This window comes from Pedobacter psychroterrae, assembly GCF_004331695.1.
Taxonomy (GTDB): domain Bacteria; phylum Bacteroidota; class Bacteroidia; order Sphingobacteriales; family Sphingobacteriaceae; genus Pedobacter; species Pedobacter psychroterrae.
Genome location: NZ_SJSL01000002.1, coordinates 403340 through 864712 on the forward strand (window position 1 = coordinate 403340; position 461373 = coordinate 864712).

Annotated in this window: 390 protein-coding genes, 4 tRNA genes, 2 pseudogenes and 1 riboswitch (2 of these 397 only partly in view); of the genes and pseudogenes, 210 read left to right on the plus strand and 186 right to left on the minus strand. The window is 41.6% G+C overall.

The features are described 5' to 3' along the window. The 18 genes from ccoG to EZ437_RS10190 form a co-directional block, all read right to left on the minus strand. Positions 1-126, minus strand: the 5' end (the start) of a protein-coding gene (gene ccoG / locus EZ437_RS10115) for a cytochrome c oxidase accessory protein CcoG (protein WP_131595808.1). 1272 nt of this gene lie to the left of the window's left edge; only the first 126 of its 1398 coding nucleotides appear in the window; the start codon lies at positions 124-126; its stop codon lies off the left edge, out of view. A 4-nt stretch (positions 127-130) separates the two neighbouring features. Next, positions 131-943 (minus strand): cbb3-type cytochrome c oxidase N-terminal domain-containing protein, encoded by an 813-nt coding sequence (locus EZ437_RS10120; RefSeq protein ID WP_225869545.1) that lies wholly within the window; start codon positions 941-943, stop codon positions 131-133. Further along, a complete protein-coding gene (locus tag EZ437_RS21550) occupies positions 940-1104 on the minus strand; it encodes a hypothetical protein (protein ID WP_165500376.1) in 165 nt (54 codons plus the stop codon). Before EZ437_RS21550 ends, EZ437_RS10120 begins: the two co-directional genes overlap by 4 nt. A gap of 11 nt (positions 1105-1115) precedes the next feature. Continuing rightward, positions 1116-3233, minus strand: a complete 2118-nt coding sequence (gene ccoN, locus EZ437_RS10125; RefSeq protein ID WP_131595809.1) for a cytochrome-c oxidase, cbb3-type subunit I — start codon at positions 3231-3233, stop codon at positions 1116-1118. 72 nt (positions 3234-3305) lie between these two features. Beyond that, positions 3306-3512: a cbb3-type cytochrome oxidase assembly protein CcoS gene (ccoS, locus tag EZ437_RS10130; RefSeq protein WP_131595810.1), complete on the minus strand. Its 207-nt coding sequence runs from the start codon at positions 3510-3512 to the stop codon at positions 3306-3308. Beyond that, positions 3509-5905 carry a heavy metal translocating P-type ATPase gene (locus EZ437_RS10135; RefSeq protein ID WP_131595811.1) on the minus strand — a complete coding sequence of 799 codons (2397 nt, stop codon included), beginning with the start codon at positions 5903-5905 and terminating at the stop codon, positions 3509-3511. The genes ccoS and EZ437_RS10135 overlap by 4 nt, the downstream gene beginning before the upstream one ends. A 304-nt stretch (positions 5906-6209) precedes the next feature. Then, the gene (locus tag EZ437_RS10140) at positions 6210-7388 is read right to left on the minus strand and encodes a TolC family protein (protein WP_131595812.1); all 1179 of its coding nucleotides are present in this window, start codon (positions 7386-7388) and stop codon (positions 6210-6212) included. Position 7389: 1 nt separating this feature from the next. Beyond that, complete coding sequence (locus EZ437_RS10145; RefSeq protein ID WP_131595813.1) at positions 7390-10494, minus strand: efflux RND transporter permease subunit; 3105 nt, start codon at positions 10492-10494, stop codon at positions 7390-7392. A gap of 12 nt (positions 10495-10506) precedes the next feature. After that, positions 10507-11982, minus strand: coding sequence for an efflux RND transporter periplasmic adaptor subunit (locus tag EZ437_RS10150; protein ID WP_131595814.1), 1476 nt, complete (start codon positions 11980-11982; stop codon positions 10507-10509). A 56-nt stretch (positions 11983-12038) separates the two neighbouring features. Beyond that, positions 12039-12266 carry a hypothetical protein gene (locus EZ437_RS10155; RefSeq protein WP_131595815.1) on the minus strand — a complete coding sequence of 76 codons (228 nt, stop codon included), beginning with the start codon at positions 12264-12266 and terminating at the stop codon, positions 12039-12041. Positions 12267-12303: 37 nt separating this feature from the next. Continuing rightward, positions 12304-12753: a hypothetical protein gene (locus EZ437_RS10160; protein ID WP_131595816.1), complete on the minus strand. Its 450-nt coding sequence runs from the start codon at positions 12751-12753 to the stop codon at positions 12304-12306. Positions 12754-13018: 265 nt separating this feature from the next. Further along, the gene (locus EZ437_RS10165; protein ID WP_131595817.1) at positions 13019-15598 is read right to left on the minus strand and encodes a TonB-dependent receptor; all 2580 of its coding nucleotides are present in this window, start codon (positions 15596-15598) and stop codon (positions 13019-13021) included. 730 nt (positions 15599-16328) lie between these two features. Next, positions 16329-16402: transfer RNA gene (locus EZ437_RS10170), tRNA-Cys, on the minus strand. Between the two features lie 20 nt (positions 16403-16422). Further along, complete coding sequence (locus tag EZ437_RS21555) at positions 16423-16581, minus strand: hypothetical protein (RefSeq protein WP_165500377.1); 159 nt, start codon at positions 16579-16581, stop codon at positions 16423-16425. Positions 16582-16588: 7 nt separating this feature from the next. Further along, a complete protein-coding gene (locus EZ437_RS10175) occupies positions 16589-17395 on the minus strand; it encodes a phytanoyl-CoA dioxygenase family protein (RefSeq protein ID WP_131595818.1) in 807 nt (268 codons plus the stop codon). 306 nt (positions 17396-17701) lie between these two features. Next, positions 17702-18472 (minus strand): SDR family NAD(P)-dependent oxidoreductase, encoded by a 771-nt coding sequence (locus tag EZ437_RS10180; protein ID WP_131595819.1) that lies wholly within the window; start codon positions 18470-18472, stop codon positions 17702-17704. Beyond that, positions 18472-19365 (minus strand): aldo/keto reductase, encoded by an 894-nt coding sequence (locus EZ437_RS10185; protein ID WP_131595820.1) that lies wholly within the window; start codon positions 19363-19365, stop codon positions 18472-18474. Before EZ437_RS10185 ends, EZ437_RS10180 begins: the two co-directional genes overlap by 1 nt. A gap of 71 nt (positions 19366-19436) precedes the next feature. Then, the gene (locus tag EZ437_RS10190; RefSeq protein WP_131595821.1) at positions 19437-20420 is read right to left on the minus strand and encodes a glycoside hydrolase family 43 protein; all 984 of its coding nucleotides are present in this window, start codon (positions 20418-20420) and stop codon (positions 19437-19439) included. Between the two features lie 110 nt (positions 20421-20530). On the opposite strand from EZ437_RS10190, the gene EZ437_RS10195 reads away from it, so the two are divergent. The 5 genes from EZ437_RS10195 (at position 20531) to EZ437_RS10215 (ending at position 28110) form a co-directional block, all read left to right on the plus strand. Next, positions 20531-21121 (plus strand): sigma-70 family RNA polymerase sigma factor, encoded by a 591-nt coding sequence (locus EZ437_RS10195; protein ID WP_165500378.1) that lies wholly within the window; start codon positions 20531-20533, stop codon positions 21119-21121. A 63-nt stretch (positions 21122-21184) separates the two neighbouring features. Beyond that, positions 21185-22195 carry a FecR family protein gene (locus EZ437_RS10200; RefSeq protein ID WP_131595823.1) on the plus strand — a complete coding sequence of 337 codons (1011 nt, stop codon included), beginning with the start codon at positions 21185-21187 and terminating at the stop codon, positions 22193-22195. A gap of 71 nt (positions 22196-22266) precedes the next feature. Further along, on the plus strand, positions 22267-25320 hold the full coding sequence (locus EZ437_RS10205) for a TonB-dependent receptor (RefSeq protein WP_131595824.1): 3054 nt from the start codon (positions 22267-22269) through the stop codon (positions 25318-25320). A gap of 21 nt (positions 25321-25341) precedes the next feature. Then, a complete protein-coding gene (locus tag EZ437_RS10210; protein ID WP_225869546.1) occupies positions 25342-26619 on the plus strand; it encodes a purple acid phosphatase family protein in 1278 nt (425 codons plus the stop codon). Between the two features lie 234 nt (positions 26620-26853). After that, entirely contained in the window at positions 26854-28110 is a 1257-nt protein-coding gene (locus EZ437_RS10215) for a YeiH family protein (RefSeq protein ID WP_131595826.1), read from the plus strand. 21 nt (positions 28111-28131) lie between these two features. On the opposite strand, the gene EZ437_RS10220 is transcribed toward EZ437_RS10215, so the two are convergent. Then, positions 28132-29004, minus strand: a complete 873-nt coding sequence (locus EZ437_RS10220; protein ID WP_131595827.1) for a sugar phosphate isomerase/epimerase family protein — start codon at positions 29002-29004, stop codon at positions 28132-28134. Between the two features lie 78 nt (positions 29005-29082). Between EZ437_RS10220 and EZ437_RS10225 the strand changes: the two genes are divergently transcribed. From EZ437_RS10225 to EZ437_RS10235, 3 genes are all read left to right on the plus strand, one after another. After that, the gene (locus EZ437_RS10225; protein WP_131595828.1) at positions 29083-29538 is read left to right on the plus strand and encodes a hypothetical protein; all 456 of its coding nucleotides are present in this window, start codon (positions 29083-29085) and stop codon (positions 29536-29538) included. A 10-nt stretch (positions 29539-29548) separates the two neighbouring features. Then, on the plus strand, positions 29549-29896 hold the full coding sequence (locus EZ437_RS10230; protein ID WP_131595829.1) for a cupin domain-containing protein: 348 nt from the start codon (positions 29549-29551) through the stop codon (positions 29894-29896). Positions 29897-29980: 84 nt separating this feature from the next. Beyond that, entirely contained in the window at positions 29981-30478 is a 498-nt protein-coding gene (locus tag EZ437_RS10235) for a DinB family protein (RefSeq protein ID WP_131595830.1), read from the plus strand. Here EZ437_RS10235 and EZ437_RS10240 read toward each other — a convergent pair. After that, positions 30460-31473 (minus strand): helix-turn-helix transcriptional regulator, encoded by a 1014-nt coding sequence (locus EZ437_RS10240; RefSeq protein WP_131595831.1) that lies wholly within the window; start codon positions 31471-31473, stop codon positions 30460-30462. The two genes, EZ437_RS10235 and EZ437_RS10240, sit on opposite strands and share 19 nt — an antisense overlap. An 84-nt stretch (positions 31474-31557) precedes the next feature. Here EZ437_RS10240 and EZ437_RS21875 point away from each other — a divergent pair, with 84 nt between their 5' ends. From EZ437_RS21875 to EZ437_RS10270, 6 genes are all read left to right on the plus strand, one after another. Beyond that, positions 31558-33684: a family 43 glycosylhydrolase gene (locus EZ437_RS21875; protein WP_131595832.1), complete on the plus strand. Its 2127-nt coding sequence runs from the start codon at positions 31558-31560 to the stop codon at positions 33682-33684. 48 nt (positions 33685-33732) lie between these two features. Next, positions 33733-34209, plus strand: a complete 477-nt coding sequence (locus tag EZ437_RS10250; protein WP_131595833.1) for an OsmC family protein — start codon at positions 33733-33735, stop codon at positions 34207-34209. Positions 34210-34284: 75 nt separating this feature from the next. Further along, positions 34285-35538 (plus strand): beta-ketoacyl-ACP synthase II, encoded by a 1254-nt coding sequence (gene fabF, locus EZ437_RS10255; RefSeq protein ID WP_131595834.1) that lies wholly within the window; start codon positions 34285-34287, stop codon positions 35536-35538. 136 nt (positions 35539-35674) lie between these two features. Next, positions 35675-37303: an acyl-CoA carboxylase subunit beta gene (locus EZ437_RS10260; RefSeq protein ID WP_131595835.1), complete on the plus strand. Its 1629-nt coding sequence runs from the start codon at positions 35675-35677 to the stop codon at positions 37301-37303. A 101-nt stretch (positions 37304-37404) separates the two neighbouring features. Then, positions 37405-38367 carry a thioredoxin-disulfide reductase gene (trxB, locus tag EZ437_RS10265; protein WP_131595836.1) on the plus strand — a complete coding sequence of 321 codons (963 nt, stop codon included), beginning with the start codon at positions 37405-37407 and terminating at the stop codon, positions 38365-38367. A gap of 126 nt (positions 38368-38493) precedes the next feature. Beyond that, entirely contained in the window at positions 38494-39114 is a 621-nt protein-coding gene (locus EZ437_RS10270; protein ID WP_225869547.1) for a hypothetical protein, read from the plus strand. Positions 39115-39119: 5 nt separating this feature from the next. Here EZ437_RS10270 and EZ437_RS10275 read toward each other — a convergent pair whose 3' ends face one another. Together EZ437_RS10275 and EZ437_RS10280 are read right to left on the minus strand one after the other, a co-directional pair. Beyond that, entirely contained in the window at positions 39120-39752 is a 633-nt protein-coding gene (locus EZ437_RS10275) for a response regulator (protein ID WP_131595837.1), read from the minus strand. Then, positions 39745-42588 carry a sensor histidine kinase gene (locus tag EZ437_RS10280; RefSeq protein WP_225869548.1) on the minus strand — a complete coding sequence of 948 codons (2844 nt, stop codon included), beginning with the start codon at positions 42586-42588 and terminating at the stop codon, positions 39745-39747. Before EZ437_RS10280 ends, EZ437_RS10275 begins: the two co-directional genes overlap by 8 nt. Positions 42589-42833: 245 nt before the next feature. On the opposite strand from EZ437_RS10280, the gene EZ437_RS10285 reads away from it, so the two are divergent. The 3 genes from EZ437_RS10285 (at position 42834) to EZ437_RS10295 (ending at position 44561) form a co-directional block, all read left to right on the plus strand. Further along, positions 42834-43193, plus strand: coding sequence for a VOC family protein (locus tag EZ437_RS10285; RefSeq protein WP_131595838.1), 360 nt, complete (start codon positions 42834-42836; stop codon positions 43191-43193). An 11-nt stretch (positions 43194-43204) separates the two neighbouring features. Then, a complete protein-coding gene (locus EZ437_RS10290) occupies positions 43205-44062 on the plus strand; it encodes a helix-turn-helix transcriptional regulator (RefSeq protein WP_131595839.1) in 858 nt (285 codons plus the stop codon). 64 nt (positions 44063-44126) lie between these two features. Next, positions 44127-44561, plus strand: a complete 435-nt coding sequence (locus tag EZ437_RS10295) for a hypothetical protein (RefSeq protein WP_131595840.1) — start codon at positions 44127-44129, stop codon at positions 44559-44561. A gap of 139 nt (positions 44562-44700) precedes the next feature. Here the strand turns inward: EZ437_RS10295 and EZ437_RS10300 are convergent, their stop codons facing one another. Together EZ437_RS10300 and EZ437_RS10305 are read right to left on the minus strand one after the other, a co-directional pair. After that, positions 44701-45300: a hypothetical protein gene (locus EZ437_RS10300; protein WP_131595841.1), complete on the minus strand. Its 600-nt coding sequence runs from the start codon at positions 45298-45300 to the stop codon at positions 44701-44703. Next, positions 45287-45784: an RNA polymerase sigma factor gene (locus EZ437_RS10305; RefSeq protein ID WP_131595842.1), complete on the minus strand. Its 498-nt coding sequence runs from the start codon at positions 45782-45784 to the stop codon at positions 45287-45289. The genes EZ437_RS10300 and EZ437_RS10305 overlap by 14 nt, the downstream gene beginning before the upstream one ends. A gap of 133 nt (positions 45785-45917) precedes the next feature. On the opposite strand from EZ437_RS10305, the gene EZ437_RS10310 reads away from it, so the two are divergent. The 4 genes from EZ437_RS10310 (at position 45918) to rpmA (ending at position 48755) form a co-directional block, all read left to right on the plus strand. Next, positions 45918-47345, plus strand: coding sequence for a dicarboxylate/amino acid:cation symporter (locus EZ437_RS10310; RefSeq protein ID WP_131595843.1), 1428 nt, complete (start codon positions 45918-45920; stop codon positions 47343-47345). An 84-nt stretch (positions 47346-47429) separates the two neighbouring features. Then, positions 47430-47861 (plus strand): hypothetical protein, encoded by a 432-nt coding sequence (locus EZ437_RS10315; protein WP_225869549.1) that lies wholly within the window; start codon positions 47430-47432, stop codon positions 47859-47861. Positions 47862-47947: 86 nt separating this feature from the next. Beyond that, on the plus strand, positions 47948-48259 hold the full coding sequence (rplU, locus tag EZ437_RS10320; RefSeq protein WP_008241463.1) for a 50S ribosomal protein L21: 312 nt from the start codon (positions 47948-47950) through the stop codon (positions 48257-48259). Between the two features lie 58 nt (positions 48260-48317). Then, positions 48318-48755 carry a 50S ribosomal protein L27 gene (gene rpmA / locus EZ437_RS22010; protein ID WP_131595845.1) on the plus strand — a complete coding sequence of 146 codons (438 nt, stop codon included), beginning with the start codon at positions 48318-48320 and terminating at the stop codon, positions 48753-48755. 66 nt (positions 48756-48821) lie between these two features. Here the strand turns inward: rpmA and EZ437_RS10330 are convergent, their stop codons facing one another. Continuing rightward, positions 48822-49790 carry a polyprenyl synthetase family protein gene (locus tag EZ437_RS10330; RefSeq protein WP_131595846.1) on the minus strand — a complete coding sequence of 323 codons (969 nt, stop codon included), beginning with the start codon at positions 49788-49790 and terminating at the stop codon, positions 48822-48824. Between the two features lie 9 nt (positions 49791-49799). Next, positions 49800-51932, minus strand: a complete 2133-nt coding sequence (rnr, locus tag EZ437_RS10335) for a ribonuclease R (protein WP_131595847.1) — start codon at positions 51930-51932, stop codon at positions 49800-49802. Positions 51933-52040: 108 nt separating this feature from the next. Here rnr and EZ437_RS10340 point away from each other — a divergent pair, with 108 nt between their 5' ends. Then, positions 52041-52982 carry a mechanosensitive ion channel family protein gene (locus tag EZ437_RS10340; protein ID WP_131595848.1) on the plus strand — a complete coding sequence of 314 codons (942 nt, stop codon included), beginning with the start codon at positions 52041-52043 and terminating at the stop codon, positions 52980-52982. On the opposite strand, the gene EZ437_RS10345 is transcribed toward EZ437_RS10340, so the two are convergent. After that, a complete protein-coding gene (locus EZ437_RS10345; protein ID WP_131595849.1) occupies positions 52974-54689 on the minus strand; it encodes an ABC transporter ATP-binding protein in 1716 nt (571 codons plus the stop codon). The two genes, EZ437_RS10340 and EZ437_RS10345, sit on opposite strands and share 9 nt — an antisense overlap. 56 nt (positions 54690-54745) lie before the next feature. On the opposite strand from EZ437_RS10345, the gene EZ437_RS10350 reads away from it, so the two are divergent. After that, positions 54746-56059 (plus strand): nicotinamide mononucleotide adenylyltransferase, encoded by a 1314-nt coding sequence (locus EZ437_RS10350; RefSeq protein WP_131595850.1) that lies wholly within the window; start codon positions 54746-54748, stop codon positions 56057-56059. Here the strand turns inward: EZ437_RS10350 and EZ437_RS10355 are convergent. Together EZ437_RS10355 and EZ437_RS10360 are read right to left on the minus strand one after the other, a co-directional pair. Further along, positions 56056-56499 (minus strand): GNAT family N-acetyltransferase, encoded by a 444-nt coding sequence (locus EZ437_RS10355; RefSeq protein WP_131595851.1) that lies wholly within the window; start codon positions 56497-56499, stop codon positions 56056-56058. The genes EZ437_RS10350 and EZ437_RS10355 overlap by 4 nt on opposite strands. Then, the gene (locus EZ437_RS10360; RefSeq protein WP_131595852.1) at positions 56499-56990 is read right to left on the minus strand and encodes a YajQ family cyclic di-GMP-binding protein; all 492 of its coding nucleotides are present in this window, start codon (positions 56988-56990) and stop codon (positions 56499-56501) included. Before EZ437_RS10360 ends, EZ437_RS10355 begins: the two co-directional genes overlap by 1 nt. Positions 56991-57068: 78 nt before the next feature. Between EZ437_RS10360 and EZ437_RS10365 the strand changes: the two genes are divergently transcribed. From EZ437_RS10365 to EZ437_RS10375, 3 genes are all read left to right on the plus strand, one after another. After that, positions 57069-57590 (plus strand): hypothetical protein, encoded by a 522-nt coding sequence (locus EZ437_RS10365; protein WP_131595853.1) that lies wholly within the window; start codon positions 57069-57071, stop codon positions 57588-57590. 109 nt (positions 57591-57699) lie between these two features. Continuing rightward, positions 57700-59757, plus strand: a complete 2058-nt coding sequence (gene ppk1, locus EZ437_RS10370; protein ID WP_131595854.1) for a polyphosphate kinase 1 — start codon at positions 57700-57702, stop codon at positions 59755-59757. Further along, on the plus strand, positions 59757-60653 hold the full coding sequence (locus EZ437_RS10375) for a Ppx/GppA phosphatase family protein (RefSeq protein ID WP_131595855.1): 897 nt from the start codon (positions 59757-59759) through the stop codon (positions 60651-60653). Before ppk1 ends, EZ437_RS10375 begins: the two co-directional genes overlap by 1 nt. Here the strand turns inward: EZ437_RS10375 and EZ437_RS10380 are convergent. The 7 genes from EZ437_RS10380 to EZ437_RS10410 are packed head-to-tail and all read right to left on the minus strand — an operon-like array spanning position 60644 to position 66049. Further along, on the minus strand, positions 60644-61108 hold the full coding sequence (locus tag EZ437_RS10380) for a 4'-phosphopantetheinyl transferase family protein (RefSeq protein ID WP_131595856.1): 465 nt from the start codon (positions 61106-61108) through the stop codon (positions 60644-60646). The two genes, EZ437_RS10375 and EZ437_RS10380, sit on opposite strands and share 10 nt — an antisense overlap. Beyond that, on the minus strand, positions 61098-61361 hold the full coding sequence (locus EZ437_RS10385) for an acyl carrier protein (protein ID WP_131595857.1): 264 nt from the start codon (positions 61359-61361) through the stop codon (positions 61098-61100). Before EZ437_RS10385 ends, EZ437_RS10380 begins: the two co-directional genes overlap by 11 nt. Before the next feature lies 1 nt (position 61362). Beyond that, positions 61363-62631 carry a beta-ketoacyl-[acyl-carrier-protein] synthase family protein gene (locus tag EZ437_RS10390; RefSeq protein ID WP_131595858.1) on the minus strand — a complete coding sequence of 423 codons (1269 nt, stop codon included), beginning with the start codon at positions 62629-62631 and terminating at the stop codon, positions 61363-61365. Next, positions 62624-63070 carry a 3-hydroxyacyl-ACP dehydratase FabZ family protein gene (locus EZ437_RS10395; protein ID WP_131595859.1) on the minus strand — a complete coding sequence of 149 codons (447 nt, stop codon included), beginning with the start codon at positions 63068-63070 and terminating at the stop codon, positions 62624-62626. Before EZ437_RS10395 ends, EZ437_RS10390 begins: the two co-directional genes overlap by 8 nt. Positions 63071-63106: 36 nt before the next feature. Further along, a complete protein-coding gene (locus EZ437_RS10400; RefSeq protein WP_131595860.1) occupies positions 63107-64195 on the minus strand; it encodes a type III polyketide synthase in 1089 nt (362 codons plus the stop codon). 7 nt (positions 64196-64202) lie between these two features. Further along, positions 64203-64925, minus strand: a complete 723-nt coding sequence (locus EZ437_RS10405; protein ID WP_205942677.1) for a methyltransferase domain-containing protein — start codon at positions 64923-64925, stop codon at positions 64203-64205. Then, positions 64922-66049 (minus strand): NAD(P)/FAD-dependent oxidoreductase, encoded by a 1128-nt coding sequence (locus EZ437_RS10410; RefSeq protein WP_131595861.1) that lies wholly within the window; start codon positions 66047-66049, stop codon positions 64922-64924. The genes EZ437_RS10405 and EZ437_RS10410 overlap by 4 nt, the downstream gene beginning before the upstream one ends. A 153-nt stretch (positions 66050-66202) precedes the next feature. On the opposite strand from EZ437_RS10410, the gene EZ437_RS10415 reads away from it, so the two are divergent. After that, positions 66203-66790, plus strand: coding sequence for a DUF4833 domain-containing protein (locus EZ437_RS10415; protein WP_225869550.1), 588 nt, complete (start codon positions 66203-66205; stop codon positions 66788-66790). Positions 66791-66819: 29 nt separating this feature from the next. Continuing rightward, positions 66820-67890 (plus strand): aminotransferase class V-fold PLP-dependent enzyme, encoded by a 1071-nt coding sequence (locus EZ437_RS10420; protein WP_131595862.1) that lies wholly within the window; start codon positions 66820-66822, stop codon positions 67888-67890. On the opposite strand, the gene EZ437_RS10425 is transcribed toward EZ437_RS10420, so the two are convergent. After that, the gene (locus EZ437_RS10425; RefSeq protein ID WP_131595863.1) at positions 67887-68303 is read right to left on the minus strand and encodes a hypothetical protein; all 417 of its coding nucleotides are present in this window, start codon (positions 68301-68303) and stop codon (positions 67887-67889) included. The genes EZ437_RS10420 and EZ437_RS10425 overlap by 4 nt on opposite strands. A gap of 354 nt (positions 68304-68657) precedes the next feature. Between EZ437_RS10425 and EZ437_RS10430 the strand changes: the two genes are divergently transcribed. Genes EZ437_RS10430 through EZ437_RS10445 form a run of 4 tightly spaced genes read left to right on the plus strand, consistent with a single transcriptional unit; the run spans position 68658 to position 72529 of the window. Continuing rightward, a complete protein-coding gene (locus EZ437_RS10430) occupies positions 68658-69644 on the plus strand; it encodes a carboxypeptidase-like regulatory domain-containing protein (RefSeq protein WP_131595864.1) in 987 nt (328 codons plus the stop codon). A gap of 4 nt (positions 69645-69648) precedes the next feature. Continuing rightward, on the plus strand, positions 69649-70587 hold the full coding sequence (locus tag EZ437_RS10435) for a hypothetical protein (protein ID WP_131595865.1): 939 nt from the start codon (positions 69649-69651) through the stop codon (positions 70585-70587). A gap of 48 nt (positions 70588-70635) precedes the next feature. Then, the gene (locus EZ437_RS10440) at positions 70636-71601 is read left to right on the plus strand and encodes a carboxypeptidase-like regulatory domain-containing protein (RefSeq protein ID WP_131595866.1); all 966 of its coding nucleotides are present in this window, start codon (positions 70636-70638) and stop codon (positions 71599-71601) included. A 7-nt stretch (positions 71602-71608) separates the two neighbouring features. Beyond that, positions 71609-72529 carry a peptidase associated/transthyretin-like domain-containing protein gene (locus tag EZ437_RS10445; protein WP_131595867.1) on the plus strand — a complete coding sequence of 307 codons (921 nt, stop codon included), beginning with the start codon at positions 71609-71611 and terminating at the stop codon, positions 72527-72529. 46 nt (positions 72530-72575) lie between these two features. Here EZ437_RS10445 and EZ437_RS10450 read toward each other — a convergent pair whose 3' ends face one another. The 7 genes from EZ437_RS10450 to EZ437_RS10480 form a co-directional block, all read right to left on the minus strand. Continuing rightward, complete coding sequence (locus EZ437_RS10450) at positions 72576-73805, minus strand: purple acid phosphatase family protein (RefSeq protein WP_131595868.1); 1230 nt, start codon at positions 73803-73805, stop codon at positions 72576-72578. 148 nt (positions 73806-73953) lie between these two features. Beyond that, positions 73954-75429, minus strand: coding sequence for a lipase family protein (locus tag EZ437_RS10455; protein WP_131595869.1), 1476 nt, complete (start codon positions 75427-75429; stop codon positions 73954-73956). Between the two features lie 57 nt (positions 75430-75486). Next, complete coding sequence (locus tag EZ437_RS10460; protein ID WP_131595870.1) at positions 75487-76710, minus strand: hypothetical protein; 1224 nt, start codon at positions 76708-76710, stop codon at positions 75487-75489. 98 nt (positions 76711-76808) lie between these two features. Next, positions 76809-77441, minus strand: a complete 633-nt coding sequence (locus EZ437_RS10465; protein WP_131595871.1) for a response regulator — start codon at positions 77439-77441, stop codon at positions 76809-76811. A 64-nt stretch (positions 77442-77505) separates the two neighbouring features. After that, the gene (locus EZ437_RS10470) at positions 77506-78852 is read right to left on the minus strand and encodes a sensor histidine kinase (protein ID WP_131595872.1); all 1347 of its coding nucleotides are present in this window, start codon (positions 78850-78852) and stop codon (positions 77506-77508) included. 258 nt (positions 78853-79110) lie between these two features. Next, a complete protein-coding gene (locus EZ437_RS10475) occupies positions 79111-81399 on the minus strand; it encodes a GH92 family glycosyl hydrolase (RefSeq protein WP_205942678.1) in 2289 nt (762 codons plus the stop codon). Positions 81400-81474: 75 nt separating this feature from the next. After that, positions 81475-82320: an NYN domain-containing protein gene (locus EZ437_RS10480; RefSeq protein ID WP_131595873.1), complete on the minus strand. Its 846-nt coding sequence runs from the start codon at positions 82318-82320 to the stop codon at positions 81475-81477. A gap of 156 nt (positions 82321-82476) precedes the next feature. On the opposite strand from EZ437_RS10480, the gene EZ437_RS10485 reads away from it, so the two are divergent. From EZ437_RS10485 to EZ437_RS10495, 3 genes are read left to right on the plus strand one after another with little or no spacing between them, the layout of a single operon-like run. Next, positions 82477-84411: a heparinase II/III domain-containing protein gene (locus EZ437_RS10485; RefSeq protein WP_131595874.1), complete on the plus strand. Its 1935-nt coding sequence runs from the start codon at positions 82477-82479 to the stop codon at positions 84409-84411. Positions 84412-84455: 44 nt separating this feature from the next. After that, positions 84456-85316: an alpha/beta hydrolase gene (locus EZ437_RS10490; RefSeq protein ID WP_225869551.1), complete on the plus strand. Its 861-nt coding sequence runs from the start codon at positions 84456-84458 to the stop codon at positions 85314-85316. A 15-nt stretch (positions 85317-85331) separates the two neighbouring features. Continuing rightward, the gene (locus EZ437_RS10495) at positions 85332-85733 is read left to right on the plus strand and encodes a (deoxy)nucleoside triphosphate pyrophosphohydrolase (RefSeq protein WP_131595875.1); all 402 of its coding nucleotides are present in this window, start codon (positions 85332-85334) and stop codon (positions 85731-85733) included. Here the strand turns inward: EZ437_RS10495 and EZ437_RS10500 are convergent. Further along, a complete protein-coding gene (locus EZ437_RS10500) occupies positions 85730-86512 on the minus strand; it encodes an endonuclease/exonuclease/phosphatase family protein (RefSeq protein WP_131595876.1) in 783 nt (260 codons plus the stop codon). The genes EZ437_RS10495 and EZ437_RS10500 overlap by 4 nt on opposite strands. A gap of 402 nt (positions 86513-86914) precedes the next feature. Between EZ437_RS10500 and EZ437_RS10505 the strand changes: the two genes are divergently transcribed. Together EZ437_RS10505 and EZ437_RS10510 are read left to right on the plus strand one after the other, a co-directional pair. After that, positions 86915-88210, plus strand: a complete 1296-nt coding sequence (locus tag EZ437_RS10505) for a Gfo/Idh/MocA family protein (protein WP_131595877.1) — start codon at positions 86915-86917, stop codon at positions 88208-88210. Between the two features lie 32 nt (positions 88211-88242). Next, entirely contained in the window at positions 88243-89307 is a 1065-nt protein-coding gene (locus EZ437_RS10510) for a glycoside hydrolase family 5 protein (protein WP_131595878.1), read from the plus strand. Between the two features lie 11 nt (positions 89308-89318). Here EZ437_RS10510 and EZ437_RS10515 read toward each other — a convergent pair whose 3' ends face one another. The 6 genes from EZ437_RS10515 to EZ437_RS10540 form a co-directional block, all read right to left on the minus strand. Beyond that, a complete protein-coding gene (locus tag EZ437_RS10515; protein WP_131595879.1) occupies positions 89319-90458 on the minus strand; it encodes a hypothetical protein in 1140 nt (379 codons plus the stop codon). Beyond that, positions 90458-91600, minus strand: coding sequence for a hypothetical protein (locus EZ437_RS10520; RefSeq protein ID WP_131595880.1), 1143 nt, complete (start codon positions 91598-91600; stop codon positions 90458-90460). Before EZ437_RS10520 ends, EZ437_RS10515 begins: the two co-directional genes overlap by 1 nt. A gap of 16 nt (positions 91601-91616) precedes the next feature. Then, complete coding sequence (locus tag EZ437_RS10525) at positions 91617-94973, minus strand: pentapeptide repeat-containing protein (RefSeq protein WP_131595881.1); 3357 nt, start codon at positions 94971-94973, stop codon at positions 91617-91619. Between the two features lies 1 nt (position 94974). Beyond that, positions 94975-99423 carry an NHL repeat-containing protein gene (locus EZ437_RS10530; RefSeq protein ID WP_131595882.1) on the minus strand — a complete coding sequence of 1483 codons (4449 nt, stop codon included), beginning with the start codon at positions 99421-99423 and terminating at the stop codon, positions 94975-94977. Positions 99424-99597: 174 nt separating this feature from the next. Then, on the minus strand, positions 99598-100155 hold the full coding sequence (locus EZ437_RS10535) for an NADPH-dependent FMN reductase (protein ID WP_131595883.1): 558 nt from the start codon (positions 100153-100155) through the stop codon (positions 99598-99600). A gap of 30 nt (positions 100156-100185) precedes the next feature. Beyond that, positions 100186-100581 carry a DUF1801 domain-containing protein gene (locus tag EZ437_RS10540; RefSeq protein WP_131595884.1) on the minus strand — a complete coding sequence of 132 codons (396 nt, stop codon included), beginning with the start codon at positions 100579-100581 and terminating at the stop codon, positions 100186-100188. Between the two features lie 220 nt (positions 100582-100801). Here EZ437_RS10540 and EZ437_RS10545 point away from each other — a divergent pair, with 220 nt between their 5' ends. Beyond that, positions 100802-104095, plus strand: coding sequence for a glycosyl hydrolase (locus EZ437_RS10545; protein WP_205942679.1), 3294 nt, complete (start codon positions 100802-100804; stop codon positions 104093-104095). Positions 104096-104103: 8 nt separating this feature from the next. Here the strand turns inward: EZ437_RS10545 and EZ437_RS10550 are convergent, their stop codons facing one another. Continuing rightward, positions 104104-105321 carry an FG-GAP repeat domain-containing protein gene (locus tag EZ437_RS10550; protein ID WP_131595885.1) on the minus strand — a complete coding sequence of 406 codons (1218 nt, stop codon included), beginning with the start codon at positions 105319-105321 and terminating at the stop codon, positions 104104-104106. 148 nt (positions 105322-105469) lie between these two features. Between EZ437_RS10550 and EZ437_RS10555 the strand changes: the two genes are divergently transcribed. Further along, entirely contained in the window at positions 105470-106888 is a 1419-nt protein-coding gene (locus tag EZ437_RS10555; protein ID WP_131595886.1) for a carboxylesterase family protein, read from the plus strand. Between the two features lie 15 nt (positions 106889-106903). Here EZ437_RS10555 and EZ437_RS10560 read toward each other — a convergent pair whose 3' ends face one another. After that, entirely contained in the window at positions 106904-107413 is a 510-nt protein-coding gene (locus tag EZ437_RS10560) for a GNAT family N-acetyltransferase (RefSeq protein WP_131595887.1), read from the minus strand. Positions 107414-107497: 84 nt separating this feature from the next. Here EZ437_RS10560 and EZ437_RS10565 point away from each other — a divergent pair, with 84 nt between their 5' ends. The 3 genes from EZ437_RS10565 (at position 107498) to EZ437_RS10575 (ending at position 110614) form a co-directional block, all read left to right on the plus strand. Next, the gene (locus EZ437_RS10565; RefSeq protein ID WP_165500379.1) at positions 107498-109177 is read left to right on the plus strand and encodes a serine hydrolase domain-containing protein; all 1680 of its coding nucleotides are present in this window, start codon (positions 107498-107500) and stop codon (positions 109175-109177) included. A gap of 40 nt (positions 109178-109217) precedes the next feature. Continuing rightward, positions 109218-109877 (plus strand): hypothetical protein, encoded by a 660-nt coding sequence (locus EZ437_RS10570; RefSeq protein WP_131595889.1) that lies wholly within the window; start codon positions 109218-109220, stop codon positions 109875-109877. Between the two features lie 95 nt (positions 109878-109972). After that, the gene (locus tag EZ437_RS10575; protein WP_131595890.1) at positions 109973-110614 is read left to right on the plus strand and encodes an NAD(P)H-binding protein; all 642 of its coding nucleotides are present in this window, start codon (positions 109973-109975) and stop codon (positions 110612-110614) included. Positions 110615-110617: 3 nt separating this feature from the next. Here EZ437_RS10575 and EZ437_RS10580 read toward each other — a convergent pair whose 3' ends face one another. Beyond that, positions 110618-112297, minus strand: coding sequence for a PNGase F N-terminal domain-containing protein (locus EZ437_RS10580; RefSeq protein WP_131595891.1), 1680 nt, complete (start codon positions 112295-112297; stop codon positions 110618-110620). 173 nt (positions 112298-112470) lie between these two features. On the opposite strand from EZ437_RS10580, the gene EZ437_RS10585 reads away from it, so the two are divergent. Beyond that, positions 112471-113556, plus strand: coding sequence for a metallophosphoesterase (locus EZ437_RS10585; RefSeq protein WP_131595892.1), 1086 nt, complete (start codon positions 112471-112473; stop codon positions 113554-113556). 85 nt (positions 113557-113641) lie between these two features. Then, on the plus strand, positions 113642-114181 hold the full coding sequence (locus tag EZ437_RS10590; RefSeq protein ID WP_131595893.1) for a glycosyl-4,4'-diaponeurosporenoate acyltransferase CrtO family protein: 540 nt from the start codon (positions 113642-113644) through the stop codon (positions 114179-114181). Here the strand turns inward: EZ437_RS10590 and EZ437_RS10595 are convergent, their stop codons facing one another. From EZ437_RS10595 to EZ437_RS10610, 4 genes are all read right to left on the minus strand, one after another. After that, the gene (locus EZ437_RS10595; protein WP_131595894.1) at positions 114182-114550 is read right to left on the minus strand and encodes a YccF domain-containing protein; all 369 of its coding nucleotides are present in this window, start codon (positions 114548-114550) and stop codon (positions 114182-114184) included. It lies immediately after the preceding gene. An 88-nt stretch (positions 114551-114638) separates the two neighbouring features. Continuing rightward, positions 114639-115412 carry a LytR/AlgR family response regulator transcription factor gene (locus tag EZ437_RS10600; RefSeq protein ID WP_225869552.1) on the minus strand — a complete coding sequence of 258 codons (774 nt, stop codon included), beginning with the start codon at positions 115410-115412 and terminating at the stop codon, positions 114639-114641. Next, on the minus strand, positions 115405-118191 hold the full coding sequence (locus EZ437_RS10605) for a sensor histidine kinase (RefSeq protein WP_131595895.1): 2787 nt from the start codon (positions 118189-118191) through the stop codon (positions 115405-115407). Before EZ437_RS10605 ends, EZ437_RS10600 begins: the two co-directional genes overlap by 8 nt. A 152-nt stretch (positions 118192-118343) precedes the next feature. Continuing rightward, complete coding sequence (locus EZ437_RS10610; RefSeq protein ID WP_131595896.1) at positions 118344-118820, minus strand: DinB family protein; 477 nt, start codon at positions 118818-118820, stop codon at positions 118344-118346. Positions 118821-119152: 332 nt separating this feature from the next. On the opposite strand from EZ437_RS10610, the gene EZ437_RS10615 reads away from it, so the two are divergent. From EZ437_RS10615 to EZ437_RS10635, 5 genes are all read left to right on the plus strand, one after another. Continuing rightward, entirely contained in the window at positions 119153-119500 is a 348-nt protein-coding gene (locus EZ437_RS10615) for a TfoX/Sxy family protein (RefSeq protein ID WP_165500380.1), read from the plus strand. A gap of 76 nt (positions 119501-119576) precedes the next feature. Then, positions 119577-120167, plus strand: a complete 591-nt coding sequence (locus tag EZ437_RS10620; RefSeq protein WP_131595898.1) for a zeta toxin family protein — start codon at positions 119577-119579, stop codon at positions 120165-120167. Then, complete coding sequence (locus EZ437_RS10625) at positions 120164-120343, plus strand: hypothetical protein (RefSeq protein WP_131595899.1); 180 nt, start codon at positions 120164-120166, stop codon at positions 120341-120343. Before EZ437_RS10620 ends, EZ437_RS10625 begins: the two co-directional genes overlap by 4 nt. Positions 120344-120722: 379 nt before the next feature. Further along, the gene (locus tag EZ437_RS10630) at positions 120723-121481 is read left to right on the plus strand and encodes a CHAD domain-containing protein (protein WP_131595900.1); all 759 of its coding nucleotides are present in this window, start codon (positions 120723-120725) and stop codon (positions 121479-121481) included. Between the two features lie 3 nt (positions 121482-121484). Next, entirely contained in the window at positions 121485-121952 is a 468-nt protein-coding gene (locus tag EZ437_RS10635; RefSeq protein ID WP_131595901.1) for a CYTH domain-containing protein, read from the plus strand. Between the two features lie 92 nt (positions 121953-122044). Here EZ437_RS10635 and EZ437_RS10640 read toward each other — a convergent pair. Next, positions 122045-122928, minus strand: a pseudogene (locus tag EZ437_RS10640) (Rpn family recombination-promoting nuclease/putative transposase). Between the two features lie 318 nt (positions 122929-123246). On the opposite strand from EZ437_RS10640, the gene EZ437_RS10645 reads away from it, so the two are divergent. Beyond that, positions 123247-124269 (plus strand): LLM class flavin-dependent oxidoreductase, encoded by a 1023-nt coding sequence (locus EZ437_RS10645; protein ID WP_131595902.1) that lies wholly within the window; start codon positions 123247-123249, stop codon positions 124267-124269. Positions 124270-124394: 125 nt separating this feature from the next. Here the strand turns inward: EZ437_RS10645 and EZ437_RS10650 are convergent, their stop codons facing one another. Beyond that, positions 124395-127202: a gliding motility-associated C-terminal domain-containing protein gene (locus tag EZ437_RS10650; protein ID WP_205942680.1), complete on the minus strand. Its 2808-nt coding sequence runs from the start codon at positions 127200-127202 to the stop codon at positions 124395-124397. A gap of 173 nt (positions 127203-127375) precedes the next feature. Here EZ437_RS10650 and EZ437_RS10655 point away from each other — a divergent pair, with 173 nt between their 5' ends. Next, positions 127376-128593: a carboxypeptidase-like regulatory domain-containing protein gene (locus EZ437_RS10655; RefSeq protein WP_131595904.1), complete on the plus strand. Its 1218-nt coding sequence runs from the start codon at positions 127376-127378 to the stop codon at positions 128591-128593. A 25-nt stretch (positions 128594-128618) separates the two neighbouring features. Then, positions 128619-129398, plus strand: a complete 780-nt coding sequence (locus EZ437_RS10660) for an EF-Tu C-terminal domain-related protein (RefSeq protein ID WP_131595905.1) — start codon at positions 128619-128621, stop codon at positions 129396-129398. A 37-nt stretch (positions 129399-129435) separates the two neighbouring features. Here the strand turns inward: EZ437_RS10660 and EZ437_RS21565 are convergent, their stop codons facing one another. Further along, positions 129436-129600: a hypothetical protein gene (locus EZ437_RS21565; RefSeq protein WP_165500381.1), complete on the minus strand. Its 165-nt coding sequence runs from the start codon at positions 129598-129600 to the stop codon at positions 129436-129438. A 39-nt stretch (positions 129601-129639) separates the two neighbouring features. Further along, positions 129640-129789, minus strand: coding sequence for a hypothetical protein (locus tag EZ437_RS21570; protein ID WP_165500382.1), 150 nt, complete (start codon positions 129787-129789; stop codon positions 129640-129642). A 74-nt stretch (positions 129790-129863) separates the two neighbouring features. On the opposite strand from EZ437_RS21570, the gene EZ437_RS22060 reads away from it, so the two are divergent. Both EZ437_RS22060 and EZ437_RS21575 read left to right on the plus strand, forming a co-directional pair. Further along, positions 129864-130124 (plus strand): DUF6934 family protein, encoded by a 261-nt coding sequence (locus EZ437_RS22060; RefSeq protein ID WP_394343167.1) that lies wholly within the window; start codon positions 129864-129866, stop codon positions 130122-130124. A 44-nt stretch (positions 130125-130168) separates the two neighbouring features. Next, the gene (locus EZ437_RS21575; protein WP_165500383.1) at positions 130169-130321 is read left to right on the plus strand and encodes a hypothetical protein; all 153 of its coding nucleotides are present in this window, start codon (positions 130169-130171) and stop codon (positions 130319-130321) included. Between the two features lie 61 nt (positions 130322-130382). Here EZ437_RS21575 and EZ437_RS10665 read toward each other — a convergent pair whose 3' ends face one another. Next, positions 130383-130733: a hypothetical protein gene (locus tag EZ437_RS10665; RefSeq protein ID WP_131595906.1), complete on the minus strand. Its 351-nt coding sequence runs from the start codon at positions 130731-130733 to the stop codon at positions 130383-130385. 117 nt (positions 130734-130850) lie between these two features. After that, positions 130851-131810 carry a Kelch repeat-containing protein gene (locus EZ437_RS10670; protein WP_131595907.1) on the minus strand — a complete coding sequence of 320 codons (960 nt, stop codon included), beginning with the start codon at positions 131808-131810 and terminating at the stop codon, positions 130851-130853. Positions 131811-132092: 282 nt separating this feature from the next. Here EZ437_RS10670 and EZ437_RS10675 point away from each other — a divergent pair. After that, a pseudogene (locus tag EZ437_RS10675) lies at positions 132093-133015 on the plus strand (Rpn family recombination-promoting nuclease/putative transposase). A gap of 178 nt (positions 133016-133193) precedes the next feature. Here the strand turns inward: EZ437_RS10675 and EZ437_RS10680 are convergent. Together EZ437_RS10680 and EZ437_RS10685 are read right to left on the minus strand one after the other, a co-directional pair. Then, complete coding sequence (locus EZ437_RS10680) at positions 133194-133604, minus strand: HNH endonuclease domain-containing protein (RefSeq protein WP_225869553.1); 411 nt, start codon at positions 133602-133604, stop codon at positions 133194-133196. Positions 133605-133612: 8 nt separating this feature from the next. After that, a complete protein-coding gene (locus EZ437_RS10685; RefSeq protein WP_131595908.1) occupies positions 133613-133933 on the minus strand; it encodes a hypothetical protein in 321 nt (106 codons plus the stop codon). A gap of 62 nt (positions 133934-133995) precedes the next feature. Between EZ437_RS10685 and EZ437_RS21580 the strand changes: the two genes are divergently transcribed. Then, a complete protein-coding gene (locus EZ437_RS21580; RefSeq protein WP_165500384.1) occupies positions 133996-134166 on the plus strand; it encodes a hypothetical protein in 171 nt (56 codons plus the stop codon). A gap of 336 nt (positions 134167-134502) precedes the next feature. Here the strand turns inward: EZ437_RS21580 and EZ437_RS10690 are convergent, their stop codons facing one another. Then, the gene (locus EZ437_RS10690; RefSeq protein WP_225869554.1) at positions 134503-135375 is read right to left on the minus strand and encodes an HNH endonuclease domain-containing protein; all 873 of its coding nucleotides are present in this window, start codon (positions 135373-135375) and stop codon (positions 134503-134505) included. Between the two features lie 160 nt (positions 135376-135535). Here EZ437_RS10690 and EZ437_RS10695 point away from each other — a divergent pair, with 160 nt between their 5' ends. Then, on the plus strand, positions 135536-136480 hold the full coding sequence (locus EZ437_RS10695) for an abortive infection system antitoxin AbiGi family protein (RefSeq protein WP_131595909.1): 945 nt from the start codon (positions 135536-135538) through the stop codon (positions 136478-136480). Between the two features lie 149 nt (positions 136481-136629). Here the strand turns inward: EZ437_RS10695 and EZ437_RS10700 are convergent, their stop codons facing one another. Then, positions 136630-137538, minus strand: a complete 909-nt coding sequence (locus tag EZ437_RS10700) for a DUF3883 domain-containing protein (RefSeq protein WP_131595910.1) — start codon at positions 137536-137538, stop codon at positions 136630-136632. 295 nt (positions 137539-137833) lie between these two features. On the opposite strand from EZ437_RS10700, the gene dndC reads away from it, so the two are divergent. The 6 genes from dndC to EZ437_RS10730 all read left to right on the plus strand — a co-directional run bounded on the left by dndC (position 137834) and on the right by EZ437_RS10730 (position 144690). Further along, complete coding sequence (dndC, locus tag EZ437_RS10705) at positions 137834-139159, plus strand: DNA phosphorothioation system sulfurtransferase DndC (RefSeq protein WP_131595911.1); 1326 nt, start codon at positions 137834-137836, stop codon at positions 139157-139159. Then, on the plus strand, positions 139153-141291 hold the full coding sequence (locus tag EZ437_RS10710; RefSeq protein WP_131595912.1) for an AAA family ATPase: 2139 nt from the start codon (positions 139153-139155) through the stop codon (positions 141289-141291). Before dndC ends, EZ437_RS10710 begins: the two co-directional genes overlap by 7 nt. Next, positions 141281-141679: a DndE family protein gene (locus tag EZ437_RS10715; RefSeq protein ID WP_131595913.1), complete on the plus strand. Its 399-nt coding sequence runs from the start codon at positions 141281-141283 to the stop codon at positions 141677-141679. Before EZ437_RS10710 ends, EZ437_RS10715 begins: the two co-directional genes overlap by 11 nt. Before the next feature lie 69 nt (positions 141680-141748). Beyond that, positions 141749-142843, plus strand: coding sequence for a hypothetical protein (locus EZ437_RS10720; protein ID WP_131595914.1), 1095 nt, complete (start codon positions 141749-141751; stop codon positions 142841-142843). Continuing rightward, a complete protein-coding gene (locus EZ437_RS10725; protein WP_131595915.1) occupies positions 142833-143828 on the plus strand; it encodes a hypothetical protein in 996 nt (331 codons plus the stop codon). Before EZ437_RS10720 ends, EZ437_RS10725 begins: the two co-directional genes overlap by 11 nt. Further along, positions 143809-144690 carry a restriction endonuclease gene (locus EZ437_RS10730; RefSeq protein ID WP_205942681.1) on the plus strand — a complete coding sequence of 294 codons (882 nt, stop codon included), beginning with the start codon at positions 143809-143811 and terminating at the stop codon, positions 144688-144690. Before EZ437_RS10725 ends, EZ437_RS10730 begins: the two co-directional genes overlap by 20 nt. Before the next feature lie 18 nt (positions 144691-144708). Here the strand turns inward: EZ437_RS10730 and EZ437_RS10735 are convergent, their stop codons facing one another. From EZ437_RS10735 to EZ437_RS10770, 8 genes are all read right to left on the minus strand, one after another. Beyond that, positions 144709-145506 (minus strand): hypothetical protein, encoded by a 798-nt coding sequence (locus EZ437_RS10735; protein WP_131595916.1) that lies wholly within the window; start codon positions 145504-145506, stop codon positions 144709-144711. 216 nt (positions 145507-145722) lie between these two features. Beyond that, entirely contained in the window at positions 145723-147021 is a 1299-nt protein-coding gene (locus tag EZ437_RS10740; RefSeq protein ID WP_131595917.1) for a DGQHR domain-containing protein, read from the minus strand. 3 nt (positions 147022-147024) lie between these two features. Continuing rightward, entirely contained in the window at positions 147025-147645 is a 621-nt protein-coding gene (locus tag EZ437_RS10745; RefSeq protein WP_131595918.1) for a hypothetical protein, read from the minus strand. Positions 147646-147691: 46 nt separating this feature from the next. Continuing rightward, positions 147692-148096, minus strand: coding sequence for a hypothetical protein (locus tag EZ437_RS10750; protein ID WP_131595919.1), 405 nt, complete (start codon positions 148094-148096; stop codon positions 147692-147694). Beyond that, positions 148097-150082: an AAA family ATPase gene (locus EZ437_RS10755; protein WP_131595920.1), complete on the minus strand. Its 1986-nt coding sequence runs from the start codon at positions 150080-150082 to the stop codon at positions 148097-148099. A gap of 4 nt (positions 150083-150086) precedes the next feature. Next, positions 150087-150293, minus strand: coding sequence for a hypothetical protein (locus EZ437_RS10760; protein ID WP_131595921.1), 207 nt, complete (start codon positions 150291-150293; stop codon positions 150087-150089). Between the two features lie 3 nt (positions 150294-150296). Next, positions 150297-152444, minus strand: coding sequence for a DEAD/DEAH box helicase family protein (locus EZ437_RS10765; RefSeq protein ID WP_131595922.1), 2148 nt, complete (start codon positions 152442-152444; stop codon positions 150297-150299). Positions 152445-152616: 172 nt separating this feature from the next. Next, positions 152617-153018: a protein kinase family protein gene (locus EZ437_RS10770; protein WP_131595923.1), complete on the minus strand. Its 402-nt coding sequence runs from the start codon at positions 153016-153018 to the stop codon at positions 152617-152619. Positions 153019-153771: 753 nt separating this feature from the next. Here EZ437_RS10770 and EZ437_RS10775 point away from each other — a divergent pair. Genes EZ437_RS10775 through EZ437_RS10785 form a run of 3 tightly spaced genes read left to right on the plus strand, consistent with a single transcriptional unit; the run spans position 153772 to position 159720 of the window. Beyond that, positions 153772-156816, plus strand: coding sequence for a SusC/RagA family TonB-linked outer membrane protein (locus tag EZ437_RS10775; protein ID WP_131595924.1), 3045 nt, complete (start codon positions 153772-153774; stop codon positions 156814-156816). Between the two features lie 11 nt (positions 156817-156827). Continuing rightward, positions 156828-158192, plus strand: a complete 1365-nt coding sequence (locus EZ437_RS10780; RefSeq protein WP_165500385.1) for a RagB/SusD family nutrient uptake outer membrane protein — start codon at positions 156828-156830, stop codon at positions 158190-158192. Positions 158193-158226: 34 nt separating this feature from the next. Beyond that, positions 158227-159720 carry a TlpA family protein disulfide reductase gene (locus EZ437_RS10785; RefSeq protein WP_131595926.1) on the plus strand — a complete coding sequence of 498 codons (1494 nt, stop codon included), beginning with the start codon at positions 158227-158229 and terminating at the stop codon, positions 159718-159720. Positions 159721-159726: 6 nt separating this feature from the next. Here the strand turns inward: EZ437_RS10785 and EZ437_RS10790 are convergent, their stop codons facing one another. The 5 genes from EZ437_RS10790 to EZ437_RS10810 all read right to left on the minus strand — a co-directional run bounded on the left by EZ437_RS10790 (position 159727) and on the right by EZ437_RS10810 (position 162678). Next, complete coding sequence (locus EZ437_RS10790) at positions 159727-160773, minus strand: hypothetical protein (protein ID WP_131595927.1); 1047 nt, start codon at positions 160771-160773, stop codon at positions 159727-159729. Positions 160774-160823: 50 nt separating this feature from the next. Next, positions 160824-161051 (minus strand): hypothetical protein, encoded by a 228-nt coding sequence (locus EZ437_RS10795; protein WP_131595928.1) that lies wholly within the window; start codon positions 161049-161051, stop codon positions 160824-160826. A gap of 85 nt (positions 161052-161136) precedes the next feature. Next, positions 161137-161619: a DoxX family protein gene (locus EZ437_RS10800; protein WP_131595929.1), complete on the minus strand. Its 483-nt coding sequence runs from the start codon at positions 161617-161619 to the stop codon at positions 161137-161139. 104 nt (positions 161620-161723) lie between these two features. Then, entirely contained in the window at positions 161724-162323 is a 600-nt protein-coding gene (locus EZ437_RS10805) for a cyclic nucleotide-binding domain-containing protein (protein ID WP_131595930.1), read from the minus strand. Positions 162324-162339: 16 nt separating this feature from the next. After that, the gene (locus tag EZ437_RS10810) at positions 162340-162678 is read right to left on the minus strand and encodes a hypothetical protein (RefSeq protein ID WP_131595931.1); all 339 of its coding nucleotides are present in this window, start codon (positions 162676-162678) and stop codon (positions 162340-162342) included. Between the two features lie 177 nt (positions 162679-162855). Here EZ437_RS10810 and EZ437_RS10815 point away from each other — a divergent pair, with 177 nt between their 5' ends. After that, positions 162856-163713 carry a LytTR family DNA-binding domain-containing protein gene (locus tag EZ437_RS10815; protein WP_131595932.1) on the plus strand — a complete coding sequence of 286 codons (858 nt, stop codon included), beginning with the start codon at positions 162856-162858 and terminating at the stop codon, positions 163711-163713. Positions 163714-164248: 535 nt separating this feature from the next. On the opposite strand, the gene EZ437_RS10820 is transcribed toward EZ437_RS10815, so the two are convergent. After that, the gene (locus tag EZ437_RS10820) at positions 164249-165058 is read right to left on the minus strand and encodes a hypothetical protein (protein ID WP_131595933.1); all 810 of its coding nucleotides are present in this window, start codon (positions 165056-165058) and stop codon (positions 164249-164251) included. Positions 165059-165222: 164 nt separating this feature from the next. Between EZ437_RS10820 and EZ437_RS10825 the strand changes: the two genes are divergently transcribed. After that, a complete protein-coding gene (locus EZ437_RS10825) occupies positions 165223-166122 on the plus strand; it encodes a hypothetical protein (RefSeq protein ID WP_131595934.1) in 900 nt (299 codons plus the stop codon). A gap of 74 nt (positions 166123-166196) precedes the next feature. Here the strand turns inward: EZ437_RS10825 and EZ437_RS10830 are convergent, their stop codons facing one another. The 12 genes from EZ437_RS10830 to EZ437_RS10885 form a co-directional block, all read right to left on the minus strand. Continuing rightward, positions 166197-166802, minus strand: a complete 606-nt coding sequence (locus EZ437_RS10830) for a helix-turn-helix domain-containing protein (RefSeq protein ID WP_131595935.1) — start codon at positions 166800-166802, stop codon at positions 166197-166199. A gap of 337 nt (positions 166803-167139) precedes the next feature. Next, positions 167140-167460: an RNA polymerase sigma factor gene (locus tag EZ437_RS10835; RefSeq protein ID WP_131595936.1), complete on the minus strand. Its 321-nt coding sequence runs from the start codon at positions 167458-167460 to the stop codon at positions 167140-167142. A 233-nt stretch (positions 167461-167693) separates the two neighbouring features. Next, entirely contained in the window at positions 167694-170558 is a 2865-nt protein-coding gene (locus tag EZ437_RS10840; protein ID WP_131595937.1) for a M16 family metallopeptidase, read from the minus strand. Positions 170559-170590: 32 nt separating this feature from the next. Continuing rightward, positions 170591-171730, minus strand: coding sequence for a TlpA disulfide reductase family protein (locus EZ437_RS10845; protein WP_131595938.1), 1140 nt, complete (start codon positions 171728-171730; stop codon positions 170591-170593). 64 nt (positions 171731-171794) lie between these two features. Beyond that, positions 171795-173105: a MutS-related protein gene (locus EZ437_RS10850; RefSeq protein ID WP_131595939.1), complete on the minus strand. Its 1311-nt coding sequence runs from the start codon at positions 173103-173105 to the stop codon at positions 171795-171797. After that, positions 173102-174439 carry a MutS-related protein gene (locus EZ437_RS10855; RefSeq protein WP_131595940.1) on the minus strand — a complete coding sequence of 446 codons (1338 nt, stop codon included), beginning with the start codon at positions 174437-174439 and terminating at the stop codon, positions 173102-173104. The genes EZ437_RS10850 and EZ437_RS10855 overlap by 4 nt, the downstream gene beginning before the upstream one ends. Before the next feature lie 2 nt (positions 174440-174441). Further along, positions 174442-176835, minus strand: coding sequence for a Gldg family protein (locus EZ437_RS10860; RefSeq protein WP_131595941.1), 2394 nt, complete (start codon positions 176833-176835; stop codon positions 174442-174444). Beyond that, a complete protein-coding gene (locus EZ437_RS10865; protein ID WP_131595942.1) occupies positions 176835-177761 on the minus strand; it encodes an ABC transporter ATP-binding protein in 927 nt (308 codons plus the stop codon). The genes EZ437_RS10860 and EZ437_RS10865 overlap by 1 nt, the downstream gene beginning before the upstream one ends. 80 nt (positions 177762-177841) lie before the next feature. Further along, complete coding sequence (locus EZ437_RS10870; protein WP_131595943.1) at positions 177842-179296, minus strand: RagB/SusD family nutrient uptake outer membrane protein; 1455 nt, start codon at positions 179294-179296, stop codon at positions 177842-177844. 10 nt (positions 179297-179306) lie between these two features. Further along, positions 179307-182909, minus strand: coding sequence for a SusC/RagA family TonB-linked outer membrane protein (locus tag EZ437_RS10875; RefSeq protein WP_165500386.1), 3603 nt, complete (start codon positions 182907-182909; stop codon positions 179307-179309). A gap of 264 nt (positions 182910-183173) precedes the next feature. Then, complete coding sequence (locus tag EZ437_RS10880; protein WP_131595945.1) at positions 183174-184295, minus strand: FecR family protein; 1122 nt, start codon at positions 184293-184295, stop codon at positions 183174-183176. A gap of 93 nt (positions 184296-184388) precedes the next feature. Further along, positions 184389-184949: an RNA polymerase sigma-70 factor gene (locus EZ437_RS10885; protein WP_131595946.1), complete on the minus strand. Its 561-nt coding sequence runs from the start codon at positions 184947-184949 to the stop codon at positions 184389-184391. A gap of 222 nt (positions 184950-185171) precedes the next feature. Here EZ437_RS10885 and EZ437_RS10890 point away from each other — a divergent pair, with 222 nt between their 5' ends. Next, positions 185172-185309, plus strand: a complete 138-nt coding sequence (locus tag EZ437_RS10890; protein WP_225869556.1) for a hypothetical protein — start codon at positions 185172-185174, stop codon at positions 185307-185309. Between the two features lie 141 nt (positions 185310-185450). Here EZ437_RS10890 and EZ437_RS10895 read toward each other — a convergent pair whose 3' ends face one another. After that, positions 185451-185711, minus strand: a complete 261-nt coding sequence (locus EZ437_RS10895) for a hypothetical protein (RefSeq protein WP_131595947.1) — start codon at positions 185709-185711, stop codon at positions 185451-185453. Positions 185712-185931: 220 nt separating this feature from the next. On the opposite strand from EZ437_RS10895, the gene EZ437_RS10900 reads away from it, so the two are divergent. From EZ437_RS10900 to EZ437_RS10910, 3 genes are all read left to right on the plus strand, one after another. After that, a tRNA-Pro gene (locus EZ437_RS10900) sits at positions 185932-186005 on the plus strand. Between the two features lie 1080 nt (positions 186006-187085). Further along, positions 187086-188186, plus strand: a complete 1101-nt coding sequence (locus EZ437_RS10905; protein WP_131595948.1) for an alpha-mannosyltransferase — start codon at positions 187086-187088, stop codon at positions 188184-188186. Between the two features lie 113 nt (positions 188187-188299). Next, positions 188300-189625, plus strand: coding sequence for a glycosyltransferase family 25 protein (locus EZ437_RS10910; protein ID WP_131595949.1), 1326 nt, complete (start codon positions 188300-188302; stop codon positions 189623-189625). A gap of 63 nt (positions 189626-189688) precedes the next feature. On the opposite strand, the gene EZ437_RS10915 is transcribed toward EZ437_RS10910, so the two are convergent. The 4 genes from EZ437_RS10915 to EZ437_RS10930 are packed head-to-tail and all read right to left on the minus strand — an operon-like array spanning position 189689 to position 193057. Continuing rightward, positions 189689-190306 (minus strand): hypothetical protein, encoded by a 618-nt coding sequence (locus EZ437_RS10915; RefSeq protein ID WP_131595950.1) that lies wholly within the window; start codon positions 190304-190306, stop codon positions 189689-189691. Between the two features lie 22 nt (positions 190307-190328). Beyond that, positions 190329-191099 carry a hypothetical protein gene (locus EZ437_RS10920; protein WP_131595951.1) on the minus strand — a complete coding sequence of 257 codons (771 nt, stop codon included), beginning with the start codon at positions 191097-191099 and terminating at the stop codon, positions 190329-190331. A gap of 10 nt (positions 191100-191109) precedes the next feature. Further along, entirely contained in the window at positions 191110-191970 is an 861-nt protein-coding gene (locus tag EZ437_RS10925; protein ID WP_131595952.1) for a lantibiotic dehydratase C-terminal domain-containing protein, read from the minus strand. 1 nt (position 191971) lies between these two features. Then, on the minus strand, positions 191972-193057 hold the full coding sequence (locus tag EZ437_RS10930) for a glycosyltransferase (protein ID WP_131595953.1): 1086 nt from the start codon (positions 193055-193057) through the stop codon (positions 191972-191974). 99 nt (positions 193058-193156) lie between these two features. Here EZ437_RS10930 and EZ437_RS10935 point away from each other — a divergent pair, with 99 nt between their 5' ends. Both EZ437_RS10935 and EZ437_RS10940 read left to right on the plus strand, forming a co-directional pair. After that, positions 193157-195451 (plus strand): peptidase domain-containing ABC transporter, encoded by a 2295-nt coding sequence (locus EZ437_RS10935; RefSeq protein ID WP_131595954.1) that lies wholly within the window; start codon positions 193157-193159, stop codon positions 195449-195451. After that, a complete protein-coding gene (locus EZ437_RS10940) occupies positions 195448-196758 on the plus strand; it encodes an HlyD family secretion protein (protein ID WP_131595955.1) in 1311 nt (436 codons plus the stop codon). The genes EZ437_RS10935 and EZ437_RS10940 overlap by 4 nt, the downstream gene beginning before the upstream one ends. Positions 196759-196772: 14 nt before the next feature. Here the strand turns inward: EZ437_RS10940 and EZ437_RS10945 are convergent, their stop codons facing one another. From EZ437_RS10945 to EZ437_RS10955, 3 genes are all read right to left on the minus strand, one after another. Beyond that, positions 196773-197324, minus strand: coding sequence for a glycosyltransferase (locus tag EZ437_RS10945; protein WP_165500387.1), 552 nt, complete (start codon positions 197322-197324; stop codon positions 196773-196775). 181 nt (positions 197325-197505) lie between these two features. Then, on the minus strand, positions 197506-197730 hold the full coding sequence (locus tag EZ437_RS10950) for a hypothetical protein (RefSeq protein ID WP_131595957.1): 225 nt from the start codon (positions 197728-197730) through the stop codon (positions 197506-197508). 1343 nt (positions 197731-199073) lie between these two features. Further along, on the minus strand, positions 199074-199679 hold the full coding sequence (locus EZ437_RS10955; protein WP_131595958.1) for a helix-turn-helix domain-containing protein: 606 nt from the start codon (positions 199677-199679) through the stop codon (positions 199074-199076). A gap of 383 nt (positions 199680-200062) precedes the next feature. Between EZ437_RS10955 and EZ437_RS10960 the strand changes: the two genes are divergently transcribed. Next, on the plus strand, positions 200063-201022 hold the full coding sequence (locus EZ437_RS10960) for an RpnC/YadD family protein (protein WP_131595959.1): 960 nt from the start codon (positions 200063-200065) through the stop codon (positions 201020-201022). A gap of 67 nt (positions 201023-201089) precedes the next feature. Here the strand turns inward: EZ437_RS10960 and EZ437_RS10965 are convergent, their stop codons facing one another. Then, complete coding sequence (locus EZ437_RS10965) at positions 201090-201851, minus strand: hypothetical protein (RefSeq protein WP_131595960.1); 762 nt, start codon at positions 201849-201851, stop codon at positions 201090-201092. A 174-nt stretch (positions 201852-202025) separates the two neighbouring features. Between EZ437_RS10965 and EZ437_RS10970 the strand changes: the two genes are divergently transcribed. The 3 genes from EZ437_RS10970 (at position 202026) to EZ437_RS10980 (ending at position 203213) form a co-directional block, all read left to right on the plus strand. Beyond that, a tRNA-Pro gene (locus EZ437_RS10970) sits at positions 202026-202099 on the plus strand. A 78-nt stretch (positions 202100-202177) separates the two neighbouring features. Then, positions 202178-202537, plus strand: a complete 360-nt coding sequence (locus EZ437_RS10975) for a hypothetical protein (RefSeq protein WP_131595961.1) — start codon at positions 202178-202180, stop codon at positions 202535-202537. A 421-nt stretch (positions 202538-202958) separates the two neighbouring features. Continuing rightward, a complete protein-coding gene (locus EZ437_RS10980) occupies positions 202959-203213 on the plus strand; it encodes a hypothetical protein (RefSeq protein ID WP_131595962.1) in 255 nt (84 codons plus the stop codon). A 586-nt stretch (positions 203214-203799) separates the two neighbouring features. Here EZ437_RS10980 and EZ437_RS10985 read toward each other — a convergent pair. The 6 genes from EZ437_RS10985 to EZ437_RS11010 all read right to left on the minus strand — a co-directional run bounded on the left by EZ437_RS10985 (position 203800) and on the right by EZ437_RS11010 (position 208537). Beyond that, positions 203800-204636, minus strand: coding sequence for an oxidoreductase (locus tag EZ437_RS10985; RefSeq protein WP_131595963.1), 837 nt, complete (start codon positions 204634-204636; stop codon positions 203800-203802). Between the two features lie 28 nt (positions 204637-204664). Further along, positions 204665-205183: a nuclear transport factor 2 family protein gene (locus tag EZ437_RS10990; protein ID WP_225869557.1), complete on the minus strand. Its 519-nt coding sequence runs from the start codon at positions 205181-205183 to the stop codon at positions 204665-204667. A gap of 11 nt (positions 205184-205194) precedes the next feature. Beyond that, complete coding sequence (locus EZ437_RS10995) at positions 205195-206076, minus strand: aldo/keto reductase (protein WP_131595964.1); 882 nt, start codon at positions 206074-206076, stop codon at positions 205195-205197. 232 nt (positions 206077-206308) lie between these two features. Continuing rightward, positions 206309-206959, minus strand: coding sequence for an HD domain-containing protein (locus tag EZ437_RS11000; protein WP_131595965.1), 651 nt, complete (start codon positions 206957-206959; stop codon positions 206309-206311). A gap of 39 nt (positions 206960-206998) precedes the next feature. Then, on the minus strand, positions 206999-207751 hold the full coding sequence (locus EZ437_RS11005; protein WP_131553328.1) for an SDR family oxidoreductase: 753 nt from the start codon (positions 207749-207751) through the stop codon (positions 206999-207001). Positions 207752-207796: 45 nt separating this feature from the next. Next, positions 207797-208537, minus strand: coding sequence for an SDR family oxidoreductase (locus EZ437_RS11010; protein ID WP_131595966.1), 741 nt, complete (start codon positions 208535-208537; stop codon positions 207797-207799). A 262-nt stretch (positions 208538-208799) separates the two neighbouring features. On the opposite strand from EZ437_RS11010, the gene EZ437_RS21730 reads away from it, so the two are divergent. Beyond that, a complete protein-coding gene (locus EZ437_RS21730) occupies positions 208800-212981 on the plus strand; it encodes a sigma 54-interacting transcriptional regulator (RefSeq protein ID WP_205942682.1) in 4182 nt (1393 codons plus the stop codon). A gap of 90 nt (positions 212982-213071) precedes the next feature. On the opposite strand, the gene EZ437_RS11020 is transcribed toward EZ437_RS21730, so the two are convergent. After that, entirely contained in the window at positions 213072-213878 is an 807-nt protein-coding gene (locus EZ437_RS11020; protein ID WP_131595967.1) for a helix-turn-helix domain-containing protein, read from the minus strand. A gap of 102 nt (positions 213879-213980) precedes the next feature. After that, positions 213981-214865 (minus strand): oxidoreductase, encoded by an 885-nt coding sequence (locus EZ437_RS11025; protein ID WP_131595968.1) that lies wholly within the window; start codon positions 214863-214865, stop codon positions 213981-213983. A gap of 560 nt (positions 214866-215425) precedes the next feature. Between EZ437_RS11025 and EZ437_RS11030 the strand changes: the two genes are divergently transcribed. From EZ437_RS11030 to EZ437_RS11070, 9 genes are all read left to right on the plus strand, one after another. Continuing rightward, positions 215426-215749, plus strand: coding sequence for an antibiotic biosynthesis monooxygenase family protein (locus tag EZ437_RS11030; RefSeq protein ID WP_131595969.1), 324 nt, complete (start codon positions 215426-215428; stop codon positions 215747-215749). A 328-nt stretch (positions 215750-216077) separates the two neighbouring features. After that, a complete protein-coding gene (locus EZ437_RS11035) occupies positions 216078-216665 on the plus strand; it encodes a TetR/AcrR family transcriptional regulator (protein WP_131595970.1) in 588 nt (195 codons plus the stop codon). 78 nt (positions 216666-216743) lie between these two features. Next, positions 216744-217463, plus strand: a complete 720-nt coding sequence (locus tag EZ437_RS11040; RefSeq protein ID WP_205942683.1) for a hypothetical protein — start codon at positions 216744-216746, stop codon at positions 217461-217463. Between the two features lie 15 nt (positions 217464-217478). Further along, positions 217479-217934: a hypothetical protein gene (locus EZ437_RS11045; protein WP_131595971.1), complete on the plus strand. Its 456-nt coding sequence runs from the start codon at positions 217479-217481 to the stop codon at positions 217932-217934. A gap of 47 nt (positions 217935-217981) precedes the next feature. Next, positions 217982-218800: an SDR family NAD(P)-dependent oxidoreductase gene (locus EZ437_RS11050; RefSeq protein ID WP_131595972.1), complete on the plus strand. Its 819-nt coding sequence runs from the start codon at positions 217982-217984 to the stop codon at positions 218798-218800. Between the two features lie 29 nt (positions 218801-218829). Beyond that, on the plus strand, positions 218830-219756 hold the full coding sequence (locus EZ437_RS11055) for an NADP-dependent oxidoreductase (protein ID WP_131595973.1): 927 nt from the start codon (positions 218830-218832) through the stop codon (positions 219754-219756). A 31-nt stretch (positions 219757-219787) separates the two neighbouring features. Further along, positions 219788-220648 (plus strand): alpha/beta fold hydrolase, encoded by an 861-nt coding sequence (locus EZ437_RS11060; protein ID WP_131595974.1) that lies wholly within the window; start codon positions 219788-219790, stop codon positions 220646-220648. Positions 220649-220809: 161 nt separating this feature from the next. Further along, positions 220810-221157 (plus strand): hypothetical protein, encoded by a 348-nt coding sequence (locus EZ437_RS11065; RefSeq protein WP_205942684.1) that lies wholly within the window; start codon positions 220810-220812, stop codon positions 221155-221157. Positions 221158-221311: 154 nt separating this feature from the next. Continuing rightward, positions 221312-222253 carry a helix-turn-helix domain-containing protein gene (locus EZ437_RS11070; RefSeq protein ID WP_131595975.1) on the plus strand — a complete coding sequence of 314 codons (942 nt, stop codon included), beginning with the start codon at positions 221312-221314 and terminating at the stop codon, positions 222251-222253. Between the two features lie 98 nt (positions 222254-222351). Here EZ437_RS11070 and EZ437_RS11075 read toward each other — a convergent pair whose 3' ends face one another. From EZ437_RS11075 to EZ437_RS11085, 3 genes are read right to left on the minus strand one after another with little or no spacing between them, the layout of a single operon-like run. Then, positions 222352-223104 (minus strand): SDR family NAD(P)-dependent oxidoreductase, encoded by a 753-nt coding sequence (locus EZ437_RS11075; protein WP_131595976.1) that lies wholly within the window; start codon positions 223102-223104, stop codon positions 222352-222354. Between the two features lie 23 nt (positions 223105-223127). After that, positions 223128-223619 (minus strand): DUF1097 domain-containing protein, encoded by a 492-nt coding sequence (locus EZ437_RS11080; RefSeq protein WP_131595977.1) that lies wholly within the window; start codon positions 223617-223619, stop codon positions 223128-223130. A 51-nt stretch (positions 223620-223670) separates the two neighbouring features. Beyond that, the gene (locus EZ437_RS11085) at positions 223671-224411 is read right to left on the minus strand and encodes an SDR family oxidoreductase (protein WP_131595978.1); all 741 of its coding nucleotides are present in this window, start codon (positions 224409-224411) and stop codon (positions 223671-223673) included. Positions 224412-225128: 717 nt separating this feature from the next. On the opposite strand from EZ437_RS11085, the gene EZ437_RS11090 reads away from it, so the two are divergent. From EZ437_RS11090 to EZ437_RS11130, 9 genes are all read left to right on the plus strand, one after another. Next, entirely contained in the window at positions 225129-228245 is a 3117-nt protein-coding gene (locus tag EZ437_RS11090) for a PAS domain S-box protein (protein ID WP_131595979.1), read from the plus strand. Beyond that, positions 228232-228624, plus strand: a complete 393-nt coding sequence (locus EZ437_RS11095) for a response regulator (RefSeq protein ID WP_131595980.1) — start codon at positions 228232-228234, stop codon at positions 228622-228624. Before EZ437_RS11090 ends, EZ437_RS11095 begins: the two co-directional genes overlap by 14 nt. Before the next feature lie 202 nt (positions 228625-228826). Then, positions 228827-229012 carry a hypothetical protein gene (locus EZ437_RS11100; protein WP_131595981.1) on the plus strand — a complete coding sequence of 62 codons (186 nt, stop codon included), beginning with the start codon at positions 228827-228829 and terminating at the stop codon, positions 229010-229012. A 94-nt stretch (positions 229013-229106) separates the two neighbouring features. After that, the gene (locus EZ437_RS11105; RefSeq protein ID WP_131595982.1) at positions 229107-229706 is read left to right on the plus strand and encodes an RNA polymerase sigma factor; all 600 of its coding nucleotides are present in this window, start codon (positions 229107-229109) and stop codon (positions 229704-229706) included. Between the two features lie 86 nt (positions 229707-229792). Continuing rightward, the gene (locus tag EZ437_RS11110; protein WP_131595983.1) at positions 229793-230941 is read left to right on the plus strand and encodes a FecR family protein; all 1149 of its coding nucleotides are present in this window, start codon (positions 229793-229795) and stop codon (positions 230939-230941) included. Positions 230942-231156: 215 nt separating this feature from the next. Then, positions 231157-234444, plus strand: a complete 3288-nt coding sequence (locus EZ437_RS11115; protein ID WP_165500388.1) for a SusC/RagA family TonB-linked outer membrane protein — start codon at positions 231157-231159, stop codon at positions 234442-234444. A 19-nt stretch (positions 234445-234463) separates the two neighbouring features. Continuing rightward, positions 234464-235912, plus strand: a complete 1449-nt coding sequence (locus EZ437_RS11120; protein WP_131595985.1) for a RagB/SusD family nutrient uptake outer membrane protein — start codon at positions 234464-234466, stop codon at positions 235910-235912. A gap of 161 nt (positions 235913-236073) precedes the next feature. Continuing rightward, positions 236074-237006 (plus strand): ABC transporter ATP-binding protein, encoded by a 933-nt coding sequence (locus EZ437_RS11125; protein WP_131595986.1) that lies wholly within the window; start codon positions 236074-236076, stop codon positions 237004-237006. Between the two features lie 12 nt (positions 237007-237018). After that, positions 237019-239409, plus strand: a complete 2391-nt coding sequence (locus tag EZ437_RS11130) for a Gldg family protein (protein ID WP_131595987.1) — start codon at positions 237019-237021, stop codon at positions 239407-239409. 659 nt (positions 239410-240068) lie between these two features. Here the strand turns inward: EZ437_RS11130 and EZ437_RS11135 are convergent. The 4 genes from EZ437_RS11135 to EZ437_RS11150 all read right to left on the minus strand — a co-directional run bounded on the left by EZ437_RS11135 (position 240069) and on the right by EZ437_RS11150 (position 241939). Beyond that, a complete protein-coding gene (locus EZ437_RS11135) occupies positions 240069-240791 on the minus strand; it encodes a nucleotidyl transferase AbiEii/AbiGii toxin family protein (protein WP_131595988.1) in 723 nt (240 codons plus the stop codon). Next, on the minus strand, positions 240746-241090 hold the full coding sequence (locus EZ437_RS11140) for a DUF6922 domain-containing protein (protein WP_131595989.1): 345 nt from the start codon (positions 241088-241090) through the stop codon (positions 240746-240748). Before EZ437_RS11140 ends, EZ437_RS11135 begins: the two co-directional genes overlap by 46 nt. A gap of 76 nt (positions 241091-241166) precedes the next feature. After that, entirely contained in the window at positions 241167-241691 is a 525-nt protein-coding gene (locus EZ437_RS11145) for a hypothetical protein (RefSeq protein WP_131595990.1), read from the minus strand. An 11-nt stretch (positions 241692-241702) separates the two neighbouring features. Beyond that, the gene (locus tag EZ437_RS11150; RefSeq protein ID WP_131595991.1) at positions 241703-241939 is read right to left on the minus strand and encodes a hypothetical protein; all 237 of its coding nucleotides are present in this window, start codon (positions 241937-241939) and stop codon (positions 241703-241705) included. A 160-nt stretch (positions 241940-242099) separates the two neighbouring features. Between EZ437_RS11150 and EZ437_RS11155 the strand changes: the two genes are divergently transcribed. The 5 genes from EZ437_RS11155 to EZ437_RS11170 all read left to right on the plus strand — a co-directional run bounded on the left by EZ437_RS11155 (position 242100) and on the right by EZ437_RS11170 (position 245515). After that, complete coding sequence (locus tag EZ437_RS11155; protein ID WP_131595992.1) at positions 242100-242981, plus strand: hypothetical protein; 882 nt, start codon at positions 242100-242102, stop codon at positions 242979-242981. 320 nt (positions 242982-243301) lie between these two features. Beyond that, a complete protein-coding gene (locus EZ437_RS11160; RefSeq protein ID WP_131595994.1) occupies positions 243302-243820 on the plus strand; it encodes a hypothetical protein in 519 nt (172 codons plus the stop codon). Positions 243821-243909: 89 nt separating this feature from the next. Further along, the gene (locus EZ437_RS21585; RefSeq protein WP_165500390.1) at positions 243910-244056 is read left to right on the plus strand and encodes a hypothetical protein; all 147 of its coding nucleotides are present in this window, start codon (positions 243910-243912) and stop codon (positions 244054-244056) included. Positions 244057-244136: 80 nt separating this feature from the next. After that, the gene (locus EZ437_RS11165; RefSeq protein WP_131595996.1) at positions 244137-244523 is read left to right on the plus strand and encodes a DUF6169 family protein; all 387 of its coding nucleotides are present in this window, start codon (positions 244137-244139) and stop codon (positions 244521-244523) included. 101 nt (positions 244524-244624) lie between these two features. Then, positions 244625-245515 (plus strand): hypothetical protein, encoded by an 891-nt coding sequence (locus EZ437_RS11170; protein ID WP_131595998.1) that lies wholly within the window; start codon positions 244625-244627, stop codon positions 245513-245515. Between the two features lie 32 nt (positions 245516-245547). Here EZ437_RS11170 and EZ437_RS11175 read toward each other — a convergent pair whose 3' ends face one another. After that, complete coding sequence (locus EZ437_RS11175; protein ID WP_131596000.1) at positions 245548-248385, minus strand: FG-GAP-like repeat-containing protein; 2838 nt, start codon at positions 248383-248385, stop codon at positions 245548-245550. Between the two features lie 222 nt (positions 248386-248607). On the opposite strand from EZ437_RS11175, the gene EZ437_RS11180 reads away from it, so the two are divergent. From EZ437_RS11180 to EZ437_RS11190, 3 genes are all read left to right on the plus strand, one after another. Further along, positions 248608-249630 (plus strand): LacI family DNA-binding transcriptional regulator, encoded by a 1023-nt coding sequence (locus EZ437_RS11180; RefSeq protein WP_131596002.1) that lies wholly within the window; start codon positions 248608-248610, stop codon positions 249628-249630. 86 nt (positions 249631-249716) lie between these two features. Beyond that, complete coding sequence (locus EZ437_RS11185; protein WP_131596004.1) at positions 249717-251780, plus strand: glycoside hydrolase family protein; 2064 nt, start codon at positions 249717-249719, stop codon at positions 251778-251780. A gap of 99 nt (positions 251781-251879) precedes the next feature. Next, positions 251880-253574 carry a hypothetical protein gene (locus EZ437_RS11190; protein ID WP_131596006.1) on the plus strand — a complete coding sequence of 565 codons (1695 nt, stop codon included), beginning with the start codon at positions 251880-251882 and terminating at the stop codon, positions 253572-253574. 27 nt (positions 253575-253601) lie between these two features. Here EZ437_RS11190 and EZ437_RS11195 read toward each other — a convergent pair whose 3' ends face one another. Then, positions 253602-254798, minus strand: a complete 1197-nt coding sequence (locus tag EZ437_RS11195; RefSeq protein WP_131596018.1) for a polysaccharide deacetylase family protein — start codon at positions 254796-254798, stop codon at positions 253602-253604. 94 nt (positions 254799-254892) lie between these two features. Here EZ437_RS11195 and EZ437_RS11200 point away from each other — a divergent pair, with 94 nt between their 5' ends. From EZ437_RS11200 to EZ437_RS11220, 5 genes are all read left to right on the plus strand, one after another. Beyond that, the gene (locus EZ437_RS11200) at positions 254893-256221 is read left to right on the plus strand and encodes a paraquat-inducible protein A (RefSeq protein ID WP_225869558.1); all 1329 of its coding nucleotides are present in this window, start codon (positions 254893-254895) and stop codon (positions 256219-256221) included. A 39-nt stretch (positions 256222-256260) separates the two neighbouring features. Beyond that, the gene (locus EZ437_RS11205) at positions 256261-257589 is read left to right on the plus strand and encodes a paraquat-inducible protein A (protein WP_131596020.1); all 1329 of its coding nucleotides are present in this window, start codon (positions 256261-256263) and stop codon (positions 257587-257589) included. 76 nt (positions 257590-257665) lie between these two features. Beyond that, a complete protein-coding gene (locus EZ437_RS11210; RefSeq protein WP_131596022.1) occupies positions 257666-258370 on the plus strand; it encodes a DUF421 domain-containing protein in 705 nt (234 codons plus the stop codon). Positions 258371-258413: 43 nt separating this feature from the next. Then, a complete protein-coding gene (locus EZ437_RS11215) occupies positions 258414-258872 on the plus strand; it encodes an outer membrane beta-barrel protein (protein ID WP_131596024.1) in 459 nt (152 codons plus the stop codon). A gap of 152 nt (positions 258873-259024) precedes the next feature. Next, complete coding sequence (locus EZ437_RS11220; protein WP_131596026.1) at positions 259025-260140, plus strand: SGNH/GDSL hydrolase family protein; 1116 nt, start codon at positions 259025-259027, stop codon at positions 260138-260140. On the opposite strand, the gene EZ437_RS11225 is transcribed toward EZ437_RS11220, so the two are convergent. The 4 genes from EZ437_RS11225 to EZ437_RS11240 form a co-directional block, all read right to left on the minus strand. Beyond that, positions 260133-263270, minus strand: coding sequence for an error-prone DNA polymerase (locus tag EZ437_RS11225; protein WP_131596028.1), 3138 nt, complete (start codon positions 263268-263270; stop codon positions 260133-260135). The genes EZ437_RS11220 and EZ437_RS11225 overlap by 8 nt on opposite strands. Before the next feature lie 5 nt (positions 263271-263275). Then, on the minus strand, positions 263276-264781 hold the full coding sequence (locus EZ437_RS11230; RefSeq protein ID WP_131596030.1) for a Y-family DNA polymerase: 1506 nt from the start codon (positions 264779-264781) through the stop codon (positions 263276-263278). Then, positions 264778-265524, minus strand: coding sequence for an ImuA family protein (locus EZ437_RS11235; protein WP_131596032.1), 747 nt, complete (start codon positions 265522-265524; stop codon positions 264778-264780). Before EZ437_RS11235 ends, EZ437_RS11230 begins: the two co-directional genes overlap by 4 nt. Before the next feature lie 71 nt (positions 265525-265595). Beyond that, a complete protein-coding gene (locus EZ437_RS11240) occupies positions 265596-266549 on the minus strand; it encodes an ATP-binding protein (RefSeq protein WP_131596034.1) in 954 nt (317 codons plus the stop codon). 343 nt (positions 266550-266892) lie between these two features. On the opposite strand from EZ437_RS11240, the gene hflK reads away from it, so the two are divergent. Both hflK and hflC read left to right on the plus strand, forming a co-directional pair. Beyond that, positions 266893-267894, plus strand: a complete 1002-nt coding sequence (hflK, locus tag EZ437_RS11245) for an FtsH protease activity modulator HflK (RefSeq protein WP_131596035.1) — start codon at positions 266893-266895, stop codon at positions 267892-267894. Position 267895: 1 nt separating this feature from the next. Further along, positions 267896-268834 carry a protease modulator HflC gene (gene hflC / locus EZ437_RS11250; RefSeq protein WP_131596037.1) on the plus strand — a complete coding sequence of 313 codons (939 nt, stop codon included), beginning with the start codon at positions 267896-267898 and terminating at the stop codon, positions 268832-268834. On the opposite strand, the gene pgl is transcribed toward hflC, so the two are convergent. The 4 genes from pgl to EZ437_RS11270 are packed head-to-tail and all read right to left on the minus strand — an operon-like array spanning position 268831 to position 273258. Continuing rightward, positions 268831-269556, minus strand: coding sequence for a 6-phosphogluconolactonase (gene pgl / locus EZ437_RS11255; protein WP_131596039.1), 726 nt, complete (start codon positions 269554-269556; stop codon positions 268831-268833). The genes hflC and pgl overlap by 4 nt on opposite strands. Positions 269557-269560: 4 nt before the next feature. Beyond that, on the minus strand, positions 269561-271072 hold the full coding sequence (gene zwf, locus EZ437_RS11260) for a glucose-6-phosphate dehydrogenase (RefSeq protein WP_131596040.1): 1512 nt from the start codon (positions 271070-271072) through the stop codon (positions 269561-269563). 3 nt (positions 271073-271075) lie between these two features. Further along, on the minus strand, positions 271076-272488 hold the full coding sequence (gndA, locus tag EZ437_RS11265; RefSeq protein WP_131596041.1) for an NADP-dependent phosphogluconate dehydrogenase: 1413 nt from the start codon (positions 272486-272488) through the stop codon (positions 271076-271078). Between the two features lie 2 nt (positions 272489-272490). Further along, positions 272491-273258: an ROK family protein gene (locus EZ437_RS11270; protein WP_131596042.1), complete on the minus strand. Its 768-nt coding sequence runs from the start codon at positions 273256-273258 to the stop codon at positions 272491-272493. Between the two features lie 655 nt (positions 273259-273913). Between EZ437_RS11270 and EZ437_RS11275 the strand changes: the two genes are divergently transcribed. From EZ437_RS11275 to EZ437_RS11335, 13 genes are all read left to right on the plus strand, one after another. Further along, positions 273914-276922 (plus strand): SusC/RagA family TonB-linked outer membrane protein, encoded by a 3009-nt coding sequence (locus EZ437_RS11275; RefSeq protein WP_131596043.1) that lies wholly within the window; start codon positions 273914-273916, stop codon positions 276920-276922. Between the two features lie 47 nt (positions 276923-276969). Next, the gene (locus tag EZ437_RS11280) at positions 276970-278514 is read left to right on the plus strand and encodes a RagB/SusD family nutrient uptake outer membrane protein (RefSeq protein WP_131596045.1); all 1545 of its coding nucleotides are present in this window, start codon (positions 276970-276972) and stop codon (positions 278512-278514) included. A gap of 15 nt (positions 278515-278529) precedes the next feature. Next, positions 278530-279723: an ATP/GTP-binding protein gene (locus EZ437_RS11285; RefSeq protein WP_131596047.1), complete on the plus strand. Its 1194-nt coding sequence runs from the start codon at positions 278530-278532 to the stop codon at positions 279721-279723. A gap of 26 nt (positions 279724-279749) precedes the next feature. Beyond that, complete coding sequence (locus EZ437_RS11290) at positions 279750-280844, plus strand: DUF5007 domain-containing protein (protein WP_131596049.1); 1095 nt, start codon at positions 279750-279752, stop codon at positions 280842-280844. A gap of 25 nt (positions 280845-280869) precedes the next feature. Then, positions 280870-284067 carry a SusC/RagA family TonB-linked outer membrane protein gene (locus EZ437_RS11295; protein WP_131596050.1) on the plus strand — a complete coding sequence of 1066 codons (3198 nt, stop codon included), beginning with the start codon at positions 280870-280872 and terminating at the stop codon, positions 284065-284067. A 23-nt stretch (positions 284068-284090) separates the two neighbouring features. After that, positions 284091-285716, plus strand: coding sequence for a RagB/SusD family nutrient uptake outer membrane protein (locus EZ437_RS11300; RefSeq protein ID WP_131596052.1), 1626 nt, complete (start codon positions 284091-284093; stop codon positions 285714-285716). A 20-nt stretch (positions 285717-285736) separates the two neighbouring features. Further along, positions 285737-286501 carry a fasciclin domain-containing protein gene (locus EZ437_RS11305; protein ID WP_131596054.1) on the plus strand — a complete coding sequence of 255 codons (765 nt, stop codon included), beginning with the start codon at positions 285737-285739 and terminating at the stop codon, positions 286499-286501. A 19-nt stretch (positions 286502-286520) separates the two neighbouring features. Then, positions 286521-288113 carry a DUF5008 domain-containing protein gene (locus EZ437_RS11310; protein WP_131596056.1) on the plus strand — a complete coding sequence of 531 codons (1593 nt, stop codon included), beginning with the start codon at positions 286521-286523 and terminating at the stop codon, positions 288111-288113. A 42-nt stretch (positions 288114-288155) separates the two neighbouring features. After that, positions 288156-289961 (plus strand): DUF4983 domain-containing protein, encoded by a 1806-nt coding sequence (locus EZ437_RS11315; RefSeq protein ID WP_165500391.1) that lies wholly within the window; start codon positions 288156-288158, stop codon positions 289959-289961. A 70-nt stretch (positions 289962-290031) separates the two neighbouring features. Beyond that, complete coding sequence (locus tag EZ437_RS11320) at positions 290032-291489, plus strand: carbohydrate-binding protein (protein ID WP_131596059.1); 1458 nt, start codon at positions 290032-290034, stop codon at positions 291487-291489. Between the two features lie 54 nt (positions 291490-291543). After that, positions 291544-292647 (plus strand): DUF5013 domain-containing protein, encoded by a 1104-nt coding sequence (locus EZ437_RS11325; protein ID WP_131596060.1) that lies wholly within the window; start codon positions 291544-291546, stop codon positions 292645-292647. 74 nt (positions 292648-292721) lie between these two features. Beyond that, a complete protein-coding gene (locus tag EZ437_RS11330; RefSeq protein WP_131596061.1) occupies positions 292722-295199 on the plus strand; it encodes a glutaminase family protein in 2478 nt (825 codons plus the stop codon). A gap of 71 nt (positions 295200-295270) precedes the next feature. Beyond that, complete coding sequence (locus EZ437_RS11335) at positions 295271-298606, plus strand: VCBS repeat-containing protein (protein ID WP_131596063.1); 3336 nt, start codon at positions 295271-295273, stop codon at positions 298604-298606. On the opposite strand, the gene EZ437_RS11340 is transcribed toward EZ437_RS11335, so the two are convergent. Both EZ437_RS11340 and EZ437_RS11345 read right to left on the minus strand, forming a co-directional pair. Beyond that, a complete protein-coding gene (locus tag EZ437_RS11340; protein ID WP_131596065.1) occupies positions 298607-299230 on the minus strand; it encodes an alpha/beta hydrolase in 624 nt (207 codons plus the stop codon). A 1-nt stretch (position 299231) separates the two neighbouring features. Continuing rightward, a complete protein-coding gene (locus EZ437_RS11345; protein ID WP_131596067.1) occupies positions 299232-300167 on the minus strand; it encodes a ring-cleaving dioxygenase in 936 nt (311 codons plus the stop codon). A 174-nt stretch (positions 300168-300341) separates the two neighbouring features. Between EZ437_RS11345 and EZ437_RS11350 the strand changes: the two genes are divergently transcribed. Continuing rightward, positions 300342-300944: a sterol desaturase family protein gene (locus EZ437_RS11350; RefSeq protein WP_131596069.1), complete on the plus strand. Its 603-nt coding sequence runs from the start codon at positions 300342-300344 to the stop codon at positions 300942-300944. A 6-nt stretch (positions 300945-300950) separates the two neighbouring features. Here EZ437_RS11350 and EZ437_RS21955 read toward each other — a convergent pair whose 3' ends face one another. After that, positions 300951-301076 (minus strand): hypothetical protein, encoded by a 126-nt coding sequence (locus EZ437_RS21955; RefSeq protein WP_262708917.1) that lies wholly within the window; start codon positions 301074-301076, stop codon positions 300951-300953. A 79-nt stretch (positions 301077-301155) separates the two neighbouring features. Further along, positions 301156-303459 carry a PAS domain-containing sensor histidine kinase gene (locus EZ437_RS11355; protein WP_131596071.1) on the minus strand — a complete coding sequence of 768 codons (2304 nt, stop codon included), beginning with the start codon at positions 303457-303459 and terminating at the stop codon, positions 301156-301158. 388 nt (positions 303460-303847) lie between these two features. Here EZ437_RS11355 and EZ437_RS11360 point away from each other — a divergent pair, with 388 nt between their 5' ends. The 6 genes from EZ437_RS11360 (at position 303848) to EZ437_RS11385 (ending at position 313780) form a co-directional block, all read left to right on the plus strand. Next, on the plus strand, positions 303848-304858 hold the full coding sequence (locus tag EZ437_RS11360) for a hypothetical protein (RefSeq protein ID WP_225869559.1): 1011 nt from the start codon (positions 303848-303850) through the stop codon (positions 304856-304858). Positions 304859-305016: 158 nt separating this feature from the next. After that, positions 305017-306036: a glycoside hydrolase family 26 protein gene (locus tag EZ437_RS11365; RefSeq protein ID WP_131596073.1), complete on the plus strand. Its 1020-nt coding sequence runs from the start codon at positions 305017-305019 to the stop codon at positions 306034-306036. 2 nt (positions 306037-306038) lie between these two features. Then, positions 306039-309467 (plus strand): ThuA domain-containing protein, encoded by a 3429-nt coding sequence (locus EZ437_RS11370; RefSeq protein ID WP_131596075.1) that lies wholly within the window; start codon positions 306039-306041, stop codon positions 309465-309467. 125 nt (positions 309468-309592) lie between these two features. Beyond that, entirely contained in the window at positions 309593-311419 is a 1827-nt protein-coding gene (locus EZ437_RS11375; RefSeq protein ID WP_131596077.1) for a sodium:solute symporter family protein, read from the plus strand. A 21-nt stretch (positions 311420-311440) separates the two neighbouring features. Next, positions 311441-312610 carry a glycoside hydrolase family 130 protein gene (locus tag EZ437_RS11380; RefSeq protein ID WP_131596079.1) on the plus strand — a complete coding sequence of 390 codons (1170 nt, stop codon included), beginning with the start codon at positions 311441-311443 and terminating at the stop codon, positions 312608-312610. Between the two features lie 18 nt (positions 312611-312628). After that, positions 312629-313780: an esterase gene (locus EZ437_RS11385; protein ID WP_131596081.1), complete on the plus strand. Its 1152-nt coding sequence runs from the start codon at positions 312629-312631 to the stop codon at positions 313778-313780. Positions 313781-313791: 11 nt separating this feature from the next. Here EZ437_RS11385 and EZ437_RS11390 read toward each other — a convergent pair whose 3' ends face one another. Beyond that, positions 313792-314667: an AraC family transcriptional regulator gene (locus EZ437_RS11390; RefSeq protein WP_131596083.1), complete on the minus strand. Its 876-nt coding sequence runs from the start codon at positions 314665-314667 to the stop codon at positions 313792-313794. Between the two features lie 472 nt (positions 314668-315139). Here EZ437_RS11390 and EZ437_RS11395 point away from each other — a divergent pair, with 472 nt between their 5' ends. From EZ437_RS11395 to EZ437_RS11420, 6 genes are all read left to right on the plus strand, one after another. Further along, positions 315140-318220 (plus strand): SusC/RagA family TonB-linked outer membrane protein, encoded by a 3081-nt coding sequence (locus tag EZ437_RS11395; protein ID WP_131596085.1) that lies wholly within the window; start codon positions 315140-315142, stop codon positions 318218-318220. A gap of 12 nt (positions 318221-318232) precedes the next feature. Continuing rightward, positions 318233-319750 (plus strand): RagB/SusD family nutrient uptake outer membrane protein, encoded by a 1518-nt coding sequence (locus tag EZ437_RS11400; protein ID WP_131596086.1) that lies wholly within the window; start codon positions 318233-318235, stop codon positions 319748-319750. Between the two features lie 11 nt (positions 319751-319761). After that, positions 319762-320733 (plus strand): hypothetical protein, encoded by a 972-nt coding sequence (locus tag EZ437_RS11405; RefSeq protein WP_131596087.1) that lies wholly within the window; start codon positions 319762-319764, stop codon positions 320731-320733. A 3-nt stretch (positions 320734-320736) separates the two neighbouring features. Continuing rightward, a complete protein-coding gene (locus EZ437_RS11410; RefSeq protein ID WP_205942685.1) occupies positions 320737-321771 on the plus strand; it encodes a glycosyl hydrolase in 1035 nt (344 codons plus the stop codon). After that, complete coding sequence (locus tag EZ437_RS11415) at positions 321765-322946, plus strand: AGE family epimerase/isomerase (protein ID WP_131596089.1); 1182 nt, start codon at positions 321765-321767, stop codon at positions 322944-322946. Before EZ437_RS11410 ends, EZ437_RS11415 begins: the two co-directional genes overlap by 7 nt. A gap of 137 nt (positions 322947-323083) precedes the next feature. Next, the gene (locus tag EZ437_RS11420; protein WP_131596090.1) at positions 323084-323362 is read left to right on the plus strand and encodes a CBU_0592 family membrane protein; all 279 of its coding nucleotides are present in this window, start codon (positions 323084-323086) and stop codon (positions 323360-323362) included. Here EZ437_RS11420 and EZ437_RS11425 read toward each other — a convergent pair. After that, positions 323315-323941, minus strand: a complete 627-nt coding sequence (locus tag EZ437_RS11425; RefSeq protein ID WP_131596092.1) for a TetR family transcriptional regulator — start codon at positions 323939-323941, stop codon at positions 323315-323317. The genes EZ437_RS11420 and EZ437_RS11425 overlap by 48 nt on opposite strands. Positions 323942-324128: 187 nt before the next feature. On the opposite strand from EZ437_RS11425, the gene EZ437_RS11430 reads away from it, so the two are divergent. The 5 genes from EZ437_RS11430 to EZ437_RS11450 all read left to right on the plus strand — a co-directional run bounded on the left by EZ437_RS11430 (position 324129) and on the right by EZ437_RS11450 (position 332210). Continuing rightward, on the plus strand, positions 324129-327395 hold the full coding sequence (locus tag EZ437_RS11430) for a SusC/RagA family TonB-linked outer membrane protein (RefSeq protein ID WP_131596094.1): 3267 nt from the start codon (positions 324129-324131) through the stop codon (positions 327393-327395). Positions 327396-327426: 31 nt separating this feature from the next. Next, positions 327427-329217, plus strand: coding sequence for a RagB/SusD family nutrient uptake outer membrane protein (locus tag EZ437_RS11435; protein WP_131596096.1), 1791 nt, complete (start codon positions 327427-327429; stop codon positions 329215-329217). 26 nt (positions 329218-329243) lie between these two features. Continuing rightward, positions 329244-330167 carry a metallophosphoesterase family protein gene (locus tag EZ437_RS11440; protein WP_205942686.1) on the plus strand — a complete coding sequence of 308 codons (924 nt, stop codon included), beginning with the start codon at positions 329244-329246 and terminating at the stop codon, positions 330165-330167. A 7-nt stretch (positions 330168-330174) separates the two neighbouring features. After that, on the plus strand, positions 330175-331416 hold the full coding sequence (locus EZ437_RS11445; RefSeq protein ID WP_131596098.1) for an alkaline phosphatase family protein: 1242 nt from the start codon (positions 330175-330177) through the stop codon (positions 331414-331416). 131 nt (positions 331417-331547) lie between these two features. Continuing rightward, on the plus strand, positions 331548-332210 hold the full coding sequence (locus EZ437_RS11450) for a hypothetical protein (RefSeq protein WP_131596100.1): 663 nt from the start codon (positions 331548-331550) through the stop codon (positions 332208-332210). Positions 332211-332230: 20 nt separating this feature from the next. Here the strand turns inward: EZ437_RS11450 and EZ437_RS11455 are convergent, their stop codons facing one another. After that, positions 332231-333865, minus strand: coding sequence for a L,D-transpeptidase family protein (locus EZ437_RS11455; RefSeq protein ID WP_131596102.1), 1635 nt, complete (start codon positions 333863-333865; stop codon positions 332231-332233). A 129-nt stretch (positions 333866-333994) separates the two neighbouring features. On the opposite strand from EZ437_RS11455, the gene EZ437_RS11460 reads away from it, so the two are divergent. From EZ437_RS11460 to EZ437_RS11470, 3 genes are all read left to right on the plus strand, one after another. Next, positions 333995-334138: a M13-type metalloendopeptidase gene (locus EZ437_RS11460; protein ID WP_225869560.1), complete on the plus strand. Its 144-nt coding sequence runs from the start codon at positions 333995-333997 to the stop codon at positions 334136-334138. 251 nt (positions 334139-334389) lie between these two features. Further along, complete coding sequence (locus EZ437_RS11465; protein WP_131596104.1) at positions 334390-335211, plus strand: AraC family transcriptional regulator; 822 nt, start codon at positions 334390-334392, stop codon at positions 335209-335211. Positions 335212-335278: 67 nt separating this feature from the next. Further along, positions 335279-335773 (plus strand): VOC family protein, encoded by a 495-nt coding sequence (locus tag EZ437_RS11470; RefSeq protein ID WP_131596106.1) that lies wholly within the window; start codon positions 335279-335281, stop codon positions 335771-335773. Between the two features lie 28 nt (positions 335774-335801). Here EZ437_RS11470 and EZ437_RS11475 read toward each other — a convergent pair whose 3' ends face one another. Continuing rightward, positions 335802-338606, minus strand: coding sequence for a leucine-rich repeat domain-containing protein (locus tag EZ437_RS11475; RefSeq protein ID WP_131596108.1), 2805 nt, complete (start codon positions 338604-338606; stop codon positions 335802-335804). Positions 338607-338932: 326 nt separating this feature from the next. Between EZ437_RS11475 and EZ437_RS11480 the strand changes: the two genes are divergently transcribed. The 3 genes from EZ437_RS11480 (at position 338933) to EZ437_RS11490 (ending at position 342051) form a co-directional block, all read left to right on the plus strand. Beyond that, a complete protein-coding gene (locus tag EZ437_RS11480; protein WP_131596110.1) occupies positions 338933-340297 on the plus strand; it encodes a sulfatase family protein in 1365 nt (454 codons plus the stop codon). A gap of 3 nt (positions 340298-340300) precedes the next feature. Further along, complete coding sequence (locus tag EZ437_RS11485; RefSeq protein ID WP_131596112.1) at positions 340301-341629, plus strand: apiosidase-like domain-containing protein; 1329 nt, start codon at positions 340301-340303, stop codon at positions 341627-341629. A 179-nt stretch (positions 341630-341808) separates the two neighbouring features. Then, on the plus strand, positions 341809-342051 hold the full coding sequence (locus EZ437_RS11490) for a hypothetical protein (protein WP_131596114.1): 243 nt from the start codon (positions 341809-341811) through the stop codon (positions 342049-342051). Here EZ437_RS11490 and EZ437_RS11495 read toward each other — a convergent pair. Beyond that, the gene (locus tag EZ437_RS11495) at positions 342048-343160 is read right to left on the minus strand and encodes a serine hydrolase domain-containing protein (RefSeq protein ID WP_131596116.1); all 1113 of its coding nucleotides are present in this window, start codon (positions 343158-343160) and stop codon (positions 342048-342050) included. The two genes, EZ437_RS11490 and EZ437_RS11495, sit on opposite strands and share 4 nt — an antisense overlap. A gap of 76 nt (positions 343161-343236) precedes the next feature. Between EZ437_RS11495 and EZ437_RS11500 the strand changes: the two genes are divergently transcribed. The 3 genes from EZ437_RS11500 to EZ437_RS11510 all read left to right on the plus strand — a co-directional run bounded on the left by EZ437_RS11500 (position 343237) and on the right by EZ437_RS11510 (position 348745). Further along, a complete protein-coding gene (locus tag EZ437_RS11500) occupies positions 343237-345099 on the plus strand; it encodes a glycoside hydrolase family 127 protein (RefSeq protein WP_131596117.1) in 1863 nt (620 codons plus the stop codon). An 81-nt stretch (positions 345100-345180) separates the two neighbouring features. Further along, positions 345181-345825 carry a 3-keto-disaccharide hydrolase gene (locus tag EZ437_RS11505; protein ID WP_131596119.1) on the plus strand — a complete coding sequence of 215 codons (645 nt, stop codon included), beginning with the start codon at positions 345181-345183 and terminating at the stop codon, positions 345823-345825. A gap of 76 nt (positions 345826-345901) precedes the next feature. Then, entirely contained in the window at positions 345902-348745 is a 2844-nt protein-coding gene (locus EZ437_RS11510; protein ID WP_131596121.1) for a PVC-type heme-binding CxxCH protein, read from the plus strand. Between the two features lie 100 nt (positions 348746-348845). Here the strand turns inward: EZ437_RS11510 and EZ437_RS11515 are convergent, their stop codons facing one another. Both EZ437_RS11515 and EZ437_RS11520 read right to left on the minus strand, forming a co-directional pair. Then, positions 348846-349904, minus strand: a complete 1059-nt coding sequence (locus tag EZ437_RS11515) for a hypothetical protein (RefSeq protein WP_131596123.1) — start codon at positions 349902-349904, stop codon at positions 348846-348848. A 116-nt stretch (positions 349905-350020) separates the two neighbouring features. After that, a complete protein-coding gene (locus EZ437_RS11520) occupies positions 350021-350644 on the minus strand; it encodes a response regulator transcription factor (protein ID WP_131596125.1) in 624 nt (207 codons plus the stop codon). Positions 350645-350805: 161 nt separating this feature from the next. Between EZ437_RS11520 and EZ437_RS11525 the strand changes: the two genes are divergently transcribed. Continuing rightward, positions 350806-352782 carry an ATP-binding protein gene (locus tag EZ437_RS11525; protein WP_165500392.1) on the plus strand — a complete coding sequence of 659 codons (1977 nt, stop codon included), beginning with the start codon at positions 350806-350808 and terminating at the stop codon, positions 352780-352782. Here the strand turns inward: EZ437_RS11525 and EZ437_RS11530 are convergent. Continuing rightward, positions 352762-354525 (minus strand): PQQ-dependent sugar dehydrogenase, encoded by a 1764-nt coding sequence (locus EZ437_RS11530; RefSeq protein WP_131596129.1) that lies wholly within the window; start codon positions 354523-354525, stop codon positions 352762-352764. The genes EZ437_RS11525 and EZ437_RS11530 overlap by 21 nt on opposite strands. Before the next feature lie 126 nt (positions 354526-354651). Between EZ437_RS11530 and EZ437_RS11535 the strand changes: the two genes are divergently transcribed. Further along, positions 354652-355320 (plus strand): 3-keto-disaccharide hydrolase, encoded by a 669-nt coding sequence (locus EZ437_RS11535; protein ID WP_131596131.1) that lies wholly within the window; start codon positions 354652-354654, stop codon positions 355318-355320. 18 nt (positions 355321-355338) lie between these two features. Here the strand turns inward: EZ437_RS11535 and EZ437_RS11540 are convergent, their stop codons facing one another. The 3 genes from EZ437_RS11540 to EZ437_RS11550 form a co-directional block, all read right to left on the minus strand. After that, entirely contained in the window at positions 355339-356532 is a 1194-nt protein-coding gene (locus EZ437_RS11540) for a hypothetical protein (RefSeq protein ID WP_131596133.1), read from the minus strand. 299 nt (positions 356533-356831) lie between these two features. Beyond that, complete coding sequence (locus EZ437_RS11545; RefSeq protein WP_131596135.1) at positions 356832-358505, minus strand: RagB/SusD family nutrient uptake outer membrane protein; 1674 nt, start codon at positions 358503-358505, stop codon at positions 356832-356834. A 20-nt stretch (positions 358506-358525) separates the two neighbouring features. Beyond that, a complete protein-coding gene (locus EZ437_RS11550) occupies positions 358526-361537 on the minus strand; it encodes a SusC/RagA family TonB-linked outer membrane protein (protein WP_131596137.1) in 3012 nt (1003 codons plus the stop codon). A 477-nt stretch (positions 361538-362014) separates the two neighbouring features. On the opposite strand from EZ437_RS11550, the gene EZ437_RS11555 reads away from it, so the two are divergent. The 14 genes from EZ437_RS11555 (at position 362015) to EZ437_RS11615 (ending at position 377816) form a co-directional block, all read left to right on the plus strand. Then, positions 362015-362287 (plus strand): helix-turn-helix domain-containing protein, encoded by a 273-nt coding sequence (locus tag EZ437_RS11555; RefSeq protein WP_131596139.1) that lies wholly within the window; start codon positions 362015-362017, stop codon positions 362285-362287. 367 nt (positions 362288-362654) lie between these two features. Further along, entirely contained in the window at positions 362655-363221 is a 567-nt protein-coding gene (locus EZ437_RS11560) for a Crp/Fnr family transcriptional regulator (protein ID WP_131596141.1), read from the plus strand. A gap of 109 nt (positions 363222-363330) precedes the next feature. After that, positions 363331-363723, plus strand: a complete 393-nt coding sequence (locus EZ437_RS11565) for a RidA family protein (RefSeq protein WP_131596143.1) — start codon at positions 363331-363333, stop codon at positions 363721-363723. 277 nt (positions 363724-364000) lie between these two features. Continuing rightward, the gene (locus EZ437_RS21735) at positions 364001-364186 is read left to right on the plus strand and encodes a hypothetical protein (protein ID WP_205942687.1); all 186 of its coding nucleotides are present in this window, start codon (positions 364001-364003) and stop codon (positions 364184-364186) included. Between the two features lie 12 nt (positions 364187-364198). Further along, complete coding sequence (locus EZ437_RS22065) at positions 364199-364483, plus strand: zinc-binding dehydrogenase (protein ID WP_205942714.1); 285 nt, start codon at positions 364199-364201, stop codon at positions 364481-364483. Positions 364484-364491: 8 nt separating this feature from the next. Next, entirely contained in the window at positions 364492-364707 is a 216-nt protein-coding gene (locus EZ437_RS11575; RefSeq protein WP_131596145.1) for a hypothetical protein, read from the plus strand. Positions 364708-365033: 326 nt separating this feature from the next. Beyond that, positions 365034-365285, plus strand: coding sequence for a transposase (locus EZ437_RS11580; RefSeq protein WP_165500393.1), 252 nt, complete (start codon positions 365034-365036; stop codon positions 365283-365285). A gap of 191 nt (positions 365286-365476) precedes the next feature. Continuing rightward, complete coding sequence (locus EZ437_RS11585) at positions 365477-366055, plus strand: RNA polymerase sigma factor (RefSeq protein WP_131596149.1); 579 nt, start codon at positions 365477-365479, stop codon at positions 366053-366055. A gap of 96 nt (positions 366056-366151) precedes the next feature. Further along, complete coding sequence (locus tag EZ437_RS11590; protein ID WP_131596151.1) at positions 366152-367282, plus strand: FecR family protein; 1131 nt, start codon at positions 366152-366154, stop codon at positions 367280-367282. A gap of 358 nt (positions 367283-367640) precedes the next feature. Further along, on the plus strand, positions 367641-371075 hold the full coding sequence (locus tag EZ437_RS11595; protein WP_165500394.1) for a SusC/RagA family TonB-linked outer membrane protein: 3435 nt from the start codon (positions 367641-367643) through the stop codon (positions 371073-371075). A gap of 18 nt (positions 371076-371093) precedes the next feature. After that, positions 371094-372707 (plus strand): SusD/RagB family nutrient-binding outer membrane lipoprotein, encoded by a 1614-nt coding sequence (locus EZ437_RS11600; RefSeq protein ID WP_131596155.1) that lies wholly within the window; start codon positions 371094-371096, stop codon positions 372705-372707. A gap of 18 nt (positions 372708-372725) precedes the next feature. Then, on the plus strand, positions 372726-373349 hold the full coding sequence (locus EZ437_RS11605; RefSeq protein ID WP_131596157.1) for a DUF1735 domain-containing protein: 624 nt from the start codon (positions 372726-372728) through the stop codon (positions 373347-373349). A 50-nt stretch (positions 373350-373399) separates the two neighbouring features. Beyond that, positions 373400-376228: a M16 family metallopeptidase gene (locus EZ437_RS11610; RefSeq protein ID WP_131596159.1), complete on the plus strand. Its 2829-nt coding sequence runs from the start codon at positions 373400-373402 to the stop codon at positions 376226-376228. Between the two features lie 652 nt (positions 376229-376880). Then, positions 376881-377816, plus strand: a complete 936-nt coding sequence (locus tag EZ437_RS11615; protein ID WP_131596160.1) for a hypothetical protein — start codon at positions 376881-376883, stop codon at positions 377814-377816. Between the two features lie 32 nt (positions 377817-377848). On the opposite strand, the gene EZ437_RS11620 is transcribed toward EZ437_RS11615, so the two are convergent. Together EZ437_RS11620 and EZ437_RS11625 are read right to left on the minus strand one after the other, a co-directional pair. Then, positions 377849-378388 (minus strand): hypothetical protein, encoded by a 540-nt coding sequence (locus tag EZ437_RS11620; protein ID WP_131596162.1) that lies wholly within the window; start codon positions 378386-378388, stop codon positions 377849-377851. 44 nt (positions 378389-378432) lie between these two features. Beyond that, positions 378433-379149, minus strand: a complete 717-nt coding sequence (locus EZ437_RS11625) for a hypothetical protein (protein WP_131596163.1) — start codon at positions 379147-379149, stop codon at positions 378433-378435. Between the two features lie 197 nt (positions 379150-379346). Here EZ437_RS11625 and EZ437_RS11630 point away from each other — a divergent pair, with 197 nt between their 5' ends. Beyond that, on the plus strand, positions 379347-379964 hold the full coding sequence (locus EZ437_RS11630; RefSeq protein WP_131596165.1) for a class I SAM-dependent methyltransferase: 618 nt from the start codon (positions 379347-379349) through the stop codon (positions 379962-379964). Positions 379965-380125: 161 nt separating this feature from the next. Here EZ437_RS11630 and EZ437_RS11635 read toward each other — a convergent pair whose 3' ends face one another. Then, complete coding sequence (locus EZ437_RS11635) at positions 380126-380590, minus strand: toxin-antitoxin system YwqK family antitoxin (protein WP_205942688.1); 465 nt, start codon at positions 380588-380590, stop codon at positions 380126-380128. Between the two features lie 85 nt (positions 380591-380675). Here EZ437_RS11635 and EZ437_RS11640 point away from each other — a divergent pair, with 85 nt between their 5' ends. The 4 genes from EZ437_RS11640 (at position 380676) to EZ437_RS11660 (ending at position 382988) form a co-directional block, all read left to right on the plus strand. Continuing rightward, positions 380676-381194 (plus strand): hypothetical protein, encoded by a 519-nt coding sequence (locus tag EZ437_RS11640; protein WP_131596170.1) that lies wholly within the window; start codon positions 380676-380678, stop codon positions 381192-381194. A gap of 79 nt (positions 381195-381273) precedes the next feature. Next, positions 381274-381651, plus strand: a complete 378-nt coding sequence (locus tag EZ437_RS11650) for a hypothetical protein (RefSeq protein WP_131596172.1) — start codon at positions 381274-381276, stop codon at positions 381649-381651. 25 nt (positions 381652-381676) lie between these two features. After that, a complete protein-coding gene (locus EZ437_RS11655) occupies positions 381677-382450 on the plus strand; it encodes a hypothetical protein (protein WP_131596174.1) in 774 nt (257 codons plus the stop codon). Then, a complete protein-coding gene (locus tag EZ437_RS11660) occupies positions 382443-382988 on the plus strand; it encodes a hypothetical protein (RefSeq protein WP_131596176.1) in 546 nt (181 codons plus the stop codon). Before EZ437_RS11655 ends, EZ437_RS11660 begins: the two co-directional genes overlap by 8 nt. Here the strand turns inward: EZ437_RS11660 and EZ437_RS11665 are convergent. Genes EZ437_RS11665 through EZ437_RS11675 form a run of 3 tightly spaced genes read right to left on the minus strand, consistent with a single transcriptional unit; the run spans position 382985 to position 384361 of the window. Further along, positions 382985-383281: a hypothetical protein gene (locus EZ437_RS11665; RefSeq protein WP_131596178.1), complete on the minus strand. Its 297-nt coding sequence runs from the start codon at positions 383279-383281 to the stop codon at positions 382985-382987. The genes EZ437_RS11660 and EZ437_RS11665 overlap by 4 nt on opposite strands. Before the next feature lie 31 nt (positions 383282-383312). Beyond that, the gene (locus tag EZ437_RS11670) at positions 383313-383951 is read right to left on the minus strand and encodes a hypothetical protein (RefSeq protein ID WP_131596180.1); all 639 of its coding nucleotides are present in this window, start codon (positions 383949-383951) and stop codon (positions 383313-383315) included. Continuing rightward, positions 383948-384361 (minus strand): hypothetical protein, encoded by a 414-nt coding sequence (locus EZ437_RS11675; RefSeq protein ID WP_131596181.1) that lies wholly within the window; start codon positions 384359-384361, stop codon positions 383948-383950. The genes EZ437_RS11670 and EZ437_RS11675 overlap by 4 nt, the downstream gene beginning before the upstream one ends. 5 nt (positions 384362-384366) lie before the next feature. On the opposite strand from EZ437_RS11675, the gene EZ437_RS11680 reads away from it, so the two are divergent. Next, positions 384367-384792 (plus strand): nuclear transport factor 2 family protein, encoded by a 426-nt coding sequence (locus EZ437_RS11680; RefSeq protein ID WP_131596183.1) that lies wholly within the window; start codon positions 384367-384369, stop codon positions 384790-384792. A gap of 24 nt (positions 384793-384816) precedes the next feature. Here the strand turns inward: EZ437_RS11680 and EZ437_RS11685 are convergent, their stop codons facing one another. Continuing rightward, positions 384817-385551, minus strand: a complete 735-nt coding sequence (locus EZ437_RS11685) for a PAS domain-containing protein (protein ID WP_131596185.1) — start codon at positions 385549-385551, stop codon at positions 384817-384819. A 282-nt stretch (positions 385552-385833) separates the two neighbouring features. On the opposite strand from EZ437_RS11685, the gene EZ437_RS11690 reads away from it, so the two are divergent. Beyond that, positions 385834-386229 (plus strand): hypothetical protein, encoded by a 396-nt coding sequence (locus EZ437_RS11690; RefSeq protein ID WP_131596187.1) that lies wholly within the window; start codon positions 385834-385836, stop codon positions 386227-386229. A 480-nt stretch (positions 386230-386709) separates the two neighbouring features. On the opposite strand, the gene EZ437_RS11695 is transcribed toward EZ437_RS11690, so the two are convergent. From EZ437_RS11695 to EZ437_RS11705, 3 genes are all read right to left on the minus strand, one after another. Then, on the minus strand, positions 386710-389088 hold the full coding sequence (locus EZ437_RS11695) for a TonB-dependent receptor (protein ID WP_131596189.1): 2379 nt from the start codon (positions 389086-389088) through the stop codon (positions 386710-386712). After that, positions 389085-392963 carry a hybrid sensor histidine kinase/response regulator gene (locus tag EZ437_RS11700; protein ID WP_165500395.1) on the minus strand — a complete coding sequence of 1293 codons (3879 nt, stop codon included), beginning with the start codon at positions 392961-392963 and terminating at the stop codon, positions 389085-389087. The genes EZ437_RS11695 and EZ437_RS11700 overlap by 4 nt, the downstream gene beginning before the upstream one ends. Positions 392964-393083: 120 nt before the next feature. Further along, positions 393084-393434: a hypothetical protein gene (locus EZ437_RS11705; protein WP_131596193.1), complete on the minus strand. Its 351-nt coding sequence runs from the start codon at positions 393432-393434 to the stop codon at positions 393084-393086. A gap of 138 nt (positions 393435-393572) precedes the next feature. Here EZ437_RS11705 and EZ437_RS11710 point away from each other — a divergent pair, with 138 nt between their 5' ends. The 4 genes from EZ437_RS11710 to EZ437_RS21590 are packed head-to-tail and all read left to right on the plus strand — an operon-like array spanning position 393573 to position 394699. Beyond that, positions 393573-393938, plus strand: coding sequence for a hypothetical protein (locus EZ437_RS11710; RefSeq protein ID WP_131596195.1), 366 nt, complete (start codon positions 393573-393575; stop codon positions 393936-393938). 43 nt (positions 393939-393981) lie between these two features. Beyond that, positions 393982-394179 carry a DUF2188 domain-containing protein gene (locus EZ437_RS11715; RefSeq protein ID WP_131596197.1) on the plus strand — a complete coding sequence of 66 codons (198 nt, stop codon included), beginning with the start codon at positions 393982-393984 and terminating at the stop codon, positions 394177-394179. A 22-nt stretch (positions 394180-394201) separates the two neighbouring features. Next, positions 394202-394534 carry a hypothetical protein gene (locus EZ437_RS11720; RefSeq protein WP_131596199.1) on the plus strand — a complete coding sequence of 111 codons (333 nt, stop codon included), beginning with the start codon at positions 394202-394204 and terminating at the stop codon, positions 394532-394534. Positions 394535-394549: 15 nt separating this feature from the next. Beyond that, on the plus strand, positions 394550-394699 hold the full coding sequence (locus EZ437_RS21590; protein ID WP_165500396.1) for a hypothetical protein: 150 nt from the start codon (positions 394550-394552) through the stop codon (positions 394697-394699). On the opposite strand, the gene EZ437_RS11725 is transcribed toward EZ437_RS21590, so the two are convergent. The 4 genes from EZ437_RS11725 to EZ437_RS11740 form a co-directional block, all read right to left on the minus strand. Beyond that, complete coding sequence (locus EZ437_RS11725; RefSeq protein ID WP_131596201.1) at positions 394688-395575, minus strand: alpha/beta fold hydrolase; 888 nt, start codon at positions 395573-395575, stop codon at positions 394688-394690. The two genes, EZ437_RS21590 and EZ437_RS11725, sit on opposite strands and share 12 nt — an antisense overlap. Before the next feature lie 4 nt (positions 395576-395579). Next, entirely contained in the window at positions 395580-396077 is a 498-nt protein-coding gene (locus EZ437_RS11730) for an SRPBCC family protein (RefSeq protein ID WP_131596203.1), read from the minus strand. 2 nt (positions 396078-396079) lie between these two features. Continuing rightward, positions 396080-396397, minus strand: coding sequence for an ArsR/SmtB family transcription factor (locus EZ437_RS11735; protein WP_131596205.1), 318 nt, complete (start codon positions 396395-396397; stop codon positions 396080-396082). Positions 396398-396661: 264 nt separating this feature from the next. Continuing rightward, entirely contained in the window at positions 396662-397693 is a 1032-nt protein-coding gene (locus EZ437_RS11740) for a hypothetical protein (protein ID WP_131596207.1), read from the minus strand. A gap of 117 nt (positions 397694-397810) precedes the next feature. On the opposite strand from EZ437_RS11740, the gene EZ437_RS11745 reads away from it, so the two are divergent. Then, a complete protein-coding gene (locus EZ437_RS11745) occupies positions 397811-398878 on the plus strand; it encodes an AraC family transcriptional regulator (protein WP_131596209.1) in 1068 nt (355 codons plus the stop codon). A gap of 138 nt (positions 398879-399016) precedes the next feature. Here EZ437_RS11745 and EZ437_RS11750 read toward each other — a convergent pair whose 3' ends face one another. The 6 genes from EZ437_RS11750 to EZ437_RS11775 form a co-directional block, all read right to left on the minus strand. Beyond that, positions 399017-400171: a site-specific integrase gene (locus tag EZ437_RS11750; RefSeq protein WP_262708918.1), complete on the minus strand. Its 1155-nt coding sequence runs from the start codon at positions 400169-400171 to the stop codon at positions 399017-399019. A gap of 323 nt (positions 400172-400494) precedes the next feature. Then, positions 400495-400581: transfer RNA gene (locus tag EZ437_RS11755), tRNA-Ser, on the minus strand. Positions 400582-400675: 94 nt separating this feature from the next. Continuing rightward, positions 400676-401674 (minus strand): YihY/virulence factor BrkB family protein, encoded by a 999-nt coding sequence (locus tag EZ437_RS11760; protein WP_131596211.1) that lies wholly within the window; start codon positions 401672-401674, stop codon positions 400676-400678. 9 nt (positions 401675-401683) lie between these two features. Beyond that, positions 401684-402091 (minus strand): acyl-CoA thioesterase, encoded by a 408-nt coding sequence (locus EZ437_RS11765; protein WP_131596213.1) that lies wholly within the window; start codon positions 402089-402091, stop codon positions 401684-401686. A gap of 3 nt (positions 402092-402094) precedes the next feature. Then, positions 402095-403153, minus strand: coding sequence for an endolytic transglycosylase MltG (gene mltG / locus EZ437_RS11770; RefSeq protein WP_131596215.1), 1059 nt, complete (start codon positions 403151-403153; stop codon positions 402095-402097). A gap of 16 nt (positions 403154-403169) precedes the next feature. Next, a complete protein-coding gene (locus EZ437_RS11775) occupies positions 403170-403940 on the minus strand; it encodes a PASTA domain-containing protein (RefSeq protein ID WP_131596216.1) in 771 nt (256 codons plus the stop codon). A gap of 156 nt (positions 403941-404096) precedes the next feature. On the opposite strand from EZ437_RS11775, the gene EZ437_RS11780 reads away from it, so the two are divergent. From EZ437_RS11780 to EZ437_RS11790, 3 genes are all read left to right on the plus strand, one after another. After that, positions 404097-405083 carry a D-alanine--D-alanine ligase gene (locus EZ437_RS11780; protein WP_131596217.1) on the plus strand — a complete coding sequence of 329 codons (987 nt, stop codon included), beginning with the start codon at positions 404097-404099 and terminating at the stop codon, positions 405081-405083. Continuing rightward, positions 405080-405667, plus strand: coding sequence for a Crp/Fnr family transcriptional regulator (locus tag EZ437_RS11785; RefSeq protein WP_131596218.1), 588 nt, complete (start codon positions 405080-405082; stop codon positions 405665-405667). Before EZ437_RS11780 ends, EZ437_RS11785 begins: the two co-directional genes overlap by 4 nt. 83 nt (positions 405668-405750) lie before the next feature. Beyond that, the gene (locus EZ437_RS11790; protein WP_131596219.1) at positions 405751-406161 is read left to right on the plus strand and encodes a DUF983 domain-containing protein; all 411 of its coding nucleotides are present in this window, start codon (positions 405751-405753) and stop codon (positions 406159-406161) included. On the opposite strand, the gene EZ437_RS11795 is transcribed toward EZ437_RS11790, so the two are convergent. Together EZ437_RS11795 and EZ437_RS11800 are read right to left on the minus strand one after the other, a co-directional pair. After that, positions 406151-407578 carry an MATE family efflux transporter gene (locus tag EZ437_RS11795; RefSeq protein ID WP_131596220.1) on the minus strand — a complete coding sequence of 476 codons (1428 nt, stop codon included), beginning with the start codon at positions 407576-407578 and terminating at the stop codon, positions 406151-406153. The two genes, EZ437_RS11790 and EZ437_RS11795, sit on opposite strands and share 11 nt — an antisense overlap. Before the next feature lie 377 nt (positions 407579-407955). Next, positions 407956-408375, minus strand: a complete 420-nt coding sequence (locus EZ437_RS11800) for an acyl-CoA thioesterase (protein ID WP_131596221.1) — start codon at positions 408373-408375, stop codon at positions 407956-407958. A gap of 126 nt (positions 408376-408501) precedes the next feature. Between EZ437_RS11800 and rpsO the strand changes: the two genes are divergently transcribed. The 7 genes from rpsO to EZ437_RS11835 all read left to right on the plus strand — a co-directional run bounded on the left by rpsO (position 408502) and on the right by EZ437_RS11835 (position 417687). Next, entirely contained in the window at positions 408502-408804 is a 303-nt protein-coding gene (gene rpsO / locus EZ437_RS11805; RefSeq protein ID WP_131596222.1) for a 30S ribosomal protein S15, read from the plus strand. Positions 408805-408919: 115 nt separating this feature from the next. Beyond that, entirely contained in the window at positions 408920-411064 is a 2145-nt protein-coding gene (gene pnp, locus EZ437_RS11810) for a polyribonucleotide nucleotidyltransferase (RefSeq protein WP_131596223.1), read from the plus strand. 141 nt (positions 411065-411205) lie between these two features. Further along, positions 411206-411877 (plus strand): ribulose-phosphate 3-epimerase, encoded by a 672-nt coding sequence (gene rpe, locus EZ437_RS11815; RefSeq protein WP_131596224.1) that lies wholly within the window; start codon positions 411206-411208, stop codon positions 411875-411877. A gap of 9 nt (positions 411878-411886) precedes the next feature. Further along, the gene (locus tag EZ437_RS11820; RefSeq protein ID WP_131596225.1) at positions 411887-414289 is read left to right on the plus strand and encodes a TonB-dependent receptor; all 2403 of its coding nucleotides are present in this window, start codon (positions 411887-411889) and stop codon (positions 414287-414289) included. A 47-nt stretch (positions 414290-414336) separates the two neighbouring features. Continuing rightward, on the plus strand, positions 414337-415401 hold the full coding sequence (gene serC, locus EZ437_RS11825; protein WP_131596226.1) for a 3-phosphoserine/phosphohydroxythreonine transaminase: 1065 nt from the start codon (positions 414337-414339) through the stop codon (positions 415399-415401). Between the two features lie 11 nt (positions 415402-415412). Continuing rightward, positions 415413-416363: a D-2-hydroxyacid dehydrogenase gene (locus EZ437_RS11830; protein ID WP_205942689.1), complete on the plus strand. Its 951-nt coding sequence runs from the start codon at positions 415413-415415 to the stop codon at positions 416361-416363. Between the two features lie 76 nt (positions 416364-416439). Further along, positions 416440-417687, plus strand: coding sequence for a DUF1015 domain-containing protein (locus EZ437_RS11835; RefSeq protein WP_131596227.1), 1248 nt, complete (start codon positions 416440-416442; stop codon positions 417685-417687). Here the strand turns inward: EZ437_RS11835 and EZ437_RS11840 are convergent. Both EZ437_RS11840 and EZ437_RS11845 read right to left on the minus strand, forming a co-directional pair. Next, positions 417684-418208, minus strand: a complete 525-nt coding sequence (locus EZ437_RS11840) for a hypothetical protein (RefSeq protein ID WP_131596228.1) — start codon at positions 418206-418208, stop codon at positions 417684-417686. The genes EZ437_RS11835 and EZ437_RS11840 overlap by 4 nt on opposite strands. A gap of 41 nt (positions 418209-418249) precedes the next feature. Further along, complete coding sequence (locus EZ437_RS11845; protein WP_131596229.1) at positions 418250-419029, minus strand: SAM hydrolase/SAM-dependent halogenase family protein; 780 nt, start codon at positions 419027-419029, stop codon at positions 418250-418252. A gap of 101 nt (positions 419030-419130) precedes the next feature. Between EZ437_RS11845 and EZ437_RS11850 the strand changes: the two genes are divergently transcribed. The 4 genes from EZ437_RS11850 (at position 419131) to EZ437_RS11865 (ending at position 422421) form a co-directional block, all read left to right on the plus strand. Next, entirely contained in the window at positions 419131-420099 is a 969-nt protein-coding gene (locus EZ437_RS11850) for a PhoH family protein (RefSeq protein ID WP_131596230.1), read from the plus strand. Between the two features lie 12 nt (positions 420100-420111). After that, positions 420112-421053, plus strand: a complete 942-nt coding sequence (locus EZ437_RS11855; protein WP_131596231.1) for a phosphoribosylaminoimidazolesuccinocarboxamide synthase — start codon at positions 420112-420114, stop codon at positions 421051-421053. 70 nt (positions 421054-421123) lie between these two features. Beyond that, positions 421124-421510 (plus strand): STAS domain-containing protein, encoded by a 387-nt coding sequence (locus tag EZ437_RS11860; RefSeq protein ID WP_131596232.1) that lies wholly within the window; start codon positions 421124-421126, stop codon positions 421508-421510. Then, a complete protein-coding gene (locus tag EZ437_RS11865) occupies positions 421510-422421 on the plus strand; it encodes a ribonuclease Z (protein WP_131596233.1) in 912 nt (303 codons plus the stop codon). The genes EZ437_RS11860 and EZ437_RS11865 overlap by 1 nt, the downstream gene beginning before the upstream one ends. On the opposite strand, the gene EZ437_RS11870 is transcribed toward EZ437_RS11865, so the two are convergent. From EZ437_RS11870 to EZ437_RS11880, 3 genes are read right to left on the minus strand one after another with little or no spacing between them, the layout of a single operon-like run. Beyond that, positions 422422-423375 (minus strand): MlaD family protein, encoded by a 954-nt coding sequence (locus EZ437_RS11870; RefSeq protein ID WP_131596234.1) that lies wholly within the window; start codon positions 423373-423375, stop codon positions 422422-422424. Between the two features lie 14 nt (positions 423376-423389). Beyond that, entirely contained in the window at positions 423390-424235 is an 846-nt protein-coding gene (locus tag EZ437_RS11875; RefSeq protein ID WP_131596235.1) for an N-acetylmuramoyl-L-alanine amidase family protein, read from the minus strand. Between the two features lie 15 nt (positions 424236-424250). Next, on the minus strand, positions 424251-425126 hold the full coding sequence (locus EZ437_RS11880) for an N-acetylmuramoyl-L-alanine amidase family protein (protein ID WP_165500397.1): 876 nt from the start codon (positions 425124-425126) through the stop codon (positions 424251-424253). Positions 425127-425182: 56 nt separating this feature from the next. Between EZ437_RS11880 and EZ437_RS11885 the strand changes: the two genes are divergently transcribed. From EZ437_RS11885 to EZ437_RS11895, 3 genes are read left to right on the plus strand one after another with little or no spacing between them, the layout of a single operon-like run. Beyond that, positions 425183-427831 carry a putative LPS assembly protein LptD gene (locus EZ437_RS11885; RefSeq protein ID WP_205942690.1) on the plus strand — a complete coding sequence of 883 codons (2649 nt, stop codon included), beginning with the start codon at positions 425183-425185 and terminating at the stop codon, positions 427829-427831. Positions 427832-427845: 14 nt separating this feature from the next. Further along, positions 427846-429087, plus strand: a complete 1242-nt coding sequence (locus EZ437_RS11890) for a competence/damage-inducible protein A (protein WP_131596236.1) — start codon at positions 427846-427848, stop codon at positions 429085-429087. A 56-nt stretch (positions 429088-429143) separates the two neighbouring features. Next, a complete protein-coding gene (locus EZ437_RS11895; RefSeq protein WP_131596237.1) occupies positions 429144-430454 on the plus strand; it encodes a dihydrolipoamide acetyltransferase family protein in 1311 nt (436 codons plus the stop codon). 66 nt (positions 430455-430520) lie between these two features. On the opposite strand, the gene EZ437_RS11900 is transcribed toward EZ437_RS11895, so the two are convergent. From EZ437_RS11900 to EZ437_RS11915, 4 genes are all read right to left on the minus strand, one after another. Next, positions 430521-431762, minus strand: a complete 1242-nt coding sequence (locus tag EZ437_RS11900; protein WP_131596238.1) for a homoserine dehydrogenase — start codon at positions 431760-431762, stop codon at positions 430521-430523. A gap of 6 nt (positions 431763-431768) precedes the next feature. Further along, positions 431769-432827 (minus strand): homoserine O-acetyltransferase family protein, encoded by a 1059-nt coding sequence (locus EZ437_RS11905; RefSeq protein WP_131596239.1) that lies wholly within the window; start codon positions 432825-432827, stop codon positions 431769-431771. A gap of 34 nt (positions 432828-432861) precedes the next feature. Next, a complete protein-coding gene (locus EZ437_RS11910; protein WP_131596240.1) occupies positions 432862-434166 on the minus strand; it encodes an O-acetylhomoserine aminocarboxypropyltransferase/cysteine synthase family protein in 1305 nt (434 codons plus the stop codon). A gap of 233 nt (positions 434167-434399) precedes the next feature. Beyond that, positions 434400-434512, minus strand: a riboswitch (SAM riboswitch). Between the two features lie 174 nt (positions 434513-434686). Beyond that, positions 434687-435802 carry a trans-sulfuration enzyme family protein gene (locus EZ437_RS11915; protein WP_131596241.1) on the minus strand — a complete coding sequence of 372 codons (1116 nt, stop codon included), beginning with the start codon at positions 435800-435802 and terminating at the stop codon, positions 434687-434689. 117 nt (positions 435803-435919) lie between these two features. On the opposite strand from EZ437_RS11915, the gene EZ437_RS11920 reads away from it, so the two are divergent. The 6 genes from EZ437_RS11920 to EZ437_RS11945 all read left to right on the plus strand — a co-directional run bounded on the left by EZ437_RS11920 (position 435920) and on the right by EZ437_RS11945 (position 442420). Next, positions 435920-436408, plus strand: a complete 489-nt coding sequence (locus tag EZ437_RS11920) for a hypothetical protein (RefSeq protein ID WP_131596242.1) — start codon at positions 435920-435922, stop codon at positions 436406-436408. A 264-nt stretch (positions 436409-436672) separates the two neighbouring features. Then, complete coding sequence (gene mqnE / locus EZ437_RS11925; RefSeq protein ID WP_131596243.1) at positions 436673-437866, plus strand: aminofutalosine synthase MqnE; 1194 nt, start codon at positions 436673-436675, stop codon at positions 437864-437866. Next, the gene (locus tag EZ437_RS11930) at positions 437866-438477 is read left to right on the plus strand and encodes a histidine phosphatase family protein (RefSeq protein ID WP_131596244.1); all 612 of its coding nucleotides are present in this window, start codon (positions 437866-437868) and stop codon (positions 438475-438477) included. Before mqnE ends, EZ437_RS11930 begins: the two co-directional genes overlap by 1 nt. A 6-nt stretch (positions 438478-438483) precedes the next feature. Further along, positions 438484-439209: a menaquinone biosynthetic enzyme MqnA/MqnD family protein gene (locus EZ437_RS11935; RefSeq protein ID WP_131596245.1), complete on the plus strand. Its 726-nt coding sequence runs from the start codon at positions 438484-438486 to the stop codon at positions 439207-439209. 84 nt (positions 439210-439293) lie between these two features. Beyond that, positions 439294-441906, plus strand: coding sequence for a DNA mismatch repair protein MutS (mutS, locus tag EZ437_RS11940; protein WP_131596246.1), 2613 nt, complete (start codon positions 439294-439296; stop codon positions 441904-441906). Between the two features lie 4 nt (positions 441907-441910). Further along, positions 441911-442420: a C40 family peptidase gene (locus tag EZ437_RS11945; protein WP_131596247.1), complete on the plus strand. Its 510-nt coding sequence runs from the start codon at positions 441911-441913 to the stop codon at positions 442418-442420. A 114-nt stretch (positions 442421-442534) separates the two neighbouring features. Here EZ437_RS11945 and EZ437_RS11950 read toward each other — a convergent pair whose 3' ends face one another. Both EZ437_RS11950 and EZ437_RS11955 read right to left on the minus strand, forming a co-directional pair. Next, positions 442535-444445 (minus strand): DUF3857 domain-containing protein, encoded by a 1911-nt coding sequence (locus EZ437_RS11950; RefSeq protein ID WP_131596248.1) that lies wholly within the window; start codon positions 444443-444445, stop codon positions 442535-442537. A gap of 4 nt (positions 444446-444449) precedes the next feature. Further along, positions 444450-446420: a DUF3858 domain-containing protein gene (locus tag EZ437_RS11955; RefSeq protein ID WP_131596249.1), complete on the minus strand. Its 1971-nt coding sequence runs from the start codon at positions 446418-446420 to the stop codon at positions 444450-444452. Between the two features lie 142 nt (positions 446421-446562). On the opposite strand from EZ437_RS11955, the gene EZ437_RS11960 reads away from it, so the two are divergent. Further along, positions 446563-447573: a 3'-5' exonuclease gene (locus EZ437_RS11960; RefSeq protein ID WP_131596250.1), complete on the plus strand. Its 1011-nt coding sequence runs from the start codon at positions 446563-446565 to the stop codon at positions 447571-447573. Positions 447574-447651: 78 nt separating this feature from the next. Here EZ437_RS11960 and queG read toward each other — a convergent pair whose 3' ends face one another. After that, entirely contained in the window at positions 447652-448593 is a 942-nt protein-coding gene (gene queG / locus EZ437_RS11965) for a tRNA epoxyqueuosine(34) reductase QueG (RefSeq protein ID WP_131596251.1), read from the minus strand. A gap of 71 nt (positions 448594-448664) precedes the next feature. On the opposite strand from queG, the gene EZ437_RS11970 reads away from it, so the two are divergent. Beyond that, positions 448665-448874: a hypothetical protein gene (locus EZ437_RS11970; protein ID WP_131596252.1), complete on the plus strand. Its 210-nt coding sequence runs from the start codon at positions 448665-448667 to the stop codon at positions 448872-448874. Between the two features lie 75 nt (positions 448875-448949). Here the strand turns inward: EZ437_RS11970 and ruvB are convergent, their stop codons facing one another. The 3 genes from ruvB to pdxH all read right to left on the minus strand — a co-directional run bounded on the left by ruvB (position 448950) and on the right by pdxH (position 451592). Then, positions 448950-449972: a Holliday junction branch migration DNA helicase RuvB gene (gene ruvB / locus EZ437_RS11975; RefSeq protein ID WP_131596253.1), complete on the minus strand. Its 1023-nt coding sequence runs from the start codon at positions 449970-449972 to the stop codon at positions 448950-448952. Between the two features lie 9 nt (positions 449973-449981). Further along, positions 449982-450869, minus strand: a complete 888-nt coding sequence (locus EZ437_RS11980; protein ID WP_131596628.1) for a 3-hydroxybutyryl-CoA dehydrogenase — start codon at positions 450867-450869, stop codon at positions 449982-449984. A 72-nt stretch (positions 450870-450941) separates the two neighbouring features. Further along, positions 450942-451592 (minus strand): pyridoxamine 5'-phosphate oxidase, encoded by a 651-nt coding sequence (gene pdxH / locus EZ437_RS11985; RefSeq protein ID WP_131596254.1) that lies wholly within the window; start codon positions 451590-451592, stop codon positions 450942-450944. 48 nt (positions 451593-451640) lie between these two features. Here pdxH and EZ437_RS11990 point away from each other — a divergent pair, with 48 nt between their 5' ends. After that, positions 451641-452204 (plus strand): YqgE/AlgH family protein, encoded by a 564-nt coding sequence (locus EZ437_RS11990; protein WP_131596255.1) that lies wholly within the window; start codon positions 451641-451643, stop codon positions 452202-452204. On the opposite strand, the gene purE is transcribed toward EZ437_RS11990, so the two are convergent. After that, complete coding sequence (gene purE / locus EZ437_RS11995; RefSeq protein WP_131596256.1) at positions 452201-452737, minus strand: 5-(carboxyamino)imidazole ribonucleotide mutase; 537 nt, start codon at positions 452735-452737, stop codon at positions 452201-452203. The two genes, EZ437_RS11990 and purE, sit on opposite strands and share 4 nt — an antisense overlap. 18 nt (positions 452738-452755) lie before the next feature. Then, positions 452756-453895 (minus strand): 5-(carboxyamino)imidazole ribonucleotide synthase, encoded by a 1140-nt coding sequence (locus EZ437_RS12000; RefSeq protein WP_131596257.1) that lies wholly within the window; start codon positions 453893-453895, stop codon positions 452756-452758. Positions 453896-453974: 79 nt separating this feature from the next. Here EZ437_RS12000 and EZ437_RS12005 point away from each other — a divergent pair, with 79 nt between their 5' ends. Together EZ437_RS12005 and EZ437_RS12010 are read left to right on the plus strand one after the other, a co-directional pair. Continuing rightward, positions 453975-455165, plus strand: a complete 1191-nt coding sequence (locus tag EZ437_RS12005; RefSeq protein ID WP_131596258.1) for a BaiN/RdsA family NAD(P)/FAD-dependent oxidoreductase — start codon at positions 453975-453977, stop codon at positions 455163-455165. Positions 455166-455236: 71 nt separating this feature from the next. After that, positions 455237-456466, plus strand: coding sequence for a serpin family protein (locus tag EZ437_RS12010; RefSeq protein WP_131596259.1), 1230 nt, complete (start codon positions 455237-455239; stop codon positions 456464-456466). 124 nt (positions 456467-456590) lie between these two features. On the opposite strand, the gene EZ437_RS12015 is transcribed toward EZ437_RS12010, so the two are convergent. From EZ437_RS12015 to EZ437_RS12030, 4 genes are read right to left on the minus strand one after another with little or no spacing between them, the layout of a single operon-like run. After that, positions 456591-457778, minus strand: a complete 1188-nt coding sequence (locus EZ437_RS12015) for a THUMP-like domain-containing protein (protein WP_131596260.1) — start codon at positions 457776-457778, stop codon at positions 456591-456593. Positions 457779-457780: 2 nt separating this feature from the next. Next, entirely contained in the window at positions 457781-459055 is a 1275-nt protein-coding gene (locus EZ437_RS12020; protein WP_131596261.1) for an aspartate kinase, read from the minus strand. Between the two features lie 20 nt (positions 459056-459075). Then, the gene (locus tag EZ437_RS12025; RefSeq protein ID WP_131596262.1) at positions 459076-459540 is read right to left on the minus strand and encodes a GNAT family N-acetyltransferase; all 465 of its coding nucleotides are present in this window, start codon (positions 459538-459540) and stop codon (positions 459076-459078) included. Further along, complete coding sequence (locus EZ437_RS12030) at positions 459540-460226, minus strand: YggS family pyridoxal phosphate-dependent enzyme (protein ID WP_131596263.1); 687 nt, start codon at positions 460224-460226, stop codon at positions 459540-459542. The genes EZ437_RS12025 and EZ437_RS12030 overlap by 1 nt, the downstream gene beginning before the upstream one ends. Positions 460227-460295: 69 nt before the next feature. On the opposite strand from EZ437_RS12030, the gene EZ437_RS12035 reads away from it, so the two are divergent. Together EZ437_RS12035 and EZ437_RS12040 are read left to right on the plus strand one after the other, a co-directional pair. Next, positions 460296-460880, plus strand: coding sequence for a DUF4296 domain-containing protein (locus EZ437_RS12035; RefSeq protein WP_131596264.1), 585 nt, complete (start codon positions 460296-460298; stop codon positions 460878-460880). Between the two features lie 21 nt (positions 460881-460901). Continuing rightward, positions 460902-461373, plus strand: partial view of an endonuclease MutS2 gene (locus EZ437_RS12040; protein WP_131596265.1) — the beginning only. Its footprint extends 1901 nt past the window's final position; 472 of the gene's 2373 nt are visible here — the first part of the coding sequence; its start codon is at positions 460902-460904; its stop codon lies off the right edge, out of view.

Here is a 461373-nt window from a genome sequence, read left to right on the forward strand (position 1 = left end):
GCTCAATGCAGAGCGGTATTGGTACAATTTTCCTTTTATAATCTTAGGGTAGATCCATTTTCTCTTGCTGCCATCATCTGTAAGTGTGGATAGCTGATCTCTGAAATCTCCCGGGGCCTGCGACATGTTGCTATAATTTAGTTCCCTGTGGTGCTTTCGCTCCGGCAGGTTTACTTCCCTTCAAAGACATGATATAGCTGGTTATATCTGCTATTTGTTTAGGGCGCATGGTTTTTTCCCATGCAATCATCCCTTTATCTGGAACTCCATATTTAATTGTTTTGAAAATATCCTTTACAGTGCCACCATGCAGCCAGAACTCATCAGTCAAATTGGGGCCCACTATTCCCTCTCCCTTTTCTCCATGGCAGGGGGCACAGGCGGTTTTAAACAATCCGGCCCCAGCCTGTAATACAGGAGCATCTTTAGATTGTTCTACATTATTCTCATTGATCTTATTCGCTCCATTGCCCGGCTTAAGCAGCATAGCGGTTTTAGCCTCTTCTGCCTGCTTTAACTCGATCACATACTCTTCTTCCTGTAGTGGTGCCCAGTTAAATACATGGTAGTTCAATAGATAAATGATACCGAAGATGATAGTTCCGTAAAACAATACCATAAACCAGGCAGGAGTGGGATTGTCCAGTTCCGCTATTCCGTCAAACGTATGTTCCATTACCAGGTCTTTTTCTTCTGATATAGGTTTCAGCCCCATCAATCGAAGCCATACAGAAGGTTGTTTGGACTCCGGAGCAATCGTTTGGTCTTCAGCGGCTTGCTCTTTCGCTAGTTTTCTCAGTCTCTTTTCTTCAGGCGTAGCAAATATGGTAGGGTTAATGGTTTCCTCTACAAATACCCTGATCACTTTGAGCAGTAAAAAGGCCACTCCCAGCATGATGATTGCGGTAGCCAGCAGTAAGGTTATAAAAATATCGGTCATCATTGTTCGTCTTCTAATGGCAGGTTACTCATGTATTTAATGGTATCTTTTTTCATCACCAGCAGCAGTACTGCTACCGTTATGAAAAACACGAAGAATATGGCCAGTGAGGCGATCATATATCCCTGGTGTCCGTCTGCCTGATCTAAAAATTGCTTAAACATGGTATATCGGTTTATTGTGCTTTTACTTTAATATCTGTTCCCAGCCTTTGCAGGTAGGCAATGATGGCAATGATCTCCCGGTCGCTTTTTACCTGTACTTTATTCTGCTTCAAATCATCAGCGATCGCTTTTGCCTGTTTGTCTAGGTCTGCATTTGCTTGATTTTCATATCCAGGCTCATAAGGTACACCCAATGTGCGCATGGCATTGATCTTGGCGCGTGTAGTGGTGGTGTCCAGTTCCTGAGTGATCAGCCATTCGTAGGCAGGCATGATACTTCCGGGCGACATGGTCTGCGGATCCAGTAAGTGGTTAAAATGCCAGGCGTTAGAATATTTTCCTCCCTCTCTCGCCAGGTCGGGTCCCGTACGTTTAGAACCCCAAAGATGCGGATGGTCGTACACAAATTCACCTGCTTTGCTATATTCTCCATAACGTTCTGTTTCTGAACGGAACGGACGGATCATCTGCGAATGGCAGTTCACACAGCCTTCTTTGATATACAAATCCCGACCTTGAAGTTCCAGCGCAGAGTAGGGCTTTACACTGCTGATGGTTGGGATATTGGACTGGATGGTAAAAGTCGGCATCATCTCTATCATTCCACCTATCAGGATCACCACCAGCGACAGTACTAAAAATATCATTGGTTTGCGTTCCAGGAATCTATGTGCCTTTCTGTCAGAACCAACCGGTTCGTAATTTGCAGGCAATGGCATTGCCTCTGCAGGTTCATTGGCTACCAGTTTACCAAGTTTTACTGTCCTGATCAGGTTGTAGGTCATTACAATTACCCCTGTAAGGTACATGGCGCCACCGATAGCTCTCAATACGTACATCGGTATGATTTGGATTAATGTCTCCAGGAAATTAGGATATTTAAGCATGCCGTCTTCTCCAAACTGTTTCCACATCAGCCCCTGCGTGAATCCTGCGAAATAAAGTGGTACTGCATAAAAGATGATTCCCAGTGTGCCGATCCAGAAGTGAAACGAAGCCAGTTTCTTTGAATATAGTTCTGTCCGGTAAATTCTTGGTATCAGCCAATAAAGTATTCCGAAGGTAAGAAAGCCGTTCCAGCCCAGTGCACCAACATGTACATGCGCTACGATCCAGTCGGTATAATGTGCTATGGCATTAATCTGCTTTAGCGCCAGCATGGGCCCTTCAAATGTGGCCATGCCATAGGCAGTTAGTCCTACTACCATAAATTTCAGCGTAGCATCTTCCCGTACTTTATCCCAGGCCCCGCGTAGTGTCAGCAATCCATTGATCATACCTCCCCAGCTTGGTGCAATCAGCATGATTGAGAACACGACCCCAAGAGATTGTGCCCAGGATGGGAGTGAGGTATAAAGCAGGTGATGCGGCCCTGCCCAGATATAGATAAAGATCAGCGACCAAAAGTGAAGGATACTTAGTTTATAAGAATAAACAGGTCTGTTGGCCATCTTTGGAAGGAAATAATACATCATCCCCAGATAGGGAGTGGTCAGGAAAAATGCTACCGCATTGTGTCCATACCACCACTGTACCAGTGCATCCTGTACTCCAGAATAGATATAATAGCTTTTGAAGGCCGAGATGGGCAACTGAAAAGAATTGACGATGTGCAGCACAGCTACGGTAACAAATGTGGCGATGTAAAACCAGATCGCAACATACATGTGCTGTTCTCTTCTTTTTATAATGGTGCCAAACATGTTTATCCCAAACACGACCCAGATCAGGGTAATAGCGATATCTATCGGCCATTCCAGTTCTGCATATTCATGGGAACTGGAGAGTCCTAACGGCAAAGTAATGACTGCTGAAACGATGATCAGTTGCCAGCCCCAAAAATGGATTTTACTTAGCACATCGCTAAACATCCTCGCTTTCAACAGGCGCTGTAGCGAATAATATACGCCCATAAAGATGGCATTGCCCACAAATGCAAAGATTACTGCATTGGTATGCAGTGGCCTGATGCGTCCGAAGCTGGTATATTGAGAACCCATATTTAAAGCAGGTTTAATTAGCTGCATGGCAATGAGCAAGCCTACCGTCATGCCAATTATTCCCCATACTATGGTGGCTATGGCAAAGTTTCTGACGATCTTGTTGTCGTAGTAAAATTTTTCGGTCATATCAAAAATCTGTATCGTTTATCGTGTAAAATTACCGCGGTTTTTTAGGCCACAGGGTGATGAATATCCTGACTAAGTGTGATCTTCGTCACGTTTTTCTATCGCCTGGTCTATGGGTTTTTCTGCTTCCGGTGCCATCAGTTCATCATCAAAAAGAATCCTTACCGATGGGGTATAGGTGTCGTCATGTTGTCCGGTTTTACTCGCCCAGAAGAAGGCAGCCAAAAATAGCAGGGCCAGCAGAATGCTGCAGCCGATTAAAAAAAAGATCATGTTCATAACAACTTGTTTTTACGTGCAAATGCCCTTACTGCTATCGTGGTAAAAGAAATAATGGTGATGGTACTCAGCGGCATCAATATGGCTGCAATCAAGGGGGAAAGCTGACCCTGAACGGCAAAGAAAAGCCCCACGGCATTGTAGCATAGTGATATACCAAAAGACATGTGTATTACCTTTACTGAATCTCTGGCCTGCTGCAGAAATTGAGGTATCTTGTGAAATCCCGCTCCATCCAGCACCCCGTCACAACCAGGTGTGAAGTTGTTGACATTGTCGGTAACCGCTATTCCCAGGTCACTTTGTTTCAGGGCACCTGAATCATTGAGCCCATCGCCCAGCATAAGTACCTTTCGGCCATTTTTCTGAAGCTGCAGAATGTAATCCAGCTTCTGTTGCGGGGATTGTTCGAAGTGGAGGTTGGCACTGTCAGAAAAGAAAGGGATAAGGTTGCGTTTATCTGCCGGCTTATCACCCGATAGCAGGTGCAGGTCGGCCCATGTACCAAGTTTTAATGTCAGTTCTTTAAATCCTTTTCTCCATTGTTGTTTCAGCATAAAGTATCCCAGGTACTGATCGTTGATCATTACATGAACGGTACTGTTTTCCGGAGAGTTTATCAATGGCAGGCCAAGGAATGCAGAACTTCCCAATTTTACATAATTTCCATTGACCCTACCACTGACGCCCCTTCCGATTTTTTCTGTATAACTATCTACACTATATATTGATGCTTTATTTAAATGTTTGCTCAGCTCCCTGCTCAGTGGATGGCCTGAATTTCTGGAAAGGTCGCTTATCAATTGCTTCTGCTCCTCATTGACCATGCCTGAAAAGATTAGGGAAGCAGCATCCGGACTGGTAATAGTACCCGTCTTGTCAAACACAAAAGTGTCGATCCTTGCAAGCTCCTCAACAACCGAAGTGTTTTTAACATAAAACCCAGATTTATCAAAAATACTAATAGCAGCAGCAAGGGTGAACGGAGAACTCAGGGCCAGTGCACATGGGCAGGCAATGATCAGCACAGCAGTAAAAGAGGCGATCGATTTGTGAAGGTCTGTGGGCAGCCAGAACAGGGCTGCACCTATCGCTATAGCAAGCAGGGCGATGCTGAAGTACCTGCTGACGGTATCACTAAAGGTCTTGATATTGTTTTTGGGTTTCACAAAAGCATCATTGTTCCACAAACGGGTAAGGTAACTTTGGGAAACTGGCTTGATCACTTCCATCTCTAAAGCGCCTGCCAACTGCCTGCCACCTGCATATACAATCTCCCCAAGTACTTTTTTTATCGGTTCAGCCTCACCGGTTACGAAACTAAAATCTATTTCAGCTTCTCCTTTGAGTAGTATGGCATCTGCCGGAATGATCTCCATACTGCGCACCATGATCCTGTCGCCCGTTTTAAGATCTCCCAGCGGTTTAGCGATCTCTTTATTACCTTTAATTGTGGTCACAGCCACAGGGAAATAAGAACGGTAGTCGCGTTCAAAAGAGATGTGGTGAAAAGTCCTTTGCTGCATCCACCGGCCTATCAGCAGGAAGAAAACCAATCCGCAAAGGGTGTCAACAAATCCGGCACCTGTCTCCCACACAATTTCGTAAACTGAGCGGACAAACATGACTGCAATACCCAATGCGAGTGGAAAATCGAGATTCAACCTCCTGGCTTTTAAGTTATTCCAGGCCGAAATAAAGTAGCCTGTACCGCTGTACAGTATTATCGGGAGTGAAAAAGCAAGGTTGAGCCAGCCAAAGAACCGGCTAAATTCCCTTTCAAAGTCTCCAAGCCCAAAATAATCAGGAAAACTGAGCAGCATCACATTCCCAAAGCAAAACCCTGCCACTGCTATCTTAGTAATCAGGCTGCGCTCGGTATTGTTGCCGCTGTTTGTCTTGCCAGTGTCCTGCGCATTTATCAAGGGAGGGTAGCCAATGGCAGCGAGTAGTTCGGCCACTTCCCTCAGGCTTATTTCCTGATTTCTGAAAGTAATGCTTACCTGCTTCTTCAGAAAGTCTATCCTCGACTGTAACACAGCTGGCTGGAGCTGGTAGAGGTTTTCCAGCAGCCAGATACAAGAGCTACAATGAATGGCTGGTATATAAAGTGTGATGATGGTACGCCTTTCGTCTTCATAATCTACCAGCTGAGCGCTGATTTCTTTTACATCCAGGTATTCAAAATGATGAATATTACTGCGCTGAGTTTGGCCCGGCACATCATTGTATGCATAATAATTAGACAGATTGTGCTTTGACAATAAGTCATATACCGTTCTGCATCCAAGGCAGCAGAATTTCTTATCATCAGAGAGGAAAAACTCATCGGCCATATTCTCTCCGCAATGAAAGCAGTGTTGTTTTATTAGAACTGAATTTTCCTGAAGCATACCTATTTAGTAAAGCCCAAAAATGGATATAATCGAATCGCAGGAAAATGATGCCTGTTTTGGAAAAGAGTGACGACCGTCACTTTATGGCTTTGACAATTCCACCATCGCCAATTGAGAGAACAGGACTTTTTTGCCTGCAGCTAAAGCGACCGGGGGAACATTAGCGATGGGCTATGGAGCAAATCCAGTTTGGTTTATCTACCTATTTATGATTAGACAATCTTTATTTTCTTAATCAACCATTAAATCGTCTTGCATTGTACAATCAGTAAAAAGTAAGAATAAACATCGAGAACAACTTCTATTCCAGGGTAAATTTGAATAGTCGCGACACGGCTTGCTGCTGCTGTAAGGCGTATTCCAAATAAGCATCTCTTGTTTTGTAAAGTGATAAAATTTCGTTGTAATACTGGATGACCGAAATCTCCCCGAACTGCAGCGCTTTATCTAATAGCGGTTCGGATTTGAGCTGATCCAGCAAGGCTTTATACTCCCCAAGCAAATAGGTAGCTTCTTCGTATTGCTGATAATAGACCCTATTTTTCTGCACGTGTTCCAAACGATGGTCTATCACGCGATTTTCAGCGACTAATTGTTCCAGTCTTTTTTGTTTAACCGTATTTTTTCTTTCCCAAAGTGGTATACTCAAACCCAGATGGATGCCTTGATATTTCTGACCAAGGATCGATTGGCTGTGATAACCTGCTTCAAAACCGGGCAAGGTCAAAGCTTTATTCATTGCCGTTTCTTTAGCGGCTATTGTCTGTTGGGCAACATAAATTTTAAGCAATGGATCACCAGCCTCAATCAAGCTATCCAGTATTTCAAAAGACGGTACCCGGGGATTTGCGGGATATGCTTTCGCATCTACGGTTACCATGCTTCCCCCTGTGTAAGCCACAAATTTTTGTTTCAAGTGTTCCCGCTGCTGCTCGTTACGCTTTAACTGGGTTTTGGTTTCAAGCAGCAGCAACTTAACTTTATTGAGATCCAGGACGTTCCCATCACCCGCACTCATTTTTTTCTGATAAGCAGCATGTAGTTTTTCAACGTCCTTTACGCGCTCGGTATAGCTGAGATTAAGCTGATTGAGGTATACCCATTGCAACCAGTCCAATTTTACATTTAACAGCAATTCTTGTCCTTTTGCTTTGGCGATAAAATCAGCTTGCTTTATCTTCCCACCAGCAGCCTGTTTACGATAAGTATAACTGCTGGGAAAATCAAAACGCTGGGTAATGGCAAAATCCTGCTGATTGCCCGCGTCTTTGGGTGTACCAAACAGAATCTCATATTCTGCTGTGGGGTTTTCAGGATTTAAGCCTGTTCTGAAGGCCATTACATTTGCTTCGGTTTCTGACTGATACACCTTTAATGTTTTATTCTGTGCTTTCACCAGGTTCAATACTGAATCCAGCGTTTGTGCTTTTGCCAGGCTAAACCCTAAGATCAAAACCAGTGTGTGTGTTAAAGTTCTCATCTTATGCTTGATTTAAAGTTTTGAATTTTCTTTTTTTCATCAGGCTATTGTACACGATGGGTACAATAAAAAGGTTCAATAGCGTAGAGCTTAATAAACCACCCAATATGACATTAGCCATCGGGCTTTGAATTTCATTTCCAGGCTGATCGCTGGCCATAGCTAGCGGGATCAAGGCTAAACCTGCGGTTAGTGCGGTCATCAGGATCGGACTTAAACGGTCTATTGATCCTTTGATCACTATATCCAGATCATAAAATCCTTTTTCCTGCTGTAAATGCCTGTAATGAGAAACCAGTAAAATCCCGTTTCTTGTAGCTATACCAAACAGCGTTATGAAACCGATGATTACAGGAATACTAATGATGCTTCCTGTTAACCATACGCTCACTATACCACCAATCAGCGCCAATGGCAGATTAATTAAAATAATCAGCGATAGTCCCGAATCTTTAAACTCATGATACAGGACAAGAAAAATCGCCAATAAAGCAAATATTGAAGTCAACACTAAAGTTCGGGAAGCTTCCGCTTCTGCTTCAAACTGTCCGCCATATTCAATTCTATAGTTTTGCGGTAGCTTAATGGCTTTCATTTCAGCCTGTATCTCTTCAACGGCAGATAACTGATCCCTTCCCGCAACATTGGCTGAAACCACCAATTTACGTTGCGCGTTCTCCCGGTTAATGGTATTCGGGCCTTTTGTTGAAACGATTTCCGCTACACTCCCCAAAGCCACTTTAGACCCATCACCTGCATCAATCAACAGGTTTTTCAAATCTTCTATCTTGCTTCTGGCAGATTCCTCATACCTCAATACCAGATCAAAACGCTTCCCAGCTTCATACACATCACCAACTTTCTCGCCACCAATAGAAACCTCAACAAAGCGGCTGAAATCTTCCAGACTAATACCTTTAGCAGCAAGCAGGTCTCTTTTTGGTTTAATCTGGATTTGAGGGATTTGGATTTGCTGTTCAACTGAAATGTCTACCAATCCGGGAATATGCGCTATTGCCTTTTTGGTTTCATTTCCCAGACGATAAAGTTCTGCCAAATCCTGACCAAATATCTTAATGGCAATATTCGCTCTCGTCCCTGACAACATGTGGTCGATGCGATGGCCGATAGGCTGACCTATAGTAATGTTTGCACCAGTAATGCCCGCTAATTTCTGCCTTACATCAGCCATAAATTCAGACCTGGAGCGTTCTTCCAGAAAGAAGGGCACATCAATTTCAGAAGCATTAACACCCTGAGCATGTTCATCCAGTTCAGCACGTCCGGTTCTGCGGGTAGTGGTTTTGACTTCAGGAATACTGAGCATGGCACGTTCTACCTGCTGTCCGATCTTATTGCTTTCTTCCAATGATATACCCGGCATAGTAACTGCGCTGATCACCAGGGAACCTTCATTAAATTCCGGCAGAAAACTACGTCCAAAACTACTCAGCAGGAATAAGGCACCAATGAATAAACCGATGACTGCGGTAACAAGCCATTTTCGGTAAGTGATTGCTTTTCGCAAGGCACCAAGATAACCATGATTCAAATGCCTTACCAACCAGCTTTCTTTTTCCTGTTTTAATAAATTCTTATCTGATGTTAACAAGTAACTGCAAAGTACTGGCGTTAAGGTGATCGCTACGATCAGCGACGCAAACAAGGCCACTACAAAAGCAATGCCCAGCGGCACCAGGAGTCGTCCTTCCATTCCTGTTAAAAAAAACAACGGTGTAAAGGCAATGATGATGATGAAAGTAGCATGGATGATAGAGGAACGGATCTCGGTAGATGCGTTGTAAATCACTGTAAATTTGTTTTCCCGCTGCTCTACCGGAAGGTGTGCATTTTCCTTTAAGCGTTTCAGTACGTTCTCTACGTCAATGATCGCATCATCCACCAAATCTCCAATGGCAATAGCCATACCACCGAGGCTCATCGTATTTATGGTTAAACCCATTATTTTGAGTACCACGATAGCCACCAATAAGGAAATTGGAATTGCAATGAGGGAAATGGCTGTTGCCCGCCAATTCATCAGGAAGATAGAAAGAATGATCACTACGAAAATAGCGCCTTCAATAAGCGTTTTTTCAATGTTACCTATTGAGGCTTCAATAAAGCTGGCCTGACGGAATATTTTCGTGTTTACGATGACATCTTTTGGCAAACTGCTCTTCAATTCTTCAATGGTATGATCGATCTTTTCGGTGAGTTCCAGTGTATTGGTATTGGGCTGTTTCATTACCGTCATGATCACCGAAGGCTGAGCATTCAATGAACCATCCCCCAATTTAACTGCTGCACCGATGGTAACCGTTGCTACATCAGCTATTTTAACGGCTTTGCCATTTATGGTTTTGATTAGCGTGTTGCCAATGTCTTCTGGTTTGTTGCTACGCAAAACCCCTTTAACCAGGTATTCGTTACCATACTGATTGATCAAGCCGCCGGAAACATTTTGACCGATGCCATTTGTAGCCTTAAAAAGCTCATTCATGGTGATGCCATAAGCTTTGAGCAATGCGGGTTTCGCTAAAATCTGGTATTGTTTATAATCTCCACCAATCACCACGACCTGTGAAACGCCACCTGTAGCCAATAATACCGGACGAATATTCCAGTCTGCGATACTCCTTAGCTCCATCAGGTTAGTTTGCTTAGCAGTAATGCTAATGAGCATGATCTCGCCCATAATGGAAGTATTGGGCGCTAATACAGGCAAACTAACTCCCTGCGGAAATTTCCCGGATAACGTAGCGAGTTTCTCGGCAACAATCTGTCTGGCACGATAAATATCTGTACCCCAATCAAATTCTACCCAAACAATAGAAATCCCCGCAGAGGCAGAAGACCTGACCCTGCGTACATCCGTTGAGCCATTGACAGTAGATTCAATTGGAAAACTGACCAGCTGTTCTACCTCTTCCGGTGCCAATCCATGTGCTTCGGTAATGATCGCTACGGTTGGGGCGGTAAGGTCTGGAAAAACGTCAACTTCCATTTTTACAGCCGTGTAACTACCCCCGATCAGGAGCAGCAGCGATGTGAGAAGAACCACAAGGCGGTTCCCCAGTGCAAATTTTATAATATGATTTAGCATGATCTTCGGGGATTAATGTTCGTGACCATGTGCCGGAGCAGAACCCTGAGCTGCGGCAAGTTTTAAATAATAGGCACCTTTGGTAACCAGAATATCACCATCCTGCAACCCGCCGGTAACCTGTACCATTTTACCGTTGCTTTGTCCGAGTTGTATACCCCGTCTTTCAAAATGCTCACCATCCTTTTGCAGGTAGACAAAGTAATTGCCCTGATCCTCCATAATGGCAGTTTCAGGTATTTGTAATACCGTACTGCCCGAACTGGTTAAAAGATAGGCCTCAACCGGGACACCCGGCAGAAATTCAGGGCGGTTGTCCAAAGAAAAGACAACAGGGATCAATCCCGATGCAGATACAGAGCGTCCATAAGAAAGCAATTTTCCATTTAGGTTCCCTAGTTCGTAAAGCTTGTCATTGATCTTGAAATTTGCAGATTTCACCTGACTTAATTGTCCTGCATAGGAAGCGGGAACATCAACCGTAAGCTGAATCTTTTTACTTGCTGATACTATAGCCAGCTGTTGACCTGCTTGTACATAATCTCCCTCTTTAACCAACAGTTCAGTTAAAAAACCAGATGCCTGAGATTTAAGAGCAACCCCATTTCCTGAAAAATTACGGGAAAGTTTCTGGTAGTTCAATTGTTGCCCCTGGTAATTGTTGAGCGCATTTTGGTAATCCTTTTCAGAAATGATCTGATCAGGGCGTAAAGCTTTTGCACGCTCGTAGTCGGCCTTTGCTTTAGCAAGGTTCAGCTTTGCTTCCTGCACAGCGGTATTCAGGTTGTCACCTGTTAGACTTGCCCCTGAGATTGAAAACAAAGCTTGTCCAGAACTCACCCGACTTCCTGTAGTTAGCGGGGCATGAAATTTCATTACTCCGGCAGCTGTAGCAACTATACTTTCCTGATCACCTACTGCGGCTGTTATCGCCCCTGGGGCTTTAATTATACCAGCGAAACTACCTGTAGCAATTTTGGTTACCCCAAAATCCAGTTTCCAGCTCTGTTCTTTTAAAAAAGTAATTTCGTTTGCCGAAGCAGCAGGAGACCTGTGTTGTCTTTTAAATTCATCGTAACTGGCGAAGACTGTAGCCAGAACCTTAAACTGATGTATATTCCCGTTCAGATTGATGTCAAAAATTAACGCTCCTTTACCAATTGCTTTTGGATTAAGGACAATTTTATAAATACCTGGTACAGTAGCGGAATCCAATACTTTCCTAATCCCATTACCACCAATTACAAGACTAGTGGTCACCTTTGCACTTTTAATAGGCTTATAGTCTTCAAGAGTGGTTAGGTGAATGGCAAATTTGGAAATTGAATCCTTAATGAACGGATCATACTCTGCAAAAACCTCCACCTGACCGTCCAGATCCGTCAAACTAAGTTTGATATTTTCTGCTTCATGGGCGGTGTGTTCAGCCTGTTGCCCGCAGGCCGTAAACAGCACTACACTTATTAGTAATAGATATATTCTTTTCATTGCCTTTTTAAATAATTTATCGGTTACGAACTATTAGGCCCGTAACCGATAAAATGTTAATGTGTATGCGGCTTGCCGCCGTCATGAGAGTGGGTGGTGGAATCAGTGGCTACTGAATCCACTTTGAATTCTTCCTGCTTAGTGGTATCTACAGCAGTGCTGTCGTGATCAACATGAGTCGATCCGTCTTCGTGCTGATGGGTACCATCAGCTTTTTTCTCGTTGTTGCATGATACAGCAAATAATCCAATGGCAACAGCCATAGCAAGCATGGTTTTTTTCATGATTGTAAATTGTGGTTAAATAAAAAAATGGATATAATTAGGCAATTTCAGGCGGGCCGCGCCTGCTTTTGAAAAGAATGACGTGTTCTGTGGATTGCTGCTCAGGTGGAGCATAGCCAGGTAAGATTAACTGGTAATCAGGTATTGAAAATTCCGGCAGGTAGTCAAACACTGAGGGAATTATAGTAATCACTTTACAAAAATCAGCCTTCAGTTGACTGCCGGACTGAACGGGGTTATCTGTTTGGCCATGATGGATAAAGGACAGGAGTTCATCCAGCCAGTTTTGTTGCTGGTCTTGCTTTTCAGTACCAGAATCTTCATGGTGGTGGTGATGCTTCGTGCCCGCCCCATGCGAATGTGCAGCAACAACTTCTTCCTGATGATGGTGATGTGGTAACAATTGATGCGCCAGATGCAGTGAAAACACACCGATCAGTAAAAATAGCAAGAATTGCTTTTTAAGCATCATGGTACAATGATACAAAATCTAATGATAAATACTTGAGATGTCTAAATATAAAACTCGATCAAATTAGACTATTTAGTGAGCATTATACTTAATTTTGTGATGCAAAGTTGTATCAAGCGTTAAACAGCAACCATTTCAGAAAGAAAATCACATTGGGAAAAAGTATATCAGACAAAAATGCCAAGCGGCTGCTTGACAGATATTTAAGTTTCGCTCAAAAAAAGAGGATGCCCATTTATATAGACACCCTCTTTTTAATTTCAAACTCTGGTAGTACTAACTAGAAAGAATAACGTAATGTAGCGCCGAAAGTTCTTGGGTCACCAAGTACCCCCGCATATAAACCTGAGTTACCAGCCGCAGCCTGTAATTGTTCGAAGTAATGCGTATCTCCGATATTTCTGCTCCAGCCGAAGATGGAGAATTTGTCAGCCTTGAATCCTAATCGGGCATTCACCAGCGTATAACCCTCTACATTCAGCACTTTTGAAGGTGTCGGGTTAGAAGAGTACTCGGAACGGTAGCTGATATCACTGGCAATAAACCATCTGCCTTCAACTGTAGAAAGTTTACCAGCTGTGCTCAATTCTAACCCACCTGAAGTATTCCATTTGGAGATACCTGGCAATCTGCCTCCTGAAGCATCTTTGAATGCAACCTGGGTAGCCACATTGTTTACAAGTTCAGTATGTCCGGTTTCTTCCAATGGAAGCGGTGCATTGGTGAATTTGTCATATTTACCATCAAGATAAGCTACTGCAGCGTTTAAAGTCAGGAATCTTTGCAACTGATAGGTTCCATCAATTTCAAGACCTTTTACAATCACTTTCTCAGCATTGGCCAGATAACCCCTGTTTACGCCCAGTTGAGGAGATTGAACATTGGTTTGGTAATCTTTGATATCTGTCTGGAAAGCGGTGATGTTTAGGATAGCACCTTTAACCGGTTTCGTTTTAGCGCCTAACTCATAATGTTGAACATATTCTGGTTTTACTACTGCTACCGCCAAATCTGCTTCGCCGGTTGCAGTAGTAGGTAGACCACCTACGTTAACACCAACAGGTTTGTAAGCGGTAGAGAAAGTTCCATAGACATTTAATTTACTCGTAGGACGGTAGGATAAGGTAATGTTACCTGACAAGTTCTCATTGTCTGTACTTGTATTGAATTTTTGATTGGCATAAACAGCAGCTTTCAACGCTAATAAAGCTGCGTCAGAAGTTTGAAGACCTCCGTAAGTTGTCCTGTCATAATCAACATCTTTTTTATCATAAGTAAACCTTAAACCTGGCAGAACATGCAGGTGTTCGATAAACTCCCAGTCAGCCTGAGCAAAAATAGCAGCGCTTAAAGATTTGATGGTCGAATTGGTTTTGATACCGAAACCATCTAACAGGCCTGGGGTGTTGTATCCCGCCTGAGCACCGGTAGCAGATGTTTGCACAAACCTCCATTGGTCTTTACCCACCTCTTCTGTTTGAGAAAGGCCTTTTAAGTTTTGAGCAAGTGCAAATAAACCGATTACCCCGCTTACTTTTTCTGTAATATTACCGGCATACCTAACCTCTTGTGAGTATTGATCATGACGGGAGTTTCCCTGCGATTTGGTGAGTGCAGAGAATTCACTGAAATCCCTGTCATTGGTCGGATCCCAGTTCCAGAATCTCCATGCAGTAGTAGAGGTCAATGTTCCATTGCCAATTTTATAGTCTATGTTTGCAGATACACCACCAATAGACTGGTTTTGTTTCCATGGAGTGTTGGTATAGATCTCTCTTGAAAAAGGATCTACTTTAGGTTGCTGGTAGCCAAGATCAGAAACGATTTTAGCGTACTGGCGATAGGCGCTTCTTTCTGTTGTAGTAATGCCTGCAACAACCAGTGGATAACCAGCAGGATGCTGGAAGCTCACGTCACCGCTCAACAACACCTGCAATTTGTCTGAAGGCGTGTAATACAATTGACTTTTTAATCCGAGGTTGTTTTGACCGCTATATTTGCGTTGCTCGGTAACGTTATAAATAGTTCCATCTCTCTGTGTACCAGAAATAGATAACTTTAATGCAAGATCTTTTGCTATACCTCCGGAAACCGAAGCTTTCGCTTGTATAAAATTATAGTTGCCGACACTAAATTCTGCTTTTGCTGTTGGCACCTGAGTTGGTTTTGTTGTGGTGATGTTGAACGCACCTGCTGTCGTGTTTTTACCAAACAGCGTACCCTGAGGGCCACGCAAAACTTCTATTCGCTCCAGATCAAGGAAATCTGTGGAAGTAGCTGCAGGCCGAGCCTGGTAAACACCATCTACGTAAAAGCCAACTCCCGGATCAATACCATCGTTGGTCAAACCAAATGTTGACCCAAGACCTCTGATATTGAGCGTGGTGTTACGTGCATTTGACGCATACAATTGCACAGAAGGAACCAGCTCTTTTAAACGGTTGACGTTAAAAGCACCAGCATTTTCTGCGGCCTGGCCACCGATCACAGTGATTGCAATTGGAACGTCCTGTAAAACTTCTGAACGTCTTCTCGAAGTTACAACAATCTCGTCAAGATCGGCGCTTTCTACCAGGGTGAGCTCTAAAGGCGTGTCCTGGAATTTAAGCACCTGAAAATCCTGAGGTTTATAACCAACAGAACTGATTCGAATATAAAATGGCGGCTCCTGACTGGATACGATGCTAAATGCACCATTGTCGTCTGCGATTGCCGTAGTGGTAGTTCCCCTGATCACAACAGTAGCCTTTGGTATTGCAATTCCGTTCGCGCTCTTTACGATACCTGTTATTGTTCTCTGGGCGAAGGTATAGCTCCCCAGGAGCAGGAGTGAAAATAAGATGAGTAGTGTTTTTTTCATGATACTTGTTTTTGTCTGTTTGTTTAGTCTGGCGCATTTTCCCAGCGCCGGTTTTGTTTTTATACTTTATATTAAGGATTCATTAGGGGAAATTTGACGCAAAGATTCCCCGGGGACATCCAATTATGCCCGTTAATATCTTTTATGCTAGTGATCTCGATTTGCGCCCCGCCGCCATGCAGACAGCGGTGATTGCTACACGCTATAGGCTGTTATAACAGCGACAACACCGATGATGTCGCATGTACTGTGTTATACGTTTGGATGGACTACTGATTGATTTAATACGATTAAAATCTGCTTTCATTAGTGTTCAATTGATAAGTGTCATTTCTACATAACTGGACAAATGTAAAAACAAATTTTTATAAAACAAATAAAATCTATGGAATTAGTAGATTATGTTTTAATTCTGATTTTTGAGCCTTTATTTTTTGCTTATTCCTTTTAGTATAAGAGGGATATAGCCTATGTTTTTGGGTTTATTCTTGTTTTAGTTGCTTTCTATCTAATGGAAATTGGAAGGGATTGGCAGGCTGAGACCTTACATTGTTATATGAACTTTAATAATAATAGCGGAATGCTATCCGGTAATAGTTTCTATGTAGGGGCAGTGGAGGTTGTATGATTTTGAAATTAAAAAACCGGGTCATCCGACCCGGTTCTCAAGATAACCAAACATAGATCTAACCAAACATCTACTTCTTTAAAGTATACTGAGCAATATACCTGGAGGTCAAAAGCGGATTCGAACCGCTGTAGGAGGTTTTGCAGACCTCTGCCTAACCACTCGGCCATTCGACCTTTTTTTATTATTTATGCAATTATTTAATTCTTCTTACACTTAGTTGCAGCCCTTTCAGGAGGTTGATTTTGGAGCGGTAAGCATCCTTTAAAAGGTTGATCCTGGTGTGGTAGGCCTGCTTTAAAACTTCCAGTTTGCCGCTGCGGGCCAGATAGGTGATGATGATAGCGATCAGCATATATCAATTATTTAACCAGGCCAGCAAAGCGCTGGTAGAAAGCAGTCGGACTATTTTCATGCTTTGGCTCGTACTTGCCGGCAATGATGGGTAGATAGATCACCCTTCTTCTGCTTTCTTCACCTATAACGGAAGACTGTGCAACCCTGTGCCATAATCTGCCATCATGGATGGTGAGATCTCCGGCCTCTGGCGTAATTGCTATTTCCTGATGATCGGCTTTGTTGTCCAGGAAATACTTTTTGCGGAACAACATGCTGTACAGGCTTTGCTTATGCGTTCCTGCCAATACCCTTAGTCCGCCATTTTCTGGTTTTAAAGTGCTCAGGTGGATGCCCACATTGAGCATAGGGTTTAACTTCTGACCATGAAATATGTCCCGTAGGCCATCTGTGTGCCATCCCATTTGGGTAAATTTACTTTCCGGGCCGTTTATGTAATGGTTTAGTACCATGCCATCTTTCTCTTCGGTTCCCAGTCTGGCACCATCGCCAATCAGGCTTAAGAGTACTTCAAAGCGAGGATCCTGGGTAAGTTCGCCAAACAGGCTATGGTGCTTGTTGATGAAGGCGAAGCGCTGTACTATGGGAGATCCGTCAATGTCTTTGCCATATTTGATAGGGATGCCGTTTACTTTGACCTTATTATCGTCCAGCCATTGCTGCTGAACTTTTGCGGAAGCTTCAATGATGTCATTAACGGTTTCAGTCTTGATGAAATTTTTAAAATGAATGAAGCCGTTTTTGTTGAAGAAAGCTTGTTGTTCAGGCGTAATTGTCTCGCCCAGGATATATCTTGGATAGGAATTTTCCATGTTGGTAATTATTATAAGGGTAAAAATGTAGGGTAAATAATGAATTGTAAGTTTATAAGTATGGCTTGTAAACCGGCTTTTGGCCTCAGTTTATCAGCGGTTATTGATCGGGAATTTTAGGTTTGGATCAACAACAGCAACAGCAACAACCTGCCCATGTAGACATGGGCATTCGCATTCGGCATGCGGAAAATATGTGTTGTGTTTTAATCATTTCTATAAAGTCTAGTAATTTAGTAGACATTACAAATGTAGACAAATATTTTTAATATCAAATTAATTTAGAAAAAAATTGAAATTATTTTTTTACTTGTATAAGTTGGCTGAAATGCGCTCTACAAGTGATTTTGGAAGTAGGCCTGCACCAAAGGCAGAAATTTTATTGACGAAGCCGGCAATGATTTCGGTTTTTTTAGCGAACATACCCTTCAGGCCGATGCGTGCAACGGCATCAGGTTGCATGTTAAATTTCTCTGCAAGGTCGGCCAGCATGTCCAGTCCGGCGCGACTGGCAAAGGCAGTTTCGGTAGGCCCGGGGGAGAGGCAGGTAACGGAAACCACGCTGTCCTTTAGTTCGTATCTGAGCGCACGGCTGTAGGAAAGTACAAAGGATTTGGTAGCGGCATATATGGCCAGCGTAGGCATGGCCTGATAGGCTGCGGTACTGGCTACATTGAGTATGTAGGATTGTGTCTGTTTTTTTAGCATGGGCAGGAGCAGGTGGGTCAGTTCTACCACCGCATTGATGTTCAGCCTGATCATTTCAGATTGCCCGTTGAGGGGTATCTGATCAAAATTGCCAAATAGGCCGTATCCGGCATTGTTGACGAGTACGCTCAGTTCTGCCCCAAGGCCGTTGCACCAATCCGCTACTTTGGCGCAGGCACCATTTTCTGAAAGATCGCAGGGCAGATATAAAGCTGTTACGGGATATCTGTCTGTAATAAGCGCTGAAAGTTCTTTTAAGTCTTTATCTGAGCGGGATACCAATAAAAGATGGTAACCGGCCGCAGCAAGCTGTATGGCCAACGATTTACCAATTCCCTTGCTGGCGCCGGTTACTAATGCATATTTCATTAATTATGGTTTGCTATAGAAACATTATAGAGATCGTACCAGTCCTGATGGTCAAGGTCTATCGAAATGGCATTGGCCGCGTTACGTATCCTTTGCTCATTGGTTGTGCCGATTAATGGGAGGGCGCCAAGTTTTACCAGCCATGCCACAGCAAGGGATTCAATATGCGTGTTGTATTTTACACTTAGCTCCTCTAGTTTGGCACGAACCCTCACAGCCTGTGGATCTGTACCCACCGCTATCCGGCCTTCGGCCAAAGGAGCATAGGCCAATGGGCGCATATATCGCTGTTTGATGTAGTCGATCTGCCCGTTGTCAAGCGCCTGGGTACTTAGTAAATTTAGCTCTATGTGATTGGTAACGATGGGTTTGGTAAGGTAAGAAGTAAGCAGCTGATGCTGGAATACAGAAAAGTTTGCTACCCCTATATTTTTGATCTTGCCAGAGTCTTTCAGCTTTTCCAGGGTCAGTGCAGTTTCTTCCAGATTGGATATCGGATCCAATTTGTCCAGCAGAAAGATGTCTATATAGTCTGTTCTGAGCCTTTTTAAAGAAGCATCTACGCTTTTTAGTATGTGAGCGGCTGAAGTATCATAGTGTTTGATACGGATGTCCGGATATTGCACATTTGGCACCTTTAACCCACATTTGGTAAACAGGATCACTTCATTTCTTTTGAATGCACCTTCGTGCAGCAAGTTGCCAAACAGTTCCTCGCATTTATATGATCCATAGCTATCGCCGTGCTCAAAAGTATTGATCCCTAATTCAAGGCATAGTTCTACTGTTTTTTTTAATACACTGGCAGCATCTTTAACATCATCCCATCTGTAAAAGCCGTATATAGCAGGAGAAACTTTGGGTCCTGCATCGCCCATATATATTTTTTGCATAGAATAGAATTCTTTATAGATCAAACTTAGATAAAGTTACGGTAGTATCCATAAACCTTTTTTCGATATGGTTATTTTACCGGACTGGCGGCAACACCTTCAAAGGTGATTTTTACTGGCTTGATATGTCCATTTTCATCAAATTCCATTTTATCTATGCAGGTAACTCTGTGGTTTCCATTGGTTTCTCCCAGGGGCCTGCGGTGATATATAATAAAGTATTCTTTAGTTTTAGGGTTTTGGATTACTGAATGGTGACCTGCACCAGTCGCAATTTCCGGGTCCTGTTTCAGGATCTTGTCGATACGTGTAAAAGGCCCCATAGGGGAATCTGCAATGGCATAAGCCACAGAATAGTCTGGTCCTGTCCATCCGCCTTCAGACCACATAAAGTAGTATTTGCCATTGCGAATGAACATAAATGGACCTTCTACATATCCTTTAGGAGTTACTTCCTTATAAGTGCTGCCATCGGGGAAAGGAACGGTACTTTTGAAGTCGTCGCTTAGCTTGACTACGTTGCAGTGTTTCCATCCGCCATAATAAAGGTAGTACTGGCCATCTTTATCTTTAAAAACATATTGGTCTATCGGCTGTGCTCCATTGTGAAATTTGTCGATGAGGGGTTTGCCGATATGGTCTATGAAAGGTCCTTCAGGTTTGTCTGAAACAGCCACTCCGATACCACCGGTTTCATTATTGTTTTGAATATCATTGGCACCAAAAAAGAGGTAGTATTTATTGCCTTTTTTAGTAATGGATGGTGCCCACATAGCCTTGTGCGCCCATTTGATATTGGCTTTTTCAAGAATGTTAGGATGTCTGGTCCAGGTTACCAGGTCTTTGGAGCTGAAGGCGTCCATATGAGTCTGCTCCTCGTATTTTGCAGAATAGGTAGGGTATACCCAATATTCTTTACCAAATAAGGCAACTTCCGGATCAGCATACCAACCCTGGAATATGGGATTGCCCGAGTTTTTCGGAGCAGGCTTTTGTTGCGCAAAAACTGACAGGGACAGAAATAAAGCGCTATACAGGAAAATGTGTCTTTTCATGATATTTGATCTACTGATAAATTCTAATAAGCTCCCAAGATAGGATTAATCACATTTATTGCAAAGAGAAAGCATATGATAATATTGCATTAATGGTTTATTTACATGTTATGACAAGCTTTGCGTTTGATATCATGTCATTACACGCAGTGTCTGAAACTACGGAAAAAAAGCTGGATCATTGGGATTTGATCCAATTCGAATCAATATATCAACGCTGGAACATACTGCTTCAGCGATATGCAAATTATTACCTCAAAGATGAGGAAGCATCGCAAAGTATTGTGAATGATCTTTTCGTTCATTTATGGTTTAATAAAAAGGAACCGGACAATCTAAAGGGATACTTGTTTAAGGCTGTGAAAAATGCTTCACTTAATTTTCTTACCCGCCAAAAACGTATTCCGATTGAGTACATGGACGAGTCTGACCTTACCCTGGTTTCTGATCTTTCAGATATTGAACCGACAGAGATCTATGAATCTGACAAATTGTTGTTTCTTCAAAAAGTAATTGAAATGCTGCCGGAAAGAAGACAGCTGGTATTTAAACTATTCCGGATAGAAGGATTTAGCTATGCGGAAATAGCAGAGCTTATGCAGATCTCTGTGAGGACAGTGGAAGATCATTTGGCCAAAAGTATGCAGTTTATACACAGCAAGGCTAAACATTTGGTTGACGAAAACTTAACCGAAGCTTAACCTTAGCAGCCCGTATTTCAATCGCTTTATGCTGTCTTTTATGTTGTAAGGAACGCTTATAATATGGAAGATAAAATATGGAATTGCATCATTAAAAGATTGACCGGATCTGAAACAGAGGCGTCTGAACAGGCGCTGAACAGTTGGATGGAAGAAGATGCAAGTCATGCTCAGCAATATAGAGAAGCCTGTTCATTGTGGTCGCTGACGGGAGAAGTCAGGCATATACAGTCTGATACTCGGGTGCTGGAGCTGATTAAAGATAGGAAAGCACCCGCTTCAGAGAAGGTGGCTGGTATAAGGGCAATTTGGAAATATGGTATTGCGGCCAGCTTGATCGTGCTTTTCTCGGTAGCCGCGATATTTCAATACCGTAATGGAAACTTTAAACAGGATCAGGTCAAGGAATGGGTAGTTAAAAAAGCAGGACCTGGAAAGATGATACTTGTGGAAATGCCTGATGGTTCTAAAATCTGGCTCAACGCTGATTCTGAGATCAGGTTCTTAAAAAGCTTTAGTCAGGAAAAAACAAGATCAGTTATTTTAAATGGAGAAGCATATTTTGATGTGAGCCATGATGCCGCACACCCCTTTGTAGTAAAGAGTGCTGAGTTGACCACTACGGTCTATGGCACCAGTTTTAACGTGAGGGCCTATAGCAATGAAGAGGAGACATCAGTAACGGTAAATTCGGGGAAGGTGGGTGTGACGAGTGGGAAGGAAGGTGGAAATGCAAGGATGCTGTTGCCTCAGGATAAATTGACCTACGGGGATGGGAAATTCACAAAAACGACGGTGCTGGCCGAAGCAGATGGCTGGACCAGGGGCGATCTGGTATTTGATCAGACACCACTGGATGAGGTATTTGAGACGATATCAAGAAAATATAATGTAAAAATAGCCGAAGCCAAAACATTGCGCTATCAGGACTGCAGGCTTACTGCACGATTCAGGAATCAATCTTTAGTTGCGGTATTGAAGACACTTAAGCTAGCTATGAACATCAATTCAAAACAAACAGGAACAACCATTTATCTAGAAGGAGGAGCAGTATGTAGCAGTAATACAAAATAAGAAAACCTCCAGGCGGCCACCTGGAGGTAATACTAATTAATTGAAATTCGAAAAATCCAATAAACAAATTTATGAAAAAAAGTAATGGGGCTTATCACCTTATCAAAATAATTATGCGTATAAGTTTACTAGCTTGCGTTATTTCTGTGCTGTTTTTAAACATGGTGCAGGCAACGGTGGCAAAAGGTCAGTCGGGCCTTGACAAAAGTATTCATCTCGATCTAAGCAATGTTTCATTTGCCGATCTGCTTAAGGAGATAGAAAAGAAAACGGGACTAAGCTTTGTATATACCAACTATGAAGTAATCAATTCACGTATTTCGGTTAATAATAAGTCTGTCACAGCCAGATCAATCATAGCACCAGTATTAAAAAAGAATAACCTGTTTATCATTGAAGACGGTGCTACTGTAGTATTTAAGAAAGGTCGTTTCGTTGCTGATGCTAAGCCCGGTTCGATAGTTGGGTATGTAAAAGACCATACCAGCAATCAGACATTGCCTTATGCGACGGTGGTAGTGAAAGGGACGAGCCGTAAATTTATCACAGACGCAAATGGTTATTTTGTGATCAACGCTGTAAAAGCAGGCACGGTCATTCTTCAGGTTAGCTATATCGGCTATACTGCAGCAGAATTCAGTGTAACCGTTGAAGAAGATAAAACCAATCAGCAGGAACTGAAACTGGAGAGCCAAAACACCGACATGGCGGGTATCACGATTAGCGGTATCAGAAGGGGAGAAGCAATCGCTTTGAGTAATATGCGCAATGCAGATAACATCAAGTATGTGTTGTCACAGGAGCAGATCGAGCGTTTCCCTGATGCAACTGTGGGCGAGGCGATGCAGCGGGTTCCGGGAATCGCTATGGATTATAGCTATGGTTTGCCTAGAAACATAGTGATCAGGGGACTGGACCAAAGCATGGGTTCGGTGACACTGAACGGCAACAGACTGCCATCTACCCAGACCAATTCCCGCGATATAGATCTTAACGGAATTCTGTCTTCTACTGTTGAGGCCATAGAAGTAAACAAAACATTAACTCCTTCAATGGACGCGGATGGTACTTCAGGTTCGGTAAACATCATCTCTAAAACGCCTAAACCGGGTAAGCAAAATCTGCAGGTGAACGGATCGTTTGGTAATAACTTCCTGCTCGGAAAACAGAACTTTGAAGGGTCGTTTAATTTTGACAACAGGAAAGACAAATGGGCATACCTGGTTGGCGTTAATTATAGCAATACTTTCAGAGGGGAAGACAGGGTTCAGAAAGATTATGGTACTTATAAGATCAACGGAGTGGAGCGTAACATGCTTTCCAATCTTGAACTGGAGGGAAGTGACCTGCACAGAGAGAACCTTGGTTTGCAAGCTGAGCTGAGCTATTTTCCGACTGAAAAAAGTCAGGTGTATTTGAGAAGTTCCTACAATAAATTTTATGAGCTGCAGACCAGGGGTACAAAAAGTTATAATATAGGATCCTATACGGATGCAGGCAATGCTACCGGCATCTCGATTGGTTCGGCAGGTTCACCGCGCGACTATCACAGGGATCTGTTAAGTTTTTCTTTGGGTGGAAAGACCAATGTTAACAACTGGATTGCAAACGCAGATGTTACTTTTGCCAGTGGATTGTATGACCAGCCTATATATTATGATGGTTACTTTACCAATTCCGGTCTTTCGGCCGGTATAGATATGACTGATCCGCGTGCACCGCAGTTTAATTTTGTAGGAGCTAACGTAGACAACCCCGCAAACTACTCGACGAGCTCTTATGTAAACAGGCATCAGATTGCCCATGATAAAGATGTTCAGGGATCATTAAATATTGAACGGACTTTTAATTTTACTGAGAAGAACAAATTCACGGTTAAATTTGGTGGGCGCTATAAATACAAAGAAGATGACCACACGAGAGATTACTATCAGTACACGTTAAAAACGGGTAAGGTAACTATGGATAATTTCCTTTCCAATTATTCAAGAAAGGATTATTTCAATGGAAAATATGACCTGTCGGGCGCAATAGCAAATGGTTATTTAATGGAAGAATATTACCAGAAAAATCTTTCCTTGTTTCAGTCAGACGAGACTTATATCCGTCAGAATACTGATCCGGATACTTATTATGGTAATGAGACACTGGGAGCAGCATACGCAGAAGGTAAGCTTACGTTGAATAAACTGGATATTATTACCGGGCTAAGGTATGAAAATACTGGTTTTACCTACAATGGAAATATCGTCTCCTTTGATGACAAGGGAGCATATGTGAGTACCAACAGGGTAGCGGTTAATTCCGGGTTTGATGGTTTTTTCCCTAGTTTGAATTTAAAGTATGCGATTGATCAGCGCACGAATGTGAGGGCTGCGGCCACCAGGTCACTCTCACGTCCGGGTTATTATGATTTAGTACCATGGCAGGAAGTGGAAACCAGAAGAAAAAGGATGAAAATAGGTAATCCAGACCTTGACCAGTCTACCTCTACCAATCTCGACTTCTTATTTGAGCATTACCTTAAATCTTTAGGTTTGATCTCAGGCGGGATATTTTATAAAAATATTGATAATTACATTTATCAGAGCATTTATGCACAGCAGGGCGGCGCATTTGATAAATATCAGGTTACGCAAACTGTGAATGGTGCTAACGCCCATGTATATGGGTATGAAATTGCCTGGCAGCAGCAGCTGACCTTCCTTCCAGGGTTCTTGAACGGGTTTGGTATCTATGGGAATTTCACGCAGATACAGTCGAAGTTCACGGTACCAGGTTTGGAAAGTGAGCGTACTGTGAGGTTGCCGTCTATGCGTCCGAAGGTAGGAAATGCCTCCTTGTCGTACGAGAAATATGGTTTTTCCGGACGTATATCTGTTAACTTCTATGATACATTTATCAGCGAACTGGCAGAAACGCAGGCGGATGACCTGATGGAAAAAGGCAGGGTCCAGTTAGACTTTTCTGCTTCGCAAAAGATCAACAAAAGGGTAACGGTATTTCTTGGAATCAGCAACCTGAACAATGCGCAGACCATCCTTGATTATGGAGATGGCCGACCAAACGACCATAAGTATTTTTCTACCTGGGCAAATGCCGGGTTTAAGTATAACCCATTTTAATTGATTTGATTAATGAATGATATGATGAAAATAAAAGCTTTTTTAATTATTTGCCTGATGGTATGCACATGCCTGGTATATGCGCAAACACCTAAAGCAGGTCCTTTTCCTGACAGGGTTATCCTGACATGGTCTGCAGCTCCCACAACTACCCAGTCGGTAACCTGGAGGACAGATAGTACCGTGCGGAAAAGTTTTGCGCAAGTGCTGATAGAGGGTAGTTCACCCAAACTGGAAAAACCAGATGCAAAAGAGTATGAGGCTGTAGTTTCATCGTTAAAGGGTGCGGAATATGAACTTTCGAATTATCACAGTGTGACATTTACCGATCTTAAAGCAGACCAGTTGTACACATATAGAGTGGGAGATGGGACTAACTGGAGTGAATGGTTTCAGTTTAAAACAGCACCTGCTGTAACCAAGCCATTCTCCTTCATTTACCTGGGCGATGCCCAGAATGACATCAGGTCGAAATGGTCGCGGGTGATCAGGAGGGCTTTTGCCACACAGGGCAATGCCAGGTTTATCGTACATGCCGGAGACTTGATCAACCGTTCTAACAATGACAATGAATGGGGTGAGTGGCATCATGGAGGAGGATTTATCAATGGGATGATTCCAAGTATCCCCTCGTCTGGCAACCATGAGTATTTCAGAGATGAGCAAAAGGTACTTACCCTTGATCCGCACTGGCAGGCACAATATACGCTGCCGGAAAATGGTCCTGAGGGTTTGAAGGAGTCTGTTTATTATGTTGATTATGCAAACCTTCGCATGATTTCTTTAAACTCCCAGATGATTGTACTTGATTCAAATTCTTTAAAAATACAGGCAGAATGGCTGGAGGAAGTATTGAAGAACAATCCTAAGCAATGGACGATGGTTACTTATCATCACCCTGTGTATTCAACAGCCAAGGGCAGGGATAACAAAGAATTTCGTGACCGGTTTAAGCCCTTGTTTGATAAGTATCATGTAGATATACTTTTGCAAGGGCATGACCATACTTATAGCCGCGGACAAAACCTGCCGATAGGCATGTCGCGCAAAGAAGGCGGACCAATGTATGTGGTATCTGTGGCCGGCCCGAAGATGTACAAGGTAGATGTTACACCAAGGTGGATGGATGTACTTGCCGAGAATACCCAGTTGTTTCAGATCATTTCGATCGATCATGAAAACCTGACTTATACTGCTTATAAAGCATCTGGTGAAGTATTTGATTCATTTAAACTGAAGAAAGTAGCTAAAGATAAGGCAGCTGTATTTACAGACCTTAATAAACAAAAGAAAGAGTAAACACGCATCTCAGATAGAAAGCGGGTGGCAGATTGTCGCCCGCTTTTTTGGTTTCCGGGTAAATTCACCTTACAGAACGTCTCCTAAAGGATTGTATATCTGTTCATATTCTACACATCCAGGTAGTGGGGTTCATGGAATGTGCGGGCACAATACCGCAAAGCGGGCCCTCAATGACATATTCTCCATTTCTATTTAATACATTTACACCACTAAACACACAAATCAAATATAATGTCAGTACAAAAAAAACTAAGTCTTCATGAAGACTGGGTAGTCGTTATTTTAGGAGGCTTAATTGTCCTTTTGTCCGTTGCCGGATTGCTGTTAGCAGTTCCTTCCTTTGGTTGGGAAAACGCAGAAGAACTCACATCAAAAGTGCTGTCAAGCAAGAATCTGCAAATAATAGGTATACAATTTCTCTTTGTTGGCATAATAGCTGCTTTGGGGGCTGTACTTACGGGACGTTCCCTTTTAGGTACGTTAAAAACTTTTCCCATAGTTTATATACTGACCATTATTGCATTGATATTAACAGGCAATAGCCAGGTAAAAGCACTGAACCTGGAAGCGGTGATATTTAGTCTGGCAATAGGTTTGCTGATCGGTAATTTTCTTAAACTGCCGGTGTGGTTTAAGGAAGCACTTTCTACCGAGCTGTTCGTTAAAATTGGTCTGGTGCTTTTGGGTACCGGTGTTATTTTTTCAGATATTCTGAAGGCAGGCGGACTCGGTTTGATGCAAGCCCTGATAGTGGTGCTTTCAGTCTGGTATTTTGCTTTTTGGTTATGTAAAAAGATGAAGATCGACAGCGAGCTGACCATGATGATCTCCAGTGCAGTATCTATCTGCGGTGTATCAGCAGCAATAGCCACCTCGGGTGCCATCAAAGGAGATTCAAAGAAGCTGTCTTATGTGATTTCTATGGTGCTCATTACCGCGATACCAATGATGATCTTTATGCCTTATATCGCACATTACTTCAATTTTCCTCAGCAGGTTACTGGTGCATGGCTGGGCGGTAGTATAGACACGACAGGAGCAGTAGTAGCTTCAGGTTCCCTGGTAGGAGAAGAGGCATTGAAGATCAGTACCATCGTTAAGTTTTCACAAAATGTATTGTTGGGTATAGCGGCTTTTGCCATATCTGTTTACTGGACCTATACCAATCATCTTGCAGGTCAGGACAAAGCAGAAAAACCTACCTTGAAGGTGATCTGGGAACGCTTTCCAAAATTCGTGATTGGTTTTGTCGGCGCCTCTTTGCTGTTTTCTTTCTTCCTTTCTTCAGAAACGATCGTTGAAGTCAAGGGGAGTTTAAAGAACCTTCAGGGGCTATGGTTTGCGCTGGCTTTTACCAGCATCGGACTGGAGACCAATTTTAAAGATCTTTTTGGTAAGAACAGTAAAAGGCCACTTTATGCGTTTTTAATAGCACAGGGTTTTAACATGATTATTACATTGATCATTGCATTCTTGTTGTTTGGGTAAATCATTCATTATAATTTTAATTTATTTGCCGGCATCGCAAATGCCTCTGAAATAACCAACTGATTCGGCAATTCCTGCCAGAGGATCTTTCATGTCTTTTTCATATTCTAATGCACAATGCCCGGTATATTTTACTTTTCTCAGCATCCTTACGAAGGCAGGGATATTGATCACCCCGCGGCCAAGTTCGCAGGTTGTACCTTCTTTTATACCTTTGGTGACGTTTTTTAAGTGCATGTCGAAGATGCGTTTGGCATATTTCTGCAGATCAGCTACTGAATCTTTACCTGCCCTTGCGTTGTGGCCCATGTCAAAGCATATCCCCACACGCGGATCAAGGTCCTTTATCAGGTTGTAAATACTTTCTGCAGTAGGATACAATTTATCTTCAGGCCCGTGATTGTGAATGGCATACCTGATGTTGGATTCTTTTGTTTTTTGAGACAGGTATTCAAGATCAGCATGCTCGGGAATGCCAATGATCAGGTCTACACCCACCCGTTTTGCGTAGTCAAAAGCATTGTCTATGTCTTTTCTCGTTTTAGTGTATATCGGGCCCACAGCATATCCGGTTACCCCGTTTTCTTTTAATGTAGCATGAAAGGCTGCAATTTGTTCAACTGTGCTGTTGTATGGCAGGTGAAAATCTTTTATACAAAGAAAGTGAGCATCAACCTTTTTCATCATTTTAAGCGATTCATCTAGTTTGAAATTAACAAAACTAAAGCCTGCGATAGCAAGTTTGAACTTGTCATTGGATGCTTCTGTATTCGAAGCTTCTTTTTCAGCTGTTTTTTGACCAGTTGCATTTGCAAATGCAGATACGGTACCAACCACTGTGCCGGCAGCTAAACCTACCATTCCTTTATATAAAAAATTTCTTCTTGAAGTCATAGGACTAATATATGGATTTCTCTCAGGTTATTTTTTATTCAATTATTTTCTTATTTTTGAATTAAACCCTATAGCCACATGAAAAAATTATTGTACCTATCATTAAGTTTAATGTTTCTTACCTTGTCCAGTTGCGAGAAATCGGCTATCCCTGAGGAAAAGCCTAAAGTCGAAGACGAAGCTCCCTTAACCGGAGAAGTTTCTATCCTGGAAGGAAACTGGGAATTGAGAAACGCGTACGGGGGCATGGGGGGAGGTGCTGGGAATTTTGCGCCAGGCAATGGAGATATGTTTAAATTCAGGCGCCAGATCGTTAATCGATATTTTAATGGCAATTTATTATATACTAGAAATTTCGATATCCAAGATAGTGTAAAAAGGATTAATAAAACTGAATCGACGCACTTCCTTGATTACGGAACTATAGATAATCCTTTCGTTCGGTTAAAGGGAGATACGCTGATTGTCTTTCTCGGTGAAATTGCGGCAGATGGTGCTGAGCTGAAGTATGTGAAAATAGCGGCTGCTGAATAAACTATAGAACATGGGCAGTAGTGGCTTGTATCAATTTGGAGAAGAGATAGCCTGGGAGCAGGCCGGAGAAGGTGTACTCAGAAAGGTTTATGGATATGATAATCAGCTGATGATGGTAGTTGTCAAATTTGAAGTTGGTGCTGTCGGTGATTTGCATGAGCATCCGCATTCTCAGGCAACCTATGTGGAAAGTGGCGCTTTTGAAATGATCATTGGAGATGAGAAAAAGGTAATCAGGAAGGGTGACGGGTATTATATTCCTCCGCACGTTGTTCACGGATGCGTATGTCTTGAAGCGGGTGTATTGATAGATTCTTTTAGCCCGCAAAGAGCTGATTTTCTTAAAGTTGATAAATAATTTTAATTTATCTAAATCCTGCTGACAAACTGTTGTCACAAGCGTGTATTTACTTTGTGGTGTACAAATTAAAACATAAAGATCATGAACAACACAGCAGAATCAATCAGCACACAAGCGCAAGTAATCAGCAAAGAAGATTTATTAAAGCACTGGCAAGGACACCGCAGTTTAACAAGGAAAGTTATTGAAGCTTTTCCGGAGAAGGATTTTTTTGAGTTTTCCATTGGCGGCATGAGACCTTTTTCAGCATTGACCTCAGAGTTTTTGGCAATGGGTGCACCGGCGATGAAAGGCATAATAGAACGTCAGGAAGAAGCCTATCAGGAAAATAGTGATGTCTTGACTACTAAAGCCCAATATTTAGAAAAGTGGGATGAAGCCACAGCGGAGATCAACAAGTACTGGGAACAGCTAAAACTGGAAGACTTTGACACCGTTTTCAATCTTTTCGGAGCATATCAGTTCCCGGTTATCCAGAATATTCTTTATTTGATTGACAATGAGATCCATCACCGTGGTCAGGGCTATGTTTACCTAAGGGCTTTGGGAATAGAGCCGCCCTACTTTTGGGAGAGATAGAAACTCCCCAAACTATTTGTGGTTGCTTGACGGCTCGATAATAACCTGGACTTCATCCTTTCCATTATTTCCAGTATACTTGTTTTGAGACTTTCCGGCTCCAGGATTTCAGCAGAATCGCCAAACATCAGGTACCAGCGGGCAAAGCCGTTTTCAACGTTTTGACTAAAGAAAGTCATCTCGATTTGATGGCCAATGGTTTTTTGGGAAACAAAGCCCTGAAACTTCTTCTCATAGTCCAGGTGTTTGGCTATTTTTTTATCGACCAATATCCTCACCCTGGTGGTGGGGTGTTTTTCTTTATCGTTTTTCAGGTAGGTTTCCAGGGGCTGATGCTCCCGGCTGAAGGGCTTTTCTGTTGGCCGGATATCGTGGATGCGGTCTGCCCTAAACTGCCGGTAATCGCCACGTAAATGGCAATAGGCATAGGTGTACCAATTGTTCATGTCGTGAAATATCCCTACTGGTTCAATACTTCTTGGTGTAGGCTCATCCGCCTCCACAGTTTGGTAAGTGAGGACCACCTGTGTTTTCTCTGCTACACTTTTAAAGAGGAGGGCAAGTACGTTTGGAACTTTTTCATTAAACAGCTTGTTGGCCGGCTGCATCAGCACGCTGGATTCAATATTGCTTACCCAGTCTTTATCAGTGGTTTTCAAGACAGCTTTCAATTTGAAAGCAGCTGATGTGTAATGCATGCCAAGCTCCTGATCGGTGAATTTTTGCATCAGCTTTTCTGCAGCTATAAAACTGCTTGCCTCTTCCCGGGTGAACATTACAGGAGGCAAACGGTATCCTTCCATAAGTGAATATCCTATGCCGGCTTCGCTGTATATAGGCACGCCCGAAGCTTCCAGGGCTCTGATGTCCCTATATATCGTCCGCAGGCTGACCTCAAATCTGTCGGCCAGTTCCTGGGCCTTAACAATCTTTTTGGACTGCAACTGGATAAGTATAGCGACAATTCTATCGAATCGTTTGGGTGAGTCGTCCATTATTTTTTTGTTTCATCAAATATAGGAATTCTGGAATTGAAGATTTAACTATCTTGTCCGCACATTAAATGTTACCATTTTATCATGAATTTATATTTACAATCCCTGCGTGCTCTTTGTGTGGTTGGCGCTTTAATTTTAATTTCCTGTGGGATAAATAAAGCTGGATCAGAAGGCGCAGGCAAAGTAGCGGGTGAGGCGGTTAAACAAGATGCAGGTAAACGCATTGTATGGGACCAAAGTACCCTGACCAAAGTTTCCTCTGTGAAAGCAAATCATAGATACACCAGTTACCCGCGTATCATTCAGTTGTACGACCAATCATTATTAGGTATTTACGAGGCAGATGGTGGTGTTGTTACTGTAAAGAGCAGGGATTTGGGGGGTACCTGGTCGGAACCTATAACCGTTGCGCTTCGTGATAGTGGTGTCAATATGGCTGTACCAGATGTGCTGGAACTAAAAGACCATACTTTGCTTGCTTTTTATAACCCCCGGCCGTCAAAAAATGCTACAGGTAAAAGATTTGGGATCAGGGTGAAGAAAAGTGCTGACGGGGGTATCACCTGGAAGGATGAGCAATTGCTTTATGAAGCAGGGTATAAGTTTGAAAATGGATGCTGGGAACCATCGGCGATGCAATTGCCATCAGGAGAAATACAGGTGTTTTTCGCAAATGAAGCAGAATATACCCAATCTAATGAGCAAAATATTAGTTTACTCCGTTCTAAAGACAATGGGCTGAGCTGGACTAAAAAACCTGAAACGGTAAGTTTCAGGAAGGGTTCAAGAGATGGCATGCCTGTTCCGCTATTTTTAGATAAACGTAAGGAGATGGTGTTTGCAATAGAGGACAACGGATTTGGAAACTTCAAACCATATCTCATCAGAAACACGATTAAAGAAAATTGGGCCAGTCCTGCAGATGCTTCAAGCGAGAACAGAACCTATGCACTTTCGGAGAAAATAGCGGATAGTATCTATGCAGGATCACCATATTTAAGGCAGCTGGGCACGGGTGAGACGATATTGTCTTATCAGGGAACAGAGGGAAGAACCAACAAAATGCAATTTGCTGATATGAAAGTGGTGGTAGGAGATGGGCAAGCCAGGAATTTTGGCGGGAAAACAACCCCCTTTATCATTCCTGCAAATAAATCCTGTTTGTGGAACAGTTTGACAGTACTTGGCGATAATACAATTATTGCAGTAACGGCTACCAATGCTTATGCAGACCGCAGTGAGATCTGGATGATCAAGGGTCGCCTTTTGCCAGGTGAAGCTGGGCAAAGCGTGATGAAAAAAGATACGATATTCCTGGCTGATCCAACAATTTTTCTAGACAAAGAGACTTACTATTTGTACGGTACCAGCAGCGAAAAAGGATTTCTTGTTTATGAATCTTCTGATTTGAAGAACTGGAAGGGCCCTGTAGGTGCTAATAAAGGATTTGCCCTGAGCAAGGGAGAATCTTTTGGTACTAAAGGGTTTTGGGCTCCGCAGGTTTTTAAGCACAAAGGAATTTATTATATGGCCTATACGGCCGACGAACAAATTGCTATAGCTACAAGTAACAGTCCGATTGGACCCTTTAAGCAAGAAGTTTTAAAGCCCTTGTCGGGGACAGGTAATCAGATAGATCCTTTTGTGTTCTTCGATAAAGATGGTAAACCCTATATGTATCATGTCAAACTTCAGAAAGGTAACAGGATTTTTGTAACTCCGATGAAAGCTGATCTTTCAGATGTTCTGCCGGAAGCAGCGACGGAATGTATCTCAGGTACGCTGCCCTGGGAGAATACAGAAAATACAGAATGGGCAGTTACAGAAGGGCCGACTGTGATCAGACACAAAGATTTGTACTATTTGATCTATTCAGCTAACGACTTTAGAAATAAGGACTATGCAGTAGGGTATGCTACCTCGGATTCGCCCTTGGGGCCCTGGAGAAAGTTTGAAGGCAGTCCTATTATCAGCAGGAAACAATTCCATCTTAACGGATCCGGACATGGCGACCTTTTTAAAGATAAATCTGGCAATTATCAATATGTCCTGCATGTGCATCGTTCACAGACCAAGGTCTCACCCAGGATATCAGGATTGACCGGCATTAAATTTAAAAAGCAAAATGGGCAGGCTGACCTATTGGTGGCAGAGGAATCCAGTTTGAAAATATTGGTCACAGATAACAGCAAGGTTGCAGAAAAATAAGAAAAGAATTGTTTAAATTGGTGGCAACTCAATATAAACAGATCTGTTATGGCTAAAGAACATAAATATCAAACGACACTTACATGGACTGGTAATAAAGGATCGGGAACGATGGATTACCGTTCTTACGACAGAAGTTATGTGATTTCTATAGATCACAAAAGCGACATACAAGGTTCCTCAGATTCAGAATTTATGGGCGATAAAGCCAGGCATAATCCTGAGGATCTGTTGGTTTCCTCACTTTCGTCCTGCCATATGCTGTGGTATCTTCACCTTTGTTCGCAAAACGGGATCATTGTGTTGGATTATAGGGACAATGCGGTAGGGAAAATGACGGAAAAGGCGGACGGAAGCGGACAATTTACAGAGGTGACGTTAAACCCCGTGATCACGATTACCAACGAAGCACATGTTGAAAAAGCAAACTCCTTACACGAACAGGCAAATAAGATGTGTTTTATAGCCAATTCATGTAATTTTCCTGTAAAACATGAAGCCCAGTACAAGATCGAAAAAAGTTAATTACTTTTGCCGATTCAACAAAGTATTGAATGATAAAGAACCTTCAGTGGTTTGTGATTAAAAGGGATTTAAAATATGAAAAGAGTAGTAGTAACAGGTTTAGGAGCGATAACCCCATTGGGAAATACGGTAAATGAATTTTGGGAAAACATTGTTGCAGGAAAAAGCGGTGCAGCAGCGATCACTAAATTTGATACTGCCAAATTCAAAACGAATTTTGCTGCTGAAGTAAAAGATTTTGATGCCGAAGCTTACATAGATAAAAAAGAGCTTAAGAAATATGATTTGTATACCCAGTATGCAATTGCCGCGAGTGATCAGGCGATAAAAGATTCAGGGCTGGACTTTGTGGCCATGCCAGAAGTGGACCGCTATGAAGTAGGGGTGATCTGGGCATCTGGTAATGGTGGGATCAGTACATTTGAAGAACAATTAAAACAATATCATCTTGGTGACGGAACACCGAGGTTCAGTCCTTATTTCATCCCTAAAATGATAGTGGACATAGCTGCTGGTGTCATTTCCATCCGCAATAAACTTCATGGGCCAAATTATGCTACGGTTTCAGCCTGTGCATCATCTAATACGGCAATCATCAGTGCTTTTGATACCATCCGATTGGGTAAGGCTACCATTATGGTTGCAGGTGGTTCAGAAGCAGCTATAACGGAGTCGTCCGTTGGTGGGTTTAGTTCTGCACAAGCCTTGTCTAAAAGGAATGATGATCCGCAGACAGCTTCCCGTCCTTTTGATGTGGACAGAGATGGTTTTGTGATTGGCGAGGGCGCAGGGGCATTGATCCTGGAAGAGCTGGAGCATGCAATTGCACGTGGAGCAAGAATCTATGCAGAAATTATAGGTGGTGGTATGGCGGCAGATGCCTATCATTTAACCGGTACCCCTCCAGATGGCCTGGGTGCGTCTTTAGGGATTTCAAAGGCTTTGGCTGATGCAGGAATATCGGCAGATAAAGTTGATTATATCAATGCCCATGCTACCTCTACCGGTTTAGGTGATGTAGGTGAACTGCAGGGAATTAAGAAGATATTTGGAGACTTGCCGGTAGCAATCAGCGCGACAAAATCCATGACAGGTCACTTGCTTGGCGGTGCTGGTGCTATTGAAAGTATCATTAGTGTCCTTGCCATAAGAGACGGGATCATCCCCGGGACGATCAATACGCAAAATATAGACCCTGAAATTCCAAAAAGCCTGAACTTGGTGATTGGAAAGTCATTGCACCAGCCGGTAAATTATGTACTGAACAATACTTTTGGTTTTGGCGGACATACAGCCACATCTTTATTTAAAAAGTATACTGCTGAATAGTAATTTAATAGTTTTAACCTGCGGCCGTCACTCCTTGATTTTTTAGGATGACGGCCGTATCTTTTTAGATCGAACATTTGTACCAAATCCTGAAACGGACTTTTGTCCCAATAAAATTTAAGTATAACTTGGCCGTATGAATATAGAGTTCAATAAGAATGAAGACGTTAATAAGCAATTGGTTTATGAATTAAAAACCAGGCTTAAAAAGATCTATAAAGGAGGGGGAGATAAAAATGCTGCGAAGCAGAAAGAGCATGGAAAGTTGCTTGCCAGAGAACGGATCGCTTATTTAATTGATAAAGAAACGAAGTTTTTAGAGCTTGGTGCGTTTGCTGCTGAAGATATGTATTTGGAGCAGGGTGGCTGCCCTTCTGCAGGTGTAATTTGTGGGATAGGTTATGTATCAGGCAGGCAATGTATGGTGGTAGCCAATGATGCTACTGTAAAATCCGGAGCATGGTTTCCTATGACAGCCAAAAAGAACCTGAGAGCACAGGAGATTGCTATGGAAAACAGGCTGCCGGTAATCTATCTGGTGGACAGTGCCGGAGTTTATCTGCCTATGCAGGATGAAATCTTTCCGGATAAGGAGCATTTTGGCAGGATGTTTAGAAACAATGCGCTCATGTCTGCGGATGGTATTGTGCAAATTGCTGCCATCATGGGTTCATGTGTGGCCGGTGGTGCATATCTTCCGATTATGAGTGATGAAGCTATGATTGTAGAGGGAACAGGCTCTGTGTTTTTAGCAGGATCGTATCTGGTAAAGTCTGCAATTGGAGAAGAAGTGGACAATGAAACGTTGGGTGGTGCCACTACCCATTGTGAAATATCAGGGGTGACAGATTATAAACATCCCAATGATCAGGCCTGTCTGGACAGCATCCGAAAAATTATGAGTATGCTTGGTGCACCTCAGGTGGCAGGTTTTGACAGGATTAAGCCGGCGATGCCTAAATTGGATGAGGAAGAAATATATGGTATACTGCCGGAAAATAGGGAAAAGCCTTATGACATGCTGGAAATCATCAAACGACTGGTAGATAATTCTGAATTTGAAGAGTATAAGCAGCTTTATGGGCAAAGTATCATTTGCGGACTTGGAAGGATAGATGGCTGGGCGGTTGGCATCGTTGCCAACCAGCGTAAAGTAGTAAAATCTAAAAAAGGAGAGATGCAGTTTGGTGGGGTGATCTATTCTGACAGCGCAGATAAGGCCACACGTTTTATTATGAACTGCAATCAGAAAAAGATTCCTTTGGTGTTTCTGCAGGATGTGACAGGATTTATGGTCGGCAGTCGTTCTGAACATGGCGGCATCATTAAAGATGGGGCTAAGATGGTCAACGCAGTTGCTAATTCTGTAGTGCCCAAGTTTACCATTGTAATAGGCAATTCGTATGGGGCAGGAAATTATGCCATGTGTGGCAAAGCCTATGATCCCCGATTGATCTATGCGTGGCCAAGTGCCATGATAGCGGTAATGGGAGGCTCACAGGCAGCAAAAGTGTTGCTGCAAATACATGAGGCATCATTAAAAGCCAAAGGCGAAGTCATCACCCCTGAAAAAGAAGCAGCGCTGCTGAAAGAGATTACCGACAGGTATAATGACCAGACAACGCCTTACTATGCTGCATCGAGGTTGTGGGTAGATGGTATTATTGATCCGCTGGAAACACGTAAGGTGGTGTCGATGGGAATAGAAGCAGCCAATCAGTCGCCCATAAAAAAGCCATTTAATGTAGGTGTGATACAGACCTGACAGGCAATTATAATCCATAAATCAAATTACTGTATTGTTATCATTTGCTGTTTGTGTAGTAGCGGTATAAAGCGTAATTTTGCATATAAATTAATATCAAGATGTCACAAGAAACAGAACATGTTCAATGTTTAATCATAGGTTCAGGTCCGGCAGGGTATACTGCAGCAATTTATGCTGCCCGTGCAGATCTTAAGCCAGTTATGTATACCGGAATGGAGCCGGGCGGACAATTAACGCAGACTACAGAAGTAGATAACTTTCCTGGTTATCCAAACGGAATAACGGGGCCTGAGATGATGGAAGACTTCCGCAAGCAAGCAGAGCGTTTTGGTACAGATGTCCGCTTTGGTTATGTAAGTTCAGTTGATTTTTCTTCATTGCCGCATAAAGTTGTGGTTGACGAGATCAAGACCATTACTGCAGATACCGTAATTATCTCAACAGGGGCAACGGCTAAATGGCTGGGCCTGCCGAGTGAACAGAAATACAACGGTTTTGGGGTTTCAGCTTGCGCTGTCTGTGACGGATTTTTCTTTAAAGGACAAGATGTAGCAATAGTAGGTGCAGGAGATACCGCAGCTGAGGAAGCGACCTATTTGGCTAAGCTTTGTAAAAAAGTATACATGCTGGTAAGAAGGGATGAATTCAGGGCTTCGAAAGCGATGGTACACAGGGTATTAAATACGCCCAATATTGAGGTTGTCTACAATACTGAAACCAAAGAAATCCTGGGGAATGGCAAAAATGTTACTGCTGTACGTGTCCTGAATAATCAAACAGGCGAAGAGTCGGACATTCCAGTTGAAGGATTCTTTGTGGCTATTGGCCATAAACCAAATACAGATATTTTTAAAGGATGGCTGGAAATGGACGAGACTGGTTATTTGAAGACAATTCCTGGAACTTCAAAAACAACTATTGAAGGCGTTTTTGCGAGTGGGGATGTGCAGGACCACTATTACCGTCAGGCAATAACTGCCGCAGGCTCAGGATGTATGGCTGCATTGGATGCAGAACGTTACCTTGCTGCGAAGGGAGATGAGGTCAGAGTTTTGTCTTAGACTCACAAATAATATATTAAAAGACAGATTCATTGCGAATCTGTCTTTTTTTTGCCTTTTCTTTTTTAAGAATTTTTATATTCGGCATGAAATAACGACTCCGACACAAATCAAAATAAACCTGATATGAAAATTGTAGCTTTGATAAAGAACCTGATAATGCAGCCACTGTGTTTAGCCCTACTTTTATTACTTGGAGGGTGTGGCGATAAAGAAAAAGTTGCTGAGGTTAAACAGGCACAGACGTCAGAGAAAAAGGCTGATCAGTTTGTTTTTTATAAGGATATATCTATCAGGCCCGGGATAAATTTTGAAGTAGTAAGCTGGGGGAAAGGTGTAGACAGCGTAGGCGGTTATCTGATACTGCTGTCAGACTCTATTAGAAATAATTATAAGTCGCTGTCAAATGAGCGTAAAGGAGTGATTACAGATGCCTGGAACCTGGATATGGACAATGACGGAAATCCTGAGATCTATATTGAGCTGCTCAGCAAAAAAAATGTGTTAGACCTGAATGTATATGAATACTCAGGGGGCAGTTTTAATAAAATCAGTTTCCCTCCGCTAAGCAGCAGTATGAAAGCGCATTATGCAGGCAATGATAAGTTTTTGATTAAGGACGGAGATCTGTACCGGACTTTTCCAATTGTAAACCCAAAGGACAGTACTGTGAAAGCAGGAAGTTTAAAGACCATCAGGTATCGATTTAGCGGCAACAGTTTTTCAGGCTCTACTGTAGAAGAGTAGTGCTTTTAGATTAGCTTATTTGCTTTAGCTACTTTAATCGCATCTGCTTTTGAATTTACATTAAGCTTGATGTATATATTTTTGACATGGGTTTTTACTGTTTCTATTTCAATGAACAATTCATTGGCGATCTGAGACCGGTCTTTTCCTCTGGCAATTAATTCGAGTATTTGGGTCTCTCTTTTAGTTAGTGGTGAATCCTGGTTCTTTTGGAGGGACATAATCACTTTTTTTGCAACATCCGGACTCATCGGTCCGCCGCCCTGCATCACCTCTTTAATGGCTTCTATGATCTTTGCCGGAGAGGTATTTTTAGTAAAATAGCCTGATGCCCCATTTGCAAGTGCATCTAGTATCATCTTTTCTGTTTCATAGACCGTAAGCATGATGATATAGGTTTTAGGTAATAATTTTTTCAATACAGGGAGCGCATCAATACCGCTGGTGCCTGGCAATTGAATGTCTAAAATTATCACATCTGGTGCATCCTTTACAATTTTATGCTTTGCTACGTCAAATGATGGATAGGTACTGACTACCTTGTAAACAGAGGTATGATTGATCAGATAGGCATAGCCATCTCTGATTGTTTCATCATCTTCAATAATTACAATTTTTGCCGTTTCCTGGTTATACATTTTTAAAATGCTTTAATGTTGAAAAGTTTACTATTAAACAAATTGCAGTTCCTGAACTTCCTGAAGTGATATTCAGGTCTGCCCGGATTCTTTTTGCCCTTACATACATGTTGTTTATGCCATGTCCGTTTTTAGCATATTCTGTATCAAAACCAGGCCCGTCATCTTCTAATGTTATCAATAACAGACCATTGTTTAGTCTGGTACTGAAAGTTACATTACGTGCGTTGGCATGTTTCAGGGCATTGTGAATTGATTCCTTAAAAATCATCAAAATGTTTCTGCTCATATCGAGAGATACCTTAGTTTCTTTATCGCCGGTGTCGATGTCGACCTTAAAACTGATCGCTGTTTCATTGAACATTTCATTGCCAAAATCTTTGATATGATCCAGAAGCTGGTTCAGGGTATCATTTTTTGGATTTAATGACCACAATATGTCCCTCGTGCCGATATAGAGTTCATCTACATTTTTGCTAATTTTGGTAAGGATAGCTCTTTTTTCGGTTTCATCTTTACTAATCATGCTGCTCAATACTTCTGATAAGACGGTAATACGGGTGAGTTTGTTACCCAGGTCATCATGAAAATCTTCCGCTGTTTGTTTCCTTATTTTGAATTGCTCTTCCAGTTTTATTCTCAACCGGAGTTTTCGTTTACGTTCATTAAGGGTGAGTATGATGTATACAGTGAGCATGATCAGGATAATGATCAGGAATACCGTGAAGAATTTAAAGATAGTAGTCTGGTAATAGGGTGGCAGTATTTCAAATGAAAAAGAAGCCGTGTTTGCCGATATGAGGCCATGTTTTGTAATGGCTTTTACCTGGAATGTATATTCGCCTGGCGGGATAGAAGTAAAATTCATTGAAGAATTGCTATTTGCCTCGCTATAACTGGAATCCATCCCAATCAAGCGGTACTTGTACATTACTGAAGCAGGATTGCTCAGGTAGATTCCGGTATAATTGACTGTAATGCTATTGTTTTTATAGGGTAAAATAATTCGCTTGTTCAGGTCTTTTCCTTTGTAATTACCCGCAGGAATATTTACTGAACTGATATAGATATAAGGTTTAATTTTACTGGCCGTCAGCGGATTGACACGGTAAACGAGTGCTCCTTTTGTCGTGCCAATCCAGATGTAACCATTTGTCTCTATCATGGCATTCTGATTGCACTCAACCAGGAGATCATTCTCATTCGTATTTTTTATGATATTAAAGTCTGCGGAATTTAGTTTATTAATACCTCTTCCTGTTCCGACCCAGATAATTCCCCTGCTGTCTTTTAGCAGACTGTAAATGTGATCTGAAACCAATCCTGTTTTGGAACTTATGTTTCTTGTTGCCCTTGTCTTGCTGTTCCAGATGAAGATGCCATAATCTGCCGTTCCAAATATGATGTATTCCCTTACCTTGAGCATGCATAAAATACTGGATCCATTGATTCCCTTGATGTTCAGGCGACGAGCATTCTTCTTTTTCATAATTAAGTAAGCACCGTCCTGAGAACCCATAATGATAGAGTCGCGTCCCATTTCCATTAATCCGCCTCCAAATTGATTGGTGATCCTTATCAATTTTTTGGAAGATTCGTCGTATTGAAAACAACCATAATTGGTAGAAAGCCAAATGTTGTTACTGCTGTCTTCAATAATTGCATTGTAAGCTATAGACCGGTAGCCCTTATCCATTTGTTCGATTTGCTTGCCATTGTGCCTCCATAAACCACCGCCAGGAGTTCCTATCCATATATGTTTCTTGTGATCTGCATACAGAAAGTTAATGTGGCTGGAGACCTCATTGCCGGAAGGCATATTCACTTTGCTGACCATTTTGTTTTTATATACAAATATGCCGCTATAGCTGCCCATCCAGATTTCTCCAACAGCCGGGCCTTTGGTTATTGTCATCACAATTTTGCTGTTCAGGCCCTGAGTTTCATCAAATGTGACATAGTTGTCATCGAATTTGTAAATTCCGGAGCCGTCGGTGCCCAGCCAGATATTGTTTTCAGCATCTTTAAATATGTCGTTTACCACATTGTCCGTAAAGCCATTCTTTGAATTGAAGTAGATGACCCGCTCAGGCGTTATATAATAAGCACCTCTGTTTGTTCCTATCCATATATTGCCTTTATGGTCCTGTTCTATAGACATGCATTTTATGTCAATTTGAGGAAGTACCCTGCTAAGCATATTATTTTTAGCCACATAAACGCCTTCTGTGGTAAGCAACCATATTTTATCTTTTGTAAAATTATCTACCAGTATGTTGGTGACAATAAGATCCTGTATGGTTTTATCCAGTTTTCTTTCAGTCCATTTATTGTTTTCTAAATAATAGAGCCCTTTTGTATATACTGCTGCCCAAACTTTGCCCCTGGCATCAGTTTTTATGGTAGTAATAGTTTCAGCGGTATCTGATGTAACAGCAGTCAGTTCGAAATTCCGGTCATTAATTTTGAATACCCGTTTACCGTTTAAAGCATAGGTAGTACCGTTCTTATCAGTAGTAAGCCGGTTTACCCATCTATCGGAATTTGGGTAATTATAAAAGCTATGTCCGTCATATTTAGATATGCCTTTTGCTGAGCCAATAAATAAAAGATCCTTTTGTTTGTTGACCGCCAGGGACAGCGTAAAGTTACTGTTGAGTCCGTTGGTTTTGCTGTAACTGGTAAACTGTTTCCCATTGAAACAGCTAATGCCTCCCAATGTGGTAATCCAAAGTCTGTGTTTGCCATCCTGAATAATGGAAGTAACCTGCGACTGTGTAAGCCCGTCTTCTATGTCATATTGTTCAAAGTTGTACCGCTGGGCGACACCATTCACGCAAAAGACTAAAAGGAAAAGCAGGAAGAATAATATGTTTTTGTAATGCACTGAGTATGGAAATACAAGGTTAAGCCGATTGTAAATATATTTATCAATATACAATTAAAAAATACCCCTTTAAGGGTGATTTTTTAATTGGCATGAAAAATACCCCTTAAGGGGTGAAGACAGAAGGCTTTAGGAGGCTTAAATTTGTTATAGTTATTTACCATTTAAAAGACATCCAGTTAAGCCTGCAGATCATGAACACTGATTTAAAATACAAAGTTTTATTTGTTAAAAGTGAAGAAACTTCCGTTAAGTTCTTTATTAATAAGTTAGGATTCAAGATGTATCAAAAAATTGAGATAAATGGAAAGGTTTATCCGTTGCTGCAAAATGAGAATAAAGACCTGATGGCTTTTATGGAAAATGCGGGGAAAGACGAAGTAAATGTTTTGAATACAGATGATTGCCTGAGAGACTATTATCTCTTTAAACAAAGGAACATACAGACACTGGGCAAGCCGCAATATGATCATAAAGGTTTGACAATCGGTTTTAATGATCCTTCGGGAAGCAGGTTTATGTTACTTGAAGAAAGAGACTATACTGATGCTTAAATAATAGGGGGATGAGCCTTAGCAGAATAGTTGTTAATAAAAATGAAATTGTAAGTGAAAGTACTTATGATGCGCACTATCGTGACCTGACAGGAAAGTATGCGATAAATATTGTATCAAGTGGCCAGGCATCTTATACAATAGGCAAACGTCAGCTCACTTTATTTCCCGGTAGTTTCATTTTTTTAAATCATGATACCAGTTATTCAAATAAGATTGATTCAGCGGTGCAGGTAAATACATTTTCTGTATTGTTTGATCCAGATTTTGTGAGAGACTTTGAATATTCGGTTGTAGCCAAAACCAGTACATTACTTGATCGTTTTGCCAGTGATAAAAATGGAAAGCCCTTATTTGTTGAATCTATTTATCCGTTGCAGGGTGATATGAGGTTTACCTTGTCCCATCTCAAAAAACATATAGATAATGGTATGGACGACCAGTTGCTGCTATCCGAGTATCTGCACCATTGTCTGTTAAATTATTATGATTTATACCATTCAGAAGTCACAGACAGGGAGGCGTCATTGAAATTTTTGAATAAAAGTACCAAGTCTGAAATATTGAAGCGTTTATCAATAGCAAAAGATTATATCATCAGTAATTATAATAAGAATATCCATCTGGAAGATATCGCACAGATGGCCTGTCTTTCAGTAAACCATTTGTTGCGGACGTTTAAGCAGGCTTACCATCAGTCGCCGCATCAGTTCCTGACAAATTTCAGGCTTCAGCAAGCCAAATATTATTTAAAAAATACAGATTATCCGATTAATGAAATTGTAGATATTGTTGGTTTTGAATGCCCGAGTTCATTTATCCGGCTCTTTAAGAATTCATTTAAGATTACCCCCGGTAAATACAGGTAATAAAGGTGGTATTTGCATACTCAAATGCAATTTATTGATGGAATTTTAATAAAAAAATGAAATCATGAAAAGAAAAATTCTAATGTTGCTGGCGATACTGAGTATATCCGCAACTGTCGCTTTAGCAAAAGACGATAATCCTGTTAAAAATCTGAATGCAAGGGCGGTAACTGTTTTAGATGCCTATATAGAAGCACACATTCATAACAATGCGGCATTATTTAATAGGATACTGGATGATGGTGCTGTATTAAAAGTAAATAAGCAAGATCAAATTGTGCAGCATCACAAGAAAGATTTGGTCAGGTTCTATAAAAAAGGAGGTGAACTGCTATTGAATTGCGAGGCAAGTCAGGAAATCCTTTCTGAATGTGATTGCATTGTTATGGCGAGGGTAGACTTCAAATTCCCTGAATTTGTACAGCAAAATTATATTCAGTTAGAAAAAGACAAAGAAGGCAACTGGAAAATTACCCAGATCAACAGATTTAATGTTTAATCATCATTGGTGATTTTCGCACATTTTATTGTAAGAGACGAAGGTATATTTGAAACAGGAAGCCCTTGCTTAAATTTGGATAAATTTAATTTGGGTTAGTTAATAATAAAAGTCATTCGGGTAGAACCGGATGACTTTTTTATTGCTGTTCTATGAACTGTTTGCTGATTCTTTCGAATTTTTCAATCAGTAGGTCAATGCGTTCTTTTTCTCTTTTCAGATAAGATTTCCGAAGTATCGTAGCACATAGTGCCATCCAGAATATAGTAAATGCAGCGATGCCGACCTGGATCCAGATGGACAGATTATCCAGCATTTCGTAGAAATAGAACATAAAACCTACACTCAGCGCTATAGCATAAAACCAATATAGCTTATTGTAAATAGTGAACTTATTTAGCTGGTACTTTTTTAATTGCGTTAGAAAGTCGTTGGGATGTTGGGTAAAGTCATTACGGGATATGATTGTATGATCTTTATACAAGATGAAAGTCGAGATGGCTATTGAGAGTAGAATGATGCATAATCCCGCCGGGGTGGCCCAGGAGTTGAACTGAAAAAAGATGAGCAGGGCTGCGATGGCTGCAAAAGACATGATCATCCCAGCAATATTCAAAAGTGATCTTGTTCTGATCCCCGCTACTTCTTTCTTTGCCTGCGACAACATTTCATCTGAAGAGATTTTTACCTCAACAGAATGGGATTGCCACAGCGATTGTATATGATCAAATTCTTGCATGCTGATTGTATAGTTCGGTAAGTTTTTGTTTAATACGATGAATTTTAACCCTGAGATTCCCTTCACTTATTCCTGAGATTTCTGCTATTTCATGGTAGGGCAACTCGTCAAGTACCATCGTAATGATCAAACGGTCATTTTCTTCTAATTTAGCTATTGATTTATAGAGCAGTGCTACCTGTTCGTTTTTCTCTGAAAATTCCTCGACCTGGTTTTCAATAATATTGTCAGTAAGTTCATCCTTTGCCTGTCTTTTTTCTGATCGCAGATAGGTAAGACAAGTATTTACAGCGATCCGGTAAATCCATGTAGAGATCAGGGACTTATTTCTGAATTTGTCTAAATTTTGCCAGACTTTTAAGAAAGTTTCCTGCAATAAATCATTGGCAGAGTCTTCATCTCCCGTATAACCATAGCATAAATGGAATATCTTCTTAGAATTTGTATCGAAAATTTGTTTGAATAACTGATCCTTATTTTCCATTAATTAACGGCTGACGGGTATTTGATAGCCATAACTTTAAAATGTTACAGCCATTATGATTTCCAAAAATAATAAATGTTTGCTGGCTTAGTGCAATTAATTACTTTTGTTGCATCAAACAAAACCTCATAGTATGAAGCAAAGCCGTGTTGGGTTAATCACTTTAATGTTTATTACGGTAGCAGTCTTCCTGGGAGTACTTAAAGACTTCAACATATTAGCAATACCCGACAATATCATGATGGCGACAAGGTGGGTGCTTGCATTGGAACTGGTTATATACGCTTTAATGAAAAAGAACCTCACTACCTGGATATTGGTATGTATGGTTTTAGGTGTTTTTATAGGAATAGACTATCCTCATGTGGCAGTTGCACTCCAACCGCTGAGCAAGGGGTTTATAAAACTCGTAAAAACGATAGTGGGCCCGATTTTATTCGCAACACTGGTTTATGGTATAGCCGGCCATTCGGATCTGAAACAAGTAGGGAGGATGGCATGGAAATCAATGGCTTACTTTTATTTTGCTACCACAATTGCCCTGTTCATCGGATTGGCAGCAATTAATTTATCACAGGCCGGCACTGGGGTAAATATAGAGAACATGCCGCATAATGAATTACCAAAGCCTGTAAAAGACCTGGCAGATGAAAGCATTCTTCAGACATTGCCTGATAATGTACATTGGCTATATAAGACACTGGCTTTCTTCCGAAATATTTTTCCTGAAAATATCGCTAAATCTATCTACGATGCACAGATCTTACAGATTGTAATTTTCTCTATCATATTTGGTATAGGATTGGCAATGGTGGATGAGAAAAAAAGGAAACCCATGGTTGATTTTTGTGAGAGTTTGTCGGAAACCATGTTTAAGTTTACCAATGTGATCATGTATTTTGCGCCGATAGGGGTGGGGGCAGCTATGGCCTATACAGTAGGGCATATGGGCGTAGATATCCTTAAGCACTTATTTATGCTTGTGGCTACGCTTTATGCAGCCTTGTTTGCGTTTATACTTTTGGTATTGTTGCCAGTAGCACTATACATAAAGCTACCCATCAAAAAATTTATTAATGCAATAAAGGAGCCGGTTTCAATTGCTTTTGCAACCACCAGTTCAGATGCAGCCTTGCCAAAGGCAATGAGTGCGATGGAAAAATTTGGCGTACCAAGAAAGATTGTTTCATTTGTAATCCCTACCGGCTACAGTTTTAACCTTGACGGTACTACTTTATATTTGTCCCTGGCCTCTATATTTGTGGCGCAGGCTGCCGGAATGCATTTGTCGTTTGGCGAGCAGTTGATGATCGTATTTACGCTGATGATCACTAGCAAGGGAGTGGCGGCTATACCCCGGGCCTCGCTTATTATCCTGATTGCGACGGCGGACCAGTTTGGCTTACCTACGTTCATTATTGCGGCGATATTGGGGATTGATGAATTGATGGACATGGGCAGGACTTCATTGAATGTAATTGGAAATTGTCTGGCTACGGTGGTGATAGCCAAATGGGAAGGGGAGTATAACCCTGACTCTGTAGAAACAGCAGAAGCGTAATAGATTATGAACTCAAAAACAAAGAAAATTTTTTTAGCGTTAACCATTATTGTCCCATTTTTGGCGTACTGTGTCTTCTATTATATGCCTATACTGCGCAATGCACCGTTTAAGTCGGCTGAGTTTGAATCTTTCCAGTTTAAATGGGGAGTAGGTAGTAATCTTGAAAATACCTATAACTCTGCAACTGGTGATTATCAGTATGTGAACAGCAGAGACTCTATTGTTAAGACTCGTGTAAAGCTACGTAGTAACGACATGCTCTATTTGCATAGCAAAGCAAATGAACTGGGACTATGGAATTTCCCTGATGTAGTGGCAAACAGTGGGAGTGACTTAAAATCTCCTAAAGTACTGCGGTACGAAATTCAGTTTAACTATAAAAGAAAATCAAAAAAAGTAATTTATCTGACGGATTATAATGAGATCCCTAAGCTTAGGGATGTTGCAGCACAAATGATTAAGCTGATCAGTCAGAGTATTAATGATGCTGAAGAACGATACAGCAATAAATAAAATAACTCTGTTGTGTATTTAGAAAAATAAATTCTATATTTGCACCTCGTTAAAAATAAACAATTTAAAATAATAAATATTTAACAATGTACGCAATAGTAAATATAGCAGGGCAGCAATTCAAAGTTGCAAAAGACCAGCACCTTTTTGTACACCGTTTACAAGGAGATGAAGGCGCTAGTATTGAATTTGACAATGTATTGTTGGTTGAAGATGGTGGTAAAATCTCTGTAGGAGCTCCTGCATTGAAAGGCGCAACTGTTTCAGCTAAGATCGTGTCTCATTTAAAAGGTGATAAAGTGATCGTTTTCAAAAAGAAACGTAGAAAAGGTTACAAAAAGAAAAACGGACACCGTCAGTATTTCACTAAAATCCAGATTTCTGGTATCAGTTTATAATTATTTGTTAAACATAAGGTTACTGCTTAATCAGGTAATCTGTAAAATATAAAACAAGATGGCACATAAAAAAGGAGCCGGTAGTTCCAGGAACGGACGTGAGTCACATAGCAAGCGTCTAGGTATCAAAATATTTGGTGGTCAGGAAGCTATCGCTGGAAACATTTTAGTACGTCAGCGTGGTACAAAACACCATCCGGATAAAGGAGTAGGTATTGGTAAAGACCATACACTATTTGCTTTGGTTGATGGTACTGTGATCTTCAAAAAGAAACAAGATAACAAATCATATGTATCTATTTTGCCTCCTGCGGTAGTTAAAGAAGTTGCTGCTGAAAAAGCACCTGCTAAAAAAGTAGCTAAAGCTGAAGCGCCTGTTGCTGAGACAGTAGTGGCTGAAGAAGCGCCTGCTAAAAAAGCACCTGCTAAGAAAGCTGTTAAAGCTGAAGCTAAAGAAGCAGAAAGCACAGAAACTGAAGCTGCACCTGCAGAATAAGAAAGCTTAGTATAAGAATTTAAAAACCCGTTTCTTTTAGAGACGGGTTTTTTTATGTTGAGACAATCAGTATTCCCTGTTCATCAATTGCCGCGCGAGTCTGATGATTTCAGTTTTTTGCGATTCCGGTACTTGTATGTTGTTTAAGGCCTTAAAGGCCTTGTCCAGATATACCTTCATTTCCGAAGTAGCCAGTTCTCTTATTTTATAGTTGCCATACAGGCGGGTAACCTGTTGAATCTTTTTCTCGAAGTCTTTGTTGCTGAATTGTTGAGTAAGCTTCGGGTTGTCTTCCGGGCTTACGAGCTCCTGCAATTTTAATAGCAGGAAGGTTTTTTTATTGGCTATGATGTCACCAGCTATTTGTTTTCCGAATTTTTCAGGATCGCCAAAAACATCTAGTATATCATCCTGCAATTGAAATGCAATCCCAAGGTTTTCTCCGAAATCATAAATATGATCAGCTTCCTGGTCATTTGCACCAGCCACTATTGCGCCAAGCTTCATGGCCCCTCCCAAAAGGACTGCCGTCTTTAAACGGATCATGTCTATATATTCTTCAATACTCACATCATCACGGTTTTCAAATTCCATGTCCAGTTGCTGACCTTCGCATACACCCTGGGCAGTAGCATTAAATGTATCAAGTGCGGGTTTCAGCACTGCTAGCTCAACTCTTGTTATGTGTTTGTTGGCCTCTACCATCATTACATCACCGCTTAAGATGGCAGTATTGGTGCCCCATTTCTCATGTACAGTTTGCCTGCCCCGTCTTAAAGGGGCATTGTCCATTATGTCGTCATGGATCAGTGTGAAATTATGAAAAGTTTCAATGGCGAGAGCGGCAGGGATGGCCTTTTGGATATCTCCACTAAAAAGATCGGTTGCCATTAATAGCATGGTAGGTCTGATACGTTTACCTCCTAAGCTCATAATGTAGCTTATCGGCTCATATAATGAGCTGGGGTATGTTGGGTATGATATATCGTTTATTGATTGTTCTATGAGCTTTAATAACGTTGTAGGAGAATGCATTCTGTTAATCTATTCTTGTATTAAGGTAAAATCTATCTGTCGCTTCGCGAGGTCTACTTTTTTGACTTTCACTTTTACTTCGTCACCGAGCTGGTATTTTTTCTTTTTGCGCTGGCCGACAATACAGTAATTTTTTTCATCAAGCACATAAAAATCATCAGATATGTCTCTCAGCCTTACCATTCCTTCGCATTTGTTTTCGATTATTTCTACATACATGCCCCATTCGGTCACCCCGGATATAATCCCTATAAAGTTGTTGCCGATGTTTTCTTCCAGGTATTCTGCCTGTTTGTATTTTATTGAGGCGCGTTCGGCATCTGCAGCACGCTTTTCCATAGTTGATGAATGCGAAGCTGCGGTTTCAAATTCTTCTTCATTTGCAGATTTACCATTTTCCAGGTAAAGTGCAAGCAGCCTGTGTACCATTACATCGGGATACCGGCGTATAGGAGAGGTAAAGTGGGTATAATGGTCAAAAGCAAGTCCATAATGGCTTGTTTTTTTAGTTGTATAAATTGCTTTGGCCATCGACCGGATAGCCAGTTGCGTTAGTACATTTTGCTCTTTTTTTCCTTCCACATCTTCCATCAGGTAGTTTAAAGATTTGGCAATCTCTTTATCTGTCTTCATGTTGATCTTGTAGCCAAATCTTGCGGCAAATAGTGCAAAATTGCCCAGGTTCTCTAAATTAGGGGAATCATGGGAACGATAGATAAAAGTATATTTCATCTTTCCTTTGCCTTTTTTCGCCACAAACTCAGCAACCTTTTTATTGGCAAGCAGCATAAAGTCTTCGATTAGCTTGTGGGCATCTTTCCGTTCTTTTACATAAACTCCGATAGGTTTGCCTGTCTCATCCAGTTTGAACTTAACCTCTGTGCTCTCAAAGCTAATAGCCCCGTTTTTAAACTTTCTGTCGCGCATAATATACGCCAGTTCATTCAGCTTAAGGATTTCATCCGCATAATCTCCTGCTTTATTTTCTATTACTTCCTGTGCTTCTTCATAGCTAAACCTTCTGTTGGAATGAATGGCGGTACGTCCGAACCATTCCGTTACTATATTTGCCTCCCCGTCCAGTTCAAATACAGCAGCAAAACAAAGCTTGTCTTCATGAGGGCGCAATGAGCATACTCCATTGCTCAACCGCTCTGGAAGCATAGGGATCACCCTGTCTACCAGGTACACAGAAGTAGCCCTAGCATATGCTTCTTTATCCAGTTTACTATTGGGCCTTACATAATAAGAAACATCGGCTATGTGGACACCGACTTCATAATTTCCGTTTGGCAAAATTTTGAATGATATAGCATCATCAAAATCCTTTGCATCAGCAGGGTCAATCGTAAAGGTGACAGTATCTCTAAAGTCCCTGCGCCCTTGCAGGTCTTCGGCTGTGATTTCTTCAGGAATTGCATCTGCTTCTCTTTCTACTTCGGCAGGAAATACAAGCGGGAAGCCATATTGTGCCAGGATGGCATTCATTTCGGTATTGTTTTCGCCCTGTTCGCCTAGTATGGTGCTGATTCTTCCTATCGGATTTTTGGCTCCTTCAGGCCAGTCGGTAATGCTTACCTGTACTTTCTGACCATTTTTAGCACCATTGAGATCAGTCAATGGGACAAATATGTCGTGCAGCATTTTACGGTCATCGATATTCACAAAAGCAAACCGATCCGAAATCCGGATTACCCCTATGAAATCTGTTTTTGCACGCTTAATAATCTCTACTACTTCCCCCTCATTTTTTCGGCCGCTTTTCTTTGCAAAGATGTATACCTTCACAACATCGCCATTCAGTGCATTGTGCAGCTTTCTGGCAGAAACAAAAATATCCTTTTCAAATTCATCATCGGGCACGATAAAAGCCGATCCATCAGCAGTCATATCTACTTTTCCGGTCACAAAAGTCTTCAAATCTTTCAACCGAAATTTGCCTCGTTCAGGTTCCTGGAAGATGCCTTTCTTTACCTGGTCCTTTAAGATCTCTAATATAGTCTCCTTTGCAGCAGCATCCAGTATGTTTAATTTAGCCGAAACCTGTTTATAATTAAGTGCTTCATTTTTGCTTTTTTCCAGTACATCGCTAATTAATTGTATTAAAACGAGTTCCAGATCAGATGATTTTTTTTTAGCCATAGCATAAATATCAATGTCCCGAAGGTAACAATTTGATGCGATAGATTGTTCTAATTTATACCTTTGCTTTAGTGAAGCGATTAAGCGCAATATAAATAGCATGATAAAATGATAGAAGACAGGGAAAGAAAAACAGGTAAAGAACTGCTGATGATTCTGGTTAAAGCTTTGATCTACCTGGCATTGGTTTATTTCTATATCAATAAAGATCAGTTGTATGTTGAATATCCAAAGTTGTTTTATGTAGAATATCCCCGGCTATATATAACTGTAAAGGCTTTAATGGTGTTTTTAGGACCTAGTTTTGTTATATCAGTTTTAAGATTGGTCATTATCTACTGGTATATAAGAAAGCACAAATTTAAAAGTAATATCAAAGACAATTTCATATTGGGTATCAATAGAATTGTATCTATATTAAATACGGTTTTTTTGGTAATTGCATTTATTACCATGTTTGATGTAGCAATAGAAGAATTCATATTCAGCGTTTCTATTGTCGCGGCCGCAATTGCAGTTACTTTTAAAGATTATATCACCAATATGATCAATGGGTTGATCATTATGTTTTCAGACAGACTTTCCCTGGGTGACCACATCAAGATAGGGGAGAATGAAGGAAAGATTCTTGACATCACACTGATAAATATGATCCTTCAAAATGAGGATAGTGATATGGTCATTGTGCCAAACTCCATTGCATTTAGTTCAGTAATCATCAATCAGTCTAAACAGAACACCAAAAAACTAAGCATAGAGTTTGATATGAGCCTGGAAAATGGCTACACACCGGAGTACATCGAGAATTATCTCAACAAGATTCTTGATAATTATGCTGCCAATGTGGTCCCTAAGGGATTAACAGTAAAGACACTTGCTATCAATAAGGATGTAGCCATTTTTAAAGCGATGGTGCTGCTCAAGCATTACGATAAGGTCAAAGAGAGAGAGATCAGAAGGGCTATCAATACCGCACTGATCAGGCTGTCGGTAACTTTAAAGAAAGAACATAACCTTGACAAGGAACAACAGAAAAGCACATTAAATTAGCTTTGTTGTACCCGGTATAGCTGCTATCAGTCTTTTGGTATATTCAGCTTTAGGATGGTTATATACGTCCTCTGGAAATCCTTCTTCTTCAATTTTGCCCTTGTTCATTACGATCATCCTGTCTGATATATGTTTTACCACGGCCAGGTCATGTGATATGAAAATATAGGTCAGCCCCAATTCCTGCTGCAATTGTCTTAGCAGATTTAATACCTGTGCTTGTACCGAAACGTCCAGTGCCGATACTGATTCATCACAGATGATAAATTTCGGCTGCAATGCCAGGGCCCTGGCAATTACGATGCGCTGACGCTGGCCGCCTGAAAACTCATGAGGATACCTGTTGAAATGCGCTGCTTCAAGTCCTACTCGTTCCAGTAAGTTAATGATATATGCTTTTCGTTCTTTATCATTTGTAAACAGCCCATGCACCTGAAGCGGTTCTATAAGGGCTGTTCCAATCATCAGTCTTGGATTTAGTGAAGCATATGGATCCTGAAAAATGATCTGGATATGTCTTCTCACTTTTCTCAATTCCTTAGCGCTAATTGAGGTGAGGTTACTACCTTCAAAAAGTACCTCTCCAGCGGTAGGTTCCACAAGCCTGAGGATACTTCTTCCCAAAGTTGTTTTGCCACATCCGGATTCACCGACCAGTCCCAACGTTTCACCGGGAAATACCTTGAAGCTGACATTGTCTACAGCTTTTACTTGGTCTGTTGTTTTGCTAAAAAAGCCATTCTTTATTGGATACCATGTGCTAAGTCCATTTACTTCCAGTAATGGTTTTTTTGCATAAATTATTGCCCTGCGTGCAGCAATTTCTTCTGTAGTATAAGCATTCTGGACTAATAAACGGGGAATGTCAATAGCTGCATTTTCCGCTAAAAAATCAGCTACTACAGGAAGTTTTTTCAATATTCGCTCCGGTGCAGGTCTGCATGCCAGCAAGCCTTTGGTATATGGATGGACAGGATTGCTGAGCAGCTCAGCAGCGGGTCCTTTTTCTACAATTGTGCCTTTGTACATTACCACTACTTCATCTGCAATTTCACTGATTACAGCCAGGTCATGCGAAATAAAGATCATCGCCATATTGCGTTCCTGCTTTAGTCGCAATAAAAGCTCGAGTATGGTCTTTTGAACAGTAACATCCAGTGCAGTAGTGGGCTCATCGGCAATTAGAAGCTCTGGATTGCAGCTTAGCGCCATAGCAATCATGACCCGCTGTTTTTGTCCGCCAGATAACTGGTGCGGATAACTGTTAAATATATTTTCAGGTCGCGGAAGCTGTACTTCTTTAAACAGCGCGATGGTCCTGTCTTTTGCCGTATTCCTGTCAGCCTTTTGATGGAGCATGATCGCTTCGCGGACCTGGTCGCCGCAAGTAAAAACAGGATTTAGAGAAGTCATGGGCTCCTGAAAGATCATGGCGATCTTATTTCCCCTGTACTTTCTTATTTCCTCTCCAGACAACCCCAGGAGGTCTATCCGATCAAACTCGATTTTCCCGTCAATCTTTGTACTCTGAGGATCATGCAGTCTCATAATAGAAAAGGAAGTTACAGATTTTCCAGAGCCGGATTCTCCCACAATGCCCAGCACCTGGCCTTTTTTTACACTAAAAGTGACCTGCTCTACAGCTTTAATCCAGGTCTTGTCTTCTTCATTCTGAAACTGTATATCTAGGCCGGTAACATTGAGCATGCATTAAAGATAGGATTTTATCGTCCAAATCCGCTAGTTTGTGTTAATTTTGCGGCATGGAAAGAGAAATTCTTGATACCCGGCGCAAGGCTTTGAAGATTAACTTAAACCCTAAAATTTACGGAACATTTGCAGAGATAGGAGCGGGGCAGGAAGTGGCCCGTAACTTCTTTACCGCCGGTGCAGCTTCGGGAACGGTAGCCAAGACAATGTCGGCGTACGACATGACCTTTAGCGATGCCATATATGGGGTAGAAGAGTCTGGCAGATATGTTAGTCAGTCGCGCTTACTGAAAATGCTCAACCATGAATTTGGTTTGTTAACGGAAAGACTATACGGAGAGAAATATGACGACCGCACATTCTTTGCTTTTGCAGATACCGTTACCACGTTGAATTATAATAAATCAAATGATCCGCATGGCTGGATCGGTTTGCGTTTCCAGCTGGAGCCTGAAGGCGAGCCAAACGAGATATTCTTCCATGTCCGTCTGCTTGATACTGATGCCGCCTTACAGCAAAATGTATTGGGCATTATAGGGGTAAACCTGGTTTACGCAGCTTTCTATTACAATAAAGATCCAAAAACAATGATCGAGTCGCTGGCAGATAACCTTACGGTTGGCTCAGTAGAGATCGACCTGATCTCAGTCAGCGGCCCTGCATTTCATAACATCAATAACATCCTTTTAAATCTTTACCTCATCGTCAAGGACTTCTCCGATGCTGCTATATTCGATGCAGACGGACGCCCGCGTCTGCCAAAAGACCTGCTATATAAAAGGGATATCATGATCCTTCGTACCAAATATGCACAGAAGTCAAATCCAAACTTTAGCATGCTCAACAAAGCGGTAGATCAGTTTGTCCGCACAGAAAATGTTAAAGAAGAAAACCTGAGTGTTCTGATCGAAGTACTGATGTCTAATGTGCTGTCGGCCAACGACGCTGTAAATGAAGACATTGACCTTGAGGCAGTAGCCAAAAGAGCAGAAGAGATGTGTAAAACCGGCAATAAAGTGATTGTGTCCAATTTTGCAAGACATAATAAACTTGCTAAATACCTTGATCATTGCCGGCCTAAGAGTGTAGGGATATCTACTAATATAAACAACTTAAAATTCGTTTTTAACTCTACTAATTTTGGCGAGAATTATTCCAGTCAGCTGTTGAATTATGTAAGTGACATGTTTAGTAAAAACGTAAAACTTTTTGCTTATCCATTTCTGGATAAGCAAACCAATGCAGTCATTACCACCACCAATATGCCGGTAACAGCTGATGCAAAACCATTGTTCGATTTCCTGATCATAAACGGATACATTACGGACATCAAAGACTACAGTGAAGACGACGTAAAAACAGTTTAACTTTCTGCTTTGTAGGGGTCTTTGATTACAATGGCCATTAGCCTGTCCGGATGATCTATGGCTTTAAATCCAAATTGCGCATATAGCCCATGGGCATCTACTGTGCCCAGCATATAGCGTCTCAGTCCCTGAAGGTCTTTGTGAAACAACATAAGTGACATCAGTTTTTTAGACAGGCCCTGTCCGCGATAGATTTCTTCCACATACACGTCGGCCAGGTAAGCAAAAGTTGCTTTGTCGGTAATCCACCTTGCGAAACCAACCTGTTTGGTGTCTTTATAGATCCCAAAGCAAAGAGAATTTTCAATGGACTTTTTAACCACCTCCAGAGGTACGTTTTGTGCCCAGTAAGATTGAGTACTGAGGTAATGATGGACAGTTGCAGGATCAATTTTTTGCTTGTCATCAGAAAAAATAAAGCCACTGTCAGCTATCTCCATTAGTTTCTCATGTTTATGAACTGAAGCGGCTGACCAAAGTCTTCTTTTTTGCACAAGGCTATTACTGATTGAAGGTCATCAATGCTCTTGCTTTGTACCCTTACCTGATCGTCCATCATAGATGCCTGTGCTTTCAGGCCGCTGGCTTTTATTTTAGCTACGATTTTTTTGGCCGTTTCTTTGTCGATCCCTTCCTTTACAGAAATTTCTTTTCGGATCATATTGCCTGAAGCATATTGCTCCTTGCCAAAATCCAAACTGTTTGCATCCAGGTTTTGTTTGATCATCCTGGAGATAATTGCATCCTGTATAGCCTTTAAACGCATGTCGTCCTCGGTAACGATGGTAATTACGTTGGTCTTTTTATCATGGTCAATAGTGCTTTTCGAGGAACTGAAATCATATCGGTTTAAGATCTCTTTCTTGGCATTGTTCATCGCATTGTCAAAGGTTTGCGCGTCTACTTTACTTACGATATCGAAAGTGGGCATGATTATAGCTTTATAGTAAAAATTATATTAGATTTAGATAAATATTAGTTCAACTGTACAAAAAACAAAAGTAAAGTTATGAAAACCAATAAATCAAAGGTGCAAAAAAAAGACACAAAAAAGGCAGTTAAAAAAGAATTGGAGAAAAGCCTTACCGACAAGTTTCTGGAAGCGGTAAAGCACCTTGGCCATGATGCCGAAAGGGTAGCTAAAGACATTGAGATAGCAGGCAAATTTATCGCGAAGAAAATTGCTAAAAAGCTAAAAAGTACAAAAGCAGGGGTAGAAAATACAGCAGCAGCCAAGGCAGTTAAAAAAGACGCTAGGGAAGTTAAAAAAGTAGTTAAAAAAGCCGCAACACAAGCTAAGCCTATAGTGCAGAGTGTAAAAGTAGCAGCGATAGCTACTGAAGAAAAAGCTGCAAAAGTTATTTTAAAGCCAATAAAAGTAGCAGCAGTAGTAGCTAAAGCTGCAGCAGCAAAGTCAGAGTCAGCAGTTAAGCCCGTAGTCAAATCAGTTGTTAAGTCGGCAGCTAAACCAGTCGCTAAACCCGTTGTAAAAGCGACTACTGTACCGAGAAAAAAACCAGCTGCTAAATAAATTAAATTTGTGGGCTGTAATTTTGTGAATTAATTAACATTTATTTAACAATAGAATTTGCAGTTTTGAGCATCCCTGTTCCTTACGGGGATTTTTTTATTTTTTATTTATGACGAAAAAAAAAGCGCCTTTCCTGAATAGAGAAATCAGTTGGTTATATTTCAACGAACGGGTTTTACAGGAAGCTGCTGATGAAACTGTCCCGTTAATAGAGCGGATCAAATTTCTATCTATTTTTTCCTCAAACCTCGAGGAGTTTTACAGGGTTAGAGTGGCCACCATGAGCCGGCTCTCCAATCTCAATGATAAGGCCAAGGAGCTGCTGGGGTTCAATCCAAAAAAAGTACTGAACGAGATCAAAAATATCGTTGTAAAGCAGGAAAGAAAATTTGAACAGCTTTTTCAGGCTACCCTGATCAATGAGCTGGGGCAGAACAGGATCTTTATTTTGAATGAGACACAGCTAAATGTTTCCAGAGGGGAATTTGTACGCAATCATTTCAGGGACCGCATTCTATCCAATCTGGTGCCGATAATGATAGATCTGGACAAGCCCTTTCCAGAGCTTAAAGACAGGTATCTGTATTTTTTTGTACGGCTTTCAAAGGCCTCATCAAAGAAAAACGAGAAATATGCCCTGATAGAACTTCCACCTGATCTCCCCCGTTTTCTGGTGCTGCCGGAAACCAACGGACTGAAATTCATCATCCTGGCTGAAGATATCATTAAATATTGCCTTGATGATATCTTTTACGTATTTAATTATGACATCATTGATGCCTTTTCCATTCAGCTTACACGTGACGCCGAACTGGACATCGATAAAAATATCAACGATAAATTTATTGAAGACCTAAAAAGCAGTCTGGACAAACGTAAAAAGGGCAAGCCAATGCGCTTGCTTTATGATACCGAGATGCCTTTTGACATGCTTACAGTGATTGTAAGCAAATTGAAAATAGAAGCAGAAAGTTTAATACCGGGCAATAGATATCACCGTTTTAGTGATTTTATAGCCTTTCCGAATGTCGGGTCAAAAGACCTGGAATATTTGCCAAATGTACCACTCAAAGTTTCCGGACTTCACCGCACAGAAAGTATTTTTAATAAGCTGGCCCTAAGGGATTACCTGGTCAATCTGCCTTATCAGTCCTACGATTATATCATACTTTTCCTTAGAGAGGCTGCAATTGATCCTAAGGTAACAGAAATCAATATTACCTTATATAGGCTTGCAGAAAACTCCAGGGTCATCAATGCGTTGATCAACGCTGCCAAAAATGGCAAAAGAGTTAATTGTATAGTAGAGCTAAAAGCAAGATTTGATGAACGCGCCAACATCTCCTGGACCAATAAACTGCAGGAAGAAGGGGTTTATGTAAATTATGGATTGACAGATTATAAGGTACATTCTAAAATATGCCTGGTTAAAAGAATGGAAAAGGGCAGGGCAGTTTATTATGCCAATCTTGCTACCGGTAATTTTAATGAGCGTACAGCCAAATTGTATTGCGATCATAGCATTTTTACTGCTAAAAAGGAGATCACGCATGACCTGATCAAACTATTTGCTGCCTTAAATAAGAAGACGGTGGCGAAAGGATTCAAACACCTGATCGTATCACCACTGGAATCGCGCTCAAAAATCTATGGTCTGATAGACAGGGAGATCAAGAATGCCAGACAGGAAAAATCTGCTTATATGATCCTAAAGGTCAACAGCCTGGCTGATGAGGGTATCGTAGAGAAGCTGTACGAAGCCAGCAATGCAGGGGTCAAAATAAAACTTATCGTACGTGGTATCTGCACCCTTGTGCCAGGAGTAGCTGGCTTTAGTGAAAATATAACGGTCATCAGTATTATCGATAAGTTTCTGGAGCATGCCAGGGTATTCATATTTGGCAATAACGGCAAAGAAGAAATGTACCTTTCTTCTGCAGACCTGATGAGCCGCAACTTCGAACACAGGGTAGAGGTAGGCTTTCCCGTACTCGACGATGAGGTACGCCAAGAAATTAAAGACATCATTGATTTTCAGCTGCAGGATAATGTAAAGGCCAGGGACGTTACCCGGTTAAATAACAATAAATACCATAAAAACAGACTCACTTCAAAAGTTAGGGCGCAAGTGCAAACCTATAATTACTTAAAAAACAAGCATCAGTAATGTTAAGATATGCCGCTATAGATATAGGTTCAAATGCTGTAAGGTTGCTAATCGCAGATATCTCTGCAAGGGAAACAGGTTTTGGTTTTAAAAAAAACACACTCATCCGTGTTCCCCTGCGCCTGGGAGATGATGCCTTTCTGGATCAAGAAATATCAGAGCGTAAGGTGGTAGACCTGGTCAAAACGATGGCCGCTTTCAGAAACCTGATGGATGTATACCATGTGTCGGCCTATCTTGCGTGTGCTACCTCAGCAATGCGTGAGGCCAAAAATGGTACAGAGGTGATTAGGAGAATTAAAGAGCAGGCCAATTTGGACATCGAGATCATCGAAGGACAGCGTGAGGCAAACATCATTTATTCCAATCACATAGAAGAAAATTTGGATGCCAATAAAAGCTATCTGTACATTGATGTAGGCGGTGGCAGTACGGAACTTTCCGTATTTGTCAATAAAGCTCCTGTGGCCTCAAGATCCTTTGATATCGGCACTATTAGAATTCTGGACAATCAGGATAAGGAAGAAACCTGGGAGGAAATGAAAGACTGGGTTAAAGAACATACCAGGTCACTTAAAAATGTGGCCGGTATCGGTACTGGCGGAAACATCAATAAGCTTTTCAGGATGTCTGGTGAGAAGGAAGGAAGTCCAATGTCATTTTTGAAATTAAAAGGGCTTTATAATGAGCTGAATGCACATTCTTTAAAAGAACGGATCACAATTTACGATCTGAACCCAGATAGGGCAGACGTGATCATACCTGCCTCAGAGATCTTCATTACCTTAATGAAATGGACTGGTATAAAACACATCTATGTGCCAAAAGTAGGGATGGTAGATGGTATTATTAACCTATTGATTGAGGAGAATTTAAAAAACGAAACCTATATATAAGCCAGTGCCAGGAAGCGGCCGTGGTGACTTACAGAGGCCGGGTTGCTGCTTCTGTATTCGTTACTCGTATGTTCGGTAATTTTAATATCAGTTAGCAACAGGTCTTTTTCAGTGATAGCGGCTATGGTATGTACATAATCCTCGTTGAATGCGCTTGAAGTAAAATACATTTCATCTTCATATAGTATATTGCCTGTTGCTCCGCATTTACGGATGATCAGGTTATTGCATCGTAATTTAATAGGGGCAAACGTACGCAGTTTGGTGACCCTCGAATTGATCTTATAAGCAGCCTCTTTCATGCTCCAAAGCAACCACACCATTAATGCGGGGTGCATGTCAGACGAGATCAGGAACTGCTCTTCTTCGGTAAAGATCTTATCCAGGTAGCCCTTTCTCTTCCAGTTACTGTCCTTGTCGGCCTGCAGTAGATCAACTATGTCGTTACCGATCATTCTTTTCTTTTAGTTTGCCTTCAATAATCTCGATGGCAGCACTTACTGTCAGCATTTTTTCCATAGACAGGTTGTCTATCTCTATGCCAAATTCTTCTTCAATGTCCAATACCACGTCCACCAGGTTTGCAGAATTTATCTTCAGATCGTTGATGAAATCTGTATGCTCAGTAATGTCGTCAATTGCCTCTTTGTTGTGTGCATAGTTTGCCACGATAGGCTTAAGTTTTTCTAGTAATTCTGAGTTGTTCATATTAGTATTTTTTAAAGATGAGGCATGCATTTACGTCTCCAAAGCCGAAACTGGCCTTGGCTAGAATATTGATGTCTTTGTTGAGCAGTTTAGTTGGGATCCGCTGGCTATCTATTACTGTTTTAATCTCCGGGTGCAGGTCTTCACAGTTAATGTTTGGAAAGATAAAGCCTTCACTGATCTGCAATACAGAAGCGACGCTTTCTATGCTTCCAGATGCAGAAAGGCAATGCCCTATGGTAGATTTAAGCGAATTAATGTATGGAAAATCTGCCCCTTTTCTTTGCAGTGCGATGCTCCAGTTTTCTATTTCGAGTGCGTCCTTTGAAGTGGCAGTAAGGTGCCCGTTAATTACATCAATTTCAGCAGCTGTAATCCCTGCTTCCTTTATTGCGTTTTTAATGCATCGCTGTACCGCTGTGCTGTTTGGAGCAGTCATAGACCCTGTTCCCCGCTGTCCGCCTGAGTTTATATGCCCCCCCAGCACTTCCGCATAGATTTTTGCGCCTCTGGCGATGGCGCTTTCCAGTGATTCCAGTACCAAAGCTCCCGCACCACTTGACGGTACAAATCCACTTGCAGAAGCGCTCATTGGTCTTGAGCCCGCCTCCGGATCATCATTGTGCTTATAGTTACATACCTTCATTGCGTCAAATCCGCCCCATATATATGGCCCGCTGTCGCTTGTACTGCCGGCAATCATTCTTACGGCCCTGCCAGCTTTAATGCGTTCATAAGCCAATAAAATACTTTCTGCACCTGTGATGCAGGCCGATGAATTGGTCGTTACCTGATTTCCAAGTCCGAGTTTACCTCCCAGATAGGCACTTACTCCGCTGACCATTGTCTGGGCCACTACCGTGCTGCCCAACCTGCGTCCCTGCATTTCATCAGTCTTATAGATCGCTTCGCGAAACCTGGCTATGCCCGAAGTCCCGGCGCCAAAAATCGTTCCGCTGTCCCAGTCAGGTTCTTCACCCGATGATATTTCCATACCTGCATCTTTCCATGCATCCATACCAGCCATCACCCCATAAGTAATGCCAGAGGCATTAAAGTTTCTGAGCTCCAGGTTGGTAAAATATTCAGAGATCAGCTCGGTAGATAACTCGGGCTTGCCTGTTATATGGCAGGAAAAGTCCAGCCGTTCCATATCGGGATCATGCCTGATGCCCGAAATACCATTTTTAACGGCTTTCCTAAATGCATCCAGTCCAACTCCATTTGGAGCCACCACCCCCATTCCGGTAATCACCACCCTGCTATCCATTCATTTTATTTGTTACCATGCCAGAAATATTACCCCTGCATACTACTTCGCCGGCCTCATTGATCATCTGTACATTGCAGTTTAATTTTTTAAATCGAAAATAAACCTTCTCCGCCACCACCTTAACCCGTTCTCCGGGAAATACAGGCTTCATAAAATCGATCGCCGTGGATGTGAGCATCACATGGCCCGGGGCACCAGAAACGGCAGTCCCGGATAAATAAATACCCAGACATACCAGGCCGATCTGGGCCATAGTCTCTGTAAGTATTACTCCAGGTGTTACCGGATGGTCCTTAAAATGCCCTTTGTAGAAATCAAGATCTTTACGAAAAGTAAAAGTGCCTGTCGCTCCGTTTTCGTCTATTTCCAACAGTTCGTCTACAAAGAGAAATGGCTCGGTATAGGGCAGGTACGCTAAAATCTCTTCTTTATTCATGTCAACTTTATTAGGAGGCTAAATTATCAAATTTCTTTACCACTTTAGCAATATTCTTTGTGCAGAAAATCCGGGGCCAAAGCTGAGCATCAAACCCAGATCGCCTTTTTTGACAGGCCCGTTCATAAAACGCTCTAACACATACAGAACTGTAGCGCTTGACATGTTTCCGTACAGCCTCAGTACTTCTTTGGTATCATCTATGTTTTTACCCAATGCACCAAACAGCCCTTCTACCAGCTGTACGATCTTCTTTCCTCCCGGATGAAAGATTAAATGGTCAATATCTGCCAGTGTCACACCATGTTTAGCTAGAAAAGGATAAATAATATCCGGAAAATGTGCTTCAATGGTATCAGGAACGGCCACATCCAATACCATTTGTAATCCAGTATTGCTCAGTTTAAAGCCCATCATTTGTTCAGCATCATAAAAATGGTACATTTCCCCGGCAATGATCTCAGGGCCCTCGTCCCCGGAGTAAGAAGAAAGCAGGGCACAGGCAATGCCATCGCCAAATATCGCCGCACTCACCACATTGGCCATAGATAAGTCCTGTAGCTGAAAAGTAGCTGTAGGCGATTCATATGCGATCACAGCCGCACGTTTATCCGGATTGGCCTTTAAAAAATTCTTTGCATAGATCATCCCCGAAACACCTGCAGCACAGCCCATCTCCGTTACCGGCAGCCGCACAATGTCCTGCCTCAACCTAAGCTTATTGATCAGATAGGCGTCCAGTGAGGGAATCATAATGCCCGTACAGCTCACTGTAATGATATAGTCCAGGTCTTCCGGCTGCCATCCTGCCTTTTCCAATGCAATCTCAAGGCAATCTGCAGCCAGTTTTATTCCTTCCCTGACATAAATATCATTTCGTTCTGCAAAACTCATATCGCTAAAAATCTCTTCGGCCGACATGATCGAATATCTTTTATCTACTCCTGCATTGGCGAAGATCATTTTCACTTTTTTCACGAAGCGCTCATCCTGACCTACCAGCCAGGAGTCCAAAAGAGGAATGATGTCTTCCGTGGGTCGGGAATAAGGCGGCAATAACTTGTTAACGCTGATTATTTTAACACACGCTGTGCGCTCTGCGCTTTTAACATTCTCTAGGCTCATATCTGTTTTATCTGGTATTGATGATCCATTGGTACCTAAAGGCCCATTTCCAACGGAGGGTATATTTTTTTAATTTTATTTGCTTTGAATACCTGATCAGATCGGCTTTTTTAAAGCCTCTCAATATCGACACCAGCCCATCATCACGCGACATTTTATTGAGCCTGAATACGAAGCAAATAGCTATAAACAAGTAATAGGCAATCGCCGTTCTATGCAGGTCGTTGACCACGATACCCATTCTTGCCCTTAATGTAAAACACTTAATCAATCCAATTATCTCTTCATCTTTAAAATGATGAAGCGTCAGCGTACACAGAATAACATCATATACCCGCTCTTGTTTAATCTCCTCAAATATATCTGCACATAGGTACGAAATATTAGGATAGGAGACCGATAAGCTCCGCGCATGGTGTACAGTAAATGCATTGGCATCCATACCTGTCAGCTTGAATTTTAATCCGTTTTCTGCAGCATAATCTGCCAGTGTGCGTATCATATCTCCGTTTCCACAGCCCACATCCAGTATGCTTATTTCTTGATATTTTTGGAATTTACCCGCTTCCAGTAGTTTTTTTACACCCTGCAAGGTCACTTTATTGCCACCTAAAAGCCTGTTGATGTCTGCGATTTTATCCAGGGCATCTTTTAGGATGTCTCCCTCCATAGAGAAATCATCCATTGTTTCAGGAGCATCGCTTCTTTTTGAAGTGTCAGGAAATATCATATAGTCGATATAGGTTTACCGTGGGTTTTTTTAATAATTAATGGCAGGAGCGCTGGAAATTTAATTAATACAACCAGCAGAGAACTAAAAAGCCGTTTGTTTCTAATCATCCCCGATAATATCCTTCCGATTGTCATACGGGTTTTGAAGTGATGGTTCCACATTTTCTTATACTGTTTTTCCATGTGGTTTCTGTCAATCTTCTGATCAGCAAACTCAGCACTCATTTCCGCACAAATCTTGGCACTATGAATGGCCATAGCCATGCCGTTTCCGCAAAGCGGATGGATTAGTCCGGCAGTATCTCCAATCATAAGGATGTGTTGCGATACCGGTTCTTTTTGCTCAAATGAAATCTGGCTAATGGAGAGTGGCTGATCAAATATCATTGTTGATCCTTCAAATATTGCCTTCAACTGCGAATTTTTATAAAGCACCCTTTCCTGAAAGTCGGGAATGTTTTTATACCCTTTAAAATGCTGGTAGTCGCTGAGGTAGCATATATTGATCCTGTTGTCTTCGACTTTTGATACGCCACAATAGCCCCCATCAAAATTGTGCAGGCCGACCAGTTCATCTGGAAAATCACCATAATAATGTGCTTTGACGGCTAGCCAGGATGATTTTTTAAATATAAATTTCCTTCCCAGCCTTTGGTCAATGCCAGATCGCTTGCCATGTGCGCCAATCGCGATGTTGCAGTTAAACCTGCCGTTTAGCTGGGTATATATGACGAAACCATTATTCTCAAACCTGATATCAATTACACTATCTTTAATCACCTTGCAACCTGCTGATTTGGCTTTTTCGAAGAGAAAATTGTCGAGTGTATAACGGCTTATTCCAAAACCGCCAAGAGGCAATTTGCATTCCAAGGTTTCTCCCTTTTGGGAAGAGAAAGAGAGGCGCTGAATACTCGTCGGCTGTAGTACAGATGGGTCGCAGTCAAGCCATTTCAGGTAAGGAAGCACTTCGTTTGACACATATTCGCCGCACACCTTGTGATGTGGGTATCCATGTTTTTCTATAATCAATACCTTGTGCCCAAGTTTGCTTAGATGAATGGCGCATACCAGGCCAGCCAATCCGCCGCCGACAATAATAATCTCATTTTTAAATAGCATAGCAGGTAGCAGACATACAAACGATAACAATGATAATGTGTTTAATGTTTACCAAAGCTTTATTTAACATTATTAAATAAGTCAAACTGTTAAATGGCCTGGCTTTGACAAAACAACATTCGGTAATCTAATATTAGCAATTATCTTTGCCAAATGAAATCTAAAGTATTCCTCTCAAGAAAATTTATGATTTGCGCTATGGTAATTTTGTGCGCCATGGTAAGCAATATTTCTATAGCACATGGGCAAATAGCTGATAAGAGCAATCCTTCTCCGCTAAAGTTTCCCATTCCAAAAGGCATTTCAAATCAGTTGTTTTATTTACAGAGAGATCCAAATACCAATACTTTTATATGCGAACTCAACGTAGATAAAAATGGTGATGTAGACAGAAAAGAGCCGGTGCTGATTTACTGGGTGCGTTATAACATTGATGGAAAAAAAGCCGATCTGAGCTATGTACAGCGTAAGTTTGCCTATGGTATCCAGACGAAGGAACTAGGCAAAGATCATTTTGAACTGAGGTTCGTTTCCCATAAAGAACTGGCTTTGTATCTGGTGAAGGATAATAATAATAAATTCCACGTATATACTACTGTTAACAAGAAAAAAATGCGTTTGGAAAGGATCTTTGTACGCATAGAAGGAGGGTCATTTTGGCTACCAAACGTAAAGTATGTGGAACTCAGGGGTATAAATCCTGAAACGAATACCGTCGTTGCTGAGCGTATAGTGGTATAGACCAATCCAAAAAACGCTTATATTTGTTTATGGACTTTAAAGAGCAATTTCCGGTATTAAAGGATTATACCTATCTTAATACTGCCAGTTCAGGTATTATAGCCGAATCTATACAACAGTGGAGAAGATCACACGATGATCAGTTTGTGATGCAGGGAAGTAAGTTTCGCGTTCAGCAGGCAGATTTTTTACAGGATGTCCGACAAACAGTTTCCAGATTTCTCCACGGAAACATCGAAAATACTTTTCTTACGCAAAATTTCTCTCTTGCTTTCAATACTTTCCTGGATGGGTTAGCCCGGTCTCATAGGTTTTTATTGATAGCCAGCGATTACCCTTCTGTAAATTACCCTGTAGAAAGCCGCGGCTTTAGCTGTGCATATGCTGATCTGGATGAACATTTAGAGCAAAATATCTTAGATAAGATCATAACCTTTCGGCCAACTGTATTAGCGATTAGTCTTGTTCAATATATCAATGGTATCAAAATAAACCTTGGTTTTTTGAAGAGATTGAAAGCACAAAATCCGGATTTACTGATCGTAGCTGACGGAACTCAGTTTTGCGGAACAGAAGATTTTAATTTTGAACAGTCAGGTCTGGATGTATTGATCAGCAGTGGGTATAAATGGATGCTGGCAGGATATGGCAATGGCTTTGTATTAATCAAAGATACTGTTTACCCATATTTGTACCAAGAAAGGGTAGGCCTAGCATTGCCAAAAGAGCCATTTTTAAAAGACCGGAAGCTATTGTCACTGTGTTTTGAGCCCGGGCATTTGGATACGCTGAACTTTGGTACATTGAAACAATCTATTTTACTTTTTGAAGAAGTCGGTCTCGACTTTATTCAAAATAGAATTGAGACAGTCGGTAAAATAGCCAAGCAAGCTTTTGCAGAAAGAGGCCTTCTTTCAAAGGAGGTGGCGCAACGAGCTGATCATTCGGCTATTTTTAATATCACTGCCGATGTTGAGCTGATAAAAAGGATTGATGCTGCGGATATACTGACTTTGCAAAGAGGTGCAGGTCTGAGAGTAGCTTTTCATTTTTATAATGATGAGCAGGATCTGGAAAAGTTATTGAAAGTGATTGACTAAGGACTGGTTGTTTCTATTTTATCCCGTTCATCATTTTCTGAATCATCATTTTTGGAATTTTCTTTACCAGTCTCTTCGGTACTGTCTTCCGTCGTTTCAGATTCACTTTCTTCAGATTCCTTTTTTGTAGTATCATCTGAATTTTCCTCACTCTTATTTTCGGAAGAATTTTCTTTGCTTTCTTCAGTCGATTCGTCTGATGGTTCTGGATCTGATGGTTCTGGATCTGCTGGTTTTTCGGGCGCATCTTGTACGGGCGATTTTTCAGACTTATGGTTATTTTCCTGACTATTAGGTAATCCTTCTTTTTCTGTGTCAGGTGTTACAGTTTCAATATTCATCTGAACTTCTTCTGTGGGCTTCGGGTGATTATTAGCTTCTGTATCTTGAGGTTTATTCTCTGAATTTTCCATAATTTGACATTTGATTAAGTATATAAGGAAATATGAATGGAAATTGTTTTTAGTAATTAAATGATCTGGTGATGAGATATGAAGCTGAATACCTTCGTTCTTCTATTTTGTTTTTATGATCATCATACTCAGTGCCCTGGAGTATAGGATATGTCCATTTGACGCATAAACGCGTTCCTGTAGGATAGCTCCTTGGGAATCCGGGCTGTAACTGGTACTCGAACTATAAAGGAAGAGCCAGATATTTGCGTAGATAGTAGACCATGAGAGTGTTAATTAATTAAATGTAGAATAATAAATTTAAATTCCGAAATGTTATCTATTTAGAAAATAAATGATTATTTTGGTGCTTCAATGCGCTCTCAAATCGTAAATATCATCTTGCTGGCAATTTCTATTGCCTGTTGTTTACCTTTCATAAGTAATGGTCAGGTGCTCTATGAAGGTCAAATAGTGGATAAAAACACAGAATTGGCCGTGCAGGGAGTAACTGTCAGACTGTTGAAGGAAAACATCGCTGCGAGTACAAATTTGCAGGGCTACTTCAAATTGACTTCCAACAATACACAGCCTAACGACACCTTGATCTTTAGCTCAGTCGGCTATTATTCATTTAAGCTTCCGGTTTCTCTTTACAGAGAAAATCTGTTTTTACTTTTGCATCCAAGGACTACGGATTTGCAGGAGGTCGGCATAACCAACAGGAAATTGAAAGACCTTACACTAAATAAATTTGTGTGGGCAGATATTGCTCAGGATCAAGATGACCGGACCCAGCCATTTAATGCTATGTACGCGTTTGCGAAACTTTTCGCAGCCCCTAATGGCAATATGGTACTCAAAAATATCGCTTTGGGACGAAGATCATTTCAGGACAAGAATGAAGTGCGTCCACTCATAAAAAATAGCCCAAAAACAAGGTTCCGGCTGCATTTATTGACAGTCAATCCCGCCACGGGAGGTCCGGGTGCGGTGTTATTTACAAAAGAAGTGCAGCTAAATGACAATGCCACCCTTATTCGAGTCGACCTTAGCAAAGACGCGATTGTGATTGCCGATAGGCAGTTTTATATCGCCGTAGAGTGGTTGAGGATCCCATTTAATGAACTGGTCAGGCTAAACTACGCGCCTAAAATACGTAAGGTTACGAAAAGGAGAGGGGTAATACTTGAGGACGTGTCTGAATACAGTACTACCTATCAGCCCGCCCTGATCGGTATGCGTCAAAGGCGTGGTGCCATTTCCTGGACACAGAATGAAAAAGGAAAGTGGATTCCTTATAATACAGCAACACGTGGCCGTGGGCTGGAGATTGCACTTTCGGCTACAGTACATCATTGAAGTTATGAAGAGAATGATCCTGTTTTTACTATGCATTTTGACACTTTCCCTTAAGGGGCAAGAGAAGGGGAATGCTATATATATTGCTGACAGGACTACCAAACTAGCTATACCATCAGTCACCGTTGCAATAGCCCGTGCGAAGTTGGCAATCACTACCGAAAAAGATGGGTTAATTACTATTCCCGGCGACCTCAAACGCATGAGGGATACAGTAATCTTTGCCGTTCAAACTTATCAAACAGTCAAGTATGCCTTGCAAGACTTGAGCGGAGTAGACACAATCTTCTTAAACAAGATTGATGCTGAGCCTTTGATCGGGGTCACGGATGCGCGGACTGAACTGGTGCTGAATGACTACGACCGGAAAGAAATTGCCCTTTATGCTGGCAGGCAAACAGAAACCAGTCGATTTGAGTGTTTGCAGTTGGCTCAGCAATTTGAGGTTAGCAGGGCAGGTATGCTCTTGAAACAGGTGGTGATCGGGAGACTGGCCTTCGTTTTGGATTATTTCGATACGATACAACGCGACTTAGTAGGGATCGAAGAAACTACTTTTAGGATTCGCATTTATGATGTAGACTCACTTACTGGCAGGCCAGGAAAGGACTTGTGTAACAAGATAATTGAAGTTAGAGATAAAGATAACCGTCAGTTTACCGTCAACCTGAGCCCATACAAAATTGCAATTCCTAACAAAACATTTTTTGTAGCCATTGAATGGATGCGGGATTTTAGAAATATGGGATATGATATGGTGTACGATGAAAAAATAAAGAAAGAGGTTCAGATATTCAGTTACAGACCGGCTATCGGTATCTCACCGCTTATAAGTTCAGAACTTCATATATGGGGTTTAGATTTTAAGGGTAATTGGAAACCTTACACTTATTTTTCGCCCGACTATACGGATTTGGCAATTAAGGCGACAGTAGCCTATTGAGATATTTAGATTGTATTTGTGAAATACAATCGCTATTTTAGGGATATAATGAGCTCTCAACTCTTCAAAATTATCTTGCTGGCAATTTCTATTGCCTGTTGTTTACCTTTCATAGTTAAAGGGCAAGCTATCTATGAGGGTCAAATAGTAGACAAAAATACGGAGATGGCTGTGCCGGGTGTTACGGTGAGACTACTTAAAGAAAAAATTGGCGTCAATACAAATGACCAGGGATACTTCGTTTTAAACTCGTCTAATACTGTGCCCAATGATACGCTGGTTTTCAGTTCTGTTGGGTACCATACCTTTCAATTGCCGGTATCGGCCTATAAAGACAATTTGTTTCTGTTGCTTCATCCAAGTAATACTGAATTGGATGAGGTAAGCATTACCAACAGGAAACTGAAAGATATCAGACTCAACCGATTTGACTGGGCAGATATTGCGACTGACAGGGAGATCACTACTTTTTCTACAAACTATGCTTTTGCCAAGTTATTTACAGCACCCAATGGCAACATGGTATTGAAAAATATCGCTTTGGGAAGAAAGCGGAGGGAACATAAGCCTTTGAAAACGAATGTGAATGTTAGGTTTCTGTTGCGTGTGCTGCGCGTAGATCAGCAAACCGGTACACCTGGAAGCGTTTTGTTTACCAAAACTGTTTCACTGCATGACGATGCTAAATTGATAAGGATAGATTTGAGCGATGATAAAGTCGTAATCCGGGATAGTCAGTTTTATATCTCTGTGGAGTGGCTCAGGATACCCTATAACGAGAAGATCGGTTTATCTCAATCACCCAAGGTTCGTAAAGTGACAAAGAAAGGGGGTGATATTCTGGAGAATGTTTCGGACTACAGGATATCCTATCTCCCTGTACTATTGGCGATGTATAAAAAAAAGCCGGCTGTATCCTGGGTTAAAATAGATAGAAACAGGTGGAAGCCTTTCAATTCAGCAACAAAAAGTTCGGGGTTAGAAATCGCTTTATCGGCCACCGTTCATCATTGAAAGAAGTATGAAAAGAATGATCATTTTTTTGTTTTGTATTTTAGCTAGTTATGCGCATGCGCAGGAAAAGGTCAACACTTTTCATGTTATTGACATTGCCACAAATTTAGCTGTACCCTCAGTGTCAGTGGTAATCGTTAGAGCAAAGCTGGCTATCACCACAGAAAAGGATGGTATATTTAGCATCCCAGGTAATCTTGGCAAAATGAAAGATACCCTCATACTTTCTGCTCAGAATTATACTACTCTAAAACTTCCCCTTTACAAACTAGATGTTATAGATACTCTTTATTTAATGAAAGTGTCAGTGGATTCTGTGTCAGCTTTATCTAATTTGCCACAGGATTCGTTGCTGAATGATTTTAACCGGAAGGATATAGTCAATTATGCAGGAATACATACAGAAACAAGCCTTTTTGAATATCTGCAACTTGCACAGCGGTTCGACGTTAAACAGTCTGGAATACAGCTAAAGGGAGTAGTAGTCAATCGCCTTGCATTTTCTGTGGATTTCAACAGTGCGGGCTTAGAGGTTACCACCTTCAGAGTTCGCATTTACGATATTGATACTGTTACCGGCAAGCCTGGGATGGACCTATGTCGCCAGCTGATTGAAATAAAAGATAAGGACAACCGTCAATTCAAGATAAACCTTAGTCAGTACAATATCATACTTCCGCACAAGACTTTTTTTGTCGCCATAGAGTGGTTACGTGATTTCAGAAATATGGGATATGCAACAGTATATGATGAAAAGTTAAGTAGAAATGTTCAGCATATTAATTACAGACCAGCAATCGGTATTTCTCCGGTTAAGGGGCCAAAACTTAATATTTGGGGATTAAATATGAAACGGGAGTGGAAACCCTACACTTATTTTTTGCCAGACTTTACTGATTTAGCCATCAAAGCTACCATCGCCTATTAATAGGCCAAAAGCTTATAAAAGTACTGCGATTTCCCGCCTAATCACGCTAACTATTCAATGTATAGCTTCCGACTTCCGATCCATCATCTTTAAGCATACTCATCTTTAATGTTTTTGCATCAGCTTTGATCTTTATCAATGTCCGGTTGCCGTCAGATGGCCCACCACCAATAATAATAGGGTAAGCATGCTCTTCAGAAGGTGGCCATACGCCATATTTATGCGTGTGACCAGAGATCACCATGTCCACTTTGTATTTCTTAAATAAGGGAGCAAAAAGTTCACGGCAATGCATAGGGCCATGCCAGTCGCCCGAGTGAAAATGTGGAATGTGCATCATCACCACCCTGAATTTAGCTTTCTTAAATGCAGTTGATTTCATCACTTCTTCTACCCATTTGGCCTGTTCCCTGCGGTAGCTGTCAAAATCGACAATTCCTGCATATACTGGTGCATCATCAGGCTTATCCTCACCGGTGTCCAGTACAATGTTATACACCGGTCCCCACTGATAGGCATAGTATCCTTTATCTCCTTTGTTGGAAAAATAGTTCTTCAGCTCCCTTCGAAATTTACCTCTTGTTTCATGGTTCCCACGAACAAACATAAAGGGTTTAGTGCTGGCAAAAGCTTCAATAGAAGGCTTAAGCATGTGGTCTATGATCTGCTGTTCATCTGTCTGGTAGTCAAAAATATCACCATTATAAAAGACATAATCATAATCGTCCGTTCCCTTCAGGTTCATCAGATGTGGTATAGACTCCGGCCTGTCATGAATATCGTTCATGATAAGCCAGGAAACTGATGAAGGGTTTATTTGTGGAGTGGTAAATGAATAAGTATCACTACTGATCGTTTCACCATACTTTAACGAGTAAGGTTTAAAATCAATGATCTCTTTTGACAGTACTTTATAATTATATTTTGTGCCCGGCTTAAGGCCACTAAGGTATACCTGATTTATCCTGTTGTGGGCATCCACAAGACCGTCCGACACATTATGTGCTTTGACAGACAGATCCGTCTCGCCATATTCTACCCAGCTGTAGCAAAGCTTATTCGTGATCCACCTTATGGTCATGCTATCCGGAGCAGGTGCCTGAAGGTAAGGTTTGGCAAGAAATACATGGCCTTCCTCGGGTTTAGCTACTAAAGATTCTAAAACTTCTGCTGAGGTACTGCCAGGTAAAAATGCAGCCAATGTTCCTAAGATCCCTATTTTGGAAACATTACCTATAAAATCACGACGTGGAAGGCCTGTTAACTCTTTTTCCATAATTTAAATTGCTAAAATCCTCTAGGGGTCATAACCGCAAGATAGTACCGATCGGATTCAATAACAATACTGTGGAATATTCTTTTTGTAACAAAGCTGTCCAATATTGCATCGCTGGCAAATTGGACAGCCTAATAAATCAGAAAATTTATAATACCCAGTCAATAGGAGAGCATGCTTCCCATTTATCGTCAGGAGAATCTGTAGGGAAAGGCAAATTACTGATCATTCCCGGGTTAACTCTTTTTATCAAAGCATGTATGCCATTTATATAAAATTCGGGGTGGTGGTGGCAAAATGAAGGTATGCCCGCGTCAAAGGTAGCTGATCGCTCACCGCGGTTAAAGTTATACTTATCATAGCCATCGATTAAATTTCTGGTTCCTGCTTTTGCATAGATGAAGGAGCCAAGGTCTATTGGCAGGGATGCAACCGCATCTCTAACGTATTCAAACCGCTGGAAGCGATGGATCCCTGCTGAGGCATTTGTAAATTTAGCTTTCATTTGATTGGCAAAATCTGAATTGCCTACGCAGGATGGTCCGCCAAAAGTATAGATACCCTGCACGTCTACAGCTGAACTAAATTGCAAGTGTGAAGCAAATAATGCTGCTTGTCCTCCACCCAGACTATGTCCGGTGATCCATACTTTTTTTGTTTTTCCACCATGCCGTATCACAGAGGAGGTCAGTCTGGAACGAATTGCACTTAATGAATTCCAGAATCCTGAATGTACCGTTCCTCTTATTCCGTTTCCGGGTGTATGCGGGATAGCAACTGCATCTGTCACAATCCATTCGCCCCAGTCTTTGCCAAATGAAGTCCATGAAGTGGACGAACGGTCTGTACCTCTGAATACAACGATTACAAGCGTAGGGGTTGAGATCAGCATTGCTTCCGGATCTCTGAACCTTCTGTCGCTTGGATTCGGATTGTGAAAATATTCAAATTCAGGTATCCTGTCATTAAATATTTGCATCGCCATTTGGTAGCCGGTATAATCTCTTTCATACTTGTCGTAAGCTGTCTCATATTTCTTTACTTCTTCGAGGTATAGCTGATATTTAGCTTCACACGCAGCCTCTTTTTTCAGCTTTTCCATAAACGCAGGGTCAGCTATTACCGCCCTTTGCACCTTCATTGCGATAACAGGATTTACTTTCAGTCCCGGGGATTTACTACTAAGGGCTACTTTGTCCATTATTGCCTTGTTGACGGTGCCGGTCACTGCAGTACTGCTGCTTACCGCCGGGAAGTATTTTTTTAAACTCGGACAGTCATCAAGCGATGCCGTAGAGGGATCCCTGGGTGCAGTTGGTGCCGTTGGTCTGGGAGCATTTGTATCGTAAAACCAGTGTTTAAACTTATTTTCAAAAGCCTCGGCAAATCGTTCGTCGTTTTGCAAACTTGTTGCAGATTGAGCCGTTTCTCTTGCCAGTCGTTCCGGGTATATCATGGCCGACAGGTAACTCAGCAAATAAGCATTTACATTCTGCTGGTTTTGGTCGCTGGCACCAAAATTCCTGAAACAGTTTATCTCTCTGGCAGGTTGGGCAATGACATTTTCGAATGATAATAACAGCATGGCTGATAAGATCATTAATTTAATACTGGTGGTTTTCATTTTTTTAAGGTTTAAGTTTTTAAATGTTTATTATTTTGAGGATTGACTTTTTTAGGCTTAGCGCATCATACAGGCGATATTGACAACGGGAGTAAAAGAGGTGGTTTTAAAGTTTTTGTTCATCAGACCTCGGATTCCATAATTAATGATCACGTTTCGGCTGATGCGCCAGTCGCCACCCACATTAATGGTGTATGGTTGTACAGCGTTCCATCTTACGGTTTCACCGATGATGGTAAATCCTACAGGTGGATTAAACACATCATTCAATGCATCGGCAGCGGTCTTCAATGCTTTTCTTTCATGCAGTAGTTCCACAAAAAAAGTATAGATGGGCCCGCCATAGCGGATGTTGGCACCAAGACTGAAGAGTGTATTTTTTGCAATAGACTGTTGTGGGGTTTGTTCGCCTGTATCATTGTTTTCCAGCATAAAGTCAAGCTGGTCTTCATAAAATGAGGAACGTACCAGTCCCGATAGAAAAAGCTTTTTAGAAATACTCAAGCCACCATTCAGCCAGATGCCAGAAGCTGTATTTCTATTGACCCTGAGTTTTTTTAAGGTACCTGCGCTGTCGGTCTGGTAAGTATAGATATCGCCAAACGCCAGGTTCAGGTAGGCGTTGTTCCAATACTCCTCATTGTGGATCTTTATCCGTTCATTGATCTCCTGTTGCCTGCGGCTGTTGATACTGAAATATTGCGACTCCAGTTGCTGAAGCTGCAGGCGCAGTCCGGGCTTTTGCAGAATGTTGGCTGCAGTGTCCAGCTGCTCCTTTACGGTCTTGATGTCCTCATCCACCTTTATGGTTTCTTCCTTGTATTTGACTTCAATGTCATCATACATATTGGCCATCAGCGGGTCGCGTTTTCTAAACAAACTAATTTTTGCTGCAAAGCCTATCCGGCGGTCATTTTCTTCATTTTGGACCGTACCTATAGATACATCCAGAGTAGAAAGGAGCCGCATTAGCGGCGTGGCCTTCCGGTATTTTTCCAGGCTGCGCCTGTTGTAAAATAACTCCCATACAGGCTGCGCCTGAAGCGCCAGGTTGGGGCTTACCTTCCATGACTTAAAAGACCAGTCTACCTTAAAGTCCTTAATGTCAGAAAGGTTGGTTACCTGTGCCGGACTTACGCCCATCAGGTCGAATACTGGGGAAGCAGGAATGCTAAATTCTTTTGGGCTTGTTTTTTCATTAACCGCGTTAGTTTGCTGGGCCGCAGCACTAATGCTAATGAGACTAAATGAGGTAAGTAAAATAGATAATGTAGTTTTCATAAAAGCTGACTAATGATCAGCTGTAAAACTACCGGCTTATGAAACGGGCTACAATCGCCAATTATGGTGAAGCGTTATGACGATAACCAACCAGGAGGTCAGGAAATGATTTTTTTACGGAAAGCCAGTGAAAGCGCTTCACCCAAGCTGTTCACCTGCAGTTTTTGATAGATCTTACGGATATGAGAATGTACGGTCTCATAAGCGATATAAAGCCGTGCGGCAATCATTTTATAGCTCAGACCCTCGCTTAACAATTGAAGGATCTCTTTTTCGCGCAGGCTGAGGTTGAATTCGTCATGGTCAGAATGATTGGAAGTGAAGTAATTGATCACCTTGCGTGCTATTCCCGGTGTCATGGGGCTGCCTCCGGCCATGGCTTCTTCAATAGCTTCAATGATCTTCAGTGGAGCCGCATCTTTGGTCAGGTATCCCTGTGCGCCGGCTTTAAGGCTCTGAAAAATGCGTTCTTCATCGTCAAATATGGTCTGCATAATGATCACCACCTTAGGCAGGATTGTCCTGATCTGTTTCGCGGCTTCAATGCCATTTATAACTGGCATATCTATATCCATCAGGACCAGGTCAGGCAGGCTTTTTTGCAGTTTAAGCCCAATCTGTTCTGCATCTTCAAAAACACCGGTTACTTCAATGCCCGGCGAGCCGTCCAGCAACATATACAAACTGTTCCTGATCCTTTCATTGTCATCAAAAATTGCTACTCTTGTCATTTTATGAAAGTACACATTAATTAAACTTTAAATCCTGTCCTGACATCACCAAATATGGTTAGCGCTAGATTTCAGATACTGGAACTTTTATCAAAATCTCTGTTCCCTGTCCCATATCGCTTTTGATAGTCAATGTACCATTGATGTCACTGATACGTTTTTGTATATTCTTTAAACCATTGCCATCGGGCCTGTCGGTCTGGCTTCCCATCCCTTTACCGTTGTCGGTAATTTTAATCTGCATTAAGCTCGCGACGATGCCAATATGCAAGCTTATGGCATTGGCATCCGCATGTTTGAGGGCATTATTGATGCCTTCTTTTAGGATAAGGAAGATGTTCTTATTTTGTACAAGGGTAAGGGTTTCCATTGCTGCCTGCTCATCCGCAATCATTAGCAGTTTTATTTCTTTTTCTACACATAGCGGTTCTGCATATTGCCTCAGGCGGTCTATCATTTGTCCGAAAGTAGAGTTCATGGGTTGTATGAACCAGATCGTGTCTTTCATTTCTCCGATCACTTCAGCTGCGGTGGTCCCGATCATCCTGAGCACTTGTGCTGCCGAGGCTGGTTGAAGCTCCAGTTTTTGCCGCGCAATTTCACTGTAGATGGAAATACTGCTAAGCCCCGCGCCAATATTGTCATGGAGATCTGCAGAAAGTTTGGACTGCATGGAACTCAGATTGGTACGCAGGATATCTGTTTGCCGCAATTGCCCGATTAGTTCCTGTTGCGTATCAATTATCTCCTGCTGAATGTGTTTATTCTTGATCACTAAACCGGTATTTAGCAGCAGCAATTCAATCAGGATAGCAAGTTCGAGCCCCACATAGACTGCCATATTTTTTTCTCCGAGCTGACCTGTGCAAAAAGCGTATACACTCCCCGACAGGCCTCCAAGGGTAACACATACACTTCCTACTACTAGGAAATTATTAAGCAGGTTGCGCTGGCGCAAAAGTTTATACATTAACGGTCCGGCGAGTCCTGTGATCAGGACTGTGACAGCCAGGTAAATGGATGAGGAGATCTGGGGACTTAGCCCCAATGGGATGATGATGCATTTTATGACTATATACGCCATGAAGATCCATTCCAGCCTTAGTGTAGCTTTATAGATACCCGGTTGATTTTCTTTAAGGTTCAGGAAGTGATATCCGAAACGGATATACATCCAGAAGGCAAATATGATAAGGGGCTGGTCCAGGTATTCTTCGGCCATGCCACTTATGTGGAATGGTAAAAATGGAGAATTTGCATCTATCCTGATCACCAGGAAGAGCAAAGTACAGCCCATATAGGTGATGTAATAGAGATAGTCCTTCCGTCTGAATACATACCACTGGAGCAGCATAAAAATAAACTGGTAACACATGGTGCCAATTAGCAATGCATGTAGCAGATCAAGCATAAGCGTAGCAATTAGTGCTAGTTGGATTTTTGAGTGGCATGAGGTTAAATATAACAAAGAATCAGTATATTTATTTAAGCCCTAAATAAAATATTAAAATTAGATTAATGGAGAATAAACTAAGTATTGATATACACAAGTAGCTATCAATTCTATAGGAGTATCGCTTGTTTTTTTGGTTTTGAGCTCGGCGCTAATCGGAATTGCGAGATTTATGAAAAGCAGAACCAACGAAATAGCGTAACTCTTGGCTGATGTTTAGGGCTTGTCAGTCATGTGCAGTTCCAGTTTTCCTCCCTTTATTACATCTGTGAAGCTTATTTTATTTTCTTTTAGCACATGTCCATTCAAACTGGCTGATTTTATATAAATGTTTCTCGAAGAGTTGTTATGTGCCTCAATGATGAACTCTTTTCCAGGGTAAAACTTATTGTCCAGTTTAATTTTTGCATACTTAAACAGCGGACTGGTGATGTCCAGTCTCAGATCAGGAGAAGTTCCTCCATTCATCTCAAAGAGTCCAAGCGAACTCATCACAAACCAAGCGCCCATTTGGCCTTCATCTTCATCTCCATTCCATCCAACGTATGGAGAATCGTCATAAAAAGTGTCCAGGATCTTTCGCGTGTAATATTGCGTCAAATGTGGTTTTCCTGCATAATTGAAAAGGTATGCTGCTTGCATGTTTACCTCATTGCCATGATTGATGTAGTATTCAGCAGATTGCTCCATGGTACGGTCCAGCGCATGCGCAGCAAACTTGTGCTGCTCTGATTTCTTAAATCCGGTTTCCAGCCTGCTCATGAAAAGACCTGGCCCGGTAAATTTAACCAGTCCGGGAATATCATGAGGTACGTACAATGAATACTGCCATGAATTGCCCTCCACGAAGTGCTTCACTGAAAACAGGTCGAAATTATTGATGAACGAACCCGCTGCTTTCCTGGGTACAACATACTTCAATTTAAGATCAAATGCATTCTTCCAGTTTTGAGATCGCTTCAAAAAGAAATCATATTCTTTCTTTTTATGCACAATTTTGGACATCTGCGCTACGCACCAATCGTCAAAGGCATAGTCAAGTGTCTTGGATGCTGCACCTTTTTCGACAGGGACATACCCATTTTTGGCGTATTCTGCTATTTGCGGATTACCAGGATGTCCACCGCCTACGGGCTGCGGCTCTACCTCCACGTTTTTCTTCATAGCAGCATAGGCAATATCAGCATCATCTTTCATGATTCCCTTTAGATAGGCACTGGTCATCAATGCCATCTCATGCGATCCTTCCATAATACCCGAATATTCAATTCCGGTCGGGCCTTTAGAAAGCCAGCCGGTTTTCTCGTACATCTCCAATTGGGTGCCTACCATTTGGACCACCGTTTCCGGTGAGCTGAGCGTCCATAAGAGGTTGAGGTTCCAAAATGTATTCCAGTAAGCATCGCCCCCGATCATAGCTTTTCTGTGTGCAGGCAACTGCTGCACATTTTCAACAGCATCGGTATATTTGCCATTTACATCACTCATGATCATCTTACCTGTAAAGCAGCGATATAAATTGGTGTAGAATTTTACTTTGTCTGTCTCAGAATCACCTTCCACTTCAATTGTTTTCAGGAGATTGTTCCATACTTCCCGGTTGTACTTCACCAGCGCATCAAAGTCCCAGTCAAAATCTTTCAGTTCAGTTTTTAAATTAAGCGCTGCCTGGTCCAGGCTTACAAATGAAATGCCCGTCCTTATCAGGACCTGTTCTTCCTTTGAGGTAGGGTAGGTTACGTAGGCACCAATGTCCTTGCTGCCTGAAATCTCTTTGCCTTCAGGTAGTTCTTTTTGATCCATATATCCCTTAAAGTCTTTGAAGGGTGTACTAAACTGCATCACAAAATAGAGTGTGTATTCATTAAACCAGCCTGAATAGGATTTTGCGTAACCCCTGATTTCAGTATTACTGACCTTCGTGATCCGGGCGTCTTTCAGTTCATAGGCATATTCCGCAGGAATGTTCAGCTGTATCATGATCCTGTTGGAACTATCATTAGGTAGAGAATACCGCTGAACACCTGTTCTTTCCGTAGCTGTTAGTTCGGCTTTGATGTGCGAATCAATCAGGTCAACTGCATAATAACCGGGCGATGCTTTTTGTCCATCAGGTCTATATCTAGAATGATATCCCGCATTTGCACCTTTAAAGGGCTCGTCGGGGCTACCAGGTTTAAGGGCAAGGTCGCCATTGGTGGGCATAGTGAGCAATCCGGCCATGGTCCAGCCGTGAAGGTGACTAAAACCGTGGATGCTTCCCACAGAATATTCATAACCGCCCTGCCATACATTGCCCTGGTTATCAGGACTCAATTTTACCATGCCATTGGGCATTGTTGGTCCAGGAAACAACATCCACCTTGAATTTGAAGTGCCAATAAAGGGATCTACATAATCTATTGGTTCTTTTTTCTGAGTATAACCGGAGAAAGCCGCTCCTGTCATGACCAGCATGAAAAGTATCATCCCGAATTTAGCATGCAGTTTATTATGTAGGTACATTCTGGTATTTTGTATTTAGTATGTACATACAAATTTAGTGCTTTAAAGGTAAAAAGCAAGAATATCTGCTTGATATTATATACTGGCCGTCCGGTTGCTTCCCTTGCCTGATTTTTTTTGGCTCTTTCTTTTCGGGTTTGGCACAGCTGGTATAGGTTGTGCCAGTTTTCTGATATAAATATGCTTGGCATTGCCCTTTCCGCTTTCCCGCTCATCTACCTCAAACCGGTTGATGCTTTTGATTAAGGGCAATAACTTGGAAAACCCGTAATTTCGTGAATCGAAATCTGGTTTTTTCTTCATCATCAAACTGCCCAGATCGCCCAGATAGGCCCATCCATCTTCGTCTGCGAGGTCAGTAATACTGTCTGCAAAGAGTTTGATGGTCTCAGGATCTACCTTGCTCAGCGGTTGGGTTTCCTGGGTTTTGGTGCTTGCTGTAGTAGTTGTTACCGCAGCGTCCTCAGACTGCATTGGCTTGGGTTTCAGGATCTCGATATAGATAAATTTATCACAGGCGGTAATAAAAGGTGCCAGGGTTTTCTTTTCACCAATGCCGATCACTTTCATTCCGGCCTCACGAAGCCTGGTAGCCAGTCGTGTAAAATCGCTGTCACTGGATACAATACAAAACCCATCTACCTTTCCCGTGTATAAAATGTCCATTGCATCAATGATCAGCGCGCTGTCACTTGCGTTCTTCCCTTGCGAATAGCTATACTGCTGAATGGGTGTAATGGCATTTTCGAGCAGTACCTTTTTCCATCCGGAGACGGTAGGCTTGGTCCAGTCGGCATAGATCCTTTTGAAGGTAGGTGTGCCATATTTGGCGATCTCTTCAAACATCTCTTTGACATTGGCATACGGCACATTGTCTGCGTCAATCAGTACGGCAAGTTTTAGGTCCCTATCGGTTTTCATTGGGTTTTGCATGGGTAGTAATGTAATAGAATTTAAAGGTAGGTAATATATTACTATTACTTTTCAGCATTTTTACCACTGATAAATTTGTTACAGATTTCATAGCCGATAGCTGGCTGATTAGCTTAAATTTACGGTGTAACACACATTGATCAAATGAAAAAAAATACCCTTGCGTTTTTACTGCTCCTGCTAATATTTCCTGCAGCCGGAGTCCATGCACAAAACGGCTATTTGCAAAATGCTTTTCAATCAGCCGGTGGAGGGGCGATACTTAGCAATATTAGCAACTGGCGCCAGCGGGAGAAAAAAGCCATACTGAGCGGTATTGCTGAGTTGCCTGAGCATGCAAAGCAGGACCTGGTACGCGCTGCAGATGAAGCGCTCAAACAAAATTGGACTGCCATACGCTTATCAGATTATGCCGAATTTAAAGAGAATGGCAACAGGGTCAATTTCGAACATCTTTATCTTAGCCGCAGGTCTAAGTTATCTGTGCTTTGCGCAGGAGAACTCGTTACAGGTAAAGGCAAGTACCTTCCTGAAATAATTGACGGCATCTGGCTGATGCTGGAAGAAAGCACCTGGGTGCTGCCAGCGCACCTTTACACCAAACAGGTCAACTTCCCTGATCCTTCAAACCCGGTTATAGACTTGTTTGCTGCAGAAACTGCAGCCCATCTTGCTTGGGTCAAATTGCTGCTCGGTGAAGAACTGGACGCAGTATCTCCTGTATTGACAAAAAGGATTAGTGAAGCACTCCAAACCAGGCTTTTGCAACCCTATCTAGCTACTAACAGTTACTGGTGGATGGGTCTCAAAAATCAGCGTAAACAAAATAACTGGAACATCTGGATCAATTCCAATGTGCTCAAGGTGGCGGCGTTAACAGAAGACGATGCCGAACTCCGCATTGCATTAATTACTAAAGTGATCAGAAGTGCCGACAGGTTTATCGATGACTATCCCGCAGATGGAGGATGCGACGAAGGACCAGCTTACTGGAGTGCCGCAGGTGGCTGTCTGGGTGAGTTCCTGGCTGTGCTTACAAGAATTTCATCAGGAAAGCTGGACTGGTCGCAAAATGTGTTGTTTAAGAACATCGGTGCTTATATCTATAAAGTACATATAGCTGGAAATCGCTTTGTGAATTTTGCAGATGCACCAGGTGCCATCCTTCCAGATCCGGGAAGGGTGTATAATTTTGGTGAAATGTTTGATGATGATAAAATGAAGCATTTTGCGGCCTACCTGGGTTCTATATCCGGCGGCCCCTCAGGGTATCTTGGAATAGGTTCTATTGTTAGCTTTGCCAATAATGTGCGGGTTAGCAAGGCCCTGTCTACCATCACACCAATTGCTCCTTTGCCAATGCAGAACTGGCTGCCCGATCTGCAGATTGTAAACCTCAGGGGTAAGGAAGGGGATTCCAATGGATTAACATTCATGGCAAAGGGTGGTAACAATGGGGAAAGCCATAACCACAATGATGTCGGTAATTTTATGGTCTATAAAGATGGAGATCCGGTACTGATAGACCTTGGTAAAGGAACTTATACGAAACAGACCTTTAGTCCGGACCGCTACAAGCTATGGTATACGCAATCGCAATGGCACAATTGTCCCATCATAAATGGAGCAGACCAGCAAGCGAGCGAAACTTTTTCAGCTACTGCTGTTAAATTTACTAAAGGAAAGGCCGCTGATGTATTTACGATGAACCTTGCTAAAGCCTACCCGGCGGCGGCTGCTGTGAAAAGCTGGGTCAGGCAATTTACCTACCGCCCTGCACAGCAGGAGTTGATATTGAAAGACAGTTACCAGTTATCGGGTTATCATGCAGCCTCATCGCTGAGTTTTGTGGCATGTCGACTTCCTGTAAAAGAAAAAGAGGGGATTATCCGTCTTTCATCCATCTCTGGTAAGTTGTTATCGATGAGTTACGATCCAAAATTGCTTTCCGCCACCATTGAAGAGCAGTTGGTAGATGATACTTCCATTGCAGGCGTGTGGGGGAAGTCGGTATACCGGATTAAATTAACAACCATTGGTAAAAACCTTAAAGGTGACTACAGCATAAGGATTCGATAACAATCTTTTATTTATCTTGCAACTGTACCATATAAAAGAATACTATGAAAATCTTTATGAGCCCTTTTTTAAGAACCAGCTATTGCAGTATCTTGCTGATGGCATTCCTGCTGGTTAGCAGTGATAGCAAGGGTCAGGCGGCTGATTTTAGCAGGACTAACAACATCTTCTATTATCCTGATTCAAATACTGTGAAAGACACTTATATCAAATCGCAATGCCGCCTGGATATCTACTATCCTAAAAATGTGAAAGACTTTGCAACCATTGTATGGTTTCACGGAGGGGGGATCACTGGAGGTGGAAAAGAAATTCCACGCGAGCTAATGGATAAAGGCGTTGCGGTGATTGGGGTGGGGTATCGTTTGTCGCCCAAGGTCAAAGCACCAGCCTATATTGAAGATGCAGCAGCAGCAGTAGCCTGGGCATTTAAGCATGTGGAACAATATGGCGGCAATAAAAAGCTCATCTTCGTGTCAGGCCACTCAGCAGGAGGCTACCTGGGTACGATGCTAACTTTAGACAAGCAGTATTTAAGTAAATACCAGATAGACGCCAACAGCATTGCCGGACTTATCCCTTTTAGCGGACAGGCCATAACGCACTTTACCGTAAGGCAGGAGCAGGGAATCAAAGAACTTCAGCCCACCATTGACAAATATGCACCTTTGGCACATATAAGAGCAGATGCACCTCCGATGCTGATCATTACCGGAGACCGGGAAATGGAATTATTGGGCAGGTATGAAGAAAATGCCTATCTAAACAGGATGATGAAACTGGCAGGGAATAAAACGACCAGGTTATATGAACTCCAGGGTTTTGATCATGGAGGCATGGCGCTTCCGGCCTTTCCGCTATTGTTGAAGGAAGTAGCCCAGCTCAAAAAAGAAATCTTAAAGTAGTCAGGGAGGTATTGGATGATCGATGTTGCCTGTGCTATTATTATCACACCGGAAAAGCGGGTTTTGGTTACCCAGCGTAGTGCGGAGATGAAGCTTCCGCTGAAGATTGAATTTCCAGGCGGCAAAGTAGAAGCAGGTGAAATGCCGGATGAGTGCATAGTAAGGGAAATTAAAGAAGAACTAAACCTTGATGTCCGACCTGTCTTTGAAATGCAACCGCATGTCCATACTTATCCTCATGCCACCATTAGGCTGATTCCTTTCGTGTGCCGGATTATTGGCGGAGAAATTAAGCTCAGCGAACACCTTGCCTATGCCTGGCTAGCTGCAGAAGAGCTAATGGATCTGGATTGGGCAGAGGCAGATATTCCTGTGCTGAAGCGCTATCTCACTTTAGCTCATGCTGGTGATTTTTAGTATTTATAAGTAACAATGACTGGTAAATGATCTGAGGCATGGACATCATTTATTACCAGATGAGACGTTACTTTTAGTTTGCTTCCTTTCTTTAGAAAAACAAAGTCTATTTCACTTGTTGGCTTGTCGTCAGGTATGGTAGGAGCACAATTGCTTATACAGCTGCGTGTGAAATGCTGCTCCATGATCGCCATTGCAGGATTTGACGCTTTAAAGTTGAAGTCGCCGGCCAGGATGACTGGTAATTTTCTGTTTGCGAGAATTTTGTTGATTTCCACCACCTGCAGCATCCGGTGTTCATCTTTCAGGTCCAGATGGGTACAGGCGAAATAGAGTTCCTTTTTATTAGCCAATTTTACTTTTATTACCGCGAGTGAGCGTTGCTCCGCTTTGAGTCCTTCTTTAAATGGTAACGGGAACCGTTCGCTGCTGATAATTTTATATTTTGAAAGAATAGCAATCCCATATTCTCCTCCTTCAAAGTCAATGCCTTTAGAAAAGAAGGCATACATTCCTGTAAGTTCAGCTAGTTTATTTGCCTGATCTACCCCGCCGTTGCGCTTGGTATTTATGTCTATTTCCTGTAGGGCGACCAGGTCGGGCGACTGCTGCCTGATCACTTCAGCTATGGCTTCAAGGTCTATTACATCCGGTTTAGCCGGCGGGTTTGCATGATGGATGTTGTAGGTCATCACCTTAAGCACCTCTTGCGCATTGGACTTTTGGAAATTCAGCAGGCAGAAGATGGCCAAACAAAAAGAAAGAATAAATGATTTCATGGATGTGTAATTTGGCTGAGAAGATACTGATTTTTTAAACTTTCTTCATTTCCTTATGTTTATTAATCTTATGCAGTACTTAAGTCAATTACCTTACCTATTATAAATGCTGTATTAATCTTTATTATAGGCTATTCTAATGCCGGAATAGCATCATCATTAATACGTCTTTGAAACCTATTTAAAACGTGTTTGAAACGATCGTCATTCGAACCAAACACGAACCAAACATGTATCAAACACGTTCCAAACACGAAGAGATACAAGGCTTTTACCGGCATAATACAATGCATTATTAAGGATTTGTAAGAATGTAGCCAGATTTCATGTTAACCACATGCTTTTTGCTTTCAAATTATTTAGTAATTTTATTCAAAATAGAGACTTAGCCAAATTAACTGTATGAAAGAAAAACTTACCCGCCGTGATTTTTTGGGCAAGGCCGCATTGGTATCCACTTTTTTTATTGTTCCAAGACATGTGTTGGGAGGCATAGGCTATACTGCGCCCAGTGATATGCTCTCATTGGGCTTTATAGGCTGCGGAAAGCAGGCATTTGGCCTGAAAAATGCTTTTTTAGATACCGCGGAGGCGCAGATTGTAGCTGCCTGTGATGTATATGGACATAAACTCGATGCTTTTACCAATCAAGTGAACAAGTATTACGCAGACAAAGCGGGCAAGGCCGATTATAAAAGCTGTAAATCTTATGATGACTTTCGCCATATTCTGGAGCGTAAAGATGTAGATGCGGTGGTGATTGTCACGCCCGATCATTGGCATGCGGCTATGGCTGTACGTGCAGCAGAGGCTGGCAAGGACATTTACTGCGAAAAACCACTCTCGCTAACAGTAGCAGAAGGAAGGGCCATGGTAGATGCGACACGCAAACATAAGCGCGTGTTTCAGACTGGAAGCATGCAGCGGTCATCAAAGGAATTCAGGGATACGGTAGAGCTGGTGAGGGGCGGATTTATCGGCGACATCAAACAGATTAAAGTAAGTGTAGGTGGCCCTCCCGTGCCTTACGATCTCCAAGGTCAGCCTGTTCCTACTGATTTAAACTGGAACAGGTGGCTTGGTCCAAATGAGTATAGTGCTTATCATAATGATTTAGCCCCTAAACTGACAGATGACTTTTGGGGTAAATGGCGCAGTTACAAAGAATTTGGTGGAGGGATGATGACCGACTGGGGCGCTCATATGTTCGATATTGCTCAATGGGCATTGGACAAAGACAGCAGTGGTCCGGTAGAAATCATTCCACCCGATGGCAATGAACATAAGTTCCTGACCTATAAATATGCAGATGGAACACCTGTTACCCATGAAGATTTCGGTATCGGCAACGGAGTGAGATTTATTGGTTCGGAAGGGCAGATCGATGTAGTAAGAGGGAAGATGACTACCACACCGGATTCTCTGAAGGACAAGGTTCCTGCTGCGGGTACAAGTAAGGTGTATACCAGTGAAAATCACTATAAAGATTTTCTTAATGCCATGCGCCAGCGGAGTAAACCGATATGTGATGTAGAGACTGGCCATCGTACAGCTACGATGTGTACCATTGGTAATATTGCCTATGAATTGAAGAGGCCACTAAAATGGGATCCTGTGAAGGAAAAATTCAATGATGCCCAGGCTAATGCGCTTTGCAGCAGGAAGCTAAACAAGGAGTGGGGAATTACACTTAAGTGATTATATAGGGTTGAAGACGTAGTTAAATAAACATGGAAAGAAGAAAGTTCGTTAAATTGGGTATGGGAGTAGCTGCGGCCGGTATTTTTGCACCTGCTCTGCAAGGTTTGGCTGCTGAGTTGTTACCATCCAATAAATTACCAAAATGGCGCGGGTTTAATTTGCTCGAGAAGTTTAATAGCGATGTGAACCAGCCGTTCAAGGAATGGGATTTTAAAAAGATGGCGGAGTGGGGTTTTGATTTTGCCCGTTTACCGATGTCCTACCATTGCTGGTCAAAGCCGGATGACTGGATGAAGATGGATGAAGCTGTACTGAAGGAAATTGACCAGGCGGTTGCATATGGAGCTAAGTACAAGATCCACGTCAATCTTAATTTGCACCGGATTCCGGGTTACTGTGTAAATGCCCCTGCTGAACCACTCAACCTATGGAAAGATGAAAAGGCTTTGGAGGCCGCTGTATACCATTGGCAGCAATTTGCCAAACGTTATAAAGGCATCAGCAGCAGTAAACTCAGTTTTGACTTGATCAATGAACCATCACAGGTAGAAGAGCCTGATTATGTTCGGGTAGTTACCCGGATCATCCAGGCGATACGTAAGGAAGACCCGAGTAGGTTAATCGTCATCGACGGGCTTCAGTACGGGACTAAACCCGTATTCGGAGCGGCTGGCTTAAATGTCGGACAAAGTACCAGAGGATACGGGCCGATGCAGGTGAGCCATTACAAAGCTTCCTGGGTTAAAACAGATTGGGCAGTTCCCACCTGGCCTTTATTTCCCGATACCAATGACCGCTGGGACAAAGCTCGCTTGAAGAAGGATATCTTTGATGCCTGGAAAAAACTGGCAGATCAGGGGGTGGGGGTACATGTAGGAGAATGGGGTGCCTACCAGCATACACCCCATGATGTGTCTTTGGCCTGGATGAAAGACAACCTGGAAATATTTAAAGAGAACGGCTGGGGCTGGTCGCTCTGGAATTTCAGGGGAAGCTTCGGGATACTGGACAGTGAACGAAAAGATGTAGATTATGAGGAGTACGAAGGTCATAAACTGGACCGAAAAATGCTCAATCTGCTGCAACAGTATTAATTTCCATACCGCTATTTGGGCAGTTTAGCAGCTATGGCTTTTCTGCCATCCTCTAATGCCGCCAATGTATCTGTAAAGCGTATATTGAAACCTTTATCAGGATTATACATGTCCTGCATAGGATATGATGGATCAGCATTAAGTATGTCCAAATTTGTATTGATGCTGGCCTTAATGGCAATAGAGGCATCGTCAGTTGTTTTCATTACACCCAGCAGATCCCTTAACGCAGCTTGTCTTTGACCGTTGTTGTACTTGTAAGCGCCTTTGGGATCGCCCAGGTACATTAAAGACAGGTAAATTAACTGGTTAATAAAAATTTCATTTTCATACTCAACTGAGCTTGTTATTTCTTTGACTATAGACAAGGCCAAACCTTTATCAGCAGCAGTTCCTGTGCAAAGGCCTATTAATAAATGAAGTATAAAAAAATACACATCACCATTAAAAGCAGCAGTGGATTTGAGCAAGTCATTCATTTTAAGTCTTTGATTGGCTTCAAAATCAATAATTACTTTTGCAGGCATATTGTTTTTAGTTGCCCAGTCATCTATCAATTTTTTGGCAGCAGCGGCCGGTGTCTTATTGGCCTGACTACCAGTAGTAGTTTGTGCTACTATAAATTCATTGGAGGGTGTAGGTTTCCAGCTGGAAACTAAAGCCGAGATGGCATTGTACCGGTCTTCATCCACATGTGGTATATTTAATTCTTTGTGGTACTCCGTGACTTGATAAAGTCCGGGATCATCTCTTCTTCCCCATCTATATCCATAACCATCTAAAAAGGTAACCCAATAACTCGTAAAGGTAAAAGGCATGCCTATTGATACACTCTCATATTCACTGTCATTAGGAGCAAGACTTATGTCGTTTCTATTGCAAAAATCCATGTATTGCGATGCAAGTGATATCTGCTGGTTATTCGTAATACTATTGAGCGAGGTAAACATACTTTTGATCATCCATCTGTAACTTGGATTGGTCATCCTGCTGAAATTGTCAGAGACGCTAATAATTTTGACAAAAAATTCACGGGTGGCATCGGAAATGACAGGCATTCCTGAGCCGAAAGTTTCCAGAAATGCTATCCAGCCAACGATGCCGGGCAATTCGGCAGGAGATAATTTATAGTCGTCAAGTGTGGTTTTCATTATTTTTTTAGTTTAGTTTTTATAATCTTTCTTCCATCCTCTAAAGCTGCGAGTGTATCTGTAAACCTTGTGCTGAAGCTTTTATCGGGATTATACATATCATGCATGGGATATGCAGCGTTGGCATGGAGCATGTGGGTGCTCATTTCAATGCTTGCCTTAATTGCAATAGAGGCTTCGTCAGTTGTTTTTATGAAAGCCAGCATGCCTTTCAGCATGTCCTGCATCATGAGGTTACTATACCTGATATCCCCCTTTGGATTACCTGCATGCAGTAGTGACAGATAAATCAGCTGATTGATGAAAGTCTCATTTGGATACTCAATAGAATTGGCCTGTTCTTTTACAATAGTCAATACCGTAGCCCTGTCTGCATTGGTAGCGGTGCACAAGCTTATCATCAGGTGGAAAATAAACAGATACTCGTCTGCATTAAGGACGCGGTCGGCTCCAATCATATCCTTCATTTTTAACCGTTGCTGGGCTTCAAAACGTATCATGATACTTTGTGGCATATTGTGTGCCGATGCCCAATCAGCTACTACCTTTTTTGCAGACTCCATAGCCAGGATACCACTACCATACATACTGGTTTGATCTACAATGAAATCTTTGGAAGGTATGGGGTCCCAATTGTTTGATAAAGCAATTATGGCATTGCGCCTGTTTTCATTAACCCCGGGTATTTTTATACCTTTTTCATGCCGCACTATGCGTATCAGAGGATCTGATTCACTTTTCGGATACCATTTGTAGCCGTATCCAAACAAAAAGATAGCCCAATAGCTTCTAAATTCAAAAGGAAGATCTATTGCTGTGGTTACATAATCTTTAGGATCGCCAGGAAGGCTAATATGCATGTTTTTTTCACAAAAGTCGCCGTATTGAGCTGTGAGGGAAACCTCCTGGTTGTTAGGTACTTCGTTAAGATAAAAAAATAATGTCTCGACCATCCATCTATAACTTGAATTGGTCATTTCATCATAATTGTCAGATAGCTGGGGCAATGCTGCAAAAAATTTGCCAATGGCATTTTCAGCCGGGGGCATTCCCGAACCAAAAGTTTCCAGAAATTTCATCCATCCGCGTATAGCCGTCAGGTCGGCGGCAGACAGTTTATAGTCATTAGCAGTAGTTTGCATTATTATTTGGTTAGATTTAAGGTAATCGTTCAGTTAAGTCATAATAAACATCCGGTTTTGCCAGTCGCATAACTTTACCTGGCAAGGTTGGGCAATAAGAAATAGGGGAAGGTACACAAACTGGAGGTTCAGGGATATGATCTTTAGATACCCACATCCATTCTTCGTAAGTAGTCCTGTCTGCCTGGTTTTCAAACTTCTTTTTGTTGTTGGGCATCGTTGTCTTATCATCCAAAGCATCGGCATCCAGCCTGGTAGGTTCGCAGTCAAAATCCTGCATCACCTGCCTTTGGTTGTTGCCAAATCCTATCATACGCATGGTATAGCCGTATAACACCAGTCTGGTAGGGGATGCTGCAGGACTGGCCACCATTTTGTATTGTATGTAACCTGAGTTTAAGTACAAAGCATCGTCTTTACCGGTATTTATCAGCCAGGTGCTCGTATCCTCACCTGCCGCGGGCTCAAGCTTCCTGAACAGGGTTTGGTTCCGCAAACTTATCTTGGTACTTTGAAACAATCCCTGTAATGCATCAACCGAGCGGCGGACGTAAATGACGCTTGCTAATTTATACCTTTCTCTTTTCTTCACCAGCTTAACCCCCCACCATAAAACATAGGCTACCCCTTCTCTTTCCACGCGCCAGGAAACCGGTCTGTCAATATAAGTAAGCATGGCATCCGGGGCCAATACTATTTTGCCCTTTGATTTTGCCGTTATCGCGTCAGACAATTCTTTAGTAACAAGCCCCTCTTTTAGAACCGAATAATAGTCAATACTGCAAGCAGGTACATTACCTGCAGCATAAACATTATAGGAAACCAAAAATTCTTTGTCATAACCCGGTACAATAAGGTATTCTTCTGTTTTACTTTTAATTTTATATGCCCGCTGCTTTTGTAAAAATGTAACTGTGGCACCAGCAGTTACGTCAATAGTTACGGGCTTACCATCAATGGTTTTTGTTACCCTGTTCAGATTGATCAACAGGTTGTTGTTTATCGGTCCGGTCTCCAGATATTTTGATGCTATAACGTATGCATTGTCATATTCATCATCATCATTGTCATCATCTTCCTTGTCGGTCTTGTCGGCATCAGCTTCTGCATCATATCCAATTATGGATGTCGCCTCGGCACGCGTTAGCTCCAGTAAATATGCAGCAAAATCATTGTCTGAGTTGTTGTAAACGCGCTGTATCTGAACGCCATTTGTTTGGTTGGGGGCGTTGGCTTTAGGAAGACTTATAGCTGCTTCAAGTAATATCCCGCCTACAATGGCTGCATCAGAAAAATCGGTACCCTGCAGGTTTGCACCGGTAAATGAAATTGCACGTTCCACACCTGGCGCAAGTGTAACACCTTTAAAATTTGCACCCATCAGGTTTGTACGGTTAAAACTTACACCGTTTAAAATGGCTTTGGTAAAATCGGCCTTATAAAGATTGGCATCGTCAAAGTTCGCACCAATCAATATCGCTTTTGTAAGTGTGGCGTTAGATCCGTTTAACTGGTTATTGTACAAATGGCATTTCTGGGCGTTGCAGCCTGTTAGATTTGCTTCGGTTAAATTAACACCCGGCATATAGCTGCCATAAAGATTAGCAGCTTGTCCGTTTTCAAAAATAACAGTTAATTCACGTGCTTTAGGACTGGTAGATACGACCATATTGGCCACCAAAAATTTCCTTACAGGTGTAGTTGAATTATCTGTTATCATCCAGGCAGCTTCGGCGCCTGCAGGTGTAGGTGCAATGATGCAAGTGATATTGCCGATCGAGTAGCCGCTCCACTGAAAAATATCAATCATATCTTTTAAAACACCTTGCTGCACACTGTTTAAAAAGGTTTTATAGTCATAAGGAGCAAGGGCCGATGTGTCACTTTCAGCCATTGAAAATATGGCTGCGTTTTTACCAAACTGCGCTGCAGTTAAATTGGCATTACTTAAAATCGCATAAGTAATGCTTGATCCGTACAATTGGGCATGTGCTAAATTTGAATTGGAAAAATTGCTGTCCTGCAGATTGCACTCTACCATTCGGGCATAGCTAAATGTGGAAGGCGAGTTATCAAATATCGCATACTTAAATCCGTCTGAAACCGGAAATTGTATGATGACATACTTTTTGCCGTTTTTACTGTTAACATCAATAATATGCCAGGTCTGCAAATTGCTTTGAGTATCCCTGACAGGAGTGCATTCTACGTTTTGAAGTATTAAACCACAAGCAGTAAATATTCTTTTTATTCCTTCAGCATCCTTTCTGTTAAGCAGTTCTATAAATCCGCTATAAAGTGCGTTTCCAGGCAGTATATTTATCCTGGCGCCGGCATTTCCCATTTCCGTGCCCTGTACGGTATTGATCCCCGTGAAGGTTGAGCCATTCAGAATGGCATTGTTAAAATTAACACCATTGAACCTGGCCTTTTTAAAATCGGCAACATTTAAAATGGCCTTTTCAAAAGAAAGACTGCTGTTGAAAAATGAATACATAGCCTTCAGATTTTGCAATTGTCCTGTAATGCTGCTAAAATCATTGATGATTACGTTTCGAAGATCTAAACACTGCCAGTTTTTTTGCAGGTTTTTTAGCATAAAATCTGCCGGAACAGTTGCAAACTGAAAAGAAGTGATATATGTGGGATCTGTTGAAGTTTTGCAAGGTATACTAAACTTGCTGTCAGTAATGTTATTGCCGTCAAACCGGGTGCCCTGAAGCAAGGCATTCCGAAAGGAAATTTCCCTGAACCTGGAAGCATATGACAGATCGGTGCTGGTCAGGTCACTGTTGTCAAATACCACAGTATCCAGCGATGCACCAGCCATTGTGACTTTATTCAGATTACAGGAGATAAAGACCGCGAAATCAAGTTCGCAACGGCTCATTTTGCAATTTTGAAGGTCGCATTCCGTAAAATGGGCATTGCGAATGCTTTTTTCCTTGAAGTCAAAATTGTTCCATTTAACAGATTTGAAATCTATCCTGGCAAAATCTGCTGGTGGGTCAGTTATTTTGGCGTTGCTGAGGTCTGTAAACTGGCATTTCTTACCCAGCAGCTTCCATGGAACTGTCGCCCCTGTCAAATTGGTGAGCAGGGTTTTGCTTCCCTGCCTGCCAAATTGGGCCGGCTCTGTAAACTTAGCAGCAGTAAGGATGCAGTCGGCAAAGCTCGTTACCTTTTTTTGTGAGGATGCTCCAAATGTCGAATCCGTAAATTCGGTAACCGAGTCAAAATTACTGCCACTGAAATTTACACCAGTTAGGTTACAGCCAATAAAAACGTAACCACTAAGGTTTTGTCCGGAGAAATCACTATTAGAAAGATCAACTCTCGTGTTTACCTTGTTAGGAGGTAAAATGCCAGGCATATTAAACCTCCTTTTCAGTTAAAGTACGTGTGTCTGAAGGACCGGAAGGGGTTGACGGGATCCAGCCGCTTACACCCGGTTCGGTTCTGTTATTAGGTCCTAAAAATGTTTCATAATTAAGTGTCCATAAGGTACGCCATTTGTCAATCGCCATTTTTGCGGCAGCAATGCCCGATAGCGGGTTTTGAAGCAATACGGTCCCATCAGGATTATAAATATCCAGCATATACTCTTTTGCACTCGCTCCTGTACCGGTAAAATACAATACGTATATATAGCCTTTATCCTCGACCGCTACATCTAAATACTCTATATGCGCTGCGGTTTGTGTCCTTAACAGTGCAGTTGCAATTAACTGCTGAACCCGCAATATACCCGAGGTTGTAGCACCTGGTTTTATTTCAAAAGTGAGCATATGCAGCTTATCGCGTACTTTCCAATGTCCATCTTTTGCGATCAGATCAATCTCCAGGTTTCCTTCGTAGTTGATATCGAGTACATTTGTTGAACTATTCCAGCGGAAATCAAACGAAGTTTTTTCTGTTTTATTTACAACCAGCCAGCTTTTGCCTTTCACATTGACGATTACCTCAACACCATCTGCTTCTTCAGGCAGGTCGCACAGTTTGGTTTTCATCCGCTTGCGGATAACATTGTTGACAATACCCTTATCCAGATTGTCTGCTGTTGCCTGGTTGGTGGCAATGCTCGTTATAGGTGGGCGTAAATAGCTGGCTGGCATGTTTGCCTGGTAAGCTTTGCGCAACTCAATTGTTACTTTACGGCCATTCAAATCACTAATTAATGTATCAGGTAGGGTGAATGACAGTTCTCCTTTAAAACCCGCAACAGGATTGCCGGTTACATCAAATGACTGAAATCGTTTGTTTCCCTGTTCTAATATAATTATCCGTCCGTCTGATGATATGGTCATTGCCTTAGGCTGACTTATCAGTCCCTCCAGGTTACCGCTGCCTGACATAGGCATAGCGATCGGTGCTGTTTTGGCTTTGCCTGCCATATTTGGCAATTGAAGACTCCATATTTTATCCAGCGCGTAATCAATAGCAATTACACAACCGGCCGGATGCACGCCAATTTTATATAATGTGCTGCCACGTGGAATAGGGAAGGCGCCCCAACTATTTTCGCCATCTTCCGAAAAATCAACATCGAAATTATAAGAACCTGGCAGACCATCATGAAAACTCACAGCCCTTAGGTGATAGTGCCCTTTTTCATCTGGTCTTGGGTCCAGGTAAAAATTGCTTATTTCCGGAACTACATAATTATAAATATTAACTATTTTTTTCCACCCTCCATTGATCACTTCGGTACCATAAACAAGGTCATAAATTACGGTTTGTGTAGTGTCAATTATCCGCCATTCTTTATCGGTTTTAATGACTTTTACTACTGCTGTAGCAGGTATTTCAAAGCCTCTGTCAGTAAATTCTTTTTTGACCGGTGCAGGTAGTGCTTTGCCATCAGCATTGTTAAGGGCTACCTGATGGTTTTCAAAATCAATAATAAACAGTGGTGTTAATCCAAACTGATTATAAGCGATGAAAGGCATTTGAGTAAAACCAGTGTTAGATTGGATGATCAGATCCGAAGGCTGTGCAAGCGTAGAGATACTCTGCATGGCATACAGCTGGTTATTTTCGGGCGGGTTGGTTGATTTATCACGCGGCATATTCATGCCTGATGCACGCCAGGCATAACCCAATTGGTATGCTTTGTTATTGATGGTCATGCCAACCAGTTCCGCAAGGTTGTGGTTGCTGCCTGATGTATCCGGTACAGTTTTAGGATTGGGTAATACCGGAGCCGGCCTTGATATATTTTGCACCTCAATCTGGTAAAATTTACTTCCTCCCGAATTATAGATCTGTTTATATAAACAGCGATAGGTGATTTGTGCAGTCCGGTCATCAACGTTCCATTCTGTACCCGTAGCCACCTTGGTTACTACAATATTTTGCGGCAGCGTGATGCCGTTGTTTTTAAAATCCTGTATGAAGCCGGCAGTAAGCATTCCGCTTTCCAGGTCGGCCTTATATTTTTGATCTATTGAAAATGAGGTAATGATCCATTTATGTTTGTTGGATGGAGCGTCAAAACCGATCCTTTGCTTTTCACTGTACGAAGTTGAGGGCGTAAGTGGTACCAGGCTTTCAATGATAGACCCTGTAAAAGCAAGCTTGCCCTGCAAATCAGGAGTAGCGGATTTAGGCCCGCTATCCCAGCGACCAGCAATCCAGTCAGCGCTTGAATAAATAATGGTAGTAACTATTACCTGTCCGCCCGCAGGCACCTTATTAAAGGTAACAATAATTGGCGCAGATTTGCTTCCCGGCATTGGCCCGGCTTTTACATAGGTCATGCCTCCCTGAAAACTTCCGTTTTTAGGATATTTAAGTGTCGTTACGTAATGGCTGCCGACCATAGGCCAGATAGGATCCTGGCTTTCAGTACCATGCGAGGGATCCGGTTTTACAGTAACTGTCAGGTCCATCGTGTTTTGGATCTGCATTTCATACGTAGCCGGAGAACCGAGGCATTGTATGGTAGTTGCGGCCAGAGAAGCAACATCAGATGCCACGCTTATCGCTTTAAGCGCCCAGCCGGCGTAGGGAACCTGTTGCAGCAACTGTTGTGTGGTCAATTGACCAATACCTATTTTAGCCAGGTCTTCAATAGCGTCCTGCAGTAATTTTTCTACCAGGTAGTTGGCCACTTGTCCAAACAGGAAACTGGCAACAAAATTAGATAACTTGGAAAGGACCATTTTTGAATTTCCGTTTTTCCAAAACCCGATAGATACGACAGTTGCCGCAACACCAAGATGTATAGATAAAACGATGACGGCCATTTTTAGCTTTGATTTATCCAGGGCTGCCTTCATAGGGCCCAATACCGCTATAGTAAATGCCATGCTCGCTGCCGTTACTCCATAATTCAATATGCCCGTAGCAATCAGTCCTGCCAGATCAACTTCGGTATCCCAATCCGAGAAGTGCTTGCCGGCACCAAATCCTCCAAGATATATTTTTGCTCTGGAAGCAATAGCCGCATTGGTTTCCTTTGTGTGTGGCCATTTAAACCTGATGTCAGTATCCTGGGTAGGAAAAGGAATCCCAAACACGTTGTTACCAGCTGCTAACAAGCCCCAGTAAAGTTTTGTAGTGTTCTGGCCTCTCCGGTCGAATGTAGTGGCAAATATCTGGCTCATCATGGCGTCAGATTCTACCAGACTGTCTCCCTCTTTACTTCTGCTCAATACGCTCCAGGGTATCGGGGTACCATCAGCAGTTTGGTATTCGATATAAACACTTAAAATCCTGTTGGGCCAGTTGTTTACTGGAAATGAGATGGTATTGTTTTCAAATTTAAACCCGTCTGCTACTAATTCCAGTCCGTACTGCAGCGTAGATTCATATTTTATAGACCAATTTTCAGGAGCTGCCGTTAGGTCTGCCTTTGCCGATTCAGCAGCAGGGGCTGTAACGGTGGCAGAGGCTACATTAGTTTGATTATTCGTAATTATACCTTGCGGCCGTGCCCATAACGAACCTTTAAATGCCTCATCATTTTTTATCTTTTTGAGTACCGAATAGATTGCTCCTGTAGATGCAGTGATCACACCGCCGTCTTCTGAACCCGATTCATCATCGCTCAATTCATATTGCGGAATAACTTTCTTTTGTGTGAGGGGGTCTACAGGCCATTCCATTTGCTTGCCGTCACTAAAAACCTGTTCTGTTGGTTCCATCGGTGATTCGGCCAAAGTCACTGGGTCAACTTTTATCGCGTATGATTTTTTGTACCATGAATTGGTTGTGGTATCAGGATTGCTGCTGATGTAGTTGATCAGCTGTGTAAAATCATTATGGTCCTGCAGGTATTTGTCAAAAATGCTGACCATTATGTTGTCGTCAAGTGACCCGATCTCGGGGTGGCTAAAAACGATTGACTGCGCGTTAACCAATGGCGGGTCAATGAGCATGGCTGCGCCTCTTTTTATAGCCCTGCGGTCTACTGCACTGAGCGACTGCAAAAGATTGGGTTTGATTCCTAGTCGTGAAAGGACAAGCGGCATTGGCGTGTTTTGATGAGCGTGTTTTAGCAATACCCGTTCATGTGTCTCCGGCGAGGCATGCATAAAGGTAGCTACCAGATCAGGCAGGATGGCATTTGGATCTTTTGCCGTTGACACAATGCTAATACGTGATACCTCATCCTGGGGAAGCTGCAGGTTTTCTACATAATAGGTTATTAAATGCAGGTGGCTTTCAGGTACAGTTCCCAGGGCAGCGTTGAGCATCCGGTGTTCGACTAATTTGCCAGGGTTTTTCGCGTAGGATAATAGTTTTTCGGTTTTACCGTTTGCCTGGATAAAGTATTCGCGGTCCTCGTTCAGTGCAAAATGCAGATGGAGATTTTCCATATTGGATAGGGTTAATATTTGGTTTGTAATTGGTAATTACATTAATTGGTACAACCGTAAAGTTGCACAATATTTAAATAAAAACACTAAAAAACTGTAAAACAGGAAAATTATTATGTAAATGGTTTAAATTTGTTCAGTAGACCGCTTTTTGTTAAAAATTACCGATTATTTTTACTGCTCCATTTTACGTTTTGCGGTAATGCACCAGATTAACTCATCGATAAACTTCTTTGCCCTTTTATCGGCTGATGCTTTGTCGTTGGGCACACCCTGTTCATCGTAATTATTTTGCACTTGCGGTACGGGAAACATGGCAGGCACTACCCATGCACCTATCTTCCAAAGTGAAAAAACAAGAGAGGTGGTGACCTGCGCGCCGCCAAATGGCCCCGCAGACACTGTGGCCAGTGCAATAGGCTTCTTTTGCCATTCTTTGTATAGCAAATCAATTACATTTTTTAAGCTTGAAGGATAGCCTCCATTGTATTCTGGAGTTATCAATAAAATGCCATCAGCTTCATTAATCCTTCGCTGAAAATCCAATACGTTTTGTTCGGGACTGGGCATATACTGCAGCCGTTCCTCAAAAATCGGAAAATTATATTCAGCAAGATCTACCATGTCTACTGTTCCCAGATTATTCTCTTTGAGGTAATTTTGGAAATATAAGGCTACTCTGTGGCTATTTCTACCTTGACGTACACTTGCAGAAAGAATGACGATGTTCATATGCTATTAATTTTAAACGAAATAAAGATGCTAGAGACCTTTTAGTGCTAATAAGTTACCTTTGCGCGTTACAATGTTTTTGTAATCCCATTGTATATCGCGTCCTTTTTCCAGCCAGCGCTGCAGGTTTTCCTGGTTTATCTGGTCTACATTGGTGTACCGTGCATCAGCTGCTTTGAACGATCCTTCAGCATGAAGGTCTGGTTCATCAAATGACTGACCGCTCCAAAACAACAACCTGATACTATCTTTCAGTTTACTATATCCTACAATGGGATTACCATCAAGGAACCATACCGGATGACGGTGCCAGATCTTATTTTCTGTATCAGGAAGATGTTGGCAGATTTGCTCGTAAAGTGCATTACAAATTAACTTGTCTTCATCTGTCTGCGCATTGTTGTAGTCTAAAATCTCGCTGCTCATAGTATTTGTTAGGTTGCTGTTTTCTAGATAATATTCACCTAAATTAATTAAAAATTATCCCAGTATCCAGCTTTTTTTGTGTTTGGTGATAATTCCTATTTTAAATACAAGATAAAGGCCTTGCAATAGGTGCAGACAGTACAGGATAGTTGCATGCTTAATCTTGGCTAACTTGATGTTGATTTCAACCAATATATAACCGATAACCTGAACATACCACGTGAAATATAACTACTTGATCAAAACTTTTCTGCTCGGCGTTTTTCTCTCTGCTGCTTTTACGAATGTGCTTATTGCCCAGGTATCGAAGGTTCCTTTTGTGCCTTCACAAGAGGAGGTAGACCGTCCCTTTGGCAAGCATGACGAGCTGTCCTTTCTCAAACCTTCAAAGGTTTACAAACCTGAAACATGGTTCCATTACATAGGCGGAAACGTGTCCAAAGAAGGCATTACCAGAGATCTGGAAGCCATTGCTAAGGCCGGGCTTTCAGGAATTCAGTTGTTTCACGGGCAGTTTGGCGGTCAATGGCCCGGGGTTGAACCCCAGATCACAAGTCTCAGTGCCAACTGGGATGACGCCGTAAAACATACGGCTCAAGAATGCCGCCGCCTGGGATTGCGGTTTTCTATGAACAACTGTCCGGGCTGGGCTACCTCAGGGGGTCCATGGATTACACCAGAGAATGCAATGCGTAACCTGATATGGAACCGCACAGATGTGGTTGGGGGCAAGCTCATCAATCAGGTAATACCAAGACCAGCGCCAAATAGCGAAGTCTGGCGGGATTATAAAGACATCACTGTGCTTGCTTTCCCAACTCCTGCAGGAGATACAGGAAAGCCACTTGTTCCGGCTACGATCAAGAGTAATACCGACCATCAATGGGCAAGCTATTTTGCCGGAACAGCCAGTGAACCCATTCATTTGGCTCCGGCAGCAACCGATAAACCGTATTGGGTAGAGGTTGAATTTCCTGAGGCTGTCGCCCTGCGCAGTGTGGAGTTTTCAAGCGTACAGGCCTTTAATCATGGTCAGTCTTACGAGCCGGGGGTGACGATTGCCATCCAGGCAATACTGGCTGATGGAAAAACGAAAGACATTCTCCGTGCCGGAATGCCGCAGTCAAACTGGCAGGACGACCGGCCCATTACCCTGGCATGCTCCGAGTTGGCCGGGGTAAAAAAATACCGTATTTCCATCAGCAACAAATACCATATGACACTCAGTTCCCTTCGCCTGTTTTCTGCTGCGCGCAAAAACAGTTGGGAATCAGAAGCCGCCTGGACATTGAGGAGCATTGAACGTGCCGGCCAGCATCCTAAACAGTCGCCCGAAGCATTTATCACTCCAAATCAGATCCTGGATCTTTCAGATAAGCTCGATAAAGACGGAAAGCTCAACTGGCAGGCACCCAAAGGCAACTGGACCATACTACGCCTTGGCCATGTCAATGCCGGAAAGACAAACGGACCGGCACCTGCCGAGGGCACCGGATGGGAAGCAAACAAATTTTCTAAGTCGGGCGCAGAAGCACATTTTGCAGGATATATCGGTAGACTTTCCGGATCTGGAGGGCCACTGGCAGGCGGACTTCTCAATGGGATGCTCATCGATAGCTGGGAATGCCATACACAGAGCTGGACGCAAGAGATGGAGCAGGAATTTACGCGGGTCTCCAGTTATTCGCTCCGCAAATGGCTGCCTGCATTATTAGGTTACGTCATCAAAGACCATGAAACAACCGCCCGTTTCCTGACCGACTGGCGCAAAACCCTGAATGACCTGCTGGTAAATAATTATTATGGCCGTATGTCCTCACTGGCACGGGACAACGGGCTATCTGTTACCTATGAAACGGGCCCGGGTGATGTGGTGCCTGCCGATATCATGGAGTATTTCAAATTTGCCAACGTGCCGATGTGCGAGTTCTGGCAGCCAATGAGTGATGGATTTGTAGGATCCATCAATTTCAAGCCGATCAAACCTACTGCATCAGCAGCGAGGTTGTACGGTAAACCACGTGTTGCTGCAGAGTCCTTTACAAACATCTCGCTCAGCTGGGATGAACACCTGGATATGCTCAAGGAAGTAGCCAATATTAACGCGATACAAGGCGTTAGCCATTTCGTATTCCATACTTACACTCACAATCCTCAAACACCTTTTAAAGCCCCCGGAACCTCTTTTGGTGCGGGGATCGGAACTCCGTTTTTAAGGGGACAGACCTGGTGGGGATATATGCCCGACTTCACAGACTATTTGTCGCGCTGTACTTACTTGCTCGAGCGGGGAAAGCCGGTGTCTGATGTGCTGTGGTACCTGGGTGATGAGATCGATCATAAACCGGATCAGAATGCAGCGTTTCCCGAAGGGTTTAAATATGATTACTGTAATCCAGATGTCCTGCTGAACCGTCTGAAAGTGGAAAATGGAATGTTGGTGACGCCAGAGGGAATCCGCTACAGTGTACTGTGGTTGCCGGATGTACCCCGCATGCTGCCCCAAACACTGGAAAAAATACGCTCATTGTTGCGCGATGGAGCCAGTATTGTTGGCGAAGCCCCGGTGGGAATGGCTACATTATCTGGAGGAGAGGCCGCTAAACAGCGTTTCAGCACTGCGGTGAAGGAGATCTGGGGAGGAGCTGGTAAAGGCATGAGGAAAGTAGGGAAGGGCACGCTGGTATCAGGTATGTCGATCGACGAGGCCTTGTCGGCATTAAAGATCAGCCCTGATGTCACCGCAGGTGATGCCCTGTGGGCACACCGGCGCATAGAAGGAGCAGACTGGTATTTCGTGACTGCGCCCAGTGGTAAGGGCTTTAACGGCGAGCTAAGTTTTCGGGCACAGGGGCAAGTAGAACTGTGGGATCCCGTTAGCGGCACTTACAGTCTCGCAGAAAGTCAGGCTAATGGAGCGCATACCATCGTCGAGCTTGATCTGGCAAAAGGAGAATCCTACTTTGTCGTCTTCAGGAAACAGAAGGTTACCGGTGCCACAGCGAAAATTAAGGCTCATGAAACAGTGAGTCCCTTGCCAATTTCAGGCCCTTGGAAACTTAGTTTTCCTGCGGGTTGGGGAGCTCCGGAAGGTATAGAATTATCAGAACTGAAAGCCTGGAAGGACCTGGATATTCCGGCAGAGGGAAAGGCATTTTCAGGAACGGCGACCTATACCACTACTTTCGATGTGGAGCAGATAACGCCGGGACTGGAATATGTCCTTGACTTGGGTAAAGTCGACATGGCAGCAACAGTATCTGTCAATGGCAAGGAAGTCGGTAAATTATGGGCAGCCCCCTACTGCATCAACTTGAAGGGTTTCGTTAAAGGCGGTGTAAATACGTTAAGTGTACAAGTCACAAGTACCTGGTTCAATCGTCTTGTTTTTGACGCCGGACAACCCGAGAGCCAGCGTAAAACCTGGACCATATCCGGGCCTGGAAAAGACTCGGCTTTAAGAGCGTCCGGACTGTTTGGTCCTGTGAAACTGGATTTTATAAGAGCGCAGTAAAGCGGAGGTTATTTTCCTAATAGTAATCTGGCCTGTGTGCCCCATTGTCCGATAAACAGGTCTGGCTTGCCATCTTTGTTTACATCGCCAACAGAGATGCCCCAGCTTCTGCCTACTGTAGATTCAGGGATCACATCGGTGGTCACCAGTTTAAAATTCCCTTTACCATCATTTTGCAGCGCCTGTGCCTGCATTGGCTGGAAAGGAGGGATCTTGAGTGCACTCAGGAAAATGTCAGGCTTACCGTCCTTATTGAAGTCAAAAACAGTTCCTGCATAGCTGGAGTATTCCTGTTTGGGAATGCTCTTTGCGGTTTCGTCTTTAAAGTTTCCTTTGCCATCATTGATCAGCAAGCGGGCAGTAGGGTCTTTCTCCAATTTACCCCCATTGCTGGTTAAGTTAAGAAACAAGATGTCCGGATGTTTGTCCCCATTTGCATTGAATGCCAAGACCTCCCTTGTATGCAAAGGGACCAGCAGCTCCAGGTTTTTTGCTTTTTCAGTGAAGTGTCCTTTGCCGTCGTTGAAAAATAACCTATTGGGGGGAACCTCGTTTCCTTCCACCAAATCCAGGTGCCCGTCGCCATTCAGATCAATCAGCTTAATGGATTGAGTTTGCGAGCCGGGTCCAGTCAAGCCCTTTTCCGTATAGTCGATGAAGTGCCCGGGTTTTTCAGGGTTATTAAGCCATAAAAAATTATGCGCATTGTCTCCGGTATTTCCTACCACGATATCCAGCAGGCCATCACCGTTTACATCACCAATATCCAGTCCGTTGGCTTCACTCTTTGCAGGCAGCCGATCGCTTACATCCCGGAAAGTCCCATCTCCATTTCCCAGGTAGAATTCATGATTGCGGTCATCTTCTGCAACGAATACCACATCCAGCTTTCCATCTTTGTCAAAATCTCCTACGCGTAAATGTTCTGTGTCGTGCGATTTTTCAGCAAAGGCCCCTTTTTTCCAGGTGAATTTTCCCGTACCGTCATTCAGGTACAAGCGGTTGGGCAGATTCTCTAAAGCCAGTAGCGCATCCAGGTCTCCATCTTTATCCACGTCGGCCAGCACTACATCCAGGGGATGCGATTCGGGATCGATGGGTAAATGAGTAGCGGTTACGTCTTTGAAATAGTTAGTTTCAGTCTTTTGCGAAAAGGCATCGCTGATGGCGCCAATGCTCAGAATTAAGGTAACAGTTGCGAGTTTTGAGGGAAGATTCAGCTGCATAATCAGGGGAGATTTTGGTAAAAAAAACAATACTTAACTACAATATACAAGCTTTTATTGGAGAAATAAAAACAATGATTCACTGTTAAGTAACTAATTGTTAACTTTTTTGTCTCATATATGAGGTTTAACCAAATATATCCGTACTATGACTAAACGCTTTTACAATCTCATCAACCTCTTGCTGGGTATCGTTATTTTTGCCGGACTGATACAAACTGCACTTCGCTTTGTACTCGGGTCAAGCCTGTTTGTACAAGGTTCCTTTCTGACTTTTTTCGTGGTGGAAATGGGTGTGTCGCTTTTCATGACCGCATTCGTGATGAAATACTATTGGCTGAAGCAATATAAGCCGGTATTCTTCACTGCCGGTCTTTTAGTCCTCTGCAGCCTTATCCATGCGGGCATCATTTATAGTACACTTTCCAACTTGCAGCAACACCCTTTGTACCTCACAACGCTCCAAATTCAGGTTGCCGTTTCACTTCTATATGGCTTGTGTCTTATTTTTTCAAATTCAGGTAAGCGCTTCTGGCTCAGGACGGCGGGGATCTATCTGATTATTATCAGTTTGCCTACGGTGCTATCTATTATTTGGCTATTGCAGGATCAATCAGTACAGACTGCAGCCGCGATAGAGCAGTTTGCTCCATGGGTGGGCTTATTTGCCAGTTTAAGCCCCATTTTTTTAATCCTGAACTTCAGAGATGAAGCCAGGGGGCTCGAAGAACATCCAAATACACCGGCCGCTAATTCCTTTTCCGAGCAATGGTATGTACTGGCGATCATAATGGGGCTTGCAGTGTTCGCAGTTGGCTTTAAGTTAGCACATGATGCCTATTGGTCCAGGCATTGGGGAGATCAAAACTTTAAGCAGACAAAAGAGCTGGCAGATAAATTTGAAGCAAGGGTTTTTGTGGGCAGCAAGGGTGATACCTTGTATTACCGGTTGTTGAAACCATTGAATTACGATACCACTAAAAAATACCCTTTACTGGTGAGTTTGCCTTACGGCGGACAGCCTGGTACAGACAAGATCAGGCAGCTTGAAGGGGCAGCAGCAGCTGAGTTGCTTTCCAGTAAAGAAAACCGGGAGAAATATCCGGCATTTATCTTTGTACCCAATTGCCCCGCCGGATCAGGTTGGGGAGGTATCCCTGGCTACCCCTCTGTAGATTCATTGGTTTATGAAGCCATTACCTCGCTCAATAGTGAGCCGGGCCTGGATGTAAAAAGGCGTTATGTGACTGGCATTTCAAGAGGAGGGTATGGGGCCTGGAATTTCATAAGCAAGCGTCCTGATCTGTTTGCCGCAGCCATTCCTGTTTGCGGTGGGGGTGATCCTTCATTTGCGGCCAGAGCTGTCGACGTAGCCGTTTGGGCCTTTCATGGTGAGGATGACAAGAATGTTCCTGTCAGCGGATCCCGTGAGATGATCAAGGCGATAGAAAAGGCAGGAGGTCATCCAAAATATACAGAATTTGCAAATGAAGGGCACAACATCTGGTATCAAACCAGTATTACTCCGGGCCTCTGGGACTGGCTGTTCGCACAGCAGCAAGATTAGCTTAATATTAAAACATTACGCTGATAATACTTTTTCAAAGGCCATTCTTGAACTTCCTCTGAAAAATACCTCACCGCAATATACATAACCAGCTTTTTCCAAAATGCCGAGCATGGCAGGATTGTCAAAGTTGGTGTCGGCTTTAACGCTGCATATTTTATTTTCGCGGGCGAAATCCTCAATGCAGTTCAATATTTTTTTGGAAAGTCCCCTGCCCAGGTAATGCTGAGAGATGGCCACCCTGTGAAATACTACAAAATCTCCATCTGTCAGCCATTGTCCTTCAATCTCAGCGTATGCAGGTTCGTCATTGATCAGGATGGCACAATATCCAGCTACCGTATTTCCATCTGTCAATACAAAACCAGCATCCTTAGCTATGTCTTTTTTAATTCCTTCTGGATTTGGATAACCATCCTGCCATTGTTCACTTCCATCTTCTTTTCTGCGTTTTATTGCATCCTGCAGGATCTCCCATATTGGGGGTAAATCGTCTAATGTTGCTTTTCTAAAAATGTATTCCATATCTGTGCAAAGATCATAAATTTATGCATTCTCCAATAATCGTATGATTGAAATATGTATCTTAACCTACTAATTAACACTACAATGAAAAAGCTCTTTAGCGTTATCGTTCCTGTTTTTTGCATGTGGATGCCCTTTACAATAAGCGCACAATCGTTGCCGGATTCGGTTGCAAAAAAAGTAGATAACCTGTTTGCAAAATGGGATAAGCCTAACAGTCCGGGTTGCGTTATCGGAATTGTGCGCAATGATTCGCTGATCTATGCTAAAGGCTATGGCCAGGCTAATATCGAATACAACGTTCCCAATAGCCCTGAAACCATTTATCATATGGCTTCTGTTTCAAAGCAGTTTACCGCTTATGCTATAGTGTTACTCGCCCGGCAGGGCAAACTTCAACTGGATGATGATATCCATAAATATCTTCCGTGGTTTCCCGATCTTAAGGAAAAAATCACCATTCGCCATTTGCTGAACCATACCAGCGGAATTAGAGATCAATGGCAATTGCTGGCCATATCGGGTACGAGAATTGATGATGTTATTAAACAAGATCACATTGTTAAAGCACTGAGTAAACAAAGGGCGCTGAACTTTAAACCCGGAGATCAATACAGCTATTCCAATAGCGGGTATACCATGCTGGCCGAAATTGTAAAATCCGTTTCGGGCCAAACGCTCAGACAATTTACCGATTCTGCCATTTTCAAACCCTTAGGTATGAACCATACGCACTTTCATGATGATTACACAGAAGTGGTAAAGAACCGTTCCTATTCGTATTACCGCAAGGGTGGCGATGGCTTTACCAACAGTATTTTATCGTATTCCAATGCCGGGGCAACCAGCCTGTTTACCAATGTCAATGATATGGCAAAATGGGTCATGAATTTTTATCTTGCTAAGGTAGGTACGCAGCAAGACATTGAATCGTTGACGCAGAAAGGCAAATTGAATAACGGTAAAGAGTCTAACTATGCATTGGGCATTGTTGTTGATACCTTCAAAGGCTGGAAACTTTATGCCCATAATGGAGCAGATGCCGGTTACAGAACTGCTGTGACTACTGTTCCTGACCTGAAAATGGGCTTTATTGTTTTTAGCAATCTCGGAGATTTTGATATGGGTAAGCTCAATGAAATGGCCAGCTTATTTGTTAGAGACATCTCCACAAAAGTGGATAAGCCGGCTGTGATAGCTATTGATTCCAGCAAAGCCATTTTAAAAGACCTCGTTAGCGCAAAGAAATTCTCCGGAGATTATATTTCTGATGCAGGAATACCGTACAACTTCAGTTTGCGCAACCACAAATTGTACGGACAGCAGCGGGGAAGAAACGAACTTTTGATACAGGTGCAGAAGGATACGTTTCAGGTAGCATCTGCCCCAAACCTTAAATTTCTGTTTAGTACCACAAAGAGCGGCGATACACTGGTCAAAGAATGCTGGCCGGGAGGGCTGGAGTTTAAAAAATATGCACTATCGCCCAATCTGACAGACCAACAATTAAAATCTTATACAGGAATGTACTATAGTCCAGAGCTGGATTGCAAATACGGTATTGTATTGCAAGGTAAAGAGTTAATACTGACCAATGATAAGTATGAAGATAAAAGGATTACGTTACAGGCAAAGGATCACCTGCGCACTGACTTTTGGTGGATGGCACATCTTAAGGTATTGCGCGGCACTAAGGGTGAGATCATGGGTTTTGAAGTCAATGATGGGAGAATTATGCATCTGCGGTTTAATAAAATAGAGTAGTAAATTTTCAGAACGGCACTATTATTGGTTGTCTACACAGATGAAGAATTATATTTATTTGCTCCTGTGTATATTGCTTTTTTCCTGCGGACAAACGCAGAATAATGAAACTAAGGTCGATGCTGATACTAATTCTGTTGATTCAGTTTCAGTTAGTAGCGATTCAGTAAAGGCACAACCCAACCCAACCTCCGTTCCTGAGATAAAGCAGGCCTTTTCCCTCATTAACAAAAAGCTAGAGCAGGGAGTATTGGATTCAGTCTCGTTTAAATACGATTGCAAGGGCGAAAGAAACGGCACCGTTACTTATTTCTCTGAGAAAGGGAAGCTAGCCGTTATCAAACACAGCTATAATGAGTACAGCCATTTTTCGGCGGTAGACCAGTATTTTGTAAATGATGGAAGCCTCTTTTTCGCACATTTCAACAGGGTGGTATGGAGCTTTGCATCAGGACAAGCAGCGGAAGGTGCCACAAAAGATGACATCACCGAGCAAAGAATATACATCGCTGCTGAAAAACCACTTCTTTGTCTGGAGAAGAAATACACGATCAACTCCCATTCATCAGATAACCCGATCCCCGGAAATCTGAGTAATAAAGAAGTGGAATGTAAAACCACAGCGTCTGTACTAAGAGGTTTTGGGAAGCTGCTGGCGTTTAAAGATAGTGCCAATCGTGATTGCTTAGCGATTAAGTAGTCAATGATATTGTTATTGCTAATTTAGAAGTAAATTGCTAAACAATGGCTAAGACTACCAAAGACGAAAAAAGCTACAAAATAGAATAGTGTACAATGAAATTCAAAGCATTAATAATAGGTGCCACCGGTGCCACAGGTGAAGATCTGGTAGATGAACTTTTGGCTGATCAGGACTATGAAAAGGTAACCGTATTTGTTAGAAAATCAACTGGGAAGCAAAATGCTAAACTGGTTGAGCACATAGTAGATTTGTCAAAGCCGGAGGAGTATGCAGACCAGATAACCGGCGATGTCTTCTTTTCCTGTCTGGGCACCACATTAAAAGCTGCCGGATCGAAACAAACCCAGTGGAAGATAGATTTTGAGATCCCTGCTAAGTTTGCAGCTATTGCGAAGCAGAATAATGTTTCTTCCTGTGTGCTTGTGTCTGCGTATGGAGCTTCGGCAGATAGCCGGATATTTTATTCCAGGATGAAAGGTGAATTGGAAAATAGAATCCTCGGCCTAGGGTTCAGACAAGTCGTAATTTTTAAACCAGGGATACTTAAACGTCAGGGCAGTGACCGGATCGGAGAGAAAGTCGCAATCCGCGTAATAGAATTTTTAAACCGGCTGGGGATGTTTAAATCACAGCGTCCGTTACCAACTAGTATATTGGCGCAGAAGCTGGCTGAAGCACCGAAGTCTGCACAAAAGGGGGTAATCTATTTAGAAAAGGATGAGATTTTCAGATAATGTTTATTCCTTATCTCCGATTAATGTTCCTGATACATTCCAGGCACTAAAACTTCCACCTTCGGGTTTACCAAGAGGTATGGCAACCTTTATTGTATGTTTTCCGGGCTTAAGGTCAGGCAGCGGAATTTCAACAGGCAATGTAATTGTCCCCGGACACCAGTTAGAACGACTCAGATCAGAAGAAGAAAGACCATTGCCAAAGTTTCCGGAAGCCGGATTTAAGAAGCGATATGTGGCACAATCGGTTCTCCATGGGATAAAATGGTAAACACGTTTTCCATCAACAAAAATCTCATTCTGTTTTGGAACAAATTCATCCCCTCCGCCCCAACCACCATGACCGGTGGTAAGGTACCGCAGTGTAAGGTTCTTCACATCCTGAGGTATGTCAACAGTTACGGTCAGCGAATCCTGATCGAACATGGTTCCATACTCTTGTCCCGACATTTCCATTAAGTTAGTGGTATTAAACACAGGCATCAGCCATTTCTTTTCTTCTTTCTGACCTTCGCCGTCATAACCAGGATAATATTTGAAATACAGGCTGGCTTTATGACCACCTTTATCATAATTTCCAATAAACACGCCTATCCAAACTTCCCCCCGCAATCTTGGCAAGAGCGCAGTTATATCTTGTTTATAAACCACGCTATCTGCCCAGTTATATCCTTTTATTTTTGCCTGGGCATTAAAATGACCTGCACCAAAAGATGTAAAAAACCGCATTAGTTCCAATGGAGGCAAATAGCCATCCGTAGCAGTTACACCCTGATATTTCTTCCCGTTTCTGGCTGAATATACAGGCAAAGCCTCAATGCCATTTTGCAGCGCATTTAAGTAGGTAACGGATTTATCTGTAGGGATCATGAATACAGATCCGGTACGGTCATATGCATCGCCATTAGAACGCTGCACCAATTCAATAAATAATTGCTGACCTGCTTTGGTAGCCGGCAACTTTACTTTCTTTAAAATAATTGTGCCTCCAGAAAAATGATAAGTGACGTTGGCTTGTTCTCCTTTAGGATTTTCCGTTTTATTACCAAAGCTAATCTGTTCATTGTTAAAAATGCTGAGTGTGGTATAGCGACTTTCAATCACTTGTCTCTGATAAGTAGGCTCATCGACTACAGTGCCCCAGGTCTTAGGCCAGGCAAGTTCTTCGGGCGTTACTGTGCGGTACTCTATTTTTTTGGCAATTGTTTCAGAATTTCCATTGCGAATGGTTTTAAGTACCAAACCCAATCCGGGAGCAATAGAAATGTTGGGTGTGCCTTTTATTTTTAGCAGATCTGTATACCATATTTCAATGGTATTCGAGCGAATAAACACTTTTGCTTTCTTACAAGGAATGCCCAATATTGTATCCATGCCGGGAAGCAATTCTGCCTTCACATATTCAGAGAAGTTTTTTTTAAACGTATAGATATTTCCGTTGCTGTTTTGAATTTGATAACTGGCCTCTTGAGCTATCTGAAGATACTGTTGTTCCGTTTGGTTTCCCTGAGGTACTAAGTGGACCATATCTCCTTTAATGAACATTTTTTGTTCAGCTCTTGATTCCTTTCCATTGTTCCGGAATCCAAAGGTAATTACGGCCTCAGTGGCCTTCGTATTTATTTGTGCAAAAGACAGAAGGTTGCTGATTAATAGCGTAAACCCAATTAAAAGTACTCTCATAAGGCCTAAAGTTAAGATTAATTTATGTCATGCGTTACCAAAAAGCTAACACCCTATGCGCGAATGTCTGTGATTTTTAGATTTGTCACTATATTCGTGTTTTAAATCTCCAAAATGCACAGTAACGTTCTCAAAGATTCTGAAAATACTATGATGAACAAGCTCTTTTGATAATGCGAAAACTATTACAGAGGCTATTTTCTTCCTGGGTGATCCGCCTGGCCAACCGTTATAGCAGCAGGCCTGACCGCAAGCGGGTTCATGATGCCCTATCGGCCCTGTATCAAAATATACGAAACCAACCCGGAAAACGCGGCCAGCTCATTAACCTCAGCAGCGAACATCGGATCATCATCTTTTCTGATCAGCACAAAGGCGACAGGAGCCATCGTGATGACTTTACGCTTGCTGAGCAGAATTATCTGGCGGCACTCGCTTATTATGATCAACACAAGTATTTATATTGCAATTTGGGAGATAGCGAGGAGCTTTGGGAAAACCTGGTACTGGATGTGATCAAGCACAATAAAAAGACCTTCGAAGCTGAAAAATGCTTTCTGGACCGCAATGCTTTTATCAAGCTTTTTGGTAATCACGACCTCTATTGGGACAATGATCCCCTGGCTAGTTTTATGCTTCAAAAAATGTTCGGTCAAAAGATTAAAGTGTATGAAGGGATCATCTTTGATATTCCTGTAAAGGGATCGCAATTAAGCTTGTTTCTTACACACGGGCATCAGGGTGACCTGCAAAGTGATGGCAACTGGTTCAGTAAATGGTTTGTGTCTACTATATGGGGTCCGATTCAGTCGTTTTTAAGGATCAATCCCAATACACCAGCTTATGATAATCAATTGAAATCTGAGCACAACCAGTTTATGTATGACTGGACAGCAGAGCAAACGAATTTAGCGCTGATTACCGGCCATACACACCAGCCGGTATTTAATTCGCTTACCCACCTGGAAAGAACCTATATCAGACTTGAGCAGGCTAAAAAAGATGGTGATCACGCTACTATACAAAAACTGGAAGCGGAACTGCTGGCAGGAAATATCAGTGGCGAAACTTCTCCAAGGCTGACACAGTCAAAAAACACTTACTTTAACTCAGGCTGCTGTTGTTTTAGTGATGGGGATATTACCGGCATCGAAATTGAAAATGGGAAAATCAGGTTAATTGAATGGAAGAAGGATGCCAATGACGTTCCGCAAAGAATTGTGCTAGAGGAAACCGCTATTGAAAATCTGCTGGGATAGCAGGCCAGGTTGCTTTTTAGTAAGCGCTTCTATTTGTATATTTGAAACTTGTACGACATCTAAGAATCTCAAGCGAAAGTGCCCAATGAAGAAAACCCTTACTTTAATTTTAATTGTAATAATTACAATTGGCGCTATGGTTGCCGTGGTCCACTATGTTAAAATGGATAGATTTTCGTTTGCCTGGATCCTAAATTTCCTATTGATGTTCTTTATCGTCTTTTTTACCCGAGCGCTAAAAAGCCCGCTTACTTCAACGTACTTTAATGAAAAGAGCTGGGAACGCAGAGGAAAAATATATGAACAGCTTGGGGTAAATTTTTTCAGAAAATTATTGGTTTTGATCGGTTGGGAAAAGGTAATTAGAAAATCTTTCCCCATAGCACACAATTCCAAAGCTCTGGAGAATTTACATTATCAGACAAAAAAATCTGAACTAGAACACTTAATTATCTTAATTATAGTCCTGGGGTTTAATATTTTCGTAGCAATCAAGTTTGGAGTTGTTAAATCTTTATCCTTACTCATCTTAAATGTCCTGCTAAACCTTTATCCAGTACTTCTTCAACGGTATAATCGTCCGCGAATAGAAAGAGCTATGAATTTGAGTAAGCGAGTGATTTGATTAGCCAATTGATTTTCCAAAAGGTGAAAATGCCAGATTCATTAACTTGAAATGTTGTCTTCCAAATGGAATGCCAACGATGGTGATACAGAAGAGCAGTCCAAAAAACAAATGAGTTAATACAATCCAGAAACCGCCAAATACGAGCCAGATTACATTCATAATAGTAGATAGACATCCGGTTTGGGAGGAGGTGTCAGTAATCTTTACGCCAAAGGGAGCGAGGCCAACAATAGCAAACTTAAAGCATTGTATGCCGAATGGGATCCCTACGATGGTCAAACATAAGATCAGGCCCCCAATTATATATTCAAAGAAAATGAATATTCCACCAAAAACAATCCAGATGATATTACCAATTAAATTCATATGATATAGACTTCGTGAGGGGAGTATAGTTACGGATGTAAGTTATCTTTCCATCCCAAGGTGACCTATACCAGAAAAGCTGAGGTAGTTATTTCAGGATCCGCTTGAGGATTTCCTCACGCTTTTGTCTGGAAATAGGAACCTGACTGCCATCTTCCATTGCCAGGTATCCTCCTTCGGTTTTCACATAGGATGAAATCTTGCGGAAATTAACCAAATGGGATTGATGCGTCCTGAGGAAATTGTATCCTTCCAGCAGTTCCTGATATTCTTTTAAAGTTTTACAGATCAGGTATTTCTTAGCCCCATCCAGGTATATATGTGTATAATTGCCTTCCGCTTCCAGCCTGATGATCTTGCTGACAGCGATGAACTCTATTTTATCTGCCAGTGGCAATGCGATGCGCTGCTCATCATCGGCCCGGTCAATGTTGGCAATCAATTCCTGCAGGCGCTTGTTGTCACGTTTGGGCAAGATTTGTTTGGCTGCTTTTTCTACTGCTGCACATAATTCGAGAATATTAATGGGTTTTAGCAGATAGTCTATGGCACATGCCTTCACTGCCTGAATTCCGTATCTGTCAAAGGCCGTTACAAAGATCACTTCAAAAATCTGATTCCCATTTAATGACCTCAATAAATCAAATCCTGATTCTACACCCATCTCGATGTCCAGGAACAACAAATCCGGAGCTTGCTGTCCAATAATTTTTAAGGCTTCGGTGGCAGAGCCTGCCTCCCCAACAATCTCCACTGCCGGACAATATTCCTTTAATAGTTCCCTCAGGTTAGCCCTGCTTTTGGCCTCATCGTCTACAAGTATACTTTTTAAAATCATTTCTGCCAGATCATCTTTAATCAATAGGAATTATTAAAACTGCTGTAGTACCACTTTCTTCATTCGCCAAATTACTGCTTAATGTTAACTTTCCACGGGCCCCACCAGCATTTAATAAAGCAAGCCGCTCGCGTACCAACTTCAAGCCAAAACCCTGAGCTTTTTCTGGTTCAGGACCTAGACCCTTTCCATTGTCCTTGATTTCTATATGGAGATAGCTTTTGTCCTGATGGATGACGATACTCAACTTCCCTGCACTGCCCTTTTGCGCAAGTCCGTGAACAATCGAATTCTCCACCAATGGCTGGATGATCATCCCGGGGATCTCTATCAGCTCCGCGTTTATTTCCCCGGACATTTGAATGCTGAAATCAAAATCAAAACGTAACTTTTCCAACTCACAATATAGGGTTACTGCTTCCATTTCATCAGTTAGAGGAACAAAACTCTTTTCTGAATTATTCAACACCCTGCGCATCAGTACAGAGAATTTTTCAAGATAAATATTGGCTTGCTTATGCTGTTGATTATTGATCAGGGACTGGATAGAATTCAAGGCGTTGAACAGAAAGTGCGGGTTCATTTGCGAGCGGATCGCTTTGATCTCCAGCTCCTTGATCTGTCTTTTTACTGCCTCCTTTTTTCTTATGCCGGCGATTCTTCCCTTATTGATGAAAAAGATGAAAAGAAATGTTAATAGGATAGAGCCTGCGCTCCATCCTATAGTTTTAATCAATTGGGCTTTTTCTGCTTTTCCCATTTGCTTGGGAGTTAAAGCCCTCTTCAAAGCTTCTTCAAACGCCGTATCCTGGGGCAGACGTTCTGGACTATCATCAATATTGTCCTGAATAATCCGTTGTTCCGCATCGATAACAAATGTTTTAACATCCCAATTGCTGAGCAGTACTACATCTTCCAAATCATCATTTTGGCGCGTTACCTCGACGAAGGTGACCTGAGGAAGCTTCTTGAGCGCTTCAAGAACAGTAGACTTTGCATACCCGTCTTCCTTTAATTGCACAACGAGAAAATGAACCTTATTTGGATCCTGTTTCCTGATTCGCTCCAATAAGCGTTTCATCTCATCCGGATAATGGAAGTTAAACGTCATGCTCAGCGCCTTCCCTTTGAACTTACTGATGTCCAGTAAACTGCCATCGGCAAGTCTAATATTTTTTAAAGGAAGCAAGTTTCCCGGTGCCCAGGCAGAAACAGCCACCCATTTTTCCTTCACTGCATTAGTAAGCGTCGTATCTCCGCAATTGTTGACAAAATCGTCGTAATAAGGCTTTAATGTCTGGGCGCTCTTCCAGTCGCTGGAACCCAGTTTATTTTCAAAAGCGTCAGCAAGTGTCGCATACAAGGGATACCGTCTCAGGTAATTCAAGGATGGTACGTAATCGCCCAGAAAAAAGCCATTGCTGCCCCCATTGAACTGGCTAGCCTTAGAAGACAGGTACACATCTAAAGAATTGAGAAATGTGCGATACCATCCGGCACTATTGTAATCAATCATCAATACCGGCAACGTATCAATACCTTTAAAAAAGTTGAGTGGAAAACCCTCGAAGATTTCTGGAGCTTCAGGACTGGCCTGGGAATTGGTTTTGATTAGAAAATCAAGTCTTCTGTTTGCCTCCTCGAAAGCAAATTTTATATCATAATATTTCATCACAGCAGCAGGCAATCGGCCGCGATAAGAAGATACAAGTTGCCGGAAAGTTTTTTCATCCCCGGACTGTGTTTTCATGAAAGCTTCAGCGGAAAAGGATTGCGCACCGTAGGAAATTTCAGGGGTTTTCCGGCTTTGCGCAAATTTAGCCAAGTGCAGTGCAAATGAAGCCATTTCGGCGGCGTTTCCCGTAAACTTAATGCTGTTGGCAATGTCATTCCCATCAGCGGTTATACGGAGCGTATCACCCGGTTGAAAAAACAAAGGCATATTAAGTTCGCGAATACTTAAAGCTACGTCAGCTCCTTCAGGAATATGGGGAACTCCTGATCCTGGAACTTCTTTTGGCGGATACCTATATTGTAGCATGGCGCCGGACCCTTCCGTCAGAAAAGCAGTTATCCGGAAACTGCCGTCTTCAGCAATACGAAATTGCTGCTCAGTACCTGGGAGATACAGATTCATGCCATCTCGCATTTGCTGAGTGATGTTTTTGATCTTACCTTCCAGCACCACATTGTCTGCCAGTGGAAATGTGGCCGCAGAAAGCAGGAAGGTAAGTCCTGAATCCTTGTAAAGCCTGCCGTTATCCCAATCTTTATCACCACTAGCGATAGCTTCGAGAATCAACTTTGAAATTATACTGGCCGTTTCAGGATGAACCGGCTCAAATTCCATTGATGTTATAGCATTTTTTTTACGTGGAGCAATCTCATTTAGATTCATCTTGGCAAAATCAGATTGAGGTTTCATGCTCAGCACTTTACCAGTTTTATCAGCCAGCATGAAAAAAACGGGTTTGACCGACTTTTGCTGAATACCCTGCAGGTAAGGTGGATAATAAGAATCGTAGCCCAGAGCAGTGTGCCTGTCAGGAGAGACTGTAATTCTTATTCGCTCAAAAGTAAGCATATACTCCCTGCTCCCCTCTGCTTTAACGTTTTTTAGCAGGTACCTGAGATGGTATCGGTAGCTTTCATCATTTGGCCTACGTGCAGTATCCGACACCAGGACTTCAAACCAGTCTCCCGGCTTCATTTTTGAAAAGGCATCACCTTTCTGTGCGAAAAGCAGTTGTGGGAGCCAGAGTAGCAGCAAGAGTGCTGCGCAGTGTTTAATTTTCTGAATCATAATTTTAGATTTGATTCAAAAAACCATAAAGGGAGCGGGATTCAGGATCATCAATTAGCAGTTAGCGCTTTTCACTTATTATTCAGTACTAAAGCTACAACAATTGTTTAGAATTTATACCGGATGAGACCCCAGCGTTTGGCGTATCATATTTAAAATCTTAAAATATCTGTGTCAAGAGGAGTGTAGCCTAGTAATCTGCTCATCGTCATCGACTGGCCCTTATGATGAAATTCATGCGTGATCACATGTGTGAAGATACTATATGCATCTGTTTCAACGAATTTATCCGGCCACTTGTATCCATTAACTTCTGAATGCGGGTTTTCAGAAAAGAGGAAGATGAATTGCTCCATTAATTGGTTTACGGTGTTAAAAATTTCCCTGAGTTGGTCGACATTGGAGCCATCTGTTATTTCATAATAATCTAGCTTTGCAGACAAAGCGAAGTTGCCAACCCAGGCGACATAGGTGTTCGCTATATGTGTCATCATGTAAGCTATGCTTTTATTATTGAATTCTGGTAGTTCAGTAGTAAGATCTTCTGCAACGTCCTTTCCCAGGTACTGAAATACAACCTCACGGGCTTTAATGATTAACTGATATTGTTTTTTTAATAGATCATTCATCTCAGATCGAATTAGAAACTGTGTTTAAGATAGGCATTTTCCTTAAGGATGCCAATAGTTATTTGGCAGTTTTCATTTGATTTCTATCTTTGCATTATGAATCCAGAAGAACTAAAAAAACTTGATCAAATACCAACCAGTAATAAGCCCTGGTATCTTCAGGTTCCTTTTTTAGGGATCGTGATAATTGCCCTTCTGTTTATTTTTAAGTTTTTATTAAGCTTGCTCGCAACTGTTTAGGTTACTAGTCTTTAGTCCAGACAGCACAACTAGTTTTTACATAAGAATGGGCGTGTGTAATTAATGTGCTAATGTGTAATTTAGTGGAATCGATGAAAAGAGTAATCAATGAACAGGTAGGAGACCAGATAAGGGAAATGCTGGTCAACGAACCCGATGTGGAAGAAAAGACCATGTTTAGTGGGCATTGCTTCCTGGTTAATGGTAAGCTGTGTGTTTGTGTGAATCAGGAAGACCTGCTTTGCAGGATTGGCCATGACCGGGTTGTGGAGGAGCTGGAAAATGGCAATGCGAGGCAGATGTTGATGAATGGGCGTGCAAGCAAAGATTTTGTCTATGTAGCATTAGCAGATATCACCGGCGGAAGGCAACTTGCCTATTGGATTGATTTGTGTCTGCAGTTTAATCCCCAGGCGAAAGCGGCAAAGAAAAAGAAATAAGTTTTATGAGTATATCGATCGGTTCAACACTCCTAGCGAGACATAAGTTCCTCTACATTCACTATATTCGCATGGAATGAAAACATTGCCTCTTACACGCAATTTATATATTATTTCTGGATGTAACGGAGCTGGAAAAACTACAGCCAGTTATACTGTGCTGCCTGAAATGCTAAATTGCCAGGAATTTGTGAATGCAGATAATATAGCCGCTGGTATATCACCTTTTAATCCAGCAAGTGTCGCGCTCCGTGCTGGAAGGATCATGTTAAACCGCATTGACGAATTAATGCGAGAAGGTGCTGATTTTGCATTTGAAACTACGTTGTCCACAAAGAGTTATGTTTCTCTTATAAAAAAGGCAAGGTCATTAGGTTATAAAATTACCTTGGTTTACTTTTGGTTAAATTCGCCCCAAGAAGCTATAGCGCGAGTTGCTACCAGAGTCACTAAAGGAGGGCATGATATACCGGAAGATGTGATTAAGAGAAGGTATTATGGAGGATTAAATAATCTGTTCAAACTATATAAACCGAACTGTGATTTATGGATGGTGGTTAATAATACCACGGAACAGCCGGAATTAATTGCCCGTGGCGAGTATGATTTCTCAGAATTGATTTTTAATCCTGATATTTGGAATATTATTAAAAGACAAGCGGTATGAGTTTAAAACCAGAAAATATTGAACTTAGTGATAAAATCATGGCTGGAATAAATAAAGCAGTCCGTAACCTTGTAATCAGTAGTGCAGCTAATGATGAAAAATTGGTAGTCGCTGATAAAGAAGGAAATATAAGGCATGTGCCCGCCAAGGACTTATTGGCAACGCCATCTAAGTAAGCGCTTATCTATTAGGTTAACAAATGGCTACCATAATGGGCAGCGTATCTTAATGGTAAGAATTCAATATTGTATGTGATGCACATTCAATCATAAACTCAGGAAATATTTCTTTAATTTGTAAACGTCAACTTTAGGGCTGGAAATGGAGAATACCACAACTCATGCATAACGATTTCACCTATCAATTCCTCCAGCCCAACACAACCCTTCAGATCATCCTAAGGCCATCGCCCATCGATGTGTCGATACCGCTCTAACTGTCGTGGAGAAAATCAGCTTATTGCGGGCATTGCTGAGTACAATCATGCATCATACTGGTAAACCTTTAAGGATGTAATGTGTTAATCTGAAGGGTAGATAATTCAAGACCGGAATAATGCAAAAAAAGGAAATTAAAGTTCAGATCAAGAATGAAGGCAGAGCGGCCAAGCGGTCGTTACACGGATTCATCAAGAAAGGCAACCAGGATAAGCTGCATAAGTTTAGGGTAGGCATTAAGAAGTTACGTGCGATAGCTTCGATGATTGAGCAGACAAATGCGCGGATTGATATTTCTAAAGCATTAAAACCAGTGAGAGATACCTACAAGCTCAGTGGTAAAGTTAGAGATAGTTACCTGCATTTAAAATTGGTGAAGACCGTGTCCGGAGCGCATAAAAAATATCGTTCAAGGGAAAAGCTGGTGATGAAAAAAGCTGGGAATAAATTGAGTAAATACAGACCCCACCATTTCAGGATGTTGCATCGCGCATGGAAGAGCCTGCTTAGAAGTGTTCCAAAGGTGAAGGACAAAAAAGTTAACGCATTTTATGAAACGGAGCTTAGAGGTATCGAAACATGTTTGATCTCCAATACGGGAGTGGAGCAAATGCACGGGTGCAGGAAGCGATTGAAGGTTTTAATATATAATTTGCCGATGGTTCATGGATCGTTAGATAAACCGCTCGACGAAGATTATCTCCAGCAGATGCAAACCGCTATCGGCGACTGGCATGATCATGTGCTCGCAGCAGATCAGTTTCCTGAGCTGGTAGATCAATCGCAACAAATGCTGGAGAAAGTAAAAGTGCTTGCCGGAAATTTTTATGCGCTAGCCACTCTGCATAAGGATCAATTGACCAGTAAAAGAAGATAAGACATGGGTATAGAAATAGAACGTAAGTTCTTAGTTAAAATGGATTTATGGCAGGCTTTGGAAAAACCAGAGGGCAAGCACTATCGTCAGGGGTATTTACTGAATAAGGAGGATCGTGTCGTTCGGATTAGGATTGCTGGCGATCAGGGTTTTATCACCATTAAGGGGGCCGGGGACGGAATCAGCAGGATAGAATATGAATATGAGATTCCCAAGTCTGATGCTGAAGAGATGCTAGAGCGATTCCAACCGGAAGGTATTGAAAAGATCAGGTACCGTATCCCCGAGGGTAGCGGCCTGGTTTGGGAACTGGATGAATTTTTGGGCGCAAACCAGGGTTTGGTATTGGCTGAGATTGAGCTTAGTTCGCAGGATCAGCGCTTTACTAAGCCAGATTGGCTGGGCCAGGAAGTAAGCGAAGATGAACGCTACTCAAATTCTAGTTTAGCGCTTCGACCTCTTCAATCTTAGCTGACCCAGTTTCAAATATATGGCACACATTTCAACCGTAAAAAATCTCTTCTGGAATTTCAAGCCAGTTTGGGCTAAACTAATCTATTTTGTTAACTCTTAATTGCGGTGATTTCTTCGGCAGTGAGGTTGGTATAACGGGCTATTTTATCGATAGATTCATTTTCGGCCAGCATTTGACGAGCCATCTCTACAGCTTTTTTGTGCTCACCTTGGTGAATACCTTTTTGTTCGGCCGTTTTAATGGCATAATCCATTACGTTCTTATTGTCCCATTTGCGTTTTAAACTTGCATTATACATAGTTCTCTCCTCTCTGGTTAAATTGGCATACTTGGCCAGGTTAAATAACTGATCAAATTCCGGGCCGCTTAAATAATCTGGTCTTGTTTTAAATTCATTTAAGTGTTTTAACGCATATACCCACTTGTCTAAATCTGAATCCAAATCTTTAGGCTTCTTAACAAAGTTAAGCATCTCCATGAATATCAGGCTCATCTTGTCGTAAAATATTTTGCCTGTCTTCCTGTTGGCCAAACAGATCTCTTGTATATATTCGCTTCTGGAACTATTAGGCAGTCTGAAGTCTTCGAGAAAAGCAATCAGGTAAACTTCTTTTAGTTTGTATCCCCATTCTTTTCTACCTCCTTTGGGAGCCTGCTCACTGATAGCCCTCGAAAGATAAAATAGACCCCGGTCTATAAATGCTCTTGATACCCACGCTGAACTTCGATGATAAAAGTACTCCCATCAGCATCTGTACAGCTGACATCAAATATAGCTGTACCTTCTTCTTCATTTTCTCCAGGATACTCCGTTTTTCCGTACTCAATAGTAGTGATGTGTTTGTTCCCTCTAAATAAAAGGTTCAGCAATCCAATTAGAACCGGTTTGCTTTCCTCAGATGCGAACAAGCGTTTCCACGCGTAGTCTACGAATGGATCTATAAAGATACTCGGCTTTGGTGTCTTTAACATAAATAACAGTTAGTCGTTGCCAAATATATATAGCTTATTCTATTTTGCAAAGTATTTATTAATCATTATGATTTTATATTAATCAATAAACCAACAAAAAATTCATTATGATTAAATTTTATGAAAAAAATGGAAATTTTTATCAAAACTTTGAGTTGGCAAAGTGATGTGCCATAGAAGGGAGCTTGTCAATGGTCAATTGATATAAAAGGGGTCAACATTCAGTGGAATATCCATGGCAAAGACATCTCCGTTATGACCCAACAGTGACCTGCGCGTAGAAGGAGTTTTGTTAACTTCGTCTTAAATCATACGGTCATGAAGAAAATAGGATTTTTATCGTTCGGACATTGGTCCGACCATCCATCATACCAGACGCGCACTGCTGGCGATACCTTGCTGCAGTCCATTGACCTCGCTGTTGCAGCAGAGGAAATTGGTCTGGATGGCGCATATTTCCGTGTCCATCATTTTGCAAGGCAATTGGCTTCACCGTTTCCCTTGCTTTCGGCAATTGGGGCAAAAACCAAGAAAATAGAAATTGGTACGGGTGTAATCGATATGCGCTATGAAAACCCTTTATATATGGTAGAAGATGCAGGTGCTGCCGACCTGATTTCCAGTGGCCGTTTGCAACTGGGGATCAGCAGGGGTTCGCCCGAGCAGGTGATCGAGGGATGGCGACATTTCGGTTATGAGCCTGATGAAGGCGAGAACGATGCAGATATGGGTCGGAAAAAAGCCATGGAATTCCTGGAAAGGTTGTCTGGTGTTGGCTTTGCCGAGCCCAGTCCTAATCCGATGTTTCCCAACCCGCCGGGATTATTGCGCCTCGAACCGCATTCAGAAGGGCTGCGCGAGCGGATTTGGTGGGGAGCTGCTTCCAATGCAACCGCAATTTGGGCGGCCGAGAACGGTATGAATTTGCAGAGTTCTACACTCAAGTTTGACGAGAGTGGCAAGCCTTTCCATATCCAGCAGGCCGAACAGATCAGGCTATACAAGGAAGCATGGAAAAAAGCGGGGCACAAGCGTGAACCTCGCGTCTCGGTAAGCCGTTCTATCTTTGCGCTGATGAATGATCAGGACAGGAATTATTTCGGACAGCAGGGGAGAGGGTCAGATAGCTTTGGCTATATCGAGCCTACTCAAAGGGCGGTCTTTGGCAAGAGTTATGCGGCCGAACCCGATCAGCTGATTAAGGAACTGGCGCAGGACGAGGCCATACAGGAAGCGGATACGGTGCTATTAACGATACCAAATACCTTGGGGGTTGACTATAATGTGCATGTTCTGTCGGCTATTCTGGAGCACGTTGCACCAGGACTGCAATGGCGATAGTCACCTGTGCTATGAACTAGCATTTCATTATTCATGTTATGTTTGAGCTTATCAGTATTCTTATTGCGAGTTGTCGCTCTTGCTGCTGTTAAATCTTTTATCAGCAGGGATCAGGTTCCAGAGCATTACTTTATCAAGAAAATAGCGCCCGATAAGCGCTTACGCTCAGAATTGTTGAGGTCAATTACATAGTAATACGTTCCCGTTGGCAGGGACTTACCATTATGAGTGCCATCCCAGGGTTTCGGATACGCCAGGCTTTTGAATATGCGCTGACCGTTGCGGTCAAAAAATGTCAATGTGCTTTGCTTATAGGAGTCTAAGCCCGGAATGGTTAGAATATCATTGACACCATCGCCATTAGGTGTAAAAGCATTGGGTATCATTACTTTCTCGCGAACATCAATAACTACCTCATCACTCACTATAAAACAGCCGTTTGCTGATTTTACCGTAAGCAGGTAGGTGATTTGGTCGGTGGGGCTTGCTATAGGATTCGCAATAGTAGGGTCATCAAGATAAATTGTTGGTGTCCAACTGTAGGTAGCGCCTTCTACATTGCTAACCTCGGTATTTAGCTGCACTTCGTCGCCATTCATTATTTCCATGTCAGCGCCTGCGTTTACCGTTGGACTTTCTACCACAATTACTTTCACCTGTAGCACCTTGGTGCAAAAACCGTTATAAACCGTCACCGCGTAGTTTGTGGTGGTAGTCGGTTTAGCAGTTGGCGATGCAACATTTGTTGCAGAGAGGCCCACAGCAGGCGACCATGAGTACCGAATGCCACCGGTAGCATTCAGCGTCACTCCATCGCCTATACAAACAGTTTTTTCGGCCGATACTTTCGGTTCAGGCAAAGAATTAATGGTAATTACTATTGTATTACTCGTTAAGACAGTGTTGCAGGCAACGTGTAGGATCAGCCGGCGGTAATAGGTAGTGACACTAAGCGACGGCGGGTCATATTCTTTTGAAGTGGCGCCGTTAATATTTGTAAAACTAATACTATCTGTTGACTGCTGCCACTGATAATTGACCGTACCAACGCCTTGCGGTACAGAGCCACTAATAAGTTCAGCATCACCAGCATTGCAAAAACCGAGCACAGGAGGAGCGGTAATGGTATTAACCGTTACAGATTGTACAGGGGTTAGGGTAATTACATTGCTAATATTGAGTGCCGCACATTCCGATGTAACGAGCCTGCGGCGGTAATGCATTGTTGCAGACAATACCGGCGGATCAAAATCCTTCGATACTGAGCCGTTAATATCAGTAAAGGTTCTATTATCCAATGATTGTTGCCATTGATAAGTATAGTTACTACCCACGGGTATGCTGCCGGTAATAAGGCCCGGGTCAACGCCAGGGCAAATGTCGGTGATCACCGGTACCGTGACCGTGTTATTAGTAACCGGGATTTCCAGCGTAGGCGTATAACGTACAATAAACATATCGGTAGACCCATTTGTAGGGTCACTGGCATTTTTGGCAGTCAGGCTGTTGACCCCACATCCCGTGCCGTTAAAATTAACGGTAGACTGAAACCCACCAGTTACAAATATTTCGTTGCTGCTATTTACGTTTATATCCTGGGCGCCAAGCTTCAAATCCCCACCGACGGAGTTAACGTCTCTTACATCTCCAGAGTAAATTCTTGGCACGCGAAATCCCCATTGGTAATTGCCATTATCATCATATTTGGTCAAAAACATACCGGTCGTCCCGTCAGAATTGAGTTCTGTTACAGATGCAAAGAGATCAATATCGACTTTTCCCGAAAAACTACCGGTAAGGTATAGACTGTTGTCAGGCCCGGTTGCCACTCCAGCATTGTATACAGCAGCACCTGAACCACCAATACTTTTATAATACAGCACATTACCTCCCGATGAATATTTTGCAATAAATATATCCTGGCTTCCATTGGGTTTTAGCTTAGGCGCTATGCCAAAATCTATCTCCCTGGTAAAGGCACCATTTATATAAATATTATTCTGACCATCTAGCGCCAGCCTGACGTTGTATGTGGACTGACTCCCCTTAATGCTTTTTATCCATTGTAAAATGCCAGCCGGAGAATATTGAGCTAAGAACATAGAATTATATGCGGTAACATTAACGGCCGTACCCAGTGGGTTATAGTTAACTTCACCACTTGTGTAACCCGCAAGAATAATGTTATTGTCTTTATCAACCAAAACTTCCAATGCCGAATTATTAAATGAACCAGTTGCCCCGAGGTTAAATTTCCATATCACATTACCATTGGGATCATACTTTACCACCAAGCCATCATAATATCCTTTGGCTGTAATTTTCCCGTTGAGGTCAGGTGATCCCATAAACGTATAAACAGCGATCAGATTTCCTGCGTCGTCGCTGGTTACTTTATACCCCACTTGTACATCTTGAAATAGTCCAATTGGGGGGGGCATTGGTCTATCTTTGCTGCCGCTTTGAATTAGTTTTTCCCACAATACGTTTCCATTGTTGTCAAGATGCAGAATAAAAGCATCAACATATATGGTGTTTGGAGGCGCAATGTTGGGATGTCTTTCGCCAATCACGGTGACATTGCCGTTGCGGTCAACGTCAAGACCATTACTCTCACCCTTAAATAACTTTACCCAAACCAGGGCACCAGCGGCGCTATACTTCGCAACATACCCACTACTACTATTAATTATCCCCAGGGTAGTTACGCCTGCCGAAGGATCAAAATCAGCGCTATCATATCTGTCTGTAAAATGGCCAGTCACGTAAGTATTGCCCTGAGCATCAAACTTCATACTAGATGAGTATACAGCAGCATCTAACCCTCCGATACCTAGCAACATACTCGGTGCTACAGGAACCCTTTGCCCAAACCCGTACACAGATAAAGTGAGCAGGACAGCAATGAAGTAAAATATTCTATAGAGGCGCATAGTCTTAGTAACCATCAAGTTAAAAAGAATATTCCATATAATAAAGTATCTTTTTGAGCGTAGCGTCCCTAGTGAATCAATACAGAGTTAAAACATTTATTTTGCCAGGGCTTGTCCCCATTTCATGCGCATGAATTGCCTTTAACAAATATCAGCCACCTAACACTACTTCGATGACGCGCTTTTTCAGAATTCTTTTTTTAATGATTGCAATGATGCCCTGCGTAGCTTATGCTTTTCAACCGGGTTATACGATTTCCGGAATAGTAAAGGACAAAACAGGAGAGACAATCCCGGGGGCAAATGTGCTCCTGAGCGGCTATCAAATTGGTGCAGTGGCCAACAATGAAGGGAGGTATTTGATCGGTAAGCTGAGTCCCGGCAATTACCAGGTGCTTGTGCAGATGATTGGATACCTGCCTGCCAGCATCAATGTGATCATCAACGACAAATCTGTTGTTGCAGATATTGTACTTACCCAAAATATAAGACAGCTGGAGGAGGTGGTGATCCGGGCAGATCCAAACCGTAGTCAGTATCTGCAGATTTTCAGGGAGAGCTTTCTAGGCACGTCACTTAATGCGGAAAAAACCACAATTACCAATCCAGAAGTGATAAAGTTTAATTATGATGCTGGAAAGCGCGTTCTGCAGGCTTCGGCCGATGAATTTATCCTCATGGAAAACAAAGAGCTGGGCTACAGGATCAAATACCTGCTCAAATACTTTGAGAAGGACGATAGTGTAAACCTGATCAGGTATTACGGCTACCCTTCTTTTGAAGACCTAAGCGAGCCAAAATCCCGTCAATACAAAGAAAAGAGAGACGAAGCCTACTATGGCTCTTCCCAGCATTTCCTAAGGGCGCTATTCAACAATACCACCATGAGGGAAGGTTTCACGATCTATAACATGGAAAAAATCCCCAACCCTTACAAACTGCCGGACAGCACGCTGGATCAAAAAATAGATTATTTCACCCGGGCTGCTATTCGGGGAATCATCATTTACCACGGGAAAGACTCACTTAAACACTATAGTCAAATGAAATTGAGTCCAGATACGATTGTACAAGTCAACAGCGAGGAGGTGGATACCGATACACTGGTAAAAAAAGAAGTGAACAACCTGAGGTGGATGAATTTCCAGAACAAGCTGTATGTCATCTATTCCGGAGAAAACGAATCTAAAGCCTATAGAAAGCAATCGTCGTATAAGGTGAGCCGACCACGATATCTAAGAGATGAGCAGGTCTCTATCGTACATCAGCTGAAAAGCCCCATCGCTTTTTATCGGTATGGAACTCCATTTGACCCTGATGCCTTACTTTTTGAGGGCTATTGGGGTTATGAAAAAGTAGCCGATATGGTGCCTGTAGATTATATGCCCTGATATAACCTTAGTTTAGCAATCCATTATGAGAAATGACACCGATTTCATTGCAATACTTTCATACAAATCCATCGATCAAGGTGGAAGAAAATCTCCGGCCCGATCTGGCTACAGACCTACTTTGAAATTTCCGTTCTCTGAGATGCAGACCTCAGGGCAACAAACTTTTAAAGACCGGGTGTTCGTCATGCCGGGAGAAACTATCGAGGCTGCCATCAAGATAATAGCAGTAGATCATTTCGCATCATGTTTATACGAAGGCCTTACTTTCGAATTTAGGGAAGGGGAGCGGGTAATTGGTACAGGAATTATTACACAAATAGTTAATGATAAGCTTAGAAATAATTTGGAGCATTCTCCCGTGGCTGTGCAAACTGCGGTGAACCATGAACCAATTTTTGCTAAAGAGATTAAACAGTTTAAAATCCGGAAAACTGCGGGTATGTCTGTTAACCAACTATATAATGAACTTTCAAACGGCGGGCGTATTGTTATATATGGTTATTGCATTTCAACAATCTTTTTAACATTCAAGTTATTATCGCCTCCTCATCTTATTCGAGGAGCCGAGAAAGCATCCAGATATAGGGCAAAGTACAATTTGCTTTCGTTCTTATTTGGCTGGTGGGGGCTACCGTGGGGGCCAATTTATACACTGGATATGTTAAGAGTGAATAGTGATAAGCAAGGAGGAGGGACGGATGTTACTGACGATGTTCTACTTAAGCTGAGAGAAAAATATGGAGAGGGTGAATCCGAAAATATTATCGAAGAAGATATTTCAATTGACTATTTCAAAGCTTAATTACAGCTTCATTTTAAACCCCTCGAATTCGAGGGGTTTAAAGTTGTTCTTCTTCACTTTTGAGATACTTTTGTTTTTCAGGTTTAGAGCCTGTCTTTTCATTTTCTCTAAGGAAATCGTGAACTTTTTTGAATTGGCTTGTGCTGCCATCTTGTCCATTTCCGATAATGATACCCTGTAATTCATGTTTAATATCTTTCATCAACGATTTATATGTTACGCAACCTCGTCGAAGGTGTAATTATAAAGGTTTCGCAAGCTTAATCCCTTGTTTAGTCAGTGATGTCAAGGTTAATTTACCTTTCAAATACGAACGTACACTGTCCTTATCAGCCACCATTTTGGCCAATGATTTATTTGCAGTTTCTTTATGTAAGATTTTTGCTTTCATTGTAATGCAAAGTTAATAAATGTTCACTACAATATCTTTATTAGCCGGATCGCCCCCCAACTTGAAGTCGCAATTTGCGACTTCAAGTTGGGGGGCGTGAGAGAGCTACCTTATGTACTTCAGTTTATTCATTTACGAATAGATATCCCAAAGCATGGGTTTATGCGACCGGAAGCACGCCTGCAAGAACTAGACTATATAGAATGGGGATTACAAAATATATGGTCGAGATAAAAAATGATTTCATGATATACGGTATGAGAGATAACGAGTGGGAGATGTTTGAAATAGGGATAGTATATGAAGCTTTTTTGGTCAAGCGAATAATGTTATAACCTTCAATCAATATAAAAAAAAATAAAAATATTATATTTGTGTTATGAAAATCAAGGAATTAAAAAGGGAAAATGTCCCAACTGTAATTGTTGATAATACCTTAAATAGGTATAGAAATCATCCTGCTTTTCAGTCAAAAGTTGATAAAGCTAATGAAATGTTACGTACTGTAGGCTTACCTAAACTGAAGAAATAGTAGTTAAAACTGTCAGCTATGCAAAAAATCTACGTGACAATCTACTAGCTCATTTGGTCGGCTAATTGTTATTACCAATCATAAATTTAAATCTATTATTACCCGCTATAGTAATCAAAGGCCCTACATTGTCTTTAAACTTGGTCTTTAGCACCTGCGGGTCCAAATTAGCAAAATCAGCCAAATCCGGAATGAAGGTCAGGTAATCCTGAAGCAGCTTTTCAGTATTCTTGTTGCGGGCATTGGTTAGGATGGTGCTCAAGCCGAGGAGCTGCAGATCGCAATACGGATCAAAGTGCTCTGCCATAGAAGGGAGCTTGTCGCATAAGAACACCGCATTCCACCGCGTAATCATCAATGGCCAATTGCCTGTTGGTATAGATACAATCCACAGGCCCGTTGTGATGGACATGTATTTACGACGCTCATATCCTAATATAATCAGATAAATTGAGTGCGTCAAAGGCACCAGTATCTGTTGAATCAAGAACCTCTAACCCTATTAGGGCATCGTGAAAACGCAGAAACATCAATTTGCTACTTGTTGATAGTTAAGAGTATACACTTCCATTGGAAGCGTGGCCGGATAGCCGTTAAATATGCTTTCGCCACCAAATATAATAAATTGGTCTCCGACGACTTGCGTAGTATGGGCATGACGGATCTGTTTTATCTTTCCTTGTTGCCATGCTTTAGTTTGCAAGTTGTAGGTGAGAAGGTCATCTGACATTTTCAGATAAGGATTGCCCCAGGCATCAATTTCTGCGGTACGGCCGCCCGTAACTATTAAGCTTTTGGATTTAGGTTCAAAGGCCATCTCATAGAAGGCACGTTTTCCGGGATGGATAATTTTTGACCAGAGGCCCGTTTTGGTGTCCAGTACGTCAATATGGTCTAGTGCATCAAAGGAGCGGTTGCCGGAGAAATAAATGGAATCACCCACCGCCATTAATATGATGTGTGCCTCTTGCCGCTCTGCGTTCAGCGTAGTCCACTCGCGCGTTTTGAAATCAAATACTTTAAGCGCGGGATAGTCATGCAGGTCGTTCAGGTATACCTTGGTTCCGACGCCAACCATATCAGTTGCCGTCACTCTTTTGCTTAGGGGGATGTCAATGGTTTCCCAGCGGTCGGTCTGGGAATCGTACAGATAAAAATAGCTCTCATCGTTCAGCAGCAGATACCTGTCTTCCAGAATGGCCGAAAAGACCCGATGCACATACTGATTGTCGCCGAACAACTTGACGCTGGAAGTTCGGGTAGCCATATCGTAGATATCTATTCGGAATTTGTCGACACTATTTGTGGTGCCGCCTGCTACGAATACCTTGCCTTTTAGATAGCTTACGTCAGTGTTGGATCGTTGCAAGCTTAACGGGATGATTTGCCACTGCTGGGTTTTTGGCTGGTAGATATGCAGGTCTGTGCCTGGCCCATAATCGTGGCCACCTGAGACAAAAAAGTGTTGCCCATCATTCGTACTTGACATCGATAGAAATGCGGCCTGAACTGTTTCGGTTCGCTGATGAGCCAGGGTCAAGGTATAAACAGACGGTTTGGGCTCCGGTTGTGGGTTTCGTTTCTTTTTACAGGAAACAATCAACAACGAGAGTACAACGAAAGATAAAACAAATTGGGAGCGACTGAGGAGCATAATTGATCTTTAATGCGCTAAAGTAGAATTAATATTAGAGATATGCCAAAAGTCCACACGTTGCTTTAGTTAGTAAACTAAGATGCTGCATATCTTAGGCGACTACTAAAATTATTTATGCCAGATCAACCAAAGCCAACAACCTACATTGATGCATTTGTGGACTTCGCATGGAAAAGACTATTTGCCAGCGAAGAAAGTAAACCGATTTTGATCGGTCTTTTAAACCACCTTTTCAAGGCAGAAAATACATTACTTCCATTGAATATGGACAAAATGAACATCCTGGCGAAAATGTGGAAGAAGGTGGAGCTGTATTTGATGTGTATTGCACAGATGCCGACGGCAGCAATTTTATCATAGAAATCCAGCGGGGTTACCAAAAGAATTTCAAAGAACGTACCTTGTTTTATGCTTCCAGGGCAATTAGTGAACAAGCTCCAAAAGGAGATAGGAAATATTGGGCATATGATCTTAATGAGGTGTATGTGATTGCCTTTCTGGAAGATTTCAGATTGCCGGATGGCATCAAAAATGAGTATGTTCAGGATATCTGCCTCGCTAACAGGCATACTGGTAAAATATTCTATGACAAACTGGGTTTTATATTTATCGAAATGCTTAATTTTGTGAAGAAGCCCGGGGATTTGGATGTCGAGCTGGACAAATGGTTATATGCCTTAAAACATTTAACAGAATTTAAGAAACGTCCAGCATATTTATCCGGCCCGGAATTTGATCAGTTGCTTACCCTGGCCAAGTATGCCAATCTAACAAAAGAGGAGCGAGCTATGTACAATACAAGTTTAAAACGTAAGTGGGATAATAAGAACGTGTTGGATTATGCAGTTAAAACTGCTGTTACAGAAGCTGATCAGAAAGCGCGCGAAGATGAGCGTGCTAAAGCACAAATTGCAATAGTCAAAGCTGAGAAGGAAAAGACGCATGAAATGGCTTCGGTGTTGAAAAATAAAAATGTCCCCATTGATATTATTAAAGAGGCCACAGGTCTTTCAATCGAAGAAATCAACACCCTTTAAAAGAGTACAAATAATACCTGCCCGTTGTGATGGATCATGGTAGTCTACTATTACTGAGAATATCCATGCCTTACGCCGTAGGCAAGAGATCCCAATCCATAAATGAAAATGATTTCAATAGCGATAATAACGATAGGCAGAACAACGCCCACTATCCAAAGTATCTTTTCTTTCATATCTAATTTTTCATAAACTCAAACCCATTATTACCCGCTATCGTAATCAACGGCCCTACATTGTCTTTAAACCTAGCCTTTAGTACTTGCGGGTTCAAATTACCAAAATCAGCCAGATCGGGAATGAAGGTCAGGTAATCCTGCAATAGCTTTTCAGTATTCTTGTTGTGGGAATGGGTTAGTATGGTGCTCAAGCCGAGGAGCTGCAGATCGCAATACGGATCAAAGTGATGAGCCATAGAAGGGAGCTTGTCGCATTTGCTGCTGTTAAAGCTTTTGTCAGCAGGGATCAGGTTCCAGAGCAGATCATGCGATACAAAGGCATAAGGAACAAAATGCTCTACTGCGTAATCACCAATTGCCAATTGCCTGTTGGTATAGATACAATTCACCGGCCCGTTGTGATGGATCACGCCTTATATTACTGAGAATACCCATGCCTTACGCCGTAGGCAAGAGACCCCAATCCATATATGAATATGATTTCAATGGCGATAATAATGACAGGCAGAACTTTATTGAATCGGTTGGCATAGCTTAATTGTTTTGGTAAAAATAATGCGCTTGCAAAGGCCAGTGGAAATGCGCATGCTCCAATCAATATCCACATAGCCCACGAATCAGCTAGAGATATAATTTGCTTTTCTAAATTGGAGAAATCATTGGAATAGTAACGAATATGGATAAACCAGGTAACACATGAAAGCGCACTAGCCACTATCCAAAGTATCTTTTGTTTCATATTTTGTTTTTTTAAACCCAAGTCCTTCATGCTCGTATTTGTAATTAATCATATGACCACTTATGCCTGCAATTAAGGCAAGTGCTTTTGTTTGGCTTCTTAAGACGAATTCCATCAATGATTACCATGAAAAAGCACCAGAAGGAGAGAAATACCCAAATGGTTCTGAAGTCAAAGATAGCCAGTATAATAAATGGTATCATAAGAACGGCTGTTATCTTTACCTTCAATAATCTGCCTTTCTTGGTGTCTGAGAATGTCTTTAAACTTTGGCAATTAGGGCATTGAATTTTCATGAGCCAATAATTTCTTAGCAAATAAACATAAAATCCGTTAACTAATGTAGACCAGAATTGTTATCATGATGGCCTGAGTTTTTTTAACATATTTTTTAGCGCTCTGCTTGACGGTTTCGAACATGTGTAAATTTCTACTATTCTGATTTTCAATGCCTAATAAATGCATATAATGATTCCAGCTCAATTGCGTCGACAGTGTCGACGTAATTGGGGAAAGTTGTGATCAAAGAGTTAGCTTGATGAAGCAGCAAATAAATAACACCACTTTCTCTAAGTAGGCATAAACTCAAATCCATTATTACCCGCTATAGTAATCAAAGGCCCTACATTGTCTTTAAACCTGGCCTTTAGCACCTGCGGATCCAAATTACCAAAATCAGATAAATCCGGAATGAAGGTCAGGTAATCCTGCAATAGCTTTTCAGTATTCTTGTTGCGGGCATTGGTTAGGATGGTGCTCAAGCCGAGGAGCTGCAGATTGCAATACGGATCAAAGTGATGTGCCATAGAAGGGAGCTTGTCGCATTTGCTGCTGTTAAAGCTTTTGTCAGCAGGGATCAGGTTCCAGAGCAGATCATGCGATACAAAGGCATAAGGAACAAAATGCTCAACCGCGTAATCACCAATGGCCAATTGCCTGTTGGTATAGATACAATTCACCGGCCCGTTGTGATGGATCACGATATCCCAAAAGTCTTTGCGCTGCTTTAGTAAACTATTCCTTAGCGGCGGTTTGATCAGTTTATTTGGAATGTCGGGTACATTAGGATTGTGCTTTTGAAGATATAGACTCAGGTGCCAGTAGCAAAAAGACTTTAAAATACCGCTGTTTTGACTGAGGTAAGGAATCCATTTCGGATTAATGATGATCTCATGCTCATTCACAGCATATAGCGTATCGTTTAAAAATGATTGAGACAGGTTATAGATCTGTTTCCTGTCACCCTTTGCCGCCGGAAACCAGGGGCTAAGGAAGCGATAAGGGACTTCGCCATCAAAGTATCTGAGCAATCTTCTGGTTGTTGTATTGTTGCTTGCTGTAAGGGTATTTACTATTGCTGATTTCTTTGCATCGACGTCCAGCTTTTCCAATACGATCAGTTGCTCTATGGCACGTTGCAATTGATCCTGCTTAAAGCTCACATTGAAGTAGTTAGGGTATGCCAAGCGTTGCAATCATTCTCTAAACAGATTTGACCAGCCTTGTCAGGGACCACTAAAAAGGGAATAATAAAAAGTGCAGAAAAAGGGAGGTGCTTTCACTAATAAATACATATTTTGCATTAATACTGATAGATTATTTATGGAACCTTCAAAAGCATTTTTATATCATTCTTTCCCACGCCGGCGAGAAGGAGATGTTGACCATACTAAAGGTCTTAAAATATTGGAGTCTATATTTAAATCAGGTCTACTCATAACACCGGAGGTTTATAAGCTTCAAGAATCACTCACCGATGATAGCAATGGGCAAGAGATCATCGTCGTACAAAAGCGTGTATGTTTTACAGAAATATCGGAAAGCGAGTTAGCTGATCATGCCAGCCATTTTGGAGATATTACGCTTCAATTCGAACTAGACAGCCTATTGCAAAGCGGGCTGAGCCCCGTGTTTTATTTGCCCCAAAATTCTCAAGAAAAAATTTGGGGACCCTATGGAACTTTATTAACTAGGATAAGTGAAGTTCAAGTAGTACTAAAAAGACTTGAAATTCTTGATAATATGGCTAAAGATCCAACACTCCAGGAAGAAGAACTGATTTTAAAAGGGGATTCTATTGACGAAATTCATACTGGCTTAAGAATAAAAGATATGTCTCCTATATTGTCAGCATTAGAATGTGGGGTTAGGCCATTTAAAGAGCTGCATGGGGCGATTAGGTCATTATCAAGTTTATTTTATCCAATGGAGAATACGCGATACTCGGGCAAATTGGGTTATTATAGACAGCGTGAATGGCGAATAGGTTCAGATCTGATGTCAAACGGAGTGCCATTAGCTAAAGATTTAACCTTGGAAGAAAAGGATGTTCTTGTCGGTTTAGATAAAGTCTTTTACGAAAAGGAACTAAGAACTGGTAACGGATTAAAGAAAATTGTTGACCTTTCAAAGTATCTTCGAAAAATAGGTGATAAGAAAACATCAGAATTAATAACGAAGATTGTAATTCCAGAAACGATAATACCTCCGGTAAAGGAGTTACTTAAAAAATACAATTTAGATATAGAGTTAGCAGTTTATAGTTAACCAGCGAAGACAAGCTGCTAAAAAAACATAATGAATAAAAAGAGTTTGTGCGGATATTTCATGTATAGATGAGCGGCTTCAATAGGAAGTGATACTTGTAGTAGTCCTCATGACCTCTGCTTTTCTGGTTCGATCCGTTTGTATTGTAGTTATGCCATCTTTGCAATCTTGAAGCTCATTGGAGTACTACTAAACTGCTTTGTTTCTAGTAATTCAGCTAAATTTTCAATAATTTCAATTTTAACATCCTTGGAGGTCACATTATTTACCAAGTAAATTTTGAAATTTGCACCGAACTGTCGAGCAGCATTTAACTCATTAATTGTTATTAAAAAATTATTGAATAGCGCAGCGGTCGTTGCTTTCACTTCTAAATAAATGGTCTGTTTAGCAAGATTAACGTACGATATGTCATATCCATATTTTTCATTCTCAAGGGCATGATGGCGTATTGTTTCAACCTCTATTTTACTCAATGTACGTTCTAAGTGAGCAATGACAATTTTCTCACCTTGATTGCCTATTTTAGTCGACTCCTTAGAATATCTAGGAGATAAGTTCCCTGCAGATTGTTTCTTGTCTTTTGGTTTTGCGGTGGTTATTAATGAATTGTTAGTCAAATTTATATTCACCTCTTCTAGCTGTGGGAAAGTGGTGTCAATTATTGATGGCTCATTTAACACGCCTATTCCTACAAGAAGTCCAGAAATTTCAATAATCTTATTGAATCTTTCTTCATTAATAACCCGTACGCCGTCACGCCAATGATTCAATTTAATAACATCTTCATAATGCTCACCTTTAGCGTCCTTAAATTTTATTGGGCTATAAAAAGGTAAATAATCAATTATTTCTGCATAATAATTTTTGTTATTTTCCTCATCTTGATAAACGTCACTGATTACCGCATACCCAAAATAATGTTTGACACCACCTTTGTAGTAAATCACTTTCGTTCCAGGTGTTAAAATACGTTTGTATTTATTTGGAAAGTGATACTTTACCCCAGTTTCATCGTTCCATTTGGATACATCATTTTCAGCTATTATTGCAAACATCGTAAGATTGTTGAGACTAAATTATATCTTGTAATGTTGTGAAAAATATTGGATAATATATCAAAATTTTGCAAAATTCAGATAGTACTGTCTTTTCTTCTTAACAAAATATGATGTGTTGTTGATAAATCGACATAGTTTTATACTTATTAAATAGCTAATTTTAAACCTGTTAAATTAAACATAATAAGGAACGACTTTATGAGTTGTATTGTTGTTTAATTGTATAAGCGTCAATGCCTTATCTTTTGAGATTAAGTACTGACGCTTTTGTGGTTTTATTGATTTTTAAACTATGGCACTTGATTTAAAGTTTTTAGAAGCAGAAATACAAGATCAATATCTTAACGATGAGAATCCTCGTCCATGGATTTTGGGGTTTTCTGGAGGTAAAGATTCAACTATGCTTTTGCAGCTAACATGGCTAGCTATACGTAAAATTGATCCAATTTTTAGACAAAGACACGTGTATGTTGTCTGTAATGATACTTTAGTTGAGAATCCAAGAATTGCCAAGTTCATTCATGTTACTTTAGACCATATTCAAAAAGCTGCTGCGGAAGAAGGCCTACCAATTTCTGTGCAGCAGACCAGTCCTCGTTTAGAAGACACTTTTTGGGTGAACCTATTGGGTAAAGGTTACCCTGCACCTAATAATTCCTTTCGTTGGTGTACTGATCGATTAAAGATTGACCCAACCACCCAGTTTATTAAAAGTAAAATTTCTGAGATTGGAGAAGCTATTATTCTTTTAGGTACCCGTAGTGATGAAAGTGTAACCAGGGCGAAGAGTATTGTTAATCATCAAAGCTATATCAAGAGTGAACGATTAAGGAAGCACGTTTTACCAAATGCCTTCGTGTTTGCACCTATTAAGGATGTAGAAACCGATGAGCTATGGGCTTACCTTTTACAAGTAAACCCACCTTGGGGGGGGACACACCGTGATTTGATCACCTTATATAGAAATGCTTCTGGAGGTGATTGTCCTTTGGTAATTGACACCACAACACCGTCTTGCGGACAAAGCCGCTTTGGTTGCTGGGTTTGTAGTGTCGTAAAACGCGATAAGTCGATGGAGGCCTTAGTAGATAATGGAGAAGAATGGATGGAGCCTCTTATAGAGTTTAGAGATATGTTGGTAGACTATCGTAATGATCGTTCTTGGCGACAAACATGGCGTCGCAACCAGGATGAGGATGATGCGCACGAAGAAAATTGGGGGCCATATACACCAGAGAAAAGAGCGTATATGCTAAAGAGATTGCTTGAAGTACAAAAGGAAGTACAGCAAGAGGATCCTAACCTGATCTTAATCAATTATCAAGAACTTGTCGCTATACAGGTCACTTGGCATAGAGATTCGATTTTCGACTACAATGTAGCCGATATCTATAATTCAGTATATCAAACCCAAATGACTAAAGAAGAGTTTTCCGATGATCAAGTGTTTGAGAAAGATTTGCTAAAACAAGTCTGTGAACGCGAAGAGGACTTTAAACTCATCAATGAATTACTAGAACTACAAAAATCTAAGATCATTTTGGTCAATAAATACGGTATACAAAGCGATCTAGATAATCATTTAACTAATCACGTTAATAAACGCTTAGCATGTTAATAGACCATATTACGCTACATAATTTTAGGGCTTATCAGGGAAAGCAAGAACTTACGCTGTCCACTAACCCCGAAAAACATGTAACTATCATTTCTGGCCAGAACGGTTTTGGTAAAACGTCACTATTAACTTCATTGGTGTGGGTTTTATATGGTAAGTTAATGGTCGATGTCGACGAACGCTATCGTAAAGAAGTCTACGAAAGTGGCGGTTACCATCGCTATGCTTTTAAATTGATGAACCGTAATGCCTTGCAAGTTGCGACTTCAAAAGAAGAAATTTTAATAGCTGAGCGAGCAAAAACGCAAAACAGATTAGAAATAGGTAGGATTGATTCAGAAATTGGCGCTTTGTATAGCTTTAGCGGCAGCATAGTGCTCACTAATATCTTTATTCCACATTTGTCTTGTAACGAAGTAAAGATTACTAGAACCTATAATACACGCAAAGAGAAAGAAGAATTAGAGATATTAGTAGATGGTCGGGTAAATGAATTAACCAGAACCATAGGGCAAGAAATCTTTATTAACGACTTCATTTTGCCCAAAGAAATTGCAAAATTCTTCTTTTTTGATGCAGAGAAGATTACTGCTTTAGCAGAGGTTAAAAACATAGATGAGAAATTATATTTCAGTAAAGCTTACAATGAGGTTTTAGGTATCAAAAAATATACAGACCTTAAGCAGAATCTGGAGAACTTAATGTTGCGCATTAGCAAGAAATCAGCTTCCAAGGGAGATCTCAGAAGAATTGAAGAATTACAGCAGAGACAAAATAAACTGGAAACACTTGCTAACGTACATTTCAGAGATCTCGAACGAAAGGAACAAGATTTACTGATCAAGAAGGCCGACTTAGCTAAATCGCAGGAAGAATTAGTGAGAACCGGTAGTTCTATGTCGGATCAGGAATTGAACGAATATCGAAAAATGCGCATCAATTTACGTGAGGCGATGGCCAAAAACAAAGCGGATTTTTCCGAATTGTTAGAATTAGCTCCTTTTGCTATGCTCATGGGTAAAATGGCTCTGGTAAAAGAGCAAATTGCTTTAGAGGAACGACAGCAACACGTACACTTGATCAATAGCCTACTTAAGGAAAAATATGAGATACTCAAAAATGCGCTAGCTTCGCTAAAAGAAGCAGATCAAAATGAAATAGAAGTGATCTTGCAAGCCCATTTGCAAATGGATGTTAATCAATCCATAGATGTTTTATTAAATTTTACTCCAGACCAAGTGAGTCAGTTTCATAATATATACTCTAACTTGCGAAATGCTTACGCTAAGCAATTTAAGGCTTTAGTAGCTGAGGGCAAGCGCTTACAGAGTAGTTTTAATATTGCGCATAAAAAAATACAGGATGCGGATTTAAAAGCAACAGATCCTGTAATCAGAGCTTTAAAAGCCAATTATGATGAAACAAATGCAGAAGTAGAAAAGCTGAATGAGAAGGTCGGTTATCTTAAAGCCGAGTTGAAAAATACTGAACAGGAATTAGCTACAATACAACGCCAATTGTCTGAACAAACTAAACACATCAAGGTAGAGCGCCAAGATCAAGAAAAGGCCGATACTACCACACGTTTAATTCAACAACTTGAAACTTTCCTTTTTCAATTGAAATTAAAGAAAAAAGCTTCCTTAGAAAAGAACATCAAAAAAGAGTTGAATAGCTTAATGCATAAGCAGGCCTTTGTAGAGAGGGTAGAGGTGAAGATTGAAGGCGATTTAATTGACATAGACCTCTTCGATACCACAGGTAATACCATCAACAAGGAAGGATTATCTAAGGGTGAGCAGCAATTGTATGCTACAGCCTTATTAAAAGCGTTGGTGACCGAGTCTAACATCCAATTCCCTGTATTTATTGATAGTCCGTTGCAAAAACTAGATAAAAGACACGCCACCAACATTATTAAAGAATTCTATCCTTCGGTATCCAGCCAAGTTGTATTGTTCCCATTATTAGAGAAAGAACTTTCGCAAGAAGAATATCAGTTATTGTTGCCGAAGATTGGAAAAGCATACTTAATTAAACAGGAATCTAATTATGCGTCTACTTTTGCCGATCTATGGCCTGCCGATTTATTTAGTCAATTTAATCAAAGTTTAAAGGTTCATGTTCAGTAATATCAAAACTTCAGAGGCCAATAAAGAGATAGTCACACAGTTGACTAATAGACTGAATTTAGGTGCTGAAAATATAATTGCACGTTTAGCTTTCAGTTATTCCTTAGCTAAAGAAAGAAAACTGAATCTTAAGTTTATGGAGGACTCAAAGGGCAAAGAATACAGCATAAAAGTGCTGTTTGGCAACTGTCCAGAAATTTATCTTTCTTTAATTGCTATACACTATCAGATCAATGTCAACCAGCCTGAGATCGCGAAATATGTTAAGATGCATATTGACGACGGCCTGGAACTTATATATCAAGAGCTAAAAAATAAAAGTTCGGTTACGGGGAGTGATTTTTTGATTAATGAGATTGAGCAACAATTACTACCGCTGACACTATAAGCAATTTTAATATATATTTGTGCTATATTTATTAAGGCTGATCATTAAAATCAGCCCTATCATTTTGATATGACTAAACCAATATTTGACACAATTCCTTTAGAACAGCTTCAGTTAGATTCTGCTAATCCACGCTTACCGAAATCTTTGCACGGACAAAGCGAGGCAGAAATATTAGAATATATGCTTCTTGATGCATCGTTGATAGAATTAATGCTGGCTATTGGGAAAAACGACTTTTTTCCAGGTGAACAACTTTTAGTCGTAAAAATCGAAGCCGACTCCTATAAAGTTGTTGAAGGCAATAGGCGCCTTTCTGCACTAAAAATTCTAAATAATCCAGATATTGCTAAAGTTCAAAAAAGCAAAATACAACAAGTTTTAGAAGAAACAGAATACCGCCCCACAGAGATACCTTGTCTAACATTTGAAAAAGAAGAAGATATTCATAATTATTTAGGTTATAGACATATAACAGGAATTAAGGAGTGGAAATTACTAGAGAAAGCAAGGTATCTATACAACTTATGGAAAAGTTTATACAATGACCAACCAATTAATTCAGCCGCAAAAGAACTAGCTAAAAGTATTGGAAGCAGGAAAGATTATGTCAAAAGAGTATTAGTGGGTTACGAAGTTTATAAGGTAATAGAAGATGAAGCTTTCTATCGTATCCCAGGATTAGATGATACTACATTTTATTTTAATTATATAGCTGATAGCTTAAATAAAAATAATATAGCTGAATTTTTAGGAGTAGATATCAGGAACGAAAAGGATGATTATGTTGCAGAAATTAACCAAAATCATTTAAAAGAATGGGTTCATTGGTTATTCGAAAAAAATACTGAAAACAGAACAAGATTAATCGGCGATAGTGAGAGCCTAACTTCATTAAATCGTGTTTTAGGAAATGAAACTGCAAGAATTGCTTTTACAAAAGGATTAAGCCTTGATGCAGCTGATGATTTAACGGGCGAAAATGATAGTCAGTTTATTAATTTAATCAATTCAGCACTTCAATCTTTAGAAAATGCGGATAGAATAGTTACTAAGGTTAGCGCTACATATGCTAATATCGAAATTCAGCTAAAGGAGATTAGAGCTATTGCAGTAAAAATTGGTAGGGCCCTTCAGGATAAGGAGGATGACGATGTCATTTGATGAAAAATTAAATAATTATTTTACCAATTTTTCCTTACAGTTAGGACCTAAACCAACAGAGAATTTAATCTATTTATATGCTGATTATGTTGAATTAGTTACGTTATTTTCTAATAGTAATTTTGTTTCTGCTACTGATATTCTTGATAGGCTTAAAGATGAAGGAGTATTTGTTCTTAAAGAAAAGGATAATAATACAGATGACGAAGATAAAGATAGAGCCGAAGTAAATGATAAATATGAAATATTTATGGATCAAATATTTCGATTAATAAATGAAAGAGCTAATTTATTCGGTTCGGACTACCCTTTTCTTGTACATAATGATAAAATAATATTAGAAGATAAGAAAAGAATTACCGAAAGGCATAGAGTATATATCTTTCTTTTATTATCTTCTTCTTTAAATATATTTAGCCTTTTTCAACCAGAACTTACCACAGAATTTGAGATAGTCTGTTTTGAAGTTTTGAAAAATTTCCTTCCTGACCATGCCATAGTAAAATCATTTGGAAAGAAATCCGATTATCAAGGATCTGCTGTGCAAAAAATACAAGCATTAGCTGATGATTTAAAAATAAAAATTGATGAAGATGGTTTTAATGAGATTTCGAAAAAAGGGAATCAAGAGAAGGGATTAGATTTAATTGGATGGATACCTTTTGATGATATTGTGCCAAACTTCTTGGCAATTTTAGCTCAATGCGCTTGTGGAAAAGATTGGAATAAAAAGCTTCACGAAACGAGCAGGTATAATAACTACATGAGGTTCCATAGGTTAAATCCATTGCATTCTATGTTTATCCCTTATAGCTTAGTAAGCTATTTGAAGCCGATTTTCTTTAGAAATGATGAGATTGACAATCGTTTAATTTTCGAAAGAAAGCGAATTTTGAATTATTTAAATGATTTAACATTTTTTCAAGACATGGAGACAAGAATTTTAATTGATAAATGCATAGAGTTTGAAGAAGCAGTTATATGATAATAATCAAAGCTTTAATAAAACAAACAATTTCTACATGCCTAAAAAGACAATTAACGAAGCCATTGCTGAAGCTTTAAAGAGGGAAAATAAACCCTTAAGAGTAGGTGAGATATATAAGAGGATTTCTGAAGATGATTTATATCGTTTTAACGCAGCTAATCCAGAGCATATAGTTAGGACACAATTGCGGCGGCATAGTGAAAATTTGGATTTCCCAACGGCAAACAAGAAGAAGCATTTTCTTTTCTTAACCGATGGCACTTATTGGAATAAAGAAATACCTATCCCCAATAAGACAGAAGTTGATTTAAAAACGGAAATAATCATAAAAAAAGATTCTGCAAATTTAAAATCTGTTATTGAAGAATTAAAGGATATTCATAAAAAACATACCATTGCATTCAAACAACAAATCTTGAATCAATTGCAGCAAGTTGGACCCGCATCTTTCGAGATTTTTGGGAGAAGATTGTTAGAGGTATATGGTTTTAAAAAGACGGTTGTAACTCCATACGTAAAAGATGGAGGACTTGACGGTCATGGACAACTTAAAGTAGGCATTACTTACCTGAACGTTGCTTTTCAGTGTAAAAGATGGAAAAATAATTCAGTTAGCAGAACAGAGATAGATAAATTCCGAGGAGCAATCCAAGGAGAGTTTGAGCAAGGTATTATTTTTACAACCTCAAAGTTCACTAAAGATGCTCTCGGTGCAACAAGAAAACCAGGTGCCGTTCCTATTATATTGATCGATGGAAATGCGTTAATCGATATTATGATTGAAAAAAGATTTGGAGTAGAAACTGATAATATTCCAATTTACTCAAATGCTTTAGATAATATTTTGAATGAGATTTAAATTCAATTTAATCTGACTTTAAGATTTGTAGTCTCTTAGGTGCAGGTTCTGTAAAAAATCGGTTGCTGATATAATTCTCTCATCTTCTTTAAAATTCCAATTCGGTTCAATTTGAATGTCATCTTCTTTATGTATAGCTAGCAGTAGCATTTGAATAGTCAATAGAATTATTCGACAACTGATATGGATAATTCTAGTATGGTAAGATTTCGTATGTTCGTACTCATCAGGTTCTCCAAACGCAAATGCACCGTGAGCAAAGCCGTTTCTGATTTTATAAACCAAAGTTAATCCAGTGCCCGATTTGCCTGCACATTGGCTGGGAGTGAATAGATTTTTATCGGCCTCGAGAAAGGAGGGGGTTAACTTTAGATAATTAGCTAACAAAGTTACCAAATTGTTATAATGTTCAGGGAGTTTAAACTTGCTCTCGTAATTATCTTGCAGGTAAAAACCTACTTTATTGATTTTACCTCTTTGCTTCGGGCATTCTTGAAAGCTTAGGCCATCTATTAATGACTCAAATCCACCCCAGATATATGTAAACCATGTAAGTTGTAATAAAAGATCTTCTAAATATTTGGATTTAGCATCATCATAATCTGCTGCTGCCCCACAGACTAGCCAAGCGTTATCATTCAAACCTTCAGTATAGTTCACTTTTGTAATTCCCGAACATATTCTAAACCAATCTCTCATTGGGTCCTCATCATAAGGGTTTTCCGCAAGTAAAAAGCGGTAGATATTATTGGCATGGTCAGTTACAGAAACTAAGATTCCATGTTTTTTACATATTATTGGGTTTTTACATTCCATAAACTATAATTTTCTTTGTTTTCAATCATGAAACTTAGTTCAGTTATTGCTAAGCATGTTGAAAAAATATCCAGATTAGTAATACTTTAATCTTTAGATTTTCTGCTCAACGTTGTTTAGATTAAAAGCTTGGTCCATGGTATGTAATTATTTTCATTAATTTCCACTTAGTTATTCCAAGACATATTGCTGCCTCATTGTTATTAATGCACAACCCTAATTTCTTTCAGCTAATATTCTATTATATTCATTGAGATCTTCAACTTTGATTAACCTTCTTCTTTGTGTTATTTCTCTATCAAGATCCCGAGGATCAAACTCTGGTTTATATCCCAACGTATAAAGCATAAAATTTCGCAATCTTGACCTTCCGATAGCAGAGGATTGCATCAGAAAGTTGTCAGAGAATGAAATGTTAAAAAATGGTCTCAGTAAGTGATCAAAATAATCTTGGGTTATATCCAGTTCTAAGTTATATTTTTGAATTTTAAGATTCTCTTTCAACACATCGAAAAGAGCTTGGATACCAATTGTTTTTGTTATAAATGCAGCATTGTTTTGATCCGTGAACAAGTTACTCACAACGCTACTGAAAAAATTCTCAACAGCCTTCCTAATTACAACATCTTGCTCATTCAGATAAAATTTACGCAGCGGAGAATCATCCTCAAATCTTGATAGTTCACTTCTTTTTCTCCCGTTTTTTATGGACGTTTTTGCAAGTTCATCCCTATCTCTCTTTGTATTAGTCGTAATTAATGAAAGGATGCCTTCTACTATTGTTGCCGTTGAAACAAACCAAGAATTATTTATATTTTCTAATAATATTTGATCTATCTGTGGTGCAACTTTAATATGTTTAAAAAATGGTGAACTTGGATCAATATTAAGTTGGCGGCAGATGTAAACTGCTAATTTTTCAGTTGACCATGCTTGCGGAGTCTCGTCTTCAAGATTATAACCATATAGGATATAGGATAAGCTTTTACTTACTGGTGTTTGGTTATGGTTTATCGTTGAAAATAAATAAGCCTGGTATGGTAGTGGTAAGTCGAAATAAATTGAACAAACCAGTTCCGTAGCAAGTCTTTCCGAATTTTCGGCATATCTGAAGCCTTCTAAGCGATGTTGACCGTCAACGATAGATGCCAGTTTTTCACGGGATGGAATTATAATTTTATATAAACCTTGGTCTATTGGTTCTACTCTCCACTTTATGATTTCATCGTCAACGAAAAGTCCATTGTTCTGATAATTGGCTGCAAGAATAATTGAGTTTGGGAATGCGGACTCCACAGAATCTATATATCTGCCAATTTGACGAAGTTTTTCCCCTTTCTTTGCTCTTTGGGTTCCAGTAAATTCAATTCCTTCTGAACTATCATCGACATTTGGACGTAATTCTGAAGAAAAGGTAATTTTGAGAAGTTCCTCAGCGGGAATTTTTGTAAGATAAAACTCACCTAATGGCTGAGAGACCTTGAAAGCGATAAGTTCTATAAATGGGCTGCTCATAATTTACATTTTTACGTTTGGAATTTCTTGTGCGTTATCTGTTAAATCGACATAGGGACCGCCAATCGGAGCTGCAGAATCATCATCTTTATCTTCAAGTTTATATTTCTTATCTACTGAATTCGTAATCCACCATAAGAATAAAGCGCTAATAGTAGCATAGAATGCTATCTCTAAGGAGTAATCTGGCAATAAATCATATTGAACGAGAAAAATGGCTATTCCTCCTAAAATTAGAAATGTGAGGGCAGGCATTCTTAGGCTTCTTGCTTCCTTATGGTTAGGAAGTTTGTTTAAAATTAGATCAGCAGAAGATGTTGCAATTATTGTTATAAAATATGTTGAAAGTGCCTTTGCCAGTTCTAAAATATTTTCGGGATTATTTTCGCCTTTGTAGTATATTTTATAAGCTATAGGGGAGATACCCAGGCCGCCCACTATTAAAATTACCACAAGAAAATATATTATAAAATCAATGTTTCTAAATCCTTCGTAGAATCTTTTAAATAATGCTGCGATGAGATAAGTCCATGATGAAAAGAATATTATCAAGTCTTGAAGTATTTTTTTCCATCGCCGTTTAATTTCCAGCTGAAAGTTTTTCCAATCGAATTTTTTGTTCATAGCAATCTAATTATTTTCTTTAAAACTGATCATATTCTGAAAATTACTAGGCTATTAAGTTAACCAGATTATTTAATGGTCTTCCAGGCTGTTTAAGAAGCATGTCTTCAATGAAACTAATACCGCCATTTGCATACGATTGTGCAGTTTCAAGAATAAGCTTTGGATCAAGCAGCATTTCAAATTTCTGGTGTTTTTCAAAGCTAATCGCTACGAGTATTGCGATATCCGTTTTAGGGTCTAACACATCTCCAGCAAAGATATCTTTCTGTACCTGGATCGAACGATAGGCATTATGTTGCCTGCCAAGGCTAACAGCCAGCATGAAAACATCTTTCATCGAAGCAAACGGGAAATCATCCGGCTTTTCATGCCCTCTTTTGACAAGTTGTTGATAAATCGAGTGATTATCTTCTTCAATATATATGCGGTGATTTGATTTAAACATCATTTAATTTATTTTTGTCCAGTTTGTTATTCTTTCATTTGGGTCAAAATCTAGTTCGTAGATATGAGAACAGTAATTACCAAGATGTTCTTGTGTCACATCATTCCATTCTTTATCAGGAATGAGAAATAAAATTACCTGCTCAGCGAGATGAGGTAATCTAGTGGCCACAGCTGCATCTACATGTTTTGATAAGCGGCTAAATGGCATATCTATTACCAATGGTGGGTGTTTTTGTGATACTTTTGAAATTGCCAGGATAAATGCCAGGCTAAGGCATTGGGATTGCCCCATCGATAGCCTTTGCAGGGCAGGATTTCCATTTGAATCCAAGACCTGTAAATCATACTCCTTACTCAGCCCGACATGGTATCCCGATGAGGAAAAAACGAATTTTCTAAATTCTTCGATTGTGAATTTTTCTACTTCCTTTCTGCTGTCTTCAGCAAAATCATTATAAAGGCGCTCGATTTCTAACGAGGCCTGTTGAGCAAGCTCATTTTTTTGTTGCAGGACCGCAACCTCTTTTTCCTTTTTGCCTAATTCTTTCCTTTGCTTATCAATTTCCTTTAATTTATCTTCGCATATTTTTAAACTATCCTTAGTCTCCTGGTCCTTGCGTATGCACTCATCACGCTTGTCCCTTCTTATTGATAATTGTTCTGTAATTAGTTTGATATTTTCCTGCGGCAATGTTTTTAATTCCTTGTCAATCTCTGCGATCCTCAACCGTTCTTTTTTCTCTTTATTTTCCTGTTCAATTAAATTATCTTCATACTCTGATAGCTCTTGGTTAGCAGTGATTATAGTTTGCTGTAAGGTCTGAAGGTTATACAATAATTCCAATACTTCCTGTTCTTGCTGTGATTTACCTTTTTCAGAAAGAAGTCTTTCTTGCAATGCATTATGGATCTTACTATTCTCTTCAAATTCTGTATCACAGATGCAACGGCCCATGTTCAAAAGATCGTTAATTAAGGTTTCTGATATATGCTTGGGGATTTCGCCTTTTTTACGTTTATCATTGATAATGCCGATTAAATTTTCTACAGGTTCTGTCGATAACTTGTATGCAGCTTTGGGAATAATATCTTTGATCAACAGTTTAATCTTTTGTTGTTCTACCAGAATTGTTTCAAGCCCTTCGCCTCTAATGTTTTTTTCGTTTTGTAATTTTTCTGATTCTGGTAAATTGACCAGTTTTGCCTCTAACGCTTTAATTTGATCGTCTAATGCTCGCTTCTCGTTCTGGTTTGTTTGGATTGTTCTTTTACAGTCTTCCTGTATTTTTGTCTCTTCAAGATGCCGTTCCTCAACGACTGCTAGTTCTCCATGGGAAAGTTTTCTTGCCTCACGGGAATACTCAGCAGCTATTTCCTTTAAATGTTCCTCCGCTTTTTTTACAATCTCCAGATCTACGACTTTATAGATGGCATCACGAACTTCCGCAGAGCTTCCCGGGCTCGCCAGATTATAAATGCGGTCCCCATCAAACAAGAAATATCCCTTAACATTACCTGGTAATATATCATCCAAAAATGTCTTACTATATGGAATAACATCAACATCTCCGCTTGGTGTGTATTCACAAAGTTTTGTAGTCCTGCCTGTTTCCTCTACAATAAGTTCGGCTCCCTTTTTTTTTGGTTTTACGGTAAGACTTTGGGTAATGTAATATTTTCTCATATTGTGCGAAAAATCCAAGGTGCACAACATGCATACGCTTACTCCCTTTTCTGCAGCCTCTTTGAGGGCTTTTTCGTTTACATAATCAATGATGTGTCTGCCCCGTCTGAGTTTAGGCAACTCCTCCTCATATTCTTGCCCATAAAGTGCCCAGTTTAACGCATCAAATATTGAAGTTTTACCAAATCCAGTATCACCAATAAGTACAACTATAGGCTTCTCTTTTTCTACCCTAAAATCAAAAGTAGGAGCATCTCCGTAGTAACTGGAGAAGTTTTGCAGTTTGAGTTTATCAAATTTCATGTTGCTATCTGATCTGTTTTACTAATGCACTATTATTGATAATATCTCTAATGTTTTTCATTGGAAAATTTTGTCTGTCACTAGAGCGATAACTGATTTCAACATTGAGTACCTGCTCCACTATATTTCTGATCTCGGGGTTGTCGATTTTGTTTACCAGCACCTTTAGCCTAGTTGTAGTATTCTCGTTGATTTTCGCACGTTTATTCATAAGTTAAGTTATATCAGCTAATCCTAGTTTATCAGCTATTGTGAACATTTCATTGATTGAATCAAAACGGTTTTCTGCCATCGAAGAAAACTCCTGCACTCTTTTGTATTCTTTGGTTATTGCACTACATACGGCGTTATAGACATCACTCTCCTTGCCTTTTTCAATAAATTCCATCGGAGGGATTGAAATAAGGTCATAAATTATTGCAAACTTTTTATCATCATGTTTTCTGAGGATTCTTCCCCTGCGCTGCACAAATTCTCTGGGGTTGCCTGAACTGGCTAAAAAATAAGCAACACGGGTAGGCGGGACATCCACGCCTTCATCCAGACATTTCATAGCAATCAATGACTGTAACTCGCCCTTTGAAAAATCTTCCAAAAGCTGTTTACGTTTAAGGCGCGACTGTCTCGATGTAAACTCATGTAACTTAATATTTAATTCTGTTCCAAGAATGCGCTTGACGTCATCAAATATTTGATCTCCTACATAAAACAAGCTAAAATCTATGGGTTTATCCTGCAGATTATTCCTTATCCAATCGATTTTTGACCTGGAATTATTTAATAATCGCGCCCTCTCAATTGATAACATTTTAGCAAGCTCTTTTAGTTTGGTTTTGTTACTGGCATAATATTTTGCTATTTGTCTGGACAGTCGACAGTATTCTGCGAATTCATCAGTAGCCATCTCAACGGGAATTGGATAATAATAATATGGACATAGGAATTTTCCAATAGCTTCCTTTAAAGAAAATTGAAAAACAATTTCTCCGAAATACTTAAACAGTAATGCGGTACCATCGTCGTCCCCGTATCTCTCCGGCGTAGCGCTCAGACCAAGACGGTATGGACAGTTTTCAGGAAGTACCTCTCTAATAGATGTTGCGCCAGCGTAATGTACTTCATCTACAATGAGGAAGGTTTCTGAAGTCACAGGTGAAATTATTTCCTGGAAATTTTTCGACGTTAGCGAAGCATTTGTCGTTACGATCATCACCACATTTATTTTCTTTCTGCGGAACAGCTGGGTCTGACGTGCTACCTCATCTTCCCATAACAGCTTGGATTCACCAACTAAAATAGAATCAAGTCCAAACTTTTGTGCTTCGTCCATCCATTGTTCTGCCAGATGGATAAATGGACAGGAAATAATAATATAACATCGCTTCTTATCTTTGAGTAATTCTGTTGTAGCAGCCAACGCCGTAATGGTTTTTCCCGTACCGGTCGCCATTTCGAAAATCCCACGATAACCGTTTTTTTTCCAGTTTGTTATTGCTTGTTGCTGGTACTCACGTAATTTCGGTATAGTGTCTTGTCTATCTGTATCCTCTAAATCATTTAAAGTCAAGTTGGCCAATAGCTGCTCGGCGCGGTTTATCTCTATTTGTGAACTGTTTGGTGCTTTGATAACCTCTTTGACTAGTAATTCACGTTCTGTCTCTATTAACTCTTTTACCGTTTTCTTGGGAAACCAGTTTTGAATAGCAACCTTTACCTGCTCAACGGAGATGATTCTCACCACTTCGGACTGTCCGCTCCATGTTTTCTCAAAGAGATTACGGATTTGATCAATTCTTAATTTGGCCATACCCTGCGCTTCCCATGAATACTCGCAGGAGATACTTTCGACGTTTCTCTTTAGAGCAAACTCAGAGAAATTTACAGATCCATTAAATACGGCCCTGTCCTGGTTACTATCGGTGAATATGCCAAATTTATGATGCACTATTCCTACTTTGTTTTTTTTTGGAACGACAACCTTAATTTCTAATCTGTCTGAAGCAATGAGCCAGGATAAACAATTAAAAAAATGCTCATCTCTTTTTGAAAGTGTTTTCATGAGATGGTGTAAATCATTTATCAATCTTTGCTCATACTCTTCATCTGGTTCTTCCTGTTGTTGTCCGTTGAGAATAGCAATTTTATCCTTTTCAATTAGACTATCATTGATCACAAAGCGCATTTTGCCCTCATTTTTTATAAATGAGGCAAAGCCGAATGCTAAAGATTTGAATCCCGTGGAGCGGAAATAACCTAATCCTAAGTCGAGATACTTACTGTTGCAGAGACCATCAATAAAAAAGTCGCTGGGTTCATCTTCACCAGAAGCATATAGCGGCTTAAAATCTGTGTTTCTTAACATTTCGGTACGTCAAAAAATATATCTATAATCTTTACGTAAACATTATTATTATCCATTTTAACAACCATTATTTTCTATACGAATGCTGAAGTTCTCTTTAAATTAGTCTCTGATTTTTAAATGAATCTATAATATCACCAAGGTTCTTCGTTAGCAACCTTGAAAGCTATAATTATTTATTCTTTTTATATGTCTTTTCGAATTCCTTCAACTTTTTAACCAATTCCGGGTTGTTCACTTTTACTTTAGCCCCCTTTTTTACGTCGAATTTTTCAATTTCATAAGGGATGTTTTCAACCTTATGTAGCCTGCGCAATTCGTTCTCAAGCGCTTTTGCTAAGCCTGTATTAACACGCCCTTGCGGTTCTAAAAGGTCTCTATTGTCTTTTTGAAGCAATTCACCAATTTGATTTAAATTTTCATCATTTGGTTGATATTTATTAGAACTCCAGTTGCTAACAGTTGTGTAATCAACATCTACCCACAATGATACTAAGCGTGAAGAAGCGCCTGCCTCCTTTGTTGCTTGCTTGATTCTATTAACACTACGACTAGCTTTAACCTTCTTATTCATAATAAATTATCAAATAAAGTTGGTGCTGTACACAAACTTTATTATATTTGTTTTAGTATTTATGCGACAAATAGAGCGGGGGTAACCTTGCTTTTACGATGTCACTCATGAAACGAAACCGTCAATTTTCGCATGAGCCGATCGTGAGTTCGCCGTATCTATTGAATTTTGCTATCTTCGTGATAACTGATTCAGTAGGGCGGACTTCATGTTAGTCTTTTGCGAAACTCAAGCTAAGGCTTGAGCGGTTCTTGACGGTACCAGTTTCAAAAGCATTGGAGTTCGCCTTATTGGATTTTTCCAATCTGGTTTCCTTCTCGCTTTTATTGGGTTACATCGTTACATAACCAACTAACTGATTATGAAAACGAAAAAACTAAACGCCGCCATGACCAACCGCTTCCCAGCGGTAACATTTGGCTATTCCCTTAAACTCCTAAAGAACATACTCCGTTCCCCACCATAGTACTGACTAAAATTCCAAGCAAAAAGGCACACTCACTTATCAAAAAATAAGTCTATAGTGTAAAAGCGTCTATCTCGTATAGACACTATGTCCATTGGCTTTGGTACCAGCCCTTACAGCTTACAGGCTCCAAGATGCAGTACAGTGGTTTGTCGCAATTCCAAGGTAATGTGTTTTTTCTGTTAAAGCAAATGATTGTATCATTATGTCAAATTTTGACATAGTAGGGGTTGGTGTTTTTTACCACTGATACTTCTGAATCAACTAATTAACCATAAACAAACTAAATGAAAAAAACGATACAAATTATCGTACTGGCCACGCTTTGCCTAAATTTGACCACCAAAGCGCAGCAGCCAGCCAAATCATCATCCCTTCAAAAGGGCTATACTGGCAGGGTTGTCTCCGCCTCCAGCGGAGAATTCCTGCCTGGAGCAATCATCAAAATCAATCCGTCAAATCAGACTCTGGTCACAAACGATAGGGGAGAGTTCAGCTTAATTCTATCTGATGGAAGTTATGATTTATCCGTCCACTACGTCAGCTTCAAAGCCAAAACTCTTGCCGTCCAAATTCCATTAAAAGAATTGCTCATCATTTCCCTCGACAACGACGAACAAAGCCTGCAGGAGGTAGAAATAAACGCTGGCTATTATACCGTAAAAGAACGCGAACGAACAGGCTCAATCTCCAGGGTGTCATCTGAAACTATAGGCAAGCAACCTGTAAGTAATCCATTAATGGCTCTTCAAAATAGAGTGCCAGGACTAGAAATCACCCAACAAACAGGTACCCCTGGAGGTGGGGTCAAAGTTCAGATCAGAGGGAGAAATAGCATTAATACAGCTGTTGGAAATGACCCTTTGTATGTTGTTGATGGGGTATTTTATCCGTCCACCAGTATTTCTTCAAGTTTAACCTCTGGTATTCTAGGAATTGGTGGCGCTAGTCCCTTAAGCTTCATCAATCCTAGTGATATTGAAAGTATTGAGGTACTTAAGGATGCTGACGCCACTGCAATCTATGGCTCTAAAGGTGCAAATGGAGTCATTCTGATTAAAACAAAAAGAGGAACGACGGGGGCTATAAAAGTAAATGCCGGAGCCACACAAGGCTGGAGTAATGTGGATAGACGTTTGAAGCTTCTCAATACAGAGCAATATTTGGAGATGCGCAAAGAGGCATTTCAAAACGATGGCTTAACACCCGGCGTAAGAGATTATGATGTAAATGGAGCCTGGGATCAAAACAGATATACAGACTGGCAGAAAACGCTAATTGGCGGGAATGCACTTACTACCAATGCATCTGCCAATGTGAGTGGAGGGAACCACAAATTAAACTTTTTAATAGGAGGTACTTATTATCAGGAAGGAACGGTTTTTCCTGGTGAATTTGGTTATAGAAGAGCTGGAATGAATACCAGTTTAAATTTTGGCGCAATAGAGGATCGGCTTAATGTAGGTCTCACGCTGAATTATACAAACACGATGCATGATCTGCTGACTGGCGATCCAACGTCAAACATCCTTTTGGCACCAAATGCTCCAAATCCCTATGATGAAAATGGGAAGTTAAATTGGGAAGATAATACCGTATATAGAAACCCGATGCAATACTTGATGCAGTCAAATGAGAAGGAGACCTACAACCTGATTGCTAATGTATCCGTTCGGTATCGGATTTTTACAAATCTCTTTCTTAAAGCCTCTCTGGGATACGCTTCTATCACAGGAAGCGAATACCGTAAAACTCCAATGGCTTCAAGATCAACAGCGTTAAATCCAACCTCTTTAAACAGGATAGCTGATTTTTCAAATAACGATAACAATACTTTGATGGCTGAACCTCAATTGACCTATAAGGAAGAAATTGGTCCGGGAACTTTTGACGCCTTGGTTGGATTGACATTTCAAGGAAACATTAACGAGATTCGGTCAATTCGTGCTACGGGTTTTAACAGCGATGAACAATTGAGAAATATCGCTGCTGCTGCTACACTTTCAACATTGGATATGATTTCCTCTCAATATCGTTATACAGCAGTTTTTTCCCGTTTGAATTATCAAATCAATAGCAAGTATTTCCTGAACTTTACCGCTAGAAGGGATGGCTCCAGCAGATTTGGCAGCGGAAAGCAGTTTGCTAATTTCGGAGCAGTGGGGGCAGGCTGGATCTTCTCAGATGAGCCAATCATAAAGAACAACATCCCTTTTCTCAGTTTCGGTAAACTAAGAGCCAGTTATGGGATAACCGGTAATGATCAAATCCCAAATTATGGATACCTGCAATTGTGGAATTCCCTATCTGGTACTTATCAGGGTGTGCCGACTATCCAACCTTTATTAGGCTCTATAGGAAATCCGGATTTTTCATGGGAAACAAATAGAAAACTAGAGGCGGCTTTACAGTTAGGTTTCATCGAAAATAGAATAAATGTCGAATTATCCTGGTATAGAAATCGCTCTTCAAATCAATTAATTGGCGATCCCTTACCACCTAGCACAGGCAGTAGTACCATTACAGCCAATAGGGCAGCTACCGTGGAGAATAGCGGATGGGAATCAGTCTTAGATTTTAAAGTTGTAGACAATACGCATTGGCAATGGAATGCGGCAATAAATATCACGATCCCTAAAAATAAGTTAGTGTCTTATCCTGGAATAGAAAGCTCATCCGACGCCTATAACTATATCGTTGGTCAGCCTCTATCAATAAGCCGGGTTTATAATGTCAGGGGAATAAACAGTCAGACTGGCTTATATGATATCGAAGACTCGGATAATAATGGGGTATTGAACGATATCGACCGCTATTTACATAAGTTTTCTGGTCAGTATTTTTATGGAGGGGTTCAAAATTCTGTGCGATTCAAACAATTCTTGCTGGATTTCCTGGTTTCATTTAGCAAACAAAATTCAACCAATTCCTATTTAAATGGATCCTTTAGTCCAGGGTTTTGGGACTATATCGGGCCAACAACCAATCAGCCTATTATTGCCTTAAAACGATGGAAGAAGGTAGGTGATCAGACTTCAATTTCAAAGGCAAGCACGATTCCGGCATCCTATACGAACTATACCCGGGCAAGATCATCGGGCGGAGAGTCGATACAGGACGCGTCGTTTTTAAGACTAAAAAATATATCAATTCATTACAGCTTACCTAAAAAGTGGCTTAACCACATTAAAGTGGATGGTGCGAGAATTAGCTTGCAAGGACAAAATGTATTTACCTGGACTAAGTACCTGGGCTTAGATCCTGAAACGCAAAGTATGTCTCTTCTGCCACCGCTTAGAACCTTAGCAGTGGGACTAAATATTACTCTTTAATCTATATGTTTATGAAAATTAAAATATTTTATATTATCAGCCTATTATCCGCAAGCTTTTTGCAGATTTCGTGTAAAAAATATCTTGAAATAGACGTTCCAAGGGAAAATTTAACAACTGAAAATGCTTTTGCAAATGACGATCTGGCATCCGCCGCCATGGCAGGGATCTATAGCAAGATGTCGGTTGGCATGGGAGGCACAAGTGTTCATGTTCTATGCGGATTATCCGCAGATGAATTCAAACACTACAGTTTAAATTTGGCAGAGTTTTATGAGAATCAACTCAGCCCAATCAATGCAGGTAATAATTCCATTTTTATAAACTATTATGCTTATGCCTATGCTGCAAATGCTGTCATGGACGGCATCGGTGCTTCAACAGGCTTAACCCCCTCAGTTCAATCGCAATTAAAGGGGGAAGCTCTTTTTATCCGCGCATTTAGCCATTTTTACTTAGTCAATCTATTCGGTCCTATACCGCTTCAACTCACGACAGATTATCGTATTAACAGGAAAGGATACAGGTCGACAGTCGAGAAAGTATATGAGCAGATTATTCTGGATCTCGAAACTGCAAGTAACTTTCTAACGGATGAGTATTACACAAAAGATAAAGTCAGACCCAATTTAGCTGCGGTACAGGCGCTTTTAGCAAGGGTATATCTGTTTAAAAAAGATTGGAAAAATGCTGAGAAATATTCATCAATGGTAATAAGCAAATCAACCGTTTACAAATTGAGCACCTTGAATGCTGTATTCCTTAAAAATAGTGCGGAAGCAATATGGCAATTATTTCCACCGGTATCCTATGGAAATACAGTAGAAGGAAGTTTCTTTATTTTGGCTGCTACCCCTACCAATGTATCACTTCAGGATAATTTTGTCTCAAATGCTTTTGAGGCTAATGATAAGAGAAGGACTTCATGGATTGGAAGCTATACCAATAAAAACCTGACCTATTATTTTCCCAATAAGTATAAAATCCGGCTCTCACCTGAGGTCTCTGAGTATTCTATGGTTTTGCGTCTCTCCGAACAATATTTAATCAGGGCCGAAGCCAGGGCTCAGCAATCAGATCTGTCGAATGCAATCGATGATCTTGACATGATTAGAGACCGGGCCGGATTGCCATTAATAAAAGCGACCAGTCCGGGAATAAGCCAGCAGGATCTTTTGACTGCAATTCAAAAAGAACGCAGGGTCGAATTATTTTCGGAATGGGGACACCGATGGCTCGATTTGAAAAGGACAGGGACTGCAGGTGACATTCTGCAACAAATAAAGCCTCATTGGCAGAATACAGACGTATTATATCCCATTCCGTACAACGAAACCAGTAGAAACCCTAATGTTACACAAAATGAAGGCTATTAAGAGTGCTATGAGAAGATTAATAAACTATTGTTTAATGGTCCCATTACTAAGTCCATTTTTGGCAAATGCCCAAGAAAGAACTGTTGATAAGCCTGTTATTTCAGGTGAATTTAATTACCAAAAGAAAAAAATCCCTAAAGAAGTGATGTTCTGGACTTTTCCAAAGAACAATTTCTGGGACAGATCAGTTGATTATAGTGTAAAAATTGGCCTCCAAAATCATTTCAAATTTCAATTTGAGGGAATAAAGCAACCGATGTTATATGCTTTAAAGCTAATTGATGCTGTAGATGGTAAGAAAAAGGTATTGAGTTTAGGGGATTTTTACGTTGAATCAAATGACAACGTTCAGGTAAAGATTTTTGATAGAGAGATCAGGTATAATTATAATGGAAAGAAAGATTCGCTAGTCTTTTCCGGAGAAGGGGCAGAGAAGTACAATCTAATCGAAGCGCTAACTAAAGATAAGTTTTTATATGTTAAAGCATTAGGTGCTTACCCTAAGCAGAACATAACTTCCTTAAGCGGTATAGATTCTTGTATTAAATATTTGGTTGACAAAACGATCTATTTTTCAGAAAGAAAAAAGAACTTAATTGACAATTATCCCGGTGTTTCTCCCATTATGAAGAAGATTATTAATTATCAATATGGACATTATGACACCCTTCTCGGGGGTAGAATCATCTACGTTTATAATTTGTATGACGCGCAACCAGCTTTTCAAAAAAGAATCAAAGAATACTATCTGAGTATATTTGGCGAACCGGAGCAACCAGAAGTTGAAGCTCTTTTAAGCCCCTCGTATTATCAGTCCATCCAGGCACTTCTTAAAAGGACTGAGTTTATGAAGAGCGACGATGGGAGTGTTAGTTTGGAAGAACATTATAACCTGCTTAAAACTACCTATTCAGGTTTGATAAGAGAAAGAATGTTAATGGAATTATTTATGGGTGGTTATGGCACATATGAGCTTGCTAATATTGCAACAAGTTATGATGCCGTTTTATTGGACGCTGCTAAATATTTGGTTTCGACAGAAGGCCGGCGCATTGTCGCGCTGAAAACGACCTTTAAAAAAGGAACTCCGCTTTTTAATGCTGATTTTATGGGACTGGATGGCAAATCTTTTAATACGGAATCGCTGAAAGGCAAAGTGTTTCTTTTTGATATGTGGGGATTGGGCTGTTCTGTTTGCGCAGCATTTCACGACCGGTTCGAAAAAGAATCATGGCCCGACTTAAAAAAGCATACAAACTTCGTTATGTTATCTGTATTTAGCGGAAAAACAATGGACAGCTGGAAAAAAGGTATGGATAGCAAATTGTATACCTCTCCTGATTATCTGAATTTATCTAACATACCTCATGGAAGTAGAGACCATCCATTTATGAAACACTATAACATCATCGGAGCTCCATTTATCATGCTTGTAGATAAGCAAGGTAAGATCGTCACAAAGATTAGCCCCAATATGCCGTCAAAAGAACTGCAAATGTTAATTGAAACCGAGCTAAACAAACCATAATCCTTGTCACCTGCTATGATAAGATAAGACATGATTTCCATAGATGGCAAATATGTACTCTCCTCTGACTTTAAAATCCCGAAGCCTCGTATTTTTATACCTGGGCAGATAAAAGCTATGTACATATTTGCCATTTTTAAGCAAGTAAATATCAATCGATTCATTTTTTAAATAAGTACTCTTTGACTCATTGTCTGACCTGAGGTAGGAATGAATGTACACATAATCTTCATCTGTTGTAATGCTCCTGTTAACAGTCTCCAAGGGGGCAATCAAGTTTCGGCTTTTAATGAGTATGCCGTTTACAAATTTGTCCTTGTATGCTCCAAATTTTATTTTCGCAGACCGGACTGTATCAATGGTTTTGGCATTATAAACTAAATTTAAGTTTGTATCCAGACATAAGAACTCACCTCTATGAAAGAACAGGTAAAAAATTCTAGAATGTTTTTTGTCATAATGAATTTTACCATCCGTACTGAAAAAGCCGTCAATCTGTTTTGGTAATATAAACTTTCGTTCAGTTTTTGCCTCTGCAGAAAGCCTAACTTTACTAAGCTCCGTTTGTCTTTGTCCTTGATCAATACTAAAGTTCCGTACTACAACTGAATTTTGAGAAAAGCCTTTTACCGCATCAAAAATAAGTGGAGACAGGTTATAATTCTTTGCATAATGGTTTGACCAAACAGATAGATCTCCCAGCTTGTTTGTAGCATACATAATAGAATCTAACCGATCAAAATACATGCTCTTAGATCCCAGTTTAAATCCATCTGACGGTGTAAATTGAATTGGCTTAGGCTGTTGAAGACTATATTGGGTTTTTAAAAGGACCATTGGGTTTTGATGATCTAAAAACCAGATGTCATTCAATGGCTCCCATAAAAAGCTAAACTTTTTATCGGGAAATGTATAGGTGTTCAATATTTCCAATTTTGGTTGAACTATTCTTCTTTTGAAGCCAGTAGCTGAGTTTTGTTTGCTTGAGAACAATACATAGAAAGCAATTATGCACATTAACAGGATTGAGGATGTATAAATGATTTTCTTCATGGAATTACAAATAGTAGAAGCTACCCCTAAAGGATAGCTTCTAGGTTTACTTACTGATCATACCTCTGAAGAGAGTTTTCATACAAATCTGTTGGATCAACGGCTTCTGTTTCTCCTTCAGGAATTACCTGTTCACCGATTTCTGAACATAGCTGATCAACCCCAGTCTCGCAGTTGTACTCTTGATAGGGAAATGTAGTTCCAGTAGAGTTTTGTGCAATTGCCCCGCCTACGGCTACCGTAGCTAAAAGGGCTAATGTTAAAAATTGTTTTTTCACGTTTATAGTGTTTAAATTATTTTGCCTACTCTTTGGTTCACGGGTTTTCGGCGTCTCCCGATTCAAATTGGCCAATGAATAATTTTTAGCGCTCTTGTGCTCTATTTTTCTCTTCTATTTTAGTTTTCAACACAATTCCAATTATAGCTAGCACTACAAACACGATATTAAAAATCAGGTGCTCCTTCCAGCCCATCTTTTCCAGTATGCCTCCGCAACTGCAGGGCACCGTATCACTGAACTTCAGGATGGCATAGATGTAAGCGGTAAAAAGACTCATCAATGCCAGTGAAGCATACAAACCTAGCAGTCTCATCCAGCCTGCAAACAGCATGATGGAGATGACAATTTCAAGGGAGGGGATCATCCAGGCAAGAATGGAGGCAAAATCTGTGATGATCGGAGATTTACTCATCTGAAGTAGAAATTTGTCATACTCCATTAGCTTGCTTGCAGCTGCGTACAGGAATAATAAACCAAATACTCTACATATGCCATGTAGGAAGACTTGAGTTAGCCTTGTTGGGTTGTTTTGTTGTCGCGATATGCGTGTATCCGTAGTGCTCATGGCATTGTTTTATACCCAAAAGTACACTCAGAGACACACTGCCGTGAGCAATGTAATTGCATTTTCCTTGCAAACAGGATTGCTTTTTAAAAAGGGCCTAAAGCTTACTTCCTGATTTTCTTTAGCTGATTCTCATAACCCTGCCGGGTCAGGACTACATGTGTAGCTTTAATGCTGTTGCTGGCAATCTTTGCAAAAAGTGGTTTTTTTGCCTCAAACTGCCGAACCCTTTCCAATGGAGGCTTGTTGAGCAATTGGATGTGCTCACGATAATAACGCTGTTGAAACCTGGCCAATTGATCCAGCTTTTGCCTTACTACATGATGTCGCTCCATCAGCCAATAAAGATCCGGGTATCGGATGGAGATAAATTCCCCGGCTTCCAGCGCCTGTACGTAGTCGATGCGCTGATCTTTATCGAGTAAACTCACGGTATCCAGTATGAATTCTTTCTTTTTCCAGACCTGTCTGCCGCAATTTTCCTTTCTATCTTCGCAAAAGTAATAGCTGTGTACGACTGCCGAGACGGAAAGCCACAAACGACCCTGCTCAAATCCACCAGGCGATTCCAGCACTTGTCTGGAGAGGACCTGATGATACGCGCATAAATTGTACAAGTCAATTTTTAAACTTTGCAGTTCGGTCTCATGACCCGCGAAATGAGGGAGGACGTGTAATACAATAATTTCGGCTATCCTGTCCATCTAATTATATGTTTGTTCATTCCAGGTGCTTCTTGCGTGCCAGTTCTTTGAGCAATTCCTGTCTTCTCGATTCACATAGCAATGCGTTGTCCCGCGCTGCCAGGTGTGCAGCCACTTCCTTATTCCCCGCTTTGGCCAACATAGATAGCTGCTGGTCCGGATATTGGTCTTCACAGGTACAATTCCCCCGTGGTACAATACTAACCAGCGCAAACAGCAGCAAAACCCACAGAAATAAGTATGGGTCCAGGTGTTTTAATATGGGGTTGTGCCGATACCAAATGGCTAGCCGCATCCATCTGCCATATTTCTTGCATGGTAGGATACCATCTTTAGGTGGAAGACTGACTTTCATATGCTTGGTGTTTTTACCAAAGTAAAGTGTTTAAGCTACGCTTCAAAGCACAATCTGTATAGTTGGAATGAAGTGGCAGGTTTTTGGCAACGAATAGCCAACTTTTTTCTAAAACCTCATAAATGTGTGGTTATGAGATGATTGGTTTAGCTAAATTTGATAAGATAAATCCCTGATATGAAAGCAAACGACCCAGACAAGCCGATTAAAAAAACCTTAAACTATCTTTCCATGTACATGGTCGCACTCGTTGTAATGTTATTTGCATTGGTGATGGTTTTTCCCGTGGAGGAAACCAGGCAGTCAGGGATGACCAGCACCTGGGTTTACATGCCATTTTTAGGCATGGCTGCAATCTCAGTAATTTGGCTCATGATGGTGGATTACATTACGATAATACTTGATCGAAAAATCAGATGGGAAGAGGAGTTTGTCAAAAGAGCGATTTACCAGCTCATATTTGGCTGGGCACTTCCAGTCATTGTTTCATTTTTTGTGGGAAAGTGCTACTTCGGATGGATCGGTGTCGATATAATGAAAACCTTATTTTCTCCGCATTTGTCTATCACCATGTTGGGTTTTACGCTGCTCATCAATTTCGGCTATCTATTCTACTATTTACTTTACTTTTTTCGTGTCGGCGTTCACTTGGCTGGAAAGCTGGATAAAGGACAAGCTTATCCCGATGAATTAATCTTCCGGCAGAGCGGAAGGGAGGTAAAATTCAACGCTGCGGAAATTGCCTATGTGTTTGTCCGTGGCAAGCAAACGACAATACAAACTCACGATGGGGAGCCGGTCTCTTTAAAATTAGTTCCGCTAAAAAATGTGCGAAATCTATTAGGTCCCCCGGATTTTTGCCAGGTGAATAAGTCCTACATAATTTCCCGCAAGGCATATATCAAACACCGAAGACAGGACCGTGGACTACGGCTGTACCTTCTTCCTGAAGCAAGTGAACCAGTAGTAGTTGGCAGGCACAAGGTGGGTATGGTATTGGATTTTATAAAAACTTGCCAGCTTACGTTTATCTAAATTTAACTAATCTTTCTTATAGCTGTATGCTGTTTGTGTTCCATCTGTGTAGGTTCTGACTGCGGATGAGCAGCGGAAGATCTCCGGGCCAGCTTCGGCTCAGCAGCGGGTTTTTCCGAACCTGAGCCGAACCTGAGCCGAAGCTGGCCCGAAGCTGGTCCGAAGCTGAAAGGGTGTCAGATCAAACGCAAATCGAAGACAGACAAGGTCCTGAGGAATCATAAAACCCAAAAGCTATATGATATTTATCAGAGCCAATAGGTTTAAGTTTGTAGTCCAGTCCACCTATCAATTTATGTTTTTTGTTGGTAAAAAAATCGGGTGGGGAAGTATTAGTTGCTCAAAATCCTTCGGGCTTTTGAAATTTAAGTCCATTCTTTTTAAATAGTAAGCTAACAGTTCAGCGTCAGACTTCTGCTGCCCAAACAAAGATAATTGCCCAATCAAGGTAATAACGAAGATTGTCAGCATTGTTTTGCTCATCTTAAATGGATTTTTATGAATATACAATTCTACTTTCACACTCCTCCGCTGGTCAAAACAAGCTCACGTAGCTTTCACCGGTATCCTTTTCAAAAAAATAACAAAACATAAGCATCTGAGTAGGTTTAGGTGTCGTTTTATTCCGGGGCTTAACTAATATAACATCCGTTTTCATGCTATCGAAAACCGCCTTGGTGAGCGCTTCGTTCTCAAACTTTTTAACATTTCTGATCGCAGAGATTGACAAATCTGTGGTTAAATCAACCTCGAATACTGCAATTTCGTCCTTATTTTTAAATCCTTTGATAGTCAATAACTCATGATTGAATGTGTCAAGACCGAGAGGGTTGGGGTTGAGCAGTTTATTGCTACTCAAATATTCAAGTACCTGCTGTTGTAACGCCATCCTTTTGAAGTAATGCAATCCTCCATTGGGATATTTAACCGGGTCAAATGTACGACTGAAATTCAAACCACCGGAGCAAAAGCCGAAGCTAAGTACCCCTTGCCATTTTGCAGCGAATATGATCCAAGTCGAGTTCACTGCGGGTAAAAACGCACAGGATGAATTAAGTTCGCTTGTAATCTTGATTCTTTTAAGGCGTTCACCCTTGTAAACCGCTATAAGTTCAAGCTCAGCATCATGATACATTTCATTCTTAGGATCAGGTGTGATTTTGATAATTTTTGCTTTAGCCACAAATTCGGACTGTTGGAAATTTTCGGTGAGCCCCCGATTTACACAGGAGCATGCATAAGCCCCGATAGAATTGAGGACTAAGATAGTTAAGAGTAGAATGTTGAATTTTGCCATTAGTCTTTGCTTGTTAAAATAAAGATGATTAATCCTCTGGTTTTCCATAAATGCAATGTTAGAAAGACATTACTTTAAATGGCGACACCAGCAATGTGTTGCCAAAAGCCATGTGTTTCCTTCGTTTCTAAAACCAATCAATTATACTTTTTGGCGAAATACCCAGGTAAAGAAAAAATAGTAAATTAGAGATATGGTAAACTAGAATAAAAATGATTCACAAGATTTTTAACATACTAATTTTTGTGATCCTGATGCCAGGTTATATTCACGCTCAAGGGCCGCGTTTTCAAGAGGCGTATGAGCGCAATTCTCCCGTTTTCTTGGAAAAAGTCATAGCAGCATGGGCCAAGGAAATTCGTCCAAAAACTATTAAAGAAAGGTCGACATTTAAAGAGCATGTTAGACAAGGATATGCTGTTTTTGAAGCTTTCTTCGATCCAAAAAACCTGGCTCAGCTTGGAGGATCTCAAATTGGATATGACGCCTATTTGAATGATCGCTACGCAGTCATAGTTCCACAACTAAACATCTACCAAGCAGATAAAGTGTATTATAGTGTAGAAGAGACCAAGCAATATACAATTGCAAATATCAATAAATATGTCCAGGATAAATATAAAACAGATTTTATTCGGAAGGTTCTGAAAGGGGATGCAGAGCATATCCTGACACATTACGGACCGTACGGACTTGAAGTTAAGGACTCGACGACCAAATCAGTTGAAAATGTATTGGACTTTAGGCCGCGAATGCTTGTGGAAGTTATACCACTATATTTGACGGAAAAGTATGATGCCGCGTTGAGGAACTTTCTTGGTAACGAAACTACTACCTTTGGGCAAAGTGGAAATTTAGGATCGTCGCAGGCGACGGGCGGCAGTCTAAAGAGAATAAATTTCCTAAAGCAAATTATTAAAGTGTTTCCCGGACACTGGGGAGGTAATTGGGAATTGGCAACCCCACCTAAGGTTAACCGAATTACTTTTGATAAAGAGATGAGATATGCCATGATTAGCTACGAATTAATATACGAGGGGGGGCGTGCATTCATGGAATATAAAAAAGGAAAGTGGGAGTTGATCACAGCTAAACGTACATGGCAGGAATAGCGCTGCTTTGAGAAAAGTATGAAAGTGGTTTTTTAAATTTTAGCGCACAAGAAAGCTTTACTTTTGCTTTTTCGTTACCTCAAAAACCTGATAGCAGGCTTATAAAACACACGCTTCCCCTGATAGCTTCTAATGCTATTGATTACAATAAAAGCGCCATTGACGACATACAGAATGGGCGTCAACAATACTAGCAAAAGTTCTGCTCCATTGAAACCTTGGAAACCAATACCAGGAAGGCTAAAGTCGACATGGAAGATTAAACCAAGGAACAGAAAGGCATAAATCAGAAATATCAACAGGCACCATGATATTTGAAAATTCAACAGGCGTTTTCCCATTTCATTCGCATACTTTATTTTATCTCTCTTTAAAATCCATATGGCAAGCGGCACGATGATTCCAAGCAAGGGGAATACAATAAAACTCAATGCAGACAAGTTGAAAAATGCCAAAAATCCTTTGTCTTCCTGCTCAGTCCAGTCTATCAGTTCATCGGGTGTGACATTCAAGGCAATGGCAATTCTCTTCAGCGTATCACCCCTCGGATCTGTTTCGCCGCTTTCGATTCGCTGTACAGTTCGCAGATTAATTTGTGCTGTTTCAGACAATTTTTCCTGACTCAATCCTCTGCGGAATCTTAAGTCTTTAATTCTTTGGGCTAATTCAATATTTTTCATTTTTTTTAAATTTATGCCTCAAAGGTATAGTAAGCCCTTATTTATTTCTTAAGACTTGTTTACGGCATATTTACGGCATATATGTCCGGGCCATATTTAATGAAAATATAGGCCAGTGATACAAAAATTTATTTAGCATCATTACCACAATTCGAAATAAAATAATAACCTTAGGCATCAACGTTATTTATAAAAATAAAAAAATTGGCCGGGCTTGGTTAATTTGATAAAATTCAACAATTAGTGTTCATACTGGTTAGCCCGGCCATACTTTAAAAATTTCATTTTCATTAAAAATAAAGATATTAAAGCTAAATTTGATCAGCAAGTCAGAGCATTAACTGGAGGAACTATAGATATGGGCATCATCAAATGCCGTGTCGGATTTCCCATCAAGCTGTTCAATGGGTGTCACGGTAACTTCACCATAATCAATTGAAAGCCTCCTGGCTACCTGCATCATCCATGTGAAGAAACTCAGATTGCCAGAAAACCTTCCAATATCAGTTTGGATCTTAGATAATGTACTTTGTAATATTTCGTTAGATTGAACTGGACAAGAACGCATCCTTGCAATCATTCCGTAGAGAGAAGCCCCGTAGTACTTTCTCAATAGCTTTTCTCCCCGAGGATCCCCCACAACAAGGTATTGGATCATTTGCCCCTCTATTAAGGGACAATTATCCTGAGGTCAAATTAAGCCATATCCTTTACCTACCAAAAGGTTTTTTGATTGAACATTATCCCTTACAACCATGGCGATTATCAAACCACACCACATCATAGCAATCGGCGCCTCCGCGGGTGGTATGGTTCCTTGCAGGGCAGATTGATAGTTATGGCTTTGCTGACTGTGCCTGAGGTGAAGTAAAGAGTCAGTTTGTTTAGGTGTTACTTTTGAGGCAACAATACCAGCCGGATGGAGTTATCCTCATTTAAAAATTTTTGCGCTGCGGCTCTGGTGCTTTCTGTTGTTACAGCATTCAGTCTTTCCTTATATATTAGTATCTGGCTGATATCACCGCCATCCTTTAGCCGGCTTGTGATGTAATTAAGCCAAAAGTTGTTATCCCGCAGACCGAGTTCAACTTGCCTCTGTTGTTCTGATTTGTGTTTGCGGAGATCGTCTGCAGTGGCTCCGTTAACCTTAATTTTATTAACTTCTTCTAATGAAGCGTTAATTAGCTTGTCAACATTGGCTGTGGAACATTTAAAAGATATGGTAAAATAATAATGTGAATTTGGATATTTCGTTAAGCGCAGACCCACCTTAGGACTATACACTCCACTTTCTTTTTCGCGCAAGCGCTCCAGAATTTTTATCTCCAGAGTGGATTTAACTGCCGCCAGCTGCATGTTGTTGTCGGGAGTGAAGTCATAATCTCCATGTATGTATAATTCTACGCTTGCCTTATCTTCGAGTCCTTTATAAACAGTTTTACTTATTTTCCCGTTTGGAGGTCTAACGCCGTTATCGGAGAAATTTTGAGTTCCCTTTGAAGCGGGTAAAGAAGCAATATACGTCTCAATAAGTGGTTTTATGCTATTCACATCAAAAGAGCCGACAATTACAAAAGTTTGCTCGCCTGCATCAGCAAAACGATCTTTGTAGAATTCAAAAGCTTTGTCTAAAGACGCCTGGTCAAGATCTTCCAGCGTCATAGGCATACCCCGGTTGTGGTATGAGGAGAGTACTGCTTGAATGGTATCTGCAAATACACTACCGGGATCTGTATTTTTATTGGCAAGTTTCACCCTGTAATCGTTAATGTTTTTGTTGAAAAACTCAGCATCTTTACGTGGATTAATGGCATACGCATACACCATCTGAAAGGCTGTTTCAAGATCTTTCCATGAGGCACTCCCGCCAAAGCCCTGGTAAAGATCATTGATATAAGCACTGCCCCGTCCAGTAGTTCCCGCAAGCAGTTTATTTAATTGTGCAGTGTTAAGCTCTCCTACGCCGCTTTCGGGAATTATATTTACCATTTGTACGGATTTATAATCCTGATCATTTGCAAGAGAAGTGCCACCTCTGGAGAATGAAGTGAAGATGATCTGATCATTTTTAAAATCAGTTGGTTTTAATAATACTTTTACGCCGTTGCTTAGTTTAAATTCCGTAAGCCCGATACCATCAATTTTACTTTCAGCAATAATTTTACCGGCAACAGGCTTCGTTGTAAGCAAGGGCTTATTTACAACATCATCAACATACCCTGTAATACCCTTCCCGGCAGTGTTTAACGCTGCAATTAATCGCGCTTGGGTAGGCAGGCTGGCCTTTTCTTTCTCAGGGGCACGTACCACAATAATCTGGTTTTCTTTAGTAATCAGGGTTTTTGCCTGTGCATTTACTTCATCAAGAGTAATATTCCCCATTTCTTTCTGATTTTGTACATATAAAAAATCTATTGAAGGGATGCTGGTTCCGGTGAGAAAATTGTTGAGATACTGTTGTACAAAGGCTGATGAGGGTGTCTTATCTTTTTCTTTATACTGCTTTTCTGATCCTGCAAGAATATTCTTTTTGACTACATTCAATTCAGACTGCAGGAAGCCGAATTGGTGTACCCTTTCATTTTCTGCAAGACCTGCGGTGAAAGCTTTTTCAAGGGTTGACCCTGTAGCAGAGACCACCGTGGTTTGCAATGCATTAATGCCGGGAACAAGCCCTTCCTGATAGGCTCCGTAACTGCTCTCAATAAAAATAAATGGCGCATTTCCCTTCTGCAATAGCTGTTGCAGCCTGGCACTTAACATGGTGTTGATCATGGCATATATCAACGTTTTCCGGTAGCCGGCAATTGTAGTGGCTACCTTTGAACGTTGTTTGTATATGATTTGCGCAACGTTATAAGTTTGCTCAGGATCCGTAATGATCTTTACCAGAGGTTCTTTGTTATCGGGCAGATCATAGCTCTTACGGATTCTTGGATTTACAGGATTAGTCAGATCTGAGAAATTAGCTATGATTAATTGTTCGGCTTCATTTACATTAAAATCACCCACTGCAATTACTGCCTGCAAATTGGGCCTGTACCAATCTTTATAAAAACTTATAATTCTATCATGAGCGAATGTCTTCAAGATTTCCAGTTTACCGATAGGAAGGCGGTTTTCATGGCGTGAACCTTTTAGCAGCAATGGAAACAATTGTTTGCTCATGCGTTCCTCTGCATTTTTACCGCGCTCACGGTCTTCTTCTATGATTACACCACGTTCATTGTCTATTTCTTCTCCGTCCATCACCACTTTGCCTGCCCAATTGGCAAGAATCTTAAATCCGGTTTTGAAAACTTCTTCATCATCAGTAGGGATGGGTAATTGATAGACTGTTTGATCAAAACCTGTATACGCATTCAGATCGGCGCCAAACCGGACACCGGCCTTTTGAAGATAGTTGATCATTTCATTTTTAGGAAAATCCTTAGTTCCGTTAAAAGCCATGTGCTCGGTAAAATGAGCGAGTCCCTGCTGGTCATCGTCCTCCATTAATGAGCCGATTCTGGTTGCTAGGTAGAGTTCGGCCCGTTTATTCGGTTCAGTGTTTTTTCTGATGTAATAGGTAAGGCCGTTAGAGAGTCTGCCTATTTTGACATTAGGGTCGTTAGGAATTAATGGATCAGTGAGTTTTTTAGCTGTTCCTGTGAGTGTTTTTTTTGTTAATTTAGTTTTCTTTTGCCCATGAACTGAAACATTAAGTGTCAGTAACATTGCTAGCGCAAGGCTAACTACATTTAAATACTTTGTCATAATAGATTGGTTAATATTGCTTTAGAAGTTGCTTATGGCTTTGCAAGTATTTCTGCCAACTTGCTATGTAATTCTTCTCCTCTGATGTCCTTCGCTATAATTTTACCCGTTGGGTCAATTAAGAAATTTGCAGGAATGCCTTTAATGCCATACTTTTTAGCTACTTCATTGTCCCAAAACTTCAAATCAGAAACATTTGCCCAGTTTAGACCATCTTTTTGAATAGCTGCCAGCCAGTCTGCCTTTTTTCCAGGCCTGTCTAAAGATACTCCAAGCACTGTAAAATTTTTGTCTCTATAGTTGTTGAAAGCCTTGACTAAATTTGGGTTTTCCTCACGGCACGGACCGCACCATGAAGCCCAGAAGTCAAGAAGCACAAATTTTCCTTTGAAGTCTGACAACTTAACCGGTTTGTCATTCACGTCATTTTGCGTGAAGTCCATCGCTACCGACCCAACGTTTGTGTTGTTAGAGGCATTAAATGCCTGCCCGATTTCTATACCCAAACCGCTGGATTTTAAAACAGGGTCTAGCATAGCATAGGCGTTCTCTGCTTCAACCATTTTTTCAGGATTTTGTAAGAGTTGACCAACGGTCATTAAACTGATGTATGACTTTGGGTTATTGGAAATGAAGTTTAAAAAAAGTGGGACCAGCTCATCAGAAAGTTTCTTGTAACGTTCATTCAGCGCTGACACGATAGTTTTATCCTGTTTCTCCTGGTTGCTCAGTTTGTTGTATTCTGCTGGGATCGCTGAAAGCTTATCGGTAATTGATTTGATGTGCGCATTGAATTTCTTGTCGTCTTCATTGATTGCTGATCCGAGGATTATCGAATTTTTCAATGAATCGGCGCTCTCCAGTTTAATCGGTGCTGCTTCTATGTATAATGAGATCATGTCTACAATTTCTCCCGGCAGGGGAGTCGCGGAAAAAGGACTTTTGTTGACGATCAGATTAGCCTTTGTTGGTTCTGAGATTTTACCCTTGAAGCTGAAATTTCCTGCGCTGACCTGGGCAGAATCGCTTACATTACCTTCTTTGGTTTTGTATATCAAATAGACTTTGTCGCCTTGCTTTAAGCCTTCCACGATTCCCGTGATGCTGAAGGCCTCCTGGGCCTGTAGTGACACAGGCAGTATGCCCAGCAAGCTAAATAATAGTGTTTTCATGCAATTTAAGTTCTTTTTCATTTTTATTGTTGTTATTTGTGTTTGTAGAAATGATTGGCGCTGATCAGTTGCCTGAGTTCAGCAATTCCAAAATGCCTTCATTCTCGATGATGATCATCCCTTGCCGGTCGCTGGTAATCCCTTCTTTTAGCTGGTAGCTATATTTTGGCACTCCGGCTTCCAGTGTAGTAGGAAGAAATGCGAAGCGGACATTATTGGCTGATTTTTTCAACGCTTCTCCCACTTCGATGATATGCGTGGAAACGATAAAGAAGCAGTTGTGGTAGCGGGCCATAGACTCCGTGACAGCCAGTGTGGCGTCGTATGCATCTTTTACATTGGTTCCCTTGAACAATTCATCAAAGATGACCACCATATTCTTTCCGCTGGCGATAGCGCTTGCTGCCTGTTTGACCCGTAAGACCTCCGCGTAAAAGTGACTATAGCCAAGCTGGATGTTATCTGGTACGTTTATGGAGGAATACAGACCATCGAGTACAGAAAAGCGCATTTTTCCTGCCGCTAGCGGAAATCCCATATGGGCGAGGTAGACGGCAATTCCAAAAGATTTCATAAAGGTAGACTTGCCGGCCATGTTGGCGCCTGTAAGAAAGAGCATCTGGGCGGCGCCGTCTAACTTCAATGCGTTCGCAACTCCATTTTGGAGCCCCGGATGTCTGATGGCTGAGGCCTCAATAATTCGCGCATCACCCGGCAGCGCCTCTGCATAGGTAAATCCCCGCTCAGCCGCCACATAACTTACGCTAACAAACACGTCCATATGATAAATACATTTCAGCAATTCACTCATCTGGTCGCATAGGGTATGATTGAGCAGCCAGTGGTATTGGATCACTTTGCGCAGCGGCAGGAACCTTCCGACTGTTTCAGCCAGTAAATGCCTCAGTCGCTCATCGCTCAGGATCGTTTGCGACCGGGCGGCGAGCGCGATATTCGGAAGTTGGGCAAGGAGCTCTTTAAGATGGGCGATCGCCTGGATTGTGGTGCTTAGCTCGGCCTGCAGCAGCGCATATCTGTCGTCTAGGGCTACAGTGCCGAGTATTTTTTTAGTAATTATGCCCCCGGCCATCGACAGCCAATTGTCTGATGTTCCTGCTGTAAGATAGTTTTCTACGCCCTGGAAACTTGCCTGCTGGAAATTCATTTTCAGTTTTATTCCACCGAAATACGCAAACAACAGGCTGCGTTTATTGATCTCTTGGACATCTGCCAATGGTTCTCTAAACATTTTCTCCAGCAAACGCTCGCCCCCCCGGGTTTTGGTCCTGTTGAAAATGCTGAAAACAGATTGAGGATTGAACTTACCCAATAAGTTCAGATCGTCTAAGGTTTGTTTATCCGCTAAAAAATTCATGCGTTATAATTAGCTTTAAGTCCATCATCGAGAATATCAAGGATACCTTCATTTCTGACGATGATCATTCCGTGGCGATCGTCTGTCACGCCTTCACCCAATTGGTAGGTGTAAATCGGTTTATTGCCCTCCATTTTTGTCGGCAGATATAAAAATCTAACATTAGTGCACTGTTCTGCCAAAACCGGCGCGGCTTCTATGATGTGTGTGGATATCACAAATAAACTGCTGGTCTTTGTAGCGAATGCTTTGGTCACTGCAATCGTAGCTTCGTAGGCATCTTTTACGTTGGTGCCCCTGAACAACTCGTCAAACACGATTAGCAAGTTTTTCCGCGCACTAAGTTCTTGTGCGATTTTTTTGACACGTAACACTTCTGCATAAAAATGGCTTGCGCCCATCCCCAAATTGTCGGGTAGATTTATAGTGGTATAGATTCCGTCAAGTACACTAAATTCCATTTTTGTAGCGGGAACTGGAAATCCCATGTGTGCCAGGTATAAAGCGATACTAAAACTTTTCATAAATGTACTTTTCCCTGCCATATTAGCTCCGGTTAAAAAGAGTACGTTTCCGCCGGCTGTTACCTCAATATTGTTTCCTTTAGCTTCTTTAACTTGCGGATGGAATACACCATCCATTTTTACCTGCCACGTGTGCTTACCGCAGAGTTCAGGGAACACAAGTCCCCGCTCATTTACAATCAATCTGATGGAAGTATATATATCCAACAGGTACATGTAATGCAGTAATTTTCTAACCTCCTTTTCATATTTGAATCTTAACAGTGCATCTATCTCTACCATATCGTTATGGGAAAACTTTAACTTGCCATTTTTCCATATCGTTTGGAACGTTATGGTAGCCAGTAAACGCTTGATATCTTCTCTTTCTGAATCATAAGCTGCAAAATCGAAATGGGTAGTTGTAAACTGACTTAGCGTTGAGAGTAGCCCCACAAGCGCTTTAATTCCATTGTAGATGATGGCTTTTACAGGATCTATGCTAATTAAATTTTCAAGGCGGTTACCCAACGAAACTTCTTCATGTACCAGTTTTGATCTTGCGTCGGTGTTAGACAAGTAGGTTTCTACTGGATCAAAGTTCATTGAATCAAAAGGAAATGAGACCTCGTTAGTGCAAAAATACCTGAAGATACTAAGCCGCTGAACTATGTCCCTTTCTGCGGCTAATGGATAATTAAACATTTCCTCTAGCAGACCCGATCCACCACGGGTGGAACACCTATTAAACATATTATACAGCGAATCACTGCCGTGACGGCCAAAAATGTTTAAGTCGTCAAGCGTTTGTTTATCTGTTGAAAATGACATACTTATTTTCTTTTTCTTCTTAACAGTAACACCACCGCTAAGGCAATTAATATGGCCGGGAGTATCCAGTGGTAGCCGATTTTTAACATTTCTACAGTCTCCAGTTTTACATTTAAAAGCCGGTCTTCCTCTCTCTTGTGATTTGCATCAATCGGAAATTTGTCATCACTCAGCCATCTGAACACTCCCATGGTAAACAGGAAATTGTTTACTTCTACCTGAGATCCAGTAAGCACACCAGTGCTCATAAAGTCGGCATCACCGCTAACCACAATTCTTTGGGGTCTGCCATTTATCTGACGTGATAATCGAACGACTAACGGAAATGAGCCTTTGAGGTCTCCTTCAGCAGCCTGAAAAGTAAGTGTGCCAGTGTATTTTGCGGGGGGACCCACAGGTCTTCTCCCTCTTCTTGTGGGAGCCGTATTCATAGAGGAGGCATCAGCATCAACAGTCATATCCGGATCGAGCTTGTTGTGCTTGAGCCAACCGGTCTTTGAATCGGAGTTAATCAGCGGTTCGATTTTAAATCCGGTATTATTGGCGTACGCAATACCCGTAACGCCTTGCAGATTCGTCATGACGCTATCCTGAATTGAGGTTTTTAATAATGGGAACATTTCTCCGGCTACTTTTTCTGGGATGTTAAATGCATTGTCCGGAGTAGTTTGAGGATTCTGCTGTACGATTTGTCCCTGCATTAAAGATAGGTTCAATAAATCCAGAACAGGTTGAATGATGGTGTTCCGGCCAGGTTCACAGTTAATCAGTACATTGCCTCCGCTACTGATGTATTGTTTTAGTTTGCTCAGGGCCGTTTCACTATAATTGAATTTTGGGTCCGAAATCACCAGGGTTGTAGTTCCCGATGGAATGTTCTGTTGATCTAACTGTATCGTATCGCTGTCGAAGCCCTGGTTGATTAATGAATATCTGAATGTTTTTTGGTTAGCAATAACCTGGTAGTCCCTGCCGCTGTTTCGATGGATGTTTCGCTCTAAGTTGCCGGTTACAAAAAGTATTTTAGGCAGCTTTTTCTCCACCAGACGTTTAAAGGCAGCCATAACTTCAGATTCTGAAGGGAATGTCTTCATGTCGTTGTATATCCTGAGAAATGTGGATTTATCCTTCCATTTCAGATGAGCGACATATCGGTTCGATTCAGGGTTCAGGTCAATAATTTTATTAATGTCTGCTGGCGTTTTTATCGATGCGCTGTCTAACCTATAGGCCTTAATAATTTTGCCCGCTAACGAGGGTAACGGCTCTGTCTGATCTTCTGCATACATACTGTTGGATTCCAGATTTTTGTTATAGTATTGCACATATTTAAGACTGATGTCGTTCTTAAACCGTATATACTTGTCCCACCGGGCCAGTTCTTTATTTCGTTGGTTAGGGAACCCCAGTTGAGCCATGGGGTGAAGGATATTATTATAAATAGTAACCTCAAGGGGGGCACCCTTTAGTTCTTTTACAATTTTTTGCGAATTCGGCGATAATGTGTTTTTTTTGGTGGCGGTAACGTCAGCGTATCCTGTAAATGACGGCAAAGAAGTAAGATATCCGATCAGTAAGGCAGAGCCGATTACTCCCGCAGCACGCATGAGGATGATCTGCTTAGATTTTGACTCCATTCCTGCTTTCAGTTTTATGATACTTAACCCGAGGAAAATATAAATGATTACAATAAAGTAGAGTACATCCTTGGTGGTAAGGAGCCCGCCGATCAGTCTATTAGCCCGCCCCTGCATGGACAGATAATACGTTAAGTCTCTGATGAAATCGATGTTTTGCCAAACTTCGCCTACTAAGGAAAGAATTCCAATCATCACAAAGGTGCTGATAGCGGCGACTACCTGATATGCGGTAAGGCAGGACATAAATAAACCAATGGATGCATAAGCAAGTACTAACAGATAGATTCCCAAAGCACCTGATAATAACATTGGTAAGTCGGCAAGATGAATGTGCGCACTTGCTGAGCATATAAAGATCATGATGATCAGGATCAACAGTAAGGAGTAGATCATTATCCCTAAAAATTTACCAAAAACAATACTCCTTACCCGAATTGGTGATGAGTAGAGTAGGCGAATGGTACCGCTGCTTGTTTCCCTGCTCATGATACTCATGGTAAGCAAGGGGATAAAAAGATACATTTTCTCCATTACTATGGCAAAGAAGCCGTCCATGCCTGTAAAAATTGAGGCGGTTATCGAATCGTCACTTTTTGTTCCTGGAGGCATGATGTCCATATAAACAGCCAAATCATAAAGTGTTTGTGTGTAGGCAAGGCCACAGGTAATCAAAAAGATAGTCAGTAAAAACCAGGCGATGGGAGAATAAAAAAGAAGTTTTAGCTCTGTTTTTGCAATTTTAAATATGATTTTCATTATGCAGATTTAGGGTTAGATAATAATTTGAAGATTTCATCGAGCGCCGTTTTGTCCAGATTTAGGCCCCGAAGCCCCCATCCCTTTTCAATGCATATTGCTGCTACTTGTTCTATTATTAATTGATCTCCTGAAAAGTATAACCTTACCTGACGCGATGTTAAAAATTCTACTTTATTAACGCCGGGGATTTCCAGCAAAACCGATTCTGCAGGAGGATTTTCCAACTGAAGCAATAAGCTATGTGGCTCAATGTAATTATTGAAAGCATCCATCGTATCTGAGAAAACGATTTGCCCATTTTCGATCATCTTAATATCCCTACATAATAACTGGACTTCTGAAAGGATGTGCGACGAAAATATTACGGCCCGGTCGAGTGCAATATCTTTAATCAGGCTGCGTACTTCAATGATTTGATTCGGGTCGAGACCGTTTGTGGGCTCATCAAGCACTACCAATTTAGGTTTATGCACGATAGCCTGGGCAATTCCTACCCGCTGTTTATAACCGCCAGAGAGGTTTTTAATCAGTCGGTGGCTAAAATGATCTATACCGCATCGTTCCTTTGCTTCTTTGATCGCTTTTGATTTAATGTCTTTGGGCATTAATCTCAGATCTGCGCAATAGCTCAGGTATTCATCCACGGTAAGGTCCACATATAGTGGCGGATTTTGAGGAAGGAATCCGATCTCCCGTTTAGCCGCTATCGGATCTTTTCTGGTGTCTATTCCATTGATCAAAACGTTTCCCTTAGTTTGATTGAGCGAACCACAAATGATATTCATAGTGGTAGACTTGCCTGCGCCGTTTGATCCGAGCAATCCTGTGATGCCTCGATCATGGATTTCAAAATCAATATCGCGTATCGCCCACGCGGTTGCGTAGCGGTGCGAAAGGCCTTCTATTTTTAATATGGGTCTCATGTTTTCTGTTTTTATTTTCAAAAGGGCTCCCTTCCCAAAGGTTGAAAACCTTTGGGTGAGCTAATAATTAGGCTTAATTTTTATGGATTGTCTGGCAAATTCGGGCTCATGGATGTAATCAATAGTGGCCACTTTAAAACCAGCCGGTTCGGTTGGTTTAAGGTATATTCTGTTATTGATCCAATATCGTCGAAAAGCAGATGTTGAAACTGAATCCCTGCAAATAAGGGATCAACAGACTGCCTTCGCATATCAAACCAACGCATGCCCTCCATTGCAAATTCGCGAACTCTTTCGTCAAATATAAATTTAATCAGTCCAGTCCGGTTACTAGCGATGAGCAATGGAACAGTAGCATCAGCGGAAGGCATGCGGTTGGACCGAAAGTTTTGAAGGGCACTCACAGCGCCAGACAGGTCGTTTAATCTCGCTTTACATTCTGCAATCAACAGATAAACCTCTGGCAACTGTAAGCCCATCCTGGAATAAAAGGTAGCATATTTCCTGACGTGTCCGTTTGCATTTGGTGAAAAATCTGGATTTTGATCGGTATATAAAAGCAAGCGTAAATCGGAAGGTTGATATAGGGCCTGTGCCCATGGGGCTAAAATTAGCCCCTCATGAGCAGCGGTATTAGCAAATATTTTTGAAAACACCGATTCACGTACATCCGTAAAGTTTTGGCCGGGAAAACCACCTGGACCCGAGATTGGGTCCGTTGGCTGGAAAGTACCGTCGGGTTGGAAAGTTTGATTGTAATTGTATAGCGACTGTCCATTAGATAGTGATTCGGTTAACGTCAGTTCTAACAAAGGTAGTGCTTTAGCATAATCACCCATGTAAACATAAACTTTTCCCAACAGCCCCATTGCCCCAGCTTTGTTGAACCGGACAGGGTGAGAAAGTCGGCTCGGCAATAATTCAATCGCTTGGGTTAAGTCTGAAACTATAAAATCGTAAGTTTCCCGAAGTGTGCCCCTTTTGAAATCCTTAAAGGTGATGTCGGCTACGGTACTGAAGGGCATCCCCATATCTGTAGCCGCAGTAGCCGAATTGTATGGTTTACAATAGAAATTCGAAATGTTGAAGAGTGTCCAGGCCCGGGTAGCGAGTGCTTCTGCGCGCAATGCTGTTTTCTGTTCTTGTGTACCTTCATCTGAAGACATCACTTCCTTAATGATCTTGTTAGCGATATACATCATGTCTGAATACCCCAATCCGGAGGGATTTTGTATCACGTCCGCCCCCGCGTACCCCATTTCTACCGTATCAGCCCATTTAAAAAGGCGCTCCCGGATGGGATTCATATTCAAAAAATAAGAGGCTTCGGCCGCTACTTCGTCTCCCATATAAACCGCAGGAATCCACCCCGCAAACGGTGTAAAATATAATTTCGGTGAATTGAGCATCTTTGCATAATCCTCAGTGGTCGTCGCTAATTTTCTCCCCTGGGGAACTACTTCCAGAAAGCTTTTCTTACAGGATAATAAACAAAGGGTTGCGAACAGTATAATTAAAATTTTTAAATTTTTCATCTTCAGTTTTTTATAAGGTAATGTTAACTCCAATTGCATAGGCATGTCGGAAGGGTGGCAGTGCCCGGTTTTGTCCAACAGTCTGATATTCCGGATCCATGTCAAACTTATTGGCTTTCCATAACATAAAATTTGAGGCCTGCAGGAAGATGTCGAACTTCTGTATTTTCAACGATCGAATCAGCGTCTGTGGCAGTTCGATTGCCAGGGAGACGTCCCTTAGTTTCAGGTAATCTGAGCTAACCATGTTGATGTCACCTTGAGTCCAATATTGCACACTTCTTCTGGTGAAATGTTCCTCGATGGAGGGTTCCCAGGAAGGAATGTTTGTAAAGGCTTCATCACCTGGTTTTTTCCAGCGGTCTGCAAAATACGCTGGCACGTTACCTCCTATTCCATGAAGCTGGGAAGTAAATCTCTCAGTAAAATACTCACTCGAAACATCCCTGCGCATCATTCCGCCAAACTTCCCTGTCAGATTTAGCGTAAGCGAAAGTAGCTTGTAATTAAAAACGTTACTAAGCCCTAAAGTAAACGGGGAGTCAGCAGTGCCCATATAAACAATATCTTCTACTTTGGTGATAAGTGGCGTTTTGGTGATGCTGTTATCAGCCAGATAGATTTGGGGATCGCCCATTTGATCGAGTCCGGCATATCTGTAAGCGAATACTGAATTCAGTGGAGAACCGATTTTGATTGCGCCTGAACCTATATAAAAATCGCCCATTTCTATTCCGGGAGGAATCTCCACAAACTCTAATAATTTATTCCTGTTATAAGAGGCTGTTAAATTCGATTCCCAGACGAATGAGCGAGTTTTAATGTTTTCTGAACGTAACGTCATTTCGAGCCCTCGATTTTTAAGCTTTCCTAAATTGCCCCAGTAATCAGAAAAACCTGTGAGTGGAGTGGTGGTAATGCTGCGCAGCAGGTCGGTACTTGTACGATCGTATGCCTCGATACTTCCTGAGAGCCTGTTGTCCAAGACAGCGAAATCCAGACCCAGATTGACGGTGGTGACCGTTTCCCAGCTAATTGTCATGTTTCCTGGAGAAGCAAGATCAAAATATCTTCCATTGATCGCATAGGGATCAGTCCCTGACGGACTTCTCAAAACATCATATGCAGAGGCTTGGTTGGTGTAGGGTGACAGTCCCTGAACACCGTAACTTCCGCGGATTCCCAGTTGGCTTAGCCATTTTATATCGCTCATAAATGTTTCCTGCCCAAGCAGCCATTTGGCCCCCACGCTCCAAAAGGGTTTGTTTTGCCGGGATATTTCAGTTCCAAACATACTTGACCGATCTTGTCTCCAACTCATATCCAGCATATATTTACTGTTGAGTGTGTAATTAGCCAGCGCAAAGATGGAAGCTATTCGATTTTCGTGAATTGATTTAGATACAGGATCTCCTCTGAGTCCGTTTCTTGCGCCAGTTACGGTTCCGGAAATTCCATTCCTGAGTTTTACAAAATCAGGTTGCTGCGGATAAGTTTGAGTCTCGCGATCAAACCCGTATAATGTATTTCCATCAAACATCGAAGTATTGGAGGTTGCCTCCTGACCCAATTGCAGGCTAAACATGTCCAGACCCTTACGCAAATTGGTTTCATAGGCAATCCTGTTCCTGATGGTAAAGGCAGAGAGGTTTATATTTTGGGCGGTGAGCGTCCCGCCGGTGGTTGGAAGGTAGTAGATGGGATCTGTGTTAAGCGATGGGGCCACCGTCCAGTCCACAATCTGTGATCTTCCGACAAAGCTTCGATTGTCAGTAAATAGTTCAGATTTGCCGTAGGTGCGCTGCAAACTGTAATTACCCTGAAATTTTAAACCCTTTAGGATTTTAACATTCAGGTCGCTCGTTAAATTAACATAAGTGGAATTGCCTTTTGAATTAATTAGGCCAAACTCATTTAAGGGAGTATAGCCAAGGTTGATCCGGCTTTTTGACTGATAGAGGTTTGTCGTTGAATCGTTAAGTCCGTTGGCATAATTCATTGGTATGGCATTGCCATTTTTGTCTTTTATGAGCTGGTATGGCAGCAACCGTTGCAGCTGAACGTTTTTATCTTTCAGAACGTTATTGGCGATGTTGGAGATGAGGTTGATGCTAACTCGTTCTTTGATGTTAAAACTCTGGTTTAGGTTAAGCAGGTATTGGTTAGATTTGTTTCCAATAGTCGACCCTTCAGCGCCAATGTATCCTAAAGAACCAAAAAAAGTATATGATTTGGTTCCTCCGGAAACACTAAGTGTATGATTGTTAGTGAATGCAGGTTGTGATAACGCCCTGAATGTTTCCTCGGTCGCATTGATAGCCCCTAAGCTGTCTAACCTGCCGGCAGCTGTTGTACCCGAGATCCGACCTCTGTATTGATCGTACAGAATCTGTTCATGAGGGGCGATTACATGTCGTCTGTTCGATAAGGTCTGCCAAGGGAAATTGACAGGGTCAAAAGTTTCGCGGGCTGTTTTCAGGTATTGCTCCGTAATCATTTCATTAAGGTAACCAAAAAATGGCCTCCCTTGATAATTGGAATTTGCGCTGTAATTGACGGTAAGTTCTTGATTAATTCTACCAGATTTGGTCGTAATAACAATTACGCCGTTAGCCGCCCTAGAGCCCCATATGGCGCCGGCGGCGGCATCTTTGAGCACGGTAATGTCTTGAATATCTTCTATATTTATCGCGTGAAAGCTTGCAACGGGCACGCCATTAACAACATACAGCGGCTGGGTTTCTGTATAAACTGAACCTTTTCCGCGGATGGTCATCTTCCTGGTATTAGTAGGGCCCGTAAAAACGCTTCCTGCGATGCTTTGTCCCTCCCCGTCGAATTCTAGTTGCAACCCTGCCACTTGACCTTCCAGTCGTGTCAAGACATCTTGCGTACCCACGCGTCTGGAAAATACCTTCATGTCGGGCTTGCTGACAGCCCCGGTAGCCCGCTCTTTCGAAAAATTCTGAAAACCGGTTTGGATGACTACTTCGGTTAATTTCTCGAGACTTACCTTAAGCACGATTTTATTTATCTCCGGCATATTTTTGGTCATCACAAAAGCATGTCTCTCGTATCCTACAAATCTCACTACAACCATATCGCCTTCCTCTGCATCCAGTTCAAAAAAACCATTTTCGTCGGTTGTGTATTTGGCAGAACCCGAATTGCCACCTAATTCACCTGAATTAGTCTTGTTTTCCACACCAGACTTTATGACCAATATGCTCGCACCTGCCAGTGGCACACCGAGAGAATCGGTTACCTGACCCTTTAAATGGATCAACGAAGAAGCTGCTGCCGATAAAGGTTGGTGCAGGTTGCGCGATTTAATGGTGATGGTCCTTTCATTTATTACGTACGTCAGCGGCTGGTCGATAAATATTTTTTCAAGCACCTCTTTAAATTCAGCTTGCTGAACATTAATGCTGACCGGGTGTGCCTTATCGATTATGTTATCTCGATAAAAGAATATGTATCCGCTTTGTTGCCTGAGTTCCTGCAATACCGAGGACATCGGCGAGTTGCTGACTTTGAGGCTGATTTTTTGTGCCAGTGCGGATCCGCTAACTTGCAAAAGGGATGCGATGAGTATAGCGATGGTTAGGCGCATAACAAGTAAAATTTTAGGGTATAGCAAACGGCGCATACCTGGTTTTACAGTATAAAATCTGTACATTTGATTAGTTTGGTTCTGTGCAGTTTGCCTGGGTCGTCGAAAACTAATGGCATACTGCGGGTTAAAATTGATTCATTTCATTTCCAAACGCGAACCAGAGGTGTGATACATTTCTGGTTCGCTTTTAATTAACTTTTCTGTCGTAAATATCTAATCATGTTCTTTGGTTTGGTTAGTAATCTAGTTTATTATTAGCTTTTATTTTGTGACATATATTTTCCTGTTTTTTATTCTGAAATGCACACCTTCGGCAGATTCAAGGGATTTCAATACTTTTGTGAGGTCATTAAACCTGGATATCCCTCCACTAAAAGTGTCTGTGGTTACAGGCCCCTGGAAGACCACCTCTACGTCGTACCAGCGCGAAATCATTCTCATTATCGCCCTGATGTTTTCCCTTTCAAATAGAAATTGTTTGTTTTTCCAGGCTATGGCCAGTTCTGTATTGACTTTGCTGACGCTGATGAGTTCCGCATTAACAGCTGCCTGACTGCCTGGTTGAAGTATGTTGGACTGATATTTAGTGACGATTTTGACACTGCCTTCTAACAATGTCGTTTTCTGAAGTGGTTCGTCCGGATAACTGTTGACGTTGAAATGGGTACCCAGTACCTGTACCTCGTGGGTATTCGTAGAAACGATGAATGGTCGCTTTTTGTCTTTTGCGACCTCAAAATAAGCCTCTCCTTCTAAACGGACGTGGCGTTCTTTGTCTCTGTCCAGACCATTGGAGTAAGTAAGACTTGAAGCGGCATTGAGCCAAACCTTAGTTCCATCTGCCAATGTAATCTGATAAGTGCCACCCCTTGGAGTAGCGATGCGCTGCGGACCTGCGGACAATAACAAAGGATCCGCGACTCTGCTGCTGCCCACATCACTTTGGTCGTTATAAGTAAGTTTCGAATCAGAAATGATCACCCCAGTTTTAGCTTCATTCAGCTGAATTACTTTTCCATTGGCAAGCGTTAAGGTCGCACTATTCCGACCCGGACGAATTTGTTCAATCTTGCTCATTTGAACAGGTGCTTTATCAGCATGCTGTCTGGTGTAAAGGTAGTATGAGAGGGACGCGCCAAGAACAAGGAGAACAGAGGCTGCAGCAGCGATTCTAAAGGGTTGGAAACGCCTAACAACCGGTTTAGAATCGATCTGCTGATTGATGTGCCTCGACATTACGCCTTTAATATGCACCATGTCTGGTAAGTCCATCTTCTCGTAACGAAACTGGTCACAGAAAGTATTATATTCGGCGATATCCTGCCTGGAAGCGGTCCTTGCAGTAATTCGTTCCAATAAAGTGATAAATTCGATGTCAGTCATTTTGTTCAAGGACGGGTTTATTCTCCCTTTTTAATATAAGAGTAGTAAACCCGGGCTAACCCCCAAAGACAAATGATCTTTTTTTAATTTAATTTATAGAAAAGTACACCAGAATGAATTTTTTCCGAGGCTTACCTTTAACTTTTTAAGCACGATGGTCATTTGGTTTTCTACAGTTTTCTCAGAGATGTTGAGCTGTTTCGCAATTTCTTTATTAGTTAAATTGGCGCCACGGCTAAGCTCAAAAATTTCCCTCGATCTGGCAGGCAGCTGGCCAACAAATTCTTGAATAAGATAGATCAATTCCTTGAGCTCCAGAGCATGGTCTTCGAATATCTCGGACTGCTTGGGTGCAAATTCCAGAATTTCTGCACGTCGCTTACTCTGTTTGATTAAACTGGCAAGATTAAATTTCACTGCGGCGAAAAGATAAGATTTAAGGAAGCTGATCTTCATATCTTCCTTGTGTTTCCAAAGCCAGATAAATATGTCCTGAACCGCGTCGCGGCAATCATCTTCATCCTTTAGAACAGAATAAGCAAATCGAAAAAGGGGTTCGGCATACCTGTTATAGATTGCATCAAAAGCATGCCGATCGCCTCTTTTAAGGAGGTCGGTAAGCTGTTGATCAGTAAAAGTGCAATAATCGGTCATCCTAATCCTCGTAAAGGTTATCAAAATTACAAAAATAACTTAAGTATTAAGCACTTGCCATTAGAAGGCTGAGTTCTTATCAAGGAAAAGTCCCGGCATTGATGTGGAATACGGGCTGGTAAAAGCGGGCCTGTACGGGATTACTCTATCAGAAACGAGTCGGTAACATCTAATTCGATCTGAAAATTTACCGATGAATGGTTCGAGGGTAAGCGGGTAACTGTGCAGGGCTTAAATCCGAACGACCCACATTTGAAAAAAACGCTTGTACTGACCGGGCAAATGATGGGTTTCCCTCGTCAGGTGGGCCAGCATACGGGAGGGTTTGTGGTTAGCGAATGTAAATTTTTAATTTTTTAAGCTCCTGCCTATGGTAGATAACTATGATTTCTAATGAAAAAGCGGATCTTTATACATAAAGATCCGCCTTATATCGGAAAAAAATCCGATCTCGTACCCTTCTCCGGAATCGAATTGATGGCAATAACAAAATATAAACATCTAGGTGGGATTAGCAGTAGTTTTGTTCTCGGGCTTAGATAATGCAAGATCTTTTTTCATGCTATCGAAAACAGCCTTAGTGAGTGCGTGGTTTTGGAACTTTTTAAGGATTTTAATCGAAGCTATCGACAAGTCTGTGGTTAGATCAACCTGGAAAACTGCAAATCCCTCCTTGTTTTTATAGCCTTCAATCATCTCCAAGTTCTCGTTGAATGCAGTAAGATGGAGAGGGTTTGGGTCAAACAGTTTTTTCTTACTCAAATATTCAAGAACCTGTTGCTTTGACGCAATCCCCTTCTGTAATTATAATCTTTTTTGTTAAAGGATAGATGATTCATCATGTTATCCACTTAAGATACGGGAATTATTTGATCAATTTCAAAAAGCTTGTCATGAGTATGATGGTATTGAATGTAATTCTTTGCTGCTTTAAAAAGAATATTTATTTTTGGCCGGGGCAAATCTTGCAGTTTCATCAGTTCGGGATGTAGCGTAGCCCGGTATCGCGCCAGCATGGGGTGCTGGAGGTCGTGGGTTCGAATCCCGCCATCCCGACTTCACAGGACAAGTCAAATTTATTTTTGATTTGTTTTTTTTGTTTTTGTCTAACTCGCTGTTAATCATATATATTAAGTATACCACGGAGTTCACTTTTCCGGTTCGACGTCTGAAACCATCGTAGCTAATATTTTCCGGGTAAATTGCCGAAATAAAGCGCCGATTATCATACAATTCACCACGGTTATATACATCTTCAAGGCTCAATAGTTTTTCTATTTTTCGAAAGGGTTACTCCAAAAAGAGCAACCCTCTTTGAGAGTCAATGCGTTGTCTTCTAACATCAGATCGATAAAAGGTGTTGGAAACGCAACATCACCATAAGCCAGACTATCTTTGAACAACCCCCTAACGATAGAATGCTTCTGATAGATTGTGCATTTATCATAGAAGCCCAACACGTTGGACATCCACGGTAAACTCGTTCAAAGATGGCTTCATGACAATCATACAGCCTAGAAACTCAAGTCAGTTTTTTATGAAAGCTTAATGTTGATTTAACTTCAAGCATCTTTTTATTTGGCAACTTTATATTGGAGCTTCCAGATATGACCTTATCCGTGAATTAATATTTTCCGATTCGGACGTTTCAATTGACCATTGATTCTTTTAACACCTAAGTGATATAATTAGACAGAAAGGGGTCTACAATGTCCCTGAAAAATGGCAAGGCAAGTTATGTAGCATCTTTAGATAAAATGGAAAAAGGATTTAAAACATGGATTGTGTTTGGTACTATCGAAGAAATCAAGTAGTAGGTAAATGCTGTTGCGTGATGAGAGATTTGAATTTTAGAGAATAGTTTTCAACCAAAGGTAGTGTACGGAAAAGTTGAAATATCTTAACTTCAAGGCAGTAATGATCAGCACATCCAAAAATGCAGTCATTGATGAACTCGGGGATATGAGAATCTTACACTCTATCAAGATATTTAACGCTGAAAAATAAATTGCTAATTATTGCCAGTAATTGGATATCGCACTAAACATCCCTATCTGATTACGAATTTTGTTTAGTTGTTAAATTCACCTAACTTGCTGAAAACAGTCTGGCAAATTTAATGATCGAATTGCTTATATGAAATTTAACGAGGATGGTGTAAGGGAAATTCCTTTCGTTTTAGATACAAGTGCAATCAGTAAAATTAGATTGATGCTAGATGACTGTACTAAAACTATTCCCGATTATCCGCAGAACTTCTTTTCCGGAAAAGGGATAGTTATTTGTGCAGGCGGAATTTCTTATCTGACCTGCGCTTGGATATTAATTAATAGACTTAAAGAAGTTAAGTGTAAGCTGCCAGTCGAACTTTGGTTTAGGAGCGGCGAATTATCTCAACTCTCTATTCAAACTTTTAAGTCTTTGGGAATAGAATGCAGGATGTTTGATTCACAGAGCATTGAAAACTTAGACGGCGTTGGTCTAAAACCATTAGCTATTAAATTGAGTAAGTTCAAGGAAATACTATACCTTGATGCTGATAATTTTTGCCTGAAAGATCCTTCCTATTTATTTGATTATGAAAAATACAAAGAGTTTGGCGCGGTATTTTGGCCGGACTATTGGCGGACAGCTAAAGATAATCCAATATGGCAAATTGTAGATAATTATCAATACAATGATTTCGAACAGGAAAGCGGTCAGATAATGATAAACAAAGAGATTTGTTGGAAAGAGTTAAATCTGACGATCTATATGAACAAGGAAAAAAGAATTTTTTATCAATTACTTCTGGGCGACAAGGATACATTTAAATTTTCTTGGAATTTTCTTAAATCAAAGTTTCAAATGATCGGATTCGATGCAGGTAGCTGTGGATTTATTTGCTCCAAAGAAGGTTTTATTGGTAAGACAATGACACAGCATGATCCAAACGGAAACTTGCTTTTTCTTCATAGAAATTTAGGTAAGTGGAATGTAAATGATTCTTCACAGATTATCTGGAAATTTTTACTTAATTTTCAGGATAGTTCACTAGATCGCAAATACTTTCTCTGTGAAAATGACAAACATGGAAAGCATATGAAATTCGGTGGCAATTTTAAGACGAAACTTTTGCCAAAAGGATTTTTAACTATTGAACCCGCATGCTTGGCTAACTTGGCGGTGCTAGCTTCGATGCCATTTTTCCAGGAAGAATTACGAAGTGCCAAAGTTAGGTTGTCTCCTAAGACGTAATAAATCCAATCATGCTGTCAGGTTAATTATCGACTTTACACTTATCTTGATTCGATAATTTTTTTTACATTACATTGAACGAAAAATTGAATTTAAATCTAGCTGATTAATTTATGCAAAAAGCACTTAGGACATTTGTTGTAAATCTTAAAACGCGAACGGATAGGCGAGAGCATATATTACGAGAATTTTCTGATAAGCCGGAGTTCGATGTCACTTTAGTAGACGCGATAACTAGTAGTAGAGGTGGACTAGGCTTATGGCTAACTTTTAAACACATTGTAAGATCCTATGTGTCTCAAAATGATGAATTTATTCTTATATGTGAAGACGATCACATATTTACTGCTGAATACTCTCACAATTTGTTGCAAAATTGTATAATCAAGGCTCAAGAATTTAAAGCCGATATTCTCCTTGGTGGAGTTAGTTGGGTCTCAAGTATCAATTGTGTTCAGGATCATGTCTTTTGGGTAGAGGAATTCTCAGGAACTCAGTTTATGATAGTTTTTAAACAGTTTTATTCTGTTTTAAGAGATGCTAAGATGAATAGTGAAGGTGCAGCTGATTGGAAAGTTGGATCGTTAACACAGAAAAAAATGATCATCTTCCCATTTATTTCAACACAAAAAGAGTTTGGTTACTCTGACACGACTGTAAATAACAGGATACCTGGAAGAGTCAGTAATTTCTTCGACGCAACACAAAACAGGTTAAGATTGTTGACGAAGGTAGTGACCCATTTTCAAAAATTGGAATCATCAAGACCTGCAATTAGGTTTGGTGTTTTTCAGAAAATTTCAGTACCAACTTATATAATTAACTTGCCCCACAGGGTGGACCGTCTAAATCATATTATGTCTGAATTCGCCGATAAGCCTGAATTTATCTTGAATTTGGTAGTGGCAATACAACATAAGGTCGGCGCTTATGGTCTCTGGCAAACCATAAGGCAAATAGTTGAAAAAGCAAAGCAGGAAAAGGAGGAGATGATTGTAATTTGCGAAGACGACCATTATTTCACTGAGTTTTACAACAAGGAGTTCTTTTTTAAGAATGTTTTAGAGGCAGACTTCGATAAGGCGGCATTTCTTTCTGGCGGAACAGGTAAATTCGACTATGCAATCCCAGTTTCTAAAAATAGATATTGGGTAAGCCATTGTCTTTCAGCACAATTTTTGGTAATATACAGTCGATTTTTTGATGCAATTCTGAATGTGGAGTATGATGAAACGATCATTGCTGATATGACGTATTCTAAGATAACAACAAACAAAATTATTCTTTTCCCTTTCGTATCTGGACAAAAGGATTTCGGATATTCAGATGTAACTGATTTTCATAACACAAAAGCAGGAGTAGTCCAAAATATGTTTAATGAAGCCACCAATAGATTTCTGAACATTCATGCTGTTAATCTGCTTAAATATGAAAATTAACGTTGGCCAAAATTGGTTGGAAAAATGGATAGCGATCATACATTAATGGCCGCTATCCATACATCAAAGCTTTTCTAGTACATGCAAAGTATTGTTAACTACCTTCTCAATTTGGGGCTTTTTCTCATCTTTATAAAAGTAAACGATAAAGGCTTGCCGATAATCGTTTGCGAATAAAAAAACTTTATTATTGCCGTACCTTCCTAAGAAGGGAACGTTGCATTTTTTTCGAGAAAACAAGACTCCATATTTTGCATCCCATCTTCTTGATAACATTTCGCTATCTAATTCCGCTTTAGGCATCAATGTATCAGCTCGAAAACTGTAATGATTTTTCACATTTTGTACCCAATCCACTTTTTTATCAATTTTGTCTCCAGAAGGAGTCACATGTTGATAATTAGCCATCACTTGAACGGCAATTAGTATGGAACTGTCTTTATTGACCAAAACACGATCAAAATTGATATTGAACAGGTCATCACATGGCCATCGAGCATTATTTAGGAAAACGCCTGTGAAAATCTTAAAATTGTCGGGTACATTAAATTTTAAATTTGCATATTTCGCCCGCGCAATCCAGTTATCTGCATAGACTTGATCTAAAGAATCTAAGGACTGCGAATTTGCGCTTAGATTCAGGAATAATAACCACGAAATAATTAAAGACATTCTTCTCATAATACCCTGGATTGAATTGACATTAGTTGACGCCTACACTGAGAGACCAATCTATATCATTTTTATGTATTTCTCCAGTGGTTTCTGAAACCGGGTCCCAATAGGTATAATGATCGAGAGCCGGGCCCCCAGGTGCACCGTTACCCAATTTACTTTGAAGAATAATTGTGTGGTCGCTCCCTTCGCCAACAATCATTTCTTTGCCATTAGCTAAATGGGCATCTCTATCAGTCTGATTTGTCAAGATAGTATTAGATTTACCAGCAGCGTTTAGCAAACCTGACACCATGGAATTACTTGTTGCTACGCCTGTCACTACATTAGAATGTCCATCGATACCTGGATGGCTGGGATCCGCTGCGACAATTCCGCCGTTTCGTTTGTAATCCATGAAAAGTTCAACTTTTCTAGAGTGATCTCCTCCAGTTACTTTCGCCACAGCGCCAAACGTACATAATCCGTTACCATCCCAAGGAATGACATATCCGTCGACAATATATATGAGCTGTCCACCACTAATTTTTTGAACAGTATAGTCATACCCGGGACCATTATCCCCACCAGATTGAGAAGGTCCTGATCCACCAGAAGCTCCTCCAGACGGCAAGCTTGCATCCACATTATGGTACTCACCAGCCCCAATGTCTCCGCTATCCGCGGCAGCTAAAAATTCGTTCCACGTGTCATAACCGTAATAGCCGCCGTACCCCCCCCGGAGCGAATTTAATTCATCAAGCGTAAGGGGCTCCATCTCTCCAAGGAGCGCATCCAAATTCATTTTTAATTTGTTCATTGTTTTATATTTAGTTATAAATTATTGATTTCGATGGGCGTAGAGTATGTAAAACGATATTCGTGGAAACGAGCAAAAAATAATTCTTTTGGAGATCTAAATGTTCAAATAAAATAGAACTTAGCTGTAGGAAAATAGCTTGAGTATTACCGTGTTGCGTAGAATGCTTAGTTACTAAGTTATACAGTGGGTCATTGGTTAAAGATAAGGACATCGTTTCGGACAAGGAGTTAAGATGTTCGATGTTATCTGTTATAATCGCATTTGCTTGCTTATGTATTAAAAGAATATCAGAATGTTGAAAACCAGATTCCAAGATCGAAATTACCCTCGTTAGGTCAGAAAATAAATTTTTCGCTTTTTCCTGATATAACGCAGTAGCCATCAGGCATTGTAGTTCAATTCCAAAAGATAAAACGCTATCTTGCTCTATCTCACTCACACACAGTAGTTCCTTTATTTTTAATGATATTTCAAATCTTAACTCTAGTAAAAAATCATTACTTAGTAAAGATGTGGAACTTGGATACGGCCTGTAAACGTTGCTATATACCGAGTTATTTTTGAAGTCCATCAAAAATGAGTCAAGTGGAAATTTGACCTCGGGCTTTACAGACGGTCTTGATTCAATAAAGTTTGTAAATATGTTTTGCAAATCCTTTTTAATCGCATCGACACATTTTGGGTGGCAAAAAATGCTTAGTCTAATATGGTGACCTTGTTCTGACGAAAAATGGATGAAAAATTTCGAATCAGGAATACAATCTAGTTTATCCTCAAGAGCGGGGAACAGGCATTCAAGTAAAAGGTTATGCCAGTTGGGAATAGAGTAAAATATAGAGAATGAGAATTTGTGAGAGCGTGCATTCATCTTAATGAATATTGATTGTCGTTAAATTATTTACTAACCCAGATCCGTTGATATTAACAGTCAATTTTTTGGTTAAAAGATTATTTTCCATAATTAATCTATTCGAGATTTGATGGAAGAAGAACAGTGCATCCTGCAAAAGTTTTCGGTTATTTATCTTATAAAATAAAACATTGTTACTTTCCATAAGTACCTCAGAACCTGAATCCTGAGACTGAAGCAGAGATGTTCCGTATTTGGTACTCAGGGTCAAGCCTTCACCAAATGATCTCCATTGGCCGCTCAACCAGGCATTGCCTAACAGCGAATATTTATGATCTGAATTCATTCTTACTTTTATATCATAGAAAGCTTTATAAGACATAACGTTTACAATTGAACCTCTCATGAATTCATAATTATTGAATAAAAAAATCATTTCTGATTGTGAAGGGGAGATATAATTAATATACAGGGCTGTTAACTCGTCAGTATCTAAAATATTAATAATGCGCTCCTCATTTGAATGTTTAATTACTTTCAAAAACTCGTATCTATCTATCAAGACCTTCTTTAAACCTAGTAATTGCAATCTATTAACAAAATCGTTGTCTTCAAAGCCATAAAACTTCATCTCTTCATCGTAGCCGCCCAGATTTAAGAAGTGACTTCGTCTAACACATATTCGACCTAGCACATCATTTTTTACATATGATGACGATGTCTGGGTGGTTAGGAAGCAATTGTTATATTGTTGAAACTGATCATTCACATAAGCTGCAAAACCCTTTCCAACAAAGTTATCTGCGTCGATATTACAAATGATTTCCCCGGAAGCTAAGTTGAAAGCTAAATTCCTAGAATGTGACATACTATACTTTGAGGGATCGGTAGTTCTGTAAAAAACTAAAGTACCATCTGAAATATATTCACTAAGCTCATCCCGAACGTAACTTTCCAAACCGTCACTCGAATTATAGTCAAGTAAGACAAATTCTAGAGGCGCATAGTCTTTGTTGTCTTCTATATTTTTACGCAAAGTAACGCGTAATTGTAATAGCCGATTCATACAAGTTGTACAAAATGAAATTTTCAGTTTATTTTTCATGTTGAGAGCTCGGATATCTGGTTAAAGTTATTATGTAATATTACTATTATTTTTCATAATTTGCAAGAAGCGCTTCACATAAATTATAAGCCTCATTGTATGAATTTAAAACGCTTTCCGGTTGATCGCCAACTTGATATGATGGACTGTGGTCCAGCATGTCTTAAGATGATTGCCAAATATTATGGAAAATTTTACTCCCTACAATATTTAAGAGACATGTGCTCAATTTCTCGGGAGGGGGTCTCTATGTTGGATTTGTCCTATGGCGGCGAAAAGATTGGATTTAGATGCATATCTATAAAAGCAACCATCAACGATCTCCGCTATAAAATTCCACTACCCTGCATAGTTCATTGGGAAGATAACCACTTTCTGGTCGTGTATGAAGTCACTAAGACAAAGGTTCACGTTTCTGATCCATCTAAAGGCCTTGTTTCCTACTCATATGACGAATTCGCCTTGAAATGGTATAAAACTGGGCAGGAAAAAGGCGTGTTACTCGCACTCGAGCCTCAGGCTGATTTTAAAGCCAGGCAACAAGACGAACAGGTAGAACGACGGAGGACATTTTATACACTAATGGGTTACTTTAAACCTTATAAAACAAACTTCTTAAATCTATTTGTGGTAATGCTCTTTGTTACGGTGTTGCAAGCTCTACTGCCGTTCATTTCTAAAGCAGTAATAGATGTAGGAATTCAAAAGCAGGATGTAGACTTTATAAACATTGTACTTTTTGCAAACATTGCAATAATTGTTAGTATAACCTTGTCAAACGCTGTTAGAGACTGGATATTAACCCACATAGCGTCTAGGTTAAACATTGCGCTCATTTCCGATTATTTAATGAAGCTAATGAAGCTGCCAATAACTTTTTTTGAAAATAAGATGACTGGTGATATTCTGCAACGGGCAAATGATCATGAACGGATTCGAAGCTTCATTATGAACAATTCACTTAATCTGGTTTTTTCGGCATTAACATTTGTCGTGTTCAGTATAGTACTCCTAATTTATAACGCCTCTATTTTCTATACATTCATTATTGGAAGCACATTATATGTATTGTGGGTTCTGGGTTTCATGCGATTTAAACGAAAGCTTGATTGGAATTACTTCGAGTTGGTATCAAAAAACCAAAGCTACTGGGTTGAGACAATTGAAGCGATGCAAGACATCAAAATCAATAATTATGAGCAAGCTAAAAGGTGGAAATGGGAAAATATTCAGTCCAGGCTCTACACCGTAAATTTAAAAAGTTTGACAATTAATAATGCTCAGAATTTAGGAGCACAATTTATAGATAGTGTAAAGAATTTACTGATTACTTTTTTGTGTGCTAAAGCTGTTATTGCCGGTGAGATTACGTTTGGCGTTATGATATCCACTCAGTTTATTATTGGAATGCTTGCCGGGCCTGTACAGCAATTCGTTCAGTTTATCATACAAGGACAATTCGCTCATTTGAGTTTCCTTAGACTAAATGAGATTCATGAACTCGATGACGAAGATGATGATACTGGAACCAACGATATGGAACTCCTTAAAAACAAAGACATTTCTTTTCGAAACGTTGGTTTTAGATACTCATTTAATGCACCTCCTACATTACGATCTGTGAACATAGTGATTCCTGAAGGAAAAATTACAGCTATAGTTGGAGATAGTGGAAGTGGTAAAACAACCTTATTGAAACTATTACTGCGGCTATATAAGCCCTCCAGCGGCGAGATATTTATTGGTGATATGAACATCAATAACATTAGTCTTAAACAATGGCGAAATAAGATTGGTGTAGTGATGCAAGATGGTAAAATTTTCAACGATACAATACTAAATAATATTGTACTTGATGCAGAAAAAGTAGACTATGAGAGACTCAGACATGCGGTTGAGACTGCTAATATATCTGTGGAGATTGAACGTCTCCCATTGGGATACAAAACGGTGATGGGGGAAAGAGGGAGGGGATTAAGTGGGGGCCAAAAACAAAGGATATTGATTGCACGGGCACTTTATAAAGACCCGGATATTCTTTTTTTTGATGAAGCAACGAATGCGTTGGATACAATTAATGAGCAGAAGATAATTGAAGCTCTTGAAACCGTCTTCAAACAGAGGACAGTAGTAGTTATTGCTCACAGACTAAGTACCATAAGAAAGGCTGATCAGATTATTGTTATGCGTGAAGGCCATATCGTCGAGTTGGGTAATCATGAAAACCTTATGAAAAATAAAGGCAGATATTATAATTTGGTAGCATCGCAATATGATCTTGCGTTCAATTTAGACATCAAGGAAAGTGTAGGTGAGTTGGAAATCAACAAGGATGATCAAGAAAAAATTCAATCCCAAACACCACTTGCTACAAAGCGAAAGAGAAAGGTATGAAAAAGGAACTTAAGAATTCGGAACGGACCGAAGAAGTCCATGAAATAATTAGTCGAATGCCCACGGGCATTGGAATTAAAATCACAATTTTCATCTCTATTATTTTAATAATTTTTTTCACTCTTGCTTGGATTATTAAATATCCAGATTCAGTTACCGGGGAAATGGTAATTAACTCAACAATGTCCCCAGTTAAGTTAATTGCCAATTCATCCGGAAAAATCAGGCTAGCAAAATATAAAAACCAAGATTTCATTCGGGAAGGTCAATATATTGCGATTATGCAAAATCCAGCTCACATTGAGGATATTCAAAGATTAATTACTTTGACAAGCCAGTTCCTGAAAAAGAAAAACGATAAGCGAATACAACAGGTTTTTCCTTACGACCTTTCACTCGGCGAGCTTAATGTTCCTTATTACAAGTTTCTAAATATTCTAAACCAGTATTATACACACCGAAAGGCATCTTTGTTTGATAAGCAGCTTGAGATTTTAAATACGTTGAGCACTGAATATGAAAAGATATTATCGATTTCAGAAAAGAGGGCGGCAATGAACGCAAAAAGTCTAAAGTATGTAAACAAATTTCAGTCAAAGGACTCAATACTTTTCAAGAAGAAAGTTCTTTCTGAGTCAGAATATGATAGGTCAGAAATGACTTCTCTTTCCGCACAAGACATCTATCAGACTTTGTTGAAAGATATAAGCAATACGAGAAGTCAATTGCGTCAAACACAAAACGACATTCAACAGATGACTATTCAGAAGACTGAACGAGATAGACAACTGGAATTGGAACTAATCACATCATTTGTTGACTTACAGGATAACATTAATATGTGGGAACAACGATACGTTTTCAAAGCTCCATTTGACGGTACGATACAATTCTTGAAATTTTGGAATGATAATCAATATATACAAACTGGGGAGCCAGTCTTTACTATTATCCCTGTAAATAGTTCTATCATAGGACAGATGACACTTCCTTCAGCTGGAGCGGGAAAAGTTAAAGTTGGACAAAGCGTAATTGTCAAACTTAGAGATTATCCATATTTCGAGTATGGCAGTATCAATGGAAGGGTAGCGTCTATTGCGCAAACATCCAATAATTTAAGAACACAAAATGGTGAAGTAGAGACTTACCTTGTGAATGTTGACTTACCAAATAAACTGACGACAAATTTTGGCACACAACTCGACTTTAAGTTTGAAATTAAAGGAACTGGAGATATTATAACAAATGACAGGCGTTTGTTGGAACGGTTTTTTGATAATCTAAAATACAAATTAACGGCCAAATAGATGCTGATTATCTGCTACATCCAAGAATGAAGCCAATAATGTATGCAGGGTTGCGTAATTATTTTATTTGGGCGTGATGCTATTTCATCGTAAGAGTAAGCAAAAACCTCGGCTAAAGAAATACTCTCCATACTGGTTTGAGGATGAACCTGCAAACTGTCACGCATCCTGAAAGGACCAGAATATTGTGGAGTAGTATACCGGTCGCGTTTTCCGCTTTCATATAAATACGCTATGTCTTTGCTTAAGTTCAGAAGAAATTCGTCTTTAAGACACGCGCAAAAAAACTCTGAAGCAATCGATTCATTAGATTCATCTACAAGCATATAACCATTTACATGCTTCAATGACAACGCAGTAAACGCTTTCATGTCCAAAAGCTCAACATCCCAATCTATATAGTACCCACCGTAAGTGTATATTATTAAATATCGAGCCACATCTGCAGCTTCCGCATGATTTCTTGCATAATAAAAGCTATCAAAAGCAAACTCGTAGTTGTCAAGGAGGAACTTGCCAATGCTCTCATCATCCCAGATAAGGATTTGGTAACCCTCTGACTCCATGATCTTCCAAGAACATAAGCATGAGTCTATTAAAGTCGATGTATAAGGTCCGACAATATGATGTATAATTTTCGGAATCATTTAATTTACTAGAGACTAAGAGAATTCATGTTTAAACTACTGATCACATATGCATACAACTATAAACACAGCTTGAAACTAAAAAAAAAACTTGATAAATCTATGAATATTGTAACTTTATCACAATCAATTCCACAATTTTCATCAAAACCCCACGCACATTCTTCGCCGTTGTCTGCGTGACATTCTTGTACTTCGTACTTAGATTTCCAGATGAAATATCCTTTTCCTCCGTCCTTACTCCAGCCTCATGCGCTGCATAAGCAACAGCTGCAGTTTTTTTCATATCGACACTTTCACGATTTTTGTATTCGCTCTGGCCCATATCAATTTATATGATAGATTTAACAACATATATTACGATTTATTGTTGACTAATTCCCTTGTACAAGGAGCCAAAGACTGGCTAAACTTAGTGGAAGAGGGTTAAATGGATCCTCTTCAAGTCTGATGGCCACGAAGAAATCCCGTTCAAATTGTTCCGAGTTTTATATCACCGTGACCAAACTAATTTTGCTTCAACAGATTTTTACAACCAGCACACCCCCGAAGAATAATATTTCCTTAGACAAATTCCCCATGCCGACTTCGCAAAATCTTGTTCAAATGATTTTCCATCTCGCCAATCCCTCGCCATAGACGAAGATTGATCGATCAGAAAGATAAGATAACCGGGAGTTGCTGTGTTCCATTGCTTTGAATAATTACTCATTTTTAAGCTTCAAAATTTTGATTATGATCAAAAGTACATATAATCGTATACCATCACTATTGGACATCAATAATTAGTTCTTTTGCCGTTAAGCAATGAATCCTTATAACCTATATATTTTTCTGTAAAGCTGAGGTAGATATTATCCCTAAAAGTTATCATTATCTCCAAGCTTCGATAGGTATAGTCCTATCAGAAAATAGTCTTTAATAAGTTATTGAAGCGATTCGAGATTGTGATTTAGTTGCCAGAGTTTTAGGAGTACAACAAAACATGAGAGTATTTTGCAAGTTAATGTCGAGGGCGGGTAATCACTAATGGTAGTTTGATAATTCGCCGATATTTTATGTTAATAAAAAGTCACGATAATATGTCGATAGGTAAAGTAAGACTCTAGTAGACAGTTGGCCAGCGTCAACTTGTTGATAAAAAACACCAGGGTTCGAGTCCCTATATTTGGGTTGATATAGCGGTTGCAGCTATTTTTTTGTCAAGAATTCGGTGAGTAGTTCGGTGAGTTAAGAATGAAATCTCGATGGAATATGCGTTTAAATGGTCAGGAAGCTTGGGTTCGAGTCCCGTCCGGTCTTTTATGGTGGTAATGCCCACTGTTAACCCCCAGACTTTCAGTAATCTGCATAGAATTGGTCATATTATAAACTTTAATTCTTAAGTCTTTTAATATTTGAACTTTTAACGAAAAAGTGTCGGTTCGAAGACAAAAATATATTTGCTATTAATCACTACTACTCGAGGCTGAACCTACTCGAAAGATATTTCTGAAAATTTCAATTGTCTATTAAAAGACGGCTAAATTTCGTCATAAGCGCAGTTTTACATGGCGGTAAGCTTTTTTAAATCCTCATAAAAATGGATCGATAAATGTTCTGCTAGGTCGACTTTAGTAACAATAATTCCGAGAACATGACATTCATTGACCGCTCGATGCTTTCCCGTCACCTCAAAAACCTGATAACAGGCTTATAAATCACACGCTTCCCTTGATAGCTTCTGATGCTGTTGATGACAACGAATGCGCCATTGACAATGTATAAGATCGGAGTAAGGAGCACTAAAGCAATTTCTTTTCCTCCAAAGTTCAAAAATGTTATATCCGGATGTTTGAAGGCTACCGGAAATATCAGTCCTATAAATATAATGGCGTACACAAAGAATATCAACAGGCACCATGATATCTGAAAGTTCAGCAGGCGTTTTCCCATTTCATTCGCATACTTTATTTTATCTCTCTTTAAAATCCATATGGCAAGCGGCACGATGATGCCGAGTAAGGGAAATGCAATAAAACTTAGTGCAGACAAGTTGAAAAAGGCTAAAAACCCCCTGTCTTCCTGTTCAGTCCAGTCTATCAATTCATCGGGTGTGACATTCAAGGCTATGGCAATTCTCTTCAGCGTATCACCCCTTGGATCTGTTTCGCCGCTTTCAATTCGCTGTACAGTACGAAGGTTAATTTGTGCAGTTTCAGACAACTTCTCCTGGCTCAGTCCTCTGCGAAGTCTTAAATCTTTAATTCTTTGAGCTAATTCAATATTTTTCATTTTTCTAAATTTTATGCCTCAAAGGTATGCTAAGCACCTATTTATTTCTTAAGACTTGTTTACGGCATATTTACGGCATATATGTCCGGGCCATATTTAATGAAAATATAGGCCAGTGATATTTCATTCGCACCAGATTTTACTTCATTCGCACCGCCTCAGATATCATTGGCACTTTTATTTGCATTTCTGAAATAATACTCGTAATGCCAATTCTTCCGCTATCACCCAAACCAATATTCTGACAAAAATTTCGAAATATTGAGCTATACTTAATAATTATGAATTAAAAACGAATTTATTGATTAACTAAAATTCCTAATAATTAAAAAATACTTTTATAAATGAAATGAGATCTATATCTTAGGCGCCAGTTATCATTTATGCAAAAGGAAATAGACATACCAATATTCAATAAAAGGCAGAAACGTTCATCCAAACCGCGTAAGAAAAGTGATGAACTGTTAAAGGGTGCTTTTGAAGATCATTTTTTCGACTTCTTACGCTTTGTATATCCGGATGCTGAAGACATCATAGATTTTTCAAAAGGAGTTGAATTTATGGATAAAGAATTATTTGCTATTGTTCCAAATAGAGAAAGTAAAGGCGACAAGCGGGAGGCCGACTTACTGGCTAAGCTGTATTTAAAAGATGGTACAGAAAAATGGGTAATATTGAATGTAGAAATTGAAGGAGGAAATGATGTAGATTTCGCTTTTCGTCTACTTCAGTATAACTATAGGATTCGCGATAGATATAAGACCTCCGCTGCCACTATAGTTGTGTTTACTGGCGATAAAAATCAGAAACAGCCTACTGAATATAAAGATGTGCTGCTTGGCACTATACTATCTTTTAAATATACCACCTACCATGTGTTTGATCACAGTCAAGCTTTTCTTCTTGAAACACCAAATCCCTTTGCACTCATTGTCTTAGCTTGTCAAAAGGCCCTGCTCGAAGGGAAAATACCCGAAGAAGAATTGAGCCAAGAAAGACTGACTATTGTAAAAGCATTACTTATTCAGAAATACGATCGTGACAAGATCATGCGCTTTATGGGCTTTATTAAAAATTTCATTTTCATTAAAAATAAAGATATTAATGCTAAATTTGATCAGCAAGTCAGAGCATTAACTGGAGGAACTATAGATATGGGAATCATCGAAACATTAAAAATGCAGGAAAGACGTGAAGGAGAAGCCAAAGGTCGTCAGAGCGAACGTACTAAAGCCAAAGAAGAAAAAAGGCAAATCGCACACAATTTAAAAAACAAGGGCATAGATATGCAAATTATTGCCGAGGCCACGAGCCTATCTTTTAAGGAAATAGAAGCACTTTAAAGGTTAAAAATAATATTTATAAACTTCCTCTCCGCCTTTCTTGAAAAAAAATAGCACTTTCCGAACGTCAAAATAAACTCACGGACCCTTCTCCGGAATCGAATTGATGGCAATAACAAAATATAAGCATCCGGGTGGGATTAGCAGTAGTTTTGTTCTCGGGCTTAGATATTGTAAGATCTTTTTTCATGCTATCGAAAACAGCCTTAGTGAGCGCGTGGTTTTGGAACTTTTTAAGGATTTTAATCGAAGCTATCGATAAGTCTGTGGTTAGATCAACCTGGAAAACTGCAAATCCGTCCTTGTTTTTGTAGCCTTCAATCATCTCCAAGTTCTCGTTGAATGCAGTAAGATGGAGAGGGTTTGGGTCAAACAGTTTTTTCTTACTCAAATATTCAAGAACCTGTTGCTTTAACGCAATCCCCCTTCTGTAATTCCGCTCCGCCTTGGTATACTTAATCGGATCGAACGTTTCACTTAGATTTAAACTACCTGAGCAAAAGCCGAAGCTAAGTACCCCTTGCCATTCAGAAGCAAATATGAGCCAGGTTGAGTTGACCGACGGTAAAAAACGACAAGAGCTATTTAGTGTACTTAATATTTTAAGTTTTTTAAGGTGCTCCCCTTTATACAAAGTGATCAATTCAATTTCTGCATCATGATAGCTCTTGTTTTTGGGATCTGGAGTTATTTTTAGAATTTTAGCCTTGGCCACAAATTGGGAATGCTGGAAATTATCCTCGACCCGGATTGAGGCACATGAGCATGCATACGCCCCGGTTGAAAGAAGGAGTAAGGCATGGAAAAGTATAATGTTGAATTTTGTCATAATCTTTTTTGTTAAAGGATAGATGATTCATCATGTTATCCACTTAAGGTACGGGAATTATTGGATCAATTTCAAAAAGCTTGTTGTGAGTATGATGGTATTGAATGTAATTCTTTGCTGCTTTAAAAAGAATATTTATTTTTGGCCAGGGCAAATCTTGCAGTTTCATCAGTTCGGGATGTAGCGTAGCCCGGTATCGCGCCAGCATGGGGTGCTGGAGGTCGTGGGTTCGAATCCCGCCATCCCGACTTTACTAGCAATAAGGCTGAGAACATGAAATTCATTAACTGTTCGACGCAGATTATTTATTAGGGACCTGGAGAGGTATGACCGCTAGGATTGTGAGTGATAACATTCCTCCAGAAACACATTCAGTCAACTGGAGAATTCACAAAATAGATTTGAAAAAGAATCAGTTGGAAATGACGGAGTTCTATCACAAGCTGATTGCGCATGATTCCCATAGCATAGAAAGACCCAGAAAGGTCTATAACGCCCGTTTAGTGGATAAATCATTATTTGTTGAATTGAAAGACATCAAAACTGACACGACATTTACCTTAAAGCTTTCGCCGAAAATGATGCAGGAGTTCCAGACGTTGCAAAACGAAATAGGAGAACTGGTAATCAGAGGGTCGCTGGTTCGAGCCCAGCAGAGGGAGCCAATGCCCTTCACGATATCGTGAAGGGCATTTCTATTTTTAGCTGATTTTCAAATCGTTGCATACGTTAAATGGAGGCCGATTTTTGGTTCGAGCCCAGTGTCCGCACCCATACTGTGCAAAGCGTCTAAAAAACTCAAAGTTGCTTCACTAACACCTTCTTAGCGAATAGATTATAGTTTATATGCTCAGCTTTTTTTGGTTCGATGCTGTCAAATTCGACAGGACTGCAAGTTTTAATAGCATTATATAGATTAAATGCCTGGTTTGAAAAAAAATAAATTAAATCAATATATTTTTCTGCTTCCTCTTCTGAAAGATTCGTGCCTTTGACTTTGAAGTCCTCGAGTGGTTATTTACGATCAAAACTCGTTATTAGGTGGTTTTGTTAAAGCCGTTGAAATTACGAGCCCTTAGTATTTTTTTTAGAATAAATTAGCATTATATGATCAGATATAACCAAATTAAGGAATTAATCGAATTCAATTTAAATACTACTTTAAATGATCTCGAAGTTATTAGAAACGGAGCAATTTTCGAGGGAGAACCAATTAGCATTACAATCATGGGCAAATATGGTTTTGGTAAAACTTATAGTTTAACTTACGAATACGAGTGGTTAAAAGAAAAGCAAGACATTGGTGAGCTAAGTATTTATCTTTTACAAATCCGAGAAAACATTATTAAAGAAAATAACTAATAGATTTCGCGATGAAATCCAACCTAATTATTGTTGGTTTTTCAATGAATGATTTATATTATCCCATTATTCTAAATAATATTCATCAATCCTTGCAATTCTCTTAAGGTCATAAAGTGGGGTTTCTAGAAAAGTAAATAGGCTCCAGAGCTCAGATTTTCAATTCTAAAAATCGCGAAAAGGCCCCATTTATACCAATAGAATGGGACTTTTGTTTGTATAACAGGAAGTTTTGCATCAAGCGGCAAAAAAGGTTTCGTACACTATTACAAAAATGGTAGTTCCTACAATCTTAAAATCTGGGTTTGCCATAAAAGTCAAACTAGATTTATTGACACTTCACATTTCTTGTGTGGCAAACAGTTAAAGAAACATCCAGAAAACAAGAGTGAATTTCTAATTAACGACCCATTTACCAAGAAAATAGTCAATTCAGATTTAGATGAGTATAGCCTCGCAATCAGTAATCTTGTTTCCAGATTGAAATTCTTCATATAGCTGTGAATATTTATTTACAGCTATCCCGCTCTTTATCAAAAGGTATATTTTTAATTCGCTTATACCAGATTTTTTATAAACTTATAAATCATGATGAGTGATCAGTTCCGGTAATTACATCCTTCCATGCTTCAATATCATTTGCGAAATTGGCAGTTTTAGTTTGGTAACTCTCTAATGCATCTTTACCCAAAGGAAGATGCAAAGGAGGTTTTTGGCTATACACAATTTGTATCAGCGCATCAGCCAGTTTTTTAGGATCACCAGGCTGCATTTTATTAACCATTACCGCTCTTGAACGCATTTTTCCCACAGTATCTTCGTAGTCATCAATAATATTGGAAATGGTATTTAATGAAGATCCATCCAAAAAGTTCGTACGGAAATAACCAGGTTCAACTGCTGTAACATGAATATTTAAGGGGGTTAGCTCTTTGGAAAGCGCCTCACTAAAACCTTCCACTGCAAATTTCGTCGAATTATATAAACCCCAACCGGCTGACCCGGATAGACCTCCAACAGAAGATATATTGATAATGTGCCCACTGCGCTGATTGCGTAAATGAGGCAGCGTGTGACGGATCATGTTTAAAGTACCAAACACGTTAGTGTCATACATGTGACGGATCTCTTTATCTGATGCTTCTTCCACGGCCGCCAATAAACCGAATCCCGCATTGTTCAGCAGGACATCAATTTTACCAAATTTTGATATCGCATGGCCTATCGCTTCTATCACTTGTTCTTCCTGTGTGACATCCAGACTTACTACAAATAGATTTTCATGCTTAAGTTTTTCTAATTCTGGCGCCCGGTTTCTTGCTCCGGCTACTACATTGTCACCCGAAGCCAGTACTGCCTTTGTGATTTCTAATCCCAAGCCCCTAGATGCTCCTGTGATAAACCATGTTTTTTGATCATTCATTTTTTTTAACTTTAAATTTAGAATGTTACTATTTACGGTCTGGGATTCTTCTCATAATATCGGCAAACTCGATCCCGTCCAAAAAGGCTACTACCCTGACTATCTTTTTGTTCTTAATCTCCATGGTCCACGAATAACTAGCATTGTAAGGTTTTCCATCTGCCGCGGTTGCCTTGCCATCCCATAAAGCAACTACAATGTTACCATCAGCATAAAGTCCGGTAACCTTAGGTGTAATTTTTTTTGAAAGACGGTCATTTAATGGAATGATTACCTCATCCATAAATTGCTTTTTACTTACGTATGTTTTGGATAGCGGAGTGCTTCCAGTTATTGTCCATTGTATATCATCTGCTAACAGGTCAAAAAAATTACCGGTACCACTTGCCCATTTATTAAAGCCTTCTTGAATTAATATTTTATTTTCCATTGTGGCTGATTTTTTATGTTGGGCGTGTAAAACGCCTGTAGTTAAAAAAAAGAAATTTAGCATGGTGATCACCAATACCTTGCCATATCTAGAACTAAAAACACCTTTGATTTCCATAGTTTATAATTTTATTTGGATAATATTTCAAATTCCCGGTCCGTCAATTTTATCTGTACAGCTTCCATATTTTCCTGAAGATGAGCCAGAGAGCTAGTGCCCGGAATAAGGAGGATATTTGGCGAACGTTTCAGCAGCCAAGCTAAAGCTATTTGTGAAGTTGTGGCATTATGCTTGTTTGCGATATGTGCAAGCCTATCCTTCAATTTATCTGGACCTGATGCAAGTGGGAACCATGGAATAAACGCCATGCTATTTTTCGCGGTATAGTCTACAATGTGCTCCCAGCCGCGCTCTGATAAGTTATAGAGGTTTTGCACCGACACGATCGGCACAATCTTTCTTGCGCGTTCAATAACTTTAATATCAACTTCCGATAGTCCCACGTACTGGATCTTGCCAGCTCTTACGGCATCGGCAACGGGCGCCAGCGTTTCTTCGATCGGAATTCTAGGATCAACACGGTGCAATTGCCATAACTGGATCCGTTGTTTATCCAAGCGCTTCAGACTTCCTTCAATCGCTAGAGCTATATACTCCGGCTTGCCGTTGACGTGCCATCTACCCGGACCACTTCGTTCCAATCCACCTTTGGTTGCGATAACAATGCTGTCATAATACGCACCTACCGCGTCTTTAACCAGCAATTCATTGGTATGAGGACCGTAGGCGTCAGCAGTATCAATGAAATTGACGCCAGATTCCACTGCAGAATGGAGCACACGTTTGTCAAGATCGCGATTTGAAGAATCTCCCCACACGCCCGCACCATTTAATTGCATGGTTCCATAGCCTAAACGATTAACTTCTAATTCATTGTTAAATTTGAAGGTGTAGATAACATCGCTGTTGCTTACTTCTTTTTCTTCTTTTTGATTTTTAGTCTTTTCCATAATCTATCAATTTATATAATATCTAAAGTGATGAGGGGCAAATAGATAACTAATATCAATTTGATCAACTGCTAATGTTCATCTCAACATTCCTCAACATTGTAACGCTAATTTTTTTAACCTCACCAACCCAATGAAACCACATTCAATAAAAGTTTCTCTGCATCAAATGTTAAATAGCTTAGATTCTCTTAAGGAGTGGGCATAAATCATCTGCTATGTTTTCTGAGCCTTATTCACTCCATGGTGAATGCAGTATACAATCACAGAAATTTTTACGATGGAAATTGGGAATCATAAATGCACACACATCGGCTTTAATATTACCGAAGGTTGTTTCTGTTTTATGCTCAAAACCACTGAAAAAAGTCGGAATAATATTTTTCTTAAAATCATTCCTTGGAAATGCTTTTATGATATCTTCTCTATGTTCTGCGCTGAGATTCTCGTAACCTTCACCCATGACATCTAATCCTACACCGGAATACATTAAGGCAACTTCCGCTTCTTTATGCTCGGCAATTCCGATGGTAGTGTGGAGGGCGATTGTATCCCATGCCAATTGGAGCTTGTCTTGCGCTATGCCGTGGCCCTTCAAAAAATCACGGGCTGCATTGGCCCCATCTACTTCAAAGCGAAGATCAGGGGTGCTATAATGTTTGGTTAAGCCCAGGTCATGAAATACGGAACAAACATACAATAGTTCGGGGTCGTACTGTAAACTATTCCGTTTACCGTTAAGAGAAGAGAAAAAGAACACCCGCAATGAATGATTGTAGATAAATTCCGTACCGTGCTCTAGCAATAATTCCGTAGCTTGATTGGCAATGGTACTGTCTGGAACAACGATTCCCGCCAGCGATTTTACTTTGTTTATTGACATGATTATTATTTTTTTAATATTTGATAATAAATATTTGAATTAATTTGTTGCGCCGCCGTTAACCAGTAGATGCTGTCCTGACACGAACGAAGAAAGTCCACTCGCAAAGAATTCTGCAGCATTGGCTACGTCCTCAACGTCTGCCAAACGTCCCATCGGACAGCTATCTAGTAATTGTTTCCGCAGCGCTGGATAACTATCTGGGTCAGCGAATATACCCGAGTGATCTACCGCAAAGGGGATAATAGAATTGACTGTTACCCCTCTATGTCCAATCTCTTTTGAAAGGATGTCTACAAGATATCGTGGTGTGGTCTTACTGCCGCCATACACTGCCATTCCTGGTACTGGGAATGAGGTGGTGCTGGATGCGATGTAGATGATGCGGCCGTTATCGGTTACTGTTTTTGCAGCTTGCTGCATGGTGAAATATGAGCCTTTAGTGTTTATAGAAAACAAGCGGTCAAATTGTTCCTCGGTAAAATCGACGACTGGGGTTTCTACCATTTCAATACCGGCATTGGCTACTATAATATCTATTTTACCAAATTCTTTTTTTGCTTCGGCAAATAACCTTTCAATATCGGCTACCTTGCTTACATCGGCCTGTACAGCTATTACTCTTGAGCCCATGGCTTTGATATTCCTTACGACGTCATCGGCAGATGCTTTGTCGCGAGAATAGTTTATAACGATATCGGCACCTAAAGCTGCGTAACGTTCGGCAATGGCCTTACCTAAACCTCTTGCGGATCCGGTAATTAAGGCTACTTTATTTTTTAATGAGTTCATGAGTTTTATGGTTAATAATTTTAATTTAAAACTGAAATTGATAATCTACGCCATTCCGCCGTTTGCACCAATGTTTTGCGCATTAATCCATTTAGCGTCGTCGCTTGCCAAAAAGGCAACTACTCTGGCAATATCCTCAGGTTCGCCAATTCGGTTAAAGGGGTTTAAAGAAGCCAGACGGTCAATAACTTCCTGTGGCTTGCCTTTGGTAAACAGTTCTGTATTGGTTGGTCCGGGAGATACGGTATTTACGTTGATCCCTCTTACACCTACTTCTTTGGCAAAAATCCTGGTAAACTGTTCTACCGCGGCCTTAGATGCAACGTAAGTTCCGTAGGTAGGCATCATTACGCGGGTTGTGGTTGATGAAAAGTTGATGACACTACCATTATCGGCCAGTTTAGTTGCCGCCTCACGCAGCGTGTTAAAAGGGCCGCGGACGTTGATGCCAAACTGCCGCGTAAAATCTTCATCAGTGGTATCCTTGATCAGTTTTGTAATCATAATACCGGCATTGTTTACCAACACGTCAATTTTACCATAATGCTCAATGCCATGATCAAAAAGAATTTTTACCTCTTCCGACTTGCTTACATCAGCCTGTAATGCGATTGCCTCACCGCCATTGTGAAGGATTTTTGCCACAATCTCGGCAGCGGCTTCCTTATTTCCCGCATAGTTGATAATTAGTTTAGCGCCTTCGTCAGCCAGTTTTAAGGCTACAGCTGCACCGATGCCTCTTGAGGCTCCGGTTACTAAAATTACTTTTCCCGTTAATGTTTTCATCGAAGTAAAAATTAAATTTTGAATTTCCTGAAATGCAGGTTGTAAACATAGTTATAAAAATAATGCCACATACATAACCTGCTGATTTAAAGTTATTTAATAGAATATTTGTTCAAAAGCATAGACGATATATCGCCTATAGGCTTTAACTTGGACGAAGTGTCGACTTGATTTTTAGTTAGCGTTCTGTCTTATATAATTTGATAACCATTACTGTACAACTCCATTTGTTTTTTATGCCATATTGAATTAATTTTAATGAATGAAAGTGAACAGGCGTGACGATTTGGCCCCTGGGCTAAGCAATGATGAATTATTCCTATCTCTTACTCTTGATTTGATAAATGTCCGCTCCAAGCAGCAGTTATATGTTCTAGTTAATGAGAAGTTAAGGGGACATACGGGTTATACATACGCTACCATATTTACCGGGGTAGCTGGGGAGGATGGATTCAGAAATTATTTTTCAGATATTTTTTATTCTGCCGGGTTACAAGTATTCTGCGATTCAGGGGATATTGGTCTTTCTAAAGAAGATTTAAAGAATTTTTTAATCCCAGAGTACTGTAAAGGCTTTGAGCCGATAGAAGTTAAGCTATTTGATGATAATTTACTGATTGCTCGTCTGGTTATGCTTTATAATAAGACTGTCAATCAACGTATTGATATTAAATTGCTGGAATCGCTTGCGGGAGGGTTGGCTAAGACCCTATCTAAGATAACAGATTATGACAAGTTCACTCAACGTGAAACTGAAAATGAAATTCTCGACTCCCTGGGTCATGAGATGGCTTCTTTACGAGACACACGGGATCTGCTGAAATTAGTACAGCGTAAGCTAAAGCAGAATATTGCGTTTAGTGATCATTTTATCCACCTGATTAGCGAGGATCAAAAGGCGCTATTTGCTTATCTTCAGGATACGAGTTCTTCTATGAGCCGGAGCTCTCAGTTTACCAGATCGATAAAGGCACAATTTTCATCGAGTGATAGCTTAATTAAAAAGGTAATTTTTTCAAAAGAACCACATGTATTTGATCTGCAACATCAGCAAACTTCCGGCGATTTGAGTGAACATTTTCAGGTATTACATGGAAATGGAATAAAGCGTGTGATTATAACAAGCTTGTATACAAGAGATCGTTTAATTGGTATTTGGTGCTTATGTCAGGTAGACAATTTACCTAGCAGCGATTTTCAGATTCGACTGATTAAGAAAGTTTCTAATCAGCTTTCGATTACTATTGATAATATCCGGGCTAACGAATCGGTTTTATCGAGGGAGAGAGAAAGCAATTTATTACTCAAGCTTAGTGAGCATATCGCTCTCATCCGAAATAAAACGGAACTTTTTCAGGCAATTAATCTCAACCTTAGAAAGCTGTTTAATTTCGATGACATAGTGATTATGGTATTTAACGAAGACAGGACGTACTATTCGTTTCTGTTTTCACTGAGCCAACAAAGCCCGGGTTATCTGCATTATCAAAAAAATGCCTTAAAGAAGAATATTGATGATGATTGCTGTCTTCGTGAAGTAATTCATTCCCAAGGCCTTGTAATATTAGATGTAGAAAAACTTGCCCAGAGAGAATCTGCCCCTGGTTACATCAAGTTCGAATTCGATAACGGCATTAAAGAAAAAATCGCCATCTGCCTAAAGGACGATCATAAAATCATAGGGGCATATTTTGTGAATTCTATGCGAAAAAGCGCCTACTCAGACCATGAGTTAAAACTGATCGAGGGAGTCTCTTATCATATTTCTATTGCTGTATCCAATATTTTGGCGAATGAAGAGATTGCAAGAAGGCAAGAGGAAAAAGCAATATTGTTATCCTTGAGTACAGAGATTGCCTCCTTGAAAAGCAGGAATGACCTTTTCCGTGTTGTAAACGAAAAAATAAAAAAGATATTTTCTATCACACAGTTCGGTATTGCAAAAATCAATGATGACCATTTAACCCATAGTGCCTTCATGATTGACATGGGTAAGGCTGTTATTGATCACGCAGACTTTGAAAAAATCACTAATTTAAAATACAGCATCAATGACCGCGCATTCTCCAGTGTTATTAGAACGGACGAACCGGTTATGCTTGACATCGCAGAATTGGCAGCTGAAGCTGATGCACCAGCTTATGTGTATTTTTGGGAGGCAATCGGGTTTAAAAAGTTATTATGTCTCGCACTGCGTGTCGGTGGAACTCCCATCGGAACCATTTTCTTTAATATCCTTGAGAATGAAGATGATGGCAGAAAATATAGCTTATTGAAAGGTGTTTGCTCACAGGTCGCAGTAGCTGTTTCAAATATCCTTGCCAGTGAGGAAATCAGTAGCCGGGTGTCGGAAAGGGAACTGCTATTATCAATCAGTACAGACTTAGCCGCCGTAAGAAATCACCACGAGCTTATTGCCGTGATTACCTCAAGGTTAAAGAATCAGCTCACCTTTACCCATACCCTTATCGGCATTGTAAATAGTGACCACGCGACCTTCAAGGCTTATATTACCGACCCTGCTTCGATGAGCCAGGGACATCCAGACTACAATGATGCTAAAAAACTCAATTTTCAGATTAATGACGGGGTAATGGATAAAGTTTATAGCAGCTCCGTTCCTCTTGTTTTTGATTTTAACGAGCTGAAAGCTGCTCAAGACTTACCAGTGTATCTTAAAATCAATGATGAATCCGGTCTAAAACAAGCCATTATTACAAGGTTTTCACTTGGCGGTGAAGTATTTGGTTTCTGGATGCTGTTTCTGAAAAACAATGAATCATTAAATTCAGGCAGCTTGAGCCTGATAGGGGGATTGGCTAATCAAATTTCCGTAGCTGTTTCAAACATCATGGCCAATGCAGAAATCAGGCAACGCGAAAATGAAAAATCATTACTACTCTCCTTTAGCAACGCACTTGCCTCAATAAGGAATAAAGAGCAACTGGCAAAGGAATTTTCAGATGAATTGCGAAAATTTGGCGTCATTGGTAATTACAGCCTTAGGCTTTTGTCTGCAGACCAGAAATACCACCAGATGTATTTGTATGATGCCAGGGATGCGTTTACCGAGCACCCTGGGTTTAATCATATTCTGACTATGCAATGTGATGTAAATGATGGTATTACTAACTTGGTGCTTGATTCACAGGAGCCACTGTCTTTCAATATTCAGGAACTTAATGAGCGGAAGACCGTCCCCCCGTATGTGAAATGGTGGAGGGAAATCGGCCTGATAGAACTTACCGGTCTGCGGGTACGATTAGGGGAAGTCAATATTGGTATCTTGTGGCTTAGTATTCCGCAAGATTACGATAAATCTGCAAATGCCTTACTTTTAAAAAGTATATCTTCACAGATAGCCATTGCGCTTTCCAATATCCACTCAAACGAGAAAGTGGTCGCTCAATTAGAAGTTATCGAAAAATACAAACAGCAATTGGAAGAAGAAAAAGTTTATTTAAGGGAAGAGATTCAGACAACTCATAATTACGATGAGATTATTGGCAATAGCAAGGAGATGAAAAAAACTTTTCAAATGGTTTCTCAAGTTGAGGCGACAGATAGTACCGTTCTTATTCTTGGCGAAACAGGTACAGGAAAGGAGTTGATTGCAAGAGCAATTCACAATAATTCTCCCAGAAGAGACCGGCTGATGATTAAGGTAAATTGCGCTACATTACCTGCGAATTTAATTGAGAGCGAGCTCTTTGGTCATGAAAAGGGGAGCTTTACTGGCGCCACAGAGCGAAGAGTTGGGAAATTTGAACTGGCCGATAAGGGTACTTTGTTTTTAGATGAAATTGGAGAGTTACCTTTGGAACTGCAGGTGAAACTATTACGGGCCCTGCAGGAGAAGGAAATTGAACGAATTGGTGGTAGGGGCACGATTAAAGTCGACGTTAGAATTATTGCAGCAACCAACCGGGATCTTGAAAAAGAAATGGCGGAGGGACGGTTTAGGAGTGATTTGTACTACAGAATAAATATCTTCCCGATTTCTCTTCCGCCACTAAGATCCAGACCGGAAGATATTCCTTCACTTGCTTCACACTTTCTGCAACGATTCTCTAAAAAGCTTGGTAAGCCAATTGATGCAATAGGTAGCAATGCCATGCGTGAATTAACGCAATATTCCTGGCCTGGAAATATCAGGGAATTGGAACATCTCATTGAAAGAAGTATTCTGCTAACTAACGGAACCATGATTAAGGAAATTCAGCTTCCTGTAATGAGAGATAAAAATAAACCCTTAACATCTGAAACAGTTACTTGCTTAAAGACAATCGATGAAAATGAGCGCGATCATATTTTAAGCGTACTAAAATATTGTCGAGGACGGATAGGTGGCGAAGGTGGAGCGGCTGAAAGGTTGGGAGTTCCGAAAAGTACCCTGAATTCAAAAATCAAAAGACTTGGCATACGAAGGGAACATCTGTATTAAACTGTTTCCTACTTTAGATCCCCCTTTTGCATATACTTATGAAGGCAATTTATTGATTGTATTACCGTAAGGTATCTTGGTTCTATAGTACTACATCAGTAAAAATAGTTTGGAGGGTGAAATGCCATATCTTTTCTTAAATGCGAAAGAAAAATGGGATAGGTCTTCAAAACCCAGTTCTAGGTAGACATCCGATGCTGTTTTTCTTTTTTCTTTGAGCAGATAATACGCTTCCTGTAGCCTGCGGTTTTGAAGCCAGCGACTTGGTGTAGTATTAAAAATTTTTTTAAAATCTCGCTTGAAAGTAGCGAGGCTACGACCTGTTAAATATGCAAATCTTTTTAACTGCACATTAAAATGGAAATTTTTCTCCATAAAGCCTTCCAAATCTATTTTACCAGGCTCACTAAAATCAAATAAGATATCCTTTATTTCAGGATTGCTTTGTAGCAATATTAATATACACTCGCGGATCTTCAGGTTCTGCAGGTTGGTATTTATTTGTACATCATTCTGTTGGTAAGGTGTTAATGATTCTATAAAACTCTTATACAAGGTTTGAGGATTCAAATTTAAAATCGCATCGCCATCAAAATGACCATTCGTTGAAAAGCCATACGCCATGCTAAATTCCAGTAGGGTATGCTGATCCAAGTAAACGGAAACTGATTTAAATTCGCCGTTTGGTGGTGGTTGTTTATTAAACTTAATTAAATGGTTACGACGGATGAACCTGTAATCACCTGGATTGAATTTATACTGCTTTTGACCATCGCTAATGGTCAGGATACCAGATATCTGGTAGCTAAACACATGCTCGGGCACAAATTGCTCACCTTCCCTGCTGCTAGTATAGTGGCAGGAATAACCTATTTTCGGTTTACCGGTATTTTGCATTTTGGTTAACTTTTTTTTCGTAAAAATATAGTAGATCAAGCGATTGGTAGTCTTAAATATGAATATATCTACCAACCACTTAATCAAACATTAAATTAGCAATTACTTTTTTAAACTTAAATATCTTTTACCGTGCTCTGTTTCCAGAAAATTTTCAGCATCATCTGCATCTGTCGATGTACTGATAGTTTCCCATCTTTCTAATTCCTTAAGTTTAGCAGCTTCTGAGTGCTTTACAATAGCCACAGCTTCGCTACCGAGTAACAAGTGCAATGGTGGCTCTGCATCATTCACTATGTTTATCATTACACGGGCAGCCTTATCTGGGTCGCCAATTGGTTTGAAATTACCATTTTTAAAAGCATCCATTCGCACATCCACAGTTGTTTCATAACCCGCTATACGCGGTGCATAAGTCATCGAATCGCCAGCCCAGTCCGTACGAAAGCCACCTGGCTCTACGCTTGTTATTTTAATACCTAAAGGTGCAACCTCAACGGCCAAACCTTCGCTAAAACCACTAAGGCCAAATTTGGCTGCCTGATAAATGCTTATGCCGCCGCTACCAACCCGGCCGCCAATAGAACTAATCTGCAGAATATGGCCCGACCGTTGTTTACGCATATATGGTAAAACGGCACGAGTTATTTCTATCGGTGCATATAAATTCGTCTCCAATTGACTGTGTACCTGTTCGTCTGTATATGCTTCCACAGCGCCAGTAATACCGAAACCTGCATTATTTACTAATACATCTATCTTACCAAAACATGCTATGGTGTCGGCAATGGCTTTATGTACGGCAGGGTAATCGGTAACATCTAATTTTATTACATAAACTTGTCCAGGATATTTATTTTTCAAGTCTATTAGGTTATCTGTGTTTCGAGCAGTAGCTGCTACTTTATCGCCTGTCGCTAAAACTGCTTCTGTAAGGCTGCGTCCCAATCCTCGGGAGCTGCCGGTAATGAACCAAACTTTTTCCATTGTTGTAATTTTTGTTTTTATGAAACAAAAGTACAGTATACTGAGAATTCAAGTTTTGTTAGGAAGCTCAAATATGCTTTGTTTAAAAGCTCATAACAAAAGATTAATATTATTCATTGAATTAGCCATAAAAATAGCTTTAGAAGTATCGCCTAAATAAAATGTTTGCTGTTACTATTGGAGACACTGCAAATGAGCTGCCCATCTTCAATCATGGCGAACGTCACAGTAGCAAAATCTTTTTAATTCCAATCTTGCTTAAACTCTCCGTCATCTATCCCTATTTTATTATATCAATAATGATTGCCTAAATATATTTTATAGCTTTATTAATCTTTTTTTAACAACTTTATTAGTGTCGTCCGCATGATGTTATTTTTCGCGGTCTGTACTTGTGGAAATGGCTTCCCATTCCGCTACCTCTTTGTGCATTTTTTCTACTTTTGTTCGGACAGAATTGACTGATTCTTTACCAATAGGTAAATGAAGGGGTGGATTCTCGCTATTAGCACTAATCACTTTTAAATTATTACTTACTTTCGAAGATAAAACAATACATCATGACAACTATAAACGAAGAAAACCACTACTTAACATTAATCAATGTTTTTATTGTTGAGCCTATTAATCAGCAAAAATTGGTAGATCTCCTCATCCTAGCTACGGAAAGCGGTGTTGCAAAAGTTAAGGGCTTTATTTCATCCAGCCTACATCGCAGTATAGATGGTAAAAAGGTAACTATGTATGCTCAATGGGCAAGTATTGAAGATTATGAACAAATGCGTGCAAATCCGTTAGCATCACCTTATCTTATCGAGGCCCTAAAAATTGCCCGTTTCGAACCGGCAATGTATGAGGTTGTGAGGACATTTTTACCTAAGTAGCAAATTTAGGAAGTTATGAGCAGAGCTAAATTATATATTGGTAACCGAACCTCTTTTAGATGAGGAAGATCTGTTAATTAGTTAATTGAAACTTAAACTCTGTCACTTGCGTCTAAAAAGGGGTTAATTCTGTTTAATCCAAGAAATGATTAAATCGCTCATAAAATGAAATCATACCGATTCTTCCATTTGGTAACGATTGATGGTAAAGTATCTAAATCACTATTTCGTGTAGAAATGTTAAAGAAATGTTAAAACTTGGGAATTATTTTGAATTGACCGTTCGGTCAATTAATTTTGCCCTGTCAATAATATAATAATTGCTGTCATGACTAAAGGAGAAGAAACCAGACAAATGATAATCAAAAGTGCCGCACCTATCTTTAACAAAAAAGGTATTGCAGCTACTGCGATGAGTGATATTATGGACGCGACAAAGTTATCAAAAGGAAGCCTATACGTCCATTTTGAGAATAAAGATGAATTGGCACTGACGGTAATAGATTATAACATGCAGCTGCTAGGTAGCAGAGTTTTTGAGGCACTCAGCAAAGCTAGCTCCGCAAGGGACAAACTCATTGCGTATATCGACGTGCTGAGCACGCCTGTAAATCCGATCGTAGAGGGAGGCTGCCCTATGCTCAATTTTGGGATGGAGGCTGATGATACCAACGAAGTAGTAACCAAAAAAGTCAATGAGGGAGTTGTTTTCAGTCAGCAGATCATATCGGATATAATTAAAAAAGGTATTGATGAAGGAGAGTTCAGCAACGAGTGGAACTATAAAGATTTTGCTGTGGTAATGTTTGCCATGATAGAGGGCGGGCAGCTCATTTGCAGGGTTGCAAGAAACAATCGAAAGATGCAGGTAATTAAAGCCAACCTTTTGGAGCAAATAAGCAGATGGGAGCTATAATTTTTTTTGCAGTAAAAATGACCAATCGGTCATAAACGAAATAATTTGAATATTTGACACTTTTAAAAAAACAAAAAAATGAACGATTTACTTCAATTAGCAGTTGACGCACATGGAGGCATGAAAAGATGGAATGAGCTTTCCGAGGCTTTTGTAACGATGAAGATCGGTGGAGTGCTTTGGGAATCCAAACAGGTACCCGGGTTCGCATCAATCGGCAGAATCAGGGCAAAGCTACATGAGCAGATTTACTTTAACGAGCCATTTTTGAAAGAGGGTCAGAGAAGCCATTTTCAGAACGGAACGATCGCTATCGAGACTCCAGACGGAAGTGTCATCAAAGAGAGAACCCATCCCCGTGAAGCTTTCAAAGGCCACACCATGGAAACCCCTTGGGATGATTTGCATCTGGCTTATTTCAACGCTTACGCTACATGGACCTATCTCACACTTCCTTTTGTGCTGACCTATGAGGGATTTCAGGTTGAGGAAGTTGAAGGCAGAATGGATAATGGAGAAAAATGTCGCGTCCTGAAAGCTACTTTCCCAGATTATCTGGCTTACCATTCAAAAGAGCAGAAATTTTATTTTGGACCGAATGGACTGTTGAGAAGGCTGGATTACGATGTGGAGGTCTCCAAAGGGGCATCTGGCGCTCATTATGTTCACGACTATCAGGAGTTTAACGGGATTATGGTACCTACCAAAAGACTAGTATATCCACCCGATGAGAACAATGATCCGATAAAAGACCTCTTGGTGGTATCGGCAGAACTAACTGAAGTCTCTTTTAAATAATTAAAGTCAACTAAAATGAAAAAGACACAAACACTATTGGGCGCTGTTCTAATTTTAGGCTCCCTCACAATTCCCACTGCTCATTTAAATGCACAGACACAAATACAAACAAAAAATGCTGCGGTAACACCCGTTTCGGTCATGGATAAAGCCGTATATAAACATTTCGAAGTTTTAAACATTAGTAGTAGTGAGAGAAGATTAAGCGAAATGGGTAAAATTTATAGTTCGGATTTTCATATAGTAGATACTTTTTTTGAGCATTTCACTTGTAAAGACTTCAACAACGCTGTAAACGAAATCCATAAAAAATTCCCAGGTCAGAATTTTACGCTAGTGGAGGTTAAAACACTTAACAATGTAGCCAGGGCCACCTGGAAATTAGGTGACGCGCTGAACGGAGAAAATATATTCTTGTTCAAGGACGGTAAGATCACTGATATCATCGCATTTGTATCCGTAAATAAATAATTTTTTTAAACAAAAAAAGACCGAAAGGTCATAAATAATTCTAAAATATGTCAAAAATAATCTTGATTACAGGCGCTTCACGTGGATTTGGTAGAATCTGGGCCGAAGAATTTTTAAAGCGCGGCGATAAAGTTGTTGCTACCGCCAGGGACATAAATGCTCTGTCAAACCTAAAGGAAATATACGGCGATCTTATTCTGCCACTTGAACTGGATGTCAACGATCGTAAGCAGGGAATAGACGTTGTAGTAAAGACCAGGGCACATTTTGGTAGGATTGATATATTGATCAATAATGCTGGTTATGGAGTGTTCGGTGCAGTCGAGGAAACAACAGAAAAGCAGGCACGGGAACTGTTTGAGACGAATTTCTTTGGCCTGTTATGGCTAACACAGGCGGTTCTTCCGGTAATGCGGGAGCAAAAAAGCGGTCACATTATCCAGGTATCAAGTTTTCTTGGCATAACAACGCTTCCGGCCCTGGGACTTTACAATGCGACAAAATTTGCCGTTGAAGGCCTGAGCGAAACGCTTGCATCTGAAGTGAAAGGTTTTGGGATAAAGATATCCTTAGTGGAGCCTAATGGTTTTTCAACAGAATGGGGAAGTGCCTCGGCTGTGCAGACCATACCAATGCCAGAATACCAGCCCATCAAGGATGCAATATTCGGTAATCCGAATCCGGATCTTTTCGGGGATCCGAAGGCTACCGCAGAAGCGATTCTGCAGCTTGCAGATGCGGAAAATCCGCCTTTGCGCCTACTGCTCGGCAAAGTTGCCTATCCGGCAGTCAGGGAAGCGTATCAGCGGAAAATGGACGAGTGGGAACAGTGGAAAGAAGTTTCGGATAAAGCACACGGAATTTAATCATTCAACATTAGATAATATATAGAGATATGAGAGCTATTGAAATAACAGGACCGATACAGATCGAGGATATACAAATTAGGGAAATTCAAAAGCCTGCGCCTGCGGGCAAGGAAATACTTGTGAGAATATTTGCGGCCGGAATAAATCCCGTGGACTGGATGGCACCGGCTTATAATATGTTCGATGTTCTGGGAATGCCGACACCCTATATCATGGGCAGCGATTTTTCAGGGATAGTGGAAGCTGTCGGTCCGGAGGTGACAGGGTTTAAAAAGGGAGATGCCGTGTTTGGGACCCTGGAACTTAAAAAACAGGGTTCATTTGCTGAGTATGCAGTACTACATGAAGATCTAGCCATTTTAAAGCCTGAAGAGCTTTCCTTTGAAACAGCTGCGGCAATACCTTTGGCTGGACAGACCGCACAGGAGGCTCTGTTTGAAAAGCTTAATCTGAAAAAAGGAGAAAAGATATTGATACAGGCTGCGGCCGGAGGAGTGGGTCTGTTTGCCGTTCAGCTTGCTCATAGGGCAGGTGCCTACGTGGTGGCGGTAGCCTCAGCAAAAAATGAGACATTTCTGAAATCACTTGGTGCTGACGAGGTTTTCGATTACCATAATGGCTACCAAGCTTTATCATCTGATTTTGATGCAGTGCTGGATAGTGTAGCCTCAGCAGACCAAACTCTGAAACTGGTAAAAAAGGGCGGACGTTATATTTCACTGACGTCAGCACCTGATCAGGATCTTGCAGCTTCTCTTGGGGTAAGTGCGGGTAACTTTCTTTACCAGCCCTCTTCCGATAGACTTAAGCGGTTGAGTAATCTGATTGCTGCGGGTAAACTGGAAGTAATTCTGGATAGAAATTTCAGATTCGACGATATCGTCGAGGCTTTGAAATACCAGCAGGCAGGACATAGCCGAGGTAAAAATATTCTTACAATAGGCGCAAAGTAAAAAAAAATAGTCAATTAAAATATAAAAAATAATGAAAACTAGAAAAATTAATTCAACAGTCGTAGGCCACAACCACCAAACAGCACCAACCCAGTTTTTAGATGTAAACGGAACTGATTTCGCTTACCGTTCTTTTGGCAGGGATAAAGGTATTCCGGTAATCTTCCTGCAACATTTTACTGGTACAATGGACAATTGGGATCCGGTCCTTACCGACGCCATCGCGCTGCAACACCCAGTAATCCTTTTTAATAATAGGGGAGTGAGTAATTCCAAGGGCACCACGCCCACAACAGTAAGTGAAATGGCGCAGGACGCCGTAGCTTTTATAAAGAGTCTGGGATATACAAAAGTAAATCTGCTGGGATTTTCCCTTGGCGGTTTTATAGCCCAGCAGATCGCAGCCGACTATCCGGATCTAGTGAACAGGCTGATCCTGGCTGGAACCGGACCGATCGGGGGCAAAGCAATAGCGCAGCTGGAATCCTCCTTGGAAAAAGCCATGGCCGACGGTCCCGAAAGAGTACTTATAAATTTGTTTTTCAGCAAAACGCCGACCAGTATTAAGGCAGGGGAAGCCTTTTTGGCAAGACTTTCGGAAAGAAAGCAGGATAGGGATCCCCAACTTAGCCAGGAAACATTTGCTAATCAGGCAAAGGCCATTGTGGCTTATGGTTTAGCAGACCATCAAGACTACAGCCAGCTAAAATCAGTCAGCCAACCTACCCTGATTGTTAACGGGAATGAAGATATCATGGTAGACTCTATCAATTCCTACATAATGCTGCAGAACATTCCCAATTCAAGACTGTTGATGTGGAGCGATTCCGGTCATGGAGCATTGTTTCAATATAATTTGGATTTTGCAGTTGAGGTTAACGCATTCCTGTAAAAATAATATTGGAATATAGGAATTCCTTTGGTCCAAACTAGAGAAACCATCATTCCAAATAACCTACTTCCTTTGTTATTTGCAACACTTCATTCGATTCTCGCAATCCCTTAGCCCATCCAATCCGGATCTTTGTTTAACAAAAACAGAGAAAAATGATAATGATAAGAATTTTTACGGCAGTACTGCTGATTGTGGTGGTCATAATGGGGTTCAAGCAGGGCATAGCTATGTTCAATGGGAACGAAGTTGTGTTGGAGATGTTCGGTAAGTTCAATTTTAGCAGGTTTTGGGTGAAGGTACTTGGGGGACTGACCATATTGGCGGTAATAATGGTGCTGTTCCCACAAACTTATGTGGTCGGCAATGTACTGATGGCCTCCCTGATCCTTTTGATCTTGTGCCTCCAACTTTCAATAATGGATATCAGGGGTGCAATGATCGAGGTACCTTTTCTGTTAATGAATCTTGCACTGATCTATTTTCAGTATCCAACAGTAAAAAAATAGCACTTCGACAGCCCTCATTTTCAAATTTATTTAGTCAGCAGCGACAGATGTGGGTTTTGGTTCTAAGGACCAAAGCCCTTATTTCGTTACGGCAATTCATGGCAGATTGTGTATTACGGAATTACTTGGTAATTTTAACAAGAATTCGACGCGCATGAAAGAGGAAAAGTTAAGGATCTTCAATGATCTCCATGAACAGTACAAGCATCTTGGATTACCTGTCTCGCTAATCGACCGACAGAGCGATTTTACCATCTTCAACCTTGCGGACATCAGGGATATGATTACCATTCGCCCGCCCATCAGCAGGCTGAATTTTTTTGTGTTTGCATTTGTGAAGAACGGTCAGGGGAACTACACGATCGATGAACAGCGTTTCGATATCCGTCCCAGTACTGTCTATTTTACCAACCCCGGACACTCTCGATCATTCGATTGGGCAGAGGTCGGGGAGGTTTATCTGATCACCCTTAGCGAATCCTTTTTAAAGGAGAATGTGCATGCAGATATATTCGAGGAGTTTCCCTTTCTGCTGGCCGAAACCTTTCCGGCACGGGTGCTGGCCCCCGAGGTATTTGAAGAATTTGAACGACTTTACCTACAGATTCACAAAGAGTACCTGTCCCATTCGCCATTTCGCAACCGCCTTATCGGAAATCTTTTTGTTGTGCTGCTGCTGAAGATCAAGGAGTACTTTTGGCTTGATTATAATCCCATATACGAGGGCAACAGGAGTTCGCATATCGTAAAGAATTTTAAGAGACTTCTTGAAAAGCACTATCGGGACCTTAGTGGCGGCATGTTGGATCGTGCCTTCCGTGTACAGGAATATGCGGATGACCAGAACCTGCATCCCAATTACCTCAGCAGCGTGATCAAGGCAAAGACAGGAAAGGCAATTGGCACTTGGATAGCGGAAAAGACCATAGCGGAGGCAAAGTCCCTTTTGCAGAATTCATCTATTTCAATCAAGGAAATCAGTTTCAGGTTGGGATTTTCTGAATCGGCACACTTTAGCAACTATTTCAAGAAGCACACCAAGATTTCCCCTGCTAGCTTCCGCAGTGAACACATCCTCAAGCTTTCCAAGGGGTAAAAACTCTCCACCTATTTACAGAAATTCCCATAAAAAAAACTGGCATGAATTCTACTTCATGCCAGTCAAAACAAATAGTTGCCCGCTAATATTTTAGCTTAGTTGGTCGCCCCACCGTTTACCAAAAGGTGCTGGCCGGAAATGAACGAAGAAAGGTCACTTGCAAAGAACTCTGCCGCATTGGCCACATCTTCTACTTCCGCCAAACGCCCCATTGGGCAGCTGTCCAACAGTTGCTTACGGAGCTCTGGATAGCTATCGGCTTCCGCAAAGATTCCAGAATGGTCAACGGCGAATGGGATAATCGTATTTACCGTAACTCCCTTGTGGCCAATCTCCTTTGAAAGGATTTCTACAAGGTATTTTGGAGTGGTCTTGCTACCTCCATAAACCGCCATTCCTGGGACTGGATATGAAGTTGTACTTGAGGCGATATAAATGATTCGGCCATTATTGGTTACGCGCTTGGCGGCCTGCTGCATCGTAAAATAGGTGCCTTTGGTATTGATGGAAAATACACGGTCGAATTGCTCTTCGGTAAAATCGGTTACCGGCGTTTCTACCAGTTCGATACCTGCATTTGCCACTACGATATCTATCTTGCCGAAGGTACTGATCGCTTCTGCAAAAAGTCGCTGTACATCTGCTACCTTGCTAACGTCTGCCTTTACGGATATTACCCTTACGCCCATGGCTTTGATGTTGCTCACTACTTCGTCTGCGGATGCCTTATCGCGTGAGTAGTTAATGATGATGTCTGCGCCCAATGCTGCATAACGTTCTGCGATTGCTTTACCTAGACCTCTGGCTGATCCTGTGATCAATGCTACTTTATTTGTTAAATTTGTCATGATTTGAATAGTTAAAATGTTTGTTAATGATTTTGGTTAAGAGAATGGTTGGTTTTTTGGGCGTTTACTTTTTCTACAGCAGAGTCGTTAAGCCAGGCGAATAAAAACCCAAAGAATAATGGAATGGCTAGTTGTAAGATCGGGAGTGGGGCCAAGGGTGGATGTACGCCGAATACGACGATCAACCCCAGGAACCACGCCGGAATATTATTCAGCGTTTTTGTTCTGGCGAAATAGGCCAGTGATCCGATAAAGATGAACACGGCAATCGGAAAGCCCAAAGTGCCAATCACTTTGCCCAGTACGCCTCCAGTTAGCTGGATCAGCACGCCCATCAGGATGCCAAGCCCTATCTGTATGAAGACCTTAAGTGAGGACAATACCGTCTTCCCAAATAGGTAATAGCTTACCCAGGCGATGAACATTACCCACGTTGGCCATGCCATGGCGAAGGATATACTTACTGCAACTGCGCCGAACAGGCCGAAAATGATTGCGGTTATAAACGTTTTCATAAATTTTAAGATTAATGGTTGTGGATTATGATTTGATTATTGATTGCGTAGTTAGGCCATGGCGCCATTGGCTCCGATATTCTGTGCCGAAATCCATTTGGCATCATCGCTAGCAAGGAAGGAAACAATTTTTGCAATATCTTCGGGCTCACCGATGCGGTTAAAGGCTGAAAGTGAGGCAAGACGGTCGATAACCTCTTGTGGTTTCCCTTTTGTGAAAAGCTCGGTATTGGTAGGTCCTGGAGATACGGAATTCACATTTATGCCCCTTGCACCGACTTCTTTGGCAAATACTCGGGTAAGTTGTTCAACTGCGGCTTTCGAAGCTACATAGGTGCTATAGGTAGGCATCATCACCCGGGTGGTGGTTGAAGAGAAATTAATAATGCTGCCATTGTCGGCAAGCTTGGTAGCTGCTTCTCGCATCGTATTAAAAGTTCCCTTTACATTGATATCAAACTGACGGGTGAAATCTTCATCGGTTGTATCCTTAAGGAGTTTTGTAATCATGATACCGGCATTGTTAACCAGCACATCGATTCTTCCATAACGGGCGATGGTAGCATCAAAAAGATTTTTTACCTCGTCAGTTTTGCTCACATCAGCCTTGATGGCAATAGCATCGCCACCGTTTGCTCTTATTTTCTGCAACTGCTGCTCAACTGCATTTTCATCTCCCGCAAAATTGATGATTACTTTGGCCCCGCGAGCGGCTAATGTATTTGCAATTGCTGCTCCAATTCCTCTTGATGCTCCGGTTACTAAGATTACTTTTCCTGTTAAATTTTTCATGTTGTTGTTATTTTAAGTTTTTGTTTCTTTTTGATATACCAAAGGTCTACTTAAAACAGAGGGGAAAAATGCAGGATCCAAAGCATTATATGCAAAATTCAAAGACTATAATTTTAAAAGTCAAATTCAGCTGATCTGAATAAAAATCTACCATGAAAATGGGTACTATAACAAAACGATGCGGCAAATCAATATCATGCTGGCGCAGGTCTTATATGAATAAGAGAGGTGAATATGAGGTTTGCCAAAAATGCAATGATGGCAATTAAACCTTGAATTATTCCAAAGGATCTTCGTCAATCTTTGAAATTCTAGTCAAGTCATCAAGTAAATTTCTTGAAAAGTACACAGTCTCTGGAGCCAATGCCCTTCACGATATCGTGAAGGGCATTTCTATTTTTAGCTGATTTTCAAATCGTTGCATAGTGCAAATGGAGACCGATTTTTGGTTCGAGCCCAGTGTCCGCACCCTAACGGTGCAAACGTTAATCAACTTCTGAAAGTGAAGTATAACCTGTTGCTTTTAAATTGTTTATGATTTAAGCTGTGAGTTTTTTTGGTTCGATGTCTATAATTTTTCTGTATTGTAGATTTCTTGTGATCCAATTTAGAAAAAATAATTTACTAGGGATGTTTTGATGGACTCAATGTGGCCCGCTACAGTAATTTTAATTTTTAAATAATATAACCTATCTTCAAGGGTTACTAAAACCAAAAATGATTAATATAAGAACAAGCCAAAATCGATTTGTTTTCTTTGCAGCTACCCTTGTGATAGGCATCGGTGTTTTAGTTATGATTGGCTGGTTTGCCCATATACCCATTTTAACAAGTTTTATCAATGGGTATGCCACAATGAAAATAAATACGGCATTTGGTCTAATTTTACTCGGCTCAGCCTTATTAATTCAAATTGTTCTTCAAAACAAGAAATGGCTATTTTTAGCTAGAATATTTTCTTTACTAACCATAGCGTTAGGTACTTTAACGTTAGCGCAAGATATTTTCAATATAAACCTGAAGTTAGATGAGATTTTTACTTCAGACTTTGATGCAACACTAAAAGGTAATCCCAACCCTGGGCGCATGTCGCCCATAGCGGCTATCTGTTTCGTTGCAATGGGAACATTTCTACTAGCTCATCTGTCCCAGAAAATTATATATAGATTAATCGCACAATGGTCAACACACCTTGTGACCTTCTTCACATTCCTTGCAATAGTTGGCTATTTATTTAATGTTCCGGTCTTTTATAAACTGTCATTTCTAACGTCAATGGCAGTTCATACTTCACTTTGTTTGTTTGTCCTCTCTATCTCCGCCTCTTTAATTCATCCGTCATTGGGTATAAGCGGAATTTTTACAGGTACTCGGCTCGGCAATGTTATGGCAAGGAAACTATTCATGCAAATGACGATCGCCGTTCTAATTCTCACTTTTTTAAGAATAGAATCCGATCGACTTAAATTGGTTAGTGTAGAATTTGGCATTGTGTTATTTGCCATATCCTTTATTATGGTTTCACTATTCTTGATATGGCGAACAGCAGAGGCCATGAACAAAAGTGACTTAAAAAAATCAAAAGCTGAATTCAACTTTGCCCAGATTAAAGCTTTTTTGAATTCTACGCCAGATCCAATTTTAATCCTCAATTCGTCTGGAATCATACAATTAGTTAATGATCGTACAGAAATGGTTTTCGGCTATTCAAAAGACGAACTTATTGGTAGAAACATTAACATCTTAGTGCCTGAACGATTTAGGAATAGTCAATCAATGACCAAACTACTTGATTCGGTAATTGATGAAAGCGAACTTTTTGCCTTGTCTAAGGATGGATTAGAAATACCAGTTGAAGTAAACCTTAGTCCATTTGAAGCTAACGAACTAGACTTTATATCAGCCTCCATCAGAGATGTATCAGAGCGCAGAAAAATAATGTCTGCACTAAAGACCAGCGAGAAGCGAAATAGAATATTCATTGAACAATCACCAAATGCGATTGCAATGTACGATGCGGATATGCAGCTAATGGCAGCCTCCAAGAAATGGATTACTGACTATCAAATTGAAGATAGAGAAATTATTGGCCGTACCCATTACGAAATATTCCCAGAAATTGGAGAAGATTGGAAGAAAATCCATAATGATTGCTTGAAGGGAGCTATACACACTTGTGATGAGGCGGAATTTGAAAGAGAAGATGGGTCGACACAGTGGATTACCTGGGATGTAAGACCTTGGTATGCATCTGAAGACCATATTGGAGGTATCATTATGTACACTGCTGATATCACAGTTTCGAAACAAAAAGATGCTGAACGAAGGAAAATTGAAAACATCCTCGAAAGAAGTAATCAGGTTGCAAAGATAGCCCACTGGGAGATTGATGCCAAAACTGGAAAAGTTTCTTGGAGCAAGCTTGCAAATGAAATTTATGAGTTACCCGATAATTATCAGCCCGATAGGGAGTCTATTCTTAAGTTTTATAAAAAAGGCCCAAACTTAGACAAATTATTACTGGCAGTAGAAGAAAGTAAGAAGAAGGGTAAATCTTACGATTTAGAGGTAGAGCTCGTAACGGCAAAAGGGAATAACAAATGGATCCGTATTATTGGTGATGCCGAATTCAAAAAAGGATTTTGCATCAGACGGTTAGGTATTTTTCAAGATATCACGAAGACGAAAAAGATTGAGGAAGATATTATCCGAATAAATGAAGAGTTGAATGTAGTTCTCAATTCTGGTCACGTTTCCATTATTGGCACCGACCCGAATGGAGTAATTACCCATTTCAGTAGTGGTGCAGAAAAATTGCTATTGTATCAAAAGTCTGAAATGGTTGGTATTCAATCCCCAGAAATTCTTCATCTTCAAACGGAGGTTGAATTAAGGGGAAGCGAACTAAGTACACATTACGGAAGAGAAATTAGCGGCTTCGATGTTTTTACCGAACCCGTACGAACAGGGAGCTTTGACTCCCATGAGTGGAGTTACGTACGAAAAGATGGGACGATCTTTCCTGTGCAATTAGTTGTTACTGCACTAAGAAATGGTAATGGTGAAATCTATGGATTTTTGGGGGTCGCCACAGACATTAGTGATATTAAGAAGGCAGAAAAAGAATTAGTACAATTAATGGAAATAACTAACGGTCAGAATGAACGATTAAAAAACTTTGCCCACATCGTATCCCATAACCTAAGATCGCATGCCGGCAATTTTGCAATGATGCTTGATTTGTTAGCACAAGAGGAACCGGAAATTGCGGAGCATGAATATATCAAACTTGTAAAAAAAGCCTCAGACAACCTCACAGAAACAATTGCAAATTTAAATGAGGTGGTGCTGATGAATACTGCAGTAGAACAAAACCTAGTTCCGATCGAACTAAAGCACGCCGTATCCGCTGCCATTCAAAATGTGAGCATCTTAATCAAAGATGCTGAAATTACAATCACCAATGATGTTGAAGATGAGGTAAAGGTTTTGGGAGTTTCTGCATATATTGACAGTATCGTACTGAACTTTATTACCAATGGCATCAAGTATAGAGCTCTTGATAGGCCTGGAATAATCAAATTATCCTCGCACAAAGAGAATAATTGGGTGGTACTTACAGTAGAAGATAATGGGGTAGGTATTGACCTCATAAAGCATGGAGCAAAATTATTTGGGATGTACAAAACCTTCCATCCAAACCCAGATGCTAGGGGAATAGGCCTTTTTATTACAAAAAACCAAGTAGAAGCATTGGGGGGAAAAATAGATGTTAGCAGTGTTGTGAATGAGGGAACCATATTTAAAATATTTTTAAAACATGAAAAAAGTTGAAATTGCCTGTATCATAGATGATGATCCAATATATATATTCGGTACACGAAGAATAATGGAACTATCTAATTTTTGTGAAACCTTTATGATTTTTCATAATGGCAAAGAAGCATTAGACCGATTAACCGCCATCATCTCGATCGGCGAAAAGCTCCCAGATATTATCTTGCTCGACCTTAATATGCCTATTATGGATGGCTGGGAATTTCTGGACGAATTCACTAAAGTTCCATCTAAAAAGGAAATTCTAATTTATATTGTAACTTCATCTATCGATCCTGCAGATATTGAGCGTGCCAAAAAATACGATGATATTAACAATTATTTAGTTAAGCCAATAACAATGGCAACATTGAAAGAGCTCTTTAATGGATTTTGAAAGCTAACATTAACAGAATAGCTTTAAAACTTAATAATGATTTTGTGCTATTGTTTTATTATTCCAAATAATCTGCATCAATCTTTGAAATTCTAGTCAAATCATCAAGCAAATTTCTAGAAAAATACACAGTATCGTGAGCTCACAATCAGTGAGTTAGCCCCACTCCATGATGGATAGTAATGTACCCTAATCTAATACAATGTTGGTAGTTGATGCATTGATTAAAGCAAATAGAACATTCGACTTACTATTGTTTCCTAATAATGTACATACTTTTGGAGCATTCGATTTTTACATGACACGAAGAAGATGGGATTATTTTGTAACCAATCTGTTAAACGCTACGCCTCCTAAAGATTACCAAATGGGAGGTGCAAGGAATTAACATAACTTGAATTTTAGCTGAGTTCCCCTGCATTCTAACTATTTTTTTGTAGATTTATTAATAATTTCATAAACTTAAATTTATACAAATCACCATGACTGGTCAATTTCTTCAAAACGATCACGACCTGATGGTTCGCCTTAAATCAGGCGATAGGGAGGCTTTCGCTACTTTATATAAATTATATGCTGAACAAATTTTTAGACGTTTGATGCGCCTTGTTAAACAAGAGTCTATTGCTGAAGAACTGCTTCAAGATGTTTTTATGCGTATATGGGAGAATTTGGAAAACATCGATTTGGAAAAGCCATTCGGTGCTTACTTGTATCGAATAGCACAAAATCTGGTTACAGATCTATTTCGCAGAGCAGCCTACGAAAAGCAATTGCTGGATTATCTTATCGCAGGGATGACGGAACTTTATAACCCTGTTGAGGAAAGCGAACATAAAGCGGAAGTCAAACATTTATTGCAGCAAGCTATCGATACATTGCCCACACAGCGAAGAAAAGTATATATACTTTGTAAATTAGAAGGCAAAAGCTATGTTGAAGTCAGCCAATTATTAGGTATTTCTGTTTCTACAATTAGTGATCATATTGTAAAAGCATCTAAAACTTTAAAAAATTATGCTACCAATCGAAAAATTTCTATTGTCTTAATAGCAACTTTGTTAGTCTTCGACCTGGTGTAATTCAAAAAGCGTATTTTTCATATTTATTTTTTTCAGAGCAGAGGTTGGATGGCATCTCATTCGTATATAGTTAAAAGAGCCCAAGTATGCCTGAATTGGATGTTATTAAAAAATTATTTGAACGCTTCGTGGCTGGCCACTGTACTCCAGCCGAGGTAAAGCAGTTGATGCAGTATTTTCATGCTGACGAAATTGGAGAACTCAATCAGCTGATCCTCGCTGAACTAGAAGGGCCAGAGGAAAGCATTAACGTAGATTATCATGAAAATATTGACAGGGTTTATGGACGGATACAGATAGGCTTAAATCCAGAGAAAACCGCACGGAAATTGTGGTTTAGTATCGCAGCTGCATCAATCTTAATTTTAATCGGAGTAGGAACGTTTCTGAGCAGTCGTCCTTCCAAAAACAACCTATTATATACAGCCGATGTTAAACCTTATACCCAACAAACAATATTAAAGACAGCTAGCGGCAAAAGTTTTGTTCTGAGTAATACAGGGAATGATACTACTCTCCAGCAAGGCAGTACCATGATACGTAAAATTGCTGGTCAGCAGCTGGCCTATAGCGTTTCTGGAAATACAACCGCCCCTCTTTATGATACCATTGAGGTGCCCGCAGGTGGTAGACCGCAAATGCTAATCTTGTCTGATGGCAGTAAAATCCTGTTAAATACCTCCACTACTCTCCGTTTCCCGCAAAATCTACATAACGATAAAGGCAATGAGATCGAGTTAATTTCAGGCGAAATATATTGTGACATCATACATAACCCCAAATCAACGTTAAAGATAATCACCCCGACGCAGATAACGGAGGAGATTGGTACAGTGTTTAACATCAGTGCATATGGTGACGAACCCATTAGCCAAACTACACTCATCAAAGGATCGATTAAGGTTAGTTCTGGCACTACCTCTAAAGTACTTCAGCCCAATGAAAAAGCTGTCACTTTGAATAAGCAAATGAGCATACAGCAAGCTGATATAGAGGAGATTCTTGCGTGGAAAAATGGGTATTTCCGTTTTAATGGCGAAGATCTACCCAACATCATGCGACAGCTATCTCGCTGGTACAATATTGAAGTTGCCTACACAGGAAGGATAACGAATAATGGATTTTACGGTAAAATTTCCCGCTCTAAAAATATAAGCGAAGTGCTTGCAATGCTCGAAAAAACAAAAACGGCGCATTTTAAAATACAAGGAAGGAGGATTACCGTTATGCCATAAACGCTACTTTAACATTAAAAAAAGCCACTCCTGCATAGCTGGAATGACTTTAGAATGGATCAATAATTAACTTACTATTTGTCATCACGCTGGCCCCAGGGTCTTGGAAAACACAAGGCAAGCGCTAAATCCAAACTAAACAAATGTACTATATTTATTTTAAAAAGATTGTACGTCCACATTCACGTGGCTGTATTCGCAAACTGTTGATGGTCATGAAAATAACCTTACTCATAATGATCACTGTTATGCTGCATGTTAGCGCAAAAACGCTTGCGCAAAAGGTCACTTTGTCTGTAAAGAACGCCAGACTAGTTGATGTATTTAACCAGATCAACAACCAGACTGGCTATGATTTTCTCTTCACTACCGATATTCTTAAAGATGCAAAAACTGTTACCCTAACTGTTAAAAACAAAGAACTTAATACCGTTCTTCAACAAATATTCCTTGGTCAGGCACTAGAGTTTTCTATTGAAAACAAATCTGTCGTCATTTCCAAAAAACCTGTTGAACTGATTGAAAAGCTAAAAAATGCCCTAAACCTTAACAGCATCGATGTGACAGGTATTGTGCTTGATGAGCAAGGTGCGCCGCTGTCTGGTGCTACTGCCACAGTAAAGAAGACTGGCAAAGCTATTATCACAGATGTTCAGGGCCAATTTACACTGAAAAATGTGTCTGAGGATGCCACAATAGTTATTTCCTTCACTGGGTATCAAAAACAAGAACTTCCCGCCGCACCTAGTATGGGAAAAATAAATATGGTTCTTGCCAATAATAAATTAGATGCGGTACAGGTGATTGCGTATGGAACAACGACGCTGAGGTTGAGCACAGGAAATGTCGCTACTGTTTCAGCCGATGACATTGAGCGGCAACCCATAACTAATCCGTTACTGGCGCTTGAAGGAAGGGTGCCTGGCATTTTTGTGGCTCAAACAAGCGGTGTACCCGGTTCGCCCATTACCATACAGATACAGGGGGTAAACAGTATTGGCCAAGGTAATACCCCTTTGTATGTGATAGATGGTGTGCCCTACAACTCCAAAGTGAATAGCCAGGGGTCTTTTGCCGGTGCCACTAACCCCTTAAATTATATCAATCCAATGGATATCCAAAGTATATCGGTATTGAAGGATGGTGAGGCGACATCAATCTATGGTTCAAGGGCCGCAAACGGAGCCATATTGATCACGACCAAAAAAGGCAAGGCCGGTCAAACACTTGTTGAATTTAATTTTCAGGACGGATTTTCTTGGAACAACCGTTTTATCCCAACTTTAAATACTCAGCAATATTTAGGTATGCGGGAACAAGCTTTACGAAATGACGGTCTGGTTCCCAGCGCCAATCCCAGCAATCCTGGTTATGCCCCTGACCTTACAATCTATGACCAAAATAGGTATACCAATTGGCAAAAAGTGCTGGCAGGAGGTATGGGCCAAAATATTAATACCTCTGGCACTATAAGCGGTGGTAGTGAAAGTACCCAATTCCTGGTAAGCGGAACGTATAATAAAGTGACCAGCATTTATCCCGGTGATTTCAGCAATCAAAATGCTTCGGTACACATGAATATGAACAATACTTCACCTAATAAAAAACTAAAATCAAATTTCTCGGTGAACTTTCTTCATAACGACAATAGTTTGCCTGGAGTAGATCTTGTAAATCTTGCAATAAGATTACCCCCAAACGCTCCGGCGCTTTATAACCCAGATGGCAGCTTAAATTTTGCACCCAACTCGGCTGGGAACAGCACTTGGATTCCCTATTCTACTAATCCGCTTGCTTTTACCTTAGCAAATTACAATACAAAAACTAATAATTTGGTAGGTAGTGGATTTATCAGCTATAATATTATATCGGGTCTGGATGTCTCGGCTAATTTTGGTTACACCTATCAGCAGACATACGAAATGCAAAAAAACCCTTTATCATCACTTCCGCCAGAACAGCGGGCCTCTAGCCGAAGCTCAGCTACCTACATAAATAGCAACATTAATTCTTCAAACATAGAACCGAAAATTAATTATAAACGAGTTTTGTTTGGGGGAACAATAAACGCTTTAGTTGGAACTACGTTTCAGCAAGAGAGTGGCTTGAATCAAAGCGTAACCGGTGGAGGTTATGCCAGTGAGCGCAACCTAGCCGACCTTGGTTCTGCGGCAACCGTAGGAGCTAAGAGCTCCAAGGAATATTTATATAAATATGAAGGTATTTATGCTCGCGTAAATTATAACTGGGGCGATAAGTACTTAATGAATCTTTCGGTTCGCAGAGACGGCAGTAGCAGATTTGGTTCAGCCAACCAATTTCATAATTTTGCCTCAGCGGCGGCAGCCTGGATATTTTCAAAGGAAAAATTGATACAAGATAATTTTTCTTTTTTAAGTTTTGGAAAAATTAAAGCTAGTTATGGAACTACCGGAAATGATCAAATCGCAGATTATGCGACGTTGAGTGTATATAATCCAACGTCCTATCCTTATCAAGGCGTGACCGGACTGCTGCCTCAAAATTTATCAAATCCGTACTTGCAATGGGAACTAACTAAAAAAACAAATCTAGGTTTAGATTTGGGTCTTTTTAAAGACAGAATTCTCATTTCTGCAGATTATTTTAAAAACGTCACCTCAAATCAGTTATTAGCTTATACTCAACCCGCTACCACCGGCTTCGGCAGCATAGCGGCTAACTTTCCGGCTGTTGTAAGGAATTCAGGATTGGAACTCACCCTAAGCACCAAAAATATTAAAACAAAAGATTTTAATTGGACTACATCATTTAATATCACTTTTGCTAAAAATAAACTTGTTGCTTTCCCTAACCTTTCAAGTAGTTCTTATAATTCTTCTCTCGTTGTTGGCGAATCTATAAATGTGAAAAAATTATACCATTATTTAGGTGTGGATCCCGCTACAGGTGGATATTTGTTTGAAGATAAAAACGGGCAACCGACTACGACTCCCAAATCCGGAACAGATAATTATGTGCTTAAAAATACCGACCCTGAATTTTATGGAGGTTTCCAAAATAGCTTTACCTATAAAGGCTTTCAGCTAGACATCTCATTTAATTTTACAAAGCAAAATCAAAACGCTACTACTTTTGGTTATGGTTTTGGACCGGGAACTAAAAGCTCCGGAAATCAACCTCTTTATGTACTGAATGCCTGGCAAAAACCTGGGGATGTTGTTACAACACCAAGATATACCAACGGGTTCAATTTATTTGTTCCATTCCTGGCTGCCGGTAATTCTGATGCAAGCTATTCAAATGTTATTTATTGCCGACTGAATAACGCTTCACTTTCTTGGCAGGCACCAAAAACCTGGTCAGAGAAATTGAATTTTAAAGATATAAGGATTTTCGCACGCGGTCAGGAGCTGCTCACCTTTAGCAATTACAAAGGCTCTGATCCAGAAACCCGTGTAAGCGGTATTCCCGGAACTCCACCGCTAACGGTATTGGTGTTGGGTATAAAAGCAAGTTTATAATCATTTAACACAACGAACAATGAAACGATCAATATATGTAAAAGGGATGGCGACACTACGTACTGTTGTCATTTTGATAATACTTTTTAGTATAACCGGGTGTAAAAAATACTTACAAATCCCAGCACCGTCTAATTCCATCAGTTCTCAAAGTGTGTATATAGAAGATGCGACTGCAATAGGAGTATTAAATGGCATTTATATAAGAATGCAGGGCAATACAGATTTATCTATTTATCCTGGATGTTCGGCTGATGAGTTTAGCTTATCGAACACCTCAGCGGCAACTTTTAATCTCACTTACAGCAATAACCTGAATTCAGATGCTACTGGAAATAGGGATTTCTGGTCTGCTTTTTACAAGCACGTTTATTATGCTAATGCCGCAATTGAAGGATTAACTCAATCTTCTACACTTACACCTGCAGTAAAGCAGCAGCTTATAGGTGAGGCTAAATTTGTGAGGGCATGGTGTTATTTTTACCTCGTGAATTTTTATGACGATGTGCCCCTGGCATTAACAACGGACTATAAGGACAATGCCGTTCTTGCCAGAAGCCCAAAGGCCCAGGTTTACCAGCAGATTATAGCTGATCTGACCGACGCCCAAACTAAACTTAATACCAATTTCGTTGATGTAACTTTGCTAAAAACTACTACAGAGCGGGTACGGCCAACCAAATGGGCAGCTACAGCTCTACTCGCAAGGGCCTATTTGTATTATGGTAACCTTATGGGTGACGCCACTAATTACCAAAAAGCTGCTGATCAGGCATCTGCGATAATACAGAACTCTTCGCTATTTAGACTGGAACCTTTAAACAATGCATTTTTAAAAAATAATCAAGAAGCGATTTGGCAATTAGAAGCTACGCCAACGAGTGTAGGTGGGTATACACAAGAAGCATATGTTTTTATAATTCCTGTTACCGGCCCGAGCGTGACTAATCCTGTTGTTATTAGCCCTTTTTTGTTAGCTGCGTTTGAACCGGGTGACCAGCGCCAGACTAGCTGGATAAACAATGTGAATATTAGTGGAACGACTCTTTATTATCCTTATAAGTACAAAAACAATGTATTACGTTCGCCCGCAACCGAATATGAAACCGTATTTCGTTTGTCCGAGCAATATTTGATTCTGGCAGAAGCAAAAGCAAGGCAAGGCGACTTGAGTGGCGCCGCCTTAAGTCTGAACATGGTACGGGCCCGTGCGGGTTTGCCAAATACCACTGCGACAAACCAACCGGATATGTTGGCTGCCATCCAGCATGAGCGCCAGGTAGAGTTTTTTACAGAATTTGGCCACCGCTGGTTCGACCTAAAAAGGACAAATACCGTAAATGCCATCATGAGCGTAGTTACTCCTAAAAAAGGAGGAAGAAGTTGGGATCCTAACCAGGCCTTGTACCCAATTCCCTTATTGCAAATTCAAGCAGCCCCTTCCTTAAAACAAAATTCAGGCTATTAAAGCCGCACACAAAACAGCCCCGACCCACGCTTGGCAAGGCGAATACCCTTGTTAAAAACCCGGTCGGGGTTAATCGAGTATAGTGCAGCGAAAATAACGAGGAAAATCCTGTAGAGGTATATCTATACTGTGGACAGCGATTTAAACTTTAAACATTATATATGGAAAATTCAATTTTGAGTATTAAAAATCTATCGCACCGCTATAACACTTCCTGGGCCATCCGCAACATTGACCTAGAAATAAACAGGGCCGGTATCTTAGGCCTGCTGGGTTCCAATGGGGCAGGTAAATCAACCACCATGAACATCATGTGCGGTGTTTTAAACCAGACGGAAGGGAGTGTACTGATCAATGGGATAGATATTCGTGAAAAACCTGAGTTGGCTAAAAGGCAAATAGGCTTTCTTCCCCAAAATCCCCCTTTGTACCTCGACCTTACGGTAGATGAATACCTCATTTATACGGCTGAATTACGGAAAATGGATTACCGGGATATTAAACCAGCCCTGGGAGAAGCCAAAGAACGTTGCGGCATTTCTCACTTCAGCAACCGCCTGATCAAAAACTTATCGGGCGGTTACCGGCAGCGGGTAGGTATTGCGCAGGCTATTATTCATAAACCCAAACTGGTGGTAATGGATGAGCCAACCAATGGCTTAGATCCAAACCAGATTACCGAGGTGCGGACACTGATCAAAGAAATTGCTGTAGAACATGCCGTTATTTTTTCTTCCCATGTTTTATCAGAAGTGCAGGCGCTATGTAAAGAGATTAAAATGATAGCTGATGGCCGTATTGTTTTTTCCGATACAATGGACGTCTTTAATAATTACGTAGAACCACATAGTGTATTGATGCAGATGGAAAACCCGCCGGTGGCAGCAGAGCTATTGAAGATACACGGTGTAGATAAAGTTGAGTTTGTAAAAGAACGGCAAGTACGCGTTTATTTTACCAGCGACCGGGAAATTACGGAAAGGCTTATAGGTGCAAGTGTTCATAACGGCTGGCGTTTAAGTGAGATCAGTCTTGATAAAACAGCCATTGATGAGATCTTCAAACAACTATCTACCAAATCAACACAATCCTAATTTATTCCTTTAATGAAATTAATTTTTAAAATAGCAAAAGCAGAACTGCGCAACCTGTTTTACTCTCCTATAGCCTGGTTTTTAACCATCGCTTTTATGGTACAATGCGCACTTACCTATACCAAAATAATAAACAATCTCGCTATCACACAAGAAATGGGTGGTAGAGGATTGGCATACATGGCTCAATTAACAGTAAGAGTCTTTTCCAGCCGAGAAGGATTATTCACTGATATTATGCAGAACTTATACCTGTATATTCCCTTATTAACCATGGGGCTTATCAGTCGTGAAATCAATGGTGGCACCATTAGCCTGCTCTATTCTTCCCCGGTAAAAATAAGGGAAATTGTTTTCGGCAAATACCTGGCAATGATGGTCTACAGCTTTATACTGTTATCTGTGGTCGGCATTTTTATGGTAGCGGGTATTTTGAACATCAAGTCGGCAGATTATGGAATGCTTTTGGCAGGCGCTCTTGGTTTTTACCTGCTATTGTGTGCTTATTCGGCCATAGGCCTTTTTATGTCCAGCCTTACCAGTTACCAAATCGTCGCGGCGGTAAGCACCTTTGTAATGATAGGCATCCTCAGTTATATCGGCACCTTGTGGCAGAGTGTAGATTTCGTACGCGACCTGACCTATTTTCTATCCCTTTCAAACCGAACCAACCATATGCTGACAGGATTTATCACCACTAAAGATATAATCTATTTCATCGTTATTGTGTACATTTTCCTGGGATTAACAATCTATAAATTACAATCTGGGCGTGAAACAAAGGCATTGCACATCATTGTCGGTCGTTACGTTGCCATTGTTGTTTCCGCACTGGCTATCGGTTATATCAGCTCGCTTCCAAGCCTGACCGGTTACTGGGACACTACAGCAAATCAACGCAATACACTTACCCCTAATGTACAACAGATCATTAAGGAAATGGGCGATGGTAAATTACAGGTTACCGTCTATACTAATTTATTAGATAGGTATTTTTATCTCGGATTGCCGGATAGACGTAACGATTATTTATCCAATTGGGACTCCTATATGCGGTTTAAGCCGGATATCGATTTTCATTTTGTAAACTATTATGATATGCCCTATTCCTTAAGTTACGACCTGTTTGGTTATTACAAGGGCAAAACAATGAAGCAAATAGCGGAACAAACAGCCAAGGCGATGGATTTAGACATGGCTCTTTTTAAGACCCCGGAACAAATTCATCAAGAAATTGATCTGAAGCCTGAATTGAATAGGTTTGTATTGAAACTAACTTATAAGGGCAGGTCTACCTTCCTTAGGGTTTTTAATGATCTTTATATCTTGCCAATGGAGGCTGAAGTTTCGGCTGCTTTTAAAAGACTCCTGCAAGCTAAAATGCCTAAAATCACTTTTACAACAGGCAATGGGGAAAGATTAACCGGTAAGAAAGACGATAGGGAATACAAAACATTAACTGTTGAAAAGACTCATCGCTATGCATTGATCAATCAAGGCTTTGACATTGATTCCCTTTCATTAAAAACCCAGGATATCCCCGATAATGTTAAAACTTTAGTAATTGCCGATCCTCAAAGTGAGTTGAGTGCAGCAGCCATACAAAAGATAAAGGCTTATATCGCTAAAGGAGGGAATTTGCTGATAGCCGGTGAGCCAGGCAGGCAGCAAATATTAAACCCTTTACTGAAAACATTAGGCGTACAGTTAAAAGATGGTATGCTGGAACAGGGAAATAAAGATTTTTCACCCACATTAGTATTGCCGCATTTAACAAAAATCGCCATCGGTTTTTCGAAAACATTGGATAGGCCTTCGGTAGATACGTTGCCTGTTTCGATGAATGGTGTAGCAGGGTTATCCTATCACGATACCAATGGGTTTCATATTCAGCCATTGCTGATCACTAAAACCGGAGTTGTTACTAATACCATGAGGCGCAACCCTGATCTTGATTCGGTAAATAAAATAGATAACGCTAGCACAGGTTCAGCCGGAGTAACGCAAGCTTTGTCTCTGGGTAATGCCACAAAACGCACCGCTTTAATGCCTGTAGGAAAAAGTACTTCGAAAGAGGCCTATACTACTGCAGTAGGCTTAACGCGACAAATTAATGGCAAAGAGCAGCGCATCATCATCAGCGGTGATGCCGACTTTTTAAGTAATGCAGGGTTAGGAAACACAAGCCTGGAATTAAGTAACTTTTATTTCGGCCCCGCTTTATTCAGTTGGTTAAATTATGGCGAATATCCTGTAGATACCACGCGCCCTGATCCTAAGGATAACCGGGTAACAGTTAGTACAGACCGTGTATCTTTTTTAAAAATAGTATATATATATATATTGCCAGGGTTAATGTTCATCTTCGCCGCGATCTTTTTAATCCGTCGTAAGCGAAAATAAATATGCTATTTTACTTTGAGGGTAGCTAGTCAAACCGGACAAAAAGCGGGATATAAGAAGAACAGGGCTTTTGATAAGGCTTTTATTTAGACCTCATCGTACAGTTCATCAAACACCATAAACAAGAAGAACGAAAAGATTGGTTGTTACCTAGAATGTGCTAATTTAGCCAAAAAAGTAATAATTTGTTACGAGAAACGCCCATATAAAAGAGCTCACAATCAATGAATTAGCTCCACTCGGAATGAGTGGAGCATTTTATTTGCACTATAAAACATACAATCGCAGTAAAAAATAATTTTCCATACATAAATTTCGGCCTATGAAATCTGTGGTTGTCCTTTTGCAATTCGGAAATAAATAGTCGATAACACCAGTCGTGGAACTATATCTACTGATCGAGGTTTCAATGAGCGGTTTTCACAAAATCCTCACTTCGTAGGAGAAAAGGTGAAAACGAAGGGGGAAGAGCTTTGGCCGTTTTCACAGGCCGCAAGTGCGCGAGAGGATTTTATTTAGTAAATTTGTCTACTCAAACTTCAAGTACGTACGATAGATATGCCAACGCTTGTTTTCTGCCTGCAAAAGTTCGTTCTTGCTTTTGCTCTTAAGGGGTAGTCTATAGACGTTTTGATTACTTTTGAATAGCCTACTTTCCATCAAATCCCCAAGCCATCACCTTGTTCTTTACCATTGTCTCGTTGTTTCTTAGTCTGAATTGACTTCACTTGACTTTTATCGCCTATCTCCATTTCGGGAAAAAGGCGCTGCGGCTGCATCGTCATCTGCCCCAATCTTGTTTCTATCGATTTCCAGTTGTATTTGCTTCCAAGCATCTGAATTGGTTCCAGAAAATCAATATCCTTATGATAATCCAATGCCTTAACCAACATGGCTGGGTTACGGTTTCCGTATTTTTCGCAGAAAGCATCGATCATTTGTGAAAGACTGAGGGAAGAAGACAGATAGGCAACATCGATAAAGTCTTTAAGTCGTGTACCATTTCCAGATATGGAATTAAGCTTCATAGCGGCGATATCCTCGGCAGATGCCATGCGGACATCTTCCACAACTAGCAGATCGTTGACAAGCGGGTAATTGTGTGTAATAAGGTCAACCTGCACCCCGTCGATACTTCCCTTTAGCGTATGCCTAGCTTGGTAGTTAAGTTGGAAGGGATACCTGAATTCGATTTCTGCGAGCAACTGGTCGGCATCAAATGGTTTCTTCGAGAAAAGGTCAATGTCAATACTCAACCTATGGCCAATCTGTAGTGCAAGTGCAGTGCCACCGACGAGAAAAAAATCCTCCAATAAAGGATCTTTCATCAAAGTGGTTAGGAGTTCCAGTGTAGATTGGCTGACTGTTTCTTTTCGTAACATTTCATTTCACTTAAGGGGATACCAAACTGATGGCTGACAAAATACATGTCCTTGTCATTCAGGTATCCGATTTTCTTGATTGACTCCTTGATACCTGCAACACCATAGTAGTTGAGGATAAAATACCAATCCTGCGGCCATCCACGTTCGATCACTCGTTGTACTACAACATTACGCAGGCTGTTAAGTTCGATCTTATCAAGGTCGTATTCCCAGAGCAGTTTCATGTCCAGCTGGGCATCGGGAAATTGTTTATAATTGTCGAAATACATAGGCTTGCCTCTATCAAAAATACGCATTTTTCTCGATAATAACAACAAAAACTAGGACGAAAGGATGTAGGAGCTATCCATTAACAGGTATCTGGATTATTTTTTATTCCTCTTTTTTTTTGGGTTCTGGCAGCTGTAAAAGCGAATCGGCAACAGCCAACAACCCTTCGCTGTTATTGTGATAGGCCTCGTCCAGTTGTTTGGACTGCAGTGGATAGAATGCCCTTACTACCCGATACTTTTCGGCATCGGTAGATAATTGGTGGTTTCTGATCAGCATTGATATACAACTTCCCGAACTCGCCGACACCGTGATAAAGATCGCGAACAGCCACCATAGCCTTGACCTGCTTCTAATATCCAAGTGGTGATAATGTATGGTCTCCGACTTTTTTGAATTGAGCTCCATCTTTTCGCGTAATTGCGAGAGCGAATTTTTTACCTCATTTAAACTTGCCTTCTGGCCCATGCGCCTTAACAGCGTGATTATTGACTGTAGGGTTTCTCCATAATCCTTTGGCTCACTCTCTGCAAGACCGCCAACTACAATTTCTATATTCCTGCACCTGCCGATCAATGCCTCGATGACCTGTTCCAGTGATTCTATCTTTTCCTCCAGTTTATCCATGTTCTTGTTTTTTATAGCCCAAATCCGAGCTCGTATGGTTTGTCCTTTTTTCTCCTACCGATCGACCCAAGGGATTCCGATTCTGCGTATTCCTTTCTGAGCAATAAATCCAGGATATGCGTTTCGGTACTATGACTTTGATTTTTATCCATTACCGAAGTTTCTTGAACATTTCCCTCATTTCTTTTTCCTGTAACATTCTTGGAAAGATTCTGACCAAGTTGCTGCTGGATTGCGGGCAGGCTCATTTTCCTGTCAACGGCTGATCCTTTCAGTGTAACCTCCCCATACTTAAAGGAAATGCCCTGTATGGCATTCCTTTTCAGTAAAAGATAATCCTCAACTAGATCAAGCTTGACCTAAAGTATTTGGTCATGCAATTATACTATCTTTAATAAAAACTCTTTGATGATGCGTCTATTGTTCATACTTATTGTTGTCGGCAGCATCTTCCCTGCAAGGGGGCAAAGTGTACATATTCAATCTGATATGGCAAGGACGAAATTTGAAAATGATATCAGGAAGGCCGATTCCCTGGCTGGGCTTAAACATTTCAAGAGGGCTTTTGTAATTTATAAAGCGCGAATTGACGATTTATTATCTGGTAAACTACAAGTAGAGATAAGTGCTGATCAATGGGAATCAGTATTGCGCAGGGCTGCAGACATGGGCTGGCGATGTGACAATACAAATTTGGCCGTTAGGTATAATAATATGGCCTTAGGCACTAAGGGCGAAAAACTAAGGGAGAAGATTGAATTCTTAGCGCAATTGGATGTAGAACAATATTATATCTATTTACCTTCCTCTATCGGGGGAACTGGGCACAGCCTGGTTGTAGGAGGGTGCAGTCTTAGTGATACCAGGTACCTTATATGGTTTCATAAAGACAAATGCTTTGTTCAGAAATTTGATGACTGTGAGAGTTACAAGCCTGCGCAGTTTACAGATACCGCACTCTACAACCTGTTCGATAGTTCCAGTGAGGAAATGATAGGAGAAAAAATAACCAGGTTGAAGGTAGGGTACAATCACGTAATGCATTATAGTATTACATTCCCGTCGGACTCAGGAGAAGTAAGTAGAAGATTTAGTATTAACGACGTAAGTGAGTACAAAGCGGGAAGTAAGGAATACAAGAGGCTATCGGAAGTAAACCAACTGGATCAATATTTACATAACATGCAGACAAAGCTGAAGCTTTTCAACGAATATAGTTATGCTCTTATAGAGAAATATAATAAATTCCTTAACTCAGCGGTTGAAAGACAAAAGGTGGGTAAGCTTTGAGTATGTAATTTAAGACCGATTCTGGTCTTGAGTACAATGATAAGGTTTCTCATGGCGGCATATTGGTATTAACAACTAATCCATTGGCACAGTTACTTATTGATGCATTTACAAAACACATTGAAGAGACACTGGGTTAATAACCAATAGAAACAACCTGATAGCAGCTTATAAAACACATGCTTCCCTTAATAGCTTCTAATGTTGTGAATTATCGACTGCCTCGGAGAAGAAACAATAATGATTACAGATTCTTTTGCATAAATTCACATAAAAGAACCACCATGAAAATAATATCGCTTCTCGTCGTCCTTATTCCTATGTCCTTACTGTTAAAATTGCCTGCATACGCACAAATTAAAAGCACCGGCGACGCAGATTATTTACTAGGAACCTGGATAGGTATGACCGCCAGGATTGTGAGTGATAACATTCCTCCAGAAAGACATTCAGTCAACTGGAGAATTCACAAAATAGATTTGAAAAAGAATCAGTTGGAAATGACGGAGTTCTATCACAAGCTGATTGCGCATGATTCAAATAGCATAGAAAGACCCAGGAAGGTCTATTCTGCCCGTTTAGTGGATAAGTCATTATTTGTTGAATTGAAAGACATCAAAACCGACACGACATTCACCTTGAAACTTTCGCCAAAAATGATGCAGGAGTTCCCGACTTTGCAAAACGAAAAAGGGGACTTGCTAGTCAGAAACGAACAGGTTGTTTTTGTCTTAAGTAAAATAAGTAGTGACACCACAAATTTTTTGCCCAAAGATCAGCGCCAGAAAATCACCGTAGATGTGTTACCGCCGCCGCCAGTACCGCCTAAAAAGCAGTGATATAAAACTTACGCATGATGATTATTGGGTATAAATTATATTTTTAATTACCTTTGTTATATAGTTGATAAAGCTAGAACAGGTTTGATATGAACAATACTAATAAAGATAAAAATCCTACACCTAAAAACCCAATCATTAGGATGATTGAGGATAAGGATAAGATTGTTGAAGCAATTCGCAGTGGGAAAGATTTATCTAAATTAAAAGGTATTAAATTTGTCTCTCCGATATAGCTTAACTAAAACAGATCAAGGTATATCAATTTAAGACCGATTCTGGTCTTGAGTATAGTGTATTTTTTACTTTCTATTATTTGACTGATGCAGATGGGAACGAGCATGTAGCTTATAGTTTTGGTTTTGATCGGGCTGGTATTTTTGAAAATGACAAATTTCAATATGAGTATGACCCAAAGATAAGAAACACAGTTGTACACATCATTAAAGAATTCTTTAGTAAAAACGTCGACAGCGGATTGTTATACTTCTGTTATCAAAAGGATGATTTTTCGAGACATCGCAGCATTACTTTTAGAAAATGGTGGAAACAAGAAACAGAAAGTGGAATAATATTTAAGCCAACTGCAGTAAATTACAATGATAAGGTTTCTCATGGCGGCATATTGGTATTAACAACTAATCCATTGGCACAATTACTTATTGATGCATTTACAAAACACATTGAAGAGACACTGAGTTAATAGCCAATAGAAACAATCCTAAACCAAAACTAATGCCGTTTTAAACGGGAGTGTTTCGATGAAAGCTAAACTCATTAACGCATTTGCTTCGTATATATAGAATGATCGCATACATTTTAAAAGCACTGCCGCTCATTACCTGTCTACAGCTTACCATTTTGACACATGGCCTGGCACAGGGCGACTCAAGCCATAATGAGCGCAGTTATCTGGAAATTTACAAGAACAATAGGGTGTTTTCTTACGTATCGCCAAAGGGAGAGTTGGGCGGGCCAACGAAATTTGTGTTGACAGGCAGGGTCACAACCAGTTACTTTTTATTGGCTAACCCGAAAATACCTGTTTTTTTCGCGTTAGTGCAGGACTTTACTGCGAAGGTTCTGGATCAGAAGTCTGCGGCTGTTCGAACTCCAAGTTTAAAACTAGGAGGTGTCTGGTATGTACAAATGGGACAAAATGCTACAAATTATCGGTATGCAAGCCTCAAATTTATGCACCATTCTAACGGTCAAGATGGTCAGAGCTTGAATCCGGATCTGTCTATTAACACCCGCGACGGGAATTTCAGTACCAATTATCTGGTGCTTTCCTATCACTTCGGCGACAATGTCGAGCAAGGAAAGCAAGGATACACATTAAACCATGATGCCGGACTGCAATGGCATAAGTGGTTTGATTATGAAAAGGCATTGAGGGATGACTATGGTTTTACAAGGATCATCTATAACATCTCCTTCAGAAAGCAACTGGAAAACAGAGAGAACTGGCGATTAAACGCAGGTTTAAACTATGCCATTAACAATATGGCTGACTATAAGATGACTGCAGTAAAAAAGCGGCTTAATACAGAGGTTTCATTTCACTACAGCCTTCCGTTCATGCACAAAGCATACCTGATGGCTGCAGCAGGCTATTTTGGCGAAGATCCATACAATATTTACTATAGAGATAAGTACAGCTATTTGCGTTTTGGCGTGTCTACCAATCTTTAATTTTTTTTATATGACAAGCTGAAACTTAGGCTTTAGTATATCAAGGTGACGGAGCCAGAAAGAGGCTTACCCTTGGGACTGATCCTTATAAGGTAGTAATAAGTACCTGCATTGAGCGGCTGTCCCTGGTATGTTCCGTTCCATTTGTTATCGTAAGCATCTGAATGATAAAGAATAGTCCCGCTTCTATTAAATATCCGTAAAGAGATGGTTTCTCCGGCTGCTGATGGCAGTTCCCAAAAGTCATTAATGCCATCGCCATTGGGTGTGAACGCACTGGGGAATGTTTTATGCTGCGGGTCTATCTGTACCTGTACAATATTACTTACTCCAGGCAGGGTACACCGTGCATCCGAACTCAACTCGCAGCTTACTTTGTCTCCTTCCTGAGGGTCATTAAGCTCGAATGTCGGCCTGTTCATTCCCATGGGAATGCCATTGACTTTCCACTGGTAGCTAAGCATGCCTTTTGCTCCATTAGTTATGGCGTTAAACTGAACAGGAGTGCCTTTTTTTACCGGATTTTCTAAGGCATGAATGCTGATCTGCATTTTTTCCGGCGGGCTGACGGTAAGTGTCCGGGTCTGCTGTGCAGGAATATACTGACCATTACCAGCTTGCTTAGCGGTAATCTGGGTAGTGCCTGGACCGGTAAGATGGATCAGGCCTGCAGGAGTAATGACTGCGACTGCAGGATTGCTACTGGTGTAGGTGATGGGAAGACCGGAGTCAGCGTTTGCAACAGGCCTGAAATCATCATCACATAAAGTCATGGTTGATATGTCAGGCATATTAACGATCTGAGCGGTTTTACCCCGATTGACAATAATGGTATAAGCGCGTGTACTGTATTCGTCAGTAGCGGTTACCAATACCTCTATCGTATTGTCTCCCATGTTTAACGGGATAGGATTTGAAGGACTGCCACTGATGGCAGGTTCGCCATTTATCGTAATAGTTGCACCAGGTACACTTACTGTAGCGGTAAGGGTTACACTGCTTTGGTTTGATGTTGCAAAGGCAGTATAATCAACTATCATAGGATTGAATACCTCATTAAGCCCCATTGGGCTAAGAATAAGCGAAGTCAGGGTAGTTTCATCATAGCTGGTCTGAAAGCTGGCAGGATTGCCCTGAGCAGGAGAAGTTAGGTAGAGCTCATGTCCTTCCATACCTTCATATTCACAAACCATTACCTGATACCTGGTAGCGGGATCAAGGCCGGACACACCGGTTGTAGTTCCATTTCCATTATAAATGGCATACCAGCCACTGTTTAGTATCTGGTCTCCGTTCTTGTAAGTACTTTCTGCAGTATAAGTGGTTCCGTCGACCGGAACCGGACTTCCGGAATTGGGATCTGCCTTAATGAATACCACTCTTGAATTTCCATTCCCCTTGGTCCAGCTGATTTCAGCACTCCCAGAGGTGATGTCGCTGAAGGTAATATTTGTGGCCTGCAGGGTGGGTCGGGCGGCAGGTTTGTTTTGATATATGGTAGCGGAACCGTCGCTATTTCTGACTACGACTACCTCGGGTTTGCCATCGGAATCGAGGTCACTTATCGCCACCGCAAAAGGCGCACGGATCACCCTGAATGGTACTTTCGGTTGCAGGCTAAAACTGTTTGGAGAACTTGTATTTTTTAGCAGGGTAAGTCCTTCATCGACAGGTGCAGTCCAGTTCGCACTGGCGAGGTCTACTTTCCCGTCTCCATCTATATCACCGGAGGCGATCGCATAACCAGCTAAGCCACCTGGAAGGTGTTGCACCGGCGCCATGTTTACAGACCCGGGACTGCTGGTGTTTCGCAGTAAACTGACAGTGCCGTTATGAGCGGTCGCAACGTCCAGTCTCCCGTCGCCATCCATATCAGCAAGGGTAAGATTCCTCGGCCCATCACCAGTAGCAAAGTCTTTTCTAAGGGCAAAGGATATCGTGCCGGCACTACCGGTGTTGCGTAGTATGCTAATGTAATTTGTAAAATCGGCAATGACAATGTCGGCTTTGCCATCGTTATCCATATCGCCCAAAGCGATCGCCAGGGGATTAAAATAAGCTTGAATTTCAATCTTGGGAGCGAAGGCTGGATTACCGGCAGTACCATTGTTACGCAGCAAAATGATCATCTTGTCCCTGCTCACCACGGCAAGGTCTGAACGGCCATCACCGTCAAAATCTGCAATTGCGACATCCCCGGAATGCCGGCCCGTAAGAATCTCCATGCGGACAAAACTGATACTCCCCGGACTACTTGTATTACGCAGCAATGTAACAGTATTCGCATTACCATTTGCTGATACAAGGTCGATTTTTCCGTCCCCGTCAATATCACCTGCTGCAAGCGCCTGAGGTAAATCACCCACCCGGAAATCCTGCTTTTCAACAAAGTTTAGCTTCCCGGCTGCGGAAGTATTTCGACTTACCGTGATCATATCACTCGTGGAGCAGGCTACTGCTACATCCGCCAGTCCATCTCCATCCAGATCTGCTATTTTAAGGTCGACAGGTCCGCTGGCAGTCAGGAGTCCATAGGTAAATCCGAAATCGCTGGTCTGCAGTGCGGCTCGGCCGGGTGGGGTTCTTGGCAGAAAGAAAGCCGAACTTTGTGCTAAGAGATGGGTCTGTGTATTTAGCACTTGTATTGCGCTGTAACTGGCCCCCTGTGGCACTATAACAGAAATGCTCGAGGTAGTGGCCGTCAGAATTTCACCTCTGGTAGCTCCAAAGCTGACCTGATTGCCTGCAGGTACATTGCTAAACCCGCTTCCCTGAATGGTAACGGTAGTGCCGGGAGCGCCTGAAAGAGGACTAATGCCTGTAATCACAACCTGAGCCATTAAGGCAGATTGCATACTAGTCAAGAGCATGGCTATTATAAATATGAAGCGTAATCCCACTTCAGCAAATTAACAAAATTATCCCAAAGGAAGAAGTTTCGGGTTCATAAGCATTCAATTTTAAAAGAAAGCATATAATCTGTCTTTTTAATTTAGCCCCGGCTGGTAAATGAGATAAAACAAATTATAAATTAATTTGCTTTAATCGTTTAAAGTAATTAATATTGAACTGTTATTCACAGCTAGCCAAGTATGAAAAAGGTAAACCTTAAAGATATCGCAGAATATGTTGGCGTTTCGACGGCACTGGTCTCCTATGTACTCAACGGTCAGGCAGTGGAAAAGCAGGTAAACAAATCTACAGCTGAACTGATCACTAAAGCCGCCCTGGACTTAAATTATCAGCCTAACCAAATTGCCAAAAGCCTCAAGACACAAAAAACAAATACCATCGGACTGATTGTTGCGGATATAAATTTCAAGTTTAGTACTGGAATTACCAGATCAATAGAAGAGGAAGCAAAAAAAAATAACTACACCGTAATTTACGGCAGCTCTAATGAGAACGCTGAAAAATTTTCCAAATTGGTTAATGTTTTGGTCAACCGCAGGGTGGATGGACTGATTTTGGTTCCTACGGAAGGTTCAGAAAATGAAATAGAACTACTTCAGCGGTCGGGTATTCCATTTGTACTTATCGACCGTCATTTTCCTGCAGTCCAGTGTAATTATATTGGACTGGATAACCATAAGGCAGCGTACAATGCAACGCAATACCTTATCGATCAGGGTCATCGCCGAATTGCTTTTGTAAATTACCGGACTACACTTTTTCATCTTTTGGAACGTAACAGGGGTTATTTTGACGCACTGAAGGATAACAAGATTCAATTTGAACAGTCATGGCTTCAACAAGTTGATAATTCTGCCGGACATAATGACGTCAGCCTTAACCTTAAGGATCTTATGAAGGAACCTGAACCTTTCGACGCCTTGTTCTTTGCTACCGATACCCTTACCATAAATGGGCTAAAATACCTTAATAAGGAAAAAATAAGTGTCCCGGATCAAATCTCAGTACTCAGTTTCGACGAATCTGACGCATTTGATCTTTTTTACACGACCATCACATTTTCCAGGCAGCCATTGATGGAGATGGGTAGTCTTGCTGTAACCAATCTGATTGAACTAATGAACGGAAGTAAGCAGCTCAAGCAGATAAGTCTTGAGGCAGAATTGGTTAGCGGCGCTTCATGTAAAGAACGTTTAAGGTGAATACGGGCTTTGGGTTTAATAAGCGAATAAACTCATTTGCGTTGCCATTAAATGTTAAACATTACAAGTAAAATAAAATGATCAAAATGAAATTAAGCAATTATCGTGTTCTGGTATGGATGATTTGCGGTTGCCTTATATTAATGGGCTGCGCTGAAAAACGTAGCGCTGTTCAGCTTCAGCTGGCATCAGCTCCATGGCATTTTTCCGAGACGCCGGCAACCAGTATGCTTTCAGCAGTACAATCAAATGCAACGTTTACCGCACCTTCTGATAGCAGCAGATTTACAATTAAGATGAGGGTAAAGCTAAACCCGGAGAATGTTGGCAGCAATGTGCTAAACATCCCAGGTGTACTCAATGTGCGCACTTTTCAACACGACCAAAAAGATCGGAAAGATCAGAATTACCCATCTTTTCCAATGCCTGACGGATCTGTGCCTGTTCTGGAAGCCGCTCTTAAGCTTCATCCTCCACTAGAAAATGAAGGAGCACTTGACATGCCAATTGGAATACCCCTGGCGATGTTGAAAGCGCCAGGAGGAGAGCACGATATTGTACTTCATTTCTCTGGCGTACGCTGGAGCTTGTATGTTGACAATGAACTGCTCGACAACGATTTTCCCCTTGGCTACCCAAAATGGGGAGAAAAAAGCTCCTGGGAAATAAACCCGCTGCTTGTTTCTAAAGCCGAAATCTTCTTCCAGGGAGCAGAACCGCAAAAAGTGGCGCTAACGAAACCGAGATATGCACCGGAAATTCAATATTGGACTCCTCCCGGCCATAATACCTGGGTCGGTGATGTAGCTACTTTCTATCATGAGGGACGCTATCATATCTTCTATTTATTTGACAGAAGAGGTCATAAGAGTAAGTTTGGCAAAGGTGCGCATTACTTCGAGCACCTTTCCACAACGGATTTAAAAAACTGGATCGAACATGAGGCAGCTACCCCAATAGAAGAACAATGGGAGACTTTCGGAACCGGTACACCTTTTATCTTCAACAACAAATTGTCAATTAGTTACGGTTTGCATACTACACGGATCTATCCAAAAGAAAAAACCAGCCTTCCTTTGCAATGGGATTATTACAATAAACATGGCATGACGGGTTCCTTCCGCTACGATACAATTCCCGGTTACCCTGCCGGATCTACGTATTCCATCAGTCAGGACGGCATTGCAAACTTTAAAAAGACCAAAATCCTGTTCCACCCCTGTGAAAACCCGAGCGTGTATACCGACCCTGAGGGTCGGCTGCGTATGTTGGCCAACTATGGTGCTAAAGGAACCTGGGAATCGAAATCTATCGATGGAGGCTGGCGGTCAGTCAATCCAAATTTCCCTCCCGGGGGCGACTGTACATTCTTTTTCCGCTGGGGGAACTATGATTACGTTATCGGTGGTTTTACCGGCTTTTGGTCAAAACCAGCAAGCGCCGCCGAAGATAAATTCGTAGATGGTGTTAAAGCTGGCTTAGATTTTTATAATGGCCTCAACGTGCCGGCAGTAACTGAAATAAGCGATCGCCGTTTCCTGCTGGCAGGCTGGATCCCTATGGCAGGCTGGGGCGGAACACTAATTGTCCACGAAATGATCCAATCTCCCGACGGTAGAATCGGGACAAAATGGATGAAAGAAATAATCCCCGCAACCCATAAAGAAAGATCATTATCCAAAGACCTCAAGGAGGATGCTTCCTTTTCTACAGGATCGTCCTCTTTCTTGTTGACTTTCGATGTTGAACCAAGCCAGGACATGACTGACAAAATTGGAGCGCTATTACTGGGGGCAGACGGCGAAAACAATGCATGTGAAATACAGATTAGCCCAGAAGCAAAAACAGCACAATATGCCAAAGGAAATCTCCAGCGTTTTTCCAATCCTGAGAAATCATTACGTGAAGGTGGTTCCCCCACCGCTGCAAGGAACTATGCCATTGAAAACCTGCAAAATACAGATAAGCCGTTTACCGTTCGCATGATAGTCAAGTATCAGGATAAATTCGGAGGTTCCCAGATCGACACTGAAATTGCAGGGCAGCGCACCATGATCGCATTCCGCCCTGATCTAAAGGTCGAAAAACTCCTGTTAAGATCAAAAGGTACGGGAATTAGAAATGTAAGAATAGCTGCATTAAAAAACTAAAAGAGGAATAACGCAAAAGTGAGTTGATCTTAGATGCTATAAAAAATATTTCTATATTTAGATTAAGCAATAAAATTAAATTCGATTTGCAACCTGGCTATGGGCAATCTAAATTCTTCAAGAAGGCGCTTTCTGAATCATGTAAAAGGTTTGACGATCATTACTGTAGCCGGAAGTTATCTGGATACACTGGCTGGTGGTGCTGGCAGCTATAGTGCAGTAAATAGTCCTGGTGCCAGGCTCAGCGATGTAAACACTACTGATATAGCCGGAGCGATCGCACTGGGCTGCGGGACCATGAGTCATGTTTTTAATGCGGACGATGATGATATTCCTTTTTTCGGCAGTTCAATAGAGGAGCAGTCCAGTGGTTTGTGGTTCAATGACTCGCATTCCGAAGCGCACATCCCCGGCAGGCATTTAAATGCATTGCTGAATGCAGAAGAGGTACTTGGCCTGAAAATCGGGAAGGATGTAATTGAAAAGCATAGTGCGGCAGCTTTTTACGCTTACAGCGGAAAAATTCCTATGCCGCTGAATAGAAAGAAGATAGGCGGAGAGCCTGTGAATTTTTTACCTCACAACATTAGAGAGGGTTTTCATGCACTATACGCACTGGTGAAGTTTAGGAATTCAAAAAAGGCCAGGGCACTTGCGGAACAAAGCATCGAATTCATATTTGACAATTGGTCGCCGGAAAAAGGGTGGAACAGGCAATATATTGAAACAGAACTGGGGCTAAGCCTCATCGAGTGGAGGGGCCCGTTTATCACAGGGATAGCAAGAACGATAGGGCCGCTTGTCAAATATTACCAGGCGACGGGATATGGAAGAGCGCTGGAGCTGGCTTTGCTGTTGAAGCAAAAGGCACTGGATGAATTTTTCCTTCCGGATGGTGGTTTTGATGTCAATCTTTTCGGTACGCATACCCATTCTACGACCTGTGTGATGTCATCCCTGGCGCAGCTGGCTGATGCGACCGGCGATGTTCATTTGCTGAACAGGGTGAAGGCATTTTTCGATAATGGTCTTACAGAGATCAGTAATGCAATAGGCTGGTCTGTCGAGAACTGTCATCCGGACGCAGATCCGGACCGGGGAGAGATCAACAACACGGGTGATATCCTGGAAACTGCATTGATCCTTGCCAAATGGGGCTACACTGAATATTATAATTATGCGGAACGGACCTTGCGTGCCCATTTACTGCCCGCTCAACTCAGGGACATTACTTTTATTAAGGAGCCTTTGAACCCCAAAAAGGAAGACGGGAAAAGTGCTATCGCAGCACGTCATAGGGGAGCATTCGGATTTCCGGCCCCATATGGACACAGGCCGCTTGGCAATAAAGTGATTTCTTTTAACATGGATATTGTAGGTGGGGGAGTAGCATCGCTCTGCGAAGCGTACAGGTGCATTTATGCTTTTAAACATTCAGCACATTATGTGAATTTGCTTTTTGATTATGATGGGGAGTCTGTCAGGATCGAATCGCCTTATACACATGATGGGCTCTCTGTTTACGTAAAGAAACAGGCCCCGATTTTTATCAGGATCCCGGCTTTTGCAGACCGGTCAAAGCTGACAGTTAGTGAAAGTTATGTTTTCGATGGTGATTATTTGCTGATTACCAATCCCCCATTAAACAAAAAGATCAGTGTAAGATTTGATCTTAAGGAAACCAATATCACATTGAAATATGGAAACAGAAGGATCAAAGCCATATTGCGTGGAGATAGTATCAAATCAATGGAAAATTTCAATGCTGATTTAACTTTTTTTGAACCGGTATAGCTAGATCTACTTAAAAACACAGATTTACTACCACAAAATATTGATCAGGTTATGATTGCTCTTCCCGTTTGAGGTAATGCTTACCCCCTCGTTTTTTGGGACAATCAAGTCAAATTTCGAATTGGTATTGACAACTAAAGAAAGCGCATGATGCCTGAAAGAGGGTGGGGATTTTGGTAGGGTAATTTCAATGAATACTTCCCTGCCTTTGCGCGTTGTTTTGAGCACGGCCTGGTCCCTGAGCCATAGATATTCGTAGACTTCCTGCCAGGGTGCCATCCATAATTTGTCATCACCTGCTGCACCATGCCTGACGGCAAGCCTTGTCATATAATGTTTAAAATCAGGGAAAGTTAAACTTATGCCCCAAAGGTTGTCATTCCCTACGCCATGTGAAAACTCGTTGTACCAGGTTGCACCAGGTTTCTGAAGCAGAGATGCTATATTTTTCAGGTGTTGGTTAATCAGCGCAAAGTTATTGCTGACAGTATCACTTCTGACGAATGTACGGTTGTATACCAGGTTGTTTAAGTCAAGGGGTTTGCTCACATCAATCACGGGGCCGGCACCGCTCGTCGTTGCGACAGAAAATAAGCCGTTCTTAAAAGCTGCTTTGGCATACTCCATATCGTAACCAGGGTCAGCTTCACCACCGGGCACCACAAAATGGGATAGCTCGAAGCCAAGCCCTTTGCTGATTGCTTGATTATTTTCTACAACTTGAGCTTCGTAATTGGTGCCATGTTTGGTAGAATGGCTAAAGCTATGATTTAGGATATCCCAGCCTGCATTATAAAAAATCTTCATTTCATCCCAGTTCAAGTTTCCGCGTTCTGGCCTGGTGTCATTAAAACTGGAAGCATTAACAGCTAAGGCTAGACGGAAAGGTACCCGATTGCCACATCCGTCAGAATAATAAAGGCCTTTTGACAAACTCCCGTCTCCTCCCTGATCTTTACTCCATCCGTCAACAAAAGCAGGGCTGACCTTGCCACCATTCAGTAGTGGGTAAGCACATAAAAATGCGGAACGATAGCCATCATCGAGCGTAAAGCTAAGTGCCAGCTGCTTATTGTACTTTAAGGCTGCCTTCCTTATATGGATATCAGTACTGGAATTTAGCTTCAGTTTTAACTGAATCTTCTGCTGCTGTGGAGGAGAAGAAGTGGCGGTTTGCATACCCGTAAAGAGCATGATTATTACAAATATGAAGCGTAGTCCCATGCTGGCAAATTAATGAATTTTATAGCAAAAACACCCACGATCAAACAAACTGCAACCATGCTTGTTATCGATGTAATTTTCAACCCGATACAAATTGACAGAAAAACAAGCAAACGCTCCCGGCATGGGTATGAACATGCCTAAGATCTTATTGATCCTGGGCTTATCTATTTTGCTTATTGGCGAGGCTTTTTTTGGTTACCGCCTGCATCAGCTTTCGGAAAAGCAGGAGCAACTGAAGCATGACTATGCCCAAATGAATAACATTATGCTGGGACTGTTTTCTATGGAGCAGTGGCAAGGCAAGATAGAAAATATCATTTCGCTGCAGTCCAAAAGGCTGGACATTAGCGATAAACATAAAAAGGAACTGCAAAAGGAAATCGAGGGGGTGATCATAGCGCTCATCGACAAGGCAGAGGCGCTGGTAACGGAACCTAAGAAGAAATCCATCAGGGGCAAGCTGGTTAAGTTTGCGGTAAAGAATTTTGTGGAGGTAGATACCATTAAAAAAAAGGTGCCCGGTATCGCCAGAACTATTATCAACAAGGTAGACAATCCCGCAATGAAAAAGCAGCTCGGTACTATGGCTATGGATAAACTGCACCAAATGGAAGAGACTGACTTTATAGACAGCACCCTTACTGCCAATGCCAAAAAAATAAGTGCAGTGTATAGCAAATATAACGTGTCAGACCGAAAAGACTTTAATACTAAGGTTATAGCTGAACTGAAAAAGATCAAAGATGCTACCTATACTTACAGTATTGCCATGCTCGGCGGTATCATCTTCTTTCTGCTGGCATGGTGGACCTTCAGGAAGCGCAAAGCACTGCACGCCACACTTTTCGTCCTGTCGCTGATCTTCGCCTTTGTTTTACTGGCTGTGGGCCTTACCGCATCGATGATCGAGGTGGATGCGCGGATTAGTGAGCTCGACTTTGTGTTGTTGGGCGAACATATCACCTTCCGCGACCAGGTACTGTTTTTTCAGAGCAAGAGTATTTTGGACGTGGTGATGATTCTGATTAGCGCTACGGCCATTGATTCGATACTGGTAGGCGTGCTGATATTAATTTTCAGCATCCTGTTTCCGGTAATGAAGCTCAGCTCGACAGGCATTCACCTGTTGGGCAAAAAGAAACTGGCAGAGCACAAGGTGATCAAATACTTCGCTTTTCAGTCGGGCAAGTGGAGCATGGCAGATGTATTCATCATTGCTATCCTGATGGCCTATATTGGCCTGAACGGACTGCTGGAAACACAGCTACAGGAGCTGGACATTCAGGCTACCTCGCTCACGCTGATCTCTACCCACAATACCGCTCTGCAGCCAGGTTACATCATATTTATCGCATTTGTGCTTTTCGGACTGGTACTTTCTACGATCCTTAAATTTATCAGCCCGCATGATTCACACTAATTTACCAGCAACAACCCTAACAACTCAAAAGAAACCTTGATGAACCAACTTGCAAAAAAAGCGACCCTTGCCAATATCCTGCTTATACTGGGCCTTACTGTAGTGCTGGCTGGGGAATGCTATTGCGGTTACCAGCTCAGGAAGCTCTCCAGCGAGCAGGAACGGCTGAAGGAAGACTATGCGATGTTTAATAACATTACTTTTGGGGTATTTTCTGTAGACCTGTGGCGCGAAAAGATAGCTGATATCATCACCCAAAAAATAGAAGGATTTAAAGTAACTGACGAGCAGAAAAAAGAAATGCGCCGGCAGGTTGAGAAACAGCTTCATGGCATGGTAGACCAGGTGGTGGCTGAGTTTAACAAACCACAAAAGGGTATTGTCGGCAAACTAAAGAAATTTGCATTTAAGCAGTTTGTGGAACCTAAGGAACTGCACGCTCAAGTGCCTTCTTTTGCCAGAACAATTATGGCCAGGATCAACAGTCCGAAAGCCACGCAAAAATTGAAGGGTATTGCCACCAGCAAGTTTGAGGAACTGGCGGAGCAAACCTACGATAGCACCGAGACGGCCTACCTAAAAATGACGCGGCATTTGTTTAAAGAACATGGTGTAAAAGACGGCCCTGCGTTTAACAAATACCTGGAAACCCGCTTGGAAAACATTAGAAAAGTTACCTATAATTATGCCTACGCTATGCTGGGCTGTGTCGGTTTTGTTGTTTTAATTTGGCTGATGTTGAGGAAAAAAGCACACCTGCATACTGCCTTATTCGTCATGTCGCTCCTTTTTGCCCTTGCCTTGCTGGTGGTAGGCGTGACGGTATCGATCATCGAGGTGGATGCGCGACTGAGTTCGCTGGATATCTTCTTGATGGGAGAAAAACTTACTTTTAATAATCAGGTGTTGTTTTTCCAGAGCAAAAGCATTTACGGGATTGCAGAAGTATTGATCCAGCAACCAAAGCCTGATTCTATTACCGTGGGTATTTTGATTATATTATTCGTCATTATCCTGCCACTTATTAGAATGACGGCCAGAGGTATACACTTGCTGTGCAAGCCTCCGATAGCTGAAAACGGCATTACCAGGTATTTCGCATTTGACTCTGGCAAATGGGACATGGCAGATGTCATGGTAGTAGGTATTGCGATGACCTACATCGGCCTGAACGGAATCCTGAAAAGCCAGCTTACCGACCTGAATATTAAAAATGAGTTTCTTACCACGACTACAGTTAATTACACGGCTTTGCAGCCCGGATATATCATCTTCGTTGGCTACGTTATTTTTGCTTTTAACCTATCCTACTTCCTTAAAAAAATTATAGCGGCAAGGTGTGAGGTATCGCCTGGCAAGCCGGAGTAAGGGTTAGGACTATATCTGAGTAAATTGTAAACATTTTCTTTACTATCGTGTTCTTTGATTACTAAAACAACACCTTATGTCATCAAGATTGTTAGCTATTGACTGGTCTGCATTTTTCATCGGAGAAGAGGATTGGGAATTTCTTATGGAGATAGCGCTCCGTACGCTGATTATGTACATAATCATTCTTGTGGGCCTTCGATTGTTGGGCAAAAGAGGGGTGAAGCAGCTCTCTGTGTTTGAATTGGTTGTGATCATTTCTCTGGGTTCAGCGGCAGGAGATCCGATGTTTTATAAGGAGGTGGGACTGATGGTGCCGGTTGTGATCTTTGCGGTGATAGTAGGGGCGTACCGGGCAACTACCTATCTTACTGCAAAGAGTACTAAAATTGATGACCTTGTAGAAGGGAAATGTACTTATCTGATTGAGGACGGAAGATTTTCTATTGAGAATTTTTCGAAAGAGTCCCTTGCCCACGATGAATTTTTTTCTGAACTAAGGCAGTACAGCATATCTCATTTGGGTCAGGTGGATACCGCAATTTTGGAAACTTCCGGTTCGATGAGTGTTTATTTCTTCCCTGATGAAGCGGTCAAATTTGGGCTTCCAATTTTGCCGGCATTATTTGAAGCGGGTTGTTGCGAAATAGCAATATCCGGGAAATATTCCTGCTGCTTTTGCGGTAGTGTGGAAGATCTTGTGCCAAAAGAACGCCATGCTTGCAAAAAGTGTCAGCACGACAAATGGGTAAAAGCAATAAATTGCCTGAGGATTAAGTGATTCGGTGTTTTTACCTATATTTGGATTGATCAAATCTATAATCATGAACGTAATCTCAACTCTCAAATCAGGAACTACTCTTATTTTTTTATTATTTAGTTTGTCTTTAACGGCGCAGGAACAGCGTAAAGGGCATTACATCGGTCTTTCAAACGCGGCAGCCGCCTTAACAAAACTTACACTCCCGGGAGTAGTTGGTGCGGGTGGATATTACGGGAAGTCGACCTCAAAATTTGGAATCAATTATACCTATCAGTGGAATAAACGGCTTGCTTTGGAAACAGGGTTGACCTATTATGATCATGACTATGAAACCTCCAATTTCTCTTCCACTGGATCCAATCAGCGTTTTGCAAATAACTTCACCATGCTGAACCTGCCTGTAAGTATTAAAATGTCTTTTTGGAATTATATGTACCTGAATGGCGGGTTGAATTTGGATATGGAACTTTCTAACACGAGCACCAGTAAATTTTCAGGTATAGGAGCTATGCTAGGGTAGGGGGCCAGTATTTTTATAAAAATAAAATAGGTGTGTTTGTCAACCCACAGGTGCTACTTCATAGCTTAGCAAGTTTTAGCGAGTATAATAGCCGGGAATTGGCGGAGGCCAGCCTTACCTTCGGACTGGCTTATAAATTGAAATAGTGAGTAATGAAAAAAATTATATCATTGACTTTTTTTGCGCTATTATTAGCTGCAAATTCTGCTTTTGCGCAGAAAGAAGCCGTTTATAAAACGTGGAATCCTGCTAAAGATCAAACCAGTGTTGTAGCAGGACAAGGTTGGCATGCCGGAATACAGGATTTTTATGATCGGCTACCTTTTAAATCAGAGAAATTAGTCCGTAAACCTGTCTGGAATTTATCTAAAAACAGTAGTGGATTAAATCTGCAATTTAAGTCAGATGCACCCGAAATAGTTGTGAGGTATATGGTTTCCGGATCTGTACAGATGCCTCACATGCCTGCAACCGGGGTAAGCGGAGTTGATTTATATGCCAAAGATGCTAATGATGGTAAGTGGCTCTGGTCGGCAGGAAAGTATTCTTTTGGAGATACTATAGTGTACCGTTTTATAAATCTAAAAACAGCTGATAGTAAGGTGAGGGACTATACCTTATATCTGCCTTTATATAATTCTGTAAAATGGATGGAGATAAGTGTGCCTGAACAGAGTAATTTTACGCCTTCTGTAAATAAAGAAAAACCAATTGTAGTTTATGGAACCTCCATTGCACAAGGTGCCTGTGCCAGTCGCCCTGGATTAGCCTGGACTTCAATTGTAGGTCGTAAATTGAATACGCCTATGGTTAACCTTGCTTTTTCTGGTAATGGAAGATTAGAGAAAGAGCTAATAGAATTGCTTCCTGAGATAGACGCAAAACTATATGTATTAGATTGCTTACCTAATTTGACGGGTGAAGCGTTCACAAATGCTGAAATTAAAAAGAGAGTTGAAGATGCAGTGGCTTATTTACAATTGAAAAAGCCAGGTGTGCCTATTTTGCTTACTGAGCATGATGGTTATACCGATGATGGGATAAACCTGGAGAGGAAGAAGTCTTATGAGCGGGTAAATCATGCTTTAAAAGCTGCTTTTACTGCGTTAAAAGCAAAAGGAGTAACAAATATTTTCATCCTGACTAAAGAAGAGATTAATCAAGATATCGAAAGTACGGTAGATGGTACTCATCCAAATGATATTGGAATGATGCGCTACGCCGAAGCTTATGAGAAAACAATCAAAAAGATACTTTTGCCTATTTGAAGTTTCTGCCACCATGAAAGACTGATTTTTCAGACTGATCAGCAGATTCGGTTACGGTAAGTCCTTTAAGAAGTTTGCTGAGGTCAAAACAACGGTTTACTACTACATGGATCACCAAGCCCTCGATCTGGACTTTACCTTCTACCATAAAGAGCCGGGATTGGAGGATCTCTTTTCTGTACTGCAGAAATACTTTTTCCCAAACTACCAGGTTGGCGAAACCGGTTTCATCTTCTATAGTGATGAACAATACGCCTTTGGCAGTGCCGGGACGTTGCCTTACGGTGATTAAGCCGGCTACTTTAACGGTGTCACCGTTTTTGAGTTGCTGCAGCTTTGCTGTTTCAGTAACATGTAAAAGATTTAATTGCTCCCTCACAAAGCTCACCGGATGGGCTTTTAAAGAGAGTCCTGTGGCAGAATAATCCTGCACTACATGTTCGGCAGCAGTCATAAATGGAAGTAATACCTGTCCTTCGTGAACGCTTTCAGAGGGTTGTCCGGCAAACAATGCGATGGGCTGGTCCTGTAGCGCAGAAAGTTCCCATAAAGCCGCACGTCGGTCAAGGTTGAGCGAACGGAAAGCATCTGCATCACTTAAGCCCTCGATGGCATCCTGCGGCACGCCTGCTTCGCTTAATTGGGTAATGCTGCTATATCCATGGACAGGTCTGTTGGTGATCAGTATATGCATATCTTCTGCGCTAAGCCCGGAAACTTGCCTGAAACCTAGTCTCACAGCACAGTATTTTCCATCCTTTTCCTCAAGGGTATTGTCCCATAGGGAATGGTTGATGTCTACCGGACGCATGACCACGCCGTGCCGCTCTGCATCAATCACAATTTGTGCAGGGCGGTAAAAACCCATGGGCTGGCTATTGAGTAATGCAGCAGCAAATATATCGGGATAATGACATTTGAGCCAGCTGGAGATATATACCAGGTGGGCGAAGCTGGCGGCATGGCTTTCAGGGAATCCATAGCTACCGAAGCCCTCCAGTTGCTTGAATACCCTTTCGGCATACGCCTGTTCATAACCCTTTGCTACCATGCCATTGACCAGTTTTTCCCTGAATTCACTGACTAGTCCCTTAGCTTTAAAAGTAGCCATGCTACGGCGCAATTGGTCGGCCTCTGCTGGTGTAAAATCTGCAGCAACCATGGCTATTTCCATCGCTTGTTCCTGGAATAAAGGTACGCCCAATGTCCGGCTCAAGACCTTTTCCAGTTCCTCGCTTGGGTACGCAACAGGATCAATTTTATCCCGCCTCCTTAGATACGGGTGTACCATATCCCCTTGTATCGGCCCTGGCCTTACAATGGCCACTTCAATCACGAGATCATAGAATACCCTGGGTTTTAATCGCGGTAGCATAGACATCTGTGCACGGCTCTCTATCTGAAACACGCCTAAAGTATCTGCTTTGCATATCATGTCGTAGACGGCAGTATCATCCTGAGGTACATTTTCAAGGCTTAGGCTTCGCCCATAATGTGCTTTTGTCAGGTCAAAAGCCTTGCGGATACAGGTAAGCATACCCAATGCCAGCACATCTACTTTAAGGATGCCCAGCGCTTCGAGGTCATCCTTGTTCCATTCCAGTTGGGTACGGTTTTCCATCCGCGCATTCATAACCGGACAGATATCTGAAAGTTTGGTCTGGGTAATTACAAATCCTCCGGTATGCTGCCCCAGCTGCCGCGGAAAACCCACCATAGCTTCTGTAAGTTCCAGTACTTTCTTTAGCAAAGGATCATCAGGATTCAATCCCTGTTCCAAGACCCGTTCCCGGTCAAAGGAGTCTTCGTAATAATGCCAGAACACACCTGAAAGCCTTTTAATCGTATCTTCAGATAAGCCCATCGCTTTACCTACATCTCTGACGGCCCCTTTGTGCCTTTCCTGGGTAACAGTAGCCACTATGGCGGCATGATCACGCCCATAGGTTTCATAAATCCATTGAATGATTTCTTCCCGTCGCTCATGCTCAAAGTCGACATCCACATCGGGCCATTCATCCCGGGCGTCGGACATAAACCGGGAAAATAGCAATCGTGATTTAGCAGGATTTACGGAGGTAATTCCCAGGCAAAAGCAGACCGTACAATTCGCTGCGGAACCTCGTCCCTGATGCAAAATGCCTAGTTCTGTCGCCTTGCTTGTGTATTCATAAATCCTTAGGAAATAAGGCGCCAGTTTTCGGCGCTTAAAGAAGTCGAGTTCAAATTCAATCTGCTCTTTGATCTTCTTAGTAAGCGTATTGCCAAATATCTTATTTGCGCCAGCCCAGGTAAGTACAGCAAGATGCTCATCTGCTGTTCGTCCATCCGGACTAGGCCATTCAGGCTCCAGGTATTTCAGTTCATCCAGCGAAAAATTGCAGACTGCAGCAATCTCCTGTGTTCTTTGTATCGCATCAGGATACAGATTGAAAAGCCGCAACAATTCCTCCTTTGATTTTAAATGACGCTCTGCATTGGCATGCAGGTGAAAGCCTGCATTGCTGATGGTGCATTTCTCGCGCACACAGGTTTGTACGTCCTGTAGTTCCCTGCGCTGAGTGATGTGGTAATGTACATCATTGGTGGCTACCATAGGGATATCCAGATTTGCCATGCGATGGAAGCGCTTATTGTCATTCCCACCATAAGTGCGGGAGGCAGATATATACAGCTCGTCGCCAAATATTTTTTGATACTGTTGGAGATTAGTTTTAAAGTCATCATCAAAATCAAACCTGTTATTGAGCGCTAAAGGCGGGATGACGACAAACTTAATTCCTTTCTTATGTGCATATACATCTGCTTTATACAACTCGCATTTACCTTTTTCAGTCCGCAGGTTGCCCAAGCTCAGCAAAGCGCATAAGCGCCCCCAAGCGGTAATGTCGGTAGGGTAAGCAAGTAAACTCGGTCCGTCTACCAAATCAAGTCTGCAGGCTGGAATAAAGCCAATTCCCTTGATCTTAGCAGCCTGGTGCGCGCGTACTACGCCAGCCATGCTATTTCGGTCGGTAATGGCTATTTTGGTATAACCCAATGCTGAGGCACGGTTCACCAGTTCCTCGGGATGTGAACCGCCCCTCATAAAAGTGAAATTGCTGGTTACCTGTAGTTCTGCATAATCCATGATGTTTAAGCAAAAAAACCATGTAAATACCATCCGGCGCGTTCGTCATTGTAGTGCCCGGACCGGAATACCCAATACCTTCTGCCTTCTTCATCTTCTACTACATAATAATCCCTATGCTGTCCCTGATCTTCCCACCAGCTCCTTTCGATCCGTTCGGCGTCATCCGCTTTTTTGATGATATGCCGTACCCCTTTATAGATAAAAAGCATAGGAGGATTATCTGGTAATATAGATGATACTTCGATCTTTTCAGGCCTTGGTAATAACAGGGAGGGCCGGGGCCGGTCTTTCCGCCATACCGTAGCTGGCTGCTCGTCAAGCGATGAGGCCAGTCTGATAGATTGCTCCGGCCAATGCCGTTCTTCCGGCAAATATCTGTGGATCTTGTCTGCTCCAATCTTGTTGGCCAGCGTATCCAGCAGCTCAGCCAAACCTTTATCAGCTAATCCACAACCTTCAGGCGACCAAAGGAACTCCTGTTCGGTGTCTGTTTCTCCTACTTTTGGTGCTTCAAGGGTAAAGAGTTCAATACCTAATTTAGGTTTGATTGTTTCTATTTTCAATTCAAATAACTTGAACAATCGCATTACCTGATTAGCCGGGTGATTGCTTCCAATCTGAACCTGTACCATTCCCCCATCTATCCGGTAACATTTTAAAACAGCGGTAAGGATGCCTTTTTTATCGGTATATAGCCGCTTACATAAGCGCTCTAGTAGTTCTTTAATGGCAAGCGCTATTCCTTCCCTTGTTCGGATAGGTTCTAAGCATGGCAGGCGTTCAGCGTATGGCTCAATAGGCTGTAAGAGTTGCAAAGGTTCATCTTCATTGCCCAAAGCCTGGTCGAGCTTCAATATAAAATCCTGACCAAAACGACGGCGTAATGCCGTGCGACCTGTATGAATAAAGCTTTTGATGGTATGGAAGCCCAGCTTCAGGAGTCGCTCTGCCACGACAGCTTCCAGCCTCAGAGCTGCCGGTGGTAAGGGATATAAAGCCTGTTCTTGTTCGCCAGGCGCTATAATTGGCCTAACCTTTCCATATCGTGCGACAGCCCAGGCTGTACCAACCGTATCGGCCATCGCTCCACGGACATGGTATCCCTTTGAGATCAACCGGGTTACAATTTCCTTTAAATATTCACGCTCTCCGCCCCATAGATGTGCGCAGCCTGAAATATCCAGTATCAGGCCTTCTGGAAAATCGATAGCGACCTGCGGAGAATACCGGATACACCATTCACCCAATGCATTGAGCAGTTTAGCTTCCTGACCGGATACGTGGGATACGACTTCTAAACCCGGAATAATTGCATTTGCATCGGCCAGGGCCATTCCCGTATGTACGCCAGCTGCTTCCGCCAGGGAATTTGCTGCTACCACAACTACACGGTTACGCACAGGAGCAGCTATCACAAAAGAAAGGTTCTTAAGTTCCGGTCGTTTAAGTGTTAGCCAATCTGTTAGCAAATACCTGAACCATAGGGATACAAAGCGTTGATTTGTCATGCGTAATGCCCTGCGATTCGTCTTTCCATTATTTCAGTTACTGTCTTTTCTTCTATGGTAATGAATTGATCCGCTGCCCATTCCAGTTCCCAACTACCCGGATTTCCGTTGCGAACACGCAGCAGATCGACCTGCCAGCGGGGGAATCCCACTCCGGGTAATTCATCCTCAGGTTCGCTTGGTAAGGGACTGATCTTCCAGCGGGCTACGCAAGTATTGGCTCCCAGTTTTCGTGGGTCATTGCGCAATATAAAGCCGGTTCCTTTGCTGCTTTCTACAGCGAGTTGCAGCCTGCGGGACTGAATTATGCTGATCTCCTGTACTTCAGCAATTACCGCGGCCAGGCCTTCGCATTTTAATGCCTGTTCCATTACCCAAAGCACTTCTTTTTCTTCTTTGGCATCTATAAAAATTATCCGTTCCGGTGCGATGTTAAACATGCTTAAGGATGGAGGGAAAAGTTTTCTTGAAGTGCTGATCCATAGGCATGCACCTCCTTGTGACATCAGGGTTTTTAGTATGCCTGCTAGGAATCCGCTGCAGGCCGCTGCATGTTCAGTTTCTGTATTAATAAATTCGTGAATGGCGGCCGTTGGAAATACGGAATTGGGAAATGCATTTTCAATTTTTCCTAAGCCAAAGCGGGAGCCACTGCCTTTTGAGAGCGGCTTAAAACCTTCCAGCAAAAGAATTTCCTGTTGCAGACGGCTGAAGATTTCCTTTTTAGTATTGCTTAGTTCCATGATTGACAGCAAGCAAATATAATACTATTATATTTAGCTTTATAGTATTATTTACTAAAATAATTAGCTAACTATCCATGAGTATATTTGTAGTCTTCGTTTGAGTGTCTGACTATTTCATTGATGACAACGTCGAGTTGCTTTACCGATACATCTAAATTAATTAACAATTCCTGTTCTGACGCTACATTATTTTTATGCATTAGCAACTCCAGTATGCCTTTAATATTTGCCAGCGGGCGACGTATGATATGAGACTGAAGATAAGCAATCTCCTTTAGTTGCTCATTTCTGGCCTCAATTGCTTTGTTGTGCTCGATTTCAGATGCTGTTAATTTCGCATCCTTATTATTTTTTTCAGCTACTTCTCTATGCAGTTCCCGATATAGGAAAACTACCTGGAGTATTGTTTTGTCCAGACCTTTTAATAATTGACGGATCAGGATTGCCATGAGGAAATTTACAAATATAAAATTAACTGAAAAGATCAGCCATCTGTTTAAATCGAGGTTTTTTGAGAGAACAAACAGGATGCTGGGGTCAAAAAACAGGATTAACGAAATTATTGCGAAGACTAGAAAATTGAGCCCGACTACACCATAGGCCCATTTGTCCGAAAACTGAAGCGAACTGAAGACTACTAATGCAAATAAATAGATAAATCCCATCACTATCATTCCCATAAACATGATCATCGATATTGCGAAAATAGCAACCGTTATCAACACCCATACCTTGCGTGAATGCAGTGTCTGATTTTGATTCAAAGCTATTGTTATCACGAATGCCATCATACAGATATCAGTTATGGCTACGTAAGGATGGCCGGCTTTAAGTTCTAGTATAACACTTGGGATTAATATCAGCAGACCTGTGGGCAGGGCATAGATGATTGCTTTTACAAAGAGTCTGTTTTGCCAGTATACAAGGTTTTTTTCAGCGCTTACCGAACTATCTTTCATTAGTCTTTCAACCAACTGTTTATAATTGGCCCATAATTTTTTGATAGCGCGGTGAGATAACATTATGTAAATTTGTTTATCCGATTTTTTGTATAAAGGTGCGTAATTATTTATGTTTTATTGTCAGATTTTTATTGTATCTGTTATTTGTCTGTTTGCTTTGTGTTCGCTATTACCAGAGGGTTGCCAGGAGGTTGATTCGGTTGCAGTCCAATTAACCCCCTGCGTGATACGTCAGTACCCCTACCATACCCCCTGGAGGAAGCGAACGGAGAGCGAGAACAGCACTGGCAGAAGCTGGAGAGATCGGGTAAAACATTCGTTTTTTGAGTAGAAATTTGGTATCTTTCTCTGCGGCGCAGGCCGATTTAAGAGAACGAACCGATTTTTTTACTACCTAATCATTATGGAATTTAAGGAGAGAGACTTTACAAACCAAATTACCCAATCAACGATCCTGACCAGGATCAGAGAAAATTTAAGATTTATTTTAATTGCCATATTGGTGGTGATCCTGCTTTGGGGAACTATTTTTCAGATAGGTACTGAAGAAGTAGGAGTTATTACCCGGGTGGGTAGATACACCAGAACAGTAGACCCGGGATTGAACCTCAAAATGCCGTTTATAGAGACGGTGCATAAAGTACCCGTAGAACGCCAGCAAAAGCTGGAGTTTGGCTTCCGGTCGCTGGGTGCAGTGGACAATCAGTCTGAATATTCAAAGGATGGTTTAAGAGATGAATCGCTGATGCTGACCGGAGATCTTAACCTTGCCGATGTAGAATGGGTAGTGCAGTACAGGATCAATGATGCCTATAATTATTTATTTAAGGTGCGGGATCCGGAAAGTACACTCAGGAATATATCTGAAGCCGCCACCAGGCAGGTAGTAGGGGACAGGACTGTCAATGAGGTGTTGACCATAGGCAGAACCGAGATTACCGTAAAATTGCATCAGCTGATCCAGGAGATCTGTAATGAGTATAACATAGGGATTAAAATAGAACAGGTGGTGCTGCAGGATGTGAATCCACCTGATCCTGTAAAAGCAGCATTTAATGCGGTAAACGAGGCGCAGCAGGAAAAGGAAACACTGATCAACCAGGCCAAGTCTGAATACAACAAAGTAATCCCAAAAGCAAGCGGAGAGGCTAAGGCTACGATACAAAAAGCTGAAGGATATGCGATAGAACGGATAAACAATGCCCAGGGTGAGTCAACCAGGTTTAATGACCTTTACAATCAATACATAAAGGCACCTGAAGTAACTAAAAAGCGGATCTACCTGGAAAATATGACAACCATATTGTCCAAGCTGGGTAATGTGATCGTCACTGATCAAAATGGAGCGAATGTATTGCCGCTGCTCCAGATGCAACTGAATAAGGATAACACTAAAAAGAATTAAGATGAGGGGAAAACAGATACTATTGGGATTACTTGCTTTTTTTGCGCTGTTGTGTTTGCTGACCAGTACTTTTACTGTTAAGGAATATGAACAAGTGGTGGTTACCCAATTTGGAAGACCTATTGGCAATGCCATTACTACACCTGGAATAAATTTTAAACTGCCATTTATACAGACTGCTAATGTTTTTGAAAAGCGCTTTATGGAATGGGTAGGTGATCCCAACCAGTTGCCTACAAAGGACAAGAAATTCATTTTTGTAGAGACTTATGCCAGATGGCAGATTACCGATCCGCTGCAGTTCTTTAAAAGGCTTACAAACGAGCGGGGAGCTCAATCCAGATTGGACGATATCCTGGACGGGGAGACAAGAAATGTTGTGGCCAAGAACAACATTGAGGAACTGGTAAGAAGCAGTAACAGAAAGCCAGAACTGGATTCGATAGGGGAGGTGTTGGGCGATTCCTTAACAAAAGTCTATGTAGGCCGGGACAAAATGCAGGAAATGATACTTAAATCTGCTAATAAGCAAGCCATTGAACTGGGCATAAAAATCCTGGACTTCAGGTTTAAAAGAATCAACTATGTGCAGGAAGTACAGACACAAGTTTACGAGCGTATGAAAAGTGAGCGTTTCAGGATTGCGGATAAGTTCAGGTCGGAAGGGCAGGGCGAGGCTTCCAAGATAAATGGAGATAAGGATAGGGAACTAAAGAATATTCAATCTGCGGCCTTTAAAAGAGCTGAGGAGATAAAAGGCAGAGCGGATGCCAGTGCGGCATCCATCTATGCATCTGCTTATAATCAATCCGCTCAGTCTAAGAGCTTGTATGGGTTTTTAAAGTCGATGGAAACACTTGACAAGACATTTAGTGAAAAGACCTCGGTGATATTGTCTACCAACAGCGAGCTCTATCAATATCTGAAAAAGTCCAACTAACCTTCCAATAGGTTTGCTGCAGCTTTATCCAAAAACCAGGTAACACTGCCATCAACAGGCTGTATCAATTGGGTAGGGTAAAGCTGCGGATTTTTGCTTTCATCTTCTATCACATGCTTCACTGCTTCAGCTTTTGATGATCCGAATACCAGGAAGGCAATGTTTTTCGCTTTATTGATCAACGGAGCTGTAAAACTGATCCGGTAAGTAGCTAGTTTTTCTACAAATACAGAATCTATCTCGACTTCTTTGTTGGTCAATATGCTGGTGTCCGGAAATAATGATGCGGTATGGGCATCATCACCCATACCCAGCAATATCAGGTCAAAAGCAATATCTGCACCGTCAAAATGGGCAGAGATTGCTTTGTTATACTCTATGGCTGCCTTTTCGGGGGCCAGTGTGGTATTAACGTAAAATATGTGATCTTCAGGGATTCCCAGTGGATCCAATATGGATCTTTTGGCCATTAAGCCATTGTAACTTTCATGAGTGGCCAATACATTGCGCTCATCGCCAAAAAAGAAATATACTTTGCTCCAGTCAATCCTGTCTTTATGAGTGGTAGCCAGCAGCTCATAAAGTGCTTTAGGAGAATTACCACCGGTGAGTACAAAATTAAACCGGTCGTTTTCTTTTATGGCACTATCAGCTATCGAAACTATGTAATCTATCAGGTCTTCAAAAAGCTCTGCCTGGGTGTGGTAGATGAGTAGGTTCATTTAGTTAATCTTTATTTAATGGCAAAGTAAACCAATGAAATCCGTCTCTTGCTATCAGCGCTTCTGCATTTTCTGGCCCAACTGAACCCGCGGTATAATTAGGGAAGCTCAGGGATTTTTTTTGTTCCCAGGCATTGATTACCGGCATTAATAGTTCCCATGCAATTTCTACCTGATCGGCACGCATAAACTGAGTCTGATCGCCTGTCATCACGTCCAGCAGGAGTGTCTCATAGGCTTCCGGTGATTCGGTAGTATAGGTGCCTTTATAATCAAATACCATATCAACAGGATTCAGGATCATGTCTAGTCCGGGTCTTTTTCCCTGAACTTGTAAACGGATGCTCATTTCAGGTTGTATGCTGATGATCAATCTGTTTTGTTGCCAATTTTCAGCAGCTCCACCCGGGAAAACCTGGTGTGGTACATCTTTGAACTGAATAGTGATCAATGAAGAAGATTGTGTAAGGCATTTTCCGGTACGCACATAAAAGGGGATGCCTTTCCAGCGCCAGTTGTCCACAAAGAACTTAATAGCAGCAAACGTTTCAGTGTTAGAATCATCCGGTACGTCTTTTTCAGACCTGTAGGCGGGTACTTCAGTGCCTTTGATCCAGCCTTTGCTGTATTGGCCACGAACCGTGTTAAAACGGATATCTTCGGCAGAGAAAGGACGCATTGCTTTCAGTACATCTACTTTTTTATCCCTGATTTCATCAGCGTCAAAATTGATTGGGGTTTCCATACCGATAATGCAAAGGAGTTGCAAAAGGTGGTTTTGGATCATATCGCGAAGTGCTCCTGACCCGTCATAATAACCACCACGGTCGCCCACGCCCAGCTGCTCAGTAACAGAGATCTGTACGTGGTCTATATAGTTTCTGTTCCAGAGAGGCTCCAAAAATGAATTGGCAAAGCGGAAAGCCATGATATTTTGTACGGTTTCCTTACCCAGGTAATGGTCTATTCTGTAGATCTGTTTTTCTTTGAAACGCTCTTTTAAAAGTTCATTCAGTTCACGGGCGGTGTCAAGATCTTTACCAAAGGGTTTTTCGACTACAATGCGGCAGTTGTCTTCGTTTTCTGCCAGTTTGAATTTAGCAAGACGCTTTGCAATAGCCGGGAAAAGATCCGGAGATACAGCCAGGTAATAAACGATCTGGGTTTCCGGGCCGAATTCATCTTTAAACTTTTCAATTACTATCCGAAGTTCATCAAACGATGCAGAATCCTTAACATCACTGGACTGGTAATAAATGTTCTTTGAAAAACTCTCCCATTTATCTTTATGCACTTTACCAGTACGGGAAAAGCTATTTACGCCCTCCATTAACGTGTTTCTGAATTTGTCGTCGTCCAATGGTCTGCGGGCAGTACCAATGATGGCATATTTCTCGGGCATATAGCCTTCTGAATACAGATTGTAGAGTGCGGGCGCTAGTTTGCGCAGATTTAAATCGCCGGTACCACCAAAAATTACAATTATTGTTGGACTGAGGCTGATGCTTGTCTTCATTATTTACAAATTATTAGAATTCCAGTCTGCATGAAAAATTCCTTCTTCATCTATGCGTTCAAATGTATGAGCGCCAAAGAAATCTCTTTGTGCCTGGGTTAAGTTTAAAGGTGATTTATCGGTTCTGAGTGAATCAAAATAGGTTAAGGCAGAAGCGTAACAAGGGACAGCTATGCCATTTTGAATGGCGCTGATCACAATGGCTCTGGTAGCTGGTATAATCTCTTCCAGCTGCTGTTGAATGCCCGAATCTGAATATAAATGCGGTAGTCCGGCTTGTTTTGAATAAGCCTGGTAAATATCTTCCAGCAGTTCTGCACGGATAATGCATCCTCCACGCCAGATCTGTGATATTTCCTTTAGGTTCAGTTCGTATTTGAACTCTTTTGATGCCTGTTCCAAAAGGTGCAGCCCCTGGGCGTAGGAAGTGATCATGGCAAAATATAAAGCCTGTTCCAGCTGAACTTCAAAGGTTTTTTTGTCTGTAATTTCTATGCGCTTATGAGGAAGTGCGTTTGACAAAGCAACACGTAAAGCCTTAAATTTAGAAAGATCACGAGAACTTACTGACTCATTAATAGTTGGAATCGGTAATTGAAGGTCCATTGATACCTGGGAGGTCCATTTACCGGTTCCTTTAGATTTGGCTTCATCTTTTATAAGGTCTAAGAGATAGCCTCCGGTTTTTTCGTCTTTGACTTTGAAAATATCACGTGTTACTTCCAGTAGGAATGATTTTAGTCTGCCGTTGTTCCATTTTTCAAATAAGCCATAAATCTGATCGTTGTTATAACCAGCACCGTTCTTTAAAAGGTCATAGGTTTCGGCCAGGATCTGCATCATCGAATATTCGATGCCGTTATGCACCATTTTTACAAAGTGACCCGCGGCACCCGGACCGATATATGCTACACAGGGATCGCCGTTTACTTTGGCTGATACCGCCTCAAGAATAGGTTTTACTGCATTGTAGGCGGTTTTATCCCCTCCTGGCATCATGCTTGGTCCAAAACGTGCGCCCTCTTCTCCGCCGGAGATACCCATACCAAAAAAATGGATGCCTTCTTCTGATAGTTCTGTGGCCCGGCGGCTGGTATCTGTGAAATGTGAATTTCCACTGTCAATGATCATGTCACCTTTGTCCAGCAAAGGAACAAGTTCCTTTATTACACTGTCTACAATCTGACCGGCGGGTACCAATAGCATTACCCGTCTTGGCAATTCTAAACTCCGTATAAAATCTTCTAAAGAAGCGAAGCCTTTTAAATTATGGGCTTTGCCATCTTCCTCAAGCTTTTGCAGCATTTTAGGATCTTTGTCATATCCGGTTACCTTAAAGTCATTGTCGGCCATGTTGAGCAATAAATTACGGCCCATGGTTCCAAGGCCTATCATTCCTAAAGTAAATTTATTCATTGTTATTTTTTGTTGTTAGGATGGTTGGTGTATACATGATATTTTTCTGCAACTTCCCACAGCTTGGCACCGCCTTTTATACCATCTTTATTAGTTACAAGTTTAATATTATGGTCAAGTTCAAAATTGATGTGCTTGGAATTTCCACCACCTATATATAAGGTATCATAATTGAAAACTGTTTTGTAAATCTCGATGATCCGCTGTAAGCGTTCGTTCCATTTTTTTTCTCCTAGTTTTTCAAATGCTTTTGTTCCGATATAATCGTCGTAATCCTTATTTTTAGTAATAGGGAGATGGGCCAGTTCGAGGTGGGGAAGGAGTTCCCCGTCAAACACAAGGGCGGTACCGAAACCGGTACCTACTGTAAAGACAATCTCAAATCCTTTTCCGCTTACGATTCCAAGAGCCTGCTGGTCTGCATCATTGATCAAACGAACAGGTTTGTTAAAAAGATTACTTACCTGCTGCGCCAGGTCAACATTGGCCCATTTGTTTTTAGCCAGGTTGGGTGCAGTTTCTACTTTCCCGAATTTCACGTAGCCTGGAAAGCCAATTGATATCCTTTCAAAACTGTCTTCTAATGCAGAAGCCAACTCTTTAATACATTTGAGTACTGCTTGTGGAGTAGACTCTTCCGGGGTTGGGAGTTTTTTAAATTCAGATAGCAATTCGCCTTCCTGACTTAAAATGCAGGCTTTAATACTTGTGCCGCCAACATCTATAGATAATATATTGTTATTGCGCTCATTTTTGTTTTTAACTGACATATCTTTTTATGGGATAAAGACCTTATTATTTAACATCCGTCAAAATAACAAATTTTCATTCATTAAACCCGACATGTTTTTACAATAATTACTGCTAATTGATAATGTTTTAGCGGTATAAAAATACTAATAAGCGTATTATAAATCTGTTAAGAATACTATAACGTTGTAGATAGCAATACTATAACGTTGTAGATGGAATTTATATCCGCTTAAATGCTTATTTTTCAACGAATTATGACAAGTGATACTTTTAAAAAAAAAATTAAACAAAAATTTGGATTGTGGTTTTTCTTTCGTATTATTGTTATAGATAATCGATTTAGCAACTATAGGTCGTTATAGATAACCAAATGCATACTTAATAAGCCAAACTATGAACCAAACTTTTACAAAAAATCTTGGGAGCGAACTTTCCACTCCTTATCCCGATTATTTTCCTAGAAATTGCTTGCTTTTGTCCAGGGACAAATCAACTCTTTGCTTACGAATTAACTACAAAGTATCGTAGCTAAAACGTTTTAAATTTAATTTAAATTAGATACGATTTACGCAACCTGTGTCGGATACAGGAGGGGTAAATTTTAGTATGTTTTTAAATATATCTACAATCAATTAATAGGATTTTCCATCAGTTAATACTTAATTATCTGTTATGCGCATTATTGCAACTATAACTTTCCTGGGATTGTTGTGTTCTACAACAGTTTCTTTTGGCAATACCGCCCGGTCTGCCTGTATTTCGAATAAGTTCCTTTTAACGGGAACATTTCAACAGACAGATACTGCTTCTAATGACACTACTGCTATTGATAGTGCTAATTTGGGTAAGCTTGACGCGCTTAAGACTCAAAATGCTGTATTTAAAAAGCTTCAGTCTAAAAGCAACAACATCGATCCTAAAAAACTGGCTTTGTTCCCTGCGGTTTCGTTACAACAATTTTTGAAATCAGACGCTGCTGGTGTATATGTACAGGAGCAATCAGGTGAGCCGGGATCAGTTCAGAGCTATTTTATTCACGGAACTTCACAGCCATTAATTTCGGCACGTGAGCAGTTCCAAACACAACCATTGGTTATACTTGATGGTGTACCGCTAACTGGAGACCATCCTTTTGCTTTGGATATCCAGCAATTTAAATTTGAGCGGATCGGACCTGCTACAAATCCTCTTTCAATGATCAATATGGATAATATATTATCTGTTGAGGTGTTGAAGGATTTGGCAGCAACAGCTATTTATGGTCCGAAAGCCGTAAATGGCGCTATTGTATTGACTTCTAAGCAAGCCGGTGTAAAAAGAGAAATCTTTTTTGATTCTTATGTAGGTATGGCTCAGAAAAATTCGGTTACGACCATCAACGGTAAATTCGAAAATGATTTCAGAAGACAGTTTTACGATAAATATACCGCTAATGGTAAATATTCTGAAAACGACGTTTATCCATTGTACTTAAGTGATTCATTGAACAATGCCTATTATGGACCGTCCAACTGGAATGATGAATATTATAGAAACGGACTCGATTATTCTGTAAATGCTGGTATATCAGGTGGAACTAATCGTGCCAACTTCCGCTTTTCATTAGGAAGTCTTCGTAACGAGGGTATTGCTGATGATACAGGCTTAGATCGCTACTCAACGCGTTTTACGATTAATATGAAGCCGCTAACGTGGTTAACATTTACTGCAACTGTTAATGCTAACCGCCTTGACCGTCAGCGTAATAGAAATGTCAGAGATAGGTTGGCTCAGGTTAATTACATTCCGGATTTGAGTTCTCCGATCGCTCCAAGTAAAGAGAAATACGGACAATATTTAGCCGAATTTGATAAAGGGTTTGATGATAACAGAAGCAATCTTGTACAAGGATTGGCGAATGTTGGTGTCGACCTTGGAAAGTTTAAGTTTAACTCTTCGTTTGGAGTAGATTATAATGAGGGTTACCGTGATATCTTCTTCGCAAGAACGCTGCTTCAAACTACAAATTATGCTTCTAATTATTATGGATACAATCAAAGATCATTCTTTGATAATGTTGCTACCTACGATCTGGAAGTAAATGAAGATAGCCGGTTCAACTTTACGCTGGGATCGTCTTTCCAGTATGATGCATATAAATATAACTATGCATATGCTTATAAGGGAAGTAATGATTTTATCAAACTGAACTTGTTGCGTTCAGATCCTGGGAATCAGGCCACCTATTTAGAGCCTTTTGTATTTAACAGGTTCCTTGTTTACAAATTCTTAGATAAAACAAGAAACAATCTGATCTCTTTCAATGCTAAAGTTGATTACGATTTCAAAGATAAATATACTATATCAGCCCACTTACGTGCTGATGGTGCTTCTAGTCAGCAACCAACCAGTCGTTGGTTTTATTCACCGATATTATCAGCAGGATGGAATCTGAAGAAAGAATTCTTTACTGAAAGTGCTACGATATCTGATTTAAACCTACGTGCAAGCGCAGGAAGAATGGGCAGACATGAGCATTTTGACAATTATGCCCAAGGCCCGCAGTATACGGCCTTTATCGGATTTACAGGTAACTTGATTGCACCTGGATACAATGGTTTTGCGACACTTACACGTCCTTATTCAAGTGGTTCAATCGGTTATAACCTGGAGTGGGCATATTCAGATCAGTTAAATCTTGGTCTTGATGGTGCATTTTTCAACAACCGCGTACGTGGTTCCGTAGATGTATATTATAAAGGTGACAAAAATCAATTACTAGGTATTCCATCGGGTTCTGAGTATGGTTACAGCAACATTATCCAAAACGGAATGGACATCGTAAATACTGGTGTTGACCTTGTATTAAGTGCTGACATCTTACAGTCAACTTCAAGCGTTAGATGGACTTCTACCATTAACGCTAACTTTAATAGAAACGAGCTGACAGCTTTGCCAGGTGGATTATCTGAAATTGCAATTGGTGACAGACTGTTAAAGGTTGGCAGTTCAGTTGACAGTTATTTCTTATTATCGAATAACGGTATCTATAATAGTGATGCGGAAGTTCCAACTGTTGGCGGCAAGAAACTGAGCTACAATGGAATTGACTTAAAAGGTGGTGATCCGAAATGGGCTGACATCAATGGTGACAATATAATAGACAACAAAGACAAAACATTGCAAGGACATAGCATGCCAATCGTAGCCGGCGGTTTTAACAATGATTTCGGAATTGGAAACTGGAATATCGGTGTTAATTTCTATTACAACCTTGGTCGTGATTTGATGAACCAGGAAATGGCAAACAGGTTTGACTTTATCAACCGTGAGGGTCTTAATGATATGAGTTCTGTGAGAGAGATCACTTTCTGGGAAAAGAGAGGAGATTATTCAAAGTATCCTTTATATAACCCATGGAGCTCGGTAGCGCCTTACCAGGTTAATCAGGATATTTTCCTTGAAGACGCTTCTTTCTTAAAATTGCGTACACTTTCATTGGGATATGATTTTACAAAATCTATTAAAAAGACGGTAAAAAATATGGAGCGTTTCTACGTATATACTAGTGTAAACAATGTTTTTACATTGACTAAATATACTGGTCAGGATCCGGAGTTGGTAAACTATACTGGTTATGATACTGGTTACGGAATACCAATGCCAAGAACCTACATATTAGGTGTTAAAATGGAATTTTAATTCTTTATCACAGGTAATAACATTGAATACGATTTAAATTTTAAGAGATGAAAAAAATAGTTTTGATGAGTCTTATCTTTTTTAGCCTTTTGGCAGGAAGCTGTAACAAGGCATTAGAGATAAACTCGACCCGTGTGGTGAGTGAAGAGAATTTCTGGAATACCCTGGAAGATTCACGGGCTGCGCTGGTAGGTGTATATGGATTAACAAGGTCAGCAATGGCTGATAATAATGGACATTGGCTGTATGGTGATGTACGTATGGGTACGTTTGATAGCCCTATCCGTCAGGATTTGAAGGCCATTATCAATAATGACCTGAACGCGCAATACCCTGTTGTAGAGTCACTTTCTAATTGGAGAAAGTTCTATGCAATAATAAATGCAGCTAACATATTCCTTGAAAGAATTGGTGAGGTAAAAGCAAATGACAAACGCTATACTGAAAGCAACATGGTTGTTGATGTAGCACAGATAAGGTTTTTACGTGCATTCGCATATTTCTACATGGTTAGAATATGGGGTGATGTTCCATTTGTTACCAGCTCCCGGGATGGAAGTTTTGAAAACAAACCTAAAACAAATGGTAAAGCAATACTTGAATTTGTGCAACAGGAAATGGAGACAGCAATTCAGGACCTGCCTTATTTATATAGTGCTAACGATATACAGCAACCTGGTCTTTATTATAATGAATCAAGATCAAGGTGGGATGGAACATTAGTAAGAAAATTAAGTGCATATGCTGTACTTGCTCATGTTTGTGCCTGGCAAGGAAAATATGGTGATGTATCAGTTTATACCAAGATAGTTTTGGATAATATTTCAAGAGGAAGTATCAATTATATAACTACTGACTTTTTAACATCCAGAAACGGATTCTTTTTTGACAAAAGAAATGAGCATTTGTTGGCGTTTGCTTTTGTATTCGGACATCAGGATGCTACATTCGTAGGGAATCTAGAGTCGTTGACACTGGCACAGCCTATCGTTAATAAGAGTCTTCCGGATATTTTCGTTCCAAAAGATTCAATTCTATCAATCTTTAAAGAAGTTGGTGATGCGAGGTTTAACATTGATACGGTTGGTGTTACCCACTCTGAGCGTTATTTCACCAATTTCCAGGGCAAATATCCAATTTTCAGTAAGGTGAAGGTGATGCAGGGTGGATCTTCCGATCCGACATTCAGAATTTATTCGAGCGCTGTTGTATTCACCAGACTGGAAGATATTACATTGTTAAGAGCTGAAGCTCTTGCAGTTTTGGGAGAGAGAGATGGAGCGATTACTGCACTTAATACAGTCCGCCAACGAAGGTACAATGTAGATAATGTGGGTCAGGCGACAAATAATAACGCTTTTGTGGCATACAGCGAAGCTAAAAGCGGATTATTAATCGATGCAATTTTCAGGGAACGTCAGAAAGAGTTAATGGGAGAGGGACACCGTTGGTATGATCAGGTTAGATATCACAAAATTAAGGGTGATGCTAAATGGACTGCAATGATTAATAGTGGAGAGATTTATTGGCCGATTTCCCGTGAGATTCTTAACCAGAACTCATTGCTTACACAGAATTCTTATTGGAAGTAATTAAGTACTATAGACATGAAAAGATCAAATTTATACAAAGGGTACGTAGCAGCATTGTTTTGCAGTACGCTAATTTTCTTAATCGGTTGTACGAAAGAGAAGGGATATTACGAAACACCAAATGTAATTGTGGGAACCGATTTGAATACCTATGATTATTTGAAAAGTAAACCAGGTGTTTATGACTCACTATTGTTAGTTATAGATGAATTGGGAATGCAGGACATCTTGAGGGACAGCAATGTTACTTTGTTTGCTGTGTCTAATCAGGGTTTTCAAATTGCCTTGAAAAACTTGAATAATACTAGAAAAGCTAAAGGACAACGTTCAATCTTTCTTAAAGAACTAGCCTCAGGGTTTTCAAGTATTCCAAGTCAGAAAGTTAAAGCTACTGGTGACAGTGCCAATCTGGATACCATGGTCGCCCGTTATATTGTTAGAGGACAGTTCAAAACAAGTGATTTTGCTGTTGGTGATGGGTTAGGTATCCTTTCAGTGAGAGGTGGTTATCCTATGCACGGCAGGCGTTTGTATGCAGATGCGGAAGGAATGCAAGGTGGTGGTTCTGAAATCATTGAATTTGCCAACACCAAAAGAAGTGTATTTACACCAAACTGGGCATTGGCAACAACGAGTTCAGTTAACATTAAGACCAAAAATGGCGTAGTACATTTATTGGAGCCGGATCATGTGTTTGGTTATGATGAGTTTGCAAGTCGTTTAACTTATATCCCACCTCCACCAAATTTGTTCCTGACGCCTGGTAGTACCTGGTTTATGCAGTTCCAGGACCCTAACGCAGTAGATGGAAGTGTGGATCCGGGTGAGAAATTTATTAAAGTACACGATGGTAATGTGTTGACTAAGTTCATTGCTGTATTTAATCCGAACAGTAATAGAATTACCATGAACTGGGTGGCGCCTGAACCGGTTATTTCTAATGTTTATACCCTTTCTACTGCCAACGATTCAGCCCCGAGGGATCCAAGAAGCTGGTTGGTTGAAGGCTCATTAGATGGTGTAAACTATGTTAGACTGGATAGTCGTCAGGATGTAGTTTGGGAATCTCGCTTCCAGATGAAAGTATTCGATTTTGATAATACTGTAGCTTACAAATATTACAGGGTGATCATATTGACGAACTGGGGAGATGGTTCACTAATGCAGTTGTCTGAATGGACGATGAACTACAGAGCACCAGTTAACTAATTACACAGAGATTTAAATTAAAAGATATGCAACACAATAATAAATATATAGCATTTATTTTTCTGGCTACCCTGGTCTTGTCTTCGGGATGTAAGAAAATATTTGATCTTCCGGAGGAGAAAGATTACTTAAGTACTAAGATATCTTACGCTCAAATGGCTTATGAGCCGATCTTGGGTAGAACTACGGTGTTTGGTGGTAAATTTAACGCTGATAACTCTTCTTTTCCTATGAAGTTTGAAATCATCAATCCTCGATTTGGTGATGGTAGAGACGCGGATGACATGTTGACGAAGCGTGATGTACTTGTTTGGACGGCAGAATATACCGGGAGGGAAGAAAGTTTGGCCGAAATAGAAGCCAAACGTAAGGTGGAGTCGCGTCCAATGGTTGAACTGCGTGCTTCAGGTGATGTTATGGTTTGGAATTCCGCTAGCGCCGATATTTTGACACCGCGTGACTCAATCATCTTGCCTCAGGATAAAAGATATTTTGATATCAAAATAACAAATAGCGGTGGTACCAGGATAATTAAAGACATCTCGATTGTACCCTGGAGAGAAAGACCATATTCTCCTGACGTGGATTTGAATCCTTATACTGGTCAACCTATGACTGAAGGTCCAAGGAGTAAAGTACTGGTTCACATATTTCCGGGTATTGCGGGCATGGTGGGCGAGTCTACCGGTCGCGAGTTGAAATTGAATGACGGAGCAAATGGGGTAGTTTATACTTACATCAGACGGGTACCTAATGGTCCGGGCAATACCATAAGATTTAAATTTTTAAACAAAGATTCAGCGGCAATTAACCCAGCACGGTTTAATGAAACGAAATGGGATAGATTGGTACATGGTTTCAATATGACCATGACCAATGAATATGTACAATATGACGTAGCCTATCCAATTCCGGTGGCTGCAATCCCGACCCGTTATACCAGTGGTGGTATAAATGGTACCGGAGAGCGTGCATTTGTAGAATTTAGCTTTTCACGTATCGGGTTTGGTGGACAACGCGCTGTTGGAAGGATATGGCAGGATTTCCAAATATTCTCTAAAGGAGATTGGGAGATTGTGTTCCATTTCAAAACAGTGAATCCAAAATTTGAGAACGAATAGAATCTTAATGATAAAAATTAATAAAATGAAAAGACAACTAATTTTTCTATCAATTTTTTTCAGCTGCATTTTTCTATGCAAAGATTTGATAGCGCAAACTAAAAAGATAACCGTTACTGGTACTGTGATTGACGCAGTCACCAAGGAAACAATCATCGGTGCCAACATTTATGTCGGTGCTGGGGACAAACCACAAGGAGTAGGAAGTACCGATGCCAGAGGGCGTTTTAGCATCTCAGTAAATGATGGTTCACTGTTAACCTTTGCTTATGTAAGTTATGTAACTAAAAAAGTTCAGCTTAAGCCTGGACAAACTACCGTAAATGTCACCTTATCTGAAGATAAGAAAGTTATGGATGAGGTGGTAATCAGGGGTTACCAAAAAAGAAGCCGCGAGGTGACAACCGGGTCATCATTTATTGTAACGGGTAAGGAAGTTCAGGATGCTCCGGTATCCAATATTGAGCAGTTGCTTCAAGGTAAAGTTGCCGGTTTGAACGTTCAGATCAATACTGGTGCTCCTGGTATGCGTGGATCTGTCAACATTCGTGGTCTGTCTACACTAAACGTAACTGGTGCAGGTAACGAATCATTCTTACAGCCTACATCACCATTATATGTAATTGATGGTGTGCCGATGGATGCGGATAAAGCATCAGAATTTGGATTTCAACAGCAAGGCCCGGGTGTAAGTCCGCTTTCATTGATTCCTCAGGAGGATATCGCAAGTATTGAGATTTTGAAGGATGCGACTGCAACTTCATTGTACGGCTCAAGAGGTGCATATGGAGTAATCTTGATTCAGACCATTCGTGGTAACTCTGAAGTGCCGAGGATACGTTACACTACCAACTTTTTCATGCGTTCTATACCGAAATTGAGAGAGACTTTAGGAGGTTCACTTGAACGTCAGACAAAGTTATATCAAATTGAGAATTTTGGTCGTTTCCAGGATTTATATGGTATATCAAACACACCTTTCCTTGCGGATAGTTTAAATGGTTATTTTAACAACTCGACCAACTGGCAAGGTGTTTTTTATCAAAACACTTACAATCAGAGTCATAACCTTGCTTTGGATGGTGGTAACGAGAAATTCAACTATAAAACTAACGTAGGGTACTACGGTGAAAGCGGGGTTATTAAGAATACTGGTTTCGATCGTTATAGCTTGAACATGAACATGGAGTTCAAGCCATCTACCAGACTTCGTTTCTTTGGTGCAATGTTCGGCTCTTTGGCCAAAATACAAAAAGGAAATGGTGTAGGGCTGTTACAAACAGGTGTTGCATCTAATGGTCAAAACTCTTCATTACTTCCTGGTCCTTCATTCTTCCAGGCTACCAGTAGTGTATTATCTTCATTAACGACTAAAAGCGATGCGGGCCCGAAAAATATCAGGGCAAACGTAGAGGGTAATTATGAATTATTCCCTAACCTGAATGTAACTGTTACCGGTAGTTATGACTATAACATTGATACCGAGGATACATTCACACCTGCTGCTGCGAATAGCCAGTTTGCAAAGATTTATTCTTACTATGGTTACACATCTAACTTGTATAACAGAAATAACATCTCCTATAGTAAATCTTTAGGTGAAGGAGAAGCACATAATTTTTTTGTGAGTGTCTTCAGTGAGATGTACATCAGAGCCGGTCAGTCAAGCATCACTCAGCTGGAGCGTTCTCCAAATGACCAGTTTCAGGGGCCGCTTGGATATGATGGTTTCTTCTCTAAAGGGGGAGGTGTTTTGGAAAGTTTCCTCGATCAGAGAACTGCTTCGTTCGCGGCGGCTTTCAACTACTCTTATAAAAAGAAATACATCTTAGACGTAACCTATCGTATCGATGGTGATTCTAACAGTGGTAGTAGTGATCCGTATGCAAAAAATCCATCGATTGGTTTGAAATGGAACTTTAACAAAGAAGGAATTTTTGAGAACTCAAAATGGCTTACTTTTGGAGCAATTAGGGCTACTGCTGGTAAAAATATCTATCCAAATGGTAGCTTAACCGATATCTACGGAAGATATAATCCAAATTCGTTCTACAACAATTACCCAAGGGTTGGTATAGATTATAGACAGATCCCAAATCCACTTTTGAAGCCAACTACCGTGTTGCAATACAACTTCGGACTCGACCTTGGTTTGTTTGATGGCAAGCTTGACGTAATTTTTGATACTTATTTCAAAGACGTTGATAACTTGCTATTCTCGAACATCTTGTCAAATACTTTAGGATTTAATGAATATAAAAGTAATGATGCCGGTGTAGCGAATTATGGTTACGAATTGGCACTGTCAAGTCGCCCTTTATCAAAAACAAGTGACTGGAACTGGAATATCACAGTAAACGGTGCAATTAACAAAGATGTATTAACTCAGTTACCTGCTGAATACAATGGGCAGTTTATTAAATTTGATGGTACGTCTGGTTTAAATCAGCATATTGTTCAAAGGGTTGGAAGAAACTCACTATCTAACTTCTTATACCTGAATCAAGGTGTTTACAAATCAACAGCAGATGTGCCAATTGATCCTGTTACAGGTTTAAGGTACCGAAATAATAGTGCTGGAAGTCAATTGAATTCATTCCAGGGTGGTGATCCTATCATCTACGATGCAAACGGTGACTACATTTTGGATTCCAGAGATATGCAGGTGTCAGGTAATTCACAGCCATTGATTACAGGTGGTTTATCTAATACCGTTGGCTACAAAAACTTCTCTTTAAATATTTATGCATCTTTCACTGCCAAGCGTTCTGTGCTAAACAATGCACTGGCAGAAAGGTTGAGATTGATGGCTAATCCGTTTGGAATTGATGGCGGTGTTGCTGGTAGAAAGCCTTTGGCTGTAGTTCCGTTAGATGACTTGAGCATGTGGAGACAAACTGGCGACAATGCTGTTTATGCAAATGCTTATGATTATGCGCATAACCAGTTTACCAATCCATTCCGTTATGAGCAAACTTTATGGCAGGAAGAAGGAAGTTACCTTAAAATCAACCAGATCACATTGTCTTATCAATTTGATAAGAAACTGGCGAAGAGAGTTGGGCTGAATAACATAAGGACTTTCCTTTCTTCATCTAATATTGCAACATTTTCCAAATATTCAGGACCAAATCCTGAGGGTGTGACTGCATTAGGTAGAGATGGATCGAATGGTTATCCGGTACCTCGCACTTACAATTTTGGTTTCAACATAGAGTTATAATTGAGGTAACAAAAAGAAAAGACATGAAAAAGATTATTATTTGCTTATTGCTTATTGTAAGCGCATCCCAATATAGCTGCAAGAAGTTCCTTCAAATTACTCCTATTGATAAATTGACAGGGAATAATTTTTACCAGAATGCTGATGATATTGAAACAAATATCACAGATATGTACGGGCAGTTGTTTGATAAATATACCAGGACGTCATTTGCCGGTGCTACGGGTGAATTTCGGTCTGGAGAAGTAATACCTGCTGAGCAAGGTGGTGAAGGCCGTGCCGGATCTGCAAGGATTGGAGGGCACACAAGAGTTGCGCCAAATCCACGCGGAAGTACTGACAGGCTGAATATCCCTACTGGATCCACCTCAAATGACAGATTGTTATTAGAGGCCATTCAGACCAATAGGGGATGGAGCGGTTATAACTTTACGGATTTAACGCGTTGGGCTGAATATTATAGAGTTATACAAGCGGCCAATCTTTTGATTGTGAAAATCGCTGAAGGGATCCCGTCATTATCTGATGCGGAAGCTAAGCGCTACGATGGGGAGGCCAAATTTATCCGTAACCTTTGCTACTTTATGCTTGTAAGACTTTACGGAGACGTAGTATATTATACCAATGGTTATCAGAAAGATCCGCTGCCAAGAGAAGATATGGTTAGTGTGATCACTAAATGTATTGCTGATATGAAGACAGGCAAGGATAACCTGCCTTTGAACTTCACAGATCCATCAAAAAAAGGTGTTCGTGCAACCCGTGGCGCTGCAATAGGCCTTTTGATGAACATGAATATGTGGAATGCCGGCTTTGATATTCCAAACAGAACGAAATACTATGAGGAAACTTTGGCGCTAGGTGATGAAATCATCGGAAGTGGTGCATTTAGGTTACTTAGATTGACAGAATGGGCAACCGTAGTAAAAGGTAGATCTGATGAGAGTTTATTTGAATTGTTCAGGACATTAAATTACAATACCAACCTGGACGATCCTTTTCAGCAGGCAAATGCTTACTCACCTTTTGGGGATGCATTTATCCACTTTCCATACAAGCAACCTGAATACACCCACCGTTATAGTTTCTCAGTATTTACTGAAGATTATATGAAGAAATTGTATCCGGATGAGAGTGATCAACGCTTAACTGTTTGGTTTGTAGCTCCTTTTGATCAAAATCCTGAGACCTTTCAATTGAGAAAATTCGCTTTAAATACTTTTGCTGATGCTAATAATCCTAATCTTGATTTAAATCCAGATAATACGTATCTTATCATGCGTTATGCGGATGCGATTTTATTACATGCCGAAGCAGCAGCTAACCTTCCTGGACAGGAAACAAAAGCAATTTCCTCATTAAATTTGATTAGAGACAGGGCTGACGCACCATTGTGGGGTGCTGGATCTAATGATACTAACTTGAAGGATGCAATTTTCCTTGAGCGTGCTAAAGAGCTAATGGGTGAAGGAGCCAGGTATTTTGACCTTGTTCGTACGAGAAGGGTTTTAAGCCGGGAATGGACAGATAATCCATTGACTTCTGATAAATTTAACAGGGGCGGATGGACTTGGCCAATTGAAGAATCCGCAAGGTTTAATAATCCGTATATGACCTTGAATACATATTGGATTGGATCTGGTCTTTAATTAATTTAATATATATATAGATGAAAAATATTATAAACCAATACATAAAACCAATCATATATTGTTCTGTATTACTCACCATGATGGTCGCTTCCTGTAAACAAGACGATTACTATGTTGATGGTGGTAAAGCTGATCCAAAATTTAAGGGCAATATGATGGAATACCTGGAGTCTAATCCTAAATTTGACACGATCGCTCAGATAGTAAAGTTGGCCGGTATGGAAGAAGCTTTCAAAAATGAGGAGCTTACTTTTTTTGCTCCTACTGATGAGGTAATCCGACGCACAATTGGGATCTATGCTACAGGGACCTTAAATACATTGCTGTTTGATTTAGGTAAAGATACCATTAAAGTTCTTGCAGATGTTCAGCCAGAGATCTGGAGAAAATACCTTAACAGGTATTTGTTTAAGGGAAAAATGACGGCGAAGGATTATCCTCAATTAGATTTTAGGTTAAAACCACTCTATCCAGGCGGATTTTACACTGGATATAACAGGGATCTTGCTAATATCGGTGTAGTTTACAATCCTGTAAATGGGGTAAATTACATAGGCTACCGCCAGTTAAGCTTTTCCTATATACCAGACCCGGCTAATCCAGACAATTTTTTACCAGCTGCTATAGCTTCGTCAGATATACAGCCAACTAACGGAGTAATTCATGTAATCGCTGTAGCAACCGGAGGCTCGTATTTCATTGGCGAGACGATGCAATCTTTTGCAGCTAACATGTATGGATTTGACGGTGAGTTTTTGACCGATGTAATATTGAGTAAATAATATATAACTGTATAAGCATATGAAATTTAAATATATCAGTTTACTAGTAGTGGCGATGGGGATGCTCATCGGCGGCTGTAAAGAGAAGACAGAGGTGTTCGAGGATCCCTATAAAGGGGGAAGAGATCCTTTAGGCATCGTTGTAAATAAAGAGCAGATTCCTGTTCCGGCAGCCGGTCAGGCGGGAACAATTGTTAAAATCGCTGCAACAGGACTTGAAAAGCACAAGGATTCCCTAAAATTTATGTTCAATGGGGAGTTTGCTGAGGTTGTAAATGTTACTGCGACAGGTATCGAAGCGAGAGTACCAAATAGGGCTAGTTCTGGTGTTACTGCGTTTGTAGTAAATCAGCAGATTGTGTTTGGACCAGACTTTACCGTGTTCGGATTGGTTAACAGGGACCCTACCTTCAAGGTGGTGCTTGGTACTAATGGTTTGATTAACAGAGCAGTTCCTATAGCGGAAGGCAAATTCATGTTGTTGGGAGATTTTACCGATTTTGACAATAAAGGTGCGGTAAAACCAATTCGCAGGATTTTGCGAATGTTTCCTGATGGAACCTATGACAGAGGTCTTTTGTCAGCTACCGGATCAAACGGTCAACTTTCAAGTATGGCAACTATTGGAAGTCAGTTTTACATCTCCGGAGGTTTTAGTGGATATGCACAGCGCGACGGTATAAATAACATCACTAAGATCAGTAATCTTGGAGTAATTGATACAACAGCTGTGACTACTTACACACTTAAGCAGAAAAACATATCTACGTTCAACGGTGGATTTGATGGCTTTGTTGATAATGTGTATGCCTTTAATAATAAAATCATAGCTGCTGGAAATTTCAGGTACTATGTATCCAGAAGATATAATATGCCTACCAGGAAATTACAGGATAGTGTGGTGATTGACAGTGTGGATGTTCGCCAGTTGGCCAGACTAAATACTGACGGTTCATTAGACAGAACCTGGAGATTTGACCCTGAAGCTATCGGCTATGGTGGTTATAAAGGAAAGAGTCTTCCTGGCGCAACAGGAAGTATTCAGACTTTGATGCATACGGATGGCAAGTTATTGGTGTGGGGTACATTTTCGAAGTTTGACGATCAGGCTGCAGGTTATATTGTTCGTCTAAATGCGGATGGTACAAGAGACCAGAGCTTTACTGCAAATGCAGATTATTACATCAACTATGTTAGTTTTAATGCCACAACGAACAAATATGTTGCTGTGGGTATTTTCAAATCGTTTAATGGAAAGCCTACTTTAAGCATGGTGACGTTGAATTATGATGGTACTGTAGATGAGTCATTTAAACCTAAAGTATTTGGTGGTGGATTCCCTACATATGTAAAACAATTAGACGATGGCTTATCTGTTGTGGGTGGCTTCTTCAATACGTATGATGGCGTAAGCAGACCAGGGTTTTTGATAGTAGATAAAACCGGAGGGCTGGCAGAGGGTTATAATACAATAGGTAACCTCTTAGGAAGGATCCTAGACGTAGTAGAAACAAAATCGGCTGATAACAAACGCGCGTTATTGATTGTAGGTTCGTTTTCAACATTTGACAACCAACCCATCAATAATATCGTAAGAGTTACAATGGAGTAATGAATGTTGTGTAAAGACCAGATGATAAATAAAATTAAAATTATGAAAAAAATTAAAGCACTATATTACTTTGGGACAGCATTACTCATGATAGTAGCTGCCTCTTGTAATAAAGATTTCAAAAAATTGGTGCCGGATTCGGGTGATGGTGCTGGTGATCTAGACTATAAAGCCCCTAAGGTACTTTATCTTATTGTGGATGGCGCGCGTGGTACTTCAGTAAGAGATGCGGCTAACACGACTAATATAAAGTCTTTGGTCCCAAATTCTATACACACCTGGACGTCGATCAGTGATACATCAAGAAATGATGCGACCAACTGGGCAGATATGATGACGGGCGTTAAAAAGGAAAAGCACAATGTCCTTAACAACACCTTTACAGGTAACAAACTAGATCAGTTTCCGGTAATTTTTGATTTGGTAAAGAGTGTTGAACCTGATTTCCGTACGGCTTCTTTTGCTTCCTCTAATCTATTTAAGGAAAAACTTACGAATGGGGCATCTGTTTCTGAATCGTTCAATAACAACGATGACGCTACTAAGGACCGTATAGTGAATTTTCTAACCAACGACAGCGCATCAATCGTTGTTGGTCAGTTCAGTAATGTTGATGCCGCAGGTAGGCTTGCCGGTTCTGGTTTTGACCTTTCTTTTCCGGCTTATAAAGCTGCTATAGAAAAATTCGATACTCAAGTGGGAGAAATTCTTACCGCTTTGAGGGGCAGAGCCAACTACAGCAAAGAGAATTGGCTGATCATTGTTACCTCCAATAGAGGTGGACAGTTTACCCTGCCTCCAATACAGGATGATAAAACATTATTTAGTAATACAAATGCAAATACTTTTACAATTTTTCATAACCCAGCTTACAAGTTCACTTTCATTGGAAAACCTTTCTTAGGTAATACCTATACAGGTAAAGCAGTTAGGTTCAAAGGTGATCCTGAGAAAAGTGTAGGAACGGTTAGTGCTGCGCTTTCTCCCAACTTTAACTTTGGAACTAACCAGGATTTTACGGTTTCGATAAAAGTAAAGAAGGGTAAGCCTAAAGATACAGGTGGTGGTGATTACTGGTATGAATGGCCGTCTATTCTGGGTAAAAGAAATACCCAGGGATGGGGCGGTAGTACTGCACCAGGTAATCCGGGCTGGGACATCGCTTTATTCTACAATGAATGGAGACTAATGATACAGGGTGGCGAAGGAAACATTAACGGTGAAGAGCCAGCTGGCCGCTCATTTAGTGGTGATACCTGGCATGACCTTACGTTTGTTGTGGAACGTAAAGCAGATGGATTCAGATATCTGAGAATGTATACCGATGGGGTAAAAGGACTAACCAACAGAAACGGTGGGTCAAGAAATTCTCCTAATATGGACGATTACAGAATTCCGGGAACACCTAACTTTGACAACAATGCACCAATGAGGGTAGGATTTTCTCCTGGTGAGTTAAATGGTGGTAAAGGATATATCAACGTTCAATTGGCTGAACTTAAGGTATGGAAGGCTGCAATTCCTGAAAAAGACATTCAGACTTATTCTTGCGATGCAACGATGGATGAAAGTCATCCGTATTATTCCTTCCTGGTAGGTTACTGGCCGATGCTTGATGGTTCAGGAAATAAATTGAAAGATGTAGGCGGTCCTTATGAAGCTGATATGACGCTTAGCGGAGTGTATGCGTGGGAAGATTTCACCAACCTTATCTGTTCACCAAGTAATACAAATCTTGGAACATTGGTTCCTAAGAATTCGGACATTCCTACTCAGATCTTGAGCTTCTTCAATATAGCACGTCAGGATAAGTGGGGATTAGACGGAAGAGTTTGGATAGCAAATTAATTTTTATTCCGGTAGTCTGTCATAGACAGATTACCGGGATTATTAAGTAGCCTTATATAAATTGTAAAATATGAACAGAACAATTACAAAACTGCAATTAGGTCTTTTGACTGCAATTGCAATATTTACCATATCCTGTGAGCGCGAAAAGCTGGACGAGGTAATGTCTAAAGAAAACCTTCCTCCGGTAAGCGTTGCTTTAGATCAAAAAGTCGAGGTAGCTGGAGGTAATAACTTTACGCTGGATAACAATCAGCTGACAGTTCCAATCACCATTAATTTTAGTGGGTCTACTTCCAGGGCATTTACTGTCCAGATGGTAGGAAATACTGAGATAATTGCCAGTTTAATAGCAAATAACACGTTACCGGCAGGTACTGTAGCATTAGAGCCTGATACTTATGATATTCCACCTGTAGTAAACGTTCCTTATGGCGTTACCAGCGTAACATGGAATTTATTACTGGGACGCACTTTTCTGGAGAAAAACCATGGAAAAGATGTAGCCCTGGTTGTAACGATGGTTGATGCTGCTAAAGGAAATTCTATAACACCAGGAAAGAATTCCATCATTGTGGTAGTTAAAACAGGTGAAACGATTGCACTTGAGGATGTACATTACATTACAGTAGGTAGTAAAGACGGCGTGGTAAATATTCCATTTCCATTTCTGCCAGAGAAATCAGGATTCTCGCTTTCTTCGCAAGATATGGTTATCCCGTTGGAACTGACTTTATCAGGACAAGCCGGACCGGCATTTACTGTAGAGGCAGGCAAGAGCGCTGAAATCGTTAATGAAGCAATTGCAAGTGGTAAGTTGACCAATGTTGTTCCGCTTCCTACCGCTGGTTGGTCAATTCCTTATCCAAAAGTTGGTTTTGAAGCGAACAGAAATACTGCTCCGCTAGATATTAATGTAAGGTTGTCATCAATTATATTCTCAACTGGTAAAAAGTTTGCCATTGGAGTTAGCCTTAAAAATCCTTCGAAATATCAGTTAGGAAAGACAAATAACAACGCAATTATCGTAATTGATCCAGATTATTTCAGAAAACCTTTCAACGCAGCTCCTTTCGTTATAAAAGGAACTATAGGGGAGGCTTCTGCTAGAATCGCAGCATCTAACTATGATTTTGGTGGGCAAGGAATCGCATTTAACGATGACGGTGGAAGAGATGGCGGGCCATTTAGAAGACCGGATAACGTAGATATTGCAGACAACCAAGTAACTGTGGGATGGTGTAATAGTGGCGAATGGCTTACTTATACTGTGGTAGTAGAGGAAGATGGTGAATATGAATTTAATGCAATTATAGGTGCACCAGGTACGAATGGAAGGTATAGTCTTTTCTTCGGAGACGAGCGTGTTACTGGTATTTTATCAGCTAAACAAACTCCGGGATCTTATGGTGACCAACAGCCTAACTTGAGTACTGTTAACCTCAAAAAAGGTAAACATGTAATGAGGTTCTTCATGGATGTTGGAGCTTATGACGTACAAGGTTACATTTTCACAAGAAAAAAATAGGCTTCATTTAATGACGACTATTAACATAAAAAACTAACATAAAAAATTACAGTTATGAGAAAAATATTAATGCCAATTTTATTCTTTCTATCTGTAGGAGTATTAATATCCTGCTCCAAAGATGAAGTGTCTACAACACCGGAAGAAAAACAGGCGAGGCCTCGTGTAGACTATGAAGTTGTTGCCGGAGATGATCCGTTCACTTTCAAATTTGAAAATAAGTCCAAAGAGTACAAAGATTTAGAATGGCGTTTTGGAGACGACAGTCTTTCAACTGAAGTTTCTCCTACGCACGTATTTCCGAGAAATGGAAAGTTTGAAGTAACCCTTAAAGCTACTGCTGCTGATGGTTCAACAGCAATGAAATTGTATGTTGTGGATATAGCTGCTGAATCAGTTGGAAAGATTTCTGCCAAACCTACCGCAACCCCGAATACAGTAAAGTTTACTGTAAATACTTTGGTGCCGGTTAAGTCTGTATCATGGGACTTTGGAGACGGTAAGAAATCTACGGAACTCTCTCCGGAAAAAGCTTATGAAGCTGGAAAATTATTCACGGCAAGAGCGCTAATTACGACCGAAAAAGGTTCTGTAGCAGAGGTTATAAAACTTGTTGGTGGAAATGGTACCGTTAATGACGTAACTTTAAAGTATCTGTTAAATCCAGGTCCGAAGTTCGCCACTGCAGCCAGATTTGGTAGCAGATGGGGTATTGTAAAGGACTGGAGAGTTAATGATGCAGTGAAACAACGTGATGGTGGCATGGGCGGCTGGGATGAGTGGGATGGAAACAGTATGTCCATGGAATCATGGGGTGGTGAGCCGGATATTGTAAACGGAAAGATAGAACAGACTAGCATTGAGCCGCTTGCTGCAGGTACGTACTATTATACATTAGATTTTGTTGGATATCAATGGAAAGATCAGATGTACATCACCATAGCAAAGGGTAATGAACTACCTGATGTTGATAAAGTAGAAACTAGCCCTAATGTTCTTGGATTTTCTAAACGATTGGGAGGCACACCTACCAATTTTACTACATCATTTGTAAATCCTACCACTGGTAATGTGACATTCGGATTTGTCGCGACCTTCATACAACCTGATCAATACTTCAGACTTCGATCGATTAAATTGTATCAACTTGACCTTTAAACGTTAGTTGCATCAGTTACTAATATCAACCAGCTGCAGAACGCAGCTGGTTTTTTTTTAAAACATATTTGAGGATGAAAATAACAAAGAAAATAAGCCTTTTGCTGTCCGCTACTATTGCTGGTATTGCCGGAGGAATGGCACAGGAAAAAAAAGCGCCTTCCTATCCGCTTATCACTCACGACGCTTACTTCAGCATTTGGTCTGCTACTGACCAGCTTAACCAATCGCCCACTAAACACTGGACGGGTAAAGTGCAGTCTCTTCTTGGAGTCATCAAAGTAGATGGTAAGTCCTATGGTTTTTTAGGTGCAATGGAACAACAGTTTAATAATGTACTCCCTGCTTCTGATGACAAAGCGTACAATTTTAAGTATACTGAATCCGCTCCCCCAGAAGGATGGAACAGTATAAGTTTTAACGATGCTGCCTGGAAATCAGGTGCTGCTCCATTTGGTGATGCAGAGCACCACGCAAAAACAGAATGGAAAAGTAAAGACCTATGGGTGAGGCGTTCATTCGATCTGGGCAATCTTAATCTAAAAGACCTTGCTTTAAAAATCAATCATGATGACAACATTGATGTTTATCTGAATGGAGCACTGATTTATGAACATAAAGGCTGGACAAATAACCAGTTTGTGTTTGTTCCTGTCAAACAAGATGTGATAAAAATGCTCAAGGCAACAAATAATGTGTTGGCCATCCATATTATAAATACTGCAGGCGGACAAGGATTAGACGCTGGTTTGGTCACTAAAGCGCCTGTAGCAAATCCTGTTCTGATGGCAAACCAGAAAAGTGTAAATATTACTGCAACTCAGACCAGGTATGAATTTACTGCTGGTGCAATAGATCTGTCCCTGACTTTTACCTCTCCGCTTTTGTTGGATGATCTGCATATGGTATCACGCCCCATTTCGTACATTACTTACCAGGTAAAATCCAATGATAAGAAACTACACGACGTTGAAGTGCTTTTTAATGCTTCAACAGATATCGCTGTAAATACACCTTCGCAGGAAGTGAAAGCTGATATCACCGCTGCACCCGGCTTATCTATTTTAAAAGCAGGTACAGTAGAACAACCGGTACTGAAAAAACGTGGTGACGATCTTAGAATCGACTGGGGATATATGTATGTAGCCAGCCCAAGTGCGAATGGCGCTACACAGTACATTGTGTCACAAAAGAATGCCGTTGCAGATTTTAATAGCAAAGCAATGATAAAAAGACCATCCTCACTCACAGGTACCAAACTTTCTTTAAGTACGGTACTTAAATTTGGAAAGGTGGGAATCAGCGCTAAACAACAATATGTAATGCTGGGTTATGACGATCTTGAATCTGTACAGCTTTTTGGTAAAAACCTCAAGGCTTACTGGAACAATGAGGGAACCAAAACTTTTGAAAGCGAACTAGGAAAAGCGGCTGCCGAATATTCAGGGATCATCAAAAAATGTAATGATTTTGATGCCTCCATGTACAAGAATGCATTGTCAGCAGGTGGTGAAAAATATGCTAAGTTATGCGTGTTGGCCTATAGACAGGCTATTTCTGCTCATAAGCTTGTGAAGAGCCCTGACGGAGATCTGCTATTCATGTCTAAAGAGAATTTTAGTAACGGCTCCATTTATACAGTAGATGTGACTTATCCTTCGGCACCTTTATTTCTAGCTTATAATCCTGAACTGGTAAAAGGATTACTGAACGGCATCTTTTATTACAGTGAAAGTGGTAAATGGAAAAAACCTTTTGCCGCGCATGACCTTGGTACCTATCCTTTGGCCAACGGACAGACTTATGGCGAAGATATGCCTGTGGAAGAATCGGGAAATATGTTGATCCTAACGGCAGCGGTAGCAAAAGCAGAAGGCAATGCCGACTATGCACGCAAGCATTGGAAAACAATGGGTATCTGGGCTGATTATTTGAGCAAAGAAGGTTTTGATCCGGGCAATCAGTTATGTACTGATGATTTTGCCGGCCACCTGGCCAGAAATTCAAACTTATCTGTGAAGGCTATCGTAGCCCTGGGCGCTTATGGACAGCTTGCTGCTCAACTTGGAGAAACTGCTGAAGCAGAGAAATATACGGCCATGGCAAAAGGCATGGCGCTAAAATGGATGCAGATGGCGGATGACGGCGATCATTACGCGCTTACATTTGATAAGAAAGGAACCTGGAGTCAAAAATATAACCTGGTTTGGGACAAATTACTAGGCTTAAATCTGTTTCCTAAAGAAGTATATGAAAAAGAGATTAAGTATTATCTGACCAAACAAAACAGCTTCGGACTTCCTTTAGACAGCCGTAAAACCTATACGAAATCTGATTGGATCATCTGGACTTCTGTATTGGCAGACAAGCAGCAGGATTTCAATGCATTAATAGATCCGGTTTATAAGTTTGCTACACAAACTAGTTCACGTGTACCTTTGAGCGACTGGCATGAAACAACCGACGGTAAGATGGTTGGCTTTCAAGCAAGAAGTGTGGTAGGTGGCTATTTTATAAAAATGCTCGAGCTTAACTGGAAAAACAAAAAGTAGTTGCGTAATTTTTTGGTTACAAAGAAATAAAGTTCTATCTTCAATACGACTAAACCAAACTTTCTAACCAAATGTTAAAACTATCGAAATTGCCACTATACATTGGGGCTATCTGCGTCATCGCACTGGCTTCGTGCAACACTAAAATAAAAGAGGGATCTTCTAACGAAGATGTCCTCTTTTATTTGCTTCCTACAGAACAAACGCATGTGGATTTTAACAATACCATTGTAGAGAGCAGAGTAGCAAATATTATCTCTTACCAATATTTTTATAATGGCGGCGGAGTAGCTACGGGCGACCTTAACAATGACGGGCTGGACGATATCTATTTCTCAGGCAATATGACCAAAGCCAAATTGTACCTCAATAAGGGAAGTATGCAGTTTGAAGACATTACTGCTAAAGCAGGTATCACTGAAATTGAACTGTCATGGAAAACAGGGGTGACCTTTGCAGATGTAAACGGCGATGGTAAACTGGATATTTATCAATGTTATTCCGGCGGCTTACCTGCCAAAAACAGGCAAAATACTTTATTCATCAACCAAGGTAATGACGCTTCTGGTATTCCGCTATTTAAGGAAGAAGCGGCAAAATACGGCCTCAATGATGATGCATATAGTACCCATGCGGTTTTTTTCGACTATGACGGAGATAACAATCTCGATATGTTCCTGCTCAATCACAATCCCAAGATATTCACTACACTGGAAGAAGTCTCTGCACCGGCAATTTTGAAAGAGCCGGCACCTATGATCCGTGTCAAACTTTACAAAAATGTAAACGGAAAATTTGAAGACTTTTCCGATCGCGCAGGCCTGTACAATTCTTCTTTTACTTACGGCTTGGGTGCTGGAATTGCTGATGTAAATAATGATGGATGGCCTGATATTTATATCTCAAATGATTATTCAGCACCAGATTATCTGTACATAAACAACAGAGATGGCACTTTCACAGATCAGATTCAAACCCAGATGGGTCATACTTCTTTATATTCCATGGGTAATGATATCGCAGATATTAATAATGATGGCCTCGCTGATCTTTTTACGCTGGATATGCTTCCGGAAGAGAACAGCCGTCAAAAATTACTCTTTTCCCCTGATAATTATGAGTATAACGATCTGCGTTTAAAGCTGGGTTTTCATCATCAGGACATGCGCAATATGCTGCATATCAATAATGGAAATGGTACTTTTAGCGAAATGGGACAATTGTCTGGCGTTTCCAATACCGACTGGAGCTGGGCACCATTATTTGCTGACTATGACAATGACGGTTGGAAGGATCTTTTTATCACCAACGGATATTTAAGGGATTATACAAATATGGATTTTCTTAAATTCAAGGGAGATTTCCTGCGCGGAACTGATCCTGCCATCATTAAAGAAAATCTGCTTGAACTGATTAACAATATACCGGCATCCAATGTCAATAATTATATTTACAAGAATAACGGCAATCTTACATTCAGCAATAAAGGGGCAGAGTGGGGGATAAACCTGCCATCTAACAGTAGCGGAGCTGCCTATACAGATCTGGACAATGATGGTGACCTCGATCTGGTGGTCAACAACATCAACTTGCCAGCTTTTATCTATCAAAATCAGTCACAAGGAAAAATAAAGAACCAGTATTTGAAGCTTAAACTTCATGGTGCCGGACAGAATACCCTGGGTATTGGAGCTAAAGTGTGGCTGTTTGCTAAAAATAAGTTGCAATACCTGGAGCAAAATCCATCTCGCGGCTACCAGTCCAGCGTATCGCCCATCCTGCATTTTGGTCTTGGCAAGATGGATGTAATCGACTCAGTCCGCATCGTCTGGCAGGGGGGAAAACAGCAGGTGCTGAAAAATATCAAACCAGACCAGCTGCTCACACTCGAGGAAAAAAACGCCTCAACGATTTATCATACAGTTGCTCCAACGGATCCTTTATTTAAAGAAATTACTTCACCGGTTGCATTTAAACATCAAAAGAATGCAATCAATGATTTTAAACGCCAGCCATTACTAATCAATCCTATGTCATTTAATGGGCCTTGTCTGGCAAAAGCAGATATAAATGGGGATGGACTCGAAGACCTGTATATAGGAGGAGGGCACAATCAGGCAGGGGCACTTTTCCTGCAGAATAAAAATGGAGCTTTTACGAACAAACTTGTTCCGGCTTTTGAAACAGATAAAAATAGCGATGACATAGATGCCTTATTTTTTGATGCCAATGGCGATGGTTTTCCAGATCTGTATGTAGCAAGTGGGGGATATAGCAGCTACACGGTAGACGATCCATTGCTGCAGGACCGCCTTTACATCAATAACAGGAGCGGTGGTTTTACCAAATCTACCACTTTACCAAAAATGTACAGCAGTAAAAGCTGTGTTAGCGCAGCAGATTTTAACGGGGATGGTCATCAGGACCTGTTTATCGGAGGCAGGGTAATCCCTGGTCGTTATCCCGAAGTACCACCAAGCTATTTGCTCATCAATGATGGCAGCGGCAATTTTAAAGATCAGATAAGTACCATAGCTCCCGTTCTTCAGCAATCGGGCATGATCACAGATGCTGGATGGACTGATCTTAACAACGACAAAAAGCCGGATTTAATTCTGGTGGGGGAATGGATGCCTGTTACTGTTATGATCAACGAAAACGGCAAATTAGTTGACAAAACAAGCAATTATTTTGATAAATCTTATTCAGGCTGGTGGAATAAATTACTGATTGATGATCTCAATGGAGATGGAACGCCGGACCTGGTAATTGGGAATAACGGCCTCAACAGCCAATGCAAGGCAAGTGATCAGGAACCAGCCGAAATGTATTATAAAGATTTTGACGACAATGGTTCTGTAGATCCCATTCTGTGCCTATACATTCAGGGAAAAACCTATCCACATGTGACCCGTGATGAACTTTTAGATCAGATGAGCATGATGCGTACCCGATATCCGGACTACAAAAGCTATGCTGAGCTCACCATCACCCAAATATTTACTGCCGATGAACTAAAAGATGCAACAAAACTAAAAGCCAATTACCTGAAAACCGCTGTCTTCATCAACAATGGAAAAGGAAGGTTTAAAGAAGCAGCATTACCCATTGAAGTACAAAGTTCACCCATATATGCCATCGCAGCATTGGATTATGACCAAAATGGCCATAAAGACCTGCTCCTATGTGGGAATGTAAGTCGCGCACGTCTTAAATTTGGCAACAGTGACGCCAACTATGGTATACTGCTCAGGAATGATGGAAAGGGAGGCTTTACCTATGTGTCACAACAAAAATCCGGATTTAAGCTTAAAGGAGATGTTAAAAGTATCATCCCCTTTAATGATAAATTGCTTTTCGGAATCAATCAGCGGGGTATCACGGCTTATCAGTTTGGTGGCAAATGATCAGCTAAGGATCAATTCCTTTGCCAGGTCAATTTCCTTCTGACTGATCGTATGCACCCTACCCGGATAGATCTTCAGGGAAACATTAGCATTCATTTTACTAATGATCCCTGCAGATACCTCTACTCTTGATACGGGTACATGCGGGTCAGGGTCTCCTGTAGTAATTAACACAGGTGTTTTCTTAAAATCACCCTTGTAATGCTTCATGTTGATCTCCTTGCCGATCAGTCCGCCTGTAAAAGCCACAATGCCACCATATTGTGCAGCATTTCTGGTTACATATTCCAATGCCAGGCATGCTCCTTGTGAAAATCCAACAAAATAGATCTCCTGTTGAGGAATTCCGGCATTGACTACCGCTGTTACCAGGCTTTTGATTATTCCCAGCGCACTATCCAGCGCAGGTTGGTTCTGCTCAACCGGCGCAATAAAACTATAAGGGTACCAGCTGTTATTATTGGCCTGGGGAGCCAGCAATGCGGTACCTGCCAGTTCAAAATGATCACTCAGTGAAAGAATATCTTCTGCAGAGGCACCCCTTCCATGCAGGAAAATGAAAGCTCTTTTGGCCTCGGCCAGGGCTACCCCGGCCGTTACAATATTATGGTCATGTGTGTACATCTTAGTTTATTTTAGGCAATATGCTTTCAATCTCCGCCCTGTTGCTTTCATACTGTGCTGGAAGTTTAAGTCCTTTTCCCAATTCTTCAAGCGGCTCATCTATGGTGAATCCAGGATTATCAGTAGCAATTTCAAAAAGCACACCTCCCGGTTCACGGAAATATAAAGAGTAGAAATAATTGCGGTCTATTTTCTGCGTAATGTTCAATCCCTGTGCCACTATCTTATCCCTGAAGTACATCAGTGTTTCTTCATCTTTCACCCTGAACGCCACATGATGTACCGAACCTCCTGCTACATGGCCTACACTTTCTCCCGGAGCCTCTACCAGGTCTACTATTGCAGCATATTCAACTGTATCAGTAATGTAGCGATAGCGGTTTACCTCAGTTTTCTCAAGTTTATAACCAAATACATCGGTCAGTACCGCAGCTGTTCCATCTTTTTTATTGGTCGTGATCGTTACATGGTGAAATCCGTGTACCGCATTTTCCTTCCCTACCTGATCTGTGGTCCACTGTGCCCTTTTATCAGGTGCCGCAGCTTCTGTCAGTTCAAATTTCAACCCGTCAGGATCTAAAAAGGTCAGGTATCGCTCGCCAAATTTCTCTGCTGGTTTATTATAGATAATGTTGTTCTCTTCAAATCGTTTTTGCCAGAAATCAAGGCTTCCTGTTGGTACACTATAGCCAATCTCAGTTACCTGTCTGGTGCCCCTTCTTCCCTGTGCCATACCTTCCCATGGAAAGAAAGTCAGGATGCTGCCCGGGTTGCCGTGTTCATCACCGTAATAAAAGTGATAAGTATGCGGGTCATCAAAGTTCACAGTTTTTTTGATTAGCCTCAACCCAAGTACACGGGTATAAAAATCGTGATTTTTTTGTGCATTCCCTGCAATGGCAGTAATGTGGTGAATTCCTAAAATTTCAGTTTTCATAATTCAATTGTTTAATTACACTACAAATTTACGGCCTCTACAGCTCATAAATCTTACCATAGATTAAGAAATGCAAATCATTAATATGACCCGAAATCAATAAATGCATATTTAAAAAATACCGGGAAAGCTGTAATTTAGATGTCCGATAAAGGAGTTTCAAAATCTGTATCGATGAAGAAGAATTTTATATCCAATTCTCCAGAATCTGTGAGAATGTTTAAGAATCCAATTTTAGAAGAATTGTCTAAAGTGCCTTATTTCATTCCTTTGGTCGTATATGTTCCTGTGATCATTTATTTCTCCTGGAGTTCAGCACAATTAAACGGCATTGCATTATTCATCGCCCACCTGCTGCTTGGCGTGTACATATGGACACTGACTGAATATATATTGCACCGGTTTATATTTCATTTCTCTCCTTCCTCAGAATGGGGTAAAAGAATCCATTTTATATTTCATGGTGTTCATCACGATTATCCCAATGATGCCAGGCGTTTGGTGATGCCACCCTCGGCCAGCATCCCCTTGGCACTGGCTTTTTACCAGCTTTTTAAATGGTCGCTCAGTCCAGCCCTGCTAGATGGGTTCTTTACCGGCTTTATCGCAGGATATTTGTTTTATGACATGACACATTACCTGCTGCACCATGCCCAGTTCAAAAATAGCTTCTGGAAGAAACTAAAGCAGCAGCACATGCTCCATCACTACGATGACTCCACAAAAAAATACGGGGTAACGTCAGATATCTGGGACAAAGTTTTCGGTACCAAGTAATCAAACTTATTTCTTCTTCACCGGGACTTTCTTTGCATCCTTAGCAGAGGTGGCATTTTCAGGCTCAGCACCTTTAGGTTTTCTTTGAATTTTAATTTCAGTTTTTTCAGGATTTGATTTTGGAGATTTCATAGCTGTATCATTGTTTTTAAGATGAAATTCTAATACACTTCATGAATAACAATCTTAACTGCCATTAGGTTTAGAGAAATTACAGACCAGTTTCAGTTTTATTTACGGGGAGACTAAAGCAAAATCTGGACCCCGCACCTTCCTGACTGTCTACCCATATCCTACCGCCCTCACGCTTAATGATCTCAGATGAAATGTACAATCCCAGTCCCAAACCCGGAAAAGTATGCTGCATGTCTCCGCTCACCCTGTAAAACTGCTCAAATACCTTGTTGAGGTTCTCTTCAGAAATTCCCACGCCAAAGTCCTCCACGCATACACATACTTCTTCATCTTTCATTTCAGTAGAAATGATGATTTTGTCTGTTTTAGGTGAGTATTTAATAGCATTGGTTATCAAATTTGTAATTACCTGGCCAATCCGCTCTTTGTCAGCAAATACTACACCCGTCGGAAGATACTGTTCAATCAGCTTATGCCTGTCGGTAGTTCGCTGCAGGTCTTCCACCAACTCCTTTACAAGCAGTTCAAAGTCAAAATTCTGCGGATTAAACTGTAGTTTTCCTGAATTGATCTTCGTCACGTCAAGCAGGTCACTGATCAGGCTGGTCAATCTGTCCAGCTGGTCATTCATTTTCCGCATCATTCCTGCCTCTGTATGCTCCCCTTTTTTTATCAATATTCTTTCCAGTACCTGTGTATAAGCTTTTATACTGGTCACCGGTGTTTTCAATTCATGACTCGCTATACCTATAAAAGCATCTTTTTGCTGTTGCAGTTCTTTTTGTTCGGTTATATCTGTGCAGGAGCCAATATATCCGCAAAAGCTGCCATCATCCCGGTACTGCGGTTGTCCGCATGCCGTACACCACCGCAGTGTACCATCTATATGCTTTATCCTGAAGGACACACCATAAAGTGTCTGGTTATTGAGGGTTACCTGAAATTCTTCTATCGCTTTTTCTCTGTCTTCCTGATAGATTGCTTCCAGCCATCCCGACACCATATTGTCATCATAAGAGATACCGGTCCAGTCTATCCAGGTTTGGTTTACATAAGTGATGGCTCCATTTTCATTACACATAAATAAACATGCAGGAGAGGCAGACGTGATTTTTCTCAGCAACTGCTCACTATCAGCCAGGGCCTTTTCCAATTGTTGCTGTTGCTCCTGATTTTTCTGCTCTTCCGTAATGTCAAGTACGGTGCCCAGTATTCTATGGGGCATTTCATCACTGTTATAAAACACTTTCCCCTCTACCCTTACCCAATGAACAGATCCGTCTTCCCATACCACCCGCGATTCATAGAAGAGGTTTCCTTTTCTTATCGCATTGCGATGTGCCACCAGCCTGGATCTCAGATCTTCCTTGTGAAAAACCTCCAGGTACCTGTCGCGGTGAACCGGTTTTTCAAAGCCAAAAATGTTTGCAAACCGGGTAGAAGTTATGATCTCTCCATTCACCAGATTGATGTCAAATGTGCCCATGTTTACAGCTTCTGCCGCCAGTCTTGCCCTTTCTTCAGCCTCTTCCAGCTTGTGCCGCGCATTTACCTGTTCGGTTGCATCTATGGAGATGGCAATAATGCCACTTATCGTCCCGTCGTCATCTCTGAAAGGTTCAAATACAAAGTCAACATAAATCGTTTGCAGTACTCCATCCCGGATCAGGGTGATTGGCTGGTCTTTCCCCTGGTACGATTCCCCTGTCAGCCTTACCCGGTTGGCTAGTTCTTCAAGACCAAGTCCCTTTGCAAAATTCAGGATTTCAAATATCTTTTTGTCCATCATTTCTTCTGATGACTTGCCATACAGATCGCATAGTGGCTGATTGATCAGTTCTGTTATAAAGTCCGGCCCCTTAAAAATCCCTATGCCTACAGGTGCCTGCATCAGTAATGAATATAGTTGCTTTCGCTGTGTTTTAAGTGCTTCAATACCTGCTTTTTCCCGCTGCTCCAAGCGATATATCTCCGTTACATTCTTAGGTGAATGAATGAAGAATACCACTTCTCCTTTTTCATTTAATACCGGGATATTGGTGGTTGTCCAGTAGCGTTCCTCAAACTGCTCAGTGCCCGGTATCGGAATGTCATAGCGGTAGTTGCTCATCGTATGCGGTTTACCGGTATGAATAGCAGCCTCAAAAGAACGCATGGTCAGTTCTATGTTTTTCGATTCCTGATCTGTTGGGTTACCGGGAAACACGGTAAATACCGATTTCCCGATCAATCTTTCCCGCGAGCTGTTTGTGGCCAACAAGTACGCATCATTCACATCTATGATGGTATATGTAGGCGCATCAGTCTTCATGATGAGCTTTGCCACTGGACTACTATTGAAAATACTAATATAACCAGTCAGGGAGATTTCGTTGTCCATATTTTTCTTCCTTCGAAAACAGCTTATGAGCAATTCGGAAAATTAGCTAAATATAATAAAAAAGGACTGACAACATAAAGGCATTTTTCATGCATAGTTTATGGTTTGATATTGTGCTGAAATGAAACCGAAAAACCTCAGGGAGGGTTTTGACTGTGTTTTAGTATAATAGGGGTTTTATAGGGACTTCATAGGGATATAACAGGGATAAATTCCTATAATGTCCCTATGAAGTCCCTATAGTTTCCCTGTTATATACCTTTTAAATATTTACACTGTACGGACAGTATCACAATGCTTTAATACTTTGGAATTTTATCTTTAAAATCAGAAATTTTATTTAATCTTTGCCTCAATTTATGATGCGCTTAGCGGCCAACTTACAAACATGATGAGATTTAAAGCTCTTGTATTATTTATCCTGATCGCCAGTACCTTCAAGACCCTCCATGCACAGGAACTGGAAGGTAGCCTTGGCTTGCATACTTTTGCTGATAACAGGGAGTATGCCCGTACACATCGCTTTTCACAAACTATATTCGGTTTAAGGTTTTCACCTGAGATAGGCTTGCTGCTAGACAGTACCCATCGCCTTAGGGTAGGTTTCAATGCGCTCCATGAATTTGGATCTCCTAGATTTACCAACGAATTCCTCCCTGTAGCATATTACGAATTTAAACAACAGGACTGGAATTTCTATATGGGTGTGTTTCCAAGGCACAATTTGCTGTCTGATTACCCAAGGGCCGTCCTCAATGATACCTTAAGTTATTACAGACCTAATGTAGAAGGGATGTTGCTCAAATATGAAAATGAAAACTGGAAGCAAGTGTTCTTTATCGACTGGACCAGCCGCCAGACTACTACTGACAGGGAGAACTTCATTTTTGGCCTCTCAGGAAAATACAAAAAGGACCTCTTCTTCTTGTCCCACTATGCCATGATGCTGCACAATGCAGGACCGGCCATAGATATCCCTGGCGATCACATTGAAGACAATGGCGCAATTGCGATCAAAGCTGGTCTGGATCTTTCGGGCAAAACATTTCTGGATTCACTTACCTTGAATGTTGGAGGCCTGATGTCATTTGAACGTGTCCGGACCGTCGGAAGCTGGCAGACACCCAAAGGTCTACTTTTAGAGACGGCTATGGAATACAAGCGATTTGGGGTTACCAATTCATTCTATAAAGGTGATGGCCACCATATCGTAAACGGCGATCAGTTTTACACCGCCAAAACATACAACAGAACTGATCTAAGCTGGCGACCAAAAATATACAAAGGTATTGAAGGCCAGTTTACCCTCTCTTTTCACTTCCTGGAGGGTACAGTAGACAGTCAGCAGGCCTTCGGTATCCGTTACAAGATTCAGGGACGCAAAGCGCTTAAAAACTAGGTATACTACCTGTCACATTTCTTTAATGTTACCTTAACGTACAATCTTTTGTTAAAAAAAGATTAACATGCCTATGCCGCAGCGCGTACTTTTGGTTTAACATTCCGTACCTTAAACCAAATGTAAACGGCTATCTGATAGCATCAATAAATCAAAGTATGAAACGAAATTATTTTTTCTATTTACTAGTGCTTATCTCCCTTCCTGCTTTTGCTCAGAAAAAGGCTGCATCCAGGCATGCTGCTGAAAAGCATCCGGAGCTGCATACCCGTTTCAAAACATTGAATTATCTCTATAAAATATCCGGTAAGGCTACCGCTTTTGGTATCCACAACAGGGAGCCAAATGAAAAACCGGCTACCTGGACCAATGAAATATTCAAGACCACAGGAAAGTATCCTGCACTATGGAGCGGAGATTTCCTCTTCCAGGCAGAAAACATTGCTGCACGCCAGACTATGATCAACGAAGCTGTGACGCAGTGGAAAAAAGGATCCATGATCAATATCATGTGGCATGCCTGCAATCCGGCGTTGGAGCAACCCTGCGGATGGGATAAAAAAGGGGTTCTTAGTAAGCTCAGTGATGAACAATGGAATGAACTGCTTACCGATGGCAGCAAAATAAACAGCCGATGGAAGGCGATGATGGATGAGATAGCAGTTTATCTTCAGCAACTGGAACACAAAGGGGTAGAGGTGATGTTCAGGCCATTGCATGAAATGAACCAGGGTGTATTTTGGTGGGGCGGACGCCCTGGCGAACGTGGTACACGGAAATTATACCAGATCACGCACGATTACCTCACCAAAACAAAGGGGCTGAGCAACCTCATCTGGGTATGGAACATACAGGATTTTGGCACATTGGAAAGCGATGCCGTTTCCTATAACCCAGGTGATAAATATTGGGACATCGCTACCCTGGATATCTATGACGATAAAACAGGGTTTAGTCGCGAGAAATATAACATCATGGTCAATGTAGCTAAAGGTAAACCCATCGCCATCGGCGAATGCCAGAAATACCCTACCGCAGAAAAGCTGCAAATTCAGAATAAGTGGACCTTCTTTATGGGATGGTCTGAACTGGTATACAAATACAATACAAACGAAGAGATCATCAAGCTGATGAGCGCACCCAATGTATTGAGTCTGGATGAACTAAAAGGCTTTTAATCATGAAATACCTATTGTTGTTTATCACAGGTTTATTGCTTGTTGTGGGTACCCTGCGTCAAAAAATACAGAAACCGCGTGTATTGATATTTTCAAAAACACTGGGCTGGAGGCATAGCTGCATCCCTTATGCCATTGCCGCCATACAAAAAATGGGTACCGAAAGTGGTTTTGAAGTAGACACCACTACAGATGCTGCGCTTTTTACCGACGCACAGCTTAAAAACTACAGTGCAGTGATCTTCAACAGTACTTCTGGCAATGTGCTGAATAACCAGCAGCAGACAGCTTTTGAAAGGTACATTCAGGCTGGAGGTGGTTTCGTCGGCATTCATGGTGCCGCGATCACAGAATACGACTGGCCATGGTACGGGCAGCTGATGGGTGCCTTCTTTGCCCACCATCCCAACAATCCGAATGTGCGGAAAGGCGCTATTGACATTGTAGACAAGCAACATCCTGCTACAGAAAACCTGCCCGACCGGTGGGAGCGCATGGACGAATGGTACAACTATGCCTCTTTTTATCCCGGCATTAAAGTGCTGGCCAATCTGGACGAGAACTCTTACGATGGGGGCACCAATGGGTCTAAGCACCCCATCACCTGGTATCATGAATACGATGGCGGAAGGGCTTTTTACACAGGTGCAGGCCATACTGATGAAAGCTATACAGATGAGACCTTTCTAAAGCAGTTAACAGGCGGTATCAAATATGCCATAGGCGATGCAAAGCCGCTTGACTATTCAAAAGCTTATGCTAAAGTAATGCCTGAGCAGAACCGCTTTATAAAAACAGTTTTCAGGGAGCAACTTGCTTCACCTATGGAACTGGCTATAGCGAATGACGGCAGGATCATCTATACTGAACTCCTTGGCAATTTGTATGTCTACGACACTAAGACAAATAAGCAAAGCCTGGCTGCCAAAATCCCGATCAGCAATATTGGCGGCACCGGCCTGATCGGCGTAGCGCTCGACCCACAATTTGATGTCAACCAGTTCATCTACCTGTATTACGCAGCCGCCGGGCAAACAGAAGAACCCATAAACTTTCAATTGAGCCGCTTTGTGCTCAATAAAAACAGCATACTGGAAACTGCTTCTGAAAAAGTGTTGCTAAAAGTGCCGGTTCAGAAAAGCAGTGGCTCGCACCATGGAGGTTCTATTGCCTTTGACAAGGAGGGCAACTTATACCTTTCTACCGGAGACAGCAGCATTCCTTTTCCGTCAGAAGGCTATTCGCCTTTAGACGAACGCCCCGATCCTCAGTATTATAGTCAAGACGCACAAAGAGGGGCCGGCAGTACCAATGATTTTAAGGGCAAGATACTGCGCATACATCCAGAGCCCAACGGTACTTACACCATCCCTAAGGGCAATCTTTTTCCTCCGGGAATGGAAAAAACAAAGCCCGAAATCTATGTCATGGGCGTAAGAAATCCTTATCGCATAGCCATCAATCCTACAACTTCAGTATTGTACTGGGGGGATATCGGCCCCGACGCGGGTGTAGATGGTATTCGCGGACCAAGGGGTTATGACGAAGTAAACCAGGCAAAAAAGGCGGGCAATTATGGCTGGCCATACTTTGCAGGCAATAATTATCCGTATGCCCGCTGGGACTTTGAAAAGAAGCAGGCAGGGCCACTGTTCGATCCTTTAAAACCGGTAAATAATTCACCTAACAATACAGGCTTAAGAGATCTTCCCCCTGCGCAACCGGCTATGATCTGGTATCCCTATGCTGCTTCCAAAGAGTTTCCTGAATTGGGTACCGGTGCCAGGTGTATCATAGGCGGTGCTTTCTACAGTTACGATGGCAGTTCAACTTCCCCAAATAAATTCCCTGAATATTACGATGGCGCTTTGTTTATTGCAGATTGGATGCGTAATTGGGTGTTCGCCCTCAGGTTTGACGAAAGAGAGAATTACTTGAGGAACGAAGCCTTTATGACCCTCAATGGTGATTTCAGAAGACCTATTGATATGTCCTTTGGTAAGGATGGCGTCCTTTATATGCTGGAATATGGCTCCGTATACGGTGTGGCTAATGCCGATGCGCGGTTGGTTAAAATTGAATACAATACCGGCAACCGTGCGCCGATCGCAAAGGCGAGTGTTGTGGATACGGCAGAGATGGCTGCAATTGACAAAAGGGTATTTCTTACCGCAGAGAAAAAAATATTCGAATTACATAAAGCTGCTGCTGGTGCGGTACCGCTGACACTTAAGTTCAGCAGTCAAGGTAGTCATGATCCGGATGATGATGACCGCCTGAGCTATGACTGGCTCATCAATGGTGTATCTACAGGCATCACTACGCCTGAAACACGGCAGATATTTACCAAGGCTGGTACTTACAAAGTAGTATTGAAAATTACAGACAATCATGGAAGTATCTCAAGGGATACATTGATCGTAAAAGCGGGAAATACGCCTCCCAAAGTCAGGATTCTCAGCAAAGTCAATACTTCTTTCTTCTGGAAAGATCAGCCTTTTCATTTCTATATAGATTTTTCAGATGCAGAGGATCCGGTCACTACCCCTAAATATATGACTGCTTCGTATATATATCACCCTGAACCTGTAAGCTCCGGTAAAGGGATCACCGGACAACAAGCTCAGCAACCTGCCTATTCTGGCAAATCATTACTTGCAGCCAGCGATTGCAAAGCTTGCCACCAGGTGGATGCAGCTGCAGTCGGACCTAGTTTCACAGACATTGCAAAACGATATAGAGAAAAAGAAGGATCTCTTGACCAGCTGGCCGGTAAGATTATAAAAGGAGGCGGCGGCAATTGGGGTAAGGTACACATCATGAGCGCCCACCCCCAGATCTCCGAAAACGACGCAAGGGAAATGGTCAAATACATTTTCTCCCTTACAGATAAGAAGAAGCCGATTAGCAAAATTGAGATTGCCAAAATGGGTGCGCTGCCGCTGGAGTACTACAAAGATGAACCACAGGGTAGGTATGAAATAACAGCTACCTATACGGATGAGGGTTATAAAACGGCAGGTCCGCTCAGCAGTACCGACCGGATTTTCGTTCGTAATGCCACCCAACAAGCGGTTTTCGCAGATGCGCATCCCGGCTTCCCACGCTTCCGCAACAGTCTTTCTGAAGCAGGAAATAAGTCATATCTCTTGTTTAAGGACATCGACCTCAGCAATATCAGCAAATTTATCTTCAACTATTCTTCCCAAAACAGGGACGGTGAGATCCTTGTACGCATGGATTCACAGATAGGCCCCATCATTAGCCGCGTAGCGTTTACACCCACCGGTTCGTTTGAAAAATTCAAAGATCTGGAAGCTAACCTGTTAAAAAAGATTAGTGGCAAACATCACCTTTATTTTGTCATCACAGGCAGTAAATTGCCTGACGATGCGCTTATTAAACTCAATACAATAAGTTTTGAGCGATAGAGCACATCCTGATTAAAATTAAAATCAATGGGATTATATAAGTAAATGTTAAAATACTATTATATATGAGCTTTGCCCTTCCCGTATCTTCGCTTATAATCAAATATATAAACCAAATACGATAAATGAAGCTACAATTAATAGATGTACTGATCCTGGTGTTTTACCTCGTAATGATGGTGTTCATCGGCTGGTACTACCGCAATAAAGCCAAAGAGAATAAGGAAAGTTACCTGATGGGGAGCAAGAAGCTGCCCTGGTATATGTTGGGCCTGAGTGATGCCTCTGATATGTTTGATATCAGCGGTACCATGTGGATGGTGTCGCTCTGCTTTGTGTACGGACTCAAAAGCATCTGGATTCCATGGCTATGGCCCGTGTTCAACCAGGTGTTTAATATGATGTTTCTGGCTAAATGGCTCAGAAGGTCCAATGCCGATACCGGTGCTGAGTGGCTGGCCACACGTTTCGGTCTGAAAGGCAAGGGTGTCAAGTCTTCGCACAATATCACCGTGGTATTTGCTTTGATCGGTTGTCTGGGCTTTCTCGCCTATGGTTTCGTGGGACTGGGTAAGTTTGTGGAGATCTTTGTGCCCTGGGACCTGGTAAAGGCTTACGTGCCCTTCGAGGTGGCCCCGCAGTATGTGCCGCATTTCTATGGTATTGTGTTTACGCTTTTCGCTACTTTCTATTCTATTCTTGGCGGTATGCACAGTATTGTGCTGGGCGATGCCATCAAGTATGCCATCATGACGGTAGGCTGCGTGGCAATTGGCATCATAGCATTCCTGCACCTGAGAACGCAAACATTGCAGGTGCCACAGGGCTGGGACAACCCGTTTTTTGGATGGAACCTTGATCTAGACTGGTCAAACCTGATCCCCGATGCCAATAAGAAAATCTCCGACGATGGTTATGGCCTGTTCGGAATCTTCTTCATGATGATGCTCTTCAAAGGTGTTTTTGCCAGTCTCGCTGGTCCGGCGCCCAATTATGACATGCAAAAGGTACTTTCTACCCGTTCGCCAAAAGAAGCATCCAAGATGACTGGCTTCGTGTCGATTATCCTCTTGCCCATCCGTTATACCATGGTAATCGGCCTTACCGTGCTTGCACTTTTATATTATAAAGAACTTGATCTGAGTTCAGCCAACGGTACTGATTTCGAAAAGATCCTTCCGGGTGCGGTCAATGCCTTCCTGCCGGTAGGTATCCTTGGTATCGTGCTTACTGGTCTGATGGGCGCTTTTATGGGTACCTTTTCCGGGACCTTAAATGCGGCTCAGGCTTACATTGTAAACGACATCTACTTAAAATACGTCAATCCCAAAGCTTCCAACAAACAGATCATTTCCATGAACTACCTTACCGGTGTGGTAGTGGTAGCCGTAGGGGTGATGCTTGGGTTCTTTGCCAAAGACGTAAACAGCATCCTTCAGTGGATCGTATCTGGTCTTTATGGCGGGTATATTGCTGCCAATATGCTTAAATGGTACTGGTGGCGCTTCAATGCCAATGGTTTCTTCTGGGGTATGATTTCTGGTATAGCCGGCGCATTGGTATTTTCCCACTTTTTCAGTGGCATAGAGTTCCTGTTTTACTTCCCCTTACTGTTCCTTATTTCCATGGCAGGCTGTCTCATTGGTACGTATACGGCACCGCCTACAGATACCGAAATACTCAAAAGCTTTTACCGTACGGTAAAGCCATGGGGATTTTGGCAGCCTATAGACAGGCTGGTGAAGGCAGATGATACAGGTTTTGTAGAGAATAAAAGGTTTAAGCTGGATATGTTCAATGTAGTCTTGGGCATCATCGCACAGTTGTGCCTCACCGTGCTGCCTATGTTCCTGATCCTGTGGATGAAACTGCCATTGGTAATTACCCTTGCCACCATCGGTACCATCGCCATTATTCTTAAAAGAACCTGGTGGAATAAATTAGAAAATTAAAGAACCGAACTAAACAATACAATGAATTTCAATAATAGATTAACGAACATTAAAGAAAGATACGAGCAATTGATCGGTCGTGCCAATAACCCAGAAGAATTAGGCAACGGGATATTTGAGCGCTACAAATACCCGGTACTGACCAGTGCACACGTGCCTTATTTCTGGAAGTACGACCTCAATCCTGCTTCCAATCCCGTCCTGATGGAAAGGATTGGTATCAATGCGGTATTCAATGCAGGAGCGATAAAGTTCAATGGCAAATACCTGATGATGGCGAGGGTAGAGGGCAATGACCGCAAGTCTTTTTTCGCCATAGCAGAAAGTCCCAATGGTGTCGATCAGTTCAGGTTTTGGGACAAGCCTTCCATCATTCCGCATCGCGAAGGGGAAACAAATTTGTACGACATGCGCCTTGTAGCGCACGAAGACGGCTGGATCTATGGTGTATTCTGTACAGAAAGCCGTGATTCATCTATGCCCGAAGCAGATCAGTCCTCAGCCATCGCGCAGTGCGGGATCATCAGGAGTAAAGACCTGGTAAACTGGGAGCGTCTGGCAGATTTCAAGACCAGGTCACCGCAACAGCGCAATGTGGTACTTCATCCTGAATTTATTGATGGTAAATACGCCTTTTACACCCGTCCGCAGGATGGTTTTATTGAGGCAGGAAAGGGCGGAGGCATAGCTTTTGGCTTGTCAGCTAGCATAGAGCATGCAGAGGTGGAGGTAGAAACAGTACTTGACAAACGTGTATACCATACCATTTATGAAGCAAAGAACGGACTGGGCCCTGCGCCTATTAAAACTGAAAAGGGCTGGTTGCACATGGCCCACGGAGTTCGAAATACAGCGGCTGGATTGCGCTATACTTTGTATATGTTCATGACGGACTTGAATGACCTGACAAGGGTAACCCACAAACCTGCGGGATATTTCCTTGCCCCAGAGGGTGAAGAGCGGGTAGGTGATGTGTCAAACGTAGCATTTTGCAACGGCTGGATCGCTGATGAGGATGGTAAAGTATTCATTTATTATGCGTCTTCAGATACCCGCATGCACGTGGCAGTATCATCTGTAGAACGCCTCCTTGATTATGTAGTCAATACTCCTGAAGATGGGTTAAACTCATCGGCTTCTGTGAAGAATATATGTAATCTGGTAGACAAGAATCAAGCTTTTGGAATATAAACTCTTCAATTCATACATATGAACAAAACGGCCATTCTATTTTTACTTCTGCTTTCAGTTTATGCGGCTTCTGCGCAAAAGCCTCAGAATAACTATACTGTACAGGGTTGGTGGGGCGCATCGGCAGAACCTTTCTCTCCGCTGGTGCACCAGGATAGAAGCATTACGTTTAGGTTCAAAGCCAAAAATGCCAATAAAGTAGATTTGGTGTTTGGTGAATGGGATATTAAGCCTCAGCTTATGAAGAAAGACACTGCTGGAATTTGGGAAATACGGATAGGGCCGACCGCACCCGGCATCTATTCGTACCAGTTTTCCGTAGATGGGGTCAATGTCATAGACCCCTCCAATCCTGTTGTCAAAAGTGGAACAGAAGTATATGGCAGCATAGTAGAAGTGCTTGGTGCAGATCAGCCCCGTTTTGATGAAATCCAGCAGGTGCCTCATGGTGTGCTGCACCATATCAAATACCCATCTTCCGCCTTGAAAAGGCTGCGGGGCATGGTCGTGTTTGTACCTGCTGAATACAATCAGCAAACCTCAAAGAAATTTCCTGTGCTCTACCTGCGTCACGGTGGCGGAGATAATGAAACAAGCTGGACACAGGCTGCGGGACGTGCAGATGTGATCCTTGAAAACCTGATAGCTACCAAAAAAGCAAAGCCGATGATCATCGTCATGACCAATGGCCTCATTGATGGTACCTGGGCAGGCGGCAGTTCCAAAGAAGGGGTGGAGCAACTGGAACAGGAGCTGCTGAAAGATGTGATTCCATACGTAGAAAAAAACTATCGTGTCAATGCTGCTAAAAATGCAAGGGCCATTGCCGGCCTTTCAATGGGCGGCGGACAATCGTACATCATCGGACTCAAAAACCTTGACAAATTCAGCTACATCGGCGAGTTCAGTTCGGGGCTGTTAAGTGATGCTAAGTTTGATATCAATGAGCGTGTGCCGGGAGTTTTTGACGAACCTCAGTTGGTAAACAATAACCTTAAACTCCTGTGGATTGCCTGCGGCAAAGATGATCCAAGGTATTCCGGCCATCAGGCAATGGTGTACACCCTAAAAGAAAAGCAAATTAAGTTTGAAAGTCATGAAAGTGCAGGCGGACACGAATGGCGTTTCTGGCGGGAGCAGCTCCGTGATTTTATGCAGAAGCTGTTTTAGGAAAATGCGCTCTAAACAAATACCCGCTTGCCCAGGTAATTTTCTCTGAATTCCTTAGGCGTACAGCCTTTCTTGCTCTTAAATGTCCGGTTGAAATTTGCCATGTTATTAAATCCGCATTTATACGCAATCTCTGCTACAGATTGCGTTGTGTCAATCAGCATTCTCGATACATGGCCCAGTCTGATCTCGTTCAGGCTGTCTACAAAAGTATAACCTGTTCTTTTTTTAATAAAGCGGCTAAACGAAGCTTCGGGCATATTGGCAATTTTTGATACCTCGGCCAGCGTCACCGCATTGCTGAAATTGGCATTCATGTACTCAAATACCTTCTCTATCCTGCGACTGTTGTAATTGTATTCCTCATTGGTGAAGCTCGCATCAGAAAGCATCTTGCTGTCGGGAGAAAGAGAAAGGTCGTCGAGTATCGACAGCAATTCCAATATCGATGCAAAGCCATTTTGCGTACTCAGGTTCATCAGTCTTTGGGCAATCCTTTCTGCGGTCTCGCTGGAAAACAGCACACCCCGTTTGGCGTTTTCAAACATATTGCGGATGTTGGACAATTGGTTCCTTCTCAAGAATTTATCGTCCAGCAGGTCTTTGTGAAACTGCAGGGTAACTTCCTTGATTTCTTTACCTTCACAGTGATGGTTAAACCAGCCATGCGGCAAATTCGACCCGACCAATACCAGTTCCAGATCATCGATCTCAGCTATGTGATCACCTACTATTCTTTTTGCGCCTTTAGCATTCATGATCAGGTTTAACTCCATCTCCTCATGGTTGTGTAAAGGGAAGTCAAATTCCGTTTTTACACGAGAAAAAATCATAAAACAATCATGCACCGTTAAGGGCGTAATTTCTCTGCTTACATTCTTATGCATAACAAAATCAATTTACTTGGTTAAAATAGTATTGGTTATCAAATGAGCCATTTTTCAATTAATTATGATTAAATACTATCGGCTTTTGTTAAAAATCTACTAATCTTCTGCTTTTCAATGCCTGCCTGGAATACTGAATATTAGCTGGTTGCTCTCATATGTTTACACACAAATATAGTGATTAAATTCGATAACCCTATGTCACGAATTAATTACGCGTATTTCTTGCCAAAACTATGCCGCTAATTTTTGTTGAGATAATATTGTTTGGCATTAGCTGCTTTACATTTCGGTAGCTTTATATGTATTGTCGGGTAAAAAAATATTAACCGAACCGAATTTTCAATACGTCTCCATTTGTTAATCAAGATCCATTTTATATTATCATTTGATAAAAAAGTATTATTATTTATTTACCTGCCAATCTATCTTTGAGATATCAGTAAATCATATTATAACCAAATTAAATCTTATGAAACGAACATTCTACAAAGCATGTTTATGTATGTTCCTGAGCATATTCCTGGCAGGTAGTTTATATGCCCAGCAGCGAATACTCAAAGGGACAGTAAATGATGAAACAGGTGCGCCGCTCCCAGGAGTAGGGGTAACGGTTAAAGGCGAAAATACAGGCACGTCTACCGATCCTAAAGGAACCTTTTCAATAGCGCTATCCGCCGGACAAAAGACCCTAGTGTTTACTTTTATAGGGATGCAGACTAAAGAGCTGAGCATCTCTACCAATCAAACGACTATCGAAGTTACCCTCTCAGATGATCAGCAAAACCTGGATGAGGTACTGGTAGTAGGTTATGGTACCGTAAAGAAAAGTGACCTTACCGGTGCAGTTTCTACTTTAAAAGGCAGCGATCTAAACCGTACGCCTGCATCATCTGTAGATCAGTTGCTGCAAGGAAAACTTCCCGGTGTACAGGTAATTAACTCTGGTGGTCAGCCGGGTGCCGGTGCTACTATACGTATCCGTGGTGCCAGCTCACTCAATGGCTCCAAAGATCCGCTGATGGTGGTCGACGGTTTCCCTTGGGGCGACGCAGGTAACCTGAAACAGATCAACCCGGAAGATATCGAATCTATCGAAGTGCTAAAAGATGCTTCTTCAGCAGCTATATATGGTTCCAGAGGAGCCAATGGTGTCATCATCATCACCACCAAAAAAGGTAAAGCAGGACAGTCAAGGATCAACTTCAGTTCCCTGAATACCCTTTCTACACGTGCCAATGAGCCCGATCTATGGCGTGACCCGGTTGAAGAGGCTATTTATGCCAATGAGGCTGCTGCCAATGGTGGTGCCATAGCTACAGATATTCCCTATATCGGCATGACACGCCCGTTCGGTGTTGGCGACCAGACCATTTATTACCCTTCTATTGCTGAATTGCGTGGTTTAGACCCTTCCAAAGGATCTTGGCAGCACAATACAGACTGGGTAGACCTGGTATACCGTAATCCTATTTCTCAAAGTTATACACTGAGCGCGGATGGAGGTACTGAAAACACCAAATATGCGTTGTCGGGAAATTATTATAAAGAAGAAGGCATCGCCATCAAAAATGATTATGATAAATATACTGGCAGGTTAAACATCGAGCAGAACCTAAATAAAGCCATTACAGCGGGAACGAATGTAGTTCTGGCACATACCAACAACACTGGTGGTGGTCTTGGTGTAGGCAGGTCACGCATCTTTCCAGCATACGACGAGAATGGCAATTTCTTCCGCACCAGCAGCACAGATTACGGTAATCCTTTGGCAATCGCCAACAGGGTTCTGAACAAAAACAAAACCATCGATGTATTGGGTACCTTATTCATCAACGCCAAACTGACCGACTGGTTGCAGTTCCGTACCCAGTTGAGCTCTAAATACGGCAACTCTGTACAGGACCAGTACGATCCGCGCGATGTAACTTTCCGCGGATTTGAAAATAAAGGCTATGGATCTATTTCTAACAGCAACTATACAGATCTGCTGAATGAAAACTACCTGACAGCCAACAAAGATTTTGGTACAGCCCACCGCTTAAACTTCGTAGCAGGATATTCTATTCAAAAAACAGTAAACCGCTACAGCACGCTAATAGGCAGGGAATTTGTAAACGACAACCTGGAAAATGAGAATTTGGAAACTGCGGTTACCAAAAGCTTAAACAACAGTCTGTCGCGTTTCGACCTTTCCTCTTTCTACGGCAGGTTAAACTATGCGCTGATGGACAAATACCTGTTCACCCTGACAGCACGTGCCGATGGTTCCACAAAGTTTGGTGCCAACAATAAATGGGCTTACTTCCCATCAGGAGGGGTAGCGTGGAAGATGAATGAAGAACAATTCATCAAATCTTTGAACGTATTCTCTGAATTAAAGCTAAGGGCCAGTTACGGCATCACGGGTAATCAGGGCATCAGTCCGTACCAGACCATGGACCGTTTCGGATCGTATAAATACTTTACAGGTGCAGCCTTCCAGACCGGCTTCGGTCCTGGTTTAGCAGGAGCAAATGACGAGCAGGGTAGGACTGTAGTAGGCGGATTGGGCAACAACAGTTTGAAATGGGAAACCACCCAATCACTTGATGCTGGTATCGATTTTGGTTTCATGGATCAGCGCCTGACGATTAATGCAGGGGTTTACCTAAAGAAAACCAACGATTTATTGCGCTTAAAAACCATTGCCCCATCTGCCGGTTACGACCAGCAGTGGATCAACGATGGATCTGTAAATAACAAAGGAATTGAGTTGGGCATCAATGCCATCGTGCTTGACCGCACCCAGTTGAACTGGACAGTAGGAGGTACTTTTACCCTCAACAGAAACGAAGTGGTATCCATGGGAGAAAGCGATCGTGTGGAAGTGGGTACACTCTACGAAAGCGTAAGACAAAGAATCAGTACGTATACCGTTGGCATGCCCATGTTCTCTTACTATGGCTACAAATCTTCAGGCATCATCCAAACGCTGGAAGAAGGAATCGAAGCTGGGCTGACAGGTACTGAAGCACTTCCGGGCGAGATCAAATACCTGGATATTTCAGGTCCGGACGGCGTACCAGACGGTATTGTAGATGCCAACGACCGTACCATGATCGGTAATCCAAATCCGGATTTTGTATACAGTTTCAACACCAGCTTAAAGTATCAGCGCTTTGACCTTACCGCACAATTGTATGGCGTGTACGGCAATGATGTATGGGATTTTAACAAGATCACGCCAAGCAGACAAATCCTTAGATGGACTCCTGACAATCCAAGTAATGAGTTTCCGAGGGCCAATGCTACAAGGGGTTTAAAAGCAAGTGATTTCTTCATTACCGACGGATCATTCCTGCGCATCCAGAACGTTACCCTGGGTTACAACCTCAAACCAAACCTGGTAAAAGGCATCAGCAATATACGCGTTTACTTCTCGGGCAATAACCTGTACACCTTTACCAAATTCAATCCCGGCTTTGACGCCGAAGTTGGCGAGAACGGGATCAATACAGGTGGTTACCCAAGACCACGTGCCTATACTTTCGGTCTAAATGTTGGATTTTAAGAATTAAGAATCATGAACTACAAAATAATTATATACGGTCTGGCTTGCCTGATGCTCAGCGTCACAAGCTGTACAAAAATGACGGAAGAGCCTTACGGATTAACCAATACCGGCTCGTTTTACAAGACAGCGGCCGATGCAGAATCAGCCATCATTTATGCCTACTCAGTACTGCCCGAAGTTGGATATTATTCTCGCGGGTATTACATCATCACCGAATTGCCAACGGAAAACCTGACGCAAAAAGGCGACGCAGGTCCGGCCAACTTTGAGTTGGACGAGAACAGAACTACATCCAACAACTCAGATCTGGACAACATCTGGACTTATATGTACCGTGGTGTGGCCCGTGCCAATGCGGTAATCAACAATGTGCCCGGCATTAGTTCCATGCCTGAAGCAGCACGCAATCAGGTAGTAGGCGAGGGCCATTTCCTTCGTGCGCTACATTACTTCAATTTCGTAAGGATGTTTGGTGAGGTGCCATTGCGCACCGAGACGATTGCCGATGTGTCACAAATCCCCATGGCCAAAAGTCCGCTAAAGGATATTTACGACCTGATCATTGCTGATCTTAAAAAGGCAGAATCCATGATTGGTACCAACCGCATCAGCGAAGGCCGGGCCAATAAAGTAGCCGCACAGGCATTACTGGCCAAGGTATACCTGCACATGGCTTCTTCAAAAGCAAGCGGTTCTGCAGGATACAACTTTGTAGACAATGCAGATGCACTGTACGCAGAAGCTAAAAACTATGCGACTAAAGTGACCAGTGAGCAATCTACTTATGCTTTTTCAGATAAGCTAAGAGATATCTGGGACATTGAGGTTTATAAAAAAGCGGCTGTATCAGAGCATATATTTGACGCTGCGGTAGACCGTACCGGCGAGGTGGAAGGAAACTTCTCTAAGCTGCCAAACATGTTCCTTCCTGCCGACAGACCGATGAGCATCCCTTATGATGTAGCTGATCCTTCCAAAGGCTTGATCAATATCGGTCAGGGCTGGGGCCACTTCCGTACGGAATCTGCGGTGTACAACAACTACGCAGCAAACGATAAACGCAAAACTGAGCTGATCGTCTCTACTTACACCAACGGGGCAACTACTTATACGCTGGATATCAATACCAGTTCCAGACCATTTACCCGCAAGTTCATCGATCCGCTAAGGGTGGGCGACAAGCACAGCACCAATTCACCGGTGATCCGCTATTCTGACATCCTGTTGATCCTTGCTGAAGCATCAGGCCCTACTACAGAAGGCTATGCAGCGGTAAATAAAGTAAGGGCCCGTGCCGGACTGGGTAACTTAAATCCTACCCTGAGCCTGCAGGCTTTCAGAGATGCAGTGGTAGACGAACGTGCATTGGAACTAGCCTTTGAAGGTGATCGTTTGTTCGATTTGCGCCGTACCAACACCATGGAAAAAGTCCTGGTTCAGAAATACGGCAAGAGCATCACCAGTGGTGCCTATTTCTTCCCGATCCCACAAAGGGAACTGGATACCAACCCATTAATGAAACCATAATTTAACAGACAATGAATACAAAACTAAATTCAAAATTAGCCTTCTTTATTGCAATTGTTATGGCAGTAACTACGGCCTGCAAGAAAGACCCTTATGATGGGGTAGTGAGCAATGAGAAATCTATCGAGGCCTTTACCCTTGGCACAGGTTTTATACAAATCGGCCCTGCAGTGGTAGACCGAACAGCCAGAACAGTGAATGTCAAAGTGCTCATGGAGCAAAATACTGACCTCAGCAAAGTATCACCACTTGTGCAGGCTTCTTACAAAGCAAAAACAAGCCCTGCATCCGGCGAACCGGTAAACTTCACGGCATCAGACAATACACTCAAATACACCGTTACCTCCGAATCTGGAGAGCGCAAAGAATGGACCGTAACTGTTGAGCCATTTGAAGAAACCATCACCGGAACCTACAACATTACCGCACAGGTGGTATACGGCGGTACCGGCCCTGAATGGGGCGGTGGAGGTGTGGTCAACATGACAGACAAGCCCTGGTTATGGCCTGCAGACGGCAGCGGTCCGCAAGCGGAGATGGACAATACGCTAGCATTTGAGCTGACCGGAGCTACTGACAATGGTGATACCTTTGGCAAGTTTGTAAACAACGCAGGTGCCGATGGTAAATATGCCAACTTCCTGTACACCGCTGCACCTCAAACCGATGTCAACAATCTATACCGTACACTGCCAAAAGGCGAAGGCGTGTGGACCAGAAGCTACGCCAATGGTACCATAACCTTTAAATTTTCAGATGGCAGTACAAAGGTAGCTACCCTCAGAACTGGTGCCTACACGTACACTGACGACTATTCCGCCATCGGAAATAAAAAAGACATTTACCGCAAAACCGTAGCTGCGGGTCTTAATTCACTTGAATTTACCTTAAATGGTAATGACGACTGGGGGGTAATCTATTCAGACCTCGACAAGTTCGTTAAAAAGCCAAGGAGATACTGGATAGATATAAAAAAGAAATAAGCGATGACCTGTAAAAAATATACCACCCTATTGTTGTCACTGATGCTGATCACCAGCATCAGTTGCAAAAAAACCACCAAAGATCCGGCGCCTGTAACGCCGGATCCTGAAGTTGAAGTACCCAGCACACCTTATAAATCCCTCAACTACCTCTACAGCATCCAGGGCAAAAAAGTATTGGCAGGCATCCACAACAGGGAGCCCAATGCCACACCAGCCCGCTGGACGGAAGAAGTAAAAACAGTAACGGGACAGTACCCGGCCCTTTGGAGCGGAGATTTCCTGTTTCAGCAAGACAACATCAATAACCGCCAGAAGATGGTAGATGAAGCGCTGAAGCAATGGAAGCAAGGGGCGATTGTCAACATTATGTGGCATGCCTGCAACCCTGCCAATTCCCAGCCATGTGCATGGGACGACGGTAAAGGGGTAATGAGCGGCCTTAGCGATACCCAATGGAACGAACTGCTGACCGATGGTACTGCCATCAACACCCGATGGAAACAAATGATGGACGAAGTAAGCTTTTATCTTCAGTTTCTGAAAGACAATGGAGTAGAAGTTCTATGGCGTCCCCTGCACGAAATGAACCAGGGCAAATTCTGGTGGGGTGGCAGACCTGGTGCCAATGGCACAGCCAAGCTTTGGCAGCTGACCTACAATTATATGCGCAATACCAAGGGCCTTACGAACCTGATCTGGGTATGGGACATGCAGGATTTCAGCAGCCTCACTGCCGATCTGAAAAACTACAATCCCGGAAAAGAATATTGGGACATCGCTGCGCTGGATGTATATGAAGGAAATGGATTTACCGTAGCAAAATATCAGGCAATGCTGGCAATATCCGGAGGAAAACCCATAGCTTTGGGTGAGTGCAGTAAATTGCCTACCGCCCAGCAGCTGATGGAACAGCCAAAATGGACATTTTTTATGGGCTGGTCGGAACTGGTGTTCAGCAGCAATACCAACGATCAGATCAAGAACCTGCACCAGGCAAATAATGTGATTACCTTAAATGAAATGCCCGGATGGTAAAAGAAAAATATTCGCAATCTATAAATAGCGCATTAACCGACATCCTGCAGTACTGGATGGAAAAGACCCCCGATCATGAAAACGGGGGTTTTCTAGGTAAAATAGACAATGACAATATCGTCAGTCCAGATGCGCCAAAAGGCAGCGTGCTCAATGCCCGGATCCTATGGTCATTTGCCGCGGCGTACAACCATGATCCGCAGCCACAGTATCTGGAAACCGCAGAGCGTGCCTATCACTATATAGCCGAACATTTTGTAGACAACAACTACGGAGGCGTGTACTGGACGGTAGATGCGCAAGGCAACCCACTGGATACGAAAAAGCAAGTTTACGCCATCGCTTTCACCATTTATGCATTCAGCGAATACTTTATTGCCAGTGGCAGGGAAGTGGCCAAAGACCACGCTGTTGAACTCTATCAAGACCTGATCAAATATAGCCTTGATAAAGAAAAAGGCGGATATTTTGAAGCCTTTGGGCAGGAATGGGAATCCATAGCCGACCTGCGCCTTAGCGATAAAGATGCCAATGAAAAAAAGACCATGAACACGCACCTGCATGTGCTCGAAGGCTTTGCTAATTTATACCGTATCTGGCCGGATGAGGAATTGAAAAATCGGATTACAGATTTATTGAAGAATTTTACTTCGCACATGATCGATTCAGAAACTGGGCATTTAAAGTTGTTTTTTGATGAGGACTGGAACAGCAAATCGGCAATAATCTCTTATGGTCACGATATCGAAGCCGCCTGGTTATTGCTGGAGGCTGCAGAGGTAATCGAAGATCCCGAATGGATTGCCAGGTTAAAAGACATTGCTGTTAAAATGGCCTATGCTACCACAGAAGGAATGGACAAAGATGGTGGCCTATGGTATGAAAAAGACCCTAAGGCAGACCACATCATCAAAGAAAAACACTGGTGGGTACAGGCCGAGGCGATGGTGGGGTTTTATAATGCCTGGCAGATCTCGCACGACCCTATATTCTTAGACCAGTTCAGCAAAGTCTGGGACTACACACAAAAGCATATCATCGACGATGAAAATGGTGAGTGGTTTTGGGGCATAGGACCAGACGGACAGGTGATGGCTGGCGAGGATAAAGCAGGACTATGGAAATGCCCTTACCACAACAGCCGGGCCTGTATTGAGATACTAAAGCGGCTTTAATAACCCGGTGTGATCCATTGTGCAAGCTTACAATTACCACAATACAAGTCCCATCCAGCCATTATAGAGAAGTTTTTTTTGATGCGTTAAAAAAGCCTTAACTTACGCCCGTTATTTATCATTATCAAAGGAACGGTATGTTTAGCATTCTAATCAATATTATAGGCTGGCTGGGAGTAGTGCTTTGTACGCTTGGTTATTTGTTGCTAAGCATGAAGGTCATCAAAGCAGAATCTTTAAGCTTTCAAATGTTAAACATTACAGGAGGCTTTTGTTTAGTAGCTACTGCCTTGGAAACCCGGGATCTTCCCAATGCAGCAGCTAATGTACTGTGGATGTTTATAGGTCTTTACGCACTTGGCCGCCAGTTAAGAAGCGGAGCTAAGAGCGGCAAGGACAGCGGGCTCGATGCCTAAAATCTGAAAAGCCTGATTTTTATAATACTCAAGTCTTTCCGTGTACGCTTTATTATCATTTTCGAGTGACAGGTAGAAATACGCACCATCTACCAGCACAAAAATATGATCCGCTGTAATCTGCGGATCTTTAACAGCTATCAATTTCTTTTCATTGCATTGAACAATCAACGCGGCCAACCCCTGTCGCAGGGAGTCAAGAATGGTCTTATACTTTTCCTTAATCCTTTTTTCCCGAAATGCCAATGCATAGAATGTATAAAACAGACCATCGTCAAACAGTAAATTCCATTTTTTAGAGAATAGTGTCTCAATGGTATGGTGCAGGTCTTCGAGTGTGATCCCGTCTTTTTGCTTTATAGTATAGATCAGCAGGTATCGTTCAAGAATATAATCTATCAAACCATAAGTAAGGTCTTCCTTTGTTTCAAAATAATGAATAATCAGGCTCGGATTGATGTCCATCACCTTCGCGATTTTTGCAATAGAGGTATTTTCATAGCCCTCTTTTTTGGCCACTTTATAAAATACTTTAATGATTTCAAGTTGCCTTGTTCCTTTTAGACTTTTTCTGCCCATTTGTTAGTAATTAATAAAGGTGAAAACTACATAAAAGTAATGTGATTACGAAAAAATATTTTAATAGATTGAATGTATGTTCAATTAATTTATTAATTTAGTTCTAACATACGGTTAACATTATAGATAGAACTTAGCAGCGCATTTATGACAACCGTCCAAATCAAAGAAACTTAATGAACCCACAATGAAAAAAAAGCTACACTACTTTATTTCCGGAGGCAAAACATGCTGGTCCTTTTTTTGGACAGTTTGTCTCCTGGCAATTTGCGCCACGGCGTCCGCCCAGGATATCACCCTGAAGGGCGTGGTCCTGGATGAAGAAACAAAAGGTCCGGTACCTGCTGTCAACATCAGCGTAAAGGGAACCAACCTCCGTACCGCCACCAATTCTGAGGGGCAGTATACCATCAGTAATCTCCAATCCAACGCCGTATTGATATTTACCTATATCGGTTACAAGCAGCAAGAGATCGCTGTTAATGGCAGAACAAAACTAGATGTCACTTTAATCTCGGACTTTGGTAAACTGGATGAAGTCGTGGTGGTTGGTTTCGGTACCCAGAAAAAGATCAACATCGCTGGCGCCATCGATCAGATCTCTGGAAAAGTCCTTGAATCGAGACCTGTTTCCAACGTATTACAAGGTCTGCAAGGACTTAGTCCGGGTTTAAATATCACCTATGGCGGAGGCTCGCCAGGTTCTGTGCCATCTATCAACATCAGGGGCTTTACGTCGATCAATGGAGGCTCACCATTAATTGTGATCGACGGAATTCCAGCTACCAGCAATGATGACCTGCTGCGGTTAACTCCTTCAGACATCACTTCATACACCGTGCTTAGAGATGCTGCTTCTGCTGCTATTTACGGTGCCAGGGCGGCCTTTGGTGTAATTTTGGTAACTACCAGACAAGGTACTGAAGGCCGTAACGTCATTAGTTACAATAATTTTACCTCCTGGGGAAAGCCCACGCTGCTTCCAAAGCCGGTTACAGACCCCTATATTTTTTCTCGTGTGCTGGAAACTGCCACCGACAATACCCCTTGGGACTATGTAAACTATTCAGATGAATACTATAAATGGGCAAGGGAACGGTCTGATGATCCTTCTATTGCCGATACCCGTACCGATCCCACAGATCCTAATAAATGGGCCTATATGGGAAGTAATGACTGGTATAATTACTTCTTCAACAAACAAAGCGTGTCCAAAAGCCACACCCTTACCTTTTCAGGGGGCGCTACGGTAAACAATAAGCCGCTTACTTATTACCTGTCTGCAGATTACTCAAAAGACAATGGACTCAATAAACTAACTGACGACTATTGGGACCGCTACGGCATGAGATCAAGAACGGGATTTTCACCGATTTCCTGGCTCAAGCTGGACAATAACCTTAATATATATGAAACCAAGCGGGCATTGCCTAATTCAAGCGTAACAGATCTTTACTACTTGATGCCAACAGATGTGGCCAAAAACCCTGATGGCACCTGGGCCAATACTTCAGCAGGTAGACTGGCTGCGGAATTGACAGACGGTGGCAACAGGCTGCAGACCATGTTTGGATTTCAAAACATTACCAGCGGTACGGCCCTGTTTTTAAACGGAGATCTGCAGGTGAATGGTGATGCTTCTTTTAAACGAGAACTTTGGAAAACGCATTATGATTCCAAAAAATATAAGATTGGTTACGGACCAACTGATATCCGCGAAGAAGGCGGGACCGGACTGGTAGGAGAGAATAACGGATACTTATATAACAATGCTTTCAACGTTTATACCACGTACAAAAAGACCATCGGTGACCATTACATGAGTGCAATGGTGGGCTATAACAGTGAGAACTATCGCTATTCCACAGTAAATGCTTCAAGGGATGTACTCATCTCTTCATCCCTTCCCTATCTTTCGCTTACCACAGGGGCTGCCTCTGCAAGTGCCGGTTATGAGGCCTACGCCACCACAAGTGCATTCAGCAGGATTAATTATACTTTTAAAGAGCGTTATATTTTAGAAGGAACGGGCCGATATGATGGCTCTTCGCGTTTTCCTACTGAAAGGCGCTGGGGATTTTTCCCTTCAGCTTCCGCCGCATGGATAGCCAGTGCTGAAGAATTCTTTCAGCCGTTAGCACCTGTCCTTTCTACTTTCAAGCTGCGGACTTCATACGGTGATCTGGGCAATCAGAATCCGTCCAACAATCCGTACTTAAGAGATTTTGGATACCTGCAAGCCCTGCCTACAGGGGTTTCAGGTTACCTCATCGGAGGTAACGGTCAGAACCAGGTAATCACCGGTGCACCGAGATTGTCTGTCGATCCTAATACCTATACCTGGGAGCGCGTATCTACCTTAAATATGGGAACGGATATCGGCTTATTGAAAGATAAATTTTCCCTTACTTTCGATTATTTTATCCGTGATACCAAAGGGATGCTTACCGCCGGGCAGGTATTGCCGGGAGTATTGGGCACGGCAGTTCCAAATCAGAATGCTGCAGATCTGAGAACCAAGGGCTGGGAGATTTCCCTGGCCTATAGAGATCGATTTGATATAGGTTCCAAACCGTTCAATTTTGAGACTAAACTGATGCTGTCTGATTCAAGATCAAAAATAACTAAATTCCAGAACGACCAGAACCTGTTCAGCAGTTACAGGATAGGGCAGGACATCGGTGAGATCTGGGGACTCGAAAATGATGGTGTTTTTCAAAATCAGGCAGAAATAGATGCTCTTGACGAATCAGCAATAATTCCATGGGGAGCACTGGAAATTATCCAGGGTTGGCCAAAATATAAAGACCTGGACGGAAATAAGAAAATCGAAACAGGACTGAGCTCTGATGATCCAAAGGATTTGAAGATCATCGGAAACAGCCGCGACCGCTATTCCTTCGGTGCAAACTTCAGTATGGACTGGAATGGGCTTGACCTTTCCGTGTTCCTGCAGGGAGTGCTCAAAAAAGATTTTTATCCGCACCACTATTTGTTTTGGGGACCATACCAACAGCCTTATGCTAACGTTTATCCATGGAATTTAGATTTTTACCGTGGAGCAGCCGATTCACCAGAGCAGCGGGCAAAACACTCCCAGTCATATATCGCTGCCGGATTAGCTGATGCAAACGTCGATTCGCATTACCCGGTATTACAATCATGGCTGGCCGACAACAACTACGGATCCGGACTGGACATCCCGCAGACTAAATACTTGCTAAACGGTGCTTACCTGAGAATCAAAAACATTTCACTTGGATATACGATACCTGCAACCTTCACTAAAAGAGCAGGCATAAGCAGGTTGCGCATTTTTGCTACCGGAGAGAATATATTCGAATTTTCGAGCATCAAAAAGTATGTAGATCCTGAAGCCATCAACCAGGGCGCTAGTGCCTGGGCCTATCCCTTCCAAAGAAGGTATGCATTTGGTGTAAACCTGGATTTTTAAGCAATAGTTTTAAAGTATCATTAAAAAAGTCATGAAAAAGAATCTATATATCTTATTTATCGGAACGACACTGGCCATGAGTGCCTGCAAAAAAGGCAACCTTGACCGTTTTCCGCAAACCACGATTTCACCAAACCTGTTCTTCAAGTCAGAAGAAGACCTGTCGCTATATGTAAACGGGCTATTGTCCCAGCCAGACCGCAACAGCTACCTGAATGATCAAAGCAGCGACAATGTGGCCACTACAGCTGCTGTGGAAGTGAAAAATATTATGGCCGGCAATGCCAATGCGCAAAATATTACTACCGGATGGGGATGGAGCAGGCTTAGGGACATCAATTACTTCCTCGAGAATTATAACAAAGCACAGGTATCCAGTACCATTAAAGCACATTATGTAGGCTTGGCAAGGTTTTACAGGGCGGAATTTTACCTGGACAAGGTAAAGCGCTTTTCAGATGTGCCCTGGTATTCCGGTACCCTGGAGCCAGGCAGTGAAGCACTATATAAAGCACGTGACCCACGCACACTCGTGATGGACAGCGTAATGGCCGACCTGGACTTTGCCTACAAAAACGTAAGGGAAAGTGTACCCAACGGTACCCCTGGAAAATGGGCGGTAGCTGCTTTATATTCACGTGCTGCGCTGTATGAAGGTACATTCCGCAAATACCATACTGAACTGAACCTGACGGCAACTGCCACAGCATTTCTTGAAACGGCCGCAAAGGTGTCAGGAGAGGTAATTTCCAGCAACAAATTTACCATATACAACACAGGAAAGCCGACTCAGGACTATGCCACATTGTTCAACAGTCAGGACCTGACCGGAAACAAAGAAGTGATCCTTACCAATATTTTTGACCTGAGCAAAGGAAAAGGGCAGAACGTTAACAGCGTAGTATTCGGAGATTATGAGCAGGCACCTGCAAAAGACCTGATCCAAACTTACCTGATGAAGGACGGCACACGTTTCAGCAGTCAGCCCAACTACGATAAACTGGGCTTCGTAAAGGAATTTGAAAACCGCGATCCCCGTCTGGCCCAGACCATGGTATACCCGGGATGGGTGAGGGTGCCGGATGCGACACCTTATATACAACGTCTCAACAAAAACTTTACCGGCTACCACCAGCTGAAAGGATACGTAAACAGTACCGACAACAATACCTTAAACGGCGTTGATTTCCCGGTTTACCGCTACGCAGAAGTGTTGCTCAATTATGCAGAAGCCCTGGCAGAGAACGGAACATTGACCCAGACGCAATTAGATCAGTCATTGAATTTGCTGAGAAGAAGGGCTGGCCTGCCTGACCTGAACCTTGCTGCCGCCAACGCAAACCCAGATCCAATCATGCAGGTCCAGTTTACAAACGTTGCATCAAACGTTGGGGTAATTCTCGAAATCAGGCGTGAGCGCAGGGTAGAATTTGCATTTGAAAACAGCCGGTATGACGACCTGATGCGCTGGAAATCGGGCAAACTCCTTACGAAAAGCCCGGAGGGAATGTACTTTGCCGGTCTGGGAAAATACGATATGACCGGAGACGGTGTAGATGACATCATTTTGATAGACAGAACCCAGACCATCCCTGCCGAAGAGCAAAAGGAAAAAAATTCATTGGGTGTAAAACTGATCTATTACAGGACCGGGACAATCGGAACAGATGCAACTGTGTTTTTGAAAAACGGAACCAGTGGCGGGGCAATCGTAACAGAAGCCGTAACCCGTCAGTTTGAAGAGCCGAAATATTACTATCGCCCCATCCCGCAGCAACAGGTGTTGTTAAACCCAAAGCTGACGCAGATATTTGGTTGGTAATTTAATGTATTTTTAGCTAAATAAAAATGACAGAAATAAAAAGAAGATCCTTAATAAAAGCAATCGGACTAGCGGCAGGTGCAGTGGTAACAGGCAGTTTACCTGCCCTGGCTGCCACTTCAGACGAGCAGTCTGCCGGCGAGAAAAAGCCGGTGCTTCGGGTTGCCCATATCACCGATGTACATATCAAAGCGTCTGAAAATGCACCCGAAAGATTTAAAAACTGCTTAAAGCAAATCATAGGCCATCATAAACCAGATTTTTTCCTGAACGGAGGCGATTCTGTGAATGATGTATCGTACGACAATGTCACCTATGACCAGGTTATAGAGCAATGGGGTATTTGGGACGACTGCATCAAGCAGCTGGACAAGTATGAAATTCATAGTTGCATCGGTAACCACGATTCATGGTGGAAAGCCCCCTCTAATGAGCATGAGATGTACGGAAAAGCATATGCTGCAAAGCGCCTTAAAATTCCGGCCCGCTACTATCATTTTACCAGAAAGAACTGGCACTTCATTGTCCTGGATGGAAACAATGACAAAATTTCCCTTGATCCGGAACAATATGCCTGGTTGGAAACAACGCTGGAAAAAATACCCGCCTCGGCACCTGTACTGTTGATGTCGCACTTCCCTATTCTTGGCACTACACAGGCACTGGTAGGCGGTGGCCACTCAGACTGCAAAAAGCTGAAAGACCTGTTTTACAAACACAAGGACAAGGTAAGGGTATGTTTAAGCGGCCACAACCATTTGTCGGACAATACCAAATACAATGGCGTTTTATATTGCTGCAACGGAGCTATGAGTGGTTTTTGGTGGGGCAAGGGCGATAAAGAATCAGCAGGTCCGGGTTATTATTTAGAAACACCTCCCGGATATGCCATGCTTAAATTATATGAGGACGGAACAGTAGAAAATGAGTATTTCCCACACGCTTATTAAAGAAAATATGAAGACACCATTTATTATGATAGCCTGCTTGCTGCTGTCGCTGGCAGCAAATGCCCAGCAGAAGGCACGTAAAGTAGTTTACATTATTGCTGACGGCATTTCGGCCGATGTGATTGAAAACCGGAACCTTCCTAATTTTAAAAAGATCGTACAAGCGGGATCTTATTCAAGGATGCATGTAGGCGGCGGGAAAGGGACGTATAGCGAAACGCCTACCATCTCGGCCGTGGGATATAACAGTTTGCTTACCGGCACCTGGGTAAATAAGCATAATGTTCCGGACAATGACATAAAGGAACCTAATTATCACTATCAGCATATCTTCAGGCTGTTTAATAAGCAGTATCCGGATAAAAAGACCGGAATATTTTCCAGCTGGACAGACAACCGTACCAAACTGCTGGGGCATAACCTTCCGGAAACGGGAAATCTGAAAGTCGATTATTTTTTTGATGGCTATGAGCTGGATACCGTCCGTTTCAAGCATGATAAGAAAACATACTACATGCACCAGATAGACGAGCAGGTAGTAACAGACGCATCCAACACCATTCGTGATAAAGCACCTGACCTCTCCTGGGTGTATTTGGAATACACCGACGACATGGGCCATGCCTACGGCGACAGTCCGGAGTTTTACGAATCTATAGACATGCTGGATAAGCAAATTGGTAAAATATGGGATGCGATCAATTACCGTCAGCAGAAATTTAAGGAAGAATGGCTGATCGTCATTACTACCGATCATGGCCGTGACGAAAAGAGCGGAAGAGGGCATGGTGGTCAGTCTGACAGACAACGATCTACCTGGATGATCAGCAATTATAAAAACCTGAATACTTACGGGCAGTATTTTGACATGGGCATTGTAGACATTATGCCCGCTATTGCAAATTATTTAAATGTAAAGTTGCCGGATAGTGTAGCCAGAGAAGTAGACGGGGTGCCATTCATAGGTCCTGTGTCTGTTGCTGCGTTAAAAACTATTTATTTTCAAAATCAAATTGATATCAGCTGGAAAGCATTGCAGCAAACAGGAAAAGTGAAAGTCTGGCTGACGACTACCAATCATTTCAAGACAGGAGGGAAGGATGCCTACCAACTTTTGGGAGAAGTAGATTTAAAACAGGGACATTTCCTTGCCGATGTAAAGCAATTTCCTTCTTCATTTTATAAAGTTGTGCTTGAAGCACCTGATAATACCCTGAATGGTTGGGTGATAGTGGGTGATAAGAAGTAGTTTTATATAGGTTTTGTACTTGAATAACAGCAATTATGCTGGTAAATATAATGACGACTGTGCTTGTTTTTTGTAAAAAATAATTAAATTAGACTAGGCTATAAAGGCATAACTAACTTAATCATAGCAAAATGGACACGGAAAAAATAGTAAGGGGTTCAGTAATACATGTAATGAACTATGTCGTGATCGAACTGATGCGGTTCGGATATAAGCTTGCTGTGAAGAATGAATTGGCGGACCTGAAGGACCTGATCAATACAAACGCGGATAAATGGATGAGGCCGGAGGCGAATGAAGAGACCGGGCTGATCTGTCTGGATGATGATCTGGACTTGCTGGATACGCTGGATGATGCGGCGGTAAAACGGCTGATGATCTCGATCAGCAGGATTCTCAAGACTGTTGATACTTATGCGTTAATAAGCAGCCCGGATATCGACGAATTGCTGGAGGAAGAAGATCTTCATGATGAGGCCGGAGGAATATTTGATGCATATTCTGTTGAGTTGGCTGAGGATGGGAGTTATGGTAATGTGTTGGATAACCTTGTCATGTATTATACATCTATATATATGCTGCTGTGGTATTGCATTACGCAGCTGGAGCTTGGCCGGCTGGAGGTATATGATGAAGCCCTGCAATTTAGCAGTGATTATTATAGCTCGGAGGGGCATGAGGTGTCGCTGAAGGAGCCGGTTTCGGGACTACTGCTGGAGTTGAGTGAGGATTTGGGTAGGGATTCGGTTTTGCTGGAGGAGCTGAGTAGAGGAAATCTTGGATTGGAGTATTAGGCAGGCTATAAGTGACAGTTTTAATCCTCAATCAGCATTTTTGCCAGGGCCTCGTCTCTGCTATAAATATCCTTTCTGAAATTAAGTAGGTTTTTGCGGTCGGTAAAAGCGGTAAAATAAGCAATAAAGACAGGTATTTTATGCCTCAGCGTTACGTACTGCTCTACGCCTCGGTTCATGCTGTTTTTGATCTTCTGTTCGTCCCAGTTGTCGTAGTTCTGTAACAGAAACGCAGCTAGTTTAAATGGCTCGCCTACCCGGATACAGCCATGGCTGAATGCTCTAGAGCTTTCATTAAAAAGTGATTTGGCCGGGCTGTCGTGAAGGTAAATATTGTAACTGTTAGGAAACAAGAACTTTACGAGTCCCAATGAGTTTTGGGGACCTGGTTTCTGCCGTACAGTAGGGATTCTACCATTATACCCCGTAATCTCCATTTTATGACTTTTTATATAACCCGGATTTCGCTTCATCGATGGTATGATTTCATTGCGGACTATGCTTTCAGGTACATTCCAGTAAGGACTGAACACCACATATTTCATATCACCCGAAAATATAACCGTGCGGTGCACCGACTGTCCTACTACTACGTTGCAGCTCCACAGCAGGCTGTCTGATTGATATACATGCAGCTTGAACTCTGGAATATTGACCCCTAAATACACAGAATCAATATGCACCGGCAGCCAGCGGCTTCTTTCCATATTGACCAGGATCTGCCTGATCCGCCTAGTGAGTGGTACATTCATTTCATTCAGCGTACCTTTTCCTATCACTCCGTCGGCGGGTAGACCGTGCCTGCTTTGAAACTGCTTCATGGCAGTTTCCAGCGCTCGGTCATAAAAGTAGTTGAGCGTATCGCCCTTAAAATCACCTAGTTTAAAAAGTCTTTTTTTTACTGCGGCTATTGGCGCTGCCGAATCGCCCGGTTTGTAAGATTTGGTAGTACTGGTGATGGGAGTCCAGGAGGGGTCTTCCTTTTGAAGGTCCCGATAGTGAGACAAATGCTGTTTCAAGAGGTCGTATTGCCTATATACTGGTGCGGCGCTGTTCGATGCCTTTTTTGGGGTGCTGATCAGACTGTCCAGATAAGCTGCATAAGACATTTTCTTTCTGGGGAGATACCATTGCGAAGATTTGCTGATGGCTGGGTCCATGCCTTCCCAGGCTAGTTTTGCAAATACAAAATAATTGGCCGTCAGCATCAATTCTAATTTTACATCTGGTGTCCCCGTCGCTTTGGCATACAAAAGCGAATCCAGGATATTTCTGTAAGGGGTTTCCTTAGATATGCCCTCATTTTGAAGGTTTCTTACACGATCGGACAGGTTTCCGGCCTGCTCTATCAACCGGTTATCGGCATACCATGCATAAGCAAGTTTGCGGCCATCATAAAATTCGCGGATTGCGGCGGCATAGGATTGAAATAATGGGTATTTGGTTATAAAACTATCTATTTCCAGAGAATCCAGGAATCTGTTTTGCTCCGCACTAAAGTTGCCGGGAATGGTTTTGTTCCATTCTTTAATAGCTTTAGATTTTTCCGGATCTTGTTTTTTTGCTTTTTTCTCCTGCGCGCAGCCTGCAATGATTATGGCGCAGCAGATGCAGAAGAGTGCAATGTAGATTTTATAGAAACTTCTTGTGTTCATAGCCAAAATCAAATGTATAAAATTCTTTAATTAATAATTCAGGCTTATTTCATGATTTAGTTTGTTAATTTTAAGTATAAATAATGCTTTTATGAGACAACTGGGTCTACAGAAGAATTGTTGAGGCGAATGGTAACTACCGATCCGCATGCCCCAGCAGTGTTTAGGGTGAATGGAGTGGTGAGGAATATCCCGGAGTTTTACACAGCATTTAAGGTAAAACCAGGAGATTCACTGTATCTGGCACCAGATAAGCGGGTGAAGATTTGGTAGAAATATCAACGAATAGGATTTTAATAGCTGGAAAATTTGGCGGAAGCCTTTAGGTATACATATTTTAGACATCAGATGATTCACGGGGAAATCCGTGGCATAGGTTGATAAATTTGGTTTAAGTAAGCGGCAACTCCTTGGATGAGGATGCCGCTTACTGATTTAGCATCACTGCCAGGAACCATACTCGAATTTACGGTTTTAAAATCCCTGAATAATCCCTAATATTGGATTCTAAAATGGTAACCTCCATGGACTATCAAACATTTCAGCCGCATTCAGATTTAGCATCTCTTGTAAAATGTTATTGGAGGCTGGAGGTGCCTGTTGAGGCCCAAAAAGAAAAGCAGCGGATCTTACCTGATGGCTGCATTGAATTGATCTTTATTCTGGGTGACGATATAAAAAGATACACTTCAGAGCATGAATTCATCATCCAGCCAAGGGCAGTAGTAGTCGGGCAAATTACAGAGCCATTTATCATTCAACCTACGGGGTATGTTCATTGTTTCGCAGCCCGTTTTTACCCTTTGGGATTTGCAAATTTTGTAACCACACCGCTTAAAAATCTGGCGAACAAAGAAACTCCGATAGGAATGCTTTTTGGTGAGGAGGCAGCAAAGGAGTTAGCGCAGAAAATGATCGGGGCAGCTAATACCGATGAACAAATTAAAATTATCGAGACGTTTCTTTTGCAGAAATATGAACACAAAGTAACCATTGACCATATTGTAAAATCAACAGTTGAAGCCCTGTTGGCAACAAAAGGTAATACCTCAATAGCAAATTTGCTTAAAGAAGATCCGACAAAAAGAAGACAGTTGGAAAGAAAGTTTGTGGAACTGATAGGGCTTAGCCCGAAGCAATTGGGGAAGGTGATCCGGTTGCAAAGCGCATTAAAGTTGCTGTTGAACCAGCAACCTGAAAAACTCACCAGGATTGCCTATGAGAGTGACTATTACGATCAGGCGCATTTTAATAGGGACTTTAAGGAGTTTACCGGCATCAACCCTAAAGAATTTTTAGAAAGTGATAAGATGCTGCTTTCTGCTATTTTCTATACAGAAGATTAACGTGTCGCATTTGTACAATTTTATGTTTCAGAGTTGCAGTAATTTTGTGTTATCAATTTAAACAAAGATGAAAAAACCCATATTAATTGCCCTGCTATTTCTGGGAGCTGGATTTACGGCATGCGATAATAATGCTGACACAAAATCACAAACAGAAAAATCTGGCACTGCAAATCAAACATTAAATAAAGAGATGAAAAATTTAGCTTCAATAATTGAAATTCCTGTGGCGGACCTCACAAGGGCAATCGCATTTTATGAGATAATTTTAGACGTCAGCATTGAAAAGATGGAAATGGACGGTGTACAAATGGGAGTATTACCAAGCGATGGGAAGACCGTAAGTGTTGTGCTCGCTAAGGGGGATGATTATACACCTACTACCGATGGTGCCCTAGTTTACCTGAATGCAGGTGCCGATTTGCAAACTGTGTTGGACAAAGTAGCACAAAACGGAGGGAAAATGGTTGTGCCGAAAACGGCGATTAGCCCAGAAATGGGGTACTTCGCTTTATTTATTGATACCGAAGGGAACAAATTAGGGTTGCACTCAAGTAACTGAAGGTAAGTAGGCTAAAGCAATTGTGGCCTCACTTGCAGATGTTTTGAAGCGCATACAGTTGCTCTTTTTCCTTTTCGGGTCTGTCTGTCTGGTTTACCCACTTGTTGAACAGTTGATAACTCCAGTCTGTTACCTTACCGTTTTTCGAGATGCTGGCCGAAAGTTGCTTTTTTGATTGTTCAAATGTCGTACGATCTATAAGGTAGTTAGCCGTTGCCTCGAGATAATCTCTAAGAGACCTTGTTGTTTCAAATAGCTTTTGATTTTCTTTCTTTAGCAATGCTAAAGCTTCCGCAGGTTTGCCAGCTATAATTAGCACTTCCACATAATCATAAAGAGGCATAGGATAGCCATAGCCCACTACACCGGCCTGGTCTTTATCATATCGTTTAAGCATGGTGCCCATCAGTTCATTGGCGATGGAATCTTTTCCAAGCTCCCGGTAGATCAATGCAGCCTGGATATAATTGGCGCCAGGGTACACACGTGGAATAAACTGCAGCAGGGTCTCAGCTGCTTTTTCCTTTTCGCCAAGGGCAAGGTGGGACTCTGATTTAAAATATTGAACAGTTTCGTTGATGTTACCACCTATGGTTGGTGCTCTGGGGATTTTCATGAAGGTTTCAAAGTCCCGTATGGAACCGCGGTAATCTTTCTGGTCAAAACGGCGTAGCCCGAGTAAAAACCAATCAATATTTTCGTTATAGGCCGTTTCGTTGAGCGATCGGGCTTTATCTGCGTAGGCTACGAGTGCAGCGCCCTGGTTTAGATATTGACCCATGGAAACTATGCGTTCAGTCATGGCCACTACGTAATCATAATCACTCACTTTAATGTGGTTTGCCGGTATGCCATGGCCTTCAAGGAGTACTTTGAGACCGGCCTGACCAATGACCAAATTTAACGTATAGGACGAGTCTGCTTTCAAGGGATTGTCCCTCAAAGCAAGTAAGTCTGTACGGCTGGAACCAAATTCAACAGGCAGTCCGGTTATTTTATTCTTGCGGAGATCAAGACGGATAAAATGGATATTTGCCCATTTATCGGTAGCAGGAAGGGCATCGATACCAGTATTTCTCAGATCTGCCCAAAACATTTTCCTTGGACTGGAAAGTATCAGATTGAGAGCGCTATTGCCAATTTGGACATTGCCCTCAACCCTGAGCACAGTTAGTTCTTTTGCTTTACCCAGCTCGGGGGGCAGGCTGGAAATATTATTGTCTTCAAGTACCAGTCCGCGCAGTTTGCTGAGCTTCGTAAAACTCGACGGCAGGTAAGTAAGTTTATTGGCGCCTGCGTTGAATACGGTCAGTGAACGATAATCCCCGATGCTTTCCCGCAATGAAGTCAACTCGTTGTTATTGATATATAGCTGTTTAAGGGTATTGTTGGGAGACTTTAAATCAGGTAGATCCTTGATTTTATTGAAGCTTAACGTCAATACCTCCATTTTTGGGGCGGCTAGTATAGCCTGGGGAAGAGATGTGATCTGGTTGTGGGATAGGTTGATGTTTTTTATGTTGTCCAGATTCTGATCCTTTAGCACTGAAACATCGGTTAGCATATTGCGAGACAAATTGAGCTCTTCTAATTGCGCCAAGGATTTAAATCCTGCTGGAATTGACCGGATCTGGTTTTTTGAAAGATTTAAGGACTGTAATCTAGTGAAGCCATAGCCTTCCACATCGGAAAGCTCGGTAATGCGGTTGCCCATCAGGCTTAAACTTAAAAGGTTGGGTAAGGCAGCTGGGCTAAATATTTCCCTGACATCTGTTAGCGAACCGTAGCTGATTTCCAAGTGTTTAAGTCTGGACAGGCTCGCAATCTGTTTTATAGTTTCAGGATTTTCATGTAAATTTTTTGATCCGCTACATTTAAGCGATTCTAGCTGTTTTAGTTCAGCAAGCCCGCTTAGGTTTAGACGGCTTTCAAGACTTATGTCGATCTGAAGATCTTTAAGGTTGCTGAGTCGGGATAAAATAGGAAATAGCTTGAAGTTATTTTTGGTCTGGGGATATCGGACGGTCAGCGCAGTCAGTTGTTGAAGATTTGGCAAGGAAAGCAGGTAGTCTTTCGTTGGATAGATCAATTCCAGTTCCCTAAGCGATTCAATTGCTGCAAGCCTGATTATACCAGCGACAGCTTTTGCTGAATCTGCCCCAATCCCAAGGATAGAAATCATCTGCCAGCTTACTTTGCTTAGGTCGACATCGTCCAGGCTTCGGTAGTCAGACAGTTTTACAAAAGTGATTTTTTGCAGGGTAGCGAGGCTAGACGGCAGTTTTCCCAACTCTCCCTGAAAGGAAATTCCCCTGAGGCCGGGCAATGCAGAAAATTTGGCAATGGCATCATTAAGGTCTAAGTGGTTGGTGCTGAGCAATTCAATTACTTTTAGGTTTTTGAGTTGCGTGAAAGACCCCGGTAAGCGGTAGGCGGTAGTTCTTTTATGTTCTTTATCCCAATTATCGTGGTCGGTGATTCTTAAAAATTCCAGGTTGGGAAGTTCAGCCAGCAAGCCAATGTTCTTTTCAAAATTCGCTGAATCTTTTACTGACAGACTGAGGATCTTGATTTCTCCTTTGCGCGATGATTTGATAAGTTTCAGCAGGTCAGTATGCTTATAAATGGATATCCCGATTTTGTTCATCAGGCTGTCACCAGTTCTATAAAATTCCGATTGAATGTACGATCCAGCACTGGTGAATTCACTCATGTTTCTGAAATAGCTATCAAATGATTGCTTGTCAGTTTGGGCGTTGGCATTCAATAGGCAGCTGATTTGAAGGAATGCAGCGGTAAAGACGGTGGCTATTGCAGAGCGAGATAGATTCATAACCGTTGTTTGAAATATTTGGTAATTTAAATATAGTGAACAAGGTTTGAAAATGCAATAGATGCTTTATTCTCAGCTAGATTTATGATGGAGCCTCAAAGTCGCTGGGCGTTCCAGCAAGGCAATTAATAACAATATCGGAATAGTGCTTTGTGATACTAGATTTCTTCATGGATTTTAGAGGTGTTTATTGTCTGTATAGCAGCTCCGGTTGGCATCAAATAAAATAATTGCGTACTTTTAATGCCTAAGCACGAAAAAATATCAGAGTCCATGTTCGATTTTGGTAGAACTTATAATTTGATAGAACTTATAATATTATTAATATGAGGACAGTAATTTGTAAATTGATGTTTATTTTACTGTTGGCCAGTTCTTTCTCTGTCATTGCACAAAAGAAGCAACCTAATATAATTATTATACTCACCGATGATATGGGATTTAGTGATATCGGTACTTTTGGGGGTCACTTTGTGCCTACACCAAATATCGACCGTCTTGCAAAAAATGGCTTAAAGCTCACCCAATATTACAGCGGGGCACCAATATGTTCACCCTCCAGGGCAAGTATGCTGACCGGCATGTATCCGGGTAAGTGGAATTTCACTACCTATCTGGATAATAAGAAGCACAATAAAAATGCGGAACAGACTGATTTCTTAAATCCGGCCGCACCCTCAATGGCCAGGTTTTTTCAATCTGCAGGCTATGCTACCGGTCATTTTGGTAAGTGGCATATGGGAGGCGGCAGAGATGTGAAAGATGCCCCGGGCTTTGAAAAGTATGGTTTTGATGCGCATGCGAGTACGTATGAAAGTCCGGATCCTGATCCGCTGATTACAGCTACCAACTGGATCTGGTCTGAAAAGGATAGTATAAAAAGATGGGACAGAACAAAGTATTTTGTAGATAAAACGCTGGCGTTTATGAAAAAGCGCAAAGGCCAGCCTTGTTTCATTAACTTGTGGCCTGATGATATGCATACGCCATGGGTACCCCATAAGGGAGATGGCTATGCTGGGGAATTCCCGAAAGGACCGGAGGAAGAGGCCGCATTTAAACTGGTGTTGAAGGAATATGATGTACAGATAGGCCGGCTTGCGGCGGGCTTGAAAGAAATAGGGGAGGATCAGAATACGATCATCATCTTTACGAGTGATAACGGGCCGCTTCCGAGTTTCAGAGGGAGCCGTACTGGCGGTTTGAGAGGTTCAAAGTTGTCCCTTTATGAAGGGGGAACGCGGATGCCGTTTATCATCAGCTGGCCGGGACACACGCCTGCTGGTAAAACTGATGAACGTTCTGAAGTCAACGCAATAGATTTATTGCCTTCGCTGGCCCGTATGGCCGGTGTTAAACTTCCTTCCAGTTATAAGAGCGATGGACAGGACAGGAGCGGCGTGCTGACCGGAAAACCGGAGCTTCGTAAAAAGGATATGTTTTGGGAGTATGGTCGGAATAATCTTGCGTATAATTATCCAAAAAAGCCCAACAGAAGCCCAAACCTGGCTGTGCGGTCAGGTGAATGGAAGCTGTTGATGAATAGTGATGGTTCTGGCGCAGAACTTTATAATATCGTGATGGATAAGAATGAAGCTAAAAATCTACAAGCCGAAAAACCAGAAATAACAAGGCGGTTAAAGTTAAAATTATCAACATGGTGGGAGTCCTTGCCGAGGCTAAATGATTAAGGTATGAAAATGCTGACCCTCGTTTTTCTTTTCGTATGCGGAATAGCATCAGCGCAGCAAAAGGAATATGCCTTCCCACTGGCAATAGCAAAAGATAACAGGCACCTCGTAGACCAAAGAGGAAAATATTTTTTATACAACGGCGATACCGCATGGATGCTGTTCCTTAAATTGACAAGGGAAGAAGCACTCGAATACCTGGTCAAAAGGAAAGCCCAGGGCTTTAACGTGATCCAGATCATCCTCACCGGATTTGCAGATTTTAATAAAGAAACTCCCATCAATCGCTATGGACAAAGGCCTTTTTTAAAGGGAAATGATTTTAATACCACTAATCCGGCATACTTTGAGTATGTAGAATGGGTAGTTAAGAGGGCAGATTCTTTGGGCCTGGCACTTAGTATTGCGCCATTGTGGGCAGGCTGCTGCAGTGAGGGCTGGGCGGGTAAGGACAAGGCAATGGCTGCGAACAAGCCGGAAGGCAACTTTAAGTTTGGAGAGTTTTTGGGAAAGCGGTTTGCTAAGTATAAAAATATGCTTTGGATTCTGGGCGGGGACAATGACCCGCATACGGATAAAAACAATTATCGCCAATTGGCATTGGGCATTAAAAAATATGCGCCAAGGCAGCTGATCACTTATCATGCTTCTTCTTCTCATTCTAGTACTGATGTATGGGAAGGAGAACCCTGGCTGGATTTTAGTATGGTATATACTTATTTCAGAGGGTTTAATAAGGCCTGGAACCCGAATCAGCCCGATGTTTATGAAGTGGCATGGAAGGAGTATGCTAAAAGACCTTTAAAGCCCTTTATTCTTGGTGAGTCTACTTATGAGGGTGAGCATGATTCCTGGGGATCTGCTGTTCAGGCAAGAAAGCAGGCTTATTGGGCGGTGCTGGGTGGAGGTGTGGGCAATGCCTATGGCTCACCGGTGTGGAAGTGTGAAGCGAATTGGAGAGATTATATGGATTTGCCGGGGGCGGTTTCTTTGAGGCAATTTCACAGGTTTTTCTCAGCCTTGAAGTGGGAAAAATTGGTGCCAGATACGAACAAGCACATTGCTGTTTCGGGAAATGGTGACTTTGCATCAAACAATTATTCAACGACAGCTATTGCTAATGACGGGAGCTTTTCCGTTTCTTACCTGCCCAGTCCAATAACGCTCGAGATAGATTTGGGAAAATACATGCGCGGGAGTTTGGTGGCTACCTGGTTTAACCCGATATCAGGGCTGAAAGGGAAGGCTGAAAAAATAGATAAGAGAGGGTTGAAGATGTTTTCGCCACCAGCAGGGCAGCATGATTGGGTGCTGCTTGTTCAGGTTCGTTGAGGATATTGATTTTTATTCTTGCGCTGTTCATAGAATCCGCTTGGTGTGCGGGAATTTGTAAAGATCCATCCCTGGAATGGCAACGGACGCAGCGCCAGGCTTATTGAAAGTGGTTCCTCGCTAAAAAGCTGGAAGCTCAATTTTAATCGTACCTTTGCCAGCTATAAAATAAAACAGCAATGGCAGTATTACATAATAAAGAAGAAAAGATTGAAGTGGTGCTAAGTAAGCTTCCTAAGAAATATACCGACAAACAATTTGTAGATACTTTCATTCAGCTTTATTCTAAGGACTGGGGTAAGATCAAAGCGAATTACATTAAGCAATCACAGGATAAAGAGCCTGGTACGGTCATCACGATGCCTAAGCCTGAACTTTACTTAAAGAGCATTCTGGAAACATACCTGGCTAAAAAATCTTAATATCCTTCCGCAATTTGTGTAAATGCACTTCTCCAATTGGTATTGCCCACACTGGTGCCCAGCCTGACGATGATCAGGTTTTTTGCAGGGTTTACATAAATGTACTGACCTAAAATGCCCTGTGCCATGAAATCGCCGTTTTTACTGGGCAGCCACCATTGGTACTGGTAGCGCCAGGAACTCCCGTTGACGGTATCTATTTTGGTAGACTGCTTTACCCAGCTTTCGCTGATGAGCTGCTTGCCGTTCCAGTTGCCCTTCTTTAGGTACAGTCTGCCTATCTTGGCAAAATCCCGTGCGCGGGCGTTGATGCAGCAAAAGGTTTTTTCCAGTCCGTTGTTCTTTTTATCTGTGCTCCAGCTGCCATCGTATTCCATGCCCAACGGCTGCCAGATCTTTTCCTGGAGATATCCGGTAACAGTCTTTCCTTTTAAAGCCCGTTCAAGGATCAGCCCCAGGATCTGCGGATTGCCGCTTACATATTCAAATTCAAGGCCCGGCTGGCGCTTTAGTTTCATTTTTGGGATGTCTTTTCGTAGGGTCTGGCCGTAGTAGAAGGTAGCGGCATCGCCAAATGGATTGTGGTAACTTTCATTAAAATCCAATCCGGAAGTCATTTGAAGAAGATGCTCAATGGTCACCTTGTCAAAACCGTTCTTTTTCATCTCAGGAAGGTAATTAGTAACGGGCTCCTGTACCGATTTGATCAGTCCGTCGTCTATGGCACAGCCTATCAGGATGGATGTCACTGATTTTGCCATAGAAAAGGAAGCGACTATGGAGGTTTTGTCGTATCCTTTAAAATAGTTTTCGTATTGAATGGTATCATTCTTTATTATGAGAAAAGCCACGGTATTGTTGTCTTCCAGGTATTTTTCAAACGTTACTTGCTTACCGTTTTCTATCTGGGTGATCTTTGGGGATTTTCCGGACGGGGAGGTAGGAAAGCTGAATTTGCTGCCTTCATTTTGCAATGGACGGGAAGGGAATATTTTATGATCTGTGATGTCAGCGAAATTGTAATATATGAAACGGCCAACTTTGCAGGAATTGAAGCTGAGCAGCAGGATCAACAGGAATAGGTAGCCGGATAATCTGGTTCTAAGCATAGCTTTGTTGTTTGATTAATTCATTTAAAATCAAATGTCTGTAATATCTTTTATAAATTGGACTCAATTTTAGGTTATGGCACACAAACACACAAAACTACGCTTCGTTTTATTAACAGGCTCTATATTATTTGGCGATATAGCAGTAGGGCAGGACAGGCTTTCGGTAGCTAAGTCTGAAACGATCAAAGGATTTATTGGGCAAAGGCTGGACAATTCTTATACAAACGGAATACTGCGGCAGGATGCGCCTTACCTGGTAGCACCTTTCAGGAGCAGAAATGAGAAGAGCTTGTGGCAAAGCGAGTTTTGGGGAAAATGGTTCACTTCGGCGGTAATGGCCTATAGGTATAAACCGACCCCAGAACTGAAACAGAAACTGGATGCAACGATTAAAGACCTGATCAGCACGCAGACTCCTGATGGCTATATCGGCAACTATGCAAAGGAAAGCAGGCTGCAGCAATGGGACATATGGGGCCGTAAGTATTGTATGCTTGGCCTGCTGGATTATCATGCACTGACGGGAGATAAAAAAAGCCTTCAGGCCGCAAGGGCTGTGGCAGATAACCTGATGGCAGATTTGAAGGATGGGGACGGACTGATCGTAACCAAGGGTAACTACCGTGGTATGGCGGCTTCATCAGTGCTGGAACCTATATGTCATTTATATACGCATACTAAAGATAAAAAATACCTGGAGTTTGCAGAAGAGATTGTTCGCCAGTGGGAAACGCCAAATGGGCCGCAACTGATCAGCAAAGCTGATGTGGATGTGTCGAAACGGTATCCTGTGCCGGTGAACTGGTACTCGTACGAGCAGGGACAAAAAGCCTACGAGATGATGTCCTGCTATGAAGGGTTGCTGGAATTGTATCGGCTGACAGGAAAAGCAGCGTATAAATCGGCTGTAGAGAAAACATGGCAGAATATTCTGGAAACAGAGATCAATGTGGCCGGATCGGGGGCTTCGACAGAGATGTGGTTTGGAGGCAGCCTATTGCAGACTGCGCCAGTAAACCATTTTCAGGAGACATGCGTGACGGTGACCTGGATAAAACTAAGCCAGCAGTTGCTTAGGTTGAAGGGTGAGTCTAAATATGCCGACGCGGTAGAGCGGAGTTATTACAATGCACTGCTGGGCTCTATGAGTTCGGATGGTGTACACTGGGCTAAATATACACCACTCAGCGGACACCGCATGCCCGGAAGCGGGCAATGTGGGATGAACCTGAACTGCTGTGAGGCAAGTGGCCCGCGTGGCTTGTTTAACCTTCCCCAGCATGTAGCCATGAAATCTGCTGACGGGCTGAATGTGAACTACTTTATTGAAGGAAATTACACGTTGAGTACTCCGTCAGGAAGAAAGCTGGAACTGGTACAGGAGACAAATTACCCTGAATCTGGTAAGGTAAACCTGTCGGTAAAGGTGACCAAACCGGAAGATTTTGTGCTATATGTACGCATACCGGCATGGAGTAAAGCAAATGTGGTGATGATAAACGGTGGGGAAGTGAAAAGTGTAAAATCAGGCGAGTATGTGGCGATTAAGCGCAACTGGAAAAATACTGACCGCATTTCTGTTGAACTGGACATGAGGGGCAGGGTGGAATACCTGGGTGACAGGCCGCAGTACGCTGCGATCATGCGGGGGCCTCTGCTGCTTTCCAGAGACGCTGCTTTGCCGGGGGTAAGTATGGGTGCTATCGTAAACCCGGGAGGTAAAGGAGGCTATGTGAACCTTGTTCCAAGTAAGCAACGGGATAGTAAGAACTGGCTTCAGTACAGCCTTACTTTTACACCTGAATCGTACAAGGAAGCTGGTGATAAGCCCGTCACGATAGATCTTTGTGATTATGCATCGGCCGGAAATAATGAGCAGGCTACCTTGTATACGACCTGGCAGCCACAGTTGATAGATCCGAAAAAGCTAAAGTAGATTTATGGGTTTGAAGTTGAAAATCTAATAGTTTTTCCTACCTTTCGGTAGCTAATTATTTAACCAAAATAGACCTTTATCATGAAAGTTTTATATCTGTCGCTTGCAATGTTGTTTTCCTGTATTTCCTTTTCTAAGGGTCAGGACGTGAAGAAAAAGATCAAATTATTTGATGGCAAGACGCTGAAGGGCTGGGAAGGCGAGACTGCTAAAACCTGGTGGGTGGAAAATGGTGCGATCACCGGTGGATCACTGACGGAAATGGTGCCTCATAATCAGTTTATTAAAACAGAAGGTACATATGGCAACTATTTACTGAAGCTACAATTTAAACTGACAGGTACCGAAGGTTTTATAAACGGTGGAGTTCAGTTTCACAGTCAGCGGATCGCCAATCCTGATTTTGAAATGATCGGGTACCAGGCAGATATTGGTGATGGATTTTGGGCATCGCTATATGATGAATCCAGACGGAACAAGCTCATGGCCATTGCAGATCCTGCAAAGGTAGAACGTTTGCTGCGTCGCAACGAATGGAATGACTACGAAGTACACAGTCAGGGAAGAAGGATACAAATATTCCTGAATGGAGAACAAACGGTAGACTATACGGAAGAGGACCAGAGTATCCCGCAGTCGGGACATATCGCTTTTCAGATCCATGGTGGCGGAAAGGCGCTGGTAGCCTATAGGAATATTGTGCTCTATCCGCATTCAAAAAAATAATTTAATTTGCTAAAACCATTTATTACCTTTATTAACTGGTATATACAACTAGACACAAATAAACCAAATATAAATTATGAATTTAAAACGTTTACTTACTACACTACTTGTTGCCATAATTTTCATTCCCGGAAGTTATGCTTATTCGGAAGCTGCCTATTTCCAGCAACCCGGAACCGGGAAGTATGACCGGGAATATACGCTTGAAGCAACCATGCTAGGCTATATAGGCTCAGACGGGAAACGCAATCCTGTTATTAAGGCTAGTCGCGGTGAAATGGTCCGCATTAAGATCGTGAATGGCGAATTGATGACGCATGACATTGCGCTTGAGAAAGCGGCCATAAAAAGTAGGGTGCTGGTAGAGAAAGGCGATACGGCAAGTATCGTTTTTAAAGCAGATAAAAATGATGTTTACTATTGTACCGTACCAGGTCATAGAATGGCAGGAATGGTGGGTAAGATAGAAGTGGTAGAAGGGCCGATTAAGAAAGAGGTGGCTGCTGCGGGTATCCTTGCTAAGAAAGGCGGAAAAACGTTAAACCTGAACTTCGAAAAAGGGACACTTGAAGACTGGAAAGCTACCGGTGATGCATTTACTGATCCGGTGGTATCTGAGGATCCTTCCCCAATGCATGAAAAAGATATGAAAATTGGATTTGTAGGGAAGTATTTCATCAGCAGTGGTGGTACAAAAAACTACAAAAGAACGGGCACGCTTACCTCGGTTCCATTTACTGTAACGCAGTCATTTGCTTCGTTCCAGATATCTGGAGGCGCACTGCACGATACCCGTGTGGAGCTGGTGCAGGCGGATAACAATAAGGTAATATTTCAGATCACCGGAACGGGAAGGGCTAACCTGCAACCTGTGGTGGTGGACCTGGCGGCTTATCTGAACAAAGAAATCTTTATCAGGATTGTAGACAGCGAGACAGGTATTTCCCAGATCCCCTATATAGGTGATGATAAATGGGCCCACATCAATTTTGATGATTTCGTATTTCATGCTGCCAGACCAAATTTCCCTAATGAATTAAAACCCAGCGATATCATCATCCTTCCGCCACTGGATGCGGTATTGAATGCCGGACTTTCGGGGGTAGAAGCGGCTAAGGCTATGTCGCCAAAGAATGGATTTACAGTGAAGCTGGCTGCTGCTGAACCGGATATTGTACGGCCGATCAGTTTTACGATAGATCATCGCGGAAGGCTTTGGGTAGCAGAGGCGCATACTTATCCAACCCGTGCTGCTGAAGGACAGGGTAAAGACAGGATACTTATTTTTGAAGATACCAATGGCGATGGATCGCTGGATAAAAGGACTGTTTTTAAAGAAGGGCTGAACCTGATCAGCAGTCTGGAAGTTGGTATGGGCGGGGTATGGGTGGCCGCTGCGCCATATTTAATGTACATCCCTATTGATAAAAAAACAGATAAGCCAGCAGGTGAGCCTCAGATAGTGTTGGACGGATTTGGTTACCAGGATACGCATGAAATGCTGAACAACCTAAAATGGGGTCCTGATGGCTGGTTGTACGGTACTCATGGTGTATTTACGCAATCGAATGTTGGGAAGCCGGGTGCACCTGATTCTGAGCGTACAAAGCTTAATGCAGGTGTGTGGAGATACCATCCTACCAGTAAGAAATTTGAGCTGTTTGCCGAGGGAACCAGTAATCCATGGGGTATAGATTTCAACGACTATGGCAATCCTTTTGTGACAGTATGTGTGATACCTCACATGTTTCATGTGATACAGGGAGCAAGGTACCTGCGCCAGGCAGGGAACCATTTTAACCCATATACTTATGATGACATCAAAGAGTCGGGCGACCATGTACACTGGATAGGCGACCGCGGGCCGCATGCGGGTAACTTCCGTTCTAATTCTGCTGGAGGAGGACATGCCCACGCAGGTGCGATGATCTACCTGGGTAATGAAAACTGGCCTGCAGAGTACCGGAACAATATCTTTATGAACAACATACACGGTAGCCGTGTGAATGTGGATATCCCTAAAAGAAATGGCTCTGGCTATACTGTGAGTCATGGAGCTGATTTCTTGTTGACGAACGACTCCTGGTCGCAATGGTTAAACTTTAGATACGATCAGAGCGGCTCTGTATTCGCAATCGACTGGTATGATAAAAACCAATGCCATAGCCCGAATCCGGATGTGCACCAGAAAACGATGGGCAGGATCTTTAAAATCAGCCATGAAACCGATAAATGGGTTAAGATAGACCTGGCTAAAGCATCGGATAAAGATTTGGTAAACTATCACCTTAATAAAAATGAATGGTATGTACGCAACGCAAGATTAATACTGCAGGAGCGCGGCCCGAATAAGAAAGTGGCAAAAATGCTGAAAGAGATTTTGGCCAATAATCCTGATGTGACGCGCAAGCTAAGGGCATTGTGGACACTGCATGTAACCAAAGGACTGGTAGAGCAGGACTTGCTGAGCCTGCTGGGCAACGAAAGTGAATACATCAGGAGTTGGGCAATACAATTGCTGGCGGAAGATAAAAACCTGTCTGACGCGGCTTTAAAACGTTTTGCGGAACTAGCAGCTTCTGACAATTCTGCTATGGTGAGGTTATACCTTGCATCGGCCATGCAAAGAACAGACCCTGCTAAGAGATGGGCAGTAATGGAAGCGTTGGTACAGCATGCTGAAGATGCAACTGACCATAACCTGCCGCTAATGCTGTGGTATGGACTGGAGCCTTGTGCTGAAATAGATGCTGCGAAGGCATTGACCATAGCCCAGAAGGCGAAAGCACCTAAACTAATGGAGTATATGATGAGAAGAGTAGGCGCAATCAACACGCCTGAATCGAAGAAAATATTGGAAGGATATAGCCTGCAGCCAGCTAAGCCTGCTGCCACTGGGCATGAACATCATGGTATGTAAGAATATGTAATACGTTGTGATTAAAAAGAGCGCCCCAAAAAGGCGCTCTTTTAGCATCTTTTACTCCTTAAAAAAGGTCCATGAAATTGATGCCATGTCTTTATTTTCTGCCCTCAAGGAACTGTGCTGTGTGGAAATCGATGAATTTCTTAGCAGCTGCATATACGCCTTCTGTGTATTTTTTTGCATCTACTTCTACGACTTTATTGGTGTCGCTGGACCTGTTTTCAGGTGTGAAGAAGGTACCATACATGGTTTTTGTGCCGATTGCATCAACGCTTCCCCGGGCAAAGCTGGTTACTTTTGTGTCTTCTATGGCGCCCCCAATACCGATAGGTTTGCTTAAAATACCGCTATAACTGGTGGTAGCACCCAGACCCATTTTTCCATGCGTGAAGTTGACCGCACTATTGATCATGGTAATGCTGTTCTGACCCTTTAGCCTGATGGCTGATTTTTTATCGGCCATAACGATTGCTTCCGAATCTGCTATCCTCAGATTAGTCTTGATCTTGATATTTGCCCCGCCACCCTGAAAGGCGTCTTTGTCTTCAACAAACATGACGTACACGTTTACGTCAGCAATGATGGCATCACCAAGCTCCTTTGATAATTTAGGATAGAGCATCCCTACACTACCTAAAAAGCCACCGCTTTTGGTCTTGCCTGATTTGTCTATTTTCTTCACAAAATGCTCATAGTCTGTAGGTGCGGTGGTCATAGTGCCCGGAAACTGTGCAAGGCTTACTTTGCCGCCCTGAATGCGCTCATAATCTTCGTAGGTGCCTGATTTTGCGGCCTCGTCGGCATTGATGATGGTTAGGCCACTGGCATTTATCTGGCTCAGAAAATCCTGGTACAACTTATCTGTCACCTGCTGTACATCTGTTTCGGTCAGTCCGGCCAAACCAATGGAGGCTTCAGCGGTGGCATCTCCTTTATAGCCGCCACCAAGCTGGTAACCTCCTTGTTTAAACTTTTGTTTTTCATTGTAGATCTGGTAATTCACTGTGAAATTTGCAATGTAGATCTTGCTGGCATCCTTCGTTTTCTTTACGCCATAGCTGTTGTCTTTGGGTTTAAATTCGCCCAATGTCTGTGCTTTGGTGCCTGCCGCTGCCAGTGCGACAAGCAGCACGATCATAAATGTTGTTTTCATAGTTTTAAAATTTTTAGATTTCATGGTTTTAAAATTTTATACTAAAGTAGTACCATGAATAGCTGGCTGCTATCCCAAAAGCTGGGTATATGGATATCAGTAGAAATACGGATATATCAGATCAGCTTATGCAGATAGGCATATTTGATCAGGCCTATTGTGGTGGCGCACTGTGTTTTACGGAGCAGGTTTTTGCGGTGGGTCTCCACTGTCCGCTCACTGATAAAGAGTTTTTCGGCTATCTGCCGGCTGTTGAGCTCCTGGGTCAGGAGTTTTAAAATCTCAATTTCCCGGCTCGTGAGTTCATTAGCATGCAGGCCTGAGGACTTTTCTTCGTGTAACAATACACGGGTTACTTCGGGGCTCCAATATTGCCTGCCCGCCTGTATCGCATCTATGGCATGAGAAAGCTCTTCCAGTGCATATTTTTTTAAGATGTAAGCATCCAGTCCGGCTTTCATTACCGCATTGATGATGGCGGGCTCGTCGTGCATGCTGAGCATGATGATCTTAAGATCAGGGAACTGAGATTTGGCTCTTTTTACCAGTTCCAGTCCGTCGATATCGGGCATGGAATAGTCGGTAATCATCAGGTCTATGTGGTCTTTGGCAAGGTAAGCAAGTGCAAATCCGGCAGAAGAAGCCGTTGCGCTAACCCTAAGATCAGTTCGTGTGGAAAGCATCGACTTTAGGCCGTCTATCATAATGGCATGGTCGTCTACCAGCAGCACTTTTGTCATAACCAAAATCCTGAGTAAATAATTTAATATCCCTGATGTAAATATCTAAAAAATATACGATCTTTTATGTCTAAGTAACAGCCAAGTAAATCTTTATGTGTCTATTTTCCAGTAAATGCGGTCTTTGTGCTACTAAATCTATATTTGTTGTTTTTTTCATCATGTTATCTCTATCTGCAAATGGACAGAACCTAAAGAAAATAACATGGAAGCTGCAGCTAATTGATTCTCTGGTAGGCGCCAAATCGATTGGTGAGGCTGCGAAAGAATTTAAACAATTTACAGCTACATATGACACGGCAAAGTTGTCCGGTAAAAATGGGCGCTATCATTTTGTAAAAGCACTGATAGCGGATAATGCTGAGGGAGCGCATAATCTAGCGATGAAAGAGTATGAAAAGTCGCTCGCCATCTATACGGCTGCTAATGACCTGGAGCAAGTAGCCAAGGTAAACAGTAATATAGGTAATGTGCATATCGCGTTAAACCAGTTTGATGAGGCATTGGTGTACAAAAATAAGGCGCTGAACTATTTTAAGAACTATCCGGAGAGGGAAGAGTATATCATCACGATAGGTGGTATAGCGCAGATTTACCTGAATAAGGGCGCATATCTGAAATCTGCGCAACTGTATATGCAATTCTTGCGTTATTACGAAAAAAAGCGGGATACGCTGAAGATCGGCAATGCCTATTTCCGGATTGGGCTGGCGTATGACTATGCAGACATGGTGAAACAGGCAAAGGCCTATTATTTACGGGCCGTTAAGATCAGGGAGCAACTAAAAGACACCGTAGGTCTGATGAATACCTATAACAACCTTGGAATTGTGAATAAGAATAGCGGAAAGCCCGATTCCGCTATCTATTTTTATAACGAGTCGCTAAGACTTGCCGCCCTTACCGGCATGAACAGGTATAAGATCAATCCGCTGATCAACCTGGGGGTGGTATACCGGCAGACGAAGCAAAACAGCAAGGCAATAAACTATTATGAACAGGCACAGGCCATCTGCATAGCTGAGGGCAAGGAGGGGCAGCTGTTTACTGTGAAAAACAATATTGGGTTTTTATACAATTCACTGGAGGAGTTTACAAATGCGCTGCCCTATACAAAAGCTGCGGCTGAATTTTCCCTGCAGAAGGGTACGCTGGAAGATAAAGTTGAATACCTGCAAAATTATGCTGTATCGCTCCATGGATTGCGGCGCAGCGGGGAGGCCTTCGATATGCTGTTGAAAAGCAAGGTCTATGCTGATTCGCTGTACGATACAAAAAATACGGAGCAAATGGCAGAACTGAGCGCCAAATATGAAGATGAAAAGAAGGCGCAGCTAATAGAGATCCTGAACCAGGAAACGGCCATACAGAAGCTGCAGTTACGTCAGCGAAGCATTGTCTTTGCTTCGGCTATAGTGATACTGCTTGGCGCTGCATTTTCCATTTACCTGATCCAGAACAGGCGCAAGCTTAAAGCCGAGTCCAGGTTGCAGCAGCAGCTTTACGACCAGCAGCAGCAGGCGACAAAAGAGCTGCTTTATGCGGAGGAACGGGAAAGACGCCGCATCGCTACTGACCTCCATGATGGGGTAGGACAAATGCTTTCTGCCGCATTGATGAAGATTGGAGAGGCACACAACCAGACAGAGGAGCATTCAGCAGCGTGGAAGGCGACCGAACAAGCGAAGATACTGCTGACTGAGAGTTACGACGAAATGAGGAGTATATCACACCAGATGATGCCCAATGCGTTGCTTAAAGCAGGACTGGCATCTTCTGTAAAAGATTTCCTGGAGAAAATAGGAGCTGGTCAGCTTAAGGTTTCGCTGGATGTAGTGGGTTTGGATGAGCGCCTGGATGAGCATACTGAAACAGTGCTGTACAGGGTGATCCAGGAGGCGGTCAACAATGTGGTAAAGCATGCGGATGCATCTAAACTCAGCATACAGCTGATCAGGGATGCAGAAGGTTTGTCATTGACGATAGAAGATAATGGGAAAGGCTTTGACAAAGAGGCCATGAACGATCTGGACGGCATTGGCCTGAATAATATCAGGAGCCGTATTGCCTTGTTGGGCGGGACAGTGGATATTGACTCGGCTATAGGGAAAGGTACGTTATTGGCTATTCACCTTTAAAAGGCAATCTTTTAGCTTCCACATTTTTCCATCTGTTTTGGTGTAGATAAACAGATCTCCTCCGGTACCGGCTCCAAAGCGCAAATCTGCTTTTGATTGCTTAGTAATCTCCCTGAAAGTAGATGATGTACCGTTAAAGCTAAGGCCGAATTCCTGAATAGTTGCCTGACGCCCCTGAATAAGGGATTCAGTAGCTACGTAAAAGATCCGGCCCTGAACAATATCTCCAAATATATATTTGTTCTTTAGGCTGGCGATCTTACCTGTATACACAAATCCTCCTGATATTGCGTTTCCTTCATCATGGTCATATTGTAATACCGGATAGGTAATTCCTTTATCATCAGCAGGCAATGCATACACCTTGTTCATTTTTCCCTGATAATTCATTAGGAAAGTACCCTCCCGGTATGGCCAGCCATAATCGGCACCCGCTATGCCTATATTTAATTCTTCTACATTATTTAGTCCTATATCTGTAATCAGCATTTTGCCATCAGGGGTCCAGGATATGCGATTTGGATTGCGAAATCCTCTTGCAAAGATTTCTCCAAGAGATTTTGGATTATTGTCTGACGCATATGGATTGATAGACGGTATTCCATATTTTCCGTTGGTGCTGTTACGGCCTCTGGGGTCTATCCTTAGTACAGATCCCCATAGGGTACTGCTGGAATTACAGAGCTGAGAAAGTCCGTCTTCTGCTGATCCGCCGTCGCCAATACCAATATATAACAGGCCATAATCCGGAGAGCCAGGGCCGGACAGTGGATTGAAAGTTATTTCCTGCATCCCATGTACAGATCCTGGCATGTTAATGCGCAGTAACTCTCTGGAAGTGCCTGTAAAGACAGTGTCTGCTTTGGATAAATCAATTTTCCATTCTGATACCACCCATTGCAGGGTCACCCTGATGTCGGCAGGATAGCCAAAATCAGCCATTGCGGCATCTTTCTTTTCTGCATGACTGGTATAGAAAAGTCCATTGCGATAGAAATCAGGGTGGAAGGCGTAACTGCCAAAGCCAGTGGCATGGCCGGGAACATGAATAAAATTTGGAAGGAGTTTGGTCATGTCCATTACCTTACGGAATTTGTTTCCGCTAAGCTCATAAAGGATGCCCCTGATGTCTTCCAGAAATACCTTTTCTTTTTTGCCTTTCAGTACAACCATCTTGTTTACTCTGGCAGCAGGACCTTGCTGTGCGGTCCTTGGTGCGGTAGCCCATTCTTCAAGTTGCAGGGTTAAAGCCGATTGGGCTATCTTTTCGGGAATAGGGTTGTCCAATACAATTCCCAGGGTACTGTCATTGTTACTGGTAGTTAAGACGGGCTTCTGAGTATGTATGAAGCTAAGGATAGCCTTGAGCTCAGTGTCTTTTAATTGTGTCTGCGCCGGCATAGGAATTTTGTACTTATTGAACAGACTTACCGCTCTTTTATCACCGGAAGAGATCAGTTGTTGCGGATTGCGGACGAATTTAGTTAGCCATTGATAGGATACCTCCGCCGTAACGCCCGACAGATTTGGCCCGATACCCTGCTGTTTGAAATTATGGCAGGAGGCGCAGTTTTCCTGGAAAAGTAGCTGACCTTGTGAAATGACCTGCTTGCTGCTGCTATAATTATTATTGGCAGACTGAGCACTGGAAGAAACTGTCCAGCATAATAAAAGAAGGGTAAATATATGGTGTATAGACCTGTATAGACAGGGAGCGATTTTATAAGTTGCTTTTCGGTTCAAAAGAAAGGTATAGATTTGGTTAGAAGCTGTTAATTTATTTCAGCGATAAAGATACTTATTAAGTATGTTTTTGTCAGCTGAATATCGTTGATTTTGAATAAATAGTTTAACTTTATTGATGCAATTATGAAAAGAACCCTCCTGTTATTTGTGCTTTTTCCATGCTGGTTAGCAAATGCACAAAGTGATAAAATGAAACCCATCTTTAACGGTAAGAATCTGGAAGGCTGGACAAAGTTTCTGCAGAAACAAGGTGCCACTAAAGACCCTCAAAATGTTTTCAAAGTGGAGAACGGTGAACTTCATGTTTCAGGACAGGAGTTTGGTTATGTGGCGACCACTAAAAGTTACCAGGACTTTCACCTGTCGCTGGAATTTAAATGGGGTGAAAAGAAATATCCGCCCCGTGAGCGCGACAAGAGAGATGCCGGGATCTGTTTTAATGTGGAAATGCTGGGCAATAAAATCTGGCCGAAGTCTGTTGAGTGCCAGATACAAGAGGGTGACGTAGGCGACCTGTGGTTAATAGATAGCGTAACGGCATTTGTGGACGGAATTAGCACCGAACCTAAAGATTATGCACAGGTAAAGAAAATAAGAGATGGAGAGTTGCCGCATGGGGAATGGAACAGGGTAGAGGTGATCTCAAAAAAAGGCAAGTTTAGTTTTCTAGTAAACGGAATATTGGTGAACGAGGGTGAATACATGAGTGTAACCAGTGGCAGGATACTACTGCAGTCTGAAGGTGCTGAGGTATATTACCGGAATATTAAAGTGGAAGAATATACGCTATAGTCTACTGTCGTTCGTGGTTCAACCAGCCGTTATGACTGTGCCATCTTCCAATGTGACAGATCTTAAGATTACTTTTATGTGATCGACTCCGGGGAAAGAGCCCAGTTGAAAACTTGATGTGCTTACTAATCCGGGATCGAAAAATCCGGTTGCCTGACAACCAATGAACGTACTGCCTTGTGTTGCTTCCTTAATGATCTGATCATCTTTATCATAGCATGAAACATCGAATGTCACATACTTTAATGTCTTGGTAGAATTATTTTTAAATGTTAGGTCAACGGTGACAATACCCGCGGAAGTTACATTACTGATCTTGGAGTTTTGAAGTGTTATATATGAATCTGCAATTTCTTTTGCGGCCACGATGTAAGAATTGCTGGTAAGCGTACCTATGGAAGCTTGAAAGACGTAATCGCCGGGTTTATCGGTTTTAAAGGAAGTTCCTGAAAAGGGGGTTCCACTAATAGTCAATTTATAGGGGTCGTTCAACACTTTACCAGTTATGTCAGTAACCCTCACTCTAAACACAGCTTCGTCTTTATTGTTGGCTTTAATGATTCCCAGATATCGATCTGAATCAAGAATTATTTTGAACGGTTTTCCTTCAACTTCATCAGTGGCCCTGATCATAATTTTGTTGCTTTGCAAGCTGCCGAAAGAAGCCTGAACAGTATATTCTCCTTTTACAGCAGTTTTAAAGGTATTGTCACTTGGAGTTTCATTCACTGTGAAAGAGCAGATTACAGGTAGAACTACCCCATTTATATCGGTCACCTTACAATGGAAGATCACTTCCTGTACATCGTTGGCCATAATTTCAGCCCTGTCTGCACTCAGCTCAATTTTGTGGGCACTGCCGGCCTGATCGCCAATAGCGGTGACAGTATAGGTGTTGCTGACAATTTTACCAATTGAGGCCTGGAAGACATAATTTCCAGGGGTGCCAGTTTTAAAAGAACTTCCGTTATATTTTTCACCATTGAGCATTATATCGCAGGAAGTATTTATCTCTATTCCATTGATATCTTTAACGCTACATTTTAAATTCACTTCTTCCTTATTGTCCGCCTTTATTGTGGTTCCGGAGTTGTCGGAAGAATTTATTGCAAAAATCACTATAGCGTGAGGTGCTGGTGCTTTAGGATCAGGCTTTTTACAGCCTGATAACAGCAAAATGGTCGCAAAAAACAGCAATGATATTTGTTTCATAGGAGTAATGACTAGCATAAGTTTTCAGGTGAGGCGCTGAGAACTGGCCCGGGATATCCTAGTGGCCTTACTATAAAGATACGAAATTTCTGGAGACAACGTCCTGCCTTAATGCAAATTCATACACTTTAGAGAGGGAACTGGCGAAGATGCTGAAGCATTTCATCAATCTGGATGATTCAAAAATGCAGTGATCAAGAATGTAAAAGAGGATGTTTAGCCAGGGGTTCGTTCCCTGGCTAAACATCCCAATAATGTGTTCGGTGGATATTGCTGGGCGCAATTAACTCCACCCGTACTTAATAACCCGGGTTTTGAACCAAATACCCTGGCAAATTAGATGCGCCATCAATTGCCGTTTGAGGAATAGGGAAAAGTCTTTTTCGCACATCAGTGTTCTTTTTTTCTGTCCAGATACCTTCGTATTTTCCGAAACGGATCATATCTGTACGTCTGACCATCTCCCAATAGAACTCAAATCCCCTCTCCCTGAATAAAAGGTCGAGTGTGATATTAGTAAGCGGTGCCGCAGGCGTAGTCGCTGTTCTAGCTGCTCTAACCATATTAACATCAGCTAAAGCAGATGCATCGCCTTTCCTAAGCTTTGCTTCAGCACGCATCAGATAAATATCTGCAAGACGCAGGATAATGATATCATGCTCTCCAAAATTTCTACCACTTACTGAAGTTTTACTAAACTCATATTTTGAAACACGATAACCCGTGTTGTAATTACTTCCAGCAACTGTGTAGTCCACAATTTCTGTGAAATCCACGGCCAGGGTAGGTCTGCTACGCGTATCATAGAAAAGCTTGTCCACTTGCATCTTTCCATCTGGACATTTTAAAAACACACCATTACGTCTGATTAAGCCATATTGTTGTCCACGTAAGATCCCGCGATTGATATTAAAGCTAGCAGCATCCACGCAACCAGTAGCTGATGGCAGATTTTGCTTGAAAAAACGAGGATCTGCAATGGCAGGATCCACCGCGCCATTCGCCTCAACCCAAGTTCTGTAGAAATCTGAAGTAATAGCCGGACCATCTGTTCCATTCGCACCTGTATATGCGGGCAATGGAAACTGATCGCCAGAGATGGAGAAGTACCCTAAACGGTTATGCCCGTTTAAATCAGCACGCTGGTCTACCGCAAAAATCAATTCCTTATTCGTGTGATTGTTGTCGCTAAACAATGAGAAGTAATCTGGTGATAGATTATACTGGCCAGCACTAATAATCTTATTACAATAGTCAATCGCTTTATCTAAATCATCGTTGGTAAACGTAACAGTTGGAGCATATACATTTCTGTAAACGGCTGCGTTCATGTGTAGTCTTGCAAGCAAGCCCCACACCGCTCCTTTTGTAATTCTACCCGGACCAGTAGTTGTCTCAACAACAGGCTCTATTGACAGTAACTCAGACTTGATGTATTCAACAGCCTCATCGCCTCTTAAGATCTTCGATGTTTCACTAGCATCATCTTTCACAAACACCAACCCATAAAGGTCTAACAAAAGCATATTATAATAGGCTCTCATACCTTTTGCTTCAGCTGCGAAAAGCTTAGCGCTAGGGTCAGGATTAGTTGGAAGTGCATTAATTGCTGTCACACTCCTCGATATTCCAATGAGGATATTGTTCCAGGTGTTCCTTACGTTCACATCGGTACTGATATTCTCATGCTGATGCAATTGAAGATAGATACCATTATCTCCCCAATCAGTTCCGCCACGGAAAGGCAGGATCGCCTCATCTGTAGAAATTTCCTGTAGGGCAAAATAGTTAGTATGGATAAAGATGTCTTCTAACTTAGCATATACAGGAGCTATGATACCTTCGGCCTGTTGTTTATCATTAAGCCCGGCAACAGAAGATTCGTCGAGTACTTTTTCTTCCAGTTTCGAGCAACTGTAAGTTGCTGTCAAGCCTATAAAAGCTAGCAACAGCATCAATATTTTATTTTTCATACTTTATGACTTAAAACGTATTACAATGAGAAATTTAGACCAAAAATTACAGTTCTTGCTTTCGGATAGCTTAAGAAATCAATTCCGTAAGAAGACACACCGTTTATAGCTCTATCGGCATTTACCTCAGGATCATAACCAGTATAATCAGTAACAACAAAGAGATTCTGACCGGTTACCGACAACCTGATGTTAGAAAACCATTTGTTGATTCCTAAATCCTTGGTATTAAAAGTATAGCCCAACGAAGCGTTGTTAAGCCTTAAAAAGGCTCCGCTTTTAAGATATCTGGTGGTTACCGGAGTAGCATTGTTTAGCGATTCGGTAGGATCTGAAATAGCTTCAAACGTGGTATTCGTATTTTTCGCCAATCTCAATTTTGAGAAGCTTACGTTCTGCGTGTAATCATAGATCTTGTTGCCAGCTACACCGTTAAAATTGACACTCAAATCGAAGCCTTTCAAAGCAACACTTCCATAAAAACCATAAATGGTGTTCGGTATCGCTGTACCGGCAGATATCCTGTCTTTATCAGTGATCAGCCCATCTCCATCTAAATCACGGTAAACACTCATACCTGCGGCATCCAAACCAGTAAATTCCTTTAGGAAAAATGTTCCTACCGGCTGATCATTGATGTATCCGTTAATCGTTGACGAAGTAATACCAGCACCAGAAACCGACCCTGCAGGAATAACAGAATATGGTGAATTTTTAACCTTATTCTTCAAATAGGTTAAGTTACCGCCAATGTTATACGTGATGCCGTTATCTGCTGTATGTCTGTAATCTAACTCGAATTCTATTCCCTTATTGGAGATGGTCATGTCTTTCACGTTCGACCATACTTCTGCTGCCGGCTGAACCGGATCTGCCGGAATTACCTGCAATAGAATATTGTCTGAAACTTTGTTAAACACATCTACCGTTCCCGTAAGCGCGCCTTTAAACAAACCAAAGTCCAAACCTATGTCTGTTTGTTTGGAGGTTTCCCACTGAATGTCAGGGTTCGCCAATCGGGAATAAGTAGTTCCTGCCGGATACGCTCCTGTTGGGTAAAGCGGATAACTTGCAGAGGCAATAGAGGTAAACAGGGCCTGGGTAATTTTGGGTGGGATCTCCTGGTTACCCGTAATTCCGTAGCCTCCTCTTAGTTTTAAAGTACTGAATACAGAATTCTTCATGAAATCTTCTTCAGCAATGTTCCATCCCAAGGAGAAAGATGGGAAATAGCCATATCTGTTGTTGGCACCAAACTTAGAGGAACCATCAGCCCTGAAATTAGCGGTGAATAAATACTTGTTGTTGTATTGATACGTTACCCTACCGAAGAATGATTGCAACTCATTGATAAAGGCAAATCCTCCTGGGCGGTTGTTACCTAAGGTCAAATCCTGTCCAACACCTGGGTTATAGATAGGGTCTATTCCACCAACTAGAAATCTGTTGATGCTGTTATTTCTTTGCTGTACAAAGATTTTCTGATAAGAATGCCCGGCCAATGCAGATATATTATGCACCGTGTTGGTCCAGTTATAAGTAAGATAGTTTTCGATCAGCGTATTTCTGTTGGTGTTATAGAACGTCTCTAATCTTCCATCGCGTAGGGGAACTGCATTAGGCAGATTAACTACATCGCGTGTAGCCGTAGAATTGTCAACACCGACATTCATCTTAAAAACAAGTCCTTCAATTATTTTAAAAGAAGGTGAAATATTACCTAATACGCGGTTGGTAGTTGTGATTTCTTTATCCAGATCAAAAAACAAGTATGGATTGTTAATATTCTGATAGATCGCCGTGTTGCCGTTTTCATCCTTTGCTGGATAGGTCGGGTTATTAACAAGCGCATCGCCGATTATACTTGTGATTGGTGGACGCTGTTGTTTCGTATTGTTAGCACTTAGATTAAGGTCTATCACCAATCTATCTTCCAAATATTTCTGGGTTGCATTGAACCTTCCTGAGTACCTGTCCAGGTCATTTTTCTTAATAATACCTTGCTGCTTTTGCACGCCAAGTGAAGAGAAATAGATAAGTTTATCTGATCCGCCACTCATGTTTAAATTATAATTCTGAGTTTTGGCAGTTCGGGTGATCTCTTTCTGCCAGTCGGTATTACCGCCTTTATCATCAAGAACTCCCCCTGCTTTTGGTACTTCGGTACGGAATTCATCTGCTGTTAAAACCGGTATTGATCTAGCCAGTTCCGAAACGCCATAGCTTACCACCGCACCAAGAGTCGATGTACCTGCTTTACCCTTCTTTGTAGTCACGAGGATGACTCCATTTGCTCCTCTGGAACCATAAATAGCAGTTGCAGATGCATCCTTTAGCACGTCGATCGATTCGATGTCCTGCGGATTGATAAAATTCAATGGATCGCCACCTCCAGTACTTGAATTGTCCAAAGGCAAACCATCTACTACAAATAGCGGTGAACTGCCGGATCTTACACCACCAGGTCCCCTAACGTTGATACCAGTAATACCTCCCGGCTCACCGCTTGCAGAGGTAACATTTACACCAGATACCTTTCCTTGTAACAGTTGTTGTGGCGTGTTAATGATACCTTGGTTAAAGTCGTCACTTTTCAACGACTTTACAGATCCGGTTACATCCCTTTTGTTCTGGGACCCGTATCCAACTACCACCACCTGCGATAAACTGGATGCGCTGGCTTCTAGTCTTACCTCAATCCTGGTTTTATTGCCTACTAAGATTTCTTGAGTTACGTAGCCTACATATTTGATCAGCAGGATTGTGTTGTCATCGGGTATACTGATGGTAAAAGCACCATTTCCATCAGTGATTACCGACTGGGAGCCGCCTTTTACCGTAATACCTGCACCAGGCAATGGCTTTCCATCTTCGGCATCCAAAATGGTTCCGGTAACCGTTTTTTGCTTAACAACTTTCGACGTAGGGCTGGTTGCAAATGTTTGCTGCGGACTTAAAACACAACAGCAAGCTATTAACGCAACGGAAAATAATTTTAGATACTTAAAATAATAAATGTAAACTTTCCTCATATAGTTAGGGTTTGTTTGTTAGTAATTTTTTTGTCGGCAAATACGCATACGCATATTAACTCAGTGTTAGTCTGAGGACACGAATTTGTTAATTATGAAGAGGGGGTTTTGGAACTTTTAAGGTAAAATTTGAATGATACATTAACAGGGTTTTTATACATTTTGATATTGCTATCCGCGGAGAGCGGGGATTCGAACCACCCGCTTTAATGCCGCTTAAAGGCTATATTTATGTATTTTACAAGTGACTCACTAAGAACTCACTGTGCGATACTTTGTTGATCTCTTATTTAAAGATAAGATATTCCTGTAAAACGGCCAAATTCCAGGCTAAATTATTTAATGAATTTTCATAAAAACAATCCCAATAAAGTCCCCTGTTGGGACTGCTCGAAACAGCATCTGGCGACTTTTGCTGCCGTTTATTTTTTACTTGGCATACTGCCATATAAAGTTTAATGCAAAAAAAAGGAGCCTATGACAACACTAGATTTAATAACTCGTGAAGACCTGCAAAAATTCAAAGCTGAATTGTTCGCGGAACTTAGAAGCATATTGCCTGCTACTGCCGACACTGCTGCTTCAAGAAAATGGCTGCGAAGTGCTGAGGTCAGAAAGATACTCAACATATCACCCGGAACCCTGCAGAACCTTAGAAACAGCGGACAACTGCGATTTTCAAAAGTCGGCAGCATGACTTATTACAAATCAGAAGACATTACGACATTGCTGGAAGACAACGTTTCCTAGACTATCCAGATTATGAAATCAGCAGATACTTTGGATCAGTTTTTAAAACAGGCTGCGGCAGACAACAGATTGTTTCCGACCTCAGCGAGCTGGTCGTAATTCAACTCCAAAGGGTAAGTTATGTTTCGACGCAAAGATCTCTTGCCGTAAAATGTGACAGGTGGCCGAATTACCTTTGATTGTAACCGAAACATGTTAGATTGTTTTACTTTCAGGAACGGCACCTAATTTAAAAGTTATCTTCTGTCTTTGTACTTTCAATAAAGTTGACTCTTCTAATCACTCTGATCAGCTTTATAGCTTTCAGAAATAAGCGAAGATTATGGCGTTTCGAAGCGTTTGCTATTAAAATACTATATATTTAAGTATGTATAAAAATCTCCGCAACCATATTGAATCGATTGTACCGCTTACAGACGAGGAATACACCTTAGTGAGCAGCTATTTTAAGATAAAATTCTTTAAAAAACATCAGTTCATGGTGACCGAAGGAGAATTGACATCTTACAATTATTATTTAGTTTCAGGGCTGACAAAGCTGGTGTATACGGATGCATCTGCCAAGCAGCACATACTTGCTTTCGCCATGGAAGACTGGTGGGATACTGACTATCAAGCATATTTTACCCAAACCAAAGCAACACTCTCCTTGGAATGCCTTGAAGACACCCAGGCACTGTGCATTACGCTCAGCGACTTTCATGAACTTTGTGGCGCTCTGCCAAAAATGGAGCGTTTCTTTCTGGAAAAGGTCACGCGAGGCTTTCTCGCTTCACAACGCCGTATCCTGTCATTGCTAACAACTAGCGTACAAGAACGTTACGAACAGCTGATTGTTCAGCATCCTGCCCTTTTACAGCGGGTACCCAAAACTCAGATTGCTGCCTATCTGGGTGTTTCAAGAGAAGCTTTGAGCCGATTGGGTCCAAAGTGATCTGCCGCACAATGAAATCGTGACCGATGTCACAGGCTGTATTGAAGTGTAACACGCAACTTTGTTCCATATCAAAAATTACAAATTAAAACAATTAATTTATATATATATGGAAAAGCGAATAATCAACCCTTGGACCTGGCAGGAACAACTCAGCTATGTTCAGGCAGTAGAAGTAAAAAATGCAGAAAGCACACTTTACATTTCAGGACAGGCGGCTGTACATACCGATGGTAAATCCAGCAATGCTGATATGCGGACCCAGCTTGGACTGGCGATTCAAAACCTCGAAACAGTGATTAGTGAAGCCGGTTACGAATGCAGCAATATAGTTAGGCTGGCGATTTACACGACCTCCTCTGATGAGTTTATCAATAGCTGTTTTGACCTGTTCCAAGATTTCGTAAGAAAGCACGGAATAAAATCCGCACTTACGCTGCTACAGGTAGTTGGCCTGAACGAAACGTTGAATGTGGAAATAGAATCCACTGTGGTGAAATAATTCATCTTGATGCTGACCTTCTATATATAAGGCAAACTGAAACACTCAATAAAAGCCACTTGAGTATAGCTCTGCTTATTTTCCGGACGCGGAGTTGGCTGACTACAGAACATAACAGGTGTCTGGGTTTCAGATATTGCTTAAAGATCCTATCTTTTTCTAGGGTTTCAGTCTAATCTAAGGCAATCCAACAGTTAGCTAAGTTCATCAGAGATAACTTATAAAAATTTTAAAAATCAAATTAGGAATTTACCTAAACGGCTAAATACAATACATTATGAAAGCAGCAGTCTTAAACGAGTTCGGCTCGGTTGAAAAGTTTGAAATATTAGATGTCCCAACCCCAAAACCGGGATTTGATGAAGACTATGAAAAAGAAAATTATATCGATGCAATTTTAGATCTGACAGACAATAAAGGCGTGGACGTTGTAATTGATACACTAGGTGGTAACACACTTTAGGACAGTGGTAAGATTTTAAGTCAACGGGGACAGTTCGTATCATTAGTTGATATTGAAAAGCCCCAAAACCTGATCCATGCGTGGGGGAAGAATGCCACTTACCATTTTGTATTTACCAGGCAGAGCAGAAACAAACTGGACGAACTCACAAAGCTGATAGAGTCCGGCAAGCTAAAGCCTCTGCTAGGCAAAGTTTTCCCATTATCGGAAATAGCAAACGCGCATAGTCTGCTTGAATTCAGAGAAGGTGATAAAGATTTCTATGGGAAGATAGGTATACAGACATATTTACCATAAAACAGAAAATGATGACAGTCAAAAAAAACAATGGATATCAACACCTGGAAGCACTTTTAACGGCTTTCAACCAAGGAACCGATGAGGTTCTGAATTTGTACAATGAGGATGCAATAGTACAGTACCCCTATGCAGCTTCACTTGGGCTGCCTTCCAGCTTTACTATGGATGATTATAAAAAGCATTTAGCCATATGTTGGGCAGTATGTCCGGTATCTCCTTGAACGGATTAAAGGTTTATGAATTAAAGGAAAGGAAGCTATTGGGCCGAGGTTCACCGCGAGACCAGTATTTCCAACACGAACGCGCTGTACCAGCAGGATTATGTAATTTATTTTACTCCGGAAAATGGAAAATTCAGTGAATATAAAGAGTACTGGAACATATTACCGGTTTTGAAATCTCTGCTCGGCAGCGAAGAAGCACAGAAAATAATCAACAATAATTAACAGGAAGAACTTATGAAAATTGCAATTGCAGGTGCCACAGGGAACATTGGCAGCCGTGTAGCCGCGAAGCTCTCCGCTAACTGGTAAAGGGGTTTAAGCAATTGTTCACTGCCAAGGAAGACGGGCTATTAAAAAATTGGATTGAAGAGGCAGTAAAGTCTGAGTGCGGATTGAAGAACTTTGCCAAAAATCTACGAAAGGACTACGAAGCGGTAAATAATGCAGTCACTACAACGATAAGCAATGGGCAAGTTGAGGGCCAGGTAAACCGGATCAAAAATATAAAAAGGAAAATGTACGGCAGGGCGGGCTTTCAGTTGCTGGGAAAAATGGTTCTCGCAAAGTCAGCATAATTCACCAAAAGTGACGAAGAACCACTTTGGAGCGTAATATGTGGCCACTTTGGATAAAAAGAAGTGGACACTTTTAGGATAACCACCAGTAATTGTCTATAATTGTTTATAATTGCATCAGAATTAAATAGCTTCGATTAGATTATATGTTGAAATTATTAATCGAGGCAAAATTTAACTTTTAACTGGGTATGACAATTTATAGTAGATTTTCAGATTTAGAACTGACATCCTTTTTAGTAAAGGGGGATCATACGGCCTATGAAGAAATCTATAACCGTTATAATGCTCTGCTCTATATTCATGCTTACAAAAAATTACATAATCGGGAGCAAGCCCAGGACATTGTCCAGGAAGTCTTTGTAACGCTTTGGGCCAAGCACAAGGAATTGCTTGACATTGCTAATATGGGAGGATTTCTGTACACATGCATATATCATAAAATTCTTGATCTGATCACACATCAGAATATCAATGAAAAACACATCTCTCAATTATCAACCTATCGGCGATCAGAAAATAGTAATACTGATTTTTTAGTAAGGGAAAGGCAGCTGACTGTTATTATCGAGCGTGAGATTAAAGAGCTTCCACCAAAAATGCGTGAAGTTTTTGAATTAAGCCGGTTTAGACATATGAGCCACAAACAAATTGCGGAGCAATTAGATGTTAGCGAAGAAACTGTAAAGAAACAAGTTAAGAATGCTCTAAAAATTCTTCGTACTAAACTGGGCCTCTTTGTTTATCTGATATTTCTGCTGCGATTTTAAATCTTCGTTTTTTTTATAATTATTTTTTTCTTACCCCTGGGTGATTTTGATCCGTCTTAGTTATAAGCATCAGGAATTAATTTACATGATATAACTATGACTAACCAAGAGTCCGAAAAATTGTTAAAAAGATACAGCAGTGGGGAAGCGACTGACGAAGAAGTAATCTTGTTGCTCTCCTGGATACAGGAATCGGAAGGACTCGAAAATCCTGCGTTCACTATTGAGGAATTGGAGTCGAATAAATTTAAAATGTGGCAAAAAATCATGTCCACAAATAAAAGCAATACCTACAAAAAATGGTGGCCTTCAATTGCCATTGCTGCATCGTTTGCTTTAATTGTTAGTGCCGGACTTTACTCTTATAAAAATTGGGCAGGAGATAGCTTAATCTTAAATGATATTGCTCCTGGAAAAAATACAGCAACACTGACCTTATCCAATGGCAGCAAAATCAATTTATCGGATGTGGTAAATGGAAAATTAGCTACTCAGCATGGGGTTACTATTTCTAAAACCAAAGAAGGAGAATTGCGATATCAAACCCAAACAGAAAAACAAAACCTTACACCAGAATACAATAGTCTCACTACAGCTAATGGGCAACAGTATGAATTGGTGTTACCCGATCAGACTAAGGTTTGGTTGAATTCTACCTCTGTTCTTAAATTCCCGGCTTCGTTTATGGGGTTGAAAGATCGAACAGTGGAGCTTTTAGGTGAAGCATATTTTGAAGTTTCTAAAGATCAGGAACATCCATTTATTGTTAAAACGGCAGAACAGGATGTGATTGTACTTGGAACACATTTCAATCTCAATAGTTATGCAGATGAGCAGGCTACAACAACTACCTTATTAGAAGGTTCAGTGAAAGTATTATCAGTATTAAATCATTTTTCGCAAACCATCAAACCAGGTGAGAAAGCAGTAAATACAGGTAAGTCAATAACAGTTGAACCAGCAAATTTACAGCAGGTGACAGCTTGGAAAAATGGTTTTTTCCGTTTTACCGATGAAAGTCTGGAAAGTATTTTGAGGCAGATTTCAAGATGGTATGATGTCAAAATCGTTTACGAAGGTAATCGCAAAGATTTTGCAAACCTTACTTTTCTAGGAGTAATCTCACGGGACAAAAACCTCAGTACAGTTTTAAAAACTATAGAAAGAACCGATAAAGTTCGCTTTACGGTAAAAGGGAAGATTATTACTGTCAAACTTAAAAATTAAGTTCGCCTGAAAAATAATCAATTATCAACAAACTAACCAACAAACTAAATGAAAAGAAACGAAAAAGACCCCTAAGGGCGAGCCAAATTCTGATCAAAAAAACAGGAGCGCTTGCAACGCTCCTGTAAATAACTGATCAATGAAATTTGAATTAACAACATTCTAAAATTGCTGTGAAGTGACATTGGCCGATGAAAGCATTGCACTTCCCAGCTTAATCAGTATTCAAATGTATAAAAATTTTACAAAACCTCTTTGTATCCTTTTAGGCTACATCGAAAAACCTATTCGGATGTTAAACCTTGTTCGTTTACAGGAGGTTAAATGTCTATGGAAAAGGTTGAATCTTATTCTAGCGATGAAATTAATAGCGATATTATTATTAACCGGGATGGTACATGTCAGCGCCTCTACTCTGGCACAAAAGATTACCATTAACCAAAAGAATGTGAGGATCGAAACTGTGCTCGATGAAATTGGGAAACAGAGTGGGTATAACTTCTTTTTAGATGTAAAAATCTTGAAGAATACCAGACCAATATCCATTAATGCATACAACCTATCGGTGGAGGAAGTGTTAAATCAATGTTTAAAAGGACAATCATTGGTCTTTACCATTGAAGATAGGATTGTGGTGATTAAAGAGAAAGAGTCTTCTTTTCTTGATAAAGTCATTGATAGCTTTAATACTCAAGATCTTCATGGGGTTGTTATTGATGAAAAAGGAAACCCTTTATTAGGGGCAAGTATAAAAATTAAAGGTACAAACCGTTCTGTAAGATCTGGTAAGGATGGGAGTTTTACCTTTAAAAACGTTGATGAAAAAGCGATCATTTCGATTTCTTTCATTGGTTATAAAACTTTAGAAATTGAAGCTGGAAAAATTAATGGTACGATAACCCTAAAAACGGATGTTGCCAAACTTGATGAAGTAACTGTTACTACTGCTTATGGCATTGAAAGAAGTAAAAAAGAATTGGGCTATTCTGTTGCTAAGGTAACTGGTGAAGAGATTAACAGAGCGAATAGTGGTAATATACTTAATGGTTTAGTAGGTAAGGTTTCTGGTCTTAACATCATGACTCAAAGTTCTGAGATGTCACCCAAAATGAGGGTGTTATTAAGGGGAATTCGTTCTTTTGGGCAAAGCAGTAATAACCAGCCTTTGTTTGTTTTTAACGGTGCGCCGCTATCTTTTGGTTCTGATGCCGAATCTGCCGACCGTGCCGTTGAATTTATCAATAACCTGAATCCTGCAGATATTGAGGATGTGACTGTATTAAAAGGTGCCAATGGAACGGCTATGTATGGCCCTGAAGGTATTAATGGCGTGATTTTGATCACCACAAAAAAGGTAAAACAAGGTGAACTCATTGTAAATGCACGGGTAAATTCTTCATATACCCGGATGGATTTCAGACAAAGGACAGATCAGCGCACTTTTGGAGTTGGAGATGAAGTCAGTTTCTTTGGTGGGAAGTCAGCAGACAGTTGGGGGCCTGCTTATGATGGTAGGATCATTTCTATCGGTTATCCTGATATAAACGGAGCGTTTCAGAAAGTGCCTTATCAGGATCTGGACGACCGCTATAACTTTTTTAACGTAGCCAGGAATACCCGTACAAATGTTTCTCTTGCACAGGGTGATGCCACTTCTACTTTGTACCTGGGATTAGGTCATGTCGATCAAACTGGTTTATTGCCTGGTGACCAGCAAAATCAGTCTACCGTTTTGTTCAATTCAGGAAAAAAAATAGGAAAGAATGCAGAGATTCTGATTAACATTAACTATTCAAGAATAGCCAGTGATAGGGGAGGTGATGTAACCAGTAAGGTTTTAAATACACCAAGTTTTATTCCTTTGCTAAGTTACAAAGATTATAAAAATTCTTATTGGGGTGGACTGGATAATTATTGGTCGGGTGTTAATCCATATGCTGCACTTGATCTGACCAGGCAAAAAACTACAGATAACTCTTTTACCGGTAGTATTACAGGCAATTTAAAGGTACTACCTTGGCTAAGCGTTAAGGATCAGGTCTCGCTCAGCTACTGGGGACGAAACCAGAAGAAGAATGCTGCACCTATAGTGTTTTCTGATTTTGCAAGGGTAGATCCTTTTAAAAGATATGATGTTGAGCCAAAAACCGAAGATTACCTGGGCACGACTTTAGGTATCAATAATGATCTTTTATTGACTGCCCTGCATAAAACGGGTGATTTTCTGATCCGCGCAAACATAGGTAATACCATCCGGGATAATTTTGAAAAGCAGTTGAAAACTAATGCTATCCTGGTTATTCCTGTTTATAATAACATTTTTTACCGTTCTGATTTAGGGATTGGCTCGGATGAGGTAACCAGGCAAACCAGGAGTATTTCCTTACTGGGTAATGTTTCGCTTGGCTATAAGGATAAGGTATTCCTGGAACTGACCGGCCGTAATGAATGGGATTCTAAAAGGGCAAAGGTAGCAAGAGGAAAAGACTTTTATTTTGGTGCCAATACTTCCTTGGTGATGAAGGAAATTGTTCCATTTTTAAAGGATCAAATCTGGTTAAGTAATTTTAGGTTCAGGTTGTCGGCAACACATACTGCCAATATGAATATTGAGCCTAATCAAAGTGAGCGGATTTTAAATCTGGTCTTCCCTTATCCATTTACCAATCCCACTACCGGTAAATCTATTCTTGGTTACGGTATATTGACCAATCCAAATCCAAATATTAAACCTGAAAAGGTATTCTCGCAAGAGTATGGTTTAGAAATGGGCTTTCTCCAAAACCGGATCCGGTTTGATGCAGCTTATTATCACCAGGTTAATAACGGGGTTATCATGCGGGTTGGTGTTCCGGGTTGGAGCGGATATCCTGATCTGGACAATGCGGGTAAGTTCAGAAACACCGGCTGGGAATTTGATCTGGGGCTTAATCCATTGGTAGAGCTTGGTGAAGACATTAATATTTCTTTAACCGGACGTTTTTCTATCAATAATAATAAGGTACTGGAGGTTTCTGATATTTATAACGGAACTTTCATTGCAAGGGATCCCAGTGGAAATCCGTTTTATGCAAGGGTAGGACGTTCTGCATTTGAATTTCCTGTTACGGACTTTGTAAGAGATCCGGAAGGGAGGGTAATTGTAGATAAAAATACCGGGATGCCCACTGTTGATTATCAAAACCCAAAAATAATGGGCAAAACATTGCCGGTATATCAAGGCGGAGTTACCCTTAACTTTAATTATAAAAGATTTACGCTTAGCACACAGGCAGATTACTCTGCGGGGAATGATCATGCGTTTGGTTCTTCTACCATATTGCAAGGTACCAGTGCACTTACACTGCTCAACAACAGGGAAGTGTTTGTGTTCCCTAACTCTGTGATAGAAGATAGTCCCGGTCATTTTGTAAAGAATACAAGTGTTGCTGTTTCCAATGCAGGCAAGGAGCTTTTCTCCAGGTTTGCTGATGCAACCGTTCATTCTATATCCAGTGCCAATTATTGGAAGATCAGGGAAATTGCCCTACAATACGAGATGCCGATAAAATCAAAATTGATCAAGAAAATGGCAGGGAGTATTTATGCGCGTGATCTGTTTTCTTTTTATCCGCATTCCAATATTTATGGAGACCCTGTTGCAAGTAATGGTCCGGGGCTTAAGACCAACCAGGTTCAGGCAATTGGTCAAAGGCAGGAAAGTCAGTCCAACAATGTTAGTGGTAGTGCAGCCGATACCAATGTTGCACCAGGAACCATTATTTATGGATTTACGTTTGGTTTATCTTTTTAACACTTTAATTCAAAGAACATGAAACGAACTTATAAAATTATTATAGTCTCAACCCTTCTGATGACCACAATGTTTCAGAGTGGTTGTAAAAAAGGCTGGCTGGATGTGAATTATAATCCTCGTGAGCTCACCAATACCAATGCAACCTCAAACCTGCTTTTACCACCCTTGCTGGAAGTTGCAGCTGCTATTCCAGGAGAGTTTGAAATCCTTTCCATGTGGTTAGGGTACTGGGCAGGCCCGACTTTGCCTCCGGCATTAAACTTAACCAATTATACTAATGTACCCAGCGGGAGCATGCCAAGCCAGACACTTCCTTTTTTAGAAGAGAAAGCTACTGCTTTGGGACAGGATTTTTACCTGGGCATTGCTAAGGTATTGCGCGCTATTGCCTGGAGCAGATGCGTGGATAAGCTGAATGATGTGCCCTATTCTGAAGCTTTTAAGCAAGCCATTTTAAGGCCTAAATATGATGACGGGAAGTCTATCTATGAAGACCTGATGAAGCAGCTAACAGCAGCAAGCGCACTGATTAAGAATGCTGAAGTTTCAAAGAATGAAAAGATAGCCGAAGCAGATATCATGTTTCATGGGGATAAAGTAAAGTGGTTGCAATTTATCAATACACTTAAATTGCGCTTGCTGATCCACCAGTCTAACCGGCCGGAAAGGGCTGCTTATATCGCCAGTGAAATTCAGACGATTAAAGATCAGGGTTCAGGTTTTTTACCTATGGGTATGGATGGAGCAGTGAACCCGGGCTGGGGATTGAACATTAAAGTTTCCCTATACTACGGATTATACTCAAGCAGTAATAACAGGGGTGGTTCCAGGGGCGATATTTTTTCTGGGGTAAATAGTGTTGATTTTGCACATGCAAATGAATATGGACTAAATTTATTAAAGGCAGATCAGGATCCGAGGATTGGATTCATCTACTCTTCTGTTGATGTAGTTTTACCTGCAGGTGCACCTGATCCATTCCCACAGCCGGCGCCCAATACATTTAGAGGCAGTAGATTTGGATTACCAATCAACTCTATTCAATATCCTTATCAAAACAGACAATATATTTCTGCAGTTGGTGGTTCCCGCAATACGGATGTGGTATCCGCCGCTTCTGCAGGAATTATTAAGGGCAATAATATGGATGCCTGGGTAATTACCAGTGTAGAAAATGCCTTTTTACAGGCTGAAGCAGTTTTCCGTGGCTGGTTAACGGGCGATCCCGAACAGGCTTATAAAACAGCCTTAAAGGAATCGTTCAGGTGGCTTAATGTAGGTGGTAACAAAGCTAATCCTTCGCTTTCGGATGCTATTTTTGATCAGTGGTATACCGCACAAGCAAGTAATCAACGGGTAAACTGGACTGCCGCTCCGGATAAATACAAACTGATAATGTTTCAGAAATATATGGCATTGAACGGAATTGACCCGATAGAGACCTGGGTTGATTATAGAAGGAACGGACGTTTTCCAGATGTTCCGGTCTCCGTTGATCCAACAAGAATTGGGAATACAATACCGATCCGGTTTGTATATACCAATGATGAGATCATCACCAATGAAGCAAATGTGAAAGCGTTAGGTGAAATAAACATGTTTACAGGTAAAATCTGGTGGATGCCTTAATTCTTAATCTTAAAAAAAATGAAATTAATGAAAACCTATATATTTATGCTGCTTACGGCCTGTCTGTTAACCAGCTGTGTCAAAACTGATGATGGTATTTTAGATTACCGGGGCATCGAAGCTTTAGTCATTAACCCAAAAGCCAATTTCCCCTCGAGAGCAATTTTTGCTGCTCCGGCTGTAGATAGTGCATTTGGGGTAACCAGGTTGAATTTAACGGCCAAATATTCTTTTCAAATGACGGCGCCAAGAGATCTTAAAATAACTTTTACACGCAACGATGCTTTGATTGCCCAATATAACCTTGCCAATGGCACTAACTATTTGCCTTTACCTGCAGATAGTTATGAGATGAACGGTACGCAGGTAGTGATTGAGGCGGGTACACAAGAAGCTGTAATTCCTATAAAGGTGATTCCGGCTAAGATCAGCGGGATAAATAAATACATTATTGCCTTCTCTTTAACGGATGCTGATGGGATTAATATTGCAGAAAACTTTAAAAGCATTATTTATACACTTAAAGGTAATAATGCTGTAGTAGTGCCTCCCATCGGTCCGGGAATTCCCATCGGTCCTGGAGTTCCCATCGGTCCTGGAGTTCCCATCAGTCCTGGAGTTCCCATCAGTCTTGGACACTAGCGCGCCATAGTGATAACATTTTTGAAAATCAAATACTCATTAAGTAATAAATGAAATCTTACATAAAAAAAATAACTCTTGCAATAGGTCTTTCCTTGCTCACTTTTAGTCAATTACTTGCTCAGGAATTGCCGCTTAATCCGGAAGTCACCAGGGGCAAGCTACCCAATGGTTTTACCTATTATGTGCAGAAAAATACCAATCATAAAAAACGGGTAACGTTATACCTGGTTAACAAAGTAGGGTCTATTCTGGAAACTGAGGAGCAGCGAGGTCTGGCTCATTTTATGGAGCACATGAGCTTTAATGGCAGTACGCATTTTCCAGGCGCTACCTTGGTAGATTTTCTGGAAAAGGCTGGAGTTCGCTTTGGCGCTGATCTTAACGCTTATACTTCTTTTGATGAGACCGTTTATCAGTTGCCTATTCCTATTGATAAGCCGGAAATGTTAAATAGCGGTTTGCAGGTAATCCGGGACTGGGCTGCTGAAGCAACGCTTGATCCAAAGGAAATTGATAAGGAGCGTGGAGTTGTACTGGAAGAAAAGCGGTTAAGAAATGGTGGACAGCAAAGAATACAGCAGCAAACTTTCCCTTATATGGTTAACCATTCCAGGTATGCAGATCGTGAACCGATAGGAACGGAAGCTGTACTTAAAAATTTTACCCGGGAAACTATTCTTTCTTTTTATAAGGACTGGTACAGGCCCGATCTACAGGCAATTATTGTAGTTGGGGATGTGGATGTTAAAGATATAGTGCAGCGCATACACAAATTGTTTTCAGATTTGAAAGCTCCTGCAGTGCCTAAACCAAGACCAGAATACACGATAGAGCTGAGTGGTAAGAATCAATTTTTGGCCGTTACTGATAAAGAAGTTCAGGGAACCATGATGCAGATTATGATCAAGCATCCGCATAAAAAGCTGCTTACTCATGCAGATTATATGGATTATATAAAAATGAATCTTTTTAACCAGGTGTTGGCGGCACGCTTTCAATCTGTTTCTCAAAAAAATGCAAGCCGCTATATTGGTGTGAGTGCAGGATTGGCGCCATTCATGGCGAATGTTGAAGCATTTACTGCAAATTTATCTGCTAGACCAGGTGAACTGGAAAAGGGATTTGCAGCTTTCTGGTCAGAAATTAGTAAAATCAAGGACCAGGGCTTTACCGCTGCTGAGCTGGACCTTGCTAAAATGCAATACCTGAATGGTATGCAGGCTATGGCAAGCGAAGGAGATAAAAAGCAATCTGCACAATATGCCCAGGAATATGTACGTCATTTTCTTAATGGTAATGCAATTCCAGGTATAACTAAGGAAGCTGAACTTACTGAAGCTTATTTGCCGGCCATAAGTCTGGGCCACATCAACCAGATGGCAAAACAATACATCAGTGAGGTAAACAGGGATGTGGTCATTATTGGCCCTGAAACTGCAAAGGCAGGATTGCCGAATGAACACCAGGTAAATGAATGGTTTGCAAAGTATGGAACAACAACTGCTCCTGCAGCTAATGCAGAAGAGGAAAAAGCGGTATTGGCACTCGCCAAAATGCCTATGATTGCTGTTCCGCCGGTTAAGGGTAAAGTGGTTTCTTCTACAAAAATTAAGGAGTTGAATCTTACTGAACTGAAGCTGAGCAATGGTGTACGGGTGATCTTAAAACCAACGACCTTTAAAAATGATGAGGTCAGTTTTACGGCTTTTAGTCCGGGCGGTACTTCTATATATTCTGATGCTGACTTCCAGACTGCAACTAACGCTGCTTCATTGATTGTTGAAGGTGGTATTGGTGATTTTAATGGAGAAACACTGAGGCAAAAGCTTAATGGTAAGCAGGCTGGAGCAAATCCGTTTATTGGAGAGCGTATTGAGGGAATATCCGGCTACAGCAATGCAAAAGAATTGGAAACTGCGCTTCAACTAACTTATTTGTATTTTACTGAGCCGCGAAAAGATACTGCTGCATTTACTGCTACGATGAGCAGGGCAAAGGCTACTCTGGCTAATCCTATAAATACACCTGAGAAGATGTTTGGAGATACGTTGACTGCTGTTATGAGCAACTACCATTTACGCATGAAATCTCCAACGCTTGCAGACCTGGAAAAAATTAACCTGGACAGGGCTTTTGAAATATATAAAGAGCGCTTTAATGATGCTTCTGACTTTACTTTTATAATTGTAGGTAACTTTGATCCTGTAAAGATCAGGCCATTACTGGAGCAATACCTTGGCTCCCTTCCTGCCACTGGCCGTAAAGAAAGTGCAAAAGATTTGGGTATACAGATCCCATCAGGGGTCATTAAAAAGACGATTTACAGTGGGGCTGAAGATAAGGCTACTGTGCAATTGATCATTAGTGGGAATTACGAGTATAGTGAAGCGCATAACATGCAACTTCAGGCCATCAAGCAGGTTTTGGAATTGAGAATGCTGGAAAGGCTGAGAGAAAAGGAGGGGGGAGTGTACTCTCCAAGTGTATCTTTAAATGTAAGCCATTCGCCAAGAACACGCTATGCTTTTGGAATTTCTTTTGGCTGTTCCCCTGCAAATGTAGAAATGCTGATTGCTGCAGTTTGGCAAGAGATTGCAAAAATTAAGGCTGAAGGGGCTTTTCCGGAAGACCTGGCTAAGTTCAAAGCAGAGAAAAAAGTAGGGATGACAAATGCATTGGAAACCAATGGTTTCTGGCTGAACTATTTGAGCAACCAATACCAGGAACAGCTTGATCCTAAAGACATATTGAACTACACTAAAAATCTTGAGAATTTGAATGGGGCCGCGCTTAAAACGGCAATAAATACCTACCTGGATGGTAAGAATTATGTTCGTGTGGTTTTGCTGCCAGACAATCAAAAGGTTATTAGATAAACTTTTCTATAGACAGGAACTACGTTCCTGTCTATAATTTTATTTTGCAAGCATCCATTCTCAGTTGGGATGGGCTTATTAAGTTAGTGCGATAAACTTTCAGGGTCATTGGTATTCTACTACTGTATCCTGGAGGAATACGTATCATTCTTTCGGAATATTTTCAAGGTTATTCTCTAAGCGCCATTTCGAAAAAGTTAAAGGTGTGTTAGGTGGATTCTGCCACTGAATTGAAAGCAAAAATGGTGAAATTTCAAAACGATGAAGCTGGACTGGGATATTCTGTAATAAGCATTCCCAGGGTTACTAGCTTCATCAAGATTGATGAAATCTGCTCAGCAAACTAGGCTAATGGTCAAACGGGTCAGGCAAAAGATATTACAGTAAACTACATCCTGAACTGGACGACGAACTGGAATATACGATCCGTAGGGCTACTATAGTTGGCGGCAAACCCGTTGCCCTTGAAAAGAAATTTCTGACCAATTCCCTGAGCGGTCAGGCTACAAAAAAAACTGGTAATGATCTACACAAGTTAACTGTGCTTTTGGATAAGTTTGATGCTGAATATCAGTCCATCCTGGTCAAAAAAGCAGCTAGGTCGTAAATGAATAAGCAGATGCAATATTCCTTAGTTCATTAAAAGATTTAGATGGAAAAACCGGTTAGCATAAATTTGCGGGGAACAACAATTTCTGAATTAACAGATTTCCGGTTTGACACGGTGGCAAATGAGCATCAGTTTTTTCAACTTACATTCAGGCGGGCATTGTTGCAGACCGATTTTGATCTGAGTGCACCCGAAAGTTTCTATAATACGCCCGTTCGGCTTAATTTTCTTACGCCATCAGGCAAGGTCCGCCAAGTTACCGGCAACATCATTACCCTGAAAGGCATAGATAGAACACGTCATTTGCCTGAGGTAACTATCGCAGGAACTTTTTACAGTCCTGTGGGTAAATTCCCGAAACTTGACCGCTTTATATGGGGTGCTATTGTATTACCATTACTGCTGATGGGATCGGTTTTTCTGTATGCACATCTTCTTAAAGACAAACTTGTAGAAAGAACAGGTACTGTAGCATCGTATTCCAGGAATTCTTCGTACAAGGGTACCAGAAGGCACGCCTTTAAGGTTGCTCCTTTTCAGGCGAGCTTCAAACGGAGTTATTACCGGCCGATTGTCAATCGCCCTTCTGAGTATATCGATGCTTTGTTTACCTCATCCTATGATGGCTATCATGCTGATAGTACCGGGCAGCCGGTGCAGTTTTTTGTTCTGGATGGGGATGTTGACAAACTATCTGCAAAGGGTGAGACAGTTCCTTTTTTCGGTCTTCGGCATGCCGGTAAGCCCTATTCTAGCTTAGACCAGTCTCTTGATATCCTGTATTATGCTAAAGATCTGGTATGGTGGTATTTCTTGTGGGTGATCTATGCTTTTGCGGAAATTGCTTTACTTGGATTTGTATTTTATTACTACAGGATGTTTGCTTTTAAAGACGACCCCCGTAAAAGGATAGTTTCTTGGAGTTTCGCTGTTTTGATTGCAATACTTAACATTCCGGTTATTTTGATGTTCATTTAAAGGTTATTGATGATGTGGTAACAATTTCTTTGTCAACGCAACGGCCATTTTCCATAGTAGGCCAATATTTTATAGCGTCCCTTTATCTTACCAAACACGAATCCAAAATAGCTTTCAGATGCTCCACTTTCTCCGGCATACTGTGCGTATAGTTCATACAGCCTGGTATTTGGATCGGTGTGTTCTCGTAAGACCGTATAATAACTGTCTTTATGTTCTGTTACTTCGCTGACTGCTTCCAGGCCGAGTTTCGGCAGTATCCGGCACACATCTTTGTGGAAGATGTCGTTTTTATAGTTGTCAAATTCCTTTTTGTCAATTGGATCGACCGGAAGTTCCTTTCCATTCGCCTGGTCTTCTTTTGCGGTAAAGAATGGGTAATGAAAATACACTCCGGCTTTTACAAAATTTTTAGCCCGTATCGCAGACTGGAGATCTTTCATCGCAAGACTGAATGCTGCCCGATCCGTGTTATTTTGAGCATCGGCATTTTGGTTCGGGTATGCTGCTGAAAATAAAAGAAAAAGTGAGCACATGAAATTCATTATGTGTTTGCTGCCTGTGCTGATCATTTTGAAAGCTTTAAGGGTTAACTGAAATCTTTGGAGATATGTTTTTAGTTCCTGGTCATAAAGAATTTGAAGTAGATGAGTAGGGCTGCATACAAAACGACCGCGATCGCCATTAAAATCCCCATTGTCAAACCCATGATTTTCCAGAATCCGATCGGGCGGGGTTTCTCACCTGGTTTGTCTGGAAAAAATTTGAACTTGATGGCTACACCGGCGATCATGCAGAGGATGATTACCCCTAACCAGCGATGACGGTAAGCCCAGTCTTCCAGGTGCAGCCATCGGGCGCTGGCTTTTTCCTGTGAGGCGATGCCGGTGGAGGTCACGTAGTGGTTGCCTAAAAAGGAAGCCCCTGCATTGATTTGGAGTTTAGATTTGTCCTGAAGATAGAAGTAACTATAAGGCCGGGCTTCCAGGGCGATTTTGCTGCCATTGAATTCCAGCGTTACTTTGGTATGGTCAAAGCCCAGCTTGCGGCGGATGACTTTCTCGATGCTGATCACTTTGGCTTCAGTAGTGACAGGAGTTTTGATCAGTGCGCTGACAAGGATGTCTCCGTTAAGGAGGATGTAGTGTCCGGCGAACATGCTGCCGATAGAGAACATGACCCAGTATCCAATGGAGTGGTACCATTTGCCGCCTGCTGAGTAGGCCAGCCGAAGGGCCGCGTACCCGCTTGGAGGAAGGAATATGATCATCAGCCAGATCCATGCCCAGCCTGGAGTCTGGTCGGTAGACATTTCCAGGAACAACCTGGACAAAATGTAGATGAACAGCCATAAGCTGAGAAAACTGAAGAGTATGGGGTATTCCAGTTTTCGGAGACGGTCTTTAGCGGTCATTCAGGTTGTGTGCTTTGATTGATTGGATTGTAAACTGAGTAATAATAACGATCCGAAGGTCAAATTGTTCGGCAATTTAGTTTATCACAATTAACCTTCTGTTATCTTTGCCTTCGATGAAAAAACAGGAGCTTCTGGATACATTTGGAAACATTGATATTTATTTGTTCGATCAGATATTGAAAGGTACTTATGATGAATGTAATATGATTCTGGATGCCGGTTGCGGAACGGGCAGAAACCTGCTGTACCTGTTGAACAGCGGCGCCCGGGTTTTTGGCGTTGATCAAAACCCGGAAGCTATTGCCCAGTTGAGAAATCTTGCCAGTGCATTTCCCCTGGTTGATGCGCAAGAAAATTTTCAGGTAGCTTCTGTCGAAGAGCTGCCTTTTGTGAAGGAAACTTTTGATCTGGTCATCAGCAGCGCAGTATTGCATTTTGCAGAAAACCTGGCTCATTTTGAAGAAATGCTGAATTCCATGTGGGAGGTGCTCAAGCCCGGAGGCTATTTTTTTTGCCGCCTGGCTTCAGAAATCGGGATCGAATCCTTGGTCCGTTTTATTGGAAACGGGAGGTATCTGCTACCTGATGGTTCGGAGCGCTTCCTTTTCAATCAGGAAATGCTGCTCCGATTTACTAAAAAACTGGGCGGAGAACTTCATGAACCCATTAAGACTACCAATGTTCAGAACCTGAGAAGTATGACCACCTGGTGCGTGCGCAAAGCGAGGTAACCTTGGATTCCAGGTAGGCTGGCTGCAGTGCGAGATATGAGAGTATGTCGGTGATTAGAACGCAAGTTTAAGTTGTAGTGGGACCTTTGTTAAATTTCCTTTGTTATCTATTGTAGCAGCCAAACTCGGCCAAATGTTAGGGGAGAATATTGATAGATTATTTAATGTTGTACTTCTTTGATCAATTTTCCATTGTTATCAAAATACTGCCATTTCCCCAATTTTTTCTCTTCGGACTGGTATAGATCGTAGTTGTTGTATTTCTCAATCGATTTTACCTTCCCATTGGGATAGTATTCCTTTTTAAGGATAAAGGCTTTGCCTGGAAGGTGATTATGATAATAGATTGAATGGTGAAGTGTTCCATTTGGGTTGTAGTAGTACCAAGTGCCAAGGTAATAGTCGGTTGATATTTCCTTGTTTGCGTAATGGCCGTGATAGCCTTTTAGCCTGACTTTTCCATTAGGGTGATATTCGACAACCAATCGCTTCCTTGCGGTGTCTGTTTGGTAATCGATAATGACATCAACCTTTGAAATTGCTGAGGCGTTGGACACATTTACGAATGTCATGGAAAGGCCAACAAGAAAGTTCAGTATCGTTAATTTCAGCCAGTTGTTTTCCATACCATAATAACGCACTGCCCTGCTTTCTATTTTAGCTATAAAACAAAAAACCGGTTTCGTCCGTTTTATTCTCAATCATTCAAATATGAAATTAAATAAAGTTCTAAAGGCAATGCTTTTTGCCATGGCAATTTTTTGGCAACTTGGATGCCTGGCACAGAAGAAAATGGATTTAGCAAAGGTCAAGTTCAACGAAGATATTAGCACCGTGATCAAAGATATTCCTAAGCTCCATGAAGGAAAATTAAGTGACAGGCAGGATATGGTATCTTATGGTTTCGACAATGAAGGTAAGTTCCTATTTGCCGGAGTGATTCCGGGACATATCGAATTACTATCCTGGAAAGGTAAATTGGTGGGTATTGCTTTCAAGATCAAGTCTTTCGCTGACCAGCAAAAAGTAGAAGCATACTTTAAGGACATTTATAAAAACGCATCTTTGCAGACCTCGAAGTTCATGAACGTATATACGTTTAAGGACGATGGCGTTGCTGCGGAACTAAGGGTGCTCATTGAAGAAAAGTACAAAGAAGGTGCCAATGGTTATCTTGATATTAAAAGGGCGGACTTCTCGAAACAGTTTGAGGCGATCATAAAGCGGTAGAATTTTTATGCCCTAATTGTTGCGCCTTTAAAATACCTTAATTCGAAATAAAGATTAATTTGGCCATCTAATTAACCCAATGAAATACCTGATGATAATGTTGCTAAGTTTCCTGATCGCTTCTGCGGTCAGCATTGCAGGTGTATTTATTTTGCAGTCGACAAGTCTAATTGGCACGGCAGATACGGATATGAAGAACCTACCCTACGGTATTGCCATAGGCTTCAATCTTTTCCTGGCGTTAGGGACTTTTCCTGTATTTCTGAATCTGAAGGCACGGGTTAGCGACAATTTTTTCTTAAGCGCCTTGAGCTTTTTTGCAGTTCCGCTTGTCATAATGTGTTATTTCGCTTTCTCGCTGGAAGAGGAAGCATGGACTGGGGTGCTGTTCTGTATCCCTTATTTTATTATTTTATCAGTATTGTTTGTGCGTTTTCGCAATCAAAATGATGGTTAAAAGAGTTGGTATAAATAAAAATGCTATGTTACGGGTCAAAAATCTATTTATACTCATGGGCTTTCTCAGTTTTTTATGCAGTTGCGCCAGGCAAAAGCAGGGCCGGCCTCAGGCGATCGGGCTTGGGCTGTTAACCGTTAATACCCAATATCCTATCCCTTTGTATAAAAATGAGGCGGATGATTTGCCTTTTGATACCCTGAAATTTGAGATTGGTAAATCAGGTAAGACTTTGTTTCTTTCAGGTATTGAGCTACAGCCCTATTTGATAAGCGAAGGGGATTCAGATGAAGAGGGAGAAGAACATCTAAAAATGGGTTTGGTTCGGTTTGGACCGGAGTTGAAATTTGCGGTAGTGGATACCGGTGAAAAATTTTTCCGGGTGATCGGCAACCAGGCTAATATGAATGAATTTGTAATAAAGAAGGCTCCTGGGGCGGTTTATTATTCCGAGGAAAGAATGCTGTATGATAATAGCTGTATCAATTGCCCGGGTTCGAAATATAATCCGCGATGGTATGTGTTCGAAACCTGGGAACGGTATTTGAAAAGAGTGGAGTTTATTACTAAAGATAGTCTGGTCATTTATGAGGTTCCCGATGGAAAGGTGCTGTTTGAGCTTAAGGATCAGACCTTTCTTCCATTTGCGGTAACTGATGTTAAAGGGGATTGGATTAAAGTGAAAAAGGGATTTGGCAGGGAATCTAATTTCGACACTGGAAAGTACTACGATGGATGGATCAAGTGGCGAGAGGGCACCCATCTGCTGATTGATATTACCGAAAGGACTTATGAGTAAATTTGCCATAGAAGTGTATAAACGCAGCACAGAGGCCTTCGGCTTTGCCTTAATCAATTTTGCCTTTTTATTGCTTTCTGGCTGTGTTACGGATGCCAATCATCGGCAGATAGATACAGGTGTGACTAAGGTCAATTCCAGCCCGCGCCAGGTTTCATCTGAGCAGGATACACTGAAAAAGCAGAGGTATGTGCCACCTGAAATCAGTGAGGAGGCTATTCAAAAAGCGGTGATTTACAGGCGTGACAGTATTTTCCATGTGTTCAATAACATTCGGGCAGACTACCGGATTATCGGTTATGCGTTACCAGATACCAATTCCAGGAAGATGGTGTTGTTCTCTGTATTTACATCCGATGTAGAAGGCAATCTTTTTCAATGTCCTTATGGGTCATATTATGATTCTGCGCAACGAGATGAGCTCGTTATCAAATATACCGGTGAGCGGGGCTCTTTTATTGTAGCTAACATTAGCGGGGAAAATAGGCAACCTGCAACAGTTTATTTCCAGAAGAAATGGGTGGAGTTCGATGATTAAAACATTCTCGGAGTAATGAACCATGCTGCGATCAGGGCGACCAAACCTGTGATGAGCAATCTTAGGTGCAGCTTCTTGTCTGCCGCAGTCTTGCTGATTGAATAACTGATCAGCATCCAGATCAGCCATATAATGATGAGTGCAAAAAGAAGTGAGCCGTAAACCAGGCCTGATAAATCATATCCGCCACCGCCAACTCCGCCACTCGTGCCGCCGTCATGTAGAATTAGGCTAAGGATGACGAATGGAACGATCAAGAAAGAGAGTTTTAAAATGAATTTAGTGCTGTTCATCGTTTTAGGCTTGATTTAAATGTTGATTGGGTTAATGATTCAGGTTTCTCCATTGCTCCAGGCTGAGTTCTGTATTTTCTGCCGCGACCAAAACTGTTATTTTGTATATGGGATAGGTGTATACACGGAACATACATAAACGGGAAAAATTATCTTCTCCATGTGTTCCGGTTTCAACAAGGTAGTAATTTTTTCCGTCGGCAGGTCTTTCAGCAATGACCACCTGGTCTGCTCCGCTCTGTACTTCCGGTAGATCCCTGATATCCTGTAAAATTTTTTCTTCTGTAATGGGTGCTACGAAGGGTTTTCCTTTGATGGGTCTAAAATGTGACATGCGGTTTGCTGCAAATTTACTGTCGTTATCACCTGCTTGAACGAGCGTATCTTTGAACCATTTGACTTCAAACAGTCTGTTTTTGAATTTTTCATTGATCATGCTGTCAGTGACCAGGGTGACGGTATCTTTTGAGGAGTTGAGGAATATGCAGGACCAGTAATCAAAGTTGCCTTCAAAGTGGATGAATTGCAAGGTGTCGGTATGGATTTGAGGCTTAGGGTTCGGGCTGACGGGAATGGCCTGGCTACCCGTTGGAGTTTGCTGCTTAGCTTTATCGCCATTACATGCAGCAAGGAGTAGGGCAGAGGCTATGAATAGGTTGAATCTGGTCATTGGCTTTTGGAAATTACTCTGGTAAACACTCGTTTGTCCCATTCTAGTGTTTTTCCTGAATCAATTGACTTGGTCAGGTAGATGAGTGTATTGTTTTTGTATAGGATTTCACTGTAAGGTGCGCGGTGCTGGGTGTCTTCCGGCATGATGAGCTTCCCGTTTTTGATAGAGCCTTGATAGATATCTCCGCTTTCTCGTTTTTGAAATTTGCTTGTCCAGTCTGTAATCGTTGCATAACCATACTGAAAGGATATTTCCAGCTGCCTGGTTGTTTGCTTGTCGGTCCACAGGCCAGAGTACAGTTTTTCTACCTGCTTTTGTGTTTGCTTTTGATTGGACTGTGCCTGGCTGGTCCCTGTTGTGGTCAAGACAACAATAATCCAGATCAGAGATTTAATTCGGTTGATCATTTTGCATGGGTAAAGAACCTGATGTTCCTGTCGATTCTATAACAATGAGCATGGTCACAAAGTTTTTTGGTGTGTCTTGCAGTTCGGTGCTGTTCTTTAGTTCTTCAGCTTTTTTTGGGTACTATTTGATCCGGAATATGATTGGTTCGGCAGTTTTCTCTAGATTTGTTGTAAATGAAGCTGCTTTGTCAACAGATGATACAACGTTAAAAACAGTACAGGCTTTTCTTGGAGCTATGGGAGCGCGAAATCTCGATGCGATTGTGGCACTGTTTGCGGAGCAGGTGGATTGGTATATTCCTGGTAACGATAAACTTGCCCCTTGGCTGGGAAAGCGTACGGGTAAAAAAGCTGTGCGCGATTTTTTTGCTTTGCTCGCAATGACAGCTAACGCTAGGGCAAACGCGGAAGTAAAGTACCTGTTCTGGTAGTTCACCAGTGAATTTTAGTTAGATTTATTCCGTCGGTTGTTGTCGGGCCTCTAAAATTTTGTTAAGATCACGAATCATCGCGTCAAGCTTTTTAGCTGATGAAGCTATGTTTTCTAAGATGGGTATTATCTCTTCAGCCGGACAGGGATCTCGGTCAGTTGCTAATGGCAGTAATCCCAGGATGTTTGCAACCGGGGAACGTAAATTATGAGAGACGATGTGCGTGAATTCTTCCAGTTCCCGGTTACGGTGTTGAAGGTCGATTAATGTTCGTTCCTGTTGAAGCAGTGCGTTTTTAATTTGGGTGATATCGCGGTTAATTCCCAGCAGGCCAATGACGACATTGGCTTGATCGCGGATTGGGATTTTGGTTGTTAAGTTCCACTTAACCTCATTGGTTTGCTTATCTATATAGTGTTCCTCATGATTGATTAGCGCCTCAGCCGTTTGCATAATCTTGCTTTCATTAGCCAGAAACCGTTCGGCAGCCTCGGTGGGATAGAAATCAAAATCCGTTTTCCCGATAACCTCTTCCGGACTTGCACACCCTGCGTTTTTAGCGACCGGCGTATTACATAATAAAAATTTGCCGAGCCTGTCTTTTAAATAGATTTGGTCAGGCAAATGTTCAATAACAAGCCGGAACAATTCGTGTTTATCTGCAGAATTATCTTTGCTAAGAATTTTATCTGCGAATTTGCTACCGGCGGCATTATAGTCAGGCAGATTACCGTCTTTTAAATTATCGTTTTTTGTCATAGGAACAATCTATATCTGGTGAGATATTTGGGTTGTATAAAACCGAAAAGCGTATTAAGATACCTGTTAATTCGGTTACTGCAAAATATACCGTTGAGTAAAAAAAAAAATAATAGTAGTGCTCCCCGACAGGTAGGCTCACCAAAGTAATGTAATGATAGCGAGTATTAATTTTCTTGACCACAGTTTGCTGAAAATGTGATTGTTATCATCCTATAGCCGGGAATTAATCGTGAGATTTGAGAATTAATATATTCAACTATGCAGCTTATTTATAAAATTATGAAAGTATTTATCAATAAGCCGTCCAAATCGTTGCAGTATTTGGCAATCACTAAACGTTGGGTGACAGATCTGGATTCGCACCGGATTAATGTAGGTTATCTCGAACGTTTGCATGATGACTTCGTGAAGTCAACTGCGCCACGTTATAGCGCTGAGCTCGCCGAAATCAAAAGAGATCTCTTTATGATTAGCGAACAAGCAGGTAAAACTGAGACCCTCCTTTTTATGCACATTAACCTGCTAGAACTGATGATCAACGATTCAATCCCTGAGGACACTGTGAGCTTAAACGCGAAACATAACAGGCTGGACTATTGGATGAGGGACCTTGCCGTGGTTGTCTATAAGACAAAGAAACATCTGTTAGGTCTAATTGAAGTGGTGGTCTTCTGAAAGTATTCTGGAAACCCAGGTAGAATTGCCGCTGATGAGTAGGTCGAGCATGTGGTGCAGGATTATAACACCGTTGGACTTTCCCTAAAAGTGCATCTGGTGAGAAGCAGAATGAGCGAAGCCGATTAGCAAGCGGCCCAACCGAATTATTTTTGCTGAATAAATGCGATTCCTTAAATTAGTAACCTATCAGAACCAATGGCAATACGCGTAGCAATCATGCGCAAGATCTTTCCCGGAAGACAGAAAATTTAGAGAATCTCTGCGGAATTTTTTGGAGCAATCATTATGATGTCTATAAGGCTGTGCATAAGACAAAAGAACACCTATTTGATATAATTGAAGAGGTGGTCCAGAAAGAGGACTAGTAACCGCAAAACTAAGTCTCTATTGACTAGTAAAATTGCGTTATAATAAGTTTTTCATTTTTCGTCTCTCACAGCGTTGTAATCATTTGGCCTGTTTTATTAGGTCTCTGGATTACTTCCCGAATTTATAGTTTAGTGTTATAACCATTTGTCTTGGCGGTTTCACGTCGAAGAGATTGAACTGCCAGGGGTTTAGGTAACTGATTTGGTTGGTAATATTCATCAGGTTGAGCTGCACTCCAATCTGCCTTTGCTGATAACCAACAGCGGCATCCCAGGTGTACGCATTTGGCATTAACAGGTTTGGGTCGTTGTCAATTCCAGGGTAAGAATTTCCTTGATAAAAAACGCCGGTACTGGCACTGAATCCTTTCAGGAATGCCGGGTGCTCATAATTTATCCAGTAATTGAAGCTGAATTTTGGTGCATTTGGGAGCCGATTCCCACTTGGATAACCAGGATCGTTTACTACTCTGGTGGAAATTATCGCTAAGCCTCCGTTAGTGGTGAGAAAAGGGAAAAGTCTTCCGTCCATCTCAAATTCGATTCCCTGACTTCTATGATGGCCCTGGTAATATACATTGTATTCATCGAAATTTGGGTTCTCAGGGTCAAGGTAAACATACCCATATGGTTTCTTTTTGTTAATTAAGAACACGGCCATAGTCATGCCAAAACGGTTTTCCATGAAACTGGTTTTGACTCCAAGCTCAAGCTGGTCGCTTGTTGTAGCTGGTGGACTCGAATATTCGAGATAGTTTTTAGCAAATATATCCGGTGAATTGACTTCAAAGCCTTTAGAGAAAGAACTGTATATAGAATAGTTGTCCGCAGGTTTAAAGATCAAACCAAAGCGCGGGATAACCATAAACTTGTCAGTTACATCATCTGCGAGCCCTTCATATTCGGTGCCGCCTACTTCTTTTGGCAGGTATCGGTTTCCTTGAGATGTTGAACCCAGCCTGAGTCCTCCGTAAACAAATACCCGGCCGCCGGGGAGACTTACCTGGTCGTGAAGGTGGATGCCTTTTCGTTTTATAATCATCTGGTAAGGAAGTAATGGAGATTCAGCGGGTTCAAGGCTGGTTGAGCGGCTTCCAGGGGGTGAGAATATATTGGCCATATCTAAAGAGTCCAATTCTCCGCCATTGGTATGGCGAGAGCTGCTACTTTGATACTCTAGACCCAGAGAAACATTATGCCTCGCCTTCCCAGTGAAGAACATTCCCGAAATTTCGGCAGAAAAACTCCTGTTTGCGGAATTCCTGTAAAAGCCGTAACCGCGCCTGACAAAGTCGCCTTCGGTGTTCGGCTGATCAAACCAGATGCCAAACGGGCGATTGGTTGTCTTGCCGTTAAAGGCCATCGCTTTAATTCTCCACAATGGGGTTAGCTCATAAGTCAGAGTGGCGAAATAGTGATTATTGTTATAAAGGTATTGACGTCGAGGCTCACCGAGGTAGAGTGACGGTGGCAAAGTCCTTAAGCCTTTGGCGGTGCCGTCCGGAGATACAAGCCCAGCATCATCAGTTGCTTTTGAATTGTTGAATACTGCTTCCAAATTTAGGGTAAGCTTACTTGATATATCCCAGGCGATAGCTGGTGCAGCAAAGGCAATGGTAGATGATACATGGTCCCTGAAGCTATCCTTTTTTTCTAAAGACGTATTGAGCCGGTATCGCAGCGACCGGTCTCTTAAAATCGGACCTGTGATGTCCAGCGATGGGCGAAGCAGCTTCCATGAACCTGTCTTTAAATTTAGGTTCGCTGAAAAGTCAGCGAGTGGCTTCTTTGTCACAAAATTCATCACCCCTCCTGGTGCTGCATCGCCAATAAGTATTGAGGCTGGTCCTTTCAGGAATTCGACCTGCTCGATATTGTCTGCGTAGTGATTTCCCCAGTTCATCACCATCATGCCGTTCCAGCGGTAATTCTGGGTCTCGTTCAGATCAAAACCCCGGGCGTTGAAAAATTGGGTGGAACCTGCGCCACTGTAATTACCTGTAAAGGTTAGACCGGCAACATTTCTTGTAAGGGTAGTCAGATCAAAAGCGGCTTGCTGACGGATCATTCGCTGGCCCATTACTGAAATCGCCTGTGGGACATCGAGAACCTGCACGCGTGTAGGGGTTACAGTAGTAGTTTGCATCTTAACCGTAGATATTACCACTTCTTCCATTTGTGATGGGCTGGCTACTAAGCGGATTCCGATTTGGGTAGAGGTATTTGCTGACACCTCTACCATTACTTCGTTTTGTTTGAAGCCTACATAACTGAAGGCTAGCCGATAATTGCCTTCAGGCATTTTAAGGGTGAAATTTCCCCGCTCATCGGTCAACGTTGCAATCCGTGTCTCACCGCAATGAATGCTTACCCCTGACATGGGAAGTGAGTTTGAGTCGGTAACTTTCCCGACGATGGTACCATGTGGCTGGGCTGATGCGATCTGATGAATCACTATAAAAAAGGCTAAAATAGACAAGTGTCTCATAAAGATTTATGCATGGTTTTAAGTGTGTTGATGAGCACTTCAATATTAATCGGCTTAGATAAAAAGCCATTCATCCCCACTCGCAGACAGTCTTGTCTGTCTTCGGTGAGTACGTTTGCAGTCATGGCAAGGATTAGTGGCCTTTCGCCGTACCTTTCCCGTATGCGGCGTGTGGTTTCCAAGCCGTCCAGATTCGGCATCTGGATGTCCATCAGAATCAGGTTGTATGATTTTCTCTCCATCATATCTAATGCTTTCAGGCCATCCTCGGCAAGATCAGGCGTATACCCAAGTTTTTGCAAGACCTTGAAAATCAATTTTTGGTTCATGATGTTGTCTTCAGCGACCAATAGATCATAGGGAAACTCCGCGGCGACACCAGCTGCCAGGTCGGATTTTAAGTCTTTTTTAGAATTTTCTGATTCAGTTTTCAATGCTGATTCTTGTTTAATTCCGCTTTTGCATAGGATGTTAAAAGAGAAAGTGCTGCCCTTGCCCAGGACACTTTCCACTGATATTGACCCACCCAGCAAGGTGATCAGTCGCTCGCAAATGACAAGGCCCAGACCAGAGCCGCCATATTTTCTTGCGATGGAGGAGTCAATTTGATTAAAGGCAGTAAAAAGCCCTGAAATTTTGTCGTATGGCATCCCAATACCAGTATCTTTTATGTCGAAATACAGTCGCCAGGTATCATCTTGATTTTTTGTTCCTTTTACCGTGGCTGAAACCTGTCCAGCGCTGGTAAATTTAATAGCGTTCCCCACTAAATTTGTCAGTACCTGCTTTAAACGGTAACTGTCGGCCCAAATTTCTAGTGGAACCAAATTGTCCAGCTCTAGCTTCAGCTCAACATCGGTATTGGTTTTTGGTACGACCAAATCGAAAACCTCATCAATACATCTGCGTAAATTGAAATGATGGGGATCCAGCTCCATGTGGCCGGATTCAATTTTGGTAAAGTCCAGAATGTCATTAATCACGTTCAAAAGCGAGTCCCCGCTATTCAAAATCGCTTCGGTATATTCTGTTTGCTCGGCCGTCATTTTCGTTTGTTTCAACAGCGTTGCCATTCCCAGTACTCCGTTCATCGGTGTGCGAATCTCGTGGCTCATTGTTGCCAGGAAAGTACTTTTGGCTAGGTTTGCCAGGTCCGCCTCGCGACGGGCCTTCTGTTCTTCGGCCTTTTGCTGTTCCAAGGCTAAATTAAGCCGCTCCAGATCTTCTGCCTTAGACCATAGGTCATCTGATTGTGATTGCAATTCTTCTGATTGAACCTGGAGTTCCTCTGACTGAGTTTGTAATTCATAATTCAGCCGATGAAGTTCTGCCGCCTGTGTGCTCAATTCAGCAGTCCGATGCTCTACGAGCGACTGCAACTGTATTTTTTGCCGGCTCAGCAGCCGTATGCGGTATTTATAGACGGCGATCATTATCGCGATTATACTTAAAGCGACCAGGATCCTGAACCACCAGGTCCTCCAGTATGGTGGTTTGACGACAATCACCAGTTCCGCTGGTGTATCAGTCCAGACACCATCATTGTTGGAGCCTTTCACATGAAAGACATAGGTGCCAGGTTGCAGTCCTGTATAGGTTGCTTCCCGGATATCAACGGCATAACGCCACTCTTTATCGAAACCCTCTAGCTTGTATGCGTACCGGTTCATCGCCGGCATAGTATAGTCCAATGCGGCAAAGCGAACGGTGAATACAGATTCGCGGAAGCTAAGAGTTATTGTCTTGGTAGTAGAAATCGATTGTTTAAGTGGCGATCCAGGAACGTTAACAGCCATTGGTTTATTGAACAAGTCCAGGCCGGTTAGTAGGATTTTGGGTTTGTTTGTGTTGAAGGCCAGCTGATCTGGGTTAACCAGGTTGAAGCCGTTGATGCTGCCAAATGCTATTTCACCGGACTTCAGACTTACACCCGAGTTAAAATTAAATTCAAGGGTTTTAAGGCCGTTGTAAATATTGAAATTTCTGAACAGTTTTTCTTTCGGGTCCAGGCGCACAATGCCTTGGTTGGTGCCGAGCCAGATGTTGCCCTGCCTATCTTTTGAAATATAATTTATCGTGTTGTTGACCAGACCATTTTTCTCGTTGTAAGAAGTTATGTTTCTAGTCTTTGCATTATAATAAGCAAGGCCTGCTTCCATCGTGCCGATCCACATATTTCCATCCTTGTCGGGATAAAATGCACTGATTACATTTTTTTTAAGTGCGCTGTTACCAGAGTTTAAATGAGTAAAAGTTTTTGTCTGTGGATTAAGGACGGATACCCCGTTGTAATAACCACCGACCCATATGTTTCCCTTACTATCCTCAGCGAGGGCTTGAACGGCATTGTCAGCAACCGTGTTCGGGTCTCCGGGTTTGTGAAAGAAACTCGTTATTCGTCCACTATTGGGATCGAGGAGATTCAGTCCGTTATCTGTCCCAATCCATATGTTGCCTTTATGATCTTCAAAAAGAACGTAAATGGCATCGCTTGACAGAGCAGCTAGATTGTCTCCTTTACGGTAATGCCGGAAATTACCGCTTGCAGGGTCGAAACAGTCCAACCCGCTATTGAAAGTGCCCACCCATACTTTTCCGCTGTACTTGCTCACCAGGACTGCAGTTGTGTAATTGCTGGCAAGGCTATTTTTATCAGTTTTTCTATAACCGAAATGTTGGTATGAATTGTTCTTCCGGCTGAGGTAGCTCAGGCCTTCGTCAGTTGCCAGGTAGATATTTCCCTTTCGATCTTCAGACATGCCACGGATTATATTTTTTGCACTTGGATTACTTTTCAATGAAGAATTAAAAGATGGAAATATGGGCAAATTTTCATCGTGTTTAAGAATGCCCTGACTGGTTGTGCCTATCCATAGGATACCAGAATCGTCGGCAAGGAGAGAATAGATCCCATCGTTCGGCATTAGATTATCTTCCGGTGTTCGGTCGCTTACTGAGACCAGTTTTTCCGATGTCGCATCAAACAGTTGTAAGGTCGTGTTGGTGCCGAGCCAGAAATTGTCCGGTCCTTTTTTAGCGATGCAGAACACCGGGTTGACACTCACTTCTGAGAATTCGTCAGGGGTAACAGGGAAGTGACGAAAGGTTCTGGTGTTTCTTTCTAGAACTTTCAAGCCCTTGTTTGTTCCCATCCAGACCCGGTGTTTACTATCCTCTGCGATCACGTTTATAGCGTTATCTGCATACTTATCTCCCTGGGGTTCAATAAAAGCATCGAAAGTTTCTGATTTGCGATCAAGCAGAAAAAGTCCGTTTGAGGTACCGACCCATAGGTTATTTTTGATGTCTTCGTAGATCGACAGGATAAAGTTATCACTTGAAGTATTCTTACTTTCCGGCTTAGGATAGTAGCGGAGGAATTTTCCGGTCTTTTCATCTCTTCTGTTTAAGCCATTACTGGTCCCGATCCAAATATTAGATGCCCGGTCCCTGTACACCACATTGATTTTATCGTCACTTAAGGAACCCGGATCAGAAGCCTCATGTTTAAAGCTGCTAAAATTTTCGGCGGACCTGTTAAATCTGCTGAGTCCGTCGATGCGTGTACCAACCCATAAATCGCCGTTCTTATCCTCGGCCAGGGTCGTAATAAAATTTGATGGTAAAGTATATTTATGATCAACCCGGTGTTTATAAGCAGTGATTTTGTACCCGTTATACTTATTTAAGCCATCTTGTGTTGCAAACCAAAGTAAGCCGGTCTTATCTTTAAAAATGCTGTATACAGAGTTTTGTGATAGGCCCTGACCATTATTGAACGTTGTGAGGCTTATATTTTCCTGAGCATTCAGTGTAGTTGTGAAAAACTGCACAAAGAGGATACTTGCCACCAGAAATTTCCTAAAGCAGTTCATAATCATACGGTTATAGATACAAAAAGCAGGTTTGAATTTATCTCTGCATAAACATACAATAAACTAACCGTTCTCTTCTATAAGGACCGCTATCTAAAATAAATCTAAATTATACCGCAATCATCCGGCAGATGATGATGCATAGCTGTCGATGATCTTGTCCATTTCTTCCAGCATTCCTTTTCGTTGAAGGATTTCGCGGATGACTGTTTCCATATTCACTCCTTTATCTAGCTGATCAAAGTACTGTCGAAGTTGTTCCCTGTGATCGTATTCTTTTACGGTTAGTGCGAAGTGCCCTTTGGAAGTGATGTACTGGGCAAAATCGTAATCCGTATAGTCATCCTTGCGGATTGACCAGTTTTGAAATGCCGCTTCCAGGCTTCCCATTTCCTCGTCATCAACCCAGAGACTGATCTCATAGGGATTGCCTAATAAATTAAACTGGATCGTTTGGAGAACTATGCTCATCTATAAATTTTTAGAAAGATAGCTAATGCGCGAAAAATGTCAAAGCCTGTCGTGAATCCCCCGCTAAAATGTCGTTTTATGGGATGCAAGTGTCTTGCTTTGGTTAGTAAATTTGTTTACAGCATTTAATCAATGGATATGGAAAATAGGTTGGCGATTGCAAGGTTATTCTCAGGAGGAAAATTTGGTCAGGTTGCAGATAGGTTAGCTGACGAGGTTGAATTTCATATTTATGAAGACCACAAGCATTTGATAGGTAAGGCTCAAGTACTGGAGTTTTGCAACGGGATAGCCGAATATTTTGCCTCGGTCGAAACGGATTTCAAAGAAAGAGGGAGTGTGGCCAGTGAAAGTAAAGTAGTGATTTATGGTTACGGAGCGTTTAAAAGGAATGGCGAGCTGGTGAATGCAGTTCATTCCTGTGATGTATATGAGTTTGATGGGGAGGACATGATCATACAAATTCACTCTTATTGTAATTCAGGCAACAGTAACGATAAATAAACAATCCGTTCAAAATGCTGTTTGGTTTTAAAAAGGAGGAATTATGCCATGGCCTAAAGGAGAATATCCACCATCTTATAAAAACCAGCCCAGGTACCTGCGTGAAAAAGCGGTTGAAATTGCCAACGAAGTGTTAAAGGAAAGCGATGATGAGGGAATCGCCATTGCCACCGGATTGAAAAAGGCAAGGGAGTATTTTCAAGATCATCCTGAAGAAAAGAAAAAAGCTGCCGGGAAATAAAGGGTTTTTTCCAAATTTAGGTATGAGGGAACTGGAACCGCCATTTGAACTGGATCTGGAGGGGAGGAAAATTGTAATTGCTGAGCACGAGATTGGTGCTAACAGGGTATTTCATGTGGATTTTAAAGGCTGGAAGAAGCTATTGGTCATTACCGTAGGCGTTGGCCTGCGAGATCAGAAGTTCTGGACGTCTATTCCACAGGGTAGGCAAGCTGAAACGGAACAAATTGGGAAGTTAATTGCGGAGTACATCCGTGCTAAAAAGAAATTATATGTGCTATTACAGCGGACAAAGGGTAACAAGGGCAGAATTTATCCAGTTGAAGCAATTGGAAAAAGCGGTGAGGGATTATGATTTTTAGATAAGGGGGTGCACAATGGCTTTAACTATGCCCTGATTGCGATCATCGTGCCGACCGATGACCGGCGGGATTTTGAGATTCAGCAAGCAGAATGGGGTTTTATCCCTGGTACCATCAACCTAGAGGCTGAAGATGAACGCTCATTTTTATTTGTTTAAAAAGCTTTTTAAAAGAGGAAGTACCTTGGCGTACTCAATGTTCCCAGATTTTAATGTAGTAATTTCTCCAAGGTACTCACCATGTAGCCCTGGAACGATCAATAATTTGGAACCGTCAATTTTCCTGTGCAGTTCTAACGCATGTTCAGGTTTGATTACATCCTTATCGCCTATGATAATGAGCGTCGGTATCTTAATGGATTGAATCTGTTGATCAGGAATGTCCTTAAACTTTACCATCCTCTTTGCGTCTCGATCATGCATAGTTTTAAGACCAACCGAATCAGGATTGACAGACATATATGCGTCTTTTAATTCTTGAGGCATACTAGACACATTAGCCTGAGACATAAAATCCCAAAATTGCTCCGGAACTCCGTTTCTTTTGTACAGGGCAGAACCCAGTATCATTTTGTCTATGATGTTAGGATGACGCAGTGCAAGTTGTATTGTTGTAGTTGCTCCGTTACTAAATCCCAGAACGTCAGCTTTTTCTATTTTAAGATTATTCAAGAGTAATGCAACGTCGTCAGCATCCTGTTCAAAAGAAGATTCTTTTTCGCGATCCTCTGTTCGGCCGTGTGCTTGCAACTCCATGACAATCACCTTTCTGTTTCTTGCAAGCATCGGTAACATCTTACCGAAATTCGATTGGATTGTTGAGCCACCCCCGTGAATTAGAACGAGTGGCTTGCCATTCCCGTAAACCTCATAGTACATCTCAAGACCATTCACTTTGGAGTAGCCCTTAGTTACAGGTAGATTTGACTTTTTCGTTTCCATTTCTGATTTATGTTGATTTTTCATTTCCCCGTTGTTATTACAAGATAAACTTATAGTTCCTGCAAGGACAGCGTAAATAATGGCTCGTTTCATTTCTTTATCTATTAGAGTTGAAATCCGCAGTTAGCAGAAAGTGTAATTTATTCAGCATTTTGATCCAGCTTTGATATGCACCAGTTTTTTTAGCCTCTTCTTCACAAACCGTCTGATGAATGGTTACTTTGGTTTGTGTGCCAATTGGCTCAAAAGACACAGTTGTGATCTGCTCCTCGGGCCATTCCTGCGTTTTCCCAGCTGCAACTGAACTTACTGAATTGCCATCTTTGTCGGACATAACCATTGTAAAGACTAGTTTTAGATTCGGAACTATCTCAAGATAGCTGCCCTTAACCCAGCATTCTCCGTGCACAGGATCATGAATACAAGAGTGGAAATGGCCACCCGGGATAATTTCAATGGACTTAAATTCAATAGTACAGCCATCGGGCGCGTACCAGTGCCTTAGTAATTCTGGATCAGTCCAGGCTTTGAATACTATTTCCGTGGAGGCGTCAAATAGATGACTGATTAGGAGCTCTTTTTTATCAGTTTTCATGTTTATTTTTTTATTTGATGAAGGAATTTATCTAATTTTTCAAATCGCTGATTCCATAATTTTCTGGAAGCTGCTACCCAATCGACCACTTCGTCTAATTTTGCGAGTTCTGCTTCACAAATTTGTTCCCGCCCTTGTTGCCTAACTGTGATCACTCCGCACTCACTAAGTATTTTAATATGCTTGGCAATTGCTTGTTTGCTTATCCCAAAATCCTCACCAACTTGAGTTATGTTTAAAGGGCCATTAGCCAATTTATTAATTATCATTCGCCTCGTTGGATCGGCAATAGCCTGGAAAACGTCTCTTCTTTCGATCATAATACAACCATATGGTTGACAAATATAAAAACAACCGAATGGTTGTCCAAATTTTTATTTGAATAATTTTTAATGAGATGTGGGACTTCGAAATTTCATCGCGGATAAATTATATAAAACCCATTGACTATCGGGTCATCATCGGTTCGTATTCGTTCATATCGGCTCATGCAAAAGATGGAAAGAAATGAAAAGCCAGCAAAATTGTTGGCTTTTCAAGATAAATGGTGTTCACCGAACTCCGTTTCATCGTAGCTTTACCACTTACTCTTTTGTCAAGATCATCTGATAGCGCTTTCCCTCCATTTCTCCATCAAGGTTTAGTTGTGTGTCTCTGTATTTTAGTCCTCCTTTAAAATGTCCTGCGCTGGTATCAGGGTACCGCCATTTCATATCGATCTTATCATGGTCATCTATTTTGAAATAACCTATGCGTATTCTTCGATGGTCGTTCCAACTGAAAGCGACTTCGTCGCCCAGATCAAAATATACATGGGTCAGTATGCTGTCAGTAGAAGTTTTCGCTTGATAGCCAATGCCATTTATTTTCAAATTTTCTACACGGTACTTGCCTGTAAGCTTAGGGTGTTTGTCTGGATGTTCATAGGTTTTAATACACAATGTCGGAACTAGGATAAACAAGACGGGCAAAAGCCATTTTCCCGGACTATTGTTATGTTTCGTTCGGATAACTAATTGAGATAAAAGATGCGATCCATGTGCACAAATAAAATAACTTACTGCGATCAGCAAAACGATCCCCTGGGCTAACACACCTGCAGGCATCGCATAAAAAACATCCATTAAAGTTATGAATACCAGCATGGGTAAAGCAACAAGGTTACCTATTAACCGGGTACTGTTAAACAATATCAATACGGCGGCGGCTATCTGTAATAAAGCGATTACCGCAGTAAAGCCATATGAGAAATGGAAAAAACCCCAAACCAGATCATAGCCCGAAAATGAAGAGAACGGTTCGTCTAATTTTCCCAGCGGTATGATCATCTGTAGTTTCTGTAATTTTTGAATACCGAACATAGCAAGGTCCAAAGCAAGGAAAAATGCGGTTACCTCTCTGATCCACATTTTGTGTGCGGAGGTTAGGCCTCTCCGTTCGCGGGAGTGCCAGGTTAAAACGATGGCAACCGCTATAAGCAGGGGCAGGTAAGCCACCAGATAAATAAGGTCAATCGGGATAATGGCGCTGAGGTATTTAGAACCTACTCGCCGAAACACCATGCTAATCACAAATGCGGACAGCATGCTCAACAATAGTTTTTGATAAAGTTTCATGTATGTTTTTTTTTCTGCAAAGTAAAGCCTAGCGAATAAAAGTTTGTTCGGCTGTATCCAGGCGTATCTTCCTGTTGTATCGCGACGTATATTTGCGAAATAAACGTCACTACCGTTATGCATCAATCTTTCGCATTATTATTTTTGGCGCTAAGTGCTGGGAGCTTATTTCTTGCCGCCTTTTTATTGCTGACAGGTGTCGTGCAGGCAAATCACAAGGCGAATAAATGGTTAGGGGCTTTCTTTTTCCTGCTGAGTTTACTGTTAATGGAATTGTTTTTGGAGGGTGCCGGCCATCCCCAACCTCTGCTAATCCAAATAACCGAATGGCCGCGTTGGGCCATATTCCCCTGTTTATATGTGGCCGTTTTTACATTTGTCCATCCGCTGCGGCGGCCACGGCTATTGTTGATCCACTTTTTGCCGGCTGTTATTTTTATCATTTTTTTGACGTTAGGTGATAAGGTACAGTTGCCAAATTGGACAGGGGTCATTGCACGCTATTTCTTTTTTGCGCAAGGGCTGGTTTATGGGGTATTAAATCTCCGAATATTGATGAAACATCAAAGCCATATCCGCCAAGTATTGGCCGACAGAGCTTCTGATCTGACCTGGCTGCGTAACTTTGTTTACGCACCATTAGTGATAGCCGGGGTATGGCTCGCGTTCAGACAGTTACCTATTGTGGACGGCCTACTGCAATTATTGTGTTTAGGTCTGAGCTTGTATTTTGTTTCGGCGGCATTTAGACAGCGCGATGTTTACCCGGGTAAGCTATCTGAAGTTGAAGACTGGCCTGGCGATGTGCCGAATGAATCCACCTCTGCACGAAGACTTACTCCGAATCAGATAGCCATACTGAAAGATAGAGTGACGTTACTCACTGATCAGCATAAACCTTATTTAGACCCTGCACTGAACCTGCATACCTTAGCCGATAAAGTCGGTATTAATACCCATGAACTTTCCCTGGTCTTAAATCAAGGCTTTGGAATGAATTTTTACGCTTACATTAACGGTTTGCGAGCCGAAGAAGCAATCAGGTTACTGAAATCAGGGAAATATGGACGTGGTGAGATGGAGGCCGTCTCGATCAGGGCAGGCTTTAATTCACGCACGACTTTTTATGCAGCCATAAAGAAGAAAAAAGGTGAAAAGCCCGCTGGTTTCTTGAAAAAAGATTAATCTGCATTACAGCACTACATATTTCGAGTTTGTTAGATGTTGAGGTTGTTTGAAGTATCGTAGCTAGTCCCTAGTCATTTAACATGATTTGTTGTAAAAGGTGGTGTTATCCATTTCAAATTCACGATTAACTGTGCCTTAAGATGATACCACCTCCTGTTCAAGTTTGATTTTTAAAAGCGCCATGTCCCCACTAATTTTCTTCTCCATCGTTTTTGCATAGAGCTGAGTTGTCCTGATGCTGGTGTGTCCTAACATTTTAGAGACGGTATCTATTGGAACGTTATTGGAAAGCGTAATAGTCGTGGCAAAGGTATGCCTGGCGATGTGGAAGGTTAACTCCTTAGTGATCTCACAAAGGTCTGAGATTTCCTTTAGGTAGGCATTCATTTTTTGGTTGGACAATACGGGGAAAACATACGATTCACATCTTGGATGGTTCTCATATTTTTCGATCAGTTTTAGCGCATAGTCCAATATTGGCACATTCACTGGTGTTCCCGTCTTTTGCCGGAACGATTGAATCCAGGGGTCGCCATCTATCCCGGTAACGATATTATTTCGTTTGAGGCCCTTTACGTCAACGTAGGCGAGTCCAGTGTAGCAGCAGAATACAAATATATCCCTGACTAGATTGAGTCGGTCTATCTTAAATTGCTTACTCGTTAAAGCGCGCAACTCTGCGTTTGTCAGTGCGGTTCGGTTCACGGGCTTTAATTTCGATTTATAGCTAAGAAAAGGGTTGGTAGTTATATAGCCGCTTGCCAGGCAGATCAGAATGATTTTTTTGAAGTTTTTAATGTACTTGACCGTTGTGTTGTTGTTGCAGTTGCGCACTGTTCTCAGGTAAAAATCGTATTCAGAAATAAATACGTGGTTGACGCGGCTCAATGGTATGTCGCGGCATTTGTATTTTGAACTTATGAATTCTGCTGTATGTTTAAGGCAGGTTTCGTAGCGTTCTAATGTGCCCGGTGCAAACTCACGGCCAACCAGCGCCTTTACCTTATCATTGTGTTCCTGGAAAACCTCTAATAGGGTCTTGCCTTTGCTGACCTTTCCTTTAAGCCTGTCTCTGAGTTCTACGGAGCTGACTGAAACATCTGGTTCCATTTCGCGAAGATAGCGGTAGGTGTCCTTTATTTTATTTTCCAGCTTGTTGAGCTGATCGTTAATTTTTTTATGCTCCGCATCATTTTCTTTGACTCTTTCGGTTTTGATGTCCCAATGTTTGGGCAGGCAGCTGCAGCCAGTTGACAATTCTGTGGGCTGAAAATCCACCGTTATACGCATGTAAATGTACATTGGCCCTGTTTTGTGGTTCTTTGGTTCTTAAGGTAGAAAAGTGTTTTTAAATTACTGTCCATAATGATTCACTGAAAATCGGTTTAAAATTAAAATAATTGTCAGATTTCAACAAGATGTTCAGTTATTGAACTAGTTGTATTACAGATATTTACATTGTTTCAGCGCGTCTTTTTGCCGTTTTCACCAGACGCACTGAAAGACGCGTTAGAACGGCCCTTTTTTATGCATATTTTGGTGCTTGTAAAAAACAAAAAACCCTGCTAATGATACATTAACAGGGTTTTTATACATTTTGATATCGCTATCCGCGGAGAGTGGGGGATTCGAACCCGCGGATGCTGTTACACATCAACAGTTTTCAAGACTGCCGCAATCGACCACTCTGCCAACTCTCCGGCGCAAAAGTACAAATACCACTTGAATCTGCAAATTATGAGGTGAATTATTTAATGAAAAATTGATAAAAGCTTAAAACTGAGTAAGAAAAAATTATTTCTTATGCAGGTTTCCCTCTACAGGACTGCTTTTTTTGAACAAATTGAAGTTGGGCTTGATGATCTTCACACTTCTTTTTGATACATCTACACTTGCGTTCAGTTCAAATCCTACCAGCAGGATCAGCGAATTGAGGTAAAGCCAGATCATTAACACGATCAGCACGCTGATAGAGCCATAGACCTTATTATAAGAACTAAAATTGTTGATATAAAAAGAAAAGCCCCAGATGGTGAAAAAAGCAAGAATGGTAGCTAGCCAGGAGCCTGCGCTAAAAAACTTCCACTTCTTGGCATGCGCAGGCCCATACCTGTAAAGAATAGAAATGGTCACAAAATACAGTACGCCCAGCAATGCCCAGCGGGTAAGCTGTATTACCAGGTGGGTAATCCCGTCCCGGATATTTAATTCCGTATCGATGTACTTAAGTGCAAACTCTCCCAGGGTCATGGCGATGATGCAGACTATCACGGATAGTGCAATAATTACAGTGAGTATTACAGCGATCAACCGCTGTTTAAGCCAGGAACGGGTTTCAATGATGAGTGAAGACTTATTAAATGCCATCATTAGGTTATGGACCCCATTCGTAGAGAAAAACAAGGCAAGTATAAAACCAAATGACAGCAAACCTCCGTTTTGTTGCAGTACTATCTCTTCAAGGGTGTCCTTAAAAGCGATGAATGCCTCCTGTGGGAGGATCAGTTTTATTGAATCCATTAGCTGGAGCTGGAAGTCAAGTCCTTCTCCTTTTGGAATAAAGGGAATCAGGGTAAACAGGAAAATGATACCTGGAAATATAGCCAGCATAAAATTATACGCCAGGGAAGAGGCCTTGTTTACCAGGGAATCTTTGCCAATTTCTTTTAAAAAGAATGAGGCAACCGTGTATATGGGCAGCGGACTAAAGCCGGGCAGGATACAGACCTTTGTCCAGTCTATAAACATTGCATATAGCCTGATTTTCAGTAGCTGCTTATGTATCCAATCCATTTATCAAATTTATTTAAACCAGGCCTTTAGCCTTTGCATAAAATCTTCCGGCGGTTGGCAGGGTTTATTCTTTGCCATGTCTACGAAAACCAGCGTAGTATCACCAATATTTATCAGTTCCTGATTTTCATTGAACAGTTCATATTTAAAATGGATCCTAATGCCAGGTAGTTCGCTTACTGTAGTTTTAATAGTGATCTCCTGATCATACAAGGCCGGTTTTATAAACTTACAGTTCAGCGCCAATACAGGAAGCATTACCCCATCACGTTCCATACCCGCATAATCCATGCCTAAACTTCTCAGCATCTCTACACGGCCTACCTCGTAATACTGTGCGTAATTGCCATAATAAGCATACCCCATCTGGTCTGTTTCACCATACCTTACCCTTATTTTCGTACTGTGTGTATACATGTTCTATTTAAAAATATTACGCTTGTTCAGGGCCTCCCTGTATTTCTTTGCATTCCTGTCATGCTCCTGAACGGTAACTGCAAAATTGTGATAGCCAGAGAAATCCTCTTTGGCACACATGTAAATGTAATTGTTATCGTCGCGGTTCAATACGGCATCAACCGCATTGATGCTTGGCATCATGATCGGCCCCGGAGGCAAGCCCGCATATTTATAAGTATTGTACCTGGATTGTACACTTAGCAATGCATTGGTTACCCTTTTTACAGTAAAATCATTATTTGCGTAGATGACCGTAGGATCTGCCTGTAGCAATATCCCTTTATTCAGGCGGTTCAGATACAGCCCTGCTATAATTGGCATCTCTTTATCATAAAGGGCCTCTGCATCTACTATGGAAGCCAGGATCGATACTTCTATCGGACTAAGGTTTAAAGTTGCTGCTTTTTGCTTTCTTTCCGCATTCCAGAATTTAGCATATTCAGCCTGCATCCGTTCAAAAAATTCAGCTGCGGGGATATTCCAGTACATCTCGTAGGTATTAGGAATAAACATCACATAGCTGTTTTCGTTATTGAAGCCGTATTTTTCCAGCAGGGCAGTAGAATCCAGCAGGGAAATAAATTTTAAAGAGTCAGGCTCCAGATTGTTCGCCAGATAGGTTGCGAAGTTTTCTTTCTTCCGGATGTTTTGGAATTTAAGTTTTACCGGTTCCTGATTACCGGCTTTCAGCATATTGATCAGGCTGCGGTTGTTCATCCCTTTTGCCATTTTATACCTACCTGGTTTCAGTGAGCTGGCCAGTCCCATCTTGGCCGCTGCCTGTACAAAAGCACCCTTGTCTATCAGAATATCTTTGTAACTAAGTTCCTTCATCACCTCGTCAAACGTGTATCCTGTACGGACATACAAGTATTTCTCCTTGCCGGTGATATTGGGTGCAAAATACACTTTATATAATTTAAGCCCATAAACGCCTCCGGCAATTAAGATGATCAGTAAGACCAATAAGATTGCTTTGGTGCCTTTTTTCAAGCCTTTCTTGTTTTCCTGGTTTGTCATATTTTGTATTAAAATACTATTTCTTATTAGCTAAGGTAATATTGACCGGCGTGCCGATTTTTACCTTCGTTATTGAATCTGTAACAAAAGGCTCCTGTTTGATAATCACAGCATTGGCAGAGTCGGTGATCAGGCCTTCATAGGTGATTAAGCCCATATTCAGCTTGGCCCCGTTTTTTAACACAAACTGTGCTTCACTCTGTGTCAGACCCAGTAAGTCCGGAATATCTACCTCTGCATTACCTTCACCATCTCCCAGTACAAAGTCAATTCTGGAACCTTTTGGTATCACATATCCTGCTTTGATGGGCTGCCCGCCAAATGATGCCTCCAGTACGACATTCCTGCTTATGTCAGGCTTATAAGTAGTATCACCAAGTTTCAGACCAAAACTCTCAATAGTGGCCAGCACTTGCGTAAGCGGTTTAAACTCTATATCCGGAAATTTGACGTTAGGCGCAGTATTCATGCTCACTGTCAGGTAAATTGTCCGGTTGTCCTTCACAAAAGAGTTTGGATTCGGGTCCTGGTCTATTACCGTTCCCGGAGGTGTGTCCATGATGTAAACAGAATCAACCTCGTAGCGCAGGCCCATTTCTTCCAGTTTACTTACTGCCTGGGTGAAAGACAATCCTTTTAGAATGGGTACGTTCAATCCCTGTCCATGTTTGGTATAATACCTTAAACTATAAAAAGCGACGAACAACAGAATGGCTACCGTAACTACTGCCGATATCAGATTATTTCTAAAAGATTTAGTCTTGAGGTAAGAAATGAATTTGCTCATGGAGTTTTTCTATGCTAATAGGTATATGGTCCAAATTTAGGCTAAAAAAATATTTTATTGGAATTAAAATGACAACTCCATGAACTAATTTATATTTGTGCTTTAATAAATCTATCTCACTGAATGATTCAGGGTGATGTCCGTAAACAGAAACTGATGAAGAAAACAATAGCATTACTAACAGGGGGTACGACTGGTGAATGGGTGATTTCCGTTAAAAGTGCAGCTACTATAGCCCAAAATCTGGATGCTGATAAGTTTGACGTATATAAGATCATGCTCAGTCAGCAGGGCTGGTTTTATGAGCCTGCTGATTCTGTTAAAATTGAGGTAGACCGCAACGATTTTTCCCTGACCATAAAAGGCAGAAAAATTAAGTTTGATGGGGTATACATTGCCATTCACGGATCACCGGGAGAAGATGGCAAACTACAGGGCTATTTTGATATGCTCCAGCTGCCATATACTACCTGCGATGCACTTACTTCGGCCATCACCATGAATAAGGGGTATACCAAGGCCATTGCGGCCGGTATTGACCAGCTTAGTATAGCCCGGTCGGTACAGATCTTTAAAGACGCCCACTATGATCTGGGCCATATAAAGAATGAGCTTAACTCACCTTATTTTGTAAAGCCCAACAATGGGGGAAGCAGCATTGGTATGAGCAAAGTCAATCATGTAAACGACCTCGACGCTGCTGTAGCAAAGGCATTTAAAGAAGACACGCAGGTGTTGATAGAGGAATTTATATCAGGAAGAGAATTTACAGTAGGGGTAGTAAAGCTGGATGGCAAAATAACAATATTGCCTGTTACAGAGGTGGAAACAGCCAAAGAATTTTTTGATTTTGAGGCAAAATATACACCCGGGGTGGCTACAGAAACCACTCCTGCACTCATCCGGCCTGAAACCAGGGACAGGGTAGCCCGGATAGCAGAAGCAGTGTATGTTAAACTGAACTGCCGCGGGGTGGTACGCATAGATTTTATCCTGAAGGAAGATGAAGGCGAATTTTATTTCATAGAGATCAATACCGTGCCCGGTCAGACGGCCACCAGTTTTATCCCCCAGCAGGTAGCTGCAATGGGCTTAAAGCTCAATGATTTTTACACCAAATTAATCAGGGAAACGATAGGGTGATCACAAAATACCTGATATCAAAAGGTTTCAAAATTACACCCTACAGCAAAGGAGAAGTGATCTACAGCCCAGGTGCTCATCCACGGGCGGTGTATTTCATTAAAACGGGTAAAGTGAGGATGGTCACCGTCAATGAGGAAGGCAAAGAATTCATTCAGGGGATCTTTAAAGCAAATGAGTATTTTGGCGAACCGGCTTTGTTGCTCAGCAAACCTTATCTGGCCTACACCATTGCAGACCAGCCTGCAGAGATCATCATAGTGTCAAAAGATGAATTCTTAAAATTACTGGAAGAAGTGCCAGGCTTCAACATGCAGCTCATTCAGAACCTAAGCAGCAGGTTGTTTTATAAATCCATGATGCTCGAAGAATTGGCCAATGAGCAGGCCGGGCACAGGGTGATTACCCTGTTAAAATACCTGATGAAAGACCTGGAACAGGGTGCGGAGCTTAATTTTACCCGGCAGCAGCTGGCAGATATGAGCGGTCTCCGCGTGGAAACCGTCATCAGGATCATTAAAAACCTCTCAGGCCAGCATTCTTTTAAACTGTTGAAGGGCAAGATCATTAAAACATCAGTATGATCTACATCATAAAATGAGACAGCGCGGTTTGGTACCTTTGTATCATTCAGTTCATCGGGAATTGAATGATAAAATTTATTTAGATGAAACCTATATCAAAACTACAGGCTGTAATTGAATGTAAATGTCCGAGATGCCGTAAAGGGCCTATGTTTTCAGGCAGTGCCTATTCCTTCAAGGGGCAGGTTACCAATGAGTATTGTGCCCATTGTAACCTGCGCTTTGAAAGAGAACCAGGGTTCTTTTATGTGGCCATGTTCATCAGTTATGCAATGAACGTAGCCGAGATGATTGCCATCAGTGTGGCCGCATACGTACTTGGCGTAGCCCTTACCTACGAAAACTTATGGGTCTACGTGACCATCATCATTGCCGGTGTTTTTGTATTTGCGCCCATCAACTACCGTTACTCGCGGGTGTTCCTGCTTCACTGGCTTACACCAGGATTGGGATTTATTCCTGCGCTTTGGGAAAAACAAACGGTTAAACCTTAATGGTTTTCCATTTTCCTTTCTTAAACAAAATATAGCCGGCTATGGCTATTCCCGTTTCTGCACCTGGGATGGCTATAAAAACACCTATCGGTCCCATACCCATATATTTGGCAAGAAAATAAGCAAGGGGGATCTGAAACAGCCAAAAGCCAATAAAATTGACCCAGGTCGGTGTCCAGGTATCTCCGGCACCGTTGAATGTACTGATCAATACCATTCCTATACCATAAAAGATGTAGCCGATACTCATGATATGGAGTGCATCTTTTGCTACTTCCTGGATCAGTACATCGTTTGTAAAAAAGGCAATGAAGTAATGGCCTGCCGCAAAAGTGATCACCATGACGGTCAACATATAAATGACCACATATTTAGCAGTCTTCATGACCGATTGTTCTGCTCTGTCCAGGTGCTTGGCACCCAGGTTTTGGCCCACTAATGTAGCCGCGGCATTGCTCATACCCCAGGCAGGGAGCATAAAGAACATCATGAGCCGCAGGGCAGTCTGGTAACCTGCCGAGCCGTGATCACCACCCGTAGTAGCCACCAGTTGCGCAAGGAAAATCCAGCTGCATGATGCGATCACAAACTGAAATATACCGGGTGCGGCAATCTTCAGCAAGGCTTTGATCTGTTCCCAATGCGGGGTAAAATAAGCAAGTTTTACCTTCAGTACTCCCTTGCCATTTACCAGGTGATAGACCTGGTAGCAGACTCCGGTACCTCTTCCTATAGTAGTGGCTATTGCCGCTCCGGTCAGGCCGAAAGCAGGAACGGGCCCAAATCCATTGATAAGTACCGGACAGAGGATGATGTTTGCAATATTTGCAATCCATAAGCTTTTCATAGCGATGGCCGCATTGCCCGCCCCTCTGAAGATCCCATTGATGAGAAAAAGTAATACGATGATGATACTGCCGCCCATCATGATCCGCATAAAGGCAGTTCCCTGCTGCGCTGTTTCTGCTGATGCGCCCATGAATAAAAGCAAATCAGGAGCATATATAAATCCTGCAATGCTAATGAGGAGATTGAATGCTACCGCAATGAGGATGGCCTGAACGCCTGCTTTTGCCGCTGCCACCGGGTCTTTTTCACCGATCCGACGGGCTACAACAGCAGTAGCGGCCATGCTCATACCTATGGCAAGTGAATAGATCACGGTAAGTATAGACTCTGTAAGGCCTACGGTTTGAATGGCATGACTGCTGTTGTGCAGGTGACCTACAAAATAGAGGTCTACCAGTGCAAAAACAGATTCCATTGCCATTTCCAGCATCATAGGAATGGCCAGTAAAACTACCGCTTTGCGGATACTGCCTTGTGTAAAGTCGAGTTCCTCGCCTTTAAGGGATTGTTTTATAAGTGTATATATTTGAGATAACTTGCTTGATAAAGCTGTTTGTTGCTGTGACATAAAATGGAAAAATAATGATGAATTAATTTCAGGGGCAGCATTGCCCTGTTTTGTATAGCCGGGAAATTGGAGTCCTTGGTGTTTGGTTACCTCAAACGGACTGCAAAGATTTTCATCGTTCTGCGGTTTTGTTTAGTGTGCAAATATAATTTTTTTCGATAAAAATCAGCTTATTGGAGGTAAATATTTTTCATCGTTTTACGAGGTTAAATGCGGTGATAGGGAAGGGAACGCTTTGTATCTGAGTTCCTACTGAATCCAAGTTCAGTCCAGGTTGAGTCCAAGTCTAGTCCAACTATTTTGAGAAAAAGCTGGACTAATAGTGGACTGAACTTTTGTAGAAAGTGCAGTCAGTAAGTAAGCAGAAATATACGTTATTAAATACTATAAGCTTGGATCATTTCCTCATTGACCTTGCAGCCTTTGCCAGTAGTGGTGTCGATCATTACATAATCAAACCAGCCGTCGGATGCGATCTTGCCGCTGCGCTTGTTTTCAATTTCAAACTGGACACGGCAGCCTTTCTCATTGATGGTGAGTATACCCGTGCGTACCGCAATGACATCGCCCAGTACCAGCGGGCGTTTAAAATCTACCATAGCCGTGCGGACCACCCAGCCAAAGCCACTGCTCAAAAAAGACTCCATTGGCATTTTATAGAATTCTGCCATCTGGTCATAACGGGCAGCAAGTACATAATCAAAATACTTGCTGTTGTGCACATGGTTGAACATGTCGATGTCGTCAGGCCTTACTTTTAATTCACTTTCAAATACGCTGTACGGTGTCTTTTCCATTGAGGGACAGATTAATCTTACAAACTTACTACAAAATTGAATCATCTATTCTATTGCTAATCTTTAAAACTTACGTTATCTTTGCACACAATTAATTAATCAATTACACTTTAGTATCATTCAAGAATGTATTTAAGTAAAGAAAAGAAAGCCGAAATCTTCCAAAAACACGGCGAAGTAGAAACTAACACGGGTTCTGCAGAAGGTCAGGTAGCGTTATTTACGTATCGTATTGCGCACTTAACAGAGCACTTAAAGAAAAATCGTAAAGATTTCTCTACTCAGTTATCACTACAAAAATTAGTAGGTAAACGCCGCGGTATTTTGGCATATCTATTTAAAAAAGATATTGAGCGTTATCGTGCTATCATCAAAAACTTAGGTTTAAGGGATATCATCAAGGCTGTTGGTTCTAGAGACAGCAAATAAGCGTACTTATATCAAGAAAAGCCATTCTTTAGGATGGCTTTTTTAATTAAAAAGTAAAAAAACACATATAAATCCGGTATGTAGAAAGAGGAAAACATGCCACAACAACTTTTAAATGAATGTAATAAAAAAATCGTTCGACCTGGGTGACGGAAGAACAATTGAAATCGAAACTGGTAAATTAGCTAAACAGGCTGATGGTTCGGTAGTAGTAAGAATGGGTGATACCATGTTATTGGCAACTGTTGTATCTACAGTGGGTGCTAAGACTGGTGTTGATTTTTTACCCCTGTCTGTAGATTATCAGGAGAAATATGCTGCCGCAGGCCGTATCCCTGGTGGTTTCTTACGCCGTGAAGCCAGGTTATCTGATTATGAGGTTTTGATCTCAAGATTGGTAGACCGTGCATTGCGCCCAATGTTTCCTGAAGATTATCACTCTGATACTCAGGTAATGATCTCCCTGATCTCATCTGATAAAAATATAATGCCTGATTGTTTGGCAGGTCTGGCTGCTTCGGCAGCAATTGCGGTTTCAGATATTCCTTTTAACGGGCCAATCTCTGAAGTACGCGTTGCCAGAATTGACGGTAAATTTGTAATCAATCCTTATGTAAGTGATCTTGAACGCGCTGACATGGAGTTTTTGGTAGCTGGTACTGAAAACGACATCGTAATGGTGGAAGGTGAGTGTGATGAGATCTCTGAAACTGAAATGGTTGAAGCGATCGAGTTTGCACACAAAGCAATCGTTATCCAGGTTCAGGCTCAAAAAGAACTGGCTGAACTCGTAGGTAAGACAGTAAAACGTACGTATTCTCATGAAGATAGCAATCCTGAGCTGAAAGAGCAGGTTTATGCTTTTGCTTATGATAAAGTGTATGCAATTGCTAAAAGCAATACAGGTAAAGCTGAGCGTGGTGACGCTTTCGGTGCGGTATTGATGGACTTCATCGCTACTTTAGGTGAAGGCCTGGATGATGTAACGGGCTTCCTGTCTAAAAAATATTTCCACGATGTACAGTATGATGCCATTCGTAACCTGGTACTTGACGAAGGAATTCGTTTGGACGGTCGTGATGCTCGTACGGTACGCCCTATCTGGAGTGAAATAGGTTATTTGCCTTCTGCTCACGGTTCGGCAGTATTCACCCGTGGTGAAACACAAGCATTGACCACTGTTACTTTAGGTTCTAAAGATGATGAGCAGATGATTGATGGTGCTTTCATCAATGGATACAATAAATTCTTATTGCACTATAATTTCCCTGGTTTCTCTACCGGCGAGGTTCGTCCTAACAGGGGAGCTGGTCGTCGTGAGATTGGTCACGGTAACTTAGCGATGCGTTCTTTGAAGAAAGTATTGCCAGGTTTAGAAGAAAACCCTTATACCATCCGTATCGTTTCTGATATCTTAGAGTCTAACGGTTCTTCATCAATGGCTACTGTTTGTGCTGGTACACTGGCGCTTATGGATGCTGGTATTAAGATCAAAGCACCAGTTTCTGGTATTGCGATGGGATTGATCACTGATGAGAAAACAGGTAAATATGCAATCCTTTCAGATATCCTTGGTGATGAAGATCATTTGGGAGATATGGACTTTAAAGTTACCGGTACTGAAAAAGGCATCGTAGCTTGTCAGATGGATTTAAAGATCAACGGTCTGAAATGGGAAGTGCTGACAAATGCGCTTATCCAGGCCAAAGAAGCCCGTCTGCACATCTTAAATGAGATGAAGAAAACCATCTCTGCACCTCGTGAGGATTACAAAGACCACGCTCCGCGTATCGTTTCTTTGAGTATCGATAAAGAATTTATTGGTGCGGTAATAGGCCCAGGCGGTAAAATTATCCAGGAAATGCAACGCGAAACCGGTGCTTCTATCTCTATCGAAGAGGTTGGAAACAAAGGTATCGTGGAGATCTTTGCTGATAATAAAGCAGCTATTGATGCTGCTGTAGGCCGTATCAATGCCATCGCTGCTAAACCTGACATAGGTGCTACTTACGACGGTAAAGTAAAATCAATCATGCCATTTGGTGCATTTGTTGAAATTATGCCAGGTAAGGACGGTCTGTTGCACATCTCTGAGATTGCATGGGAACGTTTAGAAACAATGGACGGTGTACTTAAAGAAGGTGATAAGATCCAGGTTAAATTGTTGGATATTGACAAACAAGGTAAAATGAAACTTTCCAGAAAAGCTTTGTTGCCTCGTCCGCCAAGACCGGAAGCTGCACCTGCAACACAAGGATAAAGAAGTATACCGGATGATAGAAGCCGGTATGATTTTAAAATAAATAGAAAGCCCTGCAATTTGCGGGGCTTTTTGGTTTAAAATGTGTTATTTCGTTATCTTTACGGGTAATGTACGCCTTAACGGTACAAGCTGATATATATGAAACATTTAATTGCGCCGTCTGTCCTCTCTGCTGATTTTGCCAACCTGCAGCGTGATGTGGAAATGATCAATGCCAGCGAAGCTGACTGGTTTCACGTAGATATCATGGACGGTGTTTTTGTTCCCAATATTTCTTTTGGGTTTCCGGTAATGGAAGCGGTAGCCAGGTATGCAAAGAAACCTTTGGATGTACATTTGATGATCATAAACCCGGATCAGTACATTGCACGTTTTGCTGAGGCGGGAGCAGCAGTGATCACCGTGCATTACGAAGCCTGTACGCACCTGCACAGAACCGTTCAGGCCATCCATGCCGCAGGCTGTAAGGCCGGTGTGGCCCTTAATCCGCATACCCCCGTGGGTTTGCTAAAAGATATCCTGCCCGATCTGGACCTGGTGCTGGTGATGTCTGTAAATCCCGGATTTGGCGGACAGAAATTTATTCCCAATACACTCAATAAAGTAAGAGAACTGCGGGCAATGGCAGCACTTACACAACCTGATCTGATCATAGAAGTAGATGGCGGGGTGGGGCTGAGCAACCTTGCTGATCTGGTAAATGCAGGAGCGAATGTGCTTGTGGCCGGTAATGCTGTATTTGCGGCATCATCGCCTGCGGCAATGATCTCTGAACTGAAAGAAATTGATCCGGATATAGTGAAATCATAATCAGCTTAAATGCTAAAAATCCGCCTGTTATTACTTTTAATGATGTTGGGGTTTACCATTGTAAATGCCCAGCCTCTTGTGAAAGTTACAGGTCTGATTACGGACCAGCTTAAAAACCCCCTTCCGAAGGTGACTATTTCTATAATGGGGCAAAACATCTCTACTGTTTCTGATGATAATGGTGTTTACAACATCTATGCGGTCACGACTTCCTTTACGATTAAGTACAACCTGCTTGGATACAATCCCGTTTTACTGGAAATAAAGCGCGACAAAGAGGGAAGGATTGTTCAGAATGTGAGCCTTACCAGTAATATCAATGAGCTCGAGCAGGTCACAATTACGACAAAGCAAAACCAGTTGAGCAACAGTACGATCATTAATATCACCGATATTGCCTCTATGCCTACTGTTTCAGGTAATTTTGAAGTGATCCTTAAGACACTGCCCGGCGTTTCTACCAACAATGAACTGAGTTCCCAATACAGTGTGCGGGGCGGTAATTTTGATGAGAACCTGATCTATGTAAACGATATAGAGATCAACAGGCCTGTGCTGATCAGAAACGGGCAACAGGAAGGATTGAGCTTCATAAACAGTGATTTGCTGAGTTCTGCCAAATTCTCTGCTGGAGGCTTTGAGTCTAGGTATGGGGATAAACTGTCTTCAGTACTGGATGTAAGGTATGATAAGCCCGATAGCAGTCAGGCTATACTTAATTTTGGGATGCTGGGGGCGTCATTCAGTTCCAAAATACTCAACAAAAGCAGCTACCTGCTTACAGGATTGCGGTATAAGAATAATTCGAGCATCCTGACCCGTCAGGACAATAAGGGCAGCTACGCGCCTAATTTTACAGATGCACAGGTCATCTATCATCAGACCATTTCTTCCAGGTTGAGCCTCAATTTCTTAGGAAGCTTCAATAGCGGGATTTTTAAGCTGATACCCGAAAGCAGGGAAACTCAGTTCGGTACCTCAAGCACTTTGCTGAGGCTGCAGACGGACTATGAGGGAAAGGAAGTAGATGATTATCAGACAGCGGGCGGTGCCATTACGATGGCTTATTTTCCCCAGCCCAATCTGGTAATCAAATGGATCAGCAGTTATTTTAGTACACTTGAAAGAGAGCGCATAGACATTGAAGGCCGGTACATTTTTAATGAAATAAACAATGATTTTGCAGACAGGAATTTTGGGGCAGTAAAAGCCAGTAGGGGTATCGGGGGCTATATGAACTATGCACGCAATAACCTGGAGTCGCAGCACTTTAGTTCTGAGGTCAAGGTGGACCAGAATTACAACAGTCACACTTTTTCTTTGGGGATGAGGTTTGAGCGCAAAGATTATAATGATAATTTAAACGAATACAGCCTGGTAGATTCTGCCGGATATATTTTGCAGGAGCGACTGGGCAATTTTTATCAGGACAATCTGATAAACATCCAAAATAAGCTAGCCATACAATATTATACAGGTTATATACAGGACAGCTATGGGGTATCACCAAATTCTGACCTGCAGCTGGGCTTAAGGGTAAACTACAATACCCTCAGCAGACAGTTGCTGTTGAGTCCGAGGCTGTTATTGGCCTACAGACCTCCCAGCAATACCAAGATCTTCCGGTTTTCTGCAGGTGTATACCAGCAGGCGCCGGATTACAGGAGTATCCGGGATTTTAACGGGGTACTGAATCTGGATCAAAAGGCGCAGCGTTCTTACAATAGTTCTGTGGGCCTCGATTACGCATTTGACGGATTGGGCACTCGCTTAAAGTTTACCTCTGAACTGTATTTTAAATACCAGGACAGACTGATACCTTACATGATGGACAATGTAAGGATCAAATACCTTTCAGGCGATGTAGCCGAGGGATATACTTATGGTACAGACCTGAGCATCGGCGGTGAATTTGTAAAGGACTTGTTGTCCTATTTCAGGGTATCCATTATGAAGGCCAATCAGCATATCATTGAGGATGCCACAGGGTATTTGAGAAGGCCTACAGACCAGCGGGTAAACTTTTCAGTATATTTTCAGGACAGACTGCTGAACAGTCCGGCTTACAAAGTACACCTGAACCTGCTTTACGGATCAAGACTGCCTTTGGGCACGCCGCTCATACAGCGCTATTCGGATGATTTTAATATCCCTTCCTATAAAAGAGTGGACATTGGTTTTTCCAAAGATTTTCTGGACGATAAGGGCATAAAAAAACCAAGACTATTGGATAAGTATTTTAGTTCGTTTTCTGCTCATTTAGAAGTATTTAATTTGCTGAATATAGACAATACTGTTTCATATTTATGGCTTAAGGACGTAGATAACGTACAATATGCGATTCCTAATTATTTGACGGGCCGGCAACTGAACCTTAAATTGATCATAAAGTTCAAGAATTCCAATAGATAAAAGGTATAAAAATATTACATTTACAGCCATTATAAATAACCATAAAAATGAGACACAATTTCGGCGCAGGCCCATGTATTTTACCTCAAGAAGTATTTAAACAAGCATCACAGGCAGTTTTAGATTTTAAAGATGGTTTGTCCATTTTAGAGATCTCCCACCGTACTCCTGAGTTTGAAGCGGTAGTTGATGAAACCGTAAGATTGATTAAAGAATTAATGAACGTACCATCGGGATATTCGGTTGTATTATTACAAGGCGGTGCCAGTTTGCAGTTTTCAATGGTTCCTATGAACCTGTTGCCGGAAGGTGGAACAGCAGCCTACCTGGAGACAGGTATATGGGCCAATAAGGCGATCAAGGAAGTAAAGACCTTTGGGACGGCAAATATTGTAGCTTCTTCAAAAGAGTCAAATTATACTTATGTACCTAAGGATTATGTGATCCCTGAAGACAGTGCTTATTTTCACTGCACGTCAAACAATACGATTTATGGTACGGAATTGTACAACTTTCCGACCACCAGTGTTCCTGTAGTTTGTGACATGTCATCAGACATCATGAGCAGGGTAATTGATGTAGCCCAGTTTGACCTGATCTACGCCGGTGCGCAAAAAAACATCGGTCCTGCAGGTCTGACGATCGCCATTGTAAAAGATGAGATATTGGGTAAGTCGGGCAGAAAACTGCCTTCTATGCTGGATTATCAAGTGCATATCGAAGGTGGTTCTATGTACAATACGCCACCTGTATTCTCTATATATGTAGCAATGCTGAACTTAAGGTGGTTGAAATCTAAAGGTGGTGTGGCTGAGATTGAAAAAGAAAATAAGGCAAAAGCAGAAGCTTTATATAAAGAGATCGACAGAAACCCGTTGTTTAAAGGGACATGTGCTGTAGAGGACCGTTCAAGAATGAATGTGTGCTTTGTAATGGAAAACCCTGAACTGGAAAAACCATTCCTTAAATTAGCTGAAGAAAATGGCATCGAAGGAATCAAAGGGCATAGAAGTGTAGGCGGATTCAGAGCGTCTATGTACAATGCGCTTCCAATTACAAGTGTACATGCCTTGATAGAATTAATGCAGATTTTTGCAGAAAAACACCAATAAAACATAAATTAATGATCAAGATACTTGCAAATGACGGGATTGACCCTGTTGGTAAAAAATTATTAGAGGATGCGGGTTTTGTAGTTGATACAGAAACTGTTCCACAAGATCAATTGGTTGAAGCTTTGAAAAATTATGATGGTATTACCGTTAGAAGTGCAACCAAACTCCGTAAAGATTTAATAGACCAGGTTCCAAATATCAAACTGATCGGCAGGGGTGGAGTAGGTATGGACAACATTGATGTTGATTATGCCCGCAGTAAAGGAATTGCGGTAGTAAATACACCAGCGGCCTCTTCGCTATCGGTAGCTGAACTGGTTTTTGCACATTTGTTTACAGGTATCCGTTTCCTGCAGGACTCGAACAGAAAAATGCCTGTTGAAGGTGCTACCAAATTCAATGCTTTGAAAAAAGCGTATGCAGGTGGTGTAGAACTTCAGGGCAAGACAATGGGGATCATCGGTTTTGGTCGTATTGGTCGCGAAACTGCCAAAGTAGCGCTTAGGTTAGGTATGAATGTACTGGCCTATGACCTTTATCCTTCAGAAGGTACTTTACCCTTGACTTTTCATGGCGGAGCTACCCTGGATATTCCTTTTAAAACAGTTTCACTGGAAGAAGTGATCACAGGCAGTGATTTCATTAGCTTACATACTCCCTTTGCAGATAAACCTATTTTGGGTGCAGAAGAATTTGCTAAGGTAAAAGCGGGAGTAGGTGTAGTAAACTGCTCAAGAGGCGGTACCATTGATGAGCTTGCATTGGTTGCAGCGCTTGACAGTGGTAAAGTTGCTTTTGCAGGCCTGGATGTATTTGATGACGAGCCTACGCCAAGAGCAGAGATATTGCAGCATGCGAAGATCTCTTTGACACCACATATCGGTGCAGCTACAAACGAAGCACAGGAACGCATCGGTACAGAGCTTGCCACATTAATTATTGAGCATTTCAAAAAATAAATAGTGCTTTTGCACAGTTAAGTTTAGTGGGCAAGGCTATTTTTTGTATAGTTTTGCCCATTATTCATAATCAAGTATGCCTTTAGTAAAGCCATTCTGTGCGCTCAAGCCTGCAAAGCACTTACAAGCAAGTGTCGTAACGCGACCGCTTGAAAATTATAGTGCCAAAGAAATAAAGCAGATAGCGGCTGAAAATCCCGATAGTTTTCTCCATTTGATCAACCCTGAGCTGGATAATCCATATCTGCGGGGTACAAAACAAGAACTGATCTATAAAAAGATCAGTGAGAACCTCGAATCATTTATAGAACACAGTATTCTGGTAAAGCAGGATGAACCGGCGATTTATGTATACAGGGTGATACATGATGGTTTGACACAGACCGGCATATGGACACTGACCCATATTGCAGATTATCTGAACGGAGGGATCAAAAAACATGAATCTACAGTAGCGCAAAGAGAGAAATCACTTGCAGAATACCTTCAGCAAACGGGAATAGATGCCAATCCGGTGTTGATCACTTACCATTCTGATGCAGTAATAGAGGCACTGGTCAATAAATATGTTGGGCTTGGTCCTGAACTTAATTTTGTTTTATCCGACGAAAGCAGGCATCAGGTTTGGGCCATTACGGATGAAGGTGACCTGACTGCAGTAATCAGCGCGTTTGCGACAATGCCCTATGTATACATTGCTGACGGGCATCACAGGATTGCTTCTATGGCAAAGATGGGCCAGCACAAGCAGGCACTTAACGCGGATAAGCATACCGGCAGGGAAGCATACAATTATTTTACTACGGTGTACATGAATACAGCCGAAGTAAAGGTGCTGGAGTTTAATCGCCTGGTGAGGGATCTTGGAGGTTTGACAGTCAATGAATTTGTAACACTGCTGGACGAATCTTTTATTGTTGAAAAATCTTTGACCGACGCCATAACGCCCCTTGAATTACACACTATCGGAATGTATCTGGATAGACAATGGTATAGGCTTATTCCTAAAAAAGGTATTTATGACGAACATGATCCCGTTGCGGTACTCGATGTGAGCATACTGCAAAACTTTATATTAGATCCGCTCCTTAAAATCCAGGACCCAAGGGCAAATGTAAGGATTACATTTGAAGGAGGCAGAACATCGATTGCGGACCTCCAGGACAAAGTAGACAGCGGTATGTACGCAGTGGCCTTTACGTTGTTCCCGGTGTCAGTAGATCAGGTAATAGCAGTCGCAGATGCCAAAGGTGTGATGCCGCCAAAGTCTACATGGGTAGAGCCCAAATTTTTGACTGGTCTGCTGACCAATTATTTTAATTAAGCGAAAGGGCCTTCACTGGCTTTCCTGTATTTTTTATAGTAGAAAAAGCTAAGGGCTGCGAACAAGAACAGCAATAATATGGTTAAATAGTAAATTGGGCCGCTTTTAGCTATGTTATTGGTCTCATTTTCTAATCTTTCGTTTTCATCCTGCAGTTTTTTGATGGACAGCATGTAGTTTTGAATCCTGCTGTTGCTGGAACTGGCCTCTAGCTGGACTCTCTTTACTTCCTGGTCTTTATAATCCAGTAATATTTTAAGCTCCTTAAAAATGTTGTTGTCATTTAATACGATCTGTCTTAAAATTTCATTGGATTTTTTTATATCCCCTTTGGTCTGAAATCCAAAGATTCCGGTTCGGTTGTCCAGACTCTGATCATACTGTCCGAATTTATTGCTCCTTTCAGACAATAAAGCATTGACCTTCAGTCGCTGAAGCTGGTATGCGGTGGTGTCATTTTGGAAAGCGTTCGCATTAAAGGCTATACTGATGAATAATAAAAGCAATAAGTTCCTGATCATATTGTATGGTTTTGATAATGCAAGCAAACTTTATGCCCTGCTTATGGATGAAATTCTATTCGGATGATGTCGCTAAGGTGCAATCCCAGCAGTCCGCTTGCTTTTCCTTTATTTATAGCGATCTCCAGATGGTTGCTGATTCCAAAAAGACACAGCTTTTCTCCCTCAGGAACCTCATTGTAGTGCCAGCTAAGTTGGGTTATCGTCTCGCTTTTTCTGAAATATAAAGTAAAATCCCGGTTGCGTTGAATCCTGGTAAACAGGTCTTTGGTAATATTTGTAATTACATTGCAGAAAGTATCAATATAGATGACGCTGCCTCTTATGATGTCCCTTTCAATTACCGGGTTTAACAGCATACGCTCTTCAATATTATCTGTAGGTACACCGATGTCTTTAAGCTTGGCACCTTTGGCAAGTTGTGTGGCTGCCTTAACAAAAATATCTACCAGGGGAAAATGGAGATATTTGAGGTCCTGCATAATGTTTAGCTCCACGATCTCTTCAGGTTTCTCATCAAAAAGGAGGGAGAATATGCCGTTGTCAGCTCCTACAAAAAAGTGGTCTTTATGTCGCAGGGCGATATATTTTGTATGGTCACTATAAACTGAATCGATGCCGATGAGGTGAACAGTACCTTTTGGAAAATAGGGATAAACATTCTTTAACACAAAGGCAGCGTAAGAAATATTAAATGATGGCACCTCATGTGTTACATCAACAATATTGGCTGCAGGCAAGATGCTCAGGATACTGCCTTTGAGGGCGGCCTGATAAAAATCTTTGGAACCTAAATCTGTTGTTAAAGTAATAATGGCCATTAAAAATTGAATATTTATTCTTAATCTTGCGTTAGCGGTAAATCGCGTACAAATATTCAATTTTTATATCAAAATATACACCCTATCAAAAAAACAATATTTTGAACGAACTAAAATTAACATTAGAATCGGTAGATCCGGTACAATTTTGGGGTGCTAATAATGAGCACTACGAGCTGATTAAAAATGCATTTCCGAAATTGAAAATTGTAGCGAGAGGCAATGAAGTTAAGGTGCTGGGCGACGAGCAGGAACTTAAGGTCTTTGAAACGAAGTATAACCAGTTGATCGCTCAGTTGGATAAATACAGCGCATTGACAGCCAATGATGTAGAGTCTGTTTTAATGACTAAAAAGACAGTTTCAAGCGAAGAAAAGCAAACTGAAAAACCTGGTGCAGGAGGTGGTGGAGGTGAGGTTATTGTTTTTGGTACCAACGGATTGATGGTCAAGGCCAGGACGGCCAACCAGCGCAGAATGGTAGAAAGTATCAATAAGAATGATGTATTGTTTGCCATAGGCCCTGCAGGTACCGGTAAAACCTATACGGCTGTAGCACTGGCAGTCAGGGCCTTGAAAAATAAAGAGATCAAACGTATTATTTTAACCAGACCGGCCGTAGAGGCAGGGGAGAACCTGGGCTTTTTGCCGGGTGACCTGAAAGAAAAGGTCGATCCCTATCTTCGACCGTTGTATGACGCATTGGACGATATGATCCCGGCTGAAAAGCTGAAACTGTATCTGGAGAACAGGACCATTGAGATAGCGCCGCTGGCATTTATGCGTGGCAGGACCCTTGATAACTGTTTTGTGATACTGGATGAAGCCCAGAACTCTACAGATCTTCAGCTAAAGATGTTCCTGACCCGTATGGGACCATCTGCTAAGTTCATCGTAACCGGTGATGTAACACAGATAGACTTGCCAAGAAAACAGATGTCCGGCTTGCACAATGCACTCCGGATATTGGATGACATACCAGGCATTGAGATTATCTACTTAACAGGAGAGGATGTAGTGAGGCACAAATTAGTCAAAAGAATATTAAAAGCTTACGGAGATATACAGTAACAGCATTTGAAAATGGCAGCAATAAAAGAAACAGATTTTAACTTCCCTGGGCAGACGAATTTTTATAAAGGAAAAGTAAGGGATGTATATACGATAGATAACCAGGTGATGGCCATGGTAGTTACTGATAGGATATCTGCATTTGATGTGGTTTTGCCCGAGGCGATACCATTTAAAGGTCAGGTGCTGAACCAAATTGCAGCGAAATTTCTGGCCGCTACTAAAGACATTGTTCCCAACTGGGTGATCAATGTACCAGATGAGATGGTGACGATAGGGCGTATTTGTGAGCCTTTTAAAGTTGAAATGGTAATCAGGGGCTATCTGGCAGGGCATGCCTGGCGTGAATACAGCGCGGGAAAACGCAGCGTATGCGGAGTTGCTTTGCCTGAGGGGCTTAAAGAAAACGGTAAACTTCCTGAACCAATTATTACACCTACTACCAAAGCTTCGGTGGGACATGACGAAGATATTTCAAGAGCCGATATTTTGGCCAAAGGGATCGTTTCTTTAGTAGATTATTCCGAATTGGAAAAATATACTTACGCTTTGTACGAGCGGGGAACAAAGATGGCTGCCGAAAGGGGACTGATACTGGTAGATACGAAGTATGAGTTTGGTAAGGTGGGGAATGAAATCTACCTGATTGATGAGATACATACCCCTGATTCTTCCCGTTATTTTTATGCGGAGGGATATGCAGAAAGACAAGCTGCAGATGAGCCACAAAAGCAGCTCTCCAAAGAGTTTGTGCGTAAATGGTTAATAGAAAACGGATTTCAGGGGAAAGACGGACAGGTAGTTCCTGTGATGACTCCGGAGATAGTTAATTCCATCTCAGAGAGATATATCGAACTATATGAACAGATCACCGGCGATAAATTTATTAAGAACGAGACAGGAAACATTGCATCGAGAATAGAGAGAAATGTAATAACGTTCCTGAAAGGATAAAAAGCATTGTTACCACTCAATAAAAGAGAAATTTTCACTACTTTCGTAGACTAACTTTATAATCAGTATTATGAAATTTTCGGTAGATAAACATGAAAAATATGTGGTTTTGAAACTTGATGAATCAAAGTTTACAAACGACAATACTCCTAAATTGAAATCAGAATTCATTTTATTGAATGCAGAAGGTTATCATAATATTGTCCTGGACCTTTCGTCTATAGAGCAATGTGACGATTCTCAGGACCTGAGCAGTTTACTTGTGGGGGACAGGTTGTGTAAAAATGCCAATGGTTTGTTTATTGTGACAGGGATTGGTGATACCGTAGCAAAAATATTAGAGATGTCCAACCTTGATCAGTCCCTTACCATAGTTGCGAAACTAGATGAGGCTACTGACCTGATCTTTATGGAAGAAATAGAAAAAGAACTGTTAGGAAGTGTAGATAAAGATTAATGAAATTTGAGGTTACTATTTTAGGAAGCAGCTCTGCAACACCTGTATATAATAGAAATCCAACCGCGCAATTGCTAAATTGCAATGAGAAGTTTTATCTTATTGACTGTGGGGAAGGTACACAGCAGCAATTAATGAAGTTTGGTTTTAAAGCCAGTAAAATTGATTTTGTATTCATCAGCCATTTACACGGAGACCATTATTTTGGCTTAATTGGTTTACTTTCCAGTCTGCACCTGAACGGGCGGATTAAGCCTATCAAGATCTTTGCTCCGGCTGCCCTGCTGGAAATATTGACCATTCAGTTTAAGTATTCTGAAACGGTGATCCGGTATCCGATAGAATTTATCGCGACTGAAGCCGATGAATCAAGGCAGATATTTGAGAATGCGGATATGACAGTGGAAACAATTGTTCTAAATCATAGAATCCCTTGTACCGGATTTAAATTTGTCCAAAAGAAAAGATTGCGAAAGCTGATCATTGAAAAGCTTGAGTCAGAAAATATTGATGTTGAATATTACCCATTACTTAAAAGAGGGGTGGATCTGGCTTTGCCTGATGGAAGAGCCCTGTTAAACAGTGATTATACTATAGATTCCGAAAAGCCGAAAACCTATTGCTATTGTTCTGATACCTTGTTTGATGAAAGGTACTTTAACAGCATTAGGGATTGTGATACTTTATACCATGAGTCTACATTTCTTCATGAGATGCTGGACCGTGCCAATCAAACCCACCACACTACTGCTTTACAGGCTGCTCAGATTGCTAAAATGACAGGGGCTGCAAAACTACTGATAGGCCACTTTTCGTCCAGGTACAAGACCTTACAGCCTTTGCTGGATGAAGCAATTTCAGTATTTGAGCATACGGAGATTGCTTTAGAAGGAGTTACTTATTCAATTTAACTATTTATCTTTTTTATTGCCGCCTCCAAATACGGAGAAGTGCACATAACGTTTAGGATTCTCCTTTAGGTCTATCACCAAATTGTCTAGGTTTTTAGAAGCGTTGTTTAAGTTCTCATACATCTTATTGTCGTTTACCAATAAGCCAAGACTTCCTTGTCCGTTGTTGATTTTTGCCACTATGGTCTGCAGATCTGCCATCGCTTTATTGGCATTGTCTATGGTTTGTTTAAAATTAGCAGCTGCTACCTGGTCTGTGATTGTGCTCACATTATTAAGAATGCCGTTAATCTTTTGATTGTTCTGTTTCAGGTTGTTGGAAATAGCTTCCACATTGGCCAGGATGGCTGATATCCTGGAGCCTTCAGCGCCTACCAGATTGTCTACTTTTTTAGAAGTAGCTTCCAGTGAACTAAGGGTAGAAGCAATGCTGTTAAAGCTTTTATCCACATTCTTTTGAAAGTTTGGGTTCAGAATGGTGTTTACACTTGTTAAAATAGAATCCATTTTTGCAATGATCAATTCTGCTTTTTTCTGAACTGGTTGTACCGTCTCCAGCAGGCCTTTCTGAACATTTGCATTTAGGGTATCACCATCCTGCGCAAAGTCATTTCCAGATCCTAAGTCCATTACTATCGCCTTGCTGCCCAGCAGGTCTGTGCTTTCCAGTTTGGCAATGCTGTTTTTAGGGATCTCATATTTTCCCTTTATTTTGAGCGTGGCAACGATCGATCCGTCTGGCTGTAGCTGCAGCTTGTCAACACGGCCTATCTGAAATCCATTGATGAGCACAGGTTTAGATACCCCTAATCCATCTACGTGGGTATACTTGGCATATAATATCGTCTCGTTGGAAAAAATGGCATTCCCCTTTAAAAAGTTGTAACCAATTATCAATAAGGCAATGGAGAAGGCTGCCAGTATGCCTACTTTGGTTTCGTTTGCTATCTTCACGTTTGCGTAGTTATTTAATTAGTCTCGGTTTCCTTTTTATATGTTTTAACTGCCTTAAAAATGGAGTTGACAATCTCTGCCTGGCCATTTTCAGAATTCATGTACGCTTCTTCAGTGGGATTAGAAATAAAACCTATCTCGGTTAAGATGGCAGGCATCCCGCATCTTTGCAAAATCAGCAATCCCTGTTCTTTAACCCCCCTGTTTACTCTGTTTTCATTGTTGGTATAATTGTCTTGTACCAATTTAGCTAATTTCAGGCTTTTATCTCTAAATATATTCTTGAACAAAGATAGTATAATAAATGTTTCAGGATCATTGGGATCATAGCCGTTATAATTTTCCTTATAATCCTTTTCCAGCTTAATATCAGCATTTTCCCTGATTGCTGCATTCTGTTCATTTAAACGGTGAGAACCTGCCACAAAGGTCTCCGTGCCACTTGTGGAAGTATTCTTTACATAAGCATACCTCGGAATTTTTTTGCCCTTTTTATTTTTTGTGTATCCGGCTACAACCTTTCTGTCAGGCATAGAATTGCAATGTATGGAGATAAATATGTCGGCATTGTTGTCATTTGCCAGTGCTGCTCTTTTATAAAAATCAACATCTACATCGGTTTTTCTGGTGTAAAGCACTTTTATTTCCGGCATTTCCTCTTCAAATTTTTTCCCAAGCTTTAAGGCCACTTCAAGTGCTACGTCTTTTTCTAAGGATATACTTCCTTTCGCACCGGGCTTTTTGCCTCCGTGACCAGCATCTATAACAATGGTTTTAACTTTGTATACCTGTGAAAATGTAAGATTTGAGCTGAATAATAATAAAACTGATACCAGGAATATGACTTTTTTTATGTGCATTTATGTGTTGTTTGTTTAACCTTCAATACTTTTTTTATAAATTTCAATGGCTTTTAATAGGCAGTCTGTAATTTCTTTCTGCCCATCAGCAGAGTTCATGTAGTTTTCTTCCTCAGGATTACTCATAAAACCTATTTCGGTTAATATAGCCGGCATACCCGCACGGGCCAGAACCGCAAGGCTTTTTTCCTGCACACCGCGGTTTACACGTCCGGCGCTTACATATTCATCCTGCACCAATTTCGCCAGCTTTAGACTTTGCGTTCTAAAGGTATTCTTCATTAATGACAAAATGATAAAATTTTCCGGATTGTTTGGGTCAAAGCCCTCATAATTCTCTTTATAATTCTCTTCCAGAAAGATGGACGCATTTTCCCTTTTTATTGCTTCATCCTGTTCATTCACCCTTCCTATACCTGACACGAAGGTTTCGGTACCCCTTGTGGAGGTATTTTTTCTATATACGGTTTTTTTTATTGCCACGCGTTTGCCTTTTACCTTTTTGTATCCGGTGATCACCGTAGACCTGCGCGGTTCCAGGTCATTGCAGTGAATGGAGATGAACAGGTCAGCTTTAGCATTATTGGCAATTGTAATCCGCTCATAAAGCGGAATAAAAACATCCTCAGTCCGTGTGTAGATTACTTTAACATCTTTTAAACTCGCTTCAATTGCAGCACCCAGATTTAAAGCTGTCTTTAAGGCCACATCTTTTTCTGTGGAATACTCCCCCCTGGTGGTTCCGTCCTTACCCCCGTGACCAGCATCTATCACAATAGTTTTTATTTTATATTCCTGTGTAAAAGCCTGATAACTAGATATCATAACGATTAACGCAGAAATAAATATGATCAAAATTGCATTTGGTCTGAGCAATGGTATATTTTTCATTAATTTTGAACGTTTTGGATTAAACACAAATGCAAAAATAACATTCACACACGAATTTGAAACTTTTACTATATATCATTTTTCTTAATTTCATTGTTTTAATATCCGCTACAGGTAATCAGGTATTGGCGTCTGGTAATTTTTCCTACCAGCAGACAGGAGGTTTTCAGGCCGATACCTCTAGACGTAACGCACAAACCAGCGGAACAGATACAACTGGTACTGAAAAACTGGAATATTCTGCCAGGGATTCTACTGTTGTTGACAAGGCAAATGAAATAATCTATTTGTATGGAAAGGCGAGGGTGGTATACCAGGGACTTGAACTTGATGCTGAGTACATTAGCTATAATTCTAAAACAAAAGTGCTGTTTGCCCGTGGTATCAAAAATGCAAAAGGCAAATATATAGGCAGGCCTATTTTTAAGATGGATGGTCAGGGGACTTCGCTGGCAGATTCGATAAGATACAATACAGAAACAGGGGCCGGAAATATTTGGGAAGTATTTACCGAGCAGGAAGGTGGTTTCTTTACCGGAGGTAAAGCAAAGAAGCAGCCTGACGATGAGATCCACAGTAAAGGCCAGATCTTTAGTACCTGTAATCTGCCGCATCCCCATTTCGGAATTTTTATCACCAAAGGTATTGTGACTGAAAATCAGATCATCACAGGGCCTGTATATTTAAAAATAGAGGACATCCCTTTACCAATAGGTTTACCTTTTGCTTTTTTTCCTAAGCCAAACAAGAGGTCTTCGGGGGTTATCCTGCCCAATCCGGGTGAAGATGCTACCAGGGGATTTTTCTTAAGAGATGGTGGTTATTATCTGGGGCTCAATGATTATTGGGATGCAAAGATTTTGGGGACTATTTTTACCAGGGGTTCTTATGAAGGATCCTTGTATTCCAATTATACAAAAAGATATAAGTACAATGGAAGCGTTAACTTCAGGTATTCAAATTCAAGATATGGAGTAGAAGGCACGCCGGAATATGCGCCAAAAAAGGACTTTAACCTCATGTGGAACCATAGCCAGAATGCAAATGCCAAGCCGGGTACAAACTTTTCGGCTTCTGTAGATGCGGGAACCAGTTCCTTCAATGAGAATACTGCCGGGGGAAGCTCTTACGATTATAGCCAGTTTACTAAAAATACTTTGAGGTCATCTGTCAGTTACGGAAAAGTTTTTGGCAACGGAATTAATTTAAGCATTGCTGCGGATGGTTCGCAGGAAACGCAGACCAAGACCGTTAGTTTACGCTTACCCGATTTAAGTTTGAGTGTTCCAACCTTCAATCCTTTTGATTCCAAGGACAGGCTTGGCGAACAGAAATGGTACCAAAAGATCACTGTTGGGTATAGCATGCAAGCCAGTAACAGCATCACTACAACAGAAGACCAGCTCTTTAAAAAAGAGGCCTTGAATAATTTCAAGAATGGCGTGAACCATTCTATACCGATCAATATGGCCTTTAACCTGTTTAATTATTTCAATTTCAATACTGGGATAAATTATAGCGAACGCTGGGCTTTCCAGACCATAGAGAAAACCTATTTGAGAGTGGTAAATGGTGGAGATGTTCAAAAGATCGACACCATTTCCGGATTTAGACGTAATGGTGAGTATAGTTTGAGCATGGGTACCTCGACCAAGATCTATAGCACGGCCCAGTTTACCAAATTTGGAAATTTTAAAGCGTTAAGGCATGTGATGACCCCTCAGGTAAGTTTCAGCTACCGGCCTGATTTTTCTGATGTTAAAAGAGGATATTATAAAAATGCCATGTATGAAGATGGAAGCGCTGTATTAGATCAGAGAGGATTGCCGGTGAAGTATTCTATCTTTGAAGGTTCTGTTTACGGAGGGCCTGGAAGCGGTCAAAATGCTTCCCTTTCCTTCGGATTAGACAATACTATAGAGGCAAAGGTCGCTAATCCTAAGGATACTACAGGCACAGGAGAAAAAAAGATACCGATCATTCAGGGTTTAGGCATCAATGGCTCTTATAATTTTCTCGCAACCGAATACAAGTTGTCAAACCTGAGCTTTAACGGGCGGTCACAATTCTCAGAGAAGCTGGGTATTAACTTTTTCGGTACGCTCGACCCTTATCAATATAGAGATAGCATCATTGGCACCAGCCAAATGCCCGTAAGATATAGAATAGACAGATATACCTGGCAGGAAGGCAGGTTGCCACGGATTACCAGTTTTGGGTTTTCTACAGATTATAGCCTAAACCCCGAAGCCCTGAAAAGAAGAAATAAAAACGAGGAAAAACTTAAAGATGAACTGGCCACAGGCGGAATGACACCTGAGCAATCTGAAGCACTGGCAAAAGTAAGCCGTGATCCAAATGCCTTTGTAGATTTTAAAATTCCATGGAACTTTTCTTTTGGATATACCTTTCAATACAATGATGCCGGACTGACAAGTTCTATCACAAACACACTTAACTTTAATGGTGATGCGAACATCACCCCTAAATGGAAGGTTCAGTTCAATTCAGGATGGGATTTTAAGGCCGGTACTTTTTCTCAGACTTCTTTATCCATCTACCGCGACCTTCATTGCTGGGACATGAGCGTTAGCTGGATACCATTTGGTGCATATCAGTTTTATTCTGTAGACATAAAAGTAAAAGCTTCTGTACTCCAGGACCTGAAACTGAGCAAGAGAAAGAACTACTATACACGGTACTAAAAATTAAGTTTCTTATGCTAGCTGAAATCATTACCATTGGAGATGAAATTCTCATCGGTCAGATTGTAGATACCAATTCAGCCTGGATGGCCAGGCAGCTTAACCTGATCGGTGTGCAGGTAAAGCAGGTCACTTCGGTTTCTGATGATGCGGACCATATCATAGAAGCCCTGCAACAGGCAGAGAAAAGAGCTGGTATTATATTGATCACAGGAGGGTTGGGCCCTACAAAGGACGATATTACCAAGCTTACGCTGGCAAAGTATTTCGATATGGGCTTCAGGAGGGATGAAGAAACCCTGCAGCACGTTACGGCGATCTTTGAAAAGCTGAACCGGCCAATGATTGAAGGCAACAGAAAACAGGCGGATGTGCCTGAGGGCTGTGTAGTCATCAAAAACAAGAACGGAACGGCGCCATGTATGTGGTTTGAAAATAACGGAAACATCATTGTTTCCATGCCTGGAGTACCCTATGAAATGATGTACCTGATGGAAGAAGAGATCCTTCCAAGGATTAAGCTGCAGTTTAAACTTCCTTTCATTGTACACCGGACCATCCTTACCGCAGGTATTGGCGAGTCATTTCTGGCTGCTGAGATAGCAGATATCGAAGACAGTCTGCCGGCACATATTAAGCTTGCCTACCTACCCAGGCTGGGCCAGGTTCGCCTGAGGCTGAGCGGAACCGGTACGGATGAGGGAGTCTTAAAAAGTGAAGTTCAGCATTATGCTGCGAAACTCATTTCAAAAATAAAGAAACATGTAGTCATAGACGATGATATCGCCCTTGAAAAAGCGATACTCGATATCATGAAGCGCAGAAACCTTACACTTTCTACTGCTGAAAGCTGTACAGGTGGTTACATTGCCCACCTGATCACCCAGCATGCAGGTAGTTCAGCTGTTTTTGCCGGAGGGGCAGTGGTCTATTCAAATCAGTTAAAGCAATCAGTGCTGGGCGTAAAAACAACAACCCTGGATAGCTTTGGTGCTGTGAGCGAGGAAACAGTTAAGGAGATGGCTGCCGGAGCGATCAGTCATTTTAAAACAGATTACGCAGTTGCGGTGAGCGGCATTGCCGGCCCTGACGGAGGTACTCCTGAAAAACCAGTAGGGACGGTGTGGATTGCATTGGCTACCAGGGATAAAGTATTTGCCAAACGTTTCAATTTTGGGAATAAAAGAATCCAAAACATAGAACGCTCTGCCATAGCTGCTTTGACGATGATTGTAAATGATCTTAACCAAGATTAGGGTTAAGTGTCCAAAATACTTTACTTTTGCATCCGATATCAATAATGAAATAAAAAATGGCTCAATACGAATTATTGTTACCTAAAATGGGGGAAAGTGTTGCCGAAGCGACCGTTATTAAATGGGTGAAGCAACCAGGAGAAAGGATAGAGTTGGACGATACAATTCTGGAGATCGCCACAGATAAAGTAGATTCAGAAGTCCCGTCACCTGTAGCAGGTAAGTTGGTCAGGCAGTTATTTAAAGAGGATGAAATTGTGCAGGTCGGAACAGTAATTGCGATTATAGAGACTGATGCTGCCGCAGAAAGTCCAGATCCTGTAGCACAGGAAATAATTGATGCTATTCCCGGTACAGAGCAGCTACCTGTTAGCATTCGTAATCAGGCAGACGTAAAAGAAAGTAATAACATCAGGTTTTATTCTCCACTTGTCAGGAACATCGCCAATCAGGAAAGCATAACCGCTGCCGAACTTGAAACCATTTCCGGCACCGGAGCAGACGGGCGCCTCACAAAAGATGACCTGATCAATTATATTCAGCACAGAACATTAAAAACAGCTCAAAATCCGGTTGCGCAAGTTGTAGATAATCAGACCTCTGTTCCCGCGGCAGCGCCCTCAGTTGAACATACCAAGCCGGTTATTAAAACGGGTGGTGGAGATGAAATTATCGAAATGGACCGCATGCGCAAGCTGATTGCTGAACACATGGTGATGAGCGTACAAACTTCTCCTCATGTCACTTCATTCGTAGAGGCTGATGTGACCAATATGGTGGTATGGAGAGATAAAGTTAAGGCCGGCTTTGAGAAGCGGGAAAAGGAAAAGATTACTTTTACACCCATATTTATTGAGGCCGTTACCAAAGCCATCAAAGACTTTCCAATGATCAATGTTTCCGTAAATGGAAATCAGATCATTAAAAAGAGAGATATCAATATCGGCATGGCAGCAGCATTGCCAAGTGGCAACCTGATCGTTCCCGTGATTAAAAATGCTGACCAGTACAACCTAGTCGGATTAACCAAATCAGTAAACGACCTGGCCCAGCGGGCACGCACTTCCAAACTTAAACCAGATGAGACCCAAAACGGAACGTTTACGCTCACAAATGTTGGTTCCTTTGGTAATGTAATGGGTACGCCAATTATCAACCAGCCTCAGGTAGCTATCCTTGCAGTAGGGGCAATTAAAAAGAAACCTGCTGTATTAGAGACGGAATTTGGAGATGTAATAGCCATCCGCCACATGATGTTCCTTTCTCTTTCATATGACCATAGGGTAGTAGATGGTGCCCTGGGAGGATCTTTTGTGAGGAGGGTGGCAGACTATCTGGAGAACTGGGATGTCAATAGAGAAATATAATTTCAGGATGACGATATATAAGCAAAGGCCCCAAATTGGGGCCTTTATTTATCAAAACAAACACTACTAATTAAACAATACCTCTTCTTCGGTTATTACACTGATCTGCTGTTCTGTATAAGTATATCTGCCGGTATGTGCTATAAATACATCCTTTTGCTCCAGAAGCGCCTTGTTGGCAATTAAGGATTTCAAACTGACGTTTCCGATCACATACTTGTAATCATCCCTTGAAAAACGCTCCACAATATTGTCTATCTGCAGTTTTTCAACGGTGTATTCATGGGTGTACCTTAAATACACCTCTATGTTTACATTATCCGTATGGATCAGTCCGTTATTCTGGTGGTATTTTTTATATTCATACCGGTAGTCGTATCTTAAGGCAGCAATATCTGACAATACAGCTGCACCTGTCGGGTGGCCGCCGGCGCCCTTCCCAAAGAAGAACTGCTTGTCTGCAAATGCTGCCTGGACCGTAACCCCATTGTATTCATTCTCTACATTGTAAAGGAAATCCTCAGCTTTCACAAATTTAGGCAATACATAGGTAACTACCTGTTTGGTGCTGATCTTGCGCGCAGTAGGCACCAGCTTTATTTTAAAGTTCTTCTCTCTTGCATACCTGATGTCATTTTCAGACAAATTCTGAATACCTATGTTCAGGATCTTGTCCGGATTGATAAACAATCCATATGCATGTGCAGTAGCAATTGCCAGCTTAAACTTAGGGTCATAACCTCCCACATCCAGTATCGGATCGCTCTCTGCAAATCCCAGGTCCTGTGCCTGCTTCAGTGCAACTCCGTAAGGCAGGTTTTCATTAAATATTTTAGATAAAATATAATTGGATGAACCATTAAAAATGCCGCTTATTCCATGAAGCAGTTCATTGTCATAATATTCTTCCAGGTTACGGATGATCGGGATACTGCCACATACCGCACCTTCGTATAGCAGGGAAGCACCATGTTTTTCCTGTAGCTCCACCAGTTCCGCAAGGTGGGTTGCTATCATTTTTTTATTTGCAGAAACTACATTTTTACCACTGATCAATGCTCTTTTAACAATATTAAAGGCTGCATCCGCATCATCAATCAGCTCAACAATTGTATTGATCTCTTCATTGTTCAGCAGTTCTTCGTGATCTGTAGTAAAAAGATGCGCATCCAGACTGCGTTTCTTATCCGGGTTCTTTATGGCTATTTTAACAATCTCAAGGTTCAGGTCCTGACCACGGATGATATCATGCAATCCTTGTCCAACTACTCCAAAACCAAATAAACCGATCTTAAGTTTCTTACTCATTTATTGCTAAGCTGTTTTATGTAATTTAATTATTTTCTTATTAGTGCTTTCTTTGAGGAAATTGCCAATAATATTGGTCAGGGTATTCGTCTCAATTAAAAAACCATCGTGGCCATAGGCCGACTTAATGCTTTGAAATGAAGCGTCAGGGATATGCTTAGCCAGGAATTCCTGCTCTGACAATGGGAAAAGCACATCATTTTCAATCCCTATTACCAGGGTGTTCGCCTTAACCAGTGCCAATGCATCCGCTATACTTGTTCTTCCTCTGCCTACATTATGGCTGTCCATAGCCTTGGTCAGATACCAGTAGCTATAGGCATTAAAACGCTTGCACAACTTTTCTCCCTGGTAATTTTGATACGAAGAAGCCCTGAACGAGCAGGTTTTATCATTTACACTTTCCAGTTGCGTAGTAGAATAAGCCTCATAAGTCCTGTAAGAAAGCAAGGCAATGCTCCTGGCTGCCTTCAGTCCTTTCAGCCCTCCATCAGGTTGCTGTGCATAGAAACTGCGGTCTGCTGTTATCGCCATACGCTGACTTTCATTAAAAGCAATACCCCATGGTGAGTGAACAGCATTGGTGGCCATAATGATCAGGTTTTCTATTTTTTTATTATCCGAAATAGACCATTCCAGGGCTTGCTGACCGCCTAATGAGCCGCCTATCAGCACTTTTATGTCCTGTATCTGAAGATGTGCAGCAAGCAAACGGTGAGCGGCAACAAGGTCCCTTATCGTAAATTCCGGGAAGGCAAGATAATATGGCTGTCCGGTCACCGGGTTAACGCTCAAAGGGTTGGTAGTACCATAATTGGAACCAAGCACATTTGCGCAGATGATGAAATGCTCATCCGGGTTAAACAGGTAATTGTTGCCAAACAATCCTTTCCACCAGTCCAGCACATCTGAATTGGCAGTAAGCGCATGACAGGCCCAGATCACATTGTCTTTTTTTGCGTTCAGCCTGCCATAAGTTTGATAAGCAATCTCTATTTTGCGCAGCTTTTTGCCGTTCTCAAGTTCAAAGGGTTTTGTATAAGTATATATCGCAGTATTGCTCATCTTTTAGTTTTTCAGTTCAGACAGAAGTCCCTGTTTAGTTTTTTATTGCCGAAAATGCCTGTTCAAAATCAGCCTTAATGTCGTCGATATGTTCAATTCCTACTGAAACACGCAACTGATTTGGTGTCACACCTGCTGCGATTTGAGCAGTTTCACTTAATTGCTGATGTGTGGTGGCAGAAGGCTGAATGATCAGTGTTTTAGCATCGCCTACATTGGCCAGGTGACTTACCAGTTTCAGGTTGTCCACCAAGGCAGTAGCCAGGCTTTTATCGCCCTTCAATTCGAAAGACAATACTGCACCAAATCCATTTTTCAAATACTTCTTGGCATTGGCATGGTATGGACTGCTCTCCAGTCCAGGATAACTTACCGATTTAACATCCTCATGGGTTTCCAGCCATTTGGCCAGGGCGAGTGTATTGTCTACGTGTCTTTGTACCCTTAGTGACAACGTTTCAAGCCCCTGAAGCAATTGGAATGAATTGAAAGGAGAGATGGCAGGGCCAAAGTCTCTCAATCCCTCTACGCGGGCACGGATAGCGAACTGTATATTGCCAAAGGGACCACCAATGCCAAATACATCATTGAATACCAGACCGTGATACCCTTCAGAAGGCTCCGTAAACTGTGGGAACTTTCCATTGCCCCAGTTGTAATTTCCACCGTCTACGATCACCCCGCCGATGCTCGTTCCATGTCCGCCAATCCACTTCGTAGCAGATTGTACCACCACATGTGCCCCATGTTCCAACGGTTTAAAAAGATATCCTGCTGCACCGAAGGTGTTGTCTACGATCAGCGGAAGGTCATGTCTGTTGGCAATGGCCGATATTTTTTCAAAATCTATTACACTGTAGGCAGGATTGCCAATGCTTTCCAGATAGATCGCTTTCGTCCTGTCATCAATTTTTGCCTCAAAGTCTGCAGGATCGTCACCATTGGCAAATTTAACTTCAATGCCCAGGCGTTTAAAGCCAACCTTAAACTGATTGTACGAACCACCATATAAATGAGAAGAGGAAACAAAGTTGTCGCCCGACTGAAGGATGTTATTTAAAGCAATGAATTGTGCCGCTTGTCCGGATGCCACAGCCAATCCTGCTACCCCACCTTCAAGCGCTGCCACGCGTTTTTCAAAAACATCAGTGGTAGGGTTCATGATGCGGGTATAGATATTTCCAAATTCCTTTAGTGCGAAAAGATTAGCGCCATGCTCAGAATTTTTAAACCCATAAGAGGTAGTCTGGTAAATAGGAACAGCCCGTGAACCTGTAGTAGGATCTATTTCCTGGCCTGCGTGTACTTGTAGTGTTTCAAATTTATGTGATGCTGACATAGTGTTTAGTTTAAAGGGTTGAAAAAGGGTTTGTTTTTAAAAATGGTTAGGTTTTTTTAGACCAAAACGTACATAATTGTATTGCGTACCCCTTGTAGGGCCTTCCGGATGATAGTTAAATGCAAATGGAAGATTTTGAGATTATCGTATGCAACAGCACATACACATGGTATGCTGCGGGCAACAATAATTAAGTAGACTTTGGGTAATGCTTACTGTTTTCATTTTGTTTCAATTTATCTTTCCAAAGGGCACCATGCCTTTTGGTCAGGAATTGGCACCTTCTCCATTTGGGAGGGTTGCCAGTGGGTCTCAGAGCCTGTCTCTCGCCACTTCTTTATAAATCAAACCTTCTAAGTAAAGGAGTTTGACTTGATTGAGTTATCACTAACTATACTGCAAATATACGAAAACAAACGAAAACAATCAATACATTATTTTGATTTTATTATAAATGACTGAAAATAAGTAGTATAAAGTTTAAATAACGCCTCCCTTTAGAGATTTTTTTTCCTTGTTTTTAGCTTAAAGCTTGCTCCAGATCCGCTATGAGGTCATCTATGTGTTCCAGGCCCGCAGATATCCGAATTAAATTTGGCGGCGTTTTGGTAGTCGGCCCTTCTATCGATGCACGGTGTTCAATTAAGCTTTCTACACCACCCAAACTTGTTGCCTGTGCAAACAGTTGTACGCTATTTACCACTTTCCTCGCCTCTTCAGCTCCTCCTTTTACCAGGATAGACAGCATGCCACCAAAATCACTCATCTGGCTTTTTGCAATTTCATGCTGAGGATGTGTGCTAAGTCCGGGATAAAATACCTTCTCTACAGCCGGATGTTTTTCAAGGAACAAAGCAAGCGCCATGCCATTGGTACAATGCCCGCGCATGCGGTAAGGCAGGGTTTTGATGCTCCTGATCAGTAAGAAACAATCGAAAGGAGAAGGCACAGCACCGCCGGTCTCCTGTATATTTTTGACCTTATCCCAAAATTCATTCAGTGCTGCCGTCACCAGTATTCCTCCCAGTACATCACTGTGTCCGCCAATGTATTTAGTAGAGGAGTGCATCACAATGTCCGCACCCAATGCTATCGGATTTTGAAGGCAGGGGGAAGCAAATGTGCTGTCGCATGCAAACAGTAAACCATGTTTTTTACTAAGCCTGGAGATAGCGGCAATATCGGTGATTTTTAACAGTGGATTTGAGGGTGTTTCAGCCCAGATTAAAACCGTATTTTCTTTGATATGCGCAGCTATTTCATCCACCCTGGTGAGGTCTATAAAATCAAATGCCAAGGTGTCTTTAAAAATGGTCTGTAATTGTTTTTTAAATCCCCAGTACATATCATCAGGTGCGATGATATGGCTGCCCGGCTTCAATGCCTGAAATAAAGCCATCCCTGCAGTATTTCCTGACGAGAAAGCACAGGCACCAGCACCTTTTTCCAATTCGGTCAGTGCTTTTTCCAATGCCGTCCTGTTGGGATTACTGACTCTGCTGTACATGTGTCCGCCAGAATAGCCACCATCTTCATCTCTCAGGAAAGTGGTGGATAAATTAATAGGAAGCGTCACATCGTTTGTGGACGTTTTATAGAAATTTCCTGCATGTATTGCTACAGTTTCTGGCTTCATTATTACGGGTTTAAATGTTAAAATTCAGGTATGTATCCAAACAAAGTTAACGTTATATATTCTTCCGCCGAAGTTTTGGCAGGATTTATGTAATTGGTATTACAAATTAGAAAAGACATGAAAAGAATATTCCTGATAGCAGCCATTTTATGCAGTTCATTAATGGTTTTGCAAAGTTGTTCACCTAAAGGAGCTAGTACGCCAAGCGTAAAAAGAGGTAATGTAACTGGCAACTGGACAATAAACGACATTACTTTTGAAGGGATGTCACAGTCGGCGGTTAAATCATTATTTGATGACGGCCCTTATACTTGTTTTGTAGGCAGTACCTGGAATTTGACAAATAGCGGCAATGGAAGTTATACGCTGCCCGGCGGAACAGGCTGTACAGCAAAGACACAGACCATTTTTTGGTCGGCCAGTGCAGGAGATCAGACATTTCAGTTTAAAAAGATTTTTGAAGGAGATAAAGCCAAGAACGTAACCTCAGGTTACAGAATGGTGCTGACAGCTACTGATGGTGATACCATGGTGATCAAAGTACCTGTAGATAATGGAAATTCACCTGCTTATATTGTATTAAACTTTGTGAAAGCAGCAAAATAATTTTGGTTTGGTTTGGTTAAAAAGAGGCCCGGTTTCTACTGGGTCTCTTTGTTTATGTACCTGATTTGACGCTCTTTCGCAACTCCTTCGCAGCTTGTTCGCAATTCCTGCGCAAATCGTGCCCTTTTGCGAAGCAAATACGTAAGTGCTGCGCTTTTTGCGCGAAGATGCCCAAAGCTCTTTACATATTCCTGACAGCTTATATAGCTTTAAAAAAGGATGTCTGCCTATTTTATCTTACTTTTGTAGTATTATACACAACAGATGGATACTACTTCAAAACTGGCAATTATTGTAAACAATCCTGAGCTTTCAGAACCGCTAAAAACAATTGCACAAAAAGTACTTAACCAGCAGCGCATCACATTTGACGAAGGTGTACACCTCTATCAGCATGCAGACCTCGGATATCTTGGTGTCTTGGCAAACTACATCAGGGAACAAAAGCACGGCGACAATACTTACTTTAACCGCAATTTTCACCTGGAGCCTACCAATCTATGTGTGTACGATTGTAAGTTTTGCTCTTATTCCCGCCTGATCAAGCAAAAAGAAGAAGGCTGGGCACTCACTATGGAAGAGATGCTCGACATCGTAAAGAAATACGACCATGAGCCTGTCACGGAAGTACATATTGTAGGCGGGGTATTGCCACAGTATGATGTTGCATTTTATTCAGCGCTGTTTACCGCTATCAAAAAGCACCGTCCTGAACTGCATGTCAAAGCGCTGACCCCTGTAGAATATCACTACATCTTTAAAAAAGCAAAAATAGACTACGCCACTGGCATGCGCCTGATGAAGGAAGCAGGTCTGGAATCTATCCCCGGCGGTGGTGCAGAAATATTCCACCCCGAGGTGCGGGAACAGATCGCCAAAGACAAATGTACCGGCGAACAATGGCTGCAGATACATGAGGAATGGCATAAGCTGGGCATGCGGTCTAACGCCACCATGCTATACGGACACATAGAAAAATTTGAACACCGGGTAGACCATATGGAGCAGCTGCGCCAGTTGCAGGACAGAACCGGCGGCTTTCAGACCTTTATTCCTTTAAAATTCCGGAACCAGCACAATCAGATGAGTGATGTGCCTGAGGTTTCGGTTATTGAAGACTTAAGAAACTATGCGATATCCCGGATCTACCTGGACAATTTTGACCACATAAAAGCTTACTGGGCAATGATCAGCAGGCAGACAGCTCAGCTTTCCCTTAATTTTGGGGTGGATGACATAGATGGCACACTGGATGACACTACCAAGATCTATTCTATGGCCGGTGCCGAAGAGCAAAATCCTGCTATGAGCACACAGGAACTGGTAAACCTGATCAAACAAGTGAAGCGTAAACCGATTGAAAGGGATACCCTCTACCATGTGGTCACGGATTTTACCGATGTGGTATTTGAAGACGAAGTAAAACCGCAGTACTATAAACTGCCTGTAATTAACTAATGGACAAAGAACTATATATCATCAGACATGGTGAAACAGAATTAAATAAATTAGGGATCGTACAGGGCAGAGGGATCAACAGCGACCTTAATGATACCGGCCGCAGTCAGGCATCAGCATTCTATGCTAAATACAAAGACATTCCTTTTGAAAAAGTGTATACTTCGGCACTGGTAAGGACACATCAGACCGTAAAAGGCTTTATCGAAGCGGGGATTCCATGGGAACAATTGCCGGGACTGGACGAGCTGGCCTGGGGTGCCTGGGAAGGAAAACCGAATGATGAAAACGCCATCAGGGCTTTTAAGACCCTTATGCAGCAATGGGACGAGGGAGATTATGATGCCCATTTTGAAGGCGGGGAGAGCCCCAACCAGGTGATGCTAAGGCTGAAGGAAGCGGTAGACTACATCAAATCAAAAACAGAAGAGAAACTGGTGCTGGTATGTATGCATGGAAGGGCTATGCGCTTGCTGCTCTGCCTGTTGATGAACAAGCCGCTATCTGAAATGGGCGATTTTCCGCACCAGAACACGACGCTTTATAAAGTTGAACTTACCGGTGATGAATTTATCATTACTAGTTTGAACAATACCGATCATTTAAAATAATTCCTTTTGAGTAAAATAAAAATTTCTGCAGTATCCTATACCAATACCAAGCCTTTTATTTATGGGATCATGCACTCAGCGATCATAGATAAAATAGAACTGAGCCTGGATATCCCTTCAGATTGTGCGGCCAAGCTGATCGCCAACCAGGTAGATATCGGCCTGATACCGGTAGCGGCCATTCCGGATGTACCCGATGCAAATATTGTGGCCGATTACTGTATCGGTTCTGTGGGCGCGGTAAATTCAGTATTCATATTTAGTAATGTCGAGGTGTCAGAAATTAAGACTGTAAAACTGGATCTTCAGTCGCGCACCTCCAACAACCTCGCAAAAGTACTATTGAAATTTCACTGGAAAAAGGAGGTAGAATTTACTACAGATGCCGGTGCCGTAACGGATGCGATCGTGCTGATCGGCGACAGGACCTTTGGCAAACAAAAGGAATATGCCTTTTCGTATGATATGGGTCAGGAGTGGATGAACTTCACAGGTTTGCCTTTTGTGTATGCCGCTTGGGTGGCCAATAAGCCCATTCCGCAGGCCTTTATTGTGGAGTTTAATAAGGCGCTGTCTTTGGGGCTGTCCAGCCGTGCTTTGGTACTGAAGGAGCTGCCTGAACGGGACGATATTGACCTGGAAGACTACCTCCTGCATAAGCTTGATTTTGAGCTTAGCGATTCAAAAAGAAAGGCATTGGACTTGTTTTTAAGCTATATCGCCAGGCTTTAAGCTATTCACATTTTTTAAATTTTCAACAAATCATAAACCATACTGGTCAAGTAGTATCTTTACGATTTTGTAAACTGAATCATTTTGGCTAAAGATACTACTAAGGAAACCCCGTTAATGCAGCAATACAATGCGATTAAAGCAAAGTATCCAGGCGCATTGTTGTTGTTCAGGGTTGGCGATTTTTACGAAACATTTGGTGAAGATGCAATCAAAACATCCCAGATACTGGGTATCGTACTGACCAGAAGGGGCACTGGCCCTAATGGCGGGGCGCTGGAACTGGCGGGTTTTCCACATCATTCTTTAGACAACTACCTGTCAAAACTGGTAAGAGCGGGGCAAAGGGTGGCTATCTGCGACCAGTTGGAAGATCCTAAAGCTACAAAAACCATCGTAAAGCGGGGCGTGACGGAACTGGTAACGCCCGGTGTAGCTTATAGCGACAATATCCTTAATCAAAAGTCCAACAATTACCTTGCTGCAGTGTATTTTGACAAAGGCGCCATAGGGGTCGCTTTTGCAGATATTTCTACCGGTGAGTTTTTGGTAGCACAAGGCGATGCTGAGTACATAGACAAACTGTTGCAGGGCTTTAAGCCCACTGAAGTGGTCTTTCAAAAGACCAGAAGGAAGGAATTTATAGAGGTCTTTGGTGATAAATTCTATACCTATCACCTCGACGATTGGGCTTTTACCAACGATTATGCCACTGAGATATTGACCAAACACTTTGAGGTCACTTCCTTAAAAGGGTTTGGAGTAGATAAATTACAATCTGGTATCGTAGCAGCAGGGGTGGTGCTGCATTATCTGAATGAGACGGAACACCGCAACTTAAAGCATATTTCTGCTATCTCCCGTCTGGAACAGGATAAGTATGTATGGCTGGACCGCTTTACCATTCGCAATCTCGAACTGGTAAGCTCTGCCAATGAAAATGCAGTTACCTTGTTTGAGATCCTGGACCAAACGTCCACGCCTATGGGGGCAAGGCTGCTGCATAAGTGGATCATCATGCCATTGAAAGAGCTGAAGCCGATAGAAGAGCGGTTGGGTATGGTAGCGTTTCTTATAAAAGATGAAAGTCTGCTGGAAGAGTTCCTGTCGCACATTAAGCAGATTGGTGATCTCGAGCGGCTGATCTCTAAGGTCGGGCTACAAAAGGTGGGCCCGAGAGAACTTTGTCAGCTGAAAAAGGCATTGTATCACATTGAAGCAGTTAAAAAGATTGCAGAAGCAGCAAATAACCCTTTTCTGTCTGTGCTTGCTGATCAGTTAAACCCATGTCTCACCATCAGAGAGAAGCTGGAACGTGAGCTGCAGCAAGATCCGCCTGCTTTATTGATCAAGGGCAATGTGATTGCTGATGGCATTGATGAGGAGCTCGACAGGTTGCGTAAGATTGCCTTTGGCGGTAAGGATTACCTGGTGGAGATTCAGAAGCGGGAAGCTGCGATAACCGGGATACCGTCCTTAAAGGTAGCCTTCAACAATATTTTTGGCTATTACCTGGAGGTGACCCATACGCATAAGGATAAGGTGCCGGCCGACTGGATCAGGAAACAAACCCTGGTGAGTGCCGAGCGCTATATTACTCCCGAGCTTAAAGAATATGAAGAGCAGATCCTGGGTGCGGAAGAAAAGATTCAGCACATTGAGGTGCGTATATATAATGAGCTGATGTATCAGGTATCGGCCTATATCAAGCAGATTCAGTTGAACGCTTTTTTAATAGCCCAGTTGGACGTATTGCTTTGTTTTGCTCAACTGGCGATTAAAAATCATTATGTTAGGCCTCAGGTTACCAAAGACAAAACCCTGGATATCAAGGGCGGCAGGCATCCTGTAATTGAAAAGAGATTGCCGATAGGCGAAGAGTACATTACCAATGACGTTTTTCTGGACAATGATACCCAGCAGATCATCATCATTACGGGACCCAACATGTCTGGTAAATCGGCCATATTACGCCAGACAGCTTTGATTGTGCTGATGGCACAGATGGGATGTTTTGTCCCGGCCAAGGCCGCCAGCATTGGCCTGATCGATAAGATCTTTACCAGGGTAGGGGCCTCTGACAACCTTTCTTCGGGCGAGAGTACCTTTATGGTGGAGATGAACGAAACGGCCAGTATATTGAACAATATATCCGACCGCAGTCTGATCCTGCTTGATGAAATAGGCCGTGGCACCAGTACGTATGATGGTATTTCCATAGCCTGGGCCATTGCAGAGTTCCTGCACCAGCACCCAACTGCCAAACCCAAGACTTTATTTGCTACCCATTATCATGAACTGAACGAACTGGCCAATACCATGAGCCGTATCAGGAACTTTAATGTGTCTATCAAAGAGGTGTCCAATAAGGTGATTTTCCTGCGCAAGCTGATACCCGGGGGCAGTGAGCACAGCTTTGGTATCCATGTGGCCAAGATGGCCGGTATGCCGCCAAAGCTGATCAACAGGGCCAACGAGATCCTGAAGAAGTTGGAAATAGACAGGACGGAAGGTCAGAGCATAAAAGACAGCATTAAAAAAGTACAAAACCAGGCCTATCAACTGCAGATGTTTGCAATTGATGATCCGGTGCTAATCAAAATCCGCGATACACTGAATAACCTGGATGTAAATATCCTGACACCGGTAGAGGCCCTGCTGAAACTGGATGAAATCCAGCGGATCATTAAACAATAGCTTTATGACGAGCAGGTTGTCCCATCATAGCTTTATTTTAGTATGCCTCTTGTCGGTGATTACGCTGTATTCCTGTAGTTCTAGAAAGCATGCAGCTATTTCAAATACCAAGGCAGCGGGGATAGCAGAAGCCATGTCCCACTTAAAAAGTAAAAAGCTGTACCGGTTCATTACCGACTGGACAGGTGTCAGGTACCGGCTGGGCGGACTGGATAAAAGCGGTATTGACTGTTCCGGATTTGCCTTGCTGTTGCAAAAAGACATTTATGGCTTCAGTCTGCCAAGGAGGTCAAGAGACCAGGCAGATGCTGTAAACGAGCGTAAAGTATCGCAGTTGAAGGAAGGTGATCTGATTTTCTTTTCCTTTGGCGGCGGGGCGGTAGACCATGTGGGGGTATACCTGGACAATGATTATTTTGTACATGCTTCTACCAGTAAAGGGGTAATAGTAGACGATCTGAGACTGCCTGTTTATCAGAAAGCCATTGTTAAAGCAGGTTCATTAAAAAACTAATATGTCAGATCAAAAAGATTCCTTCTGGACCAAATACAAGGGCTTTGCTACTACAGAGATCCTGATGTACCTGATCATGATCATAGGAATAGCACTGGGTATTATTATACTGAGTTAGTTGGTCTTAAAGATCACCTTGCTGTTGTCAAGTCCGCTGATAGTACTAAAAAATTGGGTGAGGTCTTCGTATTTATCTGCTGGGTAAGTGCCGTTATTCAAAACCATCTTTCGTTTGTAGGTAAGTTTTTTGCCTTCCATACTGATGTGCATGCTGTATGTTCCAAATGCCGACTTAATTTCCTGATCTGGTGGTCTGGCAGTAATTGAGTAACCATCAGGGAGCTGATACACGATTTCATCTTCATCGGTATAGCCCCTGTTAATGTATACAGGCAGTGTACGGTTTCTGACCTCGGGAATGGACCTGGTTTTATTAAAAGCATTGGGAATCAGGTAAACGAGGTTATTCGTTTTTGGGGCATACTTCTGAATGCTAAGCTGCATAGATTCAGAGGTGACAGGATGTTCGTTTTTTTTCTGTACCAGCTTAAAATCAGCAAAATCAATGTTGTCAATGTCATATTCTTCCTTCAGCAGTTTCAGCTGTTCAGCATAAGGTTCATTGATGAGGCGCTGATTATTGTCATATTGTGATCCACTAAAATCTGTTGTTAGTTGCCCGCTCACATCACCTGTGTTTTCGATCTTTAGTTCAGCTTTGCGCTTCAGTAAGTTGCTTGCAGTAGCAAGTGAAGGGGTCTTGAGTAATTTTCCACCTTCAGCTGTGCATGCCAGCACTGTGCGGTCGTCCGTAAAGCTGCCCAGATAGCCAAAAGGACTGTCCTGACTGGTACATTCCAGCCAGGTAGTATCATTTTTCAAGGGGATGCACAGGATGATATGATTGCCCTGGTCCATACTTGCAAATTCAGTATCTACACTCTTTTTTAAGTCTCCTGCGTAGACCACGCAATATAAGCTTGGTATGTCTACTACTTTCAGCAGACTTTGGGTATAATTGACCAATGCCTTGCAATCGCCGTACGACAAGGTCTGCACGTCAGTAGCCGGAAAGGGCTGAAAGCCACCTATGCCTACCTGGATGCTGATATACCTAGTTTTTTTCTGCACATATTCGTAGATCTTTCTGGCTTTTTCTTTATCGTTACTGATCCCCTTTACAAGGGTCTTAATCTCCTGTACGGTCTGCGGACTGAGGGCCTGTCTGTCTTTGATCAGTGCATCAAATACCCATTTTCCCAGTTCATCCCAATTTTTATAATTGCCTTTATAGCCATAATAATTAAACTGCTCGGCGGCTATTTTAATGTAGGTCAGGTATTTATTGGGGTCTGGTGCAAAGGGTTCCATCCTAAACGCATTCAGGTTGGTCACTTCCCATGTCCGGGTAATGTATTTGTCGGACTTTACCACAGCTGGTACACCTTTAAAATTATATTCCTTGATTCTTACCTGATCATCAGGTTTGGAAATAAAAGCGTAAGTACTTTTCTCTACCGCCACATCCGGATATGGGTTGGCATACCAGTCGGGGATGATCAGGTTTTGCTTGTACCTGATCTCATATTCATAAATAATGGTGTATGGATAGGCAATGACATTTGGAACATAATGTTTAATTCGTGCATCTTCAAACATTGAAAAATCATTCACAGCGCTTTCATCCCTGAAGTTGCTTTGGGAGAACTTGCCTGTTGGTTGCCCAAATGAATTCAGGATCAGTCCTTTGATGCTTTTGATGGAGGTGCTTTTATTGTAATACAAGGACAGGGCAGCTCTGTCGTCTCCGCTTTTATTAAAAATAGTGACCGCCTTTTTTACATTAAGTACCATGTTGTCAGGAGCGCGCATATCAAGGGTGGTCTCCATATTCCTGATTACCGCATCAGCGCGGTTTTTTAAGGAGGCCGAAATACGGTCCGTAGCATATTCAGGCATATCCTGAGCATGCACGATTATTGTGCAGCTGCAGAAAATCAATAAGAACAAATGTTTTTTAAACATATTATTAGTTGGTTTTCTTAAGAATAAGGTCTGTTTTTTGGAATTGTATGATCCTGCTATAGAATTCTTTGAGCGAAAGGTATTCATCCGGACTATAAATTGGTTTGTTGAGCTGCATCACCTGATGGAATATCAGATTATTGCCAGACTGTGAAGTCGATGTTTGGTACTTGCCCGCGCCCTCTGCCAGTGCCAGGCCCATATTCTTAGGTTCATTTGCCAGTACAATATTGTCGGGTAATTCTATGGTCATCGTAAGCCGCTCGTCTACCGCTGCACCCAGGTCCACTGGATATGACCTGTCGTTTAGATTGAAAGGGTTTTTATCTGTCCGGCTGATAAAGAAAGGATTTAGATAGAATTCTTTATTATTCATGTTGTCAAAGATCTTCATTTCTATATCATAGCTCTCTATCAGTGGATTTTCCAGGCTATCAAGCCCTTCAATGCTATGGTTTGCTAACTTTATTTTAGGCATCTGCTCATCCAGCCGTTCTACATACTGGTCTATCGAACCTGCTTCATTGATGCGCTCACGTTTTTTTAATGCACTGTAACCGCCCGATACTGTGGTCAGTTTCCCTTTTAAAACGCCCTCATTAGTAAGCTTTGCGGTCAGCACATATTTTGTTGTCTGCTTTTGGCTGGCTACGATATCATACCAATAGGAGGGCTTCTTCTGGTTGATCACCCTGCCTTTTCCATTGATACAATGCAAGGGGAGCAGCCCAAAGGGAAGCAATGGTACGGTGGCATCCAGCAGGTAACTGGTATTGCCTATGTTTACTTTGGCCACTACGTAGTTAAATTCACTGATCACAGGATAAAGGTTATTTACTGTACCATTGTTCCTGGTCGACAGGATCAGTGCTTCTGCATTCAGTCCTGCGGCATTGAGGGCGGCAACCAGCGCAAGGTTGATGTCTGCTGTATTTCCTGCATGTTTTTCAAGTGCTGTCTTAATGGTGTTTTCACTATAGATTCCTATGTAGCCGTTCCTTTTGATGTTTTTCTGGATGTAAGCATAGATGGCCCTGGCTTTGCTGGTCTCATCCGTTGTCCCGTTCAGCATTTGTGGCAGTATATCTTTAAAAAGTTCTTTCTTTTTGATCTGCGCCCCAAAGGACTTGTCGTCGTTAAGTTCCTTATCTATGTCTTTCCAGTTTCTGGTGATATTGTGTTCCAGGCCCCTCATATCAGTATAATGCGAAAGCTCAAAATAGACGGCCGATCTAAAGTTGCTGGCTGCAGTCATATAATCCTCTTCTATCAATGCAGGCAGATCTTTCATGATATAGGTCATTTTAGAGCAGTTTACTTTATGTGGCCCGTATTGAAAGCATTCCTTAAACAATACAGATTTTTGGGAGGTAAGTTTACGGGCGCCCCTCAACGCTACATTGTAATTGTATACTGCTGGAATATTGGCCTCATATTCACTGTGTATTTTAGGGATATTTCCCTGAAACTCCCAAGTCCTGAAATTGAAAATACCCGGAGAATTCAGCCGGTAACTGTATTCAATAATGCTGCCTTCCTGCAAGTTGGGCATCGTGAATTTGTATAGCGTAATGTATTTATTGGCTTTTTCTTTGAATGTATTCTTTTTGTCGAGTTCAGTTTTGGTCAGTCTGCCGTTGACAAAATTGTTTGTTGTGGCCTTTAATTCCTGCACTTCATCATCAACTTCTTTATGAATTCTTAAGGGGATTACAATATTTCCATGGTTAAAGCCGTTCTTGTTAAATATTTTAATTTTAACGTGATACATGAACACCACCGAAAAAACACCATCGTTCAAGTCTATTCTGGAAGTGCCAAATTCTCTGATAACCACTGCATTGGCGTTGCTATCAAACGCTGCATTCTTTAATTCTACGTCATCTCCGGTTATTTTTCCATACTCAAAGTCCTGGGCGCCTGCGTATGTAAATACCCAAAGGATAAAAAAAGCGATTAGATAAATTTTTTTCATATAATATTCAAACAAGATATGGCTAGTTCGCCTAATATTGAAAATTATAATAAGAAATAAAAGTATTGTTGATAGAATGCTAAATAAACTAAGGATTAATGAATCATTTTTCCGACTTTTGAAATGATACAATATGTTAGAAATGAAATTAAATTTAAACCGTCCGCTTGCTTTTTTTGATTTAGAAACTACAGGTGTTAACGTAGGTTCCGATCGTATAGTGGAAATTGCTATTTTAAAAGCGATGCCAGACGGAACAGAAATAATAAAGACATTACGCCTCAATCCGCAAATGCCCATCCCATTGGAGTCATCTTTGATACATGGAATCTATGATGAGCACATTGCTAATGAACCAACATTTAAGGATGTAGCACAGGAGCTTGCTGATTTTATAGGCGATGCCGACCTTGCCGGATACAATTCAAACAGGTTTGATATCCCGGTCCTGCTGGAAGAGTTTTTAAGGGCAGAGGTAGATTTTGATATGTCAGACCGTAAGTTTGTCGATGTGCAAAATATCTTTCACCAAATGGAACAGCGTACCCTGCGTGCCGCTTACAAATTCTATTGTGATAAGGATATCATCAATGCACATTCAGCAGAAGCAGACATCACGGCTACCTATCATGTGCTGCTCGCCCAGATAGAACGCTATAAAGACACTGACTTTGAAGATAAAAAGGGTAATGTGTCTAAGCCAGTACTAAATGATGTAGCTGCGCTGCATGCTTTTACCAATATGAACAAACCGGTAGATTTTGCCGGGCGAATGGTATTTAACGAAGCAGGTGAGGAAATCTTCAATTTTGGTAAACATAAAGGAAAGACCGTTGAGCAGGTGTTTGACATAGAGCCAAGCTATTACGCATGGATGCGACAAGGTGATTTCCCTTTGTACACCAAGAAAAAGCTGACCGAAATATGGGAGCGGTGGAACAGGAAGAAAGATCAGCTAAAACAGGTAAAGCAGCAGCAACAGCAACCTGCGTTTAAGCAACAGCCACTTGCCGTTAAACAACAACAGAGTACGGTAAATAAACCAAACTTTGCAGCAAACAAACCCCAGCAGGTGCAACCTAGAAAAGAAAAACCTGTGGTAGATGTCACCAATGATATGCTGGAACAGCTAAAAATGAAATTCGGAAAGTAGGATACGACCTATTTTATGCGCATCGTCATCATGAAATAAATTCAGGATGACGATGCGCTATATCTCAGGACAACCATATTAATAATGCGGTTTGTTTTTCAGGAAGTCAATGTTCCTTACAAGGCCTTTGAACTTGGTTCGTTTTACTGCAGAATTCTTGAATATTCCTTTAAAGACCTCTTCAGTGATGTCCTGCCAGTCTTCTTTTTTCATATTTAGTAAGCTTTCATTTGGCTGAAAAGCAGGTTCTGTATGCGGGACTGAAAACCTGTTCCAGGGACAAACGTCCTGGCAAATGTCGCATCCAAACATCCAGTTGTCCATCTTGTCATTAAATGTTGTGGGTATTTCTTCCTTCAGTTCAATTGTCAGGTACGAGATGCACTTCTTTGCATCGATTACATAGGGCGTTAGTATGGCATCAGTAGGGCAGTCATCTATGCATTTGGTACAGGTTCCGCAATGGTCCGTATCAAATGGCTGGTCATATGCCAGCTCCAGGTCTACTATTAATTCTGCAAGGAAGAAAAATGAACCGCTTTTTTTGCTAATCAGGTTACTGTTCTTTCCTATCCAGCCAATGCCCGCACGCTTGGCCCAGGCACGGTCCAGCACAGGTGCCGAATCTACAAATGCACGGCCACTGACCTCACCGATGGTTTCTGATATAAAATTGAGCAGTTCAAACAGCTTGTCCTTGATCACAGTATGGTAATCCATACCATAAGCATATTTAGAGATCTTTGGTGCATCTGTGTCTTGCCTTTCCTTCGGAAAATAGTTTAGCGAAAGGGAGATCACGGATTTTGCACCATCTACCAGCAGCCTTGGATCTAGCCGCTTATCAAAATGATTTTCCATATAGCCCATCGTTCCATGCATATCCTGGTTCAACCAGGCTGCCAGCCTTGGGGCCTCTTCTTCTAAAAACCCAGCTTTAGCGATACCGCAAGCCATAAAACCAAGCCTCATGGCTTCATCTTTAATGAGTTTGCTATATCTAACGGAATTTTCTGACATTAACTACAAAGATAAGTATTAAAAACATTTTGTTCCCATCACTGTTATATAGGTGATTAAATGGAATTATCATGGAAAATACAGAATCATCACATATAGAAGACCCAAATAAGCCGCACAAACCTATTGAACATAACTATGCAAAGCACGAGGATGATCCGGGACCATCACCTCAGGCTATAAAGGAATCTAATGAGAACGGAGCAGGCCCGGTAATGAAATGGATCATACCGCTAATTGTAGTAATTTTGCTTGTTTATTGGTTTATAATCAGGAAATAAGGTAGATAAGACAGCAGGTTTTTCTAGAGTGAACCTGCTGTTATTTTAATTCTCCTCCGGAAGACAAACCTTTTATTAAAATAACCGCCCGCTCTGTCCGGGATAATTCTTTTGAAGGTGTTTATAGGCTGCTTCTGTAGCCTCTCTGCCCCTGGATGTACGCATCAAGAAACCTTCCTGTATTAAAAAGGGCTCATATACCTCTTCTATGGTGCCCTCATCATCACCCACTGCAGTCGCAATGGTCTTCAGGCCGACAGGCCCACCCTTAAACTTATCAATAATGGTCAGCAAGATCTTGTTGTCCATCTCGTCCAGTCCGTGTTCATCCACATTCAGGGCATTCAATGCATACCTGGCTATTTCTGTATCGATCTGTCCATTGCCCTTAATCTGTGCAAAATCCCTGGTACGCCTTAGCAATGCATTGGCAATCCGGGGCGTGCCCCTGCTTCTACGGGCTATTTCAAATGCACCCTCGTCTGTGATCGGTGTCTTCAGGATATCAGACGAACGCAGGACAATCGTAGTCAGTAATTTCGCATCGTAATAAGCCAGGCGGGAGTTGATGCCAAACCTTGCCCTCAGCGGAGCGGTCAGCAAGCCCGAGCGTGTAGTAGCGCCTACCAGGGTAAAGGGATTCAGATTGATCTGTACCGAGCGGGCATTAGGGCCGCTCTCCAGCATGATGTCAATTTTATAATCCTCCATGGCAGAATAGAGGTATTCTTCCACCAGCGGACTTAATCTGTGTATCTCATCTATAAATAAAATATCTCCTGAATCCAGATTGGTCAGCAGTCCTGCCAGGTCTCCCGGCTTATCCAGCACTGGCCCTGAAGTAACCTTGATCCCTACATTCATCTCATTGGCAATGATGTAAGAAAGGGTAGTCTTGCCCAGTCCGGGAGGGCCGTGTAAAAGTACGTGGTCTAAAGGTTCACCTCTTAACTTTGCAGCCTGCACAAAGATCTTCAGGTTCGCCATCACCTTCTCTTGTCCGGTAAAATCTTCAAAAGCCTGCGGGCGCAGCACTTTTTCTATATCGCGCTCTATTGGGGATAAGCTTTCTGAAGAAGGATCAAGATTTTCGTTCATAAGGTAAAGTTAACTAAATTTTTTAGCTACCGTAGCTTCTTTAACCCCGTTTGCATAATTGTAAAAGCCTTCACCTGATTTAACACCTTTATTGCCTGCCATTACCATATTGACCAGGAGCGGACATGGAGCATATTTTGGGTTTCCGAACCCATCATGAAGGACACGCAAGATGGCCAGACATACATCCAGTCCTATAAAATCAGCCAGTTGCAATGGCCCCATAGGATGCGCCATTCCCAGTTTCATTACCGTATCAATCTCTTCAACACCAGCTACTCCTTCGTGCAAAGTAAAGATCGCCTCATTGATCATCGGCATCAGTATCCTGTTGGCCACAAAACCCGGATAATCGTTTACTGCTACCGGAACCTTGTCCAGTTTCGCGGAAAGCTCCATGATCTTGTTTGTCGTTTCATCACTGCTGGCATAACCCCTGATCACTTCTACCAGCTTCATAACGGGTACAGGGTTCATAAAGTGCATGCCGATTACTTTATCGCCCCTGCCTGTTACCGCTGCTATCCGGGTTATAGAAATGGATGACGTATTGCTCGCCAGGATTGCCTCTGGTTTAGTAAAGGCATCGAGGTCCTTAAATATTTTAAGCTTCAGGTCCAGGTTTTCCGAAGCAGCCTCTATTACAAGATCGGCGTCTGCCACACCATTTTTAAGATCAGTAAAAATTGTGATGTTAGCCAGTGTATTGGATTTATCGGCTTCGGTGATGGTACCTTTTGCCACCTGCCTGTCCAGGTTCTTATTGATCGTGCCCAAAGCTTTTGATAGTGCATTGTCGCTTACATCCACGAGGTTCACTTCATGCCCGAACTGTGCAAAAGTATGCGCAATTCCGTTGCCCATCGTTCCAGAGCCAACTACTGTAATTTTCTTGATCATGTAATTTCTTTAGTATCGCCAAAACTAATTAATCCCTGCCTTTAACAACAACTCAAACCCAATCTTTTTTTATGGGGCCAGTCTTTTGATCATCCATTCGCCTTCTGTCAGGTCGTAGGCGATGCGGTCATGGAGCCTGCTTGTCCTTCCCTGCCAAAACTCAATATAGGTAGGTTCTACCAGGTAGCCACCCCAATGTGCCGGGCGGGGTATTTCTTTGCCTTCATATTCGGCGCTAACTTCTTTTACTTTATCTTCCAGTATATCCCTGTCGCTGATTACCCTGCTTTGCGGGGAAACAAGTGCGCCAATCTGGCTGCCGACAGGTCTTGAGTGAAAATAATCGGCCGATACCTGGGCATCAACCTTACTTACCACGCCTTCTATGCGGACCTGTCTTTCCAGTTCTGCCCAGAAGAATACCAGTGCTGCCTGTGGATTTTCTATCAGGTCCTGTCCTTTTTTACTCTCATAATTCGTAAAAAAAACAAAGCCGTTCTCATCAAATCCTTTCAGCAGTACAATGCGTGCCCTCGGCTTGCTGTCGCTATCGGCCGTAGCCAGTGTCATCACATTTGGCTCGTACAACTGTGAATCCAGCGCATCGGTAAACCACTTTTTGAATTGCTGCATCGGGTCGGAATGTACTTCATTTTCGCTAAGTTGCGCACTGCGGTAATCTTGGCGTAAGTTTTGTAAGTTTTCTCTCGTTAGCTCCATACAACAAAAATAGGGTTAGTTAATTAATTTTTATTTTATATTTCCAAAATGTTAAGTCGCTTAGATCCTTCAGTTGGCAGATTGCTAATTTCAGAACCATTTTTAACGGATCCTAACTTTAAACGGTCGGTAGTCTTGATTGCCGAGCATCAGGAAGAAGGTACTGTTGGCTTTGTGTTGAACCAGCCAAGTGCGCTTTTCCTGAAGGACCTGATCCCCGAACTGGAAGACACCGATTTTCCTGTGTATATAGGCGGACCGGTCGGAACTGACACCGTTCACTTTATTCACCGTTGTCATGACAGGTTGAATGATGGTGAAGAAATCGCTAAAGGTATTTACTGGGGTGGCAATTTTGAAGCATTGAAGATCCTGCTGGCCAACAACAGTATCGAACAGGATGAAATCCGCTTCTTCATAGGTTATTCCGGTTGGGGAATGGAACAGCTGAAACGTGAAATTAAAGAAAATACCTGGATCGTATCAGATCAGTACCACCCGGATGTGGTGTTCAATAACAATGAAGAAGACCTGTGGCGCGAAGTGATCATCAACTTGGGGCCTAAATATGCCCATGTCAGCAATTTCCCCAGCAATCCTAATTTAAATTAACCTTCCAGTTCTGCAGCGCTATCTTCTACTTTCCTGCGCAGTTCATCTTTATACTCCTGCATCTTCGCTGCTAATGAAGCATCAGCAGTAGACAGGATCTGTACCGCCAGTAAACCTGCATTTTTTGCCGCATTCAAGGCTACTGTAGCTACGGGAATGCCATTTGGCATCTGCAGGATAGACAAGATAGAATCCCAACCATCTATAGAATTGGACGATTTTACAGGTACGCCAATTACAGGCAATACAGTGATAGAAGCTACCATACCTGGTAAATGCGCTGCACCGCCGGCACCGGCAATGATCACTTTTAACCCACGGGAAGCCGCCTGTTTTGCATAATCAAACATCCTGTCGGGCGTACGGTGTGCAGAAACTACCGTCATTTCAAACGCTACCTCAAACTCCTTAAACACATCGGCAGCATCCTGCATGATGTGAAGGTCAGACTTGCTGCCCATTATAATGCCTACTTTAATGCTTTCTTTAACGCTTTCTTTAACGCTCTCTTTAACGTTCTCTTTAATGCTCATCAGGATATTGCTTGATTGTTATGCTATTACTTTTAAAGTCTCTTTAATGTATTTTGCCTTCTCAATGGCCCCTTCCCGGTTCTGGTCTACCACAGTAATGTGGCCCATCTTGCGGAAAGGCTTGGTATACTTCTTGCCATACAAATGAACATATACCCCCTCTACGGCCATAATCTTTTCAAGCCCCTGGTATTTCGCTACCCCTTCGTGCCCTTTCTCACCCAGAAGGTTGATCATCACCGCATTATTAATAGAACGGGTATCGCCCAATGGCAAATTAAATATAGCCCTCAGGTGCTGCTCAAACTGCGATACGTAATTACCCTCAATGGTATGGTGGCCACTGTTGTGGGGCCGCGGGGCTAGCTCATTTACCAAAATGTCACCATTTCTGGTGATGAACATTTCCACCGCCAGCAGACCGGTGATGTTTAAACTGGAGGCAATGTTCTTCGCTATCGTTTCTGCCCTCAGCTGTATCGCTTCAGGATAAGTAGAAGGAGAGATCAGGAACTCTACCAGGTTGGCTTCAGGATTGAACTCCATTTCTACCATTGGAAAAGTCGTCATTTGCCCCTTAGGGTTCCTGGCTACGATCACCGCTATTTCCTTTTCAAAATCGACCAGCTCCTCTATCAGACATGGCGCATCAAATGCTTTTTCAATATCACCTGCATGGTTGATTTTCATCACGCCCTTGCCGTCATAGCCATCCCTGCGCTGTTTAAGCATATAAGGAAATGCAAAACTGCTGTTTCTAATATCCTCCCTGGTATTTACCAGCTGAAAGGGAGCGGTAGGGATATTGTTTTCTTTAAAGAATTGTTTTTGAACACCTTTATCCTGGATCAGGCGGATTACCCTCGATTGAGGATAGACCTGTTTGCCCTCTTTTTCCAGTTGCTCCAGTGCTTCAATATTTACTTTTTCGATCTCAATGGTAATGATATCAGCTTTCTTTCCGAAATTATAAACAGTGTCAAAATCTGTAATAGAACCGCACTCAAAATAATTAGCGATGTGTTTGCAAGGCGCATTGGTATCCGGATCTAAAATTAAAGTGGTCAGGTTATAATTGATGGCTTCCTGTATCAGCATTCTGCCCAATTGTCCCCCGCCCAGCACACCTAATTTTAAATCACTTATTTGTTTTGCCATATCTATATGAAAAAGTTATGCTTATTTTGCACAAAAATAACAATATAAAACGGATTGAAGTAAAATTAGTAAGGGATTGATGGATGCAGATGCGATAATTATTGGTGCCGGGGCCTGTGGGCTGATGTGCGCAGTGCAGGCGGGCTACGTGGGAAAAAAGGTGATTCTGCTGGAAAAGGGGGATAAACCTGGCGCTAAGATATTGATATCGGGTGGCGGCCGGTGCAATTATACCAATCTGTATGCTACGGACGAGCAGTTCATTTCGGCCAATAAACACTTCTGCAAATCTGCGTTCACACAGTGGACGGTAGACGATACCATCAGTTTTTTTGAAACTTATGGCATACAAGGCAAAGAAAAGACGCTTGGCCAGCTCTTTCCCGAAGGAAAAAATGCAAAAGACATCGTGGAAGTATTTACTTCAATCTGTACAGATTTTGAGCAGCAGATCATTTGCGGAGCTAATGTGGAAGAGATAGAGCAGACAGAAGGAGCATTTACGGTACAATATATCAGATCCGGAAAATCCCGTTTTATCAAAGCACCTAAACTGGTGATCGCTACCGGCGGCCTGCCCATTCCTAAAATGGGCGCTACAGACTTTGCGCTTCGCTTTGCCAGAAAGCATGGCTTGAATATCGTAGAAACAGCACCCGCACTAGTACCGCTTACCATCACCGGAAAGGACGAGAAATGGTATGCCCAGTTGTCCGGTAATTCCCTTTTCTGTAGATTAAGCAATGACAGGATCTCTTTTGAAGAAAACATCCTTTTTACTCACTGGGGCCTGAGTGGCCCCGCCATCTTACAGATTTCCTCTTACTGGCGCAGGGGCGAACAGATCAATATAGACCTCCTGCCCGGCAATAATATATCAGACCTGATAGATGCCGAGCGGCAATATAATGGTAAAAGCTTGTTGTCTGCGGTTTTTAACCGTTTCTATTCAAAGAAGTTTACGGATGCGATGGCCAAATTCCTTCCGGTCGAGAAGCCTGTAGCCTCGCTGACTAAACCGGAACTTGAACTGATCCATCAGACCATCCATCTTTTTAAAGTAAAGCCGGCGGGCGATAAGGGCTATGATAAAGCCGAAGTAATGCGCGGGGGAATAGATACCAATGAATTATCGTCAAAGACCCTGGAGTGCAAGCGCATTCCTGGGCTGTTTTTTGGAGGTGAATGTATAGATGTAACCGGTTGGCTGGGAGGTTACAACTTCCAATGGGCATGGGCCAATGGCTTTGTCATTGCACAGCAGCTATAGGTTTTACGGAATGAATGTAGCGAATTATAAAGTCGGCACGTTTAAGTATCGAAACCAATTAACCATCAAGTATGAAAAAATACCTTATTTTATTTGTTCCAGTTATTCTTTTGGTACTATCCTGCAAAAAGAATCAGGAAAAAGAAAACGGTTACACCGGAAAATCGCTTGTACTAACAGCTAAAGAACAGCAAAAAGCAGATAAAGACAATGAATTTACCTTTAAGCTGCTGAAGGAAGTAGCAGCAGACCTGCCGGGATCAAAGAATATGATGCTATCGCCACTGAGTGTAAGTATGGCAGTGGGTATGACCAGCAATGGAGCCAATGGACAAACCCTGGAAGCCATCAGAAATACCATGCAATTCAGTGATTTTACGGAAGCAGAAGTGAATGCCTATTATCAAAAAATCATCACCGAATTACCGGAATTAGATCCAAAGGCGATATTGAACGTAGCCAATTCCATCTGGTACCGTAATGGATTTGAAGTGTTGCCTGCATTTTTAAAGACCAATAGTGACCATTACAAAGCCGAGGTTCAGGGTCTGGATTTCGCTAGCCCGGGTGCCAAAGACCAGATCAATAACTGGGTAAGCACCAATACCAATGGCAAGATTCCAACAATAATTGATCAGATCAGGGGAGATATGGTCATGTTTCTTATAAATGCCGTGTATTTCAAAAGCAACTGGAGCTCCAAGTTTGATAAGAATAAGACCGCAAAAGGAGACTTTCATTTGACTGTGCAGAACAAGGTACAGGCCGATTTTATGACTGCAATGCTGAAAATCAATAGTTTTATTAATGCTGAAGCTTCGGTAATTGAGCTGCCTTATGGCAATAAAAGGTACAGTATGGTAATTGCTATGCCAACCGGAGCCACAACTGCAGGTACACTGGCAGAGACACTAACTACTCAAAAATGGAACCAGTGGATGTCAGGTTTAAGGGAAGGTCAAAATGATATCAGGGTGCCAAAGTTCAAATTTGAATACGAGATTAAATTAAATGATCCGCTGACTGCCCTTGGTATGGGCAATGCTTTTTCAGATATGGCAGATTTTACCAGGTTGAGGAGCAATGGGAATTTGAAGATTGATGAGGTTAAACACAAAACATTTATTGAAGTAAATGAAGAGGGAACTGAAGCGGCTGCAGCTACTTCAGTAGGGATAGTGGAGACCTCAGCGCCAGCTCCGATCATGATAAACAGACCTTTTATTTTCGCTATACGTGAAATGAAAACAGGGTTGATATTGTTTACGGGGATAGTGAATAATCCCTTACTGGACAAATAAATAAAAATAAATATCGGAAATTGTTTGCTCTCCCGTGTATATGTTATATACCTTTGTACCGAGAGCGTTAATTAATCAGTTAGATGGTTACTTAGAGGGTTGACGAAAGTCAACCCTTTTTGCGTTAATAATGCTGTAAGATCTCTGCCCCAATGATCAGATAACCGTCTTTACTGCTTTGTGTAAAGATTAGAAATAGCTCGTCGTCGGGTTTGATCCTGTACTTTTTCACTAGCTGTTCTGCTTTATCGGGATAGTTTCTGGAAATGACACTGGCTTTAACCTGTTTGGATTTTTTTAATTCGCCTGTGCTGACCAGTTCTTTTATTTTAAATATCCTGCCTGGAAAATGCGGTTTTACCTCATCAGCGTGGTACAGCTGCGTCTGGCCATGCAGTTTTTTTAATCCATACCTGGAGGCAATCAGGTTAAATGCGCCGCTTTTTAACAGTGCTGTGTCAGGTTCGTACAAGAAGCCTGAGGAAGGCGTTGTTTCAAGCTGGACTGCTTCTTCAAGTTCCTCTCCTTTGTAAAAGGAAAATTCTTTTACTGCATCATTTAAGGTCACGGAAACAATTTTTGGTGCAGCTGGGGCATTATTTTCCAATACCCACAACAGCTCTTTACATTCATTCCTGACACTTACTATGTGGATCTCTGTTACGTTTTTTAGTTCTTTTAAACCTGCGGTAATGTCCAGCAAGGGAGCGGTTTTGATAATGACACGCTGAGATTTGGCCAATAGCGGGCCGAGGTTTTCAACCACACTCGGTGTACAGTCTTTCAGCATAAATACCTTTCCGGCAGTGCTTCTCCGTGCGGGATCTATATAGATGGTGCCAAATGTTTCTTTGACTGTACTGAGGTGCGCCAGGCCATCTGATGCGATAAAAAGCATGTTGTTTTGCTGCAGCATGCTGGCATTGTGTGCAGCGATCCCTGAAAGTTCTTCATTGATCTCGCAATGCGTAACCTGTACTACTTTGCGGGCAAAAAAGAGGGAGTCGATGCCGAACCCGCCGGTGAGGTCTATCAGGGTGTCACCTGTAGCAAGACCAGATTTATATAGGGCGGTGGTTTCGGAAGAGCATTGTTCTATAGAGAGCAAGGCAGGATAATAAATACCTTTGCAGGCATAAATGGAAGGCAGTTTGCGTACGGATTTCTTTTTGGCTGCGATCTGCGCTGCGAGTTCCCTGGCTTCAATACCGGGAAAAGGACTTTTGCCCATAGCTATTTTGTGTACATCGCCGGCCAGGTGGCTGTTGATGTATTCCTGTACTTCGCTATCTAAGATCCTTTTGTTGAGCAAATCTATTCAGTAATTATTTTATCCCTCATTACGATCTGGCAGGTAGTCCTGCTTTTTACTTCCAGAATGATGTTTTTATTTACCGTCACCCGGTCTATGGTCTGCTGGTTGTAATATCGGATGGTCACCAGTTCCAGTCCGGTATTGTACTTCACTTTGTAATGTACGGAAAGATCTGCGATCAGTGCGGCTAATTTGGCAGGGTCATGGTCAAAGCTGACAGAAAAGCTGATGGCAGAATTGAGCATGGTATTGATTTTGACCTTGTGCTTGTGAAAGAGGCTGAAAATATCGCTCAGGTTTTCTTCAATAATGAAAGAAAAGTCTTTAGGGAATATGGAGATCAGCGCCTGGTTTACTTTAAAAATAAAGGAGGGGACAGGCAGATGGTTGTCGGCCGAAGTAATGTCTGTACCCTCGGCTACTGGATCTAAAAACGAGCGCACATACAAGGGTATGTTCTTGTTTTGCAGGGGTTTTATTGTTTTGGGATGGATGATGGTAGCCCCATAGTAAGCAAGCTCAATCGCATCGTGGTAGGAGAGGCGGGGTATACGTTCCGTTTCGTCAAACCATTTGGGGTCGGCGTTTAGTACGCCCGGTACATCTTTCCAGATGGTCAGGCTGCTGGCATTTAAGCAGGCGCTAAATATGGCTGCTGAGTAGTCAGAACCATCCCTGCCCAGTGTGGTGGTAAAATTTTCACTGGTACTGCCGATGAAGCCCTGGGTAACGACGATAGTCTGTTCCAGTAAAGGGACTAGTTTTCTGAAGATTTCCTGTTCAGTCTTTTCCCAGTTCACGCGCCCTTCACGGTAGGTGTTGTCTGTATGAATGAAATTTCTTGCATCTGCCCAGGTTACGTTGCAGCCGGTTTTCTTTAGATAAGCCGCTACAATCTTGGTGGAAACGATCTCACCAATGGATACAATCTGATCGTAGATGTAATCAGGTGCATCGTTTGGTTCTTCTTCCAATAGCCATTCTACTTCTACAAAAGAATTGGCGATGTCATTGTAAACCTGGTCATTCTGGTCGCTGAAAAGGTCGGTCAGGATGTTGAAATGGAAGGCCTTTACTTCTTCCAGCAACTGGTTGGTATTGTCCTGCTGCTCCAGGTAAGCATGGGTCAGCTCTTCCAGTTTATTGGTTATTTTGCCCATGGCAGATACGACGATGAGCAGTTCTTTCTGCTCCTGGCTTGCTACGATAGCTGCCAGGTTTATTACTCCAGGTGCATCTTTTACCGACGCTCCTCCAAATTTATATACCTCCATTAAATGCTAATTTCTTCATGCTACTTTAAGATTTGATCTTTGGATAAGGAGGCATTTAGCCATCCTTCTTCCAGATGTGCCTGGTATTTATTGTAAAAATTAAGTGCAGGCTCGTTCCAGTCCAGCACTTGCCATACCATGCCGTTGTAGTTTTTGTCTTTAGCCTCCCGGATCACGGTATCAAAAAGCATTGTTCCAAGGCCATTGCCCCGTTGCACTTCCGTTACGATAAAATCTTCCAGATACAGGCGGCAGCCCTTCCAGGTCGAGTACCTGACATAATAAAGCGCAAAGCCCTCAATTTTGCCAGCTACCTCGGCTACAAAAGCTTTCCATACTTTATCGGGCCCAAAGCCGGCAGCTGCAAATTCCTCCAGCGTAACGGTTACTTCTTCGGGAGCCCGTTCATATACCGCCAGTTCGTTGATCAGTTCCAGTATTCTCGGGCAATCCCGTTCTTCTGCTACTCTTATATTGATGTTCATCAGGCTTTGAAATGTTTAATCACTCTTTTACCAAAAATACTGCTACCGATCCTTACCATGGTGCTTCCGGCTTCTATGGCCAGTCTGTAATCGCCAGACATGCCCATAGATACCTCTTTGAAGGTGTCGTCCTTTCTAAAGAAACTAAGCTTGATGCCATCAAAAAGCACTTTGAGTTCGGTAAACTCATCATTGGTCTGTTTCTCCGTTGCGTTGTTGCTGGCAATACCCATCAGTCCGGTTATGCGGATGTTTTTTAGTGCAGCATATTCTTCAGACCTGAGCAGTTCTATGACTTCGTCAAATCCCAGACCAAATTTGGTATCTTCATCGGCAATATAGATCTGCAGCAGGCAATCTATTACCCTGTTGTGTTTTTTAGCCTGTTTGTTTATTTCTATCAGGAGCTTCAGGCTGTCTACAGATTGGATGCAGCTGATGAAAGGCGCAATGTATTTTACCTTATTGCTCTGCAGATGGCCAATTAAGTGCCATTCAATATCGCCCGGCAACTCCACCTGTTTATCCACCAGTTCCTGTACAATGTTTTCGCCAAATATTCTTTGTCCGGCATTGTACGCTTCCATAATGGCATCGGGCTGCTGGTATTTAGATACTGCGATCAATTGTACCTGTTCGCCATCCAATTCGTTTTTATATTTTAATAAGTTATCCGCTATACTCATTTATCAGTATTTTTGGTAAAATTAACAACCTTAGGCCAATTGTCTAAGAAATAATCATGTTTTAATAGAATGAAGAACTTCATCTACCTAGTTTTTGTTTTTTTACTGGCAGCTTCCTGTAAACCCGGGATACCGAATGACATCATAGAGCCGGATAAAATGGCGCTTGTATTGCATGATATACACCTGGCAGATGCGTATCTGCAGACAATTTATGTTCCAGATTCGGCAAAGAAAACTGCATCAGCCTTTTATGGAGGGATTTATAAGAAGTTTGAGATCGATTCTGCACTGTACCAGAAAAGCCTGGATTATTATTTGATAAACCCGAGGGTGATGAACGGAATCTATGAAAAAGTAACAGCAGAACTAACGAAGGAAAAGACAGTAATTACGCGGATAGATTCCATAGAATATGCTAAGGAATTGAAGATCCGCCAGAAGAAGATGAAGGCAGATTCGGTAAAACGGGCTGATTCTGTGAAGAAGTCCCTGTTGATCAAGAACAAAGATTCGCTTAAGAAAGCGCTTAAAAAATCATTAAAGATTAAGAAGGCAGACTCTCTGAAAAAGGCCAGTGAAGCCAGGAAACTGAGAATAAAAAGACGGACCGAACTGTTGAAGGGTGTCGTTCCGGTAAAGATTAAAAACTAAAATAAGAAAGATTAGTAAAGTATGTTATATCCGGAGAATTGTTTGGAGCGTTTGGGGTTTAATGAGGTAAAACAGCTTATATACAAACATTGTCTGAGCCCGATGGGCCAGCAGATGGTGGGTAAGATGCAGGTGATGAACAAGTTTGATCAGATCAATAAATTTTTGAGGCAGACCTATGAGTTTAAAAGTATCCTGCAAAATCAGGAACCGCTGCAAATCAGTACATTTTTTGACATCAAGAGCCTGGCAGATAAGATCAGGGTGGAAGGTACTTACCTGGTAGAGGAGGAGTTGCACCAGATGTATGCTTCGCTGCTGACGGTATTTGCTGTTTTGCGGTTCTTTGATGAACGTAAAGATGTTTATCCGAACCTGGAGGCGCTGTTTGAGCACCTTCCGGTAGAGAAGAATATTTTGAAACGGATTGAGACGGTGCTGGATCCTAAGGGGAAAATCAAGCCAAATGCTTCTCCCATGCTGCAGCAGATAA

Excerpts from the sequence above, each read along its gene's own strand:
- EZ437_RS10120 (WP_225869545.1), bottom strand. The coding sequence starts at position 943 with ATGATGACCGATATTTTTATAACCTTACTGCTGGCTACCGCAATCATC.
- EZ437_RS21550 (WP_165500376.1), bottom strand. The coding sequence starts at position 1,104 with ATGTTTAAGCAATTTTTAGATCAGGCAGACGGACACCAGGGATATATG.
- ccoN (WP_131595809.1), bottom strand. The coding sequence starts at position 3,233 with ATGACCGAAAAATTTTACTACGACAACAAGATCGTCAGAAACTTTGCC.
- ccoS (WP_131595810.1), bottom strand. The coding sequence starts at position 3,512 with ATGAACATGATCTTTTTTTTAATCGGCTGCAGCATTCTGCTGGCCCTG.
- EZ437_RS10135 (WP_131595811.1), bottom strand. The coding sequence starts at position 5,905 with ATGCTTCAGGAAAATTCAGTTCTAATAAAACAACACTGCTTTCATTGC.
- EZ437_RS10140 (WP_131595812.1), bottom strand. The coding sequence starts at position 7,388 with ATGAGAACTTTAACACACACACTGGTTTTGATCTTAGGGTTTAGCCTG.
- EZ437_RS10145 (WP_131595813.1), bottom strand. The coding sequence starts at position 10,494 with ATGCTAAATCATATTATAAAATTTGCACTGGGGAACCGCCTTGTGGTT.
- EZ437_RS10150 (WP_131595814.1), bottom strand. The coding sequence starts at position 11,982 with ATGAAAAGAATATATCTATTACTAATAAGTGTAGTGCTGTTTACGGCC.
- EZ437_RS10155 (WP_131595815.1), bottom strand. The coding sequence starts at position 12,266 with ATGAAAAAAACCATGCTTGCTATGGCTGTTGCCATTGGATTATTTGCT.
- EZ437_RS10165 (WP_131595817.1), bottom strand. The coding sequence starts at position 15,598 with ATGAAAAAAACACTACTCATCTTATTTTCACTCCTGCTCCTGGGGAGC.
- EZ437_RS21555 (WP_165500377.1), bottom strand. The coding sequence starts at position 16,581 with ATGCTGATCGCTATCATCATCACCTATCTGGCCCGCAGCGGCAAACTG.
- EZ437_RS10175 (WP_131595818.1), bottom strand. The coding sequence starts at position 17,395 with ATGGAAAATTCCTATCCAAGATATATCCTGGGCGAGACAATTACGCCT.
- EZ437_RS10180 (WP_131595819.1), bottom strand. The coding sequence starts at position 18,472 with ATGAAATATGCATTAGTAACCGGCGCCAGCAAGGGAATTGGTAAATCG.
- EZ437_RS10185 (WP_131595820.1), bottom strand. The coding sequence starts at position 19,365 with ATGCAAAAAATATATATGGGCGATGCAGGACCCAAAGTTTCTCCTGCT.
- EZ437_RS10190 (WP_131595821.1), bottom strand. The coding sequence starts at position 20,420 with ATGAAAAGACACATTTTCCTGTATAGCGCTTTATTTCTGTCCCTGTCA.
- EZ437_RS10195 (WP_165500378.1), top strand. The coding sequence starts at position 20,531 with ATGACAAGCTTTGCGTTTGATATCATGTCATTACACGCAGTGTCTGAA.
- EZ437_RS10200 (WP_131595823.1), top strand. The coding sequence starts at position 21,185 with ATGGAAGATAAAATATGGAATTGCATCATTAAAAGATTGACCGGATCT.
- EZ437_RS10205 (WP_131595824.1), top strand. The coding sequence starts at position 22,267 with ATGAAAAAAAGTAATGGGGCTTATCACCTTATCAAAATAATTATGCGT.
- EZ437_RS10210 (WP_225869546.1), top strand. The coding sequence starts at position 25,342 with ATGATGAAAATAAAAGCTTTTTTAATTATTTGCCTGATGGTATGCACA.
- EZ437_RS10215 (WP_131595826.1), top strand. The coding sequence starts at position 26,854 with ATGTCAGTACAAAAAAAACTAAGTCTTCATGAAGACTGGGTAGTCGTT.
- EZ437_RS10220 (WP_131595827.1), bottom strand. The coding sequence starts at position 29,004 with ATGACTTCAAGAAGAAATTTTTTATATAAAGGAATGGTAGGTTTAGCT.
- EZ437_RS10225 (WP_131595828.1), top strand. The coding sequence starts at position 29,083 with ATGAAAAAATTATTGTACCTATCATTAAGTTTAATGTTTCTTACCTTG.
- EZ437_RS10230 (WP_131595829.1), top strand. The coding sequence starts at position 29,549 with ATGGGCAGTAGTGGCTTGTATCAATTTGGAGAAGAGATAGCCTGGGAG.
- EZ437_RS10235 (WP_131595830.1), top strand. The coding sequence starts at position 29,981 with ATGAACAACACAGCAGAATCAATCAGCACACAAGCGCAAGTAATCAGC.
- EZ437_RS10240 (WP_131595831.1), bottom strand. The coding sequence starts at position 31,473 with ATGGACGACTCACCCAAACGATTCGATAGAATTGTCGCTATACTTATC.
- EZ437_RS21875 (WP_131595832.1), top strand. The coding sequence starts at position 31,558 with ATGAATTTATATTTACAATCCCTGCGTGCTCTTTGTGTGGTTGGCGCT.
- EZ437_RS10250 (WP_131595833.1), top strand. The coding sequence starts at position 33,733 with ATGGCTAAAGAACATAAATATCAAACGACACTTACATGGACTGGTAAT.
- fabF (WP_131595834.1), top strand. The coding sequence starts at position 34,285 with ATGAAAAGAGTAGTAGTAACAGGTTTAGGAGCGATAACCCCATTGGGA.
- EZ437_RS10260 (WP_131595835.1), top strand. The coding sequence starts at position 35,675 with ATGAATATAGAGTTCAATAAGAATGAAGACGTTAATAAGCAATTGGTT.
- trxB (WP_131595836.1), top strand. The coding sequence starts at position 37,405 with ATGTCACAAGAAACAGAACATGTTCAATGTTTAATCATAGGTTCAGGT.
- EZ437_RS10270 (WP_225869547.1), top strand. The coding sequence starts at position 38,494 with ATGAAAATTGTAGCTTTGATAAAGAACCTGATAATGCAGCCACTGTGT.
- EZ437_RS10275 (WP_131595837.1), bottom strand. The coding sequence starts at position 39,752 with ATGTATAACCAGGAAACGGCAAAAATTGTAATTATTGAAGATGATGAA.
- EZ437_RS10285 (WP_131595838.1), top strand. The coding sequence starts at position 42,834 with ATGAACACTGATTTAAAATACAAAGTTTTATTTGTTAAAAGTGAAGAA.
- EZ437_RS10290 (WP_131595839.1), top strand. The coding sequence starts at position 43,205 with ATGAGCCTTAGCAGAATAGTTGTTAATAAAAATGAAATTGTAAGTGAA.
- EZ437_RS10295 (WP_131595840.1), top strand. The coding sequence starts at position 44,127 with ATGAAAAGAAAAATTCTAATGTTGCTGGCGATACTGAGTATATCCGCA.
- EZ437_RS10300 (WP_131595841.1), bottom strand. The coding sequence starts at position 45,300 with ATGCAAGAATTTGATCATATACAATCGCTGTGGCAATCCCATTCTGTT.
- EZ437_RS10305 (WP_131595842.1), bottom strand. The coding sequence starts at position 45,784 with ATGGAAAATAAGGATCAGTTATTCAAACAAATTTTCGATACAAATTCT.
- EZ437_RS10310 (WP_131595843.1), top strand. The coding sequence starts at position 45,918 with ATGAAGCAAAGCCGTGTTGGGTTAATCACTTTAATGTTTATTACGGTA.
- EZ437_RS10315 (WP_225869549.1), top strand. The coding sequence starts at position 47,430 with ATGCCTATACTGCGCAATGCACCGTTTAAGTCGGCTGAGTTTGAATCT.
- rplU (WP_008241463.1), top strand. The coding sequence starts at position 47,948 with ATGTACGCAATAGTAAATATAGCAGGGCAGCAATTCAAAGTTGCAAAA.
- rpmA (WP_131595845.1), top strand. The coding sequence starts at position 48,318 with ATGGCACATAAAAAAGGAGCCGGTAGTTCCAGGAACGGACGTGAGTCA.
- EZ437_RS10330 (WP_131595846.1), bottom strand. The coding sequence starts at position 49,790 with ATGCATTCTCCTACAACGTTATTAAAGCTCATAGAACAATCAATAAAC.
- rnr (WP_131595847.1), bottom strand. The coding sequence starts at position 51,932 with ATGGCTAAAAAAAAATCATCTGATCTGGAACTCGTTTTAATACAATTA.
- EZ437_RS10340 (WP_131595848.1), top strand. The coding sequence starts at position 52,041 with ATGATAGAAGACAGGGAAAGAAAAACAGGTAAAGAACTGCTGATGATT.
- EZ437_RS10345 (WP_131595849.1), bottom strand. The coding sequence starts at position 54,689 with ATGCTCAATGTTACCGGCCTAGATATACAGTTTCAGAATGAAGAAGAC.
- EZ437_RS10350 (WP_131595850.1), top strand. The coding sequence starts at position 54,746 with ATGGAAAGAGAAATTCTTGATACCCGGCGCAAGGCTTTGAAGATTAAC.
- EZ437_RS10355 (WP_131595851.1), bottom strand. The coding sequence starts at position 56,499 with ATGGAGATAGCTGACAGTGGCTTTATTTTTTCTGATGACAAGCAAAAA.
- EZ437_RS10360 (WP_131595852.1), bottom strand. The coding sequence starts at position 56,990 with ATGCCCACTTTCGATATCGTAAGTAAAGTAGACGCGCAAACCTTTGAC.
- EZ437_RS10365 (WP_131595853.1), top strand. The coding sequence starts at position 57,069 with ATGAAAACCAATAAATCAAAGGTGCAAAAAAAAGACACAAAAAAGGCA.
- ppk1 (WP_131595854.1), top strand. The coding sequence starts at position 57,700 with ATGACGAAAAAAAAAGCGCCTTTCCTGAATAGAGAAATCAGTTGGTTA.
- EZ437_RS10375 (WP_131595855.1), top strand. The coding sequence starts at position 59,757 with ATGTTAAGATATGCCGCTATAGATATAGGTTCAAATGCTGTAAGGTTG.
- EZ437_RS10380 (WP_131595856.1), bottom strand. The coding sequence starts at position 61,108 with ATGATCGGTAACGACATAGTTGATCTACTGCAGGCCGACAAGGACAGT.
- EZ437_RS10385 (WP_131595857.1), bottom strand. The coding sequence starts at position 61,361 with ATGAACAACTCAGAATTACTAGAAAAACTTAAGCCTATCGTGGCAAAC.
- EZ437_RS10390 (WP_131595858.1), bottom strand. The coding sequence starts at position 62,631 with ATGGATAGCAGGGTGGTGATTACCGGAATGGGGGTGGTGGCTCCAAAT.
- EZ437_RS10395 (WP_131595859.1), bottom strand. The coding sequence starts at position 63,070 with ATGAATAAAGAAGAGATTTTAGCGTACCTGCCCTATACCGAGCCATTT.
- EZ437_RS10400 (WP_131595860.1), bottom strand. The coding sequence starts at position 64,195 with ATGAGCCTAGAGAATGTTAAAAGCGCAGAGCGCACAGCGTGTGTTAAA.
- EZ437_RS10405 (WP_205942677.1), bottom strand. The coding sequence starts at position 64,925 with ATGATATTTCCTGACACTTCAAAAAGAAGCGATGCTCCTGAAACAATG.
- EZ437_RS10410 (WP_131595861.1), bottom strand. The coding sequence starts at position 66,049 with ATGCTATTTAAAAATGAGATTATTATTGTCGGCGGCGGATTGGCTGGC.
- EZ437_RS10415 (WP_225869550.1), top strand. The coding sequence starts at position 66,203 with ATGAAATCTAAAGTATTCCTCTCAAGAAAATTTATGATTTGCGCTATG.
- EZ437_RS10420 (WP_131595862.1), top strand. The coding sequence starts at position 66,820 with ATGGACTTTAAAGAGCAATTTCCGGTATTAAAGGATTATACCTATCTT.
- EZ437_RS10425 (WP_131595863.1), bottom strand. The coding sequence starts at position 68,303 with ATGGAAAATTCAGAGAATAAACCTCAAGATACAGAAGCTAATAATCAC.
- EZ437_RS10430 (WP_131595864.1), top strand. The coding sequence starts at position 68,658 with ATGCGCTCTCAAATCGTAAATATCATCTTGCTGGCAATTTCTATTGCC.
- EZ437_RS10435 (WP_131595865.1), top strand. The coding sequence starts at position 69,649 with ATGAAGAGAATGATCCTGTTTTTACTATGCATTTTGACACTTTCCCTT.
- EZ437_RS10440 (WP_131595866.1), top strand. The coding sequence starts at position 70,636 with ATGAGCTCTCAACTCTTCAAAATTATCTTGCTGGCAATTTCTATTGCC.
- EZ437_RS10445 (WP_131595867.1), top strand. The coding sequence starts at position 71,609 with ATGAAAAGAATGATCATTTTTTTGTTTTGTATTTTAGCTAGTTATGCG.
- EZ437_RS10450 (WP_131595868.1), bottom strand. The coding sequence starts at position 73,805 with ATGGAAAAAGAGTTAACAGGCCTTCCACGTCGTGATTTTATAGGTAAT.
- EZ437_RS10455 (WP_131595869.1), bottom strand. The coding sequence starts at position 75,429 with ATGAAAACCACCAGTATTAAATTAATGATCTTATCAGCCATGCTGTTA.
- EZ437_RS10460 (WP_131595870.1), bottom strand. The coding sequence starts at position 76,710 with ATGAAAACTACATTATCTATTTTACTTACCTCATTTAGTCTCATTAGC.
- EZ437_RS10465 (WP_131595871.1), bottom strand. The coding sequence starts at position 77,441 with ATGACAAGAGTAGCAATTTTTGATGACAATGAAAGGATCAGGAACAGT.
- EZ437_RS10470 (WP_131595872.1), bottom strand. The coding sequence starts at position 78,852 with ATGCTTGATCTGCTACATGCATTGCTAATTGGCACCATGTGTTACCAG.
- EZ437_RS10475 (WP_205942678.1), bottom strand. The coding sequence starts at position 81,399 with ATGTACCTACATAATAAACTGCATGCTAAATTCGGGATGATACTTTTC.
- EZ437_RS10480 (WP_131595873.1), bottom strand. The coding sequence starts at position 82,320 with ATGAAAACCGATAGGGACCTAAAACTTGCCGTACTGATTGACGCAGAC.
- EZ437_RS10485 (WP_131595874.1), top strand. The coding sequence starts at position 82,477 with ATGAAAAAAAATACCCTTGCGTTTTTACTGCTCCTGCTAATATTTCCT.
- EZ437_RS10490 (WP_225869551.1), top strand. The coding sequence starts at position 84,456 with ATGAAAATCTTTATGAGCCCTTTTTTAAGAACCAGCTATTGCAGTATC.
- EZ437_RS10495 (WP_131595875.1), top strand. The coding sequence starts at position 85,332 with ATGATCGATGTTGCCTGTGCTATTATTATCACACCGGAAAAGCGGGTT.
- EZ437_RS10500 (WP_131595876.1), bottom strand. The coding sequence starts at position 86,512 with ATGAAATCATTTATTCTTTCTTTTTGTTTGGCCATCTTCTGCCTGCTG.
- EZ437_RS10505 (WP_131595877.1), top strand. The coding sequence starts at position 86,915 with ATGAAAGAAAAACTTACCCGCCGTGATTTTTTGGGCAAGGCCGCATTG.
- EZ437_RS10510 (WP_131595878.1), top strand. The coding sequence starts at position 88,243 with ATGGAAAGAAGAAAGTTCGTTAAATTGGGTATGGGAGTAGCTGCGGCC.
- EZ437_RS10515 (WP_131595879.1), bottom strand. The coding sequence starts at position 90,458 with ATGAAAACCACACTTGACGACTATAAATTATCTCCTGCCGAATTGCCC.
- EZ437_RS10520 (WP_131595880.1), bottom strand. The coding sequence starts at position 91,600 with ATGCAAACTACTGCTAATGACTATAAACTGTCTGCCGCCGACCTGACG.
- EZ437_RS10525 (WP_131595881.1), bottom strand. The coding sequence starts at position 94,973 with ATGCCTGGCATTTTACCTCCTAACAAGGTAAACACGAGAGTTGATCTT.
- EZ437_RS10530 (WP_131595882.1), bottom strand. The coding sequence starts at position 99,423 with ATGGAAAATCTCCATCTGCATTTTGCACTGAACGAGGACCGCGAATAC.
- EZ437_RS10535 (WP_131595883.1), bottom strand. The coding sequence starts at position 100,155 with ATGAACATCGTCATTCTTTCTGCAAGTGTACGTCAAGGTAGAAATAGC.
- EZ437_RS10540 (WP_131595884.1), bottom strand. The coding sequence starts at position 100,581 with ATGAGCAGCGAGATTTTAGACTACAACAATGCGCAGACAGATGAAGAC.
- EZ437_RS10550 (WP_131595885.1), bottom strand. The coding sequence starts at position 105,321 with ATGCAGCTGAATCTTCCCTCAAAACTCGCAACTGTTACCTTAATTCTG.
- EZ437_RS10555 (WP_131595886.1), top strand. The coding sequence starts at position 105,470 with ATGACTAAACGCTTTTACAATCTCATCAACCTCTTGCTGGGTATCGTT.
- EZ437_RS10560 (WP_131595887.1), bottom strand. The coding sequence starts at position 107,413 with ATGGAATACATTTTTAGAAAAGCAACATTAGACGATTTACCCCCAATA.
- EZ437_RS10565 (WP_165500379.1), top strand. The coding sequence starts at position 107,498 with ATGAAAAAGCTCTTTAGCGTTATCGTTCCTGTTTTTTGCATGTGGATG.
- EZ437_RS10570 (WP_131595889.1), top strand. The coding sequence starts at position 109,218 with ATGAAGAATTATATTTATTTGCTCCTGTGTATATTGCTTTTTTCCTGC.
- EZ437_RS10575 (WP_131595890.1), top strand. The coding sequence starts at position 109,973 with ATGAAATTCAAAGCATTAATAATAGGTGCCACCGGTGCCACAGGTGAA.
- EZ437_RS10580 (WP_131595891.1), bottom strand. The coding sequence starts at position 112,297 with ATGAGAGTACTTTTAATTGGGTTTACGCTATTAATCAGCAACCTTCTG.
- EZ437_RS10585 (WP_131595892.1), top strand. The coding sequence starts at position 112,471 with ATGCGAAAACTATTACAGAGGCTATTTTCTTCCTGGGTGATCCGCCTG.
- EZ437_RS10590 (WP_131595893.1), top strand. The coding sequence starts at position 113,642 with ATGAAGAAAACCCTTACTTTAATTTTAATTGTAATAATTACAATTGGC.
- EZ437_RS10595 (WP_131595894.1), bottom strand. The coding sequence starts at position 114,550 with ATGAATTTAATTGGTAATATCATCTGGATTGTTTTTGGTGGAATATTC.
- EZ437_RS10605 (WP_131595895.1), bottom strand. The coding sequence starts at position 118,191 with ATGATTCAGAAAATTAAACACTGCGCAGCACTCTTGCTGCTACTCTGG.
- EZ437_RS10610 (WP_131595896.1), bottom strand. The coding sequence starts at position 118,820 with ATGAATGATCTATTAAAAAAACAATATCAGTTAATCATTAAAGCCCGT.
- EZ437_RS10615 (WP_165500380.1), top strand. The coding sequence starts at position 119,153 with ATGAAAAGAGTAATCAATGAACAGGTAGGAGACCAGATAAGGGAAATG.
- EZ437_RS10620 (WP_131595898.1), top strand. The coding sequence starts at position 119,577 with ATGAAAACATTGCCTCTTACACGCAATTTATATATTATTTCTGGATGT.
- EZ437_RS10625 (WP_131595899.1), top strand. The coding sequence starts at position 120,164 with ATGAGTTTAAAACCAGAAAATATTGAACTTAGTGATAAAATCATGGCT.
- EZ437_RS10630 (WP_131595900.1), top strand. The coding sequence starts at position 120,723 with ATGCAAAAAAAGGAAATTAAAGTTCAGATCAAGAATGAAGGCAGAGCG.
- EZ437_RS10635 (WP_131595901.1), top strand. The coding sequence starts at position 121,485 with ATGGGTATAGAAATAGAACGTAAGTTCTTAGTTAAAATGGATTTATGG.
- EZ437_RS10645 (WP_131595902.1), top strand. The coding sequence starts at position 123,247 with ATGAAGAAAATAGGATTTTTATCGTTCGGACATTGGTCCGACCATCCA.
- EZ437_RS10650 (WP_205942680.1), bottom strand. The coding sequence starts at position 127,202 with ATGCGCCTCTATAGAATATTTTACTTCATTGCTGTCCTGCTCACTTTA.
- EZ437_RS10655 (WP_131595904.1), top strand. The coding sequence starts at position 127,376 with ATGACGCGCTTTTTCAGAATTCTTTTTTTAATGATTGCAATGATGCCC.
- EZ437_RS10660 (WP_131595905.1), top strand. The coding sequence starts at position 128,619 with ATGAGAAATGACACCGATTTCATTGCAATACTTTCATACAAATCCATC.
- EZ437_RS21565 (WP_165500381.1), bottom strand. The coding sequence starts at position 129,600 with ATGAAAGATATTAAACATGAATTACAGGGTATCATTATCGGAAATGGA.
- EZ437_RS21570 (WP_165500382.1), bottom strand. The coding sequence starts at position 129,789 with ATGAAAGCAAAAATCTTACATAAAGAAACTGCAAATAAATCATTGGCC.
- EZ437_RS21575 (WP_165500383.1), top strand. The coding sequence starts at position 130,169 with ATGAAAATCAAGGAATTAAAAAGGGAAAATGTCCCAACTGTAATTGTT.
- EZ437_RS10665 (WP_131595906.1), bottom strand. The coding sequence starts at position 130,733 with ATGTCCATCACAACGGGCCTGTGGATTGTATCTATACCAACAGGCAAT.
- EZ437_RS10670 (WP_131595907.1), bottom strand. The coding sequence starts at position 131,810 with ATGTCAAGTACGAATGATGGGCAACACTTTTTTGTCTCAGGTGGCCAC.
- EZ437_RS10685 (WP_131595908.1), bottom strand. The coding sequence starts at position 133,933 with ATGAAACAAAAGATACTTTGGATAGTGGCTAGTGCGCTTTCATGTGTT.
- EZ437_RS21580 (WP_165500384.1), top strand. The coding sequence starts at position 133,996 with ATGCCTGCAATTAAGGCAAGTGCTTTTGTTTGGCTTCTTAAGACGAAT.
- EZ437_RS10695 (WP_131595909.1), top strand. The coding sequence starts at position 135,536 with ATGGAACCTTCAAAAGCATTTTTATATCATTCTTTCCCACGCCGGCGA.
- EZ437_RS10700 (WP_131595910.1), bottom strand. The coding sequence starts at position 137,538 with ATGTTTGCAATAATAGCTGAAAATGATGTATCCAAATGGAACGATGAA.
- dndC (WP_131595911.1), top strand. The coding sequence starts at position 137,834 with ATGGCACTTGATTTAAAGTTTTTAGAAGCAGAAATACAAGATCAATAT.
- EZ437_RS10710 (WP_131595912.1), top strand. The coding sequence starts at position 139,153 with ATGTTAATAGACCATATTACGCTACATAATTTTAGGGCTTATCAGGGA.
- EZ437_RS10715 (WP_131595913.1), top strand. The coding sequence starts at position 141,281 with ATGTTCAGTAATATCAAAACTTCAGAGGCCAATAAAGAGATAGTCACA.
- EZ437_RS10720 (WP_131595914.1), top strand. The coding sequence starts at position 141,749 with ATGACTAAACCAATATTTGACACAATTCCTTTAGAACAGCTTCAGTTA.
- EZ437_RS10725 (WP_131595915.1), top strand. The coding sequence starts at position 142,833 with ATGTCATTTGATGAAAAATTAAATAATTATTTTACCAATTTTTCCTTA.
- EZ437_RS10735 (WP_131595916.1), bottom strand. The coding sequence starts at position 145,506 with ATGGAATGTAAAAACCCAATAATATGTAAAAAACATGGAATCTTAGTT.
- EZ437_RS10740 (WP_131595917.1), bottom strand. The coding sequence starts at position 147,021 with ATGAGCAGCCCATTTATAGAACTTATCGCTTTCAAGGTCTCTCAGCCA.
- EZ437_RS10745 (WP_131595918.1), bottom strand. The coding sequence starts at position 147,645 with ATGAACAAAAAATTCGATTGGAAAAACTTTCAGCTGGAAATTAAACGG.
- EZ437_RS10750 (WP_131595919.1), bottom strand. The coding sequence starts at position 148,096 with ATGATGTTTAAATCAAATCACCGCATATATATTGAAGAAGATAATCAC.
- EZ437_RS10755 (WP_131595920.1), bottom strand. The coding sequence starts at position 150,082 with ATGAAATTTGATAAACTCAAACTGCAAAACTTCTCCAGTTACTACGGA.
- EZ437_RS10760 (WP_131595921.1), bottom strand. The coding sequence starts at position 150,293 with ATGAATAAACGTGCGAAAATCAACGAGAATACTACAACTAGGCTAAAG.
- EZ437_RS10765 (WP_131595922.1), bottom strand. The coding sequence starts at position 152,444 with ATGTTAAGAAACACAGATTTTAAGCCGCTATATGCTTCTGGTGAAGAT.
- EZ437_RS10770 (WP_131595923.1), bottom strand. The coding sequence starts at position 153,018 with ATGAATAAGAAGGTTAAAGCTAGTCGTAGTGTTAATAGAATCAAGCAA.
- EZ437_RS10775 (WP_131595924.1), top strand. The coding sequence starts at position 153,772 with ATGAAAAAAACGATACAAATTATCGTACTGGCCACGCTTTGCCTAAAT.
- EZ437_RS10780 (WP_165500385.1), top strand. The coding sequence starts at position 156,828 with ATGAAAATTAAAATATTTTATATTATCAGCCTATTATCCGCAAGCTTT.
- EZ437_RS10785 (WP_131595926.1), top strand. The coding sequence starts at position 158,227 with ATGGTCCCATTACTAAGTCCATTTTTGGCAAATGCCCAAGAAAGAACT.
- EZ437_RS10790 (WP_131595927.1), bottom strand. The coding sequence starts at position 160,773 with ATGAAGAAAATCATTTATACATCCTCAATCCTGTTAATGTGCATAATT.
- EZ437_RS10800 (WP_131595929.1), bottom strand. The coding sequence starts at position 161,619 with ATGAGCACTACGGATACACGCATATCGCGACAACAAAACAACCCAACA.
- EZ437_RS10805 (WP_131595930.1), bottom strand. The coding sequence starts at position 162,323 with ATGGACAGGATAGCCGAAATTATTGTATTACACGTCCTCCCTCATTTC.
- EZ437_RS10810 (WP_131595931.1), bottom strand. The coding sequence starts at position 162,678 with ATGAAAGTCAGTCTTCCACCTAAAGATGGTATCCTACCATGCAAGAAA.
- EZ437_RS10815 (WP_131595932.1), top strand. The coding sequence starts at position 162,856 with ATGAAAGCAAACGACCCAGACAAGCCGATTAAAAAAACCTTAAACTAT.
- EZ437_RS10820 (WP_131595933.1), bottom strand. The coding sequence starts at position 165,058 with ATGGAAAACCAGAGGATTAATCATCTTTATTTTAACAAGCAAAGACTA.
- EZ437_RS10825 (WP_131595934.1), top strand. The coding sequence starts at position 165,223 with ATGATTCACAAGATTTTTAACATACTAATTTTTGTGATCCTGATGCCA.
- EZ437_RS10830 (WP_131595935.1), bottom strand. The coding sequence starts at position 166,802 with ATGAAAAATATTGAATTAGCCCAAAGAATTAAAGACTTAAGATTCCGC.
- EZ437_RS10835 (WP_131595936.1), bottom strand. The coding sequence starts at position 167,460 with ATGATCCAATACCTTGTTGTGGGGGATCCTCGGGGAGAAAAGCTATTG.
- EZ437_RS10840 (WP_131595937.1), bottom strand. The coding sequence starts at position 170,558 with ATGACAAAGTATTTAAATGTAGTTAGCCTTGCGCTAGCAATGTTACTG.
- EZ437_RS10845 (WP_131595938.1), bottom strand. The coding sequence starts at position 171,730 with ATGAAAACACTATTATTTAGCTTGCTGGGCATACTGCCTGTGTCACTA.
- EZ437_RS10850 (WP_131595939.1), bottom strand. The coding sequence starts at position 173,105 with ATGAATTTTTTAGCGGATAAACAAACCTTAGACGATCTGAACTTATTG.
- EZ437_RS10855 (WP_131595940.1), bottom strand. The coding sequence starts at position 174,439 with ATGTCATTTTCAACAGATAAACAAACGCTTGACGACTTAAACATTTTT.
- EZ437_RS10860 (WP_131595941.1), bottom strand. The coding sequence starts at position 176,835 with ATGAAAATCATATTTAAAATTGCAAAAACAGAGCTAAAACTTCTTTTT.
- EZ437_RS10865 (WP_131595942.1), bottom strand. The coding sequence starts at position 177,761 with ATGAGACCCATATTAAAAATAGAAGGCCTTTCGCACCGCTACGCAACC.
- EZ437_RS10870 (WP_131595943.1), bottom strand. The coding sequence starts at position 179,296 with ATGAAAAATTTAAAAATTTTAATTATACTGTTCGCAACCCTTTGTTTA.
- EZ437_RS10875 (WP_165500386.1), bottom strand. The coding sequence starts at position 182,909 with ATGCGCCTAACCATCGCTATACTCATCGCATCCCTTTTGCAAGTTAGC.
- EZ437_RS10880 (WP_131595945.1), bottom strand. The coding sequence starts at position 184,295 with ATGACTGACATCGAATTTATCACTTTATTGGAACGAATTACTGCAAGG.
- EZ437_RS10885 (WP_131595946.1), bottom strand. The coding sequence starts at position 184,949 with ATGACCGATTATTGCACTTTTACTGATCAACAGCTTACCGACCTCCTT.
- EZ437_RS10905 (WP_131595948.1), top strand. The coding sequence starts at position 187,086 with ATGAAATTTAACGAGGATGGTGTAAGGGAAATTCCTTTCGTTTTAGAT.
- EZ437_RS10910 (WP_131595949.1), top strand. The coding sequence starts at position 188,300 with ATGCAAAAAGCACTTAGGACATTTGTTGTAAATCTTAAAACGCGAACG.
- EZ437_RS10915 (WP_131595950.1), bottom strand. The coding sequence starts at position 190,306 with ATGAGAAGAATGTCTTTAATTATTTCGTGGTTATTATTCCTGAATCTA.
- EZ437_RS10920 (WP_131595951.1), bottom strand. The coding sequence starts at position 191,099 with ATGAACAAATTAAAAATGAATTTGGATGCGCTCCTTGGAGAGATGGAG.
- EZ437_RS10925 (WP_131595952.1), bottom strand. The coding sequence starts at position 191,970 with ATGAATGCACGCTCTCACAAATTCTCATTCTCTATATTTTACTCTATT.
- EZ437_RS10930 (WP_131595953.1), bottom strand. The coding sequence starts at position 193,057 with ATGAAAAATAAACTGAAAATTTCATTTTGTACAACTTGTATGAATCGG.
- EZ437_RS10935 (WP_131595954.1), top strand. The coding sequence starts at position 193,157 with ATGAATTTAAAACGCTTTCCGGTTGATCGCCAACTTGATATGATGGAC.
- EZ437_RS10940 (WP_131595955.1), top strand. The coding sequence starts at position 195,448 with ATGAAAAAGGAACTTAAGAATTCGGAACGGACCGAAGAAGTCCATGAA.
- EZ437_RS10945 (WP_165500387.1), bottom strand. The coding sequence starts at position 197,324 with ATGGAGTCAGAGGGTTACCAAATCCTTATCTGGGATGATGAGAGCATT.
- EZ437_RS10950 (WP_131595957.1), bottom strand. The coding sequence starts at position 197,730 with ATGGGCCAGAGCGAATACAAAAATCGTGAAAGTGTCGATATGAAAAAA.
- EZ437_RS10955 (WP_131595958.1), bottom strand. The coding sequence starts at position 199,679 with ATGAAAAATATTGAATTAGCTCAAAGAATTAAAGATTTAAGACTTCGC.
- EZ437_RS10960 (WP_131595959.1), top strand. The coding sequence starts at position 200,063 with ATGCAAAAGGAAATAGACATACCAATATTCAATAAAAGGCAGAAACGT.
- EZ437_RS10965 (WP_131595960.1), bottom strand. The coding sequence starts at position 201,851 with ATGACAAAATTCAACATTATACTTTTCCATGCCTTACTCCTTCTTTCA.
- EZ437_RS10975 (WP_131595961.1), top strand. The coding sequence starts at position 202,178 with ATGACCGCTAGGATTGTGAGTGATAACATTCCTCCAGAAACACATTCA.
- EZ437_RS10980 (WP_131595962.1), top strand. The coding sequence starts at position 202,959 with ATGATCAGATATAACCAAATTAAGGAATTAATCGAATTCAATTTAAAT.
- EZ437_RS10985 (WP_131595963.1), bottom strand. The coding sequence starts at position 204,636 with ATGAATGATCAAAAAACATGGTTTATCACAGGAGCATCTAGGGGCTTG.
- EZ437_RS10990 (WP_225869557.1), bottom strand. The coding sequence starts at position 205,183 with ATGGAAATCAAAGGTGTTTTTAGTTCTAGATATGGCAAGGTATTGGTG.
- EZ437_RS10995 (WP_131595964.1), bottom strand. The coding sequence starts at position 206,076 with ATGGAAAAGACTAAAAATCAAAAAGAAGAAAAAGAAGTAAGCAACAGC.
- EZ437_RS11000 (WP_131595965.1), bottom strand. The coding sequence starts at position 206,959 with ATGTCAATAAACAAAGTAAAATCGCTGGCGGGAATCGTTGTTCCAGAC.
- EZ437_RS11005 (WP_131553328.1), bottom strand. The coding sequence starts at position 207,751 with ATGAACTCATTAAAAAATAAAGTAGCCTTAATTACCGGATCCGCAAGA.
- EZ437_RS11010 (WP_131595966.1), bottom strand. The coding sequence starts at position 208,537 with ATGAAAACATTAACGGGAAAAGTAATTTTAGTAACCGGAGCCTCAAGA.
- EZ437_RS21730 (WP_205942682.1), top strand. The coding sequence starts at position 208,800 with ATGAAAGTGAACAGGCGTGACGATTTGGCCCCTGGGCTAAGCAATGAT.
- EZ437_RS11020 (WP_131595967.1), bottom strand. The coding sequence starts at position 213,878 with ATGCAAAATACCGGTAAACCGAAAATAGGTTATTCCTGCCACTATACT.
- EZ437_RS11025 (WP_131595968.1), bottom strand. The coding sequence starts at position 214,865 with ATGGAAAAAGTTTGGTTCATTACCGGCAGCTCCCGAGGATTGGGACGC.
- EZ437_RS11030 (WP_131595969.1), top strand. The coding sequence starts at position 215,426 with ATGACAACTATAAACGAAGAAAACCACTACTTAACATTAATCAATGTT.
- EZ437_RS11035 (WP_131595970.1), top strand. The coding sequence starts at position 216,078 with ATGACTAAAGGAGAAGAAACCAGACAAATGATAATCAAAAGTGCCGCA.
- EZ437_RS11040 (WP_205942683.1), top strand. The coding sequence starts at position 216,744 with ATGAACGATTTACTTCAATTAGCAGTTGACGCACATGGAGGCATGAAA.
- EZ437_RS11045 (WP_131595971.1), top strand. The coding sequence starts at position 217,479 with ATGAAAAAGACACAAACACTATTGGGCGCTGTTCTAATTTTAGGCTCC.
- EZ437_RS11050 (WP_131595972.1), top strand. The coding sequence starts at position 217,982 with ATGTCAAAAATAATCTTGATTACAGGCGCTTCACGTGGATTTGGTAGA.
- EZ437_RS11055 (WP_131595973.1), top strand. The coding sequence starts at position 218,830 with ATGAGAGCTATTGAAATAACAGGACCGATACAGATCGAGGATATACAA.
- EZ437_RS11060 (WP_131595974.1), top strand. The coding sequence starts at position 219,788 with ATGAAAACTAGAAAAATTAATTCAACAGTCGTAGGCCACAACCACCAA.
- EZ437_RS11065 (WP_205942684.1), top strand. The coding sequence starts at position 220,810 with ATGATAAGAATTTTTACGGCAGTACTGCTGATTGTGGTGGTCATAATG.
- EZ437_RS11070 (WP_131595975.1), top strand. The coding sequence starts at position 221,312 with ATGAAAGAGGAAAAGTTAAGGATCTTCAATGATCTCCATGAACAGTAC.
- EZ437_RS11075 (WP_131595976.1), bottom strand. The coding sequence starts at position 223,104 with ATGACAAATTTAACAAATAAAGTAGCATTGATCACAGGATCAGCCAGA.
- EZ437_RS11080 (WP_131595977.1), bottom strand. The coding sequence starts at position 223,619 with ATGAAAACGTTTATAACCGCAATCATTTTCGGCCTGTTCGGCGCAGTT.
- EZ437_RS11085 (WP_131595978.1), bottom strand. The coding sequence starts at position 224,411 with ATGAAAAATTTAACAGGAAAAGTAATCTTAGTAACCGGAGCATCAAGA.
- EZ437_RS11090 (WP_131595979.1), top strand. The coding sequence starts at position 225,129 with ATGATTAATATAAGAACAAGCCAAAATCGATTTGTTTTCTTTGCAGCT.
- EZ437_RS11095 (WP_131595980.1), top strand. The coding sequence starts at position 228,232 with ATGAAAAAAGTTGAAATTGCCTGTATCATAGATGATGATCCAATATAT.
- EZ437_RS11100 (WP_131595981.1), top strand. The coding sequence starts at position 228,827 with ATGTTGGTAGTTGATGCATTGATTAAAGCAAATAGAACATTCGACTTA.
- EZ437_RS11105 (WP_131595982.1), top strand. The coding sequence starts at position 229,107 with ATGACTGGTCAATTTCTTCAAAACGATCACGACCTGATGGTTCGCCTT.
- EZ437_RS11110 (WP_131595983.1), top strand. The coding sequence starts at position 229,793 with ATGCCTGAATTGGATGTTATTAAAAAATTATTTGAACGCTTCGTGGCT.
- EZ437_RS11115 (WP_165500388.1), top strand. The coding sequence starts at position 231,157 with ATGAAAATAACCTTACTCATAATGATCACTGTTATGCTGCATGTTAGC.
- EZ437_RS11120 (WP_131595985.1), top strand. The coding sequence starts at position 234,464 with ATGAAACGATCAATATATGTAAAAGGGATGGCGACACTACGTACTGTT.
- EZ437_RS11125 (WP_131595986.1), top strand. The coding sequence starts at position 236,074 with ATGGAAAATTCAATTTTGAGTATTAAAAATCTATCGCACCGCTATAAC.
- EZ437_RS11130 (WP_131595987.1), top strand. The coding sequence starts at position 237,019 with ATGAAATTAATTTTTAAAATAGCAAAAGCAGAACTGCGCAACCTGTTT.
- EZ437_RS11135 (WP_131595988.1), bottom strand. The coding sequence starts at position 240,791 with ATGTTACGAAAAGAAACAGTCAGCCAATCTACACTGGAACTCCTAACC.
- EZ437_RS11140 (WP_131595989.1), bottom strand. The coding sequence starts at position 241,090 with ATGCGTATTTTTGATAGAGGCAAGCCTATGTATTTCGACAATTATAAA.
- EZ437_RS11145 (WP_131595990.1), bottom strand. The coding sequence starts at position 241,691 with ATGGATAAACTGGAGGAAAAGATAGAATCACTGGAACAGGTCATCGAG.
- EZ437_RS11150 (WP_131595991.1), bottom strand. The coding sequence starts at position 241,939 with ATGAGCCTGCCCGCAATCCAGCAGCAACTTGGTCAGAATCTTTCCAAG.
- EZ437_RS11155 (WP_131595992.1), top strand. The coding sequence starts at position 242,100 with ATGATGCGTCTATTGTTCATACTTATTGTTGTCGGCAGCATCTTCCCT.
- EZ437_RS11160 (WP_131595994.1), top strand. The coding sequence starts at position 243,302 with ATGTCCTTACTGTTAAAATTGCCTGCATACGCACAAATTAAAAGCACC.
- EZ437_RS21585 (WP_165500390.1), top strand. The coding sequence starts at position 243,910 with ATGAACAATACTAATAAAGATAAAAATCCTACACCTAAAAACCCAATC.
- EZ437_RS11170 (WP_131595998.1), top strand. The coding sequence starts at position 244,625 with ATGATCGCATACATTTTAAAAGCACTGCCGCTCATTACCTGTCTACAG.
- EZ437_RS11175 (WP_131596000.1), bottom strand. The coding sequence starts at position 248,385 with ATGCTCTTGACTAGTATGCAATCTGCCTTAATGGCTCAGGTTGTGATT.
- EZ437_RS11180 (WP_131596002.1), top strand. The coding sequence starts at position 248,608 with ATGAAAAAGGTAAACCTTAAAGATATCGCAGAATATGTTGGCGTTTCG.
- EZ437_RS11185 (WP_131596004.1), top strand. The coding sequence starts at position 249,717 with ATGAAATTAAGCAATTATCGTGTTCTGGTATGGATGATTTGCGGTTGC.
- EZ437_RS11190 (WP_131596006.1), top strand. The coding sequence starts at position 251,880 with ATGGGCAATCTAAATTCTTCAAGAAGGCGCTTTCTGAATCATGTAAAA.
- EZ437_RS11195 (WP_131596018.1), bottom strand. The coding sequence starts at position 254,798 with ATGGGACTACGCTTCATATTTGTAATAATCATGCTCTTTACGGGTATG.
- EZ437_RS11205 (WP_131596020.1), top strand. The coding sequence starts at position 256,261 with ATGAACCAACTTGCAAAAAAAGCGACCCTTGCCAATATCCTGCTTATA.
- EZ437_RS11210 (WP_131596022.1), top strand. The coding sequence starts at position 257,666 with ATGTCATCAAGATTGTTAGCTATTGACTGGTCTGCATTTTTCATCGGA.
- EZ437_RS11215 (WP_131596024.1), top strand. The coding sequence starts at position 258,414 with ATGAACGTAATCTCAACTCTCAAATCAGGAACTACTCTTATTTTTTTA.
- EZ437_RS11220 (WP_131596026.1), top strand. The coding sequence starts at position 259,025 with ATGAAAAAAATTATATCATTGACTTTTTTTGCGCTATTATTAGCTGCA.
- EZ437_RS11225 (WP_131596028.1), bottom strand. The coding sequence starts at position 263,270 with ATGGATTATGCAGAACTACAGGTAACCAGCAATTTCACTTTTATGAGG.
- EZ437_RS11230 (WP_131596030.1), bottom strand. The coding sequence starts at position 264,781 with ATGACAAATCAACGCTTTGTATCCCTATGGTTCAGGTATTTGCTAACA.
- EZ437_RS11235 (WP_131596032.1), bottom strand. The coding sequence starts at position 265,524 with ATGGAACTAAGCAATACTAAAAAGGAAATCTTCAGCCGTCTGCAACAG.
- EZ437_RS11240 (WP_131596034.1), bottom strand. The coding sequence starts at position 266,549 with ATGTTATCTCACCGCGCTATCAAAAAATTATGGGCCAATTATAAACAG.
- hflK (WP_131596035.1), top strand. The coding sequence starts at position 266,893 with ATGGAATTTAAGGAGAGAGACTTTACAAACCAAATTACCCAATCAACG.
- hflC (WP_131596037.1), top strand. The coding sequence starts at position 267,896 with ATGAGGGGAAAACAGATACTATTGGGATTACTTGCTTTTTTTGCGCTG.
- pgl (WP_131596039.1), bottom strand. The coding sequence starts at position 269,556 with ATGAACCTACTCATCTACCACACCCAGGCAGAGCTTTTTGAAGACCTG.
- zwf (WP_131596040.1), bottom strand. The coding sequence starts at position 271,072 with ATGAAGACAAGCATCAGCCTCAGTCCAACAATAATTGTAATTTTTGGT.
- gndA (WP_131596041.1), bottom strand. The coding sequence starts at position 272,488 with ATGAATAAATTTACTTTAGGAATGATAGGCCTTGGAACCATGGGCCGT.
- EZ437_RS11270 (WP_131596042.1), bottom strand. The coding sequence starts at position 273,258 with ATGTCAGTTAAAAACAAAAATGAGCGCAATAACAATATATTATCTATA.
- EZ437_RS11275 (WP_131596043.1), top strand. The coding sequence starts at position 273,914 with ATGCGCATTATTGCAACTATAACTTTCCTGGGATTGTTGTGTTCTACA.
- EZ437_RS11280 (WP_131596045.1), top strand. The coding sequence starts at position 276,970 with ATGAAAAAAATAGTTTTGATGAGTCTTATCTTTTTTAGCCTTTTGGCA.
- EZ437_RS11285 (WP_131596047.1), top strand. The coding sequence starts at position 278,530 with ATGAAAAGATCAAATTTATACAAAGGGTACGTAGCAGCATTGTTTTGC.
- EZ437_RS11290 (WP_131596049.1), top strand. The coding sequence starts at position 279,750 with ATGCAACACAATAATAAATATATAGCATTTATTTTTCTGGCTACCCTG.
- EZ437_RS11295 (WP_131596050.1), top strand. The coding sequence starts at position 280,870 with ATGAAAAGACAACTAATTTTTCTATCAATTTTTTTCAGCTGCATTTTT.
- EZ437_RS11300 (WP_131596052.1), top strand. The coding sequence starts at position 284,091 with ATGAAAAAGATTATTATTTGCTTATTGCTTATTGTAAGCGCATCCCAA.
- EZ437_RS11305 (WP_131596054.1), top strand. The coding sequence starts at position 285,737 with ATGAAAAATATTATAAACCAATACATAAAACCAATCATATATTGTTCT.
- EZ437_RS11310 (WP_131596056.1), top strand. The coding sequence starts at position 286,521 with ATGAAATTTAAATATATCAGTTTACTAGTAGTGGCGATGGGGATGCTC.
- EZ437_RS11315 (WP_165500391.1), top strand. The coding sequence starts at position 288,156 with ATGAAAAAAATTAAAGCACTATATTACTTTGGGACAGCATTACTCATG.
- EZ437_RS11320 (WP_131596059.1), top strand. The coding sequence starts at position 290,032 with ATGAACAGAACAATTACAAAACTGCAATTAGGTCTTTTGACTGCAATT.
- EZ437_RS11325 (WP_131596060.1), top strand. The coding sequence starts at position 291,544 with ATGAGAAAAATATTAATGCCAATTTTATTCTTTCTATCTGTAGGAGTA.
- EZ437_RS11330 (WP_131596061.1), top strand. The coding sequence starts at position 292,722 with ATGAAAATAACAAAGAAAATAAGCCTTTTGCTGTCCGCTACTATTGCT.
- EZ437_RS11335 (WP_131596063.1), top strand. The coding sequence starts at position 295,271 with ATGTTAAAACTATCGAAATTGCCACTATACATTGGGGCTATCTGCGTC.
- EZ437_RS11340 (WP_131596065.1), bottom strand. The coding sequence starts at position 299,230 with ATGTACACACATGACCATAATATTGTAACGGCCGGGGTAGCCCTGGCC.
- EZ437_RS11345 (WP_131596067.1), bottom strand. The coding sequence starts at position 300,167 with ATGAAAACTGAAATTTTAGGAATTCACCACATTACTGCCATTGCAGGG.
- EZ437_RS11350 (WP_131596069.1), top strand. The coding sequence starts at position 300,342 with ATGAAGAAGAATTTTATATCCAATTCTCCAGAATCTGTGAGAATGTTT.
- EZ437_RS21955 (WP_262708917.1), bottom strand. The coding sequence starts at position 301,076 with ATGAAATCTCCAAAATCAAATCCTGAAAAAACTGAAATTAAAATTCAA.
- EZ437_RS11355 (WP_131596071.1), bottom strand. The coding sequence starts at position 303,459 with ATGGACAACGAAATCTCCCTGACTGGTTATATTAGTATTTTCAATAGT.
- EZ437_RS11360 (WP_225869559.1), top strand. The coding sequence starts at position 303,848 with ATGATGAGATTTAAAGCTCTTGTATTATTTATCCTGATCGCCAGTACC.
- EZ437_RS11365 (WP_131596073.1), top strand. The coding sequence starts at position 305,017 with ATGAAACGAAATTATTTTTTCTATTTACTAGTGCTTATCTCCCTTCCT.
- EZ437_RS11370 (WP_131596075.1), top strand. The coding sequence starts at position 306,039 with ATGAAATACCTATTGTTGTTTATCACAGGTTTATTGCTTGTTGTGGGT.
- EZ437_RS11375 (WP_131596077.1), top strand. The coding sequence starts at position 309,593 with ATGAAGCTACAATTAATAGATGTACTGATCCTGGTGTTTTACCTCGTA.
- EZ437_RS11380 (WP_131596079.1), top strand. The coding sequence starts at position 311,441 with ATGAATTTCAATAATAGATTAACGAACATTAAAGAAAGATACGAGCAA.
- EZ437_RS11385 (WP_131596081.1), top strand. The coding sequence starts at position 312,629 with ATGAACAAAACGGCCATTCTATTTTTACTTCTGCTTTCAGTTTATGCG.
- EZ437_RS11390 (WP_131596083.1), bottom strand. The coding sequence starts at position 314,667 with ATGCATAAGAATGTAAGCAGAGAAATTACGCCCTTAACGGTGCATGAT.
- EZ437_RS11395 (WP_131596085.1), top strand. The coding sequence starts at position 315,140 with ATGAAACGAACATTCTACAAAGCATGTTTATGTATGTTCCTGAGCATA.
- EZ437_RS11400 (WP_131596086.1), top strand. The coding sequence starts at position 318,233 with ATGAACTACAAAATAATTATATACGGTCTGGCTTGCCTGATGCTCAGC.
- EZ437_RS11405 (WP_131596087.1), top strand. The coding sequence starts at position 319,762 with ATGAATACAAAACTAAATTCAAAATTAGCCTTCTTTATTGCAATTGTT.
- EZ437_RS11410 (WP_205942685.1), top strand. The coding sequence starts at position 320,737 with ATGACCTGTAAAAAATATACCACCCTATTGTTGTCACTGATGCTGATC.
- EZ437_RS11415 (WP_131596089.1), top strand. The coding sequence starts at position 321,765 with ATGGTAAAAGAAAAATATTCGCAATCTATAAATAGCGCATTAACCGAC.
- EZ437_RS11420 (WP_131596090.1), top strand. The coding sequence starts at position 323,084 with ATGTTTAGCATTCTAATCAATATTATAGGCTGGCTGGGAGTAGTGCTT.
- EZ437_RS11425 (WP_131596092.1), bottom strand. The coding sequence starts at position 323,941 with ATGGGCAGAAAAAGTCTAAAAGGAACAAGGCAACTTGAAATCATTAAA.
- EZ437_RS11430 (WP_131596094.1), top strand. The coding sequence starts at position 324,129 with ATGAAAAAAAAGCTACACTACTTTATTTCCGGAGGCAAAACATGCTGG.
- EZ437_RS11435 (WP_131596096.1), top strand. The coding sequence starts at position 327,427 with ATGAAAAAGAATCTATATATCTTATTTATCGGAACGACACTGGCCATG.
- EZ437_RS11440 (WP_205942686.1), top strand. The coding sequence starts at position 329,244 with ATGACAGAAATAAAAAGAAGATCCTTAATAAAAGCAATCGGACTAGCG.
- EZ437_RS11445 (WP_131596098.1), top strand. The coding sequence starts at position 330,175 with ATGAAGACACCATTTATTATGATAGCCTGCTTGCTGCTGTCGCTGGCA.
- EZ437_RS11450 (WP_131596100.1), top strand. The coding sequence starts at position 331,548 with ATGGACACGGAAAAAATAGTAAGGGGTTCAGTAATACATGTAATGAAC.
- EZ437_RS11455 (WP_131596102.1), bottom strand. The coding sequence starts at position 333,865 with ATGAACACAAGAAGTTTCTATAAAATCTACATTGCACTCTTCTGCATC.
- EZ437_RS11460 (WP_225869560.1), top strand. The coding sequence starts at position 333,995 with ATGGTAACTACCGATCCGCATGCCCCAGCAGTGTTTAGGGTGAATGGA.
- EZ437_RS11465 (WP_131596104.1), top strand. The coding sequence starts at position 334,390 with ATGGACTATCAAACATTTCAGCCGCATTCAGATTTAGCATCTCTTGTA.
- EZ437_RS11470 (WP_131596106.1), top strand. The coding sequence starts at position 335,279 with ATGAAAAAACCCATATTAATTGCCCTGCTATTTCTGGGAGCTGGATTT.
- EZ437_RS11475 (WP_131596108.1), bottom strand. The coding sequence starts at position 338,606 with ATGAATCTATCTCGCTCTGCAATAGCCACCGTCTTTACCGCTGCATTC.
- EZ437_RS11480 (WP_131596110.1), top strand. The coding sequence starts at position 338,933 with ATGAGGACAGTAATTTGTAAATTGATGTTTATTTTACTGTTGGCCAGT.
- EZ437_RS11485 (WP_131596112.1), top strand. The coding sequence starts at position 340,301 with ATGAAAATGCTGACCCTCGTTTTTCTTTTCGTATGCGGAATAGCATCA.
- EZ437_RS11490 (WP_131596114.1), top strand. The coding sequence starts at position 341,809 with ATGGCAGTATTACATAATAAAGAAGAAAAGATTGAAGTGGTGCTAAGT.
- EZ437_RS11495 (WP_131596116.1), bottom strand. The coding sequence starts at position 343,160 with ATGCTTAGAACCAGATTATCCGGCTACCTATTCCTGTTGATCCTGCTG.
- EZ437_RS11500 (WP_131596117.1), top strand. The coding sequence starts at position 343,237 with ATGGCACACAAACACACAAAACTACGCTTCGTTTTATTAACAGGCTCT.
- EZ437_RS11505 (WP_131596119.1), top strand. The coding sequence starts at position 345,181 with ATGAAAGTTTTATATCTGTCGCTTGCAATGTTGTTTTCCTGTATTTCC.
- EZ437_RS11510 (WP_131596121.1), top strand. The coding sequence starts at position 345,902 with ATGAATTTAAAACGTTTACTTACTACACTACTTGTTGCCATAATTTTC.
- EZ437_RS11515 (WP_131596123.1), bottom strand. The coding sequence starts at position 349,904 with ATGAAAACAACATTTATGATCGTGCTGCTTGTCGCACTGGCAGCGGCA.
- EZ437_RS11520 (WP_131596125.1), bottom strand. The coding sequence starts at position 350,644 with ATGACAAAAGTGCTGCTGGTAGACGACCATGCCATTATGATAGACGGC.
- EZ437_RS11525 (WP_165500392.1), top strand. The coding sequence starts at position 350,806 with ATGTTATCTCTATCTGCAAATGGACAGAACCTAAAGAAAATAACATGG.
- EZ437_RS11535 (WP_131596131.1), top strand. The coding sequence starts at position 354,652 with ATGAAAAGAACCCTCCTGTTATTTGTGCTTTTTCCATGCTGGTTAGCA.
- EZ437_RS11540 (WP_131596133.1), bottom strand. The coding sequence starts at position 356,532 with ATGAAACAAATATCATTGCTGTTTTTTGCGACCATTTTGCTGTTATCA.
- EZ437_RS11545 (WP_131596135.1), bottom strand. The coding sequence starts at position 358,505 with ATGAAAAATAAAATATTGATGCTGTTGCTAGCTTTTATAGGCTTGACA.
- EZ437_RS11550 (WP_131596137.1), bottom strand. The coding sequence starts at position 361,537 with ATGAGGAAAGTTTACATTTATTATTTTAAGTATCTAAAATTATTTTCC.
- EZ437_RS11555 (WP_131596139.1), top strand. The coding sequence starts at position 362,015 with ATGACAACACTAGATTTAATAACTCGTGAAGACCTGCAAAAATTCAAA.
- EZ437_RS11560 (WP_131596141.1), top strand. The coding sequence starts at position 362,655 with ATGTATAAAAATCTCCGCAACCATATTGAATCGATTGTACCGCTTACA.
- EZ437_RS11565 (WP_131596143.1), top strand. The coding sequence starts at position 363,331 with ATGGAAAAGCGAATAATCAACCCTTGGACCTGGCAGGAACAACTCAGC.
- EZ437_RS21735 (WP_205942687.1), top strand. The coding sequence starts at position 364,001 with ATGAAAGCAGCAGTCTTAAACGAGTTCGGCTCGGTTGAAAAGTTTGAA.
- EZ437_RS11575 (WP_131596145.1), top strand. The coding sequence starts at position 364,492 with ATGATGACAGTCAAAAAAAACAATGGATATCAACACCTGGAAGCACTT.
- EZ437_RS11585 (WP_131596149.1), top strand. The coding sequence starts at position 365,477 with ATGACAATTTATAGTAGATTTTCAGATTTAGAACTGACATCCTTTTTA.
- EZ437_RS11590 (WP_131596151.1), top strand. The coding sequence starts at position 366,152 with ATGACTAACCAAGAGTCCGAAAAATTGTTAAAAAGATACAGCAGTGGG.
- EZ437_RS11595 (WP_165500394.1), top strand. The coding sequence starts at position 367,641 with ATGAAATTAATAGCGATATTATTATTAACCGGGATGGTACATGTCAGC.
- EZ437_RS11600 (WP_131596155.1), top strand. The coding sequence starts at position 371,094 with ATGAAACGAACTTATAAAATTATTATAGTCTCAACCCTTCTGATGACC.
- EZ437_RS11605 (WP_131596157.1), top strand. The coding sequence starts at position 372,726 with ATGAAATTAATGAAAACCTATATATTTATGCTGCTTACGGCCTGTCTG.
- EZ437_RS11610 (WP_131596159.1), top strand. The coding sequence starts at position 373,400 with ATGAAATCTTACATAAAAAAAATAACTCTTGCAATAGGTCTTTCCTTG.
- EZ437_RS11615 (WP_131596160.1), top strand. The coding sequence starts at position 376,881 with ATGGAAAAACCGGTTAGCATAAATTTGCGGGGAACAACAATTTCTGAA.
- EZ437_RS11620 (WP_131596162.1), bottom strand. The coding sequence starts at position 378,388 with ATGATCAGCACAGGCAGCAAACACATAATGAATTTCATGTGCTCACTT.
- EZ437_RS11630 (WP_131596165.1), top strand. The coding sequence starts at position 379,347 with ATGAAAAAACAGGAGCTTCTGGATACATTTGGAAACATTGATATTTAT.
- EZ437_RS11635 (WP_205942688.1), bottom strand. The coding sequence starts at position 380,590 with ATGGAAAACAACTGGCTGAAATTAACGATACTGAACTTTCTTGTTGGC.
- EZ437_RS11640 (WP_131596170.1), top strand. The coding sequence starts at position 380,676 with ATGAAATTAAATAAAGTTCTAAAGGCAATGCTTTTTGCCATGGCAATT.
- EZ437_RS11650 (WP_131596172.1), top strand. The coding sequence starts at position 381,274 with ATGAAATACCTGATGATAATGTTGCTAAGTTTCCTGATCGCTTCTGCG.
- EZ437_RS11655 (WP_131596174.1), top strand. The coding sequence starts at position 381,677 with ATGTTACGGGTCAAAAATCTATTTATACTCATGGGCTTTCTCAGTTTT.
- EZ437_RS11660 (WP_131596176.1), top strand. The coding sequence starts at position 382,443 with ATGAGTAAATTTGCCATAGAAGTGTATAAACGCAGCACAGAGGCCTTC.
- EZ437_RS11665 (WP_131596178.1), bottom strand. The coding sequence starts at position 383,281 with ATGAACAGCACTAAATTCATTTTAAAACTCTCTTTCTTGATCGTTCCA.
- EZ437_RS11670 (WP_131596180.1), bottom strand. The coding sequence starts at position 383,951 with ATGACCAGATTCAACCTATTCATAGCCTCTGCCCTACTCCTTGCTGCA.
- EZ437_RS11675 (WP_131596181.1), bottom strand. The coding sequence starts at position 384,361 with ATGATCAACCGAATTAAATCTCTGATCTGGATTATTGTTGTCTTGACC.
- EZ437_RS11680 (WP_131596183.1), top strand. The coding sequence starts at position 384,367 with ATGGGTAAAGAACCTGATGTTCCTGTCGATTCTATAACAATGAGCATG.
- EZ437_RS11685 (WP_131596185.1), bottom strand. The coding sequence starts at position 385,551 with ATGACAAAAAACGATAATTTAAAAGACGGTAATCTGCCTGACTATAAT.
- EZ437_RS11690 (WP_131596187.1), top strand. The coding sequence starts at position 385,834 with ATGAAAGTATTTATCAATAAGCCGTCCAAATCGTTGCAGTATTTGGCA.
- EZ437_RS11695 (WP_131596189.1), bottom strand. The coding sequence starts at position 389,088 with ATGAGACACTTGTCTATTTTAGCCTTTTTTATAGTGATTCATCAGATC.
- EZ437_RS11700 (WP_165500395.1), bottom strand. The coding sequence starts at position 392,963 with ATGAACTGCTTTAGGAAATTTCTGGTGGCAAGTATCCTCTTTGTGCAG.
- EZ437_RS11705 (WP_131596193.1), bottom strand. The coding sequence starts at position 393,434 with ATGAGCATAGTTCTCCAAACGATCCAGTTTAATTTATTAGGCAATCCC.
- EZ437_RS11710 (WP_131596195.1), top strand. The coding sequence starts at position 393,573 with ATGGAAAATAGGTTGGCGATTGCAAGGTTATTCTCAGGAGGAAAATTT.
- EZ437_RS11715 (WP_131596197.1), top strand. The coding sequence starts at position 393,982 with ATGCCATGGCCTAAAGGAGAATATCCACCATCTTATAAAAACCAGCCC.
- EZ437_RS11720 (WP_131596199.1), top strand. The coding sequence starts at position 394,202 with ATGAGGGAACTGGAACCGCCATTTGAACTGGATCTGGAGGGGAGGAAA.
- EZ437_RS11725 (WP_131596201.1), bottom strand. The coding sequence starts at position 395,575 with ATGAAACGAGCCATTATTTACGCTGTCCTTGCAGGAACTATAAGTTTA.
- EZ437_RS11730 (WP_131596203.1), bottom strand. The coding sequence starts at position 396,077 with ATGAAAACTGATAAAAAAGAGCTCCTAATCAGTCATCTATTTGACGCC.
- EZ437_RS11735 (WP_131596205.1), bottom strand. The coding sequence starts at position 396,397 with ATGATCGAAAGAAGAGACGTTTTCCAGGCTATTGCCGATCCAACGAGG.
- EZ437_RS11740 (WP_131596207.1), bottom strand. The coding sequence starts at position 397,693 with ATGAAACTTTATCAAAAACTATTGTTGAGCATGCTGTCCGCATTTGTG.
- EZ437_RS11745 (WP_131596209.1), top strand. The coding sequence starts at position 397,811 with ATGCATCAATCTTTCGCATTATTATTTTTGGCGCTAAGTGCTGGGAGC.
- EZ437_RS11750 (WP_262708918.1), bottom strand. The coding sequence starts at position 400,171 with ATGCGTATAACGGTGGATTTTCAGCCCACAGAATTGTCAACTGGCTGC.
- EZ437_RS11760 (WP_131596211.1), bottom strand. The coding sequence starts at position 401,674 with ATGGATTGGATACATAAGCAGCTACTGAAAATCAGGCTATATGCAATG.
- EZ437_RS11765 (WP_131596213.1), bottom strand. The coding sequence starts at position 402,091 with ATGTATACACACAGTACGAAAATAAGGGTAAGGTATGGTGAAACAGAC.
- mltG (WP_131596215.1), bottom strand. The coding sequence starts at position 403,153 with ATGACAAACCAGGAAAACAAGAAAGGCTTGAAAAAAGGCACCAAAGCA.
- EZ437_RS11775 (WP_131596216.1), bottom strand. The coding sequence starts at position 403,940 with ATGAGCAAATTCATTTCTTACCTCAAGACTAAATCTTTTAGAAATAAT.
- EZ437_RS11780 (WP_131596217.1), top strand. The coding sequence starts at position 404,097 with ATGAAGAAAACAATAGCATTACTAACAGGGGGTACGACTGGTGAATGG.
- EZ437_RS11790 (WP_131596219.1), top strand. The coding sequence starts at position 405,751 with ATGAAACCTATATCAAAACTACAGGCTGTAATTGAATGTAAATGTCCG.
- EZ437_RS11795 (WP_131596220.1), bottom strand. The coding sequence starts at position 407,578 with ATGTCACAGCAACAAACAGCTTTATCAAGCAAGTTATCTCAAATATAT.
- EZ437_RS11800 (WP_131596221.1), bottom strand. The coding sequence starts at position 408,375 with ATGGAAAAGACACCGTACAGCGTATTTGAAAGTGAATTAAAAGTAAGG.
- rpsO (WP_131596222.1), top strand. The coding sequence starts at position 408,502 with ATGTATTTAAGTAAAGAAAAGAAAGCCGAAATCTTCCAAAAACACGGC.
- pnp (WP_131596223.1), top strand. The coding sequence starts at position 408,920 with ATGAATGTAATAAAAAAATCGTTCGACCTGGGTGACGGAAGAACAATT.
- rpe (WP_131596224.1), top strand. The coding sequence starts at position 411,206 with ATGAAACATTTAATTGCGCCGTCTGTCCTCTCTGCTGATTTTGCCAAC.
- EZ437_RS11820 (WP_131596225.1), top strand. The coding sequence starts at position 411,887 with ATGCTAAAAATCCGCCTGTTATTACTTTTAATGATGTTGGGGTTTACC.
- serC (WP_131596226.1), top strand. The coding sequence starts at position 414,337 with ATGAGACACAATTTCGGCGCAGGCCCATGTATTTTACCTCAAGAAGTA.
- EZ437_RS11830 (WP_205942689.1), top strand. The coding sequence starts at position 415,413 with ATGATCAAGATACTTGCAAATGACGGGATTGACCCTGTTGGTAAAAAA.
- EZ437_RS11835 (WP_131596227.1), top strand. The coding sequence starts at position 416,440 with ATGCCTTTAGTAAAGCCATTCTGTGCGCTCAAGCCTGCAAAGCACTTA.
- EZ437_RS11840 (WP_131596228.1), bottom strand. The coding sequence starts at position 418,208 with ATGATCAGGAACTTATTGCTTTTATTATTCATCAGTATAGCCTTTAAT.
- EZ437_RS11845 (WP_131596229.1), bottom strand. The coding sequence starts at position 419,029 with ATGGCCATTATTACTTTAACAACAGATTTAGGTTCCAAAGATTTTTAT.
- EZ437_RS11855 (WP_131596231.1), top strand. The coding sequence starts at position 420,112 with ATGGCAGCAATAAAAGAAACAGATTTTAACTTCCCTGGGCAGACGAAT.
- EZ437_RS11860 (WP_131596232.1), top strand. The coding sequence starts at position 421,124 with ATGAAATTTTCGGTAGATAAACATGAAAAATATGTGGTTTTGAAACTT.
- EZ437_RS11865 (WP_131596233.1), top strand. The coding sequence starts at position 421,510 with ATGAAATTTGAGGTTACTATTTTAGGAAGCAGCTCTGCAACACCTGTA.
- EZ437_RS11875 (WP_131596235.1), bottom strand. The coding sequence starts at position 424,235 with ATGCACATAAAAAAAGTCATATTCCTGGTATCAGTTTTATTATTATTC.
- EZ437_RS11880 (WP_165500397.1), bottom strand. The coding sequence starts at position 425,126 with ATGAAAAATATACCATTGCTCAGACCAAATGCAATTTTGATCATATTT.
- EZ437_RS11890 (WP_131596236.1), top strand. The coding sequence starts at position 427,846 with ATGCTAGCTGAAATCATTACCATTGGAGATGAAATTCTCATCGGTCAG.
- EZ437_RS11895 (WP_131596237.1), top strand. The coding sequence starts at position 429,144 with ATGGCTCAATACGAATTATTGTTACCTAAAATGGGGGAAAGTGTTGCC.
- EZ437_RS11900 (WP_131596238.1), bottom strand. The coding sequence starts at position 431,762 with ATGAGTAAGAAACTTAAGATCGGTTTATTTGGTTTTGGAGTAGTTGGA.
- EZ437_RS11905 (WP_131596239.1), bottom strand. The coding sequence starts at position 432,827 with ATGAGCAATACTGCGATATATACTTATACAAAACCCTTTGAACTTGAG.
- EZ437_RS11910 (WP_131596240.1), bottom strand. The coding sequence starts at position 434,166 with ATGTCAGCATCACATAAATTTGAAACACTACAAGTACACGCAGGCCAG.
- EZ437_RS11915 (WP_131596241.1), bottom strand. The coding sequence starts at position 435,802 with ATGAAGCCAGAAACTGTAGCAATACATGCAGGAAATTTCTATAAAACG.
- EZ437_RS11920 (WP_131596242.1), top strand. The coding sequence starts at position 435,920 with ATGAAAAGAATATTCCTGATAGCAGCCATTTTATGCAGTTCATTAATG.
- mqnE (WP_131596243.1), top strand. The coding sequence starts at position 436,673 with ATGGATACTACTTCAAAACTGGCAATTATTGTAAACAATCCTGAGCTT.
- EZ437_RS11930 (WP_131596244.1), top strand. The coding sequence starts at position 437,866 with ATGGACAAAGAACTATATATCATCAGACATGGTGAAACAGAATTAAAT.
- EZ437_RS11945 (WP_131596247.1), top strand. The coding sequence starts at position 441,911 with ATGACGAGCAGGTTGTCCCATCATAGCTTTATTTTAGTATGCCTCTTG.
- EZ437_RS11950 (WP_131596248.1), bottom strand. The coding sequence starts at position 444,445 with ATGTTTAAAAAACATTTGTTCTTATTGATTTTCTGCAGCTGCACAATA.
- EZ437_RS11955 (WP_131596249.1), bottom strand. The coding sequence starts at position 446,420 with ATGAAAAAAATTTATCTAATCGCTTTTTTTATCCTTTGGGTATTTACA.
- EZ437_RS11960 (WP_131596250.1), top strand. The coding sequence starts at position 446,563 with ATGAAATTAAATTTAAACCGTCCGCTTGCTTTTTTTGATTTAGAAACT.
- queG (WP_131596251.1), bottom strand. The coding sequence starts at position 448,593 with ATGTCAGAAAATTCCGTTAGATATAGCAAACTCATTAAAGATGAAGCC.
- EZ437_RS11970 (WP_131596252.1), top strand. The coding sequence starts at position 448,665 with ATGGAAAATACAGAATCATCACATATAGAAGACCCAAATAAGCCGCAC.
- ruvB (WP_131596253.1), bottom strand. The coding sequence starts at position 449,972 with ATGAACGAAAATCTTGATCCTTCTTCAGAAAGCTTATCCCCAATAGAG.
- pdxH (WP_131596254.1), bottom strand. The coding sequence starts at position 451,592 with ATGGAGCTAACGAGAGAAAACTTACAAAACTTACGCCAAGATTACCGC.
- EZ437_RS11990 (WP_131596255.1), top strand. The coding sequence starts at position 451,641 with ATGTTAAGTCGCTTAGATCCTTCAGTTGGCAGATTGCTAATTTCAGAA.
- purE (WP_131596256.1), bottom strand. The coding sequence starts at position 452,737 with ATGAGCATTAAAGAGAACGTTAAAGAGAGCGTTAAAGAAAGCGTTAAA.
- EZ437_RS12000 (WP_131596257.1), bottom strand. The coding sequence starts at position 453,895 with ATGGCAAAACAAATAAGTGATTTAAAATTAGGTGTGCTGGGCGGGGGA.
- EZ437_RS12005 (WP_131596258.1), top strand. The coding sequence starts at position 453,975 with ATGGATGCAGATGCGATAATTATTGGTGCCGGGGCCTGTGGGCTGATG.
- EZ437_RS12010 (WP_131596259.1), top strand. The coding sequence starts at position 455,237 with ATGAAAAAATACCTTATTTTATTTGTTCCAGTTATTCTTTTGGTACTA.
- EZ437_RS12020 (WP_131596261.1), bottom strand. The coding sequence starts at position 459,055 with ATGGAGGTATATAAATTTGGAGGAGCGTCGGTAAAAGATGCACCTGGA.
- EZ437_RS12025 (WP_131596262.1), bottom strand. The coding sequence starts at position 459,540 with ATGAACATCAATATAAGAGTAGCAGAAGAACGGGATTGCCCGAGAATA.
- EZ437_RS12030 (WP_131596263.1), bottom strand. The coding sequence starts at position 460,226 with ATGAGTATAGCGGATAACTTATTAAAATATAAAAACGAATTGGATGGC.
- EZ437_RS12035 (WP_131596264.1), top strand. The coding sequence starts at position 460,296 with ATGAAGAACTTCATCTACCTAGTTTTTGTTTTTTTACTGGCAGCTTCC.